A 456832-nucleotide genomic window follows, 5' to 3' on the forward strand; every position below is an offset into this window, starting at 1 on the left:
GCCGCTATCTGCATATCGCCGCTATTCTCGACGCGCGCGTGGTGCGCTCAATGTTCAACACCGCCGATCACCGGCCATCGCTGGATGAAGCGGCCAATCTGATTGCTGCCGTGCTGACGGATTTTGCCCGCCAGCAGGTGCGGCTGTGCCTGGAAACCTACGAGCAGGTCAGCAGCGCGGCGATGATGTCGGTGATCAACCGCTTTCTCTCGCCGTGGCTGTGCGTCTGTCTCGATCCGGCCAACTGCGTCGCCGGACTGGAACTGCAGGAGCAGGTGATCGCCAATACCGCTGCGCGCGTCGGCAATCTGCACATCAAAGATTTCGCCTTTACCCGCCGTGCCGGCTGGGTCGGTTTTACCCTGGCCGGCTGTCCGATGGGCGAAGGGAAGCTGGATTATGACCGGCTGATCGCCAGCGTGCGGCCAGCCGATCGCGACATCAACCAAATCATCGAACACTGGTTGCCGTGGCAGGACGATGCCGCGCAGACCTGCGCGCGGGAAGCTGAATGGACCCGCCGCGCCGTTGAATTCCTACGCAGTAAACAAGATCAGGAGTCGTTAACATGAGCAAGGCATTGAAAACCATCACCGTGATCGGCGCAGGCGGCAAAATGGGCATGCGTATTTCCGCTAATTTGCAGCACAGCGCTTATCAGGTGTTTTACTGCGAGAATTCACCGCAGGCGCAGCAGCAGGTGATTGCACAAGGACGCGAGCTGTCGGATGCCGCGTCGGTGGTGCCGCTGAGTGACGTGGTGATCCTCGCCGTGCCGGATATCGTACTGGGTAAAGTCTCGCAAAGCGTGGTGCCACAGATGCAAAGCGGTGCGGTGCTGCTGACGCTCGATCCGGCCGCGGCCTACGCCAACCTGATCGCCCAGCGTGACGGCATCGAATACGCGGTCGCGCACCCGTGCCATCCGTCGGTATTTCTTGCCCGCTACACCAAAGAGGAGCACGCCGATGCGTTTGGTGGCGTCGCTGCCGTTCAGCACGTCGCGGCAGCCTGGGAAAGCGGCAGCGCTGAGCAGAAGGCAGAGCTGAGTAAGGTGATTAGCGTGATGTACGGCCCGGTTGATCAGGTGCACTGGGTCACGGTGACGCAACTGGCGTATCTGGAACCGACGCTGGTCGAAACCGTCGCCTGCATGGTCGGTGCCTTCATGAAAGAGGCGCTGGATGAAACGGTAAAACACAGCGGCGTCCCGGAAGAGGCAGCGAAGGCCATGCTGTACGGTCATATTCAGATTGCGCTGGCGGTCGCTTTCCGCGCCACCAACCCGTTCTCGGATGCCTGCATGATCGCCATGGAGTATGGCCGCGAGAAGATCATCAAACCGGACTGGAAACAGATCTTCGATCAGCAAGAGCTGGATAAGGTTATTGCCCGCATGCTGAAAATTGACGCCATTCAGCGTTAAGCGTGACAGCAGCGGCGACTCGCGGCGTTGCTGGCTGGCGAAGCGAGTCGCATCAATGATATAACTCCCTGCTGAGCACTCCGCACGACGATACAAGACAGGTAACGGATGGAAAAAAACACGCTTTCTCAGGACTCCGAGCTGCTGACGGAAATTGCCGTCGCCTACTATCAGGACGAAATCACCCAGGAGGAGATTGCGCGTAAGTTTGGGATTTCCCGTATTAAGGTGGGGCGACTGCTGAAACGCGCGCGTGAAGAGGGCATCGTCGAGATCAATGTGCGCTACCATCCGGTGTTCAGTACGCGGCTGGAACAGCAGTTGCAGACGCGCTTTCCTCATCTGCAGCGCGCGCTGATTGCCCTCGATTCGCCAGACAGCGACGAGCAGCGGCGTCAGGTGGCGGCGCTGGTGTCGGCGCATCTCGCGCAGTCGCTGAAAGACAACGCCATTGTCGCCGTGGGTCAGGGGCGCAACGTGGCGGCCGTCGCCGATTATCCCGGTCAGGTGCCGACGCGCAACTGCCTGTTTATCAGCGGCATCGGCGGCACCCATCGTCCGGGGGATGCCATCAACGCGGACCACATCAGCCGCCGGCTGGCCAAAAAGTTTGGCGGCATCAGCGAAACCCTGTACGCCCCGGCTTACGTCGAAAACCGGGCGCTGCGCGACGCTTTCATGCAAAACGGCACCATCAAAGAGACGCTCGACCGCGCGCGCAAAGCGGATGTGGCACTGGTGGGCATCGGCGACATGAACGAAAACAGCTATATGGTGAAGCTCGGCTGGTTCACACCGCATGAGATCATTGATGCCAGCGTCAATCAGGGCGTGACCGGTGATGTGGCCGGCTATGATTTTTTTAATGCCCAGGGCCAGCACGTGGATACGGTGATGAACGACCGGGTAATTGGCCTGAGTATCGATGAGCTGCGTAAAATTCCCTGCGTGATTGCCATTGCCGCTGAAAACACCAAAGCCATGGCGATCCTCGGCGCGCTGCGCACCGGCGCTATCGACATCATTGCCACCACGGCGCAGAACATCCGCACCATTCTGAGCATGTCGCAGTAACGCATAAGCGCCTGCCCGGCGCGGCCTGCGGGTGCGCCGGGTGAGGGGGATTCTGCGCCAGGTCGCCGTCCATCACTCAACCGTCACGTCAGCGCCATAAATCTTTCATCCGCCTCAGCTAGCTTACCGCCATTCTGATTTCAGGACTGCGGATGCATGAGCCATCTCTCGCTGCAACACATCACCAAAACCTGGGGCGATAAAATCGCACTGCAGGATATCAGCTTCGACGTGGCGCAAGGCAGTTTCGTCGCACTGCTGGGGCCTTCAGGCTGCGGTAAATCGACGCTGTTGCGCACCCTCGCCGGGCTGGAAACGGCCGACAGCGGCCGCATTTATTTCAATCACACCGACGTCACGCCTCTGCCACCGGCGCAGCGCAATCTGTCGATGGTGTTTCAGTCTTACGCGCTGTTTCCTCACCTGAGCGTGCGGGAGAATCTGCTGTTTGGCCTGAAGGCGCGCGGTGAAGATAAGCAACAGTTTGCCGCCCGGCTGGCGCAGGTCAGCGCACTGCTTGAGCTGGAACCGCTGCTGGCGCGCCTGCCTTCACAGCTCTCCGGCGGCCAGCAGCAGCGCGTGGCGCTGGGCAGGGCGGTGATCGCCAACAATACTCTGTGTCTGATGGATGAGCCGTTATCCAACCTGGATGCCAAACTGCGCCAGAGCATGCGGCGCGAAATCCGCGCGCTGCAAAAGCAGCTCGGGCTGACCATGTTGTACGTCACCCACGATCAGACCGAAGCGATGAGCATGGCCGATCACATCATTCTGCTCAACGATGGCCGCATTGAGCAACACGGCACGCCAGACCAGCTCTACAACCAGCCGGCGAGCTGTTTTGCCGCGCAGTTTATTGGCGCACCGCCAATGAATATCCTGCCACTGCACAGCAAAGGCGCGCATCACTACCTCAGCCATCTCAGCACACCGCTGCTGAGCTATGCCGGCGAAACGGCGCTGAGTCTGGGCCTGCGCGCGGAGGATATCCAGCTGGTCGCCCCGCAGCAGGCCGCGCTGAGTGCGCGGGTAGTGAGCTACGAATACATGGGCGCGGACACGCTGCTGGTCTGTCGGTTGCCCGGCATCACGGAATCACTGACCGTCAAAGTGCCCGGCCTGCAGCGCTTCACGGATGACAGCCTGGTCGGCCTGCAGTGGTCCACCAGCCGGCAATACCTGTTTTCCACCACCAGCGGCCAGCGCTGTGTCGCTGCTGAACACCCGATGTTGCTCGCTGAGAAAAAATACGCTGTTTAACCGTTGTCGTTTATTCAAGGGAAAATCATGTCTGCGATCCGTTTCTCGCCTCTGGCTTGTGTCGTTATGCTGTGTGCCTCCGCGTCAGTGTTTGCTGCTGAGCCGGTGAAGTTACAGATGTACTATCCGATTGCGGTCGGCGGTAAAGTCAGCCACACCGTGGAAGCCCTGGTGGCGGATTTTGAAAAACAGCACCCTGAGATCAGCATTCAGCCGGTCTACACCGGCGATTACGCCACCACCGTGACCAAAGCGCTGACGGCGTTTCGCGGCGGTAACGCACCGCAGCTGGCGGTGATGGGCGATATTGAAGCCTGGTCGCTGATGGATGCCGGTGCCATTGTCGCCGCCAGTGATTTAGCCACGGGTGAAGAGGGCAAACAGTGGATCGACAGCTTCTATCCGGCCTTTTTGCGTCGCATTGAGGGCAAAGTGTGGGGCGTGCCTTTTCAGCGCTCAACTGTGGTGATGTACTGGAACAAACAGGCATTTGAGAAAGCCGGTCTCGATCCGAATACACCGCCCGCCACCTGGCAGCAGGTGGTGGCATTCAGCAAAAAACTGACGCTGAAACAGGCCAGCGGCGTCAGCCAGTGGGGCATTGAGATCCCTTCCACGCCGAACGGCTACTGGAATTTCCAGGGGCTGGCAGCCACCAATGGCGGACGGCTGGATAACGGCAAGGGCAACGCCGTGTATTTCAACACGCCGGGCAACGTGGAAACCCTGCAGTGGCTGACCGACCTCGGCCAGAAAGAGGAAGTCTCGCCGAAAGGCGCGATTGCCTGGGGCACCACGCCGCAGGACTTTATCAGTGGTAAAACGGCCATGATGGTCACCACCACCGGCAACCTGACCAACGTGCGTGACAACGCGACCTTCCCGTTTGGCGTCGCCATGCTGCCGGAGAAAACCCAGCGCGGCAGCCCGACCGGTGGCGGCAACCTGTACGTGTTCAAAAGCGCCTCACCGGCGCAGCAGCAGGCGGCGATGCGCTTCATCCGCTGGGTCACCGCACCGGAACAGGCCGCGCGCTGGAGTATCGCTACCGGCTATGTCGCCACCTCGCCAGCAGCGTGGGACACGGCGGCAATGAAAGCCTATGTGCAGCAGGTGCCTCAGGCACTGGTGGCGCGTGAGCAGCTGAAATATGCTCAGCCGGAGCTCTCGACCTACAACAGCGTGCAGATTCAGGACGCGCTCAATCACGCCATAGAAGCAGCGGTGACGCAGAGCAAAACCCCGGCCCAGGCGCTGGCCGATGCGCAGAAACAGGCTGACCGCCTGCTGAAAAACTATCAGTGACGGCCGCGTGATGAGTTCATTCTCTGGCAGCGCCGCCACGCTGCGCCCGCGCGGGTGGTCACTGCAGCTCAGCGGTTATTTGCTGCTGCTGCCCGCGCTCAGCTTCCTGCTACTGTTTACCCATTATCCGGCGCTGGCCACGCTGTGGCAGAGCCTGTTCAGCGCCGCGCGCGCTTCGCATCCGGCCCATTTTGTCGGGCTGGATAACTATCGCGCGCTGCTGGATGACGACATTTTATGCAGTCGCTGTGGAATAACCTGCTGTATGCGCTGATCACCATTCCGCTGGCGGTGACGCTGGCGCTGCTGATGGCGCTGGCGGTCAATCGTCGGCTGCGCGGCAACGCGCTGGTGCGTGCGGCCTTCTTCATTCCGTCGCTGCTGCCGATGATCGCCATCGCCAACCTGTGGCTGTTTTTCTACACGCCGCAGCTTGGCATCCTGAATAGCCTGCTGGCATGGTTTTCGCTACCGGCGGTCAACTGGCTCGGCGAGCCGGATACCACGCTGTACTGCCTGATGGCGGTTTCGGTATGGCGCGAGGCGGGCTTTTTCATGATCTTTTATCTCGCCGCCCTGCAGCAGATCGATCCGCGCCTCAGCGAAGCCGCCGCGATTGAAGGCGCATCGCGCCGTTACTTTTTCCGCCGCGTGCAGTGGCCGCTACTGCTGCCTACCACGTTGTTTGTGCTGATCAACGCCTCGATGAACGCCTTCCGCATTGTCGATCAGGTGATTGCTATGACCAACGGCGGCCCGAACAACAGCAGTAGCCTGCTGCTGTTTTATATCTATCGTACCGCGTTCAGTTTCTGGGACATGCCAGCCGCGTCGGCCATGACGGTGGTGCTGCTGGTGATCCTCGGATCGATTGCGTTGATCAAATTTCATCTGCTGGATAAGCGAGCCCATTATCAATGAAAGCTGCATCCTCTCCGGGCGGTTTTGCGCTCAACCTGCTGATTTGGCTGGCCGCGCTGTTGTGGAGCATGCCGATGCTGGTAGCGCTGTGGATTGCCATTCATCCGGCCGCCGGCCAGGGGCACTTTTCACTGCTGGCGCCGCTGACGCTGGAGAACTTCATCAATGCCTGGCACGCGGCACCGTTTGCCCGCTACTTCCTCAATACCACGCTGCTGGTGCTGATGATTGTGGTGGTCCAGCTGGTGCTGGCCACGCTGGCCGCTTATGCACTGGTGCGGTTCCGCCTGAAATTTTCCGGTTTCCTCTTCGCGCTGATTCTGCTGCAGCTGATGATCAGCCCGGATGTGCTGATTCTGAATAATTACCGCACCATCAGCGCGCTCGGGCTGCGCGATACCCTGACCGGCATTGCGCTGCCGTACTTTGCCTCGGCGTTCGCCATCTTTCTGCTGCGGCAGACGTTCAAAAGCATTCCGCTGGTGCTGGAAGAGGCGGCAACCGTTGAAGGAGCCAGCCGGTTTTACATTCTGCGCCACATCTACATTCCGCTGGCAAAGCCAATCTATGCGGCATTCGCGCTGGTCTCGATCAGCTTCCACTGGAACGATTTTCTCTGGCCGCTGGTGATCACCGACTCGGTTCAGGTGCGTCCGTTAACCGTCGGGCTGCAGCTGTTTTCCGCGCCGGAGCAGGGCGTGCAGTGGGCGCTGATTGGGGCAGCAACGCTGATGACCACCTTGCCGTTGCTGCTGCTGTTTTTGCTGTTCCAGCGACAGTTTATTCATTCATTCATGCGTGCCGGTATTCGCTAAGGAGAGCCAGAGATGGGATATGCCCATGCGCTAACCGCAGCGCAACGCCAGCGGCTGGGTGATGTCGCTGAGCTGTATCAGTTACCGGATTTACGCGCGGCACCGCTCGACGGCACGCTGCGCTTCGGGCTGCTGGCCGATCCGCAATATGCTGACGTTGAGGCGGATGTCGCGGCGAATCTCTACTATCGTCATGCGCTGCATAAGCTGCCGCAGGCGATAACCGCGCTCAATCAGCAGCCGCTGGATTTTGTCGTTACGCTCGGCGATCTGGTGGATCGCCACTGGGCCAGCTATGCCACGCTGCTGCCGCTCTACGATCGGCTACTCCATCCGCATGCCGTGGTGCTGGGGAATCACGACGCCCAGACCATCGCGCAGCACCTCGATGACGCGCTGCCGCTGCCAAAAAGTTACTATGCCTTTCAGCTGCCGGGCTGGCGCTTTATTGTCTACGACGGCAACGATATCAGCCTGTACTGCAATCAACACAACGGCGACGATCGCCAGCGCGCGGCCGCACTGCTGGCTGATTTACAGGCGCGCCAGCAACCGCAGGCGCAGCCGTGGAATGGCGCAGTCGGTGCGACGCAGCTGGCGTGGCTGGAAACGCAGCTTATTGAGGCCCGCACCTGCGGCCAGCAGGTGGTGGTGTTCGGGCATTATCCGCTGGCACCGGGCTACAGCCACAGTCTGCTCAACGGTGCGCAGCTGGCAGAGCTGTTCTGCCGCTATGACGTGCGCGCCTGTTTTGCCGGCCACGATCACCGTGGCGGCTATCACCGCCGTGCGGATACCGTGTTTATAACCCTGCAGGGGATGCTGGATGGCCCGTCGCGCGTGCCCTTTGCGGTGGTGGAACTGACGGGCGAGACGTTGCGGCTGAGCGGATGGGGCGGCGAAATCAGCCGCGAAGAGGTATACGGTGCCGCGCCGATGGCTAGCCGGCCAGGTTAAAACTGTTGTCAATGCGCAACAAAACCTCGGCCGTCGGGACTGATCCATCCAGACAAAGGGTGACCCAATGCTTTTTGTTCATATGGTAGCCCGGGAAATATACCTCGCCATCGACCAGCGAAGCGATCGCCTGCGGCGAGACTTTAATATTGACGATTTCAATCAGGCTATCATCCGGTCGGCCCAGCTTGCTGCTGTGAATCGTCAACAGCGCGCCGAACCACTTTTGATTATCTTTGCGGCGAAAGATGGCGTTTTCAGGAAAGCGCGGCCATAAGAATTCCAGCTCACTCTGATATTGCTGTTTTAAGTGCTGAACAATCGCATCGGCCTGCGCTGTTTTGAAATGCTTCTGCGGGAAACATTTTTCTGCGATATCCAGCAAGATAGCGTCATGTTCTTCACGAACCTGCCCCACAAAGGCACCGGTGGCAGAAGTAATACGGTGAAGAATGTAATCTTCTCCTGTGACTTTATCGATAATGGTGGCGGCAATGTCACCCTGAGTAGTGATGTTTACATGCAGGGTGAACTGCTTATTCATCACATCACAGCGGTAGCCGTAATCCTGCCCATCCTTGCGGAAACCGTAAGCCAGCAGCTTTTTCACATTCATTTCCCGGCTGACGAAAAGATGATTTACGTTGTACATTTTCATGCCTGGTTAACGGAGAGGTGTTCAGAATACCCGGAGTTTGCTCAGGGGCGTGCGGGCTATTTTAACCGACAGGAGGGATTTTTATGTGCCATAAATCGCTATGACACCCGGCACCGCTTTTTCGCCCTATCACACCGCAAAGAACAACCGCCACCGGACGCTTAACCCAGCCTTACGCAACGCGCGCACATGCTGTATAGTCCGTTTTTTTTCGGAGGAACCATGCTGCCCAACTCATCCACGCGCCTGAATAAATACATCAGCGAGAGCGGAATCTGCTCGCGCCGTGACGCCGATCGTTACATCGAACAAGGCAACGTTTTCATTAACGGCAAACGCGCCAGCGTCGGTGCGCAGGTGTTCGCCGGGGATGAGGTCAAAGTCAACGGGCGGCTGATTGAACCGCGCAACGAAGACGATCTGGTATTAATCGCCCTCAACAAGCCGGTGGGCATTGTCACTACCATGGAAGAGGGCGAGCGTGACAACATTGGTGACTTCGTCAACCACAGTAAGCGCGTGTTCCCGATTGGCCGGCTGGATAAAGACTCGCAGGGGCTGATTTTCCTCACCAATCAAGGCGATCTGGTGAATAAAATCCTGCGCGCCTGTAACAATCACGAAAAAGAGTACGTGGTCACGGTGGATAAGCCGATCACCGACGAGTTTATTGCCGGTATGGCGGCGGGCGTACCGATGCTCGGCACAGTGACGAAAAAATGCAAAGTGAAGCGGGAGTCGACCTTTGTATTTCGTATTATCCTGGTGCAGGGACTGAACCGGCAGATTCGCCGCATGGCCAAACACTTTGGCTATGAAGTGACGAAGCTGGAGCGCACGCGGATCATGAACGTGAGCCTGAAAGGTATCCCGCTCGGTGAGTGGCGCGATCTGACGGACGATGAACTGATCGACCTGTTTAAGCTGATTGAGGATTCGTCGTCAGAAGATCAAAAAACGCAGCAGGCGCAGGCGAAGAAGAAAGCGGCGACGCCCGCCGCGAAAAAACCGGCCGTCAGCGCACCGAAACAGAGTGACAAAGCGGGTCAGGGCGCTAACCGCAAGCGCTTTACCCAGCCGGGACGCAAGAAAAAAGGGCGTTAAAATCACACCCGCGGCGCCCGCGACCATCACGTATCTTTAGCGCCGCACGCCTTCATTCCAGCCACGTTTTTATTATTTATAACCGGGCGTCAGAATATCTGCGCCCGGTCATGCTTTTTCACGCAATCAATATGCAAATCCGCTGCATATCCAAAGGAGAAAATGGCATTAGGGATAAATAGTGACTGTGATAATTTTCAGCTATACGCCGAATAGCAGGCGTCACTCACCTTATTTAGCTGAACCTTTTCCAGGGATATAAACAATGCATAAACACCGCCTGGCCGGACTATTACTGGCCTCTGCATCGCTGCTCGCCGGCTTGTCGCTGCACGCTCGCGCCGCTGATGCATCCATTCCCTCACTGGCCGGTAAACGTATCGGTATTACCGTGGCCGGTACCGATCACTACTGGGATCTGAAAGCCTATCAGGGACAAATTGATGAAGTAAAGCGGCTGGGTGGCACGCCTATCGCGCTGGATGGCGGACGCAAAGAGTCACAGCAGATCGCGCAAATTCAAACGCTGATTGCACAAAAACCGGATGCCATTATTGAAACGCTGGGCACCGCCTCAGTGCTGGAACCCTGGCTGAAAAAAATTCGCGACGCCGGCATTCCCTTATTTACCGTGGATACCGCCAGCCCATCCAGTATTAACGTCACGACCTCCGATAACTTTTATATTGGCGAGCAGCTGGCATTAAAACTGGTCAATGATCTGCGCGGCGAAGGCAATATTCTGGTGTTTAATGGTTTTTATGGCGTGCCGGTGGTGGCGATGCGCTATGACCAGTTAAAAGCCGTGCTGAAATGGTATCCGAAAATTAAAATCATTCAGCCCGAACTGCGCGACGTAATTCCCAATACCGTGCAGGATGCCTATGCGCAGATTAGTCAGCTGCTTAACAAGTATCCGCAAGGGTCAGTACAGGCTATCTGGGCGGCATGGGACGTACCGCAGATTGGTGCCACTCAGGCGGTTGATGCTGCCGGTCGCAGTGAAATCAAAACTTACGCCGTGGACGGCAGCCCGGACGTGGTCTCGCTGGTGAAAGATCCGAAATCCAGCGCGGCGGCGGTGGTGGCGCAGCAACCCTATCTGATCGGACAGACTGCGGTACAAAATGTGGCGAAATACCTTGCCGGCGATCGTTCACTTCCGCCTGCCACCTATGTTCCGGCCATTCTGGTCACCAAAGAGAATGCGGCGCAGGCGCAGCAAACGCTGGGCCAGAGCGATGATAAATAAGACAGTGCGACTGCAACTGCGCCAGATCAGTAAAGCCTTTGACGGCATTCCCGCGCTGCAAGCGGTATCGCTTGATGTCCACGCCGGCGAAGTGCATGGGCTGATTGGGCATAACGGAGCCGGAAAATCGACGCTGATCAAAGTGCTGGGCGGCATCCACGCCGCCGATGAGGGCAGCGTGACGCTGGAAGGCCGGCTACTGGTGTTGACCAGTCCGGCTCAGGCACAACAGCAGGGCATCGCCATTGTTCATCAGGAGCGGCTATTGCCCGGCACGCTGACGGTGGCGGAAGCGCTGCTGCTCGGTAATGAGCCACGGATTGGCAGCACACCGTTTATCGATCGCCGGCGTATGCGGCAGCAGGCGCGGCAGCTACTGCAACAGCACTTCGATCTGCAGATCGATCCCGATGCGCTGATCGCCGGGTTAAGCGTGGCGGAACAGCAACTGGTGCAGATCTGTCGCGTATTACAGCGCGCGCCGCGCGTGGTGGTGCTGGATGAACCGACCGCCGCGCTGGCGCGCCACGAGGTGCAGGCGCTGTTTCGCGTTATCGAACGTATGCGTCAGCAGGGGATCGCACTGATCTACGTTTCTCACTATCTCGATGAAATACAGGCGCTGTGCCAGCGGGTTACGGTGCTGCGCGATGGTAAAGACGTCGCGCATTTTACCGGCGACGCCCTTTCTCCGCAGGCGCTGGTTAATGCCATGATCGGTGAGACGCAGCAGGCGATTGCACCGCGCGGTCTGCCACCTGACGGCGAGCCGGTGCTGACCGTAGACGCCCTGAGCGCGCCGGGTCGCTTTCACAATGTTTGTTTCAGCGCACGACGTGGCGAGATCGTTGGCATTACCGGCCTGCTGGGCTCCGGAGGGAAGGCGTTAATCAGCGCACTGTTTGGTCTGGAACGTGGCGTGAGCGGGACGCTGCGCGTAGGTGAGACGCACGGCGTACCGGCTTCGCCACATGCCGCGGTGAAACGTGGCATCGCGCTGGTGCCGGAAGATCGCCGCGCCAACGGCATCGCGCTCGATGTGAGCCTGCGCGACAATATCACCCTGACGACCGTGCAGCGCCTGCTGCGCTGGGGCGGCGTCTCTGCAACCGCCGAGACCGCGCTGGTGGCGGACAACATCTGCCAGCTGGCGATCCGCACACCGGGCCAGCTGGCACCGCTGCGTCAGCTATCCGGCGGAAATCAGCAAAAAGCGGTGCTGGCGAAATGGCTCAACACCCACGCCACGCTCTATCTGCTGGATGAGCCCACGGTTGGCGTCGACATTGCCGCCAAGGCCGCCATTTATCAAACCCTGCAGCAGCTGGCGGCCGCCGGGGCGGTGATTATCCTGTTTTCCACCGATCTGCTGGAACTGCAAACGCTCGCCGACCGCATTATTGTGCTGGCGCGCGGCGAGCAGGTCGCCACGCTGTCCGCCCGGCACACCAGTCACCAGGAGATTCTGTCCCTGGCTTCCGGCACGGGCGCATTGACGGAGCAAATCCTATGAGTGAACTGAGCCAACCGGCGGTGGTGACGGCGGCAGGCAAACCGCAGGGGCAGCCGTGGCTGCAGCACGTCGCGCTGCTGATTATTGTACTGGTGCTGGCGGTATTTGCCTGGCTGTCGCCTATTTTCCTCAGCGTGATCAACCTTGGTAACGTATTGCAGCAAACGGCGGTGGTGGGAACGCTGGCGCTGGGTCTGACGCTGGTGCTAAGCGGTGGCGGTGTTCAGGGGATTAGCGGCGGCATTGATTTATCCATTGCCGCTAATATGGGGTTGTGTGCCGCGGTATTCGCGGAGCAGATCGCTGAGCAACACTCTGTCACTTATGCGCTGCTGCTCACGCTGCTCACCGGCATCGCCGTGGGGATATTCAATGCCCTGGCGATTGTCTGGCTTGGTATTTTGCCCCTGCTGGCGACGCTGACCAGCATGAACATCGCCATGGGACTGGAGATGGTGCTGAGCGGAAACGCGTCGATTTCCGCCAGCAGCGCGCTGCAAAACTTGCTGATAGCCAGCGGACCGCTGGGCGTTTCCTGGCTCGGCTGGGGATTTCTGCTGCTGGCGTTGAGTGCACTCGGGCTCAGTCGTTTCACCGCGTTTGGCCTGCGCCTGCAGGCGGTGGGCAGCCATCCGCAGGCCGCCAACGCGGCGGGCATTAGCGTGGCGCGCTATCAAAGTCTGAGTTATGTGCTGTGCGGCTTCAGCGCTGCACTGGCAGCCATTGCCTCGGTGGCGCTGCTCAGCGGCAGTTCGCCGGGCGCTAACGACAATCTGCTGATGGTGATTGCCGCCGCGCTGCTCGGCGTGGTGTTTTCGCGTCGCCTGGTGCCGACCCTGGGCGGTGCACTGATCAGCGCGCTGTTTCTGAGTCTGATAGCCAACGGCTTTCAATTGGTTAACGTCTCAAGTTACTGGATTAACGGCGTCGAGGGTGTGCTCATCCTGCTGGTTGTGGCGCTGACCGCGCTACTGCGGCGCCGTCAGGCGGGGAGGGCATCTCATGTCTGAACTGAGCCTGAGCGGTAAAAAAGTGCCGGGGCTGTTGCGCAGCCTGATGGTGCTGACCTTTGTTGCGCTGCTGCTGTTTTTCATCATCGCCGCGCCCGCGTTTGCCACTGTCGCCAACATTCGTAGCGTGCTGCTGAATAATGTCGCACCGCTGGCGATTGTGGCGCTGGCCATGACGCTGGTCACGCGTATCGGCGCGATCGATCTGTCCGTCGGTACGGCGATTGATGTCGCCTGCCTGGTGCTGGTGACGCTGGTACTGCATCAGGTCGCGCTGCCGCTGGCGCTGTTGGGTGCGCTGACGGCGGCACTGCTGGTAGGCGTGTTCAACGCTTTTCTGGTGACACAACTCGGCGTTGAGCCGTTTCTCGCCACGCTTGGCACGCTGTTTATTGGTCAGAGCGTACAGCAACTGTCTTCCAACGGTGGGCAGCCGGTCTATCTGCTAAGCCAGACGCTGCCGGCGGGTTTTACCGCTATTGGTCACGGCACGCTACTTGGCGTTCCACTACCGCTCTGGCTGTTGCTGGGCGTGGTGCTGGTGCTGTATCAACTGTTGCACCGCAGCGCCAGCGGTCGCGCACTGCGCATGATGGGTGAACAGCTCAGCGTAGCGCATCATTCTGGCGTGGCGGTCAAACGTCTCACCGCGCTGGCATTCATATTCAGTGCACTGGTCGCCGGTATCGTCGGGTTAATTCTCGCCGCCAATGTCAAAGCCTGGGTACCGTTATCGGGCAATGCCTATCTGCTGAATGCCATCGGTGCCAGCTTTATTGGCGCGACCTTCACGCCTTCGCGCCGCCCGAATGTGCCGGGTACGCTGCTGGGTGTCGTGCTGCTGAGTTTCATCGCCAACGGACTGTTGCTGGTCGGCTGGAACTTTTACTGGCAGCAGGTGGCAACCGGCGCACTGATCTTTGTGGTACTGACCGTGGGTGCGCTGCGTGCGCGTCGCCCTGTCTGAGGAGAGTAACGGATGCCTTCACCGTTTTTGCTGTTTGCGTTCATGATGAATGTCCCTGGTCATCTCTCTGCCGGATTGTGGCGACATCCCCAGGATCAGGCGCACCGCTATACCGAGCTGGATTACTGGACGACCCTCGCGCGGCAGCTTGATACCGCAGGTTTTGATGCGCTGTTTATTGCTGATGCGCTGGGACAATTGGATGTATGGCAGGGCAAGCCGGACGCGGCGTTGCGCCTGGCCGCTCAGATGCCGGTGAACGATCCGCTGCTGCTGGTCTCAGCCATGGCAGCCGTCACGCAGCACCTCGGTTTCGGTATTACGGTCTCTGCCACGTACGAACATCCTTATTTGCTGGCGCGCAAGTTCACGACGCTTGATCATCTCACCCGCGGGCGTATCGCCTGGAACGTGGTGACTTCCATGCTTGATTCCGCGGCGCGCAATCTGGGTTTGACCCGGCAGCTGCCGCATGATGAGCGTTACGATCGCGCACAGGAGTTTCTGGATGTGACCGCGAAGCTGTGGGAAGGCTCATGGGAGGAAGATGCGGTTAGCCGCGATAAAGCCAACAGCCTGTCTAGCGATCCGCAAAAAGTGCACGCTATTCAGCATTATGGTCGCTGGTATCAGGTGCCGGATGCACATCTCAGTGAGCCCAGCCCACAGCGCACCCCGGTGCTGTTTCAGGCTGGCACTTCGGCACGCGGTGCGCAGTTTGCTGCCCGTAACGCAGAAGTCATTTTCCTCGGTGGCGTCACCGCGCAGGCGATTGCCAGCGATATTCAGCGCATTCGTCAGCTGGCCGTGGCAGAAGGGCGCGATCCGGCGTCGCTGCGTTTTGTCACAGCCATCACGGTGATCACGGCCGAAGATGATGCCGCCGCCCGGGCCAAACTTGAGGATTATCAGCAATACATCAGTGAAGATGCTGCGCTGGCGCTCTTCTCGGCGTGGACCGGTATCGACTGGTCGCAGGAGGATCCGGACATGCCGCTGGCCTTTCGCGCAACCGACGCCTGCCGTTCGGCGCTGGCCAGCCTGACGCGAATTGACGATCAAAAACGCTGGACGCTGCGTGAGGCAGCACGCTACATCGGTATCGGTGGTCTGCATCCGTTGCTGGTGGGCGGCGGCGAAACCATTGCCGATCGGCTGGATCAGTTTGCGGCAGAATCGGGCGTGGACGGCTTTAATCTGGGCTGGGCTATTAGCCCGGGCAGCTTCAACGATTTCATTGCCTGGGTCATGCCGGTGCTGCGCCAGCGCGGGCGGGTGCGTCCTCAGCCAGCACAGCCGTTAACCTTGCGTGAACGTCTCACGGGTCAGCCGCGCCTGGCAGCTGACCATCCGGCAACGCGCTTCCGCCGCCCTTAGCTCCACGCATGGCGCGGCGGCGTGCCGTTGAGATAATAATTACCCACGTGGTAATACTTCCAGCGCACCGGATCGTGCAGCGTATGGGTGCGCGCGTTGCGCCAGTGGCGGTCCAGATTAAACTCCTGCAGCGTGGCGCGGGTGCCAGCCAGCTCAAACAGTTTGTTACCGGCAAGCAGAGCGATCTCCGTCGTCAGCACTTTGGCCTCGGCGGTGGCCACGGTCGCGCGTGCCACGCTGGTCTCATCGGGCTGCGTCAGCGCGGCGTCAATCGCTGCACCGGCCTGCCACAGCAGCGCTTCGGCAGCGTGCAGGCGGATTTTCAAATCACCGACTGCCGCCAGCGTGAAGTGGTCATCGGCAGCGCGCGCCTGGCCACTGTCAATCCACGGCCGCGAGCGTTCGCGAACAAATTGCAGGGTGTCTTCAATGGTGCCGCGCGCAATACCGACATCCACCGCCGCCTGAATGATCTGTGAAATCGGCCCGGCAGCGGTTGGCCGCTCAAACGCCTGCCAGGTTGGAATAACGCGCGACAGCGGGGCGCGGACATTCTCCAGCAGTACGGTACCGGAGGCCGTCGTGCGCTGACCAAAGGCCGACCAGTTATTAATGACGCTGATGCCTGGCGTGTCGCGATCGAGCACAATCAGATGCGCCCGGTCCTGCTCGTCCAGCGCCACGGCATGGATTCGATGCGCCAGCAGCGCGCCAGTGGCATAAAATTTTTCCCCGTTAATCACCACCTCATCACCGTCACGCCGAAAGCGCGTCTGAAAATCGGCGACCGTGCGGCCATGCTTCTCCGAAAAGGCGTTACCCCAGCGCAGCCCGGCCAGTACCTCGCTCAGCAGTACCTGTTTTTGTGCTTCGCTACCGTCTTCCAGCAGATGGGCCACACCGGCCAGATGGTTTTGCGGCAGCTGACCGAGCGCCGGATCGGCAGCTGAAATGATGGCGATCACCCTGGCCACGGTGGTCCACGACACGCCCGCTCCGCCCCAGGCTTTGGGGATGGCCATTGCCCACAGGCCGCTTTGCGAGAACGCATCCAGCTCTTTGAGGGGCAGAATGCCCTCACGATCGCGCAGTGCCGCCTCGCGCGCGAAGCTGGCCGCCAACTGATGGGCTACGGCGATAGCTTCCGCATCGTCGCGAATGATATGCGCGGCGCCAGCCGGTAATGGCACCGGTGCTTCCGTCTGTTGCGTATTGACTTTACGCGGCAGCGCCGCGGAGTCGGCTAAGGTCAGCGACATAATGACTTCTCCGGTAGAAGAGGATAGAGGAGGGCATCATCGCATGCGCACGCGGAGGGCTTATATCTCAATAGCGGTTAAGCAAAGCGCAAAAAAGCCTTAGTGCTCGCACACTAAGGCCGGATTTACAGTCGGGGAGAGAACCGCTGGCTACGCCACTTTCACCACGGTTTTGCCGAAGTTTTTGCCTTTCAGCATGTCAATAAACGCCTGCGGCGCATGCTCCAGCCCTTCTACCATGTGTTCGCGGTACAACACTTTTTGTTGCTCGACCAGCGGCGTCATCGCCTGCAGGAATTCCGGATAGCGATCGCCATAATCCTGGAAGATGATGAAGCCCTGCATACGGATGCGGCGTTTCAGAATCCCGCCCATGATCAGCGGCGTGCGATCGGGGCCGGGTGGCAGTTCGCGACTGCTGTAGCCCGACACCAGGCCACACACCGGCACGCGCGCGGCGGTGTTGAGCAGCGGGAAGACGGCATCGAATACTTTGCCGCCGACGTTTTCAAAATAGATGTCGATACCGTCCGGGCAGGCGGCCGCCAGCTGTTCTGCGAAATCGTCACGATGATGATCGATACAGGCGGAAAAACCGAGGGTGTCAATCGCGTAGCGGCACTTCTCCTCACCGCCGGCCACGCCGACGACGCGGCAGCCATTCAGCTTACCGAGCTGACCGACCGTGGCACCCACCGGTCCGGTGGCGGCGGCGACAACCAGCGTTTCACCGGCTTTGGGCTGACCGATATCCATCAGGCCCATGTAGGCGGTAAAGCCCGGCATACCCAGAATACCCAGCGCCCAGGATGGATGGGGCAGATGACCGATTTTAGTCACGCCAGTGCCATCGGACAGGGCATAGCTCTGCCAGCCGCTGGCCGCCAGTACCCAGTCGCCGGCGCTGAAATCCGGATGCTGCGATTCCGCCACCTGGCATACGGTGCCGCCGACCATCGGCTGGTCGAGTTGCGCCGGCGGCGCGTAGGATTTGCTGTCATCCATGCGGCCACGCATATATGGGTCGAGCGACAGATAGTGGGTGCGCAGCAGCATCTGTCCCGCCTGCACCTGCGGCAGCGGTTGTTCGACAAAGCGGAAGTTCTCTTTCACCGGCTCGCCGTCCGGGCGTGACGCCAGCAGCCAGGCGTGATTGAGTGAAGCGTGTTGAGTCATAGCATTTCCTTGTTTCTGCGCGGGTAAAACAGCAAGTGTAGCCAATGACCGGGCATGGAATGGATGATTGATGCGGCTTGCGCCTACATCAGAATGATACCAAACCGCTTCAGCAACAGCGCCCAGAGGGCGAACAACACCACGGTAATCACGCAGGAGAGTAACAGCGTGAGCCAGAAGCCGGCGCGCTGGTAAAAAAACGGAAACAGGATAAACATCGGCAGTGTCGGCACCACATACCAAAACGTATACCATGCGTGAGCGGCAATCTTTTCCTGCGTTTGTCCTTCTATTTTCATCCAGATAAGCACCAGCAAGGTGACCAGCGGTAAAGCGGCGAGCAGGCCGCCCAGACGATCGCTGCGTTTCGCTGCTTCTGAGATCAGTACCACCATAAAGGCGGTTAACGCGTATTTTGAGATTAGCCAGAGCATCGTTGTTCCCGATAATTATCATTAAGCCGACTGCGTGCCTGAGGTTCTATTTCAGGTAAGAACGAATGACCGCCACGATCTCTTCCAGATCCTCACTTCGCGCCTGCGGCGTAGCCTCTGCGTTCATCAAATGTTCGCGTATATGGCCTTCGAGCAATTCGCTCATCAGGCCATTAATAGCGCCGCGCACTGCCGCGACCTGCTGCAGTACCTTGAGGCACTCTTCATCCGATTCGACGGCGGTTTCCAGCGACGCCGCCTGACCTTTTATACGTCGAATGCGGGTGAGCAAGCTTTTCTGATTTCTCAGGGTATGGGCCATTACTGCCTCCGGTTGATCATGTTCTATACTGGGGTATAGTATATAACTCACTTTACGGCGCTTTCGGGCCGCCTGCAACTGATTACCCCGACATTGACATCCAAATCCCAGGAGGCTGGATATGTCCGCAAAATCGCCGTGCATCGATCTCTGTGTGTTTGATACGAAAACCGGCTGGTGCGAAGGATGCGGACGCACCCGTGGTGAAACCCAAAGCTGGCGCAAGCTTTCGCCTTACCATCGCAAAGCGACAGAGCGGGCGCTTCCAGCGCGCCTGAAAGCGCTTAAAACCCGAGAGGCGTAGTCTTGTTCGTCAGGGCGAGGCGACACACATTGAGGGTGACGCTGCTGCCAAAGATTGAAACCTGACGGTGTAGCAGGACATTTGTGATTAACATCTTATTTACATCATTAACATCCCCTTTTTGCTGGCTATCAGTTATGCGGTGAATCTATAGTCAATTTACTATGTAAAACCGTGTTTTATCTGGTGCAACTCATGACTTTGGCGATGAGGCACGCCAGCAGCGTTTCAGACCTGATTTAAATCAGGCAGTTAAGAGGGGATACTATGGAGATTGTTAACGCACCGCATCTGCCTGTCAGAGAAAACTGGCTGGCATTGCATCGTGAACCCGCTTTGATGCCCGACCTGCCGATGGTCGATGCGCATCATCACTTATGGGACCGCCAGTCAGGGCGTTATCTGGCACCTGAATTCAGCCACGATATCGAAACATCCGGCCACCGGATACTCTCTACCGTCTACATTCAGTGCCGTTCAATGCTGCGCCGCAACGGACCGGAGGCCTTCAAACCCGTCGGTGAGGTGGAGTTTGCCAGCGGCGTCGCGGCAATGTTTAACAGCGGCCATTACGGCGCGGCGGCAGGCTGTGAAGCGATTGTCGGCGGTGCCAGCCTGCTGACTGGCGATGACCTGCTGCCGGTGATTGAAACCATGACGGAACGTTCAGGGGGACGATTACGCGGGATGCGTAATCCGCTGGCCTGGCACGATGACCCACGCGTGGTATCCAGTCCCGCGACGCCGCCCGCCGGTCTGGCGGCCAGTGCCGCATTCCGGCGCGGTGCCGCATGCCTGGCCCGCAAAGGACTGTCGCTGGATGTCTGGGTTTATCACACCCAACTCGATGAAATCGCTGAGCTGGCACGGGCGCTACCCGAACTGCATATTATTGTGGACCATTGCGGCGGGCCGATCGGTAGCGGGCCGTATGCCGGCAAACGGGATGCCACCTTCCATGAATGGAAAAAGGCCATCATTGCGCTGGCGGCGTTGCCAAACGTGAGCATCAAAATCAGCGGTTTCGGCATGACCGTCATGGGCTACTCCTTCGCCCAGCATGCCATGCCACCCGACTCTCTGACGCTTTCGCAGGCCTGGCGGCCGCAGTTTGAAACCCTGGTTGACGCATTTGGCGTCGGGCGCTGTATGTTCGCCAGCAACTTCCCTGTCGACAAAGGGATGTTCAGCTACGGCGTATTCTGGAATGCCTGTAAAAGGCTGGCTGAGCACGCTTCGCCGACCGAAAGAGAACAGCTGTTCTGGCGCACCGCGGCTGCACGCTATCGCTTATCCTCCCTGGAGAATATGGATGAATATCAAATCAAGACTGCATGAAGCGCCTCCCCTGGCGCAGGATGCGTCCGCTGCAGCGATCTCGTATACATCGGCAGAAAAAAGGACGCTGGCGCTGGGCGGGGTAGGATGGACGTTTGAAAGCTATGACTCGTTTTTGCTCTCGCTGTTACTACCGGTACTGGGCGTGGTATTTGATGTCAGCAAAACGGAACTTGGCGTGTTTATCAGCACCACGGCAGGCGGGCAGATTATTGGTGGCATTCTGTTTGGGCTGGTTGCCGATAAGATCGGACGCGTCAGAACGGCCTTTATCTGTATCGCCATCTATTCACTTTTCTCCGGACTGCTGGCGTTCTCCCACAATCCTCAGGCGTTTGCTGCGCTGCGATTCTGCGGTGCGCTGGGTATGGGCGGCATGTGGACGTCAGGAGCGGCACTGATCGCCGAAACATGGCGTCCGGAACGTCGTGCACGTGGTGGCGCGCTGATGCAGATGGGGTTACCGGTGGGAGCGATTCTGGCGATTGGCCTGACGGCGCTGGTGACGGCCCTGACCGGCGGGCTGGAAAACGGCGGCTGGCGCTACCTTTTCATGATTGGCGCACTGCCGGTGTTTATCATGATGGTCATTGCTTATATCACGCCTGAATCACCCGTCTGGCTGGCGCGCCAGCAGGAACGCGCTCACCGCCAGAGCAAAACAGCAGGTACCGGCAAAATCAACCTTAAAGGATTGCTGCTGGCATTTACCTTTATCTTTTTCATTCAGTACCTGTTCTGGGGCGTATTCACCTGGACGCCAACCTATCTTCGTGAAGTTAAGCATCTCGATTTTCTTCACAGCCTGAAATTTGTGCTGGCCCTGCAAACAGGTGCCATTGCTGGCTTCCTGGTGTTCTCACTGCTGGCCGATAAGTGGGGGCGCAGGCCGATGTTTCTGCTCTACCTGTTTATCGGTGCGGTGGCGGTCGGCATGTATCTGGCGACCACTCAGCCGCTGATTCTGATGGTCGCCATCTTTATGGCAGGGTTTGGCGTAAACGGTATTTTTGCCGGCTCCGGTCCTTTTCTCGCCGAGATCATTGGCGACACGCAGTCACGCGGCTTTTTAATGGGGCTGGCGTATAACGGCGGGCGCCTGGGCGGCTTTATCGCGCCGCTGCTGATTGGCTTTGTGGCCAGCGTTGGAGGATTCACCGCCGGGCTGGCCACCACGGTGATCGCCTTTCTTGCCGCGATGGTGGTGGTCTGGTTAGCGCCAGAAACCAAAGGCGTGAAGTTGCAGTAAGCTGTGCACCTGTCGCGCAATCGGCAGGTTAAAACCTGTGACACGGTGAACACCTGACGCGCTGTCAGGTGTTCAGCCAGTTGTGTGGTATACCCACCGTAGCCAGAATCATCACCGCAAAATCCTGCACCACATCGCGGCCACGCCAGGTGAGCCCGCGCACAAACCCGGACAAAACATCAGGTTCGCCGGCGCGCTAATTGCCTGATTAGCATGGCTTGCTGGAGAAGTGCCCAGGTGACGTCGGGCAATCACACATAACAGGCGCATGCTTTACTGCGTATAACCGGGTCTGATTACCCCTCATCAAGGAGAACACCATGATAAACAGCCTGCGCACCGTTACGCTGCTGGCGGCAATGACGGTGAGCGCGCCACTGCTGGCGCAGACCTTTGTTTACGTATCCGCCGCAGACGACGGCACCATCGCGCGCTATACGCTGGACGCACGCAGCGGCGCTTTGCAGCTGCTTGGCCACACTGAGGCCGGGGGCAAAGTGATGCCGATGGCGCTCAGTGCGGATCACAAAACGCTGTACGCGGCGATTCGCAGTAAACCGCTGCAGCTGGCGAGCTGGCAGATTGACTCGCAGAGCGGCGAGCTGAACAACCGGCGCACCGTGCCGGCTGCGGCCAGTTACCCCTACATCAGCACTGACCGTCAGGGACGCTTTCTGCTGGGGGCCTCTTATGATGGCGACGTGGTGCAGGTTTACCGCCTGACAGCCAGCGGCACCATCGCTACGCCGCCGGTCGGCAGCTATAAAACCGGTCATGCGGCGCATTCGGTGATTATCGATGCCAGCGGTCGTCACGCTTATGTGGGCAATCTTGGCACCGATCGCGTGCTGCAGCTCAGGCTGGGCGCAGACGGCACGCTCAGCGCCCTCGGCAAGGGGGAGGTAGTAACCGCCGCCGATAACGGTCCGCGTCACTCAGTGTTGTCGCCGGATAATCGCTATCTGTACAACATTGGTGAAATGGGCGGCATCATTACCCAGTTCCGGCGCGAAACCAGCGGCGAACTGATGAAAGTGGCGGAAACGCCCAACGCGGTGGCGGCACAGTATCATCTGCAACATGGGCGTGAACGGCCGCCGGGTTACAGCGACAGCACGCCGCGCATCTGGTCAGCGGATATCCAGCTGACGCCGGACGGGCGTTTTCTGTATGTCAGCGAGCGCACCAGCAGTACCGTGAGCGGTTATCGTGTTAACCAGCAGGATGGCAAACTGACGCTGATCGGCAGCTGGCCGGTGGAGAAACAGCCGCGCGGCATGGCGATCAGCGCCGATGGCCGCTGGCTGGTGGTGAGCGGTGAGAAGAGTGCGGTTATTGGCAGCTACGCGATTGAGGCGCGCAGCGGGGCGTTGCAGCGGGTGGGCGAGGCGCCAGCCGGCCGGGACGCGAACTGGGTGACCATCGTCAGCTATTAAAATGATCGGGCGCAGGAAACTGCGCCTTATTGCGCGAAATTATTTTATGGATAGCATCGTCCGGCAGCAAAGTGTGATCTGCGACACATTTCTGCCGCTGAAGGCAGATTGCTGCTTTCTGCGGCAGTGACAGCGCAGATATCCCGCCGGCGACCCGCCGATCGCTGCATTCGATTAGTTTCCTTAAAGCATTCTGTGCCTGATGTCAGGCGCGTATGAACACCGTTTTCGATTACGAAACAATTTGTCGTAGTTATCGGGATGAGCGCCCGCCAGATTCTGGCAGGATACGCCGCACTTAGCGCCTTCTGGTCTCCGTGACATGCAGTGGTTTTCGAAAAACGCCGTTTTTTTTGCTGTAAAAACCTGTCTGGCCGCCTTTCTGGCATTGTATCTGGCTCTTGAACTGAATGTTGATCGTCCCGCCTGGGCGCTGACCACGGTGTTTGTGGCATCGCAGCTTTATTCGGCATCCACCATCTCCAAATCGCTGTTCCGCCTGCTCGGCACGCTGCTCGGTGGCGTCTTCATCTTTTTTATCTTTCCGCTCACCGTGGCGCATCCGCTGCTGTTCAGCCTGTGTATCTCACTGTGGGTGAGCCTGTGTCTCTATCTGTCGCTGCACGACCGCACACCGAAAAGCTATGTTTTTATGCTGGCGGGCTACAGCGCCGCGATTATGGGTTTCCCGGAAGTGACGACGCCGCTCGGTATCACCAGCACCGTGCTGTCGCGCATTGAGGAAATTACTTTAGGCATTGTGTGTAGCAGCCTGGTGCACGCGCTGTTGTTTCCGGTCTCGATGCGCAGTCTGCTGGAGCAGAGCGTCAGCCAGTGGTATCTCAACGGGCGCAAGCTGTGCCGCGATTTACTCTCTGGTATTTCCGCTGACCGATCGCCAGAACGCGACGAAATCCTGACCCGCATGGCCACTAATCCGCAGCAGGTCGAGATCCTGATTACTCATTGCGTGTACGAGGGCGACGCGGCCCGGCGTCTGATTCGCCTGGTCAGCACGCAGTATCAGCATCTTTCATACTTAATCCCCACGCTGACGGCGATTGAGATGCGGCTGCAGCGGCTGGCGGCGCGCCAGATTGCTTTTCCTGCCTGGGTTGAGCAGACCCTGCAGCAGTTCCTGCTGTGGCTGAATGATGGCGAAGCGGTGGGCGATGTCATTGGTATTCAGCTGGAACTGAGCCTTTGTCAGGATCGGCTGAATGCAGCGTGGCGCAACGGCGAATTGTCTACCGAACACTGTCTGCTGTTTACCGGCCTGCTTGAGCGGCTGGTGGATTTTGTGCGTATCGCCGGGGCTTACCAGAGCGTGGGCGGGCTGGTAAGCGATCTGTCAGGCGACACCACGCTGGCGCGCGGCAAACGCACGCATCGCTTTTTCGACAAAGGGCTGATTCGGCTGTCGGCGCTGACGGCATTTTGCGCCACCTTTGGTTCCTGCCTGCTATGGATGGCGACCGGCTGGCGCGACGGGGCATCAGCGCCAGTGATGGCCGCGATTCTCAGCTCCTTCTTCGCCAGCCTCGATACGCCGCTGACCTCAATGAAGCTGTTTATTCGTGGGGTGATCGTGGCGATCTTTATCAGCGTGATTTATGTCGCGCTGCTGCTGCCGCAGGCAACCTCGTTCGAGGCGCTGATCCTCTGTCTGGCTCCGGGTTTGCTGCTACTCGGGCTGATGATTGCGCGACCGGCCAGCAACATGATCGGTCTGAGCGTGGCGATTCAGATCCCCGGCTTTATCGGGCTCGGGCATCATCTGAAACCCGATCTGGTGCTGCTGGTGAATAACGCGATTGCTTCAATGGCCGGCGTGCTGTTTGCGGTGATCCTGACCGCGCTGATGCGCAACAAGCGGCCATCGTGGACCGCGCGCCGTGCCGTGCGTCACGGCCTGCGTGAACTGCTGCGCTTTATCAAGGAGATTGAGCGCAACGGCTCATCGCTGCTGGGACGCCAGCGTTTTATTGGCCTGATGCTGGATAAGGTCAACGTGGTGCTGCCACGCCTGCACCTTGATCCGCAGTCCGATATGGCGCCGGCAGGAATGCTGCTGACCGAGGTGTGGCTGGGGGTTAATAGCTTTGACTACTACGCGCGCCATCAGGCGCTGCTGAGCCGTTATCAGCTGGACAGCGGGCAGATGTTTCACGAGCTGGGACTGTTTCTTAAGCGCAGGCTGAAGTCGCTGCAGACGCCGCCGCATGAGGATTTGCAGGAGGAGCTCGATGTGCTGCTGATGCAGCTGGAACAGCTGGCGCAGCGTGACGAGGCGCTGCTGCTGCCGCTGTTTCATCTGTTCAGCATCCGGTTATACCTGTTTCCGCAACTTAGCTGGCCGGTGGCCACGCCGCGTCAGGCCGAACGCCTGCAGCAGCATCGTTACCGCCTGCAGGCTTAGCCATACCAGCTGTAACCTTTCGGCACGCGGGAAAAGCCGATGGCTTTCAGGGCCGGTAGCAGTGATGACTGGCTGGCCGGCTGATCGTCCACCCGTTCGAGAATGAAGCTGTGGGTCTTCTCCCGGCGTAAGGCCTGGCCCAGCGCCACGATCGCGGCCTGGCGTTGCTCCTCACTAATGTCGCCAAAAGTTAACAGCTCTTTACCACCCGGCGGCAGCCACAGCATAACGCACCCATTGCCAATCACCACCAGTGCGCCGCTGCGGCGGGTAGGCCGCACGCCACCGACGCTGAGCGGCCACGCCAGCTGCACGCCAAAGGGATTGGCGGGATCCAGCACTGCCAGCGCCACCGGCGGATGCGTGGCCTGCGCACTGCCGAGCTGGCGCAGCCGATCGATGGCCGGATTTTCAGCAAACTGCGCGCCACCCATGCCAGCAACAAAGCGGCCGCGTAGCAGCCGTCCGGCATCCTCCATACCGCGCAAGAGCGGCTGCAGCGCCGGAAAGCCACCGGGAATCTGCTCTGCCACGGCGGCACCGCGCGTGATCACGCCAAAGCGGTCGAGCATATTTTCAGTCAGCGCCAGGGCGCGCTCGGTATCGGCCAGCGGCTGCCGCACAATCAGCGACCAGCGTCCGGCCATGCTGTTGAGCGAGGGCTGCGCAGCAGCACTGCGGCTGGCCGCGAAACTGGCCCGACTGTGGCGACTGCGCGCAGGACGGGCCGGGCGTGGACGCGGCGTGTGGCTGGTGGTGCTGAGCTGGCGCAGCGCGGCCCAGGTATCCATGGTCAGATAGCCGCGCCATACCAGTTCCCACATCGCGGCAAAGACTTCGCCGGGATCGACAGATTGTTCAGGCTGCGCCATCACGCGCGGCAGCAGCTCGCGGGCGAACCAGCCGCCGCCGTCCTGTAACTGCGCCAGAATCGCGTGCTGCAAAGGTGACAATGTCACATTATTACCCTCATCAGGCAACGGTAACGTTTCACTGGCAAACTCGCTCAGGTGCAGGGAGACCAGTCCCTCCTGTGCGCCAGGTGCCCGCTGGCCACTCCAGATGACTTCACCGGAAGAGAGCAGCTCATCCAGCATCGCTGGCTGATAATCACGCACCCGCGCCGGCAAAATCTGGCTTTCCCACAGCGAAACCGGCAGCGCCACGCCAGCCAGCTGTTCAATCACCCGCACCACGCCGTTGATACCGGCAAAGGCGCCCTGTGCCGCAGATGCCGCGACGTCGCTCAGCAATCCCTGGCGCTCAAGCAGAAAAGCCACGTACGCCGGCGCTTCGACCGGTCGGGTGGCCTCACGCGCCGCCTGCAGCGATCGCACGCGCAAACGACGAAATACGCTTTCCGCTACCCACTGCGTTGACGCATCGACCGCAGGCGAGAGGAAATCGCCTTTCAGTACGCGTTGCTGCTGACGCAGCTCTTCCAGCGTGTCGTCGACCACGACCCGGCCCAGGCCAAAGCGGACAGCGATTTGCAGACTGGTGGCGACAGCGTGGGTGCGCAGATAGCGATTAAGTAAGTCATGCAGCGGACGGGCCACCGGCGCGAGCAGCCCGGCGGGCAGATCAGCTGGCAGCGCCGTGCCCAGCGCGTCGCGCAGCCGCACGCCATCTTCGGCGACAGCCCAGCGCGCCTCTGCCGCAATCGTAACCTGAATGATGCGTTGCGCCTGTTGCAGCGTGGTTAGCAGCGGCATCAGCGCCGCCTCGCCGTTGTAGCGCGCCGTGATTTCCGGCACAGTGAGCGGCCCCAGCTCGCGCAGCAGATCAACCACGGCTTCCTGAGTGCTGGCCTGATAATCGGAAACGGTGCGCTGAAGCTCCTGCTCAACGCGTACCACCACCTCGGGCGCCAGCAGCTCGTGCATCTCAACCTGGCCCAGCAGATCGCTCAGCAGCGTGCTGTCGAGCGCCAGCATTGAGGCGCGCCGTTCCGCCTGCGGCGCATCGCTGGCATACATGAATTCGGCGACATAGCCAAACAGCAGCGGCGCAGCAAACGGCGAGGGCGTATCGGTGGTAACTTCAGTCAGCTTAACCTCGCCCTGTTGTATCCGTGCCATCAGCTGATGCAGTGCCGGCAGGTCATACACGTCCTGCAGACATTCACGCGCGGTTTCGATCAAAATCGGGAAATCGTCGAACTGCCGCGCCACTTCCAGCAGCTGCCCGGCACGCAGCCGCTGCTGCCACAGCGGAGAACGTTTACCGGGATTGCGGCGCGGCAGCAGCAGGGCGCGCGCGGCGCATTCGCGGAAGCGGGCGGCAAACAGCGCAGACTGTCCCACCGCAGCCGTCACCTGTCGCTGGAGTTCGTCCGGCGCAAACAAAAACAGTTCAGCGCCTGGCACCCGGCCTTCGCTGTCAGGGAAGCGCGCGACAATCCCATCATCGCTGGCGACCACGGCCGGATCGAGCCCCATCTGGCGGCCAATCCGCTCAGCGATGGCCAGCGCCCACGGCGCATGCACGCGCTGACCATAAGGGGAATGCAAAATCACGCGCCAGTCGCCGGTTTCATCGCGACAGCGCTCAATCAGCAAATTGCGATCGTCAGGCACCAGGCCTGTGGCGGCAAACTGTTCGTCGATGAGCGCACGAATGTTGTGTCGGGCATTGGCGTCAAGGTTGTCGCTGCCGGGCAACACTCCGCTGGCGGCATGTCGCAAATAGCGGCCAATGGCTTCGCCGAGTGTCGCCGAACGCCCGAGACTGTCGCCGTGCCAGAAGGGCAGGCGCGCCGAGCGACCGGGTGCCGGCACCACTACCACCTGATCGTGCGTAATTTGCTGGATGCGCCACGAGGTGGCGCCAAGCGTGATGATGTCGTTAATTCGCGACTCATACACCATCTCCTCATCCAGTTCGCCGACCCGGCGCGCACCGGACTGTTCTTCGCCCTCCGGCAGCATCACACTGAACATCCCGCGGTCCGGAATGGTGCCACCGCTGGTGACGGCCAGATGCTGCGCGCCCGGGCGACCGCTTAAGGTTTGCTGTTGTCGATCCCAGATGATGCGCGGGCGCAGGTTAGCAAACTCGTCCGAAGGGTAGCGGCCAGACAGCATGTCCAGCACCGCATCGAAGGCGTTACGCGGTAACGTTTTGAACGGATCGGCACGGCGTACCTGTTGATACCACGCCTCGATTGACAGGGTGTCCATGGCCGCCGCCGCCACCGTATGCTGGGCGAGAATATCGAGCGGATTGTGTGGCAAAGCGATAGCATCCAGTTCGCCTGCCAGCATCGCGTCCACCGTCACGGCCGCATCAACCAGATCGCGGCGCGTGCGCGGCCAGATAATGCCTTTCGGCGTACCGCCGACCTGGTGGCCGGCCCGGCCAATACGCTGTAGCGCGCTGGCCACCGAAGGCGGTGCCCCGACCTGAATCACCAGATCGATATCACCCATGTCAATTCCCAGTTCAAGACTGGATGTCGCCACCACGCAGCGCAGCTCGCCGGCTTTCAGGGCGTTCTCAATCTCCAGCCGCTGCTCTTTCGACACCGAGCCATGATGCGAACGGGCAATATACGCTTCAGCAGGCGTGGCGCGTTTTTCGGTTCCACCGCTAAAAGAGCCATAGGCGAGGGCTGGCTCTGCTACGCCATGCTCTGGCGCGGCGCGTCGCGCATACAGTTCGTTGAGCCGTGCGGTGAGTTTCTCCGCCAGCCCACGCGAATTGGTAAACACCAAAGTCGCGCGATGGCGCAATACCTCATCTAGGATGCCGGCTTCAATATGCGGCCAGATGGAACCGGCGGCGAGGCTGCTCTCCTGCGCGGCGCGCGCATCGGGACGCTGCTGGATATCCGTCATGTCCTCTACCGGCACAGTAATTGTCAGCTGCAGCGGCCGCTGCGCCGGCGGGTTGACGATGCGCGTAGCGCCCGCGCCACCGAGAAAAGCTGCCACCGCTTCTGGCGGTCGCACGGTGGCCGACAGGCCAATGCGCTGAGCAGGCTGCGCCAGCAATACATCGAGCCGTTCCAGGCTGAGCGCCAGATGGGCGCCGCGTTTACTTCCGGCCACCGCGTGCACTTCGTCAATAATCACGGTCGAGATGCCACGCAGCGTTTCGCGGGCTTTTGACGTCAGCAGCAGGAAAAGCGATTCCGGGGTAGTAATCAGGATGTCCGGCGGCCGGCGCTGCAGCTTTGCCCGTTCGGCGCTGAGCGTGTCGCCGGAGCGCATGCCGACCTCCAGCGTGATTTCCGCCTCACCCAATTCCGTGCGCTCAGCAGCAACGCCCGCCAGCGGTAGCGCCAGGTTACGCTGCACGTCAGCCGCAAGCGCTTTAACCGGTGAAATATACAGAATGCGCGTCTTATGACTGCGCGTTACGGGTTCGTCCCGGCTGCGCTCGCGAAACAGCGCGTCGATCGCATGCAGAAATGCCGCCAGCGTTTTGCCGGAGCCGGTCGGGGCAATCACCAGGCAGTGTTGTCCGCTGGCGATGGCGCGCCAGGCTTCCTGTTGTACGGGGGTCGCCGCCGGGAAAGTGCGGCGAAACCACTGTTGCGTGGCCGGGGTGAACAGTGAAAGCGCTGAGGCTGGCATCCATGACTCCTGCATTCTCGAAAGGGCGATCAGCAGTGTAGCGTGCCGCAGCGTTTACGGCATTATCAGGATATTGCCGATGAGGGCGGCGCGAAAACACGCGCCGCAGCAATAATATGTGACAACGTCACTGAGGGTAAACCGAGTCGGCCAGTTTCCCGCGTCGATCAAAGCGACGTGCGGCCAGCCACAGCAATGCGGTAACAAACCAGCCGATGATCCATGACACATCATTGCCGGCAAAAATCCACGTCAGGGAACCATGATGCAGCGGGTTATCAATGAACGGCAGCTGTACCAGCACCCCGAGGAAGTAGATGATAATGCCGGCCCAGTTCCAGCGACCGTAGCGGCCATCCGGTTGCGACAGCGCGGGCACATCGACTTTCCCTTTGGTAATCAGATAAAAATCCGTCAGGCTGATGGCGCTCCACGGCACAAAAAAGGCCAGCAGGAACAGCAGGAAGTGGGTAAATGATTTGAGAAACGCCGGTTCGCTGAGCAGCGCAATGATGCAGGAGAGCGTCACCATCAGCACTACAAACAGGATACGTCCGCCACGGCTGATCGCGGTTTGCTGGCGAAAACCGGACACAATGGTGGTCAGCGACATAAAGCTGCCGTAGGCATTGAGCGTGGTGAAGGTGATTTTGCCAAAACAGATGGCGAAGTAGATAACCATCGCCATGGTGGCGCTGCTGCCCAGCCCGACGATATAGCCCACTTCATTACCGGAGAACGCTTTACCCGCAATCGCTGCTACAATGACGCCCAGCGTCATGGATGCCTGCGTGCCCAGCACGGTGCCAAAAAACACCGAACTGAACAGCTTTTTCGCAGAGACATCCACCGGCAGATAGCGCGAGTAGTCCGACACATAAGGGCAAAACGCAATCTGCCATGACGAGGAGAGCGATACCGCCAGCAGAAAACTGGCAACGCTGAAGTGCTGATTTTGCCAGACGGCCGCTAAATCGTGGCTGGAGAGCAGGGTGATGAACAGGTAAACAAAGGCCAGCACGCCTATGACGCTAGCCACTTTGCCGAGTTTATGAATCACCCGATAGCCGAGCACCGCAATCACAATGATGATGGCGCTGAAGATGATCATGCCGGCTGCATTGCTGACGTTGACCAGCTTCGCCAGCGCCTGGCCGGCCAGTACCGTGCCGCTGGCCGAGAAGCCCACATACATAATGCACACCAGCACCAGCGGGATCACCGCGCCAAACACGCCAAACTGCATACGGCTGGTGATCATCTGCGGCAGGCCAAGTCGCGGGCCCTGAATCGCGTGCAGCGACATGATGGCCGCGCCGACGATCTGTCCCACCAGTAGACCGACAATCGACCACACAACATCGCCACCCAGCACCACCGCCAGCGCACCGGTAACAATGGCGGTAATCTGCAAATTGCCACCAAACCACAACGTGAACTGGCTGAACGGATGCCCGTGACGCTCGCTGAGCGGGATGTAATCAATGGAACGTGTTTCTGACAGGCGCTGTTTCTCTGCACCTGAATAATCTGCGGCAGGTATCTGAGCGGACATAGTTTCCTCGCTGGAACGGCTAAAGGTGGTTAGTCATTGATTTTTCTTGTTAGTCAGTGGTAAATGTCACGAAACATACATGTATATACATGTAGCGATATTGTCACGAGGTTGATGAGGTTACAAGCTGACCGGTCATTGGAAATTGTGATGACGCTGGCAATGTTGTCCGTTAATGTCAGGAGCCTGGCCGGTAACGGACGCGCACAAAGGCGATGATGCGCTAACTACAGACCCACTAACTGTGGCGATCAGGACAACCCGGGGAGGGAATCATGCAGGCAGTGATTGAAACAGAACGCTTACGACTGGAACCCTTTGCGCTAAGCCACCTCGCCGGCTTGCGCGCGATGGATGATGACCCGGAAATCATGCGTTATATCAATGAGGGACAGGTGAAGAGCGAGGACGAGACGCTGGCGACCATTGAGCGCGTGCAGCAACGCTGGCAGCGCTATGGTTTTTCCTGGTGGGCGCTGCGCGAGAAGAGCAGCGATGACATCGTCGGAGCGGCTTGTCTGCAGCATCTGGCCCATCAGGAACAGGCGCCGCTGGAAATTGGCTGGCGACTGTTGCGCAGCAGTCAGGGGAAAGGATATGCCACCGAAGCCGCCACGGCGATTGTGCAGTTTGCTACCGGGCAGATTGGCGTGGATTATCTGGTGGCGGTGGCACATCCGGAAAACCTTGCATCCCATCGGGTGATGCAGCGGCTGGGTATGCGCTATCGCGGTATCGAGCAGCATTACGACCAGCCCTGTGTGGTTTATGAACTGGATATGAAGAGTGCCCCAGCGCATTCATGAGGCAGGGCGCGCACCTCTGGTAGCGGCGCGATTTATCACGCAATAAATTGCGCCGCTATCAAACATGCACCCGGTAAGGGTGCGCTCAATACCCTGGTACGTGCGCGGCTTTCATGATCAGATTTGCCACCGCCTGCGGCTGGGAAATCAGCGACACATGGCTGGCCTTGAGTTCGATGGTCTGCGCATGCATGCGTTTCGCCATAAAGCGCTGCAGATCCGGATTGATAGTGTGATCCTCCGTAGACACCGCATACCAGCTCGGTTTGCTATGCCAGGCCGCCACGCTGGTTTTCGCCTGGGTAATGGCTTTACCCATCGGCTGCTGAACGGCGTAATAAGCCCGCGCTTCGCTTTCTGGCAGATCGCCGGCAAAGTCGTGGATAAACGCCTGTTCACTGAGCGCGCCAAAACCGTCGTCACGCCACTTCAGGCCAGCGGCAACCGGTGCTGCAGGGAACTTTTTGGTGAGCGCCGGATAATCTTCACCGGCCTCCGGCGCGCGCGCCGCGATGTACACCAGCCCCTTCACTTCAGGTTCATCGCCCGCCTGGCTGATAACCATGCCGCCATAAGAGTGCGCAACCAGAATCACCGGTCCGTTCTGCTGTGCCAGCGCGCGTTTCACCGCCGCCACGTCATCATTCAGCGACGTCGTTGGGTTTTGTACCGCGGTGACGTGCAGACCTTTCGCCTGCAACAGTGGGATGACTTTGCCCCAGCTGGAGCCATCAGCGTACAGGCCATGGACCAGCACAATATTTTTTACTTCCTGCGGCGCGGCAGCGCTGTCGGCGTGCGCCAGTCCGGCACTCAGGGCAGAGATTACCAGCGCCGTCAGCGCCGTGATTTTGCGTAATGTCATGATCGGTCCTCATAATTAATCGGGGTTCATGCACCACTGTAAGCGCCGGGGACCAAAATTCCGCTGACGTGGAAATGACAAAAAAATGACAGCGACACAATGTGGCAGCGGAGGATTTAAAAGTAATAAAAGCAGAGGATTAGCCGTGAGTCGGAGCATAGCCGCTATGCTTGATAAGGATGAGACCCGACCAACCCGAGAATCTCTCAAAGGAGTGCTGAATAGATTATGCTGTTGCGCAAGAAGAAAATCCGCTCTCACAGCGAAGATCGCCTGCTGGCGTTAACGCTGGCCACCACGGCCGGTATCCTCAACGCCATGGCGTTTGGCGCATTCGGTTTTTTCCCTTCCCATATGACCGGCAATACCTCGCAAATTTCGGCAGAGGTAAATGGTTCTGACCTGCACGATCTGCTGTTTCTGGCCGTGCTGATTTTTGCTTTTGTCTGCGGTGCCATGCTGGCGCGTTTGACGGTAGCTTACGGCCTGAAGCGGAATCTGCGCACCATTTACTGTCTGGTGCTGCTGGCCGAGGGTATTTTCCTGCTGCTGACCTCCCTGGTAGAAATCCTGTGGTATTCCGAACGAAACAACGGCGAAATACTGGTTACGCTGAGTCTGCTGATGGGCATCCATAACTCAACCTCGACCCAGCTTTCCTCCGGTCGCGTTCGCTCCACGCACGTGACCGGCACACTGACCGACGCCGGCATCGCGTTAGGCTCCTGGCTGCGCGCATCCTTCAGTCAAAGCGAGGCTGCCGATCGCGATGGCCACCGAACCGTACTTTTTACTCACCTGGTTACGATCTTCTCATTTCTGTCCGGCTGCGTTGTCGGTTACCTGTTGTTCAGACACCTTGGATTTGAAGCGATGGCGGGGTTGGGCATTGTGCTGGCGCTGATCGCCGTCGGTGGCATCGCCAGAACCCTGCATTTAACCGGCATGCGATTTTGGTAACACCGACGGAGAGTTTTCCGAATTGAAGCCGATGGAGTAAGTGCACATGAATACTACTTATTGCTGGTATTCATGTGCACTTGAAAGTGCAGGGCAAATCATGTACACATGAATACCCTATAAATGTGGTTTTCCCGTAGACTTATATGAACAAAATGACGGCAATCGAGCGGCTTAATGCGTTTGACAGGCAGGGGCGCTATGTCTTTGCTGTGCGTGATTTAGCCAAAGTCTTTTATGACGACAGTGACAAGGCTTTCAATGCTGGCCTGAACCGTCTGGTGAAGGACGGCATCCTGCAGCGCGCAAGCCGTGGCGTCTATGTTTACGCCTATGCGAGAAGTAAAGACGCTTACACGCTGGAAAGAATCGTACAGACGTTGCGCAGAGGAGAATACAACTACCTGAGCCTGGAATCGGCGTTATCGGCTTACGGTGTAATTTCACAAATCCCGATGGGGCGTCTTACCGTTATGACCACGGGCCGTTCTGAAGAACACATTACGCCTTATGGCGTGATCGAATTCACGCATACCAAACGATCGCCTGAACAAATTTTGCAGGACACCATTTTGGGCGAGTCACCTTTGCGCCTGGCAACCAAAAAAGCCGCACTGCGCGATTTACGTCGGGTGGGGCGTAATACGCATCTGATTGATGAGGCGGAAACGAACGATGAATCAGAAAGTCAGTTTCACTGAACTGGTCGCTAAGGCCATGGCTTCAGCGCAACTCGAGGGTATGCGTAACGTAGTGGAAAAAGAGCTTTTACACTACGACATCCTTTACTGTCTGGATAAAGCGGGTCTGCTGCAAAATCTGACGTTTCAGGGCGGTACCTCTTTGCGGCTATGTTATGACGGCAATCGGTTTAGCGAGGACCTGGATTTCGCCGGCGGCATCAATTTTTCCGGTGCAGATTTAAAAAACATGAAGGTCTGTATCGAAGACTATCTCGGCACGCGTTACGGTTTAGAAGTTACGGTCAAAGAGCCGGCAGAACTTCGCCGCCAGCCGGGCTATGAAGAGATCAGAGTCGATAAATGGCAGGTCTCCGTGACGACGGCACCCGAAAAACGCGATATGCCTAAGCAACGCATCAAGGTCGAAGTTGCTAATATTCCCGCTTACAGTCGCAAACCGTTACCGCTGAGCCGCAATTATCCGGTGTTGCCGGATGGCTACAGCGATACGCTGGTGATGTGTGAAAGTCTCGACGAGATCATGAGTGACAAGCTCATTTCCCTGGTTGCGACCACCAAATACCTTCGTTACCGCGATGTCTGGGATTTACCCTGGCTGATGCAGCAAGGCGCTGCGTATGATGTGGGCTGGATTCGGCAAAAAATCGAGGATTACCGGATTCCTGACTATGAAAAGTTATTAAAACAGCGACTGGCTGGTATCGAAAACATCGTCAAAGACGGACGTTTTTACAACGAAATGCGCCGTTTTATACCCCAGCAGGTATTTGCCAGAACGCTGGGGCGTGCAGAATTTACCGATTACATCGCCGAACGTTTGACCTCGCTGTTGCAAAGATTGCAGCGAGATTTAGCAGGAAAACGGCCCGATGACGCCTTCAGAATGTAACAGCGACAGTTGGCCCGGCGTGCAGAGGAGATAAAAGAGCAGGGGGACGGGCGCTGTCAAGCCGGCTGCACGCTCAGGAAGCGGATTTTTTTGTTAATTTGCCGTCTGGTTTTCTCACAGGCGCTATAACTTACTATTCCTGCTTCAACAAACTGCTGATGAGGTAAAACAATGGATAACACCATGATAACGGATGAATTTTCCAAAGATTTGTCTGCGTTTGTCGGGACGCATTTTGTTTATACCTATGATAATGGCTGGAAATATGAGTGGTACGCGCGCAACGCAACAACCTGTGATTATCGTATCCATCAGGGATTGGTTGGTGGCCGTTGGGTGACCAACCAAAGTATGAATGCGGTGCAGTTCGCACCGGGCATTTATAAAGTCGACTGGCACGAGCCGACCGGCACCTGCGTCAGTCTGCTGTTTGATATCAACCGCAAGGTGATTCACGGCACCATCTTTTTCCCGCAGTGGATTGCCGGCGAAGGACAGCATCCGGAAAAAACCATCTGCTATCAGAATGAATTTATCGAAGATATGCATCGTTTCCGTGATGAAGGGCCAGCGTATCCGTACGTGGTGATTCCTGAGTTTGCCAAAGTGACCTACATGAAGAATGAAGGTCCGGATAATGATGCCGTAATCAACATGCCGCCGGGACAAATGCCGGAAGATTATTTTAAAGATAAATGAGGGTGGCAATCCGCTGACGGCGCCGGGTTCGGTCGCCATGAATGGCGCCCCTGCGATTGTGCAGTGCGGAGTGGCATTGCAAGGTGCGCATTGATGCGCACCTGGATGACATCGCCATATTCAGCAAACAGACCGATCGCGCTACGTGAAATCTGACAAAAGCGCTGAGGGATAACCGGGAAATTTTCACGTAGCGTTGTCATGCTGGATGAGCTAAAGACATGGAAAGCCACCGGGCGAAGCTAACCGGGTATTCAGTTGTAGGGTGCGCATTGATGCGCACCAGGATATCGCCATGGTGTCGCGTGATTCGTTGTCATTGTGGATGAGCGAAAGAGATAGCTGAAGCTAACCGGGCAGTCTGTTGTAGGGTGCGCATTGATGCGCACCAGGATAACGCCGTGGTGTCCATCAAACAGACCGGTGGGATAAGTGGAATGCGTTGTAGGCCTGGTAAGAGGCGTGAAGGGCGAAACTGAAGGATTGAGATACGTGATCAGATACCTTATTTAACATAATATACATTATGCGCCATTTGATCACAGGGGCAAAGCTGACCAGGCCGCTTTAGGCTACCTGCTGAAAATTCTGAAATACCTGTATAAATTCTGCAAGCATTGCCGTGAGTTCATGCTTCAAACTTTGCTTCCCTGAGCTTGTGTCGGCTCCACTGAACATACTCTGATCACCTGCAATAAGATTCCATTTGAAAGCGGCAATACGTGCTGATCGCCAACGCCGGTATCTCGCAGCCGGAAACGGTGACGGCGGACGAATGGACCAGTGATATTTCTGAGCAAATCGTGATGACCAACATCCTCGGTGTGATTCGCGTCACCGCCGCGTTTTTGCCGCTGCTGCGCCGTCAGCCGCAGGCCACGCTGATGGCAACCAGTTCCGAGCTGGCCTTCATGCCGCTGGCCAGTTTTCCCACCTACTGCGCCAGCAAAGCCTTTCTGCATTCCTGGCTGGTTTCGCTGCGTCATCAGCTGCGTAATACCCCGGTCGAGGTGCTGGAAATGCTGCCGCCGTATTTACAGACGGCGCTGACCGGTAATCAACAGCTCAGCGATCCCCGCGCCATGCCGCTGGACGACTATATCGCGCAGATTCTGCAGATGCTGGAAAATGGCCCGGTCGCGCGCGGCGAACTGCTGCTGGAGCGTGACCATGCGCGGCGCTGGGCCGAACGCGACGGCAATTTTGACGCCATATTTGACATGATGAACCCGCGCTAATCCGCTTTGATCCGGTGCGCCCTGCAGCGCACCGGATCTATCACGAAGTACGCAAAGGCGCGCCGTGGCTGAAGTGCGCCAGCACCCGTTCTACCGCCGGATTGGCCTGAGCCTGAACCGCATAGCAAATGCCGACACGCCGCATCAGCGGCTGACCGGGTAAAGCGCGCCAGGCCAGGCGATGCCGCGCGGCAACCAGCGGCGCCGGCGCAATGGTGACGCCAAAGCCGGCTTCCGCCAGATCCAGCGCCAGCGCGTAGCTGCCGGCGTTGGCCGCGGCCGCACCCGCACCGTAAAACGGCAGCAGCCGCTGATGTGACTCATCAGTCGGCACCATCACCCACGGCAGCGGATGCAACTGGTCATGGGTCAGCGTCTCCAGCTGACTTAGCGCATGACTGGCGGGATACGCCAGCACGTAGTGCTCTTCAAACAGCGGCATAAACAGCTCGTCTTCGCAGCGCAGTCTTTCACACGCCAGCCGGATATCGCCCACGCAACCGGGCTCGACGTTAAGCAGCACCGTGGGAAAATGTTGCCGGATGGCCGTCAGCAGTTGCGCCAGCTGGGCGGGGGCGACATCCCCTTCGACGCCAATCTTCAGCGGCAGGCAATCCGACGGCTGCCGAAAGCGTGTGACCAGCGCCTGCATATCGCTGAGCATCTTGCGCGCCTGCGGATAAAGGACACGAGCGTCCTCCGTGACCTCCACGCCGCGCGGCCTGCGGATAAAAAGCGTGGTGGCCAGCTCCTCTTCCATTAGCTTGATCGTGGCCGAGAGCGCGGGCTGCGTCAGATTGAGTAACTGTGCGGCGCGCGTGATGTTGCGCTCCTCAAACACGCAGATAAAAGCTTTTAGCTGTCGCTTATCCATAGAAAATCATTATATCGGCGAAAGAAATAAACCATTTTTCACCAATCGCTGCGCGATTTAAAGTGCACGCCTCAGCTTCGCCATTAATTTTATCTATGAGGAAGTCATTATGACGCAGAATGTTAAACCTTTAATCGTCATCACCGGTGCCAGCTCCGGTATCGGTCTTGCCACGGCGAAACTGCTTTCGGCGCGTGGACATGCCCTGCTGCTGCTGGCTCGCCGTATCGATCGTATGACGGCACTGAATCTGCCCAACGCCCTGTGCCGCGCGGTTGATGTGACCGATCGCCACGCATTTACCACCGCAGTGCATGATGCTGAGCAGCAGTTTGGCCCGGTCGATGCGCTGATTAACAATGCGGGCGTGATGCTGCTCGGCGCGATTGAACAACAGGATGCCAGCGAATGGGATAAGATGTTCGACGTCAACGTGAAAGGCCTGCTCAATGGCGTGCAGGCGGTCACCGCAGGCATGATTGACCGTAAAAGTGGCACGATCATTAATATCAGCTCAGTGGCCGGACGGAAGACGTTTCCTAATCACGCTGTGTATGTTGGCACTAAATTCGCTGTGCATGGCATGTCAGAGAACCTGCGCGAAGAGCTGTCGCCGCACAATGTACGCGTGATCGTTATCGCGCCGGGCGCAGTTGAAACCGAGCTGTTGAGTCACACCACCAGCGAAGCAATCAAGGACGGTTATCACGCGTGGAAAGCCGAAATGGGCGGCAAGGTGCTCAGCGCAGACGACGTGGCCAGCGCCATCGATTACGCCTATTCGCAGCCGCAGTCGGTTTGCGTGCGGGAAATCGTGCTGGCGGCCACCCGCCAGGGCGCATAAACCTCAGTGACCCGGCAGCGCTGCGCCGGGCTCCATCTCTTCGGCTAAGGCCATCAGCGCCGCGCGGTTAGCGATCGCATACCCCCCCTGCTGCTTACGCAGCACCCCTTCTGCGCTGAACTGCGCAAACACATACAGCAGGTGGCGATAAGTCACGCCAAGGTACTCCGCTACCTGCGTATGCTTCTCTTTATATACACCATCATGCTGGGTCAGCAAGATAAAGGCCGCCAGCCGGTTAACCAGCGGAAACGCCTGATTACGCGTTGAGGTGACAATATTGCGGAAATTCTTTTTCACCAGGCCGAGACAGGCGTGGCGCAGGAACTGTGCATCATTTAACAATAGCGTGCGGCAGGTTTTCACCGGCAGCGCCAGGCACCAGCAGGCTTCAATCGCCTGCACCGCGCGTGAAGCATGCGTTTCATCCAGCACTTCAATCTCGCCAATAAAACAGGGCGCATTAAAGAAATCCACCAGCGAAATACGGCCATTGGCCAGCGTGACATACAGTTTGGTGCGACCGCGCGCCAGATAAAACATATACGCCGGCAGAGCCCCCTCGCGCACAATATAGTCCCCGGCAAGAATATGAAATAAATGTGTGTGCGGTATCACATCGGCTGAAAATTTATCGCAATAGCCGGACGCCATTATTAACTGCTGCTTCAGCGCGTCATTATTTATTTCTTTCATCATTCGTTGTCCACTATGAGATTTCTCATACTCTGGCGTGTCACGCCGCTGCTAAGGTGAAGGCCTCTACCCTACCGCACCGGAAAATTTCTGCAATGAAATTAAGGTGATAATAAAGAAGCTGAGGAGTAAACCATGACAGCACGTAAAATTATTCTGGACTGTGATCCCGGTCATGATGATGCCATCGCCATCATGCTGGCCGCGAAACATCCTTCGATAGAACTGCTCGGCATAAGTATCGTGGCGGGCAATCAAATTCTGGACAAAACGCTGGTTAATGGCCTGAACGTTTGCCAGACGCTGAATATTGACACGCCAGTTTATGCCGGCATGCCGCAGCCGATTATGCGCCAGCAGATCGTCGCCGATAATATTCACGGCGAAACCGGTCTTGACGGCCCGGTGTTCGGCCCGCTGACGCGTAAAGCGGAAACAAAGCACGCGGTGAACTTTATTATCGATACGCTGATGAACAGCGACGGGGATATCACGCTGGTGCCGGTCGGCCCGCTCACTAATATTGCGGTAGCGATGCGCATGCAGCCGAAAATCATTCCTAAAATCCGTGAAATCGTGCTGATGGGCGGCGCTTACGGCACCGGTAATTTTACCCCGTCGGCGGAGTTCAATATTTTTGCCGACCCGGAAGCCGCGCGCGTGGTATTTACCGCCGGCGCCCCGCTGGTGATGATGGGCCTCGACTTAACGCACCAGACGGTGTGCACGCCGGACATTATAACCCGCATGGAAAAGGCCGGCGGCCCGGCCGGAAAGCTGTTCAGCGATATGATGAATTTTACGCTGAAAACCCAGCACGACAATTACGGTCTGGCAGGCGGCCCGGTGCATGACGCCACCTGTGTCGCCTATCTGATCAATCCGGACGCCTTCAACGTTCAGCCGATGTTTGTCGAAATCGATGTCAACAGCGGTCCCTGCTATGGCCGCACGGTGTGTGATGCGCTGGGCGTGCTGGGGAAACCGGCAAACACCAAAGTGGGCATCACGCTGGATACCGCCTGGTTCTGGGATTTAGTCGAAGACTGCGTGCGCAGGTACCGCTAATCATTTAACCCCACAATATGGGCAGAAAGTGGTCGCCCATACCGCTATGCAACCTCACCAGGCTGATATCAGGAAATATCATGATGGATATAATGAGAAGTGTTCTGGGTATGGTGGTATTACTGGCGATCGCGTTTCTGCTGTCAGTAAATAAAAAGCACATCAGTCTGCGCACCACCGGTGCCGCGTTACTGATTCAGATTGCCCTCGGCGGCGCGATCCTTTATTTGCCGCCGGGCAAATGGCTGGCGGAAAAAGTCGCCAGCGGCGTGCATCAGGCGCTGGCTTACAGTGATGCGGGCAGCGCGTTTCTATTTGGCGCGCTGGCCGGACCGCAAATGGACAAGGTGTTTAACGGCGCCGGCTTTGTGTTTGCTTTTCACGTTCTGCCGGCCATCATCTTTATCACCGCGCTGGTTAGCGTGCTCTACTATATTGGCGTGATGGGCGCCATCATTCGCCTGTTGGGCGGCATCTTTCAGCGCGCGCTCAATATCAGTAAGATCGAATCCTTCGTGGCGGTCACCACCATTTTCCTCGGCCAGAATGAGATCCCGGCCATCGTCAAACCCTTCGTCAACCGTCTCAATCGCAACGAACTGTTCACCGCCATCTGCAGCGGCATGGCTTCAATAGCCGGTTCCACTATGCTCGGCTATGCCGGGCTGGGGGTACCGATTGAATATCTGCTGGCCGCCTCGCTGATGGCCATTCCTGGCGGCATTCTGTTCGCCCGGCTGCTCAGTCCGGCAACGGAAGCATCGCAGGTGACTTTTACCAACCTGTCGTTTAGCGACACGCCGGCACGCAGCCTGATTGAAGCCGCCGCCAGCGGAGCGATTACCGGGATGAAAATAGCCGCCGGTCTGGCGACGGTGGTGATGGCGTTTGTCGGTATCATCGCGATGCTCAACGGCATACTTGGCGGCATCGGCGGCTGGTTTGGTCACGGCGACATCAGCCTGCAGGGAATACTCGGCTTCGCGCTGGCCCCGCTGGCGTGGCTGATGGGCGTGGCGTGGCACGATGCGGCGCTGGCGGGCAGCCTGATAGGTCAGAAACTGGTGGTGAACGAGTTTGTCGCCTACATCAGCTTTTCACCTTATCTGCATCAGGCGGGCGCGCTCGACGGCAAAACCATCGCCATCGTCTCGTTCGCCCTGTGCGGCTTTGCTAACTTTGGTTCGATTGGCGTGGTGGTCGGCGCCTTTTCTGCCGTCGCACCGGAGCGCACCCCGGAAATCGCGCGGCTGGGCCTGCGCGCGCTGATCGCCGCAACGCTCTCCAATCTGATGAGCGCCACCATCGCCGGCTTCTTCATCGGCCTTGGCTAACGCGCGAACCGGGCATTACGCCTCTGTGCGTCCCTGCCCGGTTTTCATCGGTGCCACCACCACATTCACCCCCAACTCCTGCAGGCGACGCAGCACCGGCACCGGCGTGCCCTGATTAACGATCACCACATCAAACTCGCTCAGGTGAGCAAAGCGATGCAGCGCGCGCCGCTCAAACTTGGTGTTATCCATCATCAGGATGCGCTTCTGCGCCGCCTCGAACATCGCGCGCTTGGTTTCCACCGTCTCGGCCGACTGGTGAAACACCGCATCATCAATAATCGCCGACATGCTGACAAAAAACACATCGGCGCGCAGGCTGGCGATTTCGTCTCGCGTCATGCGCCCCATAAAGGCGTTACACCAGTGATGAAACTGGCCGCCGAGCCCCATCAGAGTGATATCGCGACCGTTGCGTAATTCATTCATTAACGTCAGCGAATTGGTGATCACCGTGAGCGGCGCTTTGGCCGGCAGCAGCCGCGCCATCTGCAGCACGGTGGTGGAATCATCCAGAAACAGCGCCTGGCCGGGTTCAAGGTAGCCAGCGGCCACTTCGGCAATCGCCTGTTTCTCTTCCAGCTGGCGCGTGGCACGGTAGAGATCGCTGGATTCCACCAGGCTGGTTGGTGTGGCAGAGACCACGCCGCGTGATTTATGCAGCAGCCCGCGCTCGACCATCTCATCAATATCACGATGGGCGGTCATCAGGCTGATCCCGAAGCGCTCAGTAATATCTTCGATACGCACCGCGCCTTCGGCCATCACGGCTTCGGCTATGAGCTGGCGTCGTGCCAGCTGACGCGCCTGACGGCTGTCGCCCGGTAAGGTTTCATTCAGGAAGTGACCAGCGGAGGTCTCTTGCGGGTTATGCGCCATGTTTCGTCCGGAAAGTGAAGCGGAAATGCAGTTTCGGCTTTGATTACAGCGCGTAAACGTTTCTTTTGCAAATCAGGCGCGCAGCAGGCAACCGATGACGGCCAGAATGCCGCCATCGGTGATCTGACTTACTGCTTCAGGACAAACGGCGAAACGAAATCACCGGCGTTGTCTTTGGTGATCAGGATACAGTCAAACAGCTGCTTCTCCTGTGCTACCCCGGTTTTGCCGGTTTTGAGGAAAGTGTCCGCCTGCTCTACCGCCTTCTGCGCAAACTGCGCTACCGGCTGCATCACGGTATAGGCCAGCGTACCGGCTTTAACCGCGTCGACCGCATCCGGTGAACCGTCAAACCCACCCACTTTCACCTGACTGAGTTTGCCGGCTTCCTTCAGGGCGGCGATAGCACCCAGCGCCATCTCATCGTTACCGCTGATCACCCCTTTGATGTTCGGATTAGCCTGCAGCAGCGACTGCATTTTGTTAAAGCCCTGGGTGCGATCCCAGTTCGCCACTTCCTGGCCGACTTTCTTCAGCGTCGGGTACTGAGACAGCACGGTATCGAAACCGTTGGCGCGCGTGGCGGCGTTGTTATCCGACGGCGGTCCCACCAGCTCGACATAGCTGGCACTGCCACCCACCTGCTTCACCCACTCCATCGCGCCTACTGCCGCGCCCTGCGCGTTATTCGACACCAGCTGCGCTTTAGCCAGCCCGCTCTGGTTCAGTTCGGCATTGATCACGAACACCGGAATATTGGCGGCAATGGCTTTCTTCACCGAGCCAATCGAGCCGTCGGCGTTAGCCGGATCGAGAATGATCGCCTTCGATTTATTGGTGATCGCCGTATCAATCAGCTGGCTTTCGGTGTTGGTATCCCCTTTGTGCGCGCTGACTTTGGCACTGTAGCCCAGCTTCTCCGCCGCCTTCTGCGCGACCTGGCCCTCAGTCAGCCAGTAAGGGTTGGAGGGATCGTTGACGATGATGGTCATCAGGCCGTTGTTGGCCCAGCTGGGTAAGGCAAAGGTGGAGATGGCCATCGCGGCGGCGGCGATAAACAGACGTTTAGTGAACATAGGTGCTCCGTTATTATTAGGGTACAGGTTTGTTTTACGGTTACTCGCGCGCCAGCCGGCCAGCGCGCACAGGGTTAGCGACCGCGCCGGCCGTATTGCAGGGTGTTGAGCAATACCGCCAGTACAATCACGGCGCCAGTGAACACCGTCTGCCAGTAGGCAGAAACGCCGATAATCACTAAGCCATCAGAGAGAAAGCCAATCACGAACGCGCCCAGTAGCGTGCCGCGCACGTTACCGCGTCCTCCGGTCAGCGCCGCACCGCCAATCACCACCGCAGCAATGGCGGTCAGCTCGTAGGTGGTGCCCGCGGTCGGACCGGCGGAGGTCAGCTGCGAAGAGAGCACCAGTCCGGCCATCGCCGCACAGATACCCGACAGCACGTAGACGCTGATTTTGATGCGTTTTACCGGCACGCCGGAGAGATCGGCGGCGCGCTCGTTACCGCCCGAGGCATACAGCCAGCGGCCAAACGCCGAGCGACTCAGCATGAAGCCGCAGGCCAGTGCCACTGCGCCGAGCACCAGCACGCCGACCGGGATGTTGAACAGGCGGTTAAAACCGAGCCAGTCGAAACCGGTATTGCCCAGCGCTTCGCTGCCGGAGAGTTTATTGTAGGTCAGACCGTTAGTTATCAGTAGCGCGATACCGCGCGCCACATACATGGTGCCGAGCGTGGCGACAAACGCCGGGACGCGAAAAATCGCAATCAGCACGCCGTTGACCAGCCCTACCAGTGCACCCAGCACCAGCGTCAGAATTGCCACTGCCCACACCGGCAGATAGAGCACCACGCCCAGCGCTTCAAGGTTGATGCCCTGCATCATAAAGCCGGCCATCACCCCAGCCAGTCCCAGCGTCGAGCCGACTGACAAATCAATCCCGCCGTTGAGGATCACCAGCAGCATGCCGATCGCCGGCAAACCGAAGATGGCCACATGCGATGCCATGGTGAGGAAGTTCGCGCCGGTAAAGTAGTTGGGCGATAGCAGGGAGAAAGTGGCGATAATCACCAGCAGCGCGATAAAGGCACGCCCTTCCAGCAGCAGCCGCGCCAGGTTGAGGCGCTTGCCGCTGGCCGGTTTCGCCACCCGCGGTGCGCTATCCAGCGTTTGGGTTCTGTCAGTCATACCGTTTGCTCCGTTTTTCATGTCATGCCACCAGAGACTCGCCCGAAGCGGCCATAATGCGTTCTTTGCTCACGCTGGCGTCGAAGATGGCCGAGATGCGCCCTTTGCTCATCACCACGATGCGGTGCGCGATACTCAGGCACTCGCCCACTTCTGAGGTGGTGTAAACCACCGCCAGCCCTTTGCTGGCATTCTCCGCCAGCAGACGAAACACTTCGGCTTTGGCACCGATATCGATGCCACGGCTCGGTTCATCCAGCAGAATCACTTTGGGTCGGGTGGCGAGCATTTTGCCGATCACCACCTTTTGCTGATTGCCGCCGGACAGGGAACCGATAGCCGCCTCACCGCCGGCAGTCTTGACCGTCACGTTACGAATGCTGTCACTAATCAGCTGTTTCTCCCGTCGCGTTGACAGCACCAGTCCGCGCACAAACTCGCTGATGCTGGCCAGCGACAGGTTCTCGCCCACCGTCATGGTCTGCACCAGCCCGTCGCGCTGACGATCCTCCGGAACCAGCGCCAGGCCCATTTTGATGCGTTGCGACAGCGACAGCGCGGAGATCTCGGTATCCTGCAGCAGGATGTGCCCGCTGCTCTGCTTCAGCCGTCCGGCGAGACACTCCAGCAGCTCGGTGCGCCCCGCGCCCATCAGGCCATAAATGCAGACAATCTCACCTGCCTGCACCGTCAGCGACAGCTGATCCACCAGCCGGATGCCGGTTTTGCTTTTCACGGTTAACGCCTGCACCGTCAGCGCGTCACCGCCGAAGGCATAGCCGCCGGGCGGTGAACCGAGGTCGAAGTGCTCTCCCACCATGTTGCGCACGATCCATTCGAGGTCGATCTCGTCGCGCCGGGCATAAGCGGTCATCACGCCGTCACGCAGCACCACAGCGCGATCGGTGATCTCCAGTGCTTCCTCCAGATGGTGTGAGATATACACAATCGCCACGCCCTGACTGGTCAGATCGCGGATGACCTGGAACAGCACCGCCACTTCCGCCGCGCTGAGCGCCGAGGTCGGTTCATCCATGATCAGGATTTGTGAATTCACCGACAGCGCGCGGGCGATTTCCACAATCTGCTGCTGCCCGAGACGCAGGTTCTCCACCGGCGTCAGCGGATCAATATCCTCCTCCAGCGCCGCCATCAGATGGCGGGTCAGCCGCGCCTCTTCGGCGTAATCCACCCCGCCGGGCCGCATGATTTCCCGCCCCATAAAAATGTTGTCGCGCACGTTCATGTTGGGCGCGAGATTCAGCTCCTGATGAATAATCGAGATACCACAGTCGCGCGCCTCGGTGGCCGAACGGAACACCTTTGCTTCGCCGTTTAACAGAATTTCCCCGGATGTTGGCGTAATCACGCCAGAAAGAATTTTCATCAGCGTCGATTTACCGGCGCCGTTTTCACCAAACAGCGTGGTAACTTCGCCGCGGCGGATTTCAAAATTGACGCCTTTCAGCGCATGGGTGGAGCCATATACTTTGCTGACGTTGCGCGCCTGCAGAATCACTTCTCCTTTCAGCAGCGCCGGATTGACGTTGAACGGTTTCATTGCACCTCCACGCGCACCGGCGTAATCAGCCAGTTGGTCGGACTGAGCAGGCGGAACACGCCGACCACCTGCACGGTTTTGCCCGGCAGCGCGTCGCGGTCCAGTTTCTCCAGCACCGCCGCTTTCATGGCGCGGTTAATCGCCGCCCCGGCGTTCTGGTATTCGATCTGATTAGTAAAATCACCAAACTGAATTTTGCCGCTGGCATCACGCAAATCGGTGCCGGTAATCGCCGGGCCGGTTTGCAACCGCAGCTGCGTACCCGCCGGCAGACCGGCGACCTGTAACGGGAAAACACCCATCTGCCCCGGCTGCACCACGCCCTGCAGTTTGACCGGCAGCACCGGCAGCGGCGAGCCGACGCCGTATCTGGCCACCGCCTGCTGCCGATCGCTGTTCAGTGCGGCCGCCAGCGTGGCGGCATCCACCGCGCGCGCTTCAACATCCTGCTGGATGCCGGGAAAGGTTTTCTGCCCGTAGCTGTCTGCGGAGAAGCCCTGCTGACGCGCGTCGTCCGCCGAACCGATGCGCACTACTTTGGTATCCAGCGCCATGGCGGCTACCAGCGCCACGATCACCACGCCGCTGAGTGTGTAGCGCCGCCGACGTTTGCGTGCCAGCTGCTGCGTTAAGATTGAGACCTCGGACATAACGTGACCTCTCAGGGTGAACAGCGACGATATTCATCGCCGTGCAATGTTATAAATGTGATAACTTGTGTGATGAGAATTGTGCTGTTGTGACTAAATTGTCAACAGGTGACGCGCAATTTTTCGCACAGCGCGATCTGGATCGCTTATTTGCCCACGATCACCCTTAATCCGTTTAAAAAGCCCTTTAATACAATCATTAAAAACCTTTCACAGTGTTTAATTACATCCACAATCCCCGCTGATTTTGTGATCGGACTCGCCATCCGGAGTGAAATTTATTCTTTTTTGAGAAAAATAATACAACAGATGTGTTATCTCCATGAGAAGTGGTGTAAGACAGTATTTAGCAAAATCATCACAGCTAATTAACAAGGCTGCGGATAAACCAAACAGGGGTTCCCGCACCGGGAGCAGCGAACGGAGGTGTATGTGGAGAGTGGCGATATCATTCTGGGTCTGGATTCCGGCACCTCGGTGGTTAAAGCGGTGGCGTTTGATCTGGAAGGTAACCAGCTGGCGTGCGCGTCGGCGCGCAATCGCTATTACCGCAGCGCAGGCGGTGCCGCCCAGCAGTCAATGACGCAAACCTGGCAGGATGCGGTCAGTGCGATTCACAAGCTCGGCGATCGGGTGGAGAATCTGGCGGCGCGCGTGGTGGCCGTGGCGGTGACCGCCCAGGGCGATGGCAGCTGGCTGGTCGGTGCTGATAATCAGCCGGTGGATGATGCGTGGATCTGGCTGGATGCCCGCGCCGCCGCCACGGTGGAAAAACTCAATCAGCAGCCGCTGGCCGCCGCACGCTTTCAGGCCACCGGCACCGGTCTTAACACCTGCCAGCAGGGTGCGCAGCTGGCGCACATGGACCAGCACTATCCCGAACTGCTGGCGCGCGCCGAAGTGGCGCTGCACTGCAAGGACTGGCTCTATCTCAATCTGACTGGCGTGCGCGCCACCGACCCGTCTGAAGCCAGCTTTACCTTTGGCAACTATCGCCACCAGCGCTATGACGATACGGTGATTGACGCGCTGGGGCTTAACCACCGGCGCCACCTGCTGCCGGAGATTATCGACGGTACGCAAATCACCCATGGCCTCACCGCTGACGCCGCCCGGCAAACCGGCCTGCTGGCTGGCACGCCGGTGTGTCTCGGCTATGTCGATATGGCGATGACCGCGCTCGGTGCCGGGGTGCACACCGGTGAAGCCAATACCGCCTGTTCGATTGTCGGCTCAACCGGCGTGCATCTGCGCAGCGTCACCATTGACGAGGTATGGCTCAACCCGGCGCAAACCGGCTACGTGATCCCGCTGCCCTGGCCAGGTTATGTCACTCAGGTGCAAACCAACATGGCCTCCACGCTCAATCTCGACTGGCTGCTGAACGTGGCCAGCGATCTGCTGAGCAGTTTTGGTTGTGAAACCGATCATGCGCGGCTGGTGCAGCAGATCGATCGCTGGCTCAACGACGCGCAGCCGGGCACCCTGCTGTTCCATCCTTACATTTCGCTGGCCGGTGAGCGCGGACCGTTCGTCAACGCCGACGCGCGCGCCAGTTTCACCGGCCTCAACTACCAGCACAACTTTGGCGACCTGGTGCGCGGCGTGATTGAAGGCATCGGCATGGCAGCTCGCGACTGTTATCAGGCGATGGGCGCTACGCTGCCGGGAGAAATTCGCCTTACCGGCGGTGCGGTGCGATCGCAGCCGCTCAGACAAATCCTTGCTGCCTGCATCGGCGCGCCGGTGCGCATCAGCCAGCGCGAGGAAGCCGGCGCAGCGGGTGCGGCCATGATGGCGGCGGTGGCGATTGGCGCGTATCCGGACATGGCGCAGTGCGTTGAACGCTGGGTGCGTCCGCTGCTGGACGACGCCGAAGCACCGTCGCCTGCGCTGATGCAGCGCTACCAGCAGCTGTTCCCCCAGTATCAGCAGATCCGCCGCGATCTTCCTGCCGCCTGGCAGGCATTAAACAGTTTTAAGGAGTAACGCATGAGTGACAACACGTTGGATCTGTTTGTGATCGGCGGTGGCATTAACGGTGCCGGTATCGCGCGCGATGCCGCCGGGCGCGGGCTGTCGGTGATGATGTGTGAAAAAGACGATCTTGCCGCAGGCACCTCCTCACGCTCCGGTAAACTGGTGCACGGCGGCCTGCGCTATCTGGAGTACTACGAATTCCGCCTGGTGCGCGAGGCGCTGATTGAACGCGAGGTGCTGCTGAACGCGGCGCCGCACATTATCTGGCCGATGCGCTTTGTGCTGCCGCACAGCCCGTCCGATCGCCCGGCGTGGCTGGTGCGGCTGGGCCTGTTTCTGTATGACCACCTTGGCGGACGCAAAAAACTGCCGGGCACGCGCGTGCTCGATCTGACGCGCGATCCTGAAGGCGCACCGCTGCTGGACAGCTACCAGAAAGGCTTTGAGTATTCCGATTGCTGGGTGGACGATGCCCGGCTGGTGACGCTCAATGCGCTGGATGCCGCCGAGCGCGGCGCCACCATTCTGCCGCGCACCCGCTGCGTGTCAGCGCAGCGTCTGCCGGGCAAATGGCAGATTACCCTGCAGGATCAGGCCAGCGGCGCGCAGCGCACGGTGTTCGCCCGCGCGCTGGTGAATGCCGCCGGGCCGTGGGTGCTGGATATCGTCAATCAGGTTAGCCACACGCAAAGCCAGCGCAGCGTGCGGCTGGTGAAAGGCTCGCACCTCATCGTGCCGAAATTCTGGGAGGGCCAGCAGGCCTATCTGGTGCAAAACACCGACAAGCGGGTGATTTTTATCAATCCTTATGAGGGTGATAAAGCGTTAATCGGCACCACCGACATTCCCTGGCAGGGCAAAGCGGAAGATGTCAGTGCGGATGATAGTGAGCAGCAGTACCTGATCGACGTGGTGAATCGCTACTTCAAGGTTAAGCTGCGCGCCAGCGATGTGATTACCCGCTTCTCCGGCGTACGGCCGCTGTTTGACGACGGTAAAGGCAATCCCTCGGCGGTGACGCGGGATTATGTGTTCGACCTCGATAATCAACAGGATGCCCCGCTGCTGCACGTGTTCGGCGGCAAAATTACCACGTTCCGCAAGCTGGCCGAGCATGCGCTGCAACAGCTGGCGCCGTTTTTCCCCAACATGGGCGCGGACTGGACGCGCAGCGCCACGCTGCCGGGCGGCGAGATCGCCCATGCCGATTTTGACAGCTTCCTGGAGGAGATCAAAACGCGCTGGCCGTGGCTGCCGCAGCCGCTGCGCAAGCACTATGCGCGACTGTACGGTGCGCGTATGAGCACGCTGCTGGGCACCGCCGGTTCGCTGAGCGATCTCGGTGAGCATTTTGGCGGCCAGCTGTACGAGGCCGAGGTGCGTTATCTGGTGCAGTACGAATGGGCGCAGCAGCCGGAAGACATTCTCTGGCGTCGCACCAAACATCAGCTGCACCTGAGCGCTGCACAGCGCACCGCGTTCAGCCAGTGGTTCGAACAGACTTTCCACCCTGCCGCGCCGCTGCGCGCCCACGCTGGCTGAGAGGTGCCGCATGCCATTAACGCTTTCGCTGAATACCAATCCGCTGGTGAACCGCTTCGCCGATCCCGGCGATTTAATTCACACCGTGGCGCAGCAGATCCGCATCCGCGATCTGCAGCTGACGCATGAGTTTATCAATCCCGGCTGGCCTGCTGCAACGCTCACCCACATGACGCGCCGCATGCAGCAGGCGCTGCGTGCCACCGGCGTGCGCGTCACCTCCGGCATGACCGGCCCGTATGGCCGCCTCAACCATTTTGGTCATCCGGATGCGGCGGTACGTCGCTACTACATTGACTGGTTCAAAACCTTTGCCGACATCACCGCGGAACTGGGCGGCGTCGCGGTGGGCTCGCAGTTTGCCATCTTCACCCAGCGGGATTTTAACGATGCAGCGCGGCGTGAAGCGCTGATTGCCATCGCCATTGACTGCTGGGCGGAAGTGGCGGAACACGCCAAAGCGGCCGGTCTGCGTTACCTGTTCTGGGAACCGATGAGCGTCGGACGCGAATTTGGCGAAACCATTCCCGCCTGTATGGCGCTGCAACAGCGGCTGAGCGCGGCACAGTTTGCCCTGCCGATGTGGATGATGGCGGATATCGATCATGGCGATGTCACCTCTGACGATCCGCGTGACTACGATCCTTACGCGTGGGCTGAAGCGGCGCCGCGCTTTTCGCCCATCATCCATATAAAGCAGAGCATGATGGATAAAGGCGGGCACAGGCCCTTTACATTGCAGTACAATGCCGGCGGTCGCATTCAGCCGCTGCCGCTGCTTGAGGCGCTGGCGCGCGGCGGCGCGCAGGATAACGAGATTTGCCTCGAGCTAAGCTTCAAAGAGCGCGAACCCACTGACAGCAATGTGGTGGCGGAGATTGCCGAAAGCGTGGCGTTCTGGGCCGACCATATTGATACCGGGGTGCAGGATTTGCATCTCGCGTGAGCATGCCGTGCTGAGGGCTTTCGTCAGCCCGCAGCACCCCTCAACCAGACAGGGACAACCCGATGAAATCCGCACCGACTTCCGCTGAACGCGATGACTCTCTGGCCCTGAGGGCGGCCTGGCTGCACTATGTCGGCGGCCTGACGCAGGCTGAAGTAGCCAAACGGCTCGGCCTGCCGTCGGTGAAAACCCATCGGCTGATTGCGCGCATGGTGGCCGAAGGCGCGGTGAAAGTCACCATCGACGGCGCGATTGTCGCCTGCGTGACGCTGGAAGAGCAGTTGCGCAGCCGCTACGGCCTGAACTTTTGTCAGGTGGCACCCGATCTCGGTGAAGAAGGCCTGCCGGTGCGCGCGCTGGGCATGGCCGGTGCCGACTATTTGCGTAATCTGCTGGCCTCCACGCCGGCGATCACGCTGGGTCTCGGCCACGGCCGGACGCTGTCGGCAGCAATTCACCAGCTGGCACGCATCGACGCGCCGCACCTGCGCTTTGTCTCCCTGCTCGGCTGTCTGACGCGCAACTACGCGCTCAATCCGCATGACGTGATGCATCGCATCGCCGAAAAAACCGGTGCGCAGGCCTACATGATGCCGGTACCGTTTTTTGCCAACACCGAAGAGGATCGCGATGTGCTGCTGGCGCAGCGTGGCGTCAGCGAAGTGTTCAGCATGGCCGCGCACAGTGAAGTGAAGTTGGTGGGCATTGGCACCGTGGAACCGGCCGCCCAGCTGGTGGAAGCCGGGATGATCGATGCAGCCGAGATCCGCGCCCTGTCGGAAGCCGGCGCGGTGGGCGAACTGCTGGGGCACTTTTTTGCCGCCGACGGGCAGATGATTCACAATTCGCTGACGGCACGCACGCTGTCGGTGCCGCTGGATCTGGCGCAGCGCGCAGAGATCGTGGCGCTGACCGGCGGACCGAGTAAAGTGGCGGCGATCCGCGCGGTGCTGGCCAGCGGACTCGTCACCGGTTTGATCACCGACGAGCTGACGGCGCAGGCGCTGCTATCTTATTGAATCGTCAGCTCACTCAACCTTATTAAGCGGTTTAGCGCTTGCGCGCCGTCCAGCCATGTATCAGCAGCGACTGAAAGAAGCGCTGCGGCGGCGTGAACCCGGCCTGCGCCATCAGCGCTTCGGTCTGGGCAGCAGGCAGTAACAGCAGCCGCTGCGTCAGCATCTGCTTCATCTCATCCAGATTTTGCGCCCTGCCGCTGGCGCTCTCATGCATGGTTTTCCAGAACAGCAGTTGTTCATCAAAGCCGGTATCCTGCACATCGCCGACAATTTCTGCCGTCACTAAGCGTCCGCCCGGTTTGAGCTGCTGCTGCATCTGCTGATAAATACCCGCCCGCTGCGGATGCTGGATAAAATGCGTCACCAGCAGGCATAGCACCACATCGTAATTGGCGGTAACCGGCACGTCGTTAAGGTAGCCCTGATGCAGCTGGCAGCGCGCCCGTATCCCGGCGGCGGTGAGTTTTTCTGTGCAGACCGCCAGCATGTCCGGTGAAGGATCGACACCGGTAAACTGCCATTCCGGGTGCTGCTGCGCCAGCCGGATAATTTCGCTGCCGGTCCCGACGCCCACACACAGCACCCGCGCCTGCGGCGGCGCGTTGTCCAGCACCAGTGAAATCAGCAGATGCAGATTATCGGCGATTGGCTGATGTTTGCCGTTATACGCGTCGTACTGCCGCGCAAACTCTTCGTTGAAGATATCGTTGGTATTTTGCGTCATCATTGTCCCGATCGGTTGTCATCATGTAACTTTATTTATTACATGAATAGTGCGTCGATGCAATCAATGGCTGATAACGCTAAGCCTGAGGGAGAGATTGAACGCAATAAAGGTTAAACCAGACTGAGCTGCAGCGACTGCGCACGCAGCTGCTGCTGCCAGCCTGCGGCGAGTTCCGCGTCGGTGATCACCTGCTTAAACGGCTGTAGCGGCGCCAGCGCATAGGGATGAATCTGACCAAATTTGGAGGAGTCGGTGAGCGCGACGGTGTGGGTGGGCTTTTCCATGATGGCGTTCACCACATCGCAGCGCAGCATGTCGCGGCTGGTGAAACCGGTCGCCTCATCCCAGCCGTCAATGCCAATAAACGCCTTATGGAAGTTGAGGTGCTGAATGCACAGCCGCGTTAACGGCCCGACCACTGACTCACTGCTTTTCTGAAACAGCCCACCGAGGATAATCACATCGCCGCCCTGCTCACGCAGCAGTCCGGCGATGTAATGGCTGACAGTGATGATGGTGATATCCTGCCGATGGCTGAGCTCTCGCGCCAGCAGCGCATTGGTGCTGCCACCTTCAATAAACACCGTTTCGCCGGGGTTAACCAGCCCGGCGGCGTACTCCGCCAGGCGTTTTTTCACCGCAAAGCGGGTTTGCATGCGCGCGCCTACGTCATCACTTTCCGGCGCCACGGCGGAACCGTGCACGCGGCGCAGAAAGCCGCCCTTCTCCAGCAGGTTCAAATCCTGGCGCACCGTCACCTCCGAAACGCCGGTGGTTTGCGCCAGTTCATTGACGCTGACGCTGCCGCGCTCGCTGACCAGTTGAATAATGTGCTGATGACGTGCGTTCATAGAGCCTGCTGTTAAAAAGTTTTTGCCCAGCTTAGCAGAAATCACGCTAATCCCAGACTGCGCCGGCCGTTTTCATTCAGATCCTGCGGCGTAAAACGGCCGCGCCAGCTGGCTTCGTAATCCTCTTTGGGGAAATCGCCCGGCGAGACACCGGTCGCCAGCGCCTGCGCCACCTGCTGCGCATAGTCGGCGTTTTTACCGCACATCGGCGCGGCGGGAATGTACATCACGTTGCCCCAGCCCTGCTGATTTTCTACCGGCGCCACCGCATGAATCACATCGCAGTGCCACCACACCGAATCGCCCGCCTGCAGCGCCGGGATCGAACACAGGCCGGTAATTAATTCCGGATGCCAGCGCTCCGATACCGGCAGCACTTTGCCGGGCGCCACGCCGCACAGTTCCTCTTCCGGCACATCCTTCAGTAACGGACGCAGCAGCAGATAAGCCATGGCTTCCGGCACCGGCACCACGTGCAGCAGTCCCTGACCGGGCTGCATATCAGAGAGTGCGGTCCAGCCCTGGAAAGTGCGGAACACCGAACATTTGGTGGTGGTGCCAGACTGATACTCCTGCACATCCGTGCGGTGCGCCGCATCCCACGGATCGTACTGATCGAACTGGTTAGAAAAGATCTTGCTGAACACCTGCTGATAGGCCGGCAACAGCCAGCGCTCCAGCGCGCCGGAATCGGTGTGCGCGCCCAGCCCTTTTGAGGTGGTGCCCGGCAGCCGGCGCCGGATGCGATCCGGATAGATGATGCTCACGTCTGGATCAAACCAGCGCGTACCGGCGGATTCGAATTTCCACAGGCGATTGAGGAACGCCTGGGTTTGCGCCATGGCCTCGCTCTGGCGGGCCGACATCTGCGCATCGCTCCAGTAAATGGGATAGATCTCCGGCCGCGAGGCGTCGAGGTTGCCAAAGAAGTTGTCACCCGGCCCCTGATAGACGCGGTCAAAATCATTGTCGTCGAGGTAGTTGAGCATGTCAGCATCCCACGCCAGCGCCTGCTCGCGGCTAAAGGTTTGCTTTACCACCACGCAGCCGCGGCGGCGGATATGATCTTTGGTCTGTTCGCTGATGCGGCCAGCGGCCAGATCCGCGAAGCTGACCTGCGGCCACGCCGTTCCGTGCTGCTTCTCTTCGGCGCGCGCGGCCGCGATTTCACTGACAATCTTACTTCTGACCTGCTCAAACAGGCCTTCGACATCGCCAATCTGTGCTCTGAGCGCCTGCTTCATCAGGCGCACATGCTGTTTAAAATCGTCGGGTTGTTGTTCTGAGGTAAAAGTGGTGTTCATCTCGCACTCCGTCTGTTTACGCTTTAGTTTCATTCGAAACACATTACATATTCATTCATAACATCGAGCGAACAAAAAGACAGCACGCAGGCAGAAAATAGCGAGCATGATCACAGTTATTTATCTGTGGGGTTATCGTTTGAAAGTATCCAGGGAGCGACACGGTGGGATGAATAACGCAAGCGCGCCTGGATCAGGCACGCGGGGCTGCCCTCCATGGCAGCCCGGGAAAATTACGGCTGATCGAATAAATGACGGTACTGCACAAAGTCGGTTTGTTGCGCCAGCCGATCGTACAGCGCCCGCGCGTGGCTATTAGACGCCTGCGTCAGCCAGTAAACGCGCGAACAGCCGAGCTTCTCTGCCTGTTCATAGACCGCCAGAATCAGTGCCTTGCCGGCGCCCAGACCGCGCGCGGCTTCGCTGACGTAGAGGTCCTGCAAATAGCAGTAGTCGCCCTGAGTCCAGGTTGAGCGGTGGGTAAGAAAATGCACCAGCCCGACCATCGCGCCGTCCTGCTCGGCCACCAGACAGTGCATGGGTTCCGCGCGGGACAGCAAGCGGCGAAAGCTCTCGCCGGTGGTGTTATCGTCAATGGTGGTCTGATAAAAGCGCTGATAGCCCTGCCACAGCGCCAGCCACGGCATGAAATCTTCGGCGCGCAGCGCTCTGATGGTGATCATTCGCCTTTCCCGATGTTGCTGATGATTTTTTCCGCAGCCACCACCCGATCGTCATTCGGGAACCACTTATTTGCCAGCATAATCAGCGCAACCCGCTGCGACGGAATAAAGACGGCGTAGGTGGCGAATCCGTTGGTGGAGCCGGTTTTGTTGTACCACGCCTGCTGCGGCGCAGCCTGCGGCGGCGTAATCCGCGTGGCTTTCATGCCCTTCATGATGCGCGCGCCGCTGTTGCCGTCCACCAGCTGCTGCGTGGTTACCGGCAGCGGGTAATATTCCCACATCATCGCCTGAGTAAAAGCGGCCTCGGTGTGGTAATAGCCCTGATGCGTCGCGGCCACCGCCTGTTGCCATGCGGGCGCGACCGGCTGTTGCTGCAGCTGAATGGCCAGCCAGCGAATCAGATCGGCAGAGGTGGATTTCAGGCCATAGGATTCCGCATCCAGCGGGCCTGGCGTGACCCGCACCGGGCGATCCTGCTTGTTATAACCCTGGGCGTAGCGCCCCATCTGTGATGCAGGCACCTGCACATAGCTGTGCGTCATGCCCATCGCCGGCAGCAGCTGCTTTTCCATCGCGCTAATGAATGGCTGATGCAGACTTTTAGCCGCAATCATGCCAAGCATACCGATACCGAGGTTGGAATAAACGCGCACCGTGCCCGGCTGGGCCTCTGGCTGCCACTGTTTGTACCAGCGCATCAGCTCGCGGGTATTGGTTACGTCATCCGGTACGAACAGCGGCGTGCCGCTGGTGTGCGTCGCCAGATTCAGCAGCGAGACGCGATCAAAAGCGCTGCCTTTCAGTTCCGGCAGCCACTGGCTGGCCGCGTCGCTGAATTTCAGTTTGTTCTGCTGCGCCGCATAGCTGGCTAAGGTGGCGGTAAACGTTTTACTCAGCGAGCCGATTTCAAACAGCGTCTGCTCGTTGATCGGCTGTCCGCTCTCTTTCGATGCCACGCCGTAGTTATAAAATTCGGTTTTGCCGTCGTGCAGAATCGCCACCGCCATTCCGGGAATCTGATACTGCTGCATCAGCGGTTTGATGATGCTGTCTGGTGATGTCGTTGCCAGCGCACTGCCGCTGACCAGCAGCGCAAGTGCGCTTAATCGGGCCCATGAAAACATGAAAATTCCTTTTCCTGCAGGTTAACCATGATGTCTGACCGGCAGTATATCGTTACCCCAGCCAGGCTTCCCGACAATTCTTGTTTGAAGTGAACAAAATCACATCCTGCAGGACCTGATTTGCCGTTTGCTGCGCCCGCTCCTATACCTTTGACAAGTAAGCGTTCATCGCAAGGAGCTGACAATGGAACAGGTTTTGACCCGCGAACAACGGCTTAGCCGCCTGCGCGCGCGCAGTTCGCTGCCGGTGCTGATCGTCGGCGGCGGCATCAACGGCATCAGTACTTTTCGTGAGCTGGCATTACAGGGCATTCCTGCGGTGCTGGTGGAGAAAGGTGACTGGTGCCAGGCGGCCAGCGGCGCGCTGTCGCGCATGATTCACGGCGGCCTGCGCTATCTGGAGACCGGCGAGTTTGGCCTGGTGAAGGAGTCGGTGATGGAGCGCGATCGCCTGCTGAAAAACGCCGCGCACTATGTGTTTCCGCTGCGTACCACCGTACCGATCGATAATCTCGGCGGTGGACTGGTTAACGCCACGCGACGTTTCCTGCGCCTGAGCGATAAGCCCACCCGGCGCGGCGCGCTGCTGATCAAAACCGGCCTGAGCCTGTACGACCTCTACACGCGACAGTATGGCGCTATGCCGCGCCACCAGCTGCGTAACGAAGCCGCCACGCGCGATCGCTGGCCTGGCTTCGCGCCCTGGGTGAAATACAGCGCCAGCTACTACGATGCGTGGATCAGCGCGCCGGAGCGACTCGGGTTTGAGCTGATTGAAGATGCGGAACGCGCCTGCCCGGAGGCGCTGGCGCTCAATTATCTGCGGGTGGTCAGCGCTAGCGACGAGACGGTGCTGCTGGAAGATACGCTGAGCGGTGAGCGCTTTAGCCTGCAGCCGCACGTGCTGGTCAATGCCGGCGGCGCGTGGATCGACCAGCTGAATCAGCAGCTGGCCGTGCATTCACAACCCACCAGACTGATAGGCGGCACCAAAGGATCGCACCTGATCCTCGATCATCCCCAGCTGTTACAGATGCTGGACGGTGAAATGGTCTATTTCGAAAACCAGGAAGGCCGGGTGTGCATCATGTTTCCCTGGTTCGGCAAAGTGCTGGTGGGCTCCACCGATATCCGCGTTGATGACCCTGATAGCGTGGTATGCGAAGCCGAAGAGCAGGCTTACATCCTTGAGTCGCTGCGCTTTGTGTTTCCTGACATTGTGGTGCCAGCATCCGCGGTGGTTTACACCTTCTGCGGCGTGCGCCCGCTACCGGCCAGCGAGGCCAAAGTTAATGGTCAGATTTCGCGTAACCATTCGCTGGTGCTGCTGCCGCCTGACCACGCGCGTGCCTGGAGCACGCTATGTCTGGTCGGCGGTAAATGGACCACCTTCCGCCGCTTCGGGGAAGAGGCCGCCGACCGCGTGTTGCGCCTGCTGGGAGAAAAGCGTCGCGTCTCCAGCAGCGACCTGCCGATTGGCGGCGGCCGGGATTTTCCGGCGCCGTCCGCCCAGCCCGCCTGGCTCAGTGCGCTGGCGCAGCACTATGACATTCCGCTGGCACGCGTGACGCAACTGGCGAAACGCTACGGCAGCCGGGCCCTGCCGCTGCTGCAGCAGATTCAGCAGCACGGCGAACAGCCGCTGCAGCATCATGCCGGTTACAGCGCCACCGAACTGCGCTATCTGATTGAGCATGAACAGGTGTGCCAGCTGGAAGATGTGCTGGTGCGCCGCACGTCACTGGCTATCTGCGGTGAATTAACGCCGCCGCTCATGCAGGAAATTTCGCAGCTGCTGGCCGACTCGCTCGGCTGGCAGGACAGCCAGCGCGCTAAACATCTGCAGCACACCGCAATCAGCCTGGCGCAGCGCCATGGGCTGCACGCGCTCGCATCCGCGTTTTCACAGGAGGAAGTTCAGGATGTCACTCACCCCTAAAGTTCGCCTCAACCGGTTATTTCACCACGGCAAGTGCCTGGATGTGGCGATCGACCACGGCATCGCCAACGAGCCCGATTTTCTGCTGGGGCTGGAAGATATTGAAAGCGTGATGCGCAACCTGATTGCCGCACAGCCGGATGCGATCCAGGTCAATTATGGTCAGGCCGATCTGCTGCAGCGCGTTGCCGGACGCAAACCGGCGCTGGTGATGCGCACCGACGTCGGCAATGCCTATAACGCGGCGCGCCACCGCGAGATGTGGGCGGTGCTGCACAATCCGGAGGCACCGATTCTTGCCGCGCTGCAGATGGATGCCGCCGCGGTGGTGGTCAATCTCTATCAGATCCCGGATGAACCGGGCATTTTTCGCATGTGCGTGGAGAACATTGGCCGCCTGCGCCAGGCCTGCGATCGCTATGCCATGCCGCTGATGGTGGAGCCGCTGGTGATGGCCCCCGCCGGCCAGGGCGCGGCGTACGGCTCGCTCGGTGACGTCAGACAAATCGTGCCGCTGGTGCGGCTGGCGCGGGAGCTGGGCGCCGACATCATTAAAGCCGACCCCACGGATAACACAGAGGATTTCCATCGTGTGGTGGAGGCGGCGCGCTGTCCGACGCTGGTGCGCGGCGGCGGCAAAGGGGAATTGGGCGCGGTGCTGGCGAAAAGCGCCGCGCTGATGGCGCAGGGTGCCAGCGGCATGGTGTATGGCCGCAACGTTTATCAACATGATAATCCGTCACGCGTGGTCAGCGCGCTGATGGCGATTATTCATCAGGGTGTCAGCGGCACGGATGCGCTGGACATCTACCAGCAGGGTTAAGCGTGACCTGCACCGGCGCTTAAGCGGTGCGCCGTCTTCGCCTGAAACGGAGTCGGATATGAGCCAGATTCTCGGCATCGATGCCGGAAACACCATGATCAAAGCGGTACTGTTTGACCTGAGCGGCCGCGTGCTGTCGGTAGCGGAGTGCGCCGGCGAAACGCATCAGCCGCAGGAAGGCTATGCTGAACGGCCAGTTGAAGATATCTGGCGCGGCGTCAGCAACGCGGTGAGTCGCTGCCTGCAGCAAGCCGGCACGCGTGGCAGCGAAGTGATTGCCGTCGGGGCCGCCGGTCACGGCAACGGGTTGTATGCGCTGGATCGTCAGCAGCGCCCACTGTTTGGTATCCAGTCGATTGATCATCGCGCCAGCGCCACGGTGCAGGCGCTGGAATCCAGCGGTGCGGCGCAGCAGATTTACGCGCTGTCATTGCAGAAACCGTGGCCCGCCGCCACGCCGGTGCTGATCAGCTGGATGCGGCAGCATCAGCCGGAACGCTGGGCGCAGATCGGCCATCTGCTGTGTGCCAAAGATGTCATCGCCCATTTTCTGTGCGGCAACGTCAGCGCGGACTATTCGGATGCCGCCGGTGCCGGGCTGATTGATTATCGCCAGCGCAGCTACAGTCGTGAATTGCTGGCGCTGTACGGCATCGAAGAGGCGCTCGCCCTCCTACCACCGCTGCGTGAATCCTGCGAGGTTACCGGCGTGGTGTCGGCCCGCGCAGCACTGCTCACCGGTTTACCGGCCGGCATCCCGGTGGTGGCCGGCATGTTTGACGTGGTTGCCAGCGCGGTCGGCTCGGGCGTAGTGAACTGCGGTGAGGCCTCCATTGTCGCCGGTACCTGGAGCATCAATCAGGTGGTGGTCGACAAACCTGACTATCTGCGCCCGGTGTTTATGAATTCGATCATCGAACGCGACCGCTACATGGCGATCGAGGCCAGCGCCACTTCTGCCGCCAATCTTGACTGGTTCCTGCGTGAATTTGATGATGGCCGCGCCGGCCAGGGCGCGGCGCGCAGCAGCGACAGCGTGGCACAGGTCAGGCCTGACGCGCAGCTGCCGCTGTATCACCCTTACCTCTATTCAGGGCGGAAAGCCGAACCTGCCAAAGCCGGCTTTTACGGCCTCGGCGGATGGCATACGCGCGCTGACATGCTGTTTGCCCTGTTTGAAGGCGTGACCTTTGCCCACCGGGCGCACATTGACCGGCTGCGCGCGGCCGGCATTACGGTCAACCAGGCCACGCTCTCCGGCGGCGCGACACGCAGCAGTGTCTGGCCGCAAATGTTTGCCGATGTGCTGGGGATGCCGATTCGCGTCGCAACCTGCCACGAAACCGGGGCGCTGGGTGCGGCCCTGTGTGCGGGCGTGGGCGTGGGTCAGTGGCCGAATCTGGCTGCCGCCGTGCAGCAGGCGGTCACCCTTGCGCCGGAGGCGCTGCAGCCCCGCGCGGCGCGCTTCGCGTTCCATGACACACGCTACCGGCTGTTTAAAAAACTTGAGCTGGCGATGAGCGACATCTGGCGCACCGCCAGTTAATGGCGGTGCGGCGTGAACAAACCATGACACCGGCGGGCAAATGCTGTACACTTGATGCATAAAAATGTTCACATGAACATTATCAGGAGGTTGTGATGTCCACCGCATCGGCTTTTAATCCCACCAGCGGATCGCGCATCTTTGATCCGTCGCTGATTCAGCACGCCCGCCCCTCTTTTATGGATCAGATGGGACTGCCGCGTAACCGGCTTAAGGCGCATAAGTTGATCACCGACGGCATGGATGTCGGCATTGTCGAACGCGCCGCCACGATTCTGAAAGCGACGCCGATCGACATCGCGCAAATGGTCTCGATTGACCGCAACACCTACCGGCGCCGCGAGAAGTCTGGATCGCAGCTCTCGGTCGAACAGGGTGCACGCATCTATCAGGTGTTTGAAGTGCTGGATGCGGTGATCCAGCTGTTCGCTGGCGATCCGGAAGTGGCGATGCACTGGATGTATCAGCCTGCACTGGCGCTCGACAACGCGCAGCCGATTAACATGCTCAGTACGCCCGCCGGCTGCGATGCGGTGCTGACGCTGATTGGCCGCCTTGAGCACGGAGTGATTGTCTGATGACACGACGGAAGGATCCGGCCGCACCCGTCAGGGTGTTCTATCGAATTGTCAAAGCGGAGTACGCCAGCCAGGCGTTTAACGGTGCTGGCGCAGAAAAATGGGGTGGCCGCTGGAATCCGCCCGGGATGAAAGCGGTTTACCTCAGCAGCTCAAAAGCGCTGGCGACGCTGGAACTGGTGGTGCACGCCGGGAAAACGCTGCTGGAGCAAAGCCGCTTTGTGGTGTTTACCGTGGCGGTACCCGAGTCCGACATCATCGCCCTCGACAGCAGTAAACTGCCGGCCGGCTGGGAAAAATATCAGCAGCAGGAGGAGACGCAGGCCATCGGCGCGGCGTTTCTCGATCCGCACAACGGCTTTCCCCTGCTGATGACGGTACCCAGCATCCTCACCGGCGAAGATAATGCGCTGTTTAACCCCGATCATCCGGGCGCGGCCGCGCTGATTGCCACAGCGACCTCCGCACCCTTCGCCATCGATCGCCGTATCAAAGACGATCCGTAAACGCTCTAGCGGCACTGGCTGGCACAGTTTTGTACGCAAATCTGCGCCAGCGAGCCACAGCCGCCGCCGTTGTCATTCTTGCACTGCGATTGCTGCACGTAACAGTTCTGCTGACAGGAAGAGACATCACACTTCGCTGCTACCGGCGTGAGCTGCGGCACATCCCCTTTTCTCTCCGGCTGCCACGGTGTTTGCGCCGCTGCGCTCAGGCTGCCCAGCAGAAATAACATCGTTATCCACTTCATCATTCAGTCCTCGCAGGATGGATGTAGAGAGTATGAACGCTGGCCGGATGATTGCCAGCGTGAAACCTTTGGTTCACCTTCCCCCGGATGACGCCCTGTTAAGGTGCAGCATCTGTGCCCATTGCCGAAGCAGCGTCTGACCCAACCAGAATAGAAATCATTATTTTCAATACTTTAACTCACCATCATCCTGACCCTGCAAGATGGTACAAAAGTTGCAGGGCTTAGGGTGCACAGTAAAGGAGACGGTAATGAAAGCGATTGTGATTGGAGCGGGTATCGGCGGCATGAGCGCGGCGCTGGCGCTGGAAAAAGCGGGTTTCAGCACCGCAGTGTATGAAGCGGTGAAAGAGATGAAACCGGTCGGCGCGGCCATCTCTATCTGGCCTAACGGCGTGAAGTGCCTCAATGCGCTGGGTCTCAAGGCACAGCTGCGCGCGCTCGGCGGCAATATGGCGTTTATGGCTTACAACGATGGCCACAGCGGCAGCACCCTGACCCGCTTCAGTTTGTCACCGCTGGTGCAGCAGGTCGGCGAGTATCCTTATCCGGTCGCACGCGCAGAGTTACAGGCGCTGCTGATCGACAGCTACGGCCGCGAACGCATTCGCTTTGGCAAACGCGTTGTGCGAGTGGAGCAGCATGCCAGCGGCGTGACCGCCTGGTTTGATGACGGCAGCCAGGCTGAAGGGGATTTTATGGTGGCCGCCGACGGCACCCACTCGGTGATTCGCCATCACGTGCTGGGCGAACACGTCGAGCGCCGCTACGCAGGCTACGTCAACTGGAATGGCCTGGTCACTATCGATGAAAGCATCGCGCCCGCCGATCAGTGGACCACGTTTGTCGGCGAGGGCAAGCGCGTCTCGCTGATGCCGGTGAGCGGTAACCGCTTCTACTTTTTCTTTGATGTCCCGCTGCCGAAAGGGCTGGCGCAGGATCGCGCAACGGTGAAAGACGATCTGCGCGGCTATTTTGCCGGCTGGGCCGAGCCGGTTCAGCGGCTGATCGCCAGCATTGACGCACAAACCACCAATCGCGTGGAGATTCATGATATCGAACCCTTCAGCCGCTTTGTCAGAGGACGTGTGGCGCTGCTGGGGGATGCGGCACACAGCACCACGCCGGATATCGGTCAGGGCGGCTGTGCGGCCATGGAAGATGCGGTGGTACTGGCGCAAACCCTGACTGCACATTCGCTGGGCATTGAGGATGGCCTGCTGCGCTATGAGGCGCGGCGCGTGGCGCGCACCCGTGATTTGGTGCTGAAAGCGCGCAAGCGTTGTGATGTCACCCACGCCAAAGATGCGGCGGTCACCGCGGAATGGTATGCCGGACTGAAAGAGGAAACCGGCGAACGCGTGCTGGCCGGCATGTGTGACACCATTGAAGGCGGTCCGCTGGGATAAGCGTGCAGGCCAGCCAGCTGCACCGCTGGCTGGCCCTTCGGTTACGGCGCGTTACGCCTCGTCGAGGCCGCGGTGTTTCAGCATCGGCCCGATGTCCGGCGCTTTACCGCGCCAGGCCAGCCACAGATGCTGCAGATCGCTGCTGTTACCGCGCGACAGAATCTGCTCACGGAAGCGCTGACCATTTTCGCGCGTCAGACCGCCCCGCTCGACAAACGCCTGATAACCATCGTCGGCCAGCATCTGCGTCCAGATATAGGCGTAATACCCGGCCGCGTAGCCGCCACCCCAGATATGACGGAAGTAGCTGGAGCGATAGCGCGGCGGCACGGCACTCAGGGCAATATTCTCCGCCGCCAGCGCCTGCTGCTCAAAATGGCTGACATCCTGCGGATTATCGTGCGGTGACAGCGAGTGCCACTGCAAATCAAGCAGTGCCGCCGCCAGCAGTTCGGTCATGTCATAGCCTTTGTTGAATTTCGCTGCGCGCACCATTTTGTCGCGCAGCGCAGCGGGCATCGCTTCACCGGTCTGATAATGACGTGCATAGTGGGCAAACACCTGATCCTGACTGGCCCAGTGTTCGTTGATTTGCGACGGAAACTCGACAAAATCACGCGGTGTGGCGGTGCCGGACAGGCTGGCATAGCGCTGGGTGGCGAACAGGCCGTGCAGCGTGTGGCCAAACTCATGGAACAGCGTGATCACCTCATCCCAGCTGAGCAGTGCCGGCTGACCGGGCTGCGGCTTGCTGTAATTGCAGACGTTGTAAATCACCGGCCGGCTTTCCAGCAGCGTCGACTGGTCGACGAAATTGCCCATCCATGCGCCACCGCTCTTGTTATCCCGCGTGAAGAAATCGGTGTAGAACAGCGCTAACGGCGCACCGTCGGCATCGAAAATCTCATAAACGTTGACGTCCGGATGGTAGACCGGCAGATCGTGGCGCTGTTCAAAGCGAATGCCATACAGCTGGCTGGCACACCAGAACAAGCCCTTTTCCAGTACAGTGTTGAGCTCAAAATAGGGGCGGATTTGCCCTTCGTCCAGCGCGTATTGCGCGGTGCGTACCTGCTCCGCGTAGTAATTCCAGTCCCAGGCGCGCAGCGGGAAGCTGTGGTTTTGGTCGGCGATCAGCTGCTGAATATCCGCCGCTTCTCGCCCGGCGCGCGCCGTCGCGGCGGGCACAATGTTGCGCATAAAGGACTGGGCGGCTTCCGGCGTTTTCGCCATCTGATCCTGCAGGCTCCATGCTGCAAAGCTGTCGAAGCCCAGCAGACTGGCCTGCTGCGCACGCAGTTGCGCCATACGCGAGACGATGGCGCGCGTGTCGTTGTCGTCACCCTGTTCGCTGCGCGTCAGCGCCTGCTGAAACAGCGCTTCGCGCGTGGCGCGCACCGTCAGCGACTGCAGCACCGGCTGCTGGGTGGTATTTTGCAGAGGGATTAGCCATGCGTCGTGCAGCCCGCGCGCCTCGGCGGCATCCTTCGCCTGTGCCAGCGCCGCCGGCGACAGGCCGTCCAGCGCCGCCGCGCTGCTGACGGTATAAGCCGCAGCGTTAGTTGCTGCCAGCAGCCGGTTACCGAAACGCGTGCCCAGACTGGCCAGCTCCTGATTGCAGGCGCGCAGTTGCGCTTTATCGCTCTCACTCAGGCTGGCACCGGCCAGCTGGAAGCGCTGCCAGGTGACTTCCACCAGACGCATCGCTTCGGCATCCGGGCACTGCGAACCGCGCTGCTGATAGACGCTGTCGAGCCGCGCAAACAGCGCCGGGTTAAGGTAGATTTCGTCATTGAGCGCCGTCAGCTGCGGGGTGATCAGCTCGTCAACCTGCTGGAGTCGCTCGCTGGTATTGGCTGAGGTCATCGCGGCAAAAACGGGGTACACCCGATTTAGCAGGCTACCGCTGCGCTCCAGCGCTTCATAGGTATTAGCAAAGGTTGCCGGCTCGGGGTTGCTGGCAATGGCCGCCACTTCCTGGCGCTTTTCGACGATTCCGGCTTCCAGCGCCGGCAGGAAATGCGCTTCGTCGATCAGATCAAACGGCGGTGTCTGGTACGGCAACGGGCTGACGTTAAAAAACGGATTGGCACGTGAAGTCATTATCGCTCCTGATAATCAGCAACGCCGCAGCCACCTGCGGCGGGATGCTTTTATCCTGGCAGTTTCGTCGCCTGGCAACAACCTTGCGCGTGCGTATGGCTTTCGCGCTGCCACACGCACTTACCGTTGACCCAGGTTTGCGCGATGTTACGGTCATCACCCAGCGTCATCAGGACAAACAAACGCTGATGGATATCGTCGCTGTTGGCCATGCGCAGCTGCTGCAGCGGTGATACGGCAGGATCGATCACCACAAAATCCGCCTCTTTACCGGGGTTGAAGTTGCCGATTTTGTCATCAAGATCCAGCGCATGGGCGCCGCCCAGCGTGGCGTGGTAAATCGCTTCTGCGGCACTGAGTTTGTACTGCTGCAGCTGCCCCACCTTATAGGCTTCACCCAGCGTCTGCAGCATATTGAAGGTGGTGCCGGCGCCGACATCGGTGCCCATGCCCATGCGCACGCGCTGCTGCCAGCGGCGTTTAAGATTGAACAGTCCGCTGCCGAGGAACAGGTTGGAGGTCGGACAGAAGGCCATCGCCGAGTCGGTGTCGTGCAGGCACTGCCATTCGCGATCCTCCAGATGCAGGCAGTGGGCAAATACGCTGCGTTTGCCGGTGAGCTGATGCTGGTGATACACATCAAGATAACCGTCATGGGCGGGAAACAGCGTTTTTACCCAGGCGATCTCCTGCTGATTTTCGCTGAGATGGGTATGCAGCCAGGTGTCGGGAAACTCGTTTTTCAGCTGCTGCACTTTCTCCAGCAGCTGCGGCGATGAGGTCGGCGCAAAGCGCGGCGTCAGCGCATAACCGAGACGCCCGCGCTGGTGCCAGCGCTGAATCAGCTCACGCGTCTGCTGATAACTTTGCGCCGGCGTTTCGGTCAGTTCCGGCGGTGCGTGACGATCCATCATTACCTTGCCGGCGATCAGCCGCATCTCCAGCTGTTCGGCGGCGCTGAACAGCGCGTCTACCGATTGCGGATGCACCGTACCAAACACCAGCGCAGTCGTGGTGCCGTTGGCCAGCAGCTGTTGCAGGAAAAACGCTGACATGCGCGCCGCGTGCGCCGCACAGTGATACTGGCTCTCGACCGGAAAAGTGTACTGATTGAGCCACTCCAGCAGCTGTTCACCGAATGCGCCGATCATTTCGGTCTGCGGATAGTGAATATGGGTATCCACAAACCCCGGCAGGATCAGCTTGCCGCGCAGATCGATCACCTGCGTTGATTCCAGGTGTTGATGTGCCGGCTGCCAGCGCTCCAGACTCACCACTTTACCGTCGCGCAGCGTCAGCAGACCGTCTTCAATATAGCGTGCCTGGTCGGCGAAACCATCGGGCTGGTCAGCCAGCGCGGGGAAATCAAAAAAACTGGCGCGCAGGCGGATTACAACAGAGTCAGACATGACGCTTCCTTCAGGGTGTAATGCAGGTTTCAGATAGATATAGCAAAGATATTGCAAACCGCATGCCAGGCAAGTCCACCCAACAATCACTTTAAATTCAGATAAATACCCAATTTCAGCGCGATTATCGTCGCAAAAATTGCAGGCAATCGTATGCGTAACCGATTGCCTGTTCGTGGTATTGCGCTTGCGCATTGCGCTGGCGTTATACGCCGGGAAAATGTGCCTGATCGGGCACGCTCATGGTGCAGGGCCGCACCGAAAACGTGCAGGAAAGATTCTGCAACACGCCGCTCACGCTTTTCATGAGCGCCGCTGCGGGGTTAATGCTAAGGTGTGGCAGAGAACCTGAAATTGTATAAGGAACAGTGAGATGATTATTTTTGTTACCGGTGCTACTGCCGGTTTTGGTCAAAGTATCACCCGCCGCTTCATTGCTAAAGGTCACAAAGTGATCGCCAGCGGACGCCGTGCTGAGCGTTTGCAGGAATTAAAACAGGAACTGGGCGACAACCTGTACACCGTGCAGCTGGATGTGCGTAACCGCGCGGCTATCGAAGAAGCCATCGCCGCCCTGCCCGCCGAATGGCGTGATATCGATGTGCTGGTTAACAATGCCGGGCTGGCGCTGGGCGTCGAACCGGCGCATAAAGCCAGCGTTGAAGACTGGGAAAATATGATCGACACCAACAACAAAGGGCTGGTGTATATGACGCGCGCCGTGCTGCCTGCCATGGTAGAGCGCAACGTCGGTCACATCGTCAATATTGGCTCGATAGCCGGCAGCTGGCCGTACGCCGGTGGCAACGTGTACGGGGCAACCAAGGCGTTTGTGCGCCAGTTCAGCCTCAACCTGCGCACCGACCTGCACGGCACCGCGCTGCGCGTTACCGATATCGAGCCTGGCCTGGTGGGCGGCACCGAGTTTTCGAACGTGCGCTTCAAAGGTGACGATGGCCGCGCGGATGCGGTGTATGAAGGCACCACCGCGCTGACGGCGGAAGACGTGACGGAAGCGGTCTATTGGGTGACCACGCTGCCGAAGCACGTCAACATCAACACGCTGGAAATTATGCCGGTGACGCAAACCACCGCCGGACTGAAAGTGTTTAAAGGATAAGCAAGCTGCGCGTGGCGGCCCGTCGGGTCGCCCTGCACGGCCGGTTCAGGCCTTGCCCCAGCCGATAACGATAATCAGCATGCCGCTGAACGCCACCAGCGCACCGACCCAATCCCACGCACTCAGTTTGACGCCATCGACCAGCCGCAGCCAGATTAGCGCCGTTAACACATACACGCCGCCATAAGCCGCATACACCCGGCCACTGGCTGCCGGATGCAGGGTCAGCAGCCAGACAAACAGCGCCAGGCTGGCTGCGGCCGGTAATAATAGCCAGGCGCTCATGCCGCGCTTCAGCCACAGCCACGGCAGAAAACAGCCGGTGATCTCGGCAATCGCAGTGATAAAAAACAGCAGCGCGGTTTTCACCAGCATACAAAGTCTCTCTGATCGTTAAACAAACCGCTCACCGCTGGTGAGCAAAGAAGCAGCGATGATATACTGGCAGACAGTGTTGTGACAGCCGCCCTGCGCGCTGTGCTGGAGTTAACGAAAGGAAATGACGATGAAAAAACTGTTTTCCGCCCTGCTGGCTACCACGCTGACCGCCAGCGTAATGCTGACTGCGCCGCTGGCTGTCGCTAAGACGGATCGCCTGATTATTGAAGATGGCAACAACGCGGCCAGTAACGAGGCGGCGCGTCAGAGCAAAGAGCAGTGGAACGATACGCGCAACCTGCGTAACAAGGTGAATACCCGCGTGGAGAAAGAGTTCGATAAGGCAGACCGGGCCTTTGATACCCGCGACGCCTGCGAAAAAAGCTACAACGTTAATGCGTACTGGGAACCGAACACCCTGCGCTGCCTCGATCGCCGCACCGGCCGTCCGCTGGCGCCGTAATGCGCGCCAGCTGCTATAGTTTTCACGGGAATGACGCAACAAGGAGTGAGTGATGAAAAAACGTAATGCAGTTGTGTTGCTAATGGCGCTGGCGCTACCGCTGGCGGTGCAGGCGTCCTGCGAAAGCGTGCGCGCCGACATCAGCAAAAAGATCATCAACAATGGCGTGGCGGAATCGGATTTTACGCTGGATATCGTGCCGAACGATCAGGTTGATCAGGCAGGCGGTCAGGTCGTTGGCCACTGTGAAAACGACACGCAGAAAATCGTTTACAAGAAAAACGGCCGCGATGCGGATAGCAGCGTGCCGGACAGCGCGGGCAGCTCGCAGGATGCTCCCGCACAGTAACCTCTTCGGGCGGCTGGTCGGCCGCCCTGCTTTATTCCGCCTCCGGCCGCTGACGCGGCATCAGCCACGCAATCCACAACGTCAGCAGCGCAATCAGCAATGCCACCACAAATACCCAGTGCAGCGAACTGGCAATCTGTCCGGTCCAAAAGTGTAACTGTTCCTGCGGCAGCGCCTGACGGCTCTCCGGTGCCATAATTTTCTGCATCGGATCGCTGGCCTGCGGCAGCCGCAGCGACAGGTTGAGATTGAGCACCGCGCCCATTATCGCGGTGCCGATGGCTGAACCCAGCATACGGCTGAACATGATCGAGGCGGTGCAGATGCCGCGAATTTCATAGTGCGCATGATTTTGTACCGAAACCAGAAAGGTGGTGCTGGTCATGCCCATCCCGGTGCCAATAACAAACGCCGTCAGCCCGGCCTGCATGATGCTGCTGTCGGCGCGCAGCAGCAGTAACAGCGCGCTGCCGGCAATCAGTAAAAACGCGCCGAGCTGCGCGGTAAAACGATACGAGGTGATCAGCATCAGGCGCCCGCTGAGCGTACTGGCCAGCGGCCAGCCAATTGACATCATCGCCAGCGCGCTGCCCGCCTGCAGCGGCGTGCCGCCAGTAATGCCCTGAATCCACGTCGGCAGAAACGCGCTGATGCCCATCATGGTGGCCCCGATAATCAGGTTCCCGGCATTACCGGCCACAATCAGGCGGCTGCGCCACAGCGCCAGCGGAAACAGCGGCGCATCGGCCCGCTGCTCGTGATGTTTCAGCCGCCAGCCGGCCAGCAGCGCCAGCGCCAGGAACGGCACCAGCCAGAAACCCAGCGCTTCCGCCTGTAACAGCGCCACCAGCAGTGCGGTGACGCTGATCATCAACCAGCAGCTGCCGGTCAGATTCAGCGTTGCGCCCTGATGCTGTTCGCGCGCCGGCAGAAAACGCGCCAGCAGCAGCATGGAGAGCAAACCAATCGGCACGTTTACCCAGAAAATCACCGACCAGTTAAAGTGCTGAACCAGCCAGGCGCCGCTGAGCGGACCGATGACGGCCGCGACACCCCAGACGCTGGAGAGCCAGCCCTGCACGCTGGCGCGCTCGCGCGGCGAGTAAATGTCCGCCACGATGGTGGTGGTCAGCGGCATGATCGCCCCGGCACCCAGGCCCTGAAAGGCACGAAATACAATCAGCCACGTCATACTATGGGCAAAACCGCACAGCACCGAGCCCAGCAAAAACAGCGTTACGCCGATGAAAAATAATCGTTTGCGGCCCCAGATATCCGCCAGTCTTCCGTACAACGGGACGCTTACCGCCTGCGTCAGCAGATAAATAGAAAACACCCAGCCAAACTGCGCGAAACCGCCAAGATCGGCAATGATGGTTGGCATGGCCGTGGCCACAATGGTGACCTCAATGGCAGCCATAAACATCGCCAGCATGCAGGCAATCAGAATCCAGTGGCGATGTTCCGTTTGTATTTGTGCGCTTTCAGTCATACGTCTCCCTTTTTCTTACAAGGCTAGTCGAAATTTCGCCGACTCAGTTTCCTCTGTGTGCGCCTATTTGTGACAATGTCACCTATCTTGATGAAATTTTTTTATTGTAGAGCGACACCTTATTTCATGCGGGTTTCGCTTAGTTTTACCGCTTTTGTATCTACCTGATTTTGCCGTGAAAACTGGCAATGATCATCAAGCGTTGCTATAGCTCTAAAGGCAGTTTCTGGTTTTTCACTGTGAAAAAGCCGGGAAACAGTCATTTTAACTGCAATTTGACAGCGTGCTGGATTTTCGTCTGTGTATTGCACCGCATAACGCCGGTACGCTGAAAATAACGTCATAAAATCAATCGATTTTTTCAATCAGGGAGACGCACGCTATGCACAATGCATCGCTCGCCCGACGTGCCGGGCTGGCACTGCTCGCCATCGTGGTGGTGATAGCCCTGCTGGTGTGGGGATTAGGGCTGGATACGCTGCGCGACCGCAAGGTGGATTTACTCTACCTTGGGCAGCAACACCTGTACTTAGTGTTCTGGTCGATGTTATGCGCTTTACTGGTTGGCATCCCGAGCGGGATTTTGCTCAGCCGTCCCTTCGCCCGTCGCTGGGCTGAATATGTGATGCAAATCTTCAACGTCGGTAACACGCTGCCACCGCTGGCTGTGCTGGCGCTGGCGATGGTGATTGTCGGCATTGGCGATCGCCCGGCGCTGATCGCCTTGTTCCTCGCCTCGCTGCTGCCGATTGTGCGCAACACCTATGCCGGTCTGAGCGCGGTGCCGCCGTCGCTGATTGAAGCCGCCAACGGTATCGGCATGACCAAACTGCAGCGGCTGCGCCGGGTTGAACTGCCGAATGCGCTGCCGGTGATCCTGGCCGGGGTACGCATCGCGACCGCGATTAACGTCGGCACCGCGCCGCTGGCCTTTTTAATTGGTGCCAGCAGCTACGGCGAGCTGATTTTCCCCGGTATTTATCTCAACGACTTCCCGACGCTGATCCTCGGCGCAGTGGCCACCGCCCTGTTTGCCCTGATCCTCGACATGCTGCTGGCAGCATTGGGACGCGTCCTCAGCCCGCACTCTGCGGCTTAACCCGGAGCATGTAATTATGGCCACTGCTAATCTGCTGGCGCGCTGGGTCAAACGCACCGCGCTGGTCCTGACCGCCACCTTAACCCTCAGTCACAGCGCGCTCGCCGCCACGCCCATCGTGATGGCGACCAAAAGTTTTACCGAGCAACATATCCTGTCTGCCATGACGGTGATGTGGCTGCAAAAGAAAGGTTTTCAGGTCATCCCGAAAACCAACATCGCCACCACCATCGGGCGTAACGCGATGATCAACAAGCAGATTGATATGACGTGGGAATATACCGGCACCTCGCTGATTATTTTCAACCATATCAACAAGCCGATGTCGTCCGAAGAGGCGTACAAAACCGTTAAACAGCTGGACGCGAAGCTGGGACTGGTTTGGCTCAATCCTGCCCCGATGAATAACACCTACGCGTTTGCCATGCAGCGCCAGCGCGCTGACGCCGAAGGCATCAGCACCATGTCGCAGCTGGTGGCGAAGCTGGAACAGGTACGCAACACCGATCCGGATCACAACTGGAAACTCGGTCTCGATCTGGAATTTGCCGGCCGCTCGGATGGTCTGAAACCGCTGCAGAAAGCTTACAACATGCCGCTGGATCGCCCGCAGATACGTCAGATGGACCCCGGCCTGGTGTATAACGCGGTGCGCGACGGCTTTGTTGACGCCGGACTGATTTACACCACCGATGGCCGGGTAAAAGGCTTTGATTTGAAAGTACTGGAGGATGATAAGCACTTCTTCCCAAGTTACAACGTCACGCCGGTGGTGCGTCAGGATGTGCTGGAAAGCCATCCCGGCCTTGAGGCTGCGCTTAATCAGCTGTCACCGCTGATCACCGATGAGGCGATCACCGAGATGAACAAGCGCGTCGATATCGATCACCTGTCGCCGCAGCAGGTGGCGCGTGATTTCCTCAAATCCAAAAACATGCTGTAAGGAGGCGCAATGGATACCCTGCATTACATCATGGATAACTGGAACACCCTGCTGGCGCTGACCTGGCAGCATACCTGGCTGGTGTTGGTGGCAGTAGGTTTTGCCATCCTCGTCGGTGTGCCGCTGGGCATTCTGATTGTCCGCTTCAAATGGCTGGCAACACCGGTGCTGGGCATCGCCACCATCGTGCTGACCATCCCGACCATTGCGCTGTTTGGTCTGATGATTCCGCTGTTTTCACTGATCGGTCAGGGGATTGGCGCCCTGCCGGCGATTACCGCGGTGTTCCTCTATTCACTGCTGCCGATTGTGCGTAATACCCATACCGCGCTGGAAAATCTGCCGCCCGGGCTGCGCGAAGCCGGTCGCGGTATCGGCATGACCTTCTGGCAGCGCCTGCGCTGGGTGGAAATTCCGATGGCGCTGCCGGTGATTTTTGGCGGCATCCGCACCGCGGTGGTGATGAACGTGGGCGTGATGGCGATTGCGGCGGTGATCGGTGCCGGCGGCCTGGGCCTGCAACTGCTGGACGGCATCAGCGGCAGCGACGTGCGCATGCTGATTGCTGGCGCACTGATGATCTGTTTACTGGCGATTATTCTTGACTGGCTGCTGCACCGTCTGCAGTCGGCGCTGACTCCTAAGGGGATTCGATAATGATAAAACTGGAAAACCTGACGAAAACCTTTACGCAAAAAAACGGCACCACATTCAATGCCGTCGATAACGTCAGCCTGGAAGTGCCTGCCGGGGAGATGTGTGTGCTGCTGGGCCCGTCCGGCTGCGGCAAAACCACCACGCTGAAGATGATTAACCGTTTGATCCCCGCCAGTAGCGGGCGGATTTTAATTAATGGCGAAGACACCAGCGGCCAGGATACCGTCACGCTGCGCCGCAACATCGGCTATGTGATTCAGCAGATTGGTCTGTTCCCGAACATGACCATTGAAGAGAACATTACCGTGGTGCCGCGCATGCTGGGCTGGGACAAAAAACGCTGTCGGGAACGGGCGACGGAGCTGATGAGCATGGTGGCGCTTGACCCGACGAAGTTTCTGCATCGCTACCCGCGTGAGATGTCGGGCGGCCAGCAGCAGCGCATCGGCGTGATCCGCGCGCTGGCGGCGGATCCACCGGTACTGCTGATGGATGAACCGTTCGGTGCCGTCGATCCGATCAACCGCGAGGTGATTCAGAACGAGTTCCTCGATATGCAGCGCCAGCTGAAGAAAACCGTGATGCTGGTGAGCCACGATATTGATGAGGCGCTGAAACTCGGTGACCGCATCGCGGTGTTTGGCCAGGGCAAAATCGTGCAGTGCGCCAGCCCGGACGAACTGCTGGCGCAGCCGGCCAACGAATTTGTCGGCTCGTTCGTCGGTCAGGACCGAACGCTGAAACGCCTGCTGCTGGTGCAGGCGGGCGACGTCACCGATCAGCAGCCGACCATCACCGTGCAGCGCAGTACCCCGCTGCAGGAGGCGTTCGCGACCATGGACGACAACGACATGCGTTCGGTCACGGTGGTCGACGAAGATGGCAAACCGCTGGGCTTTGTCAAACGTCGAGAAGCGCGCGGCGCCACCGGCCGCTGCGAGGAGATGCTGCACACCTTTAAGGTCACCGGCAAAGCGGAGGAGAACCTGCGCGTGGTGTTGTCGAAGCTGTATGAACACAACACGGTATGGATGCCGATTGTCGATGAGGAAGGTCGCTACAGCGGCGAAATTTCGCAGGATTACATCGCGGATTACCTCAGCTCCGGCCGCACGCGCCGTCGTCTTAACCCGTAATCCCGACCGAACCGCGCCACGGAGGGCGCGATTCTGAAGGTAAACTGTGCGTCAGTTGCTCTCTTCGACCGCGCCGACCGCCGCAACCGTTTTAGCTTCATTCGGCAGCACCACGTTCAGCAGCATAGCGAGAATTCCACCGGTGGTGACTGCATGACCAAACAGGTTGCTGACCAGCGGCGGGAACTGTTTCAGCACGTCCGGAACCGCCTCCACCCCGAGGCCAATGCCAAACGACACCGCCACAATCAGCATCTCACGCCGCCCCAGCGGGGCCTGCGTCATCACGCGAATACCGGCGGCGACCACGCTGCCAAACATCACCAGCGTTGCCCCGCCCAGCACCGGCGGCGGAATCTGCTGTAGCAGGTTGCCCACCAGCGGGAAGATGCCCAGCAGCACCAGCATCAGGCCAATCACCATCCCCACGTAGCGACTGGCGACGCCGGTCATCTGAATCACCCCGTTGTTCTGCGCAAAGGTGGTATTGGGAAACGCCGAGAACAATGCCGCCAGCAGACAGCTGAGGCCATCGGCCAGAATCCCGCCCTGCAGCCGGCGCTGAAACCCGTCGCCTTCCAGCGGCTGGCGTGAAATCAGACAGTTGGCGGTCAGATCGCCCACCGCCTCAATCACGCAGATCACCGAGACCAGCGCAATCGGCACAAACAGCGTCCAGCTAAAATCAAAGCCAAAATGCAGCAGCGAAGGCAGCACCAGCCAGTGCGTCTCCGCCATCGGCTTCAGCGGCAGATGACCGCTCAGCGCCGCCGCGATGCAGCCCGCACCAATGCCGGCGACCACCGCCACCAGCCGCGCCCAGCGCGAGTGGGAGCGGTTAAGCACGATAATCACCAGCAGGGTCACCGCCCCCAGCGCCAGATTACCCGGCGCGCCAAAATCGCGGGCGTTATGCCCGCCCGCCCAGTCGGTAATACTGACTTTTATCAGGCTGATACCAATCAGGGTGATCACCGTACCGGTTACCACCGGGGTCAGCACTTTTCGCAGCGGTGTGATGCAGCGGCTAATCAGCATCGGGATCAGCGCCGCCACCAGGTTGCAGCCAAAGATCATGGCGAGGATCGCCTGCGGTGAACCGCCCTGCGCTTTCACCGTCATCCCCGCAGAGAGAATGACGCCGAGAAAGGCGAAGCTGGTGCCCTGCAGACAGATCATGCCTGCGCCAATGCCGCAGAAACGGCGCGCCTGCAGAAAGGTACCGAGTCCGGAAACCAGCAGCGACATGCTGATGAGATACGGAATCCAGGCCTGTAACCCCAGCACGGAACCGATAATCAGCGGCGGCGTGATGATACCGACCACGCTGGCCAGCACGTGCTGCAGGGCGGCAAAGAACGCCGGTGCAGGACCGATGCGGGCATCCAGCCCGTACAACAAACCTTTCTCTTCTTCTGGGTGCGACATAGCAGGGCTCCGGCAAACGATTTATCAGTTTGCCTGATGCATGAAACGCGCCAGGGCGACAGCGGGCAGGAAGAATTCAGGACAGATGATTGAATATAAACAGGTTTAAGGCATAAAAAAAAGCAGCCGCTCCTGAAACTTCGGATTCAGCTGCGTGCGATATGCCGCATTTTGTTTCATCAGGCGGCGGGCTTTGCACTCTCGCTGTGCAGCGCATCCCCCCCGAGTAACGTAATATCCAGATAACCACTCAAATCACGCTGTTCGGCGCGCGGCAGATAAGGCAGTTCACCCAACAGCGGCGCGTTCAGCTTATCGCGCAGAACATCAATGATTTCAGCATAGTGCGCCAGACCTGGATTGATACGATTGGCGACCCAGCCCGCCAGCGTCAGGCCATCGGCGGCAATCGCTTCGGCGGTCAGTAAAGCGTGGCTAATGCAACCCTCTTTAATGCCCACCACCAGCACCACCGGCAGTTGCGCCTGCTGCACCCACTGCGACAGCGGCCGTAAGTCGTTCATCAGGCTGCGCCAGCCGCCCGTGCCTTCCACCACCACGCGTGCAGCGCGATCCTGTAAGCCAGCCAGCCCGCGATTGAGTAATGGATAATCGATGCGCTGCGCCGGGCTGGTGCTGATTTCATCCTCTTCCAGCGTCACGGGATTGACGTCGCTGTAGTTCAGCGTGAGGCCTGATGCCTGCTGCAGCAGTACGGCATCTTTATTACGGAGCCCTTCCGGCGTGTGCTGCGCGCTTTTGGCAACCGGCTTGTAGCCAGCGGCACACAGATTCGCTTTGGCAAAGCACTGTAATAGTGCGCGGGAAACCACGGTCTTACCCACCGCGGTGTCGGTACCGGTGACAAAAATCGTTTTCACCTTTCTCCTCCTTCATTAAAGCGATGTGTAACCTGCAAAGGAGGCAGTTTAAGGATTTGTCCCAGGCGAGAGCTTGCGTTAGCGCAAACTTAAGGCGGGCTGGCGTTAACCCTGCAACAGTTTTATCAGTAAATGGCCGCTATAGAGCGCGTCTTTGATCAGCGCCGCGCCGCCCAGCGTGCCGGGATCGTTGAAAGCCGCGGGGGTTAGCTGGATAGCGTGACTGTATGCCGGCAGGGCCTGCTGGCGAATGGTGCTGCTGACTGCCGGGAACAGCACGTCCGCCGCCTGGTTAAGCGGTGAACCGATAAGAATTTGTTGAGGATTAAAAATGTTGACCATCATCGCCAGCATGCGTCCGATATGATGACCGACGCCGGCAATGACGTCACGCGCCAGCCGGTCGCCCTGCTGCGCAGCGGCACACAGCGAGGCCAGCGTCAGCGGCTGCTGGTGCAGCTGGCTGTCCGGCTGCGACGATAAACGCTGTGCCGCCAGCTGCAGCAGGCTGCCGGTGCTGGCCACCGTTTCCAGACAGCCATGGTTGCCGCAGTAGCACTGCTGGCCGTAAGGATCGATCTGCGTATGACCGATCTCCACCAGCGCGCGTCCGCTTTTGTGCAACAGCTGGCCACCGCTGATCACCCCGGCGCCCACCGTTTCGTCAATAACAATCTGAATCACGTCCTGCGCACCCCGTGAGGCACCAAACAGTGCCTCTGCCAGCGTCCATGCGGAGATATCGTGCTGGACGAATACCGGCAGCCCGGTGCGCTGCGCCAGGGTTTCGCCCAGCGGCATATCCTGTACGTCATAGCCCGGCATACGGTGCACCACGCCGGAGGCGGCGTTGATCAGTCCCGGCAGGGTAATGGCGATAGCGGTGAGACGCTCAAGTTTTTGCTGATGGCGAATGAAAAAGGCGTTGACCAGCTCCTGCAGCGTCTGCAGTAGCGGCGTGTCGGCGCTGGCGGGCAGCGGCAGGCGATCTTCCTGTAGCGCGCGGCTGCTGAGATCGCGCAGTGTCAGGGTGATGAACCCCGGCTGGAGGCGAACAGCCAGATAGTGCCAGGCCAGGGTATCGAGGATCAGCCCTATCGCCGGCCGTCCGCGACTGCCTGGCTCCTGAAACTCGGTCTCCTGCACCAGATGCGCATCCAGCATTTCGCGCACAATTTTGGTGATGCTGGCCGGGGCCAGCTGGGCACGTTTCGACAGCTCAATCCGCGAAATCGGACCGTAATGGTCAATCAGACGATACACTGCACCGGCATTGGTCTGTTTTATTTGGTCAATATGGCCAGGCTGACTGTCCAGATTCACGCCCTGCTCCCGGATATTTTCGCGCTTCTAAATAAACAGCAGCTATGGTGATGCAGATTGGCTCGCAGCGTCAAATATTTGATTAGAAATGTGATTTATCGCACACAAAGAACGCGGTTTTCTGTACCCGTGGGTTCAATCCTCGGCATGGTGCAGCAGCAGCGCCATCATATTGCTCATCTGCGCACTCGGCTGGCGCAGCGCTGACCACACCAGCCACACCTCAGAAATGGCATCGCTTTCCTGTAGCGGAATCCAGGCGACTTCCGCCAGTCGCGCGCGGGCAAACGAGGCGGGTAAAATCGACACGCCAAGGCCGGTTGCCACCAGGCCGAGTATCGTCATGGCTTCACCCACTTCCTGGGTAATGTAAGGTTTGATTTGGTAGCGATGCAGCAGCGCCAGAATTTCACCGTACAGGGCCGTGCCGCCCTGCGCATCAAAGAAAACAAAAGGTTCGCTGGCTAACGCCCGGATGCTAATTGACGTGGCCTGTGCCAGCGGATGCGCGTGGTGCACCACCGCGCACAGCGGTTCACGCAGCAACAGGCGGTGCTGAAGATCCTCCGGCAGCGGCGTATTGCGCATGACGCCCAGATCGAGTCGCCCCTCGTGCAGCGGTGCCAATTGCTGCCGCGTGTTGTACTCCTGCATCTGAATATGCACGTCCGGCCAGCGCTGCCGATAGTGATACAGCGCATCCGACACCAGTCCGGTAAACGGCGCCGAGGAGGTAAAGCCAATACGCAACTCTCCCTGCTGACCGTGATGAATGCGCGCCGCGCGCCCGGCCGCCTGCTCTACCTGCAATAAAACCGCGCGCGCATCCTGTAAAAACGACTGGCCGGCCGGCGTGAGCTGTACGCTGCGATTAGTGCGGGTGAACAGCTGCGCATCCAGCGCCTGTTCCAGTTGAAGAATCTGCTGACTGAGCGGCGGCTGAGAAATGTGCAGCCGCTGCGCGGCGCGGCCAAAGTGCAGCTCTTCCGCAACGGCAATAAAGTAGCGCAGATGGCGCAGCTCAATCATCATATCTTAAACGTCTCATTTGAGATTATTAATATATTGTACAACCTATTTAGCCTTTCCTACAGTATTCAGACATTTGCTGAATTGAGGATGTACTGTGAGTCGCTCTTCCCAGGCTGTGACGCTTGATGAGGACAGCTTGTCCACGAAGCCTGTTACCGCCGATACCGCTACTGAATGGATTGAACGTGGATCGCCGCAGTTTATGCGCGTGACGCTGGCGCTGTTCTCTGCCGGTCTTGCCACTTTCGCCCTGCTCTATTGTGTACAACCGATTCTGCCGGTGCTGTCACAGCAGTTTGGCGTGACGCCTGCCGAAAGCAGTATTTCGCTGTCGCTCTCCACCGGGCTGATGGCGCTGGGCCTGCTGTTCACCGGCCCGCTGTCAGATGCGATTGGGCGTAAATCGGTGATGGTGACCGCGCTGATGCTGGCGGCGATTTGTACGCTAATCTCCGCCACCATGAGCAGCTGGCAGGGGATTCTGCTGATGCGCGCGCTGACCGGTCTGTCGCTCAGTGGCGTCGCGGCGGTGGGCATGACTTACCTGAGCGAAGAGATGCATCCGCGGGTCATCGCCTTCTCCATGGGTCTGTACATCAGCGGCAACTCGATTGGCGGCATGAGCGGTCGTTTACTCTCCGGTGTGCTGACCGACTTTTTCTCGTGGCGTATTGCCATTGGCGTCATTGGCTGCTGCGCGCTGGCTGGCGCGCTGATGTTCTGGAAAATTCTGCCCGCGTCGCGCCATTTTCGCCCTGCCTCGCTGCGGCCACGCAGTCTGCTGATCAACTTCCGCCTGCACTGGCGCGACAAAGGGTTGCCGCTGCTGTTTGCCGAAGGCTTTCTGCTGATGGGCGCGTTTGTCACGCTGTTTAACTACATTGGCTACCGTTTACTGAGCGCGCCGTGGTCACTGAGCCAGGCGGTGGTCGGGCTGCTGTCTGTGGTGTATCTCACCGGTTCGTGGAGTTCGCCGAAAGCTGGCGCGATGACCAGCCGCTTTGGTCGCGGTCCGGTGATGACGGGCGCCACGGCGATCATGCTGGCCGGTCTGCTGCTGACCGCCTTTAGTTCGCTGTGGCTGATTTTGCCGGGCATGATGCTGTTTACTGCCGGCTTCTTTGCCGCCCATTCGGTGGCCAGCGGCTGGATTGGACCGAGCGCGCGCCGGGCGAAAGGCCAGGCATCATCACTTTACCTGTTCAGCTACTACGTGGGCTCCAGCGTGGCCGGCACCCTCGGCGGCGTGTTCTGGCACCGCTACGGCTGGCCGGGCGTGACCCTGTTTATCAGCGCCCTGCTGGTGCTGGCACTGCTGGTTGGCCTGCGTTTACAGGGCCGCAAACTGTAATACCCTTCATCGTTAGCGCGGGACCTCAGCGTCCCGCCTGCTCCGCTGGATTCGAATAATAAGGCATTCGCACCGTACCACTTAAAACAAAATAGCAATTCATCGCTATAATTCGTTCTATTCCAATAATACATAGACTTATTTTTTACACAGCAATGAGGTAGTCAGATGGAGCTTTACTATTATGTCGATAAGCATGCCGGTTATAACGACAATCATGTGGTGCATGCGAAGGGCTGTCCGTTCCTGCCATCCGACGGCGGTCGTCGTTTTCTGGGGACTTTTTACACGCCCGGGGCCGCAATCCAGCAGGCGCGTAAATTTTACGCCACTGCGTTGGGCTGCGAACAGTGCTGCCCGGTGGGCGTAAAAAAAAATCCGACCCACAACTTTAGCGTGGCACTAAAGCATATGGCGTGACTCTGATAATCCTGGTCTGAACCGCACCCGTCTACACGGTACCCGCCCTCAGCACGGCTAAGCGATTTTTCTATTACAGAAACACCTGACTTAGCCTGTGCTGGTACGGCAGACTCGCGGGCCGGCAGCACGCTGGCGCAGCAGTTCCCCATAACCGCAGGCTATTTACCACGCTCAGCGCGATAAGAAATATTCAGTGATAAAACCCCGGTTAACGGTTTTCATCGGCTGACTAATGCTCCACAATAGCGGAAATTTGTGATCGAGGTCACTTTACCGGGTGCGTTCCTGCCCCCCTCACTCGTCGTTTAGCCGATTTGAATTCAATGCAATCAACAACCGTTTCCCGTAAAACAGCCTGGCTGCGTGTGGTGCTGCTGGCTATCGCTGCTTTTGTCTTCAATACCACCGAATTTGTGCCGGTTGGCCTGCTGTCGGACATCGCCAGCAGCTTTGCAATGAAAACCGCTGATGTCGGTATCATGCTGACCATCTATGCCTGGGTCGTGGCGCTGTTATCGCTGCCGTTAATGCTGCTGACGCGCAACGTCGAGCGCCGCCTGCTGCTGGCCATCCTGTTTATTCTGTTTGTTGCCAGCCACCTGTTATCGGCCGTGGCGTGGGATTTCACGTCGCTGGTGCTGTCGCGCATTGGTATTGCGCTGGCGCATGCGGTGTTCTGGTCGATCACCGCCTCGCTGGCGATTCGCGTTGCGCCGGCCGGCAAGAAAACCCAGGCGTTGAGTATGCTGGCCACGGGCACGGCGCTGGCGATGGTGCTGGGCGTACCGATTGGTCGTATTGTGGGTCAGTATCTGGGCTGGCGTACCACCTTTGGTATGATCGGCCTGTCAGCGCTGGTACTGCTGATTATGCTGGTGCGGATACTGCCGCGCCTGCCGAGTGAGCACACCGGTTCACTCAGCAGCGTGCCGATGCTGTTTCGCCGCCCGGCGCTGGTGGCGATGTACATTCTGGTCACCGTCGTGGTGACCGCGCACTACACCGCTTACAGCTATATCGAGCCGTTTATGCAGGTGGTAGCCAGCGCTGATGAGAACTTCACCACCCTGTTACTGCTGCTGTTCGGCTCAGCCGGCATTCTGGGCAGCATTCTGTTCAGTACGCTGGGCAATAAATTCCCGTCCGCGCTGCTGATCGCCGCCATTGCGCTGATCACCCTGTGTATGGGTCTGCTGGTGTTTGCTGCAGTACGCCCGGCAGCAATTACCGTGCTGTGTATTATCTGGGGCATGGCAATGATGATGATCGGCCTGGCGATGCAGGTGCGCGTGCTATCGCTGGCACCGGACGCCACCGACGTCGCCATGTCGCTGTTTTCCGGTATTTATAACATCGGCATCGGCGCAGGCGCGCTACTCGGTAACCAGGTCAGTCTGCATCTGCAAATGGCAGACGTGGGCAACGTGGGCGCCATCATTGGCCTGGCGGGACTGTTCTGGTGCATCGCTATTTTCCGCCGTTATCCGCAGCTGCGCTCCAACGGCTAGTGCGTTTCACAGGCAGCGGCGCCCCTGGCGGCACCGCTGCTGACATGGCCGGCTAAGGCAGGAAAAACATCGGCTGTAGTGCTTTGCTCACCGGGCTGTTGTCGGGATTTGATGGCATCAGGTCACGCATTGACGCCCACCAGCGCTGACACACCTCAGTTTGCGCTACAGCCTGCCAGCGCGCTTCGGATTCAATTTCGACGCTGGCAAACAGCAGGTTGCGTTCAGCATCCAGCCAGATCGCGTAGTTGTGCGCGCCATGCGCTTTCAGCGTCCGTTCCAGCTCCGGCCAGATTGGCGTGTGACGGCGCTGATACTCCGCATGGCAGTGCGCATAGACCTGCATGACGAACGCTTTACGCAACATCACTGCGCTCCGCCTGCAGCGCCGCCGGCCACGGCTTCACGTTAAAGCGTTCGCCCAGCGCGATCAGCTGTTCGGTGGTGATGCTCTGACGAATGCCGCCCATCGACAGCGCCATAACCACCACCTGCGATGACTTCTCAGCGGTATCAATCAGACCAAAGGTTTCGTCGAGCGTCGGTCCGGCGCCAAAGATTCCGTGGAAAGGCCACATCACCAGGCTATGGCTGGCCATCGCTTCTGCCGTCGCCTGACCAATGCCATCGGTACCCGGTACCATCCAGGGCAAAATGCCGACGCCATCGGGGAACACCACCAGGCACTCGGTGCTGCCCTCCCACAGCAGGCGGGTAAAGCGCGCCGCATCCAGATCCACCACATAGCTGAGCGCCATGAAGTGGGTGGCGTGACAGTGCATAATCACCCGGTCCGCGCCGTGGCTCAGTGCCTTGCGTACGCTGTGTGACTGAAAGTGCGCCGCCAGCTCGGACGTTGGCAGCCCTCCGTTGCTGAGCCCCCAGTGAATTTTGAACGACAGCCCTTTGTCATCCACCTGCAGCAGCACCAGACTGTCTGACGGATCGAGCTGCACGTTGCGAAAGAACTTACCGGAGCCGGTCACCAGGAACCAGTCGTTGGCCAGCGCGGGCGCCGGCTTGCTCAGTTCAATACAGCGCGGTGCCGGATAAAAATCGCTGGCATACGCGCTGACCTCTTCCGGCAACAGACGCAGACTGACGTTGCCGCCGTTACGTTCATCCCAGCCTTTCAGCCACATGTCACTGGTGGCTTTAACCATGTCGCGCACAAACCACGCGGAGAGAATTGTTTGCATGAATCGATTCCTTAACGTTGACGCAGCACGTGTTGTTCGTAGTGACGGACTTCGCTTAGCCAGCTGGCATCGGCTGGCACATCGTGGCGCAGGCACCACGCTTCCCATACCGCCTGCCACGGCAGCGACTTCTGCTCTTCAAGCAGCGCCAGACGGGCGGTGAAATCCCCATCACGCTCCCGCTGACGCAGCTGTTCGCCCGGCTCCAGCAGCGCCCGCAACAGGGCTTTTTGGGTATTGCGCGTGCCGATCACCCAGGCGGCAATGCGGTTGATCGAGGCATCGAAGAAGTCGAGACCGATGTGCACCCTGTCGAACAATTTTTGTCGGGCGATCTCACTGGCAATCGCCTGGGTTTCATCATCCAGCAGCACCACGTGATCGCTGTCCCAGCGGACCGGACGGCTGACGTGCAACAGCAGGCGCGGCACAAACAGCATGGCGCTGGAGATTTTGTCGGAGATCACTTCGGTAGGATGGAAGTGGCCGGCATCCAGCGTCAGCGCGGTCTGGCGGCTGGTGGCGTAACCGAGGCAGAACTCACTGGAACCCACGGTGTAACTCTCCGCGCCAATGCCAAACAGTTTGCTTTCTACCGCATCAATGTGGTGCTGCGGATTCAGCGGTTCGCGGATGATCTCATCCAGCGCGCTGGCGAGACGCTGGCGCGGCGCGAGGCGATCGACGGTGAGATCTTTCATGCCGTCCGGCACCCAGATATTCATGACTGACGGCGTGCCCAGCTGCTCGCCAAACCAGGCGGAAATACGGCGGCTGGCGGTGCAGTGGTCGATCCAGAACTGGCGAATGCCCGGATCGGCATGCGACAGCGTAAACCCGTCTGCGCTGAGCGCATGAGAAAAACAGGTTGGGTTAAAATCCAGCCCCAGCTTTTTGCTTTTCGCCCACTCCAGCCAGTTGCTGAAGTGCTGCGGTTCAATCGCATCACGTTCCACCGGGCGGTCGCTCTCGAGGTAGATGGCATGCAGGTTGAGGCGTTTGGCGCCGGGAATCAGCGACATCGCTTTGTCGAGATCGGCACGCAGTTCAACCGCGTTGCGCGCCCGCCCCGGATAGTTGCCGGTCGCCTGAATGCCGCCGGTGAGCGCCCCCTGCGGATTCTCAAACCCACGTACATCGTCGCCCTGCCAGCAGTGCATCGACACCGGAATGGTATCCAGTTGTGCCATCACCTGTTCCACATCCACCCCAATGGCGGCGTAGCGTTGTCTGGCCAGTTCAAAGGCCTGTTCAATCAGCTTTGTCATATGCAAGTTCCTTAGCAGGTAGGCTCAGCGCCGCAAAGCGAGCCTGATGGGCCGCAAAGACGCTGTGATTCAGCGGGATAAATTTTTCTAACGGGAAATTGTGGCGAATGCAGCGGCGTAAATCGGCCACGTCGCGCAACTCACCCAGCGCGATCAGCTGGCAGCCGATGTTGCCCAGTGTCGAGGCTTCCACCGGGCCGGCAAACACCGGCAGCCGACAGGCATCGGCGCACAGCTGGTTAAGCAGCGGATTCTGGCAGCCACCACCGACGATATGTAACTGCCGCAGCGCAGTGCCGCGCAGGTGGCTAAGCTCCTGCAGCGTCTGCGAATAGAGCAGCGCCAGGCTGTCAAAAATGGTGCGCGCCAGCGCCGCCGGGCTGTGCGGCACGGGCATCGCCTGTTCGGCGCAGGCGTTCTGGATCTCCTGCACCATACTGGCCGGATTGATGAAGCGGTGATGATTAGGGTGAATCAGGGCGCGGCAGGCCGGTTCCCGCGCGGCGTCGGCGATCAGCGCAGTGAGATCGCTGATGTGCAGTTCGCTGCACACCCGCTGCAACAGCCACAGGCCCATGATGTTTTTCAGCACCCGATAGCCTTCCGCACCGCCTTCATTGGTCAGATTAGCCTGCAGCGCCGCCTCGCTGACACAGGGCTGCAGGCTTTCGATGCCGATCAGCGACCAGGTGCCGGAGCTGAGATAGGCAGCATCGTCCTGCTCCAGCGGCGTGGCCAGCACCGCACTGGCGGTATCATGGGTGGCGACGGCGATCACCGGAATGCGCTGGCCGCTGGCGTTGCGCCAGTAACCGACGGTATTGCCCGGCGCACGCGGCGTGCCGAACCAGCTGGTGTCTGCGCCCGCCCAGGCCAGCAGCTCGCGATCCCATTCGCCGCTGTGAATATTTAGCAGCTGGGTGGTGGTGGCGTTGGTGTATTCCCAGTTGAGTTCACCGGTCAGGCGATAGTGCAGATAATCCGGAATCATCAGCGCGTGCTTCACCTGCGCCTGCCAGTCCGGCTGCTGCAGATGCAGCGCGCGCAGCTGATACAGCGTGTTGAACGGCAGAAACTGAATGCCGGTACGCTGATACAACGCCGGTTTCCCGAGCTCACGCATCGCCTGGGCCATCAGGCCGTCGGTGCGTTTATCACGGTAGCTGACCGCTTCGCCCACCCGCTCGCCGTGCGCGTCCAGCAGCACCAGATCCACGCCCCAGGTATCAATGCCGAGGCTGTCCGGCACAATGTCCTCCTCATCCAGCTGCTGCAGCCCGGCGCGAATCTCCTGTTCCAGCCGGTCCAAATCCCAGCAGTCATAATCGCCGCGCTGCACGCGCGGGTTGGCGAAACGCCGCACTTCGCGCAGGCTGAGCTGCTGACGGTCAGCCTGCCAGCTGGCCAGCATGACGCGGCCACTGGATGCGCCTAAATCGATGGCAACAATATTACGCAGACTCATGGCGAGTACTCCCTGTGAAGACATGGCGACAGAGTAGAAATCCTGCGCCGCAGACACCTTCCCGCGAGTGCCAGCGGGTCATCACTGCTGGCAGGTTTGCAAAGATGTTCGTGAGTGAGCTCACAGAACCGCATAACGGCAGAGTTGTGAGCCTTGCCGCAATTCCATCAATCACTTAGGCGATCTTGAATAATTGGCGATTTTCCTGCGCTGCCCGGTGCAAAATTCAAGGTAAGGTGGCAGGCGGCTGCGTAGACTCGGTTACGGTTTTGTTAACTGAGGGCGCATGATGACGGTATTACACAGTGCTGATTTCTTTCCGGCCGGCGATTACACGATAGCCATTGAGCCACGTGTGCCGCAGTCGGCGTTTCCGGAGCATCACCATGATTTTCACGAAATTGTGCTGGTGGAACAGGGCTCGGGCATCCACGTATTTAATGGTCAGCCGCAGGCGCTCAGCGCCGGCTGCGTCTGTTTTGTGCGCGATCACGATCGCCATCTGTACGAGCAAACCGACAATCTGTGCCTGACGAATGTGTTGTATCGCAGTCCGGCGGCGTTCCGCTTTCTGTCAGGCCTGCAGGCGCTGCTGCCGCGCGAACAGGACGGCCAGTACGTTTCACACTGGCGGATTAACCATAAAGTGATGGCGCAGGCGCTGCAGCTGGTGACGCAGATGAAGCAGCCGGCCAGCTGGTCGCTGGAACGTCAGGCGCAGCAGGAACAGCACTTTTTGCAGCTGCTGGTGCTGCTGCGCGAGGCGGCGCACAACGATCAGGCGCAGGATCAGGATGCCCGCCTGCACCGCTTGCTGGACTGGCTGAATGCGCACTACAGTGAGGAGATTGCGTGGGAAGCGCTGGCCGATCGCTTCTGTTTGTCGCTGCGTACCCTGCATCGCCAGATGAAGCAGCAGACCGGCAGCACGCCGCAGCGCTATCTCAATCGGCTGCGTTTATTGCAGGCGCGGCACCTGTTGCGCCACAGCGAGATGCGCATCACGGACATCGCCTATCAGTGTGGGTTTGGTGACAGTAATCACTTCTCCACCCTGTTCCGGCGGGAATTTGGCTGCGCGCCGCGCATGGCGCGCCAGCAGATGGGGTAACCGGAGGGCTGACATGCCGCTGTTACTGACGCGCGAGGATTACTTCCCGGCCAGCAATTTGCCCATAGCCGTGGCAGAACGCATGCCGCAGCCCTCTTTCCCACCGCACCGGCATGAGTTCAGCGAGATTGTGATTGTCTGGCGCGGTAATGGCCTGCATATCCTCAACGATCGGCCGTGGCTGATCACCTGCGGCGATGTGTTTTACATTCGTGACAGTGATTGCCACAGCTTTGATAGCGTCAACGAACTGGCGCTCGACAATATTCTCTACTGCCGCGATCGCTTCAGCCTGGCGCTCGACTGGCAGCAGCTGCTGCCGCCACAGGATGAAGAGACACCCGCCAGCTGGCGTCTGACCACGCGCGGCATGGCGCTGGCGCGCGGCGTCATCAGCCAGCTGGAGCGCGAAAGTCGCAAAAGCGATTCGCTATCGATTCAGCTGTCGGAAGCGCTGTTTTTGCAGCTGGCACTGATATTGCGCCGTCACGGCTACGCCGCCGATCGGCCGTGGGTGCTGCCGGAGGGCGAACAGCTCGATCTGCTGATGTCGGCGCTGCTCGGCGATATCAGCCGCCCCTTCGATCTGTCCCATTTCTGCCAGCAAAATCAGCTCAGCGAACGGTCGCTGAAACAGCTGTTCCGTCAGCAAACCGGCATGACCATCGGCCACTACCTGCGTCAGCTGCAGCTGTGTCAGGCAAAATATCTGTTGCGCACGCAGGCATGCCTGATTAGCGAAGTGGCGGCGCGCTGCGGGTTTGATGACAGCAACTACTTTTCCGTGGTGTTTACGCGCGAAACCGGGTTAACGCCCAGCGCGTGGCGTCAGCGTTTTTTGTCGCCGCGCGAACCGATGGCAGACAAAGAAAAAGCCTGACGCGCGCAGAGACGCGTCAGGCGGTGCGAGGTTAAGCGCGGTCAGGCAGCCATACCGAGACCGACAATGTTTGCCGCGATAATGATCACCACGCAGCCAATCGACAACACGCTTACCGGTCGACGCCCCACCGATTTCCACTCCTTCAGCACCAGTCCCACCAGGCCGCCGCACAGCACGTACAGGCTCATGTGCAGCATCCAGCTAACGAAGTCGTACTGCGGAGGAATTTTTGCGTGGCCCCAGGCATAGAAGAAGAACTGCAGATACCACATGGTTCCCCCCAGCACGGCGAAAGCAATGTTGGCGATCAGCAGCGGTTTTGCTACGGAAAAGTCACGGCGCAGCGAAAGCTCCGGCTTCACCGCCAGGCGGATAAAGCAGTACGCGAGGTTGATCAGCGCGCCACCGCCCATGATCACCACGTAACTCGGCAATGCCACATACAGCGGATTGATGCCCAGACTGGCAGCGGCTTCATGCATCGGCTTCGCCGCATCCATGGCAAACGACATGCCAGCCGAGAAGATGCCGCACAGCACCGCCAGCACCAGGCCTTTCTTCAGGTTGAAATCTTCGGCGTTAATCCCCAGCGCCCGTTCCTTTAGCAGCCCGGCGCGCGACACAATCGCCACACCCAGCAGCGCAACCAGTACGCCCAGCAGCGTCATCCGGCCGCCGGCGGAGCTGAACAGTTCAACGAATCGGCCCTGCAACAGCGGCGTCATCAGCGTCCCCACCACCAGCGTAATGCCAATGGCGATGCCAATCCCCATCGACATCCCCAGATAGCGCATGGTGAGGCCATAGTTGATGTTGCCGATACCCCACATGGCACCGAACAGAAACACCGGCAGCAGCTGCGATAAACTGAAACTGCTGTAGTACGCCCAGAAGTTCGGTAACAGCGCGGCACTGACTGCCCAGGGCAGAATCAGCCACGACATCACGCCGCCGACCGACCACATGGTTTCCCATGACCACTTTTTAACCTGTTTAAACGGAGCATAAAAACAGGCGGCGCTGGCGGCACCCACCAGATGCCAGAAGATACCTGCAAGAATGGCACTGTTCATTGTTATTCCTTCGTAAGGTTGAGGCCAGACGGAAACACCTGCGGTTTCCGATTAGTGGCAGTCTATGGCGCACTACGTGGACTCAGCCTTTGGATAGTTGCCGTAAAGCCAGGCTGACTGGCAAAATCGGGGGGGTATGCAACATAAGGATCACAAATTCGCATTTGCCGCTGTTATGCCGGGCGAGTTCTTTAAGTTGCTTATTATTCGGCATATTTTTGATTTATGTTGTGTTGATCGGCACAGTTTTTCATCTGTTGCCAGCGCGCCGCTTAACATGGCACTCACACAAAGCTGCGCGAATCACTTCCCCCGACGGGGTTAAATCCGTATAACGTGGGAAAAATCATCGGAACCAGGGATTGAGATGAAGAGCAAACGGTTAACGCTGGTGCTGTCGCAGGCGGTGAGCCGCGTGATGCTGGATGACATCCGCGCCATCGTGCCGCCCGAGGCGCTGAATGTGTTCATTAATGGCTTAGATACTACTCACTACGCCACGCTGGACTGCGTGCAGAGCGAAGAGAACTGCGCGCTGCTGGCGTCAGCCATTGTGGTGTGGCGTCAGCTCGGCCATGTGCATCAGATTCAGTATCAGAAAGGCGAACATCTGCGTCAGGTCGATGACGCGACACAATTTCAGCTATTCAGTATGATGAAAACCCACCGCGCGCTAATCCAGCTCGCTTAACGCTCAGGATGCATATGAAAATCGGTCTGCTGTTCCCCATCGCCATTATTGTTGCCGGTGTCAGTTTTCTGGTCTGGTTTATTGCCAGCGGCGCCATGATGCCCGGTTCCTGAAACGGTCCACTGACGCAGAATGCTGCGTCGGTCGCGTGATTCTTGCCGCTATTGCCAGCGCCCTGCCGGTGCTGGCAGTGATAAAAAGGTCGCCAGCGTTCATCTGCTTCACTCTTCCTTCACATCAGTTTAACAAAACCGAGCGTGGAGCCCCTGCACATGACCCTTCATCATCAACACTACATTAATGGCGCGTTTGTCGAGGCGCATAACGATAGCTGGATTGAAGTGATTAACCCGGCGACGGAGACCCTGCTGTCACGCGTGCCCCAGGGCAGCAAACAGCAGGCGGCGGCAGCCATTGCCGCCGCAGAAGCCGCTCAGCCCGGCTGGGAAGCGTTACCGGCGGTGACGCGCGGCGACTGGCTGCACCGCATCGCCACGGCAATTCGCCAGCGCGAGCCTGAGCTGAGCGCCACCCTCGTCGCGGAGGGCGGCAAAACCCAGGCGCTGGCGCAAACCGAAGTGCTGTTTACCGCTGACTACCTCGACTACATGGCGGAATGGGCGCGACGCTACGAAGGGGAAATCGTCAACAGCGATCGCCCAAACGAAAACATCTTTGTGTTTAAGAAAGCGATTGGCGTGACCACCGGCATTCTGCCGTGGAATTTTCCCTTTTTCCTGATTGCGCGCAAAGCGGCACCGGCGCTGATCACCGGCAACACTATCGTGCTGAAGCCGAGTGAGATCACCCCGAATAACGCCGCCCTGTTCGCCGCCATTATCGACGACATCGGCCTGCCGCCCGGGGTAATTAACATCGTTTACGGCTATGGCCCGGAGGTGGGACAGGAACTGGCCGCCAACCCGAAAGTCGGGTTAGTGAGCCTGACCGGCAGCGTCAACGCCGGCATCGCCACCATGGCCGCCGCGGCACCGAATGTGACCAAAGTGTCGCTGGAGTTGGGCGGTAAAGCACCGGCAATTGTCATGGACGACGCCGACCTCGATCTGGCCGTCAGGGCTATCGTCAGTTCGCGCATTATTAACAGCGGTCAGGTGTGTAACTGCGCCGAGCGCGTGTATGTGCAAGACGGCATTTACGATCGCTTTATCAGCGCCCTGACCGGGGCGATGCAGCAGGTGAAATTTGGCGATCCGGCGCAGCAGGCCGATGTGGATATGGGGCCGCTGATTAGCGCAGCCGCGTGCGACCGCGTCGGGCAAAAGGTCGCCAGCGCCGTTGCGCAGGGCGGCAAGGTGGTGCTGGGCGGCAAACGCGCCGGTGAACGCGGCTTTTATTTTGAACCGACCATCATCACCGGGGTACGTCAGGAGATGGCGATCATGCGTGAGGAAATCTTTGGCCCGGTGCTGCCGGTGATGCGCTTTAACACGCTGGATGAAGCCATCGCGCTGGCTAACGACTGCGACTATGGCCTGACCTCATCGCTGTATACCCGCGATCTGAACACCGCGATGATCGCGCTGCGCCGGCTGAAATTCGGGGAAACCTACATTAATCGCGAAAATTTTGAAGCGATGCAGGGATTCCATGCCGGCTGGCGCAAATCCGGCATCGGCGGTGCCGATGGCCGCCACGGGCTGGAGGAGTATCTGCAAACGCACGTCGCCTATCTGCAGTTTGCCTGATGCGTAAACACCGGTGCGCAGCGCGCACCGGTTGCCACTTAGCGTATCCGTTTCTGACTGCGCAGCAGCGCTACCCCGCTAAAGAGCGACATCGCCATCAGGTAGTAGCCCGGCGCCAGACTGGTGCCGGTGGCACTGATCAGCAGCGTGCAAATCAGCGGTGCAAAACCGCCAAACACCGTAACCGCAATGTTATAGCTGATGGCCATGCCGCTGGCGCGCGTACCAATCGGGAACAGATCCGCCATCACCGAGGGTACGGTAGAAAAATAGATCGATTTCAGCAGCGCCATCCAGCATACCAGCACAATCAGCGTGGTCGGCGTAGTGTGATTGACCACCAGCCGAAAGGCCGGATAGATGGTGACCATCAGCAGTATGAGCGATCCCCACATCAGCGGCAGGCGGCCAATGCGCTCCGCCCACAATCCCATCAGCGGCGTCACTACCGTCAGAATCACCCCGGCCAGCAGCGTGGCAGTAAAGGCCACCGAGCCCGGCAGATGCAGGTTTTTGGTTGCGTAGGTCGGCACGTAGTTGAGCATGTAGTTGACCGCCGTGGAGATCACCATCAGGCCAATCGCCAGCAGCATCAGCGCTTTTTGCCGGCCAAACAGCCGTTTCAGCGGGGCCGCTTCCGGCGTCTGTGCGGCAAAGCTGGCGGGCTCATGCACGTGGCGGCGGATATACAGCCCGAGCGGGCCAATCAGCAGGCCGAAGGCAAACGGAATACGCCAGCCCCACGCCTGAATCTGGCTTTCGCTCAGGATCTGCGTCAGACCGAGACCAAACGCCGAAGCCATTAGCGTGCTGGCGCCCTGGGTGGCGAACTGCCAGCTGGCGATAAAGGCTTTGCGCTCGGGAAAATGCTCGACCAGAAACGCCGTGGAGCTGCCAAACTCGCCACCGGCAGAAAAGCCCTGCACCAGGCGCGCCAGCAGGATCAGCAGCGGTGCGAGCAGGCCGATGCTGTCGTAGCCCGGCATAAACGTGATGATGGCTCCGCCAAGCATCATCAGGTTGATGGAGAGCAGCAGCGCTTTTTTACGCCCGTGGCGATCGGCATAGTTGCCCAGCACCACCGCACCCAGCGGGCGAATCAGAAAGGAGACGCCGAAGCTGCCAAAGGTCAGCAGCAGCGAGACCGACGCATCGCTGGTGGGAAAGAAGGCGTGGGCGATATAGCTGGCGAAGAAGCCATATACCGCAATGTCGAACCACTCCAGCGCATTACCAATGCAGGTCGCAAACAGCGTTTTGTGCAGGTTTGGCTTCACGCCGCTCAGCGGCGCGCTATGGCTGAGGCTGCTCATGCGCCACCTCCGGCATAGGCGCGGTGTTGCGCCAGCCATTCCGTGCCCTGCTCGCCCAGCTCCCACAGCAGCTGCGTCATGATCTGCAGCCCTTCGCGGGCAATCGATTTCAGCATGTGCTCATTCACGCCATGTTGACCGCAGGCGGGATACGAATGTGGCACCCACAGCGTTGGCAGGCCCAGAATCTCCGCGAACACCTCATTTGGCAGCGATCCACCAAGGTTGGGCAGCAGCGCCGGTTTTTTGCCGCTGGTTGCCGCCATGCTGTTCAGCACCCAGTGCACCAGCGGATCGTCAGGATCAAGACGCGTGGCGGGTGAACCACGCAAAAACTCAACCTCAACATCATGGAAGCCGTGCTGCGCCAGATGCGCGCTGACGTGCTGCGCCAGCCGCTGCCAGTCGGTACCGACCACAAAACGCAGCTGGCACACCGCCGTCGCGCTGCCGGGAATGGCATTCATCGGGCGCGCCGGATTACCGGTGAGAAACGACAGCACTTCCAGCGTGTTCCAGCCGTACAGGCGTTCGGCAGGCGTCAGGCCTGGCTCGCCCCAGTTGGTGTCAATCGCGGGATCGCCTGGCATGCCACCCACCTCGATATCGCTGAGAATGGCGCGCACCTGCGGCGTCAGCGAGTCGGGCCGCAGCGCCTCCACCTGCAGCACGCCCTGCGCGTCCACCAGCGTGGCGATGGCGCTGGCCAGCCGGGTGCCGGGATTGCTCAGCAGTCCGCCCCAGTTGCCGGAGTGATAAGCATTGTCACGCGCGTTGATGGTCAGGCGGAAATTTACCGCACCGCGCGAACCGAGGAACAGCGTCGGCCGCACGGCGTTGAGCCGCGGACCGTCTGAGGCAATGAACAGGTCAGCCTGCAACAGTTCCGCCTGCTGCTGACACAGCTGCGCCAGCCCCGGCGAGCTGATCTCTTCGCCCATCTCAAACAGCCATTTGCAGTTAAAGCCGAGACGGCCGCCGCGCGCCTGGTACACCTGCTCCAGCGCCGCAAGATTGACGCAGTGTTGACCTTTGTTGTCGGCGCTGCCGCGTCCGTACCAGCGATCGCCCTCTTCGGTCAGCTGCCACGGCGACAGCCCGCTGCGCCAGTTTTCGTCATCGCCGAATACCACATCACCGTGCCCGTAGCTCAGCAAGGTCGGTAAGGCGGGATCTTCCATGCGCACCGCCACAAGGAATGGCCGGCCGGCGGCGTGCGGGTTATCGATGAGCTGTAGCGTGAAGCCCAGCGCCTGCAGTTGCGGCGCAATCTCCTGCTGCAAATAGTCCTGTAGTGCCGCATCGCGATCGTCGCGCTGGCTCTCGGTGCGCCATGCCACGCGGCGCGCCAGGATACGTTGAAATTCCCCGCTGTCGAAATATGCGGTGGCCTGCTGAACCGCCTGTTGTGCTGTCATGTTTGCCCTGCCTGTTATAGGTCTGCTGTTTTTTCATCTTTGCGGAAAGGCAGCTTTGCCACAATTATCAATTTATCGAGTAAGATTTGCCTTTAAAGCAAAGCTGCGTTGCCCGATTTCGAGGCAGGCACAGACGGAGGCCATGGCATGTTAAGCACCGAAATGCGTTATTTTCTCGCGGTAGCCGATTGCGGTTCGCTCAGCGCAGCCAGCGCCCAGCTGTTTGTGGCGGTCTCTGCCATCAGCCGCCAGATTCAGCGGCTGGAGCAGCAGCTGGGCGTGATGCTGTTTGCGCGTCATGCGCGCGGCATGGTGCTGACCGAGGCCGGCGAGATTTTTGCCCATCACGTGCGCAAAAATCTGCTGGATATGGAGTATGCGCTGGCGGAGATCAAAGGGCTGAAGGCGGTGCGGCGCACGCTGATTCGTGTCGCCTGCACCGACGGGCTGGCGTTTACCCTGCTGCCCCGGCTGATTGCCGCCTTTCGCCGCGATCATCCCGGCGTGCTGTTTGACGTACGGGTGGCGAGCGCACAGGGCGTGGCTGAACTGTTGCGCAGCGGCGAGTGCGACGTGGCATTACAATTCAGCCTGCATGCAGAACGAGCCGTTGAGGTGGTGGGCTCATGGCCGGCACCAGTGCTGCTGGTGATGCATGACAGCCATCCGCTGGCGGGCGTGCCGCAGGTGGCGCTGGCCGATCTCAGCCACTATCCGCTGGCGCTGCCGCAGCAAAACACCACGGTACGCCAGCTGTTTGAGCTGGCCAGCCACATGAGTGGCCACCTGATTGAACCGGTGCTGACCTGCGACAACTTCTCCACCCTGTTCCATTTTTTACTGCGCACGCCGCTGGCGGTGACCATTTGCAGCAGTTTTACCCTGGCGGAGGAAGCGCAGCAGCAGGGTCTGGTGATGCGCGCGGTCAATATCGATCAGCTGAGCCAGCGTACGCTGCAGCTGCAGACGCAGTCAGGGCGACCCCGCAGCGCCGCCCTGACTCTGTTTCTGACCTTTCTGCAACAGCAGCTCAGCGCGCTGTCCGCTGCGATTAAGGCGTGATATCCACCGGATAGAAGATATGCTTGCCGAACGGATCCACCTGGTAGCCGCTGACCGATTTACGCACCGGCTCAAAAATCGTTGAGTGCGCAATCATGACTGCCGGCATCTGGTCATGCATCATCTGCTGCGCCTCGCGGTATAACGCCACGCGCTTGTCGTGATTTTGCTCGGCGCGCGCCTCGGTGATGATCTTCTCAAACGGCGCATAGCACCATTTGGACGAGTTGGAGCCGCCGTTCGCCGAGGTGCAGCTGTACAATGGCCCGAAGAAGTTATCCGGATCGCCGGTGGCGGTGGTCCAGCCCATCAGCGCCGCCTGATGCTCGCCGCCCTTGACGCGCTTCAGGTATTCGCCCCACTCATAGCTGACGATGTTGGCTTTGATGCCCACTTTTGCCCAGTCGGCCTGAATCATCTCAGCCATGCGGCGGGCATTGGGGTTATACGGCCGCTGGACCGGCATCGCCCACAGCGAAATTTCGGTGCCCGGCTGAATGCCGGCCTGCTGCAGCAGCGCTTTGGCCTGTTGCGGATCGTAGGCGTAATCCTGCAGATCTTTATCAGCACTCCACACATCCGGCGGCAGAATATTTTTCGCCACCGTGCCGGTACCTTTGAAGATGGCATCAATGATCGCCTGCTTATTGATGGCCATCGCCAGCGCCTGGCGCACTTTCACGTTGTCCAGCGGGGCTTTGGTGGTGTTGAACGACAGGAAACCGGTGTTGAGGCCAGATTTCTGTTCCAGCGTGATGTTCGGGTTGTGGCGCATGTTGTCGAGATCGGCCGGATTAGGGAACGGCATTACCTGGCACTCGTTTTTCTCCAGTTTGGCATAGCGCACCGAGGCGTCCGGGGTGATGGAAAACACCAGACGATCGATTTTGGCCTTGCCCTGCCAGTACTGCGGGAAGGCTTTGTAGAGAATGCGGGAATCTTTTTGATACTGCACCAGCTCAAACGGTCCGGTGCCAATCGGCTGCATGTCCACTTTTTCTGGCGTACCGGCTTTCAGCATCTGGTCGGCATATTCCGCCGAGTGAATCGAGGCGAAATACCACGCCAGATCGGCGAGAAACGGCGCTTCGGCATGGGCCAGCGTAATCCGCACTGTCAGATCATCCACCTTATCGATACGGGTGATCAGTTTTGCCAGCTCGAGGCTTTCAAAGTTGGCATAGTTACCGCCCGAAACGGTGTGATACGGGTTTTTCGTATCCAGCTGGCGCATAAACGAGAAGATCACGTCGTCGGCGTTGAGATCGCGCGACGGCGTAAAAAGTTTATTGCTCTGGAACTTAACCCCTTTGCGCAGATGGAAGGTATAGACCTTGCCGTCCGGGCTGATCTCCCAGCGCTCCGCCAGGCTGGGCACCAGCTCGGTGGTGCCCGGTTTGAAATCCACCAGGCGGTTAAAAATCGGCACGGCGCTGGCGTCCACGCTGGTACCGGAGGTGTAGAGCTGCGGGTTGAAGTTCTCCGGCGAGCCTTCAGAACAGTAAACCAGCGTCTTCGCCGAGACGCCGCCTGCAACCGCTAACCCCAGTGCGCTAAGCGCCAGTTTTCCTATCATCTTTTTCATCGTCTTCTCGCTTTTTATTGACTTCCATGAGCCAGCATCGGTATTTATTTCATAAATAACATGATTTAGCCGTCTGGCGTATCTCCAGTGGCGCAAAGCTAATAAGGAATTGTGATGACAGACCAACTTGCCCGTCAGCTGACCCAGCGTTTTTACCGTTATCTGGCGGTCTCCAGCCAGAGCGATGCCAAATCCAGCACGCTGCCCAGTACGCCGTCGCAACACGCCATGGCGGAACTGCTGGCGCAGGAGTTGCGCGATCTCGGTCTGCAGGATGTGGTGATTGATCAGCATGCCACGGTGACCGCCGTGAAACCGGGCAACCGGCCTGGCGCGCCGCGCGTAGGCTTTATCACCCATATTGATACCGTGGATGTCGGGCTATCGCCGGATATCCATCCGCAAACCCTGCGCTTTGAGGGTGCGGATCTGTGTCTGAATGCGCAGCAGGACATCTGGTTGCGGGTGGCGGAGCATCCGGAAATCCTGCCGTATGTCGGTCAGGAGATTGTGTTCAGCGACGGCACCAGCGTGCTGGGGGCCGACAACAAAGCGGCAGTCAGCGTGGTGATGACGCTGGTGGAGAACCTGCGTGGCGAGCACGGTGATGTGGTGGTGGCGTTTGTGCCGGATGAAGAGATTGGCCTGCGCGGCGCCAAGGCGCTGGACCTGGAGACGCGCTTTAACGTCGATTTCGCCTGGACCATCGACTGCTGCGAGCTGGGCGAAGTGGTGTATGAGTGCTTCAATGGCGCCTCCGCTGAAATTACCTTCACCGGCGTGCCGGCGCATCCCATGTCGGGCAAAGGCGTGCTGGTGAATCCGCTGCTGATGGCGCACGACTTCATCGCCCGCTTCGACCGGCTTGCCACGCCCGAGCATACCGCCGGGCGCGAAGGCTATATCTGGTTCAATGATATGCAGGCCAATGCCAGCCACGCGGTATTGAAAGCGTCGATTCGCGATTTCGATTTGAAGGGTTTTGATGCGAAGAAGCAGCAGCTGGTGGAAGTCGCCGATCAGATCGCCGCGCACTATCCGACAGGTCACGTCGCGCTGAAGATCAATGATATCTATAGCAACATCAGTAACGCGATAGGTGAGGACCGGCGGGCAATTGATCTGATTTTTGCTGCGCTGCAGCAGGTGGGCGTGGAACCTAAAGTGATTCCGATGCGCGGCGGCACCGATGGGTCTGCGCTGTCGGCCAAAGGGTTACTGACGCCGAATTTCTTCACCGGCGCGCACAATTTCCATTCGCGCTTTGAATTCCTGCCGATCCCGTCGTTTGTGAAGTCGTATCAGGTGGCGGAAGCGCTCTGTTATCTGGCGGCTAAATAAGCGTGGTTGCAGGGAATCGCCGAAGATGCCTGACCGGCGACTGCCGGTCAGGCTGACACCCGCTTACTTGCTGACGCTGACGTCAATGCCCGGGAAGAATTTCGCCGCCAGTTTAGTCACGGTGCCGTCGGCCTGGACTTTGGCGATGGCCGCATCCAGTTCACCTTTCAGCTTGCTATCGCCTTTGCGCAGACCGAAACCAATGCCGGAACCGAGAATGGTGTCGTCTTCCACCGGCTTACCGGCGAAGGCGAAACCTTTGCCCTGCGGCTTATCGAGGAAACCAGACTGACCGGCGGCGGACATCACCAGCGTACCGTCAAGACGGCCAGCGACCATGTCGTTGTATACCTGGTTCTGATCCTGATACGACGTGACCGTCACGCCCTGGGATTCCCAGTGCTTTTTAGCGTAGGTTTCCTGGATTGAGCCCTGCAGCACGCCGATATTTTTTCCTTTCAGCGACGCCGCCGTCGGCTCGAGTTTCTCGCCCTGCTTCACAATCAGCATGGTGGGAATGCGGTAGATCGGGTTGGTGAAGTCGATACTTTTCGCCCGCGCCTCGGTGATGTTCATCGCCGAGTTAATCGCATCGAATTTTTTCGCCTGCAGCGCCGGGATCAGCGCATCAAAGCTGCTCTCAACCCATTTACAGTCAAAATGGCCGACCTGGCAGATGGCTTTGCCCAGTTCGATGTCAAAACCCTCCAGCTCGCCCTGCGCGTTGCGGCTTTCAAACGGTGGATATTGTGATTCCAGACCGTAGCGCAGGCTCTCCTGCGCCAGCGCCTGCACGGAGGTGATCATGCCCAGTGCGATAAACAGTGCGTTCAGTTTTTTCATTATTTTCCCCTAATTACCCTTTAACCCGGCACAGCGCCTGCGCGCCGGCTTCGAGCGTTGCGTCGTCTTTAGCAAAAGAAAGGCGGATTAATTTATTGTCAGTGCCATCCATATAAAACGCCGACAGCGGAATGGTAGCCACACCGTGATCGACGATGAGACGTTTTACCATTTCACTGTCGCTTTCGTCACTGAAATGTCCGTAGCTGGCCAACATAAAGAACGAACCGGCGCTCGGTAACAGCCTGAACGGTGAATCCTGCAGCAGCGTCTGCAGCCGATCGCGCTTCGCCTGATAAAACGACGACAGCTGCAGATAGTTTTGCGGGTTCTGCAGATACTGCGCGAAGCCAACCTGCATTGGCGTATCGGCGGCGTACATCATGAACTGATGCACCTTGACGATCTCCGCCATCAGCGCAGCAGGCGCCAGCGCATAGCCGACGCGCCAGCCGGTGACGTGGAAGGTTTTACCGAAGGAGGACACCACCACGCTGCGCTGTGCCAGTTCCGCGTGCGTGGCCATGCCGCAGTGCGTCTGGCCGTCAAACACGATGTGTTCGTAGACTTCATCAGACAACACCACGATGTCGGTATTACGCGTCAGGGCCGCCAGCTGGTCGAGATCGGCGGCATTCAGTACCTGTCCGCTCGGGTTATGTGGCGTATTGATGATAATCATGCGCGTACGCGGCGTGATCGCGGCACGCAGTTCGTCCCAGTCAATCGCAAAATCCGGCACCTGCAGCTTGAGGCCGATCGGCGTCGCACCCTGTAACCGCACCACCGGCGCGTAGCTGTCAAAGGCTGGCTCAAAGAAGATCACTTCATCACCCGGATGCACCAGCGCCGAAATCGCCATGTAGATGCCCTGACTGGCACTGCCGGTGATCAGGACTTCGCTGGCGGCATCGTACTGCTGGCCATACAGGCGGTGCACCTTCTCCGCCAGCGCTTCACGCAGCGCCGGTAAACCGGTCATGGCGGCGTACTGATTATGGCCGTCGCGCATCGCCTGGCTGACCAGCTCAACCAGCTGCGGGTCACACGGGAAATTGGGTGCGCCCTGAGAGAGATTAACGGCCTGGTGCTGTGCGGACAGCTGGCCGATCACGCTAAAAATGGTGGTGCCGACGTCCGGCTGTTTGGAGGAGAGCTTCACGCTGCTGTTCAGGGTCATCATTGCTCCACAGGTTGCATAACCACGTATCGGAAGTAGATTTCTATTCAACGGCGCGACGCTTGAGTCGACAAGCGAATTGTTGTCATAATAGCCATGATAAAAAATCATAGCTCGAGGCCGTTATGTCCCGCTCTGCTCTGCCGCTCAACGCCATTCATGCCTTTCTGGTCACCGCCCGTCATCTCAACCTGACGCGCGCCGCCAGCGAACTGTGCATCACTCAGGGCGCGGTGAGCCGCAAAATTGCGGCGCTGGAGAGCTGGCTGGGATTTGCCCTGTTTGAACGCCACGCGCGCGGTCTGCATCTCACCGATCAGGGCGCGGCGCTACTGCCGGAGCTGCAACAGGGATTCAATCTGCTGGTCAATGCCACTGAGAAAGCCAGCCGCAGCAACGCCTCGATTCGGCTGAAAGCCCCGACCTGCGCCATGCGCTGGCTGGTGCCGCGTCTGGTGGCGCTGGAGCAGCAGCGGCCAGACATCCACGTGGCGCTCACCACCACGCTCGATCACGCGTCGCAGCTGGAAAACTTTGATGCGGCGATTGTATTCGGCACGCCGCCTGCCGGTGCCATTCCGCTGTTTGCCGAGCGCCTGACGCCGGTGCTGGCCAGCAGCGTACCGGCGCCACGCCATGTCAGCGAACTGGCCAGATTCACCTTCCTGCATCCGACCGGCGATACGCGCGACTGGCAGCTGTGGCTGTCCGGCCAGGCGGAGCAGTTGCCGATGGCGCGCAATCAGCACTTCGCCACCATGGATTTGGCGATCAGCGCGGCGATTCAGGGATTTGGCGTGACGGTGGCGGATATTACGCTGGTGGAGAATGATTTGGCGAATGGGCGGTTAATTGCCCCGTTTGCCGCGAGTGTGGCAACCGGGGCGAGCTACAGCCTGTTACAGCGGGCGGAAAAAGATGCGCCACCGTTTTTGCCGCAGCTGGTGGCGTGGTTGTGTCAGCCTCAGAATGAAACCCACTCTTCACTGCTGGCGGGTTTACCCTGAGCGCCTGCGGCGGCAGATAACACCGGCCGGCGCAGCGCAGGCGCAGCAGTGGATACCACGGTCTGCGCGCGCGGCGCGCTGTCAGACAGACGGAACTTCGCCACCGACGCCTGCAGCTCTTCGGTCTGACGCTCCAGCGCACTGGCCGCCGCTGACACCTGCTCCACCAGCGACGCGTTCTGCTGGGTGACGCTGTCCATTTCGGTGACGGCGGTGCCGACCTGCGAAATCCCTTTGCTCTGCTCTTCCGACGCGGCAGCGATGTGCTTCATGATCTCATTCACATCCTGCACCGACTTCAGAATGTCATGCATGGTGCTGCCAGCGCTGCTGACCAGCTCCGAGCCCTTTTCAACGCGTGACACGGAATCTTCAATCAGCGTAGCGATCTCTTTTGCGGCGCCGGCGCTGCGTTGCGCCAGGTTGCGCACTTCGCTGGCCACCACGGCAAAGCCGCGCCCCTGCTCACCGGCACGCGCCGCTTCGACCGCCGCGTTGAGCGCCAGGATGTTGGTCTGGAAGGCGATGCCGTTGATCACGCTGGTGATTTCGGCAATCTTTTTCGAACTGCCGGAAATGCCCTGCATGGTGGTCACCACTTCGCCAACCAGACGGCCGCCCTGCTGCGCGGTTCCGGTGGCGGTCTCCGCCAGCGCGCTGGCCTGACGCGCGTTATCGGCGTTGAATTTCACCGTGGCGGTCAGTTGCTCCATGCTGGCTGCGGTCTGTTCCAGCGCGGCCGCCTGCTCTTCGGTGCGCGATGAAAGATCGTTATTGCCGGCTGAAATTTCTGCTGCGCCGCGGTAGATGTTCTCCGTGCCGCTGCGGATGGCGCTGACTGCTTCACGCAGGCTGTCCTGCATCGCCCGCAGCAGTGGCACCAGTTTGCCGACGCAGTTGCGGCCAAATTCTTCCACCGGCTGGCTGAGATCGCCCTGCGCAATCACGGTAAAATGGTTACGGATGCGATCCAGCGGTTTCACCAGCATCGTCACCAGGTAACGGTCAGTGAACAGCAGAATCAATAAGCCGAACACCACCGCCGACACAATAATCACTTTGGTCATGCTGGTAAGCGTGTCCACGGTCACGCGGGTCTCATCCAGCTTGCTGCTGGCGGCCTGATTAAACGCTTCTGCGCTGGCACCAAACGCCCGGCTCAGCGGCGGCGTGACATTGTTGGCCTGCGCGCGCCATGCATCCAGTGAAGCCTGCTGCGCCAGCGCCACCTGTGGCGCGATACCCTCATCCAGCAGTTTCTGCCAGCTGCTGATCACACTGTTCACCGTCTCGCTGTCCATCGGACCCGGCGCCATGGCTTTGAACTGGGTTAACTGCTGTTTCATGTTATCCAGTGCCTGCTGCACCGGCGCGAACGCTTCTGCGGTCGGCGCGTTACCGGCGGTGCGGCCTTCCATTACCCGCGACAGGCGCGTGACCACGCGGAAATATTGATCGTTGCCTTTGCTGAGCACCGTCATCTGCTTTACCAGCTGACGATCAATCTCGTTACCCTCGCCAAGCGCATTCAGCGAGTGGACGCTGAACAGCCCTACGCCACACCATAACAGGCAGAAAAGCCCGAGAATGGTCAGCATAACGGCGCGAATCGTGAAGTTTTTTAACATACCCATACATAATCCCCTGGTGTGAACGCTGGCAGCCCGGATAAAACAGGGCTTAGGGTATTTATCGGCAGCGAACCGGGAAAAGATAAATGTTTTGTAAGCTAATTAATTGCAGGATGAGGTGCCGCGCGGAGCGGCTGAGCGATCGTAAAATCAGGCAGATAGCGGCCAATTTGCCTTAAAAAAACATTGATGTTTTTACATGATTAGCAGGCTTATTAAAGTTTAACGTGGCTGCGCATCATCAGGCGAAACAGACGCAGACGGCCGCGCATAAATCGCGTCTTCAGCACCGATTCCGCTTTACCGTCGTGACCAAAAGCAAGAGTCAAATCTTCCCCTGGCCGCCATACCGGCCAGTCAGGTTCCCCGTCGAGCCGCAGCCGATGGCTGAACTCACTGGCATCACGTGCAAATGCCACCCACCAGGCGCTGACGCGGCCGGCAAAGGCGATATCGCTGGCGCTGTAATGCCAGTCACCCGGCGGCGGCAGCGTCGCGAGCGTATTGAAGACATAAGGAATTTCATTGCCGTGCCAGGTGCCGTGCGGGTAGAGATGACGCGCGTTTTCTGACACATAATCAAACCAGTAACGCCATGCAGGCATGCCGATGCTGTGCTGCGACTGCGCCACCAGCAGCGGCATGACGGTAAACGCCATGTCGCGCGCCACCGCGCGCCCCAGCAGACTGTCATCATGGATATCATACAGCCACTTCAGCAGGCGATAACTCAGGCGACTTTTGCTGCGCAGCTGCTGTAACACGCTGCGGGCATCCACGCCGAAGTAGTCCAGCACGCTGGCTTCGTCGCTGTTGCTGCCAATCATCAACGGCACGCGATGCTGTTTACCCGCCATAAAGGTGTCGAGCATCGGTCTGGGTAGCACCGCATCGCCGCTGATGGCCACCGGCCCCAGCGCCAGCGGTCGCTCCAGCGGCCAGAAACTGTCGGCCGGCAGTGCGCGCAGCTGTTCCGCACTGGCATCCGCGGCCAGATTGAAATGCGCTGCCACCTGCAGGCCGGTTTGCTGCGCCTGCTTATGCGGCACGTCCGGCAGACTGTAGGCACTTTGCACGATGCCCTTATGAAACAGCCCTTCGGCCAGCGGCGAGCAACACAGCGACAGCACGCTGCGCGCGCCGGACGATTCGCCAAACAGCGTGACGTTATGGCGATCGCCGCCAAATGCCGGGATGTTGCGCTGAATCCACTGCAGCGCGGCAATCTGATCCAGCAGCGCAAAATTATTGACCACCTTGCCCGGCAGATACTGGGCGTCGAGCGCCGGATGCGCAAAAAAGCCGAAATGGCCAAGGCGGTAATTGAGTGTCACCACCACCACGCCCTGCGCTGCCAGCGCTTTGCCGCGATAGGGATCAAGGCTGCCGGCACCAATGCTGAAGCCGCCGCCGTGCAGCCATACCATCACCGGTAACGGCGTAACGGGTTCGACATCAGGCGTCCAGACATTCAGATAGAGGCAATCTTCGCTGAAGCGGCCCGGATCGCCGCCGCCGGCCGCCACGCAGTAATCACGATTTTGCCAGCTGGCATCGCCCCACGCGGTGGCGTCGCGCAGCGTTTGCCACGGTACCACCGGCTGCGGCGGACGCCAGCGCAGTGCGCCAACCGGCGGCGCTGCATAAGGTATTCCTTTAAAGGTAAACAGTTCATCATCCATCAGGCCTCTGAGTTCACCTTCTGCCGTCATGATCCTCAGACGTCGTTCATTTTTCATTGCGGGTTCCTGGTAAAGCCTGATTCCATTATTTGCAGGCCTCAGTGGAATGTCTATGTTCTGCAAGCATTTGCAGATTAAGCCGAATAAGCGACCGATTCATTGAACAACTTCATCAAATTTTTTGGTTAACTGCAGCGGCGCATTCTGTTTTATGGTTGCAAGTTAACCTGGCGTGACGGAGAGACGCGATGTTTGCTGGCATCAATCAGCTGTTCACCCGGATGAGCGATCACCCGGATTTCGGTAAATTGCTGTTACGCTTAACCTTCGGCGGGCTGTTGCTGTTTCATGGCGAGTTTAAGGCGATTCATGGCGTCGGCTGGATCGCCCATCTGCTCAGCGTCAAAGGCATGCCAGGTTTCATCGCTTACGGTGCTTACATCGGGGAAATTGTGGCACCCATCATGGTCATCGTTGGCCTGCTTACGCGCCCGGCGGCCTTTATCATTGCCGTTAACATGGTAGTCGCAACGCTGCTGGTGAAAATGGGCGCACTCTGGCATCGCACCGATGTCGGCGCCTGGTCGCTGGAAACGGAAGCGCTTTACCTGCTGGGCGCGCTGGCCATCCTGTTCCTGGGTGCCGGAAAATATACGCTGGTGCGCGACGCACGCCTGCAATAATCATTAGAAAGAAAAACAGCCGGCCTGTAAAAGTGATCCTGTCACTTTTCAGGCCGCTTTTTTACGCCCTATTCCTGCACGCCGCAGCGGGCCAGACTGCGCTGTTGCGTCTGCTGATACAGCACCATCTCATCCTGCACGGTGGCACCGAGCGCGGCTTCAAAATCGGCACGACTGGCATTCCCGGCGCTGCGGGCCTGAGTCTGGTTGCCCAGATTCGACTGGAAGATGCCAGCCGCGCTCACCGGCAGAAAATCTTCGTAGACAATCGGTTCCGCCTCTAAACGTCCGGCGGCCAGCAGCTGCGCCACGGTTTCCCCGGCGCGCGGCGGCTGATGCTCGCCCTGCGGCGTCAGACGGTAGCGGAACCACGCCAGCTCCTGCTCGCGCAGCGTCTGTTCATCATCAGGAAAATCACGAAACACCGCGCTGAGGTGCTGCTGATGCTGCTGGTTATCGCTGCCGGTACCGGCCTGCGCCAGCAGCCGGTCGTACAGCGCGCGGCCTTTAGGCGTAAGCGCCGCGCCGCGCTGCTCAATTTCACCAAAGCGCGCGGTATGGGTGCCAGGCGTGCCATCATTAAAATGCACCGCCTCTTCCAGCGCTTTGAAGCTGGTCTGGCGCAGCAGAATCGGCACCGCGCGCGGCGGCGGTCCCTCAATCAGGATTTTCGGTTCGATGCCGCGCGAAGGCATCAGCGCCTGCACGCGATCGATGTCCAGCGTGCGTGGCGTCAGGTGATTGATGTGGCAACCGCGGAAGCACACGACGTCGGCAATCAGGCGATGCTGCTGGCTCAGCGCGCGGTAGGTGGCGCTGTCCACCGTGGTGTGCGCATGCCAGCGAAAGGTTTCCAGCGCCTCCTGAACAAAGCGGGCGGCATCGGCAGCGTTGAGACCGCCCTGCTGCTGATGCTGCGCGATCAGTGCCCGGCAGCCAGGCGTGAAGATGTCGCGCGCCGCCAGAATAGCCGCGGCTTTGTCGCGCAGTGCGGCATCGTTGATCAGCTCCAGCCGCAGCAGCGAGGTGAAAACGCGGAAGGGATTGCGCCGCAGCGCGCTGTCGCTGACCGGGCGAAAGGCAGTAGAGTGCACCGGCACGCCCGCCTGTGACAGATCGTAATAGCCCACCGGCTCCATCCCCATCACGGCAAACATCTGCCGCAGCGTGCTGAGCTCTGCGGCAGTGCCGACGCGAATGGCACCGTGACGCTCCACGCCGAGGCGGCTCAGCTCATCGGCGGCGGCCAGACGGTTTTTCAGCGCCGGCTGGGCTTCTAAGGTGCGTTCGTTAACGGCGGTAACCAGCTGCGTCAGGGTGCCATATTGCGGCACCTCCTGCTGGTACATGGCCGACATGGCCTGAGAGAACAGCGTGCGGATGGCATCGCGGGTGAGAAAGTTATCCATGGTCATCACCTTGGGCTAAAGGGTTGCTGCTACTGTAGATCAACCCTTTAGCGGCGGGTAACATTTTCGCGGAACTGTGATCGCCCTGTCACTCGGTGGCGCGCGGCTGGTCACCAAAGCGGCATTTCAGTACCAGCATCAGCGTGGTCAGCGCCGCCGGCAACGCCAGCAGCAGAAAGATCTGGCTAAACGACCAGCCGAGGGACAGTAGCTCAGCGCCGACGAAGGCACTGATGATCGCGCCGATGCGGCCAACGCCATGCATCCAGCTGGAGCCGGTCGCGCGGGCATGAGTGGGATAGTAACTGGCCGAGAGTGCATTCATGCCGGTGTTGGCACCGTTAAAACAGAAGCCGCTGCAGAAGGCGATGGCGCTCATCAACCCGACCTGCGCCGGGGAAAACCCGAGCGCCACGATGGCGATCCCGCCGCAAAAGTAAATGATGGCCAGCGCCAGATTGGCGTTGATGCGGTCCATCAGCCAGCCGGCAAACAGTGAGCCAACGGTGCCGCCCGCCTGATACATGGCGGTGACGATGGCCGCTTCCGTGACAGACATGCCCAGCGTGTTAATCAGCGATGGCAGCCAGCTGCCGATCAGGTAGACCAGAAACAGCCCCATAAAGTAGCCGCCCCACAGCATCAGGCTGCCAAACAGGTAGCGGGGTGAGACGACGGTGGCCACTGCACCGTGACGCGCGGCCAGCGGTTCACTGCTTTGAAAATGGCTGTCAGGCCGGACGCTGCCCGGCAGCATGCGCGCCAGAATGGCGTGAATGCGCGCAGCGGGCGCGCGCTGGCTGATGAGAAAGCGCACCGACTCCGGCAGGCCGCGCAGCAGAAACGGCAGCACCAGCAGCGGCAGCACGCCGCCCATCAGCATCACTGAATGCCAGTCATAGCGCGGCAGCAGCCACGAGGCGGCAAAACCGCCGGAGGCCGCGCCAAAGGTGAAGCCGCAGAACACCACGGTGATAATAAACGAGCGACGCCGCTCGGGCGCGTATTCGGCCACCAGCGTGCCGACGTTGGGCATCGCCGCTCCCAGCCCCAGACCGGTGAGGAAGCGGAACAGCATCATCTGTTCGATGTTTTGCGCCATGGCGGTCGCCAGCGTCCAGAGGCCAAAAAACAGCACGCTGAGCAGAATCATCACGCGGCGGCCGTAGCGATCGGCCAGCGGTCCAGCCACCATGGCACCCAGCGCCAGGCCAATCAGCGCCGCGCTAATCACCATCCCCAACTGATGATTGGTCACGCCCCAGCTGGCTTTCAGCGTCGGCGCGATAAAGCCCATTAGCGCGATATCCATGCCATCCAGCGCTACCACGACAAAGCACAGCGCAATTAAACGCTTCTGCCAGCTGCTTAACGCGCTCTGGTTGATGAGCTGGCGGACGTCAATGGCTTCAGCGCTGGTCACGGTACCACTCCTGCAGGATTATCACGAATAGGTCATCAGTTTTGGTAAAAAAAACGGCGCTTATGATAGCGCATCGTTAACAATAACGGGCAGGATTTTTAAGTGAAATTGAGAATTATTCAACGTTTTTCCCGCTAAGCTACTGATAACGCTGAATGCATAGATGCGCCCGGACGCCCGGTTATTTATAAAGCCAACCAATACAGCCACTTACTAAAACTTCTCACGCTGACCGTTTTTGTTAATATAATTTTGCAGGTAAGTTAACAGAATCTCGGTCAGCCACTTGCCGCTGACCGCTCTGACTCATTACGCTGGCGTTTATGGACAAAAATCATCTCTTTAATCAGCGCATTCGTCTGCGCCATTTACACACCTTTGTGGCAGTCGCGCAACAGGGCACGCTGGGCCGCGCGGCGGAAACCCTCAATCTGAGTCAGCCGGCGCTGTCTAAAACGCTGAATGAGCTGGAGGAACTGGCGGGCGCCCGTCTGTTTGAGCGCGGTCGCCTCGGTGCTCAGCTGACGACACTGGGAGAACAGTTCCTGACCCACGCGGTGAAAGTACTGGATGCGCTTAACCACGCCGGACAAAGTTTCAACTCGCCGGTTTCCGGACGCCCGATCGTGATCCGCCTTGGCGCCCTCACCACCGCCGCCATGGGGATGCTGCCGCAGATCCTGGATCGCTTCCACGAACAGCAGCCGAACACCACGGTACAGGTGGCCACGCTGCACAATAATGTGCTGCTGGCTGGCCTGCGCGCCGGGGAGTTTGATATTGGCATTGGCCGTATGGCGGACAGCGAAATGATGACCGGCCTGACCTACGAATTGCTGTTTCTCGAATCGCTCAAGCTGGTGGTGCGACCGGAGCATCCGCTCTTAAGTGACAACGTCACACTTTCCCGCGCCATGCAGTGGCCAGTGGTGATTTCGCCTGAAGGCACCGCGCCGCGGCGTATTGCCCAGCACATGCTGGATGAACAAGGCTGCTCGCTGCCGGGCAACTGTGTCGAAACCTCTTCCACCTCGCTGGCCCGCCAGCTGGCGCTGCGTTATGACTATGTGTGGTTTGTGCCATCCGGCGCGGTGAAGGAAGATTTAAGTCACAATGCGCTCAGCGCGCTGCCCATCGCATCGCCCGGCCCCGGGAAGGTGACCCAGCCGCCATGCCCCATCTGCAGCACCGCGCCCACCACAATAATGCCGGAGATGGCGTTGGTGACGGACATTAACGGCGTATGCAGCGCGTGACTGACGTTCCACACCACGTAATACCCGACGACGCAGGCAAGCGCGAACACGGTAAAGTGCGACAGGAATTCCGCTGGCGCGACGTTGGCCAGGCAGCCGAACAGCACCACGGCCAGCGCCAGCAGCAGATACTTGCGCCACGGCGTAGCGGGCTTCTCTGCCGCTTTTACCTGCGGCTGTGCGGCAGGTTTTGCGGCCTGTGGCGCAGCAGAGACCTGAATCGGTGGCGCAGGCCAGGTCACTTCTCCGTCACGAATTACCGTGACGCCGCGCACCACGACATCGTCAAAATCAACCACGATCTCGCCGTTTTTCTCTTTACACAGCAGCTTCAGCAGGTTCACAAGATTGGTGCCGTACAGCTGCGAGGACTGCGTTGGCAGCCGGCTCGGCAGATCGGTGTAGCCGATGATTTTGACGCCGTTGTCGCTCAGCGTGACGCGGTCGGCGACGGTCAGATCGCAGTTACCGCCGGTGGCTGCCGCGAGATCAACAATCACGCTGCCCGGCTTCATGCTGGCCACCATCTCTGCGGTGATCAGCTTCGGTGCCGGTTTGCCCGGGATCAGCGCGGTGGTGACGATAATGTCCACTTCCTGCGCCTGCGCCGCGAACAGCGCCATTTCCGCCTTGATAAAGGCCTCGGACATCACTTTGGCGTAACCGTCGCCGCTGCCCGCTTCCTCTTGAAAGTCGAGTTCAAGGAACTCGGCGCCCATACTCTGCACCTGCTCCTTCACTTCCGGACGGGTATCGAAGGCGCGCACGATGGCACCGAGGCTGCCCGCCGCGCCAATCGCCGCCAGACCGGCCACGCCAGCCCCGATGACCATCACTTTTGCCGGTGGCACTTTACCGGCGGCGGTAATTTGCCCGGTAAAGAAGCGGCCAAACTCATGGGCTGCTTCGACAATGGCACGGTAACCGGCGATGTTCGCCATCGAGCTGAGCGCATCCAGCGACTGCGCGCGCGAAATACGCGGTACGGAATCCATCGCCATTACGGTGATGTTGCGTGCGGCTAATTTCTCCAGCAGCGCCGGGTTCTGCGCTGGCCAGATAAAGCTCACCAGCGTGCTGCCCGCGCGCATCAGGACGATCTCGCTGTCGTCTGGCGCGTTCACCTTCAGCACGATGTCGGACTGCCAGACATCCTGCGGATGACTGATGCTGGCACCGGCGGCGATAAAACTGTCATCATCAAAGCTGGCGCGCAACCCGGCACCCTGCTCAACGGTGACGCTGAATCCCAGCTTAATGAGCTGCTCAACGGTCTTTGGCGTCGCTGCGACGCGGGACTCATTGGCTAACCGCTCTTTGGGTATCCCAATTAACATACTGTTTCCTTTCCATGATTAAAGGATGAGGTTCTGTAAGGGGCACATGCTTAAAAGCCGAAACGCTGTTTCAGCTTTTTATGAGCGAAATGCACTATGTAACAAAGTCTTTATAACCTACTGAAAATGCCCAGGACGATCTAGCGCCATAACGCACACTTATGACATTCCCACAGATATTCAGATGCCAGCGATGAATACCGCGGGATGCGACCAGGTTTGCGGCATTATGGAAAATAATCTGCTGTGCCTAATCGTGTCATGACGAATTAACTGTTTTTAAAAACCTATATTTAACAATGCGTTAACTATTATGGTACTAAGCGATACCGGTTAAAGCGGTAAGCTGACCAAAAAAAAGCCATAACAGCGAAAGATGACAGGCCGATGAATAAAATGCTGGGATTGTCAATGTTATGCGCATAAATTGGCTGAGACAGGCCGATTATTACATGCAATAATCAGCGGCTAATCTGTTATACATCAAGAGTCCAGCACGTTTTCGTACTCAATTTGCGTAAGGCGAAGGATCATTTTTATGAAGCTGAAGAACACCATTCTGGCGTCAACCCTGTTATCACTGCTGGCAGCCAATGCGTTTGCTGCCAAAGAGTTAACGCCAGAACAAGCGGCCGCGTTAAAACCATTCGAACGCATCAATATTAGCGGCCGTTTTAATGCAATTGGCGATGCAACAGACGCCGTGTCTAAAGCCGCCGACGCCAAAGGCGCGGACTCTTTCTACGTGCAGGGCATCAACGACAGCAACGGTAACGGTGGCAACTGGCGCGTTACCGCCGATCTGTACAAAGCCAATGCAGCGAAAGTGGAACAAAGCACGCAATACCGGATGTTCAACGGCGTGAAAGAGCTGCCTAAGGCGGAAGCATATCGCCTTGAGCCGTTTGACACCGTCTCCGTCAGCGGCTTCTTCTCCAGCCAGCCGGACGTGAACGAAGCCATCGCCAAAGCGGCGAAAAACAAAGGTGCGGCCTCCTTCTTTATTGTGCGTCAGGTGGATGCTAACAACGGTGGCAACCAGTACGTGACCGCCTACGTGTATAAAGCCGATGCCAAAGCGCGCGTGGTGCAGGATACGTCTGACTCGATTCCGGCTGATTCTGAAGCCGGCAAAGCAGCCCTGGCTGCGGGCGGCGCAGCGGCGAAGAAAGTGGCAATCCCTGGCGTTGCTTCCTCGGATACGCCGAGCACCAGCGTGGGTCGTTTCTTTGAAACCCAAAGCTCTACCGGTCAGCGTTATACTGTGACGCAGCCGGATGGCCGCAGCGTGCAGGAAGTCAATGCGATCACGGCCGCACAGATGCAGCCGTTTGACACCATCTCCTTCTCCGATCACTTCGGCACGCCAACCGAGATCTCAGAAGCCGTGGGCAAACGCGCCATCGCCAAAGGCGCGAAGTATTATCACATTACGCGCCAGTGGCAGAACCAGAGCGGCGGCAACCTGACCGTCACTGCTGACCTGTTTAAATAATCCCCGCGCAGGGCGGCGCCCGTCGCCCTGCCGTTTGCATAATCCGTGTGCAAATCTGCATAGTCTTGCATTGCCTTCACCGTTCGCTCTCCGTAAAATCTGCCGCCTGTTTTCAGGGTATTCCGTTTTAAACGGGACTGATTGCCACGTTACACTCTGGCTGAACAACTACTACCCAGCACACTCTGCTGCTCAGGAATGGCGTTTTGGATAAAAAATTAGGTCTTAGCGCGCTCACTACGCTGGTGCTCAGCTCGATGCTCGGCGCGGGCGTCTTTAGCCTGCCACAAAATATGGCGGCGGTTGCCGGTCCGGCGGCGCTGCTGATCGGCTGGCTGATCACCGGTGTCGGTATCCTCTTTCTGTCGCTGGCCATGTTGCTGCTGACGCGCCTGCGGCCGGAACTGGATGGCGGCATCTTCACCTACGCGCGCGCCGGCTTCGGCGAGCTGACCGGCTTCTGCTCGGCATGGGGCTACTGGCTGTGCGCGGTGATTGCCAACGTCTCGTATCTGGTAATTGTGTTTTCAGCGCTGAGCTTCTTTACCGATACGCCGGATCGCATCGTGTTTGGCGATGGCAACACCTGGCAGGCGATGCTTGGCGCTTCCGTGCTGCTGTGGCTGGTGCACTGGCTGGTGCTGCGCGGTGTACAGACCGCGGCCAGCATCAACCTGCTGGCGACGCTGGGCAAACTGGTGCCGCTGCTGCTGTTCGTGGTGCTGGCGCTGCTGGCGTTTAATTACGATCGCTTCCGTTTTGACTTTGACGGCGCAGCGCTCGGCCAGCCGCTGTGGCAGCAGGTTAAACAGACCATGCTGATCACCCTGTGGGTATTTATTGGCGTGGAAGGCGCAGTGGTGGTCTCTGCCCGCGCGCGCCACAAGAAAGATGTTGGGCGCGCCACGCTGCTGGCGGTGCTGGCCGCGCTGCTGGTCTACCTGCTGGTGACGTTGCTGTCGCTTGGCGTGGTGCCGCGTGCGGAACTGGCGCAGATGCGCAATCCGTCGATGGCCGGTCTGATGGAACGGCTGCTCGGTCACTGGGGCGATGCGGTGATTGCGGTTGGCCTGATTATCTCGGTGTGCGGGGCCTATCTCAGCTGGACCATTATGGCGGCGGAAGTCCCGTTCCTCGCCGCGCAGCAGGGTGCGTTTCCGCGCAGCATTGCCCGGCAGAACCGCCATAACGCGCCGGCGGCGTCACTGTGGCTGACTAACGGCAGCGTGCAGGTGTGCCTGATTCTGATCGCGGTTACCGGCGCGGATTACAACACGCTGCTGACTATCGCCTCAGAAATGATCCTCGTGCCCTATTTGCTGGTCGGTCTGTATCTGGTCAAAGTGGTACGTGGTCAGCACAAACCGCTGGCCCTGCTGACCGGTCTCGGTGCCAGCGCCTATGGACTGTGGCTGCTCTACGCCTCGGGGCCGCTGCATCTGCTGTTGTCAGTGGTGCTTTACGCGCCGGGTCTGCTGCTGTTCCTGTATGCACGACGCGGTGGCCGCGGCGATCAACCGCTGTTTGCGCTGGAGCGCATCGCCATCGTGCTGTTAATTGCCGCCTCACTGCCCGCGCTGTGGCAGCTGACGCGCTAATCAGTGTGGTTGTAAAGGAATGGAAACGCACAGCAGATCATTCTGCTGTGTCAGATTGAGTGGCTTGCGGTATTCCAGATGGATGGCGTCAAGCTGCTCAGCGGACAGCGGATAAGGCAGCTGAATATCGAAGCGGCTAATGTGCTGCTGTTCGGCCAGAGTGATCAGTCGGGCGATGTTAATTTCGTCGCTGACCTGGGTTGAAATGATTTGTAATGCTAATTCTTTCAGATGGTCGTCGCTGGCCTGTAAACTGTGCCCGGACTTGCGCGTCACCATGCCAAAAATTGGCATCACGCCGTAAATGGCATCGACAAAGCTCCAGCGTTTTTTGCAGGAAGCGGAAAGGAAGTCACTGTAGTTGAAGCAGATGCGGTCACTGTATCCGGCTGAAGCCAGCTCTTTATCAGACACCCTCGCACTCCTCCTGTTTTCAGTACGATTCCGAACCTTGCGCCAGAACGCGCCGGTAATAATGGCACATTTCACGGTGTACATACCAGTAAGACAAGGATAATTCGTGCGGTAGCGTAGAGCTCAGGACCAGGAAAAGCTATGCTGCTGACATTCTCAGCCATGACAGAGCATTATGAACAAAATTGTCTATGTGGAAGATGAGCCGGAAGTCGGCGAACTGATTGCGGCTTATCTTGGCCGCCACGATATTGAGGTGCTGGTTGAGACGCGCGGCGATCGCGCGGAAGCGACCATTCTCGCCGCCGATCCGGATCTGGTATTACTGGATATCATGCTGCCGGGCAAAGATGGCATGACGCTGTGCCGCGATTTGCGTGCGCACTGGCAGGGACCGATTGTGCTGCTGACCTCGCTCGACAGCGACATGAACCACATTCTGGCGCTGGAGATGGGCGCCAATGACTATATTCTGAAAACCACGCCGCCGGCGGTGCTGCTGGCGCGTCTGCGGCTGCATCTGCGCCAGGCGCACGTGGCCAAACCGGAAGCCGCACCCGCCGTGCAGAGCTCGCAAAAGGTGCTGCGGTTTGGTTCGCTCACCATTGATGCGCTCAACCGCCAGGTGATCCTGTTCGACGAACCCATAACCCTTTCGACCGCCGATTTTGATCTGCTGTGGGAGCTGGCGAGCCACGCCGGAGAAATTCTCGACCGTGACGCGCTGCTGAAAACCCTGCGCGGCGTGAGCTATGACGGCATGGATCGCAGCATCGACGTCGCCATTTCACGCCTGCGCAAGAAACTGTACGACAGCGCCACCGAGCCGTTCCGCATCAAAACCATCCGTAACAAAGGCTATCTGTTCGCGCCGCAGGCCTGGGATACCCGCTCCTGATGAGAAAGCTCTTCATTCAGTTCTATCTGCTGCTGTTCGTCTGCTTCCTGGTGATGACGCTGCTGGTGGGTCTGGTGTACAAATTCACCGCCGAGCGCGCCGGACGCCAGTCGATGAACGACCTGATGGCCAGCTCGCTGTTTCTGATGCGCAGCGAACTGCGTGAGATCCCGCCGCGCGACTGGAATAAAACCATCCGCAACCTCGATCTCGATTTATCCTTTGAGCTGCACATCGAACCGATGAGCAAGTATCAGCTGGACGAAGCCGACATGAAGCGGCTGCGCGCCGGTGAAATCGTCGCCCTCGACGATCAGTACACCTTCCTGCAGCACATCCCGCGCAGCCACTATGTGCTGTCGGTCGGACCGATTCCTTACCTGTTTTATCTGCACCAGATGCGCATCCTTGATATCGCCCTGCTGGCGTTTATTGGTATGTCGCTGGCGCTGCCGGTGTTCATCTGGCTGCGCCCGCACTGGCAGGAGATGCAGCGGCTGGAGAAAGCGGCTCAGCGCTTTGGTCGCGGCGAGCTTGACGTGCGCACCCATTTTGAAAATACCTCCAGCCTGCACAGCCTTGGCGTGGCGTTCAACCAGATGGCGGACAACATCAATACGCTGGTGGCGAGTAAAAAACAGCTGATTGACGGTATCGCGCACGAACTGCGCACGCCGCTGGTCCGGCTGCGTTACCGGCTGGAGATGAGTGAAAACCTCAGCGCGGCAGAATCCGCAGCGCTGAACCGTGACGTCGGCCAGCTGGAGAGCCTGATTGAGGAGCTGCTGACCTATGCGCGCCTCGACCGGCCGCGCGTTGACCTCAATCTGCAATCTTTCGATCTGGCCCAGTGGCTGCGCGTGCACATCGCTGACGTGCAGACCATGAATCCGCAGACGCACATTACGCTGGATATTCCGCAGCTGGAAAACATTGGCGCGGCAGATACGCGCCTGATGGAGCGGGTGCTGGATAACCTCGTTAATAACGCCCTGCGCTATGCGCAGCAGCGGCTGCGCGTCAGCCTGTGGTTTGACGACGCCATCGGCAATCTGCAGGTTGAAGATGATGGTCCGGGCATTCCGCCGGATGAACGCCAGCGGGTATTCGAGCCTTTCGTACGGCTCGATCCCAGCCGCGATCGCGCCACCGGCGGCTGCGGACTCGGTCTGGCGATTGTGCACTCGATAGCCCAGGCGCTGCAGGGCCAGGTCTCGATTGAGAGCAGTCCGCTGGGCGGCGCCTGCGTGCGCTTCTGCTGGCCGGTTGATCTCCCCCTGCGCGACGTGACGTCGCGCTTACCTTCATAAGGAGCTTGTTACATGACTGCAGCTTATCAGGAACTTAGCCGCACTTTTCAGCGCCTGGCGCGTTTTGGCCATCTGGGCGCGATTGCCGGCGTGGATATGCAAACCACCATGCCGCCGGGCGGCAGCCAGGCGCGTGGAGAAGCGATGGCGGAGCTGAGCGTATTTATGCACGAGCTGCTGACCGACAAGCGCCTCGGCGGGCTGTTTGACGCCGCCGGGCAGGAGTCGCTGAACGATGTGGAACAGGCCAATCTGGGCGAAATGCAGCGCGCGTGGCGCCAGGCAACGCTGCTGCCGGCCTCGCTGGTGGAAGCCAAATCGCTGGCCGGCTCGCGCTGTGAACACGCGTGGCGCAGTCAGCGTCCGGCCAATGACTGGCAGGGCTTCAGCGCTAACCTGAAAGAAGTGGTGAAGCTGAGCCGCGAAGAGGCTCAGCTGCGCGCCGATGCGCTCGGCGTATCACGCTACGATGCGCTGCTGGATGTGTTTGAGCCAGGCATGACCAGCGCGCAGCTCGACAGTACTTTTGGCGATCTGAAAAGCTGGCTGCCGGATCTGCTGCAAAAAGCGGTAGCCCGCCAGCAGGCAACGCCGATTGCCCAGCCGGTCGGCCCCTTCGCCATCGAATCACAAAAGCAGCTCGGCCTGAGCGTGATGGCGACATTAGGGTTTGATTTTAATCACGGCCGACTGGACGTGAGCGCGCACCCGTTCTGCGGCGGCGTACCGGAAGATGTGCGTATCACCACACGCTACAACGAAAACGATTTTCTCAGCGCGCTGATGGGCGTGATCCACGAAACCGGCCATGCGCGCTATGAGCAGAATCTGCCACAGCAGTGGCGCGGACAGCCGGTGGCGCTGGCGCGCTCGACCGCGATGCATGAATCGCAGAGCCTGTTTATGGAGATGCAGCTGGGGCGCAGTCACGCCTTCCTGCAGCATATTCATCCCCAGGTGGTGGCGCTGATGGGCGACCAGCCGGCGCTGGAGCGCAACAACTTTATTCGGCTGACACAGCGCGTGAAGCCGGGCTTTATTCGCGTCGATGCCGATGAGCTGAGCTATCCGGCCCACGTGATTTTACGTTACGAAATCGAGCGGGCGCTGATTGAAGGCGAGATTGAAGTCGAGGATATTCCGGCGCTGTGGGATGAAAAAATGCAGCAGTCGCTGGGTATTGATACGCGCGGCAACTATCGCGACGGCTGTATGCAGGATATTCACTGGACCGACGGTGCCTTCGGCTACTTCCCGACCTACACGCTGGGCGCGATGTACGCCGCTCAGCTGTTCCAGGCGGTAAAGCGCGCCATTCCGCAGGTGGACGAATTGATTCAGCAGGGTGAACTGCAACCGGTGTTTGACTGGCTGCAGCAGAACATCTGGCAGCACGGCAGCCGCTTCCCGACGCAGCAGCTGCTGATCAATGCCACTGGCGAAGCGCTTAATCCACACTATTTCCGTCAGCATCTGGAACAGCGTTATCTCTCTGCCTGATCCGTGCGGCGGCCTGCCCGGCCGCCGTTTTTTCCACGGAGAGTGATCCGCACTTATCCCCGCCCTGCCCGGTTTTCCTGCTTTGTACAATCCGTTACACGCCGATACCATTCCCTCACTGAAGGCGCGAATTGTTTTACATATAGTGCATTCACCGGCCCCGCAGTGGGCTACACATGAAAAAATAGTTCGAGGGTTTTGCAATGAAAAAATTATTTGCGTTGGTGATCGCCGCTGCTATGGGTCTGTCTTCTGTAGCCTTCGCTGCTGAGACAACAACTGCTGCTCCTGCTGCTGCTGCAACTACCGCTGCACCGGCTAAGCACAAAGCTGTTCACCACAAAAAAGCCGCTGCTCAGAAAGCGCAGGCTGCCAAAAAGCACAAGAAAGTAGAGAAGAAAGCACCAGCGGCTCAGAAAGCGCAGGCGGCTAAAAAGCACCACAAGAAAGCCACCAAACCAGCTGCTCAGAAAGCCCAGGCCGCTAAAAAGCACCACAAGAAAGCCACCAAGCCAGCGGCTCAGAAAGCCCAGGCTGCTAAAAAACACCACAAAGCCACTAAGCCAGCTGCACAGAAAGCTCAGGCTGCTAAAAAGCACCACAAAAAAGTAACCAAACCAGCTGCTCAGAAAGCTCAGGCTGCTAAAAAGCACCACAAAGCGAAAAAAGCTGCTAAATAAGGTTGCCTTGCGCGCCAACACCGCATTAATGATTGAAAACACCCGGTTCTGCCGGGTGTTTATTTACTGGAGTAGCGAAAAATGGTGCGTCGCTATCGCTTCGAAATTATCCTGATTGTCATGATTCTGTGCGGCATTATTGCGGCCAGCTTTTTTATCTAGTCGTTGTAGCGTGCTGATTACTCCAATATTTCTCCCTTTTTTACCGCTCACCGACTATAGTTATCGCTCAAGCGTGATGACCATAACCTCTATTTATTCTCGCCATTGAGAGAACTATGCGCCTGGCTATCCTGTTATTTGTAGGTCTTTTTAGCTTTAACCTCACAGCACATGCCGATGATGAAGACGGCCCCAGCCCGGAAGAGATTAAGACCCTGTTCTTCGGCAAAGATCATCGTAAAGCCATTACCGACGTCAGTGCGGCGCCGTGGGATGCCATTGGTCAGTTAGAGACGGAAAGCGGCAATCTATGCAGTGCCACTTTGATTTCGGCCCATCTGGCGCTAACGGCCGGACACTGCTTACTGACGCCCCCGGGCAAATTCGACAAGCCGGTCGCGCTGCGCTTTATGGCAGGTGCCAAAGGCTGGCGCTACGAAATTCATGATATCGACGCGCGCGTTGAGCCTTCGCTGGCGCGGCGTCTGCAGGCGGATGGTGAAGGCTGGATCGTGCCGCCAGACGCGGCACCTTACGATTACGGCCTGGTGATTCTGCACAATCCGCCGTCCGGTATCGTGCCGATTCCGCTGTTTGACGGTTCGCGCAGCGATTTAACCGCCGCGCTGAAAACCACCGACCGCAAAGTGACACAGGCCGGTTATCCCGCTGACCATCTGGATACGCTCTACTCGCACAGCGATTGCCTGATCACCGGCTGGGCGCAGCGTGCCGTGCTGTCGCACCAGTGCGACACCCTGCCCGGCGACAGCGGCTCTCCGCTGCTGCTGAAGCGCGACGGCGAGTGGCAGCTGATTGCGGTACAGAGCTCGGCGCCGGCACCGGCCGATCGCTATCGCGCCGATAACCGCGCCATCGCCGTTACATCCTTTAAAGACAAGCTGGAAGCGCTGGCGCAATAAGTCAGCTCAGCTGCTCCATCGCCTGCAGAATACGTTTGTCGGAGATGGGATACGGCGTGCCCAGCTGCTGCGCAAAATAACTGATGCGCAGCTCTTCCAGCATCCAGCGGATCGCCTGTACCTCTTCATCGTCCTGACGCTGCGGCGGCAGCTTGTTACGCCAGCTTTGCCACGCCTGCTCTACCGCCTGCACTTTCAGCATCCGCGCCCGATCGCTGTGCGGATCAACCGGCAGCTTCTCCAGCCGGCGCTCAATACCGTGCAGATAGCGCAGTGTGTCGCCCAGCCGCTGATAGCCGTTGCCGGTGACAAAACCGCGATACACCAGGCCGCTCAGCTGCGTTTTGATATCCGCCAGCGCCAGTGCCAGCGTCATGTCCACCCGTCCCTTAAGGAACTTGTTGATGTTGAACACGCTGGTGAGAATCTGCTCGACCTGGCTGGCGATGGTCACCACCGTGTCGTTCAGTTCAGCGCGTACTTTATCGCGCAGCTGCTCGAAGTTTTCCTGCTGCCACGCCGGGCCACCGGCGTCCGCCATCAGCTTGTCCACGCCGCAGGCGATACAGTCATCAATCAGCTCCAGCACTTTGCCGTACGGATTAAAATAGAGTCCGAGCTTGGCTTTGTTTGGCAGCTTCTCGTGCAGATACTTGATCGGCGAAGGGATGTTCAGCAGCAATAACCGCCGCTGGCCGCGCCACATCATCTTCTGCTGCTCGCGTTCACTGTCAAACAGGCGAATCGCGACGCTGTCTTTTTCATCCACCAGCGCCGGCCAGGCTTTGACCTGATAGTTGCCGCGCTTCTGCTCGTAGCTTTGCGGCAGATCGCCGAAGCTCCACAGATGCAGCCCGCGCTGTTCCAGCCCGTCATCCGCCACGTTGGACAGCGTTTCCTGCACCTTGCCCTTCAGCACCTGCTTCAGCTGATGCAGGTCTTTGCCTTCCTGCAGCTTCCGGTTGTGCTCATCCACCACGCGGAAGGTCATTTTCAGGTGATCGGGCACCTGATCCCACTGCCAGGCGTCGCGCTCAATGGTGACGCCAGACATGCGGCGGAACTCACGCTCCAGCGCATCCAGCAGCGGCTGCTCCAGCGCCGTCACGCGGCCAAGAAAGGCTTCGGCGTAGTTGGGTGCCGGCACAAAGTTGCGTCGCACCGGCTTGGGCAGCGACTTGATTAGCGCGATGATCAGCTCGCGGCGCACGCCAGGGATCTGCCACTCGAAACCGGCTTCGTCGACCTGGTTAAGCAGCGGCAGCGGGATGTGCACCGTCACACCATCCGCATCGGCCCCCGGTTCGAACTGGTAGCTGAGCTTCAGTTTCAGGTTGCCCTGATACCAGAAGTTCGGGTAATCCAGCTGGCTGACCTTCTCCGCGCCGTCTTTGATCAGCATTTGCTTATCAAAGCTCAGCAGATCCGGATTGTCCTTACTGGCCTGTTTCCACCAGCTGTCAAAGTGCCGCGCTGAGACCACCTCGCTGCCAATGCGGCGATCGTAAAACGCAAACAGCGTCTCGTCATCGACTAAAATGTCGCGCCGCCGCGATTTGTGCTCCAGATCCTCGATTTCACTGCGCAGTTTCAGGTTATTGCGGAAGAAGGCGTGACGCGTCTGCCAGTCGCCTTCCACCAGCGCATGACGGATAAACAGCTCCCGGCTGAGTTGTGGATCGATGCGGCTGTAATTGACCTTACGCGCCTGCACAATCGGCAGCCCGTACAGCGTGACTTTCTCGGTGGCCATGACTGCGCCCTGCGCTTTCTCCCAGTGCGGTTCACTGTAGCTGCGCTTCAGCAGATGCTGGGCCAGCGGTTCGATCCACTCCGGATCGATGCGCGCCGCAACGCGGCCCCACAGGCGACTGGTTTCCACCAGTTCCGCCACCACGGTCCATTTTGGTGGCTTCTTAAACAGCCCGGAACCGGGGAAAATAGCGAAACGCGCGTTGCGTGCGCCGGTAAACTCCTGCTTTTCCGCATCTTTCTGACCGATGTGTGACAGTAGACCGGTGAGCAGCGCGCAATGCACTTCGCGATACGGTGCCGGCTCGCTGTTAAGCGGCATGCCCAGTTCCCGCACCACCTGACGCAGCTGGGTGTAGATGTCCTGCCATTCGCGCACGCGCAGGTAATTGAGATAATCGCTTTTACACTGGCGGCGGAACTGGTTGCCGGACAGCGCTTTCTGCTGTTCCTGCAGGTAGTTCCACAGATTAACAAAGGCGAGAAAATCCGACTCTTTGTCAGCAAAACGCCGGTGTTTCTCGTCAGATGCCTGCTGTTTCTCCACCGGACGCTCGCGCGGATCCTGAATCGACAGCGCAGCGGCAATAATCATCACTTCGCGCACGCAGCCAAATTTCTGCGCTTCCAGCACCATGCGCGCCAGGCGCGGATCGACCGGCAGCTGCGCCAGACTGCGCCCGGACGGCGTCAGTTTGTACGCACCTTCCTCGCTCAGGGTGATCGCGCCGAGCTCCTCCAGCAGGCGCACGCCGTCCTGAATATTGCGCTTATCCGGCGCTTCGACGAACGGGAATGCGGCGATGTCGCCCAGTCCAAGCGCCGTCATCTGCAAAATTACCGACGCCAGGTTGGTACGCAGAATTTCCGGGTCAGTAAACGCCGGGCGGCTGAGGAAATCATCCTCTGAATAAAGGCGGATACAGATCCCTTCCGACACGCGGCCGCAGCGCCCTTTGCGCTGGTTAGCCGACGCCTGCGAGATCGGCTCGATCGGCAGTCGCTGCACTTTGGTGCGGTAGCTGTAACGGCTAATGCGCGCGGTGCCGGGATCGATGACATATTTAATGCCCGGCACGGTGAGCGAGGTCTCAGCGACGTTGGTCGCCAGCACAATGCGGCGGCCGCTGTGCGCCTGGAACACCCGGTTCTGTTCGGCGTTGGACAGGCGCGCATAGAGCGGCAGAATCTCGGTGTGCGGTAAATCGCGCTTCATCAGCGCATCGGCGGTATCGCGAATTTCGCGCTCACCGCTCATGAAGATTAGGATATCGCCGCGCCCTTCGCTGCTCAGTTCGTCAACCGCATCGAAAATTGCCTGCAGCTGATCGCGCTCGGTGTCTTCGGCATCTTCTACCACCGGACGATAGCGTACATCGACCGGATAAGTGCGGCCCGAAACCTCGATTACCGGGGCATTATTGAAGTGGCGCGAAAAGCGCTGCGGATCGATGGTCGCGGAGGTGATGATCACTTTCAGATCGGGACGACGCGGCAGCAGCTCGCGCAGGTAACCCAGCAGGAAATCGATGTTCAGACTGCGTTCATGCGCTTCATCGATGATGATGGTGTCATACTGCAGCAGCAGACGATCCTGCTGAATTTCCGCCAGCAGAATACCGTCGGTCATCAGTTTGACCTGGGTAGTTTCGCTGACCTGATCGTTAAACCGCACCTTATAACCGACGGTGCCGCCGGGCGTGGTTTCCAGCTCTTCGGCAATGCGGTTCGCCACGGTGCGTGCCGCCAGGCGACGCGGCTGCGTATGCCCAATCAGCCCTTTCACACCGCGCCCGAGCGCCAGACAGATCTTTGGCAGCTGGGTGGTTTTACCTGAGCCGGTCTCACCGGCGACAATCACTACCTGATGATCGCGAATCGCGTCGGCGATGTCCTGCTGCTTCTGGCTGACCGGCAGATTGTCCGGAAACGTAATGCGCGGCGTCGCGGCGGCGCGCTGCGCCACGCGCTGTTCTGCCGCGGCAAACACCGGCTCCAGCTCAGCCATAATTTCCTGCTGCGCAGCGGGATTTTTCACCTTTGCCGCACCGTGCAGACGACGCTGCAGCGCTTTGCGGTCGCGCAGCATCAGGTTATCGAGCCGCGACCAGAGGGGGGCCAGAGGTGACGTAACGGATGATGACATAGTGATGAATTACCTGTTGTTGCAGTGAGCCGGCACTGCGGCTCGGCGCCGGGCAGAATTTTCCGGCGGATTCAATCGATTAATGCCCGCCATCTTAGCACAGATTGGAACATCTCACCTGACCGGACGTGCCACCTTATTCAATAATTTCGAACATAGGCCTCGAAATATTGCGCTTTTACCTGCGGGATGAACTCCGTAGAGTGTAACGCATTGAGCGGTAAGCCAACCGCGTAACGTACAGGAAAATACCATGAGCAAAGTTTTAGTTCTGAAATCAAGCATCCTTGCCGGTTACTCACAGTCTAACCAGCTGGCAGACTTCTACGCTGATGAAGCCCGCGCCAAAGGCGACGAAGTCACGGTACGCGATCTGGCTGCCCAGCCGATTCCGGTACTGGACGGTGAACTGGTTGGCGCCCTGCGTCCTTCAGACGCGCCGCTGTCGCCACGTCAGCAGGACGCGCTGGCCCTGTCCGATGAACTGATTGCTGAACTGCAGGCGCACGATACCGTGGTTATCGCCGCTCCGATGTACAACTTCAACATTCCTACTCAGCTGAAAAACTACTTTGACCTGATTGCCCGTGCCGGCGTCACCTTCCGCTACACCGAAGCAGGCCCGGAAGGTCTGGTGAAAGGCAAACGTGCGGTGATCCTCTCCAGCCGTGGCGGCATTCACAAAGACACCCCGACTGATCTGCTGACCCCTTACGTGAAACTGTTCCTCGGCTTCATCGGCATCACCGACGTTGACTTCGTGTTCGCCGAAGGCATTGCTTACGGTCCGGAAGTGGCAACCAAAGCCGCCAGCGATGCCAAAGACGCCATCAAACAGATTGTTGCTGCGTAATCATCATTAAAACAATGCTATCTGTCTTGCCGGGCCCGAGTGCCCGGCTTTTTTATGCCTGCGCTGTCGTGGAAGCAGTTATTTCTGCACCCACTGGCCATTTATCCCGCGCACATATTCGCCGCTGCCGGCACGGTTAACCAGCTTCTCGCCGGCGATGCGCGCCACCTCGGCGGTGGTGAGGTTGTTCTGCTGCGCCACGCGCTGATACTGCTGGCTGCGGCCGTCATTGATGCGCTTAACCAGCGCCAGCGTCTCGTCATCCTGCTGACGGGCGGCGATGTAACCGCTCAGCGTTTCGCCCACGCGCCCCTGCTGGCGCGCCTGATCCAGCGTCAGCGCCCAGGCCGACGGCACCAGCAAAAACGCCAGCAACAGTGCTATCCCCTTGCGTTTCATCGAGCCTCTCCTCAAAACAGTCCGCTCTGATTCTTCAGCAGCGCTTCGACGTCTTTATCCACCTTGATGTGGATTTCATGTTCGATTTTTACGTTCATGTTGATGGTGATTGGCTCTTTGGGTGCGGCGACTTCGATGCGCGGCACACAGCCCAGCAGCGGCAGTCCCGCTGTCAGCACCAGTAATGCCCTCAGGCTCATGGTTTCGGGTCCTTGTTGGATGGCAGGGTGGCGTTTTGCTCCACCCAGGATTGCAAATTATCGCCAAAGCGCAGACTGCGCCACAGCTGGAACAGGTTTTCCTGATGACGGTAATTAAGATTGACGGACTGGCGGCGGTTACTGAACTGGCTGGTGCCTTTCACCTCGCTTTGCAGAATCAGGTTACCGAAGTTATCCAGATCCAGCGTCGCCCACGAACGGGCAATCTCCATGTAGCGCAGCCAGTCCATCGCCGCCCCGGCGGCCACGTTATTGCTGACAATCGCATCCGCCATGTCTTTGTCCATGCGGAATGTCAGCGGGCCACTGTTGGCGATCCAGCCCTTTTCGATCAGCCAGTGCGGATTGTTCACCCACAGCGGCAATTCGCCATTCACTTTACCGGACATGGCAAACTGCTTCGGCTTGAGCGCCGTCACCAGCCGGCTGAGATCAATGTCACGCAGCGAAATCCGCGCCGGCTGATGCTGCGGTAAACGCAATGCTGGCATGCTGACGTGCCCGCCGAGCAGATCGAGATTGACGTTGCTGAGCGTCAGCGGCTGGCGCTCCTGCCACGGATAGTGGCCCTGCAGATCCGCGGTAATGTTCTGCAGCGCAAACTGGTTCTTCACTTCGGCGATGCGCAGCGACACCGGCCCGCGGCGCCCCAGCTGCCACTGATGATCTTTCAGGCGGAACGGCAGGGTAAAATCGATGCCGTTGATTTCACTGTCCGGCATCCACACGCTGCCCTGTTTCACCGCCCAGAAACCGCCCGCCTCAAACCCCTGGCCGCTGGCGGCGGAAAAGGCCATCTGCGCGCGCAGCTCGCCAGACTGGATACGCATCTTCAGATCGCTGCTCAGCAGCGGCTGAAAGACGCTGAGCGACTGCGCCGGCCACCAGGCTTCGCCGCGCAGCCGCTCGCCGTCCCAGCGGCCATGCACGCGCAGCGGTCCGATGTCTTCCGCGGTGAGCTGACCGCGCCACAGAAAATGTCCTGGATCGCGCCCTTTGGCATCGAAACGCAGTTCGGACGGCGGCAGCCAGCCACCGTAGCTGAAGCGCGTCTGGCCGGAACGCAGCGCAAACCCGCCGTTAAACGCCGGCTGTGCCACATCGCGCTGCCAGCGCACCGGCGCGGTCAGCGTCAGGCGCGGCTTATCCACCTGCACCATGCCGTACGCCAGCTGATCGAACCCGGTGTTCAGCGTATCGAGGCTGATCAGGGTGTCGTACCAGCTACCGGTGCCCTTCACATCCCATTTGGCGCTAAGCGGCGCCATCACGCCTTCGCCCCAGTAACGCCAGTTCCAGCGTCCGCTGTCTGGCCAGAAGTCGCTGGCGCGCCCGTCGAGGTGCAGCCTGAAGCGGCCGAAACTGGGGTCGTGCGCGTTGAGAATCGCCTGTAACCGGCCGTTGATGCCGCTCGAGGCCACGCTGACGCCGGCCAGCGGCCAGCGCGCTTCATCTACTTCCAGCGTCGAGAGTAAGCGTCCGCGCAGGCGCAGCAGTGCGCCCGGCTGCAGGCTGAGCTGCGGATCGCTGAGCATGCCATGTAATTGTCCGGGAATGGTGCCGTACAGTTGCAGGTCGGCAAACTTGCTTTCGCCGGTTAACTGGAACGGCAGTGCGCTGTCAGTCAGGCTCAGCTTGCCCGGCCCAACGCTCAGTACCAGGTTGCCTTTCCCGCCGCGTCCGGCGGTCAGTAAATTGAAGCGGCCGCGGATCTGCGTCTGTTCCAGCCCCTGCTGCCAGTCATCCAGTGTCAGCGCCACGCCGCCCGACAGCGGCTGCGACCCGAACGGCCAGCGCCAGTGACCGGCAGTGATGCGGATTTGCTGCGCATCGACCTGCCACGGCAGCTGCAACAACGGCTGTGGTTCCTGTTGCTGGCGCACCACCAGTTCGCCCTGCTGCTGCTGCCAGTTAAGCGTCAGCGCCAGCGGCTGCGGCCACTGCGTCAGGTTAAGCGCACCGCTGAGCTCACCCGCCACCGGCAGGCCATCGGCAAAAGTCGGCAGCGTCAGATTGCCATGCAGTTCGACCGGTTGCGGCAGTATGGGATGGCTGAGCTGCAGCTGATCAATGTGCAGCTGCTGCCCCTGCAGGCGCGCGGCGACGCGCAGGTTGTCGCCCTGATAACGCAGCTGCTGAAGGTCTTTGTCTAAAGTCAGATCGAAGCGGCCGGCATATTGCTGCCATGGCAAAATACTGAGCTGTTGCAGATGGATATCCGCGCCGGGCAGCATCTGCTGCCACTCTGCGAGGCTGCGCGGCGCATCGCGCGTGGCACTGTGCGGCAGCGCCTGCAGACAATCGCTGTTGAGCGCCACCTCGCGCGCATCAAGCTGCCAGCGCTGTTGCGTCCGGCCAAGCCCCACGTCGGCGACCTGCGCCAGCAGGCAGTCACCGGCCAGATAGCGCACATCAGGAAATACCAGCCGGCCCTGCTGCCAGTGCGGCGCGCCGTGTAGCTCGACGCGGGTGTTTTCCGGCAGCCAGATACCTGCCAGCCGCGGCAGCCAGTGCGTCAGCGTCAGCAGCAATCCCAGCAGCAGCAGTATCAGCGCCAGTAGCGCAGCAAGTAGTCGACGGAGGCCCCGCGTCATGGCTGTTAACGTTCCTGTTCTTTACCCAATCCTGACAGAGATGATGGCATGTTACGCCCGGCAAATGAAGGCGTTACCGCTTTAGTCTGGCTGAAGAACAGCAAAATGACGCGGAAAACGTTATCCTGATGTGATACCGACGTAACATTTTTCAGGAGCGAAACAATGAAAGTTGCGGTTTACAGCACCAAGCATTACGACCAGAAATACCTCGAGCACGTTAACGAAGGCTACGGATTTGAGCTGCAGTTTTTTGACTTCCTGCTGAGCGAAACCACGGCGAAAAACGCCGCTGGCTGTGATGCGGTCTGTATCTTCGTTAACGATGACGGCAGCAAAGCGGTGCTGGAGGAGCTGGCGGCGCTGGGCGTGAAATATATCGCGCTGCGCTGTGCCGGTTTCAACAACGTCGACCTCGACGCCGCAGCCGCGCTGGGACTGCAGGTGGTGCGCGTGCCCGCTTACTCGCCGGAAGCGGTAGCGGAACACGCGGTAGGCCTGATGATGACGCTTAACCGTCGCATTCACCGCGCTTACCAGCGCACGCGCGATGCCAACTTCTCGCTGGACGGCCTGACCGGCTTCAACATGCACAATAAAACCGCTGGCGTGGTCGGCACCGGCAAGATTGGTGTGGCGACGATGCGCATCCTGAAAGGTTTTGGTATGCGTCTGCTGGCGTACGATCCGTACCCAAGTGACGCCGCGCTGGCGCTCGGGGCGGAATATGTTGATTTGAAAACGCTGCTGGCGGAGTCCGATGTCATCACCCTGCACTGTCCGCTGACGCCGGAAAACCACCATCTGCTCAATGCGCAGGCGTTTAGCCAGATGAAAGATGGGGTGATGATTATCAATACCAGCCGCGGTGGGCTGATTGATTCACAGGCGGCGATTGAGGCGCTGAAACAGCAGAAAATCGGCTCGCTCGGCATGGACGTGTATGAGAACGAACGCGACCTGTTTTTTGAAGACAAGTCGAATGACGTGATTCAGGACGACGTGTTCCGCCGCCTGTCGGCCTGTCACAACGTGTTATTTACCGGCCATCAGGCCTTTCTCACCGCCGAAGCGCTGACGGCGATTTCAGAAACCACGCTCAGCAATTTACAGCAGCTGGCGCGCGGGGAAACCTGTGCAAATCAGGTGAAGGCGTAACGTTCTGCGCCTGCGTTAGCGGGCGCAGGCACCGCCGATCAGTGCCTGTTCATCGCAGCGACGACCGTTAGCCAGCTGACACATCCCGATGCGTGAACCGTCTAACTGACGCGAGAACGCCAGTGTGCCGCCTGCGCTGTTGCAGTTGGCTTCTGCCATGGACGACATCACGACGTGCGGCTGCACGTGCGCGGCGGTGGCCTGTTGCGGCGGTTCATTGTCGCTGTTGCTGCTGCAGGCAGAGAGTAACAGCGCTGCGCCGGCCAGCAGTAAAGTTGCGGCTTTCATCGGTCGGGCTCCGGGAGTGTGAGCGGAAAAGTCGCACCAGCATATGTCAGCAGCGGTGCGCGATCGATAGGCGACACAGCTTTTTACAAAATTTAATATCGTCGTTGGCAAGCAGAATTATCCTGATTGCAGCGTTTTGCCTCTTTCTCTGCCTGTTCATACGCAACATCAATCAATAAGGAGGAAGGATGTTAGCCGACATGCTCATCCGCATCGCGTTAGCCGGAATACTGGGCGGACTGATTGGCCTGGAGCGCCAGATGCGCGCTAAAGAAGCGGGCCTGCGCACCCACATTCTGGTCGGCATTGGCAGCGCCATGTTCATGCTGGTGTCAAAATATGGCTTTGCCGATATGCTGACTAACGACCATGTGGCGCTGGATCCCAGCCGTATTGCGGCGCAGGTGGTCAGCGGCATGGGCTTTCTTGGCGCCGGCACCATCATCATTCAAAAGCAGATTGTGAAAGGCCTGACGACCGCCGCCGGCCTGTGGGTGACCGCCGCGATTGGCCTGGTGATCGGTAGCGGCATGTACGAAATCGGTATTTACGGCACGGTGCTGGCGCTGGTGGTGCTGGAAACGTTCCGCCGAATCAGCCACTGGCTGATTGGCCGCCATCACACTCTTATCGTCCATCTCAAAGCCAAAAGCGTACCGCTGGTGTTGCTGGTACTGCAGCGCGAAAATTTGCGCTATGGCCACATCGCTGTAGTCAATCGTAACGAAGAGAGCGGCCTGTGCGAGCTGAGCGTTGAGGTGACGTTGTCACGCAGATTTCCTATGCACAGCATTTATGACAAAGTGATGGAAATCAAAGGCGTGCAGTCGCTGGAAATGGTTTGACTGCGCTGGCGCTGGCGGGTTAACCGCTGCCGTGGAGGGAAGATAAAAAGCCCGGCACTGAAGGCCGGGCGGCTGGGTTAGCAGGGTTTGAGTTGTCCAATCGCCATTTCAACAGCGCGATTGGGCGCGCCGGTTAATTCCCGATAGCGCAGTTGCAGGTTCCGCAACTCGCTGGCCAGCACCTCTTTTTCGGTAGCGGCACCGCGCTGCGCCAGTTCCAGATAGCATTGCCCCACCAGCCGGCACGCCTCCTCAAACACCATATCGTACGTTTGCATTATTCCTCTCCTCACCTTTAAAAACTAAAAAAAGCGCTGAATCCATCCTGTCAGCGCAGTGAGAAGAAATCTTTACCCAGATCAATAAATATGCAGTTACCGCTGGCAAAATGTGCGCAATGGTAGCCGACTGCGGCGCTGCGTGATTAAGACGGATCCTTTTTGTCGTCATCGCTGGCGCTGCTCACACCGGTAATACCTTCCAGCGCCTGCTGGTTGATGACATCATCGGCGCTGTCAACCGCACGCGAAATCGTCAACAGATCCTGGAACTCGCTCAGCAGAATAGCGGCGTCCGACTTAAGCATATCGTCAGCCTCGGCTGACTCAATCACCATGTTGATGGCTTTGTTGGCGCTTTCAATAACTTCAGTGACACCGCCTTTCTTACTGACGGCCAGTACCAGCGCACCGATCAGCAGCGACTGAGCCTCAACGCGCGCGGTCAACTGCTTGGTGGTGGCATCAATTTGTGAAATCTTCGCCAGCATGCTTAACACAACATTTTTCATCGCTTATTCCTCCCTGGGGAAGCAGGCAGTGTACCGCTTGCCAAATCCGCGACAAACTAAAAATTGTGAATAGCGCAACAGGTCTCTGAGCGCGATCGCGCGGCGCACAGAGCGCATCACTGGCAAACCCATAAATCGTGCTGGAATTTGGCGCTGTAATCCGTACCATACGCCACAGACTTTTCCTGCTGACTGCGGTCAGCCGGCACCCATAAAGGCCAGCGCAGCGACCCACAGCGTGCGCGGACACGGTTAATGCAGGCCTGACCAGGGCCGCATCAACGCGACATCCGCAGCTGACCAGCGATCACCGAGACCGAAATTCATGTCTGAACATCAAGAAGTTAATAAAAAAGAGCAGTACAACCTGAACAAACTGCAGAAGCGCCTGCGCCGTAACGTCGGTGAAGCGATTGCGGATTTCAACATGATTGAGGAAGGCGATCGCATCATGGTGTGCCTGTCCGGCGGTAAAGACAGCTACACCATGCTGGAAATTCTGCGTAACCTGCAGCAGAGCGCGCCGGTCAACTTTTCGCTGGTGGCAGTGAATCTTGACCAGAAACAGCCGGGATTCCCGGCACACGTGCTGCCGGCTTACCTCGACACGCTGGGCGTGGAGTATCAGATCGTCAACGAAGACACTTACTCCATCGTTAAAGAGAAGATCCCGGAAGGCAAAACCACCTGCTCGCTCTGTTCGCGCCTGCGTCGCGGTATTCTTTACCGTACCGCCACTGAACTGGGCTGCACCAAGATAGCCTTAGGTCACCACCGCGATGACATCCTGCAGACGCTGTTCCTCAACATGTTTTACGGCGGCAAGATGAAAGGCATGCCGCCAAAACTGATGAGCGATGACGGTAAACATATCGTGATTCGCCCGCTGGCCTACTGCCGCGAAAAAGATATCGTGCGATTCGCCGAAGCGCGCCAGTACCCTATCATTCCGTGCAACCTGTGTGGTTCACAGCCGAACCTGCAGCGCCAGGTGGTTGCCGATATGCTGCGTGACTGGGACAAGCGCTATCCAGGCCGCATTGAAACCATGTTCAGCGCCATGCAGAACATCGTGCCATCACATATGGCTGATATTAATCTGTTTGATTTTAAAGGCGTTAAGCATGGTGATGCGGTGGTTGACGGCGGGGACATTGGTTTCGATCGCGAATCGCTGCCAGCGCAGCCAGTCGGCTGGCAGGCTGACGAGGACGATCAGCCGGACCTGAGTGCTCGCCTCGACGTGCTGGAAATTAAATAACGCGGTGACTTTGCAACATAGAGGCGCGTCGCTCCGGCAACGCGCCTTTTTTATTAGCGGTGCGGCGGAGGATCGCTAATCGGCGGAAATTCAGGATCGTGCGGCGGCTCAGGCTCGGGAATGGGCTGCGGTTGCGGCACGGGTTCGGGAATCGGTGGCGGATCGGTCGGGATAGGTTCGCTGGCGTGAATCATGCGCATGCCGTTCTCCTGTTCGCTGAATGTCTGTTAAGCATAGGAAAGGATGCGGCAGCAAGCCAAACGGCAAAAAAAAGCCGGCGGATAAGCCGGCGTCGTACGAATCAAATGTGCTATGCAGTAATTCAAAAAAAGGAAGTAAGACAATATGGAGCGCAACGCCCATCGCTTGACGTTGCATTCACCTGCGGGAGAGAGTTTGCCCCGGTTGGGCTATGCGCTTATTGATGTCGATCAGGTTTTTTCCGCTTTTCTCCCCTGCACCGCCACAATTATCCGTTCATGAGCTGCAGATAACCCCCTGATAACATCACAGCCAGTTGCGGCGTTTCAGCCACAGCGCGACCCCCAGCACCATCACCAGTAACAACCCGCAGAACATGGTAAAGCCGTGCGGCCAGCTGCCACCGGGAATGCCACCGAGATTGACGCCAAACAGCCCGGTGAGAAACGTGGCGGGCAGGAAAATCATCGCCATCAGCGACATGGTGTAAGTGCGCCGGTTCATGGATTCCGCCAGCAGCGAGGCCACTTCATCCGCCAGAATGCCGGTACGCGCCACGCCCGCATTGAGGTCATCCAGCCCGCGCCCCAGCCGGTCCGCGACATCCTGCATGCGGCGGCGATCGTCATCGCTCATCCACGGCAGTTTCTCGCTTGCCAGCCGCGCATAGACATCACGCTGCGGCGCCATATAGCGGCGCATCACGATCAGCTGTTTGCGCAGCAGCGCCAGTTCACCGCGCGCCGGGACCTGCTGATCCATTAGCGCATCTTCCAGCGCGATAATTTTATCGTGCATCTCTTCAATGAATTCGCTGGCGTGATCGGTGAGCGCATCGCAGACGTCCACCAGCCAGCTGCCGCCGTCCACCGGGCCGTTGCCGTTTTGCAGATCGGTCAGCACTTCATCGATGGCATACACTTTGCGACGGCGGGTAGAGACAATCAGCTTGTCATTGATAAATACCCGCATCGCCACCAGCTGGTCCGGGCGCGAATCGGCGTTATGATTCACGCTGCGCAGCACGATCATAAAGCCGTCACCGAGGCGCGTCACGCGCGGTCGCATGCTGTCACCGGCCAGCGCATCCCGCACCGCATCAGGGATCAGGGGCGTATGCTGCAACCAGTCAGCGCTCTGCCGCTGGGTGTAGTTCAGATGCAGCCAGCAGTGACGCTCGCAGTTGATGACATCTTTATCTTCAATGGCGATAACGCCACCCTTGCCGTCGAACTGGCAGGCGACAATCGCATCCGACACCTGCAGCGCTTTTCCTTCAATGACGTTCACGTACTCGCCTCACTAGCAAAAACAATACGATACAGTCTAGCGCGGCGCGGGACAGTTGCAATTACCAGGGTGTGAGTAAAAATGACAGCGCAACCGGGTCGTTCACCGCCCTCCGTGGCGGTTCAGCGTCAGTGTTTCTCAATCCACAATTCCCGGCTGTAGGCAACGTCTTCCGGATTAGTGATGGGATAGCCCTTAACCCATGGCTTGATCAGCCGCCCGTTGGTGTACTGGTAGATCGGCGCAATCGGCGCCTGGTTAGCGATGATCTGCTCGGCTTTGTTGTAATCGGCATTACGCGCCGCCACGCTGGTTTCATTGCTGGCTTTACTGAGCACCGCATCATATTCCGCGTTACTGAAGCGGGAAATATTGCCGCTGTGGCTGGCGGTCAGCAGGCTGAGGAAGGTCGACGGCTCATTGTAATCGCCCACCCACGAAGCGCGAATCACATCGAAATTACCGCTGTTGCGGCTGTCGATATAGGTTTTCCACTCCTGGTTCTGCAATGTCACGTCAACGCCGAGATTCTTTTTCCACATCGAGGCCACCGCAATCGCAATTTTCTGGTGACTTTCAGAGGTGTTATACAGCAGCGTCAGGTGCAGCGGTTTAGCCGGGCCGTAACCGGCGGCGGTCAGCAGGGCTTTGGCCTGCGCATTCAGTTCCTGCTGGCTGTGCTGCTGCAGATAGCTCTGCTGCGGCGTGAAGCCGGCGGTGACGTCCGGTGTGAAGTGCCATGCCGGTTTCTCGCCGGTGCCCAGCACTTTTTCCGCGATGATGCGGCGGTCAATGCTCCATGACAGCGCCTTACGCACCCGCACATCCGCCGTCGGCCCTTTCTGGGTATTAAACGCGTAGTAGTAGGTGCCAAGCTGATCCGGCGTATACACCTGCCCCGGCAGCTCTTTTTTCAGCAGGCCGTACATATTTTTCGGGAAGGATTCCGTGATATCGATATCCCCGGCGCGGTAACGCTTGGTGGCGCTGGATTCTTCATTGATGGGAATAAAGGTCACTTTCGTCAGTACCGAATGGGCGTTATCCCAGTAGTGCGGGTTACGCACCAGCACAATCTTTTCGTTAACCACGCGCTCCTGCAATTGATAAGCGCCGTTGCCTACCAGCTTACCCGGCGCAGTCCAGCCATCGCCGTTTTGCCCGATGACCTTTTGCGGCACCGGGAACATGGCCACGTTAGCCACCATGCTGGGGAACCACGGCAGCGGACGTGACAATGTCACCTTCAGGTGCGTTTCATCGGTCGCCACCACGCCCAGTTTGTCCGGGCTCATCTGCCCTTTGGTGATGGCTTCAGCATTCTCAATGCCGCTCAGCGCGGCAAACCAGGCGAAAGGCGAGCTATTTTTGGGATCGACCAGACGTTGCCAGCTGTAGACAAAATCCTGTGCGGTCACCGGTTCACCGCTGGACCAGCGCGCATCTTTGCGCAGCGTAAACAGCCAGGTTTTGTTGTCATTGCTGCTCCAGCTCTGCGCAACGCCCGGCACGATTTTACCCTGCGCGTCCTGGTTGGTCAGCCCTTCAAACAGATCGCGCAACACCTGAATCTCCGGCAGACCGACCGCTTTGAGCGGATCAAGCGAGGCTGGTTCATCTTTGATATGGCGCACGATTTCCTGGCTGCTGGCCAGTTGCGCCCCGGCTGGCACACTGGCGGCATAGGCGGATGAGAGAGCGCTGCTGATGATGAGCGCGGCCAGCGTGGTGCGGAAAGTTAGTTTCATCACGACTCCTTGACCCGAAAAAAGGGCGACGGCCAAACCAATGCGTCGCCAGCAACTTTTCGCACTTTATCGCAAATCGCTGATTGATAAATAGCTATTTCCCCGTCTGCTGTTTACCGTTATGTTGAGGCTGGATGGCAGCTCACAATTTTTGCGGCTGAACGCGATGCATGACAGAGAGGAAAGTTATGTCGACACACCACCCGCGCCCGCTGCGCGGTAAGCTGGACGCCGTCTGGCAACAATATGGACATTCGGTGCTGGGTGCGCCGCTGCTGTGGTTTCCGGCACCGGCGGCCGACGAGGACAGCGGACTGATTATCGCCGGCACCCACGGCGATGAAAACGCGGCGGTGGCCACGCTCTCTGCCGCCATGCGCACGCTGCCGGACACGCTGCGGCGTCATCATGTGATTCTGGCGGTCAATCCGGATGGCTGCCAGCTCGGGCTGCGCGCCAATGTCAACGGTGTTGATCTCAACCGCAACTTCCCTGCCGCCAACTGGCAAGCGGGCGATACTGTCTATCGCTGGAACAGCATGGCCGACGCGCGCGATGTGCTGCTCTCAACCGGAAACGCACCGGCGTCAGAGCCGGAAACCGCCGCACTGTGCCAGCTGATTCATCGTATCCGGCCGCGCTGGGTCGTCTCCTGGCACGAACCGCTGGCCTGTATTGACGATCCACACCATAGCCCGCTGGCCAGCTGGCTGGCGGAACAAACCGGTCTGCCGGTGGTGAGCAGCGTCGGCTACGCCACGCCGGGCTCGTTTGGCAGCTGGTGCGCCGATCTCAGTCTGCCCTGCATCACCGCCGAAATGCCCGCCATCTCGGTGGACGAAGCCACCGAGGTGTATCTTGATGCGATGATCAACCTGCTGCGCTGGCAGCCGTCGTCTTAAGCACGCCGTGCGAGAAGTGCAGCGACGGTTCCACATCGGCCGCCAGCCACGTCGGACCGTCGAGGTCAGCAAACGTAGCCTGCGGCGTTAACGGTAGCGCGGCGCGAATGGCGCGCGAGGTACACAACATACAGCCCAGCATGATGGCAAATCCCTGCGCGCGCGCGGCCGTGGCCAGTGCCAGCGCTTCGGTCAGCCCACCGGTTTTATCCAGTTTGATATTCACCATGTCATAGTGCCCGTGCAGGGCTGCCAGACTGTCGCGCGTGTGGCAGCTCTCATCCGCACAGATCGGTAGCGGATGGATAAAATGGGCCAGCGCCGCATCCTGCGCGGCAGGCAGCGGCTGCTCCAGCATCGCCACCTGCAAATCCGCCAGCAGCTGGCAGCGCGCCGCCAGCCCTTCTGCCTGCCAGGACTCATTGGCATCGACGATCAGCGTGGCGTCCGGCACCGCACTGCGGATCGCCACCAGCCGTTCGCTGATCAGATGGTTATCCAGCTTAATTTTCAGCAGGCGCGCGCCGTGCTGCCACAGCGCCAGCGCGCTGCTGGCCATCGCTTCTGGCGTATCAATGCTGACGGTATGCGCCGTGACGATCTCCTGTGCCGGCACCGCTTCACACAGCGCCGCCAGGCTGGTGCGCTGCTGCTGGCGCTCCAGATCCCACAGCGCGCAATCAATCGCGTTGCGCGCGGCACCGGCCGGCAACGCCTGTTGCAGCGCCGCACGCGTCATGCCGTTTTGTAACGCACCAAGCTGTGAAGCAATCTGCTGCAGCACCGAAGCCTCACTTTCGCCATAGCGCGCATAGGGCGTGGCCTCGCCAATCCCTTTGAGGCCATCCTGCTCAATCTCCACCACCACCACGTGCGCCTCGGTGCGGCTGCCGCGCGAAATAACAAACGGCGAGTGCAGCGGCCAGGCTTCCGGATAACTTTTCACTGTTCTCATACTGACTCCTCAAATCCATGACGTCATAACGTGCTGGTGCAGCTCCACGTTGAATTAGGCTCGTAAACCCTTAAAATTTATGTCATAAACAAACGCTATACCTGTTCTGGTGGGGTTAACGCCAGATATTTCATCGTTAAAAGGAAATTGTATGTCGCAGAATGTTCACTTTCAGGGCAATCCGGTGCCGGTTGCCGGCCACTTCCCGCAGGCTGGCGAGCAGGCAAAACCGTTCAACCTGGTAGCGAAAGATCTCAGTGATGTGTCCCTTTCTCAGTATGCAGGCAAACGCAAAGTTCTGAACATTTTCCCAAGCATTGATACCGGCGTGTGTGCCGCGTCGGTGCGCAAATTCAACGAGCGTTCTGGCGAAGCTGACAACACCGTGGTGCTGTGCATCTCTGCCGATCTGCCGTTTGCGCAGTCGCGCTTCTGCGGCGCCGAAAACGTCAACAACGTAGTGACCCTGTCTACACTGCGCGGTGCAGAATTTATTGAAAATTACGGCGTCGCGATTGCCGATGGCCCGCTGAAAGGCCTGACCGCCCGCGCGGTGGTGGTGCTGGATGAGAACGACAAGGTGCTGTACAGCGAGCTGGTGAATGAAATCACCGAAGAGCCAAACTATGAAGCGGCACTGGCAGCGCTGAAGTAAGGCTACTGCTGATAAAAAAGCCGTCTGTCACAGACGGCTTGTTCATGCAGAACGCGGATTATTCGCCTTCGCTGCGTTTCTGACCGAGGCCATATTCGCGCAGCTTGTTGGCAATCGCGGTGTGTGACACCCCAAGGCGTTTCGCCAGTTTACGCGTGCTGGGATACGACAGATAGAGACGAGTCAGCACTGAACGCTCGAAACGGCTGGTGATTTCATCCAGCGACCCTTCCATTGCCTCTTCGCCCAGCGACACATCCAGCGCCTGCTCCGGCAGCACGATATCCTGCGGACGCAGTTCATAACCTTCCAGCTGCGTGAGCGCGCGATACAGCGCATTTTTCAACTGGCGCACGTTGCCCGGCCAGTTATAGCGCGTCAGGAACGGCGTCAGCTGCGGAGACAAACGTGGGCGCGGCAGCCCCTGCTCATCCGCGAAGCGCGCCACAAACATTTCGGTAAGCGGCAGAATATCCAGCGGACGTTCGCGCAGCGGCGGCAGATTCAGCGTCAGCACGTTCAGACGATAGAACAGGTCTTCGCGGAACTCACCGCGCTGCACCAGCTCAATCAGGTTCTTTTGCGTGGCGCAGATCACGCGCACATCCACATGCACTTCATGATCTTCGCCGACGCGGCGGAAGGTGCCATCGTTCAGGAAGCGCAGCAGTTTAGTCTGCATGCGCGGCGACATCTCGCCGATTTCATCCAGCAGCACCGAGCCGCCGTTCGCCTGCTCAAAGAAGCCCTTCTTCCCTTCCAGCGCGTTGGGATACGCGCCCGCCGCGTGACCAAACAGCTCGCTCTCAGCAACGTCATCCGGGATCGAGCCGCAGTTGAGTGCCAGGAACGGTTTTTTACCGCGAGCGCTGCGCAGGTGGCAGGCGCGCGCCAGCATATCTTTACCGGTGCCGGTGTCGCCGACAATCAGCAGCGGCGCATCGTGCATCGCCAGCTTGCGCGCCTGGTCGATCACCTGACGCATTTTCGGCGTCACCGCCACGATGTGATCGAATTCGGAGTCATCGGTGACGCTGAGGTTCTGCAACTGCCGCCCCATGCGCGCGGTGGATTTCAGGGTGATCATCGCGCCTACCGGCTGGTCGTTCTGCTCATCTTCCTGCGCCAGATAGATCGGGCGCGCTTCCATGAGGAAATCACGCCCCTGGATCACCACATGCTGCGCCTGCGCGTCAACACGTTCACTCTCCAGCCAGCGCTGGAAATTAAAGCCGGCAATCAGCGTGCCGGCGTTCTGATTACGGATCTTCTGTTCGTCGAGATTAAACAGGTTCTGCGCCGCCGGATTCGCCAGTTCGACTTTACCTTTCAGGTCGAGGGAGAACACCGGCTCGGGCATCGCCACCAGCAGCGCGCTCAGCGCGCGATGTTCACGTTCAGACGGCATGAATGACACGGTACGGACATCTGTCACGCCCGGTGTACGGCGAATCTCCGCCATCAGGTTACTGAATGCGTCAAATTCCAGCGCAGAAAAGTTGAGGTAGATGCGGCCCAGCGAGGCAATTTCAATGCCGCGCAGGTCAATATTACGGGCAACCAGCAGGTCGAGTAGCTCGCGCGCCAGACCGATACGGTCCTGGCAGAAAACTTCCAAACGCATTGCGATGAGCCTTAGTCAGGTTTTGATTTTAGAGATAATACGCTAACTTGCAGCGCCTCAGAAGGGTTCTGTCATGAAAAGTTGACACTCTGAGGCCGGTTACGAAGAGAAGTGTAGCGGAACAACCAACAATAATCCCGCCAGAAATCACTCTGAGCACAGATAATTTCACCTTTCACGCCATCGGCAGCGTGAAAGGCAGACAAGGTGAGATTATTTAGCAGCCTGACCTGCTTTCTCACCGCTTTTGGCCAGCGATTCTTTAAGCTGTCCCACCAGTTCACGGCGGAAATCGCCGAGCCGCGGTTTGTCCTCTGCCAGCCACGGCAGCGGACGGCATAATTCCATCGCTTTGATCCCCAGCCGGGCGGTGAGCAGCCCGGCACCGATGCCCTGCGCCGCACGCGCCGAGAGACGGGCAGCGATGTCCTGCGACATCCAGTCCATACCGACTTCGCGCACCAACTCTGACGCACCGGCAAACGCCATATTCAGCAATACCAGCCGGAACAGCCGGATGCGGCTGAAGTAGCCGAGTTCAATGCCGTAGATGGCCGCGATGCGGTTCACCAGCCGCAGGTTACGCCAGGCGATAAACGCCATGTCCACCAGCGCCAGCGGACTGACGGCAATCATCAGCGTCGATTCTGCCGCGTGGCGGCTGATTTCGCGCCGCGCCTGACGGTCCAGCACCGGCTGCACCAGCTGGGCATACAGCGTGACAATTTCGCGGTCGTTATGGGTTTCGTGCAGTGCCGCGTGCCAGCGCTGCAGTGCCGGATGCGCCTGATCCAGCTGCGCCTGGCGCGCAAGCTTTTCACAGAACGCCCGGCCTTTGCCGATGCCGTGGCTGGCCAACAGCTCACGGCCCACGTCCCGCTCTTCCGCCCGCTGACGCAGACGATACAGCCGACGCCATTCGCCAATCAGCGCGCCCGCGCCAGCGGCGACAATCAGCCCACCGGCCACGCCGCTGCCCAGTGCAAACCAGTCGCGCGTCAGCCAGGCATCGTGCAGCCACTGGGCGCCCTGCGCCACCACGCTGATGCCAAAAATACCCAGCCCGACGCCCACCATTTTGCGCCACAGGCTGCGCTTTGGCCGCAGCGCGGCTTCCACCACTTTCTCGCCGGCGCCCTCTTCCAGCGGCTCCGCGTCAGGCGTCACCAGAAACCCCTGTTGCGCGTCGCTGCTAAAGTTGTGCGCCGCGCGCAGGGTCGGCTCCACAGGCTCCTGCAGCGGGCGGGCAAAATCTATCCGAGGTTTGAGTGGCGTTTCATCGCTCATCGCAATTTATCTCCCAGTAAAAATTCCAGCGCAGCATCCATGCGGATATGCGGCAACGGCCGATCGACATCCAGCTGCTGCGGCCGGAACTGTTCAAACTGAAACCCCTGCTGCTGCCAGAAGCTGTTGCCCGGCAGGCGCGGCGGTACTTCGCCCGGGTAAAAGGTCAGCGGCTCACCGTCGGCAAGGCGATGACCGCGCAGCGCCGGTAATTTTTCTCCGCGATGATCCACCAGCCCGCTCTCGGTCGCCTGCACCGACGCCAGCCCCAGACAATCCATGCTGATGCCTTCAAACGCGGCGTTCTGCCACGCGTCCTGTACCAACTGCTGCAGCAGCGACACCATATTGGCGTGCTGATCGGCAGTGATGTGATCGGCCTTAGTGGCGGCAAACAGCAACTTATCGATGACCGGCGAGAACAGACGGCGGAACAGCGTGCGCTGGCCATAGTGAAAACTTTGCATCAGCTGGGTCAGCGCCAGCCGCATATCATTGAACGCCTGCGGTCCACTGTTGAGCGGCTGCAGGCAATCGACCAGCACGATCTGACGATCGAAGCCCAGGAAGTGATTTTTATAAAACCCTTTCACCACATGCTGACAGTAGTAGTGGAAACGCTGCTGCAGCATGGCGAAATTGCTGCCGGCCGGCGCCTGCAGCAGCTTGCCGGCCTGCTGTTCATCGACGTTGGGCCACGGGAAAAACTGCAGTGCCGGCGCGCCAGCCATGTCACCCGGCAACACAAAACGTCCCGGCTGGATGAAGTGTAATCCTTCGGTTTTGCACTGATGCAGGTAGTCGGTCCAGGCCGCAGCGATCTCCGCCAGGCGGTTTTCATCGGCGGGCGCGAACGGGTCGAGATCGGCGCTCAGGCTGTGCCAGCGCGCGGCCCACTGCTGACGATCGCCCTGCAGCAGGCCGACCATCTGGCGTGACCAGCTGAGATAATCCTGCGCCAGCATCGGCAAGTCGAGCAGCCACTCGCCGGGATAATCGACAATTTCGAGGTAAAGGGTGGCGGTATCTTTGAAATGGCGCAGCAGAGACTGATCCGGCCGGTAGCGCAGCGCCAGGCGCATTTCGCTGACGCCACGCGTCGGGGTCGGCCACATCGGCGGCGTACCGTACAGCTGGGCCAGCCCTTCGTCATAGGTAAAGCGCGGCGTGCCCAGCTCACGCTGGGGAACGCGCTTCACGCCCAGCAGCCGCTCTTCGCGCACCACGGAAAACAGCGGCAGACGCGCGCCGCTGTGGACATTGAGCAGCTGGTTAACCAGCGAGGTGATAAATGCGGTTTTGCCGCTGCGGCTCAGGCCGGTGACGGCGAGGCGCAGATGACGATCCACGCCGCGGTTCATCAGCCCCATCAACTCATTTTGCAGTCTTTTCATCGCTCTCCCTGATGAAACGTGCTGACAGGCGGTTAAACGCCTTGCTCAGCAACGGTTCCAGGGCGGCCGCCAGCAACAGGCGCAGCGGACGGCGCGCCACCGATTTCACTGCCCAGCCGGCCAGGCCGCCGGGCGCATAGGTTACTGCACTGATGATGATGAATTTTCCCGCCGACTTCAACGCAGGCGTTGCGCGGCGGCGCAGAGCAGTTAAACGTTGCGTATGCATAGCGCCTCTCTTAGAGCAGCGGACCCGCTGACGGGCCCGCGACAGGGATTAAATCTGGCGGAAACGGCTGCGTACGCTGAAGGTTTCTGAGGTCACGTAACGCTCAATATCGCGTACGTTACGCTCATCCGCGGTGAGCGTGCTCTCCAGCTCATCCAGCAGTTCGCGCGCCGTTGGTGTGCGCTCAGAGGGTGCATCCAGCGGTTTTTCATCCAGCACGTAGCCAAGAATAAAATAGGCGGTCACGGTGATCATAAACAGACCGAAAAACAGTGACAGCACCACAATCACACGCAGCAGCCGCACCGGAATATCCAGGTACTCGGCCAGCCCGGCACACACGCCGCGCACTTTGCCCTGCTGCGGAATACGCCACAGTTTGCGTCCGTTCATCATGGCTGCCTCCAGTTCGGGTGTTCGGCATCGAGGATCGCTTCCAGCGCCTCGACCCGGTCACGCATGCGGCGCGCTTCCTGCGTCAGCTGCTGCAGGCGCTGCAGGTCACCGGACGAAAGCGCCCCGCCGTTGCGTTTGTTGCTGTAGTGCAGCCATAACCAGATCGGTGCCACAAACAGCACGAAGATCGTTAACGGTATGGCCAGAAATAGTGCGCTCATTGACTCTCCTTTTTCAGTACACCCGGCAATCCGGGCCCGTTAGCAGGCCCGGGGCGATCACTCGCTGCGGTTCATTTTGGCTTTCAGCGCAGCCAGCTGCTGGCTGATTTCGTCATCAGCTTTCAGATCGGCAAACTGCTGGTCCAGCGTTTTGCTTTTACCGAAGCGCTGGCTTTCCGCTTCTGCTTCCATATGATCGATGCGGCGCTCAAACGATTCGAAGCGTGCCATCGCCTCATCCAGCTTGCCGCTGTCGAGCTGACGACGCACATCGCGTGACGATGAAGCCGCCTGGTGACGCAGCGTCAGGGCCTGCTGGCGGGCGCGGGTTTCGCTCAGTTTTTTCTCCAGCTCGCCAATCTCGCCTTTCATGCGATCCAGCGTCTCTTCAACATGGCTAGCTTCCTGCTGCAGCGCAGCGATCAGGTCGGTCAGCTTCTGTTTCTCAATCAGCGCCGAACGGGCTAAATCTTCTTTCTCTTTACTCAGCGCCAGCTCAGCTTTTTCCTGCCATTCGGCCTGCTGAGTTTCGGCCTGCTCAATACGGCGCAGCAGCTGTTTCTTTTCTGCCAGCGCGCGGGCCGAGGTGGAACGCACTTCCACCAGCGTGTCTTCCATTTCCTGAATCATCAGGCGTACCAGTTTCTGCGGATCTTCGGCACGCTCCAGCAGCGAGTTGATGTTAGCGTTCACGATATCGGCGAAACGAGAAAAAATACCCATAATGATGTTCCTCTGGTTGTCATGTCTTTACGCCCATAACTAATACAAGATGCGTGCCAGTTTTTAATATGCTGATTTTACTGGATTTGACTGTTTTACACGCGCGGCGCAATCCGTTAAAGTAGTGAAATTAATTAATCAGTGGTGAATTTCATCATGGCAAACGGTAAAGACAATCTGCTGGGCGAGTCGAATAACTTTTTAGAGGTGCTGGAACAGGTATCGAAACTGGCACCGCTGGAGAAACCGGTGCTGGTGACTGGCGAACGCGGTACCGGTAAAGAGCTGATTGCCAGCCGCCTGCACTACCTCTCCGACCGCTGGCAGGGGCCGTTTATTTCGCTCAACTGCGCCGCGTTAAATGAAAACCTGCTGGATTCCGAGCTGTTCGGCCATGAAGCCGGAGCCTTTACCGGTGCCCAGAAGCGCCACCTTGGCCGCTTTGAGCGCGCCGATGGTGGCACGCTGTTTCTGGATGAGCTTGCCACTGCGCCGATGCTGGTGCAGGAGAAACTGCTGCGCGTGATTGAGTATGGCCAGCTGGAACGCGTTGGCGGCAATCAGTCGCTGCAGGTTAACGTGCGGCTGGTGTGCGCCGCCAATGAGGATCTGCCCGCGCTGGCCGCCGCCGGCCGTTTTCGCGCCGACCTGCTCGATCGGCTGGCGTTCGATGTCGTCCAGCTGCCGCCGCTGCGCGAGCGCCGCAGCGATATCCTGGTGATGGCCGAGCATTTTGCCATTCAGATGTGCCGCGAGCTGGGCCTGGCGCTGTTTCCCGGCTTTAGCGAGCGCGCTCAGCTCACCCTGTTGCAGCACAGCTGGCCGGGCAACGTGCGTGAACTTAAAAACGTGGTGGAGCGCTCGGTGTACCGTCATCACAGCACCGAACAGGCGCTCGACACCATCATCATCAATCCGTTTGCGCCACGCGGCGCTCCTGCGGTAACCGAAGCGGAAGCAGAACAGCGTGAAAATACCCTGCCGGCGCTGCCGCTGGATTTACGCCAGTGGCAAAACCAGCAGGAGCGCGCACTGGTCGAAGCCAGTCTGCAACAGGCGCGATACAACCAGCGCCGCGCCGCTGAACTGTTGCGCGTCACTTATCATCAGCTGCGCGCGATGATGAAAAAACACGGGATCGAAGCACAGTAGGGTTTAACTGACGGGTATCGCTGCGGCAGCTGTCAGTTTTGCACGCCGGGTTGTCAGCTATGCGTGAGCCGCGTCCGGCAGGTTACTGCAGACTACAGGCAGACCTCAAGGAGACCCCCATGCTGACTCAACCTGCTGAAAAATATCGCCCGTGGCCTGTCATCAATCTGGCGGATCGCCAGTGGCCGTCTCGCCAGATCACCCGCACGCCGCGCTGGCTCTCAACCGATTTGCGTGATGGCAATCAGGCGCTGGCTACGCCGATGGACAGCGCGCGCAAATTAGCATTCTGGCAACTGCTGCTGCGCTGCGGCTTTAAAGAGATTGAAGTGGCGTTTCCCGCCGCCTCGCAAACCGATTATGACTTTGTGCGCCTGCTGATTGAACAGCAGCACATCCCTCACGACGTCACTATTCAGGTATTAACCCAGGCGCGCGACGATTTAATCGATCGCACCTTTGCAGCGCTGCGTGACGCGCCGCAGGCGATTGTCCATCTGTATAACGCCACCGCCCCGCTGTTCCGTGAGCGCGTATTTCGTCAGAGCAAAGCTGAAATCGTCGAGCTGGCCTGCGCCGCCGCGCGGCAAATCCGCGCACGCTGTGCGGCGCAGCCCGCCACGCGCTGGACCTTTCAGTACTCGCCGGAAACCTTCTGCTTTACCGAGCCGGAGTTTGCGCTGGAAATCTGTGAAGCGGTCGCCGCCATCTGGCAGCCGGGACCGCAGCGGCCGATGATCATCAACCTGCCCGCCACGGTGGAAGTCAATACGCCTAACGTGTATGCCGACCAGATCGAGTATTTCTGTCGCCACTTCAGCCAGCGCTCGCAGGTGGCCATCAGCGTCCATCCACATAACGATCGCGGCACCGGCACCGCCTGCGCCGAGCTGGCGCTGCTGGCCGGGGCCGATCGCGTTGAAGGCTGTCTGTTTGGTAACGGCGAGCGCACCGGCAACGTCGATCTGGTGACGCTGGCGCTGAATCTCTATACCCAGGGCGTGACGCCTGAGCTGGACTTTAGCGATATGCGCGAGGTGCTGGAAGTGGTGACGCGCTGTAACCAGCTGCCAGTCCATCCGCGCCATCCTTACGCCGGCGAACTGGTGTTTACCGCCTTCTCCGGCTCGCATCAGGATGCCATTCGCAAAGGCTTTACCGAACGCAGCGCGCGTAATGAAGTGGTATGGCAAATGCCCTACCTGCCGCTCGATCCGCTGGACATCGGCTGCAGCTATGAAGCGGTGATCCGCGTGAACAGCCAGTCCGGTAAAGGCGGTGCCGCCTGGCTGCTGGAACAAAATCACGGCCTGCAACTGCCGCGCGGCCTGCAGCAGGATTTCAGCCGCTGCGTGCAGCAGCACACCGATGCTCACGGCCAGGAGATGACGCACCACGCGCTGTGGCAGCTGTTCTGTCAGCAGTACGGCCTGCAACAGCCGCGGTGTCGCCTGCTGCAGTCGGAGAGCCATAGCGATGATCAGGGCGAGACGCGGATTAAAGCGCGCCTGCAGCAGGGTCCGCAGCTGCTGACCCTGGAAGGCCGCGGCAACGGTCTGCTGTCAGCGGCGGTGGCCGCGCTGCGTCAGCGCTTCGATCTGGCCGTAACCATTGAGGATTACCATGAACACACGCTGGGCAAACGCAGCGACAGCCGTTCGGTGTGCTATATCAGCTGCATCACGCCGCGTGGCGAGCGTGCGTGGGGGGTGGGTATTGATAATGACGTGACGCGCGCCTCGCTGCAGGCGTTGCTTAACGCGGCGGGCGCTTTTCTGCCGCCGGAAAGTAGTTAGCTGGCGTAACGCCCAGCACGCGACGAAACATGGCGCTAAAGGCGCTCGGGCTGTCATAACCGAGATCGAGCGCCACGGCCAGCACCGTATCGCCCTGCGCCAGCCGGGTCAGCGCCACGCTCAGCCGGGCACGCCGCAGCCAGTCGCTAAACTGCAAACCGGTTTCGCGACTGAAATGGCGCGCCAGCGTGCGTTCCGCCACACACAGCTGCGCTGCCGCGCGCGCCAGCGTCCAGCTCTCGCCCGGCGCCTGCTGAATCTGCTGGCACAGCGCCAGCAGCCGGTCGCTGTGTGGCAGTGGCAGGCCAAACGGCAGCACGTCCATCACGCGAATTTCATCGAGAATCAGCTCGTAAATGCGCTCGGCGCGACTGCCAGACGCGTAATGCTCCGGCAGCGTGAGCGCGCTGACAATCAGCTCCCGCAGCAGCGGCGATATCTGCACCACCTGACAGCTGGCGGGCAGATCGGCGCGCGCCAGCGGATCGACAAACAGCGTGCGCGCCGCCACGCTGCCAACGATGTGCAGCGCATGACGCGTGCCGGCCGGCAGCCACACGCCGCGGCTGGGCGGCACAATCCAGCTGCCGTGTTGTGTTTCCACTTTCACCACGCCGCTCAGGGTATGGATCAGCTGCGCGCAGTGGTGATAGTGCCACGGCTCCGCATCGCCGTGCGCGTAATCGTGCGCATACGGCACCAGCGGACGCTGAGAGAAGTCAAAGTCGAGCCGCTGACTCATTTAGCGTTTCAGGTACTGATAAACCGCCGCCAGATCCTGCTCGCCGTAACCGGCATCGACCGCCTGCTGCCAGACATCGACGATGTTTTCCAGCGCCGGCAGTGAGGCGTCGCCAGCGGCGTCCAGCGCCAGCCGCGCATCCTTCAGCGCCCAGACCAGATGCATCTGCGGCGTAAAGTCGCCGCTGGCAATCATGCCGAGTTTCATTTTGGCGTACGGGGCTGCCAGCGGACCGCCCTCCAGCACCTGCCAGAGATCGTCGGTAGTGAAACCAAACTGCTCTGCCAGCCGGGTGCTTTCGGCAAGACTCTGCATCAGGCCAATCAGCCAGCTATTCACCACCAGCTTCATGCGCGAGCTGGCACCGGCGGCCCCCAGCCACTGCGTCCCTTTACCAATTGCGGCAAACACCTGCTCCGCCGCCTGGGCGCGCTGCCGGTCGCCGCTTGCCATCACCAGAATCTGCGCGTTCTCAGCCGGCGCTTTGGTACCGGAGACCGGCGCATCAATAAACACCACGTCCGGCCGTGCGGCCGCCAGCCCGGCGATCAGCGCGTCGGTCGCTTCAACGCCGATGGTGCCCATCTGCGCCACGGTAGCCCCCTGCTGCAGCGTGTTCTGCACCTGGTTTAGCGTGGCGCGCGTGGTAGCGCCGTCCGCCAGCATAGTAATCACCACGTCTGCGCCTTCCACAGCCTGCGCGGCGCTGTCGCTCAGCGTCAGGCCTGCGGCCACCAGATCTTCGCCTTTGGCACGCGTGCGGTTCCAGCCACGCACGGTAAAGCCCTTCTTCAACAGATTGGCGGCAAATGCGTGCCCCATCGCGCCTAATCCCAGTACCGCCACTACAGGTTGCTGACTCATGTTTTCTCCTTCTTCTTACCGCAGGCAAAACGATCACACTGACAGAAATCGGGGCTGACAGCCAGGCCAGAGGTGCGGTGAAAGGACATTTTTCACGCCACACTTAACAGGGTTCTACCCTACTATTAACGCTTTTCAAACCCGCGCTAAAACGATTAACATACGCGCAATAAATGTCCCTATTGGTTCATTTCACGTCTTTTACGGTTATTAAAATGAAAATTGCTCTTTTGCGACAGGCACCGTTGCTGATGCTGCCTGCACTCCTGCCGCTGCCGCTATTGGCGGCGGACAATGCCAGCAATACCCTGGTGGTAAGCGCCGCGCCCGCGGCCAGTGGGCTCTCCGGGCTGGATACCCCGGCGGCGGTCAGCGTTGTCAGCGGCGACGATATGCGCCACGCCGCACCGCGCGTTAACCTGTCTGAAAACCTCACCAGCGTGCCCGGTCTGCAAATCCAGAACCGCCAGAATTATGCGCAGGACCTGCAGATTTCAGTACGCGGCTTTGGTTCGCGTTCCACCTTCGGCCTGCGCGGCATTCGCCTCTACGTTGACGGCATTCCGGCCAGCATGCCGGATGGCCAGGGGCAAACCTCGAATATCGATATCGGTTCCATCGAACGCGTGGAAGTGCTGCGCGGTCCGTTCTCCGCGCTGTACGGTAACGCATCGGGCGGCGTGATCAATGTGGAAACCCAGCGCGGCCAGCAGCCGACCACGCTGGCAGCCAGCAGCTGGTACGGCAGCTACGGCAGCTGGCGCAACAGCGTGAAAGCGAGCGGAGCCACCGGTGATGGCAGCCATGCCGGCGATGTTGACTATACGGTGTCGGCTTCGCGCTTCACCACCCACGGCTATCGCGACCACAGCGCCGCGCAGAAAAACCTCGGCAATGCCAGGCTTGGCGTGCGCATTGACGATGTCAGCACCCTGACGCTGCTGTTCAACAGCGTTCACGTTGAGGCGCAGGATCCGGGCGGCCTGACGCCGGATCAGTGGCATGATAATCCGCGCCAGGTGGCCAGCAACGTCACGCTGTACAACGCGCGTAAAACCGTCGACCAGACCCAGGCGGGCCTGCACTACCAGCGCCAGATGAGCGATAACGACGACCTCAGCGTGATGCTCTATGCCGGTGAACGCGAAACCACCCAGTATCAGTCCATCCCGCTGGCGACCCAGCTGAAAGCCGGCTATCCCGGCGGTGTCATTTCACTGGCGCGCCACTACCAGGGCATTGATACGCGCTGGACGCACCGCGCGACGCTGTTGACGCTGCCGGTGACCCTGACCGGCGGCCTCGACTATGAAACCATGAGCGAGAAGCGCAAAGGCTATCAGAATTTCACCCGCAGTGACGGCGCCACCGACTACGGCGTGCAGGGTGATCTGCGGCGCAACGAGCGCAACCTGATGTGGAACATCGATCCCTATCTGCAGACCGCCTGGCAGCTGAGCGATCGCTGGTCGCTGGACGCCGGCGTGCGCTTCAGCACGGTCAATTTCGATGCTAACGACTATTACGTGACCGCCAGCGACCCGGATGACAGCGGCAATCGCCGCTATCACCGCTGGCTGCCTGCGGCCTCGCTCAAATACGCGATTGATGATGGCTGGAATGCCTATGTTTCCGCCGGTCGCGGCTTTGAAACGCCGACGCTCAATGAACTCTCCTACCGTGCGGCGGATCAGGCCGGGCTCAATCTAAACCTGCAGCCGGCCACCAGCAATACCGTTGAGCTCGGCAGCAAAAAACGCCTCGGCAACGGCCTGCTGACCGCTGCGCTGTTTCAGACCGATACCAAAAACGAGATCGTGTCAGACAGCAGTTACGAAGGCCGCACCAGCTACAAAAACGCCGGTGAGACGCGCCGCCGTGGCCTGGAACTCGGGCTCGATCAGCAGTTTGGCTATGACTGGCACCTGAAAGCCGCGTGGACGCTGCTCGACGCGCGCTACCGCAGTAACGCCTGCGGCAGCGACAGCTGTGACGGCAAGCGCATCCCCGGTATTGCGCGCAATATGGCCTACGCCGGACTGGCCTACGCGCCGGAGCAAGGCTGGTATGCCGGCGGCGACCTGCGCTACCTGAGCGACATTGCGGCCAACGACCAGAATGATGTCAAAGCGCCGGCGTATACGGTGGTGGGACTGAACAGCGGCTATAAATGGCTGGTGCAGAACTGGACGCTGGATCTGTTTGGTCGCGTGGATAATCTGCTCGATCGCCACTATATCGGCTCAGTCATCGTTAATGAGAGCAATGGCCGGTATTACGAACCCGCACCGGGGCGTAATTACAGCGTCGGCCTGACGCTGAGCTACGCTTTCCAGTAATCTAAAGCGGGCACCGGCGCACGTCGGTGCCTTATTCAGGTGCGATAACGTGCTGAACCGACAAATTTCGAAAATTGCTCACTCCAGATTTGCACGGCGCAATATTCCTGCGGATCGATGCCTTCCGGCAGTGATTTAATAAAATCACCAAAGTTATTTAAATCGCCAATTAACGCCGACTGATGCTTTATTTGCAGAAATGAATGCTGATCAAACGCCTGAGTTTTGGTGAGGTAAATTTTATAGTGTGGCCCGGGGGCAATTTCCCCCTCAAAAGCGATGACGTTTTCATTGAGATAGACCTTGCCGCTGGCCCAGTACATCGCATCACTGCCCGGCTGATGGCGATCAAACTCGCCGCTATATAGCGCCTGCTGTTTCGCCAGATCAACCTCCTTTTGCGTGGCATTCACTTCCGCGGTAATTAACGGTGACAACACCAGACCTAAGGTAATACCGGTGCCCAGAAAAAACAGGCTGGCGATGAGATAAAGCACGTTTAATTTTTTTAGCATCCCTACCTCCCTGCAGCAGAATATCGCTGTATTTCTCTACCCGATCCTGCTGCTCTCTGGTGTTAATAAAAACGTAAAGTCAGGCTAAATATTGGTTATCGTGTTGCTGTGCATACTGTGACAGTAACCAGCGCTGTTACAACCAACTCTCAACGGCGGCAGGGAAAGCGAGGCGCAGCAGAATAACCAGTGGCAGCGAGCGGCAAAGATAAGGGCCGGCAGTACCAGCCCTGGAGGGAAAAGATCAGTTCAGCAGCGCGAGGATTTCGTCAGTGGTACCGGTTTCGCGTTTACGCATCTGAGCACTCACACCTCATTTGTTAGCCAACACATTTTGCGCCGCGCAATAGAATTACTTATATTGTTTGCTGCAGTCAGGCGTGCAGGATGTTAGTCAGGTAAGGGAGAAAGGATTCATGACACGTAACATCGCCCCGGGATATTGTGTTGTCGAACGCGCTGGATCACTGGAGCACCAGGCCAGAGAATTGTTTCGCGACACCCGTGCTCCAGCAGTTACCATGTTTATGCAGTTGAACGCTGACACGCCCTGGTTAAGGCCGGGGCAGATATTAATCGTCGCCGATCCTGAAACTCAGGCTCCTCTTACGCTGCATGCCTTAACAGCATTGAGACAGGCTAAGCACAGAATCAACAATGCATTAATTGGCGTCAGTGTTAATGAAGCGGATTTTATGCAAAAACATTATGGCACCATTGCTGCATTAACGAGTGCTGGCAATCAGATTTTTGGTATCACAGGGGATGCCGGAGCAAAATATTTCAGTGCAATAGAGCAGACGTTGATAAAAATAGAGGCCAGTTATCAGAATCAGTTTCGCGCGCAGGGAACCCTCATTAGCCAGCAGTTCTTTGTTGAGCGTAATCAATTGCTGAATCAATTAAAAGAACTAGTCAATAAGCCTGTACTCAAAAACCTCTCCCGCTATACCATTAAATTCCAGCAGTACGAAAATATGAAACGAGCGCTAAATCTTTCAAGCCGCTCAATAGTACATGAGTGGTCGACTGTGGGTTTGGGAGGCATACCAGGCTATTCAACCTATGTCGGCAATGCCGCCCAAGCGGCACGTTTTCTAAAGATGGGCGGCTATGTGGGTATTGCGTTTTCTTTTGCCGGGGCGACGAATGATGTTATGAAGGCCTGTACGGTTGGACGTGAGGGTGAGTGCAGTAGATCTGCGTTTAGGGAATATTCGAAATTTGGACTTTCAACCGCTGCGGGTATTGGCGCTGGCGCTGCAGGATCGGCGATTGGCCTGGGTTTTTGCACGGCTATCGGGATAGCCACGGCAGGAGTGGGAGGCGTTGCCTGCGCAGCGGTCGGTTCAGTTGCTGCTGGTTATGCAGCCGGGGAGTTTATGAACTGGGGTGTCGACGCTTTTTATAATCATATGGGCTTATAAATGACAATAAAATTTCTTGGCATATTTATCATTGGGCTATGTTTAGCCAGCTTCTTATTATCCATACTGATTTATGCTTATAACAGAAAGAAATATTACACGCTTTTGGAAGACTTCCAAAAAAGACACGTATTCCCGGCCCCCTATTCGTTTCATTGTCTCGTGGGTTTTTTTGGCGCTGCGCCAATGTCATATTTCTTTATGGGCATTATGAAAAAAAAGAAAGTTTTTTTCCTTAACCGCGATAGTAGCGCCTATGATTTTTTTGATGATAACAAGGGCAAATCTATCGGCTGGATATCTGCGCTTTATTACGCACATATCACCAGTTTCATCTGTGGTGTATTGATAGCCCTCCTGGGTGCTGCACTTGAGTTAAAAGCGAGATTTTTTCCATAGCAGGACCGATTTCTGATTCAGACCTGATGCAGCATTCCCGTAACAGAGAATGCTTAACAGCAGGATGACATCCGCCAGAAGACGGTTGGCTGCGGCAGGAAAATATTGAGAACAGGGCCGGCAGTACCAGCCCTGGAGGGAAAAGATCAGTTCAGCAGCGCGAGGATTTCCTCAGTGGTGCCGGTTTCGCCGAGGCGCGGGAAGATGCGCTCAATGCTGTTGTGGTGGGTTTCAGCGTTCAGGCAGCTCATCGCATCGGTCGCCAGCGTAACGTTGTAGCCCAGCTCGTATGCCTGACGCGCCGTGGATTCCACGCCGATACTGGTGGCAATCCCGCACACCACCACCTGCGTCACGCCACGCTGCTGCAGCTGCTGGTGCAGATCGGTATTGTGGAACGCGCCCCAGGTTTTTTTCGTTACGCTGATATCGCCCGGCTGCGGTGTCATTTCCGGCACCAGCACCGCCCAGTCTGCCGGCAGAGCAGCATCGTGACGCGGCTGCTGATTGCGGCCCGGCGCGCCGCCCGCCACGTTCACCAGCACCACCGGCAGCTGTTTCGCGCGAAACGCCTGCGTCAGCTGCGTGGCGCGTGCAATCACTTCATCCGGATGGCGCGGCGTAACCGGCAGGCGGACGATGCCGTACTGCAGGTCGATGACAATCAGGGCGGTTTGGGCATCTAACGTGGTGACAGCCATGGTGAGTCCTCTCAAATTAGTGGTCAGCGAGTCGTTGCAGTAAGGGAATGGCGGCCAGCAGCGTTTGCTGCTCCTGCGGGCTGAGCAGGCTGCTGATACTGTGCAGCAGCCAGTCGTCACGCTGGGCGCGATTGCTGGCGATGAGCTGCAGGCAGGCAGCGGTAGGCTGATAACGGGTTTTGCGGCCATCCTGCGCATCGGCCACGCCCTGTACCAACCCCAGCGTCTGCAGGCTGGCGACCGTGGCACTCATCGACTGGCTGCGCACCCCTTCGCGCGCGGCCAGCTCGGTCACCGTCATTGCGCCGTCGCGCACCAGATACCCCAGCACGGAAACCTGCGGCCAGGTGAGATCGCCCGGCGGGGCCGATTCACGCAGGCGGCGCATCAGTTTGCCATTGATGCTGCGTAACGCGGCAGCGGCGCTAATCAGCTCGCTCATCGCCCTTCTCCTTTACAGATGAGACCGCAGTATATAAATACGCAGGTAAACTGTGTAGTTTGCCTTCGTATCAATTTGTAATTGCGCATCCCGCCGCTCAGCTGCGCTGCAAATAGTGTATCAGGCTATGAAAGCGCAACGCGCTGGCCAGCGGATTGCGGTAGCTGTGCGGCTGATCGGCGGCGAACTGGCTGGCCTCGCCGGCCTGCAGGCGACGCCAGCTGCCCGCCATGCCCAGCAACAGCTCACCTTCCAGCACCACCACCTGCTCAATCACCCCGCTTTCGTGCGCTGACGAATCGCTTTGCGCGCCCGCTGCCAGCGTCACTTCCAGCAGATCGAAGCGCAAACGCGCGTCATACGGCAGCAGCGGCTTCACCTGCATTTGTGCATTGGGCTGGCTGAAGGTCGCCACATCGCCCGACGGCTGCGCCCCGCTCTGCACAAAAAAGGAGAACGGCACATTAAAGCCGGTGGCGATTTTCCATAGCGTGGCGATCGTTGGACTCGACTCGCCGCGCTCAATCTGACCGAGCATGGCTTTACTCACGCCGGTGCGCGCCGCCGCCAGCGTCAGGCTCCAGCCATTGGCCTGACGCAGCTGCTTCAGCGCCTGGCTGAGATGTTGATGCAGATTTTCCATGAATTCTCCTGAAAAGCGGGCGCGCAGTGTACCACTTGTGCGCGCCATACCGTGCGTGCCACAATGTGCGTTATAACGCACAACAGGATGTGATTCCATGACCACTGCAACTGTTCGTCCGGCTTTTTCCTTTCCAATGTTGATTTCCGGCCTGATCGCCGTGCTGGTCGGCTACAGCAGCACCGCGGCGCTGATCTTTCAGGCGGCGCAGGCTGCAGGCGCCTCACCGGCGCAGATTGGCGGCTGGCTGTCGATGCTGGGCGTGGGCATGGGACTGGCGTCACTCGGCCTGTCGCTGTGGACGCGGATGCCGGTGCTCGCCGCCTGGTCGACGCCAGGTGCCGCGCTGCTGGCCACCAGCGTGCACGGCCTGACGCTGAATGAAGTGGTCGGGGTGTTTGTCGCGACCAATCTGCTGATTGTGCTGAGCGGCGTGACCGGCCTGTTTGCCCGGCTGATGAACCACATTCCCCAGTCGCTGGCGGCCGCGATGCTGGCGGGGATTCTGCTGCGATTTGGCATCGGCACCTTCAGCGGCTTACCGGATCATTTTGCCCTGTGCGGCAGCATGTGTCTGGTATGGCTGCTGGGCCGCCGCTGGCTGCCGCGTTATGCCATTCTGCTGGCGCTGGTGACGGGCGTGCTGGTGGCGCTGGGTCAGCGCGCCATCCACTTTCCGCCTCATGCGCTAACGCTGAGCGTGCCGGAATTTATCATGCCGCACTTTAATCCTGCCGCGCTGATTGGCGTCGGCTTGCCCTACTTCCTGGTGACCATGGCGTCGCAGAATGCGCCCGGTATTGCCACGCTGCAGGCGCATGGTTACCGGCCGCCGGTCTCCGCGCTCACCGGCTGGACCGGCCTGATCGCGCTACTGCTGTCGCCGTTCGGTGGCTTTTCGGTGTGTATTGCGGCGATCACCGCCGCGATCTGCATGGGCGATGATGTCGATCCGGACCCGGCGCGCCGCTGGGTGGCTTCCGCGCTGGCGGGCGTGTTCTATCTGCTGACCGGCTTTACCGGCGCGCTGATCGCCGTGATGCTCAGCGCCTTGCCGCCGGTGCTGATCGCTACGCTGGCCGGTCTGGCACTGCTGGCCACGCTGGCGGGCAGCCTGCAGCGCGCGCTGGCGGAACCCGCGCAGCGCGACAGCGCCATCGTGGCATTTCTGATCACCGCCAGCGGCATCTCCCTGCTCGGCGTCGGCTCGGCGTTCTGGGGCCTGATCGGGGGCGTCCTCACCCATTTGCTGCTCAGCCCGCGCCGGAACGGTTAACATTTCACCACCCCGCGTACCGTGGGGGAATAACGCCCTGTTTTCCCCCCTTTTTCCCCCGTTTGATTGCGGCGCATTTGGCTTAAGATCACTACCATCGCCCATCACACCCGATGTTTGGCTTCAGATAACCACCGATAAGGGCCCAACGAGTGGCAAAAACTTTTCTGCGCAGCGGTAATCTCGACGCGTTACTGGCACTGGGGGAGAACGGCCAGCCGGTCTGGGCTTCTGCCCTGCAAATTCGCGAAACGTTACGTTTGCGCCGCCAGACGACACTGGCCAACTGCCTCGCGATCCCGCAGGCCAACGAGCGCGGTGACCGCCTTGACTGGTACGCGCCATTCAGCGGCAAAGTGAAATCCTGGCTGGCAGCCAGCGATCGCGAAAAGCGTCAGGCTCTGGATCAGCTCACCCTTAATCAGCAGGATTTGCAGGCGCTCAGCCTGCGCGCCCGGGATGCCGACAATCCGGCGATGCGTCTGTTTGGGGCGCTGCTGGCGAAGACGCTGCAGTTTCCCGATCAGCAATACGTCTATCTGGTGGATGGCAAGCCGGTGATCACCTTCTGGGGCTTTGTCGACCCGCAGGCGCGCACGCGTGATGATGCGCTGGCCTGCCTGCGCGACAGCCTTGATGAAGAACTGCCGCCGCTGGTGGTGCCCGCGCCGGAGCCAGAAAGGGCTGCTGCGCCTGAACCGGTTGAGGCCCCCGTTGTGGCGGAGCCCGAGCCGGAACTGCTGGCGGAACCCGAACCACAGCCCGAACCCGCACCGCTGAGCGTTGTCGCCGACGCGCCCGCGCGGAAGAAATCCGCACTGCGCCCGCTGCTGCTGGTGCTGCCTCTGGCCGCTGCCGCCGCAGCGGGTGTGGCCTTCTGGTTACACAACGCGCCGGTCCAGCCGGCAGAAACCGAAACCGCGCCTGTGGTCAGCGCCGCGCCCGCGCTGGCCCCGGCGATGCTGGCGAAAGCACAGACGCTGGCCGCCACGCTGCCGCACAGCAGTGCGACGGTGACGCCTGCGCCGGCACCGGCTGCCCCACCGGCACCGCCGGAGGTCGTAGCGGAACATACCGAACCGGCCAAAGCGGACGATCTGGTGATGACGGCCGATGACGCGCGCCTCGGCTCGGTGAAATTTATCAATGGTACCTGGCGCGTGACGCTGCGTCAGACCAATCTGCCGACCGGCAAGCCGCCGAGCCTGCGCTATCAGATCCGCAACGGTAAAGGCAGCGCAGTGATTACCCAGGGCGACAATATTCGCTGTAAAGCCGATGTCACCGCCGCCATGACCAGCGCCGGCACCATGGTAGTGCGCAGCCGCTATACTGCCAGCTGCAGCGATAAATCACGCTATCGCATGCCGGAGCTGGTGTGCAAAGCCGGTGATGGCATTGCCAGCTGTACGGCGCAGTATGGCGCCGATCAGGTGTTCCCGTTGACGATTAAGCGTGAGAGTAAGTAACCATGTTGGCTCCCCTGATTGATGACAAACAGAAAATCACGCTGATCGAAGACAGCGGTGTGCAGTTTCTTGATTTTGGTTTGCGCCTGCCCGCGCTGCAGGCGCGGCGGCAGTTTGTGCGCCAGACCGCCAATGGTCCGCTGCTGCGCCTCAACGTTGATGGCAACAGCGGCAAGTTTCTGCTCTATCCGCAGGATGGCGGTGCCGCTGAGGTAGTGCGCCCGGAGACCGATATCGCGCTGGCCGATTCCCTGACGCTGCTGGCCGGGCAGTGGCTGCCGCTGCCGGTGCTGCGCTGTTCCAGCGGCCGTCGTTTTATCGGTGGCCCGGATAACTGGGCGCGTCTGCGCCTTGCGCCGCTCAGCCAGCCCGACGCGGCGGGCAATACCCATCGCATCACCCTCGCCTTCGATACGCGCCTGGTGGCCGACGCGGACGGCGGTGAGCAGCTGGGGTTGAGCAAAGCCGATGCGCAGAACGGCGTCAGCTTTGCGCTGGCGTGGCATAACTATGAACTGGGCGAGTTCCTCGACCTCACCTGGGTTGACGGCTGGCTGCGCGAGACGTTCAGCCAGCAGGTGTATGCGCTGGAATCACGCCGCGAGCAGGAAGTGAACCAGGCGCTGCGCGAATTTGAATATCAGGCGCACTATCTCAACGTGCTGGAACTGCTGGGAGAACAGCTCGATCTGGCAGAAATCACTATCCAGGCGGCCTCACCGCAAACGCCGGCGGTCAACGTGGATATCATTCTCGACGTCGGCAACTCGCACACCTGCGGCATTCTGGTGGAAGATCACCCCGAAGAGAGCAACGGCCTGCGCCAGACCTATGAGCTGCAGCTGCGCGATCTGTCGCAGCCGCATCAGGTCTACAACGAGCTGTTCGACAGCCGACTGGAGTTTGCCGAAACGCACTTTGGCAAAGCCAACTTCTCGCTTGAGAGCGGCCGCGAAAACGCGTTTATGTGGCCCTCGCTGACCCGCGTCGGTCGCGAAGCCAGCCGCCTGGCGCTGCAGCGCGCCGGCACCGAGGGCAGCACCGGCCTTTCCAGCCCGCGCCGCTACTTATGGGACGAAGCGCGTTATCAGCCCGGCTGGCGCTTCAACGCCAGCGGCGGCAGCGACGAGCCGCAGGCCACCGCGCTGCCGTTTACCCTGTTGCTCAACGATGAGGGGCAGCCGCTGCATGCCCTGCCGGAAGATGACCGCCTGCCGGTGTTTTCTGCCAGCTACAGCCGCAGCTCGCTGATGACCTTTATGCTGTGTGAACTGCTGGCGCAGGCCATGATGCAGATGAACAGCGTGGCCCAGCGCCAGCGTATGCCGCAAAGCCAGGCGCCGCGCCAGCTGCGTCATGTGATCCTGACGCTGCCGTCGGCCATGCCGAAGCCGGAGCGGGAAATTTTCCGTCGCCGCATGCAGGAAGCCATCGCGCTGGTGTGGAAAGCCGAAGGCTGGCATCCGGCCGACGCCGCGTTTGACGCCGCCAGCCAGGCGCACAGCCTGCGGCCGGTACCAGATGTGCAGATGGAGTGGGATGAAGCCACCTGCGGTCAGATGGTGTGGCTGTTCAACGAAACCCAGGTGAACTTTGCCGGTCGCGCGGAAGATTTCTTCAGCAGCATGGCGCGCCCGGATCGCCCGCGCGAAGCGGATGAGCTGCCGGGCAAAAGCCTGCGCATCGCCTCGATTGATATCGGCGGCGGCACCACCGATCTCGCCATCACCCAGTATCGTCTGGATGATGGTCAGGGCAACAACGTGAAAATCACCCCGCGTCTGCTGTTCCGGGAAGGGTTTAAAGTGGCCGGCGATGACATTCTGCTGGACGTGATTCAGCTGTGGATCCTGCCCGCGCTACAGCAGAGTCTGCAAAAAGCCGGCCTGGCGCTGGCGGAACCGCTGATGAACAAGCTGTTTGGACACGACAGTCGCATGGACGGTCAGGCCACGCTGCGTCAGCAGGTCACCCTGCAGCTGTTTATTCCGCTGGCGCAGGCGGTACTGGAACGCTATGAAAACTGGAATCCACTCGACAGCCACAGCGAAATTAACGCGCTGTTTGGCGAGCTGGTGCCGCAGAAGCCAGCCAGCAGCGTGCTGGCGTTTGTCAACGGAGAGATTCAGCGCACGCTCGGCGGCGACAGCCGTTTCGACCTGCTTGACGTGCCGCTGGTGGTGAGCATGGCGCAGCTGCATGCTGAGTTTCTGCAGCACCGGATGGCGATCATCCCGGCGCTGCGCGCCATGTGCGAAGTGGTTTCCCTCTATCAGTGCGATGTGCTGCTGCTGACCGGTCGCCCGTCGCGCTTCCCGGGCATTCAGGCGCTGGTGCGTCATTTGCAGCCGCTGCCGGGCAGCCGCATTTTGTCGCTGGAGGGGTATCACACCAGCGACTGGTATCCGTTCAACAAACAGGGACGCATTGATAACCCGAAATCCACCGCGGCGGTCGGTGCCATGCTGTGTCTGCTGGCACTTGATCTGCGTCTCAGCAGCTTCTGGTTCCGCGCCGGCGATTTTGAACCCTACTCGACCATTCGCTATCTTGGCGTGCTGGATGAAAACGCCACGCTGAGCGATGACAATCTGTGCTACAGCGAGATTGATCTCGACAGCCACAGCTTCGCGCTGGACCGTAAAAGCAGCTTCCGCATTCGCGGTAACGTCTGCCTCGGTTTCCGCCAGCTGGAGAACGACCGCTGGCCGGCGACACCGCTCTACAGCCTGAGCATTACCGATCCGCAGCTGGCGCGCCAGGTAGCGGGCGAAAGCGTGCTGCGCATCAGGCTGGCGGTACAACCGGGCCCGGATAACCTCGGCCCGGAGCGGCTGGTGCTGAGCGAGGCGCGCATGGACGATGGCACGCGCGTGCCGCTGGAGCAACTGAGTCTGAAACTGAATACGCTGTCGGCCACCGGCAACGCCAATGCGCAATACTGGATCGACAGCGGGAGCGTGTGTAAACGATGAGAACTGCCAAAAAAGCCACGCCGGCGACGCCTGCTAAACGCCTGGGCCTGCTGCAGGAGACGGTTGACGGCGCGCTGAACTGGGTGGAGAGCCACCAGGCGCACTCACCGCGTCTGGCGCTGGAAGCCGATACGCTGCGGCTCCAGCTGCGGCGCGCCCGCGTTGAAAGCCACGCGCTGGCGCGACAGCTGGCGCGGCCGGTCACCCTGGCGCTGTTTGGTCAGTCGCAGGCGGGTAAAGCCTGGCTGCTGAGTGAAATGGTCGGCGACGCGCAGGGCCAGCTGATCGCCCGTCTCGGCGACAAAACCCTGAACTATTTTCAGCACATCAATCCCGGCAATCTCGATTTTGCCATCGCCACCCGTTTCAGCCATCAGCGTGAAGCGCAGTCTGGCGCGTGGCCGCTGGAGATGACGCTGCTGAGCGAAGCCGAGCTGATTCGTCTGATGCTGGCCTGTGCCAGCGCGGACACCCAGCCGGACAGCGCGGCGATTGATGCCGCGCTGCAGCGCCTGCAGCGCCATCGCCAGAGCGAGGTGCAGCCCGGCCTCGACAGCGACGCGCTGGTGACGCTGTGGGCGTGGCATCGCCGCCAGCCCGACCACGCCGAGGTGCTGGACCGTCATTTCTGGCCGCAGGCGATTGAGCTGGCACCGTGGCTCAACGTGGACGACCGCGTGCAGCTGTTTGCGCTGCTGTGGCCGCAGCGTCCGGCGCTAAATGAAACCCTGCGCAGCCTGCTGCATCTGCGCCATCAGCTGCGGCACGCGCCGCGCGTGCTGGCGCCGCTCAGCCTGCTGGTGGATGACGCCTCGCTGCCCGCTGAAAAGCTCATCGGCCATGACGCCGACCTGAACGAATTGATTGAAGTGTGTCCGGTTGTCGCCAACCGCGTGGGCAAACCGCAGTCGGTACCGCTCGGCTGGCTGGCGCTGCTGACGCTGGAAATCACCCTGCCGCTCAGTTCGACGCCGCGTCAGGCGCTGTATGACGAAGCCGATATGCTGGAACTGCCCGCGCCGGGCACGCCCGCCGATCGCGATCAGCAGGATGAGCGCGCAAGGCTGCAGGCGCGTGATGCGCTGCGCGCCAGTCTGCTGGAGCAGAAACGTGCCCTGCTGCCGGGCTTCTATGCCGCCCGTCAGGGCATCGATTTAATGCTGATTTGTACCGCCGCCAGCCAGCGTCAGGATGCGGATCTCGCCGCCAGCGCGCTGCGCGAGTGGCAACTGCAACAGAGCGCGACGGCCAGCGCAGACAAGCCGCGCCTGATTTGGGCGATTACGCCGCACGATGCGCGCTATCAGCAGTCGCAAATCAACGTCGATGAAGCGGTACAGCGGCAGATTGGTCAGCCTGGCCAGAGCTGGGGTTCCATGCTGGCGCGCGATCGCGCCGGCGTCGACCGCATGAGCAGTTGGCTGCAGGATGAGATGCAGCCGGAGGCACGGCGCGACCGGCTGGCGCTACAGCTCAGCACGCTGCAGCAGAAACTGGTGGAGCGTCTGCAGCCGTGGACCGAAGCCAGCGCCACGCCGGAACAGGCCGCGCGGAAACAGGCCATCGCCGATACGCTGCTGAAGTGTTTACAGCATCGCACCGGCCTGCATGGCGAGCTGCTTGAGCGTCTGCAGCCGTCGCGCGAAGCGGTGCGCCAGCTGTGGCTGAGTCAGAGCCACGGCAGCACGCCGTCCACCGGCGGTCAGCCGGCCGCGGTGGAGCAGAGCTATTTTGGTATTGGTTTTGAGTTTGACCTGTTTAACGATGAGCCGGTAACCACCGCCGAACCGCGCAGCAGCAGCGGCCAGCGCGATCAGCAGTTTCCTCAGCAGGTGTTCGCGCTGTGGCTGGCGCACCTGCGTCAGCTGCCGGAGAGCCAGAGCCTGCTGGCGCTGCTCAACGTGGACAAGCCAACGCTGGAACTGCTGGTGGAGGAGCTGATTACCGCCAGCTTCCGTCTGCAGGTGCTGAGCAAACTGCAAAGCGCGCTCAACGAAACGGAGACGCAGGCCAGTGCCCATGAAGCGCGCACCGATCGCCAGGTGTCGCGTGCCATGACGGTGCTGGGTGACTTTGTCGCCTGGCTCGGCTTCCTGCAGCGGGATGAACGTGAACGGCCACAGAGTCGCGTCAATCGCGGCAGCCCGATTTTCGCCCGCCCGCCGGCGCCCAGCGTCAGCTTTTCGTCAGGCCAGCGTCTGACGCGGCTGTCTGCCGCGCCGGCTAACCACACCGCCTATTACATTTATGACTGGCTGGTGGGGTTAAATTCGCTGATCGTCGAGAATAACGGCTACACCGGCGGCGGCGATTTACCGGCCAGCGCACGTCAGACGCTGGCGATTATGCTGCTGCCGCTGCACGCGTAGTCAGTGAGTAATCAGGCGCAGCTCGCCCGCCAGCTGCTGCGCCGCCTCTTCCAGCAGCGCCAGCACCGGGGCAAACTCCGCACTGGCGCTGACCTCGGCGACATGCTGCAGATGCAGCGTTGCCGGCAGCGCCATGCCGCCGGTTAGCCAGTCCCACAGCGCATCCAGATTGTAGCCAAAGCATTCACCGCAGCCGCTCTGTTCGACCAGCGCCTGATAAAAGGCCTGGCGCGTGCCCAGCGTGCGAAAATCAAAATGGAGTGTCAGCATAGTCAGGGTACCGGCGTGAAGCTGCGATAGTGATCGGTGGTGAGAAAGATCAGCCCATCAGAAGAGTAAAGCAGACGATCGGCATCGCGGTGGCCGCAGTTATAATTGACGTCCGCCTCATACCACTGGCGCCCCGCCTGCATCGGCAGCCGCCGTTCGCGGTTACTGAAGCGATCGCCGCCAATCGCCCGCCCTGGCAACACCTCACACAGGTTGCCCTGCGCCGGGTTCCAGCCCTGACGACGTGCCGCGCTTTTGGTGAGATAAAAATCAGGCAAACGGTGATGCTGCTGCAGCCAGCGCGCCACGCGATGGGCATCGGTCAGTTGTGCAATATCCGTCTGTTTTTCTGGCGCAGTACCGCTCAGATGGGGCTTCAGCCCGATCCAGCAAACCACCAGCGCAAACAGTAATCCAATCCAGAGTTTTTTCGACATAGTGACATCCTGAAAAGCAGGACGCCGATAATAGCAGGTTTCAGGCGGGGAAAAACGCGGGCCAGCATGGCTGGCCCTGGCGGAGGTTTACTGCTGCATCGCGCTCGGGGTGTGCGCGGCGTGACGACGCCATGCGCCCGGTGCCACGCCATACTGGCGCTTGAAGCTGCGGTTAAACGACTGCTGTGAATCGAAGCCCAGCGAAATGGCCACGTTGAGGATCGGTTCGTTGGTGGTGGTCAGGCGGTCGGCCGATTTTTTCAGCTTCTTGGCCCGGATGTACTCACCCAGCGGATAGCCGGTGTGCTCTTTGAACATGCGCTGCAGGTGCCACTTCGAATAGCCGGCGCGCCCCGCTACGGTGTCCAGATCCAGACGTGCTTCAATGTTGTTATCAATCCAGTCGATCAGATCGTGAATAAAAGCGTCGCTCATCATCCCATTCTCTCCCGTCGCCATGGCGAACAGTATCAGTATCAGTTGCAATTACACTTTAAGGGTGACTGACTATCGCACTTAATGCAAGTTTTATTATTGCATTAAATGCCGCACTCGCCGTAGGGGCTTTCGCTACCTGTTACGAATTGATCAAAACCGCACATAAAGTGTATCAGATATTCTTGCAGATGCAGTTCGCCCAAGCCTACACTCCTGTGGTTTTAATGCAATCTTAAAAGTTGCAGATTTTTCGTACGTCTCCTTTCTTTTTCACCAACGCGGAATAACAACAATGCATCTGCAAACATATGGGGTTCGTCGGGCCGTAAGCCTGTCAGGAGTGATGTTGCTGGGAAGCCTGCTGGCCGGTTGTGATCGCGGTGTGGCGCAAAATGCGCCGCCGCCTCCGCCCGAAGTGAGTGTCGCGCAGGTGGTGCAACAAAAAGTCAGCCAGTGGGATAGCTTCAATGGCCGCATTGAAGCGGTGCAAAGCGTGCAGCTGCGTCCGCGCGTTTCGGGCTACATCGATCAGGTTAACTATCGCGAAGGCGATGAGGTGAAGAAAGGTCAGGTGCTGTTTACCATTGATGACCGCACCTACCGCGCCACGCTGGAGCAGGCGCAGGCCGAACTGGCCAGCGCGCGTAGCCAGGCGGCGCTGGCCCGCAGCGAGTCGGCCCGTACCGACAAGCTGATCGGCACCCAGGTGGTGTCGCGCGAAGAGTGGGAACAGCGGCGTTCGACCGCCAGTCAGGCGCAGGCCAGCGTGCTGGCCGCCCAGGCGGCAGTCGATATGGCGCAGCTGAACCTCGACTTTACCCGCGTCACCGCGCCGATTGATGGTCGCGCCAGCCGGGCGATGATCACCACCGGTAACCTGGTGACTGCCGGCGACAGCGCCAGCGTTCTCACCACGCTGGTTTCGCAGGACCGCATGTACGTCTACTTTGACGTCGACGAAGCGATTTATCTGCAGTACCAGGCGATGGCGCGTCAGGGCCAGAACCGCGGTTCGCTGCCGGTAGAGATTGCGCTGACCGGCGAACAGGGTTATCCGCACCGCGGCACCGTCGATTTTCTCGATAACCAGCTGACCGCCAGCACCGGCACCATTCGCATGCGCGCCACGCTCGACAATCAGCAGCGTCAGTTTACCCCAGGCCTGTTTGCCCGCGTGCGGCTGCCGGGCAGCGCAGAATTCAACGCGCTGCTGGTCGACGACCGCGCGGTACTAACCGACCAGGATCGTAAATACGTTTACGTGGTTGATGCGCAGGGCAAAGCCGAACGCCGCGATGTTCAGCTGGGCGATCTGGCTAACGGCCTGCGTATTGTGCAGCAGGGTCTGAAGCCAGGTGACAAGGTCATTGTCAACGGTCTGCAGAAAGTGTTCATGCCCGGTATGCCGGTAAAAGCGCAGCCGGTGGCCATGCGCTCCGCTCAATAATAATCGAGACTGCCCGTTATGGATTTCTCCCGCTTTTTTATCGACCGACCGATTTTCGCCGCGGTGCTGTCGATTTTGATATTTACCACCGGACTGATCGCCATTCCGCTGTTGCCGATCAGTGAATACCCCAACGTGGTGCCACCCAGCGTGCAGGTGCGCGCAGAATATCCCGGTGCCAACCCCAAAGTGATTGCTGATTCGGTGGCAACGCCGCTGGAAGAAGCGATCAACGGGGTGGAAAACATGATGTACATGAAGTCGGTGGCCGGCTCAGATGGCGTGCTGGTTACCACCGTGACCTTCCGCCCGGGGACCGATCCCGATCAGGCGCAGGTCCAGGTGCAAAACCGCGTGGCACAGGCTGAAGCGCGTCTGCCGGAAGAGGTGCGTCAGCTCGGCCTGACCACCCAGAAGCAGTCACCTACCCTGACGCTGGTGGTGCATCTGTTCTCGCCCCACGGCAAGTACGATTCGCTCTATCTGCGTAACTACGCCACGCTGAAGGTGAAAGATGAGCTGGCGCGCCTGCCAGGCGTCGGCCAGATTCAGATCTTCGGTGCCGGTGACTACGCGATGCGCGTCTGGCTCGACCCGAACAAAGTGGCGGCGCGCGGCATGACCGCCGGCGACGTGGTCAGCGCCATGCAGGAGCAGAACGTGCAGGTTTCTGCCGGCCAGCTGGGCGCAGAGCCGACGAAGAAAGAGAGCGATTTCCTGCTGTCGATCAACACCCAGGGGCGGCTGGAAGATGAGGCGCAGTTTGGCAACATCATCCTGAAAACCGCCGACGACGGCACGCTGGTGCGCCTGCGTGACGTAGCGCGCATCGAGATGGGCTCCGGCAGCTATGCCCTGCGTTCGCAGCTGAACAACAAGGATGCGGTCGGTATCGGTATCTTCCAGTCGCCGGGCGCAAACGCCATCGACCTGTCAAATGCGGTACGCGCCAAAATGGCTGAGCTGGCAACGCGCTTCCCGGATGACGTGCAGTGGGCCGCGCCTTATGACCCGACGGTGTTCGTGCGTGACTCGATCCGCGCCGTGGTCCAGACGCTGTTCGAAGCCATCGTGCTGGTGGTGCTGGTGGTGATTCTGTTCCTGCAGACGTGGCGCGCCTCGATTATCCCGCTGCTGGCCGTGCCGGTGTCGGTGGTCGGTACCTTCAGCGTGCTCTACCTGCTGGGCTTTTCGCTCAATACCCTGAGCCTGTTCGGGCTGGTGCTGGCGATTGGGATCGTGGTCGATGACGCCATCGTGGTGGTGGAGAACGTCGAGCGTAACATTGAACAGGGCTTAACACCAGTGGCGGCGGCTCACCAGGCGATGCGCGAGGTCTCCGGGCCGATTATCGCCATCGCGCTGGTGCTGTGTGCGGTATTTGTGCCGATGGCCTTCCTCTCCGGCGTAACCGGTCAGTTCTATAAGCAGTTTGCCGTGACCATTGCCATTTCGACGGTGATTTCGGCGATTAACTCGCTGACGCTCTCTCCGGCGCTGGCGGCGAAACTGCTGAAGGCGCACGGTGCGCCGAAGGACCTGCCGACGCGCCTGATCGATCGCCTGCTGGGCTGGGTGTTCCGGCCGTTTAACCGCTTCTTCCAGCGCAGCTCAGACGGCTATGAATCGATGGTCGGCAAAACCCTGCGCCGGCGCGGTGCGGTGTTTGGCGTGTACGTGCTGCTGCTGGCCGGTGCCGGCTTCATGTTCCATACCGTGCCAGGCGGCTTTATTCCGACGCAGGATAAGCTGTACCTGATTGGTGGCGTGAAGATGCCGGAAGGCTCATCGCTGGCGCGTACCGATGAAGTGATTCGTAAGATGAGCGAAATCGGCATGAACACCGAAGGCGTGGCCTACTCCGTCGCCTTCCCCGGCCTGAATGCGCTGCAGTTCACCAATACGCCCAATACCGGCACGGTGTTCTTCGGTCTGAAGCCGTTCAGCGAGCGCAGCCGCACTGCGGCGGAAATCAATGCTGAGATCAACGCGAAAATTTCCAAAATCCAGCAGGGCTTCGGTTTCTCCATCATGCCACCGCCGATCCTCGGTCTGGGCCAGGGATCGGGCTATTCGCTGTATGTGCAGGACCGTGCGGGCCTGGGCTATGGCGCACTGCAAACCGCGATTAATACCCTGTCCGGTGCGGTGATGCAGACGCCTGGCATGATGTTCCCGATCTCCTCCTATCAGGCCAACGTGCCGCAGCTGGATGTGCAGGTCGATCGCGACAAAGCCAAAGCACAGGGCGTATCGCTGACCGATCTGTTCACGACGCTGCAGGTGTATCTGGGTTCGTCTTACGTCAACGACTTCAACAAGTTTGGTCGTACATGGCGTGTGATGGCGCAGGCTGACGGGGATTTCCGCGACAGCGTGCAGGATATCGCGAACCTGCGCACCCGTAACGATCGCGGTGAGATGGTGCCGATTGGCAGCATGGTGAACATCACCACCACCTACGGTCCGGACCCGGTGATTCGCTATAACGGCTATCCGGCGGCTGACCTGATTGGCGATGCCGATCCGCGCGTGCTCTCTTCTGCGCAGGCGATGGAAAAACTCGAGGCGATGTCCAGCCAGGTGCTGCCGAACGGCATGAATATCGAATGGACCGACCTGAGCTATCAGCAGGCAACCCAGGGCAACACCGCGTTTATCGTGTTCCCGGTGGCGGTGCTGCTGGCGTTCCTGGTACTGGCGGCGCTGTATGAGAGCTGGACGCTGCCGCTGGCGGTGATCCTGATCGTACCGGTGACGATGCTCTCCGCACTGGTCGGCGTGTGGCTGACCGGCGGCGATAACAACGTGTTTGTCCAGGTCGGTCTGGTGGTGCTGATGGGGCTGGCATGCAAGAACGCCATCCTGATCGTCGAGTTCGCCCGCGAACTGGAGATGCAGGGCAAAGGGATTGTGGAGTCAGCGCTGGAAGCCTGTCGCCTGCGTCTGCGCCCTATCGTTATGACCTCCATCGCCTTTATTGCCGGCACCGTGCCGCTGATTCTGGGCGAAGGTGCGGGCGCCGAAGTGCGTGGCGTCACCGGCATCACCGTGTTCTCGGGCATGCTGGGGGTTACGCTGTTTGGCCTGTTCCTGACGCCGGTATTTTACGTGACGCTGCGTAAGCTGGTGACGCGCAAGCAGCAGCCGGCGGTGGAAACGCAGACGGTGTAAACGCTAAGGAGTAAAACCCATCCGGGCCATCGTGCCCGGATTTTTTTTGCCTGGCGCGGCATGATGATGTTACACAGCAACAGCGCGCCTCTGCACCAGAGCACAGCAGCGGGATTTCACAGGATTTACAGGGGTAGATTGCGCGTACAGAAGCGGAATGGAAAGGTGCGCATCAGCGATGCGCACGGGAGGTTAGCGGTCTTTTTTGCAGAGTTCGGCGATTTCGAGGTCAGGCAGCGGTTCGCAGTTGCTGGTATCGTGCTTTTTCAGCTCGTTAAGGGCATCGGCGACGGTGCGGGTTTCCAGCACTTTAAGCGACGCCTCTTCCGCTTGCTCCGCGATCGATTTGAAGTACCAGCACAGGTTGGCGCTGACCAGGCAGCGCGGTGCGACATCGGGGCGCGACGCCCACAGTTTTTTGTCTTCAATCACTGAGGTGTAGATATCGCGCAGCGTGATCTCAGCGGCCGGACGACCCAGATGGATCGAGCCGGTACGGCCAAGCGTCGAGACAATGATGCCATCGCGCGTTAACGGAACCATGAGTTTCCGAATGAAACTGGGGTTCGCTTCAAGACCGTACGCCAGAATGGCACTGGTCGAGCGTTTACCCAGTTGCTCCGCCATCGCTACGCTCAAAACCATCTGCAAAGCTGTCGGGAAGCGGTAATCTAGCATTTCTGTTTCCTGAGTTGCGGCCTATCTTCTTGTTTTCATACCGCGGCAGTGAATAATCAATGAGCAATAAATATAACAAACACTGTTGCTTTTTAGAATACCGAAAATGCTTTCCGCCCGTGACTAACCTGCGCTATTACCCGCCTTGATATCGAATTAAAGCATTGAATTTAAATAAAAAGAATCCAATAAGGCATGCCGCTGGCCGCTTTAGCACTCTGAGCCTTGCGCAACAATATGCGCGATGTGTCACTTTTTTGCCCCCACCGCTGTAGCTGCGGGCTGGCAAAGGATGTTGTGACAAAGGGAAGATAATTTCTGCACGCGTGGTGCGCCGTGTGCGCAACCTACTCTCAGACAAACCATTGTTTCTGAGTAAGAAACAAAAACACGCCGGCCAAGGGGGCTGCGTCAGGGTCGATAAACCGTCTTCTGAAAGGAATAATATTGATCCGGGTCATGATTCCCTTGCTATTTTTTGCACAAAATGCGCGCCGTTACTATTTTCGAGGCGCGAAATAATGTCTGTATTATCCCCGGTCGTTGGCGCATTATTGCTGACCGTTCTCCCGCTGACGGTGGGCATCATCACGGCGGCAACCAGCTGCCTGAACGCGCCAACCTTATGGCAATGCGTGCGGATGGCACCGCTGCCTTTCGTTGTCTCGGCTGGCTGCACTCTGCTATTAAGCGCGTTGTGTTGCCTGCTGCAATATCTGACGGATCGCCACTAAAGCGCAGCTGCGGCCATCTCTGCCCGTTAGCCGTCAGTGGCGATTTCAACCTGCGGATTCCGGAGCGCCTGCCGGCAATTTCCGCTTCAGCACCACCACCAAAAGCACGTTAATAAGCGCCAGCGCACATAACAGCCACAGCGTAGCCTGCGCGCCGGAATGCTGGAAAATATAGCCGCCAATCAGCGGTGTGAGGGCCTGACCAATCAGCGCCGGTCGCGCCATGCGGCCAACCACAATGGCGTACTCTTCCGGTTTTACCATCGCCAGCGGCAGGGTTCCGCGCACGATAGCCCGCAAGCCATTTCCTGCACCGTACAGCACCATACTCACCAGCGCCCACGCGGGATAACAGGCCAGCAGCAGTAATCCCAGCGCCACCAGCCCGACTGAGAAGAAAGTGGTCCAGATGGGATGGCCGCGCTTAAACGCCATATCGACAATGCGCGACGCCACCTGGCACGGCCCCAGCAGCGTACTGATCGCCAGCGCGGCGCTCAGCGAATGCCCGCTCGCCTGTAGCAGGTTAATCAGCTGCACCGATATCGCCGTCATGATCACCGACGCGAGGGTAAAGATGCTGCACAGCAGCCAGAACAGCGTGGGGGCCAGCGAATTCTGTGCGGTATGCTGTTGCGTGGCTTTTGGTCTGGATGGCGTGCGCGGCGCTGGCAGCGCATACAGGTAAGCCGGCAGCACCGCCAGGCACAGCAGCGCGGCAATGGCCAGACAGGCACCGCGCCACTCCAGCCAGTGGATCAGCAGCGCGATGCCGGGCCACACCAGCGAGGTACAGAATCCTGAGATCAGCGTAATACCGGTAATCGCGCCACGCGCCTGGCCGCCATATAAGGTTCCCAGTGTGGCGAACAGCGCGTCATACAGGCCCATCGCCATGCCGGCGCCGATAATCAGCCAGGCGAACAGAAACAGCGGCAAACTGTGGCTCAGCGCCATGATCACCAGCCCGAGCGCCATCACCGCCCCGCTCGCCGCCAGCAGCCGGCGACCCTGTGCGCGGGCAATCAGCCGGCCGCACAGCGGTGCCAGCAGGCCGGAGACCAGAATGCCGAGCGAAAGTGCGCCATACACCCACTGCTGCGACCAGCCGGTTTCCGCGATGATCGGGTTAGCCATCACGGCCATCAGATAAAACGATCCGCCCCATGACAGGATCTGCACGGCGCCGAGCGTGACGATAGCGGGCGCGCCCGGTTTTGGCTGATACTCCACAGCTAATATCCGTTAACAGGTAAATCACGGTTATAACATGTTCATCCGACAGGAAAAATGCCCGCGCGCCCTGTTGAGCCGAATTCCACGCCGGGGTTTCAGCGATCGGATGGATAAACTTTATTGTAGTATGTTGTAACTAGTATGCTTGCTTGCTCGCCGCGTCATTCAGTGCCACCCTTTGGTATGTTGTAACTATGGAGAACCGCGATGGCTCGCTATGATTTAGTGGCTGATTTACACGAATGCGTGAATACGCTGGAGCGCGAACTCACTGCACTGCGGGCGGCGGTTGAACAGCAGCCGCTGTTGCTGGCGCGCGTGTTCAGCCTGCCGGAGATCGAGAAAGGCAAAGAGCATGATGAAATCAACCGCATCGCGGTGACCCAGCATCTCGGTAAACGCGCGCGCGAAATGGCCCTCGCCCACTATTGTCGCCTGTTTATGCAGCATCAGTCAGAAAAACTCAGCACCAAAGCGGCGGTGCGTCTGCCTGGCGCCCTCTGCATTGAGGCGGATGAGGCGGCCAGCCAGCGACTGGAGCAGCAGGTCACGACCATCAACACCCTTAAACAGCGGCTGGAGCAATTGATCACCGTCGACTCCGGCCTGCCGAGCGAGGCGCGTTTTGAGTTTGTGCACCAGCATCTGCGTGGCCTGATCACGCTCAATGCCTACCGCAGCGTCACGCTACTGCAGGCGCCGGATACGCTGCGTTTTGGCTGGGCGAATAAAAACATCATCAAGAAGGTGACGCGCGAGGCCATCGTCGAGCAGCTGGAGCGCAGCCTGAAGGCGAACCGCGCGCAGGCGCCGTGGACGCGCGAACAGTGGGCAGAGAAAGTGCAGCAGGAGCTGGAGCGGGTGCGGTCATTGCCGGACGGCGCGCAGCTGAAGATCAAGCGGCCAGTCAAAGTGCAACCTATCGCGCGGCTGTGGCGCGCCAGCGAGAAAAAACAGCTGCAGCTGGCCTGCCCTTCGCCGCTGCTGGTGTTGTGCCGCGATCGTACGCAGGTGCCGACGCTGGGTGAACTGCTGGATTACGATGCTGAAAACATCACGCACCGTTACAAGCCGCTGGCGCAGCCGCTGCATCTGATCATCCCGCGGCTGCATTTATGGAGTGACCGTCTGTAAGGCAAAAAAAACAGCGCGACAGGTCGCGCTGTAGTGTCCGGCAGTAAAGCTATTGCTTCATGCTGCCAACCATCTCTTCCGGCCGCACCCATTCGTCAAACTGCGCTTCGGTCAGGTAGCCGAGCTGCAACGCCGAGGCTTTCAGCGTCAGCCCCTGTTTGTGCGCCTGCTTGGCAATTTCCGCCGCTTTGTCATAGCCGATATGGGTATTCAGCGCGGTAACCAGCATCAGCGACTCGTTGAGCAGCTGATCGATGCGCTCGCGGTTGGGCTCAATGCCCACCGCGCAATGGTGATTGAAGCTGTCCATGCCGTCGGCCAGCAGCCGTACCGACTGCAGGAAGTTGTGGATCACCATTGGCCGGTAGACGTTGAGTTCGAAGTTACCGGACGCACCGCCCATGTTCACCGCCACGTCATTGCCCATCACCTGGCAGCACAGCATGGTCAGCGCTTCACACTGGGTAGGATTGACTTTGCCTGGCATGATCGAGCTGCCGGGCTCATTTTCCGGGATGCTGATTTCACCGATGCCGCAACGCGGACCGGACGACAGCCAGCGCACGTCGTTAGCGATTTTCATCAGCGAGGCGGCCAGGCCTTTCAGCGCGCCGTGCGCATGCACCAGCGCGTCGCAGGTCGCCAGCGCTTCAAACTTGTTGGGCGCGGTGACAAAAGGTTGCTGCGTCAGGTCGGCCAGCGCTTTCGCCACGCGCACCGCATATTCCGGATGGGTATTCAGGCCGGTACCGACCGCCGTGCCGCCCAGCGCCAGCTCGGCGACGTGCGAAATACTGTGTTCGATGTGCTTCAGATTGTGCTCCAGCATGGCAACCCAGCCGGAAATCTCCTGGCCGAGCGTCAGCGGTGTGGCGTCCTGCAGGTGGGTACGACCAATTTTAACGATGTCTTTAAACGCGGCGGACTTCTCGCTCAGGGTGTTTTTCAGCACCTCAATTTGCGGGATCAGCTGTTCGCGCAGCGCAATCACCGCAGCAACGTGCATCGCCGTCGGGAACACATCGTTGGAGCTCTGGCTCTTGTTAACATCATCATTCGGATGCACTTTGCGTGACATGCCGCGCTCGCCGCCCAGCAGTTCGCTGGCGCGGTTCGCCAGCACTTCATTCATGTTCATGTTGGTCTGGGTGCCGGAGCCGGTCTGCCAGATGGCCAGCGGGAACTCGTCGCTGTGCTGGTCGGCCAGCACCTCGTCAGCGGCGTCGATAATCGCCCCGGCCCGTTCAGCCGGCAGCAGCCCCAGATCGCGGTTAACCTGGGCGGCGGCGCGCTTGGTCAGCGCCAGCGCGTGCACCAGCGCCACGGGCATCTTCTCGGTGGAGATACGGAAGTGCTCCAGCGAACGCTGCGTTTGTGCGCCCCACAACTTATCTGCCGGAACTTCGATCGGACCCATTGAATCTTTTTCAATGCGGTTGGCTGCCATGACTACGTCTCCTTAGCTCAGATTTTGAGGTTTCCGCCTAAGTCGTCTTCCCGCGACGCCTTAGAGCGAGCAAGATTGTCACATACAAGAAATTAACATTATGCGAGCCCATCGCGTTTATTGCACTTGTTCGTGTATTTTCTATGGCACTTTCTGCTTTAATACGCTTATTTACTTACCGTTATTAAGGGTAAACGATGCAAAAATTGAACAATTCGCTGCAAAATTATGCATGGGGCAGCAAAACCGCGCTGACCGAACTCTACGGCATCGAAAACCCGCAGGGATTGCCGATGGCGGAATTATGGATGGGCGCGCACCCGAAAAGCCCCTCTACCGTTGAAGTGAATGGCATCACCCGTTCGCTGCGTGACGTGATCAATGACGATCAGGTCGCGACGCTGGGGGCTGCGGTAGCGCAGCGTTTCGGTGAGCTGCCGTTTCTGTTTAAAGTGCTGTGCGCCGATCAGCCGTTATCGATTCAGGTGCATCCCAGTAAAACTGCCGCAGAAGCCGGTTTCGCGCGTGAAAACGCGGCGGGCATTCCGCTCAGCGCCGCCGAGCGCAACTATAAAGATGCTAACCACAAGCCCGAACTGGTTTATGCCCTGACGCCGTTCCAGGCGATGAACGGCTTTCGCGAACTGTTGGAGATTGTCTCGCTGCTGGAGCCGGTCGCGGGCGCGCATCCGCAGATCGCCCATTTCCTTGAAAACGCCAGCGAAGCCGCGCTGGCTAAACTGTTCGCTACCCTGCTGTCGCTGAAAGACGAGAGCAAAACCCGCGCGCTCGGCGTGCTGAAATCCGCGCTGAACGCGCGCGAAGGCGAACCGTGGCAGACCATCAAAACGATCGCCAGCGACTATCCGGACGATAATGGCCTGTTCTCACCGCTGCTGCTGAATGTCATCACCCTGCAACCGGGTGAGGCGATGTTCCTGTTCGCCGAAACGCCGCATGCCTATCTGAAAGGCGTGGCGCTGGAAGTGATGGCCAATTCGGATAACGTGCTGCGCGCCGGCCTGACGCCGAAATTCATTGATATTCCGGAACTGCTGGCCAACCTGAAGTTCGAGGCCAAACCGGCGGCGACGCTGCTCACGCAGCCGCAGACGCAGGGCGACAGCCTGAACTTCCCGATTCCGGTAGAGGATTTTGCCTTCGCCATCCATACGCTCTCGGCCACGCCGCAAACGCTGGCACAGCACAGTGCCGCCCTGCTGTTCTGCATTGAAGGCCAGGCGGTGATTGAAAAGGCCGGACAGCAGCTGGTACTGCAACCGGGCGAATCCTGCTTTGTCGCAGCCAGCGAGTCGCCGGTGAGCGCGGCGGGGACCGGTCGTCTGGCGCGGGTGTACAACGCGCTGACGTGAGGCGGCTGACGCCTGCAGCATTAACTGCTATTATTTCAAACTATTAATTAAAAAACGCCTGCGGGCGTTTTTCTTCACCCGTCGCGCGGCCCAACGGTATGCGCACGCAAGGATAAGGACGACTCAGCGATGAAAAAGACCAAGGTTGCCGTAGGTGTGATTGTGGCGCTCGGCGTAATCTGGACTGGCGCAGCGTGGTTTACCGGTAAACAGCTGGAAAGCCACATGGATGAGATGCTGCAAAATGCCAACAGCCAGATCAACGCGTACGCGCCGAATAGCCGTCTGACGCTCAGCTATCAGGATTACCAGCGTGGCGTATTCAGCAGCAAAACCAAACTGGTAATTCAGGCCAGTTCGCAGACCGAAGACAATCCGCTGCTGAAGCCGGGTCAAAGCATCGTGCTCAACGAAACCATCGACCACGGTCCTTTCCCGTTTGCTCAGCTGAAACGCGGCAACCTGATCCCCAGCATGGCCTCGGTGCACACCGAACTGGAAAACACCGATGCGGTGAAGAAACTGTTTGAACTGACCCAGGGCAAATCGCTGGTTAATGCCGATACCCGCGTTGGTTACAGCGGCGCGACCGATACCGCGCTGCACCTGCTGCCGGTGGATTACAGCAATGCGCAGACCGGTGATCGCCTCGCCACCAACGGCGGCACGCTCAACGTCAGCGCGGACAGCAAAGGCGACAAAATCAGTCTGCAGGGCGACTTCTCCAGCATCGCCGTCACCAGCAAAAACCAGTTGCAGCAGCCGGTGCTGTTTACCCTTAACGGTCTGAAGCTGGGCGGTGACACCCACCTGAGTCCGGAAGGCGTGCGCGTCGGCGACCAGACCATCACGCTGGATAAGCTCGACGCCAGCATCAACGGTCAGGAAGGCCTGACGCTGGAGAAGCTGGACGGGAAGTCCTCGTTCGACAACAAAGACGGCAAGATTGGCGGCCAGATTGATTATCAGGTTGATAGCATCAGCCTGCAAAAACAGCCGTTCGGCAAAGCCAAACTGGCGATGAAATTTGCGCAGTTTGATGCTCAGGCGGTGAAAACCTTCTCTGACCAGTACAATGCGCAGATGCAGGATCTGCTGAACCAGCCTGGCGTGGTGGACGATCCTATCCGCTACCAGGCCAGCGTGCAGACCATCCTGAGAAATAACCTGCCGACCCTGCTGAAAGGTTCGCCGACCGTGAGCGTCGCGCCGCTGAGCTGGAAAAATGACAAGGGCGAGAGCACGTTTAACCTTAACGTCGGTTTCAACGATCCGGCGATCGTCACCGGTGAACCGCAGAGTCTGGGTGCCGCCGTGGATCGCGTGCTGAAAACGCTCGACGGCAAGCTGAGCATCAATATGCCGATGGCGACCGAAGTGATGCGTCACGTCGGGCTGGCGGAAGGTTATCAGGGTGATGATGCGCAGAAGCTGGCCGATCAGCAGGTGAAAGGTCTGGCGGCGATGGGCCAGATGTTCCGTCTGACGCAGCAGCAGGACGATAACATCACTACCAGCCTGCAATACGCTAACGGTCAGGTCACCATGAATGGCGACAAAATGACGCTGGAGCAGTTCCTGTCGCGCTACATGTTAGGCGCGCCAACCAGCGAAGGCATGCCAGAGTAATCCCCGCGGCAGCCCGCTCCGGGCTGCCGTTTTCCCCCGGCAAAAAAATTTCACCCTTTTCTGCATCCGTTCAGCCGCACCGTACGTATATCCCTTTGTGAGCACTCTTCTGCTCCTTCAATGAGGATATATGATGAAAAAGTTAATCAGTTATGCCGTCCTGTCTGCCGCCCTGCTTGGCGCGAACGCTTCGATGGCGGCCATGCACGCCGATTCGGTGATGGTGGGCGGCGCGGCAATGTATCCACAAAAAAACATTATTGAAAATGCCCTGAACTCGAAGGATCACACTACGCTGGTCGCTGCCGTTAAAGCCGCGGGTCTGGTCGATACCTTACAGGGCAAAGGCCCGTTTACGGTGTTTGCGCCGACTAACGCCGCCTTTGCCAAAATGCCTGCCGGCACCGTTGATGCACTTCTCAAACCGGAAAACAAAGCCAAACTCACCAGCGTGCTGACCTACCATGTGGTCGCCGGTAAATATGATATGAAAGCGCTGGAGCAAAAAATTAAACAGGGTGGCGGTAAAGCCGAATTGAAAACGGTGAATGGTCAGCCGCTGTGGATTATGAGCAACGGGCCACACAATATTCAGCTGAAAGATGGTCAGGGTAATGTGGCGAATATCAGCACTTATGATGTTAACCAGAAAAATGGCGTGATTGATGTTATTGATACTGTTTTGATGCCTGAATAACTGTCTATACTCGGTAAGGTTAAATAAACCCGCCAGGAGTATTATGGACGCGTCTCAGGCTGAGCAACAAATAGCCTTAATCAGGGCGGTCGCCAGTGGCGATCGCCCTGCGTTTGAACAACTGTACCGGCTGACTTCACCGCACCTGTTTGCGGTAGCGCTGCGCATGTTACGCCAGCGGGCGTGGGCGGAAGAGATTCTGCATGAATGCTACATCACGGTCTGGCACAACGCCGCGTCATTTAATAGCGCGCTCAGTTCTCCCCTGACCTGGATGACGCACATTGTACGCAACCGCTGTATTGACTGGCTGCGCAGCGGCTATGCCAGACAATTCCATGCCGATGAAGCCTGGCTCGACGATTTAAGCAGCACGCCGGGTGACGTCAGTCTGGATGAGCAGCACGATCGCGAGGTTGCCCGCCTGCATCACTGTCTGCAGCATTTGAGCAGTGAACAGCGCCAGTCGATCGCGCTGGCCTATTATCAGGGCTTATCACATAGCGACATTGCCGGGTGGCTGCAGCAGCCGGTCGGCTCGGTTAAAAGCTGGATTCGACGTGGCCTGGACCATCTGCGGGAGTGTGTTGGACGATGAGTGAAAAAGTGCAGCGGGATGACGCCCTGGCGGCGGAGTACGCCCTCGGCACGCTGCGCGGCAGCGCGCGATTGCGCTTTCAGCGCAGACTGCAGGCCGAGCCGGTGCTGGCGGCGCAGGTCGCCCGCTGGCAGACGCTGCTGGCGGGTCTCGACCAGGTTCAGCCGCCCGTCACGCCGCCGGAAACGCTGTGGAAAAAAATTGCCCTTTCCCTGCCGCCCGACAAGCGCGTCGCGCCCGCACGCCGGACGCTGCCGTGGCTGGCTGCCGCCTGCGTCGCGCTGGGCTTCGCGCTGTCGGCTTACTGGCTGCGCGAGCCGGTTATGACGCCGCTGGCCGTGCTGACCGATGCACAACACAGTCAGCAATGGGTGGTGAGCGCCAGCCGCCGGCAGGACGTGATCAGTCTGGCGCCGCTGCAGGTCAGCGCGGTCAGGGCGGATCAGAGTCTGGAACTGTGGCTGATTCCGCCTGGCCGGGCGCCCGTTTCACTCGGTCTGGTCACCGGAAGTGCGCCGCAGCAGTATCCGATTGAGAAACAGCAGTCGCTGGTTAAGGCGACGCTGGCGATCAGTCTCGAGCCGCACGGCGGTTCGCCAACCGGACGTCCAACGGGTCCGGTGCTTTACAGCGTGAATTTATAATCGGTGATGGTCACGGGTGAAATTAGCGCTAACGCGGCAGCGTTTATTATTTGATGACGCCCAGCGTGTTGCAGGCGGAGTGCCATTAATCATTGCAACGTGACTTAAGCTAAATTAACGGGCAATGAACGCTCAATTTCAGCAAACGGTAAAAACAATGAATGTTTATTTATCCGCCGGCGAGCCTGGCTGCCGCGGTCCGGCGAAATAACCCTTTTATAAATTAGTCTGGCGTGTCTTCGGGAAAGAAATATTTTATCGACGATTCATTTTCTTTTTCAGAATTCCCTGCCATGCTTAAAACGCTAAACCATAGTACGCGATATTATCGCGAACAATAAATAATAACGCTCGACACCATTGTGTCTTAAACGACACCGGGGAAACTCACCATGCAATTTCTTAAAAACTTCACCATTCGCCGGGTTGTGCAGTGCATCCTGGTCGCGGCGCTGCTGATTGTGGCGCTGGCCGGGATCTATGGCAGCACGGTGCTGCGCGACATGCATCAGCGCGAACTGCATAACGCCACCCTGACCAGCCAGCTGCTGTTTCTCAATCGCGCCAGTTTAGTGATGGCATCGGGAACCACGGCGGCAAAAGCGGCCGTAGCGGCCGATGCGCCGGTCGATAGCGACTGGGCGTCGCTGCGTACCGCCCTCACCGCATCGCCGGCTGACTTTGCGGTGCCTGCGGCTGAGCGCCTGCAGTTGCTGCAGCGCGACATCGCAGCGAATAACCATGCCGACCAGTCCGATCGCCAGCGTCTGCAAATGGCCTTTGGCATTGCTGCACTGCTGATGCTCGCGCTGCTGTTGTTCTGTGACCGTTTTCTGGTCACGCATCTGGTACGGCCGCTGGGGGCGCTGCGGGAACATTTCCGCGGCATCGCCGCTGGCGATCTTACGCGGGAACCGCAGGATTTTGGCCGCAACTGTGTGGGTCAGCTGATTCCGCTGGTCAGGCTGATGCAGCAGAGCCTGCTGACCACGGTGCGCGCCGTGCATGACAACACCGACGTGCTGCGCAAAGAGTCTGCGGATATCGCCAGCGGCAATGCCGATCTGTCCGATCGCACCACCCGCCAGGCGGCCGCGCTCGAGCAGACCTCGGCCAGCATGGAGCAGCTCAGCGCCACCGTAGAGAAAAATGCCCACAGCGCCGGCGAAGCGCGCGAGCTGGCTGAGGATGCGGCGCGCACCACGCGTGACGGCGAAGCGCTGGTCAAAAGCGTGTCAGCGATGATGGCCGATATCGCCGCCGAAGCCGATAAAATCCGTCAGTTCACCGCCACGGTTAACAGCATCGCGTTTCAGACCAATATTCTGGCACTGAACGCGGCTGTTGAAGCCGCCCGCGCCGGCGAGCAGGGACGCGGCTTTGCCGTGGTGGCAGCTGAAGTGCGCACGCTGGCACAACGCAGCGCCAGCGCCGCGAAGGAGATCGAAGGGCTGATTAATGGCACCGTGACGCGCGTAGGCGAGGGCGCGCAGACCGCGCAGCGCGCCGGCGCCATCATGGACAGCGCCACGCAAAGCGTTTCTGCCGTCACCTCGCTGATTGGCCAGATTGCGCTGGCGTCAGACGAACAGAGTAAAGGCATTGCCCAGGTTACGCTGGCCGTGACCGATCTGGATCGCGTCACCCAGCAGAATGCCGCCCTGGTGAAAGAGATTGCCGCCTCGGCCGGCAGCCTGAATGGCCGTACCGGAACGCTGGCTGCGGTGATCAGTCATTTTAACTTTTCTGACAGCCCACCGCCCGGGGCTCAATCCGGGTTAACAGCATCCGGCACCGGCACCGCTGCTGTTGCGGCCAGCCTTGCCAGCCTCTGACCGACGCTGCGTGCAGCACATAACAACACCGCCAGGGAAAGGCCACAATAAGAGAAAAATTTATGAGTCATCAATTATTGCAGCACCTTGTACCGGTTCAAACCGATGTCCGCGACTTGCGTATTGCCGCAGGCATGACACAACTGCTTGCCGCGGAGCGCTTCGACCTCAGCCTGCGGGTCTGGCAGATGAAGGAGTCCGCAGCAAAACCGTCGCCGCTCAGTCAGGGAGAATATGAGTTTTTGCTGCTGCTGGCAGGAAAACATCCCTATTTTAGTCTGACGGCCAGAGCCCGCTAATGCCGTGCGCGCTGGCCGTTGCGTCAGCGCCACCGGCGATAACCGGGGATCCGCTTCCTCCACCCGGCGTGATTAATGCGTCAAATCTCTTTAGCGCTGACGCCCGGGGCACGATTCACCTGTGCTGTCTGCTGATAAAAGGCGTCGAGACGGGCGCGAAAGCGCGCCGGATCGTGCTGGTCTTTAATTCTTTGCAGCGCCCGCGCCGAGCGGGTGCTGATCGCCTCGCGCTGCGCCATCATCTGCGTGATGATCTGTTTGAGCTGCGCAATAATTCTGTCTCTGATCGCCAGTTTCTCCTGCGCTGAACCGATAGCGATTTCAAACATAGCATTCAGCGGACAATCAATAAGCCAGCCGGCCGAAGCCGGGTTTATTTCCGGTAGTGCGCGCACATTGGTGGTAATGACCGGACAGCCGCACGCCTGCATTTCCAGCACTGAAAAGCCGTAGGTATCCTGCCAGGTCGGTAATAATCCGACATCGGTCTGTTCTAGCATTTTCATCAGCCGATCATTTTGCAGAAATGTTTCATGCCTGAAGATTGCCTGCTGATTAATCAGGTCTTCAATCCGCTGATGAAATTGCGCGTCATCCTGCTGCGCGCCGTGCGCGATATTATAGCGATGCTTCAGGTTGCCCGTTAAATTCACCTGCACGCTGTCGGGGTGAATGATGCCTTCTGCCAGCAACTCGCTAAAGGCCAGCACCACTTCCGCCCCACCTTTACGATAAAACTCATTGCCGACAAAGCTGAACGTCAGCTTCGCCTGATTCACCGGCCTGACCCGATCACAGATAATTGCCTGCGGCGGATGCAGCGTATGCAGTTTGGGCAAAATGGCTGCAGCCTGCTGCGGAAACGCCTGTAACAGCTTGATTTGAATCTTTTTCGTCGCGTCGGAAATAGCCAGCAGCACCGTACACTGCGGTGCCGCGATCAGTTTGAGTTGTTTCTGCAATTGTGGATTATGCAGTTTGGCCACGCCCGGCACCGGCAGCACGCGCGGAATTTCGGTTTCAAATGTCGCCATCCAGCGTTTTTTTGTGCAGGCCACTTCATTAAAAAGATGGATGATTTGCGCATCGTCCGGCACCGAGAACGGTAGCGGCGCGAAAATAAACAACTTATTGGCTTTGCGGATTTTCTGCCTGACGGCGTTACGATAAAACCAGATATTTTTATATTTCAGATTGAGATAATGGTGTGAATCGTTGACGATGATATTTCTCTTTTCCGGATAACCTTTCCCGTTTACGATTATTTTCATACGTGCCCCGGCACAGGAAAAATAAGCATAGCTGGCAGTATATTCCTCGCCTGTCACAAATCCAGTGAGCAAGTAAACCCGCGCTAAACAATAAGAAAATACACATTTTGTGACAGGTAATAACATCAGCCAGCCTGAATAAAATTCAGGTGCGGCCGGTAAAGAATATTAATCAATACAAAATTCGCGTAATTTATAAAAATGGCTAACGCGTTGATTTTTATTTAACGCTGACCATATTATGACAATTTCGTGTCAGGATTTGATGCCGAAGTTTAATCTTTATTTTCTGCTGGCCCGCAATGCATAAGCAGAACGATGATCACAGGACGGCTGACAATCGGTAAGCAGCGGTAACAGAAACGTGGCGAGTAATGATCTGACGCCGGGCGGGCGACAGGCTTAGCGGCCCTGCACCAGCTGCGGCGGCACGATTAACGTCTGCACATCGGCCTGTGGCTGCGCCAGGCGCTGTAATATGCGTTCTGCCGCGCGCCGCCCGACGATGCGCGCTTCACTGCTGACAAACGTCAATGCCGGATCGTTCAGCTCAGGCTGCGGATCGTCGTTGAACCCGACCAGCGCCAGCTGCTGGGTGTAGTAACTGTCCACGGCATCTTCCCCGAGGGTGCGGCCGCTGCGCAGCGCGCCGAAATAGCAGCCGAGCGTGGTGCTGGCATTGTGCGCCAGGATAGCGGTAATACGCGGATGCTGATGCAGCAGCGCCTGCGTCAGCGCAGAGACACTCTGCTGGCGATCGTCACATTCGATAATCCAGTCCGGACGAAACGGCAAACCGTACTGCAGCAGCGTGGCGCAATAGCCGCCGATACGTTCGGCGCGCGTCAGTGAGGAACCCAGACCGCCCACCCAGGCAATGCGCTGATGCCCCTGTTTGATCAGATACTCGGTGGCCATCCGCGCCGCCTGGCTGTTATCCGGACGCAGCGAATCGACTTTTTCCAGACTGCTGGCGCGCGCGGCGCAGATCAGCGCAATATTTTGCTCCTGCGCCTGTAACCGCAGCGATTCCGCCTGCGCCACCGCGCCGCCCAGCACAATGCCATCGGCACCCTGCGCCGCCAGCGAATCAAAACAGCGCTGCAGATGCTGGCCGTGCTGGCCACTCTGCGTCAGCACCAGCACTTTGCCCTGCTGCTCCAGCACCTCGCTCAGTCCCGCCGTCATTGCCGCATAAAAGGGCTGGCTGAGATCGCGCACGATCAGGCCAATCACCCCGCTTTCACCACCGCGCAGCATGGAGGCTGAGCGGTTACGCACATAGCCGAGTTGCTCAATCGCCTGATTCACCCGCGCGGCGGTGGCGGGTGAAATACGCCCTTTGCCGGACAGCACCAGCGATACCGTGCTGACCGATACGCCAGCAGCCTGCGCGACATCATGGATGGTGATTTTTTGCTGGGACATAGTGTGACGCTATTCGTTGCCGGAAAGTTCAAAGAGGTAAAACGTTACACTGATTCACATAAAAATAAAGCCTGATGCTCGTCACGCTTTGTGATTATCACCACAAAAAGCCGTGATAAAACGTTTTATCATCCCCCACCACTTTACCCGCTTGTTACTTTTTAGCCAGGAGAGACTATGCCTCACAGCCAACCCAAAATGTCGCTCTGGGAATTTTTCCAGAGCCTGGGGAAAACCTTCATGCTACCCGTGGCGCTACTGTCGTTTTGCGGCATCATGTTAGGGATCGGCAGTTCACTCAGCAGCCATGATGTACTGACGTTGATCCCGCTGCTCGACCAGCCGTTCCTGCAATACCTGTTTATCTGGATGGCGAAAATCGGCTCCTTTGCCTTTAGCTATTTGCCGGTGATGTTTGCCATCGCCATCCCGCTGGGCATGGCGCGGGAAAACAAAGGCGTGGCGGCATTTGCCGGCTTCGTCGGCTTTGCGGTGCTCAATCTCAGCGTTAATTTCTGGCTGAACATCAACGGGATTCTGCCGACTACCGATGCGGCGGTGCTGAAAGCCAATAACGTGCAGAACATTCTCGGCATTCAGTCCATCGACACCGGTATTCTCGGCGCGGTGATTGTCGGCATTGTGGTGTTCTGGCTGCACGAGCGTTTTCACAATATTCGCCTGCCGGATGCGCTGGCATTCTTCGGCGGCACGCGCTTTGTGCCGATTATCACCACCGTGGTGATGGGTCTGCTGGGGCTGGTGGTACCGCTGATCTGGCCATTCTTTGCGCGCGCGATTACCGGTCTTGGCTGGATGATCAACAGCGCGGGCGAATTCGGCCCGATGATCTTCGGCACCGGTGAACGTCTGCTGCTGCCGTTTGGCCTGCAGCATATTCTGGTGGCGATTATTCGCTTCACCGATGCCGGTGGCACCATGGAGGTGTGTGGTCACAGCGTCAGCGGCGCGCTGACCATCTTCCAGGCGCAGCTGGCGTGTCCGGAAACTCACGGCTTCGCGGAAAGCGCCACCCGCTTCCTGTCGCAGGGTAAAATGCCGGCATTCCTTGGCGGCCTGCCGGGAGCGGCGCTGGCGATTTACCACTGCGCACGCCCGGAAAATCGTCACAAAATTAAAGGCCTGCTGATTTCAGGCGTGGTTGCCTGCGTGGTCGGCGGCACCACCGAACCGATCGAGTTCCTGTTCCTGTTTGTCGCACCGGTGCTGTATCTGATCCACGCGCTGCTGACCGGTCTCGGCTTCACCGTGATGGCGATGCTTGGCGTTACCATCGGTAATACCGACGGTAACGTGATCGACTTCTTCGTGTTTGGCGTGCTGCACGGCCTTTCTACCAAATGGTACTGGGTGCCGGTGATTGCCGCCGTGTGGTTTGTGGGTTACTACGCCATCTTCCGTTTCGCCATCACCCGCTTCAACATCAAAACACCAGGCCGCGAAGCAGAAACCAGCCGCGTTGAGCAGCAGGTCAGCCGCGCCGGCGTGGGCAAATCCGGCTACAACACGCCAGCGATTCTCGCGGCGCTGGGTGGCGTTGACAACATCACCTCGCTGGATAACTGCCTGACGCGCCTGCGCCTGTCGGTGGCCGACATGAGCAAGGTCGACGATGCCGCGCTGAAAGCCAACGGCGCCATCGGCGTGGTGCACCTGAACCAGACCAATCTGCAGGTAGTCATTGGCCCGCAGGTGCAGTCGGTTAAAGATGAAATGGCCCATCTGATGAGCGCGACGGTGTAAACATGCAGGCGTTTAATTTTGATCGGGTGGTGGATCGCCACGGCAGCTGGTGCACGCAGTGGGATTTTGTCGCCGACCGCTTCGGCGTGCCAGATCTGCTGCCTTTCACCATCTCGGACATGGATTTCGCCACCGCTCCCTGCATCATTGACGCGTTGCAGCAGCGGCTGAATCACGGCGTGCTGGGCTACAGCCGCTGGCAGCACGAGGATTTCCTCTCCGCCCTGCAGCACTGGATGCATAGCCGCTTTGCCAGCGAGATCGTGGCAGAGTCGCTGGTGTACGGCCCGTCGGTGATTTATATGGTGGCGCAGCTACTGCGCCACTGGACACAGCCGGAGGATGAAGTGCTGATTCACACGCCCGCCTATGATGCGTTTTACCAGACAATCATCGGGAATCAGCGCAGGGTGCTGGAACTGCCGTTGCAGCGCGCTGGCGACACATGGCGCTGTGATATGGCTCAGCTGGAAACCCTGCTGGCGCGGCCGCGCTGTAAGGTGATGTTACTGTGCAGCCCGCACAATCCCACCGGCAAAGTGTGGCAGCGCGCAGAGCTGCAGCAGATGGCGGCACTATGCGCACGGCATGGCGTGAGCGTGATCAGCGACGAAATCCATATGGATATGGTGCTGAGCGCGGCGCGCCACACGCCGTGGTGCGAGGTGGCACAAGGCCGCTGGGCGCTGTTTACCTCGGCCTCGAAGAGCTTCAATATTCCGGCGCTGACCGGCGCCTGGGGCATTATTCCGGACGCGGACGATCGCCGGGCGTGGTTTCACGCGCTGAAGCAGCAGGACGGGCTGTCGTCACCGGCGGTGATGGCGCTGGCTGCGACTATTGCCGCCTACCGTCACGGCGCACCCTGGCTCGACGCGCTGCGCGATTATCTGCGCGCCAATATGCAGCACATTGCGCAACGGCTCAACGCGGCGTTTGCCGGGCTCAACTGGCAACCGCCGCAGGCTACTTATCTGGCATGGATTGACACCGCGCCGCTGGCCATTGATGACGTCGCGCTGCAGCAGCGACTGATCCAGCAGCATAAGGTGGCGATTATGCCAGGCAGCACCTACGGCAGCGCCAGCCGCAGCTATCTGCGTCTCAACGCCGGCTGCCCGCGCAGCAAGCTGGATGACGGGCTGGACCGGCTGATTGCCGCACTGCAATCGTTCTGACCTGCAGCGGATGCTGATTAATTCAGCATCCGCTGCCCGCTTTGCGCAAATCACTGGCGCGGTTGCGCAAGATGTTTTTATAATGGTTTGCACTTTACGTTAATTCAGCGAGTGCGACATGATTGATGCGAAACTTCCCCTCACCGACCTTCACCGCCACCTCGATGGCAATATCCGCGCCCAGACCATCCTTGATTTAGGTCGCCAGTTCAATCTTGCGCTGCCCGCCGATACGCTGGATACGCTGCGTCCACACGTGCAGGTGACCGCCAACCAGCCGGACCTGGTGAGCTTCCTGCAGAAGCTTGACTGGGGCGTCAAAGTGCTGGGCGATCTCGACGCCTGCCGCCGCATAGCGCTGGAAAACGTCGCTGACGCCGCGCAGGCCGGTATCCATTACGCTGAGCTGCGCTTCTCCCCGGGCTACATGGCGATGAACCATCAGCTGCCGATTGCTGGCGTGGTGGAAGCGGTGATTGATGGCGTGCGCGCGGGCGTGCAGCAGTACGGCGTTGAGGTGAAGCTGATTGGCATCATGAGCCGCACCTTCGGCGAAGAAGCCTGCCTGCGCGAGCTGGAAGGTCTGCTGGCGCACCGCGACGGCATCACTGCCGTCGATCTGGCCGGTGACGAACTGGGCTTCCCGGGCAGCGAGTTTCTCAGCCACTTTAACCGCGCCCGCGACGCCGGATTCCGCATTACCGTGCATGCCGGTGAAGCCGCCGGACCGGAGAGCATCTGGCAGGCGATCCGCGAACTGGGCGCTGAGCGCATCGGTCACGGTGTCAAAGCGATTGAAGACCGCGCGCTGATGGATTTCCTCGCCGAACAGCGCATTGGCATTGAATCCTGCCTGACGTCGAACATTCAGACCAGTACCGTAGCCTCGCTGGCCAGCCATCCGCTGAAGGCGTTCCTGCAGCACGGTATTCTGGCAACCATCAACACTGACGATCCGGCGGTACAGTGCATTGAGCTGGCGCATGAATATGAGGTGGCTGCGCCACAGGCGGGCCTGAGCGCCGCTGAGATTCGCCAGGCGCAGGAGAACGGTATTGCCATCGCCTTTTTAACCGAGGCAGAGAAAGCCGCGCTGCGCCAGCGCGTGGCGGCATAAGCCATAAAAAAGGAGCGCAGATTGCGCTCCTTGTTGATCGGCTGGCGATAACGCCGTCCGGTTTACTTCAGTGACAGAGTCTGGCGTTTCTCCGCCGACTGCAGGCCAAGCTCAATCAGCTCCATCACCTGAATCGCCTCTTCCGCCGTAACCGGGTTGGCACCGTTACCGGCAATGGCGTCGCGGATTGCCGCATAATAGGCCGGATAGTTCCCCGGCAGCGTCAGCAACTCTTTCTCCACCATCACGTCGCCCTCGGCCAGCGTCAGCGTGCCGTTGCGCATGTCGTAGCCCCACTCTTCACGCGGCGGACGTTCACCCGCTTTCAGACGGTCCTCCTGCGGATCGAGCCCGTACTTAACGTAGCTGCCGCGCGTGCCGTGCACCACAAAACGCGCCGATTCCGCCGCCACCAGCATGCTGGCGTGCAGCACCACGCGCCGGGTGGGATAAGTCAGCACCGCGTGGAAGTAATCGGTGGTTTGCGCGCCGGGACGCAGTTCAGCCATGTCGACGTTGATCGCCACCGGCGGTCCAAACAGCTGCAACGCCTGGTCCAGCACGTGCGGTCCAAGATCGAACCAAATCCCGCTGCCCGGGCCTTTCATTTCGCGCCAGCGCTGACGCACTTCCGGACGGAAACGGTCAAAGTGCGACTCCAGATAGCGCACCTCGCCCAGCGTGCCGTCGTTCAGCAGCGTTTTCAGCGTCAGGAAATCGCTGTCCCAGCGGCGGTTATGGAACACAGACAGCAGCAGCCCTTTGGCTTTGGCCAGCTGATCGAGCTCACGTGCCTGTGACAGTGTCACGGTAAACGGTTTATCGACCACCACATGCTTGCCGGCATTGAGTGCCGCTTTGGCGAGCGGGAAATGGGTGTCGTTAGGGGTAGGAATTACAATCAGGTGCAGCGTCGGGTCATCCAGCAGTGCCTGAGGATCGGCCACCACCTGCACCGACGGCCAGTCAGCGTGCACTTTACTGGCATCGCTGCTGGAGATCGCCGCCAGCTCAACGTCTGGCGTACCGGCGATCAGCGGCGCATGGAAGGTTTTGCTGGCAAATCCGTAGCCGATCAGGCCGACACGTAGTTTATCGCTCATTCTCATTCCTCTTGTTCGTGACCTGACTGATTTAAGACGAATCAGTCAGTAAGAACAAGGCGGAATCACCTGAAAGCTCAGGAGATCGCACTCCGTGCCGGTTGCCAGCTCTCCTGGGCCACCAGCGCGTCGTGCGCATCCTGACTGCGGCGGCGGAAATCGCTCGGACTGACGCCCACCCGCTTGCGGAACACGCGCGAGAAGTAGAGCTGGTCGTCGTAGCCGACCTCGCGTCCCACCGAGGCGATCGGTTCCTGAGTGGTTTGCAGCAGCAGCTTGGCGCGGATCACCCGCTGATCTTCGCGCCAGCGCAACAGGTTGATTCCCATCTGCTCGCGGAACAGGTGGGCCAGACGCGACGGCGACAGACAGACGTGGCGCGCCACTTCCTCGATTTTCACCTCGCTGGCCAGATGATTGGTGACGTACTGGCAGGCTTCAATCACGCGCGGGTCGCGAATTTGCTGATGGCTGCGCGGATCCTCTTCCACCGCACGCAGCAGCAGGCGCTCCAGCAGATTCATCGCCAGCTCTTCGGCAAAGCGACGTCCGGAGTTGTGCGTCTGTTCGATGCTGGCAAACAGACGGTCAAATTCGGCGCGCAGCGCATCCGGCAGCCGCAGCCGGCCAACGCCCTGGTTCTGATCCTGCCACTGCAGCCAGTCGGTCCAGTAGGCGCGCGGACGGAAATAGACCCAGCGATGATGCCAGCACGGACTGTCCGGCGCGCGGCCATAGTAGTGCGGCGTTTTTGGCTGAAACAGCAGCAGGTCGCCCGGCTCGCAGTCAAACGCTGACGCCCCGTCAAACACCCGTCCCTGACCTTTGATGGTCAGATTGAGGATGTAACCTTTCATGCCGTGCGGGCGATCGATAAAAAAATCGAGCTGATCGCCGGCGTTGATTGGCGTCAGGCCGGCCACCAGCCAGGCGTTAAACGGATAGCCCGGCAGTAACGGATTTTGCTGTTCACTCGGCGCTTCGCGGTGGTACATAAGGATCTCCCGGTTCGCGTGACGTTGGGGCGCAGCGTTGCGGCTGCGCCCGCGGGATCAGGCGGTTCTGCTTTTTTGTTTGTAACGGTCAAAGATCACCGCCGCTAACAGTATCAAACCGCGCACCACATACTGTGAGAATGGCGAGATATTCAATAAATTCATCGCATTCTCGACGGTACCCAGAATCAGTACCCCGGCGACCACGTAGGAGATCTTGCCAATACCGCCCTTCAGCGACACGCCGCCCAGCACGCAGGCGGAGATGACGATCAGCTCATAGCCGAGCGAGGTCATCGGCTGACCGCTGGTCATGCGTGAAGCCAGAATAATGCCGGCCGCCGCTGACACCAGCCCGGAGAGGATAAAGATGATGATGCGCGTGCGCACCACCGGCACCCCGGCCAGTCGCGCCGCTTCCTCGTTGCCACCAATCGCCAGCGTGTTGCGGCCAAAGGTGGTTTTGTTCAGCAGGAAACCAAACACGATCATGGTGGCGATGGTCAGCCAGATCGGTGCCGGCACGCCCAGCCAATTGGTGTAGCCGAGGGTGAAAAAGCGCTCATCCTCAATCCCCACCGCTTTACCGTCGGAGAAGATATAAGCCAGGCCGCGCACAATCTGCATGGTCGCCAGCGTGGTGATCAGCGCGTTAATTTTGAGGCGCGCAATCACGAAGCCGTTAACGAAGCCGGTGGCCATACCGAGCAGCAGGCCGGCGGCGACGCCGATCCACAGGCTTTCGGTCATGTTGATCACCACGGCGGTGACGACGCCAGCGCAGGCAATCACCGACGCCACCGACAGGTCGAAATCGCCGGAGGCGAGGCAGAACAGCATGCCGCACGCCACCATGCCGGACATCGACATCGCCAGGCCCAGCCCTTTCATGTTGATAAAGGTGCCAAAATTAGGCACGAAGATGGCGCAGACGATAAACAGCAGCGCAAACACCACCAGCATGCCGAAGTTGTCCCAGATGCGCCCGAGCTGCAGGCCACTGCGCTGCACCGGTGGCGTATTGGACGTGGTAGATGAAGCCATTTTTACTCTCCTTTACCTCAGGCCACGGCGGCCGCTTGAGTGGTTTTCGGCATGGCCAGGCTCAGCGTCAGCTGCTCCGTGGCGGCGTCGTGGGGCAGTTCACCGGCAATCTCACCTTCGCGCATCACCACGATGCGGTCGGCCAGTCCCATCACTTCGGGCAGATCGCTGGAGGCAAACAGCACCGCGATCCCTTTGTTCGCCAGCTGATAAATCAGGTTATAGATTTCATGTTTGGCGCCGACATCAATGCCGCGCGTCGGTTCGTCGAGCAGGATCACGTTCATCTCCTCCGACAGCCAGCGGCCCAGAATTGCCTTCTGCTGGTTGCCACCGGACAGATTCATGATCAGCTGATGAGCGCCCGGCGTTTTAATGTTCAGCGAGCGAATGTGGTGGTCCGCGTTTTTCGCTTCCCAGCCCGGCTTGATCAGACAGCCGGCACTCAGGTTGTGGCGGCGCGCGCTGATATTGATGTTTTCGCGCACCGAGTGCACCGGGATGATGCCTTCGGCTTTGCGATCTTCCGGGCACAGCATGATACCGGCGCGGATGGCATCAATCGGTTCGCGGATGTTGAGCTGCTTACCGTCCAGCGTGACCGTGCCTGCGCGCAGCCGGGTGGCACCAAACAGCCCTTTCATCAGTTCGCTGCGGCCGGCACCGACCAGTCCAAACAGACCGACAATTTCTCCGGCGCGCACCGTCAGCGATATCGGCATCCGCACGCCTTTCGCTTCCACCTGGTCCAGCTGCAGACGCACGGGGCCCAGCTCACGTGGCGCGTAGCCATAGATATCTCCGAGGTTGCGTCCGACCATCGCCTCCACCAGATCGTCATGGTGGGTATTGGCCATATCCGTGAAGGTGCGCACGTAGCGCCCATCCTTAAACACGGTAATGGCATCGCTCAGCGCGAAAATTTCTTCCATGCGATGCGACACGTACAGCACCACCCGGCCCTGCTCGCGCAGCTGGCGAATCACGCGGAACAGATGCTCAATTTCGCGCGCCGACAGCGAACTGGTCGGCTCATCAAAGGCGATGATGCGCGCGTTGCGCGCCAGCGCTTTGGCGATTTCGACCATCTGCCACTGACCGAGCGACAGGTATTTCAGCGGCATGTCGGGATCGATATCCATGCCAAGATTTTTCAGCTGCAGACCGGCTTCGTAGCGCAGCAGCTTGCGGTTAACCAGCCCGCGCTTGTGCGGCAGCTGGCCAAGATAGATGTTCTCCGCCACGCTCATTTCCGGTACCAGATGCAGCTCCTGGTAAATGATCGCTACACCGGCATCCAGCGCCTCAACGGTATTGCTGAAGCTTTTCGCTGTGCCTTTGATGCGGATTTCGCCGCCGCTGGGCTGATAGCTGCCGCTAAGGATTTTCAGCAGCGTGGATTTGCCCGCGCCGTTTTCTCCCATCAGCGCGTGCACTTCCCCGGCGCGGCACTGAAAAGAGATATCCTGCAGCGCTTTCACGCCAGGGAAGGTTTTGCTGATGCCATGAAATGACAGAAATGCTGGATCCGTGTTCATGGGAACTCCTGAGCCTCTATGTTTCGCACCGTAGCGGCGTTGGCTGCGCACATTTACCCCGGTCACTGACCTCAGTAAGCTCCCGGGGATAAACGTGTTTGCCGCCTTGCTACAGCACGAACTATGCCGGCTGCCTGTTAATTAACATCACATTGAGGACGGCTTAAAACCGACTTACATCAGCCCTTTCTTCGCCAGCTCGGTTTTGAAATTGTCGCGGGTGATCAGCACCACGTCGGTCACTTCGGTGAATTTCGCTGGCTCCTGCCCTTTGGTCACCCAGTTGTAGAGCATTTCGCTGCTCTTATAGCCGTGCACGTCCGGGCTCGGCAGCAGGGAACCGTAGAAGCCGGTTGGCGCGCCTTTCGACAGCTCGCTTACCGCATCCACGCCGTTGATGCCGATGCCGATCACGTCCGGGGCCTTGAAGCCCTGGCCTTCGGTGGCGCGCACGCCGCCCAGCACGGTGTTGTCGTTCATGCCGACAATCAGCCAGTGCTTCACTTCCGGATGCTGCACCAGCAGCGAGTTACCGGCGTCAAACGCGCCCGGGATATCGTTAGATTTGGTCGGCACCTGATAAATCTGCTTCTCCGGGAAGCCGGCGGCTTTCAGCGCGGCCATTGAGCCACCGGTGCGGCGGCGTGCGGTATCCAGTTCGTTAGCAGTAATCGCCATCACGGCGGTTTGCTTCACATCCCAGCCGCGTTTCTGCATCTCTTTGTACAGCTCCTGGCCCTGACGCTCGCCGATTTTGGTCGCCGCCATCATCACCAGCGGTACGGTATCCATTGGCTTGCCTTTGGCGGTGACAAACTGGTCGTCCACGGCAATCACTTTCAGGTCATAGCTGCGTGCTTTGGCGACGATAGCCGAGCCCAGCTTGGGATCCGGGGTACAGATGACAAAGCCTTTGGCGCCGCTCGCCGCCAGGCTATCGATAGCGTTCAGGGTTTTTTCACCGTCCGGCACGGCAATTTTGATCACTTCAAAGCCGAGATCTTTGCCGGCCTTATCGGCGAATTTCCACTCGGTCTGGAACCAGGGTTCCTCCGGCTGTTTGACGAGAAAACCGAGCTTCATGGTCTCGGCGATAGCGGATTGTGACATAAGCGCGGCGAGGCCTGCGACCGCCAGTGCTTTAGTGAATTTATGCATGATGCTCTCCGGCACAATGGTGTTTTATCGCTGTTATCAACGAATCGGTGTAAACGCTACCAATCAGATTTCACGTTCGGGTACAGCGCAAAATCAGCGCGTTAGCTCAAAGGTTGTACAAAGGCTGTGCAAACGCTGGGCTAGTTGTAGCGGGAAAAGCGCGGAAAAATGTAGAGCGGTATCACATCCCAAAACGATGACTAAATCCTCCATATATTCAGCAAAATTAACCGGACATTAACTTTTGCTGTCGATCACACAACCCCGCCGATGACAGAAAAGTGCATATTCTCAGCCGCTGATGACTAACCGCCGCCCGCGCCCCATTCCAGGATAGAGCGAGACAACTCACACAGGAGAATCCCGATGAGCGCGGGTGCCATAACAATTGGGCTGGATTTCGGCAGTGACTCGGTACGAGCGCTGGCCGTGGAGTGCCACAGCGGTAAAGAGCTGGAAAAGGCGGTGGTCAACTATCCGCGCTGGGCAAAGGGTGAATTCTGCGATGCCCACGCCAACCGCTTTCGTCATCATCCTCAGGATTATATTGATGCGCTGGAGCAGGCCATCGTCAGCGTGGTGCAGGCGTTAAGTCCGGCGCAGCGCGCCGCGGTGGTGGGTATTGGCGTCGATTCTACCGGCTCGACGCCGGCCCCCATCGATCGCGACGGCAACGTTCTGGCACTGCGTCCGGAATTCGCCAGCAATCCCAACGCTATGTTTGTGCTGTGGAAAGATCACACCGCCATAGAAGAAGCCGAAGAGATCAACCGCCTGTGCCGCAGCGGCCAGTTCACCGACTATACCCGCTACATCGGCGGCGTTTACTCCTCCGAATGGTTCTGGGCCAAAATTTTGCACGTATCGCGTGCCGATGCCGCGGTGCGAGAGGCAGCGGTGTCGTGGGTAGAGCTGTGCGACTGGGTGCCCGCGCTGCTGAGCGGTACAACCGCACCGGCCGATCTGCGGCGCGGACGCTGCGCCGCCGGGCACAAATCACTGTGGCATCCGGAGTGGCAGGGTTTACCGCCGGCGGCGTTCTTTCGCGCGCTCGATCCCATGCTGGTGGAACAGCTCGATTCGCCGCTGTTCACCGACACTTACACGGCCGATGTGCCGGTCGGCACGCTGTCGGGCGAATGGGCGCAGCGCCTCGGGCTGTCAGAACAGGTGGTGCTGTCCGGTGGCGCCTTTGACTGTCACATGGGCGCGGTTGGCGCGGGCGCACAGCCGTACACGCTGGTGAAAGTCATCGGCACCTCGACCTGCGACATCCTGATCGCCGACAGCGAACAGGTTGGCGATCGCGCGATCAAAGGTATCTGCGGTCAGGTCGACGGCAGCGTGATGCCGGGCGCCATCGGCTGCGAGGCCGGACAATCGGCGTTCGGCGACATCTATGCCTGGTTCAGTCGCCTGCTCGGCTGGCCTTTGCAGCAGGCGGCGCAGCGCCATCCTGAATTACAGCCGCAGCTGGCCGCGCTGCAGCAGGATCTGATCCGCCAGCTGACCGACGCCTGGGCGGCAAATCCGCAACTCGATCACCTGCCGGTGGTGCTGGACTGGTTTAACGGTCGCCGCACGCCGGACGCCAACCAGCGCCTGAAAGGCGTGATTACCGACCTCAACCTCGGCACCGATGCGCCGGCGCTGTTCGGTGGCCTGATTGCCGCCACCGCCTTTGGCGCACGCGCCATCATGGAGTGCTTCGAGCAGCAGCAGATTCCGGTGCAGAACATCCTGACGCTCGGCGGCATTGCGCGCAAATCCCCTGCCATCATGCAGGCCTGCTGCGATGTGATGAACCGGCCGCTGGACATTGTCGCTTCCGATGAGTGCTGCGCGCTGGGCGCGGCGATTTTTGCCGCCGTTGCCGCCGGCGTTTACCCCGATGTGCCGGCGGCGCAGCAGGTGATGGCCAGTCCGATTGCCGTCACCCTGCAGCCGGACAGCGCGCGCGTGGCGACTTATCAGCAGCTTTATCAACGTTATCAACACTGGTGCCAGGCGGCTGAACCGCAGTACGCCGCGCGCGCCGCATCCGCTAAGTAAAGGAGCGATGAATGGAACAGAAAGTCTGGTTTGTGATTGGTACACAGCATCTCTACGGAGCGGAAACCCTGCGCCAGGTTGAGCAGCATGCGCGCCAGGTGATGGACGGCCTCAACCAGGCCGGTACCCTGCCGGTGCCGCTTGAGCTGAAGCCGCTGGTGAAATCACCGGATGAAGCGCTGGCGCTGTGCCGCGAGGCCAATCACGACAGCCAGTGCGTCGGTATCATTACCTGGCTGCATACCTTTTCGCCGGCAAAAATGTGGATTGGCGGACTGAGTATTTTGCATAAACCGCTGCTGCAGTTTCATACCCAGTTCAATGCGGAAATTCCGTGGGACAGCATGGACATGGACTTCATGAACCTGAACCAGACCGCGCACGGCGGCCGTGAGTTCGGCTTCATTGGCGCGCGCATGGGTCTGCAGCACAGCGTAGTGACCGGTCACTGGCAGGATAAAACCAGCCAGCAGCGTATCGCGCGCTGGATCAATGCCGCGCTGGCGAAGCAGGCCAGCCAGCAGCTGAAAGTGGCGCGCTTCGGTGACAATATGCGCGAAGTGGCGGTCACCGAAGGCGATAAAGTGGCAGCGCAGATTCAGTTTGGCTATGCGGTTAACGGCTGGGGCGTCGGCGATCTGGTTGAGGTGGTGAACAGCGTCAGCGACGGTGATGTCAACGCGCTGGTCGACGAATACGAGAGCCAGTATCTGTTCAGCGCAGCGGCGTCTGTAAACGGCGACAAGCGGCAGAATGTGCTGGATGCCGCACGCATTGAGCTGGGCCTGAAGCGCTTCCTCGATAGCGAAGGCTGTAAAGCCTTTACCACCAATTTCCAGACGCTGCACGGTATGACCCAGCTGCCCGGTCTGGCGGTTCAGCGCCTGATGGCTCAGGGCTACGGTTTCGCCGGTGAAGGCGACTGGAAAACCGCCGCGCTGCTGCACATCCTGAAAGTACAGGCCGGCACGCGCGCCGGTGGCACCTCGTTTATGGAGGATTACACCTACCACTTCGCGCCGGGCAACGAGCTGGTACTGGGCTCGCACATGCTGGAAGTGTGCCCGTCGATCGCCAAAGAGGAGAAGCCGCTGATTGATGTGCAGTTCCTCGGCATTGGCGGTAAAGCCGATCCGGCGCGTCTGATTTTCTCGACGCCGGCGGGTCGCGCGGTGAACGCCAGCGTCATCGACATGGGCGATCGCTTCCGTCTGCTGGTCAACGTGGTCGATACCATTGAACAGCCGCAGGCGCTGCCGAAGCTGCCGGTGGCACGTGCGCTGTGGCGCGCACAGCCTTCGCTGGCCACCGCTTCTGAAGCGTGGATCCTGGCGGGTGGCGCACACCATACGGTGTTCAGCCAGGCGCTGGATGTTGAGGATATGTACCTGTACGGCGAACTGCACGGCATTGAAGTGCTGGTGATTGATGACGAGACGCGCCTGCCGGCCTTCAAAGATGCGCTGCGCTGGAACGACGCGTACTACCGCCTGAAACGTTAATAGTCTGAAATTTTGAAGCAAGCCGCGAGTGTATCGCGGCTTTTTTATGGCGAAACTGCGGTCCAGTCAACAACGGCAGGCGTTACGTAAAGCCGGCGTGAATACCTCCCTGTCGCCCCGTCCGCCTTGATCTCCTTAATGCAGGTTGGTTGCGCTTTTACCGGAGCCGAATTTGCATCAGCCATTAAGCGTCGTACTGACTACAGCAATGACAGTCCCACTTGCCCCATCAAGACCAGCCCGAATAGCAAAGCGTCCGCGCCAGGAATGGCGCGGCCGATCGGCATGGATGCGGGGTTTCTTTGCGGTTGGGCTGGGCTTGATGGGCCGGGCACCCGATTAACAGCAACCCCACCAAACATCCACGACGCTTAGCATAAAAAAAGGCGCGCAAATTTGCGCACCTCTCAAAACACACAGGCAATTACGATGACGACGTTAAACGCTTAACCGGCGCGTTCTGCTGGCGGTCCCACATCACCGTCAGCAGACGCTGCAGCGCAATAAAGGCAAACAGCAGGATGCCAATGGCAATTTTGGTCCACCACGAACTCAGCGTGCCGTCGAAGTTAATCCATGTCTGAATCAACCCCTGAATCAGCACCCCAAACAGCGTGCCCAGCACCGTACCGACGCCACCCGACAGCAGCGTGCCGCCAATCACCACCGAAGCGATGGCATCCAGCTCGACGCCCAGCCCGGCCAGCGCGTAGCCGGCCGAGGTGTAAATGGAAAATACGATGCCTGCCAGCGTCGCCAGCGTGGTCGACAGCATATAAATCTTAATCGTGGTGGCGCGCGTCGACACGCCCATCAGCTGAGCCGACGTCAGACTGCCGCCAATGGCGTACACCTGATTACCGAAGCGCGTACGGTGCGCCAGCAGAATGCCCCCCGCCACCACCACCAGCATAATCACCGCCAGCAGGCTGAGACGTCCGCCGCCCGGAATTTTCCACGCCAGGCTCGACAACGTGGTATACAGCGGATGATCGATAGGAATCGAGTTCTCCGACACCAGATAGCTGCAGCCGCGCAGGAAAAACATCCCGGCGAGCGTGATGATAAAGGCCGGGATCTTTAACGCATCAATCAGCCAGCCCATCATGGCACCAAACAGCGCACCTGCCGCCAGAATCAGCGCAAAGGCCAGCAGCGGATCGACATGATAATCGCCGATGATGCGTGCCAGAAACACGCCGGTGAAGGCAATCACCGCGCCCACCGACAAATCGATGCCGCCGGACAAAATCACAAAGGTCATGCCGACGGCGATGATGCCGAGAAACGCATTATCCGTGAGGATGTTGCAAATCACCCGCGTTGAGGCAAAGCCGGGAAACTGGCTGAGGCAGAACAGGTAACCCGCGACAAACACCAGCAGGGTAATCATTAACGGTAAATGACGCTTGATCATGGTTTACGTCTCCCCTTCAGCATGGCGATAAAGCGCGGCGACTGCAGCAGCAGTACGCACATCACCACCACCGCTTTCACCACCTGGTTCAGCTCCGGCGGAAAACCTGACAGCAGGATGCCGGTATTCATTGACTGGATAATCAGCGCGCCAACCAGCGACAGCACCAGGTTAAAACGCCCGCCCATCAGCGAGGCGCCACCAATCACCACCGCCAGAATGGCGTCCAGCTCGAGCCACAACCCGGCATTATTGGCATCGGCACCGCGAATATCGGCGGCGACAATCAGCCCGGCTACCGCCGCACACACGCCGCTGATGACATAGGTGGACATCACCACCAGCCAGCCGGTCACCCCGGCATTGCGCGCCGCACGCAGGTTGATGCCTACCGCTTCGATGAACAGGCCAAGCGCGGTTTTGCGCGTCAGCAGCCACACCGCCACGGCCACCAGCAGGGTAATCCACACCGGTACCGGCAGCAGCCACAGCGAACCACTGCCAAACCACGCGAGGCTATCACTGTTGAAGGTGACGATCTGTCCCTGGGTAATCAGCTGCGCGATGCCGCGCCCGGCCACCATCAGAATCAGCGTGGCGACAAACGGCTGAATCTTCAGCAGGGCCACCAGCACGCCGTTCCACAGGCCGCACAGCAGCCCGGTCCCGAGCGTAGCCAGAATAATAAAACTCAGGCTGTGCCCCGCCACCGTCAGCGTCGCCGCCGTCGCGCCGGCAATCGCCATTACCGCCCCCACCGACAGATCGATCCCGCCGGTGGCGATCACCAGCGTCATACCAATCGCCAGCAGCGCCACCGGCGCGGCGCGGTTGAGAATGTCAATCGGGCTGCCGAATAACCGCCCGTCCTGAATGTGAATAGCAAAAAAGTTATTCGCCACCAGGCTGTCGATCAGCAGCACCAGAATCAGCGCGACGATCTGCGGCATGCCCGGCGGCAGCTTCGGCTTCCGCCGTTCCGGTTTTTCGTGTGTCATAGGCGATTCAAGCATGTTGTGCTCCTCCGTCCGCGATGGCGTTGACGATTGATGCCACCGACAGCTGCTCCAGCGGAATTTCGGCGACCTGCTTCAGATCGCGCATGATCAGCACGCGATCGGCATAGCCCACCAGCTCTTCCAGTTCAGAGGAGATGACCAGCAGCGCCAGTCCGTCGGCGCACAGGGACTCAATCAGCCGAATGATCTCGGCGTGGGCGCCCACGTCGATACCGCGCGTCGGCTCATCCAGAATCAGAAACTGTGGTTTAGTCACCAGCCAGCGTGACAGCAGCACCTTCTGCTGGTTGCCACCCGACAGCAGCTCCACCGGCTGGTCGGCGTGCGGTGTGCGAATCCCCAGGCTCTTGATAAAACGCTCGGCTATCGCCTGCTGCTCACGGCGTTTGATCGGCCGCAGCCAGCCACGCTGCGCCTGCAGCGCCAGAATGATGTTTTCCCGCACCGAGGCCGCGCCGATGATGCCGTCAGTTTTACGATCTTCCGGGCAGAAGCCCATGCCGAGACGCGAGGCTTTGGCCGGCGTGCGGATGTGCTGCACTTTGCCTTTGATGGTGGCGGTACCACGATCGGCACGGCGGATACCAAACAGCACCTCGGCGGTCTCGGTGCGCCCGGAGCCGAGCAGCCCGGCCAGCCCCACCACTTCGCCCGGCCGTACCTGCAGGCTAAACGGTTCAATGGTGCCTTTCTTGCCGTAATCCTCAAACGACACCACCGGCTGATTGCTGCGTAACGTGCTGCCCTGGCGCTGCAGTGCGGTTTCCAGCAGCTCTCGCCCCAGCATCAGCTTGATCAGCTCAATCTGCGGCAGCGAGGCGGTGTCCCGCGTGGCGATAAACTGGCCGTTGCGCAGTACGGTAATCCGGTCGGTAATACGGTACACCTGGTCGAGAAAGTGGGTGACGAAAATCAGACTCATGCCTTTGGCTTTCAGCTGCGCCATCAGGGTAAACAGCATCTCCACTTCGCTGGCATCAAGGCTGGCAGTTGGTTCATCCAGAATCAGTACCTGCGCGGAGAGATCGACCGCGCGGCAGATCGCAATGATCTGCTGCATCGCCACCGAGTAGTGGCCGAGCGGACGCGTCACATCCAGCGCGAAGCCGTAGTTGCGCATCAGCGCATCGGCGTCGCGCACCATGCGCTTGCGATCGATCATGCCGAAGCGGCGCGGCTCGCGGCCAATGTAGAGGTTATCCGCCACCGACATATTCGGCAGCAGATTCACTTCCTGATAAACGGTGCCAATGCCCATCTGCTGCGCATCGGCGGTACTGTGCGGCGCAATTACCGCGCCGTTGAGGGTAATGGTGCCGGCATCCCGCGTGTAGACGCCGGTCAGCACTTTAATCAGGGTCGATTTCCCCGCGCCGTTCTCACCCAGCAGCGCCATAATTTCGCCCTTGCGGATACTGAACGACACGTTATCCAGCGCTTTGACGCCGGGAAAGCCTTTGCTGATGCCGTTGAGGCTCAGCAGGGGTGTTTCATCGTAGCTGCTCATCAGATTCTGCCTCGCTTACGTCATAAAAACCGCCCCGAAGGGCGGTTGCGGGGATCAGTAACCCATGCCCTTTTTCTTATCCAGCTCCGCCTGAGCGTCAGCCGGTAAGAACAGTTTTGATTCGGTTTTGATGATTTTCGGCGGCAGCGTGCCGTCTTTTTTGAATTTCTCCAGCGCGTCAAACGCCGGGCCAGCCATGTCCGGCGTCAGCTCAACGTTAGCGTTGGCCTCGCCGGCCAGCATCGCTTTATAGATATCCGGCACGCCATCAATCGAACCGGTGAGAATATCTTTGCCCGGTTTCAGGCCGGCTTCTTTAATTGCCTGGATGGCGCCGATCGCCATGTCATCGTTATGCGCATACACCATGCAGATGTTTTTGCCGTTGTTCTCGGCTTTGATGAAGCTCTCCATCACCTCTTTACCCTTACTGCGGGTAAAGTCACCGGACTGCGAGCGAATCACTTTGATGTTGTTGTGGCCGGCGATGGCTTCGGCAAAGCCTTTCTTACGGTCGATCGCTACGCTGGCACCAACGGTACCCTGCAGTTCCACCACGTTACACTGCTTGTCACCGACGGTTTTCACCAGCCAGTCACCAATCAGTTTGCCTTCCAGCACGTTGTCGGCCGTCACCACCGCCATGTACAGCGATTTATCTTTCACCACGATGGCGCGGTCCAGCAGGAACACCGGAATTTTGGCGTCTTTGGCCTCTTCCAGCACCGGTTCCCAGCCAGTCTGTACCACTGGCGCGATAAAGATGGCATCAACGCCCTGAGCGATGAACGAGCGCACCGCTTTGATCTGGTTCTCCTGCTTCTGCTGACCATCGGCAATTTTCAGGGTGATACCGCGCTTTTGCGCCTCACTTTTTGCCACGTTGGTTTCGGCTGAACGCCAGCCGGATTCAGAACCGACCTGTGAGAAGCCCACCGTCATGTCGGCAGCCAGAACCGATGTGCTGAGTGCGGCGCTGACCATGGTGGTCAAGAGTAAACGTTTCCACATAATTTTCATTCCTCTGAAGGGAGTGTGCTGTAGGGGTACAAACGCGCTTCAAGCCTGGCGCAATTGCGCTAAAACAAGCGCGACACACCTCACAAAACAGAATGAATTAAAGGGGTTACGCGTATCAGCGTGTCAGGCAGCTGACTCAGCTTATGGACAAAACGCCTGAACTTTATGTCAGCGGAGGTTAAATAACTGTAATAAACAGAAGCGGTTATGACCGCAGGCACTGGAAACGATTACAACGGACACGTAAAGAATGGTTATTCATGCGGGCGGCAGGCAATGTTCTGTTTTGTGATAATTCGCACACTTGCGATTTGACGTTTCATCACAGCTGCACCCTTGTGCGTCACCCGTTACAGATAAATCGCTTTTTCGCGCCTGCTGCGTTTCAAAATAAGCGCAACAAAAGTGCGAAAAATAGCGTCTGGAATACCGTTTAAGGCAGCTGTTAAATTTTCTCACCAGCCCCCGGTTAACGGGGCCAAAAACGCGCCTGACGCGCAGGAAAATGCGCGTTAAAAAAGATAAAAGCGTAAAAAAGTCCCATTTGATGAGCGAATTAGCGCACGTTGTCTGAATTTTGAATTTTTTTAACCGCGGTGTCTGGACTCTGGCCGCGTGCTCCCTATACTTGAGCACTTCCCCGTTCTCTATCTTTTATGGCAATCATGACTGCGCTCGATTACCTGCTGAAATTTCGTAAAGTGAATAATCTTGAGAGTCTGGAAAAACTCTACGATCACCTCAATTATTCGCTCACTGATGATAACGAGATCATTAATATGTACCGCGCCGCCGATCACCGCCGTGCTGAACTCGCCTCAGGTGGCCGTCTGTATGACCTCGGCTGTGTGCCGAAATCCGTCTGGCGCTACGTGGTGTAAAGCGCGCTTATCTCTGTTTCTGCCCCTGGTGCGCTGTCCGAATCGGGCGTGACCCGTTTGGACATGGTACGCTCTGCCTCGTCTTTTTTCTTACATCAGGATGAACAACATGTCCGAATCGGTAAACCCGCCGCGTATTGCCGGCTGGCTGCTGCTGCCGCTTGCCTGGCTGATTATGACGATGCTGACCAGCGCGCTGGTGGTGGCGCTCTATCTGCGGCCGCTGTTTGACACGGAACTGCGCACCACGCTGTTTTCTCACGCCAGTATTTTAATGACGCAGTGGCTGGTGTCCTTACTCACCGCCGCCGCGGTGTGGCTGTACAGCATCTGGGTGTGCTGGATCTTTTGTCAGCGCTCGCGCCGTCTGCCACGTCACTACATTCTCTGGCTGCTGATGACCGTATTGCTGGCGCTGAAAACCTTCGCTTTTACGCCGGTGGCTGATGGGAAAGCGATCCAGACACTGCTGCTGGCCCTGCTCTCGGCGGCGGTCTTTGTGCCCTACTTCAAACGCTCACAGCGGGTCAAACAGACCTTTATTCAGCCCTGATGACGCTCTTTTCGTCAGGAATTTAATTCTGAGTGCTCTCAGCCAGCGCACGAATCGCGCAAAGGTTGAGATGCACCTCTCAATTCCGGATAATAAACGCCTTTCGGCTTCCCAGGTTAAAAAATGACCGATTACTTACTGCTCTTTATTGGCACAGTGCTGGTGAACAACTTCGTGTTGGTCAAATTCCTCGGCCTTTGCCCTTTTATGGGCGTGTCAAAAAAACTGGAAACGGCCATTGGCATGGGACTTGCCACCACGTTCGTCATTACGCTGGCGTCGATTTGCGCCTGGCTGGTGAATCACCTGATTCTGCTGCCGCTTGATCTGGTGTACCTGCGTACCATGGCCTATATCCTGGTGATTGCGGTAGTGGTGCAGTTCACCGAAATGGTGGTGCGTAAAACCAGCCCGTCGCTGTATCGCCTGCTCGGTATCTTTTTGCCGCTGATCACCACCAACTGCGCTGTACTGGGCGTGCCGCTGCTGAGCGTCAACCTCAACCACACGTTCCTGCAGGCGGCGCTGTACGGCTTCAGTGCGTCACTCGGCTTTTCGCTGGTGATGGTGCTGTTCGCTGGCATGCGTGAACGTCTGGTGCTGGCCAACGTGCCGGCACCGTTCAAAGGAAACTCCATTGCCCTGATCACCGCTGGCCTGATGGCGCTGGCGTTCATGGGCTTTACCGGTCTGGTGAAATTCTGATATGACCGCGATTTGGATTGCTATTGCTGTTCTGGCGGCGCTGGCACTGGTGTTTGGTGCCCTGCTGGGCTACGCCTCGCGCCGCTTTGAAGTAGAAGAAGACCCGATTGTTGAGCAGATCGATGCGATTCTGCCGCAGAGTCAGTGCGGCCAGTGTGGCTATCCCGGCTGCCGTCCGTACGCCGATGCGGTGGGCAATAACGGTGAAGCCATTAACAAATGTGCGCCGGGCGGCGAACAGACCATGCTGAAGCTGGCCGAACTGCTCAACGTTGAACCGCAGCCGCTGGACGGCGGCGCGGAAGTGCTGACGCCGGTTCGCACCGTGGCGTGGATTGACGAAGCCAACTGCATTGGCTGCACCAAATGTATTCAGGCATGCCCGGTTGACGCCATCGTCGGTGCGACGCGCGCCATGCACACCGTGCTGAGCGATGTCTGCACCGGCTGCGACCTGTGCGTCGCGCCCTGTCCCACCGACTGTATTGAGATGCGCCCGGTTGCCACCACCACGGCCAACTGGAAGTGGGATCTCGACACCATACCTGTACGGGTGATCCCGGTAGAACATCATGCTTAATCTGTTATCGCTGCTGCGCAAAGAGAAGCTATGGGATTTCGAAGGCGGCATTCACCCGCCGGAAATGAAAACCCAGTCCAGCGGCACGCCGCTCAGCCAGCTCCCGCTGCCTGAACAGTTCATTATTCCGTTGAAACAGCATATCGGCCACGAAGGCGAAATCTGTGTGGCGCCGGGCGATAAGGTACTGCGCGGCCAGCCGCTGACCTTTGGCAGCGGCCGGATGCTGCCGGTGCACGCGCCCACTTCCGGCACCATTGAAGCCATCGCGCCACACATGACGGCGCACCCTTCCGGCCTGTCCGAGCTGTGCGTTTTCCTGCGCGCCGATGGCGAAGACCGCTGGATGCCGCTCGATCCGCAGCCGGACTATCGCGCGCTGGGTCGGGACGCGGTAGTGAAACGCATCCACGAAGCCGGTATTGCAGGCCTCGGCGGCGCGGGCTTCCCGACCGCCACCAAACTGCGTGGCGGACTGCGCGGCGTCAACACGCTGATCATCAACGCCGCCGAGTGCGAACCTTACATCACGGCGGACGATCGCCTGATGCAGGATTGTGCGGCGGAAGTGCTGGAAGGCTGCCGCATCCTCGCCTGGGTGCTGCAGGCGGAGCGCGTGCTGATTGGCATCGAAGACAATAAACCGGAGGCGATTGCCGCGCTGAAACAGGCGCTGGCCGGTGACCGCGAGCTGCAGCTGCGGGTGATCCCAACCAAGTACCCTTCCGGCGGCGCCAAACAGCTGACCAAAATTCTCACCGGGCGGGAAGTGCCGCACGGCGGACGCTCCACCGACATTGGCGTGCTGATGCAGAACGTCGGCACCGCCTGGGCGGTGAAGCGCGCCATTGTCGATGGCGAACCGATTACGGAGCGCGTGGTGACGCTGACCGGCGAGGCCATTGCCCGGCCGCGTAATGTCTGGGGCCGTCTCGGTACCCCGGTAAGCCATCTGTTGCAACAGGTCGGTTTCACGCCGGGTGCGCGCCAGATGGTGATCATGGGCGGGCCGCTGATGGGCTTTACCCTGCCGTCCCTCAACGTGCCGGTGGTGAAGATCACCAACTGTATTCTGGCACCGTCGGCCAGCGAGATGGGGCAACCGCTGGAAGAACAGTCCTGCATCCGTTGCAGCGCCTGCGCTGACGCCTGCCCGGCAAAACTGCTGCCGCAGCAGCTGTACTGGTACAGCCAGGGTGGCGATCATGACAAAGCGCGCGCCCATCACATTGATGACTGCATTGAGTGCGGTGCCTGTGCGTATGTCTGTCCCAGCAATATTCCGCTGGTGCAGTATTACCGCCAGGAAAAAGCCGAACTGCGCGCCATCGATCTGGAGGCCAAACGCACCGCCGAAGCCAAAGCACGCTTTGAAGCGCGTCAGGCACGCCTTGAGCGGGAAAAACTGGCGCGGGAAGCGCGCCACGAGCAGGCCAAACAGCGGGTTGCGCGCAGCGATAAAGCCGAGCTGGAAGCGGCAACCGGGCGCGTGAAAGCGCGGCAGGCCAAAACGCCGGAACAGGAAGCGGCAGAACGCGAAGCGCGCCATGCGCAGGCGCTGGCGCAGCAGGCTGAGAAGCAGGCTGAAACAGAACCGCTAAGCCGCCAGGCCATTGACCCGCGCAAGGCCGCCGTGGAAGCCGCCATTGCGCGTGCTAAAGCGAAAAAAGTGGCCGCGCCGGCACAGCCAGCCGCTGACACCACGACCGCAGAAAGCGATCCGCGCAAAGCGGCGGTTGAAGCGGCTATTGCGCGTGCCAAAGCGAAGAAAGCCGCTGCAGCACAGGTGTCGACGGACGCTGAGCCGGTAGCGGAAACGCCAGCGGCTGAGGTCGATCCGCGCAAAGCGGCGGTCGAAGCCGCTATCGCCCGTGCCAAAGCGAAGAAAGCTGCGGCCGCGCAGACGCCGGCTGATGCTGAGCCGGCAACGGAAACACCGGCGGCTGAGGTCGATCCGCGCAAAGCGGCGGTTGAAGCGGCGATTGCCCGTGCCAAAGCGAAGAAAGCTGCGGCGGCACAGGTGCCGACGGACGCTGAGCCTGCAGCGGAAACGCCAGCGGCTGAGGTCGATCCGCGCAAAGCGGCGGTTGAAGCGGCGATTGCCCGTGCCAAAGCGAAGAAAGCCGCGGCCGCAGCGCAGCAGACAACCGACGCGCCCGCCGCATCCCCTGAAGTGGAGGCTGCTGCCTCTCCTGACTCCGCCGACCCACGCAAAGCGGCGATTGCCGCAGCGGTCGCCCGTGCCAAAGCGCGTAAAGCGCAGCAGCAGCCTTCGACGACTGAGGACTAAATGGCTTTTCGTATTGCAAGTTCGCCTTATACCCATAACCGCCGCAGCACCGGCAACATCATGCTGCTGGTGGTGCTGGCCGCCCTGCCCGGTATGGCGGCACAGTGGTATTTCTTTGGCATCGGCTTCCTGATTCAGGTGCTGCTGGCGGTCGCTACCGCATGGATCACCGAAGGCGCGATTCTGCGCCTGCGTCACGCGCCGGTAGTGCCGACGCTGGCGGATAACTCTGCCCTGCTGACGGCGCTGCTGCTGGGCATCAGCCTGCCGCCGCTGGCGCCGTGGTGGCTGGTGGTGCTCGGTACCGTATTTGCCGTGGTTATCGCCAAGCAACTGTACGGCGGCCTCGGCCAGAACCCGTTCAATCCGGCCATGGTCGGTTATGTGGTACTGCTGATCTCCTTCCCGGTGCAGATGACCAGCTGGCTGCCGCCGGATGTCCTGCAGGCCATTAAACCTGGCCTGATGGACTCACTCAGTATGATTTTTACCGGCCACACGCTGGCCGGTGACACCATGCAGCAGTTGCAGCTGGGTGTGGATGGCGTGAGCCAGGCCACGCCGCTGGATACCTTTAAAACCGGCCTGCGCGCCGGACACAGCGCCGAACAGCTGCTGGCCCAGCCGATTTACGGCGGCGTACTGGCCGGTCTCGGCTGGCAGTGGGTCAATCTCGGCTATCTGCTCGGCGGCATGCTGCTGCTGGCGAAGAACGCCATTCGCTGGCATATCCCGTTCAGCTTCCTGCTGTCGCTGGCGCTGTGCGCCACGCTCGGCTGGCTGTTCGCGCCGCAGTCGCTGAACTCGCCGCTGGTGCATCTGTTCTCCGGGGCGACCATGCTCGGTGCGTTCTTTATTGCCACCGATCCGGTCACCGCGTCCACCACCAACCGTGGCCGGCTGATTTACGGTGCGCTGATTGGCCTGCTGGTGTGGCTGATTCGCAGCTTCGGTGGCTATCCGGATGGCGTCGCCTTCGCGGTGCTGCTCGCCAACATCTGCGTGCCGCTGATTGACTACTACACGCAGCCGCGCGTGTATGGACATCGCAGGGATTGATGATGATCGAAACCATTCGTAAAAACGCGTTCACGCTGGGCATGTTTGCCGTGATCACCACCGGCGTGACGGCGGTGGTCAACTATGTCACCAAACCGACGGTCGATCACCAGACCGCGTTGCAGCAGAAAAACCTGCTCGACCAGGTGGTGCCCACCGATTTGTACGACAACAATATTCAGCAGGAGTGTCTGCTGGTGACCGATGCCCGCGCGCTCGGCAACGACAAACCGCATCATCTGTATGTGGCGCGCAAAGGGGATCAACCGGTGGCCGCCGCACTTGAGACCACCGCCCCTGACGGCTATTCTGGCGCAATACAGATGCTGGTCGGCGCCGATTTCCACGGCAAAGTGCTGGGCGTACGCGTGATTGAACATCATGAAACGCCGGGTCTGGGTGATAAAATCGAGCTGCGAATTTCCGACTGGATCAACAGTTTTAACGGCAAAGTGGTGCGCGGTGCCGACGATAAAGCCTTTGCCGTGAAAAAAGATGGTGGCGAATTTGACCAGTTTACCGGCGCGACCATCACGCCGCGCGCGGTGGTCAACGCCACCAAACGCACGGCGCTGCTGATTGAAACGCTGCCAGCGAAGCTCGCTTCGCTGCCTGAATGTGGAGATGCACCATGAGTGAAGCGAAAAATTTACTGATTGGCGGACTGTGGAAGAATAACTCGGCGCTGGTGCAGCTACTGGGGCTCTGTCCGCTGCTGGCGGTGACCTCAACCGCCACTAACGCGCTGGGCCTTGGACTGGCAACCACGCTGGTACTGACCATCACCAACAGTGCGATTTCCGCTTCGCGCCGCTGGGTGCCGGGTGAAATTCGTATTCCGATCTACGTGATGATCATCGCCTCGGTGGTGAGCTGCGTGCAGATGCTGATCAACGCCTATGCCTATGGCCTGTATCAGTCGCTGGGCATCTTTATCCCGCTGATCGTCACCAACTGCATTGTGGTGGGACGTGCGGAAGCGGTGGCATCGAAAAGCAGCATTCCCCTCTCCGCGCTGGATGGCTTTGCCATCGGTATGGGCGCTACCTGCGCCATGGTGACGCTGGGTTCGATTCGTGAACTGATTGGTAACGGCACGCTGTTCAACGGCGCTGACCAGCTGCTGGGGCCATGGGCTAAAGCGCTGCGCATTGAAGTGGTGCATTTTGATTCACCGATGCTGCTGGCGATGCTGCCGCCGGGTGCGTTTATCGGCCTCGGTATGCTGCTGGCCGGCAAATACCTGATCGATCAGAAAATGAAGCAGCGCGCCGCACGTCAGCTGGAGGCTGCTGCTGCCGCGCCGCAGGGCGAAACCGGGAAGGCTGTGTGAATAAGGATAAACGCCTGCAGATCCTCACGCGGCTGCGTGACGCCAATCCCCATCCGACCACCGAACTGAATTTCAGCTCACCGTTTGAGCTGCTGATCGCTGTGCTGCTGTCGGCACAGGCAACCGATGTCAGCGTCAACAAAGCCACCGCCCGACTCTATCCGGTGGCCAATACGCCAGCGGCAATGCTGGCGCTCGGCGTGGAAGGCGTTAAAGAGTACATCAAGACCATTGGCCTGTTTAACAGCAAAGCGGAAAACGTCATCAAAACCTGCCGCATTCTGCTGGAGCAGCACGGCGGTGTGGTGCCGGAAGACCGCGCGGCACTGGAAGCCCTGCCCGGCGTCGGGCGTAAAACCGCCAACGTGGTGCTCAATACCGCTTTTGGCTGGCCCACCATTGCCGTGGATACCCACATTTTCCGCGTCAGCAATCGCACCCGCTTTGCGCCGGGTAAAAACGTTGAGGAAGTGGAGCAGAAGCTGCTCAAGGTGGTGCCGGCCGACTTTAAGGTTGACTGCCATCACTGGCTGATTCTGCACGGTCGCTACACCTGCGTGGCGCGTAAACCGCGCTGCGGCTCCTGCCTGATTGAAGATTTGTGTGAGTTCACGGAAAAGACCGACTGATCGGTAACGGCGCGACGCTGCGCGCCGTAGATCGCTTATTAACCGTTATCGCGCCGCCTGCAGCCACGCTACGACCAGCGGCGACAGCTGGTTTTGTAGCGCGGCGCGTTCAGACTGGAACAGCGTGGCGACAAAGAACGGATGATCGGTCAGCTCTACCCCGCGCACATCCCCCTGCAGATCCCATGAGGTAATACGCAGATTGCGCGTGGCCAGCGCCTCGCTGAACTCAGCGTTAACGCCAAAGTTGCAGTGATAGCCTTCGTTACTCTGCAGCGCGCCGTAGGCCTGAGCAATACGCGAACCCGGCTCAAACGTGACCTCACCGCGCTGCTCGACCAGCGAGCAGGCCAGTGGCGCAATCACCCAACGCGCGTCAGGGTCGGTCTCGGCATGACCAGCATCTTCCCAGCCCAGCACGTTGCGCGCGTACTCCACCACCGCATACTGAAAGCCGGCGCACGAGCCTAAAAAGGGTTTACCGCTTTCACGCGCCCAGCGAATGACGTCGAACACGCCGGCATCATTCAGGAAGGGACTGCCAGGCACCACCCAGACGGCATCATAGTCGTGCAGACGCGGCAGATCGATTTCCGGCGTCGCGATCCAGTCGGCGGTTACGTTAAGTGAGAGAGAGGTTGCGGCAAGCTGAACAGCGGGAGGAATAGCCTGGTGCGCGACAGCACTGGCACGGTAATCGCCCACGAGAGCGACACGAACGGACTGCTTCATGATGAGTTCCTTGCAGGGAAAAAACGAGGTTACAGCAATTTCTTCAGGCTGTCTAAGGGCTGGCGATCGGCTATCGATCCTCCCCCTACCTGGCGCAACAGGTCACTGCCGCCGGGGGCGTTGCAGAGCTTATACAATGAAAGCCACGATTAAGTGGTGAAATTGTCGGCAAACGGGAGAGCAGCAATCGTTTTCTTTTTTTACATTTCTAATTAATTGATAATTTTGTGCGCAGGATCAACAAATTAGCCTGCGGCGAACTGTCAACCGCTTATTGTGCTCAACAATCAGACAATTGCGCTTACTTCTTCGGAAAAAATCAGGGGAATCATCCAGCTTAATGGGCTGGATAATATTATGTCCTGCCCGGAGCAGGAAAAGCAGTTTATCTCAGGAAAATCCATCAACCGATCTGCAACAAGAACAATTATCCTGCTATAATGTCACGCAGTGATATTTAACACTGATTTACAAGTTATTATCCTGGTTATAACCCTGCCTGTAACAAGTATTTCAGCGTGCAGAAAATGCTTGCCCTGTTGGCCTGATTCAGCCAAATTAGGCGCCGTTTTTCCTTTCTAATAACAATGTTGCGCGGGATTACCCAGCCCGACGCAGACTTAATTCCTGTTGTAAAACAGGCGATGTATAAACTGAGGTATACGTGTCAACTGCAAACAAACACACTGATGAGGCGGTAAGCCTTAACGCCTTCCGTCAGCCGAAAGCGTTCTATTTGATCTTCTCCATCGAACTGTGGGAGCGTTTTGGCTACTACGGTCTGCAAGCCATCATGGCGGTCTATCTGGTGAAACAGCTGGGGATGTCCGAAGCGGACTCCATCACCCTGTTCACTTCGTTCAGCGCACTGGTTTACGGCCTGGTTGCCATTGGCGGCTGGCTGGGCGACAAAGTGCTCGGCACCAAACGCGTGATTATTCTCGGCGTCATTGTGCTGGCGCTGGGCTATGCGATGATTGCCTTCTCCGGTCATGACACCACCATGGTGTATGTGGGCATGGCGACCATCGCCGTGGGTAGCGGGCTGTTTAAGGCTAACCCTTCTTCACTGCTGTCGACCTGCTACGAGAAAGACGATCCGCGCATCGACGGTGCCTTCACCATGTTCTACATGTCGATCAACATCGGTTCGCTGTTCTCCATGATGCTGACTCCGTGGCTGGCGGCCAAATATGGCTGGGGCGCGGCGTTTTCGCTGTCGGTGGTGGGCCTGGTGATCACCCTGCTGAACTTCCTGTTCTGCCAGCGCCTGGTGAAGAATTACGGCTCCAAACCAGACTTTGCGCCGCTGCAGGTCGGTAAGCTGCTGATGACCCTTGTCGGCGTGGTTGCGCTGATCGCACTGGCCACCTGGCTGCTGCATCATCAGAGCATTGCCCGCATGACGCTGGGCGTGATCGCGATCGGTATCGTGCTGGTGTTTGCCAAAGAAGCCTTTGCGCTGCACGGTGCGGCACGCCGCAAAATGATCGTTGCATTCCTGCTGATGGTCGAAGCTATTGTGTTCTTCGTGCTGTACATGCAGATGCCAACCTCGCTGAACTTCTTCGCCATCCGTAACGTTGAGCACGCGATTCTCGGTATTACCTTTGAGCCGGAACAGTTCCAGGCGCTCAATCCATTCTGGATCATGGTGGCCAGCCCGATTCTGGCGGCAGTCTATAACAAGCTTGGCGATAAGCTGCCGATGCCGCACAAGTTTGCCATTGGCATGGTGCTGTGCTCTGCAGCGTTCCTGGTGCTGCCGTTTGGCGCGAAATTCGCGAACCAGGCAGGTATCGTTTCGGTGAACTGGCTGATTCTGAGCTATGCGCTGCAAAGTATCGGTGAGCTGATGATCTCTGGTCTCGGCCTGGCGATGGTGGCGCAGCTGGTGCCGCAGCGTCTGATGGGCTTTATTATGGGCTCCTGGTTCCTCACCACCGCTGGCGCCGCGATGATTGCCGGTAAGGTAGCGAACCTGATGGCGGTGCCGGAAAACGTCACCGATCCTCACGCCTCACTGGCCGTGTATAGCCAGGTGTTCCAGCAGATTGGTATCGCCACTGGCGTAATCGCCCTGCTGATGCTGATTACCGCCCCGCTGCTCAACCGCATGACGCAGGATGACGCGCAGGCAGAACTGAAGCGCGCCAGCGCTAACCAGTAATCGTTTCTGAGCCGGGCTAAGCCCGGCTTTTTTTATCCCCCTTCACAACCCCCGCTTTCCGCTGTAGTTTAAGCAACACGCTTTTTATGCTCGCCTTGCACGGCTGAGATCGGGAATGGCTCATGGACAGATTTGACGAGCTGCAGGTGTTTGTTGCGGTGATTCAGCAGGGCAGCCTGGCTGGCGCGGCGCGCGTATTGCAGCGTTCGCCGCCGGTCATTACCCGCACGCTGAATGCGCTGGAAGCACGTTTTGGCACCACCCTGATTGAACGCACCACGCGCCAGCTGGCTCCAACCGAGAGCGGCTGGCAGCTGTTTGAGCAGGCGCAGCGCTTGCTTAACGATTACCAGAGCGCGCTCGACAGCGCCCACCACAGCGGACTGCACGGCCTGCTGCGCATCACCGCCCCGGTGATGTGTGGCCGTCGCCACGTGATGCCGCTGGTCAATGCCTTTCTGCAACAGCATCCGGAAATGCAAATCGAACTGATTCTTAGCGACAGCTATCAGGACCTGATTGAAAACGGGCTGGATATTGCAGTGCGCATTGGCGAGCTGCAGGATTCGTCGATGGTGGCGCGCAACGTCGGCAGCGTACGCTCGATGCTGGTCGCCAGCCCGGACTACCTTCGCCATGCCGGAATACCGGCCCATCCGGCTGAGCTCAGCATGCATGCGCTGGTGGCAGGCGTGCGCCATACCCGTGAGTGGCGCTTCGCGCACGACCTGCGTGTGCGCATCACCCCACGCCTGCGCGTCAATGATATCGCCAGCCAGCTGGATGCATTGCGCAGTGGCCAGGGCATTGGCCGTCTGTTGTCTTATCAGGTGATAGATGAACTGCAGGCTGGCACGCTGATCCGCCTGCTGAGCGAGTGGGAGCCGGCACCGCTGCCGGTGCATCTGGTGGCGCAGCGGGTGAAAAACATGGCGCCCAAGGTACGCTGTTTCTGGGATTTCGCGCTCACGGCGCTACCGCCGCGACTGCAGGCGGCCGCTGAATTTCCCGCGCCCGCCCGCAATTCCTGATCGCTGTCACTGGTAAAAATTTCTGGCAGTTTTATGCTGCTGTCATCACAACAACTCATCAGGAGAGGCCATGATGAAACTCTATTGTAAGCCCGGTGCCTGTTCGCTCTCGCCGCATATCGTTGCGCGCGAATGCGGGCTGGATTTTACGCAGGTCAATGTCGATCTGCAGAAGAAAGTCACCGAGCGCGGAGAAGATTACTGGCAGATAAACCCCAAAGGACAGGTTCCCGCGCTGCAGTTTGATGACGGCAGCATACTGACGGAAGGCGTGGCGATTGTGCAGTATCTGGCGGATCTCAAGCCGGATCGCAACCTGCTGGCACCGACCGGCAGCCTGACGCGCTATCACACGCTGGAGTGGCTGAGCTACATCAGCAGCGAATTGCACAAAACCTTTTCCCCGCTGTTCCGTCCGGATACGCCGGAAGAGTACAAAGCCATAGTGCGTGCACAGCTGGAGCAGAAATTTCAGCGCGTTAACGACGCGCTGCAGGATAAACAGTGGCTGATGGGGTTACGCTTTACCGTCGCCGATGTCTATCTGTTTGTGGTTACACGCTGGGCAAAAGCCATCAAACTGAATCTGGAAGGTTTGAGCGCGCTGGAGGCATGGTTTGCGCGGGTGGCCGCGCGGCCGGCGGTTCAGGCCGCACTGAAGGCTGAAGGTCTGGTCTGACGCCACAGGCCGGCGTGCTGGCCGGCCTGTTAATTAGCAGCGATTACAGCTGTTCTGCCGCAAAGTGCTGCGTGGGTTGCGCAATCGCATCCTGCGCCGCCACCAGTTGCAGTTCATACTCGCCCATCTCGTGGGTTTTCAGCATCACTTCATATACTGCCGCCGTCACATGTTCCAGCGCATCCTGCAGCGATTTGCCGTGCAGCAGGTCAACCAGCAACAGGCCACTGGTCAGATCGCCAACCCCCACCGGCTGACGCACACCAAAATCCACCAGCGGACGGCTGATGTGCCAGCACTGATCGGCGGTGACCAGCAGCATTTCAAAGCGGTCGCTACGGCGTCCGGCGCGCGCCAGGTGTTTCACCAGCACCACGCGCGGCCCCTGCGCAATCAATGCGCGGGCGGCTACCACCGCCTGTTCCACGTTTGCGACCGTCTGGCCACTGAGCATCTCCAGCTCCAGCAGGTTCGGCGCGATAAGATCGCTGGCCGGCATCGCCTGCTTGCAGTGAAACTCCGCCACGCCGGGCGCGACGATACAGCCTTTTTCCGGATGGCCCATCACCGGGTCACAGAAATACCAGGCGTCAGGATTTGCCGCCTTCACCATACGCACAATTTCCAGGATCTGTTCGCCCTGCTCCGCCGAGCCGAGATAGCCGCTCAGCACCGCATCGCAGGTTTTCAGACGATCGATGGCGGCGATCCCGCTGACGATATCGGTCAGATGGGTGGCGGGCATCACGGTGCCGGTCCAGTGACCATACTGGGTGTGATTGGAAAACTGCACGGTGTTTAACGGCCAGACGTTGGCGCCCATGCGTCGCATCGGGAATTCGGCCGCGCTGTTACCGGCGTGGCCATAAACCACGTGAGACTGGATTGCGAGGATATTTTTCATTATTGCCCTGTACTGCTTGCCATAAAAAAGGGCCGGAGACCGGCCCTTGCACCTTACTGCCAGCTAATCAGGCAGTAGTGTTTTTTGCCGCGACGCAGCAGCGTGTAACGACCAAACAGTTTGTCGCTGTCGCTGAAACGATACTCGGCATCAGACTGTTTCTCACCGTTGACAGACACCGCGTTGGAGCCAATCATGGTGCGCGCCTGGCCGCGTGACGGCACCAGTTCCGCCGCCACCAGCGCCTGTTGCAGATCGTCGTCCGCCTTCAGGCTAATGGTCGGCATGCCATCCTGTGCCAGCTGCTCAAAGTCCGCTTCGGTCATGTCGCTCAGACTGCCGGAGAACAGGCTGTCAGTGATGCGCTTCGCCGCGCTCAGACCGCTTTCGCCGTGCACCAGACGCGTCACCTGCTCTGCCAGCACATACTGCGCGCGCGGCGCTTTGCCACTGGTTTTGTCTTCTTCTTCCAGCGCATTGATCTCTTCAATGCTCATGAAGGTGAAGAACTTCAGGAAGCGATAGACGTCCGCGTCGGCGGTGTTGATCCAGAACTGGTAGAACTTGTACGGACTGGTTTTCTTCGCATCCAGCCATACCGCGCCACCTTCGGTTTTACCAAATTTGGTGCCGTCCGACTTGGTGATCAGTGGCACAGTCAGTCCCCACGCCTGCTGCTGATGCAGACGACGCGTCAGATCGATGCCGGAGGTGATGTTCCCCCACTGGTCGGAGCCGCCAATCTGCAGCACCACGTCGTAGCGCTTGTTCAGTTCGGCAAAGTCGTAACCCTGCAGCAGGTTGTAGGAAAACTCGGTGTAGGAGATGCCCTGATCTTCACGGTTCAGGCGCATCTTCACCGCTTCACGGTTGATCATCTGGTTGACCGAGAAGTGCTTACCGATATCGCGCAGGAAGGTCAGCACGTTCATGCCGCCAAACCAGTCATAGTTGTTGGCCGCGATGGCGCTGTTGTCGCCGCAGTCAAAATCGAGGAAAGGCGCAACCTGTTTGCGGATCTTCTCTACCCACTCGTTAACGGTTTCCGTGGTGTTGAGTTTACGTTCGGCCGCTTTAAAGCTGGGATCGCCAATCAGGCCGGTGGCACCGCCGACCAGGGCCACCGGCTTGTGGCCGGCATCCTGGAAACGTTTCAGGCACAGCAGCGGCACCAGATGGCCCAAGTGCAAGCTATCAGCGGTGGGATCAAAGCCGCAATAGAGTGCAATTGGCCCTTGCGCCAGCCGCTCTGCTAACGCTTCCTCGTCCGTTACCTGGGCTACTAAGCCTCTCTCTTGCAATTGTTGTATCAGGTTACTGCTGGTCATCACTGACTCCAAATTGATCAGACTGCACCTATGCTGGTACACAGCTGTCCGCTGACGTGCGGATACGAAAAAAATGAGGGCTATAGCATAAAGCGCTGACGAGCCGTGCGCCAGCGCTGAAAGGGGATAAAACGCAGTTTTACGGTGCTAAACGGTCGATTGTCCAGCCGCTGCCATCACGCTGATAAAGGAAGCGGTCATGCAGGCGATGTTCGCCGCCCTGCCAGAACTCCATGGTGTGGAATCTGACGCGGAATCCGCCCCAGAAACTCGGCAGCGGCACTTCCCCCTGCTGAAACTTCTGCTTCAGCTCAAGGAATTTGCCCTCGAGCACGCCGCGCGCGGAAATCCGGCTCGACTGTTTCGATACCCAGGCGCCAATCTGGCTGTCACGCGGACGGCTGTGGAAGTACTTCAGCACTTCCAGCGGCGACAGTTTCTCCACTTCGCCCAGCACCATCACCTGACGCTCAAGGAAGTGCCAGGGGAAATGCAGGGAAATGCGCGGATTGTCCGCCAGCTGCAGCGCTTTACGGCTGCCGAGGTTGGTGTAAAACACCATGCCCTGCTCATCGTAGTGTTTAAGCAGGACGATGCGCTGATAGGGCTGGCCGCTGCTGTCCACCGTCGCCACCGTCATAGCGGTGGGATCGGGCAGCTGCGCGGCGCACGCCTGCTGCAGCCACTGCTCAAACAGCGCCAGAGGAGTATCTGGCAAATCTTTGCGCCGCAGCCCGCCGCGCGTGTACTCCCGACGCAGGTGGGCAATTTGTTGCAAGCTGTCACTGTCGCTCATGCTGGTATCCCGGTTCTCTCTTACTGTGCGGAGGCATCCGCGTTCTGCAGTTCACAATCATTAATCACGATTTTATCGTTGCGTTCAACAAAGGCGCCATTGCCTTTTGACCAGAAAACGTAGGTCCCATCGCTGTAACGCGCGCCGGAGGCAGACACCGTCTGGGTCAGCGTGAGCGGTTTGCCGTCCAGAATAAAGCTCACCTGCTGCTTCGCGTTGTCCAGCGTGACCGTCAGCGGCAGCGTGCCACACTGGTAATGTAACGTCTCTGGCGCGGGTGCAGGCTTATGCCAGATACCACAGCCGCTGAGTAAGGTCAGGGTGCCGGCCAGCACGATCATCTTCTTCATGTTTGCTCCTTAACGTATTGCATGGGGATTGGCGGGATAGATGGCACCCAGCACGCTCATTTCGCGCGCGCCGGTTACCGCCGGCAGATTGCCCGGCAGCCCGGACAGGGTGCGGAACGCCAGCCAGGCAAAGGCCAGCGCCTCCATATCATCACCGCTGATACCGGCCTGATCGGTGGTGCCCACCTCAGTGCCAGACAGATGCGCGGCCAGCCGCGCCATCAGCAGCGGATTGCGACTGCCGCCGCCGCACACCAGCAGACGATCGCAGCCATCGTTGAGCTGTACCTGATGGGCGATGGTCAGCGCGGTCAGCTCGCACAGCGTTGCCTGCACATCCTGCGGGGCCAGTGCCGGGAAGCGCTGCAGCTGCTGTTCCACCCAGCCCAGGTTGAAGTATTCCCGACCGGTGCTTTTGGGTGGCGGCAGCGCAAACCACGGATCGCCGAGCATCTGCTCCAGCAGCGCGGGCACGACCTGGCCACTGCGCGCCCAGCCGGCATCTTTATCAAACGGCAGGCCTTTGTGGCGCCAGATCCACGCATCCATCAGCATATTGCCCGGTCCGGTATCAAAGCCGCGCACCGGCTGACCGGGGATCAGCAGCGACAGATTGGCGATGCCGCCAATATTCAGCACCATGCGCCGTTCAACGCTGTCCATCAGCAACGCCTGGTGAAAAGCCGGTACCAGCGGTGCGCCCTGGCCGCCCAGCGCCATGTCGCGGCGGCGAAAATCGCCCACCACCGTGACGCCGGTCGCGGCAGCGATCTGGTTATTGTCGCCAATTTGCAGCGTATTTGGTGCCGCCGACTGCGGCTCGTGCCACACCGTCTGGCCGTGGCAGCCAATCGCCATGATATCGCTGGCCTCCAGCGCCTGCTGCTGCATCAGCGTCAGTACGGCTTCCGCAAACAGCTGGCCGAGCCGGGTATCAAGCTGACCGAGCTGCGACAGCGTCAGCGTCTGTCCCTGACAAATCGCCAGCACCTGCTGACGCAGCGCCAGCGGGATGGGATGGCAGTAGCTGGCCTGTTGCGCCACCATATGCTGGTCGATCGCGGCCAGCACGACGTCTACGCCGTCCAGACTGGTGCCGGACATCACGCCGATATAGCGTCCTGATTTCATAGCGCTTCCTTACCCGTTTGCGGGCCTGCAATGCATCTGTGTTTAGCCTGGCAAATTACCGGGGCTAATTCTATGATAAATTTCCGCTTTTCAACTGCGCTGCGACACGCATTCCGGCAGCAAACTATTTTCATCCGGCAATTGAATTTTTGTTGATGGGCGGTGGTCTATGCTTCGGCCCAGCCGCATATTGTTCGGACATCGCGTCAATTGACCATTTTCTGACTTATACTGTTGCAGTACAGGACGAGAATATGGCGTTTTTTTGCATTAAGGAGCTTTCTCATGATTAAGCGTTTCGTAGCCGTAGCCCTGGCGGGTATCACGCTGGCTGGCTGTGTTAATAACGATACCCTTTCCGGCGATGTTTACAGCGCCAGCGAAGCCAAGCAGGTTCAAAGCGTCTCATACGGTACGCTGGTATCCGTGCGTCCGGTAAAAATTCAGGGCGGCGATGACAGTAATGTGATCGGTGCCATTGGCGGTGCGGTGCTGGGTGGTTTCCTCGGTAACACCATCGGCGGCGGCGCGGGGCGCAGTCTGGCAACAGCCGGCGGTGCGGTTCTGGGCGGCGTAGCCGGTCAGGGCGTGCAGGGTGCGCTCAACAAATCTGACGGCGTAGAGCTGGAGATCCGTAAGGATGACGGCAATACCATTATGGTGGTGCAGAAGCAGTCCGCCAGTCGTTACTCGGTCGGCCAGCGCGTGGTGATGGCCTCCAACGGCAGCCAGGTCACCGTCTCTCCGCGCTAAGCGCGCAGATAAAAAAAACCGACGCCAGTGCGTCGGTTTTTTTATTTCTCGCGGTTCTGCAACTCGAGAATGTTTTTTTCCAGCCGGGCAATCAGCGTCACCATCTGATTGATCTCTTCGAGGCTGATGCCGGAGAGGATATCGTCACGCGTCGCGTCGATCACGTTTTCGACCTGCTCAATGATCGGTTCAGCCTGACGGGTCAGCTTGATGCGCTTGGCGCGGCGATCGTTAGCGCAGGTGGCGCGGGTGATGAGCCCCTTCTCTTCCAGCTGATCCAGCGTACGCACCAGCGACGGCTGCTCAATACCGATGGCTTTCGCCAGCTGAATCTGCGACTGCTCTGGCGGGAGTTGATGAATATTGTGCAACGTCACCCAGTGGGTTTGTGTCAACTCAAGCGGCTTCAGACGCTGGTCGATCAACGCGCGCCAGATGCGCACCAGGCGAGACAGATCTGTTCCAAGCGGCGTATCCATTTCATCTCCTTATAATTAGCTTGCTAGCTATCAAGCCAGATTTTACACTATTCTGCGAGTTTACAGGACAAATTACAAATCCCGGGCCAGACGGCACGCCCGCTGTCTACACTTGATTTAACCGTGCCCGGGTAAAAAGGATGATGCCACGTGTCAATCTTCGCGCTCACCGCGACGGCACCGCTGACCGATCTGGTGTTCGGTGCCTCACTGTTCTTCCCGCCGCTGTTCAAAGCGGTGCTGCTGGGCTTCTTTTTCTGGCTGCTGATTCATCCGCTGCTGCGCGGCTGGATCTACTCCGGCGATGTCTGGCACCCCACCTTAATGGATCTCTCACTGTTTGTTCTGTGCGTGAGCGGCGCACTGTGGATACTGAGCCTCGGATAAATCACCATGAAATTCAACCCCTTTAAGTACTTTTCTACCCTTGTGGTGTTTACCCTGGCGCTGCTCGCAGGCTGGTGGATGTGGAACTACTACATGCAGGCCCCGTGGACGCGCGATGGCAAAGTGCGCGCTGAACTGGTGGACGTGACGCCCGAGGTCTCCGGCCGTATCAGCACGCTGGCCGTGCGCGACAATCAGTTCGTGCATAAAGGCGAGGAGCTGCTGACGCTGGATCCGGTGCCGTGGCAGATTGCGCTGGCCAATGCGCAGGCCCAGCTGGCGAAGGCGCAGGCCGACCTCGCCAAAGCGCAGCATGAGGCGGATCGCCGTGCCAGCCTGCCGCGTAACGTGATCTCCGCTGAAGATATGGACGCGGCGCGCCTCAACGCGAATGCGGCGGCCGCCACAGCGAAAGCCGCACAGGCGATGCTCGATCAGGCGCGCTGGAACCTGCAGCAAACCACGGTGACGGCCCCGACCGACGGCTGGGTCAGTAACCTGACGCTGCGTGCCGGCAATTACGCGACCGCCGGTACGCCACTGTTCGCGCTGGTCGACAGCCACTCTTACTATGTGATGGGCTATTTCGAAGAGACCAAACTGCGCCATATCCAGCCCGGCGCGGCGGCGCAAATCGTGCTGTATAGCAACGGCGCACGACTGCAGGGCCAGGTGGAGAGCATCGGACGTGCCATTTACGATCAAAGCATCGCCAGCGACGGCGGTCTGGTGCCCGATATCAAACCCAACGTGCCGTGGGTCAGGCTGGCGCAGCGCGTCCCGGTGCGTATCCGGCTAAACGCGGTACCGGATAATGTGCCGCTGGTGGCCGGTACCACCTGCACCATCTCTGTCGCGCACTGAGGCCGGCATGAATCTGCAGTGGCTGGCCTGGCACAATCTGCCGTGGATAAAGGCAACCGGCGGCGAGTGGCGCTATGCGTTGCGTAACGCTATCGCGATGTGTCTGGCGCTCACCCTGGCGTATGCGCTGCAATTGGATCAGCCTTACTGGGCCATGACGTCCGCCGCGGTGGTGAGTTTTCCCACCGTCGGCGGCGCCATCAGCAAAAGCCTGGGCCGCATCGTCGGCAGCCTGCTCGGTGCCAGCGCCGCGCTGCTGATTGCCGGCCATACGCTCAACGAACCGTGGCTGTTTGCCTTTTTCATGGCCGGCTGGCTGGCTCTCTGCACCTGGGTCGCCAGCCATTTTCAGAACAATGTGGCCTACGCCTTTTCACTGGCCGGTTACACCGCCGCGATTATCGCCTTCAGCAGCGTTAACGTTAGCGACGTCAGCCAGCTGTGGGACATCACCCAGGCGCGCGTGTGCGAAGTGATCGTCGGGATTCTCTGTGCCGGGCTGATGATGATGATCCTGCCCAGCACCTCGGACGGCAGCGCACTGATGCTATCGCTGCGCCAGATGCACACCCGCCTGCTCGACCACGCCGTGCTACTGTTGCAGCAGAGCAGCACGGAAAATGTGCGCACCGCCCACGAAACGGTGATCAGCCAAATCCTCACCATGAATCTGCTGCGCATTCAGGCCTTCTGGAGCTACTATCGCTTCCGCCGGCAAAATAACGTGCTTAACTACGTGCTGCATCAGCAGCTGCGCCTGACCAGCGTGCTCTCCAGCCTGCGGCGCATGCTGCTTAACTGGCCCGACGCGCCGCCGGTGCTGTACAGCGCAATGCAACAGCTGCTGCACGAACTGGCGCAGCCGCAGTGTGATAAATACCGGCTGGCGCAGATTCTGCGCAGCATCACACCGGACGTGCACGGTGATTTCCGCCAGCGTGCTTTTGTCCAGCGGCTGCGCTACTTCTGCTGGGTGTGGCTGAATGTGGAGCGCTGGATTCGCCTGATCGAGCGCGCCGACGCTGACACCCGTTTCCAGCCACCGTACGCGCCGGCACTGGCACGTGCCAGCGACAGTGCCGAAGCTGGCTGGAGTGCGCTGCGCACGTTTAGCGTGATCATGCTGGGCTGCGCGTTCTGGATCGGGACCCAGTGGGACGCTGGCGCCGCCGCGCTGACGCTTACCGCTATTGCCTGCGTGCTCTACTCGTCATCGCCTTCGCCCGGCGGCAGCGTGTCGCTGCTGCTGAAAACGCTGCTGTGGCTGTCGCTGTTCAGCTTTGTGCTGCAGTTTGGCCTGATGGTACAAATCAGCGCGCTGTGGCAGTTTTTGCTGCTGCTGTTCCCGCTGCTGCTGACGCTGCAACTGCTTAAGCTGCAACAGAAGCAACGCGCCGCGCTGTGGGGCCAGTTTATTGTGTTTATGGGATCGTTTATCGCGGTAAGTAATCCGCCAGACTGGGATTTCCAGAGCTTCCTTAACGATAACCTGGCAAAAGTGTGTGGTGTCCTGCTGGCGTGGCTGGCGTTTCAGGTGTTACAGCCGGGTTCTGATGCGCGCCGCAGCCGGCGCCATATCCGGGCGCTGCGCCACGCTTTTCTCGATCAGCTACGTCGCCAGCCGCGCCTGAGTGAAAGCCGGTTTGAATCGCAGATTTATCATCACATCAGCCAGCTGAGCCACAGCCGTGATGAGCAGGCGCGCCTGTGGCTGCTGCGCTGGGGCGTGGTGCTGCTGAACTGTTCGCACATTGTCTGGCAGCTGCGCGCCTGGCAACCCCGCTCACCGGCGCTGGCGCAGCTGCGCGACAGCAGTCTGCAGGACTTGCAGCGTATTATGAGTTTGCGCGGTGTGCGTCACGACTCGCTGCAGACCGCGCTGGATACGCTGCAGCAGGCCATTGATCAGCTTCAGGGGCAGCCGGAGAGCGACGCGAATACCCTGGCGGGTATGTTGTGGCGCCTGCGCTGTTCGCTGGCGCAGCTGCGTCAGGCGGTGCCGGATTGATCATTCACAGTATTGGGTAAACTGACGATCAAAGTCATCGTGCAACTGCTGCAGGGTCTTCTGCCCTTCAAAGCGGGTTTTATCCTGCTCGGACATCGGTTCGATCACCAGCGCTTTCTCATCCGACGAGTAGATAAAGCGCCGTGCCAGCGTGCTGCCGGTAAAACTGGTGCCCTGAATGCCGCCGCACACCACGGTGATGCTGTGACGGCGGATTTCGGTATGGGTGAAATTGGTTTCGGTGGCGCTGCGCAGGACGTTCTGACAGCCTTTAGCTTGCAGCCGCTGCAGGGTATGCTGCGTCAGCCATTCGCGGCCGCGGGCAATATTTTCACAACTGGCGCGCAGCGGATTGGTATCTATATCGCGCTGCAGCTGACGGCTGGCCTCCAGTCGCAGCTGGGTATCATTCGGGCGATCACAGCCCACCAGCGCTAAACACAACAGCAAAATCCCACGCGTTTTCATGCCTGCCCCTGAGCGGTTCCGTTCCTGAATCAACATCATAGGATGGAATGTTGCCGCTGAGTAGCACGAAAATGGGTCAGAATTTTTCTGCGCGGCGGCGGCGGGTCAGGCCCGTCGCCGCCCGGTAGTCAGATCACGCCGCAGGCCAGACGTGCCCCGCCACCGCCAAGCGGTTGCGGATGGTCAGCATGGTTATCGCCGCCGACGTGCACCATCAACGCTTTGCCTTTGATCTCGCTCAGCGATTTCAGGCGGGGCGCCACCACGGGATAGCTGGCTTTGCCGTCGTCGGTGACATACAGCGCGGGCAAATCGCCGAGGTGACCGTCAGCGTACGGACCGAGGTGCTTGCCACTGTTGTGCGGATCGAGGTGACCGCCCGCCGCGCCGGCCGCCACGGTTTTGCCGGCGGATTCGCCGGGCTCACAGCTGCCTTTGGCATGGACGTGGAAGCCATGAATGCCAGGTTTCAGCCCGCTCAGCGCCGGCGCGAACTGCAGACCATACGGGGTTTCGCTGATGGTCACCTTACCGATCGACTCACCGATACCCTGCGCCGTCACCTGATGCAGCGTCACGTCTTCTGACGCCGCGTGTGCACCGGCAGCACACGCCAGCGTCAGCACGGCCATAATGGTTTTTTTCATAACGTCTCCTTACGGTTCAGATTCCCTCTAAGCCTGGACCGCTTTTGCCCAGGCTGCCGTAGTTTGACGCAGATTTACGCTTCAGGGCACATCGTAGCCGAGTGCCGCCTTGCGAATACGGAACCACTGCTGACGATCCAGCGTCAGTTCACAGGCTTTCACTGCGTCGCTGACGCGCGCGGTTTTACCGGAACCGATAATCGGCAGCGGACGACTGGGCAGCTTCATTACCCAGGCATACACCACCTGCTCGATATTGCTGGCACCGATCTCCTGACGCACCTGTTCCAGCTCATCGCGCAGCGGCTGGTAGTGCGGATCGTTAAACAGGCGGCCGCCACCGAGGCACGACCACGCCATCGGGCGCATACGCGTCTGCTGGCACTGGTCGAGCGTGCCGTCGAGCAGCGCTGACTGCTCCAGCGGTGAGATTTCCAGCTGGTTGGTAACCAGGCTAAACGGCAGGCGGGATTGCAGCAGCGTGAACTGCGCAGCGGTAAAGTTGGAGACGCCAAAATAACGCACCTTGCCACTCTGGTGCAGCTGCAGGAAGGCGTCGGCGATTTCATCCGCATCCATTAACGGATCCGGACGGTGAATCAACAGCAGATCGAGATAATCGGTGGCAAAGTGGCGCAGCGAATTTTCCGCACTCTGCAGGATGTGGCTGGCTTCGGTGATGTAGTGACCGATTTTATGTTCCGGTTTCGCGCGGGTGGCAATGCCGCACTTAGTGACGATTTGCAACTGCTGGCGCAGCTGCGGTGCCAGGCGCAGCGCTTCGCCGAACGCGGCTTCACAACGATAGTCGCCGTAGATGTCGGCGTGGTCAACGGTGGTGATGCCCAATGCCAGATGATGCTCAATGAACTGCACCAGCTGCTGCGGCGTCATGCCCCACTCCATCAGCCGCCAGTAACCGGCAATCAGCGGCGAAAAAGCGGGTCCCTGCGGGGCAATAGGTTGCGGTTGTAACATGGTTAAACTCCCTTCTGCGCAATAGCGAAAGCGCGAGTATAACCAAATGCGTACGCCGCGTTTTCTTAAAACAGCTCCGGTTGCTGTGGATCAGGATTTTCATCCACTTTTTGCTGACGCTGCAGGCGCAACAGGCGCTGGCGACACAGGCGCAGCACCTCGCGTTTTTGCGCATCGCTGAATTTCATCCAGTTGAAGCGCTCCTCCCGGCTGCGCAGACAGCCACGGCAATAGCCGCGCGCATCGCTCTGGCAGATACCGCGACAGGGGCTCGGAACCGGAAAAAACTCTAATTGCTCAGCCACATCACCTCCGCAATGAACCTATCCACTCTTATTGATAACAGCTTAGTGACATAGTGCAAGGCATAAACCGTTATTACTGGTACTGTACACGGCGACAACCACGCCAGCTTCCGTCACCGTGGCAATAGTCAGGGAATCAATCAGGTAAGGAGACGCGGTTAAGGTTTTCCTCATCTTCAATTCATACGATTGTCATATTCCGTTATTCCGATGAGTCTCCATGAAACTGACCTCTAAGTTACAGTGTCACGACAACAGCTTTAATTTACTGGCCGCGTTGTTCTTTGTCTTTGTCCTCAATGCCCTGTTTTTACTGCGCGCGTGGGAAATTATCCCCTACACCCGCGTGCATGATTATCTGTTCGCCGCCAGCATGCCGGTGGTGCTGGTCGCGGCGTTTTATCTGCTCTTTTCGCTGCTGGCCTGGCCGTGGATACGCAAACCGCTGCTGATTGTGCTGATTCTCGCCAGCGCCGCCGCCAACTACTTTATGCACAGCTTTGGTACGGTCATCGACACCAACATGATCGAAAACGTGTTTGAGTCGAATGCGCAGGAAACCGGCGCGCTGATGAGCCGCAACTATGTCATCTGGATGCTGCTGATGGGCATTCTTCCGGTGGCGCTGGTGTGCAGCGTCCGTATCAGCAATCGCCAGCGCTGGTGGTGGAACCTGCTGCAGCGCCTCGCCAGTGCGCTCGGTGCCGTACTGGTGATTCTGCTGATGGCCGTGCTGTTCTACAAAGACTACGCTTCGCTGATCCGCAATAACAAAGGCCTGGTGAAGATGATCACCCCTGCCAATATTGTCAGTGGCACCGGCCATTATGTCGATCAGCGCTATCTGCAGGGCAGCCAGGCGCTGGTAAAGATTGGCGAAGATGCGAAGAAAGGTCCGCTGATCACCGCCGAGCCGAAGAAGACGCTGGTGGTGCTGGTGGTGGGCGAAACTGCGCGCGCGGAGAACTTCTCCCTCGGCGGCTATGCGCGCGACACCAACCCCCAGCTGAAAAAGCAGCAGGTGATTTATTATCCCAACGCCAGCTCCTGCGGCACGGAAACCGCCATTTCGGTGCCGTGCATGTTCTCGAATATGCCACGCGAGCATTATGACGCGAACCTCGCCCATCATCAGGAAGGCGTACTGGATGTGCTGGCCCATGCCGGAGTCAGCGTGCTGTGGCGCGAAAACGACGGCGGCTGCAAGGGTGCCTGCGACCGCGTGCCGCATACCGATATGACGCAGTGGCAGCTGCCACAATACTGCCACGATGGCTTCTGCCTCGATGACGTCTTGCTGCATCGCTTTGATAACTATGTCGACAGCCTGCACAATGACGGCATCATTGTACTGCACCAGATGGGCAGCCACGGTCCGGCTTACTTTAAGCGCTATCCGGCCGCGTTCCAGCGCTTTACGCCTACCTGCGACAGCAATCAGATTCAGGATTGCGATCACCAGGCGCTGGTTAACACCTACGATAACTCGCTGCTGTATACCGACGATATGCTGAGTCGCACCATCGATAAGCTGAAGGGCCTGAGCGATCGCTTTAACGTGGCGCTGGTGTACCTGTCCGACCATGGCGAATCGCTGGGCGAACACGGCATGTACCTGCACGGTGCGCCGTACCTGTTTGCGCCGTCGCAGCAGACGCACATCCCGCTGCTGCTGTGGATGTCGCCGGGCTACGCCGCGGCGTATCACATTGATCAGGCCTGTCTGCGCCAGCAGGCGGCAGAGACAGCGGTGTCGCAGGATAATCTGTTCCACACGGTGCTCGGACTGTTCAACATCCAGACGCAGCAGTATCAGCCGCAGCTGGATATGATCAAATCGTGCCAGAATCGCGCCTGAGGATTGCATTAGACCGACTGGTCTAATACTCTGCCTGCCATGAACAAGACAGTGCAACGCAACGAAACCCGTGAACATCTGCTCGCCACCGGCGAGCAGGTCTGCCTGCAGCGCGGTTTCACCGGCATGGGATTGAGCGAAATGCTGGCGCTGGCGGAAGTGCCTAAAGGCTCGTTTTACCACTACTTCCGCTCGAAAGAAGCGTTCGGTGTGGCGCTGCTGGAGCGCTATTTCGTCAACTATCAGCAGCAGGTTGAACAGCAGCTGACCCAGCCCGGCGTTACTGCACGCGAACGCTTATTGCAGCATTTTCGCTACGCGGAACGGCTGTTTATTGAGCAGGGTCACATCGTCGGCTGTCTGGGCGTTAAGCTTTCCGGCGAAGTGTGCGATCTGTCAGAGCCGATGCGCGATGCGCTGCAGCGCGGTGCCACGGCCATTACGGCGGCTTACGCACGCTGTCTGACGGAGGTCGCAGCCGAACAGCCGCTGCCCTATGGGCAAAGCCCGCAGCAGCTGGCGCAACGCTGTTATCTGCTGTGGCTGGGTGCCAGTCTGCAGAGCAAGATTTCACGTGAGCCCGGGCCGATTAGCCTGGCGCTCGACACCATCGAACAGTGGCTTAATCACCGCTGATTTTTAAAAACGGCAATTTCTAGACGACCGGTCTATTACAGGAGTCATCATGGCGAGTAAACAGCTGTTCACCCCGCTGAAAGTGGGCGCGATTACCGTACCTAACCGTGTATTTATGGCGCCGCTGACGCGTCTGCGCAGCATTGAACCGGGCGATATTCCTACCCCGCTGATGGCGGAGTATTATCAGCAGCGCGCCAGCGCGGGTCTGATCATTACCGAGGCCACCCAGGTTTCGTTCCAGGCGAAAGGCTACGCTGGTGCGCCGGGTTTACACACCGCGGAGCAAATTGCTGCGTGGAAAATGATTAACGAAGGCATTCACGCCGCGCACGGTCATAGCGCCGTTCAGCTGTGGCACACCGGCCGTATCTCGCATAATAGCGTGCAGCCGGATGGCAAAGCGCCGGTCGCACCGTCCGCGATCGCCGCAGGCACTCGTACCTCGCTGCGCGCCGCCGACGGCAGCGTATACCGCGAAGATACCTCCATGCCGCGTGAACTGAGCGTGGCAGAAATTCAGCAGATCGTTAAAGACTTCGGTCAGGCGGCAGCCAATGCGCGCGACGCCGACTTTGATCTGCTGGAACTGCACTCTGCGCACGGCTATCTGATGCATCAGTTCCTCGCACCGGGTTCTAACCAGCGTACCGATGAATACGGCGGTTCGATTGAGAAGCGCGGCCGTTTCGCGCTGGAAGTGGTCGATGCGTCAATTGCTAACTGGTCAGCCGATCGCATCGGTATCCGCATCTCGCCAATTGGCGCCTTCCAGAATCTGGAAAACGGTCCGGATGAAGAAGAAGCGGCACTGTGGTACATCAGCGAACTGGGCAAGCGCGGCCTCGCCTACCTGCACCTGTCTGAGCCAGACTGGGCGGGCGGTAAGCCTTACACCGATGAGTTCCGCCAGAAAGTGCGTGCCGCCTTCCCGGGCGTGATTATCGGTGCCGGTGCCTACACCGTGGAAAAAGCGGACGACCTGATCGCGCGTGGCCTGATTGACGCGGTGGCCTTTGGCCGTGACTTCATCGCCAACCCGGATCTGGTAGCACGCCTGCAGCAGGATGCACCGCTTAACCCGCAGCGCCCGGAGAGCTTCTACGGCGGCGGCGCGGAAGGTTACACCGACTACCCGACACTGTAAGTCAAACGCGGCCGCAGCGGATGTGCGGCCGCGTGCTTTCTTCAGGGCATTCCCTCGCTATACTAAGCGGGTTCCCTGATGACTTTTGAAAAGAGGATGTTATGCGTTTACTTCACACTATGTTACGCGTTGGCGATCTGCAGCGCTCCATCGATTTTTACACCCGCGTGCTGGGCATGCGCGTGCTGCGTCAGAGCGAAAACACCGAATACAAATACACCCTGGCTTTCGTGGGTTACACCGAAGAGAGCGAAGGTGCGGTCATTGAGCTGACCTACAACTGGGGCGTGGATAAATACGACCTCGGCAATGCCTACGGCCACATCGCGCTGGGCGTGGATGATGTCGCGGCGACCTGCGACCGCATCCGTCAGGCGGGCGGTAACGTCACGCGTGAAGCCGGCCCGGTAAAAGGCGGCAGCACCATCATCGCTTTCGTGGAAGATCCGGACGGCTACAAAATCGAGCTGATCGAAAACAAACACGCCGGTCACGGCCTCGGCAACTAATGCCGTTAGTCAGCCTGCTAATTTGCGGGCTGACTTCCCTCTCCTGCTGCACCCTGCGCCGATTTTTGCCATAATGCGCGCTGCCCCATTTCCTGCAATGAGATCCTGATGTCTGAATCGAACGCCTTAAACGCTCTCCATCAACGCTTCCGTGGTTTTTATCCTGTGGTGATTGACGTTGAAACCGCCGGTTTCAATGCGCAAACCGATGCGCTGCTGGAAATCGCCGCCACTACGTTAAAAATGGATGAGGATGGCTGGCTGCACCGCGATGAAACCCTGCATTTCCACGTGGAGCCGTTCGAAGGGGCGATTCTCAATCCCGAAGCGCTGGCGTTTACCGGTATCGACCCCAGCAATCCGCTGCGCGGCGCGGTGAGTGAATATGAGGCGCTGCACGCCATTTTCAAAATGGTGCGTAAAGGCACCAAAGACAGCGGCTGTAACCGGGCGATTATCGTGGCGCACAATGCCACCTTTGATCATAATTTTCTGATGGCGGCAGCAGAGCGCACCGGCATGAAGCGTAACCCGTTCCACCCGTTCGCCACCTTTGACACCGCCGCGCTGAGCGGGCTGGTGCTGGGACAAACGGTGCTGGCGAAGGCCTGTAAAGCGGCGGGGATAGATTTTGACAGCACTCAGGCGCACTCGGCGCTGTATGATACCGAACAGACCGCCACGCTGTTTTGCGAACTGGTGAATCGCTGGAAACGCCTCGGCGGCTGGCCGCTGGCGGTGAGTGAAGAGCCGGCCGAAGACGATGCCTCCGCCTGAGGCCCGTCAGACCGCAGCCAAAAAAAAGGCCGACACTGCTGTCGGCCTTTTTCTTATTCTGCTTCTTTGTGCTTCTCAGCGGTCTCTTTGATCAGCGGTTGCAGTTCGCCGCGCTGGAACATCTCAACGATGATGTCACAGCCGCCGACCAGCTCGCCATCCACCCACAGCTGCGGGAAAGTTGGCCAGTTGGCGTATTTCGGTAACTCAGCGCGGATATCCGGATTTTGCAGAATGTCTACGTACGCAAAGCGCTCACCACAGGCAGACAGCGCCTGTACCGCCTGCGCAGAGAAACCGCAGCTTGGCAGTTTCGGCGAACCTTTCATGTACAGCAGGATCGGATTTTCTGCGATCTGGCGCTGAATTTTTTCAACAGTACTCATTTTTGCCTTCCTTAATCCTTCACTTCGTGTTTGTTTATTGTAGCGACTTCGCCCCGCGACTGAAAACGGGATTTTGCCTTAGCCGGCGCATATCGCCATGTTTGTTAAGTTTGCGCGCCACGAATAACATTTTCGTATCATTAATAAGCATTAATCAATTAATAATTAGCAATAATTCCGCTGGGTTAAACAGCTGAAATCGCTCATTTTTGCCCCACTTTCAGTACCGTGACAGATTAATGGAAAAAGACCTTACCTTTTGCAAAAAAAGTGGATTAGAATTGCCCCGGTGCTGATCGTCGATCAGATTTTTCTAACTTTACTGCGGTCTGGCTTCCTGCCGACGGCTTAACCTGTAACCGGACTATGCGTTTACTGATTACGCTTTTCATACTGGCTTTTGCCCAACTGTTCTTTAATGTGGCGGCGGCTTCTCCGCATGCGCCGGTTAATGCCAGTTTGCAGAAAGCGGAGAAAAAGAACGCGCGTGAAGATGAGCGTCGCAAACGACGCCCGGTGAAAACCACCAGCAAAAAGTCACGCCTGACGTCGGTACAGAAGTTCAGGCTGAAAAAACAGCAGAAAAGCGAAACGGTACTTCAGCACACCACCCAGCGCAAATCCTCACTTAAGCTCAGTGCGAAAAAATATGGTCATCAGCGGCTGGCGAAAAAATCGCGTGACGTTGCCGTTGATGATGAAGTGCAGCAGCTGAGCGGCATTAAAATGAGCAAGGCCCACCGCCTGCGCTATCAAAAAGCACGTGAAACCGCGATGACGAAACTGATGGGCCAGCTGGGTAAACCGTATCAGTGGGGAGGCACCTCACCGCACACCGGTTTCGACTGCAGTGGTTTAGTGTGGTACGCCTACAAAGACCTGGTGAAGTTTAAATTTCCCCGCACCGCCAATGAGATGTATCACCTGCGCGACGCCGCGCCGATCAAGCGCGAGATGCTGGAGAAAGGCGATCTGGTGTTCTTCCGCATCAACAACCGCGGCACCGCCGACCATGTCGGGGTTTATCTGGGCAATGGTAAATTCATTCAGTCTCCGCGCACCGGTAAGGATATCCAGATTAGCGCGCTGGGCGAGGATTACTGGCAGAAGCATTACGTTGGCGCACGCCGTATGATGACGCCGAAAACCGTGCGCTAATCTCAGCGTTGCGCAACAAAAAAGCCGGTGGCTGTTCAGCAGCACCGGCTTTTTTATTAATGCAGAATGGCGGTAAAGCTAAAGGCAATAATCATCAGCAGAGCAGCGGCAGTGGTGGTCAATGCCAGTTTTAAATCGGTACTCATCACAACTCCTTAGTCACACAGTTTGCATGGTTAAATAATTTTCGCACAGTGATGGGCAAAAATCTCGTGTTATCCGCCCCGGCTTGCTAGAATCGCCGCCTTTCGTTGCGCAACAGATTTAGCGCATGCTGCATTGACAGCCTGCTGAAGGATGTTTCCCTGCCCGATTAAGCAGATTAGCCCTGATATTCAGGGCGCAAAACCATTAGCAGACGCAAACGTTTAACAATATACTTATCAGTAAGTTGCGATAAGCCCAGGAGTACCATTTTCATGGCAACCATTAAAGATGTGGCGAAACGCGCCGGGGTCTCAACCACCACGGTTTCGCATGTCATCAACAAAACGCGTTTTGTCGCGGAAGAGACGCGTAACGCCGTATGGGAAGCGATTAAAGCGCTGCATTACTCACCGAGCGCGGTGGCCCGCAGCCTGAAGGTGAATCACACCAAGACGCTGGGCCTGCTGGCGACCTCCAGCGAAGCGCCCTACTTCGCCGAAATTATTGAAGCCGTGGAGAATCACTGCTTTGAGCGTGGTTACACGCTGATTCTCGGCAACGCACACAACGATCTGCAAAAACAGCGTGCCTATTTGTCGATGATGGCGCAAAAGCGCGTCGATGGCCTGCTGGTCATGTGCTCCGAATATCCCGACGATCTGCTGCAGATGCTGGAAGAGAACCGCAATATCCCGATGGTGGTCATGGACTGGGGCGAATCGCGCGGGGACTTTACCGATACCGTGCAGGACAATGCGTTCCACGGCGGTTACCTCGCCGGGCGTTACCTGATTGAGCGCGGCCATCGCGATATCGGTGCTATCCCCGGCCAGATGGAGCGCAACACCGGTGGTGGCCGTCATGCGGGTTTTCTGCAGGCGATGCAGGAAGCGGGCATCAGCGTCCGTCCCGAGTGGATTGTGCAGGGTGACTTCGAACCGGAGTCAGGTTATCAGGCAATGCAGCAGATCCTGAACCAGAAACAGCGCCCGACGGCGGTGTTCTGCGGCGGCGATATCATGGCGATGGGCGCGATTTGCGCGGCCGATGAGATGGGACTGCGCGTGCCGCAGGATATTTCGGTGATTGGCTATGATAATGTGCGCAACGCGCGCTACTTCACCCCGGCGCTGACAACCGTGCACCAGCCGAAAGCGCAGCTGGGGGAAAAGGCACTGGAAATGCTGCTGGACCGCATCACCAGCAAACGCGAAGAGCCGCAGACCATTGAAGTGCAGCCCACGCTGATTGAGCGCCGCTCCGTGGCCGATGGCCCGTTCCGCGATTACCGCCGTTAAGCCACCTTCTCGCTGAGCCACTCGTGGTTCAGCGTCTCCGCATCGCCCAGATATTCCAGTAACCACGCCAGCGCCGGTGACGCGCGCTGCTCAGACCAGCTGACGCAACACGGGCTGTCCGGAAACGGCTGCGGCAACGCCAGCTCCACCAGTGCGCCGCTGTCCAGCAGCGGGCGCGCCAGGTGGCCCGGCACCATGCCCACGCACAATCCGGCCTGCAGGCAATCCAGCCCGGTTTCCCACTCCGGCACCACCAGACGCCGCTGGTTATCCAGCGTCCATGTCATGCGGCGCGGCAGCGCGCGCGATGTATCTTCCAGCACCAGCGACGGCCAGGCGCGCAGGGTTTCGTCGTCCAGCTGCGGACTGTAAGCCAGCGCATGCTGCGGACTTACCACACAGCGCCAGTTGAGCGCGCCCATATCCTGAAAGGCGAAGCGGCCGCCGACCGGAATGGCCTGGGTGGCACCAATCGCCACATCGACACGACCATCAGCCAGCGCGTCCCACACGCCGTTAAATACTTCGTAGCTGATGATCAGCTCCATATCGGGGAAATGGCGGTAAAAATCCTTTACCAGCTGGCGGGTGCGCTGCGGTTTGACGATGCAATCTACCGCGATGCTGAGCTGACCGCGCCAGCCATTAGCCAGCTGCTGACACTGATGGCGCGTGGCCAGCATTTTTTTGATAACAGAACGCCCTTCGCGCACAAAATGCTCGCCTGCTGCCGTCAGCACCACTTCGCGATGCTGCCGCTCAAACAGCGGTACCGCCAGCCAGCCTTCCAGCTGGCGCACGGTATAGCTGATGGCAGAGGGCACGCGGTGCAGCTCATGCGCCGCCGCGCTAAAACTGCCGGTGCGCGCTACCGCGTCCACCACCTCAAGTGCATATTCCGACCACATAGTTTTCCCATCAAAAATTTTAACAACACTCTGCAAATATTAGCGTTTCACAAAGCCCGCTGCACCCTTTTACACTCCCCACCGTTCAACCTGCCGAATGAGAAAAACCATGCTGTCATCCAAAGGATTTCTGCCTTACCTTGCCGTGCTGAGCATGCTCGGCTTTCTGGCCACCGATATGTATTTACCCGCCTTCGGCGCCATGCAGCGCGACTTTGCTTCCGCACCGGGCACCATCAGCGCCAGCCTGAGCCTGTTTCTGGGCGGCTTTGCCTGTGCGCAGGTGCTGTGGGGTGTGCTGTCGGATCGCTTTGGCCGTAAGCCGATTTTACTGGCCGGCCTGAGCCTGTTTGCGCTGAGCTGTCTTGCCATGCTGTGGGTGACTAACGTCTGGCTGATGCTGGCGCTGCGCTTTGTGCAGGCGGTAGGCGTGTGCGCCGCGGCGGTGAGCTGGCAGGCGCTGGTGGTTGATCGCTATCCGCAGGCCAAAGCCAACAAAGTGTTTGCCACGATTATGCCGCTGGTGGCGCTGTCACCGGCGCTGGCACCGCTGCTGGGAGCCTGGCTGATGGCCCATTTTCACTGGCGCGCCATCTTCCTCGCGCTCACGCTGGTGACGCTGGTGCTGCTGTTTGGCACGCTGAAACTGACCAGCGCGCCGCGTGCGCGCCACGACAGCACGCCGCAGCCGGGCTGGCTGACGCTGCTGGCGACGCGTATTTACAGCGGTAACGTAGTGATTTATGCCGCCTGCTCCGCCAGTTTCTTCGCCTGGCTGACCGGCTCGCCGTTTATCCTCGCCGCCGCGGGTCTGAGCCCGGCGGACATTGGCCTGAGCTATATTCCGCAGACCATCGCCTTCCTGCTGGGCGGATTTGGCTGTCGCGCACTGCTGAACCGTTTTCAGGGTGCGCAGCTGCTGCCGTGGTTACTGATGATTTACAGCCTGAGCATTCTGGGTCTGTTTGCGGTGGCGCTGATCACCACGCCGCCGCTGGTGGCTCTGCTGCTGCCGTTCTGCGGCATGGCGCTGGCTAATGGTGCGATTTACCCGATTGTAGTGTCCAGCGCCCTCGCCCCGTTCCCGCAGGCCACCGGCAAAGCGGCCGGCCTGCAGAATCTGCTGCAGCTGGGCTTATGCTTCCTCGCCAGCCTGATTGTTTCCGCCGGTCTGCAGCAGGCACTGTTGCATACCACGCTGGTCATGGTGGCGACAGTGATCCTCGCCTGGGCCGGTTTCCTGTGGCAGCGCAGCGCCAGCGCACAAAGTGATATTGCTCACGCTTCCCGTCCCTGCGAAGATAATTGCTAAGGCAACGATTATCGTTAGCAAACTAACGATAAGCCATTGAATACTGACCTGCGTGAGCATATACTCAGTGGGTCAGCATTTCTGCAACAAATCAATAACATAATGATCGTATTTTTTAGCGACACTGTCGCTGGGATGGCGTCTGCACGATATTCACCTCCGGAGTTGTGGCAGACATTTCTATTAAGATTCATACCTCTGTAGTACGTCGGCTATCTGGCGCACGGATTTTCCGTGAGTTCTCTCACAGGCCTGAGGAATTTGACTATTCTTTTTCTCAGGTTCAAATCGGAAAGGTGATGGAGAAGCTATGAGTTCATCGTGTATAGAAGAAGTGAGCCTTGAAGAAAACCAATGGTTTCGTATCGCCCATGAATTACTGGAGCGGGCGGACATTCACATCAACGGCACACGTCCCTGGGATATTCAGGTCAGACATGGGGATTTTTTCAAACGGGTCCTGCAGGAGGGATCGCTGGGCCTCGGTGAAAGCTACATGGACGGCTGGTGGGAGTGTGAACGTCTGGATATGTTCTTCCACCGCGTGCTGAAACATCATCTGGATAAGCAGTTACCGCACCATTTTAAAGACACGCTGCGCATTGCTGCGGCGCGCCTCACCAATCTGCAGTCAAAGAAACGCGCCTGGATTGTTGGTAAAGAGCACTACGATCTTGGCAACGACCTGTTTTCACTGATGCTCGATCCGTTTATGCAGTACTCCTGCGGCTACTGGAAAAGCGCGGAAACGCTGGAGCAGGCACAGCAGGACAAGCTGGATATGATCTGCCGCAAGCTGCAGCTTGAGCCGGGCATGACGCTGCTGGATATCGGCTGCGGCTGGGGCGGACTGGCGGAATTCGCCGCGCGTCATTACGGGGTGAAAGTGCATGGCGTGACTATCTCTGCCGAGCAGCAGAAAATGGCGCAGCAGCGCTGTGCCGGTCTGGATGTGACCATTCTGCTGCAGGATTACCGTGATTTGAACCAGCAATTTGACCGCATCGTGTCGGTGGGCATGTTCGAACACGTCGGGCCTAAAAACTATGCCACCTACTTCGATGTGGTTGATCGTAACCTGAAACCGGAAGGCCTGTTTTTGCTGCACACCATTGGGGCGATCAGAACCGACATGAACGTCGACCCGTGGATCGATAAATACATTTTCCCCAACGGCTGTTTACCGTCGGTACGGCAGATCGCCGATGCCAGCGAATCCCACTTCATCATGGAAGACTGGCACAACTTCGGCGCGGATTATGACACCACGCTGATGGCCTGGTACGAGCGATTTCAGGCGGCATGGCCGCAGCTGGCAGAGAAGTATGGCGAGCGTTTCGAACGGATGTTCAGCTATTACCTCAACGCCTGCGCCGGTGCGTTTCGCGCGCGCGATATTCAGCTGTGGCAGGTAGTTTTCAGCCGCGGCGCTGAAGGCGGTTTGCGTGTGGCGCGTTGATTTCCGTGCAACGCTAAAAGGCGCTTACCGCGCCTTTTTTATTCGCGATTACTCCGCGTCCGGCAGCGTTTGTGCCACCAGTGCGGCCGCGGCATCACGCTGCGCCAGCACACGTTCGACGGTGTCGACAATCGCCTGGGTATGCGGATCGATTTCGATATTGACCCGGTGCCCCAGCTTCTTCGCGCCCAGCGTGGTGCGCTCCAGCGTTTCCGGGATCAGGTGCACGCAGAACTTACTTTTGGTGACATCACCAACCGTCAGGCTGATACCATCGATGCCGACGAATCCTTTATGCAGAATATATTTGATCTGCTCAGCGTCCTGTAATTTAAACCACACTTCGCGGTTATTCTCTGACTGGATAATTTTACAGATTTCGGCGGTGGTCATAATATGGCCGGACATCAGGTGTCCGCCAATTTCATCGCTGAATTTCGCGGCGCGCTCAATATTCACGATGTCACCAACCTGTAATTCACCAAGGTTGGTGATGCGCAGCGTCTCTTTGATGAGATCGAAGCTGACGCGATCGCCGTCAATGGCGGTCACCGTCAGGCAGCACCCGTTGTGCGCCACCGAGGCGCCCAGCGCCAGGCCGGGCAGCAGCTCAGCAGGCAAGCGCACGGTGTGGGTGCGGAACAACTCTTTTTCTTCAATGGCGACAATTTCTGCCGTGCCCTGCACAATTCCGGTAAACATAATTTCAGCCTCTGCGAAGTTTGTGGCAGTTTATCACAGCTTGCGCCGCAAGGTTTAATTTGCCGGCGCGCAAACTTTACACAAATGGCGCAGCCAAATGCGATCAATGTTTGGTGGAAGTGCGGGCTACCGCTACACTAGGTCGCGCATTCTTTGGGGATTTCACCCCGCTCTCTTCTTAAATTACGCAGGTGATACGTGCAGAAGTATTTAACAGAAGCGCGTCAATTGCTGGCCCTCGCGATCCCGGTCATCCTTGCTCAGGTGGCACAGACCGCGATGGGATTTGTGGATACCATAATGGCCGGTGCGGTGAGCGCCACGGATATGGCCGCCGTTGCTGTCGGCACCTCTATCTGGCTTCCCGCCATTTTGTTTGGTCATGGTCTGCTGCTGGCATTGACGCCAACCGTTGCGCAACTCAACGGTTCCGGGCGACGCGAACGCATCGCAGAACAGGTGCGCCAGGGTTACTGGCTGGCGGCGGGCGTGGCGCTGCTGATTATGGTGGTGCTGTGGAACGCCGGCTACCTGATTCACACCATGCATGACATTGATCCTCAGCTGGCGGCCAAAGCAGAAGGTTATCTGCACGCGCTGCTGTGGGGCGCACCGGGCTACCTGTTTTTCCAGGTGGCACGTAATCAGTGTGAAGGGCTGTCGAAGACTAAGCCAGCGATGCTGCTGGGTTTCCTCGGCCTGCTGACCAACATTCCGCTGAACTATGTGTTTATTTACGGCCATTTCGGTATGCCTGCGCTGGGCGGCGTGGGCTGTGGCGTCGCCACCGCGTCGGTTTACTGGGTGATGTATCTGGTGATGCGCTTCTGGCTGAAGCGCATGCCGGCCATGCGCGATATCCGCATGCATAGCCGCTGGTCGCCACCGTCGCGCGCCATTCTGACGCGCCTGTTCACGCTGGGATTACCGGTCGCGCTGGCGCTGTTTTTCGAGGTCACGCTGTTTGCCGTGGTGGCGCTGCTGGTGTCGCCGCTCGGCATTGTGAAAGTGGCTGGTCATCAGATCGCGCTCAACTTCAGCTCGCTGATGTTTGTGCTGCCGCTGTCGCTCGGCGTCGCCACTACCATTCGCGTCGGCTACCGTCTGGGCCAGGGCTCGGCCGAACAGGCCCGCATCGCCGCGTGGACCGGTCAGGGCGTGGGTATCACCATGGCGGCGATCACCGCGCTGTTTACCGTAACCTTCCGCCACGATATTGCCGCGCTCTACACCGCTAATCCGGAAGTGATTACCCTGGCGGCGCAGCTGATGCTGCTGGCGGCCATCTACCAGTTCTCTGATTCGATTCAGGTGATCGGCAGCGGTATCCTGCGCGGCTATAAGGACACGCGCTCGATCTTCTTTATTACCCTGATAGCCTACTGGGTGCTGGGGCTGCCGGTGGGTTACGTGCTGGCGCTGACCGACTGGGTGGTGGCACCGCTGGGGCCGGCCGGTTTCTGGTGCGGATTTATCGTCGGCCTGACGTCGGCGGCGGTGATGATGATCTGGCGCATCCGCCGTCTGCAGCGTTTACCGGCGCAGGTGATTCTGGCACGCGCCGCGCGCTAAGTGGCTGAGCGGGCGTTTATTTGGCCCGCAATGGCGAAAAAAACGACGCATAGCACAGTTGCTGGTCAGTCGTCAGGAAAAATCACTTTTCCGCTTGCCAGCATCACGGCCTGCCGTTAATATTCGTCCCCGCTGTCGCCCTGACAGCGTGTTGCGCTCTTAGCTCAGTTGGTTAGAGCACCACCTTGACATGGTGGGGGTCGATGGTTCGAGTCCATTAGAGCGCACCAAGTGCGTCCGTAGCTCAGTTGGTTAGAGCACCACCTTGACATGGTGGGGGTCGGTGGTTCGAGTCCACTCGGACGCACCAGATTTCTGAAATGCGCTCTTAGCTCAGTTGGTTAGAGCACCACCTTGACATGGTGGGGGTCGATGGTTCGAGTCCATTAGAGCGCACCACTTTTGCTGTTATCTCCCTTGCGCAACTCGCCTTTACTTGATCTGAGTCGGTTTTCTCCCTCTGCTTTTATATTGGTTTTCGCATACTTAGCGACTATACTATGCCGCGTTGTTCCACCTGAAAGGTTTCAGCGCTAACGTGCCTATGCCAGCCACTTACATCATTTGCGCAACGCCGTCGCTACGGTCTCTCCGCCCGGCGCATAACTTCTCTGCACGCTTAGCCGTCGTCACCTATTCTTACTTCTGTGTCAAACGTACCAACACCAAACAGATTTTTACTTCGGTGCCAGGCGCATCGAACCCCGACCTTTATCATCCATCACAACTTACAGAAATCTGACATGAAAAAGACCAAGATCGTTTGTACTATCGGTCCGAAAACCGAATCCGAAGAGATGCTGACTCAACTGCTGGAAGCGGGCATGAACGTCATGCGCCTGAACTTCTCTCACGGGGATTATGCCGAACATGGTCAGCGCATCACCAACATGCGTGCCGTCATGGAAAAAACCGGTCGCCAGGCCGCGATTCTGCTGGACACCAAAGGCCCGGAAATCCGTACCATGAAACTGGACGGTGGCAATGATGTGTCCCTGAAAGCTGGCCAGACCTTCACCTTCACCACCGATCAGTCAGTGATTGGTAACAGCGAGCGCGTTGCCGTTACTTACGCCGGTTTCACCGAAGACCTGAAAATTGGTAACACCGTGCTGGTCGACGATGGTCTGATCGGCATGGAAGTCACCGAAGTCACCGAAAACACCGTGGTGTGTAAAGTGCTGAACAATGGCGACCTTGGCGAAAACAAAGGCGTCAACCTGCCAGGCGTGTCCATTCAGCTGCCGGCACTGGCGGAAAAAGACAAGCGCGATCTGATCTTCGGCTGCGAGCAAGGCGTGGATTTTGTTGCGGCTTCCTTCATCCGTAAACGTTCTGACGTGCTGGAAATCCGTGAGCACCTGAAAGCCCACGGCGGTGAGCACATTCAGATCATCTCCAAGATCGAAAACCAGGAAGGCCTGAACAACTTCGATGAGATCCTGGAAGCCTCTGACGGCATCATGGTCGCGCGTGGTGACCTCGGTGTGGAAATCCCGGTTGAAGAAGTGATCTTCGCGCAGAAGATGATGATCAAGAAGTGTAATAAAGCGCGCAAAGTGGTGATCACCGCGACGCAGATGCTGGATTCGATGATCAAGAACCCGCGCCCTACCCGTGCTGAAGCCGGCGACGTGGCCAACGCCATCCTCGACGGTACCGACGCGGTGATGCTGTCCGGTGAGAGCGCTAAGGGTAAATACCCGCTGGAGTCGGTCACCATCATGGCGACTATCTGCGAGCGTACCGATCGCGTGATGAAATCGCGCATCGATTCCCTGCAGGATTCGCGCAAGCTGCGTATCACTGAAGCAGTGTGCCGTGGCGCCGTTGAGACCGCTGAGAAACTGGAAGCGCCGGTGATTGTGGTGGCGACCGAAGGCGGTAAGTCAGCTAAATCCGTGCGTAAATACTTCCCGGATGCCACCATTCTGGCCCTGACCACTAACCAGACCACCGCGCGTCAGCTGATCCTCAGCAAAGGGATTGAAACGCGTCTGGTGAGCGAAATCGCCTCGACCGATGATTTCTACCGCATCGGCAAAGAGATGGCGCTGCAGAGTGGCTACGCGCAGAAAGGCGATGTCGTGGTGATGGTTTCGGGTGCGCTGGTACCGAGCGGAACCACCAACACCGCGTCGGTGCATGTACTCTGATCGAGCCGGTGATGTTTATTTAAAAGAGCGCCTTTCGGGGCGTTTTTTTTTATTCCGCGCCTGAGACAGAAAGCGGAAAATTCCAATCGATAATAACTATTCAATATCCCGCAGAATTAAGGTTAATCCGATTAAATCTCTCTGTTTTCGCTAAATATTTTCATCATGTTCTGCGAAACGCTGCTTCTTTGAGCGAACGATCAAATTTAAGCATGTTCTCATCAAAAATTTATTCTCAACTTAAAAAGCTTTGTGTAATACTTGTAACGCTACATGGAGATTAACTCAATCTAGAGGGTATAAATAATGAATCGTACTAAACTGGTACTGGGCGCGGTAATCCTGGGTTCAACTCTGCTGGCTGGTTGCTCAAGCAACGCTAAAATCGACCAGCTGTCTTCAGACGTTCAGACTCTGAACGCTAAAGTTGACCAGCTGAGCAACGACGTGAACGCAATCCGTTCTGACGTTCAGGCTGCTAAAGACGACGCAGCTCGCGCTAACCAGCGTCTGGACAACCAGGCTCACTCTTACCGTAAGTAAGAGTTCTGGTTTGAAAAATGGTGCCCTTGTGGCACCATTTTTTTTGCCCGGATTCTGCCGTCCGCTGGCCCTGAATCACGGTGTCGCAGCGGCTTCGCCCTGCGCCTGACTGATGGTGGCTTGCGCACCGCCTGTTGCCCCCTGCTGCGTCTGCAGCACTGCCGGCAGTGGCGTCGCCTCACTCACCGGTTCCCCACTGCTCACCAGCACCGGCATGCCTGAACGACGTTCAATCGCCGCCTTTATCAGCGCACTGTCGCTCTTCGCACTCTTTATAAAAGCTTTCAGCGGCGCGCTCAGCGCAATTGGCATGGTCTGCGGATCGTCCTGTTCATTACGTGACAGCGGCTGGTGTACCTCGATGTAGCGTTTGCCGTCGGGTTCGATGGCATATTTGATCGGCTGGTTAATCACCTGTACGCGCGTACCCTGCGGCACGCTGTTGAACAGCGCTTCGATATCGTCCGGACGCAAACGAATACAGCCGGAGCTGACGCGCATCCCGATGCCGAAGTCGGCGTTGGTACCGTGAATCAGATACTGGCCGCTGCCGCGCGCCAGACGCAGCGCAAACAGCCCCATCGGGTTATCCGGCCCGGCAGGCACCATCGCGGGAAGCGTGATGCCCTCTTTGGCGTAGCGTTTGCGGATATTGACGGTGGGCGTCCAGGTGGGGTTAGGGATTTTCTGGCTGATACTCGTCACCATAGCCGGCGTGGCGGCACCCAACTGACCGATGCCGATCGGATAAACCACGACGCGATCTTCCCCTTTGGGATAGTAGTAGAGACGCAGTTCGGCCAGGTTGATCACGATGCCTTCGCGCGGCGCATCCGGCAGCAGCATCTGCAGCGGCACGGTAAGCTGCGTGCCGGCTTTCGGCAGCCAGGGGTCGACGCCCGGGTTGGCTTCCAGCATGCCGAGCATGCCTATCTTATAACGCGCGGCAATGCTCTCCAGCGGCCGTTTGTCATCCGGGACGGTGGTCAGGGTGTTTTCGCCAATCAAACGGCTATCAGCGGCTGGCAGGGGGTATTCCGTAGCAAACGCAGGTGCAGACAGTCCGAAACAGGACAACAGCAATGCACCGGCTAAACGAAGCGCAGGTTTCATGCAATTTTCTCTTTGTCGGATGGAACAGACCCCGGTCATGGCCGGGGTCTGGAGAGTGTAACTTAGCTGAGAGACTGTGCGTTATGCCGGATCGCGCGAATCATCGCTTCCAGCCCCTGCGAACGCGAAGGGGTGAGGTGTTGCGTCAGGGCCAGTTCGCCAAACCAGTGGGCGACATCCAGTGCCAGAATCTCTGGCGCTTTCAGGCCCTGATACAGGCTAAATACCACGGCAATCAAGCCTTTAACGATGGCGGCATCGCTGTCACCTTCAAAAGCAATGGTGCCGTCTGCCTGTGGGGTCATGCGAATCCATACCTGACTCTGACAGCCGGAAATGACGTACTGCGGCTGATGCAAGCTTTCAGAGGATTCTGGTAATTTTGCCCCGAGTTCAATGATGTAGAGGTACTTCTCTTCCCAGTTGGCGCAACGATTGAAGTTGCGCACCAGTTTCTCTTTTTCTGGCAGGTTTGCCATGCATAACTCCTGAAATCTGCTCAACCGCCCAGCAGACGATGAATGCGCGTCAGGCCAGCCGCCAGGCGATCGGCTTCCTCTTCGCTGTTGTAGAGCGCGAAAGAGGCGCGACACATCGCGGGCACCGCATAATGACGCATCAGCGGCATGGCACAGTGGTGGCCGGTGCGGATGGCAATGCCGTACTGGTCGAGGAAGCTGCCAACGTCAAACGCGTGGTGCTTACCGAGGTTAAACGCCACCACGCCGCTGCGCTCGGCCGGGCCGTAAATAACCAGGTCCGGCACCGACGCCAGCTTGTCCAGCGCGTAACGCATCAGCTGGCTCTCGCGCTGATGGATGGTCTCCAGACCGAGTTCGCTGATCCACGTCAGCGCCGCGCCGAGACCAATGATGCCGCCGGTGTTCGGCGTGCCGGCCTCAAAGCGCCACGGTGCGCCATTCCAGGTGGTGCCGGTAGGCAGCATGACCTGATCGATCATTGAACCGCCGCCTTCCCACGGTGGCATGATCTCCTGCAGCGCTTTACGCGCGTACAGCACGCCAATCCCGGTCGGCCCATAGATTTTATGGCCGGAGAACACGTAGAAATCGCAGCCGATATCCTGTACGTCAACGGGGTGGTGCATCACAGCCTGGGCTCCGTCCACCAGCGTCACCACGCCCGCGGCTTTCGCCTGCGCCACGATGGCTTTCACCGGGTTAAGCGTGCCGAGCACGTTGGAAACGTGCGTCACGGCCAGCAGGCGCGTACGGCTGTCGATCAGCCCCGCCAGCTGCTCCAGCGCCAGCTCGCCGTTGTCGTTAAGTGGCAGCACACGGATTTCCGCACCGGTACGCTGCGCCACCATTTGCCACGGCACGATATTGGCGTGGTGCTCCATCTCAGTGACGATCAGGTTATCGCCCTGCTGCAGCTGACTGCCGCCCCAGCTGTTGGCCACCAGATTGATGCCTTCGGTGGTGCCTTTCACGAAAATAATCTCTTCCGGCGCGGCAGCATGCAGAAAACGCGCCGCCTGGGCGCGCACGTTTTCCATATCGCTGGTTGCCTGCGCGCTCAGCGAGTGAATACCACGGTGCACGGCCGCATAGCCGTGCTGATAGAAGTGACTTTCCGCGTTGATCACCGCGAGCGGGCGCTGTGCGCTGGCCGCGCTGTCAAGGTAGGCCAGCGGATGTCCGTTGACCTCACGACTCAGAATCGGAAACTCCGCTCTGACTCGTTCGAGATCGAAACTCATGACTCAACTCCCGGGAAACGGTCGGTAATACGTTGCAGTACCACCTGGCGCAGCGCGTCATCTTCCAGCGCTTCCGTCAGTTCAGCGGCGAAAGCATGGATGATCATCTGCTGCGCCGCGTCCTCGGCGATGCCGCGCGAGCGCAGGTAGAACATCTGCTCGTCGTCGATGCGACCGATAGTCGCGCCGTGGCTGCACTTGACGTCATCGGCGTAGATTTCCAGCTGCGGCTTGGTGTCCACTTCTGCCAGGCGACCGAGCAACAGGTTGTTGTTGGTCATCTGGCCGTCAGTTTTCAGCGCGTGCTGCGCCACTTTAATGTGGCCGTTAAACACCGAGCGCCCTTTGTCACGCGAAATGGTTTTGTGCAGCTGGCGACTCAGGCAGTGGCCTTTGTTGTGCTCCAGATAGCTGCGCGTATCCGCCACTTCGCTGCCTACCGGCAGCACCAGGCTATTCAGCGACAGCTGGGTGTTCTCACCGTTCAGCTGCACGCTGGTGTTGTGACGCGACAAACCGGCACCCAGCAGGAAGCTGGTGCTGCTCACCTGCGCGTCACGGCCAATCACGATGTCGTTGTGCGCAAAGTGGTAGCTGCTGCTCTCTTCAAACGCCAGCTTGGTGTGCTTCAGCTGCGCATTGTCGCCCACCGCAAAGGTAAAGCGCGCGCCGGTAAAGTGGGCGCTGCCATTCAGCGTCACGTAATGCTCGATCACCTGCGCTTCCGCGCCGGACTCCAGCTCCAGATGGTGACGATGATGCACCGTGTTGAGCGCATCCGCCTGGCCGCTGGTAATGTGCAGCAGATAGAGCGGCTGCGCCGCAGCTTTGCCGCGCGGCAGACGAATCGAGGTCACCTCTTCCGCCAGACTTTCCGTCAGGTGCAGGAACACCTCCGGCTGTACCGCAGCCGGTAACGGACGGCGCTCAGCGGCACGGCTGTGCTGCACGTCAAACAGACCGGTGTCACGCGCGCTCAGCTCAGGCTGGAAGCGACCGTCGACGAACACCAGGCAAATCGCGTCCAGCGGCAGCGCCAGCGCAGCCACCTGCTCAGCGCTCACGCCTGGCGCGTCCGCCTGCACGAACTGCTGTGCCAGCAGGCTGTCCAGCGCGGTGTATTTCCAGTTTTCATGCTTGCGCGTCGGCAGGCCGACACGCATCAATTGCTGCCAGTGCTGCTGTGCCTGCAGCGAACGCTGTTCGCCGCGTGACTCAAACAGGTGATGCCACTGCTGCAGCGCGTTATCACTCCTGGTCGGTAAGCCAGCCATAGCCTTGCTCCTCCAGCTGTTTCACCAGCGTAAAGTCGCCAGACTTCACGATTTTGCCCTGATACAGCACGTGCACGTGATCTGGCTTGATGTAATCCAGGATGCGCTGGTAGTGCGTTACGATGATGAATGAGCGCTTGCCGTCGCGCAGGCTGTTCACGCCTTCTGCAACAATTTTCAGCGCATCGATATCCAGACCGGAGTCGGTTTCATCGAGGATGCACAGCTCAGGCTCAAGCGCCGCCATCTGCAGGATGTCGTTACGCTTCTTCTCACCGCCGGAAAAGCCGACGTTGACGGAACGGGTCAGCAGATCTTCCGGCATCTTCAGCAGCTTGATCTTGTCTTCAATGAAGTCCTGGAAGTCGAAACGGTCCAGCTCTTCCTGCTCACGGTATTTACGCACCGCATTGACCGAAGTCTGCAGGAAAAACTGGTTGCTGACGCCCGGGATCTCGACCGGGTACTGAAACGCCATGAAGATGCCTTCACCGGCACGCTCTTCCGGCTCCAGCTCCAGCAGGTCTTTGCCTTTAAAGGTCACGGAACCGCCGGTGATTTCATAATCTTCACGACCGGCCAGCGTGGCAGACAGGGTGCTCTTGCCGGAGCCGTTCGGGCCCATGATGGCATGCACTTCGCCCGGCTTAACCTCGAGGTTCAGACCGCGCAAAATCTCTTTGTCTTCAACGCTAACCTGTAAATCTTTAATGCTTAACATACTCTTTCCTTCACATTGCTTCCGGCAACGCGTGTGGCATCAGCCGACACTGTGCTCAAGGCTGATCGCTAACAATTTTTGCGCTTCCACGGCGAATTCCAGTGGCAGCTCGGAGAAAACGTCTTTACAGAAGCCGTTGACGATCATCGAGATCGCATCTTCTTCGCTAATGCCGCGCTGCAGGCAGTAGAACATCTGATCTTCACCGATGCGCGACGTCGTGGCTTCGTGCTCAAGCTGCGCGCTGTTGTTGCGCGTTTCCACGTACGGGAAGGTGTGCGCACCGCAGTCCGGCCCAATCAGCATCGAGTCACACTGGGTGAAGTTACGCGCGTTAGTCGCGGTCGGCATGATTTTCACCAGGCCGCGGTAGGTGTTCTGGCTCTTACCGGCCGAGATACCTTTCGAGATGATGGTCGATTTGGTGTTTTTACCAATGTGAATCATCTTGGTACCGGTATCGGCCTGCTGGCGACCGCTGGTCAGCGCGACGGAGTAGAATTCGCCAACTGAGTAATCACCGCGCAGGATGCAGCTCGGGTATTTCCAGGTGATGGCTGAGCCGGTCTCGGACTGCGTCCACGACATCTTGCTGTGCTCGCCTTCACACAGCGCACGCTTGGTCACGAAGTTGAGGATACCGCCCTCGCCTTCACCGCCCGGGAACCAGTTCTGCACCGTGGAGTATTTCACTTCGGCGTTTTTGTGAATGATCACTTCGACGACCGCTGCGTGCAGCTGGTAGGTGTCGCGCACCGGTGCTGAACAGCCTTCGATGTAGCTGACGTAGCTGTCTTCATCAGCAATCAGAATGGTACGTTCGAACTGGCCGGTTTTCGCCGCGTTGATGCGGAAGTAGGTCGACAGTTCCATTGGGCAACGCACGCCTTTCGGGATGTAGACGAAGGTACCGTCGGACGCCACCGCCGAGTTGAGCGCGGCAAAGAAGTTATCGTTGTGCGGCACCACGGTGCCAAGATACTTCTGTACCAGCTCCGGATGATCGTGGATCGCTTCACCGAAGGAGCAGAAAATAATGCCCTGCTCAGCCAGCTTGTCGCGATAAGTGGTCGACACGGACACCGAGTCGAAAATGGCGTCCACCGCCACTTCTCTGCCTTCACGCACCGGCACGCCCAGCTGGTTAAACGCGTCTTCCACTTCTTTGGTCAGGTAATCGCTGGAGGCGACGCTGCCGGACGTCTGGGTGGCACCCGGTTCAGAGGCACAGCTGTCATCGCAATTGCCGCAGGACGGCGCGGAATAGTAGCTGTAATCCTGATAATCGAGCTTGTCGTAGTGCGCTTTCAGCCAGTGTGGCTCTTCCATCTCCAGCCAGGCGCGAAACGCCTTGAGACGGAACTCCAGCATCCACTCGGGTTCGTTACGTTTGGCCGAAATGGCACGCACCACATCTTCATTGATGCCGTGTGCCAGTTCGTCGGTTTGCAGCTGGGTGAAGAAGCCTTCTTTGTAGTTCAGGCTGCCTTCCCAGGTTTGTACATCGCCAGATGCTTCGCTGTGTCGTGACATATTTCACTTACTCGACGCCAAAGCTTTCACCGCACCCGCAGGCGTGCTGAGCTTTAGGGTTGTTGAATTTAAAAATCTGGTTCAGGCCTTCGCGGACATAATCCAGCTCGGTACCGTCAACAAACGGCATCGCCTGAAGCGGCACAAACAGTTTTGCGCCATATTGCTCGAACTGCAGGTCGTCATCGGCAGGCGCTTTCACCAGGTCCATAACGTACCCAAAACCGGCACAGCCGGACTGTTTCACACCCAGTTTCAGGCCCTTAACTTCCGGGTCCTGTTCCACCAGGCTGAGAATCTGTTTCGCTGCCGACTCGGTCAGCGTGAGCCCTTTCCAGACGAATTCGTCAGGTGAAAAAGACGCTGCATTTACTGATGACATAGTGCTACCTCGTAAGTCTGGGCCTTTTCAGGCTATCCCCCTATGGTAGTGATATCAGATATCACTTCAACCTCTTGTTTTGCAGGGATAATCATCTCGTGCTGTTTTTTACTGCTGCTTTATTAAGCATAGTCCCTTCCCACCAGCTTGTGCGCGCCATTCCCGCGCGCGCCGTCAAAACGTAACCTGTTCATAAGCCGTAAATTTTCCAGTTCGCTTTTTACGTTTATGCTCTGATTGATAGGTTACGCCTTTGCTGAATGTAAAGAGATTGTTATTGCCGATTTTTGTAACAGGCAAAGGAAATCAATAAAATTTCACGGCGGGAATTGCATTCCTGGCGCGGTTTAATATGATAATGATTATCATTAACCTACTTTGGGTGGCGACATGACGCTTTCCGTCTCAGCCTGGTTACAACACAAAATCGACGAATATAAGTTTTCGGTCCGCGATATCACCGTCGACTTCTATCTGGCTCAGGCAAAGCTCAACCGCACCGATTGTTCCATTGAACAACTGCGTCGTTTTAACGATACCTGTCTCGACATGGCCGAAATCTGCCAGCTGAACGGCGACGATCACAGCTACCTGCATGCGATGGGCAAGCTGCACCACCGCTTAGTGCAGGAGATGGGCAATGCCGATCGCGATCGCCTGTTCCGTATTCAGGCTTACCAGCTGGCGCGCCTGTCGCTGACCCGTTTGTGTCATCAACTGGCGCTCAGCGGCGACTGGGACCAGGCGACCCGCCTGCAAAGTGATTTCGTCCGCCACGCAGGCTGGATATTCTAATCCAGCTTTGTGACGGCTCCTACAATTTGTTTACATCAATTCCAGCAAAGCCTGTAGCGGATGGCGCATACCGTTGCCCTCGGCGCGTTTCACCTGGCTGCGGCAGGAGAAGCCGGTCGCCAGACAGCGCTGACGCGGCAGCTTCTGCAGTTGCGGATGCCACGACAGTTCATAAATGCCCAGCGAGTTGGCCAGGTTTTTACTCTCGTGACCATAAGTGCCGGCCATGCCACAGCAGCCCACGTTGATGTTCTCCAGCTTCGCGCCAAAACGGGCAAAAATAGCCTGCCACTGATTGGGCGTTGACGGCAGCGCCGTGACCTCGGTGCAGTGGGCAAACAGATACCAGGCTTCGCCGCTGGCGATCTGCTCCTCGCGCCCGGCCAGCACGCCGTGGAGCCATTCATGCACCAGCTGCACACTGAACGTGCCGCGCTGCTCGCCCAGCACCTGCTGATATTCGTCGCGATAGCACAATACCGTGGCCGGATCGACACCGACCATCGGCACACCGAGCTGCGCCACCCGGTTGAGGAATTCAGCGGTTTTGCCGGCGGTGCGGGCAAAGCGCTGCAGAAAACCTTTCACGTGCTGCGCTTTCCCGTTAGGTGAGAACGGCAGCAGCACCGGCCGGTAGCCGAGTTTTTCAATCAGCCGGATGAAATCGGTCACCAGCTGCGCTTCGTAATAGCTGGTAAACGGATCCTGCACCACCAGCACGTGCTGTTCGCGCTGGGCCGCATCCATGGCTTCCAGCTGCTCAAGCGTGACCCGCATCGCCGGGTGGCCGCTCAGCTGCTGCTTCAGGCTCGGCGAGGAGAGCAGCGGCAGATCCACCATGCCGATGTGGCGCTGGCTGAGGTCGCGCATCCACGGCTGTTTCAGGAAGAAGTTGAACACTCGCGGTGCTTTCGCCATCAGCGGCGCATAGCTTTCAACCGACGCCACCAGATGGTCGCTGACCGGGCGCAGATAGCGGGTGTGATAAAGCTGCAGGAAGCGCGATCGGAAGTTCGGCACATCGATTTTAATCGGGCACTGGGTCGAGCAGGCTTTACACGCCAGGCAGCCGGACATCGCCTCTTTCACTTCATGCGAGAAGTCATATTCGCCCTGCTTCGCATGCCACGAATTGCGCGTGCGCTGAATCAGACTGCGCAGGCTGGCGCCCTGTGCTGGCAAGGCCTGCTCCAGCTTAAGCGGGTCAACGCCCTGCTCCGCCAGCAGGCGCAGCCACTCACGCGTTAGCGTGGCACGTCCTTTTGGCGAATGGATACGATTGCGGGTAATTTTCATCGACGGGCACATCGGGCTGCGCACGTCAAAGTTAAAGCACAGTCCGTTGCCGTTACACTCCATCGCGCCGCGCCAGTCATTGCGTACCGTCAGCGGAATCTGGCGATCCCAGCTGCCGCGCGTTGCCGCATCGACCTGCATCATGGGTTCGTCGTTACCCAGCGGCGTACAGATTTTGCCGGGGTTGAGACGGTTATCCGGATCAAACGCCGCTTTGATGCGGCGCAGCTCATTAAACAGCGTTTCGCCAAAGAACGCCGGACTGTACTGGGCGCGGAAGCCTTTGCCGTGCTCGCCCCACAGCAGACCGCCGTAGCGCGCGGTAAGCGCCACCACTTCGTCCGAGATCTGCTTCATCAGCATCTCCTGCTGCGGATCGCACATGTCCAGCGCCGGACGCACGTGCAGCACGCCGGCATCCACGTGACCAAACATGCCGTAGCTCAGGCCGTGGCTGTCGAGCAGCGCACGAAAATCCACAATGTAATCCGCCAGATGCTCCGGCGGCACGGCGGTATCCTCCACGAACGGAATCGGTTTGGCGCGCCCTTTGGCGTTGCCAAGCAGACCTACCGCTTTTTTACGCATGTTATAGATGCGCTCAATGCCCGCCAGATCGTCACACAGCTGATAGCCCATCACGCCGCCCTGCTGCTGCGCCATCAGCTCATCCAGCCGCGCGCACAGCGTGGTCACCTGCTGCGCAATCAGCGCGGCATCGTCGCCGGCAAACTCGACAATATTCAGGCCGAGCATCTCTTTGCCTGGCACATCGGTGATCAGCTCGCTGACTGAATGCCAGACAATATCCTCGCGCGCCAGGTTCAGCACTTTCGAATCCACCGTCTCCACCGACAGGGCCTGCGCCTCGACCATAAAAGGCGCATTACGCAGTGCGGAATCGAATGAATCGTACTTAATGTTCACCAGCCGGCGCACTTTGGGAATGGGTGTGATATCCAGCCGGGCTTCGGTGATAAAGGCCAGCGTACCTTCGGCGCCGCACAACAGGCGCGTCAGGTCGAAAGTTTGCAAATCATCACTGAACACATGGCGCAGGTCATAACCGGTGAGGAAGCGGTTCAGTTTGGGGAATTTTGCCAGAATCAGCTCACGCTGCTCGCGGCAGCGGTTAAGCACTGCTTTATAGATGCGCCCTTCAGCGGTCGGCGTCGTGGCCAGCTGTTCCGCCAGCGCGGTGGGCATGGCGCGCGTATCAAGAATCTCGCCGCCCAGCAGCACGGCACGCAGGCCTTCGACGTGATCGGAGGTTTTGCCATACACCAGCGATCCCTGACCGGAGGCATCGGTATTGATCATGCCGCCCAGCGTGGCGCGGTTACTGGTCGACAGCTCCGGAGAGAAGAAAAAGCCGTACGGCCTGAGCCAGGCGTTGAGCTGGTCCTTCACCACGCCGGCTTCTACCCGCACCCAGCCCTGCTCGGTGTTGATCTCGAGGATGCGGTTCATGTAGCGCGACATGTCGACCACAATGCCCTGATTGAGCGACTGCCCGTTAGTGCCGGTGCCGCCGCCGCGCGGGGTAAACACCAGGCTGTTGAAACGCGGCTCTCCAGCCAGTCGGGCGATCAGCGCCACGTCCGCCGTTGAACGCGGAAACAGCGCCGCATCCGGCAGGAGCTGATAGATGCTGTTATCGGTGGAGAGCGTGAGGCGGTCGGCATAGCTGGTCGCGGTGTCGCCGGTAAAACCTTGTTCTTTCAGCGACTGCAGGAATGTCAGCACCAGTTGAACGAGGCCTGGCGCCTGAGAAATCTGTGGGATCATTATTTCGTGACCGGGATGTTGTAAACGTTTGCGTGGTTAATTTTTTTCAGCTCTTGGTTGTATCACATTTTTTTGCCGCCCGCTGTTTTTTCAGGAAAACGGCCGCGTCGCGCTGCTTTTTCTGTTTAATTTTCAGGAAATAGATCATCATTGTGAAGGCGCCGCGGAGCGCCCTCCTGAAGGATTACTGAGGTCTGTGTTGTGATGAAAAGCCTGCAACGCGGTGTGGACTTACCGCAAATGTTGTTCTCGCTGATGTTTATTTTGCTGATGATCATTGCCTGTCTGTGGGTGGTGCAGCCGTTCATTCTCGGCTTCGCCTGGGCCAGCATGGTGGTGATTGCCACCTGGCCGCTGATGATTCGTCTGCAGCAACTGCTGTGGGGTCGCCGTTCGCTGGCGGTGATTGCCATGACGATTCTGCTGTTGCTGCTGTTTATTATTCCTATCGCGCTGCTGGTCAGCAGCCTGATTGATAACAGCGCGCCGGTCATCGCCTGGGCGACCCAGCGCCATCTGGTGCTGCCGGATCTTGCCTGGCTGCGCGATATTCCCTATGCCGGACGCAAACTCTATTCCAGCTACCATAAACTGATCGACGGCGGCGGCGCGGCGATCATGAGCCAGGTTCAGCCTTATATTGGCCGCACCACCGGCTTCTTTGTCGCCCAGGCCGGACACTTTGGCCGTTTCATGCTGCACCTTGCTCTGATGCTGTTGTTCAGCGTGCTGCTGTACTGGCGCGGTGAGCAGGTCGGTCTCGGCATCCGGCACTTTGCCTACCGCATGGGCGGACGGCGCGGTGACGCCGCCGTGCTGCTGGCCGGTCAGGCGATCCGCGCCGTGGCGCTCGGCGTGGTGGTGACCGCGCTGGTGCAGGGCGTGCTGGGCGGCATCGGCCTGGCGATTTCCGGCATTCCGTATGCCACGCTGCTGACCGTATTAATGATTCTTACCTGCCTGGTGCAGCTTGGACCGTTGATTGTGCTGGTGCCGGCAATTATCTGGCTCTACTGGAGCGGTGACACCACCTGGGGCACGGTGCTGTTAGTGTGGAGTTGCGTAGTCGGCACGCTGGATAACGTGCTGCGTCCGATGCTGATTCGCATGGGCGCCGATTTACCGATGATTCTGATACTTTCCGGCGTCATCGGCGGGCTGATCGCCTTCGGTATGATTGGACTGTTTATCGGTCCGGTCGTGCTGGCGGTCTCTTACCGGCTGGTTTCGGTGTGGATGCATGAAGCGCCGGCGCCGGATGACGATCCGGAAACGGCCATCGAAGCACTGGCGGAACACGAAGAGCCGCAGCCGTAACGCGCTTCCGGCGCATAACCGGGCGTCCAGCCCGGTTTGCTTATCCGCTTTTCCCTCACATCACCCAACGCGATTTGAATTAGTCAGCCGTGGTTAACACTCATTAATCCGTACCACTTAATTTCGCGGCACAATAATTTTTTCCATTAGTGATTTTTAAGAAAAAACGCACTTTTCAGCGTTTAAGCCCGATCGCACCGATAAAATGATTATTTTTCGCACTGATTCCTGTGCCGGATGGGTCATAAAACGTAATGAAAGATTATCAGCTTTAAACTAATAAGAGGATTCTTAAAGACGCCAGCGGCGGCGGTGAATAACATGTTCATTATGTTTTAAATCAAGCCACTGATTTTTAAACAACCTTTTTCCCCTGAGTAAAGTGAAGAATTGCTGTGTGTAGTCTTTGCCCATCCCCTGTGATGGGCTTTTTTTTGTCTGCAATTCAGCGATAAACAGAGCGGCCCGGCGGTGAACGCCGTCAGCGCTGGGTTTATGGCAATCTTAAGTGATGAAAAGTGGGATGGCAGAACAGACAGGTGCCCGACGATTGCCGGGCACCAGGCAGGTATAACAGATTACGCTTTGGCCGCGTCCAGCTCAGCGAGGCTCAGCCAGGTTTCCACCACGGTATCCGGGTTGAGCGACAGGCTGTCGATGCCCTGCTCCATCAGCCAGGCAGCAAAGTCCTGATGATCGGAAGGCCCCTGGCCGCAGATACCGACGTATTTGCCCTGCTTCTTCGCTGCCTGAATCGACATCGACAGCAGCGCCTTCACCGCATCGTTACGCTCATCAAACAGCGCCGACACTACGCCGGAGTCGCGATCCAACCCCAGCGCCAGCTGCGTCATGTCGTTGGAGCCGATAGAGAAGCCGTCAAAGTGCTGCAGGAACTGCTCTGCCAGCAGCGCGTTGGACGGGATCTCGCACATCATGATCACCTTCAGTCCGTTCTCGCCGCGTTTCAGGCCCTGCTTCGCCAGCTCGGCCACTACGGCCTCGGCCTGATCGACGGTGCGTACAAACGGCACCATGATCTCAACGTTGGTCAGCCCCATCTCGTTGCGCACGCGCTTCACGGCTTCACACTCCAGCGCAAAGCAGTCGCGGAAGCTGTCCGCCACGTAACGTCCGGCGCCGCGGAAGCCCAGCATCGGGTTTTCCTCTTCCGGCTCGTAACGCTCGCCGCCGACCAGGTTGGCATACTCGTTGGTTTTGAAATCCGACAACCGCACAATCACCCGCTTCGGCGCAAATGCCGCACCCAGCGTGGCGATCCCTTCGGTCAGCCGCGCGATGTAGAACTCCACCGGATCGTCAAAGCCTTTCATCATCTGACCAATCTGCGCCTGCAGTTCCGGCGTCTGCTGATCAAACTCCAGCAGGGCTTTCGGGTGCACGCCAATCATGCGGTTGATGATGAACTCCAGCCGCGCCAGACCAACGCCCTCGTTGGGCAGGCAGGCAAAGTCAAACGCGCGATCCGGGTTACCGACGTTCATCATAATTTTCAGCGGCAGATCCGGCATGGTATCAACCTGCGAGCTGGTGACTTCAAAGTCCAGCAGATCGTTATACACATAGCCGGTATCGCCTTCAGCGCAGGACACCGTGACCTTATGACCGTCCTTCAGGTGCTCGGTGGCGTCACCACAGCCCACCACCGCCGGAATGCCCAGCTCGCGCGCAATGATTGCCGCGTGACAGGTCCGCCCGCCACGGTTGGTGACGATCGCCGACGCCTTCTTCATGATCGGTTCCCAGTCCGGGTCGGTCATGTCGGTGACCAGCACATCGCCTTTTTCGATGCGGTGCATCTCGCTGATGTCGTGAATCACCTTCACTTCACCCGCACCGATGCGATGGCCGATGGCCCGACCTTCCACCAGCACGCTGCCTTTGCCCTGCAGGCTGTAGCGTTCCATCACCTGTCCGTTGGAACGCACCGTTTCCGGCCGCGCCTGCACGATGAACAGTTTGCCGGTGTGGCCATCTTTGGCCCACTCAATATCCATCGGACGCTTGTAGTGCTGCTCAATCAGCACCGCCTGGCGCGCCAGTGCCTGCACTTCGTCATCGGTCAGGCTAAAGCGATCTCGCTGTTCCTGTTCCACGTCCTCAATGCGCACCTGTTCGCCGTGCTCCTGCGAATCGGCATACACCATGCGGATCTTCTTCGAGCCCAGGGTACGGCGCACAATCGCCGGGCGATTAGCGGCCAGCGTCGGTTTGTGCACGTAAAACTCATCCGGGTTAACCGCGCCCTGCACCACCATTTCGCCAAGACCGAACGCCGAGGTGATGAACACCACCTGGTCGAAGCCGGATTCGGTATCAATGGTGAACATCACGCCGGAGGAGGCGAGATCGGAACGTACCATGCGCTGCACACCTGCCGAGAGCGCCACGCCACGGTGGTCGTAGCCCTGGTGCACGCGGTATGAAATGGCGCGATCGTTAAACAGCGAGGCGAATACGTGCTTCACGGCCACCAGCACCGCGTCGAAGCCCTGCACGTTAAGGAAAGTTTCCTGCTGGCCGGCAAACGAGGCATCGGGCATATCCTCGGCGGTGGCCGAAGAGCGCACCGCAAAGGAGGCTTCGGCGTCATCAGCAGAAAGTTGTTCATAGGCGCTGCGGATCGCCGCTTCCAGCTCTGGCTGGAAAGGCGTATCCACCACCCATTGACGAATCTGTTTGCCGGCCTGCGCCAGCGCTGCAACATCATCAATATCCGTGTTGTCCAGCAATGCATAAATACGCTGGTTCAGTCCGCTTTGGTCGAGAAACTGATTAAAAGCGTAAGATGTCGTCGCGTAGCCGTTTGGCACGGATACCCCGAGCGACGACAAATTGGTAATCATTTCTCCCAGGGAAGCATTCTTGCCCCCTACCCGATCAACATCATGCATGCCAAGCTGGTTGTACCAGAGCACTAGCGACTGTTGGTCTTGATTGGACATTGAGATTATCCTTTTAAATGATTGGAGCACATGGAACATTTTGCTATTCGCCAAATCAGCCTGGCACAATCAATTAATAAAGACTAAGTGTTGAATCGTTAAAGCAGAAAATCAGCGTTAAAATCGGATTACTCCCCGAAAAGCGCCTTGTTGCGCAACGCAGCTATTTTTTCCAACCTATTGGCAATGCGATATTTTTCACTTTTTCATGAGGTTAGACGCGTTTTTTGTTGCGCAACGCTTACCGTTTTTATTTTGCGCCCGCGCGGGCAAAAGCGAGAAATTAGCGCTGAACAACCCGGCTTTTCATCTATGATGGGTAATCAGCGCAGCGTAAAAATAGATTATTCGCCGGCCAGATATGGATATTTCATTTTACCCTTAGTGAAAATGAAATATTTTAGGCGATAATGTTACGCAAAAGTAAACAAAAGCATGAGGTCAACCATGAGCACTGAACGCAGCGTATTCTATATCTCTGACGGCACCGCCATCACCGCGGAAGTGCTGGGCCACGCGGTGCTGTCACAGTTTCCGGTGAATACCAACAGCGTGACGCTGCCGTTCGTGGAGAATGTGCAGCGCGCCCAGGCGGTGAAAGCCCAGATCAATGCGCTCTACCAGCAGAGCGGCGTGCGCCCGCTGGTGTTTTTCTCGATTGTCACACCAGAGGTGCGCGACATCATTCTGGAGAGCGAAGGGTTCTGCCAGGACATTGTGCAGGCGCTGGTGGCACCGCTGCAGAGCGAACTGGGCGTGGCCTCCATGCCGGTGGCGCACCGCACCCACGGCCTGACCGCCAGTAACTTAGGCAAATACGATGCCCGCATCGCCGCGATTGATTACACCCTGGCGCACGATGACGGTATTTCGCTGCGCGGGCTGGAAGATGCGCAGGTGATTCTGCTGGGGGTATCGCGCTGCGGCAAAACCCCGACCAGCCTATATCTGGCGATGCAGTTTGGCGTCCGCGCGGCTAACTATCCGTTCATCGCTGATGACATGGATAATCTGAAGCTGCCGCCTGCGCTGCGCGCCCATCAGCACAAGCTGTTTGGCCTGACCATCGATCCGGAACGGCTGGCGGCGATTCGTCAGGAGCGCGCCGAAAATACCCGCTATGCGTCAATGCGTCAATGCCGGCTGGAGGTCGGTGAAGTGGAGGCGCTGTTCCGCACCCATCAGATTCGCTATCTCAACAGCACCAATTACTCTGTCGAAGAGATCGCCACCAAAATCCTCGACATCATGGGCCTGCGCCGCAGCATGTACTGACCTCACCTGCCAGGTTGTAAAGCCTGGCTGCCGTCAGTAATGAATAGCCTTTTGATTTAGCTGGTTGAATTCACGGGCTAATGGTTTATTGTGATCATCATCACTTCCCGGTATTTCACCGCTGCGAAGAACAGATTTTGAGAATCCCAATGAACAAAACTGATGAACTGCGCACCGCGCGCATCGGCACGCTGCTGACGCCGGCCGCGCTGGCGCAACAACACCCCATTTCGGCGGCGATTGCCGCTAACGTTACCGCCGCGCGTCAGCGCATCGCGCGCATCCTGACCGGTGAAGATCCACGCCTGCTGGTGATTATCGGCCCCTGCTCGCTGCACGACCCAAAGGCCGCACTGGAGTACGCAGAGCGTCTCAGTCTGCTGCGTGAACAGCACAAGGACCGGCTGGAAATTGTGATGCGCGCCTACTTTGAGAAGCCGCGCACCGTGGTCGGCTGGAAGGGTCTGATTTCCGATCCGGATCTCGATGGCAGCTTCGACGTCAACCGCGGCATCGCTATCGCGCGCCAGCTGCTGCTGGATATCAACGCCATCGGCATGCCAACCGCCACGGAGTTTCTCGATATGGTGATCGGCCAGTTTATTGCCGACCTGATCAGCTGGGGCGCGATTGGCGCGCGCACCACCGAGAGCCAGATTCACCGTGAAATGGCCTCGGCGCTCTCCTGCCCGGTGGGCTTCAAGAATGGCACCGACGGCAACGTGCAGATCGCGGTTGATGCGATTCGTGCCGCGCGCGTCAGCCATATGTTCCTGTCACCCGACAAAACCGGGCAGATGACGATTTATCAGACCAGCGGCAATCCGCACGGTCACGTGATCCTGCGCGGCGGGCGTCAGCCGAATTATCACGCTGAAGATGTCGCCGCTGCGGCAGCCAACCTGCGCGACTTCAACCTGCCGGAACAGCTGGTGATCGACTTCAGCCACGGCAACTGCCTGAAGCAGCATCGCCGCCAGCGCGATGTGGCGCAGGACGTGGCGGCACAGATCCGGGCCGGTTCGCGGGCAGTGGCGGGAGTGATGATTGAGAGTTTCCTGCAGGAGGGAAATCAGAAAGTGGTGAGCGGCCAGCCGCTGACCTACGGCCAGTCGATTACCGATCCGTGCCTCGGCTGGGATGACAGCGCGGAGGTGCTGGCGCTGCTGGCGGCTGCCGTGGACAGCCGCTTCTGATGCCTGCTAGCTGGAGCAGCTTACCTCCAGCGTTTTTCCCCACTCCGGCGGCCGCTGGCGCAGTTCCGGGCTGATAGCCGCCTCGTTAAACGGCTGCTGCAGCGCCAGATGTAATCTGGCCAGCGCCGCCGTTTTCCCCTGCTCAACCTCATCGATCACCTGCTGGGCCAGATAGTTGCGCAACACCAGCGCCGGGTTAGCCGCTTTCATGACTGCCTGACGCTGCGCATCGCTGACGCCATCCTGCAGCAGGCGCTGGCGATAGCCGTGATACCAGCGGTCGAAGGCGTCACGGTCGATAAACTCATCGCGCAGCGGTGAACGCGTCTCTGCCTGCTGCGTCTCGCTCAGCAGGCGGAACGTCAGGGTGTAATCGCTGTGCTCTGCGGTCATCAGCGCCAGCAGGTCAGTGAGGATGGCGTTATCCCCCGCATCGGCGGTCAGCAACCCGAGCTTCGCGCGCATTTTCTCGCCCCACACCCGCATCAGCTCGCTTTCGTAATGGCTGAGCGCCTGTTTCAACTGTTCCGTGCTCAGCAAACCGGACAGCGCATGCGCCAGGCGGTTAAGATTCCACAAGCCGATCATCGGCTGGTTGCTGAAGGCGTAGCGCCCCTGATAATCGCTGTGATTACAGATGAAATCCGCATCGTAGTCATCAAGGAAACCGTATGGCCCGTAATCGAGCGTCAGGCCGAGGATCGACATATTGTCGGTATTCATCACGCCATGCGCGAAGCCGACGCTCTGCCACTGGGCAATCAGGCTGGCGGTACGTTTGACGATATCGGTAAACCACAACAGATAACGATCGGCCTCCTGCTCCAGCTGCGGCCAGTGATGATGAATTGCGTAGTCCGCCAGCTGGCGTACTTTCTCCGGCTCACCGCCGTAATAGAAATGCTCGAAGTGACCAAAACGCAGATGGCTGTCGGCGATGCGCATCAGCATCGCGCCGCGCTCGCGGGTTTCACGCTGGACCGGTTCGTCGCCAATGGCCAGCGCCAGCGCGCGCGTGGTCGGGATGCCAAGATGGTGCAGCGCTTCCGAGGCGAGAAACTCGCGCACGCTGGAGCGGATCACCGCGCGGCCATCACCCATGCGTGAATAGGGGGTCAGGCCCGCGCCTTTCAGATGCCAGTCAAGTTTGCGGCCGTCGGCCAGTTGCTGTTCGCCCAGCAGCAGACCGCGTCCGTCACCCAGCTGACCGGCCCACACGCCAAACTGGTGCCCGCTGTAGACCTGCGCCAGCGGCGACATGCCGGGAAGCAACGCTGCGCCATACCACACGCCGTGGCCCTGGCCAGCAAACAGCGCGGCATCCAGGCCCATCTCCTGCGCCAGCGCGGCATTGTGATAACACAGCCGCCCGCCGGCAAGCGGCGTTGGGTCCAGCGCGGTATAGAATCCTGGCAACGTCTGCTGCCAGCTATTAATAAATTGCATCGACACTCCGGAAGGTGCGCAACGGTGCGCCACCCGCATTGCGTTTAAAGATAAAGCGTAGTCTACCGTCGGGGTGACGGAGAAGACAGATGAAAGGTTACTGCTGTGAAGGCGTGGTGAGCGTGACGTGCGGATAGATGAGATCGCTTAACCGTTCCGCTTTAACCACCGGGAACAGACTACCCTGCAGCTGCGCGCCGCTCAGGGAACTGACTTTCTCCAGCAGGGCATTATCGTCAACGCCACAAATAATTATTTGCGGGGCGTAAGCGGAAAAATTATCGATAACAGTCTGAATAAATGGCGTAAATGAGGCACGTTTCGCCAGCGCATGAATAAACGCTTTGTCCATTTTTAACACGCTAAACAGATTTTCGTATACTGCCGTAGCCGGTGCTTTTCCTGCCCCAAATTGAGAAAGCGATAAGCGAAATTCCTGTTGCAGGCGTGCTAACAGCGGCTGCTTTTTGCCAGCAGATAATTGCGGAAACGTTTCACTGATATCCAAAACAATAAAGGGAAGTTGTTTAAATTTCCTTAAGAGAAACTCACTGGCCAATAGCGTCGTGGCCATAGATTCATCAATACGAACCAGCGCGATAATTTGATGTAACTCAAAAAAGTCACGGTACTTTTCCAGCAGCACTAACTGGCTCTGCAGCAAACGTAATTGCTGGGCATCGTCAAGCTGCGGCAACAGCAAGTCCTGCGGCAGCGTAATCGGCGCACTGTCATGAACAAACTGGGTGACCAGCTCAACCGCAGTCAGCTGGCCCGCCAGAGAATAGGCAGGATAAAACCAGGTTTCCGACTGATAGTCGGCAGATAAATGGACTTTCATTTTTTACAGCCAGATGCAGTGGCAATTGGCGCATCGTATATCAATGAAAACGGTCAGGCAATAGGACCAAACGTTAGAAGAGACGCCGTTTTCTGTCTAATTACCGACTTTTCTGCATCAAATAATACTTAAGCCAAATGATCCAGGTTAATGTCCATACTGATTAAATTCACTGACGTCTATTTTTAGTCGCAAACCCGATTGCGGTAAAGTGCCATTTTAAATGAGAGTTATATCTGGCGGAAAAAACAAATAAATCGGATCAAAACCCATCTGATTATTACGCCTTTTTTTAACACTAATGGGTTAAGCGGATTAGATGCGACGCGCCTGCCAGAATACTTTGCGCCAGTAAACATTATCCAGCGAGGAGCGGATCACGCCCTGGCTGGTGGAGGCGTGAATGAAGGTATTGTCGGTGTCATAGATGCCTACGTGCAGACCATTTTCGCCGCTGCCGGTTTTGAAAAATACCAGGTCGCCGGGCAGCAGATCGCTTTTATCGATGCGCGTACCGATATCAGTCTGATCAATCGTTGAGCGCGGCAGCTGCAGGTCAAAGCGGTCACGAAAGGTCAGGTAGACAAAACCCGAGCAATCCACGCCACCGCGGCTTAACCCGCCATAGCGATAAGGCGTACCGCGCCAGCGGCTGAGCTGATCGTTAAGTTGCGCAATCACGGTGATGGAGTCAGACAGACGGCCATTGGGCGGCGGCGCATGATGGCTACAGCCCGCCAGCAGCAACACGAGGAGAAACAGGGTCAGCCGCATCAGAATAGTCCTTAAAAACGTCGTCCGGCTGACACTGTAGCGACAAAGCGGCGCGGCGCGCAAGTCAGGGAAGATAAAGCAGCGGCCCCTGTGGCGTCTCCAGCTGCACGAATTCGGCCTGATAAAGCGGTTCCAGTCGCCCGGCAGTCAGCACCTCGCGCGCCCCGCCCTGACTGACTACGCGGCCCTGATGCATCAGCCAGACGCGGTCGGCATGGCGCAGGCTGTGGTTGAGATCGTGTCCGCTGGCGACAATGGCGATGCCGGCCTCGCTGAGCTGCAACAGCAGCTTATCCACCGCGCGCTGCTGTGCGATGTCGAGCGCGGTGAGCGGCTCATCCAGAATCAGTAACGCACCGCGCGGATTAATTGCCGGATGGATCTGCAGCACCACCGCCGCCAGGCGCACCCGCTGCCACTCACCGCCGGAGAGCTGCGCCAGCGGACGCGTCAGCTTGTCCTGCAAGCCAAGCTGCAGCAGCAGGTCAGTGAGCGTCGCCTGCGCGTTATCGCCGCCCGGCGGGCTGTGCAGCCGCAGATAGTGCCACACCGGCAGCGCCGCAGGCGCCGGCTGCTGCTGGGGGAGCCAGGCGCGCTGCTGCGCCAGTGCGGCACCCGACCAGTTTCGCAGCGGCTGGCCGGCCAGCGTCAGCTGCCCTTCGGCGTCGAGCAGGCCAGCGAGCGCGGTCAGCAGCGTGCTCTTCCCGGCGCCGTTAGGGCCGACCACGTGCACGCGCTCACCGCGGCAGAGCGTCAGCTCCCCAGCGCTCAGCCGTCCGGGCACGCGCAGGTCGTGGCACTGCAGCAGCATTACGCCGCCAGCGCCTGCTCAATGCGCTTCAGAATGATCGGATCGTCCGGCGTCATGTCCGGCGAGAAGCGCGCGATCACCTCACCCTGTTTATTGATGAGGAATTTTTCGAAATTCCACAGGATATCGCCCGGCGCTTTTGGCGCGCGGCCTTTGCTCTCCATGCGCTCAAGGAAACCGCTGCCTGCCGGGCGTTCGGCTTCCGGCTGCGCGGCGACCAGCTGACGGTACAGTGGATGCCGCTGCTCGCCGTTGACGTCCGTTTTGTCGAACAGCGGGAAGGTTACGCCGTACGTGGTGCTGCAGAAGGTTTTGATCTCTTCATTGCTGCCCGGTTCCTGCTCGAGAAACTGATTGCAGGGGAAGCCCAGCACGCTGAAATCTTTGTCCTGCCAGGCCTTCTGCAGCGACTCCAGCTGTTCATACTGCGGCGTCAGGCCGCATTTTGATGCTACGTTAACCACCAGCAGCACCTTGCCCTGATACTGTGCCAGCGTGGTTTTTTCACCGTCCAGCGTAACCAGTTCTGTCTGATAAAGGCTCATCGTCGATTCCCGTTGTTGATTGCACTGTGCCAGCCGCAGCTAGCGCGAAGACTTTACTAATAACATGATAAACAGCGGCGCGCCGAGCGTGGCAGTGACCACCCCAATCGGCAGCTCGGCTGAGGTGAGCACCAGCCGTGCCAGAATGTCCGCCCCCAGCAGTACCGCCGCGCCCGCCAGCGCCGCGGCCGGCAGCAGGTAGCGATGATCGCTCAGGCCGCTGAGGCGCAGCAGATGGGGGATAACCAGTCCGACAAATCCAATCGCACCGGCCATCGCCACGCTGACGCCCACCAGCCAGCCCATCGCCAGCACCAGCAGATTACGCCACAGCAGCAGTGGCAGGCCGAGCTGCCGCGCCGACACCTCCCCCAGCGCCAGCAGATTAAGCGTCCGGGCACTGGCCAGCAGCGCCAGCGTCACCGGCAGCAGCGCCAGCATCATCCAGCCGTAGCGCCAGTCGATACCGCTAAATCCACCCATCATCCAGTACATCAGCTGGCGCAGATCGAGGCTAGTGCTAAAGTACACCGCCCACGTCATGATGGCGCTACAGATAATGCCGAGCGCCACGCCGGTCAGCAGCAGACGGCTGACCGACAGCTGACGATGGGCAAAATGCAGCAGGATCAGCGTGATCAGCAGCGCGCCCGCCATCGCTGCCAGCGCCAGGCTCCACAGTGCGCCGTTACCCAGCAGCACCGCCAGCACCAGGCCGATGCCGGCGCCGTTCGATACGCCCAGCAGCCCGGGCTCCGCCAGCGGATTGTTGAACAGCGCCTGCATCACCACGCCGCAGACTGCCAGCGCCGCGCCCACCAGCAGCACCGCCAGGGTGCGCGGCAGGCGAAGCTGCCAGACGAACAGATCGCCGCTGGCAGAAAACCATTGCAGCGGAGAAATCCAGCTGTCGCCCGTGCACAGACTGAGCACCAGCAGCAGCAGCACTGCGGCAGTAAGCGCGCCGAGCCAGCGCCGGCTGCGACGGTCGGCCTGTTGGGCCAGCTGATCCAGCAGAGTCATAAGTAAGATTGGCTGAGAAAACAGAGATTTGATTGTAGAGAGATTACGCTAAAAAGAAAGCCGCGCCTGCAGCGTGCTGCCGGGATTGCGCGCATAAAAAAGGCCGCTGAGCGGCCTTTTTGTCATACTGAAATCAGTCAGCATCCTTGGGTGACGCGTTCTCCACGCGACTTTTCAACTTCTGCCCCGGACGGAATGTCACCACGCGGCGGGCGGTGATTGGAATATCTTCCCCCGTCTTTGGGTTACGGCCCGGACGCTGGTTTTTGTCACGCAGATCAAAATTACCAAATCCGGACAGTTTTACCTGTTCTCCGTTTTCCAACGCGCGGCGAACTTCTTCGAAAAAAAGCTCTACCAACTCTTTGGCATCGCGTTTGCTCAACCCGAGTTTTTCAAACAGGTACTCTGACATTTCAGCTTTTGTAAGCGCCATAGGTTCAATCCCTCAAGGTTGCCTGGAATCGCTCTTTTAATGCTGCAACGCATTTGGCAACGGTCGCAGCAATCTCCTCTTCTTCGAGTGTCCGGCTGGTATCCTGCAAAATCAGGCTAATCGCGAGGCTCTTTTCACCCTCGTTTACGCCCTTACCACGGTACACGTCAAACAAGTTTACGCCAACTACCTGATTTACGCCAACTTTCTTACACTCCGCGATGATATCTGCTGCGGGCACATTTTCAGCCACTACCACAGCGATGTCACGGCGGTTTGCCGGGAAGCGTGAGATCTCGCGCGCGTCAGGCAGGACGCGGTCTGCGACCTTATTCCAAAGCAGTTCAAACACTAAGGTGCGGCCGTTAAGATCCAGCTTACGTTCCAGCTCCGGATGAACCACCCCGATAAATCCGATTCGTTCGCCGGCTAAATAAATGCCTGCACTCTGTCCCGGATGCAGCGCCGGATTGGCTTCTGCACGGAACGAAATCGCGTCGAGTTTACCGGTCAAATCCAGCAGCGACTCTAAATCGCCTTTCAAATCATAGAAGTCAACCGTCTGGCGCGCCAGATCCCAGTGCTCTTCGTAGCGGTTACCGCTCAGCACGCCTGCCAGCATAAGATCCTGACGGATGCCGAGATCGGCCTGCGTATCAGGCACAAAGCGTAAACCGCTCTCAAACAGGCGCACGCGGCTCTGCTGACGGTTCTGGTTATACACCACGGCGCCGAGCAGACCGGTCCACAGCGACAGGCGCATCGCCGACATATCGCTGGAAATCGGGCTGGGCAGAATCAGCGCTTCTTCGCCCGGATGCAGCAGCTGCTGCACTTTCGGATCGACAAAGCTGTAGGTAATCGCTTCCTGATAGCCTTTATCCACCAGCAGGTTTTTGGCACGCTTCAGCGACAGATCGGCTTCACGGTGCTGGGTCATCAGCAGGCTGGCTTTCACCGGCACATCCGGAATGTTGTTGTAGCCGTATACGCGCGCCACTTCTTCGACCAGGTCTTCTTCGATGGCCATATCGAAGCGCCAGCTCGGGGCGACGGCCTGCCATTCGCCGTTGCCGACGGTGACGTCACAGCCGAGACGGGTCAGGATATCGGTCACCTGCTCATCCGCAATGACGTGGCCAATCAGGCGGTCCAGCTTCTCACGGCGCAGCGTAATGGTGGCGCGCGCCGGCAGTTTGCTGGCATCGGTCTGATCGATAACCGGGCCGGCTTCGCCGCCGCAAATCGCCAGCAGCAGCTGAGTGGCGCGCTCCAGCGCCTTATGCTGCAGCGCCGGATCGACACCGCGCTCGTAGCGGTGGGAAGCATCGGTATGCAGACCATGACGACGCGCACGACCGGTGATCGCCAGCGGATCGAAGAAGGCGCACTCAAACAGTACGTTCTGCGTCGCTTCGTTAACGCCGGAGTGCTCACCGCCGAAGATGCCCCCCATCGCCAGCGCTTTGTAGTGATCAGCAATCACCAGCGTATCGCTATGGAGGGTCGCTTCGCTGCCGTCGAGCAGCGTCAGGGTTTCCCCCTCTTTCGCCATGCGCACCACGATACCGCCGTCAATGCGGTCGAGATCGAAGGCGTGCATCGGCTGGCCGAGCTCCAGCAGCACGTAGTTAGTGATATCCACTACCGGATCGATCGAGCGGATACCGCAGCGGCGCAGTTTTTCGCGCATCCACAGCGGCGTTTCTGCTTTCACGTTTACGCCTTTTACCACGCGGCCCAGGTAGCGCGGGCAGGCATCGGTGGCGTCAACACGAATCGGGAAGGTGTCGCTAATGGTGGCTTTAACCGGCTCGATGACCGGCGCCTGCAGCGGCAGGCTATTGATCACCGCCACGTCACGCGCGATACCGATGATGCCCAGACAGTCGGCACGGTTCGGCGTCACGCTGATTTCGATGGTGTTGTCATCCAGCTGCAGGTACTGGCGAATATCGGTGCCCACCGGCGCATCGGCTGGCAGCTCGATAATACCGTTGTGATCGTCAGAAATCCCCAGCTCGGAGAACGAGCACAGCATGCCTTCTGACGGCTCACCGCGCAGTTTTGCCGCTTTGATTTTGAAATCGCCCGGCAGTACCGCACCAACGGTCGCCACCGCCACTTTCAGCCCCTGACGGCAGTTTGGCGCGCCGCAGACGATATCCAGCAGGCGATCGCCACCGACGCTGATTTTGGTGACGCGCAGTTTGTCGGCGTTCGGGTGCTGGCCGCACTCCACCACTTCACCCACCACAACGCCATGAAACGCGCCTGCCACCGGGTCGACGCCGTCGACTTCCAGACCGGCCATGGTGATTTGCTCAGACAGCGCGGCGCTGTCCAGGGCTGGATTTACCCATTCGCGTAACCAGAGTTCACTGAATTTCATTGGATAACCTGCCCTTATTTAAATTGTTTGAGGAAACGTAAATCGTTTTCGAAGAAGGCGCGCAGATCGGTCACACCGTAGCGCAGCATGGTCAGACGCTCCATGCCCATACCGAAGGCGAAGCCGGAGTAGATTTCCGGATCGATGCCCACGTTGCGCAGTACGTTCGGATGCACCATGCCGCAGCCCAGCACTTCCAGCCATTTGCCGTTTTTACCCATCACGTCCACTTCCGCTGACGGTTCGGTGAACGGGAAATAGGACGGGCGGAAGCGAATCTGCAGGTTCTCTTCGAAGAAGTTGTTCAGGAAGTCATGCAGCGTGCCTTTCAGATTGGTGAAGCTGATGTCTTTATCGACAATCAGACCTTCCATCTGATGGAACATCGGGGTGTGCGTCTGATCGTAATCGTTACGGTAAACGCGGCCCGGCGCGATGATACGAATCGGCGGCTGCTGATTTTTCATGGTGCGGATCTGCACGCCGGAAGTCTGGGTGCGCAGCAGGCGCGTGGCATCGAACCAGAAGGTGTCGTGATCGGCGCGCGCCGGGTGATGCCCCGGAATATTCAGCGCATCAAAGTTGTGATAATCGTCTTCAATTTCCGGACCGGTCGCCACCGCGAAACCCAACTCGCCGAAAAAGGTTTCGATACGATCGATGGTGCGGGTCACCGGATGCAGACCGCCGTTCTCGATACGGCGTCCCGGCAGCGACACGTCGATAGTCTCTGCCGCCAGGCGGGCATTCAGCGCCGCGCTTTCCAGCGTATCTTTACGCGCGTTGAGACGGTCCTGTACCTGCTGTTTGGCGTCGTTGATGACCGCACCGGCCGCCGGGCGCTCTTCCGCCGGCAGTTCACGCAGGGTGGTCATTTGCAGCGTCAGGTGCCCTTTTTTACCCAGAAATTCGACGCGCACGGCGTCCAGGGCGGCGATATCCGACGCCTCGTCGATGGCGGCCGTGGCACGGGCCACCAGGTCTGCGAGTTGGGACATGATTTCCTCTTCTTCCAGCCGGGCTGGTCAGTTCTCGTTGGGATCGTGCGATCCGATTAAGTGTCGCCGGAAACAAAAAAGCCTCCACGAGGGAGGCTTTCAGCGCGATTTTTCGTTTCTTTTCTTATGCGCAAAAGCCCCTGACGATCAGGCGCTAAAGTAAAAAAAGAAACGGAAAATAGCAGCGTGCATGCTTGCGTTACCTTGTCTTGATAGAAACCGCACTATTGAAATGCCCTGCGGCTAAAATGTCAATCATTTGCGTGGGTTGCAGGCAATAAAAAAGGGAGCAAGCTCCCTTTTTTACCTGACTTACGCCAGAGCTGATTTTGCTTTTTCAACCAGTGCAGTGAATGCCACTTTGTCGAATACAGCGATGTCAGCGAGGATTTTACGGTCGATTTCAATGGACGCTTTTTTCAGGCCATTGATGAAACGGCTGTAAGAGATACCGTTCTGACGCGCCGCAGCGTTGATACGTGCGATCCACAGCTGACGGAACTGACGCTTACGCTGACGACGGTCGCGGTAAGCATACTGACCAGCTTTGATAACAGCCTGGAAGGCAACGCGGTAAACACGTGAACGTGCACCATAGTAGCCTTTAGCTTGTTTTAAGATTTTCTTGTGACGTGCGCGAGCAATTACACCACGTTTTACGCGAGCCATGTGAGCTCTCCTATATCATATTCTGTGATTTCCCCATCATCTCTCGTGCCGCAGTGGCGTTGGCTGCCTTCATTCATCCCAGTCACTTACTGATGTAAGCTCCAGGATTCATTCCGTTGCCACCTGACTGCAACCCGAAATCTATCGGGGAATTTAAAAAAGGGTTAACTTATGCGTACGGCAGGCAGGCAACAACCAGACCCAGATCGCCTTTAGACACCATGCCTTTTGGACGCAGGTGACGTTTACGCTTAGTAGACTTTTTAGTCAGAATATGACGCAGGTTTGCGTGCTTACGCTTGAAGCCGCCAGAAGCGGTCTTCTTGAAGCGCTTTGCGGCGCCACGTACAGTTTTAATCTTTGGCATTTTTACAAATATCCACTTCGCATTGTTAATAAAATGAACCAGACAGGCGAATAAAAATCCGCGCAGCGCGAACGCTACGCGGCATTATTACTTGAAAGCCTACTGTTTCTTCTTAGGTGCGAGCACCATAATCATCTGGCGGCCTTCGATCTTCGTCGGGAAGGATTCGACCACTGCCAGTTCATTCAGATCTTCTTTCACGCGGTTAAGCACTTCCATACCGATCTGTTGGTGCGCCATCTCACGACCACGGAAACGCAGCGTGATTTTGGCTTTATCGCCCTCTTCCAGAAAACGAATCAGGCTGCGGAGTTTTACCTGATAGTCGCCTTCATCGGTACCAGGACGGAATTTGATTTCCTTGACCTGGATAACTTTTTGCTTCTTCTTCTGTTCCTTAGAAGATTTGCTCTTTTCATAAAGGAACTTGCCGTAATCCATAATGCGGCAAACCGGCGGTTCGGCGTTCGGGCTAATTTCAACTAAATCTACGCCAGCTTCTTCTGCTTTCTCAATCGCTTCGCGCAGTGAGACAATGCCAAGTTGCTCGCCATCTACGCCAGTTAAGCGCACTTCGGTGGCACGGATTTCGCCGTTGATACGGTTCGGACGCGTCGGTTGTACTCGTTTTCCGCCTTTAATAACCTTATTCCTCTAATTGGTGAAGATGTCGGCTGCGAATCTCTTGTTGCAGCTTCTCAACAAACACATCTACGTCCATGCTCCCGAGGTCTTTACCACGGCGGGTGCGCACGGCAACTTTGCCTGCTTCCACCTCTTTCTCACCGCAGACCAGCATGTAAGGGACGCGACGTAATGTGTGCTCGCGGATTTTAAAGCCTATCTTCTCGTTTCTCAAGTCTGCTTTGACACGAATGCCAGCATTCTGCAATTTCTTCGTCAATTCACTGACATATTCTGCCTGGCCGTCGGTGATATTCATCACCACTGCCTGTACCGGCGCCAGCCAGCTCGGGAAGAAACCAGCGAACTCTTCGGTCAGAATCCCGATGAAGCGCTCCATCGAACCCAGAATCGCACGGTGAATCATCACTGGCGTCTGACGATCGTTGGTTTCGCCCACGTAGGTGGCGTCCAGACGTTTCGGCAGGGAGAAGTCTAGCTGAACGGTGCCGCACTGCCAGGCGCGGTCAAGACAATCGTGCAGCGTAAACTCAATTTTCGGGCCGTAGAAGGCGCCTTCACCCGGCTGATATTCGAACGGAATGTTGTTCTCTTTCAGCGCTTCGGCGAGGTCCACTTCGGCACGATTCCACATCTCATCGCTGCCAATGCGCTTCTCAGGGCGCGTCGACAGTTTCACCACGATTTTTTCAAAACCGAAGGTGCTGTACATGTCATAGACCATGCGGATGCAGCTGTTCACTTCATCACGCACCTGATCTTCAGTACAGAAGATATGGGCATCATCCTGGGTAAAGCCGCGCACGCGCATCAGACCGTGCAGCGCACCTGACGGTTCGTTACGGTGACAGCTACCGAACTCCGCCATACGCAGCGGCAGGTCGCGGTACGATTTCAGACCCTGGTTAAAGATCTGCACGTGACCCGGACAGTTCATCGGTTTGATGCAGTACTCACGGTTCTCGGAAGAGGTGGTGAACATCGCTTCTTTGTAGTTGTCCCAGTGCCCGGTTTTTTCCCACAGCACGCGGTCCATCATGAACGGACCTTTCACTTCCTGGTAGTCGTACTCTTTAAGCTTGGTGCGCACAAACACTTCCAGCTCGCGGAAGATAGTCCAGCCGTCATTGTGCCAGAATACCATACCCGGTGCTTCTTCCTGCATATGGTAGAGATCGAGCTGCTTACCGATTTTACGGTGATCGCGCTTCGCGGCCTCTTCCAGACGCTGCAGATACGCCGCCAGCTGTTTCTTATCTGCCCAGGCCGTACCGTAAATACGCTGCAGCATTTTGTTGTCGCTGTTGCCGCGCCAGTAGGCTCCGGAGATTTTCTGCAGTTTAAAATGATGGCAGAAACGCATATTCGGCACGTGCGGACCGCGGCACATGTCGATGTATTCTTCATGGTGATACAGGCCAGGACGATCGTCATGGCTGATGTTTTCGTCGAGAATAGTGGTTTTGTAGCTTTCGCCCCGCGCGGCAAACACGTCACGCGCTTCCTGCCAGCTCACCTTCTTCTTCACGACGTCGTAATTGGTCTCAGCCAGCTGGTGCATGCGCTTTTCCAGCAGCTCAAGATCTTCCTGGGTCAGCGTATGGTCGAGATCGACATCATAATAGAAGCCGTTATCGATAACCGGACCGATGGCCATTTTGGTATTCGGCCACAGCTGTTTGATCGCATGCCCTAACAGGTGCGCACAGGAGTGACGAATAATTTCCAGACCGGCTTCATCTTTCGCGGTGATGATAGCGACCTGCGCATCGCTGGTGATCGGATCAACCGCATCCACCAGTTCGCCATTGACGCGACCGGCAATGCAGGCTTTCGCCAGACCCGGACCGATATCCAGCGCAATGTCCATCACGCTGACCGGACGGTCAAATACGCGCTGGCTGCCATCAGGAAGAGTAATTACTGGCATTTCATATCCTTAATTGCAGTGGTAAGCCACACGAAAGCCTACATGCAACACTGAGTTTTGTTTGGTTAACCTGGCGCGATGTCAGACCCACACTGTCGGAATGACGCCAGGCGCGTAAAGCGGCAACGATGATAACAGCTTTCCGCAGTGAGCAAAACCCGCGAAGAAATGCGCTAAGCCAAAGAGAGATCAAAAAAAACCGCCGCGCGGCACAGGCCGGGCGACGGTGTAACAATGCGCTCTGGTTTACATCGCGTAAGAGAGCTGGACCGTGGTTTTGGTGTCGGTACGGTCTGGCGCAGATTCTGGCGGATTGTTATTCCAGGTGACGTTGTAGCCCAGTTTCAGCGCGAAGTGGTCGTTGATCGCCACCTGCAGTGCGGTTTCGGAGTTCAGCGTGGTGTCTTCACCAAAGCTGCTCAGCACCGACACACCCTGGATAAATTTGGTGGTGTCAGTCAGCTGCCACTGATAGCTCAGCGCGCCGTAGCCCAGTGCTTTGGTTTCGTGGCCGCCATCGTGGAAGTCATCGTAACGTACACCCGGACCGAATTCAGCACGCAGCGAGTGCACCGGACCGTTGAGGATCTGACGACCATAACCGGCGGTCAGGACATCGCGTGAATCATAACCGTTCAGGCGGTCGCTCAGCCAGCTCGCCTGACCGAACAGGTAGTCAGCGCTGTTGAGGTTGTAACGGCTACGGCCACCGATGTTATAGGTTTCCGACGAGCGCTCATCGTTGGATGAGGTATTCGCGGCGTTACCCCACAGGCTGTACGCCGTTGAGGTCTGATACCAGGTCATGCTGGTTGACGCGGTCAGCGATGAGCTGGTGGTGTTACCGGTCTGTGCCAGGTAACCGGCTGACGCGGTGCCTTCAAACGGTTTTTTTGCCGTAGAAGGGTCATCCATTGAGGTGAAGACAGCGTTATCTGCAAAGGCCTGGTGACAAAATGCTCCGGCGGAGAGCAACAAAACAGCGGACAGCTTATTGAAGGCTTTCATTAAAAGGTAACCCGTACGACAGTTGAAAAAGAGATGAGTCTGGAGAATTTTCCCGGGCAATCAATGCAATTTACGGTAAGTTTTGTAAAAAAGTATGAAAGCACCAGAATCGCCAGGTTTTGCGCTGGCACCGCGTGTGGATTGGGAATCTTCCCATTTCCGGCGCGCATTATAGGCGGCAAATAACCAAATATCAGCTTAAATGCTACAAGAATTTTCTGGCGCCCCTGACAGGACTTTACGCTGTGCGCCGCCGGGTGATTGTGCAGAATTCGCTCTATCGCAGGCGCTGGTCTACGCTGAAATCTGTTCGATAACAATGAGGTGAAAAGATGGGCGATCATGATCTCAAGCGTTACGTTGTCACCTTCCGTTATCAGGAAAGGGGTCTTGGCGATCTGCAGGCGCTGAATAGCGCGATGGTTAACGGCGGTTACAGCACCACATTACACGATGCGGACGGCCATCCGCACGAGCTGGGCACTAACAGCTTTGGCATTGTCAGTGCGCTGGAGGAGCAGGCGCTGGCGGAACACGCCGCCGGGCTGGCGGCAGTGGCGCTTGATCAGCAGCCGGATGCTGATGTCACCACGCTGGAAGCGTTTCTCAAAGCGCAAGCCTGACGCAATCCGCAAATTGCGCATTGCCGCTGGAGTTGTGCAAGTTTTGCGCGTTACAATCGACCTTACGCAGCGAATAAAGAGGATTACCCGATGTGGTCAGCCATTAGTCGTCTGTTAAGCGAGTACGCCGGCGATGCCGAAATCACGGAACGTCATGAGTTGCCCGGTGGCGATATTCATCCGGCGTGGCGCCTGCGCTACGGTGAGCTGGAGGTGTTCGTCAAATGCAACACGCGCGACATGCTGACGCTGTTCAGCTGGGAAGCCGACCAGCTTGATCTGCTGGCGCGTACCCACACGGTGCGCGTGCCGAAGGTCTACGGCGTCGGTAACGATCGTGACACCAGCTTTCTGCTGCTGGAATACATTCCCCCGCAGCCACTCGACGCCCAAAGCGCATTCCAGCTCGGCCAGCAGCTGGCCCATCTGCACCAGTGGAGCGAGCAACCGCAGTTTGGTCTCGACTTCGACAACAACATCACCACCACGCCGCAACCCAACAGCTGGTTACGCAAATGGTCGGTGTTTTTCGCCGAACAGCGCATTGGCTGGCAGCTGCAGCTGGCGGCGGAGAAAGGCGTGCACTACGGTGACATGGAGTTGATCGTGGATTGCGTGCAGCGCAGCCTCGCTAATCACCATCCGCAACCGTCGTTACTGCATGGTGATTTGTGGCCAGCCAACTGCGCCGGCAGCGCCAGCGGCCCGTGGCTGTTCGATCCCGCCTGCTACTGGGGCGATCGCGAATGCGACCTGGCGATGCTCAGCTATTACGCCGATCTGCCGCGCCAGATTTATGAAGGGTATCATGCGGTGTGGCCGCTGCCGGAAGGCTTCTCGCAGCGTCAGCCGGTGTATCAGCTCTACTATCTGCTAAACCGCGCCAACGTCTTTGGCGGCAACTGGGCCGGCGAAGCGCAGTTCGCTATCGGCCAGTTGCTGGAGGAGGATGCGCTGGGCCAGCGCCAGGTCAGACCGGCCTGACGCTTTACAGCATGCCGAGCAGTTTCAACACGAAGTAACCGGCCACGGCGATGATCACCGGCAGAATATACAGCGGAAAAATCTGCAGCAAAATGGTGTGGCGCGGCACATGGATTTTCTCTTCCAGCTGCGCCCGCGTGCGCCCTTCGCTGCCCTTCGCCTGTTCCAGGATCATCTGGTCTTCAATGCCTTCTTTGATATGGCGCGCCTGACGCCACATGCGTGCGCCCGAGGCCTGCAAAGCGATGCCCACGAATATCAGGATATAGATCAGCCAGAAGCCAATATTGGCCCCGCCGTTGAATTCCGGCACCGGCGAATTGTTCCAGAACACATTGAGAAACGGCGTGTTGAACTTAATCATATCCACCATCACATGCACGAAGTCGAGCATCACGGCGTCGATGCCGGGCTGCTTTTCGCTGTGTTTAAACATGAAGCCTAAGATGGAGATAAGGGTGGATAACAGCGCCGGGATAAAAATCACCCAGCCAGCCACTCGCTTGAGGATGGCGATGCGGCCAGCCTGTTGATACGTCATGGTGTCTTCCCTTCACAAACAGTAGTTTTGCCCTAAGTCTACCTGCACTACAGCAAATTTTCCTGAAAAATGCGTAACCTGCCGTAAGTCGGTTTTCGCCGCCGCCCATGTTAAGGTAGGGCAAACTGTCAATGGAGCTGTTGTATGACCTATCGTCGCCCTGTGCTGGCCGCTATTTTTGATATGGATGGCTTACTGATTGATTCTGAACCGCTATGGGATCGCGCCGAGCTGGAGGTGTTTGCCAGCCTGAATGTGGATATTAGCCGCCGCCACGAGCTGCCGGATACGCTCGGCCTGCGCATCGATCAAACCGTACGCATGTGGTACGAAGCGCTGCCGTGGAACGGGCCGGATCAGGCCGAAGTCACTCAGCGCATTATTGCCCGCGCGCTGGCGCTGGTCGAAGAGACGCGGCCGCTGTTGCCCGGCGTTGAGCAGGCGCTGCAGCTGTGTCAGCAACAGGGCATGGCGATTGCGCTGGCCTCGGCGTCTCCGCTGGCGATGCTGGAACGCGTGCTGGAGATGTTCAATCTGCGTCACTACTTTAGCGCCCTCGCTTCGGCTGAAGCGCTGCCTTACAGCAAACCGCATCCGCAGGTGTATCTGGATGCTGCGGCAAAGCTGGGGGTTGATCCGCTCAACTGCGTGGCGCTGGAAGACTCGTTCAACGGCATGATCGCCAGCAAAGCCGCGCGCATGCGTTCCATTGTGGTGCCTGCCGCCGAACATCGCCACGATGCGCGCTGGGCACTGGCCAATGTGCAACTGGAAAACCTGACGCAGCTGCAGGCGGAACATCTATTTAACTGATCGGTGTACATCGCGCGTTACGCCTGGCGGATGGTTCGCCCGGTTGCCAGGTGCAAAAGTAAGCCAGACCGTTAATTTCCCGCGCTTTTTTCAGGCGCGGGTCAGCAAAAAATTCACTCTTCGTTACAGCGTCACCGTTCTCATTTACTGGATAAATCCCTATACTGGATGCATCGACAGTTTTTGCAGCCAGGTTCCATCATGACGGCCGAAGGCCATATCATTTTTGCCATCGCCAGTGCGATATTTGCCAAACGCACCGAACTGACGCCGGTGATGGCCAGTGCCGACTGGTGGCATCTGGTGCCGGCTGCGCTGCTGACCTGCCTGCTGCCGGATATCGATCACCCTAAATCGGTGCTGGGCCAGCGACTAAAGTGGCTATCGCAGCCGATAGCCCGCGCTTTTGGCCATCGCGGCTTTACCCATAGCCTGCTGGCGGTGGCGGTCAGCCTTTGGTTGTTTCAGATTAACGTGCCGGCTGACTGGTTCCTGCCAGCGGATGTCCTGCAGGGCATGACGCTCGGCTATCTGAGCCACATTGTCGCCGATATGCTGACGCCCGCCGGCGTGCCGCTGCTGTGGCCGTGCCGCTGGCGCTTCCGCCTGCCTTTACTGAACAGTCAGAAAGGCAATCAGCTGGAACGTGCGCTGTGCCTGGCGCTGGTGGGTTACGCGCTGTGGTTTCCGCCGGGTATGCCGTCGTTTGGCGCCAACGGCTGGCCGGAGCAGCTGTTCAATAATCTGCAGAACGGCATTGGCCGGCTGGTGAACGGCAGTACGCGCTGAAGTGTTTTTCCTTTTGCCAGCGATTGCTGAAATAATCGCCTTAAATTCCATTTAGTTATAACCCAGACGATTTAGATATATTGTTCCCGCAGGGCCAACTGGTACCATGCCGCGACAGTTACAGAGGATCCCTCTGCTATTTTCGGTTACGCGGCGCGATCGCGTGGCGACCTTCAGGAGTTAACAATGAATATTCCTCTGATCATCAATATCGTGGCATTTGTCGCGCTGCTGATTGCGCTAAACCGCGTCGGCAACCAGAGCTGGAGCCTGTCGAAGCGCGTGCTGACCGGCCTGGTGCTGGGGGTGATCTTTGGCCTGGCACTGCAGGCCATTTATGGCGAAAACAGCCCGGTGGTGAAAGAGTCGATTGGCTGGTTTAACATCGTCGGTAACGGCTATGTTCAGCTGCTGCAGATGATTGTCATGCCACTGGTGTTTGCCTCGATTCTCAGTGCGGTCGCGCGGCTGCATAACGCCTCGTCGCTGGGCAAAATCAGCGTGCTGACCATCGGCGTGCTGCTGTTCACCACCGCCATTTCCGCGCTGGTGGGCGTGCTGGTAACCGGTCTGTTCCACCTGAGTGCGGAAGGCCTGGTACAGGGCGCGCAGGAAACCGCGCGTCTCAGCGCCATCCAGAGCAACTACGTCGGTAAAGTCGCCGATCTGAGTACGCCGCAGCTGCTGCTCTCCTTTATCCCGAAAAACCCGTTTGCCGATCTGGCCGGTGCCAATCCGACGTCGATCATCAGCGTAGTGATTTTCGCCGCCTTCCTCGGCGTGGCGGCACTGCAGCTGCTGAAAGATGACAAAGCCAAAGGCGAGCGCGTGCTGGTGGCGATCGATACCCTGCAATCCTGGGTCATGAAGCTGGTGCGTCTGATCATGAAGCTGACGCCGTACGGCGTGCTGGCGCTGATGACCAAAGTGGTTGCCGGTTCCAACCTGCAGGACATTATCAAGCTGGGCGGTTTCGTGGTGGCCTCGTATCTCGGCCTCGCGATTATGTTTGGCGTCCACGCGCTGCTGCTGTCGATCAACGGTATCAACCCGCTGCGCTTCTTCCGTAAAGTCTGGCCGGTGATCACCTTCGCTTTCACCAGCCGCTCCAGCGCCGCCAGTATTCCGCTGAACGTGGAGACACAGACGCGCCGTCTGGGCGTACCGGAATCCATCGCCAGCTTCTCGGCCTCGTTTGGCGCGACTATCGGCCAGAACGGCTGTGCCGGCCTCTACCCCACCATGCTGGCGGTGATGGTAGCGCCGACCGTGGGCATCAACCCGTTTGACCCGGTATGGATCGCCACGCTGGTCGGTATTGTCACGCTGAGCTCAGCCGGTGTGGCGGGCGTCGGTGGCGGCGCGACTTTTGCCGCGCTGATCGTCCTGCCGGCGATGGGACTGCCGGTCACGCTGGTGGCATTGCTGATCTCCATCGAACCGCTGATTGATATGGGCCGTACCGCGCTCAACGTTAACGGCTCGATGACCGCCGGTTCACTGACCAGCCGCTGGCTGGGTATGACCGACAAAAAAGTGCTGGAGAGCGACGAACACGCGGAACTGGCGCACCGCTAATTAACCCGTTTTCCCGTAACGGCAGGCCGCAAAGCCTGCCGTTTTTTTTGCCGTTTTCTGCACTTTTTTCCGCAATCATGGCGCTAACGTCAGGAAAACGTTAAGCATGGTAAACGGAGGCAAAATCGACGGTTTTTTGCTTGAGTTTGCGCGCTGAAAGGCGAATGCTGCGGGGAGTTACCGCAGGAGAACCCTCATGAGAAACGTTATCGCCTCAATGCTGGCGTTAACCCTGATAGCGCCAACCGTAAGTTTTGCTCATCCGTATGGCTGGGGGCCGGGCCCCGGCCCGCACTGGGGTGGTCCGGGACCCCGCTGGGGCCATCCCGGACCGCTGCGTTTTCTGCCGGAGGCCGCGACCGCCGTGCTGATTGGCGGACTGACCTACTATCTGCTGAACGGTAGCTACTACCAGCGGCAGGGCGATACCTACGTGGTGGTCCAGCCACCGGATGGCCCACCGGCCAGCGCCATGCGCGTTCTGGATTACAACGGCAAACGCTATTACGTGCAGGATGGTCACTACTATCAGCGCGAGATCAGCGGCAGCTACACTGAGGTGCCGCGGCCGTATGGGCTGTAAGCGCACAAAGAAAAACGGCCCGTCTGAGACGGGCCGTTTGTTATTCTGCTGCCGTTACTGCGCGGCTTGCGGATCGGTATCGTAATCCTTACAGCTCTGGAAGCCGTAGTTCATGACGCGACCGGTGTCGTTATAGCTCACAAAGTAAGTCTGCTGTTTGCCATCACGCTCACCAATCACGTAGGTCTGGCAGGTACCCCGTGCGTGAACCATGGTGATTTCGGTTGACGCCGGTCCGGCAATCTGGCGCACCTGTTCACGCGTCATGCCTTTTTTCACATCCTTCACCACAGGCTTAGTCACGTAGCTTTCCGCACGATCGTAAGTTGTACAACCAGACAGGGCTGCCAGCGTCATAGCGGCAGCGATACATCCCAGCACTTTATTCATCTTGTTGTTCCTCATACTTTGTCCATGTCCCACTAAGCCTGGAACATAATTCCAGATTTATCAACTCAATGGCGGTGCTTTCGGTCAGTTCTGAAGCGTCAGGATTACGTAAAGATGCTGTGTTGCCGTCACCGGCTCCGTATAATCGCGGCGCAAGATACATCTTAAAGCCAAAAATAACACAGAGGATCAATGACACCTGCACACCCTAACCGGCTGGTTTATGCCATCACGCTCGGCCTGCTCGCCGCGCTCGGGCCGCTTTGTATCGATCTCTATCTGCCTGCCCTGCCTGAACTGGCGCGCGACCTCGGTAGCGAAACCGCCACCGCCCAGCTAAGTCTGACCGCCGGTCTGCTGGGGCTGGGCGCCGGACAGCTGCTGTTTGGTCCGATGAGCGATAAGTTTGGTCGTATTCGTCCGCTGCTGCTGTCGCTGGCGCTGCTGTTCATCGCCTCGATTGGCTGTGCGCTGGCAAAGGATATTCACGCTCTGCTGGTGGCACGCCTGTTTGAAGGGCTGGCCGGTGCCGGCGGCGCGGTGCTGTCGCGTGCCATTGCCCGCGATATGTATAGCGGCCATGAGCTGACGCGCTTTTTTGCCCTGCTGATGCTGGTGAATGGCCTGGCACCGATTGGTGCGCCGGTGCTGGGCGGTGCGCTGATGACGGTGCTGAACTGGCGCGGCATCTTTGTAGTGCTGGGCGCGATTGCCGTGCTGCTGATTCTGCTGGCGCGCTGGAAGCTGCGCGAAACCCTGCCGGCCGAACGCCGTAGCCAGGGATCGATCTTCTCCGCCTGGGCGGCGCTCGGCCAGGTCATCACCCACCGGCCGTTTATGGGCTTCTGCCTGACGCAGGGCTTCATGATGTCCGGCATGTTTGCTTATATCGGCGCCTCGCCGTTTGTACTGCAGCAGATTTACGGCCTGTCACCGCAGGCGTTCAGCTTGTGCTTTGCGGCGAACGGTATTGGCCTGGTGATTGCTTCCCAGACCAGCGCCCGGCTCTGTCCGCTGTGGGGCGAATATCGCGTGCTGAAGGGCGGCCTGACGCTGGCGTTTGTCGCCTCCAGCTGCCTGCTGCTGGCCGGCGTGAGCGGCGCGCCGCTGCCGCTGGTGCTGGTGGCGCTGTTCTTCACCATCGCCAGTAACGGCGTGATCGCCACCACCGCGTCATCGCTGGCGATGCAGAGCCAGGGCCACCGCGCCGGCAGCGCCTCGGCGGTGATCGGCGTTGCGATGTTCTCGCTCGGCGCGCTCAGCGTACCAATCACCGGCCTCGGCGGCACCTCGGTAATCAGCATGACCGCCACCATCTTTGGCTGCTTTATGCTGGCCATCGTGATGTTCATGCTGCTGGCGCAGAAACCAAAAAGCGCCTGAATTGCCAACAGAAACACCGGACAACAAGCCGTTCGGCTTGTTGTTTTTCTGCGGAGGCGTTAGCTTTAGCACATGATTCGCATTGTGCCGTCAGGCTACCGACTTGAGGAGAGGTTCATGTCACTGCAGCAGGAAATCATTCAGGCCCTGGGTGTTAAACCGGTTATCGACCCGCAGCAGGAGATCCGCGTCAGCGTCGATTTTCTGAAGTCCTATCTGAAAGCCCATCCGTTTATCAAAACCCTGGTGCTCGGCATCAGCGGCGGTCAGGACTCAACGCTGACCGGCAAGCTGGCGCAGACTGCCATTACTGAACTGCGTGAAGAGACCGGCGATCACGACTACAGCTTTATCGCCGTGCGCCTGCCGTATGGCGTGCAGGCTGACGAGCAGGATTGTCAGGATGCGCTGGCATTCATCCAGCCGGATCGCACGCTGGTGGTCAACATCAAAGAAGCGGTGCTGGCCAGCGAGCGCGCACTGCAGGAGGCGGGCATTGCCCTGTCGGATTTTGTGCGCGGCAACGAGAAAGCGCGCGAACGCATGAAAGCCCAGTACAGTATTGCCGGCATGACCAAAGGTGTCGTGGTCGGCACCGATCACGCCGCAGAAGCAGTGACCGGCTTCTTTACCAAGTACGGCGACGGCGGCAGCGACATCAACCCGATTTTCCGCCTCAACAAAGGCCAGGGCAAACAGCTGCTGAAAGCGCTCGGCTGCCCGGAACACCTCTATCTCAAACACCCCACCGCCGATCTGGAGGACGAGCGTCCCGGTCTGCAGGATGAAGTGGCGCTGGGCGTGACCTATCAGCAGATTGATGATTTCCTCGAAGGCAAAACCATCGACGCCGACGCGGCGAAAATCATTGAAGGCTGGTATACCAAAACCGAGCATAAACGTCGTCCGCCGATCACCGTGTTCGACGATTTCTGGAAGAAGTAATCCCTGCGGCTTCCCGCTCCCCTTGCGGGAAGCCTGCCTCTTCACGTCCCCGCTGGCGAGAAAACGCGCACGCTGATATACTGTATGCACAACCAGTAAGCGGAGCGTTCTTTGGTCAGACGAGCAAACCGCCATCGCCTCGAATTTGATGCGGCGGCTATCTATCAATATCCCGAACATCTGCGTCAGTGGCTGGAAGGCTTGCCTAATCAGCCGGGCGTTTACACTTTCCACGGTGATAACGACAACCTGCCGCTGTACATCGGCAAGAGTATCAACCTGCGCAGCCGGGTGATGGCCCATTTTCGCACGGCGGATGAAGCCAGCATGCTGCGCCAGGCGCGACGCGTCAGCTGGATCCCCACCGCCGGGGACGTGGGCGCACAGCTGCTCGAAGCGCAGATGATCAAAACACAGCAGCCGCTGTTCAATAAGCGCCTGCGCAAAAACCGCCAGCTGTGCTCGCTGCAGCTGGGCGATGGCGCACCGCAGGTGGTTTACGCGCGCGATCTCGATTTCTCCTCCTCGCCTGACCTGTACGGGCTATTCCGCAGCCGCTTTGCCGCGTTAGAGAAGCTGAAAAGCCTCGCCGATGAGCTGCGCCTGTGTCACGGCCTGCTGGGATTAGAGCGCCTGCAGCCGGGGCGCGGCTGTTTCCGCGCGGCGCTTAAACGCTGTGCCGGTGCCTGCTGCGGGGCGGAACCGCTGGCGGCGCATCAGCAGCGCCTGCTGACAGGGCTGGAGCAGCTGCGCGTGGTGTGCTGGCCGTGGCAGGGCCCGGTGGGTATGGTGGAGCGCGGGACGGAGATGACGCAGATTCACGTCATCGATCACTGGTTCTGGCTGGGATCGGTCAGCAGTGAGCAGGAAGCGCGTCAGCTGCAGCGTGCGCGTCACGGCTTCGACCATGACGGCTACAAAATTCTCTGCCGACCGCTGCTGTCCGGCGTTTATCCGCTGATTGAGCTGTAACGCAAAACCGCCGACGCTGCCCAAAGCAGCGTGTGCAATGGACAACGTCGGCGGTCTCAAACCGGTGAGCTAAACGGCTTATTCACCATCAGCCGGCGGTGGCGGCATTTTCCCGTCATGCGGGCCTTTTTCTGTCAGACGTTTCTCAAAGTTGGCGTTGTACTGCTTCTTCTGGTCTGGCGTCAGCACGTTATAGATCTTGTTCTGGGTTTCCAGCATCTTCAGCGCATGCTCTTTCGCATTGGCGCTCATTTTGTCTGCCTGCGCTTCTGCTTTGGCACGGTCAAAGGTGTCGGATGCGATGATGCTGTGGTTAGCACGACGCTCTTCCAGCGATGGACGCTTCATGTCTTTGTGGCTGTCACGCAGGATGTCGCGAATCTGGGTTTTCTGCGCGTCGGTCAGGTTGAGGTCTTTGAACATCATGTCCATGCCGTGGTGGCGCATCGGCTTGTGCATCGGTTTTTCACTGCCCGCTGGCGGCGGCGTCAGGTTGTCAGCCGCAGCATGGACGATATTGGCGGCACCGAAAGCCATTGCGGTAGCCAGAAACAGGGAGGTCAGTTTACGCATAATATTGTCCTTACTTTTCAGTTTAATGACGACAGCCTGTGTCGCGTCTTCGGAAACAAGCATACGACGCTGAACGTCAACTACTCAGAGGCTGAGTAAAGCCCTGCAAGCATAAAAGACAGTTATCGGGCAATCATGGAGAGATTGCGAAGAAATGCGTGAGGAATTGCAAAAGAGTATGACGATCAAGGGGAAAGCGCAGGAATTAAGGAGGAGTGTAATGGCTTTGTCGGTTTTGCGGAAGGGAAAATGTCGTTAATTTGCGCACGTTCTCTGCTCACCCGTGACCTCTCCCGTCACAGGGAGAGGAGGGATTGCCGGGTAAAGCTTTCGATTACAACTCCAGCGCCTGGGTCTGCTCACTCTCCTCCACCAGCATCAGCCCGGCGCGCAGGCCCGGTGCCACGTTGGGATTGGGGAACAGCACATATTCACGCGCCTGCTGCACGTAATAGCGCCGCTCACCCTCTTCCGCCAGCAGCGTGCCCTGCGGGAAAGCCGTGAAGTTGAGAGTTTCCGGGCCCATATGCAGAACAAACTGTTCGCCGTGCCGGGTGATTTGCTGCGCCACGCGGTAATGGCGCGGCGTTTCGCGCACCGCCGGCAGCGCCTCACCGTACAGCAGCGCCGCCAGCGCACGCTGCACGCCGCTGAACTGAGTAAGATCGTTCTCGCCAAACGGCAGCGCCTTTCCCAGCTCCAGCGTACAGCTGGCTGCCGCGTAGTGTTCACAGCTGAAGTGGGTAAAAGTACCGCCCGGCGCACGGTGGAACACCAGCGCTTCCAGTTCGGCCGCTGCCAGCCAGTGTAAAAAATCCGCAGGCCACGGCTGGCTGTTGAGCGGCATCACGCCAAAGCGCGTATGCCACGAACCGCGAATCGCGGTGTGCAAATCGAGATGCCAGCGAATTTCGTGATCGAGGCACTCACACCAGAAGTTCTCCAGCGCCTGCTCCAGCTGGAGCGCGCGCTGCGCCTCCGGTACGTCGGCCACCTGTTGCCAACGGCCACCGAACAGCCGGTTGATATCATAATGCTGGTAGCGTTTGCCGCTGCGCAGCGCCGCCGGGTTGCCGAGGATCACCAGCAGGCGCACGGCCAGCGGTTTTTCCCCCTGCAGCAGCGGCGTCAGCAACAGGTTGAGGATCTCCACCGGGGCGGTCTCGTTGCCGTGAATCCCGGCGGAGAGGACCAGCGCCTGCTGCGTGGGCGTATGCGGTGTCAGGGATAGTATGCCCTCATCATGCCACTGCCAGTGCAGGTGGGCGTTACTGCCCTGCCGCTGCGCGGGCGGCCTGCCTGACAGGGTTTGCTGTAAAAAGTCCTGCATGTTCACTCCTTTCTGACACAGGGGGCAACACATTTGCCCCCGGCGTTAACGCTGAAACGCGTAGACACTGCCTAAGTCTAGCAGCTGTGTCAGCTCGTCCAGCGCGCTTCGCCCTTCGCTCAGCAGCTGCGGATCGGCCAGGTCGGCCTGCGTCAGGCGGTCGCGATAGTGACGATCCACCCAGTCATTCAGACGCGTAAACAGGCGATCGTTCATCAGCACGGCCGGATTGACGGCCTGACGCTCCGCCTCGGTTAACACTACGCGCAGACGCAGACAAGCCGGTCCGCCGCCGTTGCACATGCTCTCACGCAGATCAAACACCTGCAGCGCGCGAATCGGGCCGCCGCTCTCCACCAGCTCGCTCAGGTAGCGCCACACGCCGGGATGCTGGCGCGACTCTTCCGGCAGCACCAGCCGCATGCCGCCGTCCGGATGCTGTAGCAGCTGGCTGTTAAACAGATAGGTGTTCACCGCATCGGCCACTGACACCCGATCGCGCGGTACCACAACCGGCTGGAAGCCCGGCACCTGCGCCGCCAGCTGTTGCAGCAGCTGGGGCTGGTCGACAAACGCCTCTTCGTGGCAGAAAAACACCTGCTGATTGCTGACGGCGATTACATCATTGTGGAACACCCCCTGATCGATCACCGCCGGATTTTGCTGCGCGAACAGCGTGCGCGCGTCATCCAGCTGATGCAATCTCGCCACCGCCGCGCTGGCTTCACGCGTCTGACGCGCCGGATAGCGCGCCGGTGCGCTGCCCTGCTGCTGGCCGTCACGACCGTAGACAAACAGCTGAACGCCGGGCGCGCCATAGTCAGCGCCGAAGCGGTTATGGTTGGCTGCGCCTTCGTCACCAAACAGCGCCACCTGCGGCAGCGCGTCGTGTACGCTGAAGTGGCGGCCATCGCGGAAGATGGCGCGCAGCAGGTCGGCGGTTTCCGGCGCTTCAATCGCCCGGTGGAACTTATTGTTGAGGTTGGCAACGGTAAAATGCACTTTGCCGTCGGCGCTGTCGGCCGATGGCGAAACCGTGGCCGCATTGGCCACCCACATCGCCGACGCCGAACTGGCCGCTGACAGCAGCTGCGGTGCCTGCCGGGCTGCTTTGGCCAGCACCTGCGCATCGCTGCCGCTGAATCCCAGCTGGCGCAGCAGCGGCAGATTAGGCCGCTCGTGCGGAGGGATAACGCCCTGCACATAGCCCATGTCGGCCAGCGCCTTCATTTTCAGCAGCCCCTGTTTAGCCGCCAGCCGCGGATTGGAGGGCTGCAGCTGATTGCGCGTGGAGGCTTCGTTGCCAAACGACAGGCCAGCGTAGTGGTGCGTCAGGCCGACCAGACCATCAAAGTTTGCTTCAAACGCCTTCATGATGTCGCTCCTGAAGCAGCAAAATCGAGCCCTGGCGACAGGCTGCCCGGCAGCGCTAAGCTGCTGCTCTCCAGCGAGGCCATCGGCCAGGCGCAGTAATCCGCCGCGTACCAGGCGCTGGCACGGTGATTACCGGAGGCGCCCACGCCGCCAAACGGTGCCGAACTGGCGGCGCCGGTCAGCGGTTTATTCCAGTTCACGATGCCGGCGCGCGCTTCCAGCAGCAGCTGATCAAACTGGTCACGCTGCGGTGACACCAGCCCGCACGACAATCCGTAGCGCGTGTCGTTGGCGAGGCCAATCGCCTGCGCGTAATGGTCGTAGCGGATGACCTGCAGCAGTGGTCCGAACACCTCTTCGTCAGGCAGTCCGGCGACGCCGGTCATGTCGATGATGCCGGGCGTGATAATGGCGCTGTCGCGATCCGGCCAGCGCATCGCCAGCAACTCCTTGCCACCCAGCGCAATCCGCTGCTGCCAGGCAGCGAAGATCTGCCCGGCGGCGGCGGGCGAAATCACGCTGCCCATAAATGGCTGCGGTTCGGCATCCCACGCTGCCGGTTTGAGGCGCGCACTCACTTCGACCAGGCGCTGCAGGAAGGCATCGCCCGCCGCACCGCGTTTCACCAGCAAACGACGCGCGCAGGTGCAGCGCTGGCCGGCGGTAATGAACGCCGACTGAATAGCGATATGCACCGCGCCATCAATGTCGGCCGGATCTTCCACAATCAGCGCATTGTTGCCGCCCATCTCCAGCGCCAGCATTTTCTCCGGCTGGCCGGCGAACTGGCGATGCAGGTGATAGCCGGTGGCCGCGCTACCGGTAAACAGCAGGCCGTCAATCTGCTCCGCCTGCGCCAGCGCCTGGCCGGTATCACGTCCGCCCTGTAACAGCGCCAGCGTACCCGCCGGCAGGCCCGCTTCCTGCCACAGCTGCACGGTTTTCTCTGCGGTGGCGGGGGTCAGTTCGCTCGGTTTAAACAACACGCAGTTGCCCGCCAGCAGCGCCGGCACGATATGTCCGTTCGGCAGATGGCCGGGGAAGTTATACGGGCCGAACACCGCCAGCACGCCGTGCGGCCGGTGGCGCAGTGAACTCTCACCCTCCGCCTGCTCGCCGGTGCGGGTGTGATAGGCCTTAACCGAAATGGCCACTTTATTGATCATCGCCTGCACTTCGGTCAGCGTTTCCCAGCGCGGCTTGCCGGTCTCACGGGCGATGATTGCCGCCAGCTCGGTTTTATCCCGCTCCAGCAGACGGGCAAAGTCCTCTACCCGCGCCTGACGGGCAGCAAACGGCAGACGTGCCCAAGCCGGGAACGCCGCGCGAGCCGCCTCACAGGCCGCCGCTACCTGCGCCGCAGAAGCGGCGTTGCCCTGCCATAAGATCTCGCCGCTCACCGGATTGTGTTTACTCAGCGTCTCCGCGCTGCCCGGCTGCCATTCACCGTTGATAAAATGCGTCATGCGTTATTCTCCTCGCGACCCAGGGTAACCACCCGCAGCGAATCGCCATAGTCGCAGCGCAGCGCGGTGCGCTGCTGCTGATTAATCAGAACCTGTCCGGATGCGATATCGACCGGCAGCAGCGCCACGCGGAACTGCTGATAGTCGCAGTTCGCCACCAGACACAGCGGCCAGTGCGCCTCAGCTTCGCCCTCGCTGGCGGTCAGCACTCTGCTCTTGCGGATGGCGCGGATGCGGTCGATCTCACACTCCAGCGTCGGGCCGCCGTCAAAGATGTCGATATAGTTGAGATAGCGGAAACCCTCGGCTTCCAGCACCGCGCGCGCCGGCGCGGTTTTCGGGTGGACTTCGCCAATCACCTGCTGTGCCGCTTCCGACAGATAGTGGATATACAGCGGATGCTTGGGCATCAGTTCTGCGATAAAAGCTTTTTGCCCGGTGCCGCTGAGAAAATCGGCCTGGCGAAACTCCATAGAGAAGAAACGGCTGCCCACGCTGTCCCAGAATGGGGAATGTCCCTGCTCGTCGCTGACGCCGCGCATCTCCGCAACCACGTGCTTCATGAAGCGCTCGCGGAAATTCGCCATAAACAGAAAGCGCGACTTGGACAGCAGATGGCCGTTTTTACCGTCGCGGTAGTCAGGATCGAGGAACAGCGTGCACAGTTCGCTGCTGCCGGTGTGATCGTTACTCAGCGACAGCGTCGGCAAACTGGCGTAGACGTTCAGCTCTTTCGAGGCGTGCACCTGGGTACCGACGCGGAAGTTGTACCAGGGATCCTGCAAACCTACCGCTACTTCAATGGCGCAGATGCCGACGGCGCGATTGTCACTGCTATCCGCCAGTACAAACACGTAGCCCTGTTCAGCGCGCGGCAGCGCGTCCTGCCAGGTTTGCAGCGAGCGCTCAATGCGCGCCTTCAGCGTCTCGCTGTCAGCAGGCAGCGAGGTCAGACCGCCGCCGGTTTTCCCCGCCAGCGCCAGCAGCTGCGGCAGATCGTCACGTTCGACGGGGCGAATCACCATCATGATGTGGCTCCTTTGAGCACGCGTGCGCAGGCGCGTTCGAAGCGCGCCAGCCCTTCTTTTACTTCACGCTCGCTGATGTTCAGCGCCGGGGCAAAGCGCACCACGCTGGCACCGGCGATCAGAACCATCACGCCCTCTTCCGCCGCCGTCAGGTTGAACTGTTTGGCTTTACCGGCAAAATCGTCATTCAGTACCGCGCCAATCAGCAGGCCCAGGCCGCGAATCTCTTTAAACACCGGCAGCCGCTGGTTGATCTCCTGCAGCGCCGTGACAAACCACTGGTGCCGCTCGGCGACGCCAGCCATAAACTCAGGCTGATTGATCAGCTCCAGCACTTTACCGGCCACCGCACCGGCCAGCGGGTTGCCGCCGTAAGTGGTGCCGTGCGTGCCGACGCCCATCACCTGCGCCAGATCTTCACGCGTCAGCATCGCACCGATGGGGAAGCCGCCGCCCAGCGCCTTGGCGGTGCTCAGCACATCAGGCGTGACGCCGTAATGCATATAGGCATACAGCGAGCCGGTACGGCCGACGCCGCTCTGCACTTCATCAAAAATCAGCAGCGCCTGATGGCGGTCGCACAATTCGCGCAGTCCGCGCAGGAACGCCGGATCGGCCGGTAATACACCGCCTTCGCCCTGAATCGGCTCGACGATGACCGCGCAGGTCTGGTCATTAATTAAGGCCGCCGCCGAGGCCAGATCGTTAAAGGTGGCATGCTGAATGGCTGGCGGTAACGGGGCGAAATCGCGCGAATAGGCGGGCTGGCCGCCGGCTGAAACGGTGAACAGGGTGCGGCCGTGGAAGGCATTGGTGAAGGCGACGATACCGTTTTTTTCGGCACCGAAACGGTCGTGCGCCACTTTACGCGCCAGCTTCAGCGCGGCCTCGTTGGCTTCCGCCCCGGAGTTACAGAAGAACACGCGGTCGGCAAAGGTGGCATCAATCAACTGCTTCGCCAGGCGCAGAATCGGTTCGTTGGTGTAGCCGTTGCCGGTGTGCCACAGTTTACCGGCCTGCTCAGTCAGTGCCTGCTGCAGCGCGGGATGGGCATGGCCAAGCGCGTTCACCGCGATGCCACCGGCAAAATCGATGTACTCTTTGCCCTGCTGATCCCACAGCGTAGAACCCTCGGCACGCACCGGCACAAAAGCCGCAGGGGCATAAACCGGCATCATCCATTGATCGAAATCGTGACGTGAAACCTGCAGTGACATAGCCATTTCTCCTGCCTCACTTCGGGTGAAGCTTTTGTTTTAAAATTGTTAAAAGTTGCTGAGTTGCAGCTCGACTATAGAGTGCAGTTAACGTGCCAGCCAGAGGAAAAAATGCATAAATCAGGTTCGTTAACGAAATATCAATAAGTTACACCCTTTCGCTATGCACATTTAATGCATAAAAAGTGAATAACCATCCGATGACAGCGGCACCGCAGTAATTTATTTAGCGGATTTATGCATTCGCAAAATGAAATATTGCTTTTGTGATCGCACAGCGGATATTTCGCCAAAATGAGGCGTCTGCTGCGCCATTTTGGGGCGCACTGCGCTTAACGGGTGCAAGTGACAGTCCGGTTCAGGCATCGGCATGGTGCATGTCAGCCGTTTATTAGTAACAACTGATTAACTTATTTTGGCTACCTTGTGCCAGGCTGGCCGGTAATTAAACGTATTAAAGATCGGGATATTATTTAGCCTGAAATAAACCGACACAGTGCGTCAATGCGGATAATTTACGGGGTGACTATCAGCCTGCTTTGATTCATAAGCATTGAACTTTAAGGCATAGGCTTGTGCTATTTAAGGCAATAAAACGCTATTTTTATTAAGTCATATCCCTCTTACTTTAATCATTACTTATCAATAATATAAATATTAATCGTCGATTAAACGCTCACTTAATCATGATAAGTAAAAGCGATTCCCATTTCCGAATAATGGAATTGGCGTATGAAAATCGCACAAGTAGCCAATAAGAAATTATTTGTTACAACTATTGCACTACTGATCTTTATCCTTTTGTGTCATTTTCTTGTCACCCCACCAGGGGCTTAAAAAATTAAAAAATAACACAGGGTAAAAATATAAATGATGAAGCGCACTTTACTGGCAGCAGTCATGCCATTGCTGCTGGGATTTTCTGTGGCTCAGGCCGCTGAAATCTATAATAAGGATGGTAACAAGCTGGATCTGGTCGGCAAAATTAACGTGTCGCACCTGTTCTCCGATGACACCACCAATGATGGTGATACCTCATCGTATGTCCGTATCGGTTTTAAGGGCGAAACCAAAATTACCGATAAGCTGACCGGCTACGGTTTCTGGCAATCGCAGTTCAGCCTGCGTAACACGGAAGGTGCCGATGCGCAGGCCGGTAACAAAACCCGCCTCGGCTATGCGGGTCTGAAGTTCGCGCAGTTTGGTTCGATTGACTATGGCCGTAACTATGGTCTGATTTATGACGTGCTGGGCTATACCGATATGCTGCCTTTCTTCGGCGGTGATTCCGGTTATGTCGATGCTTTCCTGTCCGGTCGCTCCACCGGCGTGCTGACCTGGCGTAACAAAGATTTCTTCGGTCTGGTTAAAGGCTGGAACGTCGCAGCGCAGTACGAAGGCAAGAACGAGCGCAGCGACAGCGCGGCAATGCCAAACCTGGCGGTACGCCGCTCCAACGGTGATGGTTTCGCCCTTTCCACCTCGTATGACACCGACTTTGGCCTGAGCGCGGTTGCCGCCTATGCCAGCCTCAATCGCGTCAGCGCGCAAAACCTTGCCACCTACGGCAGAGGTGATAAAGCCGAACACTGGGAAACCGGGGTGAAATATGATGCTAACCAGCTCTATCTGGCGACCATCTACGGCGAATCCCACAACGCTACGCCAATCGGTAACAGCGGGTTCGCCAACAAAGCGGTGAATTTTGAAGCCGTGGCGCAGTATCAGTTCCTGAACGGTTTCCGTCCGTCGCTGGGCTACGTGAGCTCAAAGGGCAAAAATATTGAAAACGTCGGCGACGCCTGGCTGTTCAAATACGCGTCCGTGGGTGCCACCTACTACTTCAACAAGAACATGTCGGTCTACAGCGAATACCGCATCAACCTGCTGAAAGATGACAACGCGCTGCGCCTGAAAACCGACGATATTACCGCGGTCGGTCTGGTGTACCAGTTCTGATGATGATTTACCCTCATGGCATCCCGGCAAGTGTCGGCTGAGGATGCAGCAAAGGGCAGCTCCGGCTGCCCTTTTTCTCTGGTGCCGCGCTGATTATGGTGCCAGCAGGTCGAAGCGGTTTTCGCCCCCCTGCTCCAGCATCACCGGCGGCTGCACCTGCAGCGTAATCCAGTTGGAAGTCACGCGATTTTGCTTGCTGTCCTCCAGTGTCACTGACAGGCGATAACTGTTGTTCGCCTCAGGCGACGCATCCCACGCCGGCATAATGATACTCCAGCCCTGTGGATCGTTGGGATCGGCTCCCGGCGTCAGGCTCAGCGCCTGCGTATCGCCCTGCCAGCTGACTTTACTGATTGGATGAGCACTGCGGATCTGCAGTTTCAGCGGCAAACTCTCGCCCGCATTAAGCTGCCACGGCGGCGTGGCGAGGAATACCGACAGGGTTTTACGCTGGCGGAACTCCAGCACCGGCGTATTGCTGCGCGTGACCAAATCATAGCGGCTACCGCGCAGCGAACGCGCGGCGGCGACGTTATCCGGATTGAGCTGCTGACTGAGCGCCACGCCAAAGCGGTAATTGAGGCGTAAACCGAGCTGATCCTGGCTCTCGCCTTCGTTACTGGTTTTGCGGCTGGCCGATACGGTAACCAGCGGCACTGGCGTGTAGGAGACGCCCAGCGTCAGCGCTGAAGGATTGTGATAGCTGTTGCCGGAATTAAACAGATCGACATTGTTGCCGAGATACTGCTGCCAGCTGACCGACACGCCCAGCTGGCGGTAAAACGGCAGATAGCCCTGGGTAGTGACATCATACCCACGCGCCAGCCGCTGCTGCTGGAACGGGTTGCGATTGCGCCAGCCGGACAGCGGCGTGTAGTAGTTGGCGGATAAACGCAGGAAGTCGCTCCAGGCCTCGGTGCCCAGCGAAGCGCGCTGCAAGCCGCTGTCAAACAGCCGATCAACGAAGCCGTTATAGCCCAGCAGCCAGCTGCCGGCCACCCAGCGCTGTCCCAGCCCGGCATTGCCCACCAGCCCGTCATCAGTCTGGTGCACGCCCAGCTGGCTGAACGTGAGGTAATTGTAGCGATCGGCCCATGGCGTCAGCAGCGAAGCCCCGCTGCCGCTGAAGTTACCTTCCATATCGACGTTGAGATCGATCTGTGCCTGGCCATAAGGCGACAGCAGCGACTGCCCTTCATCCGCCACCCGGGTAGCAACCTCATCACGAAAATGGTTAAACGCCCAGATTCCGGCCTGCTGACCCAGCGTGGTATCGCTGTCGCTGTTCTGGCTGGCCTCGCCGATGCTTTTGGCAATGCCCGCCAGCTTTTTACTGAACGCCGACGTATCGTCCTGATAGCCCAGCGCCGGTAATCCATCAGCGATTTTCTGGAAACGTGCCGGATCGGCAAACGGTGTTGCGGAGACGTCGCTGTTGCCGGTGAAGGCCTGCGCAGGCGCAACGGCCACCAGTACAGGGGCCCCGAAGGTTACAGCAGCGAAAATTTTGCGGGTCAGAACCAATGGCAGCATAGCAAAAGAGTAGTCGTTTCAGTTTAGAATTTGAAGTAGCTCACAAAACTGTACGAGGTTACCTTAACATATCCTCGCGCCAACGTAGGACTTGTCTTGCTATGTTTCAGAATTTACGCCACCTAAGGGCATGCAGGGCGAGCAGACGGGAAAACACGTCGTGCGGTCCCCTCTCCCGGGCGGGAGAGGGTTCGGATGCGGGTTGAACACCCGCTCAGCATTAAAAACCTAAACTGTCCAGCAGGTCGTCAACCTGGTCCTGGCTGGATACCACACCTGGCGCGTTAGCATGGATCTGCGGACCGTTCAGCAGGCTGTTGCCCTCTTTACGGGCCGCCGCATTGGCTTCCGGCATGTTCTCCAGCAGTACCATCAGCAGCTGACGTTCGATCTCCTGGATCACATCCATCATGCGCTTGATTACCTGACCGGTCAGGTCCTGGAAATCCTGCGCCATCATGATTTCCAGCAGCTGCTTGTTGGTGTACGCCGTGTGAGACGGAACGTCGTCAAGGAACTGGCGCGTATCCGAAACCAACTCGCGTGCATCCGCCAGCTCGATCGGGTTTTCAAACCAGGCATCCCAGCGGCCTTTCAGCTGGGTGGCGCCGGCTTCCATCTGGTCCTGGTGTGGCTGCGCCGCTTCCACACAGTTCAGCGCACGTTCCGCTGCCTGTGCGGTCATCTGCACCACATAATCCAGACGGTCACGCGCGTCCGGAATCGCTTCTGCCGCTTCGGCAATGGCCTGATCCAGCCCCAGTTCGCGCAGGCTGTCACGCAGCATACGTGTCAAAGAGCCAATCCGGGCAATAATCTCGTGTGCCGAAGCTTCTTCAGTTGGTTTCGGAAGGTCGCTCATCACATCTCCTTACATACCCAGTTTTTCGAAGATTTTGCCCAACTTCTCTTCCAGCGTGGCGGCGGTGAAAGGCTTCACCACGTAACCGCTGGCACCGGCCTGCGCGGCGGCGATGATGTTCTCTTTCTTGGCTTCGGCAGTGACCATCAGCACCGGCAGTTTGCCCAGCGTGGCGTCGGCGCGAATGGTCTGCAGCAGTTCCAGACCGTCCATGTTCGGCATGTTCCAGTCAGAGATAACGAAATCGAAGCCGCCTGCACGCAGTTTGGTCAGGGCGTCGACGCCATCCTCGGCCTCTTCCACGTTATTGAATCCCAGCTCTTTCAGCAGGTTACGGACGATACGACGCATCGTGTTGAAGTCGTCCACTACCAAAAAGCGCATATTTTTATCAGCCATATCTACTCCTGTGTTGTCTTGTCCGGCAGGACCGGCTCGTTAAATTCGCAATGCCTGTCCGGCGCTAATTTTGGCCAGCATATGCTGGCTGATGTGGCCCAGATCGACCACTTCACTGGTGCCGCCCATCGCTATCGCTTCGCGCGGCATACCAAATACCACACAGCTGGCTTCATCCTGGGCGATGGTCCACGCGCCGGCACGGTGCATTTCCAGCATCCCGGCCGCGCCGTCGTTGCCCATGCCGGTCAGAATGACCCCCACTGCATTTCGCCCGGCGTTGACCGCAACCGAGCGGAACAGGACGTCCACCGACGGCTTATGGCGGTTCACCGGCGGTCCGTCGTTCAGTTTCACCACGTAGTTGGCACCGCTGCGCGCCAGCTCCATGTGCATCGCGCCCGGCGCGATATAGGCGTGGCCGGGCAAAATACGCTCGCCGTCTTCCGCCTCTTTTACGGTGATCTGGCACAGCTTGTTCAGCCGCTCGGCAAACGAGCGGGTAAAACCGGGCGGCATATGCTGCGTAATCAGCAGCGCCGGGCTGGTGGCCGGCAGCGGCTGCAGCACATGGCGAATCGCCTCGGTGCCACCGGTTGAGGAGCCGATGGCGATCAGCTTTTCGCTGCTCAGCAGCGGCCCCGCTTTCAGCATCACCGGCTGCGGCGTGGCGGCACGCGCATGCAGTTTGGCGCGCGCGGCGGCGCGAATCTTGTCGGCGATCATCTGGCTGTAGGCCAGCATGCCTTCACGAATGCCGAGCTGCGGCTTGGTGACGAAATCCACCGCGCCTAACTCCAGCGCACGCAGCGTCACTTCCGATCCTTTACCGGTCAGCGACGAAACCATCACCACCGGCATCGGCCGCAGGCGCATCAGTTTTTCGAGGAAGTCGAGGCCATCCATACGCGGCATTTCGACATCCAGCGTCAGCACCTGCGGGTTGTACTGTTTGATCAAATCCCGCGCTACCAGCGGGTCCGGCGCCGTCGCGACCATCTCCATATCGGGATGGCTGTTGATGATCTCCGTCATCAACTGGCGCATCAGCGCGGAATCATCCACGCACATCACGGTGATTTTGCTCATCGTCTTTCCTTGGTCAGTCCATAGACAGTCTGTCCACGCAGCCAGAACTCTTTACTGATCTGACTGAAGTTTTCCGAATGCCCGGCAAACAGCAGACCGCCCGGCTTCAGCAGGGGGACAAAACGGCGCAGGATTTGTTCCTGCGTCTCTTTATCGAAATAGATCATCACGTTACGACAGAAAATCGCGTCGAACGGCCCCGGCAATGCCCAGTCGTGCGCCAGTAAATTGAGCTGCGCATAGTTCACCATGTTGGCCAGCTCGCTGCGCACGCGCACCATGCCGGCGTGCGGGCCGGTGCCGCGCAGGAAGAAGCGCTGCAGCTGCGACTGCGATAAGGTGCGCAGCTCCTCCTGGCGATAAACGCCCGCTACCGCTTTCTCCAGCACCTGCGTATCAATATCACTGGCGTGGACGGAAAATTTCCCCGGTCCGGTGCCCAGCGTTTCTGCCAGCGTCATGGCAATCGAGTACGGCTCTTCACCGGTTGAAGCGGCGGTGCTCCACACGCTGTAGTTGCCGCTGCGTTTGCGCGCATGCTCTGCCAGAATCGGGAAGTGGTGCGCCTCACGGAAAAATGAGGTCAGGTTGGTGGTCAGTGCGTTAATAAACGCCTGCCACTCAGCACTGTTCGGGTCCTGCTCCAGCAGCGCCAGATAGCGACCAAAATCATCAATATTCAGCATGCGCAGCCGACGTACCAGACGGTTGTAAACCATCTCGCGTTTGTGGTCGGCCAGCACGATGCCCGCACGCTGATAGATCAGCTGGCTGATACGACGAAAATGTGTATCGGAAAGCGGCAGGCGCTGCACCATTTGTGAGAGCAGCGTCGTGGCTTCATTTTGATCCAATAACGTCGATTTCTTCATTTCGGGTCACCCGGCAACAAACTGATTAAATTGTGATACTGCGGTTGCTACTGTGCTGCCAGTGCACACCATTCACACGGGCCGCCCTGCGGCGGCCACAAGGGTTAAAAGGTTTCCCAGTTATCGTCAGCGCCACGAGCTCCTGCCGCTGGCGCCAGCGCCTGCGGTGCAGACGGACGCGCAATTTTTGGCGCTGTAGTTACGTTAACGGCCTGGGCGACAAATTCTTTACCAATATTGAACACCGCCACCGACTGTTTCAGTCGGCTGGCCTGATCTTCCAGCGCCGCTGCCGCCGTCGCGGACTCTTCCACCAGCGCCGCGTTCTGCTGGGTGACGCGGTCCATCTCGTTCACCGCCAGGCCAACCTGGTCGATACCGCGGCTCTGCTCATCGGAAGCCGAGGCGATTTCGCCCATGATGTCGGTCACGCGGGTCACCGCGTTGACGATCTCGCTCATGGTTTCGCCCGCGCTCTCTACCAGCACCGAACCGGTATTGACGCGGCTGACCGAATCTTCAATCAGGCCTTTGATCTCCTTCGCCGCCTGCGCGCTGCGCTGGGCCAGACTGCGCACCTCGCCCGCGACCACGGCGAAACCACGCCCCTGCTCACCGGCGCGTGCCGCTTCCACCGCGGCGTTCAGCGCGAGGATATTGGTCTGGAAGGCGATACCGTCAATCACGCTGGTGATATCGGCAATCTTCTTCGAGCTGCCGGCGATGTCCTTCATGGTACTGACCACGCCATCGACCACTTTGCCGCCCTGCAGCGCCGTTTCGGACGCGTTCAGCGCCAGCTGCGACGCCTGACGGGCGTTTTCCGCGTTCTGCTTCACGGTGGCGGTCAACTGCTCCATGCTGGCCGCAGTCTGCTCCAGCGATGCGGCCTGCTGTTCGGTACGCGAAGAGAGATCGTTGTTGCCCATGGCGATTTCGCTGGCGCCGGTGTAGATGGCGTCCGAACCGTCGCGCACGATGCGTACGGTGCGCGCCAGCTCCTGCTGCATGTGCTGCAGCGAACTGAGCAGGTCGCCCATTTCGTTGCGCACGCTGAGATCGACCGGCTGGGTCAGATCGCCGCGCGCAATATGGCGGATGTGCTCAATGCTCTGCTGCAGCGGACGGATCAGCGCCGTACGCATGCCGCTCCACACCAGCGCAATCACCAGCAGCGTCACCAGCAGCGTACCGACCACCAGCATAATCGCGTGTTGGTAAGCGCTCTCGTTGGCGTCAATGCCCTGTTTTGCCAGCACAATGTTGTAGGCGAGCCAGGCGTTGTAATCCTTTTCAAATTTGTCCTGAAAACCCTGCGTTGGCTGATCGACAAAGCCTTTAAAGTTACCGGCACTGAGAAAATCAATCAGCTCGGCCAGCGCCCCGCGAAACGCGTTGTAGTTGGCCTGCAGCGTCAGCACGTTCTCCGCGCTTTTGCCCTTTTCCGACAGGTTAGCGTTGAACTCGGCAAAGCTCTGATCGGCGGTTTTCAGCTCCGTATTGGCCAGCGCCACCAGATCTTTTACCGTGGCACCGGAGCCGGCCTGCTGACTGTCCAGCAGATAGCGGATACCGGCACGGTTCAGCGTGTTACGCGCCTGTACCAGCGAAACCCATGAGGTGCCCATCGCCCGCTGCAGGGTGCTAAGACGTTGGTTGTACGCAAAATTATCTTTATCGGCTTTCACCGTTGAAAAAAACATTCCTCCGGAAAACAGCTGCAGTAAGGCAAATAACGCCAGCACGCACAGCAGGCCGGATACCACTCGAACACGACTAAACATAAACACCTCATTAATTGGCGGATCGCTGGTGTTATCGGCGCGCAGGCGCGGATCTTTATGTGAGGTGAAAGGGGTAAGACCAGCAGCAAACCGGTGAAGGGCCAGCCATGCGACCCTCTCCCGCGGCGGGAGAGGGGACGATTCAGGCAGTGATTAAAACGTTTCCCAGTTTCCGTCACTCACCGGGGCCGCAGCGGCTTTGCGCGCCGCGGCGGTGTCGTGGTCAGCGGGGGACGCACAGGGGCCGCTGCCGACGCGCGCGGAATGCGGAACACCGACACCGACTGGCTCAGGCGGCTGGCCTGCTCCTCCAGCGAGGCCGCGGCGGCGGCCGACTCTTCTACCAGCGAGGCGTTCTGCTGCGTGACGCGGTCCATCTCGGTCACCGCCTGGCCCACCTGGTCGATGCCACGGCTCTGCTCATCCGAGGCCGAAGCGATTTCGCCCATGATGTCAGTCACGCGCGTCACCGCACCGACGATATCCTGCATGGTGTCACCTGCGGTGCCGACCAGCTGCGAACCGGCGTTAACCCGGCTGACCGAATCGTCAATCAGTCCTTTGATCTCCTTCGCTGCCTGCGCGCTGCGCTGCGCCAGGTTACGCACCTCGCCCGCTACCACGGCAAAACCACGGCCCTGCTCGCCGGCGCGCGCCGCTTCGACCGCCGCGTTAAGCGCCAGGATATTGGTCTGGAAGGCAATGCCGTCGATCACGCTGGTGATATCCGCGATCTTCTTCGAACTGCCGGCGATGTCATGCATGGTGCGCACCACGCCTTCGACCACATCGCCACCTTTGCGTGCGGTCTCCGACGCGCTGAGCGCCAGCTGCGAGGCCTGCCGGGCGTTCTCGGCGTTCTGCTTCACCGTGGCGGTGAGCTGCTCCATGCTGGCTGCGGTCTGCTCCAGCGACGCCGCCTGCTGCTCGGTGCGCGCCGAGAGATCGTTGTTGCCGGCGGAGATTTCGCTGGCGCCGGTAAAGATGGCGTCCGAGCCGTCGCGTACGTTGCCGACGGTGTGCACCAGCGACTGCTGCATTTCATGCAGACTGCTGGCCAGCTGGCTCATTTCGTTACGCCCTTCAACGGTGATGGTCTGCGTCAGATCGCCTGCGGCGATATGGCGAATGTGGCCGAGCAACTGATGCAGCGGCTGAATCAGCACCGTGCGCAGGCCAAACCAGCAGGCGACGATTACCGCGATCACCATCACGGCAACAATCGCCAGCAGCCACATCATGGTGTGGAAGGCACGCTGGTTCTGCGCCACGCCCTCAGCGGCTAAAGCACTCTGCGCGCTGCGCCACTCTTCATAGGTGGCTTTCATTTTGACCTGTTTGGCTTCAATGTTCTGATCAAACATGCCCTGCAGATCGTTGGCTTTCAGCCGGGCCAGCATCGCCTTCAGGCCGTTATTGAATGCGGCATAATCCGCTTCCAGCCGGTCGCGCAGCGCATCCGGCAGCCCCGGCGTCGCCGGCAGATCGTAATAGCGCTGATAGTGGCCGGCCGCGGTGTCGAGCTGTTTCTCCGTCTGCGCGATCAGCGCATTAAGCTGGCCGCCGTTGGTTTGTGATGCCATGCTGCCCTGCATGCGCAGCATGGCGCGGTTGAGCACGGTACGGGTCTGGTTGAGTTCAATCCAGGCATCGGACATGGCAGCGACGTTATTACTTGACGTTTGTGCCACAGCAAACGCCTCTTTATCTTTTTGTAATGCCGACCAGAACAGCCCGCCGGACAGTAATTGCATAGCACCGAACACCAGCAGGACTGCGATCAGGCTGGTGACGACATTGATTCGTTTTAACATGGTGTCTCCAAAAAGGGGGGTTACGCCCTGTTTATCGACCGCTGCGCTGAATATTTGAGAGGGTTTACCGGACTTTACGAGGGATAATGCTGAATTAAAGCTTTTTTACAGCGTTTTATAAGTAAAGAAAGCAGGCGATGAGGGAGCGGCGCGTTGTCCGCTCCCGTTTCAGCTTAGAACGTTTCCCAGTTGGCGTCGCTGACCGGCGCGGTCAGCGCTTTGCGTGGCGCACTGGCCTGCGGAGGGGCGATCTGCGGATGGCGCACGCCCGTGCTGCTGGCAGGCTGAGCGCCACGTGGAATGCGGAACACCGCCACCGACTGGCTGAGACGGCTGGCCTGCTCCTCCAGCGAGGCCGCCGCCGCCGCCGACTCTTCCACCAGCGAGGCGTTCTGCTGCGTGACGCGGTCCATCTCGGTCACCGCCTGGCCGACCTGATCGATACCGCGACTCTGCTCGTCCGACGCCGAGGCGATCTCGCCCATGATGTCGGTGACGCGCGTCACCGCATTGACGATTTCGCCCATGGTATCGCCCGCCGTGCCGACCAGCTGTGGGCCGCTGTCAACGCGACGCACCGAGTCTTCAATCAGCCCTTTGATCTCCTTCGCCGCCTGCGCGCTGCGCTGGGCAAGGTTGCGCACTTCACCGGCCACCACCGCGAAGCCACGGCCCTGTTCCCCGGCGCGCGCCGCTTCGACTGCGGCGTTGAGCGCGAGGATGTTGGTCTGGAAAGCGATACCGTCAATCACGCTGGTAATGTCGGCAATCTTCTTCGAACTGCCGGCGATATCGTGCATGGTGCGCACCACGCCTTCCACCACTTCTCCGCCTTTCTGCGCGGTTTCCGATGCACTGAGCGCCAGCTGCGAGGCCTGCCGCGCGTTCTCGGCGTTCTGCTTCACCGTGGCGGTGAGCTGCTCCATGCTGGCCGCAGTTTGCTCCAGCGACGCCGCCTGCTGTTCGGTACGCGCCGAGAGATCGTTATTGCCGGCGGAGATTTCGCTGGCGCCGGTAAAAATGGCGTCCGAGCCGTCGCGCACGTTGCTGACGGTGCGCACCAGCGCCTGCTGCATCTCCTGCAGCTTGCTCGCCAGCTGGCTCATTTCATTACGTCCTTCGACGGTGATGGTCTGGGTTAAATCGCCCTGCGCAATGTGTTCAATGTGCTGGATGCTGTCGTTGAGCGGCTTAATCAGCACCTTGCGCAGGCCGAACCAGCACAGCACGATCACGCCCACCACCAGCGCCAGTACCAGCCCCAGCAGCCACATCATGTGTTCGTAAGCGGCGCTGTTCGCCGCCACGCCGGCCGCCGTCAGACGATCCTGATCGGCGCGCCACTGGGTGTAGTTTTCCAGAAAGGCACTTTGCGTCGGGGCCACCGGTACTTTGCCGGCTGCGGCGGTATCGTTGTGCTGCAGTACCTGCTGCATCTCAGCCAGTGCGCTGGCGTAAGCTTTATAGGTCTGTTCCAGCTGCTGATTGAGCTGCAGGTTCTGGCCCGGCGTGTCCGGCGTGTTTTTAAACAGCGTGAATTTGTCCTGCGCCGTCTGCTGGAACGTCCTGCTCTGCCCGAACAGCGTACTGATGTCAGCTTCGGTGCCTGTCAGTTTACTGGTGGCAATACGCAGCTGGATGCGCGTCAGGATCACGCGGCTTTGGTTAAGGCTCATGTAAGCATCATTGATGGCGGCAATGTTTTTGCTCGCCAGCTGAGAGGTATTGAAACTTTTTTTGTCGTCACTCAGCGCTTTAAAAAACAGCGAGCCGGAAGCCAGCTGCAGTACGCCAAACACCAACAACACCAGCAACAGGCTGGTCACAACGCGGATTTTCGTAAACATAGTTTGCCCTGGGAAATGAAGAAAAATCGTGCAATACAGTTATCGACCTGGCGGCGGGAATATTGAGCGAGGGCAGGAAATATTTGTGGGCTTTGCTATTGATTTATAACGATTTAATAAAGGATGTAATAGTCACGGGCCGCATCAGCGACCCGTGACTCTCTGCGAACGATTATGCGCTACGCAGCGTATCCACCAGCGCCATCTCTTCACTGCTCAGCAGTTTTTCGATGTCGACCAGAATCAGCATACGCTCGCCCAGCGCACCGAGACCGGTGAGGTACTCGGTCGACATGGTGACGGCAAATTCCGGTGCCGGACGGATCTGATCCTGCGTCAGCGACAGCACGTCAGACACGCCATCCACCACGATGCCGACCACGCGATGCTCAAGATTCAGCACGATCACCACGGTGTTTTCGTTGTACTCCACGTCCGGCTGCGAGAACTTCACGCGCAGGTCGATAATCGGCACAATCACACCACGCAGGTTAGTCACGCCCTTGATGAACTCCGGCGTGTTAGCGATACGCGTTACCTGATCGTAACCACGAATCTCCTGCACTTTAAGGATATCGATGCCGTACTCTTCGTCACCGAGGGTGAAAACCAGGAACTCCTGGCCGACGGTTTCGCCGGCGATTTTCGTCACGGTTGCCATGTCAGTCATTTTTTTACCCTTTCGTTATCTGTTACGCTGCGGCACCGGCCACACGCTTCTCACGGTTCAATGATTGCAGTGCCGATACGTCGACAATCAGCGCAACGCTGCCATCGCCGAGGATGGTGGCGGCGGAAATGCCCGGCACTTTGCGGTAGTTGCTTTCCAGGTTCTTCACCACCACCTGATGCTGACCAATCAGCTGATCGACCAGCAGCGCATAGCGACGTCCTGCGCTCTGCAGGATCACCACGATGCCCTGCGTGGCGTCGGTTTTGGCGTTCTGCACGTCAAACACGTTCCACAGCTCAACCAGCGGCAGGTACTCGCCGCGCACTTCCAGTACACGCTCGCCACCGGCCAGCGGTTTCAGCTCTTCAGCCGTGGGCTGCAGTGACTCCATCACCGCGTTCAGTGGCAGGATGAACACTTCGTCTGCCACGCGCACCGACATCCCGTCGAGGATCGCCAGCGTCAGCGGCAGCAGAATGCGAATGGTGGTGCCTTTGCCCTGCTTCGAGGAGATTTCGACGTGACCGCCCATCTCCTGGATATTACGTTTCACCACGTCCATGCCGACGCCGCGGCCTGATACGTCGGTCACCTGCTCGGCGGTCGAGAAGCCTGGCGCGAAGATCAGCATGCCGACTTCTTCATCACTCATGCTGTCGCTGACCGGCAGGCCGGACGAGAGCGCTTTCGCCAGGATACGTTCACGGTTGAGGCCGGCACCGTCATCGATCACTTCGATGCAGATGTTGCCGCCCTGATGTTCCGCTGACAGCGTCAGATTGCCGACCGCCGTTTTGCTGGCGGCCAGCCGTTTTTCCGGGGTTTCGATGCCGTGGTCGAGGCTGTTACGCACCAGGTGCGTTAACGGATCGATGATGCGTTCGATCAGGCTCTTATCCAGTTCGGTTGAGCTGCCGAGCAGCGTCAGTTCAACCTCTTTGCCCAGCTTGCTGGCCAGATCGCGCACCAGACGCGGGAAGCGGCTGAACACGTACTCCATCGGCATCATACGAATCGACATCACCGATTCCTGCAGGTCGCGGGCGTTACGCTCCAGCTGACCCATGCTGTTGAGCAGGTCACCATGTGCCACCGGATCCAGCGCACCGGAGCGCTGCGCCAGCATCGACTGGGTAATCACCAGCTCGCCGACCAGGTTGATCAGCTGGTCAACTTTTTCCACCGCCACGCGAATACTGCTGGATTCGCTGCTTTTGGCGGGCGCGGCCGCACGTTTGCTTTCACGCTTCACCGCCGGGGTAATGTCGGTGACGGTCGCCGTTTGCTGCACCGGCGCTTCGGCTTCAGCCTCAGCGACTGGCGCGGCGGCAACGGCGGCGGGTGCGGCGTCCTGCGGGAACTGAATCTGCGCTTCATCAATCACGAAACACAGCACCGCCACAATATCGTCTTTGCCGACTCCGTCGATGGTGGCTTCCAGCGAGCTGGCGCCTTTCACCACATCGGTCAGGGTGCCGAGGTTGCCCAGCTCTTCCAGCAGCAGATCAGGCTCTTTCTCTTTCAGATTGATCAGCTGCAGGCGCAGGCCGCTGCTGGCAGGTGCGGCAGGTGCTGCCACGTCGGCGAGCGCCACCACCGGTGCGGCGGCTTGCGGGGCTATTCCTTTGGCTTCCAGCGCCAGCTGGCGCAGGGCTTCACAGATGTAGTTAAAGCTTTCTGCGTTTGGCTCCTGCGCGGTTTTATAGGCATCGAGCTGTTCCTGCATAATATCTTTGGTTTCCAAAAACAGGTTGATGATGTCGGTGCTGAGCTGCATTTCGCCACGGCGCGCACCATCCAGAATGTTTTCCAGGATGTGGGTGGTTTCCTGTAAAACCGTAAAGCCAAACGTACCGGCTCCGCCCTTAATGGAGTGGGCGGCGCGGAAGATGGCATTCAACTGCTCGGAATCGGGCTCCTGGGGATCCAGTCCCAACAGGTGTTGCTCCATATCCGCTAACAGCTCATCGGCTTCATCAAAAAACGTCTGGTAAAAATCGCTGATGTCCATGCTCACGGGATCACCTCGGCTGTGAGGGTTGGTCTGGTGTCACCGCGCTGGCGGCGGGCGGTGCCGCTGCCGGCGGATTCGCCGCGGCTGCCGGTGTGGCCGGTGCTGCGGTAGAACCCGTGGGGGCAGTTGGCGCCGCCGGACCAGCCGGTGCGGTAATGCTAGGTAAAATCTGCGCCGGGTCACTCACCTGAACGGCATCGCTCTCGGCATTCTCTTTTTCAATCGCCGCTTCGGTGTCATGGTTCAACACCAGCAGGCTGATACGACGGTTCACCGCGTCGTTGGCGCCGCGGTTTTTCAGTTTCATGGTGTCGGCCATACCGACCACGCGCAGCATTTTGCCGCCGTCCAGCCCGCCCGCCACCAGCTCACGGCGTGAGGCATTGGCACGATCTGCCGACAGTTCCCAGTTGCTGTAGCCGCGATCGCCGCTGGCGTACTGGAAGTCATCGGTATGGCCGGACAAACTGATTTTGTTAGGAATATCATTCAGCAGCGGCGCAATGGCGCGCAGGATATCGCGCATGTAGGGCTCCACTTCCGCGCTGCCGGTTTTAAACATCGGGCGGTTCTGGCTATCGATAATCTGAATGCGCAGCCCCTCTTCCACCATGTTGATGATCAGATGCGGACGCAGCGCTTTCAGGCGAGGATCGGCCTCAATCAACTGGTCGAGTTTTTCACGCAGCCGGTTCAGGCGAATGTCATCCAGCTGGCGCTTTTGCGCATCCATATCGACCTGTTTTTGCACTTCGCCTTTCTTCTGCGTCGGATCATCGCCGCCGCCGGGAATCGGACTTTCGCTGTCGCTGCTACGCTGACCGCCGGTCAGGGCGACCTTGAGCGGCGTTTTAAAATATTCGGCAATCTGCACCAGCTCCTGCGGATTGGCGATCGAGATCAGCCACATCACCATGAAGAACGCCATCATCGCCGTCATAAAGTCGGCATAGGCAATCTTCCATGAGCCATGGCTGCCTTCATGCTTTTTATGTTTGCGCCGTTTGACCAGCACAATCGGGCGATTACCGTGCTTCATGAAGGCGTATCCGAAGTCTGCTTAGCCGGGTTTTTCGCGTTACGTACGTGCTCTTCCAGCTCGGTAAAGGACGGACGCTCGGTGGAATACAGGGTTTTACGACCAAACTCGACGGCGATCTGCGGCGCATAACCGTTCAGGCTGGAGAGCAGCGTGACTTTGACGCACTGCATCATCTTGGTGGTTTCCGCGCACTTCTGGCGCAGCACGGAAGCCAGCGGCGAAATAAAGCCGTAAGCCAGCAGAATACCGAGGAAGGTTCCCACCATGGCATGCGCAATCAGCGCGCCCAGTTCTGCCGCCGGGCGGTCCGCGGAGGCCAGCGCGTGCACCACGCCCATTACCGCGGCGACGATACCAAACGCCGGCAGGCCATCACCGACTGCCGCTAAGCTTTGTGCTGGTACTTCGCACTCGTGTTCATAGGTTTCGATCTCTTCATCCATCAGGGCTTCGATCTCGAAAGCATTCATATTTCCGCTCACCATCAGACGTAAATAGTCGGTAATAAAATCCACTAAAGGTTTATCGGACAAAATACGCGGATAGTTAGCGAAAATTTCGCTCTGGCTGGGATCTTCAATATCGCGTTCCAGCGACAGCATGCCCTGCTGACGTGATTTCGCCATCAGGCGATACAGCAGTGCCATTAAATCCATGTATACGGCTTTGTTATATTTTGAGCCGCGCATTAACAAGGGCAGCGCTTTTAGCGTCTTTTTAATCGATTTGCCGTTGTTGCCCACCAGAAACGCACCAATGCCGGCGCCGCCAATAATCAGCAACTCCGACGGCTGGTAAAGCGCGCCCAGATGGCCGCCTACCATCATGTAACCGCCCAGCACGGAACCGAGGACTACGATATAACCCACAATAATCAGCACAAAAACATCCTTACGTCCGTAACGTGTTGGTGGAAGTTAAGCCAGAGAGCCGCAGGTGTTATTCACAGGGTGTGGGCAAAAAAAAAGCAGCGGTATTAACCGCTGCTGGATGCTTTCCACGATGCGAACAAACTTAAACGGCGCGTTTAACCTGTTCATCCAGCAGTTGTGGAAAGGTATCGGCAGAATCTGCAGAAAGTTTACGTCTTTTTACGGCACGTGATGGCGGCTGGCACAGGCTGCAAACAAAGCTGCCCGGCGGCTGATGCGCGTGGTTGATGAAGCTTCCGCCACAGCATTTACAGTCAGACAATTCCAGCATGCCACTTTCAACAAATCGCACCAGGGTCCAGGCGCGGGTCAGCGCCAACAGCGGGCCCTCGTCCGATTGCGGACACTGCTCAAGATACAGGCGATACGCTTTGATAACCGCCTCTACGCCACTGCTCAGCCGGGTTTTCAGCAGAAACTGCCAGGCGTTGCAGAACATCGACGCATGAATATTTTGTTCCCAGGTCATGAACCAGTCGGTAGAGAATGGCAGCATGCCTTTCGGTGGTGGTGCACCACGCAGCTCTTTGTACAGTTTAATCAGGCGACCGCGGCTCAGCTGGGTTTCACTTTCCAGCATCTGCAGTCGTGCGCCCAATGTAATCAGCTCCATTGCCAGCTGAATATCACGCGCTTCCTGAACGATACTTTTTTCGGTCATTATACCGCCCTCTTTTTAGCAGAGACATCATCTTTCGATGCGCTGCGCAATAAACGGCTGGATAATAAAATACCGGTGTGGATTTGCTGCAAATCATCCACACGTGATTCCTGCGTTAAACGGTTAATAAGATTGTGATCGGTAAAGCGGAACTGGCAAACCAGTTGATTGGTTTCCGCTAATTTTACCATCTCAGGTAAAGTCAATTGCTGCAATGCATCCGCCATTGGCTCATCGATACCTAAACGAAACATTGCTGAAGCTTTTTCCTGGTTTATCAAACGCTGTGCAAGCAATAAATATGACAGATTGATGTCATATATGTGTTTTAGTAATTCTGATGTACCCATTTTTTTCCATCCTGATAGACGCGACATATATACGGCCACAGAATTATGTGTTCTATGGTTCGGGTTGCTGGTTGGTAAATCTAAAGATGGCAAAAAATAATCAGGCATAAGCCAACGCGTACTGAACTGTTTCACTTCCCACCGGGATATTGATCAGTAGTAGTCAAAACTCCAGGCCAATCTTTTCTTGAGTTGTAACCATCTTCCGTGACGTCTGCTTACAGTTTTTTAAGACTAATCCGAAAACAAGGCAAATCTATATCGTCTGATTTCGACATACAACGTGATTGGTATGAAATTTTAGATAAAGTGTGATCTGCGTCACACTTTTAAGGCAAATTTTTCAAGTGAAGCTTCAGTAATGCTTTTCTGTTGTTCTTTTTTTGAGCGATTTTGAAACGTTTCGCTAATATTTCACAGGAAAAGTCTGAATTTTGAAGTGTGTCGCAGATCGCCGCCATGGGACGATCTTTTATCTGCTACGTTGGCTTTAGGCAAAGACAAGACCCCGAAATAAACCAAAAAGGCAGCATAAAACACCAAAAATCGCTGTAATTATTCGCTTTTAAATTAATCACTTACAGGGAATATTGCCACACAGGACTAATGGCGCTGTGCTAGCGAAGCGTGAAGAGTGGATGCGGCGCGCTTGTGGTGTGTAAAGAGTTTGTAGGGAGGGTTTAGCGAGTCACAAGGGATGTAACAGCACGTTACATTAGCGATATGAATGAATTGACTAACTAACACACTGATGTATTAGAACTATCGGCCTGGCCAGCCAAATCTTTAGGGTCGGAAGAAAAAATTCAGCGTTTCAGTGCTTAACTGGCTTAATTTTAACCAATTCGTGCGTTTTTTGGTGCCGGGTCAGCGGGTTAGCGCTTAACAAAATGAAATCGATTTCATCCGGCGAGGGTGTCGCGTGAAAACGCTACGCAGCACGGTCCTGCCTGCGTCGTCTGACGGATACCTCTCCCGCGTACGGGAGAGGCATTGCCTGAGGGGAAAATCGCGCCTTGCGGGGCTAATTACGCCAGCTTCTGAAACGTCGCGACCTTGTTATCGCTACCGTGGCTGGCGCTGCGCGCCGGCAGCGTGTTCAGATCGTTCAGGAAGCTTTCGCGCCAGTGCGAAATGTCCTGCTTACGCAGTACGGCCATCATGTCGTTATAGCGCGAAATACGCTCGGTGCGCGGCATGGTCAGTGCGCGGTCCAGCGCCGCCGCCACATCATCACGATCGTACGGGTTGACGATCAGCGCAGAAGTCAGCTCGTTAGCCGCTCCGGCAAAGCGCGACAGCACCAGCACGCCCGGATCGTCCGGATCCTGCGCCGCGACATACTCTTTCGCCACCAGGTTCATGCCGTCACGCAGCGGCGTAACCAGCCCCACGTCGGTCAGGCGGAAAATCTTCATCAGCAGGCGGCGGTCAAAATGCTGGTTGAGATAATAGAGCGGCGTCCAGCCCAGCGTGCCGTATTTACCGTTAATGCGCCCCGCTTCCGTCTCCAGCTGGTGACGAATATCCTGATAGGCCTGCACGTCGCCGCGCGAGGTCGGCGCAATCTGTGAGTAGCGGATTTTGCCGCGGTGCTGCGGGAAGTTTTCCAGCAGTGCCTCATAGGCAAGGAAACGCTCCGGCAAGCCTTTGGAATAGTCGAGACGCTCACAGGCGATGATATTCTGCAAATCGCCCAGCTCACGCTTCATCGCGGCCATCTTCGGTGGCAGCGGCCCTTCCGCCATCTCTTTAATGCTGTCCGGCTCGATACCGATAGGGTAAACCTCGGTCATAAAGGTATTGCCAAAGGCGCGATGCTTCTTCTCGCCTTTATTCTGCAGCTGCGTCAGCTGGCTCAGGCTGTCGAGAAACGCCACGCGATCGGATTCTGTCTGGAAACCCAGCAGATCGTATTCACACAGCATTTCCAGCAGTTCCTGATGCGGCGGCAGCGCATTGAAAATTTCCGGCGTCGGGAACGGGATATGCAGAAAGAATCCGATTCGGTTATTGATGCCCTGTTTACGCAGTTCAGCGGCAAACGGCAGCAGGTGGTAATCGTGGATCCACAGGATATCGTCCGGCTTGATCAGCGGTTTCAGCCGCTGCGCCAGCAGGGTATTCACGCGGCAGTAACCTTCCCAGGCTTCACGCTGGTACTGCACCAGATCGAGGCGATAGTGGAACGCGGGCCAGATCACCGTATTAGAAAACTGGCAGTAGTACTGATCGTAATCGTTTTGATTGAGGGGGAATGAGGCATAGGTAATGCCGTCTTGTTCGATCTGGGTAAGTTCCTCATCTTCTTCACCGGAAAACTCACTGATCTCTCCGTTCCAGCCAAACCACAATCCTCCGGTGGTCTGCAGCGCATCCAGAATGCCGACGGCGAGACCGCCTGCGTTGGTTTTGCTTCCATCAGGAATAGCGATACGGTTAGATACGACGACTAAACGACTCATAACCTAAACTCCTTACCGACGTTGTCATGTTCTAGTTGTAATAATAGTTGTTCCAGCCAGTGCCAGACTGCTGCCACATCGGGCAGACGATAGCGCGCCTGGCTTGGACCTTCACCGACCTTGACCGAGATGCCATGCATGGCATTGACTGCAAGAAAGCCTTTCTCATCGGTCAGATCGTCGCCCACAAATACCGGAATGCGACCGGTAAATGGCGCTTCCTGCATAAATTCGCGTACCGCAGCACCTTTATCGATGCCCTGCGGTTTCAGTTCCACCACGCATTTACCTGGCTGCAGCGCCAGCGCCGGAAAGCGGGTTACCGCCTCTTCGGCCAGCTGCATGATGGCGTTTTCATACTCTGGCGCGTTGCGGTAGTGCAGCGCAAAGGCCATACCTTTTACTTCCAGCAGCGTACCGGGCCACTGGTCAAGGGTCTGCTGCAGTTCAACCTGCAGCGTTTGCGCCACCTCATCGGGCAGCGACTGACGATGCAGATGTCCGCTGGCATCGCGGCGCTCAGCGCCGTGCACGCCCGCTGCCGGGGCTTCCAGCGGCGCGACCAGCTCATCCAGCTGGCTGATCGGACGGCCGGAAACCAGCGCCAGCGCGCCGTGACTTAAATTAGAAATTTGTTGCAGATGCTGGCGCACCGATGCGGGGATGGAAACCGACTCGGGCTGCGACTGAAGCGCGGCCAGCGTGCCGTCAACATCAAAAAAGAAGGCGTAAAGTCCGCCACTTAGCGACGGCAGGGTGCTGTTCTCATTAACCGCAGGGGTCACGTCTCCTCCTGTATCTGAACGTAAACGGGCAGTCTGTTCGCAGGCAGGCAGGAAGTGAGGAGGTTTTTCCGTAAACACGGGAATCGAAAGGGTAACGCTCCAGAACTAAACGAAATTTTCATCAACACTGCAACCGCACTACGAACATCGGCAACATTAAGTGTAGACAACAATTGAAGTTTCGCCAGACGGGCGCACAGAGTGCTTAGCGAAGAGTGCACTTTTCAGCGGTTTGCGCGGCAAAAAACTGAATTCTGCTGTTTTTCATACGCTTCGCTTTTTTTACCGCGGGCAGACTTGATCATAGCAAAAACCGCCTGATACTGTATATAAAAACAGTATCTATGGAATGTTCGCTATGACGCGTTTCTTTTTGCCACAGCTTTCACCGCCTTCGCGCTCCCGCCCGCTATTCCTTGACGCGGTGCACGGCGGTTTCCCCTCGCCCGCTCAGGACTACATTGAGCGCCAGATTGATCTCAATGAGCTGCTGGTGACCCGCCCCAGCGCCACCTATTTTGTGCGCGTCGAAGGCGACTCGATGCGCGATGCCAATATCCGCGAAGGCGACCTGCTGGTGGTCGACAGCTCACTCAATGCCCGGCACGACGACATCGTGATCGCCGCCATTAACGGCGAGTTCACCGTCAAACGGCTGCAGACGCATCCCTGCATCCAGCTGGTGCCGATGAATCCGCGCTATCAGCCCATCCGGCTGCGTGAAGAGGAGGAGTTAGAAATTTTTGGCGTAGTGACGTTTATTATTTACGCCGCACGCATCCAGCGTTAGCGCATCGTTTCGGCACGGATCATCTCAATCAGCCGGCGTAAACCTGGGTGCAGCTGGCGACGGTCGGGGTAATACATCACCAGCGGTTCGTCTTCGCTGCACCAGTCCGTCAGCACGCGCACCAGCTGCCCGCTCGCCAGCTGCGCCTGTACGTAGCGCTCCGGGCAGTAGCCGAGACCGTAACCGCCGGCGACCGCATCAATAATCATGTCGCTCTCATTGAGCGTCAGCGTGCCCGGCACATCGACCTCATACGTCACCTTGCCCTGCGCCAGCGGCCACTTATACAGCGTGCCATTGCCAAGGCGCATGCGAATACAGCGATGGTTGCGCAGATCGTCCGGATGCTGCAGCGGCGGCGCGTCGCGCAGGTAATCGGGTGACGCCACCACGATCCAGCGCAGTTTGGGCGTCAGCGGCATGGCGATCATATCTTTCGGTACGCTGGCGCCGTAGCGAATCCCGGCGTCATAGCCGCTGCCGATGATATCCACCAGATTGTTATCCACCGTAATTTCCAGACTGAGCTCCGGATAGGTCGCCATAAAGCGCGCCAGGATCGGTCGAAACAGCAGCTGCCCGGCATCACGCGGGATGTTCAGCCGCAGGCGGCCGCTGGGTGATTCGCGATACAGGTGCAGATCGTTCAGCGCCAGCTCAATCTGCGCAATGCCGGTTTCCAGATGGCGCAAAAAAGCGGCACCGGCGTCCGTCGGCACCACCGCCCGGCTGGTGCGGTTGAGCAGGCGTACGCCAAGACGCGCTTCAAGACTGCGCAACGTGTGGCTGATGGCCGACGTGGTGACCCCGAGTTCCAGCGCGGCGAGGCGGAAACTCTTGCGCCGGCAAATCAGCAGAAAAACATTCAGATCGGCCAGTTCATTACGTTGCAGGGCGGGCATTTTCGTGTCTCCTGACTCATTGCCTCGTTGAATCTGATTCAACTTCAGATGAGTTATCATAGCGAAGCTGCCGTACCGGACGCTATGCGCGCGTGGCATGGCAGGCAAAACGTCACTGTTAACCCCGAGCTCATGATGCTGCCCGAAGACCGAAAAGACGCTATTTATCGCTACCTGTTTGCGAAACGATCGGCCACCATTCACGAACTGGCCACGCTGATGGCGGTGTCGGCGATGACCATCCGCCGCGATATTAAACTCATGCAGGACGCCGGCCTGGTGGTCGGCATACACGGCGGCGCCAGGCTGCCTGCCGTGGTCCATCAGGCATTGCCGTATGTGGAGAAGGCGCAGCTGAACGTGCACGCCAAACAAAGCCTTGGCCGCTATGCCGCATCGCTGGTACAGGATGGCCAGGTGGTCTACCTCGATGCCGGTACCACCAGCTATGAAATTGCGCGTGCGTTAGGCGATAAGGCAAGTCTCACCGTGCTGACTAACGACTTTACGATTGCCGCCTGGCTGATGCGCCACAGCCACATCACGCTATTTCATACGGGTGGCAAAGTTGATAAACGGCATATTGCCAGCGTGGGTGCCATGGCGGCGACCGCCCTTGCCGCGTTCAATATTGATCTGGCTTTCCTCAGCGCCAGCGCGTGGGATGTCACGCACGGCCTCTCGACACCCGACGAAAACACCTTGCTGGTGAATCAGGCGGTGCTGGCCGCCTCAGCGCAGCGTTATCTGGTGGCTGACAGCAGCAAATATGGTCGTTACAGCGTGTATTCCGTGTGTAAGCTGCAGCAGCTGGACGGTGTGATCACCGATGACGATTGCCCCTGTGCTGCCGTTGAAGAGATGAAACAGCGTGATATTCGTCTGCACCGGGTAAATCGCCGCGGCTGAGCGGCTCTCTGCGCATCCCGGTAAAGGTCATTAATTAAAAAGGAGGCGCGAACGCCTCCGGTGGCTACAGGGAAATCACATCAACTATTTATTATGGGGCACGGTTTACGGCGTAGGGGCGACTTTAGGATTGGAGCTGAACCAGCCGCGGCGATCCTGCCAGTTGCCATATTCATCCACAATCGCCCCTTTACTGTTGGCCATCAGGAAATGATAACTCTCCAGTTTTTTCAGCGACAGCGTTTCGCCCTGATGCTGAATGACGACATTGTGGCTTTGCACCGGACCAAAACTTTTCGGCGTCGGCGGAATATCCGCTGATGCGGCGCCAATTTCTGAGAAGTTATATACCCAGCCATCGAGGACGCGCCATGATTCATGTTTTGCCGGACGTGCCGGCGGCGCGCTAATCGGCATGTGTCGATGCTCCGGAATCATCTGGTTCGGCAGCAGATACATGGTCATAGCGTAATAACCGTAATCCAGATTATTGACCCAGGTGATGCTGGCCAGGCCAACATGCTGATAATCGCCCAGCCCGAAATCATTGACCCACAGCTGCTGGCGCATGGCCGGCGTCAGCGTATGACCATAAGAGGCGAGCAGTTGCGCTATTGCATCTTTCGCCACCTCTTTCTGGAAGACGCCATTTTTATAGAAATCTTTATTGGTATAAACGTGATGCGGCTGAGCCGCAATGGATGCGGTGGCATTGAGCGCCAGTAAGGCCGCAGCGAACGCCAGAGCAGGTTTTGTCATAATTCACCTCCTGTTTATGACAGCCATGTTGATGCAAATAAAAATTTCACCGGCCGGTAAAACGCAAGGGTGGCCAGCGCGGAGAACAGAGTTGCAGATGGCGATGCGGAGGGGAAATTCATTTAGAGAATCGGATCTATCTAATTATCAGATACGGCTGTGCTTTTTTGTGATTATTAACAAATAATCACAGGCTATTCTGCCCGGTAAAGCATCCAGCTGCTGACGGGCACAATTTATCTGCTGCTAAAGAAATTCTTAAAATGTTGGTTGCGCTCGCAATTGTGACAGGCGCGCGGCCAATTGTGTTTGACCTGCTTTTCACATCAATGCACACTGGCGGGCGTGAAAAACGGCAGATGAAGAGCCAAGAGATGTTGCAGAATTATAGTCAGCGCGTCCATTTCTATTACTGCATTCTGGTTGCGTTAAAACTCTATGTGAACAGCAAGAAGTCCGGCGGCGTACGCGGGAAAAATAACTTTTTGCTGAAGTGGTTACGCAACGCGCAAAACAACACCATCTTTCATCCTGATATCACCAGTGAAATTGAATGGCTGCGCGGCAAAATTATCAGCGCCGGACCGGATGCCGATTTAGAACCGATGCTGCAATACGTTTACGAGACAGCAAAACGCGCCGAAACGCTGCGTCTCGGGCCGTAATCGCACGGGCTGCGCATTGCATTACCCCTGTCTGCAGGCAAAAAAAAGGGGCAACGCGCCCCCAACCACTACAAAAATTTCATCCCTGACGCCCTGGTGCGGGTTCCCTTCCGGCTGGCGCTAATTCTCTTCGCACTGGCTACGCGTTACAGGGTTAGCACCAGCACGCTGATCAATAACCAGCAGCCCGCGCAAAATGCGCCCGCCGCCACCCAGGTTAACGCCCGGGTATTTAAATGACAGATATCGCGTTGCCAACGTTTAACCGGCTGCATAACCACTCCTGAAAATTTATTCTCATTATGCCTGGCAGAGGATTGCCGTGAACTGGGGATAAGCTTGTCACGTATTAATATCCCTGACCATCGGATGTGCTTACCGGTTATGTAGGCGCAGGACTACAATCCATTAATTACCGCTTATATCACCGTCGAGACGAAAAATGCCGCAGGTGTGCAGATCGCAATAGCGTCGTTTTCGCGCCGTTTGTCATCCGGAAATACGGTTTCATATCGTTTAGTTTTCCTAAAAAACAGGCGCAGATTAAATCGTTTTTATTTACCCCCGCTCAGGGTTATTAATAAGCACACCGGACGCGATAATTTGCAGATGATAAAGGGATGTGGCGTGACCAGTCTCTTTATGCACGGCCTGACCGCGCTCAGTGCCCTTTCTCAGGGTGTAAATTACGTTAGCATTTAACTTTGGATTCAATCATCAATGAAAACCCGTCTGGCCGTTATGGCCTCTGTTGCTGCGATATTATTTTCACAGCAGACATTAGCCAAAAATCTGTGCACCCTGATTGTTGACGCTGAATCAGGCAAAGTCCTGCTGGAGAGTGGCAACGACTGCAGTAGAGAAGTCACACCCGCATCCACCTTTAAAATAGCCATCAGCCTGATGGGATTTGATGCCGGCGTGCTGAAAAATGAAAAGGAACCCGCCTGGGATTACCAACAAGGATACCCGGACTGGGGCGGTAAAAACTGGATGAATAAAATCGATCCTACGGCGTGGCTAAAATATTCGGTCTTCTGGTATTCGCAGCAGGTTGTAAAAAAAATCGGACAGCATCGCTTTGAAGACTATGTAAAGGCGTTTGCTTATGGAAACGAAGATGTTTCCGCCGTTGACGTCAGCGCCCCCGGTCAGAATGGGGTGTGGGTTATGTCATCCCTGCAGATCTCACCGGTTCAGCAGATTGGCTTTTTAAGGAAAGTCGTTAACCGTGAGCTGCACGTAAACAAGCATGCCTATGACATGACAGATAATATTACCCGCTACGACGTCAGCGTTAAGGGCTGGACGGTGCACGGCAAAACAGGAACCGGCTCACCGGGGAAAAATAATCAATACGATCCGCACCATGCCTATGGCTGGTATGTCGGCTGGGCGACCAAAGGCAGGAAAAAAATTGTTTTTGCCAAACTGATTCAGGATGAACAGGTGTTAACGCCGAATGCTGGCCTGAGAGCACGTGACGAAGTGTTGAAGCAGATGTCGGCGGTCATTGCGCCATGATGGCATAACACACGGATGCCACGGATTTTTATTAACCTCCCGGTTTTCATGCGGCTGACAGATTGCGGCGAGGCCCTTCATTATGAAACTGACGGTTAGCCAGCCGATGAAGTGACCTCCGGACCGCCGCTTATCTTTCTTTACGCAGCGTCGTCAGCAGTGACTGCGCAGCAACAGAAGACTGACCGGATGGCGAACACACCAGACCAAACTGACGCTGAATCGCTGGCCTGCGCTACTGGCGTATATGGCACGGATCAATGCGCGCCCTGCTGTGCAGGCGGCACTGATGGCAGAGGCGTCTGAGTGAGACTGGCAGACAGAGTTTTGTGCCAGCGACCAGGCTCTGTCTGCAAGGTTAGATGTCAGTGTTATTGTGACCACGGCGCGCAGAAAGTTATGCTGTGCGCGCCAGGCTATGAAGCCCGCTATTGGGCCCGCGTGGCAACATCAACATCGAACCTGTGCTGTTTTGAGGACACTGACATGCCCCCTTCTTTTTATCAGTTTTCGGCCACCAGCCTGACCGGTCAACCTATCTCTATGGCCGACTACGCTGGCAAGGTGGTTCTGGTGGTGAATACCGCCAGTCATTGCGGCTTTACGCCCCAGTACGCCGGCCTTGAAGCGCTCTATCAGAAATATGCCGCACAGGGTCTGGTGGTGCTTGGCTATCCCTGCAATCAATTCGGTAAGCAGGAACCGGGAAACGCTGATGACATCTCACAAACCTGTCATGTTAATTACGGGGTGAGCTTCCCGATGTTCGGCAAAGTCGAGGTTAACGGCAGCGCAGCGCACCCGCTATTTCGCTATCTGAAAGCGGAACTCCCCGGCGTGCTGGGCGGACGGATTAAGTGGAATTTCACCAAGTTTCTCATCGGACGCGACGGCCAGCCGCTGAAACGCTTTGCACCGATCACGTCCCCGGAAAAAATGGAAGCCGCGATAATCGCTGCACTTTAAGGTGGAGCGTTGCCGGATTCGCAGCATTAATTTTAGAGCACGGCGGAAATTGATAGCATCCGGCGGGAGGCTGGTTAAGTCGGGCGCCTTTCCGCCCATTTCAGCATGGCATCAAGAGCAGGACAAAGTGCCTGTCCCCATTCAGTGAGTCGATATTCCACTTTCGGTGGCACCTGAGGATACACCATCCGCGACACTATACCGTCGGCTTCCAGCTGTCTCAGTTGTTGCGCCAGCATCTTCTGCGAAATACCGGGAATTAATTTTTCAAAATCTGAATAGCGCTGTACTTTGCCGTCGAACAGATGAAAAAGGATGATTAATTTCCAGCGCCCTTCCAGCAGTTGAATAACCTGCGCCACTCCGCTTGCGGCTGATTCCGGACTGTATAACTTACTCATCATTCAGTAACTCACTTTTTTGTGCGTACTTGTCAATTTAACAGTCTATGTGGAATATGACCGTACTGTAAACAAAGGGAGTACAGGTCTATGCCATTTACATTACTGCTCGCTATTTATGACGACTTCGCGCTCAGCAAGGGTGGCGATATTGCCAGCATTACTGATTATTGTACTGCCACATCAACAGACCGGAGATTCTCCAATGCCATGTGATCTCGATTTCCACGGTAAACGCATATTGGTCACTGCGGGTACCAAAGGTGTGGGTAAAGCGGTAGTTGGGCTATTCAAACAGCTGGGTGCAACAGTATTAACAACCGCACGCCACGCATCTGCAGAATGTAGAGCAGACGCTTTCGTAACGGCAGACCTGACCACGGTTAAAGGGTGTAACTCAGTCGCGGAAGCCGTTCAGACACATCTGGGAGGCGTCGACATCATTGTTCATGTGGCTGGCGGTTCTACTGCACCCGGTGGTGGCTTTGCAGCATTGGGTGAAGAGGAGTGGCAACAGGAGCTCAATCTTAATCTGTTGCCCGCGGTACGTTTAGATCGTGCGCTGTTGCCTGCCATGCTGCAGCAGGGGGGCGGAGTGATCATCCATGTCACTTCTATCCAGCGAGAACTGCCCTTACCAGAATCAACCACGGGTTATGCAGCAGCGAAAGCGGCGCTGTCAGCCTACAGTAAAAGCCTGTCGAAAGAGGTTGCGTCGCAGGGGGTTCGGGTGGTTCGCGTGGCACCCGGCTGGATCGAAACCGAAGCTTCCGTGGCCATGGCGGAACGGCTGGCGCAGCAGGCAGGAACAGATTACGAAGGCGGTAAGCAGATCATCATGAAGGCACTTGGCGGTATTCCGCTGGGACGCCCTTCTCAACCCATTGAGGTAGCAAATCTCATTGTCTTCCTCGCATCATCTTATGCTGCCGCGATCACCGGTACTGAATTTGTCATCGATGGCGGCACTATTCCAACGGTGTAGTCAGATATCCTCATCGATCCATTCTGGTAGCGATCCGGATATTTTATACACCTTAATAAGGCGCCAGCGGCTATTAGATCAAGCCATGTGCGATATCGACCTGGCCGCTATGTGATATTCCCCGGCTCTTTGTCGCTAATATCCGCTCCTCGCTCATGGCGAATACACAGTCCGCCTGGTGGCAGAAACGGACATGAATAGCGAAAACCAAGGATGATTATTTGCGCACAAATCAGGGCTTCTTTGGCCGTCCATTGAAAAACGTTTATGACGCTTTTTCATTTACCGTCATGATAAAGTTCAGCGTGTTTTCTCCCTGGTTTGCATAGAAGTGTGGAACATCGGTTTTGGCTGTAACGGAAAATCCCGCCGTTACCTGAAATACACTCTCTTTCACGCCAAGCGTGAGGGTTCCGGATTTTACGTGCAGTAGCTCCAGCGTGCCTGAGGTATGCCCGGGTGATTCAAACTTTTCGCCTGGCCGCATTTCCCACAGCCACAGCTCAAGCATATCGGGTCCACCTGAGCCGGCCAGCAGCCTGGCGCTTCCCCCTTTGTCTCCTGTCCAGAGTTCGGGGATGTCCGTATCAGCGATGATGTGCACATCTGGCCTGGCGCTGACATCAACAAAATCCGCCACGGACACGCCCATGGCAGCAGCAAGCCGGCATAACAGCGCAATGCTGGGATTAGCCTTGCACCCTTCTATCTCAACCAGCATCCCCTTACTGACACTGGCTTTGCGGGATAACTCATCGAGAGAAATTTTTCTTTGTTTACGAAACTGCTTAATCCGCAGGGATACGGCTTCATTAACCGTGTTGACATCTGCGCCGGCGAAGGTCACTAAATTGACTTTTTTGGTCATTGGTCGCTATTATGAAATAAAATGGTCATTACAGGATTATCGCGTGTTAATCGTATCTGCGTCAATTTCCCCTGAAGTCTATCAAATCGCCCCCGGTTTTCGGGCGCTCAGCATCAGTGTACAGGCAGCGCCTGTCGTGGATCCGCACGTCGGGGTAACGGCACTGAAGGCGGCCTGTGAAGCGGTGCTGTCAGATTCCCCCGCCTGGGCTGAATCCCATCTGGCCGCATGGGCAGGTGTGTTTCAGAAGTTTGGTGCCAAACCAAAACGCACGCCCTGTTCTGCTGATGCGCTACGCAAACGCGTGCTTCGCGATGGCACCCTGCCCGCGCTCGATCCGGTCGTTGATCTTTATAACGCTGTCAGTCTGCGTTATGCCGTGCCCGTAGGGGGAGAAAATATTGCCGCGTACCGGGGTGCACCTCGCCTGACGGTGGCAACAGGCACGGAACCCTTTGATACCATGAAAGAAGGGGTTATGGCGGTGGAATATCCTGCGCCTGGCGAAGTCGTCTGGTGTGATGATGCCGGCGTAACCTGCCGTCGCTGGAACTGGCGGCAGGGAATCAGGACTCGCTTAAGCGTTGAAGCGCAACACATGTGGTTTATTCTGGAAAGTCTGCCGCAGATGCCGCCCGATCAGCTGCATGAAGCCGGAAAGATGCTGACCGACGGCCTTGAAGAAATGATGCCCGGACGGCAGTGTAACGTCACCCTCATCGGCGAGTAACACCTTTAACTCAGTTCTGGAGACTCTGCATGTTCACCGGCTTGTCTGCTTTCCCGTTAACGCCTGTCACCGCGCGTGGTGTCGATGAACAGGGATTCACGAAGATCCTGGCTCGCCTGACGGCAGCCCGTGTCGATTCTTTGGGGGTTCTGGGTTCAACCGGCAGCTATGCTTACCTGAGCAGGGAACAGCGCAAACGCAGCGCAACGCTGGCCCGTCAGGTTGCCGGGGAGATTCCCGTGATGGTTTGCGTGGGTGCTATCAGTACCGATGCCGTACTGCATCTGGCTGAAGATGCGCAGTCCGCAGGCGCTGCTGCGCTGCTGCTGCCGGCGATGAGTTACCAGCCGCTGCGTAATGAAGAGGTGTATGCCCTCTTTGAGACGGTTACCCGACATGCTTCAGTACCGGTTTGTGTTTATGACAACCCCGGCACCACGCATTTCCGCTTTACCGACGAACTGCTCGGGCAGCTGTCGTCACTGAAAGGGATTCGCTCAATTAAAATTCCGGGAGTACCGGATACCCCCATCGCTGCAGCTGAACGCGTCGCTGCATTACGACAACATCTTCGTCCTGGCGTGACCCTGGGTATTAGTGGTGACGCCAGTGCCGGGCTGGGGCTGAATGCCGGTTGTGAAGTCTGGTATTCCGTTTGTGGCGGTATCTTCCCGGAAACCGCCAAACAAATTACGCAGGCCGCAGCCATTAACGACGCTGAACACGTTACTGCCCTAACTCACCGCCTGAAACCTTTATGGGATTTGTTCCGTAAGCATGGCGGAAGTATCCGCGTGATTGCAGCGGCAGCAGGCATACTGGGGCTGACCGATGCCGACTGTCTGCCCCGTCCCCTGTTACCCTTATCGGCCGCAGAGGTGGCAGAAGTAGCAGCAGTGATAGCCGCTCTGGACCTGAAGTAACGCTCCGGCGGAATCGGTCCTGCGCCGGGCAGTTGAATATCTGGCAGGACCATAACCTTAATTATGGTCTTTGATCATTAACGCCGCTGGCCGGGTGGGTTTACTCACCCGTGCAACGCGTGAGGTTGTTATGACTGCTTCCCGCTCAAAGCGGAACCTTATCCTGCCAGCATATCTGCTTTGTGCCAGGCGCAGACGTTATTCATATTCCATCATTTCAGACAGAGAAGTTTTTAGATAACGCTCCAGCAGACCTGCACAAATTCGCGTTTCATATGACATCATGCCAGCCGGTGGATGGAGCAACCAGGCGTTAAAAGGCGGGATCGGATAGTGACTTAAAATGGGGATGAGCGAACCCTGTGCAATTTCATTTCTGCATACCGGAAATTGCAAAACACCAATGGCATGTCCTGCTAATAAATAGGAGAGTACACTTCTCCAGTGCGTGGACTGAAATTTAACGTTGACGGGAACATTAACGAGTTGGGCTTCAGAGGTGAGCATTGGAATGCGATTACTGGCAAATACACCAGAAACAGCAGCAAATGGATAATCAGCCAGCGCATCCGGAGAGCGTGGATAACCGATTTTAGCCAGCAAAGATGGAGAGGCCAGCAACACTCTGTGCACGCTACCAAGTGGACGTGCGACAAAAAATCCTTCTGAGATCTCTCCCAGCCTCAGGGATATATCCACCCCCTCAGTGACGGGATCGATGATACGGTCGTTAAAAATGACATCGATCTGCAGCTCCGGATGTTTGATCTGAAGCTGTAACAACGCAGGCATCAGCAAGCTTTCTCCGGCAGAAGAAGGCGCCGCGATACGGATTTTGCCTTGCAAAGCCTGATTTTCTTCATTCACAGAAAGAGCGTGCTCTGCCGCCTGAATCGCTGTTTTACTTCGCTCATAAAACACATTACCGCTATGTGTCAGAGACATATTCCGCGTGTTGCGCCTTAGTAAACGCGTACCAAGATGTGCTTCCAGTTTTTCAATTCTTTCACTGACGGCAGGCTGGCCAATGCCGAGATCGCGGGCTGCAGCCGACATGCTGCCCCGCTCAACCACCCTGATGAATATGCGCATTGCAGAGAAGAGATCCATGTAGCGATTATATTGGTTTTGCCGATAAATGTAATTCGATACAGGTATCTACTGCTCTTCTACGAGATGATGAAAACTCATCGTTCAGGTAAGGATTCAGCAAATGTTGATCTATAAAATTGATTTTTAAATGGAATACAACCATGTCAGATATCAAACTTTTCATGTTCCAGTCAGGAACGCAGCAATGTAAATATCAGCATATTCGGATGAATCAGGGCGCAGGCGAACGTTATGAAATTCCGGTTCCCTGGTTTCTGCTGACCCATCCGGAGGGTTTTACCCTGATTGACGGTGGTCTGGCTGTAGCAGGATTGAAAAACCCTGCTGCCTATTGGGGAAAGGGTATAGAGCAGTTTAAACCGGTGATGTCAGAAGAACAGGGCTGTCTGGAACAGCTTAAAAGGCTTGGCATCGCTCCAGAGAAGATCCGCTATGTGGTGCTGTCCCATTTGCACGCTGATCACACTGGCGCAATCGGTCACTTCCCCCATGCCACTCATGTGGTTCAGAAGCGAGAGTTTGAATATGCCTTAGCTCCTGACTGGTTTACATCGGACGCCTATTGCCGACACGATTACGATCGTCCTGAACTCAACTGGCTTTTTCTCAACGGATTGCCTGAAGATAACTATGACCTTTACGGTGATGGCACGATAAAGTGTGTTTTCACGCCAGGGCATTCCCCGGGGCATCAATCTTTTCTTATCAGCTTACCCAGCGGTAAACATTTTATGCTGGCGATTGATGCGGCTTATACCTTAGATCATTACCATGAGAGGGCGCTCCCTGGACTGATGACGTCAGCCACGGATGTCGCTCAGTCCGTCCGAAAACTGCGTCAGCTAACCGAACGATTTAACGCGACATTAATACCCGGTCATGACCCTGAAGAGTGGGGAAAAATCAGGCTTGCTCCAGCCTGGTACAGTTGAATTATTGCTCACTCATTCTTTTACATATTAAACCCGGGTCCGCGATGCCCCCCCGATGAAGCAACGGGGTCATTCAGCCTTTAGCATTTTCGTGCTGGCACCGGTGTTCAGCGCCAGCACGGCAGCCTCTAGGATTTCACCGGTTCCGCCAGCGTTATGATAAACAACTCACTGTCCGAGCTGGCTTTATCCAGCGGTTTCACGCTGATGGTGGTGGCAACCGGCTTACCATCTACCGTCAGCCTGCCCTGGTCGTTGACCCGATAATCCTTGCGCTTCTTACCTTCCACCGGATTTTGCAGCACCATTTTCACGCCGAAGTCATTGTCATTGATGACCGCCAGCGTGTTGCTGTCGATCAGCGCCAGCCCTTCGGCCTTCTCCTGCTGCCAGCCGAGTTGACGCAGATCCACCACCCGCGTTTTCGTTGCCAGCACGATGCCGCGCTGCGCCAGCGTTTTTGCGTCGTCAAACTCTGGGTAGTCACCGGCCTTATCGAATGTGGCCAGATCGGTGGCCTGACTGAGATCCACCTTATAGATAAGGTTACGCATCGCGTCGTCTTTGTCACTGCCCTGCTCAATCAGCAGGATGTGCTGATTATCGATCGCCACGATATCGCCAATTTTCGCGTCGCTGTTTTTACTGTACGCCTCGCTGTCGATAGGGTAACCATACATCGCGGTTTTACCGGTGGCCGGATCGAAGCTCACCAGGCGGGTAAAGCGTGCCTGCTTTTTACTTTTCCCGTTGATATCCAGCGTACTCTGCACCGCGGCGATGATGCGTCCATCCGGCATGCGCGTGATCCCTTCAAAGCCACGATTTGGCTGGCGCCATTTAAGAACGTTCGGCAGACCACCCGCGATCGATTTTTCCCCTTCCATGGCCTGCGGCCCGTGAATCGCCAGGATCCTGCCCTGCTTATCAACGTTAATCAGGAACGGACCATACTCATCGCACAGCCAGTATCCGCCCTTCCCGTCCAGCGTAATGCCTTCCGTATCCAGACCCCGGTTATCGCCCTGCAGCACGTGCAACTTATCGCTTAGCGCGATTTCATTGGTTGACCCGATGACGCCATTCTGCAGCGGCAAGCCGTTAATATTGCCCTTTGCGTCGTGCAGCGGTCGGGCGTCCGTCGCCTGCGCTTTGCCGTTCTTCACCTGGATATTCATCAGCAGCGGCGCGAAGTCCGGCGTGACGAAAATTTTCGACTCCTGTTTACCCATGTCAGGCGAGTCGGCATTCGGTCCGCGATCGGTGACGGTCACAAAGTTGAGCGTATCTCCCTGCCTGCCGGTAAACAGCAAACCGGAACCGATGCCTACCGGCAAACCCTCCGGAAACGCGCTGGCGAACGCACCGCTGTAGCTGACGCGCGTCCTCTCAGGAAAAGTGACGCTATAGTGTTCGGTTGGCGGCTGCGCCGCCAGCGTGGATAACGAGAGGGTACAACCGAGAATCAGGGGAAGCGTTTTTCTTTTCATATTATTCATGTCCATACAGAGGAGCTGACACCCTAAAGACTAAAAATGACAGGAAAATGAAATGGCAGAGCAACAGTGGCGGCTGACCTCATCCCGGGCAATCTCCCCGGTTCGCAACCGCAGCGGTTTTGCTTCATTCATCAGGAACCGGCTTTCCTGTTGTCCTCCTGCAGCTCAGCCCTGCCAGACATTTCTCAGCCTTTTCCTACAACCTGACGCAGGCCGTCTGATATCGGCTCAGCGCGGTTTCCGTTCAAATGGGTTAACCGCGAGCACAGGAGGAAACAATGCTGAACATCTTCACTATGGATAGCGACCGCTGGATTACGGAAGGTCTGCGCCTCTATTTTTCCGGGCAGATGATAAGCTGCCTGACGCTCACCTCGCCGGATGACCCGATCCCCACCGGACGCGGGCGTAACGTGGTAATCAGCGAGCTGCATTTTGCCAATAAAAACCTGGAAGAGACGCTGCGTAGCCTGCTGCTGATGCAGCTCAAAACACCGGGCGTCGAGCTGGTGATTCTCACCGACATCAGCGATGAAGCCGTGCTGAATTACGTCGCCCGCTACCTGAAGAAAGCGCTGATCCTGAGTAAAAAATGCCCGCTGGCGACGCTGGTCAGTGCGGTGCTGACGCCGGAAAACGTTGCCACCGTCGCCGCACCGCACGGCAACGCCGATGTGCTGACCGAGCGCGAGTTCACGCTGCTGCGCTGGCTGGCGGGTCCGCGCCGCATGACTGAGATCGGGCATGCGCTGCACCTCAGCAATAAGACCATCAGCCACTACAAGAACACCATCTCACGCAAGCTGGGGTGTAAAAACCACATGGATTTTTACCATCGCCTCACCAGCTACGGCTTTTAATTCGCGCCTCCCGCCTCAATTCAGGATGTTCAGCCCGCTGGACATCCTGCGCCTGCCTCCTTTCCTGTTAAAAAATCAAGACATTCAGCCAACTTCCTTACCGCAAAAGGGATGACACCCGGTTTGATTCGCGCATAATGACGGGTCACCTGTACGGGCAGGATGCCCGCTGACACCCCCACTCTGCCGTAACGCAGGATAAAACATAAAAACTGAAGGAAGACTGGCATGGAATTCACCATACGCAACGCGCAGCCTGATGATGCCGAACTGCTGCATCAGCTGGGGCGCATGACCTACAGCGCCCACTTCAAACATATGTGGGTCTCCGAAGCCGAGCTGGATGAATTCATCGACAAAGAGTACGGCCTGGCCGAACTGCGCAGCAGCCTGGTAGCCCCCAACGAAAGCTGGCTGATTGCCGAAACCAACAAACCCATCGGCTTTGCCAAAGTGACCTGGAATACGCCGGTACCGGACTCCGGCATGAGCGGTGCCCAGCTGAATAAGCTCTACCTCAATCCGCAGGAAACCGGTAAAAACTATGGCCGGCGCATGTTCGAAAGCATTATCCACGCCGCGCGCGATAAGCAGGAAGGCTATCTGTGGCTGGAAGTGATGGGCGAGAACGTGCGCGCACGCAAATTTTATGAAGCCTTTGGCATGCAGCACATCAAAGACATTCCTTTTATTACTGCTTCGCAGCAGAGCATCCTGCAGATTTTAGGCATGGTTATTTAGCGTGGCTCACGGCGCCGGGTCAGCTGTCTGGCCCGGCCGGTTGGGTGCACTGGAGTGTTTCATTTTATTACTTCACCGCCGCAAAAGTTTTAAATAAGCGCAGCGACAGCGCAGAACTATTGTTATTTCAACAAACTAAGATAAAAAATAAAAACGCCCTTTTTTATGCGCCGTCACGCTTGCAGAAATAGCACCAGCGATTAGTATTAAATACGCAACACGCACATGACATCGCAACAACGTCATGTTATTTATTACTCATGAAGAGGATATATTATGACTCAGCATCGAGGCGGTTCAGGTAATTTCGCAGAAGATAAACAGAAAGCATCAGAAGCCGGTAAAAAAGGCGGACAGCACAGCGGCGGCAACTTTAAAAACGACCGCGAAAAAGCGTCCGAAGCCGGTAAAAAAGGCGGTCAGAGCAGCAATCGCGGCTCGTGATTAGCCGGCCAGCACAGGATGAGGCGGCCATGGCGCAGGGAGCGCGCCGTTACCCCCGGATTATTATCTTACCCTGCGCTGACTTTCCTCACGTTTAACAGATAACTCTGAAACCGCCTGAATCTGGCAGAAAACGTTATATGATCAATTAACTATTTATTGCCTTACAGGAACAGCCTGACGTGATATTGCGCTATTTTACCTCTCTTTTTTCCAGTCCGGAATCATTACTGCAGGTGATGAGCCGCCAGGATATTCGTGAATCCATTCAGGAAGGTGACCGGATTATTATTGACGAAGACGGTAACGCTTCGGTTAATCCTCTTAGTCCACAGGTACAGCAGGACTTCGCCGATCATATTAAGCGCTTAAAGGATATCTGATGGGAACCGCGATATTTATGGTGCTGATGGTCTGCGGCTACTGGTACACCAGTCGTGATATGTCCAGCCGCCTGAAAATAAAACGATCCTTTGGCTGGGACGTCTATTTTCTCATTGCGCTGTACGGCTGCATTTTTGTCGTTCAGGGCGTGGTCGCCACCGGCATGGTCTGGCTGCTGCTGCTGGCGGCCTCGGCCATCAATAACAGCCTGGCGCTGTCTGCCGATCTCCATGCGCGCTGGCACGTCGATTTCATGACATGGAGTTTTCTCGGCATTCAGGCACCGGTGGTGATCATGCTGGCGTTTGCCGTGCTGTTTTGTGTGTATCGTTCCAATTCCGGCAGCGCGCGGCTGACCGCCGGCAGTCGCAAAGAGCTGTATCAGCGCCTGTCCCGCTCTAACGGTATTGAACAATTGCTGCTGCACTGCATGGAAGAAGGCGAACTGGCATGGGTCACGCTGAAATCGCGCCGTATCTACATCGGCATGATTCACGCTGCCACCTTTGAATATCCCAGCACCGCCAATATCGTGCTGATTCCGATGCTCAGCGGCTACCGCGATTCGCGCACGCTGAATCTGGCGATTGAGCATAACTACAGTCGCTGGTATCACCAGCACGAGATTAGCTTTGTCTCCAAACCCAAAAGCGCGCTGGAGTTCCGTAAGGTGCTGATGGTCGACCAGATTGAAAGCCTGTCGCTGTTCGATCCGGCCAGCGCCAGCGCACTGGCTATGGGGAAACCTCAGCACACAGAGAAGCGGCAGAATGTTCCGGGCTGAGCCGCGCAGCCACCCTTTACATCCGCGCAGCTGGCAACGGTGGCGCGGGTTCACATGGTAACCGTTAAGGAGTATATAATGACCGATCGTCCCGTTCACGGCGACCAGCCGGATTACGATCCGCGTAAAAACAGCCCCGACCAGAAGCCGAAAGATGACGAAACCAGCGCGCCTGAATCCGGGGATAAACAGGCCGAATAAACCATAAACCGCCTTTTCAGGCGGTTTTTTTTGCGCCCGGGTCGGGTTTAGCCCGGCCACAGCCAGTTACGTACTTCCGGCAGGTCTTCACCGTATTCGCGCACATAGCGATGGTGCTCCGCGATGCGCTGCTGCAGGTCGTCGAGCAATTCAGGATGGCGATCGGCCAGGCCCGGCACATGCAAAATCGCCGCCTGCGCCAGATGATAGCGGTCCAGCTCGTTGAGCACCGTCATATCAAACGGCGTGGTGGTGGTGCCCTCTTCGTTGAAGCCGTGCACGTGGAAATTGGCGTGATTGCTGCGCTGATAGGTCAGACGATGAATCAGGCTGGGATAGCCATGAAAGGCGAAAATTACCGGTTTGTCGCGGGTAAACAGCGCATCGAAATCCTCTTCCGACTTGCCGTGCGGGTGCTGCTGCTGCGTCTGCAGCGCCAGCAGATCCACCACGTTGACCACGCGAATGCGCAGCGTGGGCAGGTAGTTTCGCAGCAAATCCACCGCCGCCAGCGTCTCCATGGTGGGCACATCGCCAGCACAGGCCATCACCACGTCCGGCTCGCCGTCATCGCTCGCCCAGCGCCATTCGCCCATACCCGCCTCGCAGTGGGCAATGGCGCTGTCGATGTCCAGCCACTGCGGTGACGGCTGCTTGCCAGCGACAATCACGTTGATGCGATCCCAGGTGCGCAGACAGTGATCGCCCACCCACAGCAGGGTGTTCGCGTCTGGCGGCAGATAAATGCGCACGATATCCGCCTTTTTGTTCGCCACGTGATCGATAAAACCGGGATCCTGATGGCTGTAACCGTTGTGATCCTGGCGCCAGACATGTGAAGACAACAGATAGTTGAGCGAGGAGATCGGCTGACGCCAGCCCAGCTTGCGCGTCACCTTCAGCCATTTGGCGTGCTGATTGAACATCGAATCGATGATATGAATAAAGGCTTCATAGCAGTTAAACAGCCCGTGTCGTCCGGTGAGCAGATAGCCCTCCAGCCAGCCCTGACACTGATGCTCGCTGAGAATTTCCATCACCCGACCGTCACGCGCCAGCTGCTCATCATACGGTTCGATGTCTGCCATCCAGCTGCGGCTGGTGACGTCAAAGACCGGCGTCAGGCGATTCGAGGCGGTCTCATCTGGCCCGAACAGACGGAAGTTATCGGCGTTGCGCTGAAAAATCGCGCTGAGGTAGTGGCCGAACTGCTTAGTGGCTTCGCCGCGCTGGCTGCCCGGCGCGCCGGTGTCGAGCGCAAACTCGCGGATGTCAGGCGTGTTGAGCGTGCGGCGCAGCCGTCCGCCGTTGGCATAGGGTGAGGCGCTCATGCGTTTATCCCCCTGCGGCGCCAGCGCACGCAGTTCCGGCCTGAGTTTACCCGCCTCGTCAAACAGATCTTCCGGCTGATAGCTGCGCAACCACTGCTCTAACAGCTGACGATGCGATGCATCTTCGCGACACGCCGCCACCGGCACCTGGTGCGCGCGCCAGAAATCCTCCACCTTTTTACCGTCCACTTCTTTTGGACCGGTCCAGCCCTTTGGGCTGCGCAGCACAATCATCGGCCAGCGCGGAATTGTCTGCTGCGCCTGGCCGCTGCGCGCCTGCTGCTGGTACGCAGCAATCTTATCGAACGCATTATCCAGCGCTGCCGCCATCTGCTGGTGCATGTCGGCCGGCTCGTGCCCGCAGACAAACAGCGGCTCATAACCGTAACCGCTGAACAGCTGCTGCAGATCGTCATCACTGCTGCGCCCCAGCAGCGTCGGGTTAGCAATTTTGTAGCCGTTCAGATGCAGAATGGGTAGCACTGCACCATCACGCTGCGGATTGAGGAATTTGATGCCGTGCCAGCTGGCGGCAAGCGGCCCGGTTTCGGCTTCGCCGTCACCAATCACGCAGGGTACGATCAGCTGCGGATGATCGAAAACCGCGCCAAACGCATGCGACAGCGAATAGCCCAGCTCGCCGCCTTCATTAATCGAGCCCGGCGTTTCTGGTGCCGCATGGCTGGGAATACCTCCGGGAAACGAAAACTGCTTAAACAGGCGCTGCATACCGGCGGCATCTTCACTGACGTGCGGATAGATTTCGCTGTAGCTGCCTTCGAGCCAGCTGTTCGCCACCATCCCCGGCCCGCCGTGCCCCGGGCCGCAGACGTACAGCAGATCCACCTCGCGCTGGCGGATGATGCGGTTGAGGTGCGCATAGATAAAGTTCAGGCCGGGCGTCGTGCCCCAGTGGCCGAGCAGACGTGGCTTGATATGCCCGGGCTGCAGTGGTTCGCGTAACAGCGGATTGGCCATCAGGTAGATTTGCCCGACGGACAGATAATTGGCGGCGCGCCAGTAGCGATCGATCAGCGCCAGTTCATCGGCGGCACTCGGATTGGTCATGCCCTCTTCTCCTTTGGTTAGCCATCAGTTAACCCTAATAGAGGATAGGCGATGCTGCGAGCCAGACGGTATTTCTGCACTGTCGCTATTAGCCGCTGCGCTTATTCAATCTTTCACGAAAATATAAGCGCAGCGGTAAAAGCTGTACACGTTAATATTTTTTTCATTTTGTGCACTATTTAATGGGTCGTGACCCGCAAAACTGGCGCTTTTTCACTTTTGGTCTATTGTGCCTTTACAGGTAATACCAGTAGAAAATAGAAAAATAAAAGGATCCTAAAATGGACTATAAAATGTTCGCTAACCGACTGCAGCAGTGGCCGCAGTTACATTTTACGGCGATTGAACTGCAGCAACGCGAGATGGCCTGCGAGATCTACGCCACGGCGGCTGAGCACCAGACCATGAGCCAGCTGTTTATTTGTCGCGTCAGTGATGAAAAAAATGCGCAGGAATTAATCAGGCAGTATCGCAGCTGGCTGCATAAATTTAATCTCGGTCGCAGCAGGCGCGATAATTCCCGCCCGCCGCGCAGCGTGTCGGTGAATGTTCCGGGCGCAATAAGCGCAGCGCTAAAATAGAGTTATCGGCATGCTTAACCATTTTTTAGTTGCATGAATCTGCTACAGCAGCGTATTACTATTCGCGCAGCGTGATAACGCCTGGCAATCTGTCTGACGAATAACCTGGGCCATTTTCACTGACAGCAGAAAAAGGTGTTGAGTTGTTATCACCTGTGCAACACTGTACGGATATACAAGTCCCGGAGGTGACGTGAAACAAGTTAACCGTCCTGCACCGGATCTGTATGCGCTGATAGGCATCGCGGTGACGGAATTTATCAGGGAAGGTAGCGTATTCAGGATACATGACGTGACGCAGGTGCTGCATACGATGAAAGCAGAAGCGCGTGATGAGGATTTCCGGCATCGCTGCGATGCCGCAATAAGGCTACTGGCAGATCTTATGCACTGAACCGATCCCCGCCTGCGCGGGGACCACTACCTCAGGCGTCGTCTGGCGTATAACCCACCACAATTTCCAGCGTTCTGCGCAGCACACTTGCCTGCGCTTCGTCCTGTGTCGCTTCCAGCGCCATAATCAGACATAGAATGATGGATTTGTTACTGACGCGGCCTTCGCTGGCCAGCACGCTACGAATGACATCATTCAGTACCGCGGCCTCTTCACTCAATGCCACTCCGGCATCGCGAAAATGCGCCGCCAGTTCCGTGTCCGGCAGCGCAGAATAGAGAGAGTGATTCTCCGACATCGTTCTTTTCCCGTACTGTGAGCAATACAGTCAGATTATAATTTAACGGTCAGTCAGTGCTTGCGGCTGCCGCCACCCTGACCGTTGTGGCCAAACAGCGGATGCACATTATCGCGATCCGATTGTTCGCCACGCCGCTTTTGTCCAGCCGTCATGCTCGACCGGACTTCATCGATTGCAGTGCGAATCGCAGCCGCCTGCGCATCATCGCTGGCCTGCTGCTGCATAATGTGGAGCTCATCAAGCAACGCCTGGGTGGTGACCGGCCCGGAGCGCTGCAGCAGCGTTAACGCCGCTTCGCCGATGATCTCATCAATAAGAGTCTGGTGTTCTCTTCTGTTCATAACATAATAAATCTCTGCATGCTGCCTGCCCCGACCGGGAACGCGACAGAAAAACAGCGCCGCTATCCTGCGGCGCGATACAGCCCGTCACAAGTCATACATGCAGTGATACGTTATCAGAATGGCGTTTTCGTGTGTACAACCTGGACGCTTTCGCTTCGCTCTCAGCTCTCGCGTTCAAATAGCAGGCCAATCAGCTGGTGATAATGGTGCTCTTCTTCCGTGGTAGAAGCGAGCTCCAGACGACGCAGCAGCTTAGTACACAGCGATTTACGGTTCAGATTACGGCCTTCACGCAGGATTTCGACCACGACCTGGCCCAGCGTCTCCTGCTGCGAAGGCAGCGTGGCTTTGCTAAAATAGTTGGCAATCGCCTCGACTGAGTTCGGAGTGTATCCGTTCTGGCGCATAAGTGACTCCCGTTAACATTAAATTGTCAGAAAAATGTTCTGGCTAAGTTGTACAAGTTTTTCAAAATCTGTACAAGAGGATAAACAAGAGAATGGGGTTTTTTTGTTGCAAAAAGTGCTACCGAAAAGTTATTAACCCATGCATAAATTGAAATTTTTTAACATCGCCAACGCCCGATCAGGTCCACATTAATAATGAGTCGATAACGTATCGCTTCGTTATCAGTGCCACCTAATCTGCCTGTTACTTATTTCCTCTCGCGCTAACAATCGTTATTGGTGGTTGCAGCCGCTGCGCTTATCAGATATTACCGCACGTCATTTTTTCGTTCCCTGCAGCACGGCAGCTGGTGATATAAAATGCGTGCGGCGCAATGGACCACTCCCTGAATTGCGCCGCTGCGTTACCGATTAAGCCGCCTCAGGGTAGCTTAACTGATTACGCTGACTGCATTTATATTAAAGAAGGCGGTTTAAGCTTCCGCCGCTGCGGTTTTGCCGCGACGACTTACTTTTCCACCGCGTCTGCCCGCTTCTACTGCCCTTTCAGGACAGTTTTTAAAATTCCCGCTGCTGACGCTGCCGCCTTTTTTACCCGCTTCGCGAGCACGCTCGGTATTTTCTGCAAAATTACCTGCACCACCACGTCGTTGTGTCATATGTCACCCCATTGATAAAAATAATTAAGTAGTTAAACGACAGAATATCTCCACACAGGAACAATATGGATGGGATTGGAGATAAAACAACATTTAATATGCATATTTGCGCTGACAAAAAGCCATGCGCAAATGGTTATTTTCACCGCTGCGCTTATAGCGGGTTGCTTGTAAAGATTTTTTTTTCAAACTTGTACAAAATAATTTTAGTGGTATAAAATCAATTAATTAACAAAAGTGTGATCTTTATCACAAACAAGTATTGAGAGATTGTTGCTATTTTTCAGTTTTATCTGAATTTTCCGGGATGATGGAAATATGACCGCTCACTTCCAGCACCGCGTATTTAATTTGATCGATGCGTTCCAGCCCCTGACCTGAACGCGCGGCCTCGAGGATATCTTCCCGACTGATGCCCGACATTTTTAGCCGCTGCGTTAATATCCGGCCATGCTCCACCAAAATCAGCGGTCCTCCCTCCGCCATTTGTTCGAATAGCGGAAAGCGCGCTTTGAGTTTGCCCAGCACAATATCAATAGTGATTAAGGTGATGATGGTGAGGCTGGCACCGGTAACGGAAAAGTCATCACCCAGCAATGCCTGCTGTGTGGCTTCGCTAATAATCAGCAGCAGAATCAAATCGAATGAGGTCATTTGCAGCAGTGTGCGTCGACCGGCAATTTTAAATACCACCATTAACAACAGATAAATGGCGGCTGCGCGTAATACCGTTTCCATAACGCTCTCCTTTTATGGGTAAATCCACTGCGATACCTTTACCGGTACCTGATGATTGACGTGCACGCTTAGCGCAACCCGTCCCGCCGCCTGCGGCTGAATCCCCAGCCAGATCACATGACCTTCTGCCGCCTCGCTGGCGTAAGTAAGCTGCAGCGTGTTATCCCGCGTGATGGCCTGCTGTGGCTGTGGCTGTAGCGTCTGGATCTGCAAATCGTCTAACGCGCCGCTGCCTAGCGTGACGGTGAAATGCTCGCCGCTCTGCGGTGCCACGCGAATCCGCAGGTTCATATTGCTGTCGATGCGACCAAAACGTTCATAGCGAATGCTGACGGAACCATCAGCCGACTGCGCCTGCCCGTCGCTTAATATGCCTTTGGAAAACAACCCGCAGGCACCCAGGATCACAATCACCATTAGCACGTATTCACCGATACGCTGTATAACGCTCTCCCTGCGTTGCCAGCGCATATCCTCCTGCACCGGATAATCACGGCTGGCTAACTCATCTTTCTTCATGGTGTTATTCCTCTTGCAGTTAATTAGCTGACATCATGTCGCTCCGGTTATTCCCTCTTCGTTCTGAATTTTAAGCTTAGCGGTAAACGCCGGGAGCTTCGGTAACAGTTTAATTCGGCTGAGCAGCGGTGCAGAAATTACTCCTATAATTCGGATGCACGCCGCTGGCAATGCATATGAGCAGCGGCAGAGACGGCGTTTATTAATTTCACTCTGACAAGGGATACAGAATATGGATGAAGAACTGGTTAATTTAGCGACCGAAGTGGGTAATAAATTACTGGCCGCCGGCCTGAGCGTCACCACCGCCGAATCCTGCACCTCTGGCTGGGTCGGTTCCGCGCTGGCGGCCGCCAGCGACAGTAGCCGCTTTTACAGCAGTGGCTTTATTACTTACACCAATCAGGCGAAGCAGCGCGTGCTGGGCGTCAGCGCAGAGACGCTGGCGCGTGATACCGCCGTCAGTGAAGCCGCGGTACGGGAGATGGCCTGCGGCGCGAAAAAGCTCTCCGGGGATACGCTGGCTATTGCCGTCAGTGGCTATGCCGGCCCGGACGGCGGTGAGGACGGCACGCCAGCCGGCACCGTGTGGTTTGCATGGTGTCTGGCAGATGGCAGCGTGCACACCAGCCGGCAGTGGTTTTCAGGTGAAGGTGAAGAAGTGGTGCGCAAAGCAACCCTTTTTAGTCTGGCGGAATTGAACCGTCTGCTCGACGCTATTTAGCGCCGCTTCGCCGTTCAATGATTAAACGTAAATAAATAAGCCGGGCGGATAAAATTCCCACCGGAGGAAAATGTGTTGAGCATAAATAATCATCAGGCGGGTTAAAAGCGAGACCGTAATATAGACCGGCTCGCTAAAAATAGCGTGGTTATTTTACACCACAATCTCCAGCCTTCTCATTAATATAGCGTTAGCGAGGCGTGAAAAATATAACCGTCGCGCTTGTCAGTGAGGCAGCCTGCATTAGTATTAAGTGTGCAAAACATGCATGGCGGCAGATGCGTCATGTTATTTATTACTCATCACGAGGTAATAGTATGACAGAGCATAGAGGCGGTTCAGGTAATTTCGCAGAAGACAAAGAGAAAGCATCTGAAGCGGGTAAAAAAGGCGGACAAAACAGCGGCGGTAATTTCAAAAACGACCGTGAGAAAGCGTCCGAAGCCGGCAAAAAAGGCGGACAGAATAGCCATCGCGATTCCTGATGCGCTGTAACGCAGAGTAAGGAATGTCTCGGAGCAGGGAATGCTCCGTCATCAACAGGATGACAGGGATTTATTGCTTCGTTTCATTCCCTCTCTTAATCGCGTTATCACTTAATGGCTTCAGCCTCCCGTTAATCACCGATTCGGAGAATATTCCATGAAAGTTAAATCGCTACTCGATCTTTTTATTCACGATCTTTCGGACGTTTACAGCGCGGAGAAACAGATCACCCGTGCGTTACCCAAACTGGTCCGGGCAGCCTCCGATGAAAGTTTAAAAAACGCTTTTCAGCAACATCTGGAAGAGACCCAGGGACAAATTGAGCGCCTCGATCAGGTCGTAGAGAGCCACGATGAGCTGCGTATCATGCGTATGAAGTGCCATGCGCTGGAAGGCCTGGTAGAAGAAGCGCAGGAGCTGATTGAATCCACCGAAGCCGGCCCGGTGCGCGATGCTGGCCTGATCGGCGCGGCGCAGAAGGTTGAGCACTATGAAATCGCCACCTACGGCACGCTGGTGGCCATGGCGAAAAAGCTGGAGCTCAACCAGGCCGCAGAGCTGCTGGCCGCCACATTAGCCGAAGAAAAATCCACCGATGAAAAACTCACGGATATCGCGGAAAAGCAGTAACGCGACTGCCGTACAACGGAGGTATATATGACGACCACATCCGCACTTTCGCATTATCACGACTGGCTGCGCGACGCTCATGCCATGGAAAAACAGGCCGAAACCATGCTCGAACAGATGGCAAAACGCCTGGAAAACTACCCGCAGCTGCGTGCACGTATTGAGCAGCACATCGAAGAAACCCGCCAGCAGCAGTCTTTGCTGGAATCCATTCTCGACCGTCACGGCATTTCCCACTCCAGCGTGAAAGACGTCATGGGGAAAATGGCCGCCATGGGCCAGGCCTTTGGCGGTACCTTCGCGGAAGACGAAGTGGTGAAAGGCGCTATCAGCGGCTACGTGTTCGAGAATGCCGAGATTGGCAGCTACACCAGCCTGATTAGCGCCGCCACGCGTGCCGGGGATCAGGAGAGCGTGGCCATTCTCAAACAGATCTGTGAACAGGAGATCGCGATGGCGGACTGGATGTTAACGCACATGCCTGAACTGACCGATCAGTTCCTGCTGCGCAGCGAAGACCCGGACGCGAAAGCGAAACGCTGATTTTCTCTTTTCGTAAGAGACTTTTTGAGGTGAGCTATGTTTCGACACGTTAAGAAACTGCAGTACACGGTGCGCGTCAGTGCGCCGAACCCGGGCCTGGCCAATCTGCTGTTAGAGCAGTTTGGCGGTCCGCAGGGCGAACTGGCTGCGGCCATGCGCTATTTTACCCAGGGCCTCGGCGATGAGGATTTAGGACGCCGCGACCTGCTGATGGATATCGCTACCGAGGAGCTCAGCCATCTTGAGATTATCGGCTCGCTGGTTGGCATGCTTAATAAAGGTGCCAAAGGCAAGCTGGCCGAAGGCACTGAAGAGGAAGGCGAACTGTATCGCTCAATCACGGGTGCCGGTAACGATAGCCATCTGACTTCGATTCTTTATGGCGGTGGTCCGCCGCTGACCAACTCCGGCGGCGTGCCGTGGACCGCGGCTTACGTGGATACCATCGGCGAAGTGACGGCGGATTTGCGTTCTAATATCGCCGCCGAAGCGCGCGCCAAAATCATCTATGAACGCCTGATCAACGTCACTGACGATGTTGGCGTAAAGGATGCGTTAGGCTTCCTGATGACGCGTGAAGCCGCGCACCAGCTTTCATTTGAGAAAGCGCTGTACTCCATTCGCGACAACTTCCCACCGGGCAAGCTGCCGCCAATTGAGCAGTATGCGCACAACTACTACAACATGTCGGAAGGTGATGACGTGCGTGGTAGCTGGAACTCCGATGACAACTTCGATTATGTGGCCGATCCGCAACCAGCGGTGGATGGCGGCGATGGTCTGCCTTCTGTGACACTGTCGCCGGATGAGCAGCGCGACATTGACGCACTGGCCGCACGCACCGCATCCGATCCGCTGATCGATCCGATCACCGGCGCGGAAGCGGGCAGCAAGAAGTCGCCCTGACGTTCAGTCAGACCAGGCAGTGACACGTTTTTTCTCGCGCAGTAACTGGCCCCTGGCCCACGGCGTTTCCCTGACGGGAACGCCGTTTTTTTCGTCCTGCTGTCTGTAACCACCCTGTTCTTTTCCCCACCAGCAACCTGGCCGGACAGATCGATTTCTGCTTCTCATTTTTCCTGCATCTGACCTATACTGTTTTTATATACAGTATTTTCAGGGTGCCGATGATGTATGCATTGGTCGACGTAAACTCTTTCTACGCCAGCTGCGAAACCGTGTTTCGCCCGGATCTGCGCGGCAGGCCGATCGTGGTGCTGTCAAACAATGATGGCTGCATTATCTCGCTGAGCCGCGAAGCGAAGGCGCTCGGCATCAAAATGGGTGCGCCCTGGTTTAAACATCGCGACGAGCTGATGCGTCATCAGGTGGTGGTGTTTTCATCTAACTATGCGCTGTACGGCAACATGTCGGCGCGCGTGATGGAGACGCTCGACCGGCTGGCGCCGCGCGTAGACGTCTATTCGATTGATGAGGCCTTTCTTGATGTCAGCGGAATTGAAGGCTACACCTCGCTGACGCGCTTTGGACAGCAGGTACGTGACTGCCTGTGGAAAGAGACGCACCTGAAAGTGGGCGTCGGCATCGCGCCAACGAAAACCCTCGCCAAGCTGGCTAACTGGGCGGCCAAACGCTGGACCAAAGCCGAAAACGTCATGGACCTCTCTGATCCGGCGCGCCAGCGCGGCCTGATGCAGCGGGTGGGCGTAGAGGAAGTGTGGGGCGTCGGCCGCCGTTTATCGAACAAGCTGAACCTGATGGGCATTCAAACCGCTCTGCAGCTGGCGGAGACGCCCACTGCGCTGATCCGCAAGCATTTCGGCGTGGTGCTGGAGCGCACCGTGCGCGAGCTGCGCGGCGAACCCTGCCTGGCGTTTGAAGAGGTGATTCCGCACCGGCAAAATATCCTCTGCTCGCGCTCGTTTGGCGATCGCATTACCGATTATCAGGATATGCGCGAAGCCATCGCCAGCTATGCGGCACGCGCAGCGGAGAAACTGCGCAGCGAGCGTCAGTATTGCCGCTACATCGGCACCTTTATCCGCACCAGCCCGCACGATCCGCATCAACCCTACTATGCCAACGCCGCCAGCCAGACGCTGATTACCCCTACCGCCGACAGCCGCGACATCATTCAGGCCACGCTCAACTGCCTGGATCGCATCTGGATCCCCGGCAAGCGCTACCTGAAAGGCGGCGTAATGCTGGGCGACTTTTTCAGCGACGGGGTGGCGCAGCTTGATCTGTTTGCTGACTATCAGCCGCGCCGTAACAGCGATCAGCTGATGGCGCTGATGGATAAGATCAACGCCCACCAGCGCGGTGCCTTGTGGTTTGCCGGTCAGGGCATCCAGAAACCCTGGGCGATGAAACGCGACATGCTGTCTCCGGCTTACACCACGCGTATTAGTGACGTGCCGCGCGTGAAGGCAAAGTGACTTAATCTCTCTCCCGCGGCGACCCTGAACCTGTCACGCTACTCGGAATAATCGCAAGGCGGCGGGAGAGAAAATTGATAATTCACACCAATCGATACGCGATTAATGATGAAATTAATTTACAGATAATTGATCAATATCGGGCGCTGACGAATACAGCACTTAATGCTTAAACCTCACTGCCCTAAATGGCCGACGCTATTTTAAAATCAATGAAAATTTATTGCCGGCGCATCACAACAAAAACAAATCCATATCAAAAGGTTAGCCATAATTAAAATTGCCGCATCAGCAAAATGAGATAAAGCGCACCATTATAATATTGCGCAACCATTAAGGCCGTGATATTTAAATCTGGACTTTACAATAAACTTACAAAGAGGGAAAAATGAAAATTAACCTTATGGGTTTGATGGTGATGCTCGTTATCCTGTTAAGTGGATGTTCGTCGACGGGGGGTGAGGATAAATACAGCGCGACCTACGTTCAGTCACACATTAAAGAAGGGAAAACCACCAAGGCGGAAGTGCAGCAGCTTTATGGTGTCCCGGATGATAATCAAAAATCCTCTCAGGGCACTACCTGGATTTACGAGAAAAATGCGGATTACAGCAGCGCCTCTTCGCTGCTGGGCTACATCCCGGGAGCGGGAGCCGTATCCGGCGCGTTAGGTATGGCAAACTCAGCAAGTGAAGTATCCTCTACGGCAGGCAAAATGGCAGATAAACGTAGTGGAAATACCGAAATACACGGTAATAGACTCTATATCACTTTTAATAATAGCGATATTGTAGATTACTGGAGTATCCGTTAATCCGCGCCGAAAGAAAGTAATTTACCTGATGCGGCTCAGCTGAGCCGCATTATTCTATTTAAACAAGAATATTATCTGCTTCGTATCATCCGGGCTATTACGCGCAAATAAACCACGACATCTCACCGCTGAATAACGTTTTATCGCGCAGGTAAAAGCGCCGCTGGCAGATCAACTGGCGTGTGCATCAATGCTGCACCCGTGCGGCGCAAATCGTCTGCGCGCAATGGCAAGGCGCTACGGGCTAAGCCGCGCCAGGTTGTGCCAGGTTGCGCCCAAAATGTTAACAGAAAGCGGCTTGAATTCAGCGTGCTGAACCCCCACTCTAACGCTTTCGCCCTGACAGGAGTAAAACAATGGCAACCGAATATGCGATTATCGCGGGTGGCTGTTTCTGGTGCACCGAAGCAGTATTCAAAGATGTGATTGGCGTCGAGTCAGTCGAAAGTGGTTACACCGGCGGTGAACGTCCTAATCCCACCTACGAGCAGGTGTGCAGCGGTGCGACCGGCCACGCCGAAGCGATTCGCGTAGGCTTCGATCCGGAGAAAGTGAGCTACGGCGATCTGCTGGACATCAGCTTTGCCACCCACGATCCTACCCAGCTGAACCGTCAGGGTAATGATGTCGGCACCCAGTACCGTTCGGCGATTTTCCCGGCTAACGCGGAACAGGAAGCCGAAGCGATTGCGGCAATTGCCCGCGCGCAGGAAGATCACAGCGTGCCGGTGGTGACCACCATCGAGCCGCTGAAAGCCTGGTACCCGGCAGAAGATTATCATCAGGATTACTGGGATGGCGCTGGTCAGCGCAACGGTTACTGCCTGGCGGTGATCCCGCCGAAGCTGCAGAAACTGCGGAAAAGCTTCGCTAACCGGGTGAAACAGGGTTAACCCGCCCGCTCTCCCCCACGGAAGGTCGTCATCGCTGACGGCCTTCCTGCATTTAGCGCGACCCGCTGCGGATTATCCGTCATAATAGCCCCCCGTTTTCCGCAGAGCACGATCATGACCTCTCCACAGCAAGCCACGCCGGCGCGCAGGCGACCGATGAAGCTCAACACCCTGGTGACGCTGATGCTCAGCGCGGTGATTGTGCTGGTGCTGCTGAGCGTACACATGTTTTATTTCTTCCAGATTGGCGCCGCGACGCGCAGCCAGCTGGAGGATAAAGCCATGGCGGTGGCGCGCACGCTGGCGAAATCACCCGAAATTCAGCAGGCGCTGCGCCTGCCGCCCGACCGGGCCGCTATCCAGCCCATCGCCAAAGCGGTGGAGGAGAGCAACCATCTGCTGTTTATCAGCATCACCAACATGGATGGCATCCGCTACTCACACCGTAATCCGGAGCTGGTGGGCAAACACTTTATCGGCCCGGACATCGAACCGGCGCTGCGTGGCAACGAGAATGTCTCCGTGAATCAGGGCTCGCTGGCCAAATCGCTGCGCGTGTTTACCCCGGTGTACGACGCCCAGCAGCGGCAGATTGGCGTGGTGGCTATCGGCATCTCGCTGGAGGCGGTCACCGACCAGATCAACCAGAGTCGCTGGAGCATTCTGTGGACCATTCTGATCGGCACTTTTGCCGGCGCGGTTGGCACCTTCATTCTGGTGCGCGTGCTGAAGCGTATCCTGTTCGGCCTCGAGCCATACGAAATTTCCACCCTGTTTGAGCAGCGCCAGGCGATCCTTAACTCCGTCAAGGAAGGCGTTGTGGCGATGGACGATCAGGGCGAGGTGACGCTGGTCAATCAGACGGCGCGCCAGCTGCTGAGCGATAAAATGGGCAGCAGCGTAGTGAGTACCGCGCGCATTTATGATGCCTCGGTGATCGACCAGCATCTGCAGGAAGTGCTCAACGGCGGTCGCGCACGGCGCGATGAGGAGCTCAACGTCAATGGCCGACTGCTGCTGAGCAACACTGTGCCGGTGCGCAGTCAGGGACGCATTATCGGCGCGGTCTGCACCTTCAGGGACAAGACCGAAATCAGCCAGCTGATGCAGCGTCTGACCGGCATGGTAAACTATGTTGATGCCCTGCGTGAGCGCTCGCACGAGTTCATGAATAAGCTGCACGTGATCCTTGGCCTGCTGCACATGAAAAATTATGCGCAGGTAGAAGCCTATATTCTGAAGACCGCTAATAACTATCAGACGGAAATCGGCTTCCTGCTGGAGAAGATCAAATCACCGGTGATTGCCGGTTTTCTGCTCAGCAAAATTAACCGCGCCTCTGATTGCGGCCATCGTCTGACCATCAGCGATGCCAGTTACCTGCCGGACAGCGGCAACGAGCAGCAAATGGCGGCGCTGATCACCGTGGTCGGCAACCTGGTGGAGAATGCGCTGGATGCGATGAGTGAGCAGACCGAGGGCGAAATCCACGTCATGCTGCACTATCAGAACGGCTGGCTGACCTGTGAAGTGAGCGATGACGGACCGGGTATTGCGCCGCAGCATCTGGCAACCGTGTTCGACAAGGGCTTCTCTACCAAAGGCGAGGATCGCGGGGTCGGCCTGTTCCTGCTGAAACAGCAGACGGAGCACCTCGGCGGCAGCGTCAGCGTGGAGTCCGAGCCCGGCGTGTTCACCCAATTTTTAGTCCAACTTCCGTGGGATGGAGGAACCAAACCGCATGATTAACGTGTTAGTGGTCGACGATGACGCCATGGTGGCCGAGCTGAACCGCAGCTTTATCGGCCAGGTGCCGGGCTTTCACTGCGTGGGTACCGCCGCGACGCTGCAACAGGCGCGCGAGTTCCTGTTTAATAGCGAAACGCCGATCGACCTGGTGCTGCTGGATATCTATATGCAGCAGGAGAACGGGCTCGATCTGCTGCCGGAGCTGCGCCAGGCGCAGAGTTCAGTAGAAGTGATCATCATTTCGTCAGCGGCCGACGCGGAGAACATCAAAACCTCGCTGCACTACGGCGTAGTCGACTACCTGATCAAACCGTTCCAGTTCCCGCGTTTTGAAGAGGCGCTGACCGGCTGGCGGCAGAAAAAATCGCTGATGGACAATCAGCACTACTATCAGCAGTCGGACCTCGATCTGCTGATGCACGGCAGCCCGGCCACCCAGCACGACAACAAACGGCTGCCGAAAGGCTTAACGCCGCAGACGCTGCGCACGCTGTGTCAGTGGATTGACGCCCATCCCGGCCATGAGTTTTCCACCGACGAGCTGGCGGCAGAGGTGAACATTTCGCGCGTTTCGTGTCGCAAATACCTGATCTGGCTGGCGCAGATTAATATCCTGTTCACCAGCATTCACTACGGTGCCACCGGCCGCCCGGTCTATCGCTATCGCCTGCAGCCGGAGTACCATTCGCTGCTGCAGCAGTACTGTCAGTGACGCAGCTGCCAGCTGAAATCCAGCTGGCTGAAGCGGAAATGGCGCGCCGGCGAGCAGATAATCTGCCGATCGCGGGTGACAAACACCGCGTCGATATCAGACTGGCCGGCGAGATACGCCAGCCCCTGCTCTACGCCCATGCCGTACAGCAGCGTGGTATAGATATCGCCATCCAGCGAGCGATCGGCAATCACCGTCACGCTCAATAACGCATTGTCCAGCGGATAGCCGGTGCGCGGATCAAAGATGTGATGCCAGCAGCGGCCGTCGCGTTCAAAGTAGCGCTCATAAATCCCGGACGTCACCACCGATTTGCCCTGCACCTGCAGCGTCCCCAGCAGCTCATCGTCCCGGCCAAACGGTTTTTTGAGCCCGATGCCCCAGCCCTGCGGCTGATGCGGCGGGCTGCCGAGCGTCTGCACATTGCCACCGAGATTAATCAGCGCCTGCGCAACACCCTGCTGACGCAGAAATGCCTGCACCACATCGGCGATGTAGCCTTTCGCGATGGCGCCCAGATCGATCTCCATGCCCGGCAGCGGCAGAAACACCGAGCGCTGTTCGGCATCCAGCACTACCTGATGCGGATCGGTCAGGCGCAGCAGCGTCTCAATCTCCGCTGCGGGCGGCACTTCACGCCCCTGAAAACCAATCTTCCAGCGTTTCACCACCGGACCGATGGTGAAGTTAAACGCGCTGTCCGGCAGGATGCTCACCGCGTGCGCCACGCTAATCAGCGCAAAAACCGGCGCGCTCACCACCACCGGATGGCGTCCGGCGGCGTGATTAATGGCCATCACTTCGGATTCGGCGCGGTTGACGGTAAACAGGTTTTCCTGCTGTTTGATCAGGCGAAAGACCTGGCTGGCCAGCGTAGGATTGTCTTCGAACAGTTTGAGCAGAATGGGCGAACCCATGAGGACGGCAGAATAGGAATGGACGCCAGCGTCGCTTGTCATTGTGGCCCCGCAAGAGAACGATGCCCGCAGGGCGCGGGCATCGTGATAGCTTAGTTACCTAACGCCAGTTTAGCGGCATTACGGCCCGCTTTGATACCAAAGATAATGATATCGGCGACGGCGTTACCGCCGATGCGGTTCGCACCGTGGATGCCGCCGACCACTTCACCCGCCGCCCAGGCACCAGGAATCACCTGTTTCTGCGCGTCAAGCACCGCGGTCTCGGTGTTGATGGTCACGCCGCCCATAGTGTGGTGCACGCCCGGTGCGATACGAATCGCGAAGAACGGCCCCTGATTGAGCGGATGACGCAGCGCGGTGGCACGGCCAAAGTCTTCGTCTTTCTGGTTAATCACAAACTCATTGTAACGGCCCAGCGTGCTTTGCAGCGTTTCCTGATCCATGTTGAGTTTCACCGCCAGCTCATGAGGTGTTGGCGCGCTAATCACAAAGCCTTTGGCGATGTATTCGTCCGCCGCTTTGTTGTTGGCACGTACCTGCTCATCGAACACGATCCACGCGCTTTTTTCCGGCAGCGCGATAATCTCGGCAGAAACTTTGTCACGGGTTTCCATTTCATTGTAGAAACGCTTACCGGCCTGGCTGACCAGAATCGCCCCGCCGCCGCGCATCGCTTCGGAAATCAGGTACGAGGTGGTCTGCTCAACGGTTGGGTGAATCTGGATTTCGCCCATGTCGACAGTCTCGGCGCCAATTTTCTGCAGCATGGCGATACCGCTGCCGGTGGCGCCTTTGTGGTTGGTGGTGACGAAACCATCCAGCTCCGGACGGTATTTCACCACCATCTCGCGGTTGGCGCTGAAGCCACCGGTGGCCACAATCACGCTTTTCGCATTCAGGATGCGGCTGTCGTTGTACTCATCGACCACTTTCACGCCGGTCACCGCACCGTTTTCAAACAGGATCTCGGCCACTGAGGTTTCCAGCAGCACTTCGATGTTGCGCTGGTTAACATTTTTCACCAGGCCGCTAATCAGGAAGCCGCCCACCGCCGAGCGATCTTCCGGACGGTGCGTACGGTCAATGCTCATGCCGCCGGTGATGGTGATATCGCTCAGCTCAATGTCTTTCGCCGCCAGCCACTCAATGGCTTCTGGCGCACGCTCAACGAACTCACGCAGCAGCACCGGGTTGTTTTTGAATTTGCCGCCTTTCAGCGTTTCCTCGTAGAACAGCTCTTTGCTGTCTTCGATGCCTTTCAGTTTCTGATAACGGGTTTCCGCCGCGTTCATCCCCACCGACGCTTTGATGGTGTTACCGCCAATGGTGGGCATCTTCTCAATGATCACCACGCGCGCGCCGTCATCGTGCGCCTGAATCGCCGCCGCCAGACCGGCCCCGCCGGTACCCACCACCACCACATCGTAATTGACCGGCGCATTCGGGTTACCGCCCTCTTCAATCACATACTCTTTGCTGGAGGTGGTGAGCGCGCGCGATACCGCTTTCTTCAGCGCCTCACTCTGCGTGGTAGCGCCGGTAATGGCATCGACGTGCGGGCTGTTCGCCACCAGAATACGTTCACGCAGGCTTTCAAAGGTGCTGGTGAAATCGACGTCGAGGTTAGGATCCGGCACCAGCGAAATGTCGGTGATACGGTCGGTGTCGAGCGTTACGTTGATTTTCAGCTTCAGCGCTTCGGCTTCCACTTTCGCCTGGTAAACGCCGGCTTTGTACTTACGATGGCCATCGCTGACGTCACGGATCATCGCATCCACCAGCGAGAAGCGCCACAGCGGTTCCGGAATGGTCAGCGCTTCGCGTTTGGTGCTGTCGATGTACAGATCCATGTGCTCATTTTTGATGATGCGATCGGCCCAGTCTGGATAGGCAATACAGGCTTTACCAATCGCCACCAGATCGAAGCCCGAGGCCAGCGCCAGTTCGGCATCCTCTTTGTTCACCACGCCGCCAACGCCAATCACCGGCACTTTCGCCAGCGTCGCCGAGCGCTGTTCAATGTATTTGCTGATTAACGGCGTCGGATCCTGGGTGTCGACAATCGACGGACGCAGCAGCTGGCCGACGGAGAAGTGCACGTAATCCAGCCCGCGCGCCGCCAGTTTTTCCAGCAGGTACAGCGTGTCGTCCCAGCGGATACCGGGCACTTCCAGCTCTTCCGGCGAGAAGCGATAGCCGATGATGAAATCCGCTGCGGCGAAGCGCTCCGCCATTTTGTGGGTGATTTCCAGCACTTCCAGCGGGAAGCGCGCGCGGTTGTCGCGGCTGCCGCCCCATTTGTCGTCGCGCTGGTTAGAGTTCGGCGAGTAGAACTGCTGAATCAGGTAGGTGTTAGCGCCGTGGATCTCCACGCCGTCGAAGCCGGCTTTGATGGCGCGGTTCACCGCATCACCAAACTTGGTGATCATCACCTCCACTTCTTCCGCCGTCAGCGCCTGCGGGGTGCTGGCACCTTCACGCGGCGCGGCGATAGCGCTGGGCGCGACCGGGGTTTTCCCGCCGATCAGCGCGGGCTCAACCATGCGGCCGCCGTGGTAAATCTGCAGAATGGCTTTGGAACCCTGAGACTTGATGGCGTGCGCGATTCTGGCCAGGCCAGGAATTTTGTTGTCGCTGTCGATGCCGATAGCGCCCGGGAACGCCGGACCGCGGTTATCGATAAAGGCGCACTCGACGATCACGGTGCCGATGCTGCCGGCACGCACGCGATAATACTCAACGAGATCGCTGGTCACGCCGCCGTCGTAATAGCCGGTACAGGTGGTCATCGGGGCCATCACCAGGCGGTTTTTCAGCACCGCCCCTTTCGGTAATGTCAGCGGATTAAGAATCGGGGTGAGCGTATTCATGATGAGCAACTCCAGAATTAAGAAATCGTGTATTCAATTCTTTGGCAGTTCGGAGGTCTTTATAATTAATTTAAGTGGTCCGACTTCATGGTATAAATATACCATTTTATTTAGTTACATAACCCAGAATGTTAGTTATATAAGTTTTACGCGTGAAAATACTTTTTATTGCTCATTGCTGAAATCCGCGCTCCGCTAAGTTTTAACCAATACTTGACAAAAATCAACTTTTTCCTTACATTTAAAACAAATGACGTAATATCAAAGAGATAAAAAGCACCTTTCGACCGATTCTGGCGGTATTTTTGCCGTTCCGTTCACTTTTAACACATATTTTACACCTGTTGGTTCATTTATTACGGCGCAAAACGTTAAAACAAAAAACCCGCTAATAATTTTATTGATCCAGATCAAAATAGATATTTTAATTAATCGCATCATAGCGTCATTCAATTGATAATTCGCGAAGCAAAATTGCAATAACGAAGATTCATGTAAAAGACACTTTAAAACGTCCCGGTTGATCTGCTACAAGCGTTTCGTAACTAAAAAAATCAACCCGACCGGGCCGTCAATCGCATTCCCATAACTTGCAGACCAAAACTATGAATACACAAACAACCCAGAGTGAACCCCTAAAGGCGCCACCTGCCGCACCGGGGAAAAAGAACCGGCTAGTCATGTTGTGCCTGCCGATCGTGGTTGCCGTGCTGTTGCTGCTGGTGCCCACCCCTGCCGGGCTGGAGCCGTACGCGTGGCACTTCTTCGCCATCTTCGTCGGGGTGATTGTCGGCCTGATCTTCGAACCGCTGCCGGGCGCGGTCATCGGCCTGACCGGTGTGGTGATCATCGCGCTGTTCAGCCAGTACGTGCTGTTCAGCCCGGCAGAACTGACCGATCCGAAGTTCAAAACGGCCGGACAGGCGTTTAAATGGGCGGTGAGCGGCTTCGGCAACTCCACCGTGTGGCTGATTTTCGGCGCCTTCATGTTTGCCGCCGGCTACGATAAAACCCAGTTCGGTCGCCGCCTGGCGCTGATTCTGGTGAAATATCTCGGCCGTCGCAGCCTGACGCTCGGCTATGCCATCACCTTTGCCGACCTGCTGCTGGCACCGTTTACGCCGTCCAACACCGCGCGCAGCGGCGGGACGATCTATCCCATCATTGCCAACCTGCCGCCGCTGTACGGTTCTAAACCTAACGACCCAAGCGCACGCAAAATTGGTTCTTACCTGATGTGGGTTGCTATCACCGCCGCCTGTATCACCAGCTCAATGTTCCTCTCCGCGCTGGCCCCTAACCTGCTGGCGCTGGCGCTGGTAAAAAGCGTGGTTGGCTTTGATATCTCGTGGGGCATGTGGTTCCTCGCCTTCCTGCCGCTGGGTATCCTGCTGATTCTCACCATGCCGCTGCTGGCTTACTGGCTCTATCCACCAGAAGTAAAAGTGAATGACGAAGTGCCACGCTGGGCCAAAGCCGAGCTGGAGAAACTGGGTCCGCTGTCGCGCAATGAAATTCTGCTGCTGGTGTTCGTGGTCGCTGCGCTGATGATGTGGATCTTCGCCACTGCGTGGATTGAACCGGCGATGGCCGCCCTGCTGGTTATCGTGCTGATGCTGTGGACCGGCGTGCTGAACTGGAACGACATCACCAGCAACAAAGCCGCCTGGAACACCTTTGCCTGGTTTGCCACGCTGGTCGCGCTGGCTGATGGTCTGGCGCGCGTAGGCTTCATCGCCTGGCTGGGTAAAGAGGGTGCGCTGCTGCTGCACGGCTACGACCCGCAGGTGTCTGCGGTGGTACTGCTGGTGGCCTTCTACCTGCTGCACTATCTGTTCGCCAGCACCACGGCGCACACCACCGCCCTGCTGCCTGCCATGCTGACCATTGCCGCCTCGATTCCGGGCATCAACATGCCGGTGTTCTGTCTGATGATGTGTACCTCACTGGGTGTGATGGGCATTATCACCCCGTACGGCACGGGCCCAAGCCCGATTTACTACGGTAGCGGCTACCTGCCAACCAAAGACTACTGGCGTCTCGGTACCATCTTTGGTGCCCTGTTCCTGGTGGCGCTGATGGTCATTGCCTATCCGTGGATGGTGATGATGTTCTGATGATGTTGCTTTGATGTTAAAAACGCAGCCGCGTAACAACGTTAAAGTGGTATGATACTCGCCAGTCAGCTCTTGCCGCGGACTGGCGAGAGAAAATCGAATAACAGATCGCCTAATTTGTCGCCCGTCATGCTGGCGGGCAACACGAAGCTAAGTGAGCCAACATGTCGAACAAACCCTTCTACTACCAGAATCCCTTTCCTCTCGCCAAAGATGATACCGAGTACTATCTGCTGAGCCGCGACCATGTTTCGGTGGCCAACTTTGACGGCGAAGAAGTCCTGAAAGTCGACCCGAAAGCGCTGACGCTGCTGGCGCAGCAGGCGTTCCACGATGCCTCTTTTATGCTGCGCGCGTCACATCAGCAGCAGGTGGCGTCGATTCTGGCGGACGATGAAGCCAGCCAGAACGACAAATACGTGGCGCTGCAGTTCCTGCGCAACTCGGAAATCGCCGCTAAGGGCGTGCTGCCGACCTGCCAGGACACCGGTACCGCCATCATCATGGGTAAAAAAGGCCAGCGCGTCTGGACCGGTGGCGGCGATGAAGCCGCGCTGTCTCAGGGCGTTTACAACACCTTTATCGAAGATAACCTGCGCTACTCGCAGAATGCGCCGCTCGATATGTACAAAGAGGTCAACACCGGCACCAACCTGCCGGCGCAGATCGATCTCTACAGCGTTGACGGCGACGAATACAAATTCCTGTGCATCGCCAAAGGTGGCGGTTCTGCTAACAAAACCTATCTGTATCAGGAAACCAAAGCGCTGATCACACCAGCGAAGCTGAAAAACTACCTGATTGATAAAATGATGTCGCTCGGCACGGCGGCCTGTCCGCCGTACCACATTGCATTTGTCATCGGCGGCACTTCCGCTGAGAGCACGCTGAAAACCGTGAAACTGGCGTCAACCCACTATTACGATTCGCTGCCGACCGAAGGCAACGAACACGGTCAGGCGTTCCGCGACGTGCAGCTGGAACAGGAACTGCTGGAAGCCTCGCAGAAACTCGGCCTCGGCGCGCAGTTTGGCGGTAAGTATTTTGCTCACGATATCCGCGTGGTGCGTCTGCCGCGTCACGGCGCATCCTGCCCGGTGGGCATGGGCGTTTCCTGCTCGGCTGACCGCAACATCAAAGCCAAAATTAACCGCGAAGGCATCTGGATCGAGAAGCTGGAAGACAACCCAGGCCGCTATATCCCGGAAGCGCTGCGTCAGCAGGGCGAAGGCGAAGTGGTCAGCGTCGATCTCAATCGCCCAATGAGCGAGATCCTCGCCCAGCTCTCCGCTTACCCGGTGGCAACGCGTCTGTCGCTGAACGGCACCATCATCGTGGCGCGTGATATTGCGCACGCCAAACTGAAAGAGCGCATCGACAACGGCGAAGGTCTGCCGCAGTACATCAAAGATCATCCGGTGTACTATGCGGGCCCGGCGAAAACGCCGGAAGGTTACGCGTCCGGTTCACTCGGTCCGACCACTGCTGGCCGCATGGACTCCTACGTCGATCTGCTGCAGGCTAACGGCGGCAGCATGGTGATGCTGGCCAAAGGTAACCGCAGCCAGCAGGTCACGGATGCCTGCCATAAACACGGCGGCTTCTATCTGGGCAGTATTGGCGGCCCGGCGGCGGTGCTGGCGCAGCAGAGCATTAAGAGTCTGGAGTGCGTGGAGTATGCCGAACTGGGCATGGAAGCGATCTGGAAAATTGAAGTGGAGAACTTCCCGGCGTTCATCCTGGTGGATGACAAAGGCAACGACTTCTTCCAGCAGATCCACAACCAGTGTGCTGCCTGCGTGAAATAAGCCGGCCTGCAATAAAAAAATCCGCGGCGTAAAAGCTGCGGATTTTTTTTGTCTGCCAGCCCCTGCGGCGCTCACACACCGCGCAGCTGCACATCCAGCAACAGATCGGCATCGTCGTCGTTCTGGCCAATCACGTAGATTGCCTGGCGGCCCGGCAGATTTACGGTAATGATATTCTCTTCGACCGCATCCAGCACTTCGTCGTGCTGCTCCTGAAAGTGGTACAGGGTGTTCATCTTCTCTCCTTAAAAATGGTGCGTTACTGTATAAACTCACGTCTCTTAATATCGACAAGACGCGTCTTAATAACAGGGGGAATAATCTGTTTTTTCTGTCAGCACTGTGACAGGGCTGTGTGACGTTGCCATGAAGGCGGCAGCGGCGCGCACCGCTGCCGGTTAAATCAGAAAAAGCCGAGAGGTTGCGTGCTGTAGCTGACCAGCAAATTTTTGGTCTGCTGATAGTGATCGAGCATCATTTTGTGGGTTTCACGGCCAATACCGGATTTTTTATAGCCGCCAAACGCGGCGTGCGCCGGATAGAGGTGATAGCAGTTGGTCCAGACGCGACCGGCTTTGATCGCGCGACCTACGCGGTAAGCACGGTTGATATCGCGCGTCCACACGCCCGCACCGAGGCCGTAAATCGAATCGTTGGCGATGGTAATCGCTTCCGCTTCATCTTTAAAGGTCAGCACGCCGACCACCGGTCCAAAAATCTCCTCCTGGAAGACGCGCATGCTGTTATCACCTTTCAGCAGCGTCGGCTGAATGTAGTAACCGCTGGCAAACGCCTCACCGATTTTCTCCACCCCGCCGCCGTGCAGCACCTGCGCGCCCTCCTGCTGCGCAATCTCCAGGTAAGAGAGAATTTTGTCGAACTGCTGCTGCGACGCCTGCGCGCCGATCATGGTCTCAGTGTCGAGCGGATCGCCACGCTTAATGGTCTGGATGCGCTTCATCACCGCCGCCATAAACGGCTCAAAAATCGACTCCTGCACCAGCGCGCGTGACGGACAGGTACAGACTTCGCCCTGATTAAGGAAGCCCAGCACCACGCCTTCGGCCGCTTTTTCGATGAAGCTCTCCTCCGCCTGCATGATGTCTTCGAAGAAAATGTTGGGCGACTTGCCGCCCAGCTCGACGGTGGACGGGATCAGGCTTTTTGCCGCCAGCTCAAGAATGTGGCCGCCGGTGGCGGTCGATCCGGTAAAGGCGATTTTGGCGATACCCGGATGCGAAGCCAGCGCCTCGCCGGCCTCTTTGCCGTAGCCGTGCACAACGTTAATCACGCCCGGCGGCACCAGGTCTTTAATCAGCTCCATCAACAGGGTAATGGAGAGCGGCGTCTGTTCAGCGGGCTTCAGCACCACGCAGTTACCGGCACCCAGCGCCGGCGCCAGTTTCCACGCCGCCATCAGCAGCGGGAAGTTCCACGGGATAATTTGTCCGACGACCCCAAGCGGCTCATGAAAGTGGTAGGCGGCGGTGAATTCGTCGATCTCTGCCGCGCTGCCTTCCTGGGCGCGCACGCAGCCGGCAAAGTAGCGGAAGTGGTCAACCGCCAGCGGTAAATCAGCCGCCAGGGTTTCACGCACCGGCTTACCGTTATCCCAGGTTTCATTGACCGCGATGGCTTCCAGATTGGCTTCCAGCCGGTCGGCAATTTTCAGCAGCAGCAGCGAACGCGCCTGCGGCGAGGTTTTGCCCCATGCGTCCGCAGCAGCCTGTGCGGCGGCGACGGCGTTGTCGATATCCTGTTTATCCGAGCGCGGGAATTCGCCGATGGTCGAGCCGTTGATCGGCGTGGTGTTAACAAAATAGTTACCGTTTACCGGCGGAACAAATTCGCCGTTGATGAAGTTGCCATAACGCGATTGCAGGTGGATGAGAGAACCGGTTTCTCCCGGAGCAGCGTAACGCATGGTGTTTCTCCTTGCGGGACAGAGTGGCGATTAACAACATTTAAACTTGTTATTAACATTGAGCGAACAATGCCAGCCTGTCAGATCGCTCAGCGGGAAACTGTGACCGCATCGAAGGAAAAGAGGGCATTAAGAAACTGCCCTGCCGTCACGCCATAACCTGCGCCTGTCGCAGACAGATAATTCCGAGTTTGGCCATAAGCGTGATGAAAAGCGGAACATGTGCGATTTGTGCGGTCAATATGAAGCAGACCCGTGAACAGGAGAACAAGATGCTGGCTTCAGCCCTGATGGTAATGCGCGCCAAAGCGAACTTCGTTCAGCAATTTATCCGCAATCCGCGCAAAATGGGCAGCATCACGCCCTCCTCAGCCGCCCTGTGTCGCGCCATGTGTGAAACGGTCAACTGGGAGCACAGCCTGCGCATTGCCGAGCTGGGCGCCGGCGACGGCGTGCTGACCCGTCATCTGCTGGCACATATGGCACCGCAGGCGCAGCTGGATGTGTTTGAAATCAGTCCCGAGCTGGTGAAAGGGTTACGTCGCTGGAACGATGCGCGCATGCAGGTGCGCGCCTGCTCCGCAGAGTATCTGTCCGGGGAGTACGACGTGATTTTTTCCGGCCTGCCGCTGCTGTCGCTGCCGCCCGTAACGCGCGACGCCATTCTCAGCGCAGTGCATGAAGGACTGGGGCCGCGCGGCGTGTTTGTCCAGTTTCAGTACACCTCGCTGACGCAGCCCAGCCTGTCACGCTACTTCACCTGGCAGCGCCAGCGGGTGCTGAAAAATATGCCACCCGCCTGGGTTTATCGCTGCACGCGGCATTACGCGCCCTGAGCCTGCGCCTGCGGGCGCGTTTGCTGCCAGAAACGCTGCAGCAGCTCGCGCGCCCAGTCTTCGCCTGACAGCTGCGCGCCATCATCGCTAACGCCGGAAGGCAGACAGGCGGTCATGATGTTATGGTCGAACTCCGGATGGAACTGCACCGACAGCGCCTGCGGCGAATAGCGCAGGATCTGACAACCATCCAGCGCTGAACGCGCCAGCACCTGTGCCTGCGGCGGCGGTACCAGCACCGACTGGCGGTGCGACAACCACGCCGGGAAGGCCTCCGGCAACTGTGCCAGCCACGGATCGCGGTGCGGGGTGCGCGTCAGGGTTTTCAGCCCGCGCTCCCAGCCGTTCGGGTTATCGCCCACTTTACCGCCCAGCGCATAGGCCATCAGCTGATGACCATAGCAAACGCCGAGCAGCGGCAGTTGCGCGTCGATGGCCGCACGAATCCAGGCGGCGGTGCGCTCGCTCCAGTCGGCGTGATCGGTCACCATCGCCCACGAACCGCTGAAAATCGCACCGCTGATGCCAGAGAAAGCCGGCAGCTCTTCCCCGAGATGCGGCCGCACAATGACATAATCATCCGGCTGTAGCGCCAGGGCTTCAATAAACCACTGTGGTTGTTCACCAATTTTTGCCACCACCTGCGGCGGCGGCGTTTCGAGTTGAATCAAAGCAAGGGGTAAGGTGCGGGTCTGTGTCATGCCGAATACGGTCCTCAAATGATCGTGTTTCGGACATCCACTCTGACAGTAAATTTGCCCCCTGTCCTGGATTTTTCGGCATAAGCTAATGCCATTACGAAAAAAAGCGTCGCCCGCGTGCGCCAACCGATCGCCTTCGTGCCATCATTAGACGGTGACAACATCGATAAAACAAAGGACAGCAGCGTGGCGGTGCGGCATTTTTTTCTGGTTCTGATGGTGGTGTGCATCTGGGCGTTCAATAACGTGGCGATAAAGTGGGGATTGCTGGAGCTTCCGCCACTGTTTCTGACCTGGATGCGCTTTGTGGTGGTGGCTATTGTGCTGGTGCCGTTTTGCCGCATCACGCGCGCCCAGCTGCCGTGGCTGCTGACGCTGGCGTTTACCTTTGGCTTCATGCACTTTTCGCTGCTGTTTGTCGGCATGCGCTATACCGATGCCGGCACCGGGGCCATTGTGGTCCAGCTGGGCACGCCGATTGCCATGCTGCTGGCGATGGTAGTGCTGAAGGAGAAACTGCGGCTGGTGCAGCTGTGCGGTATCGCCATCTCGCTGGCCGGGGTGGTAGTGCTCTCCGGCAGCCCGACAATTCCGGCGTGGTGGGTGCTGTGTATTCTGCTGTGCAGCGCCACTGGCTGGGCGGTGAGCAACATGATTGTGAAAAAGTCACCGCCGATTAAACCGCTGACGCTCACCGGCTGGATCTCTTTCCTTGCGGTGCCGATTGTCGGCGCGGCCTCGTGGCTGACCGAATCGCAGCAGTTTACCGCGCTGAGCCACGCCGGCTGGCGCGGCTGGTTTGGCATCCTGTACAGCGCCCTCGCCTCGTCAATTGTCGCCTACACGCTGTGGTACGCGCTGCTGAAAAAATATAACGTCAACCTGATCATGCCCTACTCGCTGCTGACGCCGGTGCTGGCGGTACTGATGGGCGTGCTGGTGCTGGGCGACAGCATGAACAGCTTCAAAATTCTGGGTGCGTCGCTGGTGGTGCTGGGGACGGCGATTGCGGTGATTAACCTGCGTAACCTGCGCATGCATGCCCGCTTTCCGCGTCTGCGCCGCCGCTAATCCACTCTGCTATGCTTGAAGCTCGCGTGTTTTCCGGAGGTTTAGCATGGATTCTCAACGCACTGCCGCATTGTGGCAGCAACTGTGGCAGGGATTGCGAGGTGCGGAACACGCGCCAACGATCCACTTTATTCAGACCGACAGCTTCCCCTCGGCTTTTGCCGTTAGCGAACTCGCCGCCACCAGCATCGGCCTCGCCAGCCAGGCGCTGAGCGATCTGCTGGGGCGTCCGGCCCCGGTCAGCGTCAACGTCCGCCTGGCCTCGCGCTGGTTTCAGCACAGCCTGACGCCGCTGAACCGTCCGCCAGCCGCCCAGTGGGATGCGCTGGCCGGTGACTATCCGTGCGAGGATGGCTGGATCCGCCTGCACACCAACGCACCGCATCATCGCGCCGCCATGGCGCGCGTGCTGGGCGAGCACGCCGAACGATCATCGCTGGCGGCGGTGGTGGCACGCTGGCAGGGACACGCGCTGGAGCAGGCCGTGGTCGACGCCGGCGGCTGTGCCGCCTGGATGCGCAGCTCACAACAGTGGCAGCAGCACGCGCAGGGGCTGGCGGTAAGCGAAGAAGCGCTGATTGCCCAACGGGCAACCGGCGAAGCGCCCACGCCGGGCTGGGCGCTGCTGCCGGCGCGACCGCTGCTGGGCGTGCGGGTGCTGGATCTGACGCGCATCATTGCCGGACCGGTAGCGACCCGCTTTCTGGCCAGCCTCGGCGCGCAGGTGCTGCGCATCGATCCGCCCGGCTGGCGTGAACCGACGCTGGAAGAGGAGATCAACTGCGGCAAACGCTGCACGCAGCTGGATATCAAAACCCGCGCCGGGCGCGATCGGCTGATTACGCTGCTACAACATGCGGATGTGCTGGTGCACGGCTACCGCGCGGATGCACTGGAAAAGCTGGGACTGGATGCGGAGAGCCGTCAGCGGCTGGCGCCGGGGCTGGTGGATGTCAGCCTCAACGCCTGGGGCTGGCACGGGCCGTAGCGCAACCGGCGCGGTTTTGACAGCCTGGTGCAGATGGCCTGCGGCATCGCCGAACAGGGTATGCGCTGGCAGGCAGGCGTTAAACCGACGCCGCTGCCGGTGCAGGCGCTGGATCACGCCACCGGCTATATGATGGCGGCCGCGGTGCTGGAAGGATTACGCCAGCGCCGAATTAACGGCACCGGCTGGCAGGCGCGTTTGTCGCTGGCGCGTACCGCGCTGCTGCTTCAGCAGCACGGCGCAGCGCCACAAGGCGAACAGCGCGGCATTACGCCGCAGCCGCACGATGCGCTGAGCGCGCTGGAGATCAATCGCTGGGGGATTGGCGAGCGCCTGCGCGCCGCGGCTTATCTGCCCGGTACGCCGATGCTGTGCGCGGCACCGGCGCAGCTGCCCGGCAGCAGCCATCCCTGCTGGTGACGACTCAGGCGTCGTCGCCCTCTTCACGCAGTTCGTCATACATCGCCTGAATCGCCTCACGGCTCAGCGCCGCCAGCGTGCGATAAAACGCGGTGGTGGCGTGGGCTTCCACTTTACCGAGGAAGGCGCCGCACCACGGCAGCAGGTAGTCATCGAACAGCGCCAGCTGGGCCGCCGCCTCATCTTCTGCAGACTGATCTTCCAGCCAGGAGGCCGCCAGCAGCAGCACGCCAAAGTGATCGGCCGGCGACTCGCTCAGTGGCATACCGCGTGAGGTTAAAAACGCCCGCACCTCGGCTTCCTGCGGTCCGTTCGGCCACTGTGAGGCGTACGGCGGCACGCTGCAGTCGCTGCCGACGAACAGCGCGTTGTAATCCGCCGCCAGCGCCTGCGGATCGCTATTCTGCTGCAGCCGGGTCAGCAGTTCATCCTGCTCCAGCGGCCACTGTTCTTTCAGTTTGCCTTCACGCAGCAGGGTGAACAGCGGCACCAGCAGCGGGTCCTGCGGCTGGCGATTAAACAGCGAGCCGATGACGCGGCAGAGAATGGAAAACTCATTCATGCAACAGAATTCCTTGAGGCAAAAAAGTTAAAAGTCGGCAAATTCCGCAATGTGTTTGCCGGTGCGCTGTTCGAGAAAGTCGAGCAGGCGACGCGGCGTGACATTTAACACGCGATCCTGCGGAAAATCCACTTCGCGCGTAATACGCAGGCAGTGTTCGAAATGGCCAAGCGTAAAGGCAGTGTGCGAATCGGAGCCAAACGCCAGCCGGCCACCGGCGTCACGCACCGCTTCCGCAATCGCACGGCAGTTAGGTTCACTGCCCGGACGCGAATGGGTAAACGACGAGTTGTTGATCTCCAGCGCCACATCGTAGTGCGTGGCGGCTTCCGCGATGGCGCGAATATCCACCGGGAATTTCGGGTTGCCCGGATGGCTGATGATGTGCACCAGTCCGCTGGCCATGGTGGCGATCATCGCTTCGGTGTGGTGAGCCTTGTCGCGCGGCGCATAGACCGGCTCGTGGAAGCCGGCGACGATCAAATCCAGCGCATCCAGCATCGGCCCGCTGCAATCAATCTCACCCTGCTGATTTTTGATGTTGGCTTCAATGCCGCGCAGCACGCCGACGCCGTCAATCACGCGCGGCCAGATGCGCATATTCACAAAATGCCAGTAGTGCGGCGCATCGGCCATGTCCGGACCGTGATCGGTAATGGCGAACAGCTTCAGGCCGTTCTGTTTCGCCTGCGCGACGTAATCGTGCAGCGTGCTGTAAGCATGGGTGCTGGCCACGGTGTGCATATGTAAATCGACGGGATACATCCTCTTCTCCTCTGCTGAATTAATAGCCGCGCTGGCGATCGACCAGACCGCGCGGCTGTTGGCCCTGCTCCAGTGCCGTGATGGCACCGGCGATATAGTCCATCGCCTCATGCGGCAAGGTGGTGGCGGCATTATGCGGGGTAATCATTACATGTGGATGAGACCACAGCGGACTCGCGGCCGGCAGCGGTTCCACCTGGAATACGTCCAGCGCGGCGGCGGCCAGCTGACCGCTCTCCAGCGCCGCCAGCAGATCGGCCTCTACCACGTGCGCACCGCGCGCGAGGTTGAGGAAACAGGCGCCGCGCGGTAGCGCGCTAAGAAACGCGCTATCGATCAGGTTGCTGGTTTCCGGCGTGGCGGGCAGCAAATCAATTAATACCTGACTGTCAGCGAGAAAATCCGCCAGCTGGTCGCGGCCGTGAAAGGTGGTGACACCGGCTATCTGCTTCGGCGAGCGGCTCCAGCAGCGCAGCGGGAAGCCCCACTGCTGCAGGCTCTCCAGTACGCTGCGGCCGAGCACGCCGGCCCCCAGCACGCCAATGGTAAAATTAGCACGTTCGCGGTCCGGCAGCGGCTGCCATAGCGCCTGTCGCTGCTGCTGGTGATAGTCGGCGAAGCGGCGGAACCAGCCCAGCACGCACCAGTTCGCATACTCCTGCATCTGGCGTGCCATGCCGGTGTCTTCCAGCCGGTAGAGCGGCACCGCGTCAGCCAGCATCTCAGGGTGCGTGCGCAGCTGCCGCAAAATTTCGTCCACGCCGGCCCCCATGGCGAATACGCCACGCAGCGCCCGTCCCGCCAGCATCTCCACCGGCGGCGATCGCACAATGGCGTAGTCGGCAGGCGCACTGTCGCCCGGCTGCCACTGGCGGATGCGCACTTCCGGCAGTCGCTGGCGCATGCCGTCCAGCCACGGCTGCGGATTCAGCGACGGGTGATACCAGATGATCTCCATACTGCTCTCCTTTTTTTCTTTCAGCCTCAGTCAAATAGCGGCGCAGGGCAAGTAAAAACCCGCGCGGCACCGCAATTTTCCGGCGATTAATCGCGAAGGCTTCACATTTCCGCCGCTGCAAAAGGCTAAGCGGCGCGTTAACGTCTAAAGTTGTTCGGGTGGTCAATGCGTTAGCGCACCACCTTTTCGGACAAGGAGAAAAACCGATGATAAAAAATGTAGTGTTTACGCCTGCGCGTCTTACCCTGTTGCTCAGCGCGGCGCTGCTGAGCGCGTCTGCTGTGCACGCTGAGGATAACAGCCGCATGCTCAGCGCCCAGCCGCAGCCGCCGGATGTGCGACTCGGCCCACTATTCAGTGCCGTGCAGCAGGCCAGATTTTATCCGGACCAGAAAACCTTTGCCGATGCGGTCCCCAAATATGATCCGGCGTCGATTCTCGCCGACTGGCAGATGCAGAAAAATCAGCGTAATTTCGATCTCAGGCGCTTCGTGGACACCAACTTCATCCTGCCCAAAGCGCAGGTTAAATACGTGCCGCCCGCCGGCCAGAGCCTGCGCGCGCACATCAATGGCCTGTGGCCGGTGCTGACGCGCAGCACGCCAACGGCCAGCCAGTACGATTCGCTGCTGCCACTGCCGAAACCGTACGTGGTGCCAGGCGGGCGTTTCCGCGAAGTCTATTACTGGGACAGCTACTTCACCATGCTCGGGCTGGCAGAGAGCGGCCACTGGGATCGGGTGCAGGATATGGTGGACAACTTCGCCAGCGAGCTGGACAAGTACGGCCACATCCCTAACGGTAACCGCAGCTACTATCTCAGCCGCTCGCAGCCGCCGTTCTTCAGCCTGATGGTGGATTTGCTGGCCAGCCACAAGGGAGACGACGTCTACCGCCAGTATCTGCCACAGCTGCAAAAAGAGTATGACTACTGGATGGCGGACAGTGACAAGGTGGCTGCCGGCCAGGCGAGCAAGCGCGTGGTGAAGCTCAGCGACGGCACCCTGCTCAATCGCTACTGGGATGACCGTGACGTGCCGCGCACCGAATCCTGGCTGGACGATGTCAACACCGCGAAAAAAGCGCCTGAGCGCAATAAACAGCAGGTGTATCGCGATCTGCGCGCGGGCGCCGCCTCGGGCTGGGACTTCAGCTCACGCTGGTTCACCGATGCGCACAATCTGGCCTCGATTCGCACCACCCAGCTGGCCCCGGTGGACCTCAACAGCCTGCTGTTCCACCTGGAGCAGACGCTGGCGAAAGCCGCGAAGCTGGCAAAGCAGAATGACAAAGCGCAGCAGTTTGCGGCGGATGCAGAGAAGCGCCAGGCGGCGATCAATCGTTACCTGTGGGATGACAAACAGGGCTGGTATGCCGACTACGATTTCCAGAAAAAGCAGGTGCACAATCAGCTCACCGCCGCCACGCTGTTCCCGCTGTATATGCAGCTGGCGGGCGACAAACAGGCGGAACGCACCGCTGCCGCAGTGGAAAAACAGCTGCTGAAACCAGGCGGGCTGGTCACCACCACGGTAAACAACGGCCAGCAGTGGGATGCGCCTAACGGCTGGGCCCCGCTGCAGTGGGTAGCGGTCGAAGGTCTGGAGCACTATAAGCAGAACCAGCTGGCGCAGCAGATTGGTCAGCGCTTCCTGCAAAATGTGCAGCATACTTACGATCGCGAGCACAAGCTGGTTGAGAAGTATGTGGTCGACGGCGCCCAGCTGGGCGGTGGTGGTGGCGGCGAGTATCCGCTGCAGGACGGTTTTGGCTGGACCAACGGCGTAACGCTGAAGCTGCTGGATAAGTATTGTCCGAAAGATAAAACCTGTAACAGCACACGCGACATCCCCTCAATGCCGACGCTAAACGCGGCGAAATAACCCTGACGTCAGGTGCGCCGCCGTGCGCACCTGCTTCTCAGGCCCGATGCCACAGCCAGGCGATGGCCACGCCCGGCGCTGCGGCATCCCCCTGCGCATCACACTTTTCCATTACTTATCTTTTACATCTTGAAACACCCCTTACTAAAAGATAATAATTCTCAATCTTAAAATGACTCTTTTTCTCATCATTAACCGCCGCGCTGGTGTGGTGCGGCTTTTGTTCTCAGCCAAAGGAATCATTATGACCGCGCTGTTCCCCCTCAACCGTGGCCGGCTGCTGTGCGCGCTGGCGCTGGCGTTTCCGGCACTCGGCGTAGCCGAACCCTCTCTGGTGGTCACCGCACAGCCGCAGGAGAGCGCCACCTCGCCTACGGCGGGCTATCTCGCCACCCGCAGCGGCGCCACGAAAAGCGATCGTCCACTCGTCACCACGCCGCAGTCCATTTCCGTGGTGACGCGTCAGCAGATTGACGATCAGGGTGCGCAGGATCTGAACCAGGCGCTGGGCTATACCCCGGGGGTTTTCACCAACTTTGGTGGCGCGGCCACGCGTTACGACACCATTTCGCTGCGCGGTTTCCACGGCGGTGATGTCGACAACACCTTCCTTGACGGTCTGCGCGTGATGAGCGACGGCGGCAGCTTCAACATCCTGCAGGTGGATAACTGGTTCCTTGACCGCATCGACGTAATTAAAGGCCCCTCTTCTGCCCTTTATGGCCAGACGGTGCCGGGCGGGCTGGTGAACATGGTCACGAAGCGGCCGCAGTTTGCTTCACAGGGCCATTTACGCTTCGCCACCGGCAGCAATGCCAGTAACAGCGCCGCCTTTGATTACACCGACGCAATTAACGATCAATGGGCGTATCGCCTGACCGGCATCACGCGCAACAGCAATACCCAGTACGATCACACGCGCGAAGAGAAATACGCGCTGTCACCCCAGTTGCTGTGGCAGCCGGATGAAGACACCAGCCTGCTGCTGCGTGCTTATCTGCAAAAAGATCCCTCAGGCGGCTATCATGGCTCGGTGCCGGCGGAAGGCACGCTGTACAGCCACAATGGCCGCTGGCTGAGCGACGGCTTTTATGAGGGCGACAGCGCGCTGGATCAGTTCAAACGTCATGAGCAGATTTACGGCTACGACTTCTCGCACCGTTTCGATGAGGTATGGTCGGTGCACAGCACCGGCAGCTACAGCCATTCCAGCGTGGCGCTCGACCAGGTTTACCAGATTGGCTGGAACAGCGACAATCCGGACCTGCTTAATCGCTACTACTCCGGTGAGCGCTCTTCGCTCAGCGCGTGGGCGACCGATAACCAGCTGCAGGCGGAGTTTGCCAGCGGTGCGCTGCAGCATCGCGTCACGCTTGGCGCGGAGTATCACCGCTACAAAAATGATTTGAGCGACGCCAGCGGTGCTGCCTCACCGCTGAATGCCTGGAACGGCGAGGCCATCGGCAGCCAGCCGGATTACCTCTGGACAGCGCAGACGCGCCGCTACTATCAGAGCGGCCTCTATCTGCAGGATGAGATGGCGTGGCAGCGCTGGCATCTGGATCTGTCTGGTCGCTATGACCGCATCGTGTCAGAGAATGGCAATAGTCGTCGTCAGGACGATCACGTCAGCGGCCGCGCCGCGCTGCTGTACGCCTTTGATAATGGCGTGTCGCCGTACGTCAGCTGGAGCCAGGCGATTACCCCGGCTTCGCTGACCGATCCCGACGGGAATCAGCTAAAACCGACCACCTCAGAACAGTATGAAGCCGGGGTGAAATACCAGCCGAACGGCACGCGCGATCTCTACAGCGTGGCCCTGTACGATCTGACGCAGAACGATGTGGCCAACCGTAACGTGCAGGACGGCACCTACACCCCGTCCGGCAAAGTGCATGCACAGGGCATTGAACTGGAGGCGCGCAGCCAGCTGACCGAACGGTTCAGCACCGTCGCCGGTTATACGCTCAACCATCTGCGCTTTAAGGATTCCGTGGACGGCAACGATGGCCATACGCCGTACGTCACGCCAAATAGCATGGCGTCACTGTGGGGGCATTATCAGTTTGATTACGGCCTGAGCGCGGGTGCCGGGGTGCGCTATATTGGCCGCCAGTGGGCCGATAACGAAAACACCACCCGTTTGCCGTCGGTGACCCTGTTTGACGCCTCACTGCGCGCCGATCTGGGCGCGTGGCAGTCGAATCTGAAAGGTGCCTGGCTGCAGCTGAATGCCCGCAATCTGACGGATAAAAAGTATCTGGCAGCCTGCTACGGCACCGGTTACTGCTATCGCGGCGCGGAGCGGACGCTGACCGCCACAATCGGCTACGATTTCTGACGACATAAAAAAATCCGCAGCCCCGGACGGGGCTGCGGATCTTGTTGAATCGTGATTTGGCGTCAGCTGCGGACTTTACGGTAGATCCACAGCACCACAATGGCACCGATCACCGCGACCACAAAGCTGCCAAAGTTGAAGCCGTCGACCCGGCCAAAGCCGAACAGGGTACTGATCCAGCCGCCCACCACCGCACCGACAATCCCGAGTACCACGGTCAAAATAAATCCGCCGCCATCTTTACCTGGCATGATCCATTTAGCGATAACCCCGGCAATCAGACCAAAAATAATCCATGAAAGAATACCCATTTGCTGCTCCTTACGTTATGAATCAAGGTGTTCATCGCGCTAAGTATAGCCGGGAATTTTTTCTCTGCTACATCAACATCATGATGAATTCGTTCACGCCGGCTAAAGCTTTTACCGCCCCGGTCGATAACCGACGAAGAGCAGTGGCACTCGTAAAATAGCAATCGGACAGGTGGAGCAGGACGTGAAAGACGCCGATAAAGAACAATATCTCAAGCGCGGTACGCTGGCGGTGTTGAACGTGATGAAGGATTTGTTGCGTTATCAAACCCTGCTGATGGTCAATTTCTCCCGTGGTCAGTTCATCAGCCGGCTGCTGGCCGCGGATGAAGATCGGGTGATTTTTGATCTCGGCAGCAACGCGCTGGACAATGATTTGGCACTGCAGGGTGGCGAAGTGAATATTGCGGCCGAAACCCACGGTGCCAAAGTGGAGTTTGGGCTGCAGGGATTAACCCGCATCGATTATGACGGCCTGCCCGCCTTTGCCGCCGCGCTGCCCGACCTGGTGTGGCAGATTCAGCGCCGGGAATTCTTTCGCGTCAACGCGCCGCTCGAACCGGTATTTTACTGCCACAGCCAGTGGCCGGACGGCAGCACAGCGCGCTTTCGCCTGCAGGATCTGTCGCTCGGCGGCGTCGGCGTGTTGCTGGATGAGGCGCTGCCGGAAGGTCTTAACCGTGGCGATACCTTCAAAAAGCTGCGCGTTGAGCTGGGCGAATATGGCCAGTTCGAAGTGACCGCACAGCTGCTGCACATCGGCGAGCGCAGCACCGTGACCAGCAAGAACGAAACCCGCATCACGCCGCGGCTCAGCTTCCGTTTTACCGCCATCGAACCGGTGCAGGAGCGTCAGCTGCAGCAGGTGATTTTTGCGCTGGAGCGGCTGGCGCGCGACAAGGCCAATCGCTTCCAGTAAACCGCCGGCGTCCCGCGCGGCGCCAGCGTAGTCTATGCTTTCTCCTTGCACATTCTTTTCACCGGCTCCCAGCAAGGAGATGCTCCCCAATGGAAAACTGGCTTTCTGCCCACCATTTGCAACTTATCTTTCTCAATCAAAACTTCTGGATTAATAGCGCCATCATTGTGTTTGGCACGCTGATTGTTTACTGGCTGCTGCGCACCGTCATTCGCTTTGTCTCTAACCGTATCGCCCACTACAGCGAACAGCGCCACGTGCGCTTCACCGGCATTCTGGTGGAGATTCTGCGCAGCACCAGTCAGCTACTGCTGCTGATCTTCTCGCTGCTAATCACGCTGAAATTTGTCGATCTGCCGGACAGCTGGAGCGTCGCCATCGCCCACGGCTGGTTCCTGGCGCTGATTCTGCAGCTCACGCTGTGGATCGACGGCGGCATTCGCCTGTGGCTGCACTCGTTGCTGCGCGATCCGCTGCACGTGCGCAATCCGGTCACCACGGTGATCCTCGGCATTCTGCTGCGCGTCGTGGTGTGGGTGATGATGCTGCTGGCGATCCTCTCCAATATGGGGATCAATATCACCGCGCTGGTGGCCAGCCTCGGCGTCGGCGGTATTGCCATCGCGCTGGCGATTCAGACGGTGCTGAGCGATGTGTTCGCTTCGCTGGCGATTGGCTTCGATAAGCCCTTTGAGCACGGCGACTTTATTGTGTTCGGCGACATCGCTGGCTCCATTGAGCACATTGGCCTGAAAACCACCCGGCTGCGCAGTCTCGGCGGCGAACAGATTGTCTGCTCCAACACCATTCTGCTGCAGCAAACCATCCACAACTACAAACGCATGCAGCAGCGACGCATCGTGTTTAAGTTCGGGATTAATTACGGCACGCCGGCGGAGAAAGTGCGGCAGATTGGCGGCATGGTGCAACGCATCATTGAAGGCGTGCCGGACACGCGTTTTGATCGCGCCCATTTCCTGTCGTTTGACGAATCGCAGCTGACGTTTGAGGTGGTCTATTTCGTGCTGAGCGCCGATTACAACAAATACATGGACATTCAGCAGGAGATTAACCTGCAACTGATGGCGCAGCTGGAGCAGAAACAGATTCGTTTCGCCTTCCCGATGCGCCGCGTGGAGTTCACCGGCGGCGTGCTGCCGCGCATTAACCTCAGCGATGCCTCAAATGAGGCTGCGGCAGAGCGCGCACAGCACTGAGTCCCGCCAGCGGCATTAGCCGATGGTGCGATAGGCGGTGGTGACTTTCCACAGGTAGCGCGGCGCCTGGGCGGCCGGATGCTTGTTCTGCACGTGCTGGTAGAACTCATCCGGCGTCATGGCGTTGATCATTGCAATGGCGCGATCGCGGTCGCGGGAGAAGGTGCGCAGCAGCGCGCCGGCGCCGTTGGCATAGGAAACAATAGTGGCATAGCGCAGCGTCAGCGGATCGCGAATGCCCGCCAGTGCGGAATCCTGCAGAATCCGGATATAGGCCGCGCCGATATCAATATTTTTCGCCGGGTCGCGCAGTTCGGAATTACTCGGCTGGCCGTGGCGTCCCTGTGCGCGATACACCTCGCGTCCGGCGGTGGCGGCTTTGATCTGCATCAGCCCGACCGCGTTAGAACGGCTTACCACGGTTGGGTTGCCCCCGGATTCGACACTAATAATGGCGCTGATCAGCTTCTCATCAACGCCATAATGACTGGCAGCATCTTCGGTAAACAGTGACCATGCATCATTCACTTTCGACGGCGGCGCCTGGGTTAATGGCGTATTTCTCTCCGGCGTCACCGGTTTTTCCGGCTCGCTGGCACAGCCAGCCAGCAGCAAAGCAGACAGCATAAGTAGTCGAATTTTCACTGATTTTTGGTTCCGCTATAAGATTGGCGCAAGCTATCATAACCATGACGGTAAAAGGTAAAATTACCGTTTATCCTAAATACGTAAAAAACCTTGTGCTACCGTGACTTCGGTAACGCATTTCGTCATCATCGGCAGGCCAACAGACAGCAGGATGGAAGTTATGCTCGCCCCTCGTTCAATACGCCTCATCGCCCCTTCCGGTTATTGTCACAATCAGGACGCCGCCCGCCGCGCGGTGGAGCGCCTGAAGGCGGAAGGCCATCAACTGCAAAACCCGGAAGCCATTACGCGCCGCTGGCAGCGTTTTGCCGGTGATGACGTGCAGCGCCTGCAGGATGTGAATGCGCTGGCGTCACTGGCGTCGCTGCCGGATATCGTACTGGCGGTGCGCGGCGGCTATGGTGCCTCACGCCTGCTCGATCACCTCGACTATGTGGCGCTGCAGCGTCGCCTGCTTAATCAGCCTATTGCGCTGTGCGGCCACAGTGATTTCACCGCTATTCAGCTGGCGCTGCTGGCGCAAACCGGGCTAATCACCTTCAGCGGACCGATGCTGGCCGGCAATTTTGGCGCGGAGGCTTTATCTGAATTTACCGTCAGCCACTTTTGGCAGGCGCTAACATCTCCTACAGTCAATCTGGCGTGGCACAGTGCCAGTCCGGATCGCGGCCGCTGGCAGGGCACGCTGTGGGGTGGCAATCTGGCGATGATCTGCTCCCTGATTGGCACGCCGTGGCTGCCGCAGATTGAAGACGGCATTCTGGTGATCGAGGATGTGAATGAGCATCCGTTCCGCATTGAGCGTATGCTGATTCAGCTGCAGCAGAGCGGTATTCTGGCGCGCCAGCGCGCCATTGTCACCGGCAGCTTCACCAGCACCGCCCTGTCCGATTACGACAACGGCTTTGATTTCGCCACGGTGTGGCAGCGGTTGCGTGACGAGTACCAGATTGCGGTGATCAGCGATCTGCCGTTTGGCCATGATGCCGATACCGTGACGCTGCCGCTCGGCGCCAGCGCCACGCTTGAGATTGACCAGGGCGCCGCGCGGTTAGCCTTTACCGGCCATCCGACGTTGCGCTGACGTGTTGCCGCAGGAGACCGCTATTGAAGCCGCTGTACGAAGACTTGTGGATCTCCACGCCGGAATTTCCCGCCGAAGAGACGGCTAATGATTTAATGATGCACGGGTTTATGCTGCGCCATCCGCGCGGCAACCTGTTGATTGGCCGCGTTGAGCAGCTGCTGGATCATGAAGTGCTCGCGGACGCGGGCGGCGTGATTCGCCACTATTTTACCCACTGGCACGAAGCCGCGCCGGGCGCGCGGGCCATTCAGCAGCGCTTCAATGATAGTGATCAAGGCTAAAACGTAGCGTATAGCCAAGCTTTTCATAAAACGGCCGCGCCTGAAAGCTGGCGGTATCCACCTGGGCGTAACGGCAGCCGCGTGCGCGGGCTTCCTGTTCGGCTGCCTGAATCAGCTGGCTGCCGGCGCCCTGCCCGCGTAACCCATCGCTGACCCACAGCATATCAATGCGTAACCAGTTGCCATAGGTTGAGCCCGTCAGTCCCGCCAGCTTTTTCCCGGCGCCGTCTTTAATGAACACACCGATGGCTTTCATCTCATTGACGTCAATAAAGCGGCTGTTGAAGGCGTTCAGGCCGAGGCGCATTTCATCCAGATCCTGATGCGTGACGCTATCCGTAACGCTTAATTGCATGGTCGGCTCCTTGTGGCGGCATTATGAAGAGGGGTGCTGGCGGTCGTCGTAGCGCTCCAGCGACAGAATATCAGCATCGCGTTTTTCCGTGCGGTTGCAGGGCAACAGCTTATCGCTGTCGGCGTAGACGAAAAAGGTTTCGCCGCTGTTTTTATTCACGATCAGCTGATCGCCATTGCGGAAACGGGTAATGGCGACCTTATTGCCGTCCTGCAGATGCGTGCGCTGCTGCCCGGCGGCAATCTGGAAATGCCGGGTTGGCCACATCAGCGTGCTAAGCCCGTAAGCGGCACGCGATACCGTCATGGTGGGGCGGCCCGGGCAGGTGATCTGGAATTCGCTTTCGCTCCACGCGGGGGCAATCTGGCAGGCCATCAGGAGCGCGGCAAGGGTTATCGCCTTCATGGGGGGTTCTCCACTGAGGTTAGATCATGATTTTACAGGAATTTAATTGGCCAGAGGGTAACATACAACCGCCGCCGGTGCGGTAATCTGCGACTGCGGGTCAGCCAGTGCGGGCAGGAAGAACACCTCCACATCACTGATTTTGTGAGGTTTTATGCGTTCGGGATATCTTTGTAACGAGTTAAGTAAAATGCGCTAAGATCGCGTCAGGAGGATGTTATGCGAGATGAACAGGCATTATTCGCGCGGCTGGCGCAATCGCCGTTTCGCCGCCGCTTCCATTTAGGCGCGAAAGAGCGACAGTACTGTATTGAGAAAGGCCCGGCGGTGATCGACCAACACGCGGCCGATTTTATCCAGCAAAGACTGGCCGCAGCCGAACCAAAGAATGATGGCAAACAGACGCCAATGCGCGGCCATCCGGTATTTATCGCCCAGCACGCCACGGCAACCTGCTGCCGCGGCTGTCTGGCAAAATGGCATGGCATTGCTGCGCATCAGCCGTTAACGGCAGAGCAGCAGCAATATATGGTGCGGGTGATTCACCGCTGGCTGGTGGGTGAAATAAATGGTTAAGACCTGGATGGGATGGAACTACTCTGCCGCGACCTGCGCGGCCACCAGCATCAGCGCCAGTCCGGCATCGTCTGGATCGAAACGCTGCATAACTTCATGGATCGCCGTCACGCAGTTCATCACCTGCTGTTTTTTGTCGGCGTCTAACTTATCAATCGCGTGCTGAAGAATCATTAAACTGGCTTCTTCTTCTCTCATGGATTTACCCTTGTTTTGCTTACCTGGTGCGCAACGCTGGCAAGAATAACGTTTATCTGCTAGCAAAGTCACCCCTTTACATGCTTACCGCTTAACGATTAAACAAATGGCAAATGGGCAGTGGCGTCAGACATGCTATGATCGGATCAGTGGCGCGCATCGTCAGGCCAGCATAAATCAGGGAATGCACCAGGAACAGGACCATGCTAAGACTCAGTTTTCTACTCACACTTATCCTGCTGGCTGGCTGCAGCTCCACGCCGAAAGGCGTCGATTGCCCCGGCGAGGTCGCAACGCTCTATGGTCAGTCGCTGGGCCACACCGAAGGGCGCATTTTCGATTTAGTGAATTCGTTTTCGGTGGCGCGCGATGGCGTAACGCTGAGCAGCGGCGCACTGCACTCCACTGACCGTTTCCGCTATGTCCCTTCTGCCGTGACGCCGGAAGGCTTTTATGCACAGCGGCTCAGCGACAAGCAGTTCCGCCTGATCAACCCGGCGCGTAACACCATGATTACCTGGACGTGTCCATAAGCCGTGCGTGACGCGCGCAGATGGTTTATTGTCAGCGTTTGTCATGCTGCGGACCTGCATTATGGAAAAGAGTCTGGACAATAACGGTTATATCGATTTCCCCTTTCCGGCCACCCGAGACGCGGATGGCTCGGTCAACCCGTGCGGTTTTGACCTGACGCTGGAAACCGATCGCATTGATGAGATCACCGCCGGTAAACATTCTGAAAATTTGCGTCGTCTGCTGGAAGAGGTCAATCTGCAGGATGGCCTGTTTATGACGCTGGCCTGTGACTGGCAGCAGCGCGCAGACGGCGTGTGCGGCTTTCTCGATGTGGCGTTCCGCCCCACGCTGGACTGTAGCAGCGAAGAGACACTGAGCCTCGATCAGTTCTTTGAGATGTATCTGCGCCGCCAGGAGCAGCAGCACAGCATGCCGCGCGACGCGCTGGTCAACTATGCGCGCGCGGTGCTGGACTGGAGCTGGTCGCCGCTGCAGCAGCGCCATCGTCGCTATGAGAAGGTCACCATTCGCTATTACTGCCAGCAGGCAGACGATGCCGAATGGTGTTTTGATCATCTGCGCCACTTCCTGGTGAGCTGGTACCCGGCGTATCGCGGCCAGCAGTGAGGGCGTCCGCGTGACGCCCTGCGCTCAAGGCCGTACCAGACGAATCGCGTGCTCCAGCATACGCTGTTCATCGCGTTCGTCGTGGGCGCGATCGTGGCGCGTACGCTGCAGCAAACGGGCAATCTCCTCCCGTCTGGTTTCATGACCGCACTCGGAAAGGACAATCACCGCATCGCCAATCACCCGGCAAACTTCATCGTAATCGTCTTCATTCAGGATATCGCGTTTCATTTCTCCTCCATTCAGTGAGCGCTGCGTGAGGTTAGCACAGCTTAGCGTGGTCCTTACCAGGTATGGACAGCAATGCCGATTCCTGCAAACCACTGTTACATCCTGAAAAGCCACCAGGTTGCTGGTCTGCACTTCTCTGTCTACGCTGAAAGAGACATTCACCACTCTCAGGGAGTTAATATGACCGATAAAGCGGAAGCAAAATTGAATGAAGCGGCGGGTGCCGTACAGGAAAAATTTGGCGAGTTCACCGGTTCACGCCGCCATCAGGCACGCGGTGCCGCGCGACGCTATCCGGCGCAGGCCAGCTATGCGGTGCAGGATGCAGCAGACTGCGTGGTGAGATCGGTACGCGACAACCCGGCGACCGGACTGGCCGTTGCCGCCAGCATCGGCGTGATTGTCGGTTTCCTGCTGGGCCGTAAATAATCCCCGGCGATCGGGGCCCATATGGCCCCGATACTCAATGCCGCTGCGGCACGCCGTCCCGTCGTTCCTGAATATGTTCATCCGGCGTCTCGGCGACATCTGCCGTACTGCTGTGCCCGGCCAGGTGGCGCCCATGCTGCCCCGCTATCACCACAGGCCCCACCGGTAATTGTGCACTGGCCGCCAGTGATAGCAGCAATAAAAACCATCCCGTCAGTAACGTTCTTCCCATCCTGCCCGCCTTACACGCTGATTAGTGAGCGCTCAGCTTGCCGGATGTCATGCAAATTAGCGTCAGCGCGACGCAAAGCTATGTCGGCAGTTGTGAATAATCAGGCCTGTGCGCGCCGCGCTTTGTAACGCGCCACCATGGTCATTAATGCCTGATAAATCAAACCGGCATACAGGCTCATGACAATCATCATGCCCGGCGTTTTGCCCTGTGCCTGCCAGGAAACAAACCACATAAAAATGCCCCACAGCAGGGAAAAAATCAGCCAGCCTTTCACAAACTTGATCACACCTTGCATAGCACCTCCGGATTGATGAAGGCTGAAGATAGCGGTTCAGCCAGCAAATGGCACGCGCGCCGGTGCCGGGATGTTAACTGTTTCAAAGTTTTACGCAAACCACTATCGCAGCGGGAAAAAGCCGTGGAAAACAGCACGCAGAACGCAGCATCAACGGGTGCCTGTCATGGCCGTCCCGGTTAGTTTGGCCATGACCCGCCGATGTGATGGCAGAGACCGCCTTGCATTAGTGTGTATTGTGTGTATAATTTCACCTACAGGAAGTCCGATGAAGAGCGCGACGCTGATTAAACTGCTGCAAAAGAATGGCTGGAAGCTGGAGCGCATACGCGGCAGTCATCATCAGTTCTCACATCCGGATTTTGCTCATCTGATCACCGTGCCGCATCCGCAGAAGGATATGAAGAAAGGCACGCTGATGCAGATTCTGAAAGACGCCAGGCTGGATTGATCCATGCTGGTTTTATTCCGCTTGCTCAGAGGTGACATGATGCTGTTTCCCGCTTTGGTAGAGATTGACGCTGACGGCTCGGCCAGTGGTTATTTCCCGGATGTCACCGGCTGTTATTTTGCCGGTGATACGCCCGAGCAAACGCTGCAGGATGCGCAATCTGCGCTGCATGCCCACTTTGAACTGATGGCGGAGAAAGGCTTGTTGATTCCGGAGCCGGCGCAGCACTGGCAGCAGGAATTTAGCCAGCCCGGCGTGTGGATCTACGTTGATATTGATGTCACCCGCTATCTGGGCAAATCCGAGCGCATCAATATCACTATGCCGCATCTGCTGATTGAGAAGATCGATAAGATGGTCAGTAATAACGCGCGCTACAGCAGCCGCAGCCATTTTCTTGCCGAGGCGGCACGCAAAGCGCTGGTCTCGTAGCAACACTATTGCGCACGCGTCGCTTATCGTCCGTGGCCGCTTTATGTTTGAATTCCCGCCTCAACCGGCCGGCATGTGGTTAAAATGAATTACTTACGCGACATACAAACGTTTATTGAAGGCAACACGGTGCTCTCCGCCACCTTCAGCCTGCTGCTGTTACTGGTTGCCGGTATGGTCACCCATCTGATCTGCAAGTTCTTCGTGGTAAAAGTGGTGCGCCGCGTGTTCTTTAGCACGCATAAAAACCAGGTGCCGCTGGATAAAGACGTCCGGCTCTCAGAAAAGCTGTCGAATTTTATTCCGGTGATCACCGTCTATTACCTGCTGCAGTTTATGCCGGATTTGCCCGAGCATCTGCTGATCGCGGTGAAAACCATCTGCGGCATTCTGTTTTTTGTTTATCTGTCGCTGTTCTTTAACGAAGTGCTGGAGATCGTTAATAACTCCTATTCGCGTAAGTCGAAGCGTAAGAACCACTCGATAAAAGGTTATATCCAGATCGGTAAGATCCTGGTGCACATCATCTCCGCCATCATGATTCTGGCTATCATGTCGAACAAATCGCCAGTGATCATTATCTCCAGTCTGGGTGCGGTCGCGGCGGTATTGATGTTAGTGTTTCAGCACACCCTGCTGTCGCTGGTGGCCAATATTCAGGTGTCATCGAACGATGTGCTGCAGCTCGGCGACTGGATTGAAATGCCGGATAACGGCATCAGCGGTGAAGTGATTGATATCGCTCTGCATACCATTACCATCCGCAACTGGGACAATACGCTGTCGCGAATTCCGACCAAAAATTTCCTGACCGAAACCTACACCAACTGGCAGGCGATGTTCTCCTCCGGCGCGCGGCGTATCATGCGCAGCTTTCATCTCGACCAGACCTCGATTCGCTTTCTCGATCAGCAAATGGTGCAGCAGATGAGCCAGATTCGCGGCGTCAGTGAGCAGCTTTCAATCCTGATGGATGGCCGTGATAGCAGCGTGGTCGGTGACCGCTGGTTTGCGGAAAACGGCATTACCAACCTCACGGTGTTCCGTCACTATCTCACCGCCTGGCTGGCACAGCGCGACGATATTAAAAAAGATATGTATATCGTGGTGCGCGCGATGAAACCCTCACCCGAGGGATTGCCGGTAGAGGTTTATTGCTTTACCTCCTCGGTGCTGTGGGTTGATTACGAGAATTCCCAGTCAGCGATATTTGAATTCATCTACGCCATCGTCGGTCAGTTTTCGCTGCGGATTTACCAGCATCCGGCCGGCAATGATTTCTGGCGTTTGTCGCAGGCGCGCGATGCAACGCTTAACCAGACAAGCGCCCAGGAAGACCAACGTTACTAAGGCACGTACATTGCCCCACAGGAAAATAAAGTGGGGCAATGTCCCTGGCGCAGGTTGTTCTCTCACAGTAAAGGATTCTCATTTTTTGTTCAAAAGTGTCCATCAGATGACATTCACTTTATTGACATTTATTAAAGGAGGACAAACGAGCAATGCCAGACCACTCAATATAAGCAGTTGATAAAAAAAATAAAAAAACAGGACGACATCCGCTTATAAATCATCATAAAATTCCAGATAATATTTTAAAATAACGTAAATCTATTTTTTCAAATTGCCATAGACTGGTGCCATCATTTATTTGATTCCAGCTGCGTGATATTGTCACGGGATGTGACTATTCAGCACCAGGGATATCTACCACTCATGGACTTTTATCACTCTTCTCGTATTGCATGCTCTGACTACTATTTATTACGAAACTTTTATGGTCGTGACTTAGGCGGAGAGCGCTATTTTGAATGGAAACACCGAAAAGACACTACACTTAATAATAAAAAAAGAGTAATTTATTGCGAAGATAATGGTGAAAAGATTGGCATCATATTCACCACACAATATCAGTTCTCCAGTAATCATGGCTCACTAACCGTCAATCTAATTGGTGATCTTGGAGTCAATGACAGCATAAAATCACCCAGCCTGGTTAAAAACCTCCTGTTGTCAGCACACTGTTTTGAATCCGACGCAAGCTTGTGTTTTTCAGATGACAGGAAGATTGCCATTTACAATGCTATATTCAAGCGCAATCTGAAAACCATTAATCAGAACATTGCTTATGAAGATGTGACCATTAAAACTTTCTCAACAGATCAAGCTTATACTACATGCCCGTTAGATAAAGTTGATTTTCAGAATTTCAGAAATCATCTGGGAAGAAGCAAAGACAAAAACTATTTATCTTATTTAGAAAAACACCCTTGTTATCGTGATATTCTCGCCATTCAAAACACACAATTTACTGCAATTTTAGGTGTAACAGATGACTTCGTAGAGGTCCTGGATATATCCGGAACAAGCAATGAACACTTTCTCTGGGCTATCCGCGCCAGTAACGCATTTCATACAGTATGCAAAATATTATTACCTCGTTCCCGAACAGCTTTACTGTGTCATGCAACCGGTGAATTGCTTGAAACTAAACCGCTTAACCTGATGGTGTCCTGGTACACCGAAGCTAAATATACGTTCGATATTGATAATACCTGGATCTGCCGACTGGACCGTCGTTAATTACATCAGATAATCAATTTTTCCTTAAATTTTTCCAAAGGACTGAAAAATGAATCAACTTCCTCTTAGCCCTTACTCTATGTTATTCTGGAATGAGTTCGTTCGCAGACCTGATAGCGCAGACTATAACATCTCCATTTCACAACAACTTTCAGGTAAGTTTGATGCAGACAGGTTTGAATCAAGCCTGACGCGTTTCCTCGACGACCACATTATTTTCGATAGCCATTTATCATTACGTGACGGGCAGCCATTCTGGACAAGAAATAAAAGAAGAAACACCTTACAGAAGATTGCAAATGATAAAGAGCTTGACGAATTCATAAAACAACCCTTTGACCTGTTATCGGCCCCCCTTTATCGCATTGCTCTGCAAACACTCTCAGCCGAAAAAGTAATTTTCACCATTGTTTTCCACCATTTAATTATGGATGGGAGAATACAACGTGAGTTTTTCGATAAAATCAGCGGTTATTATAACGGTGCAGATATTATTAAAGCTGTCACTGCTGAGCAAATAACTGACAAAGTCATGCAAGCGAAAGAGAGGGTAGCCAGCCTTGACACAGAAGATACTCTGCTGCACTGGAAAGCGTTAACGCCCCGTTTGCCTGAAGCGGTCACTCTGCCCTTCGCGTCTGAGAAAAAAAACGCAGCAGCATCACATGATATTGTTGATGAAATACGTTTCTCGTTATCAAAAACCGATTTCAACAATAAGCGAAAAATTTCCCAGCGCCCCTTCATCGTATTTTCTCAGGTCTGGGGCACATTGCTTGCAAGATGCTCAGCTCAACACGCCATAGCGTTATTTTACCCCATTGCTATCAGGCAGTTATCAGGGCTCGAGATGGGGGCTCAGGTTAACAGCAGTGTAATGCTTGTAGAGGTTCTGGCGGATACAACACTGCGGGATTTATGTCAGCGCGAGAATCGTTTCAGTCTGATGAAAAATAAAGAGGGTGTTTACTATAACTACTTGCCAACCGACAATATTGTGGCGTTAAGCGGTTGCACGGATTTGCGTTTTAGCTTCGCTCAGACGCCACAGCGGGAATATTTGTTTGCTTTTGAAGGTTGCCAGGCTCAGCCGGTGCATGGACAGTATTATGATCTGGCCGGCGCTGATTTGTCGCTGGAGTATGAAGAAACGGAGCAGCACTTCAATTTTCGTCTGCGCTACCGGCGCGCTTTGTTTGACCACTCTACCGTATGTCGCTGTGGTGAGTACTTCCTTCACTTATTAATGTCTGCCATTCAGCAACCGGACGCTCCACTACTGTCACTGCCGTTACTGAGCGATGAAGAAATCTGCCGTTTGACCGCACCGAGCGACCATCCGGTAAAGACTTTCCGTTCTCTGGCTGAACAATTTGAGCTACAGGTTACCCAGCGCCCGAATATGCCCGCGGTATCAGGTGCAGGCTGCCCGCTAAGCTATCTTCAGCTTAACCATTGTGCGAATGTGCTGGCCCACCAGCTTCGGCAAAGAGGTCTTGACTCTGATATTCCTGTGGCTCTGCACTGTGAAAAAGGGCGCGAATTTGTTGTCGCTATGCTGGCAATAATAAAAGCGGGCGGCAGCTATATGCCAGTGGACATTGCCGCACCTACGGCGAGGAAGCACTATCAGCTGGAACATGCCGCAGTGCAGATAATGATTAGCCAGGCTCATTTCGTCACCGGGAACGGCGCATTGACAGCAGGCTGTAAACATCCGGTTGACATCCTGTTGTGTGACGTTGAAGAACTCCTGGCCATGCCGGAAATGGATAATCCACGTATCCCCTGTCATGACGATCCAACCGCAGCGATTTTCTTTACGTCCGGAACCACCGGAAATCCTAAGGGAGTGATTGTCACACAACAGGCTATCGCCGGACTTGTACAGGAGACTAACTATGTTAGCCTCAGCCCGCAGGATACGCTGCTATTTCTCGCCAGTCCGTCCTTCGATGCAGCAACATTTGAAGTCTGGGGAGCGTTACTCAATGGTGCGCGCCTCATCATTCCGGCGACTTCGCAACAACTGGTAAGCGATCCGGAAGGCTTTAAACGACTGTTGATGGATGAACAGGTATCGGCGCTATTTGTGACCCGAACACTGTTCGATACGCTCTATTTGATCGACAACCATATTTTTGATTCTGTCCGTCAGCTGATGGTGGGAGGAGAAGCGCTTACTCCTGACATCATGCAGGCTATCGTGTGCCAGTCGCCGAGACCGGAAAAGGTGCTGAATGCCTATGGTCCGACGGAGTGCACCACTTTCAGTTGCTGGTATGAAATCCTGCCCGATCGGGAGCAGAAGAGCATCCCGATCGGGAAAGCCGTAACAGGGCGCACCTTGTATGTGCTGAATGATCAGCTGCAGCTCCAGCCAGATGGTGCGCAGGGCGAGCTGTATATCGGTGGTCATGGCCTGGCTAAAGGCTATCTCGGTGATCCCGCGCTTACAGAGCGTAAATTTATTCCTGACCCTTTCGGTAACGGGCGCTTGTATAAAACCGGGGATCAGGTTACGCGACTTGCCGATGGCAACCTCGTCTATCACGGGCGCCATGATACTCAGGTAAAAATACGCGGCTACCGCATAGATTTAAGCGAGATTGAGGGCGCATTACTCCAGTCTGCAGGCGTACAACAGGCAGCTGTGTTAAACATTGTCGAACCGGAGAATCATTATCTTGTTGCCTGGTACGTATGCAAAACGGATAGTGCGGTAACGCCAGATGTTTTGCGTGAAAATCTACTGGCGCTGCTGCCGGAGTACATGATCCCTGCCATATTCCATCTGATTGATGAAATACCGGTCAATATTAACGGTAAGCTGGACCGTAAGGCACTTCTGGCCACGCATCAAGGCAAGGCGGGTGACGTGTCGCAGACCAGTACATTATGGGAGGCGCTGGTACTTAAAGAGTGGCTCAGGCTGCTGCCGGTCGCTTCTGTCGGGCTGGATGATAACTTCTACCGGGTGGGCGGTGACTCGGTGCAGGCCATTTTGCTGATTGCCGCCCTGCGTAAGCTGGGTCATACGCTTTCGCTTTATGAACTAAATCAGCATCCAACCGTACGCGCAATGGCGCAACTGCTTCAGTCGCGCAGCGTAGGGGCTAATGGCGGCGCAGAGGGAGTCCATAAGCCGATGCGGGGAACTGTACCGTTGCTTCCCGTGCAGCAGTGGTTTTTCAGCCAGCGCTATCCTCAGCCACAGCACTTTAATCAGGCGTTTACGCTGCATTTACCTGAAGATATTTCTGTTCTGATGTTACAGGAAGCGATTAACGCCCTTGTCGGGCAACATGACATGTTGCGCGCAAGCTTTCCGCAGTCAACGCCTTACGTACACGATGTTGACGATTACCCATGCCAGACTCTGCTGACCCTGCACCCGGGATCGATAACTGAACTGACACAACAGCTCACCCAATTGCAGTCAGATTTTGATTTAGAGCGCGGACCATTGTGGCGCGCGGCCATCATTCGCCAGCATCCTGCTGGTGGGGATTTTCTGTGGTTTGCCTTTCACCACCTGGTGATTGACATGTTTTCCTGGCGCATCCTGGCGCAGGACATTGAGCATTTTCTCCAGCATAAGTCTCTGCCCTCACCCAGCAGCAGCTATCAGCAGTGGGCGGACTCGCTGGCGGGCTATGCCGAAAGCTGGCCTGACGACGTGCTATGGTGGAGAAATGCACTACGTAACCTGCCAGCTAGCTCGCTGGTCGCCACGAAATCTGACCTGAAGATCGAGGTGATTTTATCATCAACACAAACAGAGCAACTGCTGGGAGCGGCAAATGAGGCCTGGGGAACAGAGATTAACGATCTGTTACTCAGCGCCCTGGCGCTGGCGCTACAGGCTATTTCAGGCCAGCGCCAACACTGCATTCTGATGGAAGGGCATGGCCGTGAAGCCTGGCAGGACACGATGGACTTTTCCCGGACCATAGGTTGTTTTACTTCGCTTTACCCACTTGTTCTCACGGCGGAAACCACGCTAGCCGAAACCATTATCGGGACCAAAGAGGGGCTACGACAGATTCCAGCGAAAGGCGTTGGGTTTGGGATTTTGCATCAGCAGAATCAACTGGCGGATATTACCCTGCCCGCAATAAGCTTCAACTACCTTGGGCAGTTAACGCTCACGAGCGAAAAACCCTGGACCTTATCGTATAAAAACACGGGCGAGTGGATTCACAGCGCTAACGCATCGAGCCAGATGCTGACCATCAACGGCGTGGTGGACCGCGGGCAACTTAGCTTCATCATTGAAAGCCAACTGTCTTCCGAACAAACAGAGGCTTTTGCGCAGGCGTTACACAACGCACTTGCAGAGATTGCTGAACTTGCTGTCCCTGCGCTGGCCAATCACTCAGGCAAAACGGCCAGTGATTATGGCACTCAACCTCTTGCGCAGGACGAGATTGTTCGGCTGAGAGCACGTTATCCGCAGATGAAAGCCCTGTACACGGCCACGCCCCTGCAACAGGGTATGCTGTTTAATGCTTTACGTTCGCCAGATGATGATGCCTATCACGTGCAGCAATTGATGCACTATCACTGTGCGCTGGACATCACCTGCTATAAAAAGGCATGGGTGCTGGCAGTTCAAATGTATCCAATACTGCGAACCGCATTTGACTGGCAGGGCGAGAATATCCTGCAGATCGAAATGAATAGCGCAACGCTGACTACGCAATGGCTTAAGGTTGTTGACCTCAGTGACTGCAGTGAATCGGAGCAACAGGCAGAAATTACGCGTCTGCAGCAGCAGGATAGATTGCAGCGCTTTGACCTGTCCCAGCCTGCGCTATTCCGGCTGCTAATCGTGAAATGCCAGCAGGAGGAATTTTACCTGCTCAAAAGTGAGCACCATGCCATATGCGATGGCTGGAGCATGACTTTGCTCTTTGAACAGGTGCATCGCTTTTACGATCTTCTGATAAAGGGCGAGCAGCCTGAGATAATTGAACAACAGAGCTGGCCGCAGGCACTCCAGTGGCTGCAGCGTCGGAAATCAATCACTGCAGAATTCTGGCAACAACAAAAGCAGCGGTTTGCAACGCCTAATAACCTTCAGGTTCTGGCACGTCCGGAAACGGATAAAACGTGTCCTCCGGCAGCATTCGTGCAGCATATTCTGACACCCACTGAGTTTGGTGCGTTTAAACAGTTGCTGGTTGAAAATGGCTACACCCTCAACACCGTGCTGCAATTCGCCTGGCACAAACTTATGCAGATTTATACTCAGGATGCCCAGACACAGGCCGGGTTAGTTGTCTCGGGCCGCGGTATGCCACTGGCTGAGATTGAAAACTGCGTCGGACCGTTCATCAATACCCTACCGCTCACCGTGGATTGGGCATCAGACCACAGCTGCGCACACGTGCTCACCGCTATCCAGCAGACGGTGGTTGATTTCAATAGCCATAGCAATATTTCTCTGAGTGCGCTGCAGGATGAAGGCATTTCACTCTTTCAAAGCCTGGTGGTGTGTGAAAACTACCCGCAAAGTCGTGATAAAGACGGCATTGCCGCCGCCTCGACGCTGCTGAAAGTGTATGGAAAGCTCGACTATCCGTTAGTGTTGATGGCTTATGAACTGAACAGCGGCCTCACGCTGCAACTGGACTATCACACGGACTGGCTAAGCGCCGCTCATGCCTCCACCTTACTGGCCTCGGTATTGAAGTTAATGACCCAGGCTCTGCAGAATGTTTCCTGTGCACACACGCAATTATGGCTGGAGGAAGAAGCACCGCAGGCACCGCTGTTGCCCTCTGTCTGCACATCATCACTGGCGACGCGCTTTGACTGGTGCGTCCAGCAATACGCCACTTCTACCGCGCTGTCCTGGGGTAATACGTCGCTGAACTACCAACAATTGGATCAGCGTGCCAGCTATCTGGCCAGCGTTATCACCGGGCAACTGGGTGAGCTAAAGCCGGACACGCCAATAGCCCTGCTGATGGATAAAAGCGCTGATTTTGTTATTGCCATGCTCGCCATTGTTAAAGCCGGGGGTTGCTATGTACCGCTCTCAACGGAATACCCGGCAGAGCGAATCAGCTGGATGCTGGATGATACCGCCGCCCCACTGGTATTGACGCAGGCTGATCACCTTGCGCTGGTCACAAAATATAATGCACTGTGCGTGGACACACTCATCCCGCAAGCGTGCAAAAGCGTGAATGCATCCGCAGACGCAGAGAGTCTGGGCGCGATCATATATACATCCGGAACGACCGGCACACCGAAAGGCGTTCTGATTGAGCAGGCCGCGATGGTCGAGCTGGTTGTAGACAACCCGTCGCTGCCCCTCACTGAAGAGGACAGCCTGCTCTTTCTTTCAAGCCCGGTCTTTGACGCCGCCACTTTTGAAATCTGGGGGGCCTTACTCAATGGCGGGAAATTAGTGATACCTGAGCTCAGTACGCAGGATCTGGCCAGTGATACCCGGGCATTCCAGTCATTGATGCAACATCAACGGGTGAGCGTCATGTGGGTGACGAGGGCGCTGTTTGATAATCTGTGGAAACGGGATAACCACCTGTTTGATAGCCTCAGCTACCTGTTAGTCGGCGGTGAAGCGTTAACACCGGAAATAATGTTAGCGCTGGCCAACCAGTCACCCCGGCCACAGCACATCATTAACGGCTATGGCCCAACAGAATGCACCACCTTTACTACTACCGCTGAAATTTTTGCCACAGATACGAGCGGCAGTCTTCCTATTGGCCGTGCCATTGCCGGTCGGCAACTGTACGTGCTGGATAGCCACATGCAGCCTGTTCCTCAGGGAGCAATAGGTGAGCTGTACGTTGGCGGACGCGGCCTCGCCCGGGGCTATCTGAATCGTCCGGATTTGACCGCAAAACAGTTTGTCACCTCGCCGAGGATTAGCGGACGATTGTATAAAACCGGCGATCAGGTGCGGATAAGGCCTGATGGCCAGCTGGAGTATTTAGGACGTAAAGACCAGCAGGTGAAAATTCGCGGCTACCGCGTGGAACTGCAGGAAATTGAAGCCGTGCTTAATCAGCAGCCTGGTGTGCAACAGTCCGTGGTGTTGCTGCAGGATACTGGGGGTGCACCGCAGTTATGCGCCTGGTATGTCCCGCATCCTTCAGAAGAGACATCTGTCCCGGCGCTGTTTATCGCACTGGAAAGCCGCCTGCCTGAGTATATGTTGCCTGCTAGCATCATCCCGATTGCAGAGATTCCCCTGACGATAAACGGGAAGCTGGCCCGTGAAAGACTTCCGCAGGCAACGCAGGCACGTGAAGTGCATTATCAGGCCCCTGTTACGTCATTAGAGAAAACGATCACCGCCGTCTGGCAGCAAATTTTGAAGACCGAACAGATTAGCGTGACTGACAATTTTTTCCGCATTGGTGGCGATTCTATTCAGAGCATCCTTGTTACAACCGCTTTGCGTAAGCAGGGAATTCACTGCACCACCCGGGATATCTTTAACGCCAAAAGCGTGCAACAGCTCGCCCGGCTTCTGGAAAGCAACGTCCAGTCAGAAACCCTAAGTGAACAGGGAGCGCTGACAGGGCCCTGCCCGTTGCTGCCGGTGCAACAATGGTTTTTTGCGCAGCAACTGATACAGCCAAACTGGTTTAATCAGGCCTTCACACTGTCACTGCCGGCAGGAACTGACACTGAGATTCTGCGGGCCAGCCTGCATAAGCTCATTGCCCATCATGATCTACTGCGCGCCCGTTATAAGGTCAGAAAGGGCTACGCAGAGCAGAGCTATAGTTCTGTCACAGTTGATATTCCCTTTAGCGTCTTTGACACTGCTGCCTGTGCGACAGCCTCTGAGCTCACACAGAACCTCACCCACTGGCAGAGCGATTTTTGTTTGTCAGAAGGGCCGCTATTCCGTTTCGTCATGCTGCATGATAGCCGTACGGATGCACCTCCATCCCTGTTTTGCGCCTTCCATCACCTGATTATTGATGCGGTGTCATGGCGCATACTCGCGGATGACCTGCAAACCCTGTGTGAAGGGCGGAAGCTGGGAAATAAAGGTACCAGCTACCGACAATGGGCACAGAAACTACGTGATTATGCCAACACGATTCCTCTGCAACAGCGTTACTGGGACCAGGTGATTGCTGGACAGCCGGATTACCGGAGGATGCTCACGGCGAAGACGACTAACTCATCGCGTATCGCGCGCTCGCTGACGCTAACACAGGCGAAAACGCGCGCCCTGCTTACCCAGGTGCATGATGCTTATAAAACGGAAATCAATGACCTGCTGCTCACGCCACTGGCTTACGCCCTGTCCAGCTGGCACGGCGGCAATGAGAGCTTCATCACCCTGGAAGGTCATGGGCGTGAAGCAATAACCAGCGATGTTGAAATCAATCGCACCGTTGGCTGGTTCACAGTGATGTACCCGGTGAAACTGAAGCTGTCTGCCTCGCCTGCAGCAACACTGCGCCATGTGAAGGATACGCTGCGACAGGTACCTGATAAAGGCCTCGGTTACTCCGCATTAAAATACAGTGAACAGGCGACAGCCCTGAAGCACCATGATTTACCGGCCATCAGCTTTAACTACCTGGGTCAGTTTACGACTGAAGAGGGAAGCGGGAGCTGGCAAATTGACCAGACGAAATGCGGAGAAACGGTAGCGGCGGAAAACGGCAGCAGTAACGTACTGGATGTAACTGGTCGGGTAAGAGGCGGACAATTGACGCTCATCTTCAGTGCCCTGCTGCCTGAGGAAGCGCTGGACAAACTTGTCGATGAATATCAGCAACAGCTGCTGGCACTTATCACGCACTGTCAGGAGGTACAGGCCGCTGGCGAGAGCTGGTTCAGCCCGGCTGATTTTCCTCATTGTGCATTGACATTACAGGAGCTGGATCGATTGCAGCGGCTGCACAGGCTGGATAATGCCTATCCGGTAACGCCAACTCAGCGCGAGCAGCTCTACTTCAACCGCATCAACAGCGATTATCAGATTGACCAGAGCATGGTGGTGATAGAGGGTGATTTCGATCCTGAAATCATGCGTCAGAGCTGGCAATATGCCGCTCAGCGTTATGACGTATTCCGCACTGGCTACAGCGACCGCGCCTGCCCGGGTGAGCCGGTTGCCTTTATTTGCAGGCAGACCGCAATTCCTGTTGTTATCGAAGACTGGCGTGAGTTACCACGTCAAAACTTGCCGGAGGCTCTCGAGCAACGTTTACTTGAAGACCGCCTCAAACCGTTTAATCCGGAGCAGCCACCCCTTATTCGTGTGGTGATTATTATCGGCCCGGACAATAAACACTATATGATGCAAACCTTTAATCACGTGCTCATCGATGGCTGGTCAAACAGTAATATCATTACCACCCTGATAAAAGACTACCGTGCACTACAGACTCAACAGGCTGTGAATGTGACGCCGTCAGGCTTTGAACCTTTCATAACATGGCTGCGCGGGACCGATCACTCTGCGGCTGAAACGTTCTGGTCCACCTATCTGGCGGGGGCCCCCATGAACCAACGTCTGCCCGTAGAAAAATTGCCGCCTGTTCAGCTTCAGCAGGAAAAGCGCATGCGTCAGATTCAGTACAAGCTTCGCGATACACTGACTGCCTCGCTATACCGGTTTGCAAGCAAAACAGGTTATACCGTTAATCAGTTAACCCAGTTAGCGTGGATGAAAGCGCTGGCTGCGCACATTCCAGGCGATGATATTGTTATTGGCACCACCATGAGCGAGCGTCCTGCCGGGATTGAACAGGTTGACAGGCTGGCAGGGATGTTTGTCGCAAGCCCGGTACTGAGGCTGCAAGGCATCCACAGCCGAAGTAATGAAGCGTTGCTGGCTGAGATCGCCAGCAGCCAGCCGGACAGACAGCAGTACGCTTTCCACGAACTCAATCACTATGACGACGTCTGGCGGCCTACGTCACCGTTTGGTAGCCTGCTGGTCTTTGAAAGCATGCCGGCACCGGAAATCGGCGACGACGTTCCTTTTACTCTGCAGCCGTATGGTGGATCCAGCGGCAGTAACCACCAAACGGTAATCTGTCTGTTACCTGATGCTAAGCATTTTAGTTTTATTGTGTTCTATGACTGCCGTGAAGTTGGAGATGAGACCATTCAGGCCGTAGCAAAACGCTTTATTGCAGAGCTGGAAAACCTCTGCCTGACTCCCAACGTTGTAATGGAGGGGCTGAAGATTAACGGGCGATGATCAATGAGTGGCCTTCATCGGAGGCCCTCAAAAACTAAGCCAGAGATCGGTTGCTTTTCCGATACAGCCTGGTGACACGAAGCGGTTATTAGGGGGCTTAAATATAAATTCACCCCGCTTTCTTCATGAGAAAACGGGGTGACAATAACATCAGTTATTACATGTTCGCGATGATCGCGTCACCAAACTCAGAACATTTCAGCAGCTTAGCGCCGTCCATCAGACGCTCAAAGTCGTAGGTCACGGTTTTGGCAGCGATTGCGCCTTCCATGCCTTTAACAATCAGGTCAGCCGCTTCGAACCACTCCAGGTGACGCAGCATCATTTCTGCAGACAGGATCACGGAACCTGGGTTCACTTTATCCTGGCCCGCATACTTCGGTGCCGTACCGTGGGTAGCTTCGAACAGTGCGCACTCGTCACCGATGTTGGCGCCCGGTGCGATACCAATACCACCTACCTGTGCCGCCAGGGCATCAGAAATGTAGTCACCGTTCAGGTTCATACAGGCGATAACGTCATACTCGGCTGGACGCAGCAGGATCTGCTGCAGGAAGGCGTCGGCGATCACATCTTTAACGATGATCTCTTTACCGGTGTTCGGGTTTTTGAACTTCATCCACGGACCGCCATCGATCAGCTCGCCGCCGAACTCTTCTTTCACCAGCTGGTAGCCCCAGTCTTTGAAAGAGCCTTCGGTGAACTTCATGATGTTGCCTTTGTGCACCAGCGTCAGGGAATCACGGTCATTGGTGATGGTGTATTCAACCGCGGCACGCACCAGACGTTTCGTGCCCTCTTCTGAACATGGCTTCACGCCAATACCACACTGCTGCGGGAAGCGAATTTTCTTCACGCCCATCTCTTCACGCAGGAATTTGATCACTTTGTCCGCTTCCGGCGTACCGGCTTTCCACTCGATACCAGCATAGATATCTTCGGAGTTTTCGCGGAAGATCACCATGTCGGTATCTTCAGGACGTTTAACCGGGCTTGGCGTACCTTTGTAGTAACGTACCGGACGCAGACACACGTACAGGTCCAGTTCCTGGCGCAGTGCCACGTTCAGGGAACGAATACCGCCACCTACCGGGGTAGTCAGTGGGCCTTTAATGGCCACGCGGTACTCTTTGATTAAATCGAGGGTTTCCTGCGGCAGCCAGACATCCTGGCCATAGAGTTCGACGGATTTTTCGCCGGTGTAAATTTCCATCCAGGAAATTTTTCGCTCGCCGTTGTAGGCTTTCTTCACAGCGGCATCAACCACTTTCAGCATCACCGGGGAAACGTCAACCCCAATACCGTCACCTTCAATGTAGGGGATGATCGGGTTATTCGGGACATTCAGTTTGCCCTGATCCAGGGTGATTTTTTGACCTTCCGCCGGAACAACTACTTTGCTTTCCATTAACCTCTCCTTCGAGCGATTTTTTGTTAATGATTTGTAAGATGCGCGTCAATACTACTTGAATATTTCCGCCACGCCAATCACCGCAGTTTCGCGCTATAATGCGCCGATTGTTACCAACTGCAAAGCCCATGCGAAAAACTTCTCAACGAATTCACCAGCATAAGCGCCCTGCTGCCCCGGCGCGCCAGCCCGCGCGGCGTGACACGCGGCCAAAAGGTCCGCGTCGCGTCATACTCTTTAACAAACCTTTCGATGTTCTGCCGCAGTTCAGCGATGAGGCTGGCCGCCGCACGCTGAAAGATTTTGTGCCGGTGAGCGAGGTGTATGCCGCAGGCCGTCTTGACCGCGACAGCGAAGGGTTAATGATTCTGACCAACGATGGCGCACTGCAGGCGCAGCTGACGCAGCCGGGCAAGCGCACCGGCAAAATCTATTACGTTCAGGTGGAGGGCGTGCCGCAGGAATCAGATTTATCCCGCCTGCGCAGTGGCATCACCCTCAACGATGGCCCAACGTTGCCGGCGGGCGCAGAAGTGGTGCCTGAACCTGCATGGCTGTGGCCGCGCACCCCGCCGATTCGCGAGCGTAAAGCCATCCCCACCTGCTGGCTGAAAATCACGCTGTATGAAGGGCGCAATCGCCAGGTCCGAAGGATGACGGCGCACATTGGCTTTCCAACGTTACGCCTGATCCGTTTTGCCATGGGTGATTACCAGCTGCAGGATTTGGCACCGGGCGAATGGCGCGACATCAGCGACCGGACGTAGTTTATACATTTCGATAACGTCAGGTTAACTATTTGGGAGGAACGATTTTTAAACCTCATGTAACCGTCGCCTGTATGGTGCACGCGCAGGGCAAATTACTGGTGGTGGAAGAGCGCGTCGACGGCCGCGTTACCTGGAATCAGCCGGCCGGTCATCTTGAGGCCGATGAAACGCTACTGGAAGCCGCGCAACGTGAGCTGTACGAAGAGACCGGCATCAGCGCGCAGCCCGACTATTTTCTCGGCGTGCAGCAGTGGATCGCCCCGGACCATACACCTTTTGTGCGTTTTCTGTTTGGCCTCGATCTGCCTGCCACCGTTACCACCACGCCACACGACAGCGATATTGACTGCTGCTGGTGGCTGTCGCCCGCGCAGATTCTCAGCGCAGAGACGCTGCGTTCGCCGCTGGTGGCCGAAAGCGTGCGGCTGTGGCAGCAGGGGGCCCGCTATCCGCTGCAGCTGATAGCCCCGTATCAGTGGCCGTTTCATGAGGGTGCGCACAACGCTTCCGCGTGATAGAATGCGCCGCCTGTTTTTATCGTAATCAAGAGTGCGTCATGTCTGACAACAGCCAGAAAAAAGTGATCGTCGGGATGTCCGGCGGCGTCGATTCTTCCGTTTCCGCCTGGTTACTGCAGCAGCAGGGCTATCAGGTTGAAGGCCTGTTCATGAAGAACTGGGAGGAAGACGATGGCGAGGAGTATTGCACCGCCGCTGACGATCTGGCTGACGCACAGGCCGTGTGTGACAAGCTCGGCATCAAACTGCACAAAATCAATTTCGCCGCTGAGTACTGGGACAACGTGTTCGAGCACTTTCTGGAAGAGTACAAGGCCGGACGCACGCCGAACCCGGATATTCTGTGTAACAAAGAGATCAAGTTCAAAGCGTTTCTCGAATTCGCTGCAGACGATCTCGGCGCAGACTACATTGCCACCGGCCACTATGTGCGCCGTGCCGATGTCAACGGCACCAGTCAGCTGCTGCGCGGTCTCGACGGCAACAAAGATCAGAGCTATTTCCTCTACACGCTCAGCCACCAGCAGATTGCACAGAGCCTGTTCCCGGTCGGCGAACTGGAGAAGCCTGAGGTGCGCCGCATCGCCGAACAGCTCGATCTGATTACGGCGAAGAAAAAAGATTCCACTGGTATTTGCTTTATCGGCGAGCGTAAATTCCGCGACTTCCTCGGTCGTTACCTGCCGGCCCAGCCGGGCGTCATCGAAACCGTTGACGGTGAAGTGGTCGGTGAACACCAGGGGCTGATGTATCACACCCTGGGTCAGCGTAAAGGGCTGGGCATCGGCGGACGCAAAGAGAGCAATGACGATCCGTGGTATGTGGTCGACAAAGATGTCGCGCGCAATACGCTGATTGTGGCACAGGGCGGCGATCATCCGCGCCTGATGTCGGTGGGCCTGATAGCACAGCAGCTGCACTGGGTCGATCGCCAGCCAGTAACCACTGCGCTACGCTGCACGGTGAAAACCCGCTATCGTCAGAGCGACATTCCCTGCGAGATCATTCCGCACGGCGACGATCGCATTGAAGTGCGTTTCGATGAGCCGGTCGCGGCCGTCACTCCGGGCCAGTCCGCGGTATTTTACCTCGGTGACGTGTGCCTTGGTGGCGGTATTATTGAACAGCGCCTGCCGCTGACAGAGGCCTGAGTCGGCACTGCCGACGCGTCTACAGGAGTGAAGCGTGGCTAAAAACTATTATGAGATAACGCTGGCGCTGGCCGGCGTTTGCCAGGCAGCCCATCTGGTGCAGCAGCTGGCACACCAGGGGCACTGCAACAACGCGGCGCTGCAGGTGTCGCTGCGCAGCCTGCTGGATTTAAATCCAGGCTCAACGCTGGCGGTGTTTGGCAACGATGAAGCCAACCTGCGCCCCGGGCTGGAAGCACTGATGGCGGTGCTGAACAGCGGCAGCCGGCAGAGTGCCAGTGCCGATTTGACGCGTTATACCCTGAGCCTGATGGTGCTGGAGCGTAAACTGCACGGTAACAAAACCGCGCTAAACACCCTGGCACAGCGCATCAGCCAGCTTGATCGTCAGCTGGCGCATTACGAACTGGAATCAGACACCATTACCAGCGCCATGGCCGGCATTTACGTTGATGTGATTAGCCCGCTCGGCCCGCGCATTCAGGTGACCGGCTCACCGCAGGTGCTGCAGAATTCGCAGGTGCAGAGCAAAGTTCGCGCTACGCTGCTGGCCGGTATCCGCGCGGCGGTGCTGTGGCAGCAGGTCGGCGGCGGTCGTCTGCAGCTGATGTTTGCGCGCCAGCGTCTGCTGCGCGAAGCGAAAACCCTTTTATCCCGGCTGGGTCCGGCGTATTAAGCGCCGCCCTGCCCTATATTGTTAACGATTCAGGAGTTGCACTGATGGAATTATCCTCTCTGACCGCCGTCTCACCTGTCGATGGTCGTTACGGCGATAAAGTCAGCCCGCTGCGTGCGATTTTCAGCGAGTTCGGTTTGCTGAAATTCCGCGTTGAGGTTGAAGTTCGCTGGTTACAGAAACTGGCCGCGACCGCAGAGATCAAGGAAGTTCCTGCATTTGATGCCGACGCAAACGCTTTCCTTGATGCAATTGTCGCCGGTTTCAGCGAAGAAGATGCGGCGCGCATCAAAACCATTGAGCGCACCACCAACCATGACGTGAAAGCCGTCGAATACTTTCTGAAAGAGAAAGTGGCCAACGTGCCGGCGCTGCACGCGGTGTCTGAGTTTATCCATTTCGCCTGCACCTCCGAAGATATCAATAACCTGTCACACGCGCTGATGCTGGAAACCGCACGCCGCGACGTGATCGTGCCGTTCTGGAACCAGATCATCACCGCCGTGAAGGGCCTGGCGCAGGAGTATCGCGACATTCCGCTGCTGTCGCGCACCCACGGTCAGCCGGCAACGCCGTCCACCATGGGCAAAGAGATGGCCAACGTGGCCTACCGCATGGAACGCCAGCTGCGTCAGCTGAGCAAGGTGGACGTGCTGGGCAAAATCAACGGCGCGGTGGGCAACTACAATGCGCACATCGCCGCGTATCCGGAAGTGGACTGGCATCAGCTGAGCGAGCAGTTTGTGACCTCACTGGGCATCAGTTGGAACCCGTACACCACGCAGATCGAGCCGCATGACTACATCGCCGAGCTGTTTGACTGCATCGCGCGCTTCAATACCATCCTGATTGATTTTGACCGCGACATCTGGGGTTACATCGCCCTGAACCATTTCAAACAGAAAACCATTGCTGGCGAAATTGGCTCTTCAACCATGCCGCACAAGGTTAACCCTATCGACTTCGAAAACTCCGAAGGGAATCTGGGGCTGGCCAATGCGGTGATGCAGCACCTGGCCAGCAAACTGCCGGTATCACGCTGGCAGCGCGATCTGACCGATTCTACCGTGCTGCGTAACCTCGGCGTCGGCGTCGGCTATGCATTGATCGCCTATCAGGCCACGCTCAAAGGTATCTCCAAGCTGGAAGTGAACCGCGATCGCCTGCTGGACGAGCTGGATCACAACTGGGAAGTCCTGGCAGAGCCGATCCAGACCGTGATGCGCCGCTACGGCATTGAAAAGCCGTACGAGAAGCTGAAAGAGCTGACGCGCGGCAAGCGCGTGGACGCAGCCGGTATGCAGGCGTTTATCGACAGCCTGGAGCTGCCGGAAGCAGAGAAAGTGCGCCTGAAGCAGATGACGCCAGCCAACTACCTCGGCCGCGCGATTCAGATGGTTGACGACCTGAAGTAATTCCTTGCTCTGAAAACTCAGGCTATGGCAAGTTGGTGTTACCTCAGTCACGCACGTCACGTGGTGGCTGAGGTTCCCCTGCCAGTGCATCACAGCGGAGTGTTAATCTGCGGTTTAGCTGGCGTAGCGTATACTTTTCGCCATCATCACTGAGTTGAAGGTAAGGAAATTCTATGCGTGTTCTGGTTGTGGAAGATAATGCCCTGCTGCGCCATCACCTCGCAGTCCAGTTACGTGACATGGGTCATCAGGTGGATGCCGCCGAAGACGCCAAAGAAGCCGACTATTTCCTGCAGGAACACATTCCCGATATCGCGCTGGTCGATCTCGGCCTGCCCGACGAAGACGGCATGTCGCTGATTCGCCGCTGGCGTGGCGATGCCATTCGTCAGCCGATTCTGGTGCTGACCGCGCGCGAAGGCTGGCAGGCGAAAGTTGAAGCGCTGGAAGCCGGTGCCGATGACTACGTGACCAAGCCGTTCCACATTGAAGAGGTCGCCGCCCGCTTACAGGCGCTGATGCGCCGCAACAGCGGACACGCCTCACAAATTATCTCCATGCCGCCGTTCCAGGTTGACCTGTCGCGCCGCGAGCTTACGGTGAACGACGCACCGGTCAAGCTGACCGCGTTTGAGTACACCATTGTTGAAACGCTGATCCGCAATGCCGGTAAAGTGGTCAGCAAAGACTCGCTGATGCTGCAGCTGTATCCCGATGCGGAACTGCGCGAAAGCCACACCATTGATGTACTGATGGGCCGGCTGCGCAAAAAAATTCTCGCGCTGCACCCGACCGAAGTGATCAACACCGTGCGTGGCCAGGGATACCGCTTTGATCTCTGATTTATGAAGCTGCTCCGCCGTCAGCGCCCTTTCTCCTTACGCGCGCGTTTCCTGCTGGCGACGGCGGCGATCGTGCTGTTTTTGTCGCTGTCGTATGGCATGGTGGCGGTCATTGGCTATGTCGTCAGCTTTGATAAAAATACCTATCGCGTGATGCGCGGCGAGAGCAATTTGTTTTTCACCCTCGCGCAGTGGAAAGACAACAAGCTCACCATCGCCCAGCCGGAACGCATGACGCTCAATTTCCCGACGCTGGTGTTCATCTATGACGAGCGCGGTAAGCTGCTGTGGCAGCAGCGTGACGTGCCGGAAATTCGCAAAAACATTCGCCGCGACTGGCTGATGAAGCCAGATTTTTACGAGATCGATACCAGCAATCGCACCAGTATGGCGGCGATGGGTAACAATCCGCAGGCACAGCAGCGGCTGCACGCGCTGGACAGTGACAGCAACGACACCTTCACCCACTCGGTGGCGGTCAACCGCTACGACGCCACCACCAATCTGCCGGCGCTGACCATTGTGGTGGTGGACTCGATCCCGCAGGAGCTGCAGCACTCAGACGTGGTGTGGTCGTGGTTCAGCTATGTGCTGGCAGCCAATCTACTGCTGGTGATTCCGCTGCTGTGGCTGGCGGCACACTGGAGCCTGCGTCCGATTGGCCACCTGACTTCGCAGGTGCGCGAGCTGGAAACCGGCCACAGGGAAAATCTTGACGACAACCCGCCGCAGGAGCTGCGCAGTCTGGTGCGCAACCTCAATCTGTTGCTCACCAACGAACGGCAGCGCTACACGCGCTATCGCACCACGCTGTCGGATTTGACGCACAGCCTGAAAACGCCGCTGGCGGTGCTGCAAAGCACGCTGCGCTCGCTGCGCGGTGGCAAAGAGCTGACCATCGAACAGGCTGAGCCGGTCATGCTCGAGCAGATCAGCCGCATCTCGCAGCAGATTGGTTACTACCTGCATCGCGCCAGTATGCAGGCGGATCACAACCCGCTGCAGCGCGATCTGCACTCGGTCTCGGCCTTGCTGGATAGCCTGTGTTCCGCGCTCAATAAGGTGTATCAGCGCAAGGGCGTTGAGATCACGCTGGATATTTCGCCGGAGCTGACCTTTATCGGCGATCAAAATGACTTTATGGAAGTGCTGGGCAACGTGCTGGATAACGCCTGCAAATACTGCCTCGAATTTATTGAGGTCAGCGCGCGCCAGACGGAAAACGCGCTGCATCTGTTCATTGACGACGACGGCCCCGGTATTCCCGAAAGCAAGCGCGATCTGATCTTTGTGCGCGGCCAGCGTGCCGACACGCTGCGTCCCGGTCAGGGACTGGGACTGGCGGTAGTGCGCGATATTCTCGAGCAGTATGCCGGTCAGGTGATCGCCACGACCAGCCCGCTCGGCGGCGCCCGCATGGAGGTGATTTTTCAGCGGCAGGAAGTTGAACATCACCGCGAGTAGAACCGGGCGCGGGCTGTTATACTTGGCAGCAATTATGGCCCTAACCGGAATCCTCGCATGGACTATCAGCTCGACATCAACTGGCCCGACTTTATTCAGCGCTACTGGCAAAAACGCCCGGTGGTGCTGAAACGGGGTTTCAAAAACTTCATTGATCCGATTTCTCCGGATGAGCTGGCCGGTCTGGCAATGGAAAACGAGGTGGACAGCCGCCTCGTCAGCCACAACAACGGCAAGTGGCAGGTCAGCCATGGTCCGTTTGAAAGCTACGATCACCTGGGTGAAAGCAACTGGTCGCTGCTGGTACAGGCGGTGAACCACTGGCATGAACCTTCTGCTGCGCTGATGCGCCCGTTCCGCTTTCTGCCCGACTGGCGTATCGACGACCTGATGATCTCGTTCGCAGTGCCGGGCGGCGGCGTAGGCCCGCACTTTGATCAATATGACGTGTTTATTATTCAGGGCACTGGCCGCCGTCGCTGGCGCGTGGGCGAAAAAGTGCCGATGAAACAGCACTGCCCGCATCCGGACCTGCTGCAGGTTGAACCGTTCGACGCCATCATCGATGAAGAGCTGGAACCGGGCGACATTCTCTATATTCCACCGGGTTTCCCGCACGAAGGTTATTCGCTGGAGAACGCGCTCAACTATTCAGTCGGCTTCCGCGCACCTAACGGACGCGAGCTGATTAGCGGCTTTGCGGATTACATGCTGGCGCATGAACTGGGCAGCTACCGCTTCAGCGATCCGGATGTGCCGGCGCGCGATTGCCCGTCGCAGATTCTGCCGTCAGAAGTAGAAGGGATCCGCAAGGTGATGCTGGATGTGATTAATCAGCCGGAGCAGTTTAACCAGTGGTTTGGCGAATTTATTTCTCAGTCGCGTCACGAACTGGATGTGGCTCCGCCGGAACCGCCGTATCAGCCGGATGAGATTTATGACGCGCTGCAGCAGGGTGATGCGCTGACGCGCCTCGGCGGCCTGCGCGTGCTGACGCTGGGCGACGCGGTGTACGTCAACGGTGAACGCGTCGAGTGCGCGCATCCGTCGGTTCTGGCTGCGCTGGCCCACAAACACGTATTGACGCTGGAAGATTTCGGCGATGCGCTGGACGATCCTTCGCTGCTGGCTCAACTGGCGGCACTGGTGAACAGCGGGTACTGGTTTTTTGCTGATTGAGTTGATCAGGTCCTCTGCGCCCGTTTCCCTCACCCCGGCCCTCTCCCGCCCGCGGGAGAGGGAGAAAACCGCGCGACGATTGCAGTAAAGCGCAAACCATAAGATGCGTAAGAAAACAGGGGCATAAACAGGAGTTAAGGCAATAAACAAAGCCTTATTCCAGCTCGATCGGTCCCCTCTCCCGTGGGCGAGAGAGGGTTAGGGTGAGGGCAAGCCCCTCTCCGCCCTACTTCTTCTCCGCCGCGAGCGCGGCCAGGCGCACAATCACCTCAACCGACTTCGCCATCACATTCAGCGACGCAAACTCATGTTTACCGTGGTAATTGTAGCCGCCGGTAAACAGATTCGGACACGGCAGTCCTTTCCATGACAGCGCCGATCCGTCGGTGCCGCCGCGAATTGGCTTCACGTTCGGTTCGATACCGCAGTCGCGCATCGCCTGCAGCGCCAGCTCAATGATGTGCGGATGCGGTTCCACCTTCTCCCGCATATTGCGATAGCTGTCGCTGATCTCCACCTTGATGGAGCACTCAGCCTGCAGACCTTTACTGACGCGGCGGCCAATCTCCTGCAGCAGCTGCTTACGCTGTTCGTAGCTGTCGGCATCAAAATCACGAATCAGGTACATCAGCTCGGCGTGCTCAACCGATCCCTTAATAGTGTGCAGGTGGAAAAAGCCTTCATAGCCGTCGGTAAACTGCGGCTTCTCTTTGGCCGGCAGCTCGGCGTGGAAGCGCATCGCCAGGTCCAGCGCGTTCACCATCACGTTTTTCGCACTTCCGGGATGCACATTGTTACCGGTGATTTTGACCAGCGCCGTCGCGGCATTAAAGTTCTCGAACTCAAACTCGCCGAGATCGCTGCCGTCAACGGTATAAGCCCAGTCAGCCGCAAACCCCTCAACGTCGAAGTGCGACGTGCCGCGACCAATCTCTTCATCCGGGGTAAAGGCTACGCGAATGGCGCCGTGCGGCACATCCCCTTTGGCCAGCTCGGCCATCGCCGTCATGATCTCAGCGATACCGGCTTTATCATCAGCGCCCAGCAGCGTTTTACCGTCGGTGGTGATCAGCGTATGCCCGGTCAGCTTGTGCAGCACCGGGAACATCACCGGCGAGAGCACTTCATCCCCGTTGCCCAGCGCGATATCGCCGCCACGATAGTTTTCAATGATCTGCGGATTGACATTTTTCGCGGTGAAATCCGGCGAGGTATCCATGTGGGAAATAAAACCGATCACCGGCGTCGGCCAGTCGACGTTTGCTGGCAGAGTGCCCATCACACAGCAATGATCGCTTAAGGTGACGTCCACAAAACCCAGCGCAATAAGCTCTTCCTGTAACTGACGCGCCAGCGTCCACTGCCCTTCGCTGCTCGGCACCTGCCGCGCCTGAGGTTTTGCCTGGGTTTCTACTGCCACATAACTGAGAAAACGCTCAAGTAATTGATCCATCTGTCATCCCTCTAAAGAACCTGCATTATTATCATGGGGCCTGATTATCGCCATGTTGCGTCAAATCATTATCCTTCAGGTTAGCCCTCTCAGCCCAATCGTGCGCTGAAATTCGCCCTGCCAGCCACCCGTCCGGCTGGCCCGATGAGCATACTCCAGCAATTTGCAGACTTTTCAAGGTTATTCCGTGTCTGAACATGGCAATGGCGCATTTTTCAGGTATTATCGCGCCCTTCATCACGGCAAGCTGTCGCCGGCGGCTATGCTGTAACCTGATTCTCATCAGACTGAGTGACTAAAATGACGCAAACACGCGCGCAGCAGGCGCTGGTTACGCTTTCTGGCATCAGTAAAGCTTTCGATGGCAAAACCATCATCCCGGATTTCGACCTGACCATCGGTCATGGCGAATTTATCACCCTGCTTGGCCCCTCCGGCTGCGGTAAGACCACGATTCTGCGCCTGATCGCCGGGCTGGAAAACGCCGACAGCGGACGTATCCATCTGGATGAGAGCGACATCACTGAAACGCCCGCCGAGCATCGCCATATCAATACCGTGTTTCAGAGCTACGCGCTGTTTCCGCACATGTCGGTGTTTGAAAACGTCGCGTTTGGCCTGCGCATGCAGAAAACCCCGGCGGCAGAGCTGACGCAGCGCGTCAACGAGGCGCTGGCGATGGTGCAGCTGGAAAGCTTTGCCGCGCGTCGGCCACATCAGCTCTCCGGCGGCCAGCAGCAGCGCGTGGCGATTGCGCGGGCGGTGGTCAACCGGCCCAAAGTGCTGCTGCTTGATGAGTCGCTCTCCGCGCTGGATTACAAACTGCGCCGCCAGATGCAAAACGAGTTGAAAGCGCTGCAGCGCAAGCTGGGCATCACGTTTGTGTTTGTCACGCACGATCAGGAAGAAGCGCTGACCATGTCTGACCGCATCGTGGTGATGCGCGACGGGCGCATCGAGCAGGACGGCACGCCGCGCGAGATCTACGAAGAGCCCGCGAACCTGTTTGTGGCGCGCTTCATTGGCGAAATCAATGTGTTTGATGCGGAAGTGATCGGCAGCGCGCACGCGCCGCAGGTACGCGCTCGCGTCGAAGGCCGCGAGTGTGATATTCACTGCCCGTTCCCGGTCAAACCCGGTGATCGGCTGCATGTCCTGCTGCGACCGGAAGATTTGCGCGTCGAGGAGATCGATCACGACAGCCGCAGCGAAAACCTGATCGGCTATGTGCGCGAACGCAACTATAAAGGCATGACGCTGGAATCCACCGTCGAACTGGAGAACGGCAAGCTGCTCACCGTCAGCGAGTTCTTTAATGAGGACGATCCGGATTTTGACCACTCGCTGAACCAGAAAATGGCGGTCAGCTGGGTGCCAAACTGGGAGGTGGTGCTGCCGTATGAAACGGATGCTTAATCGTCTGCAGAAAGCCATTGTGGCACTGATCGTCGGCTGGCTGACGCTGTTCGTGTTGCTGCCGAATCTGATGATCTTCGTCACCAGCTTTCTGACGCGCGACGACGCGCACTTTGTCAGCATGGTGTTCACCCTGAACAACTATGGCCGGCTCCTCGATCCGCTGTATGCCGACGTGCTACTGCACTCGCTCAACATGGCCTGCATCGCCACGCTGTGCTGCCTGCTGCTCGGCTACCCTTTTGCCTGGTGCCTGACCAGACTACCAGCGCGTCTGCGTCCGCTGATGCTGTTTCTGCTGATTGTGCCGTTCTGGACCAACTCTCTGATTCGCATTTATGGTCTGAAAATTTTTCTCAGCACGCGCGGCTGGCTCAATGAATTTCTGCTGTGGCTCGGCGTCATCGACAAGCCGTTTCGCATCATGTTTACCCCGGAAGCGGTGATCCTCGGGCTGATCTATATTCTGCTGCCGTTTATGGTACTGCCGCTCTACTCCAGTCTTGAGAAGCTGGATAAATCCTGCCTGGAAGCGGCGCGCGATCTTGGCGCCAGCAGGCTACAGACCTTCATCCATATCATTTTGCCGCTGACCCTGCCCGGTATCGTTGCCGGCGCGCTACTGGTATTTATCCCGGCGATGGGGTTGTTCTACGTAGCGGATTTAATGGGCGGAGCAAAGAACCTGTTGATCGGTAACGTAATCAAAAGCCAGTTCCTCAATATTCGTGACTGGCCGTTTGGTGCCGCCACCAGCATTGTCATGACGCTGCTGATGGGGCTGATGCTGCTGGTTTACTGGCGCGCAGCGCGTCTGCTGAATCACAAGGCGGCGTTGCAATGATGGCGCGCGGATTACGCTACGGCTTCATAGCCGTGATTTATGCCTGGTTCTACATTCCGATCATCATCCTGATCGTCAACTCCTTCAATGCCTCGCGCTTCGGCATCAACTGGCAGGGCTTCAGCACCCAGTGGTATCGCCTGCTGGTCAATAACGACAGCCTGATTCAGGCGGCGCAGCATTCGCTGATCATGGGCGTGCTATCGGCCAGTTGCGCGACGCTGATCGGCTCGCTCACCGCCGTGGCGCTGTACCGCTACCGTTTTCGCGGCAAGCCGTTTGTCAGCGGTATGCTATTTGTGGTGATGATGTCGCCGGATATCGTGATGGCGATTTCGCTGCTGGTGCTGTTTATGCTGCTGGGGATTTCGCTCGGCTTCTGGTCGCTGCTGTTTTCCCACATCACTTTCTGCCTGCCGTTTGTGGTGATTACCGTCTATTCGCGCCTGAAAGGCTTTGACGTGCGCATGCTGGAGGCGGCAAAAGATCTCGGCGCCAGCGAAGTGACTATTCTGCGTAAAATTTTGCTGCCGCTGGCGCTGCCGGCAGTGGCCGCGGGCTGGCTGCTGAGTTTCACCCTGTCGATGGATGATGTGGTGGTGTCGTCATTTGTCACCGGTCCCGGCTTCGAAATTTTGCCGCTGAAAATTTATTCCATGGTGAAAGTGGGCGTGTCGCCGGAAGTGAACGCGCTGGCTACCATTTTGATGCTGCTGTCGCTGCTGCTGGTGGCAGTCAGTCAGCTGTTGCTGCGTGATAAAACCAAATAGAGGATAACCGATGAAAAAGTGGTCTCACTGGCTGGCGGCTGGGGCGCTGGCACTGGGTATGCAAAGCGCTCAGGCGGATGACAACAACACGCTTTACTTCTATAACTGGACCGAATATGTGCCGCCCGGACTGCTGGAGCAGTTCACCAAAGAGACCGGCATCAAAGTGATTTATTCCACCTATGAATCCAATGAAAGCATGTACGCCAAGCTGAAAACCTGGAAAGCAGGCGCTTACGATCTGGTGGTGCCGTCGACCTACTTCATCGCCAAAATGCGCAACGAGGGCATGCTGCAGAAGATCGACAAGTCACAGCTGAGCAACTTCCGCAACCTCGATCCTGACCTGCTGAACAAGCCGTTTGATCCGAACAACGACTATTCCATTCCCTATATCTGGGGCGCAACCGCCATTGGCGTGAATACCGACGAGGTGGATCCAAAAACCCTGACCCAATGGGCCGATCTGTGGAAACCACAGTATAAGCAGAGCCTGCTGCTGACCGATGACGCGCGTGAAGTGTTCCAGATGGCGTTGCGCAAGCTCGGCTACTCCGGTAATACGCAGGATCCAAAACAGATTGAAGCCGCCTATGAAGAGCTGAAAAAGCTGATGCCGAACGTGCTGGCGTTCAACTCGGATAATCCCGGTAATCCGTTTATGGAAGGCGAAGTCAACGTCGGCATGATCTGGAATGGCTCCGCCTGGGTGGCGCGCCAGGCTGGCACGCCGCTGCAGATTATCTGGCCGAAAGAGGGCGGAATTTTCTGGATGGATAACCTGGCGATCCCGGCGAATGCGAAAAATAAAGCGGGCGCGCTGAAGCTGATTAACTTCCTGCTGCGCCCGGATGTGGCGGCTAAAGTGGCGGAAACCATCGGTTATCCGACGCCCAACCTGGCGGCAAGAAAGCTGCTGCCGCCCGAGGTGGCCAGCGATCCGTCACTCTATCCGCCGGCTGACGTGATCAAAAACGGCGAGTGGCAGAACGATGTCGGTGCCGCCAGCGTGCAGTACGAAACGCTGTTCCAGAAGCTGAAAGCGGGGCGGTGAGGTTCTGGGGTGGAAGTTGTGCGGCCTGGCCCTCACCCTGCCCTCTCCCAGAGGGAGAGGGTTCATTCGTGCCGGTTTTAGCTGAGTTTCAGTCGGGCGCGTTTTTCCCCTTCTCCCGCCGGGAGAAGGCCGGGATGAGGGGAAACGCGCAGTACGCTGACTATTTATACAAGCCGCGCAAAAAAGTATGCACGAATTCGGGCACCACTTCGCTGGCTAAGCCGTAATGCGCTTCAGCGAATTCGTTACCGACCTGACTGGGCGCCAGATTCAGCTCCACGGTGTGCGCACCCTGCAGTTTCGCTTCATGTACAAAGCCTGCCGCCGGGTAGACGTGGCCTGAGGTGCCAATGGCGATAAACAGATCGGCCTGTTCCAGCGCCTGATAAATCTCCTCCATGCCGAGCGGCATTTCACCAAACCACACCACGTGCGGACGCAGCCGCGACGGGAACTGGCAGCAGGTACAACGGTCGTCCGGACCGACGTCCTCTGTCCACGTCAGCACCTGACCGCTGTGCTCACAGCGCACCTTCAGCAATTCACCGTGCATATGCAGCACGCGCTGGCTGCCGGCGCGCTCGTGCAGGTTATCGATATTCTGCGTAACCAGCAGGAAATTATCGCCCAGCACCTGCTCCAGTTCGGCCAGCGCTTTGTGCGCCGCGTTAGGCTGGATTTCTGGCTGCTGCAGCTGACGCCGGCGCGCATTGTAGAAGCCCTGCACCAGCGCCGGATCGCGGCGAAAGCCTTCGGGCGTCGCCACATCTTCCACGCGATGCTCTTCCCACAGGCCATCTTCCGCGCGGAACGTGCGAATGCCGGATTCTGCCGAAATTCCGGCACCGGTCAGCACCACCACGTGCGGCTGCGGATGGGCGGCAAGTTCGACCTGACGATCGCGCTCAAAGATGCGCTGGCGAAAGCGCTGATGCACTTTGCGGCGGTTCTTTTTGTAGCGGGCGAGTCGAAGGCGGCGGCGCGGTTGGCGCATAAAGGCTCCTTAATCTGCGGCGCTGAACGCCGCGCTGCGGGTGTTTTCCGGGTTACTCAGACCCGATAATAGCGGCTGGGTATGACGGCTGCATGCCGCAGACGCTGAAAATGTGCGCAGCCGCGAAGGCGGCTGCGTGTTTTGTCTTTACTGACCGCTCAGCACGCGGGCAGGATCGATGCGGCTGGCGCGCCGCGCCGGATACCAGCTGGCAATCAGGCTCAGGCCAATCGCCGTCGCCAGCACGATGGCCACATCCAGCCAGTGCAGCTCGGACGGCAGAAAGTCGATAAAGTAGATATCGCCCGCCAGCAGCTGATGCCCGGTAAGGTGCTCCACTACGCGCATCACCGGCGTCAGATTGAGCGCCACCAGCACGCCGACCACCACACCGCTGACGCTGCCCAGCAGCCCGGCCAGCAGGCCATACCAGATAAAGATGGCACGGATCAGGCCGTCTTTCGCGCCCAGCGTGCGCAGCACGGCGATATCGCTGCTCTTGTCCTTCACCGCCATCACCAGCGTCGACACGATATTAAAGCAGGCCACGCCAATCACCAGCACCATCGCCAGATACATAATGGCGCGAATCATCTGGATGTCACGATACATGTAGCCGTAAGTGCCAATCCAGCTGCGGATGGTGACATAGGAGTGGGTGGCTTCGCCGGCATCGCGCACCAGCTTCTGTGCCTGGAACGGATCGCTCATCTTCAGCGCAATGCCGCTGACGCTGTCGCCCAGATCCAGATACTTTTGCGCATCGGCCAGCGGCACCAGCGCCAGACTGTGATCCAGCATGCCGCTCAGCTGCAGAATACCGCTCACCTGCAGACGAATGCGTTTTGGCTGCAGCAGTTTGTTCTCGCCATCATTATTCGGGATCATGATGGTGATCCAGTCGCCCTGCTTCACGTTGAGCGATCTGGCGATACCGCCGCCCAGAATGATCTGCTGCCTGCCGGCGCTGAACTGCGACCAGGCATCACCGCTGACAAAACGCGGCAGCGCGCTGAGCCGCGGTTCCTGCTGCGGATCAACGCCCTTCACCTGCAGCGCCTGCAGCTTCGCACCGCTCTCAATCAATCCGGTAAAGTTAACGTAAGGCGCCGCTGCGGCGATGCCCGGCACCTGTTCGATGGGCGCAATCATCGGCTGCCAGTTGCGAAAGGGCTGGTTAACCGCCTCAATTTCGCCGTGCGGCACCACGGCCAGAATGCGGTTGTTGAGCTCCCGCTCAAAACCGTTCATCGCGCTCAGCCCGATGATCAGCACCGCCACGCCAAGCGCAATGCCGATGGTCGAGATGATGGAGATCAGCGACACCATGCCGCCGCGCCGCCGGCCGCGGCTGAAGCGCAGCCCGAGCAGCAGGGATAAAGAGGACGCCATTAGATCGCTCCCAGCGTCAGGTGATCGCTCAGCTGGCCGTCGCGCATTTCCATCTGCCGGCTCAGGCGCTTCGCCAGGTTGAGGTCGTGCGTCACCACCAGAAACGCGGTGCCCTGCTGCACGTTGAGCTCGCCGAGCAGTTCAAAAATGGCATCGGCGTTGCGCGCATCGAGGTTACCGGTGGGCTCATCGGCCATCACCAGCCGCGGCCGGTTCACCAGCGCCCTGGCAATCGCCACGCGCTGACGCTCACCGCCCGACAGCTCAGAAGGCCGGTGCGCCGCGCGCTTTTCCAGGCCAACCGCCGCCAGCATCTCGCGCGCGCGCGCTTCCGCTTCGGCTTTGCCGGTTTTGCCAATCAGCAGCGGCATGGCTACGTTCTCCAGCGCGCTGAAGTCAGGCAGCAAATGGTGAAACTGATAAATGAAGCCGAGTTCCCGGTTGCGCAGCTCTGCTTTGGCCGCCGATGACATGGCGTTGAGCGATTTCCCGTCAAACACCACATCGCCGGAGGTCGGCGCATCCAGCCCGCCCAGCAGGTGCAGTAAGGTACTTTTGCCGGAGCCGGAGCTGCCGACAATCGCCGTCAGTTCGCCCGGCTGCAGGCTAAAAGCCACATTGCGCAGCACATCGGTCTGCACGCTGCCTTCCTGATAGCGTTTGCACAGGTCACGACACTGCAACAAAGGGGTATTACTCATAACGTAAAGCCTCAGCGGGTTGAACGGCGGCAGCGCGCCATGACGGATAGAGAGTAGAGAGCAGCGCGACGGCCATCGAGACCAGCGCAATGGTGATCACCTGCCAGACATTGATATCCACCGGCAGCGCCGCGCCATCAAGGAACAGGCCGATCACCGGCATTAAATTATTGAGCTGGCTGGCCAGCAGCACGCCCAGCAGCGTACCGAGCAGCGCGCCGATAATGCCGGCGCTGGCGCCCTGCACCATAAATACCGCGACGATTTGCCGCCGCGTTAAGCCCTGGGTTTGCAGGATCGCCACTTCCGCCTGCTTCTCCATGATCAGCAGGCCCAGCGAGGTGATGATGTTAAAAGCGGCCACGGCGATGATCAGGCTGAGCAGCAGCCCCATCATGTTTTTCTCCATGCGCACCGCCTGGAACAGGTCGCCCTTGCGTTCGCGCCAGTCTTTCCACGTCAGCCCCTGCGGCAGCGGCTGCTGGCTGAGCGCATCGACATTCAGCGGCTTATCCAGCCACAGGCGCCAGCCGGTAATGTTGCCGAGCGGATAGCGCATCACGCGCGAGGCATCCTGCTGGTTCACCAGAATCTGATAGCCATCGACTTCGCTATTGGCTGCGTAGGTACCGGCAACGGTAAAGATGCGCTGGCTCGGCACGCGCCCCACTGGGGTAAACTGACTGACCGATGGCACCATCAGGCGCAGCTGATCGCCGCGCTTCACGCCCAGCTGCGAGGCCAGCAGTTCACCGAGAATGACCTTATACTGCCCCGGCTGCAGCACGCTCTGCTGGGTGTTGACCAGATAAGGCGTCAGCGGATCCTGTTCGTCGGGATTGATGCCCAGCATCACGCCCACCGACACGTTGCGCGCACTCTGCAACACCACATCGGCGGTGGTCAGCGGTGCGATCCGCGTCACGCCCTGCAGTTTGAGATCCTGCGCGCGCATCTGCTGCGGATTGATGCTGCCGGTGTCGCTGGTCACCAGCGCCTGCGGCATCAGGCCGAGAATGTTGCCTTCCAGCTCGCGCTCAAAGCCGTTCATCACCGACAGCACCGTCACCAGTGCCAGTACGCCGAGCGTGATACCAATAGTCGAGAGCCAGGAGACGAAACGACCGAAACGGTCTGAAGCACGTCCACGCATGTAGCGCAAACCGATGAATAACGCGACTGGTTGATACATGAGATCCGTCTTGGCCGTTGCTCAAAATTAAGTAGAGCGATGATAAAGGAGCCGTCTGCTTTATGAAACCTCTAACCCGCTGAGTCAGTTGCAAAGTTGCGTCAAAATGCGTCCTCCTGCGCGACAATGCACAAAATTACGACAAAATAGTGACGCTATTAGTACGATTATTCGTCATCAGGTGGGTTAGACTTAGCTTGCAGTACCGGTTTTCGCATCACAGTAAGCGCAGTACGGAGGTTCTTACCATGAGCAGGTTTCCTAAAGGCAGTATCGTTAAACATAAATCTGGCGAGATCAAAGGCGAAGTGGTCAATGTCTTTGAGCAGGGAGACGCGCTAACCGGTTATTATGTGAAGTGGGACGATGGCAACAACAGCTACCATGTCGAGCGCGAGCTGTCATGGGCCAATGTGGATCGTCCTCGCATGCACTACACACAGCAATCCAGTAAATAACGTGACGTGGCCAGGTCGCCATCAATGACGACCTGGCAACCGGCCATACTGGCGGCCCTTCAGGGTGCCGCTGAGGTAAGGTGCGCATTCATGCACCCTGACATAAACTCAGAAAGGAGAGATGATCCTCACGGCGGAATGTGGAATGATGACGCCCTGGAAACTGAGGAGAGAATGTCGGACCTTATGTCGGAACAGCGTCGTTATACCCTGCCTGCTAAAGCAGGCGACCATCGTCAGCTCGGTCAGCTGGTCGGCGCCGCGCAGGCGGTTGAGTGTGCCAGCATCACCGAACGCCACAGCGGTCCGGTGTTAATGATCACCCCGGATATGCAATCGGCCCTGCGGCTGCAGGAGGAGATCAGGCAGTTTACCGATCTGCCGGTCACCAATCTTGCTGACTGGGAAACACTGCCCTACGACAGCTTCTCGCCCCATCAGGACATTATTTCCGCCCGTCTTTCTACGCTGTACCAGCTGCCCACCCTGACGCGCGGCATGCTGATTCTGCCGGTCAATACGCTGATGCAGCGCGTTTGCCCGCACAGCTTCCTGCACGGCCATGCGCTGGTGATGCAGCAGGGCCAGAAGCTATCGCGCGATGCGCTGCGCGACCAGCTGGAGCAGGCCGGTTATCGCCATGTCGATCAGGTGATGGAGCATGGCGAGTACGCGACGCGCGGCGCGCTGCTCGACCTGTTCCCGATGGGCAGCGATCAGCCTTACCGCATCGATTTCTTTGATGATGAGATCGACAGCCTGCGCCTGTTTGACGTCGACTCACAGCGCACGCTGGAGGCGGTGAGCGCCATCAACCTGCTGCCGGCGCATGAATTTCCCACCGACAAAGCGGCCATTGAGCTGTTCCGCAGCCGCTGGCGTGAAACCTTCGACGTGCGGCGCGAACCCGAGCACGTCTATCAGCAGGTGAGCAAAGGCACGCTGCCGGCCGGGATTGAGTACTGGCAGCCGCTGTTTTTCGAGCAGGAACTGCCTACCCTGTTTAGCTATCTGCCCGCCAGTACGCTGGTGCTGAACAGCGGCGATCTGCACGCCAGCGCTGAGCGTTTCTGGCAGGATGCTAACGCACGCTATGAAAATCGCCGCATCGATCCTATGCGCCCGCTGCTGGAGCCGGCCACGCTGTGGCTGCGCCCGGATGCGCTGCTGAGCGAGTTGAAAAACTGGCCGCGCATGCAGCTCAGCGCTGAGACGCTGCCGGAGAAAGCTGCGAACAGTAATCTGGGTTATCAGCCATTGCCGGAGCTGACGGTGCAGGCGCAGGCCAAAGCGCCGCTCGATCTGCTGCGCCAGTTCCTCGAACAGTTTACCGGTCAGGTGATTTTCTCAGTAGAAAGCGAAGGTCGCCGCGAGAGCCTGCAGGAGCTGCTGTCCCGCATCAAACTGCGCCCGCAGCCGATTGATCGCTTCGAGCAGGCCGATGAGCAGCCGTACAGTCTGATGATTGGCGCCAGCGAGCGCGGTTTTATCGACACCCAGCGCCAGCGCGCGCTGATTTGCGAAAGCGATCTGCTCGGCGAGCGCGTCAGCCGGCGGCGTCAGGACAATCGCCGCACCATCAATCCGGATGTACTGATTCGTAACCTCGCCGAGCTGCACCCGGGCCAGCCGGTGGTGCATCTTGAACACGGTGTGGGCCGCTACATCGGCCTGACCACGCTGGAAGCCGGCGGTATCGTGGCCGAGTATCTGATGCTCTCCTATGCCGGCGATGCCAAACTTTACGTTCCGGTGTCATCGCTGCATCTGATCAGCCGTTACGCCGGCGGCGCCGATGAAAATGCGCCGCTGCACAAACTGGGCAGCGATGCCTGGTCACGCGCGCGCCAGAAAGCGGCGGAGAAAGTCCGCGACGTGGCCGCTGAGCTGCTGGATATCTATGCCCAGCGCGCGGCCAAGGCCGGCTTTGCCTTTAAGCACGACCGCGAGCAGTATCAGCTGTTCTGCGAAGGTTTCCCGTTTGAAACCACGCCGGATCAGGCGCAGGCAATTAACGCCGTGCTCAGCGATATGTGCCAGCCGCTGGCCATGGACCGCCTGGTGTGCGGCGACGTTGGCTTTGGTAAAACCGAAGTGGCGATGCGTGCCGCCTTCCTTGCGGTGGAGAATGGCAAACAGGTGGCGGTGCTGGTGCCAACCACCCTGCTGGCGCAGCAGCACTATGACAACTTCCGCGACCGCTTCGCCAACTGGCCGGTGCGCATTGAGATGCTGTCGCGCTTCCGCAGCGCCAAAGAGCAGGCGCAGGTGCTGGAGCAGGCCAGCGAGGGCAAAATTGATATTCTGATCGGCACCCACAAGCTGCTGATGAGCGATCTGAAGTGGCGCGATCTCGGTTTGCTGATCGTCGATGAAGAGCACCGTTTCGGCGTGCGTCACAAAGAGCGCATCAAAGCGATGCGCGCTGACGTCGATATTCTGACGCTCACCGCAACGCCGATTCCGCGTACTCTGAACATGGCGATGAGCGGCATGCGCGATCTATCGATTATCGCCACGCCACCAGCGCGCCGTCTGGCGGTGAAAACCTTCGTGCGCGAGTATGACAGCCTGGTGGTGCGCGAAGCGATCCTGCGTGAAGTGCTGCGCGGCGGCCAGGTTTACTATCTCTATAACGACGTCGAGAACATCGAGAAAGCAGCGCAGCGGCTGGCCGAGCTGGTGCCAGAAGCGCGCATCGCCATCGGCCACGGTCAGATGCGCGAGCGCGATCTGGAACGGGTGATGAACGATTTCCACCACCAGCGTTTCAACGTGCTGGTGTGCACCACCATCATCGAAACCGGGATCGATGTGCCGAGCGCCAATACCATCATCATTGAGCGCGCCGACCATTTCGGTCTGGCGCAGCTGCATCAGCTGCGTGGCCGCGTCGGCCGTTCACATCATCAGGCCTATGCCTGGCTGCTGACGCCGCATCCGAAGGCGATGACCACCGATGCCCAGAAGCGACTGGAAGCGATTGCCTCGCTGGAGGATCTGGGCGCTGGCTTTGCGCTGGCGACGCACGACCTGGAGATTCGCGGTGCCGGTGAGCTACTGGGTGAAGATCAGAGCGGTCAGATGGAGACCATTGGCTTCACGCTCTACATGGAGCTGCTGGAAAACGCGGTGGATGCACTCAAAGCCGGACGTGAGCCGTCGCTGGAAGATCTCACCAGCAATCAGACGGAGATTGAGCTGCGCATGCCTGCCCTGTTGCCGGATGATTTTATTCCGGACGTCAATACGCGCCTGTCGCTGTATAAACGCATCGCCAGTGCGGCCGATGAACAGGAGCTGGCTGAGCTGAAAATTGAGATGATTGACCGCTTCGGCAAGCTGCCCGACGCCGCGCGTAACCTGCTGGACATCGCCGCGCTGCGTCTGGTGGCGCGCCAGCTGGGGCTGCGTAAAATCGAAGCCAGCGAAAAAGGCGGCTTTTTTGAGTTCGCGCCGCAGAATCAGGTCGATCCCGGCTGGCTGATCGGCCTGCTGCAGAAAGATGCCAAGCAGTGGAAGCTGGATGGCCCGACGCGACTGAAATTCACCCGCGATCTCAGCGAACGCAAAACGCGCATGGAATGGGTGCAGAATTTCGTCGCCGAACTGGCGAAGAACCGGGTTTGATCGCCCAGCCTTTACGCAGCAGCGCTATGCGACGCGCTGCTGCGTACGGTGCGGGAGCCAGAGTATAAAAAAAGCGCCTTGCGGCGCTTTTTTTGTTACTGCTGCTGTGAAGTAGCTTTGCCCAATCAGGCCTGATTCGAATTCAGGATCAGCTGACCATTACGGTCGAGCGGGATGCGGGTGCCAGGGTCATTCTCCATGCGGATTTTGCCCTGCTGGTCGCCTATTTTATAGGTCACGTCATAACCCAGCATTTTTTCCTGTTTATCGTACACGGTTTTGCAGCGCTGCTCGCTGGTGGTGTAAGTGTCACGATCCTGCAGCGCACCCTGCACCTGGTTACCACCGTAGCCGCCTGCCAGCGCACCGGCCACGGTCGCGATATCCCGGCCGCGGCCACCGCCGAACTGGTGACCAATCACCCCACCGGCCACGGCACCCAGTACGGAACCGGCGATGCGGTTCTCATCCTGCACCGGACGACGGTGCGTGAGGGTAACGTTGCGGCACTCCTGACGCGGTTGCTTAATGCTCTCTTTGATTGGCGTTGCCGAAAGCACCTGAGCATACTGCGGGCCACGATCAAACACATCCATGCTGGCGACGGCGGCCACGCCCAACGCTGCTGCTACGCCGATTCCAATACCCGCTAACATTGATTTATTCACAGGAATGTCCTCCTGAAGTTGTTACCGCGCATTCCTGCCGCAACCCGATCCCGGGTTACCGAGGCATAACCGGCGTGCGCGCCGCGCCGTGTTCGTTGGCATAAGTTTTACAGATGGTCCCAAAATGCAACATCAGATTAATGGAGGAAACGCAGCGGAAAGCCAGCAGGACCAGCTTTTAGGAGAGTTCTGAGCGGCAGTGTCATTGCGCCGTAATCTGGCGCTGATTGAACGGCAATCAGCCGGTTACGGCAGCCGGGCGCGCAGCGGGCGGGGATGACCGCCCGCCAGCCATCAATGCAGTTTGAGACGCGGACGCAGCACGCGGTTGAGGCTGCCGACCAGCATCATCAGACCGGTCTTGAAGTATCCATGGAGCGCAATCTGGTGCATACGGTACAAGGAGATGTAGACAAAACGCGCAATACGCCCTTCCACCATCATCGAACCGCGCATCAGGTTCCCCATCAGGCTGCCGACGGTACTGAAGCGGGACAGCGACACCAGCGAGCCGTGATCTTTATACACGTAGGCTTTGAGCGGCTTGCCTTTGCGCTGGGCGAGGATGTTTTCCAGCGCACGCGACGCCATCTGATGCGCCGACTGCGCGCGCGGCGGCACGAATCCGCCGCCCGGCAGCGCGCAGGAGGCGCAGTCGCCGATGGCGTAAATATCGTCGTCCAGCGTGGTCTGCAGCGTCTCTTTGACCACCAGCTGATTAATGCGGTTGGTCTCCAGCCCGCCAATCTCTTTCATGAAGTCTGGCGCTTTAATACCCGCCGCCCACACCATCAGATCGGCTTCGATGAATTCGCCCCCTTTGGTATTCAGACCGTTGGCTGCTGCGCTGGTGACCATGGTTTGCGTCAGTACGCGCACGCCAAGCTTGCTCAGCTCCTGATGCGCCGCTGCGGAGATGCGCGGTGGCAACGCAGGCAGAATACGCTCGCCGGCTTCCACCAGCGTAACGTTGAGCGCGCTGCTATCGAGACCTTTATAGCCGTAGCTGTGCAGCTGTTTCACTGCGTTATACAGTTCTGCCGACAGCTCGACGCCGGTCGCGCCGCCGCCGACAATGGCGATATTGACTTTCTGCAGCTGCCCTTCGCTGGCAGAGAAGCGCAGGAACAGGTTGAGCATCTCATTATGGAACCGACGCGCCTGATGCGGGTTGTCGAGGAAGATGCAGTGATCTTTCACGCCTGGCGTGCCGAAATCGTTCGAGGTGCTGCCCAGCGCCATCACCAGACGGTCATACGCCAGCTCGCGCTGCGGTACCAGCAGCCCACCCTCCGCGTCGCGGATCTCCGCCAGTTCAATGGTTTTTGTGTCGCGATTAATTTGCGTCAGCGAACCCAGCTGGAACTGGAAACCGTGGTTGCGCGCATGCGCCAGATAGCTGAGCGCATCAATACCTTCATCCATCGAGCCGGTCGCCACTTCATGCAGCAGCGGTTTCCACAGATGGCTGTGGTTACGATCGACCAGGATGATCTCCGCCTTTTTTTTGCGGCCGAGTTTATGGCCGAGCTGTGTTGCCAGCTCCAGCCCTCCGGCACCGCCACCGACGATGACGATTTTTTCCATGCTTGTAGTCAATGAAGACCCCCTCAAAGTTGTAAACCAAAAGTTAATTAATGGTTATATAAAACCTTAATAAACATAGGGTTGGCGACATTTAATCGCGAGCTGAGGGCAGAATAGCACGGCATAATCATCCGGACATAAGAAAATTGATGTACATCAATCTTTGCACTGCATTATCAGAATGTTACACGTTTTGTGCGCCGCATCACACGGCGCAGCAGCACTCAGGCAAGGGTTTTGAACGCTTTGATGCGTTGCAGATGCGGGGCAATATTTTTGAATTTGTGGCTGGCCTCCTCGTCCCACACGATTTCGTAGTACGGGTGCAATGCGGCCGCGCTGCGCTGATTATCCAGCGCTTCATCGTGACGTGACAAAATGGTCAGGCAGCGGTCGCGGTTCTTTTCACGGAAGTTGCTGACGCATTTGGTGGCGATATCAAGATACTCTTCCGGCCGGTCGATCTTGCCTTCCATGTTTTCATCAGGAAACAGGTTGGGATTGAATATCGCCTGGCGCATGCCGCAAAGGAAGCCGATGCGTTCCGCCCAGTAGCCGCCCAGGCCGACGCCACAAATCAACGGATGCGCATCGCTGCCCTGCTGGAGCAGTTTGTCGCACTCTTTCAGCAGAAACTGCATGTCGTGTTTCGGATGGCGGGTGCTGTAGCTGATAAGTCTGACGTCCGGGTCAATAAACTGCAGCTGCAGCACCTTTTCATGGTTGCCCGGACTGTTGGAATCAAAACCGTGCAGATAGATGATCATGATTATCCTCAGCGTGGAGTGAGATCCGGGCAGCGGCGATTATCTGCCCGACGCTTTGTGCGCCAGCCAGCGATCCTGCAGGTCACTGAGCTGACGGTGATTTTGCCGCCAGCGCTCGCTGGCCTGCAAACTCTGACGGTCAAAACGTCCCTGATGGTATAACTGCGTGACGCGCGTCGCCTGGATCGGCGTCAAATTATCCAGCACGCTCACCGCGCCAGCACGCTGATTGCACACCAGGATCATATCGCAGCCGGCATTCAGCGACTGCTGAGCCCGTTCCGCATAGCTGCCCATCACCGCCGCGCCCTCCATCGACAGATCGTCTGAGAAGATCACCCCGTTGAAGCCCAGCTCCTGCCGGAGCACCGTTTGCAGCCAGTAAGGCGAACCACTGGCCGGCAGCGGGTCCACTTCAGTATAGATAACATGCGCGGGCATCACCGCATCCAGCAGCTGCTCATCAATCAGCTGCTGGAAGATTGCCATGTCGTGCTGGCGCAGCGTGGCCGCATCGCGCGTGTCGCGCGGCGTCTCTTTGTGCGAATCCGCGCTGACCGCGCCGTGGCCCGGGAAGTGCTTGCCGGTGGTTTTCATGCCGGCTTCGTGCATGCCGTGGATAAATTGGCGCGCCATCTGCAGCGCAATCACCGGATCGGCGTGGAAAGCGCGATCGCCGATGGCCGCGCTGATGTGGCCGATATCCAGCACCGGCGCAAAGCTGATATCGATATCCATGGCGATCATTTCCGCCGCCATTTGCCAGCCGGCCTGCTGCGCCAGCTCGCCGGCGCGCGCCATGTCATGCAGCGCGGCGAAGGATTGCATCGCCGGCAGCTGAGTAAAACCGTCGCGGAAGCGCTGCACGCGCCCGCCTTCCTGATCGACCGCCACCAGCAGCCGGTTGCGCGACGCCGCGCGAATCTGGCGCACCAGCTCCGCCAGCTGCGCAACATCATGGAAGTTGCGGGCGAACAGGATCAGTCCGCCTGTCAGCGGATGTTGCAGAATTTCGCGCTCTTCGGCGTCCAGCTCGTAGCCTTCGACGTCCAGCATCAGCGGTCCGGGCGTTGTCATCGTCATGTTTCGGTTCCTGAATTAAAGATCCTGCCAGCTGGCCTGCGCCAGCCGTTGCAATGTTTGGTCATGGCTCTGCTCGGCGCGCAGCTGATACCAGCTGGCCATCAGCAGCTGCAGCCACGGCTGCCAGCGCCGGCTTTGACGCCGCAGCGCCGTGGCCGACAGCCGCGCCTCGGCGGCATAGTCGGTTATCCAGTAATCGTGTTCAGCGCCATCCACCGCGCCGATAGCGGCCAGCTCCAGCGCCACGTCGCCATCCGCAGCATATTCCCAGTCAATTAAACGCAGGCCATCCGGCGTGGCAATCAGATTGCCAGGGTGGACGTCCATGTGCAGCGGTGCCAGCCGCAGCGGCGACGGTTCGCCGCGCTGCAGCAACTGGTTTAAGCGCCGCTGCCAGCGCCAGTGCCGCTGCTGACACAGCTGCCAGTAGCGCTGCAGCAACGGTGCCAGCCGTAAGCGATAACCGGTCAGCGGCTGGTGATGCAGGCGCAGCAGCAGCGTCAGCACCGCTGCGCGCTGCGCGCTGAACTGATCCGGCGAAAGCACCTCGCCCGGCAGCCAGCGCTGCAGCAGCCACGGCGCCTGCCACGTCAGCGGCTGCGGCGCCAGCGCCGTAGTACGCAACTGACGCAGGATGCGGTATTCGCGCTGACGATCGACAAACGGGATGGGCTGCGACGGCGTCCGGCGCGCCAGCAGATCGCCCTGCTCGCTGCGTACCTGCACGCTGTTACCGCTCAGTCCTGGCAGCGCGAAAAAATGACCGGCAGCTTGCGCCGTCGGCCATTGTTGCTGAACCAGATGCTGCAGCCGGGGATCAGGGTTGTGCAACGCCGTTGCCCGACCAGATGATTTCGCCGGTCTGCACCAGCATCAGCTGCATTTGCAGCGCAGGGGCTTTCACATCGCCCTGCGCGTTGCTGTACAGCACATACTGCGCGTTGACGATGCGCGCCAGGCCAATCGCTTTGCTGCGCGAGTTGAGGCTATCCTCTGGCGACAGGCCGAGCGTTTGCTTCGCCTGATTAAGCTGATCGTTTGAGACCAGGCTGAACTTGCCGTTATTCGCCAGCGCGTTCTCAATCGCTGCCGTGGCTTTTTCCGTTTGCAGCGAGCCGTTGGTGCTGTTTTTGATGCGATCCACCAGCAGCACGCTGCCCGGATTGACGCCCGCCGACTGCACCATATTGGCGACTAACGGCTGGACGCTGGCGTTCCAGTTGATGGTTTTCAGTTTCGGCGGCTGCGGCACAGTTTGCGGCGGCGGCACTGGCTGCGCGGGCGGTTGTTCTGGCTGGGTTGGCGTGGTCGGCTGCGTCGGTTCAACCGGCGCCGGGGTTTGTTGTTTCACCACACAACCGGTGAGCATCAGCGCAAACAGTAGCGCGCCGGAACGTTGTACACTGCGAATCACAGGTTACTCCTCAAAGATAAAGATAGAGACGCACCTTGCTGGCGGTCGGGTTACCCATTTGCGAGGCCACTTCTACGCTGCCGTGCGCCGGTACGGTTTGAGTCTGCGCCGGCTCCTGCGGCTCAATCTCCAGCCCTTTGTCATCGTACCAGTAGAAACGATAGTGCACGGTGACCGGCGTTTCACGCAGATTTTGCAGCACGCTGGCAGCGCGTTGCTGGCCGTCTCGGCTGGTCAGCGCGGGCTCATCGGTGATGATGCCCGCCGACAGTACGGCAGACTCCATCACCAGCGACTGGGAGGTGTTGATCATCGGCTTATCGCTGCTGCAGCCCACCAGGGTCAGCAACAGCAAGCCGCTCAGCCATTGACGCATCACAAGGTCCGCCTGAGGTTAGATGGCCAGCATCGGGCCCAGCGGCTGTCCGCCGACCAGGTGCATATGAATGTGGTAAACCTCCTGCCCACCGTGACGGTTGCAGTTGATGATCAGGCGATAGCCATCTTCGGCGATGCCTTCATCACGGGCAATTTTTGCGGCGGCGGTCACCATGCGGCCCAGCGCCTGCTCATGCGCCGCCTGCACATCGTTGGCGGTCGGAATCAGTACATTGGGGACAATCAGTATATGGGTAGGCGCTTTGGGCGCGATATCGCGGAAGGCGGTGACCAGTTCGTCCTGATAAACCACGTCGGCGGGAATTTCGCGACGAATGATTTTACTGAAAATGGTTTCTTCAGCCATGGTGCAGTTCCTTAAGCCTGAGTTCAGTCAGGCAGTATGCGTGAGGAATTCCGTTTCTTTCAACCTCAGGACCACTTTTCTTCATTAAATGGCTGCCTTTGCATCACTTTTTCACGCTGGCGCGGCGCGGCGGGCGGTTTTTGGCGGCGGTAAAATAAAAAACCCCTCGGATGAGGGGTTTTGTCGCACCGAAGTTGCAGTGCGGTGAAGCGGCGGCAGAGGAGTAAAGCGTCCCGCGACAGGGATGTCGCGGGCCGAGCCCCAGGGATGGTTTTGGCGTCTTTACGATCTGACGCCGCTTCACCGCACCGGCCCGGCCTGCCGTCATGTCACTTACATACTGCGGATATAGTCATCCATCTCAGTTTTCAGGTTATCGGACTTGGTGCCGAAAATCGCCTGCACACCGGAACCGGCCACCACCACACCACGCGCGCCGAGGTTTTTCAGTTCAGCCTGATCCACCTTCGCTACGTCCGCCACGCTGACGCGCAGACGGGTAATACAGGCATCAAGGTTAGTGATGTTCTCTTTACCACCGAACGCCGTGACCAGCTTGCCCGCCATTTCACTGCCGGTCGCGCTGCTCTGCTCCATGGCCGTATCTTCACGACCCGGGGTTTTCAGATTCAGTTTTGCGATCAGCACGCGGAACACGGTGTAGTACACCAGACCGTAGATGATACCGACAATCGGGAACAGCCAGATTTTGCTGCTGTTGCCGCTCAGCACGATGAAGTCGATCAGACCGTGTGAGAAGCTGGTGCCATCACGCATGCCCAGCAGAATACAGATTGGGAACGCCAGGCCCGCCAGGATGGCGTGGATCACGTACAGGATCGGTGCCACGAACATGAACGAGAACTCGATCGGCTCGGTGATACCGGTCAGGAACGAGGTCAGCGCGGCGGAGATCATGATGCCGCCCACTTTGGCACGGTTTTCAGGTTTAGCAGAATGCCAGATGGCGATAGCCGCAGCCGGCAGACCGTACATCTTGAACAGGAAGCCGCCAGACAGTTTACCGGCAGTCGGGTCACCCGCCATGTAGCGCGGAATGTCACCGTGGAAGACCTGACCAGCCGCGTTGGTGAATTCACCAATCTGCATCTGGAAAGGAACGTTCCAGATGTGATGCAGACCAAACGGCACCAGCGCACGCTCAACTACACCGTAAATACCGAACGCCACCACCGGGTTCTGATAGGCCGCCCACTGCGAGAAGTCCTGAATCGCGGTACCAATAGGTGGCCAGATGAAGGACAGCACCACACCGGTGAAAATCGCGGTCAGACCGGAAATGATTGGCACAAAGCGCTTACCGGCGAAGAAGCCGAGGTATTCCGGCAGCTTGATGCGGTAGAAACGGTTGAACATGTAGGCCGCAATCGAACCAGCAATAATGCCGCCCAGCACCCCGGTATCGGCGAGGTGTTTGGCTTCGATCTCGGCTGCCGGCAGATGCAGCACCAGCGGCGCGACCACAGCCAGGGTTTTCACCATAATGCCGTAGGCGACCACGGCGGCCAGCGCCGACACGCCGTCGTTATTGGTAAAGCCCAGTGCCACACCGATCGCAAAGATCAGCGGCATGTTAGCAAACACCGAACCACCCGCTTCGGCCATCACGTGGGAAACCACTTCCGGCAGCCAGCTGAAGTTAGCAGAACCAACACCTAACAAAATACCGGCAATCGGCAGAACCGATACCGGCAACATCAGCGATTTACCTACCTTTTGCAGGTTCGCAAATGCGTTCTTGAACATAGAAGCTCCTGAGTATGAGTGCATTTTTTAGCGCAGTGCGCATGGCAAAGGGGGAGGATCCTTAGCCGGGGTGACGCTGAGCGTCTTTTGATTTATTACGAAGGGTAAAATAAATGACGACACGTTACTTTGACGGCTATCACGTTTCACCAAACACAGCGCTGAAATTTCAGTCATTTCTTACTGACTTGCTGCTATAAACAGCAATAAATCACTGCCTGCGCCGCGAAACACGCAGCGCAGATGAGTAATTTCAGATTAATTACAGAGTTTGAAATAAAGCGCGTTAGCCGCCGAGTCGGCTCATCGGCACCTTAAACAGGCGGGAGAAGTTTTCCGTGGTGGCGGCCGCCAGTGTAGCGAGATCGACGCCCTTCACCACCGCCATATACTCAGCCACGTCGCGGGTGAAGGCAGGCTGGTTTTCTTTGCCGCGATGCGGTACTGGCGCCAGATAGGGTGAATCGGTTTCAACCAGAATGCGATCCAGCGGTACATAGCGCGCTGCTTCGCGAATCTGTTCAGCGTTGCGGAAGGTCACAATGCCGGAGAAGGAGATGTAGAACCCAAGATCCAGCAGCTGCGCCGCCGTCTCTTTGTCTTCCGTGAAACAGTGCAGCACGCCGCCGCACCGCTCTACCTGCTCTTCACGCAGAATGGCCAGCGTATCCTCACGCGCATCGCGGGTGTGGACAATAATCGGCTTATTCAGCGCAATGCCGGTGCGGATGTGCTCACGGAACGAGGCCTGCTGCTGGGCTTTGGTCTCCTGCTGGTAAAAATAATCCAGCCCGGTTTCGCCCAGTGCAATCACCTGCTCTTCCGCCGCCAGACGGCGAAACTCTTCCACGTCATACGGCGTTTCCTGATTGAGCGGATGCACGCCGCAGGCCAGCGCGATGTTGTCACGATCGCCAACCAGCTGTTTGATTTTGTAGTAATCCGGCAGCGTGGTGGCAATCGCCAGCATGAATTTCACATCCCGCGCCGCCGCTTTGGCAATCACGTCATCCAGATCGCGGTGCTGGGTTTCATAATCAAGGCCATCAAGATGGCAGTGCGAATCAACAATAAACATAGATCTCTCTTTTACCCTTAACCGACCGTCGCGGGAGACAGCAAACGTCCCCAGGCAAGCAGACGGTCGGTCAGAATCAGTTCACGATTAAGCGCCGCCACGTGCAGCAGCTGCTCGCGACACTGCAGCCACTGCTGCACGCTCGCATTCAGCGCGCTGCTGCTGAACTGCTGCGCCAGCTGCGTCACCACGTCCGGGCGATCGCCATTACTCAGCCAGTTGCTGGCGCCCTGCTGCACCTTCATCGCATCCACCAGTAGCGAAAGCAGCCAGCCGAGGCGAATCGCCACATCGTCGCCGTTAAGCGCCGGCAACAGCTGCAGAATATCGCCGCTCAGTGCGCTGTTCAGGCTGTCGCACAGCGTTTGCCGTGCCTGCCAGCGGTCCGGCTGTAACAAGGCCAGCGCCGCAGCGGGTGCACCGTTGCTCAGACGCAGCGCCGCACGCAGAATCGCTTCCGGCTGCGGCTGCTGTTTCTGCAGCCATTGCAGGCTGTGCGTCTCTTCCGGCGGCGACAAATGCCATGTCATACAGCGGCTGCGCAGCGTGGCCAGCAGTCGCGACGGCTCGCGCACGCTGAGGAAAAACCAGCAGTTGGCGGGCGGCTCTTCCAGCGTTTTCAGTAGCGCGTTGGCAGCAGCTTCGGTCAGTTGCGCCGCATCCGGCAGCCAGACAATTTTCGCGCCACCCTGCTGGGCAAAATGGTACAGCTTCTCACTGACGTCGCGAACTGCATCAATGCCGAGCGAGGCTTTGCCCTTTTCCGCTTCCAGCCGATACCAGTCCGGATGGGTGTGCGCCTGCATCAGCTGACAGCCATGACACTCGCCGCAGCTTTTCAGTCCCTGCGGCTGCTGACACATCAGCCAGCGGCTGACGCCCCACACCAGCGCATCGTCGCCCATGCCGTCGATGGCCTGAATCAGCAGCGCATGATGTGCCTGTCCACTCTGATGGCGGGCAATGATCTGTCGGTATGGCTGGTTCAGCCACGGATACCAGTTCATGCCGCCTGACCCGCCAGCCACTGACGCAGCACGGTTTTAAGTGACGCTGTCACATTATCAATCGGCTGTGTCGCATCGATGGTTTTGATGGTCGGATCGGCAGCGGCCAGCGCCTGATAGCGTTCGCGTGTGCGGGTAAAAAAGTTCAGCGACTCCTGCTCAATGCGATCCAGTTCGCCGCGCGCCCGGGCACGCTGCAGGCCAATCTCCGGCGTGACGTCGAGATAGAGCGTCAGGTCGGGACGAAAATCGCCCAGCACCGCATCGCGTAGCGTGGTCATCAGCTGGGTGTCGAGCCCGCGACCACCGCCCTGATACGCCTGTGACGAAAGATCATGACGATCGCCCACCACCCAGGCACCGCGTGCCAGCGCCGGTTTGATGACGTTTTCTACCAGCTGCACCCGCGCGGCATACAGCATCAGCAGCTCGGCTTTATCACTCACCTGTTCGCCATCAATGCCCTGCTTCACCAGCACGCGCAGCTGTTCGGCCAAAGGCGTGCCGCCCGGCTCACGGGTAAAGACCACGTCTTTAATGCCCTGCTCATGCAGGACCGCAACCACCGCCTCACGCGCGGTGGTTTTGCCGGCGCCTTCCAGCCCTTCGATGACGATAAACTTACTTTTCATTTTTTTCCTTCATCGCCAGCCGGTAAACCTGCACGGCTTTATTATGACTGGCCAGATTGGTGGTAAAGGTGTGACCGCCTTTGCCATCCGCGACGAAATAGAGGTAATTGGTCTTCTCCGGATGGGCCGCAGCTTCCAGCGAGGCGCGCCCCGGCATGGCAATCGGTCCCGGCGGCAGACCGCTGATGGTATAGGTATTGTACGCGGTCGGAGTCTCAAGATCCTTACGCGTCAGCGTACCGGTATAGCTGTCGCCCATCCCGTAGATCACCGTGGGATCGGTCTGCAGTTTCATACCGGTGCGCAGTCGATTGATAAATACCGAGGCAACGCGCGCGCGCTCTTCACTGACGCCGGTCTCTTTTTCGATAATCGACGCCATGGTGACCATCTGCTGCGGCGTTTTATACGGCAGACTGGCCATCCGCCCCTGCCAGATCTCATCCACCAGCTTGTTCATGCGCGCGTGCGCCCGCTCCAGCAGTGCCACATCGCTGGTGTTGGCAGTATACAGATAGGTATCCGGATAGAAACCGCCTTCCAGTTGGCTGACATCAAGCTTAAGCGCGGCCGCAACGCTGGCAAATTCATCATCCGGCAGCGTGTGTTTAAGGTATGGCGCTTTACGCAGCTCAGCCAGCCACTCTTTCAGCCGGGAACCCTCGACAAAGCGCAGCGGAAATTGCGCCTCTTTGCCGCTGGCCAGCAGTTGCAGTAGCTGGCGCACCGTCATGCCGGTCTCAAGCCGATACGTCCCGGCTTTGAAGTTAGCCAGATCGGGCTCCAGCTTCAGCAACGGGCCAAACCAGATGCTTTGCTGAATGATGTGCTGGCTCTCCAGCTGCGCTTCCAGCACCACGCGACCGCTGCCGGCCGGCAGGGTGTACAGGGTTTCCTGGTGAATGGTTAATGGCGTCGCGGCAAAGCGTTCAATCTGCCAGTAGCAAAATGCGGCAGCCAGGCCAGCGATGACTACGGCGCCGGCAACCATTTTTTTCATTCGGGTCATGATGCTTCCATCGTCTGGCAACTGGCGAGCAGTTGCTGGTACAGCGTGCGTGCGGAAAAGGTGACGTCGTCAATTTGCCGCACGGGTAATACTGGCATCAGCGCGTTACAGATCACCACTTCATCAGCGCTCAGCACCGCCGTTCGGCTGGCCTCCACCTGCTGGCAGTCGTGACCGGCCTGGGCCAGCTGCGCCAGCAGATAACGACGCATGATGCCATCAACGCCGGCCTGCGCGAGGCGCGGCGTGAAAATGGCCTCACCGCTGCGCCAGAATAAATTGGCCGCACAGCATTCCACTACCGTCCCGGCGGTGTCAAGCACCAGCGCTTCGTCAGCGTCGCACGCGTCCAGCTGCTGGCGAATCAGCACCTGCTCCAGCCGGTTGAGGTGTTTGATGCCGGCCAGCAGCGGGTTCTGCGCCAGCCGCACCGGGCTGGTCACCAGCCGCGCGCCCTGCTGCTGCAGCGTGGCGTAGTGCTGTGGCCAGGGGGCGAGCGCGATGATACGCGTGGGTTGTGTGCAGCCGGCGCGACTGTAGCCGCGTCCACCCGCGCCGGGCGTCAGGATCACTTTGAGCACTGCTTCGCGCTGGCCCGCCGCCGCGCGGCGCATCTCTTCCGCCAGTAAGGCGCGATCCGGCGCGGCCATCAGCAAACGCTGGCAGCCGTCCTGCAGACGCTGCAGATGCGCCTCCAGCAGCTGGATACGGCCCTCTCTGACTGCCGCCGTGGTGAAACAGCCGTCACCAAACTGCACCGCGCGATCGCGGGCAGAGAGGGTGTCCTGTGCCACTCCGTTAATCCACATGCGCTTCTCCTCTGCCGCTGGCGTCAGCGTTGAATAGCACTGTGGCGCGTAACATTCCACGCCACTGCGTGACAAAATATAAAAAAGGCCCGCATTGCGGGCCTCTGTTCGGCTGGATAGCGCTTATACCTTGCGGAAGATCAGCGAGCCGTTGGTGCCGCCGAATCCAAAGGAGTTACACAACGTGTACTCCAGTCCGCTGACCTGGCGCGCCGTGTGCGGCACAAAGTCCAGATCGCAACCTTCGTCAGGATTGTCGAGGTTGATGGTGGGCGGAACCGCCTGGTCGCGCAGCGCCAGAATCGAATAAATCGCCTCTACCGCGCCCGCCGCACCCAGCAGGTGACCGGTCATCGACTTGGTCGAGCTGACCATCACGCTGTGCGCTGACGCACCAAACACCGACTTCACCGCCTGCGCTTCTGCTTTGTCACCGGCCGGCGTTGAGGTGCCGTGCGCGTTAACATAGCCAATCTGCGCCGGATCCAGTTGCGCGTCACGCAGCGCGTTAACCATCGCTGCGGCTGCACCTGAACCGTCTTCCGGTGGTGATGTCATGTGGTAAGCGTCGCTGCTCATGCCGAAACCAACGATTTCCGCATAAATCTTCGCACCGCGTTTTTTCGCGTGTTCGTACTCTTCCAGCACCACGATACCGGCACCGTCGCCCAGTACGAAACCGTCACGATCTTTATCCCACGGACGGCTCGCCGCCTGCGGATTATCGTTACGGGTAGAGAGCGCACGCGCCGCGCCGAAACCGCCCACGCCCAGTGGCGTACTGGCTTTCTCAGCACCGCCGGCCAGCATCACATCCGCGTCGTTATACGCGATGATGCGCGCCGCATGACCAATATTGTGCACGCCGGAAGTACAGGCGGTCGCAATCGAGATGCTCGGACCTTTCAGGCCGTACATGATGGTCAGGTGGCCAGCGACCATGTTAACGATGGTTGAAGGCACGAAGAATGGACTGATTTTGCGCGGACCACCATTGACCAGCGAAGTATGGTTATCTTCGATCAAACCCAGACCGCCGATGCCGGAACCGATAGCCGCACCGATACGTCCGGCATTCTCATCAGTTACGACCAGACCGGAGTCCGCCATAGCCTGAATACCGGCCACAACGCCGTACTGGATGAAGTCATCCATCTTGCGTTGATCTTTGCGCGAGATGTATTCATCGCAATTAAAATCTTTGACCAGACCCGCAAAACGCGTTGCGTAGGCACTGGTATCAAAATGGTCGATCAGGTTAATGCCGCTCTGACCGGCAAGGAGAGCACGCCAGGTAGACTCTACGGTATTGCCGACAGGAGACAACATGCCAAGACCGGTCACAACTACACGACGCTTAGACACGTTCGTCCTCCAGGGAGGGAAATAATGACGCTATGTGGGGCAAACATAAAACTCAGGCGGTCGAATGACCGCCTGAAGATATTCATTAACCTTTATGGTTATTGATATAGTCGATCGCTGCCTGAACGGTAGTGATTTTCTCAGCTTCTTCGTCTGGAATTTCAGTATCAAACTCTTCTTCCAGAGCCATTACCAGCTCAACGGTGTCAAGAGAATCTGCACCCAGGTCTTCAACGAAAGAAGCGCCGTTAACCACTTCGTCTTCTTTAACGCCCAGCTGCTCAGCTACGATTTTCTTAACGCGTTGTTCGATATCGCTCATACTATTTAATTTCCTATCAAAACTCGCTTTCGCGATGGTTTTCGTAGTGTATAAAATGTTGAAAAAGATGCAACAAAATCCCGGCTGGTCGAACCACGATTTTGCGTTATTCTGCGGTGTTTACCGCAGATAATGCAAATGATTTCGTGATTATCAGACCATGTACATGCCGCCATTGACGTGCAGCGTCTCACCCGTGATGTAGGCGGCTTCGTCAGAGGCTAAGAATGCAACAGCATTGGCAATCTCCTGCGGGTCGCCTAAACGACCTGCCGGCACTTCTGCCAGAATGCCCGAGCGCTGATCTTCGTTCAGTGCACGCGTCATGTCCGTCTCAATAAAGCCCGGAGCCACGACGTTTACGGTAATGCCACGTGACGCAACTTCTCGCGCCAGTGATTTGCTAAAGCCAATCAAACCTGCTTTTGCTGCCGCATAGTTTGCCTGACCCGCGTTACCCATGGTTCCAACTACCGAACCGATGGTAATGATACGGCCCACGCGCTTTTTCATCATGGCACGCATGACCGCCTTCGACAGGCGGAACACCGATGTCAGGTTGGTATCGAGGATATCCGCCCACTCATCGTCTTTCATGCGCATCAGCAGATTGTCACGCGTAATGCCTGCATTATTGACCAAAATGTCAACTTCGCCAAATTCGGCGCGAACTTTCTCGAGCACGCTCTCAATAGAGGCCGCATCGGTCACGTTCAGCAGCAGACCTTTGCCCTTGTCGCCGAGGTAAGCACTGATGGCTTCCGCGCCGCTTTCGCTGGTGGCAGTACCCACCACTTTTGCACCGCGTGCCGCCAGCGTTTCCGCGATGGCACGTCCGATACCGCGGCTGGCGCCGGTCACCAGCGCTACTTTACCTTCAAAGCTCATGATTTTCCTCTTATTCCTGGCCAGGCGCCGCAGCCAGTGACGACGGATCGTTCACCGCTGCAGCCGTCAGGCTGTCCACAATTCGTTTGGTCAGGCCGGTCAGCACTTTACCCGGACCGATTTCCAGCAGTTCAGTCACGCCCTGTGCAGCAATAAATTCAACCGCCTCAGTCCAGCGCACCGGGCTGTACAGCTGACGCACCAGCGCGCTGCGAATCGCCGCGGCGTCGCTTTCGCACTTAACGTCAACGTTATTGACCACCGGTACCGACGGCGCATTGAAGGTCACGCTTTCCAGCGCCACCGCCAGCTTATCCGCCGCAGGTTTCATCAGTGCGCAGTGTGACGGCACGCTGACCGGCAGCGGCAGCGCGCGCTTGGCGCCGGCCGCTTTACAGGCGGCACCAGCACGTTCAACCGCTTCTTTATTGCCGGCGATAACCACCTGACCCGGCGAGTTGAAGTTGACCGGCGAAACCACCTGGCCCTGCGCGCTTTCTTCACAGGCTTTGCGAATTGCCGCGTCGTCGAGACCGATAATCGCCTGCATGGCGCCCGTACCTTCCGGCACCGCTTCCTGCATCAGTTTACCGCGCAGTTCAACCAGCTTGATGGCGTCAGCAAAATTCAGTACGCCCGCACACACCAGCGCAGAGTATTCACCGAGGCTGTGTCCGGCCATCAGCGCGGGCTGTGCGCCATTTTTGCTCTGCCAGACGCGATAAATCGCGACCGAGGCTGCCAGCAGCGCCGGCTGGGTCTGCCAGGTTTTATTCAGCTCTTCAGCCGGACCCTGCTGGACCAGCTGCCATAAGTCGTAACCCAGCGCGTCAGAAGCTTCACGGAAAGTGGCTTCAACCTGTGGATTTTCCGCTGCCAGATCGGCCAGCATGCCGACGGTCTGCGATCCCTGTCCCGGGAAAACAAAAGCAATTTGCGTCATCTTGCGTTCCTGTCAATCAAAAGCGAACCAGCGCCGAGCCCCAGGTGAAACCGCCACCAAAGGCCTCGAGCAAAATCAGGTGTCCGGGCTTGATGCGGCCATCACGTACCGCTTCGTCCAGCGCGCTTGGCACCGACGCTGCCGAGGTGTTGCCGTGTCGATCCAGCGTCACCACCACTTTATCCATGCCCATGCCGAGCTTTTTGGCGGTGGCGCTGATGATGCGCAGGTTGGCCTGATGCGGCACCAGCCAGTCAAGCTGTTCACGATCGAGATTATTCGCCTGCAGCGTTTCATCGACGATATGCGCCAGTTCAGTGACCGCGACCTTAAACACTTCGTTGCCGGCCATGGTGAGGTAAGCCGGCTCATCCTGATGCGCGCGATCCTGGTACGGCAGCGTCAGCAGCTTACCGTAGCGGCCATCGGCATGCAGATGCGTGGAGAGGATGCCCGCTTCTTCACTTGCGCCGAGCACCACGGCACCCGCGCCATCACCAAACAGGATGATGGTGCCGCGATCGTCAGGATCGAGGGTGCGTGCCAGCACATCCGCGCCGATCACCAGCGCATGCTTCACCGCACCGTTTTTGATGTATTGATCGGCCACGCTCAGTGCATAGGTAAAACCGGCACAGGCAGCTGCGAGATCGAAGGCGGCGCAATCGTTGATTTCCAGCATCTGCTGAATCATGCACGCTGAGCTCGGGAAGGCGTGGCTGGACGAGGTGGTTGCCACGATGATCAGGCCAACGTCGCTGGCTGCCACGCCCGCCATCTCCAGCGCACGCTGGGCAGCGGTGAAGCCCATGCTGGCTACCGTTTCATCCGGTGCCGCAATGCGACGTTCACGAATACCGGTCCGGGTGACAATCCACTCGTCCGAAGTCTCCACCATTTTTTCCAGGTCCGCGTTGCTGCGAACCTGCTCAGGCAAATAGCTGCCCGTACCGATAATTTTGGTAAACATCTACGCTTTGTCACTCCTGGCTAATACAGCGTCAAGGCGCGCGGCAATTCTCTCGGGAACTTGCTTGCGCACCGCCTGCTCTGCCTGTTCTATCGCCACGGCAAACGCGCGTTGATTCGCCGCGCCGTGGCTCTTGATCACTGTCCCGCGCAATCCTAACAGACAAGCGCCATTGTACTGGTCGGGGTTGAGATGACCGAAACGTTTAGCCAGACGCTTTTGGATCCAGCGTCCCAGCCATTTCAGCCACCAGGCCCGTTTTTTTCCTTCACCTGACGATTTGAGCAGAGAAAGAAACATTCTTACCACGCCTTCCATGGTCTTCAACGTGACATTACCCACGAAGCCATCACAGACCAGCACATCCGTCTTGCCGGTGAGGAGATCGTTCCCCTCAAGGTAACCAATATAGTTGATCTGCGGCGAGGCCCGCAGCACCGCCGATGCGGCGCGGATCGTCTCCAGCCCCTTCGTCTCTTCCTGACCGATGTTGAGCAGCGCGACGCGCGGCTGGCTGATTTCCAGCACTTCTTCCGCCATCACCGCACCCATCACTGCAAACTGCACCAGCATTTCACTGTCGGAATCGACGTTAGCGCCCAGATCCAGCACCACCGTCTTGCCGTGCTGCTGATGCGGCAGCACGGTCATCAACGCCGGACGCTCAATGCTATCCAGCGGCTTCAGTAATAATTTTGCCAGGCCCATCAGCGCACCGGTATTGCCGGCACTGACGCACGCCTGCGCTTTCCCCTCTTTTACCAGCTCTAACGCCACGCGCATGGAGCTGCCGCGGCTGTTACGAATCGCCTGCGAGGGTTTGGCATCACTTGCAATAACCGATTCGGCAGGGATTACCTGCACACGCCCCAGTAACGAGGAATCCGCTTTGGCAAGAAATGACGAGATGATGTCGGGATCGCCGACCAGAAGAAGAACCAGCTGCGAATGAGAGGCCAGTGCCTGCAAGGCTGCAGGCACTGTCACGCAGGGACCGAAGTCCCCGCCCATGGCATCAACTGCCAGGGTCAAACGTGTCAAGGTATCGCCTTGCGTAACCGCAAAGAATTACTTGGTGATAACCTTGCGACCGCGGTAGTAACCATCCGCAGTGATATGGTGACGCAGATGAGTTTCACCAGAAACTTTATCTACTGACAGAGTGGTAGTGGTCAGCGCATCGTGCGAACGACGCATACCACGCTTAGAACGGGTTGGTTTATTCTGTTGTACGGCCATGGACCTTACTCCTATTACTTACGCTTTAAACTGGCTAATACGGCAAATGGGTTTGGTTTTTCCACCTCTTCAGGCAGCTGGCCAAAGACCATGTCCGCGTCGGACACTTCACAGTGTTCAGAATCATGCACCGGAACGACCGGCAGCGCGAGGATGAGTTCATCTTCGATCACCGCCAGCAGGTCGATTTCACCGAAATCGTTGACATCGACCGGCTCGTAGGCTTCCGGCAGTGCCTCGGCCTGCTCATCAGAAGAGACAGGACTGAAGCAATAGCTTACGTGCACAGCATGCGGGAACGGTTGGTTGCAGCGTTGACATAACAACGTTACCTGCACATCGGCTGTTCCTTGCAGAACCGCGAGGCGCTGGTTGTCAACCGCAAACGACATGGCACATTCCACATCACTGTCCACACTCACGACCGTTTCGGCCAGGCGCGCCACCAATTCAGGTGCGTAAACACCGTGATAATCCAGGCGTTTTTGCGCGGCGCGGACCGGATCGAGCGTCAGGGGTAATTTTACCTTTTGCATAGGGCGCGCATATTAACTTTGTAACGTCATAGAGTCAAAGAAAAAGGCCGGTTTACAGCATCTTTCACCCGTTAGTCGCATCCAGTGCGGCGCATAGTTTAAAATGCCTGTCATCTTTACGCTATCACTTCTGCAAAAAAATGATGACACCGCTGGTTTTAGCCTCAACCTCTCCGTTCCGTCAGGCGCTGCTGCGCAAGCTCGGCCTGCCGTTTATCACTGCCGCCCCTGAAAGTGATGAAACGCCGCTGCCGGGAGAAGCCGCGCCGCAGCTGGTGCAGCGTCTGGCCATTGCCAAAGCGCAGGCACTGGCCGCGCGCTATCCTGCGCGCTGGATCATTGGGTCCGATCAGGTCTGTGTACTGGATGGCCGCATCGCCGGCAAGCCGCATACCACCGAGAACGCCTGCCAGCAGCTGGCGCTGGCGAGCGGCAAAGCCATTACCTTTTACACCGGCCTGGCGCTGATTCACCCCGCCAGCGCGCAGCAGCATGTGCTGTGTGAACCCTTTACCGTGCATTTTCGGCAACTGAGCGCGGCAGAGATTGCGCGCTACGTCGAGCTGGAGCAGCCGCTGCAGTGCGCCGGCAGTTTCAAAAGTGAGGGACTGGGGATTTGTCTGTTCGAACGGCTGGAGGGGCGCGATCCCAATAGCCTGATTGGCTTACCGCTGATCGCGCTGAATGGCCTGTTAAGGCAGGCAGGCATCAATCCGCTGGGCTGATGCCACGCTGTCAGGCTTTTTTCTGCTGGCGCAGCTGGGACAGGCAGTGCTTCAGTGCCTTATCCAGCGGCGCTTCCATACGCAGGCTTTCGCCGGTGTTGGGATGGGTAAACGTCAGCGCGGCAGCATGCAGGAACAGCCGCGCCAGACCGGTTGGTGCCAGCTGGCGATCGAATTCGCGATCGCCATAGCGATCGTCAAAAGCAATCGGGTGCCCGCCATGCAGGGTATGCACGCGAATCTGATGCGTACGTCCGGTCACCGGACTGGCTTTAACTAAAGTTGCCAGGCCAAAACGTTCTTCAACTTTAAAGCGCGTTTCTGAGGGCTTGCCCTCGGCGCTGACCCGCACCACGCGCTCGCCGCTTTGCAGAATGTTTTTCAGCAGCGGTGCCTGCACCACTTTCAGGTGCGATGGCCAGTCGCCGCGCACCAGCGCCAGATAATCCTTCTGCATGCCCTTCTCACGCAGCTGCTCGTGCAGTGAACGCAGCGCCGAGCGCTTCTTCGCCACCAGCAAAATGCCGGACGTGTCACGATCGAGACGGTGCACCAGTTCAAGGAAACGCGCCTCCGGGCGCAGCGCGCGCAGCCCTTCAATCACGCCGAAGCTCAGCCCGCTGCCGCCGTGCACCGCGGTGCCGGACGGTTTGTTCAGCACCAGCAGATAATCGTCTTCATACAGAATGCACGACTCCAGCGCCGCTACTTTATCCAGTTTGGGCGACACTGCCTGCTCTTCACGCTCGGCCACGCGCACCGGCGGCACGCGCACTTCGTCGCCGTCTTCCAGCTTATATTCAGGTTTTACGCGCTTCTTATTCACCCGCACTTCGCCTTTACGCAGAATGCGGTAAATCATGCTTTTCGGCACCCCTTTCAGCTGGGTGCGCAAAAAGTTATCAATGCGTTGACCGGCATTTTCAGCCGTAATGGCGACAAATTGTACGCCGGGATTCTCTGTTTTCATGGCGGCGATTCTAAATAGTGTCCCCGGATAGCGCCACCCCTTTTTCTGTGCTTAACTCTGACTTTATCGCCGCGTTACGCGGCCAGAATGCTGGCTTTTTCAACGATGCGATGATTACCCCTGCAAATGAACAGGTTAAGGATGAACAAACTTCACAGCTCGGTAAAAGTCGCCTTGCTATAAGTTGCTAAGCAATGGAATAATGCAGAGGTTTCTGTCCTGGAAAGAGTCAGGCAGGAAAAAGAGCGAAATTAAGGTATTTTGCCGGATGAAACGGACACGCAGCAATGGCGTAAGACGTGATGTTTAATCAGGCACTTAGCGGGCTGCGGGTTGCGGCCTGGACGACAGACTGGGATGTGTGGATTTTTGAATACTCTGTAGCACTTCCACCTTCAGGCGCTGGTTTTCCTTATGAAAAACAGGCCACCGACAAGATTTGCGCCCCTTTAGCCGCCGACAACCGTGAGGTTGACGTCAGTGCATGCAGACACGGGGCCATCGGTTGATTCTCGTCCAGGGTAACGATGCCCGCAGCTTTATCACTCATGTGAGAATAACGAGTAAGTCACGATGAAAAGAATGTTAATCAACGCAACTCAGCAGGAGGAGTTGCGCGTTGCCCTTGTTGACGGACAACGTCTGTACGATCTGGATATCGAAAGCCCCGGACACGAGCAGAAAAAAGCCAACATCTACAAAGGTAAAATCACCCGTATTGAACCCAGCCTCGAAGCTGCGTTTGTTGATTACGGTGCCGAGCGTCACGGTTTCCTCCCTCTGAAAGAAATTTCCCGCGAATACTTCCCTGCTAATTACAACGCGCATGGCCGTCCGAACATCAAAGATGTGCTGCGTGAAGGCCAGGAAGTGATCGTACAAATCGATAAAGAGGAGCGCGGTAATAAAGGGGCAGCACTGACCACCTTTATTTCGCTGGCCGGTAGCTATCTGGTGCTGATGCCCAACAACCCGCGCGCCGGCGGCATTTCCCGCCGTATCGAAGGTGACGACCGTACCGAGCTGAAAGAGGCGCTGTCAGCGCTGGAGCTGCCGGACGGCATGGGCCTGATCGTGCGTACCGCTGGCGTTGGCAAATCTGCCGAATCGCTGCAGTGGGACCTCAGCTTCCGTCTGAAGCACTGGGAAGCCATCAAAAAAGCCGCAGACAGCCGCCCGGCACCGTTCCTGATTCATCAGGAAAGTAACGTGATTGTGCGCGCCTTCCGCGACTACCTGCGCCAGGATATCGGTGAAATCCTTATCGATAACCCCAAAGTGCTGGAGCTGGCGCGTCAGCACATCGCCGCGCTCGGCCGTCCGGACTTCAGCAGCAAAATCAAACTGTACACCGGTGAAATTCCGCTGTTCAGCCATTACCAGATCGAATCGCAGATTGAATCGGCGTTCCAGCGCGAAGTGCGTCTGCCGTCCGGCGGTTCTATTGTTATCGACAGCACCGAAGCACTGACCGCCATCGATATCAACTCCGCCCGCGCGACACGCGGTGGCGATATCGAAGAGACCGCCTTCAACACTAACCTGGAAGCCGCCGACGAGATTGCCCGTCAGCTGCGTCTGCGCGACCTCGGTGGTCTGATTGTTATCGACTTCATCGATATGACGCCTGTGCGCCATCAGCGCGCCGTGGAAAACCGTCTGCGTGAAGCGGTACGTCAGGATCGGGCGCGTATCCAGATCAGCCATATTTCACGCTTTGGTCTGCTGGAGATGTCGCGTCAGCGCCTCAGCCCGTCACTGGGTGAGTCCAGCCATCACGTCTGCCCGCGCTGTAGCGGCACCGGCACCATTCGTGATAACGAATCGCTGTCGCTGTCGATCCTGCGTCTGATTGAAGAAGAAGCGCTGAAAGACAACACCAAAGAAGTGCACGCCATTGTGCCGGTTCAGGTGGCCTCATACCTGCTGAACGAAAAACGTGAAGCGGTCAGTGCGATTGAGAAACGTCAGGGCGGCGTGCGTGCCATCATCGTGCCAAACGATCAGATGGAAACGCCGCACTACTCGGTGCTGCGCGTGCGCAAAGGTGAAGAGACGCAGACCCTCTCCTATCACCTGCCGAAACTGCATGAAGCTGAGATGGCGCTGCCTTCGGAAGAAGAGCACGCTGAGCGTCGTCGTCCGGAGCAGCCAGCACTGGCCGCCTTCGTGATGCCGGATGCACCACCGGCTCCGGTTGAAGTGAGCGAACAGAGCCAGCCGGCAGCGGTTGACGTCAAAACCAAACCGGCGGTCGCAGCACCCGCGGCGGTCAGCACCGGTTTTGTTGCGCGCCTGCTGGGTGGCCTGAAAAAACTGTTTGCTGGTGATGCCCCCGCCGCGGCCCCTGCTGAAGAGAAGACCGAAGCGAAAACGGCTGACGGTGAGAATACGCAGCAGCGTGGTGAGCGTCGTAACAACCGTCGCAACAACAATCGCCGCGAGCGCACGCCGCGTAACGGTGAGCATGCGCAGAACCGTGAAGGCCGTGAGCCACGTGAAGCGCGCGAGCCGCGTGAACCCCGTGAGCCTCGTGAAGCCCGCGAGCCACGCGATCAGGATAACCGCCGTAACAAGCGTCAGAATGACGCGCGCGGCGAGCGTCCGGCGCTGACTGAAGAGCAACTGCAGCAGCGTGATGAGCAGCAGCAACAGCGTCGCGAACAGCGTGCTGAGCGCCAGCGTCGTCGTCAGGAAGAGAAGCGTGCGCAGCAGGAACCGCAAGTTGCTGAGCAGGTGCCTGTTGTTGATAGCGTTGATGACAGCGTTGCGCAAGAAGACGAACGCGTTCAGGTTATGCCGCGTCGCAAACAGCGCCAGCTCAGTCAGCGCGTGCGCGTAGATGACAACGCTGACGCGATCCCTGCTGAGCTGCCTGCCGCTGCCGTTACTGAAGCGGTGCAGGAAAACAGCCAGCGCGCCCAGCTGAAAGAGCAAGCTGAAACCGCTCAGGATGAGCAGGATGACAGCGAGAACCGTGACGGGGCCAACATGCCGCGCCGTTCACGTCGCTCACCGCGTCATCTGCGCGTCAGCGGTCAGCGTCGTCGTCGCTATCGTGACGAGCGTTACCCTACGCAGTCTGCGATGCCGCTGGAAACAGCAGCTGCCTCACCAGAGATGGCGTCAGGCAAAGTGTGGATCACCTATCCGGTCACGCAGACTCACGAGCACTTCACTTCTAACCAGGCGCTGAACGAAATGCCAGACTATGGCTATCAGGATGCCGCGCCGGCGGAAGAACTGCCTGTGGCTGTTGAAGCCGCTGCCGTGGCACAGCCCGAAACGCCAGCGCCAGAAGTGGTGCATCAGGCTGAACCGCAGGCGCACACTGAGGTGCCGGTGGTGAATACTGATGACCTGACGCCAGTGGCGGCACCGGTTGATCACCAGCCAGCAGTGATTTCCGCAGCCGATGAAGCGGTTGCACAGGAAACCGCAGCAGAAGCGCAACCGGCTGTTACGCCTGCCGAAGAGACGCAGCCAGTGGTTACCGAAGCGGTTAGCGCAGCGGAACAGGCTCCAATCGAGGTGGCACCCGCAATCGAAGCGCAGGTAGAAGAAGTGCTGTCCGCGCCGGTCGCGGCCGAAGCACCTGTCGCGCCGGTCACCGAACCGCACGCACCGGTTGCCGCCCGTGATACCGGTGTCAGCCATGCTGAGACCCGCTTTAAGCATCACGCTACGGCGCCGATGACCAAAGCACCGGCACCGGCATGGGAACCTGAGCCCGTGCGCCACAGTGACTGGGTCCGTCCGGCCTTCAACTTCGAAGGACGCGGTTCAGCCGGTGGTCACAGCGCCACGCATCAGGCTACCGCACCGGCTACCCGTCCGGAAAGCGCGTAAGTCTCTGCTGTAGAGCACTACCGTCTCCAAACCCCGGCTGGTCCGGGGTTTTTTATTGCCCGCATTCTCCCCTCCCCACCTGACTGAACACCCTGATTAAACGCCAAAAAAAATCCCACGGCCCTCGCAGGCAGTGGGAAAAACTAAGCGTACCCGGTTTAAGTACGCTCAAACAGTCAGGTTTATTTATTCATCTGGAACAGCGACATCTTCGACATATCGCTGAAGGTGGTGTACGACGCCTGCAGCAGCTGCTGCTGCATGGTGTAGGTAGAAATGGCTTCGGTGTAATCGACGTTAACCAGCGTGCTCATCTGATCTTTCAGCGTCACCTTGCGGTCGTCACCTTTTGCATCCAGCGTATCCAGTTCGTCCAGCTGGGTACCAATCTCAGAACGCACCGCCAGCACGTTGTTCAGCGAGTTGCTGAAGCCACGGTTGGCCTTGTCCATCGCCGCGCTGAAGGTCTGTTTAGTGGCATCGTCAGCGTCATTCTGCGGCACTTTCAGCGCCGCAATGGCGTCATCCAGCATATCGAACAGGTTAGTCTGGCTGGGGCTGCCATCCGGCTCCGGCTTGGCGTTGCTGGTCAGCTGGTCAAAAATTGAATTACCGGTATGGCCCACCGTCATAGTGCGTTCGCTGTCGACTTTCTGGGTGATCGCGTCGCCGCCACCGCTATAGATGATTTTACCGCTGGCATCTTCGGTGAACGGCGGCTTGTCGGACGCATAGCCGGCAAACAGGTAGCGGCCGTTGCCGTCTTTGCTGTTGGCCAGGTTGAGCAGCTGCGAGCGAATGCCCTCCAGCTGGGTAGCATAAGACGCGCGGTCATCGTCACTCAGCGAGCCGTTACCGGCGCTGATCAGCGTGGATTGCGCCGACTGAATCGCCGTCGTGACATCACTCAGCGTGCTCTCTTCCAGCGACAGTCCCTGATTCGCGAACGAACGCGCCAGCGCGAACTGGCTGTCGCGCGCCTGCGTCTGCGACAGCACTACGGCGCGCGAAGCGGCGATCGGATCGTCAGACGGATTGGTCACGCGGCGACCGGTTGACAGTTGTTCACCCGCTTTCAGCCAGGAGGATTGCGCGTCAGTGACGCCGCGCACCTGCTGGTCGAAAATCATATTGGTACTGAGTCTCATCGGTCAGGCCTCCCGTATTAACCGCGAATGCTCATCAGAGCATCGAAAATGGTATTGGCGGTTTGCAGTACCTGCGCGTTCGCCATGTAAAATTGCTGATATTTGCTCAGGTTGGCGTACTCTTCGTCGAGGTTTACGCCAGAAACCGACTGCTGACGTTCGGTCAGCTGCGTCACCACGCCCTTCTGGGTGGTGGCGGCGGTTTCGAGGTTTTTGGTTTTGTTGCCGACGGTGCTCACCAGGCTGGCATAACCCTGCGCCAGCGTGGCGTTACCGTTAATCAGTTTGGCATCCTGCAGGTCAAGCAGCTTTTGCGCGTTACGGTTATCGCTGGCGCCACCCGCAGCCGAAGCTGCCGCGATCTGCGATTCACTGGTGATAGCCACTGACATGCCGCTAATCACATCCTGCACCGGTTTGACCAGGAAGCTGTCTTTGGCGTTAGCCGTTCCATTTACCGTTAATGACAGTCCGTCAAAGCTCATGGTGGTATTGCCGGCACCGTCACTGCCCATGGTCGGCGTCACTTTCACGTTGTCGGAAAGACGCGTCACCGACCAGTTGCTGCCGTCATAGCTCACGCTGTAGTTAGAGGCTTTCATCGCCCCGGTGTCGGTCCAGCTGGCACTGACGGTAGCGGCAGAGGTGTTTTTGCTGTTGGTCACCACTGTCGGGCTACCAATATTGAAGAAGTTGATGCCGGTGTTGCCTTTGCTGTCATAGCCCTGGCTGTGCACCTGGTTGAAGCTGGTGGTGAATGCCGCTGCCAGCTGCCCGAGCTGGTTCTGCGCGTTATCCAGATCCTGGGTACGGAACGCCAGCAGGCCCCCGAGCGAACCGGTGGTCAGCGTTTTTTCCGGGATCTCAACGTTACCGGCCTGCTTATCGACATAGCCCACGGTAATGCGCGACGCATCGCTGCTGGAAGGCATGGCGATCAGCGAGGTGGTTTTGCTGCCGTTGACCAGCGTGGTGTTGCCCATCGAGACGATGTAGTTACCGTCCTGCTGCGAAACGTTCACGCCGACCAGGCCATTCAGGTTATTGACCAGCTGATCGCGCTGATCGAGCAGATCGTTAGGCGCAGAGCCGCCGCCGGTGGTCAGCTTGGCGATCTGCGTATTGAGATCGGCAATCTGGCTGGAGTAAGTGTTGATCTGCTCGACGCTGGCTTTGATGTCCGTATTGACGCTGTTTTGCATGCTGGTCAGATACTGAGCGGTGGTCTGGAACTGGTTTACCAGTCCCTGCGCATAGCTCAGCATAGACTGACGCGCAGAAGGATCGTCGGCGTTACTCACCACGTTCTGCACGTTAGTGAAAAAGCTCTGAATCGAGTCAGACAGGCTGGTGGTCGAAGTCGACAGCAGATCATCAATATTCGAAATCTGGTTGTACTGTGAATTGACCGCGCTGTAGTTGGCGCTGTTACCGCGCAACTGGGCGGTAATAAACTCATCGTATTCACGCTGCACGCCGGTCACATTGACGCCGTTGCCATAATAGTTGCTGCCCTGCAGCGTGCTGTTGGCCTGCGACAGCAAAATCGTCTGGCGCGAATAACCGGCCACGGTGTAATTACTGATGTTGTTACTGGTGGTGCTTAATGCGGCCTGTGCGGCGCTCAGCCCGCTCATCGCGGAGTTAATTATGCTGGACATCTCGGTTCCTTTTTCCCGTTAACCGGGCTGGCAGTCATCAGTGCGATTGCGCGGGCCACAACGCCCGCGGCATGTGAAGGTTATCGGCGTGCTTAAGCGAAACTTGAGCGGAAAAATCAGAACAGGTCGGTGAAATCCTGGCTGTAAGCCTTAACCACTTTTTCGCCCATGTTTTTGAATTGCTGGATCATTCCTACCAGTTTCTGCGCATATTTCGGGTCAGTCGCGTAGCCGGCTGCCTGCAGCGCGCGCGCCCCCTGCTCGGCGCTCGGTGCGTTCGCTACTGCCGCATAGCGCGGGTTACTGGAAATCAACCGGACGTAGTCGCTGAGCGCTTCGAAATAGGAGCCATAAACGCGGAAGGTGGCGCGCACTTTCTTCGCTTCACCGCCCTCGTATTCCGTGGTCATGATGTCGGTGGTTTCGCCCTTCCAGTCGCCGCTGGCTTTGATCCCGAACACGTTGTAGCTCGGCTTGCCGTCGCGCGTCAGGATCTGCCGCTGGCCCCAGCCGGACTCCAGTGCCGCCTGCGCCAGAATCAGATGGTGAGGAATGCCGCTCTGCTGGCTGGCCACTTTCGCCGGCTGCGCCAGCTGGGCGATAAACTCATTGCTGTCACCCGGCAGGCTGGCCGGCGAGACCGGCAGACGCGGCACCGCTTTGCGCACCATCTGCTCCAGCTGCGTGGGCGCCATGCTGCTATAGATGAAGCTGTTATCCAGTTTCATCGGCACGGTACCGGCGCTTTCGTCCGGTGCCTGCGCCGGCTGCATCTGTTTGACAATGGTGTCGGCCAGACCCAGCCCGCGCTTGCCGATTTCCTGCGCAATCTGCTGATCGTAAAGCGAGGTGTAAAGCCGCGTCTGATCGTTGCTCAGCATGCCATCCTGCGGCAGCGCTTCACGCATGCTTTTCAGCATCATCTGCACGAACATCCCTTCGACCTGCTTCGCCACCTGCAGCGCTTTGCCTTTCGGGTCCACGGCAGCCTGGCGTTTCAGTTCGTTCAGCGAGCGGCTGTCATACGCCGCGTTCATCAGCGATTGCGTATCGGTCATCAGATAATTTCCAGCTTCGCGCGCAGGCAGCCCGCGCTCTCCATCGATTGCAGAATCGACATCAGCTCAATCGGTGTCGCACCCAGCGCATTCAGCGCCCGCACTACGTTGTTCAGGTTGGCACTGGCGTTAACCCGCTGCAGCGCGCCACCGCTCTGACGCAGATCGATCTGCGTTTGCGTGGTGGCAACCGTCTGACCACCGGCAAACGGCGTATCCGGCTGGCTGACGTTCTGCTGCTGATTAACCGTGACCGACAGGTTGCCCTGCGCCACCGCACAGGTATTGAGCGTCACTTCGCGATTCATCACCACCGAACCGGTGCGCGAGTTGATGATCACTTTGGCGTCTTCCAGCGGTACCGACACGTCGATGTTCTGGATCTCCGCCAGCAGACGTACCTGCGAGCTGTTATTCGGCGACACGCGGATTTGCACGGTACGGGCGTCCAGCGGCAGCGCTGACCCCACGCCACGGCTGTTGATGGCATCGGCGATGCGCTGCGCCATGGTGAAATCTTCGTTGTTAAGCTGCAGGTTGATGGTGTTCTGGCTGCCGAAGTTGCTCTGCAGCTCACGCTCCACGGTGGCGCCACCGGTAATACGGCCGCCGTTGAGCTGGTTAACCTGCACGCTGCTGCCGCCGGCCGAGGCACCCGCCCCGCCGACCAGAATGTTACCCTGCGCCAGCGCGTAAACCTGGTTATCGACGCCCTTCAGCGGCGTCATCAGCAGCGTACCGCCGCGCAAGCTTTTGGCGTTACCCAGTGAGGACACCACCACGTCAACCGTCTGTCCCTGACGGGCAAACGACGGCAGTTTGGCGGTGACCATCACCGCCGCCACGTTTTTCAGCTGCATGTTGGTGCCGGCAGGCACGGTGATGCCCAGCTGCGACAGCATGTTACTCACCGTTTGCGTGGTGAACGGCGTCTGGGTGGTCTGGTCACCGGTGCCATCAAGGCCAACCACCAGACCGTAACCAATCAGCTGGTTATCGCGTACGCCCTGCACGCTGGTGAGATCGCGGATGCGATCGGCCTGCGCCATCAGGCTGCTGATGCCGAGCAACAGGCCCAGGCCCAAACGCAGCAGTGTAGTGTTTTTCATCATGACCTCTTACATCGGCGAGACGTTCAGGAAGAAGCGCTGGAACCAGCCCATGGTCTGCGCCTCATTGATATAACCGTTACCGACGTACTCAATACGTGCATCGGCGACCTGCGTTGATAGCACCGCGTTGCTGGCGCTGATAGTGCGCGGGTTCACTACGCCAGAGAAGCGAATAAATTCGGTGCCCTGGTTGATTTCAATCTGTTTCTCGCCGACCACGCGCAGGTTGCCGTTCGACAGCACCTGGTTAACGGTGACGGTGATGGTGCCGGTAAAGGTGTTGTTGGCGGTTGCGCCACCTTTGCCAGCGAAATCGTTTTTGCCGTTGGCATCGAGCGCGGCTTTTTCGCCGCCGGCGCCCACCAGTCCGGCCAGGCCGGTTGGGATGGCGCTCAGGCCAAAGCTGTTGCTGCCGTCGCGGCTGGCATTGGCTGAAGAGCTTTTGCTGGCGCTGACGTTTTCCTGCAGCGTAATGGTCAGGGTGTCACCAATGTTACGTGGACGACGATCCTCAAACAGCGGCTGATAGCCGTAGTTGAGCGGCGCCACGCCCTGAAAAATGGAACCGTTCACCACCGGCGGTGCGGATGGCGTCGGCTCAGCCGTCGTCGCGCCCTGTACCAGTGGCGTGCGCGGCACCAGCGCACAACCGTTAAGGGTCAGTAGCAGCGTGGCTACTAACCAATGCCCAGGCTTGAGAATCACTTGCTTCGCCACGGAGTTCTGACCTTTTTCATGTTCTTAATCGGGCCAGACGCGCTGGCCCAACGATCCCGGCATTACAGCTGGGTTAACTTCTGCAGCATCTGATCGGAGGTGCTGATCGCTTTGCTGTTGATCTCATAAGCGCGCTGCGTCTGGATCATGGTCACCAGCTCTTCCGCCACGTTGACGTTGGAGGTTTCTACGTAACCCTGATACAGCAGACCGGCCCCGTTCTGGCCCGGCGTGCTTTCGGTTGGTGCGCCAGAAGCCTGGGTTTCCTGATAGAGGTTTTCCCCGACGCTATCCAGGCCGGCATCGTTCATGAAGGTGCTGAGCGTCAGCTGGCCAACCTGCGCCGGCTGCGTCTGCCCCTGCTGTGTCACCGTCACCACGCCGTCACGCGCAATGGTGATGCTGGTGGCGTTCGCCGGAATAGTGATGCCTGGCTGCACCGGGAAACCGGCGTTGGTCACCAGCTGGCCGTTCTGATCCACCTGGAACGAGCCGTCGCGGGTATACGCCGACGTACCGTCCGGCATCTGCACCTGGAAATAGCCCTGACCATTAATCGCCACATCTTTTGAGTTGCTGGTCTGCGACAGGTTGCCCTGGTTGTGCAGACGTTCGGTGGTCACCGGACGCACACCGGTACCGATCTGCAGGCCCGACGGCAGCGTGGTCTGTTCTGACGACTGCGCACCCGGCTGACGCAGGGTCTGGTACATCAGATCTTCGAACACCGCGCGTGAACGCTTAAAGCCGTTGGTGCTGACGTTCGCCAGGTTGTTGGCGATGACGTCCATGTTGGTCTGCTGTGCGTCAAGACCGGTTTTCGCGATCCATAAAGAACGAATCATTGTGTTTTCCTTAAGCCTTAGCTGCTCATATTGAGTAGCTGATTAGCCCGCTGTTCGTTTTCATCGACGTTGGAGATCACTTTCATCTGCATCTCAAAACGTCGGGCGTTGGCGATCATGTCGACCATGGTTTCCACGGGCTTCACGTTGCTGCCCTCCAGCACGCCCGGCATCACCTGCACGGTCGCGTCATTCGGCAGCGCCGCGCCGCGCTGTGCCTGAGTGGCGGCGCTGGGACGGAACATGCCGTCATCACCGCGCGTCAGTTCCTGGCCTGTGGCACGTACCAGCTTCAGCCGTCCGAGCTGCACCGTGGCGTTCGGCGCGTCACCGGCGTTAAGCGCGGTGATGGAGCCGTCGGCGGCGATGGTCAGTTGCGCGCCCTGCGGTACGGCAATCGGACCGCCATCGCCCATCACGGGATTGCCCTGAATGGTCAGCTGGCCGGTCGGGCTAATCTGCATGTTACCGTTGCGGGTATAAGCTTCGCTGCCGTCAGCGGTACGCACCGCCAGCCAGCCATCCTGCTGCACCGCCACATCGAGCGGACGCTCGGTGTAATCGAGCGAGCCCTGCGACATATCGGCACCCGGCGTCGAAGCGGCCACCAGCGTACGTGTTGGCAGCGACCAGCCGTTGACCGGCACCGCGCGCAGCGCATTGAGCTGAGCGCGAAAGCCCGGCGTCGAGGCGTTGGCGAGGTTGCTGGCGGTGACAGACTGTTGCTCCATCGTCTGACTGGCCGCGCCCATCGCGGTATATATTGCGTGATCCATAAAGCAATCCCGTTAGCGTATTAACGAAGGTTGACCAGGGTGTTAAGAATCTGGTCCTGCGTTTTGATGGTCTGGCTGTTGGCCTGATAGTTACGCTGGGCAACGATCATATTCACCAGCTCTTTACTCAGGTCGACGTTGGACGCTTCCAGCGCGCCGGAGGTCAGGTTGCCGTAGGTACCGGTGCCTGCCAGACCGACTGCCGCCTGGCCCGAGGAGTTGGTTGCCGACCAGACGTTATCGCCTTCGGACTTCAGCCCTTCCGGGTTAGAGAAACTCGCCAGCACAATCTGACCCAGCAGCTGGGTTTTCTGGTTGGAGTAAGTCCCGGTGATGGTGCCGTCGTCGTTGATGGTGTAGCTGGTCAGATCGCCCGGTGCATAGCCATCCTGGGTTGGGTTACCGAAGTTGGTTTTGCCGGTGTTCTGCTGCAGGCTGCCGAGCACGCTGAGGCTGACCGCCTGGTTGGCCGCAGCACCGTTCGCACCCTGAATGGTCAGCGCCACGGTGCTGGCCGAGGTCAGGTTACCGCTGGTATCGAATACCATGTTGAAGTTACCGGCAGCCTGACCGGTGGTGGAATCAATCGCGTGCACCGTCCAGTTGTTGTCGGCCGTTTTGACGTAGTACAGATCCAGCGCGTGGTCGTTACCCTGCGAGTCGTACACGGTCACGGTGCTTTTGGCGTTGTAAGTATCCACGTTGGTTGCCGTGAACGCACCGCCGGTTGGCACCGCATCGGTTGAGTTCAGGTTGGATACCATGGTGGCGGTGGTGGTGGCACGTGCCGACATCTGGGTGGTCGGAATGCTCAGCGCGACCGGGTTGGCACCGGCCTGAATGGTTGGCGGGGTGCCGTTAGCCGGATAGCCGGTTACGGTCAGGCCCTGGGTGTTCACCAGGTTACGGTTTTCGTCCAGCGTGAACTGGCCGTTACGCGAATAGAACACGCCGCCGCTGGCGTCGGTCAGACGGAAGAAACCGTTGCCGCTCAGCGCCACGTCCAGCCCACGGCTGGTAGAGGTGGTGGTACCGTCGTTAAAGTTCTGAATCACCGCTGCGACTTTGGTACCCATACCCACGTTCGAACCGGCGAACATATCGGCAAACGCGATGGTGCTGGATTTAAAGCCGGCCGTCGCCGAGTTGGCGATGTTGTTACCAATAACGTCGAGGTTGCTGGAGGCAGCGCCCAGGCCGCTCACCGCTTGTGAAAATGACATGCTATTTCTCCTGCTAAGAGGTTAGTCAGAGAATCTGACGAATTTCATCGAGGGTCGCGGAGCCCATGGTGCCGAGATCCAGTTTTGCGGTGTTATTCACGGTGCTGACGCCGTTGACATAGGCGTAGTTCAGCGGCTGTGCCACCAGTTGGGTGCTGCCATTGCTGGCGGCGAGTGAAACCGTATATTTGCCGTCCGGTGCGGCGCTGCCATCGTCCATCTTGCCGTCCCACGAGAAGGTGTGAACGCCGGCGCTGAGACCGCCGAGATCGATGGAGCGCACTACGCTGCCGTTGCCATCTTTGATGGTGACGCTGGTGGCGGTCGACGCGGTGCCCAGCTCCACGCCAAACGGCGTGCTGGTGCCGCTGCCGACCAGCACCTGGCTGCCCTTCACCATCACGCCATGGCCGATCAGCGTTGAGCTCTGCAGCGACTGGCTGGTGCTGATCTGACCGGAGATCGATCCCAGCGTGGTATTGAGTTTTTCAATGCCGCTCAGGGTGTTGATCTGCGTCAGCTGGGTTGTCAGCTGACTGTTGTCCATTGGGTTAGTCGGGTCCTGATTTTTCAGCTGCGTCACCAGCATGTTCAGGAACTGGTTTTGCAGATCCTGCGCGCTGTTGCCGCTGCCGGTGCTGCTGCTGGAGCTGAGGACCGTGGGGTCGAGGTTGTCTTTAATCCCTACTGCAAGGCTCATAATGCGTCTCCGTTACTGACCCATGGTGAGGGTTTTCATCATCATTGACTTCACCGTGTTCAGCACTTCGACGTTGGCCTGATAGCTGCGCGACGCGGACATGGTGTTAACGGTTTCGGCGACCACGTCGACGTTAGGCATTTTGACGTAGCCTTTCTGGTCAGCCAGCGGATTACCCGGGTCATACACCAGTTTGGCGGGCGTCGGGTCGTTCACGACACCGGCCACTTTGACGCCGCCGGTGGCCGCGCCCTGAGCGGCATCGGTCTGGAAAATCACCTGCTTCGCCACGTACGGCTGGCCGTCCGGCCCGGTGACGCTGTCGGCGTTGGCCAGGTTACTGGCGCTGACGTTGAGCCGCTGTGACTGTGCGGTCATCGCAGAACCGGCGATATCAAAGATATTCAGCAATGCCATGATTATTGCCCCTGCAGAACGCTCATCATGCCTTTGATCTGGCTACTGATGAGGGTGAGATCGGTTTGGTATTTCAGGCTGTTATCCGCAAACTGCGTACGCTCGCGATCCATATCCACGGTGTTACCATCCGCGGCAGGCTGATCGGGAATGCGGTACAGCAGATCCAGTGCGGGCTGTGAGTTGGTCTGCGCTTCAATGTGACGTGATGACGTGACATTGAGCGCCAGGCTGCTGCCTTCGGCACGGCCGTTCTGCATCACCTTGCTCAGCTGGCTGGCAAAGTCGATATCCCGCGCCTGGTAGCCCGGGGTATCGGCGTTGGCAATGTTAGACGCCAGAATCTCCTGGCGCTGCGCCCGCAGGTTTAATGCTTCTGTACCAAATCGCAGCGCGGCATCGAGTTTGTCGAGCATGCTTCCTCCGCGAATGAGAATTTCGAGCTGACAGCTTAATGGGACAAAAGCAAGGGCTATCGTCTGAATAGCAGCAAAAATCGTGGCTATTTTTCACCTTGAATTTTTGGTGCGCGGAGTAGACTCAGTGCCATCTTTTCGACAGGAGGCGTTGATGCGTACAACTTCTTCCCTGCTGGCCCTGCTGTGGCTGGCCTTCGCGACGCCCGGCTATGCCGCCGATCTCAGCGCGCAGCTGACTCAGTTCTTTCAGGCGCGCGATCCGCAGCACGCCGCCGGTATGACGGTGGTGGTCCGCACGCCGCAGACGCAGTGGCCCGCCTGCGACACACCGCAGCTGCTGCTGCCGGGTAACAGTCGCCAGTGGGGCAATCTGAGCATTGCCGCCAGCTGCGGCCAGAATCGTCGCTATCTGCAGGTGCAGGTGCAGGTGACCGGCGAGTATCTGGTGGCCAATCGTCAGCTGGCGCGTGGCAGCAACGTCAGCGCCAGTGACTTCCGCCTGGAGAGTGGCCGGCTGGATACGCTGCCGGCGCGCGCGCTGCTCAGCAGCAGCAATCTGGCGGACGCCATTGCCCTGCGTGACATTGCGCCAGGCCAGCCGGTGACGGCCACCATGCTGCGCCAGCCGTGGCGGGTGAAAGCCGGTCAGAATGTGATGGTAATTGCCAGCGGCAACGGCTTTAATGCCAGCAGTGAAGGTCGTGCGTTAAACAACGCCAGCGCGGCGCAGACGGTGCGCGTGCGCATGAGCAATGGCCAGGTGGTAAGCGGTCGTGTCAGCGAGGATGGGAATATTCTGATATCGCTATAAAGCGTTAAAGAACGCTGTTGTTCTGCCGATAGAGATATCAACAATGATATTACCCTATGCTGACTCAGTTGGCTGATCCCCAACTGACCCTAACAGGAGCCACACCATGAGTATCGACAGAACGCAGCCTTTAAAACCGGTGAGCACTGTACAAACCCGTGACAGCAGCGACAACCAGGCAAAAGTGCGTCAGAACAGCGCACCGGCCACCAGCACCAGCCAGAATGGTGCGGAAGTGACGCTGAGTCCCGCTCAGGCGCAGCTGATGCAGCCGGGCAGCAAAGATATTAACACAGCGCGCGTAGAGCAGCTGAAGACCGCCATTCGTAATGGTGAATTGAAAATGGATACCGGTAAGATCGCCGATGCGCTGATCGCCGATACCAGGGCGTTTTTAGAGGGTAAATAGTCCCGATGGATAATCTGCTGACCACCTTAGATAAAATGCAGGATGTGCTGAGTTCGCTTAACGTCGTGATGGATGAAGAGCAGCAGCAACTTTCTGCCGGACGGATTAATGGCAACCTGCTGCAGCGCATTACAGAAGATAAAAGCGCGCTGCTGACGACGTTGAATTATCTGGACGAGATGCGCCGCAAAACCGAGCTGTCGCTGGGTACCAAAGCGCCTTATCGTGGTCACAGTGATATCGCACGCCGCTGGCACAGTATTCAGCAACATACCCAGCGTCTGCGCGACGCCAATCAGCACAATGGCATGCTGTTGCAGCATCAGATGACCTTTACCGAACAGGCGCTGTCGGTGCTGAAACCGCATCAGACCCAGTCGTTCTACGGTCCGGACGGTCGTGGTTTAGGCCAGACCACGCTGAGCCGCAAAGGCTAAACGCAGCCGCGCTGCAGGTCCACTGAATCAGGGTCGCCCGCGCCGGGCGACCCTTTTTTATTGTGCGCTCACACCGCCGTGCGGCGGGCAAAATCGCGCGGGCGGAAGCCCAGTAAACCGAGCATCACGAAGTAAGCGCCGCCGCCAATGGCGCACACCGCCGCCAGCCGCAGTAACCGCCACCACATCTGCCCCTCTTCCCACGCCGGCATCACCTGCAGAATGCCCAGCAGCGCAGCAGCCATCACCGCGACGGCGACCAGCAGACGCAGCAGGAAAGCGTGCCAGCCCGGCTGCGGCTGAAAGATTTGCTGTTTGCGCAGCTGCCAGTAGAGCAGCGCCGCATTCAGGCAGGCAGCCAGACCAATCGACAGCGACAGACCGGCGTGCTTCAGCGGGCCGATAAACGCCAGGTTCATCAGCTGCGTCATGATCAAGGTGGCGATAGCAATCTTTACCGGCGTTTTGATGTCCTGCCGCGAATAAAAGCCCGGCGCCAGCACTTTCACCACGATCAGCCCCATCAGCCCAACCGAATAGGCAATCAGCGCGCGCTGGGTCATCGCCGCATCAAAAGCGGTAAATTTGCCGTACTGGAACAGCGCCACGGTGAGCGGACCGGAAAGAATGCCCAGCGCAACCGCGCTCGGCAGCGCCAGCAGGAAGCACAGACGCAGGCCCCAGTCCATCAGACGGGAATATTCATCGTGGTTGCCGCTGGCAAAACTCTTCGCCAGCGACGGCAGCAGGATGGTGCCGAGCGCCACGCCCAGCACGCCAGAGGGAAACTCCATCAGACGATCGGCGTAGTACATCCACGACACCGAGCCGGAGACCAGAAACGAGGCGAAAATGGTATTGATGATCAGCGAGATCTGGCTCACCGATACGCCGAGAATCGCCGGGCCCATCTGGCGCATCACCCGCCACACGCCGGCATCGCGCAGGTTGACGCGCGGCAGTACCAGCATGCCAATCTTTTTCAGGTGCGGCAGTTGATAAAACAGCTGCAGCAGCCCGCCCACGACCACTGCCCACGCCAGCGCCATCACCGGCGGATGGAAGTGCGGCGCGGCAAACAGCGCAAAGCCGATCATGCTGATATTCAGCAGCGTGGGCGCGAACGCCGGGACGGAGAAGCGGTTCCAGGTATTAAGAATCGCCCCGGCCAGCGACGCCAGCGAGATCAGCAGAATATAAGGAAAGGTGACGCGCAGCAGCGAACTGGTTAAGGCGAACTTGTCGGCTGTATCGGCAAAACCCGGCGCCGTCACCACAATCACCCAGGGCGCAGCGACCATGCCCAGCACTGTCACCACTGCCAGCACCAGCGTCAGCAGGCCTGATACATAGGCAACAAACACCCGCGTGGCGTCTTCGCCCTGCTTGCTTTTATATTCGGCAAGAATTGGCACGAAGGCCTGTGAAAAGGCGCCTTCGGCGAAAATACGGCGCAGCAGATTGGGCAGTTTGAACGCCACGAAAAAGGCATCGGTGGCCATGCCAGCCCCGAAAACGCGCGCCACAATGGCGTCGCGGGCAAAGCCCAGCACGCGGGAAAACAGGGTCATCGAACTGACCGCAGCCAGCGATTTCAGCAAATTCATAATGAGTGGCGCATCCTGAAAAGTGTCGGATAAATGAGCAACTTAGCGCGGACATCCTGCGATGTCCGGCGATAGTCTACTGCTGCGGTGGGAAATGACCAGCATTGAGTGTTACAAGGGATTATTCCTGTACGGCGTCGCGCCACAGTTTTTCCACCAGACGCTGCGCCGCCAGCGCCTGTTCACCGCTGGTTTCAGGCATCGTCTGATTTTCCACGCACTGGATAAAATGGTGTGCCGCACCGCTGAAGCCACGCTGGGTCAGATGACTTTGCCACGCCGGCGGGACATCACTGCGCAGGCCACTAAGCGTCTCTTCACGCCAGTCGCGCATCTCATTAATTTCGATGTAACGCCCATCGCAGATGGCGCTGACCACTTCACGCTGCGTGCCCGCGCGGCGATGCATACTGGTGGTAATTTGCAGCGATCCGGCTGAGAAATGGTGCTCACCGTAGAGCATTGCGCCGTCATCATGGGTGTCGATATGGCCGAGCTCCAGCCTGAGCTTGCCGCCGGCCAGCCACAGCGCAGTATCGACCACGTGCAGATAGTCATCCAGCAGGGTAAAGCGCAGGTCGTGCGGGCCGACGCTGTCTGCCCGGTGTTTCTCAATGCGCAGCGAGGACGCGCCCGGCAGCTGCGCTTTCAGCTGCTGGTAGCGCGGTGCAAAGCGCCGGTTGAAGGCCACCATCAGTTTGCGTTTGCGCTTTTCCGCCAGCGCCACCAGCGTCTCTGCCTGCTGCAGCGTTTCGGCCAGCGGCTTATCGACACAAACATCTTTACCGGCCAGCAGCAGCGCCTGCACTACCTCAAAATGGCTGGCGGTGCTGCTGTGTACAAACACCGCATCGCTGGCCGCCGCCAGCGCATCCAGCTGACTAAAATAAGGAATACGGTAACTGTCGCAGACCGGCTGCGCCCGCGCCTGGCTGGGCGAGAACGCGCCCACCAGCTGCCAGCCGCTGGCCTGCGCCAGCACCGGCAGCCAGGCTTTCTGCGCGATACCGCCAAGCCCCACCACACCAATACGCAGCGTCATTTCACGCCTCCCGCTGCAGCAGTTGCTGCAGCTGAGCATCAAGGCGCGCCACCTGCGCTTCCAACTGAGCAACGCGCACGGCCAGATCGTCTGATTCAGGCGACGCTGTGTGGCTGGCGGGTAGTTCGTCCGCCACCTCGCCGCCAAACAGGTGCATATAGCGGCTTTCACGCTTGCCCGGCTCGCGCGCCAGACGCACCACCATGGGGCCGTCGTCGCGCGTTGTCAGCCCCTCCAGCGTGCGTTCCACCTCGGCCATGTCCTGAAACTCATGCAGACGACCACTGCGGGTACGCAGTTCGCCCGGCGTCTGCACGCCGCGCAGGAACAGCAGCGTCAGCACCGCCACTTCGGCGGCATTCAGCTGCAGATTGCCAAACGCCGAGTTGCAGAAACGCTGTTCATATTTGCTGACACGCTGACCGAAACCGCTGTTAGCGGTGACCAGATGCTTTTTCACCAGCTCATCGAGCTGAGCCTGCACCTCGCTTTCGCTCAGGTTCATTACCGGCTCACGGTTAGATTTCTGATTACAGGCGGTGACCACGCCATTGAGGGATAACGGATATTGATCCGGCGTGGTGACCTGCTTCTCCAGCAGGCAGCCGATCACGCGCAATGCCTGCGCGGAGAGAGCCATCTTCATTACGTGTTCCTTTTATTATTGTCCGCGACGATCCGGGTTCCATTCGCGCCAGGTAAGCGCCGTCAGCACATGATCCTGCCAGCGGCCATCAATCAGTAAATAGTCTTTGGCGTAGCCCTCTTTTTCAAAACCGAGGCGCGCCAGCAAATCACCACTGCGCTGATTGTGCGGCATATAGTTGGCCATGATGCGATGAATGCGCTGCTGGCGTTGCATATAGCGAATCGCCGCCTGCAGCGCCTCAAACATCATGCCCTGCCCCTGCCACTTCTCTCCCAGCGAGTAGCCGAGATAGCAGGCATGAAACGATCCGCGCAGCACATTGCTGAAGTTGGCGACGCCGCGCACTTCATGCTCTTCCGGGTCCATCAGCACAAAATAGAACGCGGAGCCCTGTTTATGCATGTCGGCAATTAAACCCAGGCGCGCCTGCCAGCCGGAAGGATAACAGTGGCTCTCATCGCGCACCGGTTCCCAGGGTTTAAGAAAGGCGCGGTTTTCGGCGTAGTAATCCGCCAGACGCCAGGCATCGCGTTCATGTACTAAACGCACCACCAGACGATCGGTGGTAAGCCGCACGCGCGGGCCAGCAGAGCGATAGCCAAACATCATGACTCCTGAAATCCATAACGAAAGAAAGATGTACGCCAGCGGCGTTACTTCTCACTATAACCGTCACCCCGGCTGCGGTAAAACCCCGCGCATCGCTCACGGCAATTGATTCCGATTAAGGATTAATTTCTCTTCAGGCTGGATAAAAAAATATCATCCTGAAAACGCTATTTTTCCCGCCGGAGCAGGCAGAAAATAGACCAGCTGGTCACTTTTCCTTCTCACTTGCTCAGGATTCAGCATGTCACGGGTTGCGCGGGCACGACGCCTTGGAAAAACGTTTCTGTTAGTCGATAACATGCTGGTGGTAATGGGATTCTTTGTGGTGTTTCCCCTGATCTCCATTCACTTTGTGGAACAGCTTGGCTGGGCCGCGCTGCTGGTGGGCATTGCGCTCGGCCTGCGTCAGCTGATGCAGCAGGGGCTTGGTATCTTCGGTGGGGCGATTGCTGACCGTTTTGGCGCGCGGCCGCTGATTGTCACCGGCATGCTGATGCGTGCCGCTGGTTTCGCCTGTATGGCGCTGGCGCATCAGCCGTGGCTGCTGTGGCTGGCCTGCCTGCTGTCCGGACTGGGCGGCACGCTGTTCGATCCGCCACGCAGCGCGCTGGTGGTGAAACTGGTGCGGGCACGCGAGCGCGGACGCTTCTTTTCGCTGCTGATGATGCAGGACAGCGCCGGCGCGGTGCTGGGCGCGCTGATTGGCAGCTGGCTGCTGGCGTGGGATTTCCGTCTGGTGTGCTGGGTCGGTGCGGCGGTGTTTGTCGTCGCCGCCATCTTTAACGCCGTGTGGCTGCCAGCATGGCGCATCTCTACGGAGCGTATCGCCATGCGCGAGGGAATGCAGCGCGTGTGGCGCGACCGCCGTTTCCGCCTGTATGTCTTTACCCTGACCGGCTATTACATTCTCGCCGTGCAGGTGATGCTGATGCTGCCGGTCATGGTCAATCAGGTGGCGGGCGCACCGGCGGCGGTGAAGTGGATGTACGCGATTGAAGCGCTGCTGTCACTCAGCCTGCTCTATCCGCTGGCGCGCTGGAGTGAAAAGCGCTTCCGCCTGGAAACACGCCTGATGGCCGGACTGTTTCTGATGACCTTCAGCCTGCTGCCGGTTGGCATGACCGATTCGCTGCCGTCGCTGTTTTTGCTGATCGCCGTCTTCTATCTCGGATCGATCATCGCTGAACCGGCGCGTGAAACCCTGAGTGCCTCCCTGGCCAGCGCCCGGGCACGCGGCAGCTACATGGGGTTCAGCCGGCTCGGTCTGGCAATTGGCGGGCTGATTGGCTACTCCGGTGGCGGCTGGATGTTCGATATGGGCCAGCAGCTGGCCCTGCCGGAGCTGCCGTGGATGCTGCTCAGCACCGTCGGTATGATCACGCTGCTGGCGCTATGGTGGCAGTTCCAGCCGCGCCAGGTGGCACCAGCGATCTTCAGCAGCTAGTTTGCCGGTTCAGGCGTTCTCTTCCATACTTCCCGCACGTCCGGAAAAAGGGTGACCTCCGTCACCCTGAGAATCACAGGAGAAACGGGATGAAACTTTACATCTACGATCACTGCCCTTTCTGCGTCAAAGCACGCATGATATTTGGCCTGAAAAACCTGCCGGTTGAGCTGATTGTGATGCTCAATGACGATGAAGCAACGCCGAAAAAGCTGATTGGCCAGAAAATGGCGCCGATTCTGCAAAAAGCCGATGGCAGTGCGATGCCAGAGAGCATGGATATTGTGCGCTTTGTCGATAATCAGGATCGCCAGCCGCTGCTGACCGGCAAGCAAAATCCCGCCATCGCCGACTGGCTGCGACGGGTCAATGGCTACATCAACAAGCTGCTGCTGCCGCGCATCGCCGAGGCCGCGTTTGCTGAATTCGCCACCCCCGAAGCACGTGATTACTTCCGCGAAAAGAAACAGGCCAGCCTCGGTGACTTTGCCGAACTGCGTAAGCATGCCCCGGGTTTCATCAAAAATATCAGTGATGATCTGCGCCAGCTGGATAAATTGATCGTCAAACCCAACGCGGTGAACGGCGAGTTGTCTGAGGATGACATTCATCTGTTTCCGCTGCTGCGCTCGCTGACGCTGGTTTCCGGTATCGAATGGCCGAGCCGCGTCGCCGACTACCGCGATAATATGGCGAAACAGACGCAGGTGAATCTGCTGTCGTCGATTGCGGCCTGATGGCGCTGTGATGAGAAGCGCGCGGCTGCGTTTCTCATCTCTCTCCTGGTGACACCTGGCCCTGAATCAGGCAGGCTTAAGGCTGTTTGGCCGTATCAACCAGGAAGAAGAAATGATGAAGAAGGCGTTTCCCGGGCTGTTTGCCCTGTTTTTTGCCGTGCTGCTCAGCGGCTGTAACCAATTGACGCAATACACCATCAGCGAGCAGGAAGTGAATCAGGCGCTGCAAAAGCGCAACAACTACGAGAAAGACATCGGCGTGTCCGGGCTGGTGAATGCCCATATTGTACTGACCGACCTGAGCAGCCAGATTGGCCGTGAAGAACCCGGCAAAGTGACGCTGTCTGGTAAAGCCAACATCAACGTCAGCTCGCTGTTTGGTCCGCAGCAGGCCGAAATGCAGCTGAAGATGAAAGCGCAACCGGTGTACAACGCGCAGCAGGGCGCCATCTATCTGCAGGACCTCGAAATCGTCGACGCGCAGGTGCAACCTGAGAAGATGGCGTCGATCATGAAAACCCTTACGCCGTATCTGAACGAATCCCTCAAGCGCTATTTCAATGAAAAACCCGCCTACGTGCTGAGTGCCGACCGCAGCAAGGGCGAGGCGCTGGCGAAGAAACTGGCTAAAGGGCTGGAAGTGAAGCCTGGCCAGCTGGTGATTCCGTTTACCGATTAACGTTGCAAGCGGCCGTTCTCAGTGGCGGCCCTGCATAGCGTGGCAGGATGCCGGCATTATTCCGCCCGCGCCTGCCGCGCAACCTGCCGCGCCTGTGGTTATTTCTCTCCCGCACTGCAAAATCCCGTGCAAACGGTTGCCCGCCCCCTTATGATTAGTCCCCGGCCTAAACGAGCCATTTCGTTTTCACCTCAGCCGGAGCCTTTTTGAATGACAGCCCAACCCCAGCAAATCACGATTCGCCGCCCTGACGACTGGCACATCCACCTGCGCGATGGCGCGATGCTCAATGCAGTGCTGCCCTATACCAGCGCGGTGAATGGTCGTGCGATTGTCATGCCAAATCTGGTTCCGCCGGTCACCAGCGTTGCGGCTGCCGAAGCGTATCGCGCACGCATCATGGCGGCGCTGCCTGCTGGGCATCACTTCACGCCGCTGATGACCTGTTACCTCACCGATTCGCTTGATGCGGACGAAATTGAACGCGGCTTCCGCAGCGGTATTTTTACGGCGGCAAAACTCTATCCGGCACACGCCACCACCAACTCCAGCCATGGCGTCACCAACATTGCCTCAATTGCCAGCGTGCTGGAGCGCATGCAGGAAATCGGCATGCCGATGCTGGTGCACGGCGAAGTCACCGATGCGTACATTGATATCTTTGATCGTGAAGCGCGCTTCATCGAAACCGTGCTGCAGCCGCTGCGCCAGCAGTTCCCGGGCCTGAAAGTGGTGATGGAACACATCACCACGAAGGAAGCTGCGGAGTATGTTGCCGCCGGCAATGAACTGCTTGGCGCCACCATTACGCCACAGCATCTGATGTTCAACCGCAACCACATGCTGGTGGGCGGCGTGCGCCCGCATCTCTACTGTCTGCCCATTCTGAAGCGCAACATTCATCAGGAAGCGCTGCGTAACCTGGTGGCAAGCGGCAACCGTCGTGTCTTCCTGGGCACCGACACGGCACCGCACCTGCGCCATCTGAAAGAAGCCAGCTGCGGCTGTGCCGGCGTATTTAATGCGCCGACGTCGCTGCCCGCTTATCTGACCGTGTTTGAAGAGCTTGGCGCACTGGAGCATTTTGAAGCCTTCTGCTCTGAGAACGGCCCCAGGTTCTACGGCCTGCCGCTCAACGACGGTACCCTGACGCTGGTGCGTGAGCCGTGGACGGTGCAGGAGAGCATCACGGTCGCTGACGATACGCTGGTTCCGTTCCTCGCCGGTGAAACCCTTAACTGGCGCATCAAAGAATAATCATCTGCCGCTTGCCTTCGGGAATTTTATACTGTACAAATAACCAGTATATTATCCCGGAGGCGTTTATGCGTGTTGAAATTACCGTAGCAAAGACTCAGCCCCTTCCCGCCGGTGCACTGGATGCACTGAGCGCTGAACTCACTCGCCGTATCTCCCGCGATTTTCCCGACGACAATCATCACGTCAAAGTGCGCTATGCCGGTGGTAACCAGCTCAGCGTGTTTGGCGGCTGTAAAGAATCACGCGACCGCATCAGCGATATTTTGCAGGAAACCTGGGAAAGCGCTGACGACTGGTTTATTACCGATTAACCGCCACTGTGCCGTTTTTGCCGGGCCCGCCGCCCGGCTTTTTTGTTTTTATTTCCCGCTCGCCAGAAAAACCCGCGCCAGCTAGACTCTGATTAAACGATGTCCTATTCTTGCCTCGTCGTGCTTACAGGAGGTGTGTTGCACATGACTACTGAAAAACCAGAAGAGGCAATGACGTTTGGGGAATTACTGGCCTTCATTGCTGAACAGCAACGCCGTTTGACCGTGCTGGAAAATGCCTTTGCTACGCTGACCTTCTGTCTGGACGATCGCGCCAGCCAGCTGCTGGCTCACAATCTGACGCTCGAAGCGCAAAACCAGAATCATGACGCTCAGTTACAGCAGCATTTTGCCCGGCTGGCGGACGAGATCCACCGGCGCAAAGGGCAGTTGCCTGCCGAGTCGCAGGGATAATTTCAGATTTTTACCCTGGCGTTCAGCCCGTTAAAGTTTTAATGCTGGGATGCCGATAATCGGTATGACGACACGTTGCGCTGCGACAATAAATACCCAGCTGCGTAAGGCGTTTATTTATTCGTTGAAAACCGGCTTTTGGCTGCTTTTATTTTGCTGTGTTTTTAGTCACCA

At 58.2% G+C, this 456832-nt stretch carries 430 protein-coding genes, 3 tRNA genes, 1 other RNA gene, 5 pseudogenes and 1 other annotated feature (1 of these 440 cut by a window edge); of the genes and pseudogenes, 216 read left to right on the plus strand and 223 right to left on the minus strand.

The window, feature by feature from the left end:
* The 8 genes and pseudogenes from H7K56_RS01120 to H7K56_RS01155 form a co-directional block, all read left to right on the plus strand.
* Positions 1 to 572, plus strand: the 3' portion of a protein-coding gene (locus tag H7K56_RS01120; RefSeq protein WP_150361861.1) for a sugar phosphate isomerase/epimerase family protein. Its footprint begins 247 nt before the window's first position; the window shows 572 of its 819 coding nt (coding positions 248-819); its start codon lies beyond the left edge, outside the window; its stop codon occupies positions 570 to 572.
* Positions 569 to 1426 carry a phosphogluconate dehydrogenase C-terminal domain-containing protein gene (locus H7K56_RS01125; RefSeq protein WP_021506006.1) on the plus strand — a complete coding sequence of 286 codons (858 nt, stop codon included), beginning with the start codon at positions 569 to 571 and terminating at the stop codon, positions 1424 to 1426. Before H7K56_RS01120 ends, H7K56_RS01125 begins: the two co-directional genes overlap by 4 nt.
* A gap of 108 nt (positions 1427 to 1534) precedes the next feature.
* Complete coding sequence (locus H7K56_RS01130) at positions 1535 to 2500, plus strand: sugar-binding transcriptional regulator (protein WP_021506007.1); 966 nt, start codon at positions 1535 to 1537, stop codon at positions 2498 to 2500.
* A 156-nt stretch (positions 2501 to 2656) separates the two neighbouring features.
* Complete coding sequence (locus H7K56_RS01135; protein WP_104092962.1) at positions 2657 to 3760, plus strand: ABC transporter ATP-binding protein; 1104 nt, start codon at positions 2657 to 2659, stop codon at positions 3758 to 3760.
* A 27-nt stretch (positions 3761 to 3787) separates the two neighbouring features.
* Positions 3788 to 5065, plus strand: coding sequence for an ABC transporter substrate-binding protein (locus tag H7K56_RS01140; protein ID WP_150361862.1), 1278 nt, complete (start codon positions 3788 to 3790; stop codon positions 5063 to 5065).
* A gap of 10 nt (positions 5066 to 5075) precedes the next feature.
* A pseudogene (locus H7K56_RS01145) lies at positions 5076 to 5986 on the plus strand (carbohydrate ABC transporter permease).
* Positions 5983 to 6801, plus strand: coding sequence for a carbohydrate ABC transporter permease (locus tag H7K56_RS01150; RefSeq protein ID WP_150361863.1), 819 nt, complete (start codon positions 5983 to 5985; stop codon positions 6799 to 6801). The pseudogene H7K56_RS01145 and the gene H7K56_RS01150 overlap by 4 nt, the downstream one beginning before the upstream one ends.
* A gap of 12 nt (positions 6802 to 6813) precedes the next feature.
* On the plus strand, positions 6814 to 7758 hold the full coding sequence (locus H7K56_RS01155) for a metallophosphoesterase (RefSeq protein ID WP_150361864.1): 945 nt from the start codon (positions 6814 to 6816) through the stop codon (positions 7756 to 7758).
* Here H7K56_RS01155 and H7K56_RS01160 read toward each other — a convergent pair.
* Positions 7742 to 8410, minus strand: coding sequence for an MmcQ/YjbR family DNA-binding protein (locus H7K56_RS01160; protein WP_150361865.1), 669 nt, complete (start codon positions 8408 to 8410; stop codon positions 7742 to 7744). The two genes, H7K56_RS01155 and H7K56_RS01160, sit on opposite strands and share 17 nt — an antisense overlap.
* A gap of 228 nt (positions 8411 to 8638) precedes the next feature.
* Between H7K56_RS01160 and rluF the strand changes: the two genes are divergently transcribed.
* From rluF to H7K56_RS01190, 6 genes are all read left to right on the plus strand, one after another.
* Positions 8639 to 9520: a 23S rRNA pseudouridine(2604) synthase RluF gene (gene rluF / locus H7K56_RS01165; protein ID WP_150361866.1), complete on the plus strand. Its 882-nt coding sequence runs from the start codon at positions 8639 to 8641 to the stop codon at positions 9518 to 9520.
* 265 nt (positions 9521 to 9785) lie between these two features.
* Positions 9786 to 10772, plus strand: a complete 987-nt coding sequence (locus H7K56_RS01170) for a sugar ABC transporter substrate-binding protein (protein WP_058774665.1) — start codon at positions 9786 to 9788, stop codon at positions 10770 to 10772.
* Positions 10762 to 12285 (plus strand): sugar ABC transporter ATP-binding protein, encoded by a 1524-nt coding sequence (locus H7K56_RS01175; RefSeq protein ID WP_150361867.1) that lies wholly within the window; start codon positions 10762 to 10764, stop codon positions 12283 to 12285. Before H7K56_RS01170 ends, H7K56_RS01175 begins: the two co-directional genes overlap by 11 nt.
* Positions 12282 to 13295 carry an ABC transporter permease gene (locus H7K56_RS01180; protein ID WP_150361868.1) on the plus strand — a complete coding sequence of 338 codons (1014 nt, stop codon included), beginning with the start codon at positions 12282 to 12284 and terminating at the stop codon, positions 13293 to 13295. The genes H7K56_RS01175 and H7K56_RS01180 overlap by 4 nt, the downstream gene beginning before the upstream one ends.
* Positions 13288 to 14262 (plus strand): ABC transporter permease, encoded by a 975-nt coding sequence (locus H7K56_RS01185; protein ID WP_150361869.1) that lies wholly within the window; start codon positions 13288 to 13290, stop codon positions 14260 to 14262. The genes H7K56_RS01180 and H7K56_RS01185 overlap by 8 nt, the downstream gene beginning before the upstream one ends.
* Positions 14263 to 14274: 12 nt before the next feature.
* Complete coding sequence (locus H7K56_RS01190; RefSeq protein WP_150361870.1) at positions 14275 to 15639, plus strand: LLM class flavin-dependent oxidoreductase; 1365 nt, start codon at positions 14275 to 14277, stop codon at positions 15637 to 15639.
* On the opposite strand, the gene H7K56_RS01195 is transcribed toward H7K56_RS01190, so the two are convergent.
* The 4 genes from H7K56_RS01195 to H7K56_RS01210 all read right to left on the minus strand — a co-directional run bounded on the left by H7K56_RS01195 (position 15636) and on the right by H7K56_RS01210 (position 18830).
* Positions 15636 to 16898 carry an SfnB family sulfur acquisition oxidoreductase gene (locus tag H7K56_RS01195; RefSeq protein WP_150361871.1) on the minus strand — a complete coding sequence of 421 codons (1263 nt, stop codon included), beginning with the start codon at positions 16896 to 16898 and terminating at the stop codon, positions 15636 to 15638. The genes H7K56_RS01190 and H7K56_RS01195 overlap by 4 nt on opposite strands.
* Before the next feature lie 150 nt (positions 16899 to 17048).
* Positions 17049 to 18074: an NADPH-dependent curcumin/dihydrocurcumin reductase gene (curA, locus tag H7K56_RS01200; protein WP_058758571.1), complete on the minus strand. Its 1026-nt coding sequence runs from the start codon at positions 18072 to 18074 to the stop codon at positions 17049 to 17051.
* Positions 18075 to 18157: 83 nt separating this feature from the next.
* Complete coding sequence (locus H7K56_RS01205) at positions 18158 to 18508, minus strand: DUF3147 family protein (RefSeq protein WP_021506022.1); 351 nt, start codon at positions 18506 to 18508, stop codon at positions 18158 to 18160.
* Positions 18509 to 18554: 46 nt separating this feature from the next.
* On the minus strand, positions 18555 to 18830 hold the full coding sequence (locus H7K56_RS01210; RefSeq protein WP_150361872.1) for a metal/formaldehyde-sensitive transcriptional repressor: 276 nt from the start codon (positions 18828 to 18830) through the stop codon (positions 18555 to 18557).
* A gap of 121 nt (positions 18831 to 18951) precedes the next feature.
* Between H7K56_RS01210 and H7K56_RS01215 the strand changes: the two genes are divergently transcribed.
* The 5 genes from H7K56_RS01215 (at position 18952) to H7K56_RS01235 (ending at position 25576) form a co-directional block, all read left to right on the plus strand.
* Positions 18952 to 19134, plus strand: coding sequence for a DUF1289 domain-containing protein (locus H7K56_RS01215; RefSeq protein ID WP_150361873.1), 183 nt, complete (start codon positions 18952 to 18954; stop codon positions 19132 to 19134).
* 267 nt (positions 19135 to 19401) lie between these two features.
* Positions 19402 to 20472 carry an amidohydrolase family protein gene (locus H7K56_RS01220; RefSeq protein WP_150361874.1) on the plus strand — a complete coding sequence of 357 codons (1071 nt, stop codon included), beginning with the start codon at positions 19402 to 19404 and terminating at the stop codon, positions 20470 to 20472.
* Positions 20447 to 21721, plus strand: coding sequence for an MFS transporter (locus H7K56_RS01225; protein WP_150361875.1), 1275 nt, complete (start codon positions 20447 to 20449; stop codon positions 21719 to 21721). Before H7K56_RS01220 ends, H7K56_RS01225 begins: the two co-directional genes overlap by 26 nt.
* Before the next feature lie 320 nt (positions 21722 to 22041).
* Positions 22042 to 23157 (plus strand): lactonase family protein, encoded by a 1116-nt coding sequence (locus H7K56_RS01230; protein ID WP_150361876.1) that lies wholly within the window; start codon positions 22042 to 22044, stop codon positions 23155 to 23157.
* Between the two features lie 322 nt (positions 23158 to 23479).
* Entirely contained in the window at positions 23480 to 25576 is a 2097-nt protein-coding gene (locus H7K56_RS01235; protein ID WP_058774673.1) for an FUSC family protein, read from the plus strand.
* Here H7K56_RS01235 and H7K56_RS01240 read toward each other — a convergent pair.
* Together H7K56_RS01240 and H7K56_RS01245 are read right to left on the minus strand one after the other, a co-directional pair.
* A complete protein-coding gene (locus H7K56_RS01240) occupies positions 25573 to 30156 on the minus strand; it encodes an ATP-dependent helicase (protein ID WP_375140403.1) in 4584 nt (1527 codons plus the stop codon). The genes H7K56_RS01235 and H7K56_RS01240 overlap by 4 nt on opposite strands.
* A gap of 127 nt (positions 30157 to 30283) precedes the next feature.
* Positions 30284 to 31711 (minus strand): purine-cytosine permease family protein, encoded by a 1428-nt coding sequence (locus H7K56_RS01245; protein ID WP_021506030.1) that lies wholly within the window; start codon positions 31709 to 31711, stop codon positions 30284 to 30286.
* A gap of 275 nt (positions 31712 to 31986) precedes the next feature.
* Between H7K56_RS01245 and H7K56_RS01250 the strand changes: the two genes are divergently transcribed.
* Positions 31987 to 32517, plus strand: a complete 531-nt coding sequence (locus H7K56_RS01250; RefSeq protein WP_058769804.1) for a GNAT family N-acetyltransferase — start codon at positions 31987 to 31989, stop codon at positions 32515 to 32517.
* 85 nt (positions 32518 to 32602) lie between these two features.
* Here the strand turns inward: H7K56_RS01250 and H7K56_RS01255 are convergent, their stop codons facing one another.
* Complete coding sequence (locus H7K56_RS01255; protein WP_058774676.1) at positions 32603 to 33382, minus strand: alpha/beta hydrolase; 780 nt, start codon at positions 33380 to 33382, stop codon at positions 32603 to 32605.
* Positions 33383 to 33610: 228 nt separating this feature from the next.
* Between H7K56_RS01255 and H7K56_RS01260 the strand changes: the two genes are divergently transcribed.
* The 5 genes from H7K56_RS01260 (at position 33611) to H7K56_RS01280 (ending at position 37872) form a co-directional block, all read left to right on the plus strand.
* Positions 33611 to 34342, plus strand: coding sequence for a YoaK family protein (locus tag H7K56_RS01260; protein WP_021506033.1), 732 nt, complete (start codon positions 33611 to 33613; stop codon positions 34340 to 34342).
* Positions 34343 to 34488: 146 nt separating this feature from the next.
* Positions 34489 to 35043, plus strand: coding sequence for a type IV toxin-antitoxin system AbiEi family antitoxin (gene abiEi / locus H7K56_RS01265; protein WP_150361903.1), 555 nt, complete (start codon positions 34489 to 34491; stop codon positions 35041 to 35043).
* Complete coding sequence (locus H7K56_RS01270; protein WP_058780563.1) at positions 35018 to 35935, plus strand: nucleotidyl transferase AbiEii/AbiGii toxin family protein; 918 nt, start codon at positions 35018 to 35020, stop codon at positions 35933 to 35935. The genes abiEi and H7K56_RS01270 overlap by 26 nt, the downstream gene beginning before the upstream one ends.
* A 183-nt stretch (positions 35936 to 36118) precedes the next feature.
* A complete protein-coding gene (locus H7K56_RS01275) occupies positions 36119 to 36634 on the plus strand; it encodes a phenolic acid decarboxylase (RefSeq protein ID WP_058758650.1) in 516 nt (171 codons plus the stop codon).
* 722 nt (positions 36635 to 37356) lie between these two features.
* Positions 37357 to 37872 (plus strand): SDR family NAD(P)-dependent oxidoreductase, encoded by a 516-nt coding sequence (locus H7K56_RS01280; RefSeq protein WP_150361902.1) that lies wholly within the window; start codon positions 37357 to 37359, stop codon positions 37870 to 37872.
* A 40-nt stretch (positions 37873 to 37912) separates the two neighbouring features.
* Here H7K56_RS01280 and H7K56_RS01285 read toward each other — a convergent pair whose 3' ends face one another.
* Positions 37913 to 38746, minus strand: a complete 834-nt coding sequence (locus H7K56_RS01285) for a LysR family transcriptional regulator (protein ID WP_182688955.1) — start codon at positions 38744 to 38746, stop codon at positions 37913 to 37915.
* Between the two features lie 109 nt (positions 38747 to 38855).
* Here H7K56_RS01285 and H7K56_RS01290 point away from each other — a divergent pair, with 109 nt between their 5' ends.
* Entirely contained in the window at positions 38856 to 39590 is a 735-nt protein-coding gene (locus tag H7K56_RS01290; protein WP_150361022.1) for an SDR family oxidoreductase, read from the plus strand.
* 3 nt (positions 39591 to 39593) lie between these two features.
* Here the strand turns inward: H7K56_RS01290 and yeiL are convergent, their stop codons facing one another.
* The gene (gene yeiL, locus H7K56_RS01295; RefSeq protein ID WP_104186657.1) at positions 39594 to 40286 is read right to left on the minus strand and encodes a transcriptional regulator YeiL; all 693 of its coding nucleotides are present in this window, start codon (positions 40284 to 40286) and stop codon (positions 39594 to 39596) included.
* Between the two features lie 135 nt (positions 40287 to 40421).
* On the opposite strand from yeiL, the gene rihB reads away from it, so the two are divergent.
* Positions 40422 to 41354, plus strand: coding sequence for a ribosylpyrimidine nucleosidase (gene rihB, locus H7K56_RS01300; RefSeq protein ID WP_058758552.1), 933 nt, complete (start codon positions 40422 to 40424; stop codon positions 41352 to 41354).
* An 83-nt stretch (positions 41355 to 41437) separates the two neighbouring features.
* The gene (locus H7K56_RS01305; RefSeq protein ID WP_104187121.1) at positions 41438 to 42688 is read left to right on the plus strand and encodes a NupC/NupG family nucleoside CNT transporter; all 1251 of its coding nucleotides are present in this window, start codon (positions 41438 to 41440) and stop codon (positions 42686 to 42688) included.
* Positions 42689 to 42703: 15 nt separating this feature from the next.
* On the opposite strand, the gene H7K56_RS01310 is transcribed toward H7K56_RS01305, so the two are convergent.
* The 5 genes from H7K56_RS01310 to H7K56_RS01330 form a co-directional block, all read right to left on the minus strand.
* Positions 42704 to 43567: a DeoR/GlpR family DNA-binding transcription regulator gene (locus tag H7K56_RS01310; RefSeq protein ID WP_021506045.1), complete on the minus strand. Its 864-nt coding sequence runs from the start codon at positions 43565 to 43567 to the stop codon at positions 42704 to 42706.
* A gap of 128 nt (positions 43568 to 43695) precedes the next feature.
* Positions 43696 to 44643 (minus strand): D-ribose ABC transporter substrate-binding protein, encoded by a 948-nt coding sequence (locus H7K56_RS01315; protein ID WP_150361023.1) that lies wholly within the window; start codon positions 44641 to 44643, stop codon positions 43696 to 43698.
* A gap of 74 nt (positions 44644 to 44717) precedes the next feature.
* Positions 44718 to 45773 carry an ABC transporter permease gene (locus H7K56_RS01320; protein WP_150361024.1) on the minus strand — a complete coding sequence of 352 codons (1056 nt, stop codon included), beginning with the start codon at positions 45771 to 45773 and terminating at the stop codon, positions 44718 to 44720.
* A gap of 22 nt (positions 45774 to 45795) precedes the next feature.
* Positions 45796 to 47334, minus strand: a complete 1539-nt coding sequence (locus H7K56_RS01325) for a sugar ABC transporter ATP-binding protein (protein ID WP_058780568.1) — start codon at positions 47332 to 47334, stop codon at positions 45796 to 45798.
* Positions 47331 to 47984: a DUF2291 domain-containing protein gene (locus H7K56_RS01330; RefSeq protein ID WP_021506049.1), complete on the minus strand. Its 654-nt coding sequence runs from the start codon at positions 47982 to 47984 to the stop codon at positions 47331 to 47333. The genes H7K56_RS01325 and H7K56_RS01330 overlap by 4 nt, the downstream gene beginning before the upstream one ends.
* A gap of 432 nt (positions 47985 to 48416) precedes the next feature.
* Here H7K56_RS01330 and H7K56_RS01335 point away from each other — a divergent pair, with 432 nt between their 5' ends.
* The 4 genes from H7K56_RS01335 (at position 48417) to H7K56_RS01350 (ending at position 53471) form a co-directional block, all read left to right on the plus strand.
* Positions 48417 to 49973 carry an FGGY-family carbohydrate kinase gene (locus H7K56_RS01335; RefSeq protein ID WP_058758548.1) on the plus strand — a complete coding sequence of 519 codons (1557 nt, stop codon included), beginning with the start codon at positions 48417 to 48419 and terminating at the stop codon, positions 49971 to 49973.
* Positions 49974 to 49976: 3 nt separating this feature from the next.
* Positions 49977 to 51506, plus strand: a complete 1530-nt coding sequence (locus H7K56_RS01340) for a glycerol-3-phosphate dehydrogenase (protein WP_150361025.1) — start codon at positions 49977 to 49979, stop codon at positions 51504 to 51506.
* 10 nt (positions 51507 to 51516) lie between these two features.
* Positions 51517 to 52452: a sugar phosphate isomerase/epimerase family protein gene (locus H7K56_RS01345; protein ID WP_150361026.1), complete on the plus strand. Its 936-nt coding sequence runs from the start codon at positions 51517 to 51519 to the stop codon at positions 52450 to 52452.
* Positions 52453 to 52514: 62 nt separating this feature from the next.
* Positions 52515 to 53471, plus strand: a complete 957-nt coding sequence (locus H7K56_RS01350; protein ID WP_058780571.1) for a sugar-binding transcriptional regulator — start codon at positions 52515 to 52517, stop codon at positions 53469 to 53471.
* A gap of 31 nt (positions 53472 to 53502) precedes the next feature.
* On the opposite strand, the gene H7K56_RS01355 is transcribed toward H7K56_RS01350, so the two are convergent.
* The 5 genes from H7K56_RS01355 to ampC form a co-directional block, all read right to left on the minus strand.
* Positions 53503 to 54198, minus strand: a complete 696-nt coding sequence (locus H7K56_RS01355; RefSeq protein WP_249042728.1) for a class I SAM-dependent methyltransferase — start codon at positions 54196 to 54198, stop codon at positions 53503 to 53505.
* A 110-nt stretch (positions 54199 to 54308) separates the two neighbouring features.
* Complete coding sequence (locus H7K56_RS01360; RefSeq protein ID WP_058769793.1) at positions 54309 to 55049, minus strand: DeoR/GlpR family DNA-binding transcription regulator; 741 nt, start codon at positions 55047 to 55049, stop codon at positions 54309 to 54311.
* Between the two features lie 41 nt (positions 55050 to 55090).
* A complete protein-coding gene (locus H7K56_RS01365; protein WP_150361027.1) occupies positions 55091 to 56353 on the minus strand; it encodes a DUF1479 domain-containing protein in 1263 nt (420 codons plus the stop codon).
* Positions 56354 to 56586: 233 nt separating this feature from the next.
* Complete coding sequence (locus H7K56_RS01370; RefSeq protein ID WP_021506057.1) at positions 56587 to 57036, minus strand: GNAT family N-acetyltransferase; 450 nt, start codon at positions 57034 to 57036, stop codon at positions 56587 to 56589.
* Positions 57033 to 58163, minus strand: a complete 1131-nt coding sequence (ampC, locus tag H7K56_RS01375) for a class C beta-lactamase (protein ID WP_136545682.1) — start codon at positions 58161 to 58163, stop codon at positions 57033 to 57035. The genes H7K56_RS01370 and ampC overlap by 4 nt, the downstream gene beginning before the upstream one ends.
* Before the next feature lie 184 nt (positions 58164 to 58347).
* On the opposite strand from ampC, the gene H7K56_RS01380 reads away from it, so the two are divergent.
* The 5 genes from H7K56_RS01380 to H7K56_RS01400 all read left to right on the plus strand — a co-directional run bounded on the left by H7K56_RS01380 (position 58348) and on the right by H7K56_RS01400 (position 63555).
* On the plus strand, positions 58348 to 60102 hold the full coding sequence (locus tag H7K56_RS01380) for a glycerol-3-phosphate dehydrogenase/oxidase (protein ID WP_150361028.1): 1755 nt from the start codon (positions 58348 to 58350) through the stop codon (positions 60100 to 60102).
* On the plus strand, positions 60086 to 60925 hold the full coding sequence (locus tag H7K56_RS01385; RefSeq protein WP_125308717.1) for a class I fructose-bisphosphate aldolase: 840 nt from the start codon (positions 60086 to 60088) through the stop codon (positions 60923 to 60925). Before H7K56_RS01380 ends, H7K56_RS01385 begins: the two co-directional genes overlap by 17 nt.
* A gap of 58 nt (positions 60926 to 60983) precedes the next feature.
* Entirely contained in the window at positions 60984 to 62471 is a 1488-nt protein-coding gene (locus H7K56_RS01390; RefSeq protein ID WP_150361029.1) for an FGGY-family carbohydrate kinase, read from the plus strand.
* Positions 62472 to 62566: 95 nt separating this feature from the next.
* The gene (locus tag H7K56_RS01395; protein ID WP_021506062.1) at positions 62567 to 63049 is read left to right on the plus strand and encodes an Xre family toxin-antitoxin system antitoxin; all 483 of its coding nucleotides are present in this window, start codon (positions 62567 to 62569) and stop codon (positions 63047 to 63049) included.
* Positions 63049 to 63555 (plus strand): RES family NAD+ phosphorylase, encoded by a 507-nt coding sequence (locus tag H7K56_RS01400; RefSeq protein ID WP_031279110.1) that lies wholly within the window; start codon positions 63049 to 63051, stop codon positions 63553 to 63555. The genes H7K56_RS01395 and H7K56_RS01400 overlap by 1 nt, the downstream gene beginning before the upstream one ends.
* A 5-nt stretch (positions 63556 to 63560) precedes the next feature.
* Here the strand turns inward: H7K56_RS01400 and H7K56_RS01405 are convergent, their stop codons facing one another.
* A complete protein-coding gene (locus H7K56_RS01405) occupies positions 63561 to 63803 on the minus strand; it encodes a hypothetical protein (RefSeq protein ID WP_371221050.1) in 243 nt (80 codons plus the stop codon).
* A 248-nt stretch (positions 63804 to 64051) separates the two neighbouring features.
* Between H7K56_RS01405 and hpxO the strand changes: the two genes are divergently transcribed.
* Positions 64052 to 65209 carry an FAD-dependent urate hydroxylase HpxO gene (gene hpxO, locus H7K56_RS01410; RefSeq protein ID WP_058774691.1) on the plus strand — a complete coding sequence of 386 codons (1158 nt, stop codon included), beginning with the start codon at positions 64052 to 64054 and terminating at the stop codon, positions 65207 to 65209.
* A gap of 51 nt (positions 65210 to 65260) precedes the next feature.
* On the opposite strand, the gene dcp is transcribed toward hpxO, so the two are convergent.
* On the minus strand, positions 65261 to 67312 hold the full coding sequence (gene dcp, locus H7K56_RS01415) for a peptidyl-dipeptidase Dcp (RefSeq protein ID WP_150361030.1): 2052 nt from the start codon (positions 67310 to 67312) through the stop codon (positions 65261 to 65263).
* A 50-nt stretch (positions 67313 to 67362) separates the two neighbouring features.
* The gene (gene guaD / locus H7K56_RS01420; protein ID WP_150361031.1) at positions 67363 to 68721 is read right to left on the minus strand and encodes a guanine deaminase; all 1359 of its coding nucleotides are present in this window, start codon (positions 68719 to 68721) and stop codon (positions 67363 to 67365) included.
* A gap of 373 nt (positions 68722 to 69094) precedes the next feature.
* Here guaD and ydfG point away from each other — a divergent pair, with 373 nt between their 5' ends.
* Positions 69095 to 69841, plus strand: coding sequence for a bifunctional NADP-dependent 3-hydroxy acid dehydrogenase/3-hydroxypropionate dehydrogenase YdfG (gene ydfG / locus H7K56_RS01425; protein ID WP_059008794.1), 747 nt, complete (start codon positions 69095 to 69097; stop codon positions 69839 to 69841).
* A 45-nt stretch (positions 69842 to 69886) separates the two neighbouring features.
* Here ydfG and H7K56_RS01430 read toward each other — a convergent pair whose 3' ends face one another.
* Positions 69887 to 70213 carry a YnfA family protein gene (locus H7K56_RS01430; protein ID WP_031279118.1) on the minus strand — a complete coding sequence of 109 codons (327 nt, stop codon included), beginning with the start codon at positions 70211 to 70213 and terminating at the stop codon, positions 69887 to 69889.
* Positions 70214 to 70346: 133 nt separating this feature from the next.
* Here H7K56_RS01430 and H7K56_RS01435 point away from each other — a divergent pair, with 133 nt between their 5' ends.
* Together H7K56_RS01435 and H7K56_RS01440 are read left to right on the plus strand one after the other, a co-directional pair.
* A complete protein-coding gene (locus H7K56_RS01435; protein WP_058758533.1) occupies positions 70347 to 70682 on the plus strand; it encodes a DUF1283 family protein in 336 nt (111 codons plus the stop codon).
* A gap of 52 nt (positions 70683 to 70734) precedes the next feature.
* A complete protein-coding gene (locus tag H7K56_RS01440; protein WP_058769782.1) occupies positions 70735 to 71031 on the plus strand; it encodes a DUF1161 domain-containing protein in 297 nt (98 codons plus the stop codon).
* A 31-nt stretch (positions 71032 to 71062) separates the two neighbouring features.
* On the opposite strand, the gene H7K56_RS01445 is transcribed toward H7K56_RS01440, so the two are convergent.
* Positions 71063 to 72523, minus strand: a complete 1461-nt coding sequence (locus tag H7K56_RS01445; RefSeq protein WP_058774695.1) for an MDR family MFS transporter — start codon at positions 72521 to 72523, stop codon at positions 71063 to 71065.
* A 119-nt stretch (positions 72524 to 72642) separates the two neighbouring features.
* Positions 72643 to 72888 carry a hypothetical protein gene (locus tag H7K56_RS01450; protein WP_125308735.1) on the minus strand — a complete coding sequence of 82 codons (246 nt, stop codon included), beginning with the start codon at positions 72886 to 72888 and terminating at the stop codon, positions 72643 to 72645.
* A 17-nt stretch (positions 72889 to 72905) separates the two neighbouring features.
* On the opposite strand from H7K56_RS01450, the gene H7K56_RS01455 reads away from it, so the two are divergent.
* Genes H7K56_RS01455 through osmV form a run of 4 tightly spaced genes read left to right on the plus strand, consistent with a single transcriptional unit; the run spans position 72906 to position 76358 of the window.
* Complete coding sequence (locus H7K56_RS01455; RefSeq protein ID WP_021506071.1) at positions 72906 to 73622, plus strand: ABC transporter permease; 717 nt, start codon at positions 72906 to 72908, stop codon at positions 73620 to 73622.
* Positions 73623 to 73638: 16 nt separating this feature from the next.
* A complete protein-coding gene (locus H7K56_RS01460) occupies positions 73639 to 74565 on the plus strand; it encodes a glycine betaine ABC transporter substrate-binding protein (protein WP_150361032.1) in 927 nt (308 codons plus the stop codon).
* A 9-nt stretch (positions 74566 to 74574) separates the two neighbouring features.
* Positions 74575 to 75222 carry an osmoprotectant ABC transporter permease OsmW gene (gene osmW / locus H7K56_RS01465; RefSeq protein ID WP_021506073.1) on the plus strand — a complete coding sequence of 216 codons (648 nt, stop codon included), beginning with the start codon at positions 74575 to 74577 and terminating at the stop codon, positions 75220 to 75222.
* A complete protein-coding gene (gene osmV, locus H7K56_RS01470) occupies positions 75222 to 76358 on the plus strand; it encodes an osmoprotectant ABC transporter ATP-binding protein OsmV (RefSeq protein WP_021506074.1) in 1137 nt (378 codons plus the stop codon). Before osmW ends, osmV begins: the two co-directional genes overlap by 1 nt.
* 51 nt (positions 76359 to 76409) lie before the next feature.
* On the opposite strand, the gene H7K56_RS01475 is transcribed toward osmV, so the two are convergent.
* The 4 genes from H7K56_RS01475 to H7K56_RS01490 all read right to left on the minus strand — a co-directional run bounded on the left by H7K56_RS01475 (position 76410) and on the right by H7K56_RS01490 (position 81022).
* Positions 76410 to 77786 carry a nucleobase:cation symporter-2 family protein gene (locus H7K56_RS01475; RefSeq protein ID WP_058769779.1) on the minus strand — a complete coding sequence of 459 codons (1377 nt, stop codon included), beginning with the start codon at positions 77784 to 77786 and terminating at the stop codon, positions 76410 to 76412.
* A 179-nt stretch (positions 77787 to 77965) separates the two neighbouring features.
* Complete coding sequence (gene bioD, locus H7K56_RS01480; RefSeq protein WP_021506076.1) at positions 77966 to 78667, minus strand: dethiobiotin synthase; 702 nt, start codon at positions 78665 to 78667, stop codon at positions 77966 to 77968.
* A 105-nt stretch (positions 78668 to 78772) separates the two neighbouring features.
* Positions 78773 to 79990, minus strand: a complete 1218-nt coding sequence (gene mlc, locus H7K56_RS01485; protein WP_021506077.1) for a sugar metabolism global transcriptional regulator Mlc — start codon at positions 79988 to 79990, stop codon at positions 78773 to 78775.
* A gap of 135 nt (positions 79991 to 80125) precedes the next feature.
* Positions 80126 to 81022, minus strand: coding sequence for a LysR family transcriptional regulator (locus tag H7K56_RS01490; RefSeq protein ID WP_058769777.1), 897 nt, complete (start codon positions 81020 to 81022; stop codon positions 80126 to 80128).
* Positions 81023 to 81116: 94 nt separating this feature from the next.
* Here H7K56_RS01490 and ynfM point away from each other — a divergent pair, with 94 nt between their 5' ends.
* From ynfM to H7K56_RS01505, 3 genes are all read left to right on the plus strand, one after another.
* Entirely contained in the window at positions 81117 to 82373 is a 1257-nt protein-coding gene (ynfM, locus tag H7K56_RS01495) for a multidrug efflux MFS transporter YnfM/SxtP(Kp) (RefSeq protein ID WP_150361033.1), read from the plus strand.
* Between the two features lie 168 nt (positions 82374 to 82541).
* Positions 82542 to 82793: a hypothetical protein gene (locus H7K56_RS01500; protein WP_150361034.1), complete on the plus strand. Its 252-nt coding sequence runs from the start codon at positions 82542 to 82544 to the stop codon at positions 82791 to 82793.
* Positions 82794 to 83119: 326 nt separating this feature from the next.
* On the plus strand, positions 83120 to 84304 hold the full coding sequence (locus tag H7K56_RS01505) for a sugar transporter (RefSeq protein ID WP_031279126.1): 1185 nt from the start codon (positions 83120 to 83122) through the stop codon (positions 84302 to 84304).
* Between the two features lie 52 nt (positions 84305 to 84356).
* Here H7K56_RS01505 and rhaM read toward each other — a convergent pair whose 3' ends face one another.
* From rhaM to rhaB, 4 genes are read right to left on the minus strand one after another with little or no spacing between them, the layout of a single operon-like run.
* Positions 84357 to 84671 carry an L-rhamnose mutarotase gene (rhaM, locus tag H7K56_RS01510; protein ID WP_150361035.1) on the minus strand — a complete coding sequence of 105 codons (315 nt, stop codon included), beginning with the start codon at positions 84669 to 84671 and terminating at the stop codon, positions 84357 to 84359.
* Positions 84661 to 85503, minus strand: a complete 843-nt coding sequence (gene rhaD / locus H7K56_RS01515; RefSeq protein WP_150361036.1) for a rhamnulose-1-phosphate aldolase — start codon at positions 85501 to 85503, stop codon at positions 84661 to 84663. The genes rhaM and rhaD overlap by 11 nt, the downstream gene beginning before the upstream one ends.
* An 11-nt stretch (positions 85504 to 85514) precedes the next feature.
* Positions 85515 to 86771, minus strand: coding sequence for an L-rhamnose isomerase (locus tag H7K56_RS01520; protein ID WP_058758522.1), 1257 nt, complete (start codon positions 86769 to 86771; stop codon positions 85515 to 85517).
* Positions 86755 to 88236: a rhamnulokinase gene (gene rhaB, locus H7K56_RS01525; protein ID WP_150361037.1), complete on the minus strand. Its 1482-nt coding sequence runs from the start codon at positions 88234 to 88236 to the stop codon at positions 86755 to 86757. Before rhaB ends, H7K56_RS01520 begins: the two co-directional genes overlap by 17 nt.
* Before the next feature lie 289 nt (positions 88237 to 88525).
* Here rhaB and rhaS point away from each other — a divergent pair, with 289 nt between their 5' ends.
* Positions 88526 to 89347: an HTH-type transcriptional activator RhaS gene (gene rhaS / locus H7K56_RS01530; RefSeq protein ID WP_058769862.1), complete on the plus strand. Its 822-nt coding sequence runs from the start codon at positions 88526 to 88528 to the stop codon at positions 89345 to 89347.
* A 13-nt stretch (positions 89348 to 89360) separates the two neighbouring features.
* Positions 89361 to 90227 (plus strand): HTH-type transcriptional activator RhaR, encoded by an 867-nt coding sequence (gene rhaR, locus H7K56_RS01535; RefSeq protein WP_150361038.1) that lies wholly within the window; start codon positions 89361 to 89363, stop codon positions 90225 to 90227.
* A 41-nt stretch (positions 90228 to 90268) separates the two neighbouring features.
* Here the strand turns inward: rhaR and rhaT are convergent, their stop codons facing one another.
* Complete coding sequence (gene rhaT, locus H7K56_RS01540) at positions 90269 to 91303, minus strand: L-rhamnose/proton symporter RhaT (RefSeq protein ID WP_021506088.1); 1035 nt, start codon at positions 91301 to 91303, stop codon at positions 90269 to 90271.
* A gap of 367 nt (positions 91304 to 91670) precedes the next feature.
* Between rhaT and H7K56_RS01545 the strand changes: the two genes are divergently transcribed.
* The 3 genes from H7K56_RS01545 (at position 91671) to aldA (ending at position 93703) form a co-directional block, all read left to right on the plus strand.
* Positions 91671 to 91994, plus strand: a complete 324-nt coding sequence (locus H7K56_RS01545) for a hypothetical protein (RefSeq protein WP_058780589.1) — start codon at positions 91671 to 91673, stop codon at positions 91992 to 91994.
* Positions 91995 to 92008: 14 nt separating this feature from the next.
* Positions 92009 to 92107: a YoaK family small membrane protein gene (locus H7K56_RS01550; RefSeq protein ID WP_021313714.1), complete on the plus strand. Its 99-nt coding sequence runs from the start codon at positions 92009 to 92011 to the stop codon at positions 92105 to 92107.
* Positions 92108 to 92266: 159 nt separating this feature from the next.
* Positions 92267 to 93703: an aldehyde dehydrogenase gene (gene aldA / locus H7K56_RS01555; RefSeq protein WP_104186686.1), complete on the plus strand. Its 1437-nt coding sequence runs from the start codon at positions 92267 to 92269 to the stop codon at positions 93701 to 93703.
* A 38-nt stretch (positions 93704 to 93741) separates the two neighbouring features.
* Here the strand turns inward: aldA and H7K56_RS01560 are convergent, their stop codons facing one another.
* A complete protein-coding gene (locus H7K56_RS01560; RefSeq protein ID WP_104092921.1) occupies positions 93742 to 95016 on the minus strand; it encodes an MFS transporter in 1275 nt (424 codons plus the stop codon).
* The gene (locus H7K56_RS01565) at positions 95013 to 96434 is read right to left on the minus strand and encodes a M20 family metallopeptidase (RefSeq protein WP_136547716.1); all 1422 of its coding nucleotides are present in this window, start codon (positions 96432 to 96434) and stop codon (positions 95013 to 95015) included. Before H7K56_RS01565 ends, H7K56_RS01560 begins: the two co-directional genes overlap by 4 nt.
* Before the next feature lie 147 nt (positions 96435 to 96581).
* Here H7K56_RS01565 and H7K56_RS01570 point away from each other — a divergent pair, with 147 nt between their 5' ends.
* Positions 96582 to 97496 (plus strand): LysR family transcriptional regulator, encoded by a 915-nt coding sequence (locus H7K56_RS01570; RefSeq protein ID WP_059008775.1) that lies wholly within the window; start codon positions 96582 to 96584, stop codon positions 97494 to 97496.
* On the opposite strand, the gene H7K56_RS01575 is transcribed toward H7K56_RS01570, so the two are convergent.
* Entirely contained in the window at positions 97486 to 99081 is a 1596-nt protein-coding gene (locus H7K56_RS01575; RefSeq protein WP_058758514.1) for an ABC transporter substrate-binding protein, read from the minus strand. The two genes, H7K56_RS01570 and H7K56_RS01575, sit on opposite strands and share 11 nt — an antisense overlap.
* Before the next feature lie 114 nt (positions 99082 to 99195).
* On the opposite strand from H7K56_RS01575, the gene pepT (H7K56_RS01580) reads away from it, so the two are divergent.
* On the plus strand, positions 99196 to 100422 hold the full coding sequence (gene pepT, locus H7K56_RS01580; RefSeq protein ID WP_132462565.1) for a peptidase T: 1227 nt from the start codon (positions 99196 to 99198) through the stop codon (positions 100420 to 100422).
* Between the two features lie 63 nt (positions 100423 to 100485).
* On the opposite strand, the gene H7K56_RS01585 is transcribed toward pepT (H7K56_RS01580), so the two are convergent.
* Positions 100486 to 101265, minus strand: a complete 780-nt coding sequence (locus tag H7K56_RS01585) for a transporter substrate-binding domain-containing protein (protein WP_021506096.1) — start codon at positions 101263 to 101265, stop codon at positions 100486 to 100488.
* Positions 101266 to 101278: 13 nt separating this feature from the next.
* Complete coding sequence (locus H7K56_RS01590) at positions 101279 to 102445, minus strand: methionine aminotransferase (protein WP_059008773.1); 1167 nt, start codon at positions 102443 to 102445, stop codon at positions 101279 to 101281.
* A 125-nt stretch (positions 102446 to 102570) separates the two neighbouring features.
* Here H7K56_RS01590 and H7K56_RS01595 point away from each other — a divergent pair, with 125 nt between their 5' ends.
* The gene (locus tag H7K56_RS01595; protein ID WP_150361039.1) at positions 102571 to 103452 is read left to right on the plus strand and encodes a LysR substrate-binding domain-containing protein; all 882 of its coding nucleotides are present in this window, start codon (positions 102571 to 102573) and stop codon (positions 103450 to 103452) included.
* Here H7K56_RS01595 and H7K56_RS01600 read toward each other — a convergent pair.
* Both H7K56_RS01600 and H7K56_RS01605 read right to left on the minus strand, forming a co-directional pair.
* Positions 103410 to 105086 (minus strand): methyl-accepting chemotaxis protein, encoded by a 1677-nt coding sequence (locus tag H7K56_RS01600; RefSeq protein WP_150361040.1) that lies wholly within the window; start codon positions 105084 to 105086, stop codon positions 103410 to 103412. The genes H7K56_RS01595 and H7K56_RS01600 overlap by 43 nt on opposite strands.
* A gap of 212 nt (positions 105087 to 105298) precedes the next feature.
* Positions 105299 to 106822, minus strand: coding sequence for a carboxylesterase/lipase family protein (locus H7K56_RS01605; protein WP_150361041.1), 1524 nt, complete (start codon positions 106820 to 106822; stop codon positions 105299 to 105301).
* A 191-nt stretch (positions 106823 to 107013) separates the two neighbouring features.
* On the opposite strand from H7K56_RS01605, the gene H7K56_RS01610 reads away from it, so the two are divergent.
* Entirely contained in the window at positions 107014 to 107448 is a 435-nt protein-coding gene (locus tag H7K56_RS01610) for a DoxX family protein (RefSeq protein ID WP_058769762.1), read from the plus strand.
* 68 nt (positions 107449 to 107516) lie between these two features.
* Here H7K56_RS01610 and hglS read toward each other — a convergent pair whose 3' ends face one another.
* Positions 107517 to 108857, minus strand: a complete 1341-nt coding sequence (gene hglS, locus H7K56_RS01615; protein WP_150361042.1) for a 2-oxoadipate dioxygenase/decarboxylase HglS — start codon at positions 108855 to 108857, stop codon at positions 107517 to 107519.
* 88 nt (positions 108858 to 108945) lie between these two features.
* The gene (locus H7K56_RS01620) at positions 108946 to 110280 is read right to left on the minus strand and encodes an MFS transporter (RefSeq protein WP_058758506.1); all 1335 of its coding nucleotides are present in this window, start codon (positions 110278 to 110280) and stop codon (positions 108946 to 108948) included.
* A 323-nt stretch (positions 110281 to 110603) separates the two neighbouring features.
* Between H7K56_RS01620 and H7K56_RS01625 the strand changes: the two genes are divergently transcribed.
* Positions 110604 to 111536 carry a LysR substrate-binding domain-containing protein gene (locus H7K56_RS01625; RefSeq protein ID WP_375140404.1) on the plus strand — a complete coding sequence of 311 codons (933 nt, stop codon included), beginning with the start codon at positions 110604 to 110606 and terminating at the stop codon, positions 111534 to 111536.
* Here H7K56_RS01625 and pntA read toward each other — a convergent pair.
* Positions 111434 to 112873 (minus strand): annotated as a pseudogene (gene pntA, locus H7K56_RS01630) (Re/Si-specific NAD(P)(+) transhydrogenase subunit alpha); the annotation flags it as partial. The gene H7K56_RS01625 and the pseudogene pntA overlap by 103 nt on opposite strands.
* Before the next feature lie 538 nt (positions 112874 to 113411).
* Here pntA and ydgH point away from each other — a divergent pair.
* Both ydgH and H7K56_RS01640 read left to right on the plus strand, forming a co-directional pair.
* Positions 113412 to 114368 carry a DUF1471 family protein YdgH gene (gene ydgH / locus H7K56_RS01635; protein ID WP_021506110.1) on the plus strand — a complete coding sequence of 319 codons (957 nt, stop codon included), beginning with the start codon at positions 113412 to 113414 and terminating at the stop codon, positions 114366 to 114368.
* 206 nt (positions 114369 to 114574) lie between these two features.
* Complete coding sequence (locus H7K56_RS01640; protein WP_150361044.1) at positions 114575 to 115966, plus strand: basic amino acid/polyamine antiporter; 1392 nt, start codon at positions 114575 to 114577, stop codon at positions 115964 to 115966.
* Here the strand turns inward: H7K56_RS01640 and H7K56_RS01645 are convergent, their stop codons facing one another.
* A complete protein-coding gene (locus H7K56_RS01645) occupies positions 115967 to 116380 on the minus strand; it encodes a hypothetical protein (RefSeq protein ID WP_021506112.1) in 414 nt (137 codons plus the stop codon).
* Positions 116381 to 116555: 175 nt separating this feature from the next.
* On the opposite strand from H7K56_RS01645, the gene rstA reads away from it, so the two are divergent.
* The 6 genes from rstA (at position 116556) to H7K56_RS01670 (ending at position 121853) form a co-directional block, all read left to right on the plus strand.
* Positions 116556 to 117278 carry a two-component system response regulator RstA gene (gene rstA / locus H7K56_RS01650; RefSeq protein ID WP_021506113.1) on the plus strand — a complete coding sequence of 241 codons (723 nt, stop codon included), beginning with the start codon at positions 116556 to 116558 and terminating at the stop codon, positions 117276 to 117278.
* Positions 117278 to 118588, plus strand: a complete 1311-nt coding sequence (rstB, locus tag H7K56_RS01655) for a two-component system sensor histidine kinase RstB (RefSeq protein ID WP_150361045.1) — start codon at positions 117278 to 117280, stop codon at positions 118586 to 118588. Before rstA ends, rstB begins: the two co-directional genes overlap by 1 nt.
* Positions 118589 to 118600: 12 nt before the next feature.
* Positions 118601 to 120088 carry a carboxypeptidase M32 gene (locus H7K56_RS01660; RefSeq protein ID WP_125308779.1) on the plus strand — a complete coding sequence of 496 codons (1488 nt, stop codon included), beginning with the start codon at positions 118601 to 118603 and terminating at the stop codon, positions 120086 to 120088.
* 203 nt (positions 120089 to 120291) lie between these two features.
* The gene (gene asr / locus H7K56_RS01665; protein ID WP_071813568.1) at positions 120292 to 120768 is read left to right on the plus strand and encodes an acid resistance repetitive basic protein Asr; all 477 of its coding nucleotides are present in this window, start codon (positions 120292 to 120294) and stop codon (positions 120766 to 120768) included.
* 81 nt (positions 120769 to 120849) lie between these two features.
* A complete protein-coding gene (gene ydgU / locus H7K56_RS23590; protein WP_021506117.1) occupies positions 120850 to 120930 on the plus strand; it encodes a small membrane protein YdgU in 81 nt (26 codons plus the stop codon).
* A gap of 116 nt (positions 120931 to 121046) precedes the next feature.
* Entirely contained in the window at positions 121047 to 121853 is an 807-nt protein-coding gene (locus H7K56_RS01670; RefSeq protein WP_021506118.1) for a trypsin-like serine peptidase, read from the plus strand.
* Position 121854: 1 nt separating this feature from the next.
* Here the strand turns inward: H7K56_RS01670 and hrpA are convergent, their stop codons facing one another.
* Complete coding sequence (hrpA, locus tag H7K56_RS01675; protein WP_150361046.1) at positions 121855 to 125751, minus strand: ATP-dependent RNA helicase HrpA; 3897 nt, start codon at positions 125749 to 125751, stop codon at positions 121855 to 121857.
* Between the two features lie 253 nt (positions 125752 to 126004).
* On the opposite strand from hrpA, the gene azoR reads away from it, so the two are divergent.
* Entirely contained in the window at positions 126005 to 126604 is a 600-nt protein-coding gene (gene azoR, locus H7K56_RS01680; RefSeq protein WP_021506120.1) for an FMN-dependent NADH-azoreductase, read from the plus strand.
* A gap of 78 nt (positions 126605 to 126682) precedes the next feature.
* Here the strand turns inward: azoR and H7K56_RS01685 are convergent, their stop codons facing one another.
* The 3 genes from H7K56_RS01685 to H7K56_RS01695 are packed head-to-tail and all read right to left on the minus strand — an operon-like array spanning position 126683 to position 129818.
* A complete protein-coding gene (locus tag H7K56_RS01685) occupies positions 126683 to 127003 on the minus strand; it encodes a YdbL family probable chaperone protein (protein WP_021506121.1) in 321 nt (106 codons plus the stop codon).
* Positions 127004 to 127014: 11 nt separating this feature from the next.
* A complete protein-coding gene (locus tag H7K56_RS01690; protein ID WP_010618431.1) occupies positions 127015 to 127203 on the minus strand; it encodes a YnbE family lipoprotein in 189 nt (62 codons plus the stop codon).
* Positions 127200 to 129818 carry a YdbH family protein gene (locus H7K56_RS01695; RefSeq protein WP_150361047.1) on the minus strand — a complete coding sequence of 873 codons (2619 nt, stop codon included), beginning with the start codon at positions 129816 to 129818 and terminating at the stop codon, positions 127200 to 127202. The genes H7K56_RS01690 and H7K56_RS01695 overlap by 4 nt, the downstream gene beginning before the upstream one ends.
* 165 nt (positions 129819 to 129983) lie before the next feature.
* Here H7K56_RS01695 and H7K56_RS01700 point away from each other — a divergent pair, with 165 nt between their 5' ends.
* Positions 129984 to 130976, plus strand: coding sequence for a 2-hydroxyacid dehydrogenase (locus H7K56_RS01700; RefSeq protein ID WP_132462603.1), 993 nt, complete (start codon positions 129984 to 129986; stop codon positions 130974 to 130976).
* 15 nt (positions 130977 to 130991) lie between these two features.
* Here H7K56_RS01700 and H7K56_RS01705 read toward each other — a convergent pair whose 3' ends face one another.
* Positions 130992 to 131264: a putative hemolysin gene (locus H7K56_RS01705; protein ID WP_021506124.1), complete on the minus strand. Its 273-nt coding sequence runs from the start codon at positions 131262 to 131264 to the stop codon at positions 130992 to 130994.
* A 188-nt stretch (positions 131265 to 131452) separates the two neighbouring features.
* Here H7K56_RS01705 and H7K56_RS01710 point away from each other — a divergent pair, with 188 nt between their 5' ends.
* Complete coding sequence (locus H7K56_RS01710) at positions 131453 to 132109, plus strand: MgtC/SapB family protein (RefSeq protein WP_021506125.1); 657 nt, start codon at positions 131453 to 131455, stop codon at positions 132107 to 132109.
* A 77-nt stretch (positions 132110 to 132186) separates the two neighbouring features.
* On the opposite strand, the gene H7K56_RS01715 is transcribed toward H7K56_RS01710, so the two are convergent.
* Together H7K56_RS01715 and iraP are read right to left on the minus strand one after the other, a co-directional pair.
* Positions 132187 to 132387 carry a DUF2767 family protein gene (locus H7K56_RS01715; protein WP_010618426.1) on the minus strand — a complete coding sequence of 67 codons (201 nt, stop codon included), beginning with the start codon at positions 132385 to 132387 and terminating at the stop codon, positions 132187 to 132189.
* 146 nt (positions 132388 to 132533) lie between these two features.
* Positions 132534 to 132899, minus strand: coding sequence for an anti-adapter protein IraP (gene iraP, locus H7K56_RS01720; protein WP_010618425.1), 366 nt, complete (start codon positions 132897 to 132899; stop codon positions 132534 to 132536).
* Positions 132900 to 133224: 325 nt separating this feature from the next.
* Here iraP and ttcA point away from each other — a divergent pair, with 325 nt between their 5' ends.
* Entirely contained in the window at positions 133225 to 134160 is a 936-nt protein-coding gene (ttcA, locus tag H7K56_RS01725) for a tRNA 2-thiocytidine(32) synthetase TtcA (RefSeq protein WP_150361048.1), read from the plus strand.
* 53 nt (positions 134161 to 134213) lie between these two features.
* On the opposite strand, the gene H7K56_RS01730 is transcribed toward ttcA, so the two are convergent.
* From H7K56_RS01730 to H7K56_RS01740, 3 genes are all read right to left on the minus strand, one after another.
* On the minus strand, positions 134214 to 134360 hold the full coding sequence (locus H7K56_RS01730; RefSeq protein WP_021506127.1) for a hypothetical protein: 147 nt from the start codon (positions 134358 to 134360) through the stop codon (positions 134214 to 134216).
* A gap of 307 nt (positions 134361 to 134667) precedes the next feature.
* Positions 134668 to 135651, minus strand: coding sequence for a zinc transporter ZntB (gene zntB / locus H7K56_RS01735; protein WP_021506128.1), 984 nt, complete (start codon positions 135649 to 135651; stop codon positions 134668 to 134670).
* Between the two features lie 128 nt (positions 135652 to 135779).
* Positions 135780 to 137399, minus strand: a complete 1620-nt coding sequence (locus H7K56_RS01740) for a peptide ABC transporter substrate-binding protein (RefSeq protein ID WP_150361049.1) — start codon at positions 137397 to 137399, stop codon at positions 135780 to 135782.
* A gap of 188 nt (positions 137400 to 137587) precedes the next feature.
* On the opposite strand from H7K56_RS01740, the gene mpaA reads away from it, so the two are divergent.
* Positions 137588 to 138301: a murein tripeptide amidase MpaA gene (mpaA, locus tag H7K56_RS01745; protein WP_141495471.1), complete on the plus strand. Its 714-nt coding sequence runs from the start codon at positions 137588 to 137590 to the stop codon at positions 138299 to 138301.
* Here mpaA and ycjG read toward each other — a convergent pair.
* Positions 138270 to 139256 carry an L-Ala-D/L-Glu epimerase gene (gene ycjG / locus H7K56_RS01750; protein WP_150361050.1) on the minus strand — a complete coding sequence of 329 codons (987 nt, stop codon included), beginning with the start codon at positions 139254 to 139256 and terminating at the stop codon, positions 138270 to 138272. The genes mpaA and ycjG overlap by 32 nt on opposite strands.
* A 151-nt stretch (positions 139257 to 139407) precedes the next feature.
* Between ycjG and tpx the strand changes: the two genes are divergently transcribed.
* Positions 139408 to 139911: a thiol peroxidase gene (tpx, locus tag H7K56_RS01755; RefSeq protein WP_058780606.1), complete on the plus strand. Its 504-nt coding sequence runs from the start codon at positions 139408 to 139410 to the stop codon at positions 139909 to 139911.
* A 58-nt stretch (positions 139912 to 139969) separates the two neighbouring features.
* Here the strand turns inward: tpx and tyrR are convergent, their stop codons facing one another.
* The 7 genes from tyrR to pspA all read right to left on the minus strand — a co-directional run bounded on the left by tyrR (position 139970) and on the right by pspA (position 145785).
* Complete coding sequence (gene tyrR, locus H7K56_RS01760) at positions 139970 to 141535, minus strand: transcriptional regulator TyrR (RefSeq protein ID WP_021506133.1); 1566 nt, start codon at positions 141533 to 141535, stop codon at positions 139970 to 139972.
* 213 nt (positions 141536 to 141748) lie between these two features.
* On the minus strand, positions 141749 to 142822 hold the full coding sequence (locus H7K56_RS01765; protein WP_150361051.1) for a YcjF family protein: 1074 nt from the start codon (positions 142820 to 142822) through the stop codon (positions 141749 to 141751).
* On the minus strand, positions 142819 to 144216 hold the full coding sequence (locus tag H7K56_RS01770; RefSeq protein WP_150361052.1) for a YcjX family GTP-binding protein: 1398 nt from the start codon (positions 144214 to 144216) through the stop codon (positions 142819 to 142821). The genes H7K56_RS01765 and H7K56_RS01770 overlap by 4 nt, the downstream gene beginning before the upstream one ends.
* On the minus strand, positions 144197 to 144445 hold the full coding sequence (pspD, locus tag H7K56_RS01775) for a phage shock protein PspD (protein WP_021506136.1): 249 nt from the start codon (positions 144443 to 144445) through the stop codon (positions 144197 to 144199). The genes H7K56_RS01770 and pspD overlap by 20 nt, the downstream gene beginning before the upstream one ends.
* Positions 144446 to 144493: 48 nt before the next feature.
* Complete coding sequence (gene pspC, locus H7K56_RS01780; RefSeq protein ID WP_150361053.1) at positions 144494 to 144841, minus strand: envelope stress response membrane protein PspC; 348 nt, start codon at positions 144839 to 144841, stop codon at positions 144494 to 144496.
* Complete coding sequence (gene pspB / locus H7K56_RS01785) at positions 144838 to 145062, minus strand: envelope stress response membrane protein PspB (protein ID WP_058769745.1); 225 nt, start codon at positions 145060 to 145062, stop codon at positions 144838 to 144840. The genes pspC and pspB overlap by 4 nt, the downstream gene beginning before the upstream one ends.
* Before the next feature lie 57 nt (positions 145063 to 145119).
* Positions 145120 to 145785, minus strand: a complete 666-nt coding sequence (gene pspA / locus H7K56_RS01790; RefSeq protein ID WP_021506139.1) for a phage shock protein PspA — start codon at positions 145783 to 145785, stop codon at positions 145120 to 145122.
* 156 nt (positions 145786 to 145941) lie between these two features.
* On the opposite strand from pspA, the gene pspF reads away from it, so the two are divergent.
* Both pspF and leuA read left to right on the plus strand, forming a co-directional pair.
* Entirely contained in the window at positions 145942 to 146937 is a 996-nt protein-coding gene (gene pspF, locus H7K56_RS01795) for a phage shock protein operon transcriptional activator (protein WP_150361054.1), read from the plus strand.
* Positions 146938 to 147056: 119 nt separating this feature from the next.
* Positions 147057 to 148733, plus strand: a complete 1677-nt coding sequence (leuA, locus tag H7K56_RS01800) for a 2-isopropylmalate synthase (protein WP_150361055.1) — start codon at positions 147057 to 147059, stop codon at positions 148731 to 148733.
* Here the strand turns inward: leuA and H7K56_RS01805 are convergent.
* Positions 148693 to 149475, minus strand: a complete 783-nt coding sequence (locus H7K56_RS01805) for an AraC family transcriptional regulator (RefSeq protein WP_021506142.1) — start codon at positions 149473 to 149475, stop codon at positions 148693 to 148695. The genes leuA and H7K56_RS01805 overlap by 41 nt on opposite strands.
* A complete protein-coding gene (locus tag H7K56_RS01810; protein WP_150361056.1) occupies positions 149476 to 150339 on the minus strand; it encodes an NAD(P)-dependent oxidoreductase in 864 nt (287 codons plus the stop codon).
* A 215-nt stretch (positions 150340 to 150554) separates the two neighbouring features.
* On the opposite strand from H7K56_RS01810, the gene pqqU reads away from it, so the two are divergent.
* Entirely contained in the window at positions 150555 to 152678 is a 2124-nt protein-coding gene (pqqU, locus tag H7K56_RS01815) for a TonB-dependent receptor PqqU (protein ID WP_182688956.1), read from the plus strand.
* 35 nt (positions 152679 to 152713) lie between these two features.
* On the opposite strand, the gene H7K56_RS01820 is transcribed toward pqqU, so the two are convergent.
* Complete coding sequence (locus H7K56_RS01820; RefSeq protein WP_150361058.1) at positions 152714 to 153193, minus strand: DM13 domain-containing protein; 480 nt, start codon at positions 153191 to 153193, stop codon at positions 152714 to 152716.
* 416 nt (positions 153194 to 153609) lie between these two features.
* Here H7K56_RS01820 and H7K56_RS01825 point away from each other — a divergent pair, with 416 nt between their 5' ends.
* Both H7K56_RS01825 and H7K56_RS01830 read left to right on the plus strand, forming a co-directional pair.
* Positions 153610 to 154620: a hypothetical protein gene (locus tag H7K56_RS01825; protein WP_150361059.1), complete on the plus strand. Its 1011-nt coding sequence runs from the start codon at positions 153610 to 153612 to the stop codon at positions 154618 to 154620.
* Positions 154621 to 155019 (plus strand): hypothetical protein, encoded by a 399-nt coding sequence (locus tag H7K56_RS01830; RefSeq protein WP_059008726.1) that lies wholly within the window; start codon positions 154621 to 154623, stop codon positions 155017 to 155019.
* A gap of 146 nt (positions 155020 to 155165) precedes the next feature.
* Here H7K56_RS01830 and H7K56_RS01835 read toward each other — a convergent pair whose 3' ends face one another.
* The 3 genes from H7K56_RS01835 to H7K56_RS01845 all read right to left on the minus strand — a co-directional run bounded on the left by H7K56_RS01835 (position 155166) and on the right by H7K56_RS01845 (position 156805).
* Positions 155166 to 155720: an isochorismatase family protein gene (locus H7K56_RS01835; RefSeq protein WP_150361060.1), complete on the minus strand. Its 555-nt coding sequence runs from the start codon at positions 155718 to 155720 to the stop codon at positions 155166 to 155168.
* A 16-nt stretch (positions 155721 to 155736) separates the two neighbouring features.
* The gene (locus H7K56_RS01840; RefSeq protein WP_021506146.1) at positions 155737 to 156162 is read right to left on the minus strand and encodes a MarR family winged helix-turn-helix transcriptional regulator; all 426 of its coding nucleotides are present in this window, start codon (positions 156160 to 156162) and stop codon (positions 155737 to 155739) included.
* Between the two features lie 97 nt (positions 156163 to 156259).
* Positions 156260 to 156805, minus strand: a complete 546-nt coding sequence (locus tag H7K56_RS01845) for a helix-turn-helix domain-containing protein (RefSeq protein ID WP_150361061.1) — start codon at positions 156803 to 156805, stop codon at positions 156260 to 156262.
* Positions 156806 to 156902: 97 nt separating this feature from the next.
* On the opposite strand from H7K56_RS01845, the gene H7K56_RS01850 reads away from it, so the two are divergent.
* From H7K56_RS01850 to H7K56_RS01865, 4 genes are all read left to right on the plus strand, one after another.
* Positions 156903 to 158081, plus strand: coding sequence for a benzoate/H(+) symporter BenE family transporter (locus tag H7K56_RS01850; RefSeq protein WP_059008723.1), 1179 nt, complete (start codon positions 156903 to 156905; stop codon positions 158079 to 158081).
* A gap of 152 nt (positions 158082 to 158233) precedes the next feature.
* Positions 158234 to 159550: an SrfA family protein gene (locus tag H7K56_RS01855; protein WP_182688957.1), complete on the plus strand. Its 1317-nt coding sequence runs from the start codon at positions 158234 to 158236 to the stop codon at positions 159548 to 159550.
* 2 nt (positions 159551 to 159552) lie between these two features.
* Entirely contained in the window at positions 159553 to 162525 is a 2973-nt protein-coding gene (locus tag H7K56_RS01860) for a virulence factor SrfB (protein WP_125309626.1), read from the plus strand.
* Positions 162522 to 164894 carry a virulence factor SrfC family protein gene (locus tag H7K56_RS01865; protein WP_150361392.1) on the plus strand — a complete coding sequence of 791 codons (2373 nt, stop codon included), beginning with the start codon at positions 162522 to 162524 and terminating at the stop codon, positions 164892 to 164894. The genes H7K56_RS01860 and H7K56_RS01865 overlap by 4 nt, the downstream gene beginning before the upstream one ends.
* Here the strand turns inward: H7K56_RS01865 and H7K56_RS01870 are convergent, their stop codons facing one another.
* From H7K56_RS01870 to H7K56_RS01880, 3 genes are all read right to left on the minus strand, one after another.
* Positions 164895 to 165164, minus strand: a complete 270-nt coding sequence (locus tag H7K56_RS01870; protein WP_021506152.1) for a barstar family protein — start codon at positions 165162 to 165164, stop codon at positions 164895 to 164897.
* Positions 165165 to 165166: 2 nt separating this feature from the next.
* On the minus strand, positions 165167 to 165601 hold the full coding sequence (locus tag H7K56_RS01875; RefSeq protein WP_104092898.1) for a ribonuclease domain-containing protein: 435 nt from the start codon (positions 165599 to 165601) through the stop codon (positions 165167 to 165169).
* Between the two features lie 87 nt (positions 165602 to 165688).
* A complete protein-coding gene (locus tag H7K56_RS01880; RefSeq protein WP_021506154.1) occupies positions 165689 to 166039 on the minus strand; it encodes a helix-turn-helix domain-containing protein in 351 nt (116 codons plus the stop codon).
* A 292-nt stretch (positions 166040 to 166331) separates the two neighbouring features.
* Here H7K56_RS01880 and H7K56_RS01885 point away from each other — a divergent pair, with 292 nt between their 5' ends.
* Together H7K56_RS01885 and oqxB are read left to right on the plus strand one after the other, a co-directional pair.
* Positions 166332 to 167486 (plus strand): efflux RND transporter periplasmic adaptor subunit, encoded by a 1155-nt coding sequence (locus tag H7K56_RS01885; RefSeq protein WP_031279145.1) that lies wholly within the window; start codon positions 166332 to 166334, stop codon positions 167484 to 167486.
* A gap of 18 nt (positions 167487 to 167504) precedes the next feature.
* On the plus strand, positions 167505 to 170660 hold the full coding sequence (gene oqxB, locus H7K56_RS01890; protein WP_058758475.1) for a multidrug efflux RND transporter permease subunit OqxB: 3156 nt from the start codon (positions 167505 to 167507) through the stop codon (positions 170658 to 170660).
* A 192-nt stretch (positions 170661 to 170852) separates the two neighbouring features.
* Here oqxB and H7K56_RS01895 read toward each other — a convergent pair whose 3' ends face one another.
* Complete coding sequence (locus H7K56_RS01895) at positions 170853 to 171338, minus strand: RrF2 family transcriptional regulator (RefSeq protein WP_031279147.1); 486 nt, start codon at positions 171336 to 171338, stop codon at positions 170853 to 170855.
* Positions 171339 to 171859: 521 nt separating this feature from the next.
* On the opposite strand from H7K56_RS01895, the gene H7K56_RS01900 reads away from it, so the two are divergent.
* The gene (locus H7K56_RS01900) at positions 171860 to 172072 is read left to right on the plus strand and encodes a hypothetical protein (RefSeq protein WP_088515833.1); all 213 of its coding nucleotides are present in this window, start codon (positions 171860 to 171862) and stop codon (positions 172070 to 172072) included.
* A gap of 45 nt (positions 172073 to 172117) precedes the next feature.
* On the opposite strand, the gene H7K56_RS01905 is transcribed toward H7K56_RS01900, so the two are convergent.
* On the minus strand, positions 172118 to 173305 hold the full coding sequence (locus tag H7K56_RS01905; protein ID WP_150361391.1) for an MFS transporter: 1188 nt from the start codon (positions 173303 to 173305) through the stop codon (positions 172118 to 172120).
* Positions 173306 to 173515: 210 nt separating this feature from the next.
* Here H7K56_RS01905 and tus point away from each other — a divergent pair, with 210 nt between their 5' ends.
* A complete protein-coding gene (tus, locus tag H7K56_RS01910; RefSeq protein WP_150361390.1) occupies positions 173516 to 174442 on the plus strand; it encodes a DNA replication terminus site-binding protein in 927 nt (308 codons plus the stop codon).
* A gap of 49 nt (positions 174443 to 174491) precedes the next feature.
* Here tus and fumC read toward each other — a convergent pair whose 3' ends face one another.
* Positions 174492 to 175889 (minus strand): class II fumarate hydratase, encoded by a 1398-nt coding sequence (gene fumC / locus H7K56_RS01915; protein ID WP_150361388.1) that lies wholly within the window; start codon positions 175887 to 175889, stop codon positions 174492 to 174494.
* A gap of 197 nt (positions 175890 to 176086) precedes the next feature.
* On the opposite strand from fumC, the gene manA reads away from it, so the two are divergent.
* The 7 genes from manA to H7K56_RS01950 all read left to right on the plus strand — a co-directional run bounded on the left by manA (position 176087) and on the right by H7K56_RS01950 (position 182964).
* Complete coding sequence (gene manA / locus H7K56_RS01920; protein ID WP_150361387.1) at positions 176087 to 177262, plus strand: mannose-6-phosphate isomerase; 1176 nt, start codon at positions 176087 to 176089, stop codon at positions 177260 to 177262.
* Between the two features lie 129 nt (positions 177263 to 177391).
* Positions 177392 to 178891: a YdgA family protein gene (locus H7K56_RS01925; protein WP_150361385.1), complete on the plus strand. Its 1500-nt coding sequence runs from the start codon at positions 177392 to 177394 to the stop codon at positions 178889 to 178891.
* Positions 178892 to 179024: 133 nt separating this feature from the next.
* On the plus strand, positions 179025 to 179588 hold the full coding sequence (locus H7K56_RS01930; RefSeq protein ID WP_150361395.1) for a fasciclin domain-containing protein: 564 nt from the start codon (positions 179025 to 179027) through the stop codon (positions 179586 to 179588).
* A gap of 43 nt (positions 179589 to 179631) precedes the next feature.
* Positions 179632 to 180186 carry a sigma-70 family RNA polymerase sigma factor gene (locus H7K56_RS01935; protein ID WP_150361384.1) on the plus strand — a complete coding sequence of 185 codons (555 nt, stop codon included), beginning with the start codon at positions 179632 to 179634 and terminating at the stop codon, positions 180184 to 180186.
* Complete coding sequence (locus H7K56_RS01940; protein WP_150361382.1) at positions 180183 to 180830, plus strand: anti-sigma factor; 648 nt, start codon at positions 180183 to 180185, stop codon at positions 180828 to 180830. The genes H7K56_RS01935 and H7K56_RS01940 overlap by 4 nt, the downstream gene beginning before the upstream one ends.
* A 392-nt stretch (positions 180831 to 181222) precedes the next feature.
* The gene (locus H7K56_RS01945; RefSeq protein WP_249042750.1) at positions 181223 to 182665 is read left to right on the plus strand and encodes a methyl-accepting chemotaxis protein; all 1443 of its coding nucleotides are present in this window, start codon (positions 181223 to 181225) and stop codon (positions 182663 to 182665) included.
* 62 nt (positions 182666 to 182727) lie between these two features.
* Positions 182728 to 182964, plus strand: coding sequence for a transcriptional regulator (locus H7K56_RS01950; protein WP_150361381.1), 237 nt, complete (start codon positions 182728 to 182730; stop codon positions 182962 to 182964).
* A gap of 80 nt (positions 182965 to 183044) precedes the next feature.
* Here the strand turns inward: H7K56_RS01950 and H7K56_RS01955 are convergent, their stop codons facing one another.
* A complete protein-coding gene (locus H7K56_RS01955) occupies positions 183045 to 184235 on the minus strand; it encodes a glycosyltransferase (RefSeq protein WP_150361380.1) in 1191 nt (396 codons plus the stop codon).
* A gap of 402 nt (positions 184236 to 184637) precedes the next feature.
* A complete protein-coding gene (malI, locus tag H7K56_RS01960; protein ID WP_031279152.1) occupies positions 184638 to 185663 on the minus strand; it encodes a Mal regulon transcriptional regulator MalI in 1026 nt (341 codons plus the stop codon).
* 177 nt (positions 185664 to 185840) lie between these two features.
* Here malI and malX point away from each other — a divergent pair, with 177 nt between their 5' ends.
* From malX to add, 3 genes are all read left to right on the plus strand, one after another.
* Positions 185841 to 187427 (plus strand): maltose/glucose-specific PTS transporter subunit IIBC, encoded by a 1587-nt coding sequence (gene malX / locus H7K56_RS01965; protein ID WP_031279154.1) that lies wholly within the window; start codon positions 185841 to 185843, stop codon positions 187425 to 187427.
* A 2-nt stretch (positions 187428 to 187429) separates the two neighbouring features.
* On the plus strand, positions 187430 to 188605 hold the full coding sequence (locus H7K56_RS01970) for a MalY/PatB family protein (RefSeq protein WP_150361378.1): 1176 nt from the start codon (positions 187430 to 187432) through the stop codon (positions 188603 to 188605).
* Between the two features lie 118 nt (positions 188606 to 188723).
* Positions 188724 to 189722, plus strand: a complete 999-nt coding sequence (add, locus tag H7K56_RS01975; RefSeq protein WP_150361376.1) for an adenosine deaminase — start codon at positions 188724 to 188726, stop codon at positions 189720 to 189722.
* A 62-nt stretch (positions 189723 to 189784) separates the two neighbouring features.
* On the opposite strand, the gene H7K56_RS01980 is transcribed toward add, so the two are convergent.
* The 5 genes from H7K56_RS01980 to H7K56_RS02000 all read right to left on the minus strand — a co-directional run bounded on the left by H7K56_RS01980 (position 189785) and on the right by H7K56_RS02000 (position 195560).
* Entirely contained in the window at positions 189785 to 190825 is a 1041-nt protein-coding gene (locus H7K56_RS01980; protein ID WP_021506175.1) for an oxidoreductase, read from the minus strand.
* 77 nt (positions 190826 to 190902) lie between these two features.
* Positions 190903 to 191820 carry an arabinose operon transcriptional regulator AraC gene (gene araC, locus H7K56_RS01985; RefSeq protein ID WP_021506176.1) on the minus strand — a complete coding sequence of 306 codons (918 nt, stop codon included), beginning with the start codon at positions 191818 to 191820 and terminating at the stop codon, positions 190903 to 190905.
* A 57-nt stretch (positions 191821 to 191877) separates the two neighbouring features.
* The gene (gene araH / locus H7K56_RS01990; protein ID WP_150361375.1) at positions 191878 to 192864 is read right to left on the minus strand and encodes an L-arabinose ABC transporter permease AraH; all 987 of its coding nucleotides are present in this window, start codon (positions 192862 to 192864) and stop codon (positions 191878 to 191880) included.
* Positions 192865 to 192881: 17 nt separating this feature from the next.
* Positions 192882 to 194402 (minus strand): L-arabinose ABC transporter ATP-binding protein AraG, encoded by a 1521-nt coding sequence (gene araG, locus H7K56_RS01995; RefSeq protein WP_150361373.1) that lies wholly within the window; start codon positions 194400 to 194402, stop codon positions 192882 to 192884.
* A gap of 174 nt (positions 194403 to 194576) precedes the next feature.
* A complete protein-coding gene (locus tag H7K56_RS02000; RefSeq protein WP_150361372.1) occupies positions 194577 to 195560 on the minus strand; it encodes an arabinose ABC transporter substrate-binding protein in 984 nt (327 codons plus the stop codon).
* A 366-nt stretch (positions 195561 to 195926) separates the two neighbouring features.
* Here H7K56_RS02000 and H7K56_RS02005 point away from each other — a divergent pair, with 366 nt between their 5' ends.
* Together H7K56_RS02005 and araA are read left to right on the plus strand one after the other, a co-directional pair.
* Positions 195927 to 197612 (plus strand): ribulokinase, encoded by a 1686-nt coding sequence (locus H7K56_RS02005; protein WP_150361371.1) that lies wholly within the window; start codon positions 195927 to 195929, stop codon positions 197610 to 197612.
* An 11-nt stretch (positions 197613 to 197623) separates the two neighbouring features.
* Entirely contained in the window at positions 197624 to 199114 is a 1491-nt protein-coding gene (araA, locus tag H7K56_RS02010) for an L-arabinose isomerase (protein WP_021506181.1), read from the plus strand.
* Positions 199115 to 199538: 424 nt separating this feature from the next.
* Here araA and yjfF read toward each other — a convergent pair whose 3' ends face one another.
* The 4 genes from yjfF to ytfQ are packed head-to-tail and all read right to left on the minus strand — an operon-like array spanning position 199539 to position 204068.
* Complete coding sequence (yjfF, locus tag H7K56_RS02015; protein WP_150361369.1) at positions 199539 to 200531, minus strand: galactofuranose ABC transporter, permease protein YjfF; 993 nt, start codon at positions 200529 to 200531, stop codon at positions 199539 to 199541.
* A complete protein-coding gene (gene ytfT / locus H7K56_RS02020; protein ID WP_150361367.1) occupies positions 200528 to 201544 on the minus strand; it encodes a galactofuranose ABC transporter, ATP-binding protein YtfT in 1017 nt (338 codons plus the stop codon). Before ytfT ends, yjfF begins: the two co-directional genes overlap by 4 nt.
* Positions 201537 to 203057 (minus strand): sugar ABC transporter ATP-binding protein, encoded by a 1521-nt coding sequence (locus H7K56_RS02025; RefSeq protein WP_021506184.1) that lies wholly within the window; start codon positions 203055 to 203057, stop codon positions 201537 to 201539. Before H7K56_RS02025 ends, ytfT begins: the two co-directional genes overlap by 8 nt.
* Positions 203058 to 203111: 54 nt before the next feature.
* Positions 203112 to 204068: a galactofuranose ABC transporter, galactofuranose-binding protein YtfQ gene (gene ytfQ, locus H7K56_RS02030; RefSeq protein WP_021506185.1), complete on the minus strand. Its 957-nt coding sequence runs from the start codon at positions 204066 to 204068 to the stop codon at positions 203112 to 203114.
* A 674-nt stretch (positions 204069 to 204742) separates the two neighbouring features.
* On the opposite strand from ytfQ, the gene ydgT reads away from it, so the two are divergent.
* The 9 genes from ydgT (at position 204743) to nth (ending at position 212107) form a co-directional block, all read left to right on the plus strand.
* Entirely contained in the window at positions 204743 to 204958 is a 216-nt protein-coding gene (gene ydgT, locus H7K56_RS02035) for a transcription modulator YdgT (RefSeq protein ID WP_010618950.1), read from the plus strand.
* 109 nt (positions 204959 to 205067) lie between these two features.
* Positions 205068 to 205511: a DUF2569 domain-containing protein gene (locus H7K56_RS02040; protein ID WP_058758460.1), complete on the plus strand. Its 444-nt coding sequence runs from the start codon at positions 205068 to 205070 to the stop codon at positions 205509 to 205511.
* Between the two features lie 123 nt (positions 205512 to 205634).
* Positions 205635 to 206216: an electron transport complex subunit RsxA gene (rsxA, locus tag H7K56_RS02045; protein ID WP_010618951.1), complete on the plus strand. Its 582-nt coding sequence runs from the start codon at positions 205635 to 205637 to the stop codon at positions 206214 to 206216.
* 1 nt (position 206217) lies between these two features.
* Positions 206218 to 206796, plus strand: a complete 579-nt coding sequence (gene rsxB, locus H7K56_RS02050; protein WP_021506189.1) for an electron transport complex subunit RsxB — start codon at positions 206218 to 206220, stop codon at positions 206794 to 206796.
* Positions 206789 to 209086: an electron transport complex subunit RsxC gene (gene rsxC, locus H7K56_RS02055; RefSeq protein WP_150361365.1), complete on the plus strand. Its 2298-nt coding sequence runs from the start codon at positions 206789 to 206791 to the stop codon at positions 209084 to 209086. The genes rsxB and rsxC overlap by 8 nt, the downstream gene beginning before the upstream one ends.
* Complete coding sequence (gene rsxD, locus H7K56_RS02060; protein ID WP_058769716.1) at positions 209087 to 210145, plus strand: electron transport complex subunit RsxD; 1059 nt, start codon at positions 209087 to 209089, stop codon at positions 210143 to 210145.
* A 2-nt stretch (positions 210146 to 210147) separates the two neighbouring features.
* Entirely contained in the window at positions 210148 to 210780 is a 633-nt protein-coding gene (gene rsxG, locus H7K56_RS02065) for an electron transport complex subunit RsxG (protein WP_150361394.1), read from the plus strand.
* Positions 210777 to 211478 (plus strand): electron transport complex subunit E, encoded by a 702-nt coding sequence (locus H7K56_RS02070; protein WP_058769715.1) that lies wholly within the window; start codon positions 210777 to 210779, stop codon positions 211476 to 211478. The genes rsxG and H7K56_RS02070 overlap by 4 nt, the downstream gene beginning before the upstream one ends.
* Positions 211475 to 212107, plus strand: a complete 633-nt coding sequence (nth, locus tag H7K56_RS02075) for an endonuclease III (protein ID WP_021506194.1) — start codon at positions 211475 to 211477, stop codon at positions 212105 to 212107. The genes H7K56_RS02070 and nth overlap by 4 nt, the downstream gene beginning before the upstream one ends.
* 45 nt (positions 212108 to 212152) lie before the next feature.
* On the opposite strand, the gene H7K56_RS02080 is transcribed toward nth, so the two are convergent.
* A complete protein-coding gene (locus H7K56_RS02080; RefSeq protein WP_150361363.1) occupies positions 212153 to 212839 on the minus strand; it encodes a CTP synthase C-terminal region-related (seleno)protein in 687 nt (228 codons plus the stop codon).
* A 664-nt stretch (positions 212840 to 213503) separates the two neighbouring features.
* Between H7K56_RS02080 and dtpA the strand changes: the two genes are divergently transcribed.
* From dtpA to gstA, 3 genes are all read left to right on the plus strand, one after another.
* Positions 213504 to 215009 carry a dipeptide/tripeptide permease DtpA gene (gene dtpA / locus H7K56_RS02085; protein ID WP_058757699.1) on the plus strand — a complete coding sequence of 502 codons (1506 nt, stop codon included), beginning with the start codon at positions 213504 to 213506 and terminating at the stop codon, positions 215007 to 215009.
* Positions 215010 to 215131: 122 nt separating this feature from the next.
* Positions 215132 to 216040 (plus strand): LysR family transcriptional regulator, encoded by a 909-nt coding sequence (locus H7K56_RS02090; RefSeq protein ID WP_088515849.1) that lies wholly within the window; start codon positions 215132 to 215134, stop codon positions 216038 to 216040.
* 73 nt (positions 216041 to 216113) lie between these two features.
* Positions 216114 to 216719, plus strand: a complete 606-nt coding sequence (gstA, locus tag H7K56_RS02095; RefSeq protein WP_031279159.1) for a glutathione transferase GstA — start codon at positions 216114 to 216116, stop codon at positions 216717 to 216719.
* Between the two features lie 43 nt (positions 216720 to 216762).
* Here the strand turns inward: gstA and pdxY are convergent, their stop codons facing one another.
* The 5 genes from pdxY to anmK all read right to left on the minus strand — a co-directional run bounded on the left by pdxY (position 216763) and on the right by anmK (position 221228).
* A complete protein-coding gene (pdxY, locus tag H7K56_RS02100; protein ID WP_058776274.1) occupies positions 216763 to 217623 on the minus strand; it encodes a pyridoxal kinase PdxY in 861 nt (286 codons plus the stop codon).
* A 53-nt stretch (positions 217624 to 217676) separates the two neighbouring features.
* The gene (gene tyrS, locus H7K56_RS02105; RefSeq protein WP_059011053.1) at positions 217677 to 218951 is read right to left on the minus strand and encodes a tyrosine--tRNA ligase; all 1275 of its coding nucleotides are present in this window, start codon (positions 218949 to 218951) and stop codon (positions 217677 to 217679) included.
* A gap of 139 nt (positions 218952 to 219090) precedes the next feature.
* Positions 219091 to 219747, minus strand: a complete 657-nt coding sequence (gene pdxH, locus H7K56_RS02110) for a pyridoxamine 5'-phosphate oxidase (protein ID WP_058769709.1) — start codon at positions 219745 to 219747, stop codon at positions 219091 to 219093.
* 20 nt (positions 219748 to 219767) lie between these two features.
* Positions 219768 to 220097, minus strand: a complete 330-nt coding sequence (locus tag H7K56_RS02115; protein WP_021506202.1) for an MliC family protein — start codon at positions 220095 to 220097, stop codon at positions 219768 to 219770.
* 9 nt (positions 220098 to 220106) lie between these two features.
* Complete coding sequence (gene anmK, locus H7K56_RS02120; RefSeq protein WP_104092879.1) at positions 220107 to 221228, minus strand: anhydro-N-acetylmuramic acid kinase; 1122 nt, start codon at positions 221226 to 221228, stop codon at positions 220107 to 220109.
* A gap of 285 nt (positions 221229 to 221513) precedes the next feature.
* Here anmK and slyB point away from each other — a divergent pair, with 285 nt between their 5' ends.
* Positions 221514 to 221981, plus strand: a complete 468-nt coding sequence (slyB, locus tag H7K56_RS02125; protein WP_021506204.1) for an outer membrane lipoprotein SlyB — start codon at positions 221514 to 221516, stop codon at positions 221979 to 221981.
* Positions 221982 to 222022: 41 nt separating this feature from the next.
* Here the strand turns inward: slyB and slyA are convergent, their stop codons facing one another.
* A complete protein-coding gene (slyA, locus tag H7K56_RS02130; protein ID WP_010618966.1) occupies positions 222023 to 222460 on the minus strand; it encodes a transcriptional regulator SlyA in 438 nt (145 codons plus the stop codon).
* Between the two features lie 150 nt (positions 222461 to 222610).
* On the opposite strand from slyA, the gene H7K56_RS02135 reads away from it, so the two are divergent.
* The 3 genes from H7K56_RS02135 to H7K56_RS02145 are packed head-to-tail and all read left to right on the plus strand — an operon-like array spanning position 222611 to position 225719.
* Positions 222611 to 222847: a DUF1656 domain-containing protein gene (locus H7K56_RS02135; RefSeq protein WP_021506205.1), complete on the plus strand. Its 237-nt coding sequence runs from the start codon at positions 222611 to 222613 to the stop codon at positions 222845 to 222847.
* A 6-nt stretch (positions 222848 to 222853) separates the two neighbouring features.
* On the plus strand, positions 222854 to 223711 hold the full coding sequence (locus tag H7K56_RS02140; RefSeq protein ID WP_150361362.1) for an efflux RND transporter periplasmic adaptor subunit: 858 nt from the start codon (positions 222854 to 222856) through the stop codon (positions 223709 to 223711).
* 7 nt (positions 223712 to 223718) lie between these two features.
* Positions 223719 to 225719 (plus strand): FUSC family protein, encoded by a 2001-nt coding sequence (locus H7K56_RS02145; protein WP_150361360.1) that lies wholly within the window; start codon positions 223719 to 223721, stop codon positions 225717 to 225719.
* Here the strand turns inward: H7K56_RS02145 and H7K56_RS02150 are convergent, their stop codons facing one another.
* The 4 genes from H7K56_RS02150 to H7K56_RS02165 form a co-directional block, all read right to left on the minus strand.
* Positions 225720 to 226187 (minus strand): hypothetical protein, encoded by a 468-nt coding sequence (locus H7K56_RS02150; RefSeq protein ID WP_021506208.1) that lies wholly within the window; start codon positions 226185 to 226187, stop codon positions 225720 to 225722.
* A gap of 128 nt (positions 226188 to 226315) precedes the next feature.
* Positions 226316 to 226834 carry a superoxide dismutase family protein gene (gene sodC / locus H7K56_RS02155; RefSeq protein ID WP_058780640.1) on the minus strand — a complete coding sequence of 173 codons (519 nt, stop codon included), beginning with the start codon at positions 226832 to 226834 and terminating at the stop codon, positions 226316 to 226318.
* 81 nt (positions 226835 to 226915) lie between these two features.
* Positions 226916 to 227812 carry an aldo/keto reductase gene (locus H7K56_RS02160; RefSeq protein ID WP_058776269.1) on the minus strand — a complete coding sequence of 299 codons (897 nt, stop codon included), beginning with the start codon at positions 227810 to 227812 and terminating at the stop codon, positions 226916 to 226918.
* Positions 227813 to 227877: 65 nt separating this feature from the next.
* Positions 227878 to 228117: a DUF1289 domain-containing protein gene (locus tag H7K56_RS02165; protein ID WP_021506211.1), complete on the minus strand. Its 240-nt coding sequence runs from the start codon at positions 228115 to 228117 to the stop codon at positions 227878 to 227880.
* A gap of 220 nt (positions 228118 to 228337) precedes the next feature.
* On the opposite strand from H7K56_RS02165, the gene eptA reads away from it, so the two are divergent.
* The 5 genes from eptA (at position 228338) to rnt (ending at position 233044) form a co-directional block, all read left to right on the plus strand.
* Positions 228338 to 229975 (plus strand): phosphoethanolamine transferase EptA, encoded by a 1638-nt coding sequence (eptA, locus tag H7K56_RS02170; protein WP_150361359.1) that lies wholly within the window; start codon positions 228338 to 228340, stop codon positions 229973 to 229975.
* Between the two features lie 39 nt (positions 229976 to 230014).
* Positions 230015 to 230611, plus strand: a complete 597-nt coding sequence (locus H7K56_RS02175) for a TetR/AcrR family transcriptional regulator (RefSeq protein WP_031279165.1) — start codon at positions 230015 to 230017, stop codon at positions 230609 to 230611.
* A 49-nt stretch (positions 230612 to 230660) separates the two neighbouring features.
* Entirely contained in the window at positions 230661 to 231758 is a 1098-nt protein-coding gene (locus H7K56_RS02180; RefSeq protein ID WP_059011038.1) for an alkene reductase, read from the plus strand.
* A gap of 101 nt (positions 231759 to 231859) precedes the next feature.
* The gene (gloA, locus tag H7K56_RS02185) at positions 231860 to 232267 is read left to right on the plus strand and encodes a lactoylglutathione lyase (protein ID WP_021314698.1); all 408 of its coding nucleotides are present in this window, start codon (positions 231860 to 231862) and stop codon (positions 232265 to 232267) included.
* A gap of 108 nt (positions 232268 to 232375) precedes the next feature.
* Positions 232376 to 233044, plus strand: coding sequence for a ribonuclease T (rnt, locus tag H7K56_RS02190; protein ID WP_021506216.1), 669 nt, complete (start codon positions 232376 to 232378; stop codon positions 233042 to 233044).
* A gap of 53 nt (positions 233045 to 233097) precedes the next feature.
* Here the strand turns inward: rnt and H7K56_RS02195 are convergent, their stop codons facing one another.
* Positions 233098 to 233430 carry a Grx4 family monothiol glutaredoxin gene (locus H7K56_RS02195; RefSeq protein ID WP_021506217.1) on the minus strand — a complete coding sequence of 111 codons (333 nt, stop codon included), beginning with the start codon at positions 233428 to 233430 and terminating at the stop codon, positions 233098 to 233100.
* A 366-nt stretch (positions 233431 to 233796) separates the two neighbouring features.
* On the opposite strand from H7K56_RS02195, the gene H7K56_RS02200 reads away from it, so the two are divergent.
* Positions 233797 to 234588, plus strand: a complete 792-nt coding sequence (locus H7K56_RS02200; RefSeq protein WP_058757687.1) for a C40 family peptidase — start codon at positions 233797 to 233799, stop codon at positions 234586 to 234588.
* A gap of 56 nt (positions 234589 to 234644) precedes the next feature.
* Here the strand turns inward: H7K56_RS02200 and cydH are convergent, their stop codons facing one another.
* A complete protein-coding gene (gene cydH, locus H7K56_RS02205; protein WP_021506219.1) occupies positions 234645 to 234734 on the minus strand; it encodes a cytochrome bd-I oxidase subunit CydH in 90 nt (29 codons plus the stop codon).
* Between the two features lie 273 nt (positions 234735 to 235007).
* Here cydH and purR point away from each other — a divergent pair, with 273 nt between their 5' ends.
* Positions 235008 to 236033, plus strand: a complete 1026-nt coding sequence (purR, locus tag H7K56_RS02210) for an HTH-type transcriptional repressor PurR (RefSeq protein WP_021506220.1) — start codon at positions 235008 to 235010, stop codon at positions 236031 to 236033.
* On the opposite strand, the gene punR is transcribed toward purR, so the two are convergent.
* Positions 236030 to 236941, minus strand: coding sequence for a DNA-binding transcriptional activator PunR (gene punR, locus H7K56_RS02215; RefSeq protein ID WP_150361357.1), 912 nt, complete (start codon positions 236939 to 236941; stop codon positions 236030 to 236032). The genes purR and punR overlap by 4 nt on opposite strands.
* A gap of 109 nt (positions 236942 to 237050) precedes the next feature.
* Here punR and punC point away from each other — a divergent pair, with 109 nt between their 5' ends.
* Both punC and cfa read left to right on the plus strand, forming a co-directional pair.
* The gene (punC, locus tag H7K56_RS02220; RefSeq protein WP_150361356.1) at positions 237051 to 238253 is read left to right on the plus strand and encodes a purine nucleoside transporter PunC; all 1203 of its coding nucleotides are present in this window, start codon (positions 237051 to 237053) and stop codon (positions 238251 to 238253) included.
* 310 nt (positions 238254 to 238563) lie between these two features.
* Entirely contained in the window at positions 238564 to 239712 is a 1149-nt protein-coding gene (cfa, locus tag H7K56_RS02225) for a cyclopropane fatty acyl phospholipid synthase (RefSeq protein WP_150361355.1), read from the plus strand.
* A gap of 48 nt (positions 239713 to 239760) precedes the next feature.
* Here the strand turns inward: cfa and H7K56_RS02230 are convergent, their stop codons facing one another.
* Positions 239761 to 240414, minus strand: coding sequence for a riboflavin synthase (locus H7K56_RS02230; protein ID WP_021506224.1), 654 nt, complete (start codon positions 240412 to 240414; stop codon positions 239761 to 239763).
* A gap of 198 nt (positions 240415 to 240612) precedes the next feature.
* Here H7K56_RS02230 and H7K56_RS02235 point away from each other — a divergent pair, with 198 nt between their 5' ends.
* From H7K56_RS02235 to H7K56_RS02260, 6 genes are all read left to right on the plus strand, one after another.
* Positions 240613 to 241986: an MATE family efflux transporter gene (locus tag H7K56_RS02235; RefSeq protein WP_058769700.1), complete on the plus strand. Its 1374-nt coding sequence runs from the start codon at positions 240613 to 240615 to the stop codon at positions 241984 to 241986.
* A 153-nt stretch (positions 241987 to 242139) separates the two neighbouring features.
* Positions 242140 to 242216: transfer RNA gene (locus H7K56_RS02240), tRNA-Val, on the plus strand.
* Between the two features lie 3 nt (positions 242217 to 242219).
* Positions 242220 to 242296 (plus strand) — tRNA-Val (locus H7K56_RS02245).
* A gap of 12 nt (positions 242297 to 242308) precedes the next feature.
* Positions 242309 to 242385 (plus strand) — tRNA-Val (locus H7K56_RS02250).
* Positions 242386 to 242729: 344 nt separating this feature from the next.
* Complete coding sequence (gene pykF / locus H7K56_RS02255) at positions 242730 to 244142, plus strand: pyruvate kinase PykF (RefSeq protein ID WP_021506226.1); 1413 nt, start codon at positions 242730 to 242732, stop codon at positions 244140 to 244142.
* A 306-nt stretch (positions 244143 to 244448) separates the two neighbouring features.
* Positions 244449 to 244685, plus strand: a complete 237-nt coding sequence (locus H7K56_RS02260; protein ID WP_007374746.1) for a major outer membrane lipoprotein — start codon at positions 244449 to 244451, stop codon at positions 244683 to 244685.
* A 75-nt stretch (positions 244686 to 244760) separates the two neighbouring features.
* On the opposite strand, the gene H7K56_RS02265 is transcribed toward H7K56_RS02260, so the two are convergent.
* From H7K56_RS02265 to sufA, 7 genes are all read right to left on the minus strand, one after another.
* Positions 244761 to 245798, minus strand: a complete 1038-nt coding sequence (locus H7K56_RS02265) for a L,D-transpeptidase family protein (protein ID WP_150361353.1) — start codon at positions 245796 to 245798, stop codon at positions 244761 to 244763.
* Between the two features lie 62 nt (positions 245799 to 245860).
* Positions 245861 to 246277, minus strand: a complete 417-nt coding sequence (sufE, locus tag H7K56_RS02270; protein WP_021506228.1) for a cysteine desulfuration protein SufE — start codon at positions 246275 to 246277, stop codon at positions 245861 to 245863.
* Between the two features lie 20 nt (positions 246278 to 246297).
* Positions 246298 to 247521, minus strand: coding sequence for a cysteine desulfurase SufS (sufS, locus tag H7K56_RS02275; protein ID WP_150361352.1), 1224 nt, complete (start codon positions 247519 to 247521; stop codon positions 246298 to 246300).
* Positions 247518 to 248795, minus strand: coding sequence for a Fe-S cluster assembly protein SufD (sufD, locus tag H7K56_RS02280; protein ID WP_021506230.1), 1278 nt, complete (start codon positions 248793 to 248795; stop codon positions 247518 to 247520). The genes sufS and sufD overlap by 4 nt, the downstream gene beginning before the upstream one ends.
* The gene (gene sufC, locus H7K56_RS02285; protein WP_021506231.1) at positions 248770 to 249516 is read right to left on the minus strand and encodes a Fe-S cluster assembly ATPase SufC; all 747 of its coding nucleotides are present in this window, start codon (positions 249514 to 249516) and stop codon (positions 248770 to 248772) included. Before sufC ends, sufD begins: the two co-directional genes overlap by 26 nt.
* 39 nt (positions 249517 to 249555) lie before the next feature.
* Positions 249556 to 251049: a Fe-S cluster assembly protein SufB gene (gene sufB / locus H7K56_RS02290; RefSeq protein ID WP_150361351.1), complete on the minus strand. Its 1494-nt coding sequence runs from the start codon at positions 251047 to 251049 to the stop codon at positions 249556 to 249558.
* Positions 251050 to 251056: 7 nt separating this feature from the next.
* On the minus strand, positions 251057 to 251431 hold the full coding sequence (gene sufA / locus H7K56_RS02295; protein WP_010616252.1) for a Fe-S cluster assembly scaffold SufA: 375 nt from the start codon (positions 251429 to 251431) through the stop codon (positions 251057 to 251059).
* Positions 251432 to 251821: 390 nt separating this feature from the next.
* Between sufA and H7K56_RS02300 the strand changes: the two genes are divergently transcribed.
* Positions 251822 to 252226, plus strand: coding sequence for a hypothetical protein (locus tag H7K56_RS02300; protein WP_021506233.1), 405 nt, complete (start codon positions 251822 to 251824; stop codon positions 252224 to 252226).
* Positions 252227 to 252256: 30 nt separating this feature from the next.
* Here the strand turns inward: H7K56_RS02300 and ydiJ are convergent, their stop codons facing one another.
* On the minus strand, positions 252257 to 255310 hold the full coding sequence (gene ydiJ, locus H7K56_RS02305) for a D-2-hydroxyglutarate dehydrogenase YdiJ (protein WP_104092870.1): 3054 nt from the start codon (positions 255308 to 255310) through the stop codon (positions 252257 to 252259).
* 204 nt (positions 255311 to 255514) lie between these two features.
* Between ydiJ and ydiK the strand changes: the two genes are divergently transcribed.
* Positions 255515 to 256627: an AI-2E family transporter YdiK gene (ydiK, locus tag H7K56_RS02310; RefSeq protein ID WP_021506235.1), complete on the plus strand. Its 1113-nt coding sequence runs from the start codon at positions 255515 to 255517 to the stop codon at positions 256625 to 256627.
* Between the two features lie 330 nt (positions 256628 to 256957).
* Positions 256958 to 257065, plus strand: an RNA gene (gene rprA / locus H7K56_RS02315) — antisense sRNA RprA.
* 140 nt (positions 257066 to 257205) lie between these two features.
* Here rprA and ppsA read toward each other — a convergent pair.
* Positions 257206 to 259593, minus strand: a complete 2388-nt coding sequence (gene ppsA, locus H7K56_RS02320; protein WP_031279179.1) for a phosphoenolpyruvate synthase — start codon at positions 259591 to 259593, stop codon at positions 257206 to 257208.
* A 447-nt stretch (positions 259594 to 260040) separates the two neighbouring features.
* Between ppsA and ppsR the strand changes: the two genes are divergently transcribed.
* Entirely contained in the window at positions 260041 to 260868 is an 828-nt protein-coding gene (gene ppsR, locus H7K56_RS02325) for a posphoenolpyruvate synthetase regulatory kinase/phosphorylase PpsR (protein ID WP_021506237.1), read from the plus strand.
* A 149-nt stretch (positions 260869 to 261017) separates the two neighbouring features.
* A complete protein-coding gene (locus H7K56_RS02330) occupies positions 261018 to 262064 on the plus strand; it encodes a 3-deoxy-7-phosphoheptulonate synthase (protein WP_058780654.1) in 1047 nt (348 codons plus the stop codon).
* A gap of 6 nt (positions 262065 to 262070) precedes the next feature.
* Here H7K56_RS02330 and H7K56_RS02335 read toward each other — a convergent pair whose 3' ends face one another.
* The 15 genes from H7K56_RS02335 to H7K56_RS02405 all read right to left on the minus strand — a co-directional run bounded on the left by H7K56_RS02335 (position 262071) and on the right by H7K56_RS02405 (position 275949).
* A complete protein-coding gene (locus H7K56_RS02335) occupies positions 262071 to 263510 on the minus strand; it encodes a protein adenylyltransferase SelO (protein ID WP_150361753.1) in 1440 nt (479 codons plus the stop codon).
* A 97-nt stretch (positions 263511 to 263607) separates the two neighbouring features.
* Positions 263608 to 264351: an EAL domain-containing protein gene (locus H7K56_RS02340; RefSeq protein WP_021506240.1), complete on the minus strand. Its 744-nt coding sequence runs from the start codon at positions 264349 to 264351 to the stop codon at positions 263608 to 263610.
* A gap of 315 nt (positions 264352 to 264666) precedes the next feature.
* Positions 264667 to 265125 (minus strand): NlpC/P60 family protein, encoded by a 459-nt coding sequence (locus H7K56_RS02345; protein WP_021506241.1) that lies wholly within the window; start codon positions 265123 to 265125, stop codon positions 264667 to 264669.
* Positions 265126 to 265189: 64 nt separating this feature from the next.
* Positions 265190 to 265936 carry a vitamin B12 ABC transporter ATP-binding protein BtuD gene (gene btuD, locus H7K56_RS02350; RefSeq protein WP_150361754.1) on the minus strand — a complete coding sequence of 249 codons (747 nt, stop codon included), beginning with the start codon at positions 265934 to 265936 and terminating at the stop codon, positions 265190 to 265192.
* Entirely contained in the window at positions 265936 to 266481 is a 546-nt protein-coding gene (locus H7K56_RS02355; protein ID WP_021506243.1) for a glutathione peroxidase, read from the minus strand. The genes btuD and H7K56_RS02355 overlap by 1 nt, the downstream gene beginning before the upstream one ends.
* A 39-nt stretch (positions 266482 to 266520) precedes the next feature.
* Positions 266521 to 267504, minus strand: coding sequence for a vitamin B12 ABC transporter permease BtuC (btuC, locus tag H7K56_RS02360; RefSeq protein ID WP_150361755.1), 984 nt, complete (start codon positions 267502 to 267504; stop codon positions 266521 to 266523).
* A 133-nt stretch (positions 267505 to 267637) separates the two neighbouring features.
* A complete protein-coding gene (gene ihfA / locus H7K56_RS02365; RefSeq protein ID WP_021506246.1) occupies positions 267638 to 267940 on the minus strand; it encodes an integration host factor subunit alpha in 303 nt (100 codons plus the stop codon).
* Positions 267941 to 267944: 4 nt separating this feature from the next.
* Positions 267945 to 270332 carry a phenylalanine--tRNA ligase subunit beta gene (gene pheT, locus H7K56_RS02370; protein WP_150361756.1) on the minus strand — a complete coding sequence of 796 codons (2388 nt, stop codon included), beginning with the start codon at positions 270330 to 270332 and terminating at the stop codon, positions 267945 to 267947.
* A gap of 14 nt (positions 270333 to 270346) precedes the next feature.
* Positions 270347 to 271330 (minus strand): phenylalanine--tRNA ligase subunit alpha, encoded by a 984-nt coding sequence (gene pheS / locus H7K56_RS02375; protein WP_021506248.1) that lies wholly within the window; start codon positions 271328 to 271330, stop codon positions 270347 to 270349.
* A 71-nt stretch (positions 271331 to 271401) separates the two neighbouring features.
* Positions 271402 to 271527: a sequence feature (Phe leader region), on the minus strand.
* Complete coding sequence (pheM, locus tag H7K56_RS02380) at positions 271478 to 271522, minus strand: pheST operon leader peptide PheM (RefSeq protein WP_121626058.1); 45 nt, start codon at positions 271520 to 271522, stop codon at positions 271478 to 271480. (Overlaps the previous feature by 45 nt.)
* A gap of 115 nt (positions 271528 to 271642) precedes the next feature.
* Complete coding sequence (rplT, locus tag H7K56_RS02385; protein ID WP_010616241.1) at positions 271643 to 271999, minus strand: 50S ribosomal protein L20; 357 nt, start codon at positions 271997 to 271999, stop codon at positions 271643 to 271645.
* A gap of 169 nt (positions 272000 to 272168) precedes the next feature.
* Entirely contained in the window at positions 272169 to 272366 is a 198-nt protein-coding gene (gene rpmI / locus H7K56_RS02390) for a 50S ribosomal protein L35 (protein ID WP_006118955.1), read from the minus strand.
* 99 nt (positions 272367 to 272465) lie between these two features.
* Positions 272466 to 273008 (minus strand): translation initiation factor IF-3, encoded by a 543-nt coding sequence (gene infC / locus H7K56_RS02395; protein WP_058757673.1) that lies wholly within the window; start codon positions 273006 to 273008, stop codon positions 272466 to 272468.
* Between the two features lie 4 nt (positions 273009 to 273012).
* Complete coding sequence (gene thrS / locus H7K56_RS02400) at positions 273013 to 274941, minus strand: threonine--tRNA ligase (RefSeq protein WP_150361757.1); 1929 nt, start codon at positions 274939 to 274941, stop codon at positions 273013 to 273015.
* A gap of 246 nt (positions 274942 to 275187) precedes the next feature.
* Positions 275188 to 275949 carry a DUF481 domain-containing protein gene (locus H7K56_RS02405; RefSeq protein ID WP_031279185.1) on the minus strand — a complete coding sequence of 254 codons (762 nt, stop codon included), beginning with the start codon at positions 275947 to 275949 and terminating at the stop codon, positions 275188 to 275190.
* 332 nt (positions 275950 to 276281) lie between these two features.
* On the opposite strand from H7K56_RS02405, the gene ghoS reads away from it, so the two are divergent.
* Both ghoS and H7K56_RS02415 read left to right on the plus strand, forming a co-directional pair.
* Positions 276282 to 276572, plus strand: coding sequence for a type V toxin-antitoxin system endoribonuclease antitoxin GhoS (gene ghoS, locus H7K56_RS02410; RefSeq protein ID WP_058776251.1), 291 nt, complete (start codon positions 276282 to 276284; stop codon positions 276570 to 276572).
* Positions 276573 to 276662: 90 nt separating this feature from the next.
* A complete protein-coding gene (locus H7K56_RS02415) occupies positions 276663 to 277556 on the plus strand; it encodes a fructosamine kinase family protein (protein WP_058757671.1) in 894 nt (297 codons plus the stop codon).
* Between the two features lie 4 nt (positions 277557 to 277560).
* On the opposite strand, the gene H7K56_RS02420 is transcribed toward H7K56_RS02415, so the two are convergent.
* Positions 277561 to 278097: a YniB family protein gene (locus H7K56_RS02420; RefSeq protein WP_021506254.1), complete on the minus strand. Its 537-nt coding sequence runs from the start codon at positions 278095 to 278097 to the stop codon at positions 277561 to 277563.
* A gap of 144 nt (positions 278098 to 278241) precedes the next feature.
* Here H7K56_RS02420 and hxpB point away from each other — a divergent pair, with 144 nt between their 5' ends.
* The 4 genes from hxpB to H7K56_RS02440 all read left to right on the plus strand — a co-directional run bounded on the left by hxpB (position 278242) and on the right by H7K56_RS02440 (position 281860).
* On the plus strand, positions 278242 to 278910 hold the full coding sequence (gene hxpB, locus H7K56_RS02425) for a hexitol phosphatase HxpB (protein ID WP_150361758.1): 669 nt from the start codon (positions 278242 to 278244) through the stop codon (positions 278908 to 278910).
* A 201-nt stretch (positions 278911 to 279111) separates the two neighbouring features.
* Positions 279112 to 279699, plus strand: a complete 588-nt coding sequence (locus tag H7K56_RS02430) for a metal-dependent hydrolase (protein WP_150361759.1) — start codon at positions 279112 to 279114, stop codon at positions 279697 to 279699.
* Between the two features lie 186 nt (positions 279700 to 279885).
* Positions 279886 to 281277, plus strand: a complete 1392-nt coding sequence (locus tag H7K56_RS02435) for an L-cystine transporter (protein ID WP_021506257.1) — start codon at positions 279886 to 279888, stop codon at positions 281275 to 281277.
* A 196-nt stretch (positions 281278 to 281473) separates the two neighbouring features.
* Entirely contained in the window at positions 281474 to 281860 is a 387-nt protein-coding gene (locus H7K56_RS02440; protein WP_150361760.1) for a DUF6515 family protein, read from the plus strand.
* 54 nt (positions 281861 to 281914) lie between these two features.
* On the opposite strand, the gene osmE is transcribed toward H7K56_RS02440, so the two are convergent.
* Entirely contained in the window at positions 281915 to 282250 is a 336-nt protein-coding gene (gene osmE / locus H7K56_RS02445; RefSeq protein WP_021506259.1) for an osmotically-inducible lipoprotein OsmE, read from the minus strand.
* 192 nt (positions 282251 to 282442) lie between these two features.
* Between osmE and H7K56_RS02450 the strand changes: the two genes are divergently transcribed.
* The 3 genes from H7K56_RS02450 (at position 282443) to cho (ending at position 285550) form a co-directional block, all read left to right on the plus strand.
* Complete coding sequence (locus H7K56_RS02450) at positions 282443 to 283633, plus strand: multidrug effflux MFS transporter (protein WP_058785642.1); 1191 nt, start codon at positions 282443 to 282445, stop codon at positions 283631 to 283633.
* A gap of 117 nt (positions 283634 to 283750) precedes the next feature.
* Complete coding sequence (gene nadE / locus H7K56_RS02455; RefSeq protein ID WP_150361761.1) at positions 283751 to 284578, plus strand: NAD(+) synthase; 828 nt, start codon at positions 283751 to 283753, stop codon at positions 284576 to 284578.
* 111 nt (positions 284579 to 284689) lie between these two features.
* A complete protein-coding gene (gene cho, locus H7K56_RS02460; RefSeq protein ID WP_150361762.1) occupies positions 284690 to 285550 on the plus strand; it encodes an excinuclease Cho in 861 nt (286 codons plus the stop codon).
* Positions 285551 to 285628: 78 nt separating this feature from the next.
* Here the strand turns inward: cho and spy are convergent, their stop codons facing one another.
* The 6 genes from spy to H7K56_RS02490 all read right to left on the minus strand — a co-directional run bounded on the left by spy (position 285629) and on the right by H7K56_RS02490 (position 292538).
* Positions 285629 to 286123 carry an ATP-independent periplasmic protein-refolding chaperone Spy gene (spy, locus tag H7K56_RS02465; RefSeq protein ID WP_021506263.1) on the minus strand — a complete coding sequence of 165 codons (495 nt, stop codon included), beginning with the start codon at positions 286121 to 286123 and terminating at the stop codon, positions 285629 to 285631.
* A gap of 334 nt (positions 286124 to 286457) precedes the next feature.
* Positions 286458 to 287453 carry a succinylglutamate desuccinylase gene (gene astE / locus H7K56_RS02470; protein ID WP_150361763.1) on the minus strand — a complete coding sequence of 332 codons (996 nt, stop codon included), beginning with the start codon at positions 287451 to 287453 and terminating at the stop codon, positions 286458 to 286460.
* Between the two features lie 45 nt (positions 287454 to 287498).
* On the minus strand, positions 287499 to 288827 hold the full coding sequence (astB, locus tag H7K56_RS02475; RefSeq protein WP_150361764.1) for an N-succinylarginine dihydrolase: 1329 nt from the start codon (positions 288825 to 288827) through the stop codon (positions 287499 to 287501).
* Positions 288824 to 290293: a succinylglutamate-semialdehyde dehydrogenase gene (gene astD, locus H7K56_RS02480; RefSeq protein WP_150361765.1), complete on the minus strand. Its 1470-nt coding sequence runs from the start codon at positions 290291 to 290293 to the stop codon at positions 288824 to 288826. The genes astB and astD overlap by 4 nt, the downstream gene beginning before the upstream one ends.
* Positions 290290 to 291321: an arginine N-succinyltransferase gene (astA, locus tag H7K56_RS02485; protein ID WP_150361766.1), complete on the minus strand. Its 1032-nt coding sequence runs from the start codon at positions 291319 to 291321 to the stop codon at positions 290290 to 290292. The genes astD and astA overlap by 4 nt, the downstream gene beginning before the upstream one ends.
* On the minus strand, positions 291318 to 292538 hold the full coding sequence (locus H7K56_RS02490) for an aspartate aminotransferase family protein (protein WP_058757664.1): 1221 nt from the start codon (positions 292536 to 292538) through the stop codon (positions 291318 to 291320). The genes astA and H7K56_RS02490 overlap by 4 nt, the downstream gene beginning before the upstream one ends.
* An 870-nt stretch (positions 292539 to 293408) precedes the next feature.
* On the opposite strand from H7K56_RS02490, the gene H7K56_RS02495 reads away from it, so the two are divergent.
* The gene (locus H7K56_RS02495; RefSeq protein ID WP_150361767.1) at positions 293409 to 294497 is read left to right on the plus strand and encodes a porin; all 1089 of its coding nucleotides are present in this window, start codon (positions 293409 to 293411) and stop codon (positions 294495 to 294497) included.
* Positions 294498 to 294590: 93 nt separating this feature from the next.
* Here the strand turns inward: H7K56_RS02495 and H7K56_RS02500 are convergent, their stop codons facing one another.
* The 16 genes from H7K56_RS02500 to otsB all read right to left on the minus strand — a co-directional run bounded on the left by H7K56_RS02500 (position 294591) and on the right by otsB (position 313619).
* Complete coding sequence (locus H7K56_RS02500; protein ID WP_150361768.1) at positions 294591 to 296030, minus strand: YchO/YchP family invasin; 1440 nt, start codon at positions 296028 to 296030, stop codon at positions 294591 to 294593.
* 220 nt (positions 296031 to 296250) lie between these two features.
* A complete protein-coding gene (gene cheZ, locus H7K56_RS02505) occupies positions 296251 to 296892 on the minus strand; it encodes a protein phosphatase CheZ (RefSeq protein ID WP_058757663.1) in 642 nt (213 codons plus the stop codon).
* Between the two features lie 9 nt (positions 296893 to 296901).
* Entirely contained in the window at positions 296902 to 297291 is a 390-nt protein-coding gene (cheY, locus tag H7K56_RS02510; RefSeq protein WP_021506272.1) for a chemotaxis response regulator CheY, read from the minus strand.
* A 39-nt stretch (positions 297292 to 297330) separates the two neighbouring features.
* Entirely contained in the window at positions 297331 to 298380 is a 1050-nt protein-coding gene (locus tag H7K56_RS02515) for a protein-glutamate methylesterase/protein-glutamine glutaminase (RefSeq protein WP_021506273.1), read from the minus strand.
* Positions 298377 to 299252 carry a protein-glutamate O-methyltransferase CheR gene (gene cheR / locus H7K56_RS02520; RefSeq protein WP_031279190.1) on the minus strand — a complete coding sequence of 292 codons (876 nt, stop codon included), beginning with the start codon at positions 299250 to 299252 and terminating at the stop codon, positions 298377 to 298379. The genes H7K56_RS02515 and cheR overlap by 4 nt, the downstream gene beginning before the upstream one ends.
* Before the next feature lie 104 nt (positions 299253 to 299356).
* On the minus strand, positions 299357 to 301036 hold the full coding sequence (locus H7K56_RS02525) for a methyl-accepting chemotaxis protein (RefSeq protein WP_150361769.1): 1680 nt from the start codon (positions 301034 to 301036) through the stop codon (positions 299357 to 299359).
* Between the two features lie 179 nt (positions 301037 to 301215).
* Positions 301216 to 302850, minus strand: a complete 1635-nt coding sequence (locus H7K56_RS02530) for a methyl-accepting chemotaxis protein (protein ID WP_182688958.1) — start codon at positions 302848 to 302850, stop codon at positions 301216 to 301218.
* A gap of 173 nt (positions 302851 to 303023) precedes the next feature.
* Positions 303024 to 304697, minus strand: coding sequence for a methyl-accepting chemotaxis protein (locus H7K56_RS02535; RefSeq protein WP_150361922.1), 1674 nt, complete (start codon positions 304695 to 304697; stop codon positions 303024 to 303026).
* A 172-nt stretch (positions 304698 to 304869) separates the two neighbouring features.
* Complete coding sequence (cheW, locus tag H7K56_RS02540) at positions 304870 to 305367, minus strand: chemotaxis protein CheW (protein ID WP_021506278.1); 498 nt, start codon at positions 305365 to 305367, stop codon at positions 304870 to 304872.
* A gap of 22 nt (positions 305368 to 305389) precedes the next feature.
* Complete coding sequence (gene cheA, locus H7K56_RS02545) at positions 305390 to 307381, minus strand: chemotaxis protein CheA (RefSeq protein WP_181444757.1); 1992 nt, start codon at positions 307379 to 307381, stop codon at positions 305390 to 305392.
* A 10-nt stretch (positions 307382 to 307391) separates the two neighbouring features.
* Complete coding sequence (gene motB / locus H7K56_RS02550) at positions 307392 to 308423, minus strand: flagellar motor protein MotB (RefSeq protein ID WP_021506280.1); 1032 nt, start codon at positions 308421 to 308423, stop codon at positions 307392 to 307394.
* Positions 308420 to 309307 carry a flagellar motor stator protein MotA gene (gene motA / locus H7K56_RS02555; RefSeq protein ID WP_021506281.1) on the minus strand — a complete coding sequence of 296 codons (888 nt, stop codon included), beginning with the start codon at positions 309305 to 309307 and terminating at the stop codon, positions 308420 to 308422. Before motA ends, motB begins: the two co-directional genes overlap by 4 nt.
* A 133-nt stretch (positions 309308 to 309440) precedes the next feature.
* Entirely contained in the window at positions 309441 to 310019 is a 579-nt protein-coding gene (gene flhC, locus H7K56_RS02560) for a flagellar transcriptional regulator FlhC (RefSeq protein ID WP_021506282.1), read from the minus strand.
* A complete protein-coding gene (gene flhD, locus H7K56_RS02565; RefSeq protein WP_021506283.1) occupies positions 310019 to 310369 on the minus strand; it encodes a flagellar transcriptional regulator FlhD in 351 nt (116 codons plus the stop codon). Before flhD ends, flhC begins: the two co-directional genes overlap by 1 nt.
* A 1028-nt stretch (positions 310370 to 311397) precedes the next feature.
* Complete coding sequence (gene otsA / locus H7K56_RS02570) at positions 311398 to 312834, minus strand: alpha,alpha-trehalose-phosphate synthase (RefSeq protein WP_021506284.1); 1437 nt, start codon at positions 312832 to 312834, stop codon at positions 311398 to 311400.
* Positions 312831 to 313619: a trehalose-phosphatase gene (gene otsB, locus H7K56_RS02575; protein WP_021506285.1), complete on the minus strand. Its 789-nt coding sequence runs from the start codon at positions 313617 to 313619 to the stop codon at positions 312831 to 312833. The genes otsA and otsB overlap by 4 nt, the downstream gene beginning before the upstream one ends.
* 358 nt (positions 313620 to 313977) lie before the next feature.
* On the opposite strand from otsB, the gene umuD reads away from it, so the two are divergent.
* Positions 313978 to 314409 (plus strand): translesion error-prone DNA polymerase V autoproteolytic subunit, encoded by a 432-nt coding sequence (gene umuD / locus H7K56_RS02580; RefSeq protein WP_058782084.1) that lies wholly within the window; start codon positions 313978 to 313980, stop codon positions 314407 to 314409.
* Here umuD and H7K56_RS02585 read toward each other — a convergent pair.
* Positions 314406 to 315311: a LysR family transcriptional regulator gene (locus tag H7K56_RS02585; protein ID WP_150361701.1), complete on the minus strand. Its 906-nt coding sequence runs from the start codon at positions 315309 to 315311 to the stop codon at positions 314406 to 314408. The genes umuD and H7K56_RS02585 overlap by 4 nt on opposite strands.
* Positions 315312 to 315443: 132 nt before the next feature.
* On the opposite strand from H7K56_RS02585, the gene H7K56_RS02590 reads away from it, so the two are divergent.
* Positions 315444 to 316220: a DeoR/GlpR family DNA-binding transcription regulator gene (locus H7K56_RS02590; protein WP_238560956.1), complete on the plus strand. Its 777-nt coding sequence runs from the start codon at positions 315444 to 315446 to the stop codon at positions 316218 to 316220.
* 105 nt (positions 316221 to 316325) lie between these two features.
* Here the strand turns inward: H7K56_RS02590 and H7K56_RS02595 are convergent, their stop codons facing one another.
* Positions 316326 to 316979 carry a cupin domain-containing protein gene (locus H7K56_RS02595; RefSeq protein ID WP_058776238.1) on the minus strand — a complete coding sequence of 218 codons (654 nt, stop codon included), beginning with the start codon at positions 316977 to 316979 and terminating at the stop codon, positions 316326 to 316328.
* Between the two features lie 374 nt (positions 316980 to 317353).
* Here H7K56_RS02595 and H7K56_RS02600 point away from each other — a divergent pair, with 374 nt between their 5' ends.
* The 4 genes and pseudogenes from H7K56_RS02600 (at position 317354) to H7K56_RS02610 (ending at position 320134) form a co-directional block, all read left to right on the plus strand.
* Complete coding sequence (locus H7K56_RS02600; RefSeq protein WP_031279201.1) at positions 317354 to 317644, plus strand: hypothetical protein; 291 nt, start codon at positions 317354 to 317356, stop codon at positions 317642 to 317644.
* A 720-nt stretch (positions 317645 to 318364) separates the two neighbouring features.
* Entirely contained in the window at positions 318365 to 319168 is an 804-nt protein-coding gene (gene blaOXA, locus H7K56_RS02605) for a class D beta-lactamase (RefSeq protein WP_150361702.1), read from the plus strand.
* A gap of 211 nt (positions 319169 to 319379) precedes the next feature.
* Positions 319380 to 319478: pseudogene (locus H7K56_RS23275) on the plus strand (glutathione transferase GstA); the annotation flags it as partial.
* Between the two features lie 176 nt (positions 319479 to 319654).
* Positions 319655 to 320134 (plus strand): glutathione peroxidase, encoded by a 480-nt coding sequence (locus H7K56_RS02610; protein ID WP_150361715.1) that lies wholly within the window; start codon positions 319655 to 319657, stop codon positions 320132 to 320134.
* Positions 320135 to 320208: 74 nt separating this feature from the next.
* Here the strand turns inward: H7K56_RS02610 and H7K56_RS02615 are convergent, their stop codons facing one another.
* Entirely contained in the window at positions 320209 to 320535 is a 327-nt protein-coding gene (locus H7K56_RS02615) for a winged helix-turn-helix transcriptional regulator (protein WP_150361716.1), read from the minus strand.
* Positions 320536 to 320740: 205 nt separating this feature from the next.
* On the opposite strand from H7K56_RS02615, the gene H7K56_RS02620 reads away from it, so the two are divergent.
* On the plus strand, positions 320741 to 321520 hold the full coding sequence (locus H7K56_RS02620; RefSeq protein ID WP_058757650.1) for an SDR family oxidoreductase: 780 nt from the start codon (positions 320741 to 320743) through the stop codon (positions 321518 to 321520).
* A gap of 265 nt (positions 321521 to 321785) precedes the next feature.
* Here H7K56_RS02620 and H7K56_RS02625 read toward each other — a convergent pair whose 3' ends face one another.
* Positions 321786 to 322388, minus strand: a complete 603-nt coding sequence (locus H7K56_RS02625) for a helix-turn-helix domain-containing protein (protein ID WP_059010376.1) — start codon at positions 322386 to 322388, stop codon at positions 321786 to 321788.
* A gap of 43 nt (positions 322389 to 322431) precedes the next feature.
* Here H7K56_RS02625 and H7K56_RS02630 point away from each other — a divergent pair, with 43 nt between their 5' ends.
* Positions 322432 to 323118, plus strand: a complete 687-nt coding sequence (locus H7K56_RS02630) for a B3/B4 domain-containing protein (RefSeq protein WP_150361717.1) — start codon at positions 322432 to 322434, stop codon at positions 323116 to 323118.
* Positions 323119 to 323147: 29 nt separating this feature from the next.
* Positions 323148 to 324041 (plus strand): dihydrodipicolinate synthase family protein, encoded by an 894-nt coding sequence (locus H7K56_RS02635; RefSeq protein ID WP_150361703.1) that lies wholly within the window; start codon positions 323148 to 323150, stop codon positions 324039 to 324041.
* A 198-nt stretch (positions 324042 to 324239) separates the two neighbouring features.
* Here the strand turns inward: H7K56_RS02635 and H7K56_RS02640 are convergent, their stop codons facing one another.
* A complete protein-coding gene (locus tag H7K56_RS02640; RefSeq protein WP_150361718.1) occupies positions 324240 to 325133 on the minus strand; it encodes a LysR family transcriptional regulator in 894 nt (297 codons plus the stop codon).
* Between the two features lie 161 nt (positions 325134 to 325294).
* On the opposite strand from H7K56_RS02640, the gene attM reads away from it, so the two are divergent.
* Positions 325295 to 326086 carry an AttM family quorum-quenching N-acyl homoserine lactonase gene (attM, locus tag H7K56_RS02645; RefSeq protein WP_150361704.1) on the plus strand — a complete coding sequence of 264 codons (792 nt, stop codon included), beginning with the start codon at positions 325295 to 325297 and terminating at the stop codon, positions 326084 to 326086.
* Between the two features lie 128 nt (positions 326087 to 326214).
* On the opposite strand, the gene H7K56_RS02650 is transcribed toward attM, so the two are convergent.
* Entirely contained in the window at positions 326215 to 327576 is a 1362-nt protein-coding gene (locus H7K56_RS02650) for an esterase-like activity of phytase family protein (protein ID WP_150361705.1), read from the minus strand.
* A gap of 287 nt (positions 327577 to 327863) precedes the next feature.
* Between H7K56_RS02650 and H7K56_RS02655 the strand changes: the two genes are divergently transcribed.
* The 6 genes from H7K56_RS02655 (at position 327864) to H7K56_RS23280 (ending at position 330999) form a co-directional block, all read left to right on the plus strand.
* Positions 327864 to 328445, plus strand: a complete 582-nt coding sequence (locus tag H7K56_RS02655) for a response regulator transcription factor (protein WP_150361706.1) — start codon at positions 327864 to 327866, stop codon at positions 328443 to 328445.
* Between the two features lie 228 nt (positions 328446 to 328673).
* Positions 328674 to 329186, plus strand: a complete 513-nt coding sequence (locus H7K56_RS02660) for a GNAT family N-acetyltransferase (RefSeq protein ID WP_021506315.1) — start codon at positions 328674 to 328676, stop codon at positions 329184 to 329186.
* Positions 329187 to 329462: 276 nt separating this feature from the next.
* Positions 329463 to 329630 carry a con-10 family general stress protein gene (locus tag H7K56_RS02665; RefSeq protein WP_021506316.1) on the plus strand — a complete coding sequence of 56 codons (168 nt, stop codon included), beginning with the start codon at positions 329463 to 329465 and terminating at the stop codon, positions 329628 to 329630.
* Between the two features lie 185 nt (positions 329631 to 329815).
* On the plus strand, positions 329816 to 330013 hold the full coding sequence (locus tag H7K56_RS02670) for a hypothetical protein (RefSeq protein ID WP_031279223.1): 198 nt from the start codon (positions 329816 to 329818) through the stop codon (positions 330011 to 330013).
* A complete protein-coding gene (locus H7K56_RS02675) occupies positions 330013 to 330798 on the plus strand; it encodes a hypothetical protein (RefSeq protein ID WP_150361707.1) in 786 nt (261 codons plus the stop codon). The genes H7K56_RS02670 and H7K56_RS02675 overlap by 1 nt, the downstream gene beginning before the upstream one ends.
* Before the next feature lie 78 nt (positions 330799 to 330876).
* Positions 330877 to 330999, plus strand: a complete 123-nt coding sequence (locus H7K56_RS23280; protein WP_255412066.1) for a hypothetical protein — start codon at positions 330877 to 330879, stop codon at positions 330997 to 330999.
* A 47-nt stretch (positions 331000 to 331046) separates the two neighbouring features.
* Here H7K56_RS23280 and H7K56_RS02680 read toward each other — a convergent pair whose 3' ends face one another.
* On the minus strand, positions 331047 to 333398 hold the full coding sequence (locus H7K56_RS02680; RefSeq protein WP_150361708.1) for a phosphoketolase family protein: 2352 nt from the start codon (positions 333396 to 333398) through the stop codon (positions 331047 to 331049).
* A gap of 281 nt (positions 333399 to 333679) precedes the next feature.
* Here H7K56_RS02680 and H7K56_RS02685 point away from each other — a divergent pair, with 281 nt between their 5' ends.
* Together H7K56_RS02685 and H7K56_RS02690 are read left to right on the plus strand one after the other, a co-directional pair.
* A complete protein-coding gene (locus H7K56_RS02685; protein WP_021506321.1) occupies positions 333680 to 333979 on the plus strand; it encodes a hypothetical protein in 300 nt (99 codons plus the stop codon).
* A 193-nt stretch (positions 333980 to 334172) separates the two neighbouring features.
* Complete coding sequence (locus H7K56_RS02690) at positions 334173 to 334373, plus strand: hypothetical protein (RefSeq protein WP_058769662.1); 201 nt, start codon at positions 334173 to 334175, stop codon at positions 334371 to 334373.
* Between the two features lie 31 nt (positions 334374 to 334404).
* On the opposite strand, the gene H7K56_RS02695 is transcribed toward H7K56_RS02690, so the two are convergent.
* The 6 genes from H7K56_RS02695 to H7K56_RS02720 form a co-directional block, all read right to left on the minus strand.
* A complete protein-coding gene (locus H7K56_RS02695; RefSeq protein WP_021506323.1) occupies positions 334405 to 334671 on the minus strand; it encodes a biofilm development regulator YmgB/AriR family protein in 267 nt (88 codons plus the stop codon).
* Between the two features lie 53 nt (positions 334672 to 334724).
* On the minus strand, positions 334725 to 335015 hold the full coding sequence (locus H7K56_RS02700) for a hypothetical protein (protein WP_059010363.1): 291 nt from the start codon (positions 335013 to 335015) through the stop codon (positions 334725 to 334727).
* 164 nt (positions 335016 to 335179) lie between these two features.
* Complete coding sequence (ycgZ, locus tag H7K56_RS02705) at positions 335180 to 335425, minus strand: regulatory protein YcgZ (protein WP_021506325.1); 246 nt, start codon at positions 335423 to 335425, stop codon at positions 335180 to 335182.
* Between the two features lie 473 nt (positions 335426 to 335898).
* The gene (locus tag H7K56_RS02710) at positions 335899 to 336084 is read right to left on the minus strand and encodes a con-10 family general stress protein (RefSeq protein WP_071813571.1); all 186 of its coding nucleotides are present in this window, start codon (positions 336082 to 336084) and stop codon (positions 335899 to 335901) included.
* A 276-nt stretch (positions 336085 to 336360) separates the two neighbouring features.
* Positions 336361 to 336822, minus strand: a complete 462-nt coding sequence (locus H7K56_RS02715) for a DUF421 domain-containing protein (protein WP_021506327.1) — start codon at positions 336820 to 336822, stop codon at positions 336361 to 336363.
* A gap of 12 nt (positions 336823 to 336834) precedes the next feature.
* Positions 336835 to 337341 carry a hypothetical protein gene (locus H7K56_RS02720; RefSeq protein ID WP_021506328.1) on the minus strand — a complete coding sequence of 169 codons (507 nt, stop codon included), beginning with the start codon at positions 337339 to 337341 and terminating at the stop codon, positions 336835 to 336837.
* A 232-nt stretch (positions 337342 to 337573) separates the two neighbouring features.
* On the opposite strand from H7K56_RS02720, the gene H7K56_RS02725 reads away from it, so the two are divergent.
* From H7K56_RS02725 to dcuR, 10 genes are all read left to right on the plus strand, one after another.
* Positions 337574 to 338065 (plus strand): nicotinamide-nucleotide amidohydrolase family protein, encoded by a 492-nt coding sequence (locus tag H7K56_RS02725; protein ID WP_058769659.1) that lies wholly within the window; start codon positions 337574 to 337576, stop codon positions 338063 to 338065.
* 317 nt (positions 338066 to 338382) lie between these two features.
* Positions 338383 to 338550: a con-10 family general stress protein gene (locus tag H7K56_RS02730; protein ID WP_021506330.1), complete on the plus strand. Its 168-nt coding sequence runs from the start codon at positions 338383 to 338385 to the stop codon at positions 338548 to 338550.
* A 157-nt stretch (positions 338551 to 338707) separates the two neighbouring features.
* Entirely contained in the window at positions 338708 to 339181 is a 474-nt protein-coding gene (locus H7K56_RS02735; protein ID WP_021506331.1) for a YciE/YciF ferroxidase family protein, read from the plus strand.
* Between the two features lie 27 nt (positions 339182 to 339208).
* Complete coding sequence (locus tag H7K56_RS02740; RefSeq protein ID WP_021506332.1) at positions 339209 to 339724, plus strand: ferritin-like domain-containing protein; 516 nt, start codon at positions 339209 to 339211, stop codon at positions 339722 to 339724.
* 36 nt (positions 339725 to 339760) lie between these two features.
* Positions 339761 to 340630: a manganese catalase family protein gene (locus tag H7K56_RS02745; RefSeq protein ID WP_021506333.1), complete on the plus strand. Its 870-nt coding sequence runs from the start codon at positions 339761 to 339763 to the stop codon at positions 340628 to 340630.
* 224 nt (positions 340631 to 340854) lie between these two features.
* Positions 340855 to 342123 (plus strand): translesion error-prone DNA polymerase V subunit UmuC, encoded by a 1269-nt coding sequence (umuC, locus tag H7K56_RS02750; protein WP_021506336.1) that lies wholly within the window; start codon positions 340855 to 340857, stop codon positions 342121 to 342123.
* A gap of 388 nt (positions 342124 to 342511) precedes the next feature.
* Positions 342512 to 342937 carry a hypothetical protein gene (locus tag H7K56_RS02755; RefSeq protein ID WP_223815622.1) on the plus strand — a complete coding sequence of 142 codons (426 nt, stop codon included), beginning with the start codon at positions 342512 to 342514 and terminating at the stop codon, positions 342935 to 342937.
* 356 nt (positions 342938 to 343293) lie between these two features.
* Positions 343294 to 343830: a peptide-methionine (S)-S-oxide reductase MsrA gene (gene msrA, locus H7K56_RS02760; RefSeq protein WP_021506337.1), complete on the plus strand. Its 537-nt coding sequence runs from the start codon at positions 343294 to 343296 to the stop codon at positions 343828 to 343830.
* Between the two features lie 114 nt (positions 343831 to 343944).
* Positions 343945 to 345579 carry a sensor histidine kinase gene (locus H7K56_RS02765; protein WP_058781845.1) on the plus strand — a complete coding sequence of 545 codons (1635 nt, stop codon included), beginning with the start codon at positions 343945 to 343947 and terminating at the stop codon, positions 345577 to 345579.
* Positions 345572 to 346291 (plus strand): two-component system response regulator DcuR, encoded by a 720-nt coding sequence (gene dcuR / locus H7K56_RS02770; RefSeq protein ID WP_021506339.1) that lies wholly within the window; start codon positions 345572 to 345574, stop codon positions 346289 to 346291. Before H7K56_RS02765 ends, dcuR begins: the two co-directional genes overlap by 8 nt.
* Here dcuR and H7K56_RS02775 read toward each other — a convergent pair.
* A complete protein-coding gene (locus H7K56_RS02775; protein WP_150361709.1) occupies positions 346285 to 347250 on the minus strand; it encodes an FAD:protein FMN transferase in 966 nt (321 codons plus the stop codon). The two genes, dcuR and H7K56_RS02775, sit on opposite strands and share 7 nt — an antisense overlap.
* A gap of 50 nt (positions 347251 to 347300) precedes the next feature.
* Positions 347301 to 350081: an NADH-dependent fumarate reductase gene (locus H7K56_RS02780; protein ID WP_021506341.1), complete on the minus strand. Its 2781-nt coding sequence runs from the start codon at positions 350079 to 350081 to the stop codon at positions 347301 to 347303.
* Positions 350082 to 350686: 605 nt separating this feature from the next.
* Between H7K56_RS02780 and H7K56_RS02785 the strand changes: the two genes are divergently transcribed.
* Both H7K56_RS02785 and fumA read left to right on the plus strand, forming a co-directional pair.
* Positions 350687 to 352198: an anion permease gene (locus tag H7K56_RS02785; protein ID WP_150361710.1), complete on the plus strand. Its 1512-nt coding sequence runs from the start codon at positions 350687 to 350689 to the stop codon at positions 352196 to 352198.
* A gap of 164 nt (positions 352199 to 352362) precedes the next feature.
* Positions 352363 to 354006, plus strand: a complete 1644-nt coding sequence (gene fumA, locus H7K56_RS02790; RefSeq protein WP_058769655.1) for a class I fumarate hydratase FumA — start codon at positions 352363 to 352365, stop codon at positions 354004 to 354006.
* A 71-nt stretch (positions 354007 to 354077) separates the two neighbouring features.
* On the opposite strand, the gene H7K56_RS02795 is transcribed toward fumA, so the two are convergent.
* A complete protein-coding gene (locus H7K56_RS02795; RefSeq protein WP_021506344.1) occupies positions 354078 to 354242 on the minus strand; it encodes a hypothetical protein in 165 nt (54 codons plus the stop codon).
* A 167-nt stretch (positions 354243 to 354409) separates the two neighbouring features.
* Complete coding sequence (gene exaC, locus H7K56_RS02800) at positions 354410 to 355930, minus strand: acetaldehyde dehydrogenase ExaC (RefSeq protein ID WP_150361711.1); 1521 nt, start codon at positions 355928 to 355930, stop codon at positions 354410 to 354412.
* A gap of 272 nt (positions 355931 to 356202) precedes the next feature.
* On the opposite strand from exaC, the gene H7K56_RS02805 reads away from it, so the two are divergent.
* Positions 356203 to 356766, plus strand: coding sequence for a class I SAM-dependent methyltransferase (locus H7K56_RS02805; RefSeq protein WP_150361712.1), 564 nt, complete (start codon positions 356203 to 356205; stop codon positions 356764 to 356766).
* Here H7K56_RS02805 and H7K56_RS02810 read toward each other — a convergent pair.
* Positions 356754 to 357467: a glutamine amidotransferase gene (locus H7K56_RS02810; protein WP_150361713.1), complete on the minus strand. Its 714-nt coding sequence runs from the start codon at positions 357465 to 357467 to the stop codon at positions 356754 to 356756. The two genes, H7K56_RS02805 and H7K56_RS02810, sit on opposite strands and share 13 nt — an antisense overlap.
* Positions 357468 to 357653: 186 nt before the next feature.
* Between H7K56_RS02810 and H7K56_RS02815 the strand changes: the two genes are divergently transcribed.
* On the plus strand, positions 357654 to 358538 hold the full coding sequence (locus tag H7K56_RS02815; RefSeq protein WP_058757622.1) for a DMT family transporter: 885 nt from the start codon (positions 357654 to 357656) through the stop codon (positions 358536 to 358538).
* 46 nt (positions 358539 to 358584) lie between these two features.
* Positions 358585 to 359946: pseudogene (locus H7K56_RS02820) on the plus strand (CoA transferase).
* Positions 359947 to 359950: 4 nt separating this feature from the next.
* Here the strand turns inward: H7K56_RS02820 and H7K56_RS02825 are convergent.
* From H7K56_RS02825 to ghrA, 3 genes are read right to left on the minus strand one after another with little or no spacing between them, the layout of a single operon-like run.
* A complete protein-coding gene (locus tag H7K56_RS02825; protein WP_104092832.1) occupies positions 359951 to 360508 on the minus strand; it encodes a TorD/DmsD family molecular chaperone in 558 nt (185 codons plus the stop codon).
* Positions 360509 to 360535: 27 nt separating this feature from the next.
* Positions 360536 to 361273 carry a phosphatase gene (locus H7K56_RS02830; RefSeq protein WP_150360936.1) on the minus strand — a complete coding sequence of 246 codons (738 nt, stop codon included), beginning with the start codon at positions 361271 to 361273 and terminating at the stop codon, positions 360536 to 360538.
* A 19-nt stretch (positions 361274 to 361292) separates the two neighbouring features.
* Entirely contained in the window at positions 361293 to 362231 is a 939-nt protein-coding gene (gene ghrA / locus H7K56_RS02835; RefSeq protein ID WP_150360937.1) for a glyoxylate/hydroxypyruvate reductase GhrA, read from the minus strand.
* A 206-nt stretch (positions 362232 to 362437) separates the two neighbouring features.
* Between ghrA and treA the strand changes: the two genes are divergently transcribed.
* Together treA and H7K56_RS02845 are read left to right on the plus strand one after the other, a co-directional pair.
* Positions 362438 to 364114 (plus strand): alpha,alpha-trehalase TreA, encoded by a 1677-nt coding sequence (gene treA, locus H7K56_RS02840; protein ID WP_150360938.1) that lies wholly within the window; start codon positions 362438 to 362440, stop codon positions 364112 to 364114.
* 244 nt (positions 364115 to 364358) lie between these two features.
* Complete coding sequence (locus H7K56_RS02845; protein ID WP_150360939.1) at positions 364359 to 366455, plus strand: TonB-dependent siderophore receptor; 2097 nt, start codon at positions 364359 to 364361, stop codon at positions 366453 to 366455.
* 62 nt (positions 366456 to 366517) lie between these two features.
* Here H7K56_RS02845 and H7K56_RS02850 read toward each other — a convergent pair whose 3' ends face one another.
* Positions 366518 to 366766 carry a GlsB/YeaQ/YmgE family stress response membrane protein gene (locus H7K56_RS02850; protein ID WP_150360940.1) on the minus strand — a complete coding sequence of 83 codons (249 nt, stop codon included), beginning with the start codon at positions 366764 to 366766 and terminating at the stop codon, positions 366518 to 366520.
* 184 nt (positions 366767 to 366950) lie between these two features.
* Between H7K56_RS02850 and H7K56_RS02855 the strand changes: the two genes are divergently transcribed.
* Together H7K56_RS02855 and H7K56_RS02860 are read left to right on the plus strand one after the other, a co-directional pair.
* Complete coding sequence (locus H7K56_RS02855) at positions 366951 to 367685, plus strand: flagellar brake protein (protein WP_058757616.1); 735 nt, start codon at positions 366951 to 366953, stop codon at positions 367683 to 367685.
* 89 nt (positions 367686 to 367774) lie between these two features.
* The gene (locus tag H7K56_RS02860; protein ID WP_058757615.1) at positions 367775 to 368902 is read left to right on the plus strand and encodes a mechanosensitive ion channel family protein; all 1128 of its coding nucleotides are present in this window, start codon (positions 367775 to 367777) and stop codon (positions 368900 to 368902) included.
* A 15-nt stretch (positions 368903 to 368917) separates the two neighbouring features.
* Here H7K56_RS02860 and emtA read toward each other — a convergent pair whose 3' ends face one another.
* Entirely contained in the window at positions 368918 to 369547 is a 630-nt protein-coding gene (gene emtA, locus H7K56_RS02865; RefSeq protein ID WP_072208615.1) for a membrane-bound lytic murein transglycosylase EmtA, read from the minus strand.
* Positions 369548 to 369710: 163 nt separating this feature from the next.
* On the opposite strand from emtA, the gene ldcA reads away from it, so the two are divergent.
* Positions 369711 to 370634 (plus strand): muramoyltetrapeptide carboxypeptidase, encoded by a 924-nt coding sequence (ldcA, locus tag H7K56_RS02870; protein ID WP_150360941.1) that lies wholly within the window; start codon positions 369711 to 369713, stop codon positions 370632 to 370634.
* A gap of 23 nt (positions 370635 to 370657) precedes the next feature.
* Positions 370658 to 370906: pseudogene (locus H7K56_RS02875) on the plus strand (MBL fold metallo-hydrolase); the annotation flags it as partial.
* Here the strand turns inward: H7K56_RS02875 and H7K56_RS02880 are convergent.
* Entirely contained in the window at positions 370896 to 371273 is a 378-nt protein-coding gene (locus H7K56_RS02880) for a GNAT family N-acetyltransferase (RefSeq protein WP_150360942.1), read from the minus strand. The pseudogene H7K56_RS02875 and the gene H7K56_RS02880 sit on opposite strands and share 11 nt — an antisense overlap.
* 21 nt (positions 371274 to 371294) lie before the next feature.
* Positions 371295 to 371678, minus strand: a complete 384-nt coding sequence (locus H7K56_RS02885) for a hypothetical protein (protein ID WP_150360943.1) — start codon at positions 371676 to 371678, stop codon at positions 371295 to 371297.
* Between the two features lie 219 nt (positions 371679 to 371897).
* Here H7K56_RS02885 and H7K56_RS02890 point away from each other — a divergent pair, with 219 nt between their 5' ends.
* Positions 371898 to 372254, plus strand: a complete 357-nt coding sequence (locus H7K56_RS02890) for a DUF4186 domain-containing protein (protein WP_010617204.1) — start codon at positions 371898 to 371900, stop codon at positions 372252 to 372254.
* 18 nt (positions 372255 to 372272) lie between these two features.
* Here H7K56_RS02890 and H7K56_RS02895 read toward each other — a convergent pair whose 3' ends face one another.
* Entirely contained in the window at positions 372273 to 372452 is a 180-nt protein-coding gene (locus tag H7K56_RS02895; RefSeq protein WP_031279245.1) for a hypothetical protein, read from the minus strand.
* 203 nt (positions 372453 to 372655) lie between these two features.
* Between H7K56_RS02895 and H7K56_RS02900 the strand changes: the two genes are divergently transcribed.
* Both H7K56_RS02900 and H7K56_RS02905 read left to right on the plus strand, forming a co-directional pair.
* Positions 372656 to 372985 carry a hypothetical protein gene (locus H7K56_RS02900; protein WP_021506365.1) on the plus strand — a complete coding sequence of 110 codons (330 nt, stop codon included), beginning with the start codon at positions 372656 to 372658 and terminating at the stop codon, positions 372983 to 372985.
* A 61-nt stretch (positions 372986 to 373046) separates the two neighbouring features.
* Positions 373047 to 373595, plus strand: coding sequence for a hypothetical protein (locus H7K56_RS02905; protein ID WP_150360944.1), 549 nt, complete (start codon positions 373047 to 373049; stop codon positions 373593 to 373595).
* Between the two features lie 24 nt (positions 373596 to 373619).
* Here the strand turns inward: H7K56_RS02905 and H7K56_RS02910 are convergent, their stop codons facing one another.
* Positions 373620 to 373826 carry a DUF2767 family protein gene (locus H7K56_RS02910; RefSeq protein WP_021506367.1) on the minus strand — a complete coding sequence of 69 codons (207 nt, stop codon included), beginning with the start codon at positions 373824 to 373826 and terminating at the stop codon, positions 373620 to 373622.
* A 180-nt stretch (positions 373827 to 374006) separates the two neighbouring features.
* Between H7K56_RS02910 and H7K56_RS02915 the strand changes: the two genes are divergently transcribed.
* Positions 374007 to 374255 carry a DUF883 family protein gene (locus tag H7K56_RS02915; RefSeq protein WP_021506368.1) on the plus strand — a complete coding sequence of 83 codons (249 nt, stop codon included), beginning with the start codon at positions 374007 to 374009 and terminating at the stop codon, positions 374253 to 374255.
* A gap of 34 nt (positions 374256 to 374289) precedes the next feature.
* Here H7K56_RS02915 and H7K56_RS02920 read toward each other — a convergent pair whose 3' ends face one another.
* Positions 374290 to 374487 (minus strand): hypothetical protein, encoded by a 198-nt coding sequence (locus H7K56_RS02920; RefSeq protein WP_150058304.1) that lies wholly within the window; start codon positions 374485 to 374487, stop codon positions 374290 to 374292.
* Between the two features lie 100 nt (positions 374488 to 374587).
* Complete coding sequence (locus tag H7K56_RS02925) at positions 374588 to 374785, minus strand: DUF6404 family protein (RefSeq protein ID WP_021506369.1); 198 nt, start codon at positions 374783 to 374785, stop codon at positions 374588 to 374590.
* Between the two features lie 268 nt (positions 374786 to 375053).
* On the opposite strand from H7K56_RS02925, the gene H7K56_RS02930 reads away from it, so the two are divergent.
* From H7K56_RS02930 to H7K56_RS02950, 5 genes are all read left to right on the plus strand, one after another.
* Entirely contained in the window at positions 375054 to 375236 is a 183-nt protein-coding gene (locus tag H7K56_RS02930) for a type II toxin-antitoxin system HicA family toxin (protein ID WP_010617212.1), read from the plus strand.
* A 39-nt stretch (positions 375237 to 375275) separates the two neighbouring features.
* Entirely contained in the window at positions 375276 to 375668 is a 393-nt protein-coding gene (locus H7K56_RS02935) for a type II toxin-antitoxin system HicB family antitoxin (RefSeq protein WP_022548759.1), read from the plus strand.
* Positions 375669 to 375752: 84 nt separating this feature from the next.
* A complete protein-coding gene (locus H7K56_RS02940) occupies positions 375753 to 377018 on the plus strand; it encodes a mechanosensitive ion channel family protein (protein ID WP_150360945.1) in 1266 nt (421 codons plus the stop codon).
* Positions 377019 to 377384: 366 nt separating this feature from the next.
* Positions 377385 to 378251 (plus strand): hypothetical protein, encoded by an 867-nt coding sequence (locus H7K56_RS02945; protein WP_150360946.1) that lies wholly within the window; start codon positions 377385 to 377387, stop codon positions 378249 to 378251.
* 49 nt (positions 378252 to 378300) lie between these two features.
* Positions 378301 to 388470 (plus strand): non-ribosomal peptide synthetase, encoded by a 10170-nt coding sequence (locus H7K56_RS02950; protein ID WP_150360947.1) that lies wholly within the window; start codon positions 378301 to 378303, stop codon positions 388468 to 388470.
* 157 nt (positions 388471 to 388627) lie between these two features.
* On the opposite strand, the gene icd is transcribed toward H7K56_RS02950, so the two are convergent.
* On the minus strand, positions 388628 to 389878 hold the full coding sequence (icd, locus tag H7K56_RS02955) for an NADP-dependent isocitrate dehydrogenase (RefSeq protein WP_010617214.1): 1251 nt from the start codon (positions 389876 to 389878) through the stop codon (positions 388628 to 388630).
* A gap of 101 nt (positions 389879 to 389979) precedes the next feature.
* Between icd and rluE the strand changes: the two genes are divergently transcribed.
* From rluE to H7K56_RS02995, 8 genes are all read left to right on the plus strand, one after another.
* Complete coding sequence (gene rluE, locus H7K56_RS02960) at positions 389980 to 390648, plus strand: 23S rRNA pseudouridine(2457) synthase RluE (RefSeq protein WP_072208614.1); 669 nt, start codon at positions 389980 to 389982, stop codon at positions 390646 to 390648.
* A gap of 44 nt (positions 390649 to 390692) precedes the next feature.
* A complete protein-coding gene (locus H7K56_RS02965) occupies positions 390693 to 391166 on the plus strand; it encodes an NUDIX domain-containing protein (protein WP_031279253.1) in 474 nt (157 codons plus the stop codon).
* Between the two features lie 41 nt (positions 391167 to 391207).
* Complete coding sequence (gene mnmA / locus H7K56_RS02970; protein WP_104186858.1) at positions 391208 to 392320, plus strand: tRNA 2-thiouridine(34) synthase MnmA; 1113 nt, start codon at positions 391208 to 391210, stop codon at positions 392318 to 392320.
* Positions 392321 to 392354: 34 nt separating this feature from the next.
* Positions 392355 to 392996 carry a high frequency lysogenization protein HflD gene (gene hflD, locus H7K56_RS02975; RefSeq protein ID WP_150360948.1) on the plus strand — a complete coding sequence of 214 codons (642 nt, stop codon included), beginning with the start codon at positions 392355 to 392357 and terminating at the stop codon, positions 392994 to 392996.
* A 44-nt stretch (positions 392997 to 393040) separates the two neighbouring features.
* Positions 393041 to 394411 (plus strand): adenylosuccinate lyase, encoded by a 1371-nt coding sequence (gene purB / locus H7K56_RS02980; RefSeq protein ID WP_058780736.1) that lies wholly within the window; start codon positions 393041 to 393043, stop codon positions 394409 to 394411.
* A gap of 173 nt (positions 394412 to 394584) precedes the next feature.
* Positions 394585 to 395253 carry a two-component system response regulator PhoP gene (phoP, locus tag H7K56_RS02985; RefSeq protein ID WP_010617222.1) on the plus strand — a complete coding sequence of 223 codons (669 nt, stop codon included), beginning with the start codon at positions 394585 to 394587 and terminating at the stop codon, positions 395251 to 395253.
* Between the two features lie 3 nt (positions 395254 to 395256).
* Complete coding sequence (phoQ, locus tag H7K56_RS02990; protein ID WP_021506378.1) at positions 395257 to 396717, plus strand: two-component system sensor histidine kinase PhoQ; 1461 nt, start codon at positions 395257 to 395259, stop codon at positions 396715 to 396717.
* A 57-nt stretch (positions 396718 to 396774) separates the two neighbouring features.
* Positions 396775 to 397896 (plus strand): ribosomal protein uL16 3-hydroxylase, encoded by a 1122-nt coding sequence (locus tag H7K56_RS02995; protein WP_058776487.1) that lies wholly within the window; start codon positions 396775 to 396777, stop codon positions 397894 to 397896.
* Between the two features lie 226 nt (positions 397897 to 398122).
* On the opposite strand, the gene pepT (H7K56_RS03000) is transcribed toward H7K56_RS02995, so the two are convergent.
* Positions 398123 to 399349 carry a peptidase T gene (gene pepT, locus H7K56_RS03000; RefSeq protein WP_021506380.1) on the minus strand — a complete coding sequence of 409 codons (1227 nt, stop codon included), beginning with the start codon at positions 399347 to 399349 and terminating at the stop codon, positions 398123 to 398125.
* A gap of 300 nt (positions 399350 to 399649) precedes the next feature.
* Between pepT (H7K56_RS03000) and potA the strand changes: the two genes are divergently transcribed.
* From potA to potD, 4 genes are read left to right on the plus strand one after another with little or no spacing between them, the layout of a single operon-like run.
* Complete coding sequence (gene potA, locus H7K56_RS03005; RefSeq protein ID WP_058759491.1) at positions 399650 to 400765, plus strand: spermidine/putrescine ABC transporter ATP-binding protein PotA; 1116 nt, start codon at positions 399650 to 399652, stop codon at positions 400763 to 400765.
* Positions 400758 to 401609 (plus strand): spermidine/putrescine ABC transporter permease PotB, encoded by an 852-nt coding sequence (gene potB, locus H7K56_RS03010; RefSeq protein WP_182688974.1) that lies wholly within the window; start codon positions 400758 to 400760, stop codon positions 401607 to 401609. Before potA ends, potB begins: the two co-directional genes overlap by 8 nt.
* On the plus strand, positions 401606 to 402379 hold the full coding sequence (potC, locus tag H7K56_RS03015; protein WP_150360950.1) for a spermidine/putrescine ABC transporter permease PotC: 774 nt from the start codon (positions 401606 to 401608) through the stop codon (positions 402377 to 402379). The genes potB and potC overlap by 4 nt, the downstream gene beginning before the upstream one ends.
* Positions 402380 to 402389: 10 nt before the next feature.
* A complete protein-coding gene (gene potD / locus H7K56_RS03020) occupies positions 402390 to 403433 on the plus strand; it encodes a spermidine/putrescine ABC transporter substrate-binding protein PotD (protein WP_150360951.1) in 1044 nt (347 codons plus the stop codon).
* Between the two features lie 160 nt (positions 403434 to 403593).
* Here potD and cobB read toward each other — a convergent pair whose 3' ends face one another.
* The 4 genes from cobB to lolC all read right to left on the minus strand — a co-directional run bounded on the left by cobB (position 403594) and on the right by lolC (position 407712).
* Positions 403594 to 404427, minus strand: a complete 834-nt coding sequence (gene cobB / locus H7K56_RS03025) for a Sir2 family NAD+-dependent deacetylase (protein ID WP_125309342.1) — start codon at positions 404425 to 404427, stop codon at positions 403594 to 403596.
* A 147-nt stretch (positions 404428 to 404574) separates the two neighbouring features.
* Positions 404575 to 405819, minus strand: coding sequence for a lipoprotein-releasing ABC transporter permease subunit LolE (lolE, locus tag H7K56_RS03030; RefSeq protein WP_150360952.1), 1245 nt, complete (start codon positions 405817 to 405819; stop codon positions 404575 to 404577).
* A complete protein-coding gene (lolD, locus tag H7K56_RS03035) occupies positions 405819 to 406520 on the minus strand; it encodes a lipoprotein-releasing ABC transporter ATP-binding protein LolD (protein WP_021506386.1) in 702 nt (233 codons plus the stop codon). Before lolD ends, lolE begins: the two co-directional genes overlap by 1 nt.
* Positions 406513 to 407712, minus strand: a complete 1200-nt coding sequence (lolC, locus tag H7K56_RS03040; protein ID WP_132465185.1) for a lipoprotein-releasing ABC transporter permease subunit LolC — start codon at positions 407710 to 407712, stop codon at positions 406513 to 406515. Before lolC ends, lolD begins: the two co-directional genes overlap by 8 nt.
* 248 nt (positions 407713 to 407960) lie before the next feature.
* Here lolC and H7K56_RS03045 point away from each other — a divergent pair, with 248 nt between their 5' ends.
* Positions 407961 to 408170 (plus strand): hypothetical protein, encoded by a 210-nt coding sequence (locus H7K56_RS03045; RefSeq protein ID WP_021506388.1) that lies wholly within the window; start codon positions 407961 to 407963, stop codon positions 408168 to 408170.
* Positions 408171 to 408356: 186 nt separating this feature from the next.
* A complete protein-coding gene (gene mfd, locus H7K56_RS03050; RefSeq protein WP_021506389.1) occupies positions 408357 to 411800 on the plus strand; it encodes a transcription-repair coupling factor in 3444 nt (1147 codons plus the stop codon).
* A gap of 125 nt (positions 411801 to 411925) precedes the next feature.
* Here the strand turns inward: mfd and H7K56_RS03055 are convergent, their stop codons facing one another.
* The 22 genes from H7K56_RS03055 to yceD form a co-directional block, all read right to left on the minus strand.
* A complete protein-coding gene (locus tag H7K56_RS03055) occupies positions 411926 to 412468 on the minus strand; it encodes a glycine zipper 2TM domain-containing protein (protein ID WP_031279257.1) in 543 nt (180 codons plus the stop codon).
* A 294-nt stretch (positions 412469 to 412762) separates the two neighbouring features.
* Positions 412763 to 414067 (minus strand): NAD(P)/FAD-dependent oxidoreductase, encoded by a 1305-nt coding sequence (locus tag H7K56_RS03060; RefSeq protein ID WP_031279261.1) that lies wholly within the window; start codon positions 414065 to 414067, stop codon positions 412763 to 412765.
* 212 nt (positions 414068 to 414279) lie between these two features.
* Positions 414280 to 414822 carry an alpha/beta hydrolase YcfP gene (gene ycfP / locus H7K56_RS03065; protein WP_021506392.1) on the minus strand — a complete coding sequence of 181 codons (543 nt, stop codon included), beginning with the start codon at positions 414820 to 414822 and terminating at the stop codon, positions 414280 to 414282.
* 39 nt (positions 414823 to 414861) lie between these two features.
* Positions 414862 to 415905: a beta-N-acetylhexosaminidase gene (gene nagZ, locus H7K56_RS03070; RefSeq protein ID WP_150360953.1), complete on the minus strand. Its 1044-nt coding sequence runs from the start codon at positions 415903 to 415905 to the stop codon at positions 414862 to 414864.
* Between the two features lie 15 nt (positions 415906 to 415920).
* Positions 415921 to 416736 carry a thiamine kinase gene (gene thiK / locus H7K56_RS03075; RefSeq protein WP_058780745.1) on the minus strand — a complete coding sequence of 272 codons (816 nt, stop codon included), beginning with the start codon at positions 416734 to 416736 and terminating at the stop codon, positions 415921 to 415923.
* Positions 416723 to 417319 (minus strand): penicillin-binding protein activator LpoB, encoded by a 597-nt coding sequence (gene lpoB / locus H7K56_RS03080; protein ID WP_021506395.1) that lies wholly within the window; start codon positions 417317 to 417319, stop codon positions 416723 to 416725. The genes thiK and lpoB overlap by 14 nt, the downstream gene beginning before the upstream one ends.
* A 10-nt stretch (positions 417320 to 417329) precedes the next feature.
* On the minus strand, positions 417330 to 417695 hold the full coding sequence (locus H7K56_RS03085; protein ID WP_021506396.1) for a YcfL family putative periplasmic lipoprotein: 366 nt from the start codon (positions 417693 to 417695) through the stop codon (positions 417330 to 417332).
* An 18-nt stretch (positions 417696 to 417713) separates the two neighbouring features.
* Positions 417714 to 418064 carry a purine nucleoside phosphoramidase gene (gene hinT, locus H7K56_RS03090; protein ID WP_021506397.1) on the minus strand — a complete coding sequence of 117 codons (351 nt, stop codon included), beginning with the start codon at positions 418062 to 418064 and terminating at the stop codon, positions 417714 to 417716.
* A 333-nt stretch (positions 418065 to 418397) separates the two neighbouring features.
* A complete protein-coding gene (ptsG, locus tag H7K56_RS03095; protein ID WP_021506398.1) occupies positions 418398 to 419831 on the minus strand; it encodes a PTS glucose transporter subunit IIBC in 1434 nt (477 codons plus the stop codon).
* A 286-nt stretch (positions 419832 to 420117) separates the two neighbouring features.
* Positions 420118 to 420909: a metal-dependent hydrolase gene (locus tag H7K56_RS03100; RefSeq protein WP_021506399.1), complete on the minus strand. Its 792-nt coding sequence runs from the start codon at positions 420907 to 420909 to the stop codon at positions 420118 to 420120.
* 17 nt (positions 420910 to 420926) lie between these two features.
* Positions 420927 to 421916 (minus strand): DNA polymerase III subunit delta', encoded by a 990-nt coding sequence (gene holB / locus H7K56_RS03105; protein WP_150360954.1) that lies wholly within the window; start codon positions 421914 to 421916, stop codon positions 420927 to 420929.
* Positions 421913 to 422548, minus strand: coding sequence for a dTMP kinase (gene tmk, locus H7K56_RS03110; protein ID WP_150360955.1), 636 nt, complete (start codon positions 422546 to 422548; stop codon positions 421913 to 421915). The genes holB and tmk overlap by 4 nt, the downstream gene beginning before the upstream one ends.
* Positions 422538 to 423557 (minus strand): endolytic transglycosylase MltG, encoded by a 1020-nt coding sequence (gene mltG, locus H7K56_RS03115; RefSeq protein ID WP_150360956.1) that lies wholly within the window; start codon positions 423555 to 423557, stop codon positions 422538 to 422540. Before mltG ends, tmk begins: the two co-directional genes overlap by 11 nt.
* The gene (gene pabC / locus H7K56_RS03120) at positions 423554 to 424366 is read right to left on the minus strand and encodes an aminodeoxychorismate lyase (protein ID WP_150360957.1); all 813 of its coding nucleotides are present in this window, start codon (positions 424364 to 424366) and stop codon (positions 423554 to 423556) included. The genes mltG and pabC overlap by 4 nt, the downstream gene beginning before the upstream one ends.
* 123 nt (positions 424367 to 424489) lie before the next feature.
* The gene (gene fabF, locus H7K56_RS03125; protein WP_058759473.1) at positions 424490 to 425731 is read right to left on the minus strand and encodes a beta-ketoacyl-ACP synthase II; all 1242 of its coding nucleotides are present in this window, start codon (positions 425729 to 425731) and stop codon (positions 424490 to 424492) included.
* Positions 425732 to 425816: 85 nt separating this feature from the next.
* The gene (acpP, locus tag H7K56_RS03130; RefSeq protein ID WP_010617251.1) at positions 425817 to 426053 is read right to left on the minus strand and encodes an acyl carrier protein; all 237 of its coding nucleotides are present in this window, start codon (positions 426051 to 426053) and stop codon (positions 425817 to 425819) included.
* A gap of 153 nt (positions 426054 to 426206) precedes the next feature.
* On the minus strand, positions 426207 to 426941 hold the full coding sequence (fabG, locus tag H7K56_RS03135; RefSeq protein WP_021506405.1) for a 3-oxoacyl-ACP reductase FabG: 735 nt from the start codon (positions 426939 to 426941) through the stop codon (positions 426207 to 426209).
* Between the two features lie 10 nt (positions 426942 to 426951).
* Entirely contained in the window at positions 426952 to 427884 is a 933-nt protein-coding gene (fabD, locus tag H7K56_RS03140) for an ACP S-malonyltransferase (protein ID WP_059010440.1), read from the minus strand.
* A gap of 16 nt (positions 427885 to 427900) precedes the next feature.
* The gene (locus H7K56_RS03145) at positions 427901 to 428854 is read right to left on the minus strand and encodes a beta-ketoacyl-ACP synthase III (protein ID WP_021506407.1); all 954 of its coding nucleotides are present in this window, start codon (positions 428852 to 428854) and stop codon (positions 427901 to 427903) included.
* Complete coding sequence (gene plsX, locus H7K56_RS03150) at positions 428855 to 429895, minus strand: phosphate acyltransferase PlsX (RefSeq protein WP_150360958.1); 1041 nt, start codon at positions 429893 to 429895, stop codon at positions 428855 to 428857. It lies immediately after the preceding gene.
* 27 nt (positions 429896 to 429922) lie between these two features.
* Positions 429923 to 430093, minus strand: coding sequence for a 50S ribosomal protein L32 (rpmF, locus tag H7K56_RS03155; protein ID WP_016192161.1), 171 nt, complete (start codon positions 430091 to 430093; stop codon positions 429923 to 429925).
* A gap of 14 nt (positions 430094 to 430107) precedes the next feature.
* Positions 430108 to 430629, minus strand: coding sequence for a 23S rRNA accumulation protein YceD (gene yceD, locus H7K56_RS03160; protein ID WP_021506409.1), 522 nt, complete (start codon positions 430627 to 430629; stop codon positions 430108 to 430110).
* A gap of 143 nt (positions 430630 to 430772) precedes the next feature.
* On the opposite strand from yceD, the gene H7K56_RS03165 reads away from it, so the two are divergent.
* The gene (locus H7K56_RS03165) at positions 430773 to 431354 is read left to right on the plus strand and encodes a Maf family protein (protein WP_182688975.1); all 582 of its coding nucleotides are present in this window, start codon (positions 430773 to 430775) and stop codon (positions 431352 to 431354) included.
* Positions 431355 to 431364: 10 nt separating this feature from the next.
* On the opposite strand, the gene rluC is transcribed toward H7K56_RS03165, so the two are convergent.
* Positions 431365 to 432324: a 23S rRNA pseudouridine(955/2504/2580) synthase RluC gene (gene rluC / locus H7K56_RS03170; protein WP_021506411.1), complete on the minus strand. Its 960-nt coding sequence runs from the start codon at positions 432322 to 432324 to the stop codon at positions 431365 to 431367.
* A gap of 573 nt (positions 432325 to 432897) precedes the next feature.
* Between rluC and rne the strand changes: the two genes are divergently transcribed.
* Positions 432898 to 436173: a ribonuclease E gene (rne, locus tag H7K56_RS03175; RefSeq protein ID WP_150360959.1), complete on the plus strand. Its 3276-nt coding sequence runs from the start codon at positions 432898 to 432900 to the stop codon at positions 436171 to 436173.
* Between the two features lie 182 nt (positions 436174 to 436355).
* On the opposite strand, the gene flgL is transcribed toward rne, so the two are convergent.
* The 11 genes from flgL to flgB all read right to left on the minus strand — a co-directional run bounded on the left by flgL (position 436356) and on the right by flgB (position 446246).
* Positions 436356 to 437321 carry a flagellar hook-associated protein FlgL gene (gene flgL / locus H7K56_RS03180; RefSeq protein WP_150360960.1) on the minus strand — a complete coding sequence of 322 codons (966 nt, stop codon included), beginning with the start codon at positions 437319 to 437321 and terminating at the stop codon, positions 436356 to 436358.
* A 17-nt stretch (positions 437322 to 437338) separates the two neighbouring features.
* Positions 437339 to 438982, minus strand: a complete 1644-nt coding sequence (gene flgK / locus H7K56_RS03185) for a flagellar hook-associated protein FlgK (RefSeq protein ID WP_021506414.1) — start codon at positions 438980 to 438982, stop codon at positions 437339 to 437341.
* Positions 438983 to 439098: 116 nt separating this feature from the next.
* The gene (flgJ, locus tag H7K56_RS03190) at positions 439099 to 440040 is read right to left on the minus strand and encodes a flagellar assembly peptidoglycan hydrolase FlgJ (protein WP_021506415.1); all 942 of its coding nucleotides are present in this window, start codon (positions 440038 to 440040) and stop codon (positions 439099 to 439101) included.
* The gene (locus H7K56_RS03195) at positions 440040 to 441089 is read right to left on the minus strand and encodes a flagellar basal body P-ring protein FlgI (protein ID WP_230201060.1); all 1050 of its coding nucleotides are present in this window, start codon (positions 441087 to 441089) and stop codon (positions 440040 to 440042) included. Before H7K56_RS03195 ends, flgJ begins: the two co-directional genes overlap by 1 nt.
* A gap of 69 nt (positions 441090 to 441158) precedes the next feature.
* A complete protein-coding gene (locus H7K56_RS03200; protein WP_021506417.1) occupies positions 441159 to 441869 on the minus strand; it encodes a flagellar basal body L-ring protein FlgH in 711 nt (236 codons plus the stop codon).
* Between the two features lie 62 nt (positions 441870 to 441931).
* Entirely contained in the window at positions 441932 to 442714 is a 783-nt protein-coding gene (flgG, locus tag H7K56_RS03205; protein WP_021506418.1) for a flagellar basal-body rod protein FlgG, read from the minus strand.
* A 17-nt stretch (positions 442715 to 442731) separates the two neighbouring features.
* Positions 442732 to 443490, minus strand: coding sequence for a flagellar basal-body rod protein FlgF (locus tag H7K56_RS03210; RefSeq protein WP_058759464.1), 759 nt, complete (start codon positions 443488 to 443490; stop codon positions 442732 to 442734).
* 20 nt (positions 443491 to 443510) lie between these two features.
* The gene (gene flgE, locus H7K56_RS03215; RefSeq protein WP_021506420.1) at positions 443511 to 444713 is read right to left on the minus strand and encodes a flagellar hook protein FlgE; all 1203 of its coding nucleotides are present in this window, start codon (positions 444711 to 444713) and stop codon (positions 443511 to 443513) included.
* A 25-nt stretch (positions 444714 to 444738) separates the two neighbouring features.
* Complete coding sequence (flgD, locus tag H7K56_RS03220; RefSeq protein WP_021506421.1) at positions 444739 to 445413, minus strand: flagellar hook assembly protein FlgD; 675 nt, start codon at positions 445411 to 445413, stop codon at positions 444739 to 444741.
* Between the two features lie 12 nt (positions 445414 to 445425).
* On the minus strand, positions 445426 to 445830 hold the full coding sequence (gene flgC, locus H7K56_RS03225) for a flagellar basal body rod protein FlgC (protein ID WP_021506422.1): 405 nt from the start codon (positions 445828 to 445830) through the stop codon (positions 445426 to 445428).
* Between the two features lie 2 nt (positions 445831 to 445832).
* On the minus strand, positions 445833 to 446246 hold the full coding sequence (gene flgB, locus H7K56_RS03230; RefSeq protein WP_021506423.1) for a flagellar basal body rod protein FlgB: 414 nt from the start codon (positions 446244 to 446246) through the stop codon (positions 445833 to 445835).
* A gap of 154 nt (positions 446247 to 446400) precedes the next feature.
* On the opposite strand from flgB, the gene flgA reads away from it, so the two are divergent.
* The 3 genes from flgA to flgN all read left to right on the plus strand — a co-directional run bounded on the left by flgA (position 446401) and on the right by flgN (position 447906).
* On the plus strand, positions 446401 to 447060 hold the full coding sequence (gene flgA, locus H7K56_RS03235) for a flagellar basal body P-ring formation chaperone FlgA (RefSeq protein ID WP_021506424.1): 660 nt from the start codon (positions 446401 to 446403) through the stop codon (positions 447058 to 447060).
* A gap of 106 nt (positions 447061 to 447166) precedes the next feature.
* Positions 447167 to 447469, plus strand: a complete 303-nt coding sequence (gene flgM, locus H7K56_RS03240) for a flagellar biosynthesis anti-sigma factor FlgM (RefSeq protein ID WP_104186892.1) — start codon at positions 447167 to 447169, stop codon at positions 447467 to 447469.
* Positions 447470 to 447474: 5 nt separating this feature from the next.
* Positions 447475 to 447906 carry a flagellar export chaperone FlgN gene (gene flgN / locus H7K56_RS03245; protein WP_058769621.1) on the plus strand — a complete coding sequence of 144 codons (432 nt, stop codon included), beginning with the start codon at positions 447475 to 447477 and terminating at the stop codon, positions 447904 to 447906.
* Between the two features lie 68 nt (positions 447907 to 447974).
* On the opposite strand, the gene murJ is transcribed toward flgN, so the two are convergent.
* The 4 genes from murJ to rimJ form a co-directional block, all read right to left on the minus strand.
* Complete coding sequence (gene murJ / locus H7K56_RS03250; RefSeq protein WP_150360961.1) at positions 447975 to 449513, minus strand: murein biosynthesis integral membrane protein MurJ; 1539 nt, start codon at positions 449511 to 449513, stop codon at positions 447975 to 447977.
* A gap of 121 nt (positions 449514 to 449634) precedes the next feature.
* Complete coding sequence (locus H7K56_RS03255; protein ID WP_058775418.1) at positions 449635 to 450555, minus strand: Gfo/Idh/MocA family protein; 921 nt, start codon at positions 450553 to 450555, stop codon at positions 449635 to 449637.
* 1 nt (position 450556) lies between these two features.
* Entirely contained in the window at positions 450557 to 451201 is a 645-nt protein-coding gene (locus H7K56_RS03260) for a DUF480 domain-containing protein (protein WP_150360962.1), read from the minus strand.
* A 15-nt stretch (positions 451202 to 451216) separates the two neighbouring features.
* Complete coding sequence (gene rimJ, locus H7K56_RS03265) at positions 451217 to 451810, minus strand: ribosomal protein S5-alanine N-acetyltransferase (protein ID WP_021506430.1); 594 nt, start codon at positions 451808 to 451810, stop codon at positions 451217 to 451219.
* Positions 451811 to 452054: 244 nt separating this feature from the next.
* Here rimJ and mdtH point away from each other — a divergent pair, with 244 nt between their 5' ends.
* From mdtH to H7K56_RS03295, 6 genes are all read left to right on the plus strand, one after another.
* The gene (mdtH, locus tag H7K56_RS03270) at positions 452055 to 453257 is read left to right on the plus strand and encodes a multidrug efflux MFS transporter MdtH (protein ID WP_150360963.1); all 1203 of its coding nucleotides are present in this window, start codon (positions 452055 to 452057) and stop codon (positions 453255 to 453257) included.
* An 89-nt stretch (positions 453258 to 453346) separates the two neighbouring features.
* Positions 453347 to 453994, plus strand: coding sequence for a glutaredoxin 2 (grxB, locus tag H7K56_RS03275; protein ID WP_021506432.1), 648 nt, complete (start codon positions 453347 to 453349; stop codon positions 453992 to 453994).
* 115 nt (positions 453995 to 454109) lie between these two features.
* Positions 454110 to 454673: a lipoprotein gene (locus tag H7K56_RS03280; protein WP_021506433.1), complete on the plus strand. Its 564-nt coding sequence runs from the start codon at positions 454110 to 454112 to the stop codon at positions 454671 to 454673.
* A 210-nt stretch (positions 454674 to 454883) separates the two neighbouring features.
* Positions 454884 to 455930, plus strand: coding sequence for a dihydroorotase (pyrC, locus tag H7K56_RS03285; RefSeq protein WP_150360964.1), 1047 nt, complete (start codon positions 454884 to 454886; stop codon positions 455928 to 455930).
* Positions 455931 to 455998: 68 nt separating this feature from the next.
* Positions 455999 to 456244, plus strand: coding sequence for a DNA damage-inducible protein I (gene dinI, locus H7K56_RS03290; RefSeq protein WP_021506435.1), 246 nt, complete (start codon positions 455999 to 456001; stop codon positions 456242 to 456244).
* A 144-nt stretch (positions 456245 to 456388) separates the two neighbouring features.
* Positions 456389 to 456658 (plus strand): hypothetical protein, encoded by a 270-nt coding sequence (locus tag H7K56_RS03295; RefSeq protein WP_010617279.1) that lies wholly within the window; start codon positions 456389 to 456391, stop codon positions 456656 to 456658.
* Positions 456659 to 456832 lie beyond the last annotated feature (174 nt).

Origin of the sequence: Pantoea dispersa (genome assembly GCF_014155765.1) — a bacterium.
GTDB classification, from domain to species: domain Bacteria; phylum Pseudomonadota; class Gammaproteobacteria; order Enterobacterales; family Enterobacteriaceae; genus Pantoea; species Pantoea dispersa.

Bases quoted from the DNA above. Each gene is read 5' to 3' on its own strand.
- H7K56_RS01860 (WP_125309626.1), top strand. From the start codon at position 159,553: ATGTTGGCTCCCCTGATTGATGACAAACAGAAAATCACGCTGATCGAA.
- H7K56_RS01435 (WP_058758533.1), top strand. From the start codon at position 70,347: ATGAAAAAACTGTTTTCCGCCCTGCTGGCTACCACGCTGACCGCCAGC.
- H7K56_RS01520 (WP_058758522.1), bottom strand. From the start codon at position 86,771: ATGACAAAGCTGATTGAACAGGCCTTTGAACTGGCCAGACAACGCTAC.
- potA (WP_058759491.1), top strand. From the start codon at position 399,650: ATGACGCAAACACGCGCGCAGCAGGCGCTGGTTACGCTTTCTGGCATC.
- motB (WP_021506280.1), bottom strand. From the start codon at position 308,423: ATGAAGCACGGTAATCGCCCGATTGTGCTGGTCAAACGGCGCAAACAT.
- rnt (WP_021506216.1), top strand. From the start codon at position 232,376: ATGTCTGAATCGAACGCCTTAAACGCTCTCCATCAACGCTTCCGTGGT.
- umuC (WP_021506336.1), top strand. From the start codon at position 340,855: ATGTATGCATTGGTCGACGTAAACTCTTTCTACGCCAGCTGCGAAACC.
- abiEi (WP_150361903.1), top strand. From the start codon at position 34,489: ATGAACAAAATGACGGCAATCGAGCGGCTTAATGCGTTTGACAGGCAG.
- icd (WP_010617214.1), bottom strand. From the start codon at position 389,878: ATGGAAAGCAAAGTAGTTGTTCCGGCGGAAGGTCAAAAAATCACCCTG.
- ytfT (WP_150361367.1), bottom strand. From the start codon at position 201,544: ATGCTTGAATCGCCTATGACACACGAAAAACCGGAACGGCGGAAGCCG.
- treA (WP_150360938.1), top strand. From the start codon at position 362,438: ATGATAAAAAATGTAGTGTTTACGCCTGCGCGTCTTACCCTGTTGCTC.
- pqqU (WP_182688956.1), top strand. From the start codon at position 150,555: ATGAAAATTGCTCTTTTGCGACAGGCACCGTTGCTGATGCTGCCTGCA.
- H7K56_RS01125 (WP_021506006.1), top strand. From the start codon at position 569: ATGAGCAAGGCATTGAAAACCATCACCGTGATCGGCGCAGGCGGCAAA.
- H7K56_RS02890 (WP_010617204.1), top strand. From the start codon at position 371,898: ATGCGAGATGAACAGGCATTATTCGCGCGGCTGGCGCAATCGCCGTTT.
- guaD (WP_150361031.1), bottom strand. From the start codon at position 68,721: ATGTCTGACTCTGTTGTAATCCGCCTGCGCGCCAGTTTTTTTGATTTC.
- H7K56_RS01400 (WP_031279110.1), top strand. From the start codon at position 63,049: ATGACACGACGGAAGGATCCGGCCGCACCCGTCAGGGTGTTCTATCGA.
- oqxB (WP_058758475.1), top strand. From the start codon at position 167,505: ATGGATTTCTCCCGCTTTTTTATCGACCGACCGATTTTCGCCGCGGTG.
- H7K56_RS01565 (WP_136547716.1), bottom strand. From the start codon at position 96,434: ATGACAGCACAACAGGCGGTTCAGCAGGCCACCGCATATTTCGACAGC.
- H7K56_RS02535 (WP_150361922.1), bottom strand. From the start codon at position 304,697: ATGTTTACGAAAATCCGCGTTGTGACCAGCCTGTTGCTGGTGTTGTTG.
- H7K56_RS01870 (WP_021506152.1), bottom strand. From the start codon at position 165,164: ATGCTGACACTCCATTTTGATTTTCGCACGCTGGGCACGCGCCAGGCC.
- add (WP_150361376.1), top strand. From the start codon at position 188,724: ATGATTGATGCGAAACTTCCCCTCACCGACCTTCACCGCCACCTCGAT.
- H7K56_RS01730 (WP_021506127.1), bottom strand. From the start codon at position 134,360: ATGCGCATGATTCACGCCAGCGAACCTATCCCGACCGATCCGCCACCG.
- osmE (WP_021506259.1), bottom strand. From the start codon at position 282,250: ATGAATAAAGTGCTGGGATGTATCGCTGCCGCTATGACGCTGGCAGCC.
- H7K56_RS02650 (WP_150361705.1), bottom strand. From the start codon at position 327,576: ATGAAAAGAAAAACGCTTCCCCTGATTCTCGGTTGTACCCTCTCGTTA.
- H7K56_RS01345 (WP_150361026.1), top strand. From the start codon at position 51,517: ATGCCATTAACGCTTTCGCTGAATACCAATCCGCTGGTGAACCGCTTC.
- H7K56_RS02850 (WP_150360940.1), bottom strand. From the start codon at position 366,766: ATGGGTATTCTTTCATGGATTATTTTTGGTCTGATTGCCGGGGTTATC.
- osmW (WP_021506073.1), top strand. From the start codon at position 74,575: ATGGATACCCTGCATTACATCATGGATAACTGGAACACCCTGCTGGCG.
- H7K56_RS01405 (WP_371221050.1), bottom strand. From the start codon at position 63,803: ATGATGAAGTGGATAACGATGTTATTTCTGCTGGGCAGCCTGAGCGCA.
- sufB (WP_150361351.1), bottom strand. From the start codon at position 251,049: ATGTCACGACACAGCGAAGCATCTGGCGATGTACAAACCTGGGAAGGC.
- H7K56_RS02080 (WP_150361363.1), bottom strand. From the start codon at position 212,839: ATGAAGCAGTCCGTTCGTGTCGCTCTCGTGGGCGATTACCGTGCCAGT.
- H7K56_RS02925 (WP_021506369.1), bottom strand. From the start codon at position 374,785: ATGCAAGGTGTGATCAAGTTTGTGAAAGGCTGGCTGATTTTTTCCCTG.
- H7K56_RS01570 (WP_059008775.1), top strand. From the start codon at position 96,582: ATGTTAAGCACCGAAATGCGTTATTTTCTCGCGGTAGCCGATTGCGGT.
- H7K56_RS01700 (WP_132462603.1), top strand. From the start codon at position 129,984: ATGAAAGTTGCGGTTTACAGCACCAAGCATTACGACCAGAAATACCTC.
- H7K56_RS02825 (WP_104092832.1), bottom strand. From the start codon at position 360,508: ATGAATGAGTTTTCCATTCTCTGCCGCGTCATCGGCTCGCTGTTTAAT.
- H7K56_RS01705 (WP_021506124.1), bottom strand. From the start codon at position 131,264: ATGAAAGCCGCAACTTTACTGCTGGCCGGCGCAGCGCTGTTACTCTCT.
- leuA (WP_150361055.1), top strand. From the start codon at position 147,057: ATGCTGACTCAACCTGCTGAAAAATATCGCCCGTGGCCTGTCATCAAT.
- pheT (WP_150361756.1), bottom strand. From the start codon at position 270,332: ATGAAATTCAGTGAACTCTGGTTACGCGAATGGGTAAATCCAGCCCTG.
- pepT (WP_132462565.1), top strand. From the start codon at position 99,196: ATGACAGACCAACTTGCCCGTCAGCTGACCCAGCGTTTTTACCGTTAT.
- cheR (WP_031279190.1), bottom strand. From the start codon at position 299,252: ATGAAGAAATCGACGTTATTGGATCAAAATGAAGCCACGACGCTGCTC.
- curA (WP_058758571.1), bottom strand. From the start codon at position 18,074: ATGACTCAACACGCTTCACTCAATCACGCCTGGCTGCTGGCGTCACGC.
- mpaA (WP_141495471.1), top strand. From the start codon at position 137,588: ATGTCGACACACCACCCGCGCCCGCTGCGCGGTAAGCTGGACGCCGTC.
- slyB (WP_021506204.1), top strand. From the start codon at position 221,514: ATGATTAAGCGTTTCGTAGCCGTAGCCCTGGCGGGTATCACGCTGGCT.
- spy (WP_021506263.1), bottom strand. From the start codon at position 286,123: ATGCGTAAACTGACCTCCCTGTTTCTGGCTACCGCAATGGCTTTCGGT.
- H7K56_RS02590 (WP_238560956.1), top strand. From the start codon at position 315,444: ATGATGCTGCCCGAAGACCGAAAAGACGCTATTTATCGCTACCTGTTT.
- H7K56_RS01460 (WP_150361032.1), top strand. From the start codon at position 73,639: ATGGCCACTGCTAATCTGCTGGCGCGCTGGGTCAAACGCACCGCGCTG.
- rsxA (WP_010618951.1), top strand. From the start codon at position 205,635: ATGACCGATTACTTACTGCTCTTTATTGGCACAGTGCTGGTGAACAAC.
- pdxY (WP_058776274.1), bottom strand. From the start codon at position 217,623: ATGAAAAATATCCTCGCAATCCAGTCTCACGTGGTTTATGGCCACGCC.
- fumA (WP_058769655.1), top strand. From the start codon at position 352,363: ATGTCGAACAAACCCTTCTACTACCAGAATCCCTTTCCTCTCGCCAAA.
- H7K56_RS01505 (WP_031279126.1), top strand. From the start codon at position 83,120: ATGCAATCAACAACCGTTTCCCGTAAAACAGCCTGGCTGCGTGTGGTG.
- H7K56_RS02930 (WP_010617212.1), top strand. From the start codon at position 375,054: ATGAAGAGCGCGACGCTGATTAAACTGCTGCAAAAGAATGGCTGGAAG.
- araH (WP_150361375.1), bottom strand. From the start codon at position 192,864: ATGGCTTCATCTACCACGTCCAATACGCCACCGGTGCAGCGCAGTGGC.
- ampC (WP_136545682.1), bottom strand. From the start codon at position 58,163: ATGTTTTCATGGGCCCGATTAAGCGCACTTGCGCTGCTGGTCAGCGGC.
- H7K56_RS01225 (WP_150361875.1), top strand. From the start codon at position 20,447: ATGAATATCAAATCAAGACTGCATGAAGCGCCTCCCCTGGCGCAGGAT.
- H7K56_RS02040 (WP_058758460.1), top strand. From the start codon at position 205,068: ATGTCCGAATCGGTAAACCCGCCGCGTATTGCCGGCTGGCTGCTGCTG.
- H7K56_RS02810 (WP_150361713.1), bottom strand. From the start codon at position 357,467: ATGACACAGACCCGCACCTTACCCCTTGCTTTGATTCAACTCGAAACG.
- H7K56_RS01605 (WP_150361041.1), bottom strand. From the start codon at position 106,822: ATGAAAAATGAACGACGTCTGAGGATCATGACGGCAGAAGGTGAACTC.
- flgJ (WP_021506415.1), bottom strand. From the start codon at position 440,040: ATGACCGATACGCAATCGCTGATGAACGCGGCGTATGACAGCCGCTCG.
- mnmA (WP_104186858.1), top strand. From the start codon at position 391,208: ATGTCTGACAACAGCCAGAAAAAAGTGATCGTCGGGATGTCCGGCGGC.
- H7K56_RS01545 (WP_058780589.1), top strand. From the start codon at position 91,671: ATGAAGAGCAAACGGTTAACGCTGGTGCTGTCGCAGGCGGTGAGCCGC.
- potB (WP_182688974.1), top strand. From the start codon at position 400,758: ATGCTTAATCGTCTGCAGAAAGCCATTGTGGCACTGATCGTCGGCTGG.
- ppsR (WP_021506237.1), top strand. From the start codon at position 260,041: ATGAGCACTGAACGCAGCGTATTCTATATCTCTGACGGCACCGCCATC.
- H7K56_RS02300 (WP_021506233.1), top strand. From the start codon at position 251,822: ATGACGCTTTCCGTCTCAGCCTGGTTACAACACAAAATCGACGAATAT.
- H7K56_RS03210 (WP_058759464.1), bottom strand. From the start codon at position 443,490: ATGGATCACGCAATATATACCGCGATGGGCGCGGCCAGTCAGACGATG.
- H7K56_RS01475 (WP_058769779.1), bottom strand. From the start codon at position 77,786: ATGTCGCACCCAGAAGAAGAGAAAGGTTTGTTGTACGGGCTGGATGCC.
- H7K56_RS01230 (WP_150361876.1), top strand. From the start codon at position 22,042: ATGATAAACAGCCTGCGCACCGTTACGCTGCTGGCGGCAATGACGGTG.
- H7K56_RS01215 (WP_150361873.1), top strand. From the start codon at position 18,952: ATGTCCGCAAAATCGCCGTGCATCGATCTCTGTGTGTTTGATACGAAA.
- ydiK (WP_021506235.1), top strand. From the start codon at position 255,515: ATGAAAAGCCTGCAACGCGGTGTGGACTTACCGCAAATGTTGTTCTCG.
- purB (WP_058780736.1), top strand. From the start codon at position 393,041: ATGGAATTATCCTCTCTGACCGCCGTCTCACCTGTCGATGGTCGTTAC.
- H7K56_RS01660 (WP_125308779.1), top strand. From the start codon at position 118,601: ATGACTGCAGCTTATCAGGAACTTAGCCGCACTTTTCAGCGCCTGGCG.
- gstA (WP_031279159.1), top strand. From the start codon at position 216,114: ATGAAACTCTATTGTAAGCCCGGTGCCTGTTCGCTCTCGCCGCATATC.
- H7K56_RS01255 (WP_058774676.1), bottom strand. From the start codon at position 33,382: ATGACATTACGCAAAATCACGGCGCTGACGGCGCTGGTAATCTCTGCC.
- H7K56_RS01310 (WP_021506045.1), bottom strand. From the start codon at position 43,567: ATGGCGCATAACCCGCAAGAGACCTCCGCTGGTCACTTCCTGAATGAA.
- H7K56_RS02755 (WP_223815622.1), top strand. From the start codon at position 342,512: ATGAAAATTAACCTTATGGGTTTGATGGTGATGCTCGTTATCCTGTTA.
- H7K56_RS01455 (WP_021506071.1), top strand. From the start codon at position 72,906: ATGCACAATGCATCGCTCGCCCGACGTGCCGGGCTGGCACTGCTCGCC.
- H7K56_RS01440 (WP_058769782.1), top strand. From the start codon at position 70,735: ATGAAAAAACGTAATGCAGTTGTGTTGCTAATGGCGCTGGCGCTACCG.
- sufA (WP_010616252.1), bottom strand. From the start codon at position 251,431: ATGTCATCAGTAAATGCAGCGTCTTTTTCACCTGACGAATTCGTCTGG.
- hinT (WP_021506397.1), bottom strand. From the start codon at position 418,064: ATGGCTGAAGAAACCATTTTCAGTAAAATCATTCGTCGCGAAATTCCC.
- osmV (WP_021506074.1), top strand. From the start codon at position 75,222: ATGATAAAACTGGAAAACCTGACGAAAACCTTTACGCAAAAAAACGGC.
- H7K56_RS02195 (WP_021506217.1), bottom strand. From the start codon at position 233,430: ATGAGTACTGTTGAAAAAATTCAGCGCCAGATCGCAGAAAATCCGATC.
- H7K56_RS02905 (WP_150360944.1), top strand. From the start codon at position 373,047: ATGGAAAAGAGTCTGGACAATAACGGTTATATCGATTTCCCCTTTCCG.
- H7K56_RS01625 (WP_375140404.1), top strand. From the start codon at position 110,604: ATGGACAAAAATCATCTCTTTAATCAGCGCATTCGTCTGCGCCATTTA.
- H7K56_RS01940 (WP_150361382.1), top strand. From the start codon at position 180,183: ATGAGTGAAAAAGTGCAGCGGGATGACGCCCTGGCGGCGGAGTACGCC.
- rstB (WP_150361045.1), top strand. From the start codon at position 117,278: ATGAGAAAGCTCTTCATTCAGTTCTATCTGCTGCTGTTCGTCTGCTTC.
- hglS (WP_150361042.1), bottom strand. From the start codon at position 108,857: ATGGATAACTTTCTCACCCGCGATGCCATCCGCACGCTGTTCTCTCAG.
- fabD (WP_059010440.1), bottom strand. From the start codon at position 427,884: ATGACGCAAATTGCTTTTGTTTTCCCGGGACAGGGATCGCAGACCGTC.
- H7K56_RS02940 (WP_150360945.1), top strand. From the start codon at position 375,753: ATGAATTACTTACGCGACATACAAACGTTTATTGAAGGCAACACGGTG.
- H7K56_RS01365 (WP_150361027.1), bottom strand. From the start codon at position 56,353: ATGAACACCACTTTTACCTCAGAACAACAACCCGACGATTTTAAACAG.
- tmk (WP_150360955.1), bottom strand. From the start codon at position 422,548: ATGAAAAGTAAGTTTATCGTCATCGAAGGGCTGGAAGGCGCCGGCAAA.
- H7K56_RS01150 (WP_150361863.1), top strand. From the start codon at position 5,983: ATGAAAGCTGCATCCTCTCCGGGCGGTTTTGCGCTCAACCTGCTGATT.
- H7K56_RS01355 (WP_249042728.1), bottom strand. From the start codon at position 54,198: ATGATGACGCAAAATACCAACGATATCTTCAACGAAGAGTTTGCGCGG.
- tyrR (WP_021506133.1), bottom strand. From the start codon at position 141,535: ATGCGTTTGGAAGTTTTCTGCCAGGACCGTATCGGTCTGGCGCGCGAG.
- H7K56_RS01770 (WP_150361052.1), bottom strand. From the start codon at position 144,216: ATGAAAAGACTGCAAAATGAGTTGATGGGGCTGATGAACCGCGGCGTG.
- H7K56_RS01445 (WP_058774695.1), bottom strand. From the start codon at position 72,523: ATGACTGAAAGCGCACAAATACAAACGGAACATCGCCACTGGATTCTG.
- gloA (WP_021314698.1), top strand. From the start codon at position 231,860: ATGCGTTTACTTCACACTATGTTACGCGTTGGCGATCTGCAGCGCTCC.
- ghrA (WP_150360937.1), bottom strand. From the start codon at position 362,231: ATGGAGATCATCTGGTATCACCCGTCGCTGAATCCGCAGCCGTGGCTG.
- H7K56_RS01245 (WP_021506030.1), bottom strand. From the start codon at position 31,711: ATGTCCGCTCAGATACCTGCCGCAGATTATTCAGGTGCAGAGAAACAG.
- anmK (WP_104092879.1), bottom strand. From the start codon at position 221,228: ATGAAATCAGGACGCTATATCGGCGTGATGTCCGGCACCAGTCTGGAC.
- manA (WP_150361387.1), top strand. From the start codon at position 176,087: ATGCAAAAATTGAACAATTCGCTGCAAAATTATGCATGGGGCAGCAAA.
- H7K56_RS02585 (WP_150361701.1), bottom strand. From the start codon at position 315,311: ATGCCCGCCCTGCAACGTAATGAACTGGCCGATCTGAATGTTTTTCTG.
- H7K56_RS01980 (WP_021506175.1), bottom strand. From the start codon at position 190,825: ATGAGCGATAAACTACGTGTCGGCCTGATCGGCTACGGATTTGCCAGC.
- otsA (WP_021506284.1), bottom strand. From the start codon at position 312,834: ATGAGTCGTTTAGTCGTCGTATCTAACCGTATCGCTATTCCTGATGGA.
- pykF (WP_021506226.1), top strand. From the start codon at position 242,730: ATGAAAAAGACCAAGATCGTTTGTACTATCGGTCCGAAAACCGAATCC.
- phoP (WP_010617222.1), top strand. From the start codon at position 394,585: ATGCGTGTTCTGGTTGTGGAAGATAATGCCCTGCTGCGCCATCACCTC.
- H7K56_RS01970 (WP_150361378.1), top strand. From the start codon at position 187,430: ATGCAGGCGTTTAATTTTGATCGGGTGGTGGATCGCCACGGCAGCTGG.
- H7K56_RS02945 (WP_150360946.1), top strand. From the start codon at position 377,385: ATGGACTTTTATCACTCTTCTCGTATTGCATGCTCTGACTACTATTTA.
- H7K56_RS02145 (WP_150361360.1), top strand. From the start codon at position 223,719: ATGAATCTGCAGTGGCTGGCCTGGCACAATCTGCCGTGGATAAAGGCA.
- H7K56_RS02625 (WP_059010376.1), bottom strand. From the start codon at position 322,388: ATGACCAAAAAAGTCAATTTAGTGACCTTCGCCGGCGCAGATGTCAAC.
- pspF (WP_150361054.1), top strand. From the start codon at position 145,942: ATGGCAAACGGTAAAGACAATCTGCTGGGCGAGTCGAATAACTTTTTA.
- ghoS (WP_058776251.1), top strand. From the start codon at position 276,282: ATGGGCGATCATGATCTCAAGCGTTACGTTGTCACCTTCCGTTATCAG.
- H7K56_RS01865 (WP_150361392.1), top strand. From the start codon at position 162,522: ATGAGAACTGCCAAAAAAGCCACGCCGGCGACGCCTGCTAAACGCCTG.
- ldcA (WP_150360941.1), top strand. From the start codon at position 369,711: ATGCTCGCCCCTCGTTCAATACGCCTCATCGCCCCTTCCGGTTATTGT.
- H7K56_RS01710 (WP_021506125.1), top strand. From the start codon at position 131,453: ATGTTAGCCGACATGCTCATCCGCATCGCGTTAGCCGGAATACTGGGC.
- H7K56_RS02440 (WP_150361760.1), top strand. From the start codon at position 281,474: ATGAGAAACGTTATCGCCTCAATGCTGGCGTTAACCCTGATAGCGCCA.
- pepT (WP_021506380.1), bottom strand. From the start codon at position 399,349: ATGGATCAATTACTTGAGCGTTTTCTCAGTTATGTGGCAGTAGAAACC.
- H7K56_RS01900 (WP_088515833.1), top strand. From the start codon at position 171,860: ATGTCTGTATTATCCCCGGTCGTTGGCGCATTATTGCTGACCGTTCTC.
- H7K56_RS01500 (WP_150361034.1), top strand. From the start codon at position 82,542: ATGGAGCTTTACTATTATGTCGATAAGCATGCCGGTTATAACGACAAT.
- H7K56_RS01380 (WP_150361028.1), top strand. From the start codon at position 58,348: ATGGAACAGGTTTTGACCCGCGAACAACGGCTTAGCCGCCTGCGCGCG.
- H7K56_RS01830 (WP_059008726.1), top strand. From the start codon at position 154,621: ATGACAATAAAATTTCTTGGCATATTTATCATTGGGCTATGTTTAGCC.
- ycjG (WP_150361050.1), bottom strand. From the start codon at position 139,256: ATGAGAACAGTGAAAAGTTATCCGGAAGCCTGGCCGCTGCACTCGCCG.
- flgE (WP_021506420.1), bottom strand. From the start codon at position 444,713: ATGTCATTTTCACAAGCGGTGAGCGGCCTGGGCGCTGCCTCCAGCAAC.
- H7K56_RS01695 (WP_150361047.1), bottom strand. From the start codon at position 129,818: ATGACGCGGGGCCTCCGTCGACTACTTGCTGCGCTACTGGCGCTGATA.
- H7K56_RS01690 (WP_010618431.1), bottom strand. From the start codon at position 127,203: ATGAGCCTGAGGGCATTACTGGTGCTGACAGCGGGACTGCCGCTGCTG.
- H7K56_RS03295 (WP_010617279.1), top strand. From the start codon at position 456,389: ATGACTACTGAAAAACCAGAAGAGGCAATGACGTTTGGGGAATTACTG.
- H7K56_RS01195 (WP_150361871.1), bottom strand. From the start codon at position 16,898: ATGTCGCTGACCTTAGCCGACTCCGCGGCGCTGCCGCGTAAAGTCAAT.
- lolD (WP_021506386.1), bottom strand. From the start codon at position 406,520: ATGAGTAATACCCCTTTGTTGCAGTGTCGTGACCTGTGCAAACGCTAT.
- H7K56_RS02090 (WP_088515849.1), top strand. From the start codon at position 215,132: ATGGACAGATTTGACGAGCTGCAGGTGTTTGTTGCGGTGATTCAGCAG.
- cheZ (WP_058757663.1), bottom strand. From the start codon at position 296,892: ATGAGCGACCTTCCGAAACCAACTGAAGAAGCTTCGGCACACGAGATT.
- hxpB (WP_150361758.1), top strand. From the start codon at position 278,242: ATGACCTATCGTCGCCCTGTGCTGGCCGCTATTTTTGATATGGATGGC.
- yeiL (WP_104186657.1), bottom strand. From the start codon at position 40,286: ATGAAAGAAATAAATAATGACGCGCTGAAGCAGCAGTTAATAATGGCG.
- mdtH (WP_150360963.1), top strand. From the start codon at position 452,055: ATGTCACGGGTTGCGCGGGCACGACGCCTTGGAAAAACGTTTCTGTTA.
- H7K56_RS02720 (WP_021506328.1), bottom strand. From the start codon at position 337,341: ATGAAGAAAGATGAGTTAGCCAGCCGTGATTATCCGGTGCAGGAGGAT.
- H7K56_RS01875 (WP_104092898.1), bottom strand. From the start codon at position 165,601: ATGTCGAAAAAACTCTGGATTGGATTACTGTTTGCGCTGGTGGTTTGC.
- H7K56_RS01560 (WP_104092921.1), bottom strand. From the start codon at position 95,016: ATGAGCAGCCTCAGCCATAGCGCGCCGCTGAGCGGCGTGAAGCCAAAC.
- btuD (WP_150361754.1), bottom strand. From the start codon at position 265,936: ATGCTGCTGCAGTGCCACGACCTGCGCGTGCCCGGACGGCTGAGCGCT.
- H7K56_RS02735 (WP_021506331.1), top strand. From the start codon at position 338,708: ATGAAAGTTAAATCGCTACTCGATCTTTTTATTCACGATCTTTCGGAC.
- H7K56_RS01950 (WP_150361381.1), top strand. From the start codon at position 182,728: ATGAGTCATCAATTATTGCAGCACCTTGTACCGGTTCAAACCGATGTC.
- H7K56_RS01610 (WP_058769762.1), top strand. From the start codon at position 107,014: ATGTTTGCTGGCATCAATCAGCTGTTCACCCGGATGAGCGATCACCCG.
- H7K56_RS02500 (WP_150361768.1), bottom strand. From the start codon at position 296,030: ATGCTGCCATTGGTTCTGACCCGCAAAATTTTCGCTGCTGTAACCTTC.
- H7K56_RS02345 (WP_021506241.1), bottom strand. From the start codon at position 265,125: ATGCGGCTGACCCTGTTTCTCCTCGTGTTGCTGCTGGCGGGCTGTAGC.
- H7K56_RS02595 (WP_058776238.1), bottom strand. From the start codon at position 316,979: ATGACAAAACCTGCTCTGGCGTTCGCTGCGGCCTTACTGGCGCTCAAT.
- H7K56_RS01260 (WP_021506033.1), top strand. From the start codon at position 33,611: ATGCTGTTGCGCAAGAAGAAAATCCGCTCTCACAGCGAAGATCGCCTG.
- H7K56_RS03260 (WP_150360962.1), bottom strand. From the start codon at position 451,201: ATGAAGATGGCTCTCTCCGCGCAGGCATTGCGCGTGATCGGCTGCCTG.
- H7K56_RS02000 (WP_150361372.1), bottom strand. From the start codon at position 195,560: ATGCATAAATTCACTAAAGCACTGGCGGTCGCAGGCCTCGCCGCGCTT.
- H7K56_RS02420 (WP_021506254.1), bottom strand. From the start codon at position 278,097: ATGACGTATCAACAGGCTGGCCGCATCGCCATCCTCAAGCGAGTGGCT.
- H7K56_RS02335 (WP_150361753.1), bottom strand. From the start codon at position 263,510: ATGCAATTTATTAATAGCTGGCAGCAGACGTTGCCAGGATTCTATACC.
- flhD (WP_021506283.1), bottom strand. From the start codon at position 310,369: ATGGGTACATCAGAATTACTAAAACACATATATGACATCAATCTGTCA.
- flhC (WP_021506282.1), bottom strand. From the start codon at position 310,019: ATGACCGAAAAAAGTATCGTTCAGGAAGCGCGTGATATTCAGCTGGCA.
- H7K56_RS02615 (WP_150361716.1), bottom strand. From the start codon at position 320,535: ATGAGTAAGTTATACAGTCCGGAATCAGCCGCAAGCGGAGTGGCGCAG.
- H7K56_RS03195 (WP_230201060.1), bottom strand. From the start codon at position 441,089: ATGGCGCAGGCCGATCGCATCCGCGATCTCACCAGCGTGCAGGGCGTA.
- H7K56_RS01395 (WP_021506062.1), top strand. From the start codon at position 62,567: ATGTCCACCGCATCGGCTTTTAATCCCACCAGCGGATCGCGCATCTTT.
- ydgU (WP_021506117.1), top strand. From the start codon at position 120,850: ATGGTGCGTCGCTATCGCTTCGAAATTATCCTGATTGTCATGATTCTG.
- H7K56_RS01330 (WP_021506049.1), bottom strand. From the start codon at position 47,984: ATGTCCGAGGTCTCAATCTTAACGCAGCAGCTGGCACGCAAACGTCGG.
- H7K56_RS01740 (WP_150361049.1), bottom strand. From the start codon at position 137,399: ATGAAACTAACTTTCCGCACCACGCTGGCCGCGCTCATCATCAGCAGC.
- H7K56_RS01340 (WP_150361025.1), top strand. From the start codon at position 49,977: ATGAGTGACAACACGTTGGATCTGTTTGTGATCGGCGGTGGCATTAAC.
- cydH (WP_021506219.1), bottom strand. From the start codon at position 234,734: ATGAGTACCGATTTAAAACTGGCATTGACCACCACTGCCGCTGCTCTG.
- H7K56_RS02140 (WP_150361362.1), top strand. From the start codon at position 222,854: ATGAAATTCAACCCCTTTAAGTACTTTTCTACCCTTGTGGTGTTTACC.
- pyrC (WP_150360964.1), top strand. From the start codon at position 454,884: ATGACAGCCCAACCCCAGCAAATCACGATTCGCCGCCCTGACGACTGG.
- rihB (WP_058758552.1), top strand. From the start codon at position 40,422: ATGACAGCACGTAAAATTATTCTGGACTGTGATCCCGGTCATGATGAT.
- flgB (WP_021506423.1), bottom strand. From the start codon at position 446,246: ATGCTCGACAAACTCGATGCCGCGCTGCGATTTGGTACAGAAGCATTA.
- flgK (WP_021506414.1), bottom strand. From the start codon at position 438,982: ATGTCCAGCATAATTAACTCCGCGATGAGCGGGCTGAGCGCCGCACAG.
- H7K56_RS01575 (WP_058758514.1), bottom strand. From the start codon at position 99,081: ATGAAAAAGATGATAGGAAAACTGGCGCTTAGCGCACTGGGGTTAGCG.
- thrS (WP_150361757.1), bottom strand. From the start codon at position 274,941: ATGCCAGTAATTACTCTTCCTGATGGCAGCCAGCGCGTATTTGACCGT.
- H7K56_RS01850 (WP_059008723.1), top strand. From the start codon at position 156,903: ATGACCACTGCAACTGTTCGTCCGGCTTTTTCCTTTCCAATGTTGATT.
- H7K56_RS02430 (WP_150361759.1), top strand. From the start codon at position 279,112: ATGACGGCCGAAGGCCATATCATTTTTGCCATCGCCAGTGCGATATTT.
- H7K56_RS01315 (WP_150361023.1), bottom strand. From the start codon at position 44,643: ATGTTCACTAAACGTCTGTTTATCGCCGCCGCCGCGATGGCCATCTCC.
- H7K56_RS01235 (WP_058774673.1), top strand. From the start codon at position 23,480: ATGCAGTGGTTTTCGAAAAACGCCGTTTTTTTTGCTGTAAAAACCTGT.
- H7K56_RS01585 (WP_021506096.1), bottom strand. From the start codon at position 101,265: ATGAAAAAACTGAACGCACTGTTTATCGCACTGGGCATGATCACCTCC.
- nadE (WP_150361761.1), top strand. From the start codon at position 283,751: ATGTCACTGCAGCAGGAAATCATTCAGGCCCTGGGTGTTAAACCGGTT.
- sufC (WP_021506231.1), bottom strand. From the start codon at position 249,516: ATGTTAAGCATTAAAGATTTACAGGTTAGCGTTGAAGACAAAGAGATT.
- mltG (WP_150360956.1), bottom strand. From the start codon at position 423,557: ATGACCCGAATGAAAAAAATGGTTGCCGGCGCCGTAGTCATCGCTGGC.
- H7K56_RS02860 (WP_058757615.1), top strand. From the start codon at position 367,775: ATGGAAAACTGGCTTTCTGCCCACCATTTGCAACTTATCTTTCTCAAT.
- msrA (WP_021506337.1), top strand. From the start codon at position 343,294: ATGGCAACCGAATATGCGATTATCGCGGGTGGCTGTTTCTGGTGCACC.
- H7K56_RS02935 (WP_022548759.1), top strand. From the start codon at position 375,276: ATGCTGTTTCCCGCTTTGGTAGAGATTGACGCTGACGGCTCGGCCAGT.
- H7K56_RS02640 (WP_150361718.1), bottom strand. From the start codon at position 325,133: ATGCGCATATTCATCAGGGTGGTTGAGCGGGGCAGCATGTCGGCTGCA.
- ycgZ (WP_021506325.1), bottom strand. From the start codon at position 335,425: ATGCGCCAGAACGGATACACTCCGAACTCAGTCGAGGCGATTGCCAAC.
- H7K56_RS02710 (WP_071813571.1), bottom strand. From the start codon at position 336,084: ATGACACAACGACGTGGTGGTGCAGGTAATTTTGCAGAAAATACCGAG.
- H7K56_RS02435 (WP_021506257.1), top strand. From the start codon at position 279,886: ATGAATATTCCTCTGATCATCAATATCGTGGCATTTGTCGCGCTGCTG.
- holB (WP_150360954.1), bottom strand. From the start codon at position 421,916: ATGAACTGGTATCCGTGGCTGAACCAGCCATACCGACAGATCATTGCC.
- umuD (WP_058782084.1), top strand. From the start codon at position 313,978: ATGACGCGTTTCTTTTTGCCACAGCTTTCACCGCCTTCGCGCTCCCGC.
- H7K56_RS01275 (WP_058758650.1), top strand. From the start codon at position 36,119: ATGATAACGGATGAATTTTCCAAAGATTTGTCTGCGTTTGTCGGGACG.
- H7K56_RS01170 (WP_058774665.1), top strand. From the start codon at position 9,786: ATGCATAAACACCGCCTGGCCGGACTATTACTGGCCTCTGCATCGCTG.
- H7K56_RS02795 (WP_021506344.1), bottom strand. From the start codon at position 354,242: ATGAACACCCTGTACCACTTTCAGGAGCAGCACGACGAAGTGCTGGAT.
- H7K56_RS02665 (WP_021506316.1), top strand. From the start codon at position 329,463: ATGACTCAGCATCGAGGCGGTTCAGGTAATTTCGCAGAAGATAAACAG.
- pspD (WP_021506136.1), bottom strand. From the start codon at position 144,445: ATGCATACGCAACGTTTAACTGCTCTGCGCCGCCGCGCAACGCCTGCG.
- sufD (WP_021506230.1), bottom strand. From the start codon at position 248,795: ATGGCTGGCTTACCGACCAGGAGTGATAACGCGCTGCAGCAGTGGCAT.
- acpP (WP_010617251.1), bottom strand. From the start codon at position 426,053: ATGAGCGATATCGAACAACGCGTTAAGAAAATCGTAGCTGAGCAGCTG.
- H7K56_RS01595 (WP_150361039.1), top strand. From the start codon at position 102,571: ATGTCCCGCTCTGCTCTGCCGCTCAACGCCATTCATGCCTTTCTGGTC.
- dcp (WP_150361030.1), bottom strand. From the start codon at position 67,312: ATGACTTCACGTGCCAATCCGTTTTTTAACGTCAGCCCGTTGCCGTAC.
- H7K56_RS02880 (WP_150360942.1), bottom strand. From the start codon at position 371,273: ATGCAATTAAGCGTTACGGATAGCGTCACGCATCAGGATCTGGATGAA.
- pspB (WP_058769745.1), bottom strand. From the start codon at position 145,062: ATGAGCGCACTATTTCTGGCCATACCGTTAACGATCTTCGTGCTGTTT.
- cobB (WP_125309342.1), bottom strand. From the start codon at position 404,427: ATGCGCCAACCGCGCCGCCGCCTTCGACTCGCCCGCTACAAAAAGAAC.
- H7K56_RS01290 (WP_150361022.1), top strand. From the start codon at position 38,856: ATGACGCAGAATGTTAAACCTTTAATCGTCATCACCGGTGCCAGCTCC.
- H7K56_RS03255 (WP_058775418.1), bottom strand. From the start codon at position 450,555: ATGACGCTGCGTATTGGTGTGGTGGGGCTTGGCGGTATCGCGCAGAAA.
- sodC (WP_058780640.1), bottom strand. From the start codon at position 226,834: ATGAAAAAAACCATTATGGCCGTGCTGACGCTGGCGTGTGCTGCCGGT.
- araC (WP_021506176.1), bottom strand. From the start codon at position 191,820: ATGTACCACCGCGAAGCGCCGAGTGAACAGCAAAATCCGTTACTGCCG.
- H7K56_RS02775 (WP_150361709.1), bottom strand. From the start codon at position 347,250: ATGACAAGCGACGCTGGCGTCCATTCCTATTCTGCCGTCCTCATGGGT.
- yceD (WP_021506409.1), bottom strand. From the start codon at position 430,629: ATGCAAAAGGTAAAATTACCCCTGACGCTCGATCCGGTCCGCGCCGCG.
- H7K56_RS01895 (WP_031279147.1), bottom strand. From the start codon at position 171,338: ATGCTAGATTACCGCTTCCCGACAGCTTTGCAGATGGTTTTGAGCGTA.
- H7K56_RS02260 (WP_007374746.1), top strand. From the start codon at position 244,449: ATGAATCGTACTAAACTGGTACTGGGCGCGGTAATCCTGGGTTCAACT.
- H7K56_RS01490 (WP_058769777.1), bottom strand. From the start codon at position 81,022: ATGATGATTGAGCTGCGCCATCTGCGCTACTTTATTGCCGTTGCGGAA.
- rhaS (WP_058769862.1), top strand. From the start codon at position 88,526: ATGACGGTATTACACAGTGCTGATTTCTTTCCGGCCGGCGATTACACG.
- H7K56_RS01360 (WP_058769793.1), bottom strand. From the start codon at position 55,049: ATGAACGCACGTCATCAGCACATTATTCAACTGGTCAGCGAGCGCGGC.
- H7K56_RS01140 (WP_150361862.1), top strand. From the start codon at position 3,788: ATGTCTGCGATCCGTTTCTCGCCTCTGGCTTGTGTCGTTATGCTGTGT.
- H7K56_RS03100 (WP_021506399.1), bottom strand. From the start codon at position 420,909: ATGTTTATTGTTGATTCGCACTGCCATCTTGATGGCCTTGATTATGAA.
- H7K56_RS01715 (WP_010618426.1), bottom strand. From the start codon at position 132,387: ATGCAAACGTACGATATGGTGTTTGAGGAGGCGTGCCGGCTGGTGGGG.
- H7K56_RS01185 (WP_150361869.1), top strand. From the start codon at position 13,288: ATGTCTGAACTGAGCCTGAGCGGTAAAAAAGTGCCGGGGCTGTTGCGC.
- rpmF (WP_016192161.1), bottom strand. From the start codon at position 430,093: ATGGCCGTACAACAGAATAAACCAACCCGTTCTAAGCGTGGTATGCGT.
- H7K56_RS02950 (WP_150360947.1), top strand. From the start codon at position 378,301: ATGAATCAACTTCCTCTTAGCCCTTACTCTATGTTATTCTGGAATGAG.
- H7K56_RS02490 (WP_058757664.1), bottom strand. From the start codon at position 292,538: ATGTCACTGCAGGTTTCACGTCACGATTTCGATCAATGGATGATGCCG.
- H7K56_RS02715 (WP_021506327.1), bottom strand. From the start codon at position 336,822: ATGGAAACGGTATTACGCGCAGCCGCCATTTATCTGTTGTTAATGGTG.
- H7K56_RS01925 (WP_150361385.1), top strand. From the start codon at position 177,392: ATGAAAAAGACCAAGGTTGCCGTAGGTGTGATTGTGGCGCTCGGCGTA.
- H7K56_RS01180 (WP_150361868.1), top strand. From the start codon at position 12,282: ATGAGTGAACTGAGCCAACCGGCGGTGGTGACGGCGGCAGGCAAACCG.
- H7K56_RS02175 (WP_031279165.1), top strand. From the start codon at position 230,015: ATGAACAAGACAGTGCAACGCAACGAAACCCGTGAACATCTGCTCGCC.
- rhaD (WP_150361036.1), bottom strand. From the start codon at position 85,503: ATGCAAACAATTCTCTCCGCGTGGTTTGTGCGCGACATGGTTAAAGCC.
- flgA (WP_021506424.1), top strand. From the start codon at position 446,401: ATGCGTACAACTTCTTCCCTGCTGGCCCTGCTGTGGCTGGCCTTCGCG.
- rhaM (WP_150361035.1), bottom strand. From the start codon at position 84,671: ATGTTGCGTAAAGCGTTCGTCATGCAGGTCTATGCGCACTGCCATGCG.
- rsxC (WP_150361365.1), top strand. From the start codon at position 206,789: ATGCTTAATCTGTTATCGCTGCTGCGCAAAGAGAAGCTATGGGATTTC.
- flgG (WP_021506418.1), bottom strand. From the start codon at position 442,714: ATGATTCGTTCTTTATGGATCGCGAAAACCGGTCTTGACGCACAGCAG.
- astD (WP_150361765.1), bottom strand. From the start codon at position 290,293: ATGACGCATTTTATCAACGGTGAATGGCAGCCGGGCAGCGCGGAGACG.
- exaC (WP_150361711.1), bottom strand. From the start codon at position 355,930: ATGCGTTACGCTGCTCCGGGAGAAACCGGTTCTCTCATCCACCTGCAA.
- H7K56_RS02785 (WP_150361710.1), top strand. From the start codon at position 350,687: ATGAATACACAAACAACCCAGAGTGAACCCCTAAAGGCGCCACCTGCC.
- H7K56_RS01210 (WP_150361872.1), bottom strand. From the start codon at position 18,830: ATGGCCCATACCCTGAGAAATCAGAAAAGCTTGCTCACCCGCATTCGA.
- ycfP (WP_021506392.1), bottom strand. From the start codon at position 414,822: ATGATCATCTATCTGCACGGTTTTGATTCCAACAGTCCGGGCAACCAT.
- phoQ (WP_021506378.1), top strand. From the start codon at position 395,257: ATGAAGCTGCTCCGCCGTCAGCGCCCTTTCTCCTTACGCGCGCGTTTC.
- H7K56_RS03045 (WP_021506388.1), top strand. From the start codon at position 407,961: ATGAGCAGGTTTCCTAAAGGCAGTATCGTTAAACATAAATCTGGCGAG.
- H7K56_RS02675 (WP_150361707.1), top strand. From the start codon at position 330,013: ATGGGAACCGCGATATTTATGGTGCTGATGGTCTGCGGCTACTGGTAC.
- H7K56_RS01840 (WP_021506146.1), bottom strand. From the start codon at position 156,162: ATGAGCGAGCTGATTAGCGCCGCTGCCGCGTTACGCAGCATCAATGGC.
- punR (WP_150361357.1), bottom strand. From the start codon at position 236,941: ATGTGGTCGGAATATGCACTTGAGGTGGTGGACGCGGTAGCGCGCACC.
- H7K56_RS02530 (WP_182688958.1), bottom strand. From the start codon at position 302,850: ATGTTAAAACGAATCAATGTCGTCACCAGCCTGATCGCAGTCCTGCTG.
- H7K56_RS02740 (WP_021506332.1), top strand. From the start codon at position 339,209: ATGACGACCACATCCGCACTTTCGCATTATCACGACTGGCTGCGCGAC.
- lolE (WP_150360952.1), bottom strand. From the start codon at position 405,819: ATGGCGTCCTCTTTATCCCTGCTGCTCGGGCTGCGCTTCAGCCGCGGC.
- ppsA (WP_031279179.1), bottom strand. From the start codon at position 259,593: ATGTCCAATCAAGACCAACAGTCGCTAGTGCTCTGGTACAACCAGCTT.
- H7K56_RS02830 (WP_150360936.1), bottom strand. From the start codon at position 361,273: ATGTATCCCGTCGATTTACATATGCACACCGTGGCCAGCACCCATGCT.
- rhaB (WP_150361037.1), bottom strand. From the start codon at position 88,236: ATGAGTCTGCGTAATATTGTTGCCATCGATTTAGGCGCATCCAGTGGC.
- H7K56_RS01810 (WP_150361056.1), bottom strand. From the start codon at position 150,339: ATGAGTCAGCAACCTGTAGTGGCGGTACTGGGATTAGGCGCGATGGGG.
- malX (WP_031279154.1), top strand. From the start codon at position 185,841: ATGCCTCACAGCCAACCCAAAATGTCGCTCTGGGAATTTTTCCAGAGC.
- H7K56_RS01935 (WP_150361384.1), top strand. From the start codon at position 179,632: ATGGACGCGTCTCAGGCTGAGCAACAAATAGCCTTAATCAGGGCGGTC.
- H7K56_RS02515 (WP_021506273.1), bottom strand. From the start codon at position 298,380: ATGAGCAAAATCACCGTGATGTGCGTGGATGATTCCGCGCTGATGCGC.
- cheY (WP_021506272.1), bottom strand. From the start codon at position 297,291: ATGGCTGATAAAAATATGCGCTTTTTGGTAGTGGACGACTTCAACACG.
- H7K56_RS01880 (WP_021506154.1), bottom strand. From the start codon at position 166,039: ATGATGAGCGACGCTTTTATTCACGATCTGATCGACTGGATTGATAAC.
- cheW (WP_021506278.1), bottom strand. From the start codon at position 305,367: ATGACTGACATGGCAACCGTGACGAAAATCGCCGGCGAAACCGTCGGC.
- rsxD (WP_058769716.1), top strand. From the start codon at position 209,087: ATGGCTTTTCGTATTGCAAGTTCGCCTTATACCCATAACCGCCGCAGC.
- H7K56_RS02160 (WP_058776269.1), bottom strand. From the start codon at position 227,812: ATGTTACAACCGCAACCTATTGCCCCGCAGGGACCCGCTTTTTCGCCG.
- pspC (WP_150361053.1), bottom strand. From the start codon at position 144,841: ATGATGAACGGACGCAAACTGTGGCGTATTCCGCAGCAGGGCAAAGTG.
- H7K56_RS02910 (WP_021506367.1), bottom strand. From the start codon at position 373,826: ATGAAACGCGATATCCTGAATGAAGACGATTACGATGAAGTTTGCCGG.
- nagZ (WP_150360953.1), bottom strand. From the start codon at position 415,905: ATGACGATGACAACGCCCGGACCGCTGATGCTGGACGTCGAAGGCTAC.
- H7K56_RS01160 (WP_150361865.1), bottom strand. From the start codon at position 8,410: ATGTACAACGTAAATCATCTTTTCGTCAGCCGGGAAATGAATGTGAAA.
- H7K56_RS01190 (WP_150361870.1), top strand. From the start codon at position 14,275: ATGCCTTCACCGTTTTTGCTGTTTGCGTTCATGATGAATGTCCCTGGT.
- H7K56_RS02900 (WP_021506365.1), top strand. From the start codon at position 372,656: ATGCTAAGACTCAGTTTTCTACTCACACTTATCCTGCTGGCTGGCTGC.
- H7K56_RS01270 (WP_058780563.1), top strand. From the start codon at position 35,018: ATGAATCAGAAAGTCAGTTTCACTGAACTGGTCGCTAAGGCCATGGCT.
- rhaT (WP_021506088.1), bottom strand. From the start codon at position 91,303: ATGAACAGTGCCATTCTTGCAGGTATCTTCTGGCATCTGGTGGGTGCC.
- aldA (WP_104186686.1), top strand. From the start codon at position 92,267: ATGACCCTTCATCATCAACACTACATTAATGGCGCGTTTGTCGAGGCG.
- H7K56_RS01305 (WP_104187121.1), top strand. From the start codon at position 41,438: ATGGATATAATGAGAAGTGTTCTGGGTATGGTGGTATTACTGGCGATC.
- H7K56_RS01805 (WP_021506142.1), bottom strand. From the start codon at position 149,475: ATGAGTCAGCGGCTCGACTTTGACTTCTCTCAGCGTCCGCTGGTGCCG.
- H7K56_RS02405 (WP_031279185.1), bottom strand. From the start codon at position 275,949: ATGAAAGCCTTCAATAAGCTGTCCGCTGTTTTGTTGCTCTCCGCCGGA.
- hpxO (WP_058774691.1), top strand. From the start codon at position 64,052: ATGAAAGCGATTGTGATTGGAGCGGGTATCGGCGGCATGAGCGCGGCG.
- tus (WP_150361390.1), top strand. From the start codon at position 173,516: ATGGCTCGCTATGATTTAGTGGCTGATTTACACGAATGCGTGAATACG.
- flgC (WP_021506422.1), bottom strand. From the start codon at position 445,830: ATGGCATTGCTGAATATCTTTGATATCGCCGGTTCTGCGATGACCGCA.
- H7K56_RS02525 (WP_150361769.1), bottom strand. From the start codon at position 301,036: ATGTTTAGTCGTGTTCGAGTGGTATCCGGCCTGCTGTGCGTGCTGGCG.
- rsxG (WP_150361394.1), top strand. From the start codon at position 210,148: ATGATCGAAACCATTCGTAAAAACGCGTTCACGCTGGGCATGTTTGCC.
- ydfG (WP_059008794.1), top strand. From the start codon at position 69,095: ATGATTATTTTTGTTACCGGTGCTACTGCCGGTTTTGGTCAAAGTATC.
- tpx (WP_058780606.1), top strand. From the start codon at position 139,408: ATGTCGCAGAATGTTCACTTTCAGGGCAATCCGGTGCCGGTTGCCGGC.
- H7K56_RS02340 (WP_021506240.1), bottom strand. From the start codon at position 264,351: ATGAAAGTCCATTTATCTGCCGACTATCAGTCGGAAACCTGGTTTTAT.
- H7K56_RS02070 (WP_058769715.1), top strand. From the start codon at position 210,777: ATGAGTGAAGCGAAAAATTTACTGATTGGCGGACTGTGGAAGAATAAC.
- ydgT (WP_010618950.1), top strand. From the start codon at position 204,743: ATGACTGCGCTCGATTACCTGCTGAAATTTCGTAAAGTGAATAATCTT.
- H7K56_RS02355 (WP_021506243.1), bottom strand. From the start codon at position 266,481: ATGAGCCTTTATCAGACAGAACTGGTTACGCTGGACGGTGAAAAAACC.
- sufE (WP_021506228.1), bottom strand. From the start codon at position 246,277: ATGGCAAACCTGCCAGAAAAAGAGAAACTGGTGCGCAACTTCAATCGT.
- ttcA (WP_150361048.1), top strand. From the start codon at position 133,225: ATGTCTGAACATCAAGAAGTTAATAAAAAAGAGCAGTACAACCTGAAC.
- rstA (WP_021506113.1), top strand. From the start codon at position 116,556: ATGAACAAAATTGTCTATGTGGAAGATGAGCCGGAAGTCGGCGAACTG.
- H7K56_RS02025 (WP_021506184.1), bottom strand. From the start codon at position 203,057: ATGAGCAGCTACGATGAAACACCCCTGCTGAGCCTCAACGGCATCAGC.
- H7K56_RS02415 (WP_058757671.1), top strand. From the start codon at position 276,663: ATGTGGTCAGCCATTAGTCGTCTGTTAAGCGAGTACGCCGGCGATGCC.
- H7K56_RS02685 (WP_021506321.1), top strand. From the start codon at position 333,680: ATGGACTATAAAATGTTCGCTAACCGACTGCAGCAGTGGCCGCAGTTA.
- rluE (WP_072208614.1), top strand. From the start codon at position 389,980: ATGCGCCGATTGTTACCAACTGCAAAGCCCATGCGAAAAACTTCTCAA.
- H7K56_RS01285 (WP_182688955.1), bottom strand. From the start codon at position 38,746: ATGGATAAGCGACAGCTAAAAGCTTTTATCTGCGTGTTTGAGGAGCGC.
- rluF (WP_150361866.1), top strand. From the start codon at position 8,639: ATGCTGCCCAACTCATCCACGCGCCTGAATAAATACATCAGCGAGAGC.
- mfd (WP_021506389.1), top strand. From the start codon at position 408,357: ATGTCGGAACAGCGTCGTTATACCCTGCCTGCTAAAGCAGGCGACCAT.
- H7K56_RS03145 (WP_021506407.1), bottom strand. From the start codon at position 428,854: ATGTTTACCAAAATTATCGGTACGGGCAGCTATTTGCCTGAGCAGGTT.
- astA (WP_150361766.1), bottom strand. From the start codon at position 291,321: ATGATGGTGATTCGCCCCGTCGAACGTGACGATCTGCCGCAGCTGCTG.
- H7K56_RS01155 (WP_150361864.1), top strand. From the start codon at position 6,814: ATGGGATATGCCCATGCGCTAACCGCAGCGCAACGCCAGCGGCTGGGT.
- H7K56_RS02730 (WP_021506330.1), top strand. From the start codon at position 338,383: ATGACAGAGCATAGAGGCGGTTCAGGTAATTTCGCAGAAGACAAAGAG.
- ptsG (WP_021506398.1), bottom strand. From the start codon at position 419,831: ATGTTCAAGAACGCATTTGCGAACCTGCAAAAGGTAGGTAAATCGCTG.
- H7K56_RS01240 (WP_375140403.1), bottom strand. From the start codon at position 30,156: ATGCCAGCCTCAGCGCTTTCACTGTTCACCCCGGCCACGCAACAGTGG.
- araA (WP_021506181.1), top strand. From the start codon at position 197,624: ATGGAACAGAAAGTCTGGTTTGTGATTGGTACACAGCATCTCTACGGA.
- H7K56_RS02330 (WP_058780654.1), top strand. From the start codon at position 261,018: ATGAACAAAACTGATGAACTGCGCACCGCGCGCATCGGCACGCTGCTG.
- potD (WP_150360951.1), top strand. From the start codon at position 402,390: ATGAAAAAGTGGTCTCACTGGCTGGCGGCTGGGGCGCTGGCACTGGGT.
- rimJ (WP_021506430.1), bottom strand. From the start codon at position 451,810: ATGTTTGGCTATCGCTCTGCTGGCCCGCGCGTGCGGCTTACCACCGAT.
- purR (WP_021506220.1), top strand. From the start codon at position 235,008: ATGGCAACCATTAAAGATGTGGCGAAACGCGCCGGGGTCTCAACCACC.
- H7K56_RS02005 (WP_150361371.1), top strand. From the start codon at position 195,927: ATGAGCGCGGGTGCCATAACAATTGGGCTGGATTTCGGCAGTGACTCG.
- H7K56_RS01945 (WP_249042750.1), top strand. From the start codon at position 181,223: ATGCAATTTCTTAAAAACTTCACCATTCGCCGGGTTGTGCAGTGCATC.
- ydiJ (WP_104092870.1), bottom strand. From the start codon at position 255,310: ATGATCCCACAGATTTCTCAGGCGCCAGGCCTCGTTCAACTGGTGCTG.
- H7K56_RS02700 (WP_059010363.1), bottom strand. From the start codon at position 335,015: ATGAACAGAAGAGAACACCAGACTCTTATTGATGAGATCATCGGCGAA.
- fabG (WP_021506405.1), bottom strand. From the start codon at position 426,941: ATGAGCTTTGAAGGTAAAGTAGCGCTGGTGACCGGCGCCAGCCGCGGT.
- H7K56_RS02725 (WP_058769659.1), top strand. From the start codon at position 337,574: ATGGATGAAGAACTGGTTAATTTAGCGACCGAAGTGGGTAATAAATTA.
- H7K56_RS01385 (WP_125308717.1), top strand. From the start codon at position 60,086: ATGTCACTCACCCCTAAAGTTCGCCTCAACCGGTTATTTCACCACGGC.
- rpmI (WP_006118955.1), bottom strand. From the start codon at position 272,366: ATGCCAAAGATTAAAACTGTACGTGGCGCCGCAAAGCGCTTCAAGAAG.
- flgM (WP_104186892.1), top strand. From the start codon at position 447,167: ATGAGTATCGACAGAACGCAGCCTTTAAAACCGGTGAGCACTGTACAA.
- H7K56_RS01835 (WP_150361060.1), bottom strand. From the start codon at position 155,720: ATGGCTGTCACCACGTTAGATGCCCAAACCGCCCTGATTGTCATCGAC.
- pdxH (WP_058769709.1), bottom strand. From the start codon at position 219,747: ATGAGCGACAGTGACAGCTTGCAACAAATTGCCCACCTGCGTCGGGAG.
- ytfQ (WP_021506185.1), bottom strand. From the start codon at position 204,068: ATGTGGAAACGTTTACTCTTGACCACCATGGTCAGCGCCGCACTCAGC.
- H7K56_RS02745 (WP_021506333.1), top strand. From the start codon at position 339,761: ATGTTTCGACACGTTAAGAAACTGCAGTACACGGTGCGCGTCAGTGCG.
- H7K56_RS01590 (WP_059008773.1), bottom strand. From the start codon at position 102,445: ATGACCCTGAACAGCAGCGTGAAGCTCTCCTCCAAACAGCCGGACGTC.
- H7K56_RS02610 (WP_150361715.1), top strand. From the start codon at position 319,655: ATGCCCCCTTCTTTTTATCAGTTTTCGGCCACCAGCCTGACCGGTCAA.
- lolC (WP_132465185.1), bottom strand. From the start codon at position 407,712: ATGTATCAACCAGTCGCGTTATTCATCGGTTTGCGCTACATGCGTGGA.
- H7K56_RS01390 (WP_150361029.1), top strand. From the start codon at position 60,984: ATGAGCCAGATTCTCGGCATCGATGCCGGAAACACCATGATCAAAGCG.
- H7K56_RS02995 (WP_058776487.1), top strand. From the start codon at position 396,775: ATGGACTATCAGCTCGACATCAACTGGCCCGACTTTATTCAGCGCTAC.
- H7K56_RS02895 (WP_031279245.1), bottom strand. From the start codon at position 372,452: ATGAGAGAAGAAGAAGCCAGTTTAATGATTCTTCAGCACGCGATTGAT.
- H7K56_RS02655 (WP_150361706.1), top strand. From the start codon at position 327,864: ATGCTGAACATCTTCACTATGGATAGCGACCGCTGGATTACGGAAGGT.
- pheS (WP_021506248.1), bottom strand. From the start codon at position 271,330: ATGTCCCAACTCGCAGACCTGGTGGCCCGTGCCACGGCCGCCATCGAC.
- H7K56_RS02635 (WP_150361703.1), top strand. From the start codon at position 323,148: ATGTTCACCGGCTTGTCTGCTTTCCCGTTAACGCCTGTCACCGCGCGT.
- H7K56_RS02695 (WP_021506323.1), bottom strand. From the start codon at position 334,671: ATGTCGGAGAATCACTCTCTCTATTCTGCGCTGCCGGACACGGAACTG.
- H7K56_RS23280 (WP_255412066.1), top strand. From the start codon at position 330,877: ATGACCGATCGTCCCGTTCACGGCGACCAGCCGGATTACGATCCGCGT.
- H7K56_RS01205 (WP_021506022.1), bottom strand. From the start codon at position 18,508: ATGCTCTGGCTAATCTCAAAATACGCGTTAACCGCCTTTATGGTGGTA.
- rne (WP_150360959.1), top strand. From the start codon at position 432,898: ATGAAAAGAATGTTAATCAACGCAACTCAGCAGGAGGAGTTGCGCGTT.
- flgN (WP_058769621.1), top strand. From the start codon at position 447,475: ATGGATAATCTGCTGACCACCTTAGATAAAATGCAGGATGTGCTGAGT.
- H7K56_RS03165 (WP_182688975.1), top strand. From the start codon at position 430,773: ATGACACCGCTGGTTTTAGCCTCAACCTCTCCGTTCCGTCAGGCGCTG.
- H7K56_RS02805 (WP_150361712.1), top strand. From the start codon at position 356,203: ATGCTGGCTTCAGCCCTGATGGTAATGCGCGCCAAAGCGAACTTCGTT.
- eptA (WP_150361359.1), top strand. From the start codon at position 228,338: ATGAAACTGACCTCTAAGTTACAGTGTCACGACAACAGCTTTAATTTA.
- H7K56_RS02660 (WP_021506315.1), top strand. From the start codon at position 328,674: ATGGAATTCACCATACGCAACGCGCAGCCTGATGATGCCGAACTGCTG.
- rhaR (WP_150361038.1), top strand. From the start codon at position 89,361: ATGCCGCTGTTACTGACGCGCGAGGATTACTTCCCGGCCAGCAATTTG.
- flgD (WP_021506421.1), bottom strand. From the start codon at position 445,413: ATGAGCCTTGCAGTAGGGATTAAAGACAACCTCGACCCCACGGTCCTC.
- H7K56_RS01845 (WP_150361061.1), bottom strand. From the start codon at position 156,805: ATGGAAAATCTGCATCAACATCTCAGCCAGGCGCTGAAGCAGCTGCGT.
- H7K56_RS01765 (WP_150361051.1), bottom strand. From the start codon at position 142,822: ATGAGCGATGAAACGCCACTCAAACCTCGGATAGATTTTGCCCGCCCG.
- tyrS (WP_059011053.1), bottom strand. From the start codon at position 218,951: ATGACCAGCAGTAACCTGATACAACAATTGCAAGAGAGAGGCTTAGTA.
- H7K56_RS01250 (WP_058769804.1), top strand. From the start codon at position 31,987: ATGCAGGCAGTGATTGAAACAGAACGCTTACGACTGGAACCCTTTGCG.
- grxB (WP_021506432.1), top strand. From the start codon at position 453,347: ATGAAACTTTACATCTACGATCACTGCCCTTTCTGCGTCAAAGCACGC.
- H7K56_RS01325 (WP_058780568.1), bottom strand. From the start codon at position 47,334: ATGAAACCGTTCAACGTCAATCCGGCGCTGCTGAAAGGAGAAGTGATT.
- rluC (WP_021506411.1), bottom strand. From the start codon at position 432,324: ATGAAAACAGAGAATCCCGGCGTACAATTTGTCGCCATTACGGCTGAA.
- potC (WP_150360950.1), top strand. From the start codon at position 401,606: ATGATGGCGCGCGGATTACGCTACGGCTTCATAGCCGTGATTTATGCC.
- H7K56_RS03085 (WP_021506396.1), bottom strand. From the start codon at position 417,695: ATGCGTCAATGGCTGAGCGGCTTGCTGTTGCTGACCCTGGTGGGCTGC.
- H7K56_RS02845 (WP_150360939.1), top strand. From the start codon at position 364,359: ATGACCGCGCTGTTCCCCCTCAACCGTGGCCGGCTGCTGTGCGCGCTG.
- punC (WP_150361356.1), top strand. From the start codon at position 237,051: ATGCTGTCATCCAAAGGATTTCTGCCTTACCTTGCCGTGCTGAGCATG.
- H7K56_RS01930 (WP_150361395.1), top strand. From the start codon at position 179,025: ATGAAAAAGTTAATCAGTTATGCCGTCCTGTCTGCCGCCCTGCTTGGC.
- pspA (WP_021506139.1), bottom strand. From the start codon at position 145,785: ATGGGTATTTTTTCTCGTTTCGCCGATATCGTGAACGCTAACATCAAC.
- H7K56_RS01350 (WP_058780571.1), top strand. From the start codon at position 52,515: ATGAAATCCGCACCGACTTCCGCTGAACGCGATGACTCTCTGGCCCTG.
- cfa (WP_150361355.1), top strand. From the start codon at position 238,564: ATGAGTTCATCGTGTATAGAAGAAGTGAGCCTTGAAGAAAACCAATGG.
- H7K56_RS01175 (WP_150361867.1), top strand. From the start codon at position 10,762: ATGATAAATAAGACAGTGCGACTGCAACTGCGCCAGATCAGTAAAGCC.
- fumC (WP_150361388.1), bottom strand. From the start codon at position 175,889: ATGGCAGCCAACCGCATTGAAAAAGATTCAATGGGTCCGATCGAAGTT.
- murJ (WP_150360961.1), bottom strand. From the start codon at position 449,513: ATGAATTTGCTGAAATCGCTGGCTGCGGTCAGTTCGATGACCCTGTTT.
- H7K56_RS02620 (WP_058757650.1), top strand. From the start codon at position 320,741: ATGCCATGTGATCTCGATTTCCACGGTAAACGCATATTGGTCACTGCG.
- H7K56_RS01955 (WP_150361380.1), bottom strand. From the start codon at position 184,235: ATGAAAATAATCGTAAACGGGAAAGGTTATCCGGAAAAGAGAAATATC.
- btuC (WP_150361755.1), bottom strand. From the start codon at position 267,504: ATGACTCTGCTGGATCAGCTGGCCCAACAGGCCGACCGTCGCAGCCGG.
- H7K56_RS02600 (WP_031279201.1), top strand. From the start codon at position 317,354: ATGTTGCAGAATTATAGTCAGCGCGTCCATTTCTATTACTGCATTCTG.
- hrpA (WP_150361046.1), bottom strand. From the start codon at position 125,751: ATGTCATCATCCGTTACGTCACCTCTGGCCCCCCTCTGGTCGCGGCTC.
- rsxB (WP_021506189.1), top strand. From the start codon at position 206,218: ATGACCGCGATTTGGATTGCTATTGCTGTTCTGGCGGCGCTGGCACTG.
- H7K56_RS01220 (WP_150361874.1), top strand. From the start codon at position 19,402: ATGGAGATTGTTAACGCACCGCATCTGCCTGTCAGAGAAAACTGGCTG.
- H7K56_RS02920 (WP_150058304.1), bottom strand. From the start codon at position 374,487: ATGGGAAGAACGTTACTGACGGGATGGTTTTTATTGCTGCTATCACTG.
- H7K56_RS02265 (WP_150361353.1), bottom strand. From the start codon at position 245,798: ATGAAACCTGCGCTTCGTTTAGCCGGTGCATTGCTGTTGTCCTGTTTC.
- sufS (WP_150361352.1), bottom strand. From the start codon at position 247,521: ATGAGTTTCGATCTCGAACGAGTCAGAGCGGAGTTTCCGATTCTGAGT.
- rplT (WP_010616241.1), bottom strand. From the start codon at position 271,999: ATGGCTCGCGTAAAACGTGGTGTAATTGCTCGCGCACGTCACAAGAAA.
- H7K56_RS01670 (WP_021506118.1), top strand. From the start codon at position 121,047: ATGCGCCTGGCTATCCTGTTATTTGTAGGTCTTTTTAGCTTTAACCTC.
- H7K56_RS01600 (WP_150361040.1), bottom strand. From the start codon at position 105,086: ATGGGTATGTTAAAAAACTTCACGATTCGCGCCGTTATGCTGACCATT.
- araG (WP_150361373.1), bottom strand. From the start codon at position 194,402: ATGAACACGGATCCAGCATTTCTGTCATTTCATGGCATCAGCAAAACC.
- H7K56_RS02115 (WP_021506202.1), bottom strand. From the start codon at position 220,097: ATGAAGAAGATGATCGTGCTGGCCGGCACCCTGACCTTACTCAGCGGC.
- malI (WP_031279152.1), bottom strand. From the start codon at position 185,663: ATGTCCCAGCAAAAAATCACCATCCATGATGTCGCGCAGGCTGCTGGC.
- H7K56_RS02180 (WP_059011038.1), top strand. From the start codon at position 230,661: ATGGCGAGTAAACAGCTGTTCACCCCGCTGAAAGTGGGCGCGATTACC.
- H7K56_RS01370 (WP_021506057.1), bottom strand. From the start codon at position 57,036: ATGATCACCATCAGAGCGCTGCGCGCCGAAGATTTCATGCCGTGGCTG.
- dinI (WP_021506435.1), top strand. From the start codon at position 455,999: ATGCGTGTTGAAATTACCGTAGCAAAGACTCAGCCCCTTCCCGCCGGT.
- H7K56_RS01320 (WP_150361024.1), bottom strand. From the start codon at position 45,773: ATGACTGACAGAACCCAAACGCTGGATAGCGCACCGCGGGTGGCGAAA.
- dcuR (WP_021506339.1), top strand. From the start codon at position 345,572: ATGATTAACGTGTTAGTGGTCGACGATGACGCCATGGTGGCCGAGCTG.
- H7K56_RS02200 (WP_058757687.1), top strand. From the start codon at position 233,797: ATGCGTTTACTGATTACGCTTTTCATACTGGCTTTTGCCCAACTGTTC.
- astE (WP_150361763.1), bottom strand. From the start codon at position 287,453: ATGCAGGACTTTTTACAGCAAACCCTGTCAGGCAGGCCGCCCGCGCAG.
- H7K56_RS01550 (WP_021313714.1), top strand. From the start codon at position 92,009: ATGAAAATCGGTCTGCTGTTCCCCATCGCCATTATTGTTGCCGGTGTC.
- H7K56_RS01825 (WP_150361059.1), top strand. From the start codon at position 153,610: ATGACACGTAACATCGCCCCGGGATATTGTGTTGTCGAACGCGCTGGA.
- ydgH (WP_021506110.1), top strand. From the start codon at position 113,412: ATGAAGCTGAAGAACACCATTCTGGCGTCAACCCTGTTATCACTGCTG.
- asr (WP_071813568.1), top strand. From the start codon at position 120,292: ATGAAAAAATTATTTGCGTTGGTGATCGCCGCTGCTATGGGTCTGTCT.
- H7K56_RS02150 (WP_021506208.1), bottom strand. From the start codon at position 226,187: ATGAAAACGCGTGGGATTTTGCTGTTGTGTTTAGCGCTGGTGGGCTGT.
- H7K56_RS01885 (WP_031279145.1), top strand. From the start codon at position 166,332: ATGCATCTGCAAACATATGGGGTTCGTCGGGCCGTAAGCCTGTCAGGA.
- H7K56_RS02495 (WP_150361767.1), top strand. From the start codon at position 293,409: ATGATGAAGCGCACTTTACTGGCAGCAGTCATGCCATTGCTGCTGGGA.
- H7K56_RS01135 (WP_104092962.1), top strand. From the start codon at position 2,657: ATGAGCCATCTCTCGCTGCAACACATCACCAAAACCTGGGGCGATAAA.
- H7K56_RS02680 (WP_150361708.1), bottom strand. From the start codon at position 333,398: ATGACCAATCCGAGTGCCGCCGATGAACTGGCGCTGATCGATCGCTAC.
- H7K56_RS02885 (WP_150360943.1), bottom strand. From the start codon at position 371,678: ATGAAGGCGATAACCCTTGCCGCGCTCCTGATGGCCTGCCAGATTGCC.
- cheA (WP_181444757.1), bottom strand. From the start codon at position 307,381: ATGGACATCAGCGATTTTTACCAGACGTTTTTTGATGAAGCCGATGAG.
- attM (WP_150361704.1), top strand. From the start codon at position 325,295: ATGTCAGATATCAAACTTTTCATGTTCCAGTCAGGAACGCAGCAATGT.
- H7K56_RS02780 (WP_021506341.1), bottom strand. From the start codon at position 350,081: ATGAATACGCTCACCCCGATTCTTAATCCGCTGACATTACCGAAAGGG.
- H7K56_RS02915 (WP_021506368.1), top strand. From the start codon at position 374,007: ATGACCGATAAAGCGGAAGCAAAATTGAATGAAGCGGCGGGTGCCGTA.
- yjfF (WP_150361369.1), bottom strand. From the start codon at position 200,531: ATGATCAAGCGTCATTTACCGTTAATGATTACCCTGCTGGTGTTTGTC.
- slyA (WP_010618966.1), bottom strand. From the start codon at position 222,460: ATGGATACGCCGCTTGGAACAGATCTGTCTCGCCTGGTGCGCATCTGG.
- astB (WP_150361764.1), bottom strand. From the start codon at position 288,827: ATGAAGGCGTTTGAAGCAAACTTTGATGGTCTGGTCGGCCTGACGCAC.
- H7K56_RS02450 (WP_058785642.1), top strand. From the start codon at position 282,443: ATGACACCTGCACACCCTAACCGGCTGGTTTATGCCATCACGCTCGGC.
- ihfA (WP_021506246.1), bottom strand. From the start codon at position 267,940: ATGGCGCTTACAAAAGCTGAAATGTCAGAGTACCTGTTTGAAAAACTC.
- blaOXA (WP_150361702.1), top strand. From the start codon at position 318,365: ATGAAAACCCGTCTGGCCGTTATGGCCTCTGTTGCTGCGATATTATTT.
- H7K56_RS01685 (WP_021506121.1), bottom strand. From the start codon at position 127,003: ATGAAACGCAAGGGGATAGCACTGTTGCTGGCGTTTTTGCTGGTGCCG.
- flgL (WP_150360960.1), bottom strand. From the start codon at position 437,321: ATGAGACTCAGTACCAATATGATTTTCGACCAGCAGGTGCGCGGCGTC.
- H7K56_RS02765 (WP_058781845.1), top strand. From the start codon at position 343,945: ATGACCTCTCCACAGCAAGCCACGCCGGCGCGCAGGCGACCGATGAAG.
- H7K56_RS01820 (WP_150361058.1), bottom strand. From the start codon at position 153,193: ATGCTAAAAAAATTAAACGTGCTTTATCTCATCGCCAGCCTGTTTTTT.
- iraP (WP_010618425.1), bottom strand. From the start codon at position 132,899: ATGAAAAATGTTGTGTTAAGCATGCTGGCGAAGATTTCACAAATTGAT.
- H7K56_RS01130 (WP_021506007.1), top strand. From the start codon at position 1,535: ATGGAAAAAAACACGCTTTCTCAGGACTCCGAGCTGCTGACGGAAATT.
- azoR (WP_021506120.1), top strand. From the start codon at position 126,005: ATGAGCAAAGTTTTAGTTCTGAAATCAAGCATCCTTGCCGGTTACTCA.
- pabC (WP_150360957.1), bottom strand. From the start codon at position 424,366: ATGTGGATTAACGGAGTGGCACAGGACACCCTCTCTGCCCGCGATCGC.
- H7K56_RS03280 (WP_021506433.1), top strand. From the start codon at position 454,110: ATGAAGAAGGCGTTTCCCGGGCTGTTTGCCCTGTTTTTTGCCGTGCTG.
- H7K56_RS02230 (WP_021506224.1), bottom strand. From the start codon at position 240,414: ATGTTTACCGGAATTGTGCAGGGCACGGCAGAAATTGTCGCCATTGAA.